This window comes from Paenibacillus sp. MDV22-iso6, assembly GCF_058408365.1.
The window spans coordinates 115344-576716 of record NZ_JBZVDZ010000003.1; the positions used below are offsets into that span (position 1 = coordinate 115344).

The 461373-nt window shown below is 48.0% G+C and carries 380 protein-coding genes, 2 pseudogenes and 2 riboswitches (1 of these 384 cut by a window edge); of the genes and pseudogenes, 277 read left to right on the forward strand and 105 right to left on the reverse strand.

Features of this window, described 5'->3' with window-relative positions:
- Window positions 1-242: 242 nt before the first annotated feature.
- A complete protein-coding gene (locus AC4PM4_RS09820; protein ID WP_269054301.1) occupies window positions 243-1814 on the forward strand; it encodes a chitinase in 1572 nt (523 codons plus the stop codon).
- Window positions 1815-3914, forward strand: coding sequence for a glycosyl hydrolase family 18 protein (locus tag AC4PM4_RS09825; RefSeq protein ID WP_083584689.1), 2100 nt, complete (start codon window positions 1815-1817; stop codon window positions 3912-3914).
- Between the two features lie 251 nt (window positions 3915-4165).
- Here the strand turns inward: AC4PM4_RS09825 and AC4PM4_RS09830 are convergent, their stop codons facing one another.
- Together AC4PM4_RS09830 and AC4PM4_RS09835 are read right to left on the reverse strand one after the other, a co-directional pair.
- Window positions 4166-5011, reverse strand: a complete 846-nt coding sequence (locus AC4PM4_RS09830; RefSeq protein ID WP_491613485.1) for an aldo/keto reductase — start codon at window positions 5009-5011, stop codon at window positions 4166-4168.
- A 208-nt stretch (window positions 5012-5219) separates the two neighbouring features.
- Entirely contained in the window at window positions 5220-6419 is a 1200-nt protein-coding gene (locus tag AC4PM4_RS09835; RefSeq protein WP_491613486.1) for an MFS transporter, read from the reverse strand.
- Window positions 6420-6582: 163 nt separating this feature from the next.
- On the opposite strand from AC4PM4_RS09835, the gene AC4PM4_RS09840 reads away from it, so the two are divergent.
- The 3 genes from AC4PM4_RS09840 (at window position 6583) to AC4PM4_RS09850 (ending at window position 8212) form a co-directional block, all read left to right on the forward strand.
- Complete coding sequence (locus tag AC4PM4_RS09840) at window positions 6583-6978, forward strand: winged helix-turn-helix transcriptional regulator (RefSeq protein WP_063567750.1); 396 nt, start codon at window positions 6583-6585, stop codon at window positions 6976-6978.
- Window positions 6975-7652, forward strand: coding sequence for a TIGR00266 family protein (locus AC4PM4_RS09845; RefSeq protein WP_063567751.1), 678 nt, complete (start codon window positions 6975-6977; stop codon window positions 7650-7652). Before AC4PM4_RS09840 ends, AC4PM4_RS09845 begins: the two co-directional genes overlap by 4 nt.
- A gap of 98 nt (window positions 7653-7750) precedes the next feature.
- Window positions 7751-8212, forward strand: coding sequence for a MarR family winged helix-turn-helix transcriptional regulator (locus AC4PM4_RS09850; RefSeq protein WP_063567752.1), 462 nt, complete (start codon window positions 7751-7753; stop codon window positions 8210-8212).
- 95 nt (window positions 8213-8307) lie between these two features.
- Here AC4PM4_RS09850 and AC4PM4_RS09855 read toward each other — a convergent pair whose 3' ends face one another.
- Window positions 8308-9282: an aldo/keto reductase gene (locus AC4PM4_RS09855; protein WP_491613487.1), complete on the reverse strand. Its 975-nt coding sequence runs from the start codon at window positions 9280-9282 to the stop codon at window positions 8308-8310.
- 110 nt (window positions 9283-9392) lie between these two features.
- Here AC4PM4_RS09855 and AC4PM4_RS09860 point away from each other — a divergent pair, with 110 nt between their 5' ends.
- Together AC4PM4_RS09860 and AC4PM4_RS09865 are read left to right on the forward strand one after the other, a co-directional pair.
- Window positions 9393-10427 carry an LCP family protein gene (locus tag AC4PM4_RS09860; RefSeq protein WP_465117986.1) on the forward strand — a complete coding sequence of 345 codons (1035 nt, stop codon included), beginning with the start codon at window positions 9393-9395 and terminating at the stop codon, window positions 10425-10427.
- 250 nt (window positions 10428-10677) lie between these two features.
- Entirely contained in the window at window positions 10678-13245 is a 2568-nt protein-coding gene (locus tag AC4PM4_RS09865) for a DUF2339 domain-containing protein (RefSeq protein WP_491613488.1), read from the forward strand.
- A gap of 414 nt (window positions 13246-13659) precedes the next feature.
- Here the strand turns inward: AC4PM4_RS09865 and AC4PM4_RS09870 are convergent, their stop codons facing one another.
- The gene (locus tag AC4PM4_RS09870; protein WP_491613489.1) at window positions 13660-13815 is read right to left on the reverse strand and encodes a hypothetical protein; all 156 of its coding nucleotides are present in this window, start codon (window positions 13813-13815) and stop codon (window positions 13660-13662) included.
- 224 nt (window positions 13816-14039) lie between these two features.
- Here AC4PM4_RS09870 and AC4PM4_RS09875 point away from each other — a divergent pair, with 224 nt between their 5' ends.
- Window positions 14040-14711, forward strand: a complete 672-nt coding sequence (locus tag AC4PM4_RS09875; protein WP_090903061.1) for an FHA domain-containing protein — start codon at window positions 14040-14042, stop codon at window positions 14709-14711.
- Between the two features lie 155 nt (window positions 14712-14866).
- Window positions 14867-15445 (forward strand): class I SAM-dependent methyltransferase, encoded by a 579-nt coding sequence (locus AC4PM4_RS09880; protein ID WP_491613490.1) that lies wholly within the window; start codon window positions 14867-14869, stop codon window positions 15443-15445.
- A gap of 226 nt (window positions 15446-15671) precedes the next feature.
- Here the strand turns inward: AC4PM4_RS09880 and AC4PM4_RS09885 are convergent, their stop codons facing one another.
- From AC4PM4_RS09885 to AC4PM4_RS09895, 3 genes are read right to left on the reverse strand one after another with little or no spacing between them, the layout of a single operon-like run.
- Window positions 15672-17999 (reverse strand): carbohydrate-binding domain-containing protein, encoded by a 2328-nt coding sequence (locus AC4PM4_RS09885; RefSeq protein WP_491613491.1) that lies wholly within the window; start codon window positions 17997-17999, stop codon window positions 15672-15674.
- A gap of 22 nt (window positions 18000-18021) precedes the next feature.
- Entirely contained in the window at window positions 18022-18705 is a 684-nt protein-coding gene (locus AC4PM4_RS09890; protein WP_063567759.1) for a DUF4956 domain-containing protein, read from the reverse strand.
- Window positions 18698-19516: a polyphosphate polymerase domain-containing protein gene (locus tag AC4PM4_RS09895; RefSeq protein WP_063567760.1), complete on the reverse strand. Its 819-nt coding sequence runs from the start codon at window positions 19514-19516 to the stop codon at window positions 18698-18700. Before AC4PM4_RS09895 ends, AC4PM4_RS09890 begins: the two co-directional genes overlap by 8 nt.
- Before the next feature lie 251 nt (window positions 19517-19767).
- Between AC4PM4_RS09895 and AC4PM4_RS09900 the strand changes: the two genes are divergently transcribed.
- Genes AC4PM4_RS09900 through AC4PM4_RS09910 form a run of 3 tightly spaced genes read left to right on the forward strand, consistent with a single transcriptional unit; the run spans window position 19768 to window position 22115 of the window.
- Window positions 19768-20445 (forward strand): response regulator transcription factor, encoded by a 678-nt coding sequence (locus tag AC4PM4_RS09900; protein ID WP_063567761.1) that lies wholly within the window; start codon window positions 19768-19770, stop codon window positions 20443-20445.
- The gene (locus tag AC4PM4_RS09905; RefSeq protein WP_064641659.1) at window positions 20445-21746 is read left to right on the forward strand and encodes a sensor histidine kinase; all 1302 of its coding nucleotides are present in this window, start codon (window positions 20445-20447) and stop codon (window positions 21744-21746) included. The genes AC4PM4_RS09900 and AC4PM4_RS09905 overlap by 1 nt, the downstream gene beginning before the upstream one ends.
- A 45-nt stretch (window positions 21747-21791) precedes the next feature.
- Complete coding sequence (locus AC4PM4_RS09910; RefSeq protein WP_231952847.1) at window positions 21792-22115, forward strand: hypothetical protein; 324 nt, start codon at window positions 21792-21794, stop codon at window positions 22113-22115.
- A gap of 127 nt (window positions 22116-22242) precedes the next feature.
- On the opposite strand, the gene AC4PM4_RS09915 is transcribed toward AC4PM4_RS09910, so the two are convergent.
- Window positions 22243-23010: an SDR family NAD(P)-dependent oxidoreductase gene (locus AC4PM4_RS09915; protein WP_063567763.1), complete on the reverse strand. Its 768-nt coding sequence runs from the start codon at window positions 23008-23010 to the stop codon at window positions 22243-22245.
- A 195-nt stretch (window positions 23011-23205) separates the two neighbouring features.
- On the opposite strand from AC4PM4_RS09915, the gene AC4PM4_RS09920 reads away from it, so the two are divergent.
- On the forward strand, window positions 23206-23844 hold the full coding sequence (locus AC4PM4_RS09920) for a TetR/AcrR family transcriptional regulator (RefSeq protein ID WP_491613492.1): 639 nt from the start codon (window positions 23206-23208) through the stop codon (window positions 23842-23844).
- Window positions 23845-23862: 18 nt separating this feature from the next.
- On the opposite strand, the gene AC4PM4_RS09925 is transcribed toward AC4PM4_RS09920, so the two are convergent.
- From AC4PM4_RS09925 to AC4PM4_RS09940, 4 genes are all read right to left on the reverse strand, one after another.
- Window positions 23863-24375, reverse strand: coding sequence for an acyl-CoA thioesterase (locus AC4PM4_RS09925; protein ID WP_379438109.1), 513 nt, complete (start codon window positions 24373-24375; stop codon window positions 23863-23865).
- 99 nt (window positions 24376-24474) lie between these two features.
- Window positions 24475-24831, reverse strand: a complete 357-nt coding sequence (locus AC4PM4_RS09930) for a helix-turn-helix domain-containing protein (protein WP_491613493.1) — start codon at window positions 24829-24831, stop codon at window positions 24475-24477.
- Window positions 24779-25246, reverse strand: coding sequence for a hypothetical protein (locus AC4PM4_RS09935; RefSeq protein ID WP_063567766.1), 468 nt, complete (start codon window positions 25244-25246; stop codon window positions 24779-24781). Before AC4PM4_RS09935 ends, AC4PM4_RS09930 begins: the two co-directional genes overlap by 53 nt.
- A gap of 184 nt (window positions 25247-25430) precedes the next feature.
- Entirely contained in the window at window positions 25431-26054 is a 624-nt protein-coding gene (locus AC4PM4_RS09940; RefSeq protein WP_063567767.1) for an acetate uptake transporter, read from the reverse strand.
- Window positions 26055-26527: 473 nt separating this feature from the next.
- Here AC4PM4_RS09940 and AC4PM4_RS09945 point away from each other — a divergent pair, with 473 nt between their 5' ends.
- Both AC4PM4_RS09945 and AC4PM4_RS09950 read left to right on the forward strand, forming a co-directional pair.
- Window positions 26528-31723, forward strand: coding sequence for a rhamnogalacturonan lyase family protein (locus AC4PM4_RS09945; protein WP_491613494.1), 5196 nt, complete (start codon window positions 26528-26530; stop codon window positions 31721-31723).
- Window positions 31724-32067: 344 nt separating this feature from the next.
- Entirely contained in the window at window positions 32068-32244 is a 177-nt protein-coding gene (locus AC4PM4_RS09950; RefSeq protein WP_053782597.1) for an aspartyl-phosphate phosphatase Spo0E family protein, read from the forward strand.
- A 119-nt stretch (window positions 32245-32363) separates the two neighbouring features.
- On the opposite strand, the gene AC4PM4_RS09955 is transcribed toward AC4PM4_RS09950, so the two are convergent.
- The gene (locus tag AC4PM4_RS09955) at window positions 32364-33293 is read right to left on the reverse strand and encodes a response regulator (protein WP_491613495.1); all 930 of its coding nucleotides are present in this window, start codon (window positions 33291-33293) and stop codon (window positions 32364-32366) included.
- Window positions 33294-33740: 447 nt separating this feature from the next.
- On the opposite strand from AC4PM4_RS09955, the gene AC4PM4_RS09960 reads away from it, so the two are divergent.
- Window positions 33741-35159: an alanine/glycine:cation symporter family protein gene (locus tag AC4PM4_RS09960; protein ID WP_063567770.1), complete on the forward strand. Its 1419-nt coding sequence runs from the start codon at window positions 33741-33743 to the stop codon at window positions 35157-35159.
- Between the two features lie 207 nt (window positions 35160-35366).
- Here AC4PM4_RS09960 and AC4PM4_RS09965 read toward each other — a convergent pair whose 3' ends face one another.
- Complete coding sequence (locus AC4PM4_RS09965; protein WP_063567771.1) at window positions 35367-36221, reverse strand: methyl-accepting chemotaxis protein; 855 nt, start codon at window positions 36219-36221, stop codon at window positions 35367-35369.
- 271 nt (window positions 36222-36492) lie between these two features.
- Here AC4PM4_RS09965 and AC4PM4_RS09970 point away from each other — a divergent pair, with 271 nt between their 5' ends.
- On the forward strand, window positions 36493-37185 hold the full coding sequence (locus AC4PM4_RS09970) for a Crp/Fnr family transcriptional regulator (protein ID WP_063567772.1): 693 nt from the start codon (window positions 36493-36495) through the stop codon (window positions 37183-37185).
- A gap of 152 nt (window positions 37186-37337) precedes the next feature.
- Here AC4PM4_RS09970 and pepT read toward each other — a convergent pair whose 3' ends face one another.
- A complete protein-coding gene (pepT, locus tag AC4PM4_RS09975; protein WP_064641664.1) occupies window positions 37338-38576 on the reverse strand; it encodes a peptidase T in 1239 nt (412 codons plus the stop codon).
- A gap of 318 nt (window positions 38577-38894) precedes the next feature.
- On the opposite strand from pepT, the gene AC4PM4_RS09980 reads away from it, so the two are divergent.
- Window positions 38895-39929, forward strand: coding sequence for an NADH:flavin oxidoreductase/NADH oxidase (locus AC4PM4_RS09980; RefSeq protein WP_063567774.1), 1035 nt, complete (start codon window positions 38895-38897; stop codon window positions 39927-39929).
- A 231-nt stretch (window positions 39930-40160) separates the two neighbouring features.
- On the opposite strand, the gene AC4PM4_RS09985 is transcribed toward AC4PM4_RS09980, so the two are convergent.
- Window positions 40161-40943, reverse strand: a complete 783-nt coding sequence (locus AC4PM4_RS09985; protein WP_491613496.1) for a class I SAM-dependent methyltransferase — start codon at window positions 40941-40943, stop codon at window positions 40161-40163.
- 328 nt (window positions 40944-41271) lie between these two features.
- Between AC4PM4_RS09985 and AC4PM4_RS09990 the strand changes: the two genes are divergently transcribed.
- From AC4PM4_RS09990 to AC4PM4_RS10025, 8 genes are all read left to right on the forward strand, one after another.
- A complete protein-coding gene (locus tag AC4PM4_RS09990) occupies window positions 41272-41694 on the forward strand; it encodes an SRPBCC family protein (protein WP_491613497.1) in 423 nt (140 codons plus the stop codon).
- 216 nt (window positions 41695-41910) lie between these two features.
- The gene (locus AC4PM4_RS09995; protein WP_491613498.1) at window positions 41911-45009 is read left to right on the forward strand and encodes a hybrid sensor histidine kinase/response regulator; all 3099 of its coding nucleotides are present in this window, start codon (window positions 41911-41913) and stop codon (window positions 45007-45009) included.
- Between the two features lie 99 nt (window positions 45010-45108).
- Window positions 45109-46269, forward strand: coding sequence for a response regulator (locus AC4PM4_RS10000; RefSeq protein WP_491613499.1), 1161 nt, complete (start codon window positions 45109-45111; stop codon window positions 46267-46269).
- Between the two features lie 27 nt (window positions 46270-46296).
- A complete protein-coding gene (locus AC4PM4_RS10005; RefSeq protein WP_491613500.1) occupies window positions 46297-47643 on the forward strand; it encodes a cryptochrome/photolyase family protein in 1347 nt (448 codons plus the stop codon).
- A gap of 250 nt (window positions 47644-47893) precedes the next feature.
- Window positions 47894-49069: an acyltransferase gene (locus AC4PM4_RS10010; RefSeq protein WP_491613501.1), complete on the forward strand. Its 1176-nt coding sequence runs from the start codon at window positions 47894-47896 to the stop codon at window positions 49067-49069.
- Between the two features lie 431 nt (window positions 49070-49500).
- Window positions 49501-51084 carry an HNH endonuclease gene (locus AC4PM4_RS10015; RefSeq protein WP_491613502.1) on the forward strand — a complete coding sequence of 528 codons (1584 nt, stop codon included), beginning with the start codon at window positions 49501-49503 and terminating at the stop codon, window positions 51082-51084.
- A gap of 285 nt (window positions 51085-51369) precedes the next feature.
- Entirely contained in the window at window positions 51370-52029 is a 660-nt protein-coding gene (locus tag AC4PM4_RS10020; RefSeq protein WP_491613503.1) for a TVP38/TMEM64 family protein, read from the forward strand.
- Between the two features lie 86 nt (window positions 52030-52115).
- Window positions 52116-53189, forward strand: coding sequence for a DUF1835 domain-containing protein (locus tag AC4PM4_RS10025; RefSeq protein ID WP_491613504.1), 1074 nt, complete (start codon window positions 52116-52118; stop codon window positions 53187-53189).
- A 58-nt stretch (window positions 53190-53247) separates the two neighbouring features.
- Here the strand turns inward: AC4PM4_RS10025 and AC4PM4_RS10030 are convergent, their stop codons facing one another.
- Window positions 53248-53766: a cupin domain-containing protein gene (locus AC4PM4_RS10030; RefSeq protein WP_491613505.1), complete on the reverse strand. Its 519-nt coding sequence runs from the start codon at window positions 53764-53766 to the stop codon at window positions 53248-53250.
- A 149-nt stretch (window positions 53767-53915) separates the two neighbouring features.
- On the opposite strand from AC4PM4_RS10030, the gene AC4PM4_RS10035 reads away from it, so the two are divergent.
- Window positions 53916-54923, forward strand: coding sequence for an NAD-dependent epimerase/dehydratase family protein (locus tag AC4PM4_RS10035; protein WP_491613506.1), 1008 nt, complete (start codon window positions 53916-53918; stop codon window positions 54921-54923).
- 160 nt (window positions 54924-55083) lie between these two features.
- Here the strand turns inward: AC4PM4_RS10035 and AC4PM4_RS10040 are convergent, their stop codons facing one another.
- Window positions 55084-55257 (reverse strand): CsbD family protein, encoded by a 174-nt coding sequence (locus tag AC4PM4_RS10040; RefSeq protein ID WP_090903111.1) that lies wholly within the window; start codon window positions 55255-55257, stop codon window positions 55084-55086.
- 388 nt (window positions 55258-55645) lie between these two features.
- Here AC4PM4_RS10040 and AC4PM4_RS10045 point away from each other — a divergent pair, with 388 nt between their 5' ends.
- From AC4PM4_RS10045 to AC4PM4_RS10105, 13 genes are all read left to right on the forward strand, one after another.
- Entirely contained in the window at window positions 55646-56380 is a 735-nt protein-coding gene (locus AC4PM4_RS10045) for a YobF C-terminal domain-containing protein (RefSeq protein WP_491613507.1), read from the forward strand.
- Between the two features lie 43 nt (window positions 56381-56423).
- Window positions 56424-58217, forward strand: a complete 1794-nt coding sequence (locus AC4PM4_RS10050) for an RNA polymerase sigma factor (protein WP_491613508.1) — start codon at window positions 56424-56426, stop codon at window positions 58215-58217.
- A gap of 686 nt (window positions 58218-58903) precedes the next feature.
- On the forward strand, window positions 58904-59350 hold the full coding sequence (locus AC4PM4_RS10055; protein WP_024629786.1) for a DUF1641 domain-containing protein: 447 nt from the start codon (window positions 58904-58906) through the stop codon (window positions 59348-59350).
- 23 nt (window positions 59351-59373) lie between these two features.
- Window positions 59374-60555, forward strand: coding sequence for an NAD(P)/FAD-dependent oxidoreductase (locus tag AC4PM4_RS10060; RefSeq protein WP_076287362.1), 1182 nt, complete (start codon window positions 59374-59376; stop codon window positions 60553-60555).
- A gap of 342 nt (window positions 60556-60897) precedes the next feature.
- Window positions 60898-61542, forward strand: coding sequence for an SDR family oxidoreductase (locus AC4PM4_RS10065; RefSeq protein WP_491613509.1), 645 nt, complete (start codon window positions 60898-60900; stop codon window positions 61540-61542).
- 54 nt (window positions 61543-61596) lie between these two features.
- Window positions 61597-62346: a response regulator transcription factor gene (locus tag AC4PM4_RS10070; protein WP_400347957.1), complete on the forward strand. Its 750-nt coding sequence runs from the start codon at window positions 61597-61599 to the stop codon at window positions 62344-62346.
- Window positions 62343-63719 carry a sensor histidine kinase gene (locus tag AC4PM4_RS10075; protein WP_274568879.1) on the forward strand — a complete coding sequence of 459 codons (1377 nt, stop codon included), beginning with the start codon at window positions 62343-62345 and terminating at the stop codon, window positions 63717-63719. Before AC4PM4_RS10070 ends, AC4PM4_RS10075 begins: the two co-directional genes overlap by 4 nt.
- A gap of 78 nt (window positions 63720-63797) precedes the next feature.
- Window positions 63798-64595 carry a PepSY domain-containing protein gene (locus AC4PM4_RS10080; protein ID WP_063568222.1) on the forward strand — a complete coding sequence of 266 codons (798 nt, stop codon included), beginning with the start codon at window positions 63798-63800 and terminating at the stop codon, window positions 64593-64595.
- Window positions 64596-64733: 138 nt separating this feature from the next.
- A complete protein-coding gene (locus tag AC4PM4_RS10085; protein WP_161490664.1) occupies window positions 64734-65354 on the forward strand; it encodes a PepSY domain-containing protein in 621 nt (206 codons plus the stop codon).
- 289 nt (window positions 65355-65643) lie between these two features.
- Complete coding sequence (locus tag AC4PM4_RS10090; RefSeq protein ID WP_491613512.1) at window positions 65644-67146, forward strand: RICIN domain-containing protein; 1503 nt, start codon at window positions 65644-65646, stop codon at window positions 67144-67146.
- A 710-nt stretch (window positions 67147-67856) separates the two neighbouring features.
- Window positions 67857-68642 carry an ABC transporter ATP-binding protein gene (locus AC4PM4_RS10095; protein ID WP_063568220.1) on the forward strand — a complete coding sequence of 262 codons (786 nt, stop codon included), beginning with the start codon at window positions 67857-67859 and terminating at the stop codon, window positions 68640-68642.
- 1 nt (window position 68643) lies between these two features.
- Window positions 68644-70305, forward strand: a complete 1662-nt coding sequence (locus AC4PM4_RS10100) for a hypothetical protein (RefSeq protein ID WP_491613514.1) — start codon at window positions 68644-68646, stop codon at window positions 70303-70305.
- Window positions 70306-70338: 33 nt separating this feature from the next.
- Window positions 70339-70509 (forward strand): hypothetical protein, encoded by a 171-nt coding sequence (locus AC4PM4_RS10105; protein WP_177031212.1) that lies wholly within the window; start codon window positions 70339-70341, stop codon window positions 70507-70509.
- A gap of 51 nt (window positions 70510-70560) precedes the next feature.
- On the opposite strand, the gene AC4PM4_RS10110 is transcribed toward AC4PM4_RS10105, so the two are convergent.
- A complete protein-coding gene (locus tag AC4PM4_RS10110; RefSeq protein WP_491613516.1) occupies window positions 70561-71778 on the reverse strand; it encodes a Leu/Phe/Val dehydrogenase in 1218 nt (405 codons plus the stop codon).
- A gap of 349 nt (window positions 71779-72127) precedes the next feature.
- Here AC4PM4_RS10110 and AC4PM4_RS10115 point away from each other — a divergent pair, with 349 nt between their 5' ends.
- The gene (locus tag AC4PM4_RS10115) at window positions 72128-72643 is read left to right on the forward strand and encodes a DUF2179 domain-containing protein (protein WP_053782622.1); all 516 of its coding nucleotides are present in this window, start codon (window positions 72128-72130) and stop codon (window positions 72641-72643) included.
- 246 nt (window positions 72644-72889) lie between these two features.
- Window positions 72890-74317 (forward strand): pectate lyase family protein, encoded by a 1428-nt coding sequence (locus AC4PM4_RS10120; RefSeq protein WP_063567573.1) that lies wholly within the window; start codon window positions 72890-72892, stop codon window positions 74315-74317.
- Between the two features lie 158 nt (window positions 74318-74475).
- Here AC4PM4_RS10120 and AC4PM4_RS10125 read toward each other — a convergent pair whose 3' ends face one another.
- From AC4PM4_RS10125 to AC4PM4_RS10135, 3 genes are all read right to left on the reverse strand, one after another.
- Complete coding sequence (locus tag AC4PM4_RS10125) at window positions 74476-75489, reverse strand: substrate-binding domain-containing protein (RefSeq protein ID WP_090809167.1); 1014 nt, start codon at window positions 75487-75489, stop codon at window positions 74476-74478.
- 204 nt (window positions 75490-75693) lie between these two features.
- Window positions 75694-76878, reverse strand: coding sequence for a glycoside hydrolase family 130 protein (locus AC4PM4_RS10130; RefSeq protein ID WP_491613517.1), 1185 nt, complete (start codon window positions 76876-76878; stop codon window positions 75694-75696).
- Window positions 76879-76880: 2 nt separating this feature from the next.
- A complete protein-coding gene (locus AC4PM4_RS10135; protein ID WP_491613518.1) occupies window positions 76881-78062 on the reverse strand; it encodes an AGE family epimerase/isomerase in 1182 nt (393 codons plus the stop codon).
- 223 nt (window positions 78063-78285) lie between these two features.
- Here AC4PM4_RS10135 and AC4PM4_RS10140 point away from each other — a divergent pair, with 223 nt between their 5' ends.
- The 5 genes from AC4PM4_RS10140 to AC4PM4_RS10160 all read left to right on the forward strand — a co-directional run bounded on the left by AC4PM4_RS10140 (window position 78286) and on the right by AC4PM4_RS10160 (window position 83689).
- Window positions 78286-79599 (forward strand): ABC transporter substrate-binding protein, encoded by a 1314-nt coding sequence (locus AC4PM4_RS10140; protein WP_491613519.1) that lies wholly within the window; start codon window positions 78286-78288, stop codon window positions 79597-79599.
- A 248-nt stretch (window positions 79600-79847) separates the two neighbouring features.
- Window positions 79848-80735 carry a carbohydrate ABC transporter permease gene (locus AC4PM4_RS10145; RefSeq protein WP_062323195.1) on the forward strand — a complete coding sequence of 296 codons (888 nt, stop codon included), beginning with the start codon at window positions 79848-79850 and terminating at the stop codon, window positions 80733-80735.
- The gene (locus tag AC4PM4_RS10150) at window positions 80732-81571 is read left to right on the forward strand and encodes a carbohydrate ABC transporter permease (protein ID WP_491613520.1); all 840 of its coding nucleotides are present in this window, start codon (window positions 80732-80734) and stop codon (window positions 81569-81571) included. The genes AC4PM4_RS10145 and AC4PM4_RS10150 overlap by 4 nt, the downstream gene beginning before the upstream one ends.
- 22 nt (window positions 81572-81593) lie before the next feature.
- Window positions 81594-82631, forward strand: coding sequence for a glycoside hydrolase family 130 protein (locus AC4PM4_RS10155; RefSeq protein ID WP_491613521.1), 1038 nt, complete (start codon window positions 81594-81596; stop codon window positions 82629-82631).
- A gap of 116 nt (window positions 82632-82747) precedes the next feature.
- Window positions 82748-83689 (forward strand): glycoside hydrolase family 113, encoded by a 942-nt coding sequence (locus tag AC4PM4_RS10160; RefSeq protein ID WP_274568862.1) that lies wholly within the window; start codon window positions 82748-82750, stop codon window positions 83687-83689.
- Window positions 83690-83901: 212 nt separating this feature from the next.
- Here the strand turns inward: AC4PM4_RS10160 and AC4PM4_RS10165 are convergent, their stop codons facing one another.
- Both AC4PM4_RS10165 and AC4PM4_RS10170 read right to left on the reverse strand, forming a co-directional pair.
- Window positions 83902-84483: an NAD(P)H-dependent oxidoreductase gene (locus tag AC4PM4_RS10165; RefSeq protein ID WP_452560689.1), complete on the reverse strand. Its 582-nt coding sequence runs from the start codon at window positions 84481-84483 to the stop codon at window positions 83902-83904.
- Between the two features lie 207 nt (window positions 84484-84690).
- On the reverse strand, window positions 84691-85302 hold the full coding sequence (locus AC4PM4_RS10170; protein WP_063567581.1) for a TetR/AcrR family transcriptional regulator: 612 nt from the start codon (window positions 85300-85302) through the stop codon (window positions 84691-84693).
- Window positions 85303-85466: 164 nt separating this feature from the next.
- On the opposite strand from AC4PM4_RS10170, the gene AC4PM4_RS10175 reads away from it, so the two are divergent.
- The 4 genes from AC4PM4_RS10175 to AC4PM4_RS10190 all read left to right on the forward strand — a co-directional run bounded on the left by AC4PM4_RS10175 (window position 85467) and on the right by AC4PM4_RS10190 (window position 88047).
- Window positions 85467-86498, forward strand: coding sequence for a phosphotransferase family protein (locus AC4PM4_RS10175; RefSeq protein ID WP_491613522.1), 1032 nt, complete (start codon window positions 85467-85469; stop codon window positions 86496-86498).
- A 27-nt stretch (window positions 86499-86525) separates the two neighbouring features.
- Window positions 86526-87524 carry a glycosyltransferase gene (locus AC4PM4_RS10180; RefSeq protein ID WP_491613523.1) on the forward strand — a complete coding sequence of 333 codons (999 nt, stop codon included), beginning with the start codon at window positions 86526-86528 and terminating at the stop codon, window positions 87522-87524.
- The gene (locus AC4PM4_RS10185; RefSeq protein WP_491613524.1) at window positions 87521-87658 is read left to right on the forward strand and encodes a hypothetical protein; all 138 of its coding nucleotides are present in this window, start codon (window positions 87521-87523) and stop codon (window positions 87656-87658) included. Before AC4PM4_RS10180 ends, AC4PM4_RS10185 begins: the two co-directional genes overlap by 4 nt.
- A gap of 185 nt (window positions 87659-87843) precedes the next feature.
- Entirely contained in the window at window positions 87844-88047 is a 204-nt protein-coding gene (locus AC4PM4_RS10190; RefSeq protein WP_491613525.1) for an HTH domain-containing protein, read from the forward strand.
- 468 nt (window positions 88048-88515) lie between these two features.
- Here the strand turns inward: AC4PM4_RS10190 and AC4PM4_RS10195 are convergent, their stop codons facing one another.
- Window positions 88516-88899 carry a nuclear transport factor 2 family protein gene (locus tag AC4PM4_RS10195; RefSeq protein ID WP_491613526.1) on the reverse strand — a complete coding sequence of 128 codons (384 nt, stop codon included), beginning with the start codon at window positions 88897-88899 and terminating at the stop codon, window positions 88516-88518.
- Window positions 88900-88977: 78 nt separating this feature from the next.
- Between AC4PM4_RS10195 and AC4PM4_RS10200 the strand changes: the two genes are divergently transcribed.
- The 3 genes from AC4PM4_RS10200 (at window position 88978) to AC4PM4_RS10210 (ending at window position 91171) form a co-directional block, all read left to right on the forward strand.
- Entirely contained in the window at window positions 88978-89484 is a 507-nt protein-coding gene (locus tag AC4PM4_RS10200; protein WP_491613527.1) for a hypothetical protein, read from the forward strand.
- Window positions 89485-89746: 262 nt separating this feature from the next.
- Window positions 89747-90223: a hypothetical protein gene (locus tag AC4PM4_RS10205; RefSeq protein WP_491613528.1), complete on the forward strand. Its 477-nt coding sequence runs from the start codon at window positions 89747-89749 to the stop codon at window positions 90221-90223.
- 90 nt (window positions 90224-90313) lie between these two features.
- On the forward strand, window positions 90314-91171 hold the full coding sequence (locus tag AC4PM4_RS10210) for a hypothetical protein (RefSeq protein ID WP_491613529.1): 858 nt from the start codon (window positions 90314-90316) through the stop codon (window positions 91169-91171).
- A gap of 486 nt (window positions 91172-91657) precedes the next feature.
- Here the strand turns inward: AC4PM4_RS10210 and AC4PM4_RS10215 are convergent, their stop codons facing one another.
- The 3 genes from AC4PM4_RS10215 to AC4PM4_RS10225 all read right to left on the reverse strand — a co-directional run bounded on the left by AC4PM4_RS10215 (window position 91658) and on the right by AC4PM4_RS10225 (window position 93989).
- Entirely contained in the window at window positions 91658-92614 is a 957-nt protein-coding gene (locus tag AC4PM4_RS10215; protein ID WP_491613530.1) for an IS30 family transposase, read from the reverse strand.
- 729 nt (window positions 92615-93343) lie between these two features.
- Window positions 93344-93583, reverse strand: coding sequence for a hypothetical protein (locus tag AC4PM4_RS10220; protein ID WP_491613531.1), 240 nt, complete (start codon window positions 93581-93583; stop codon window positions 93344-93346).
- Between the two features lie 4 nt (window positions 93584-93587).
- On the reverse strand, window positions 93588-93989 hold the full coding sequence (locus tag AC4PM4_RS10225) for a M23 family metallopeptidase (protein WP_491613682.1): 402 nt from the start codon (window positions 93987-93989) through the stop codon (window positions 93588-93590).
- 45 nt (window positions 93990-94034) lie between these two features.
- On the opposite strand from AC4PM4_RS10225, the pseudogene AC4PM4_RS10230 reads away from it, so the two are divergent.
- The 32 genes and pseudogenes from AC4PM4_RS10230 to AC4PM4_RS10385 all read left to right on the forward strand — a co-directional run.
- Window positions 94035-94514: pseudogene (locus AC4PM4_RS10230) on the forward strand (class II fructose-bisphosphate aldolase); the annotation flags it as partial.
- A 221-nt stretch (window positions 94515-94735) separates the two neighbouring features.
- The gene (locus AC4PM4_RS10235) at window positions 94736-95020 is read left to right on the forward strand and encodes a YesK family protein (RefSeq protein ID WP_491613532.1); all 285 of its coding nucleotides are present in this window, start codon (window positions 94736-94738) and stop codon (window positions 95018-95020) included.
- 108 nt (window positions 95021-95128) lie between these two features.
- Window positions 95129-95290: a hypothetical protein gene (locus tag AC4PM4_RS10240; protein WP_491613533.1), complete on the forward strand. Its 162-nt coding sequence runs from the start codon at window positions 95129-95131 to the stop codon at window positions 95288-95290.
- A gap of 97 nt (window positions 95291-95387) precedes the next feature.
- The gene (gene abc-f / locus AC4PM4_RS10245; protein ID WP_491613534.1) at window positions 95388-97322 is read left to right on the forward strand and encodes a ribosomal protection-like ABC-F family protein; all 1935 of its coding nucleotides are present in this window, start codon (window positions 95388-95390) and stop codon (window positions 97320-97322) included.
- Window positions 97323-97735: 413 nt separating this feature from the next.
- The gene (locus tag AC4PM4_RS10250; protein WP_090809431.1) at window positions 97736-98203 is read left to right on the forward strand and encodes a hypothetical protein; all 468 of its coding nucleotides are present in this window, start codon (window positions 97736-97738) and stop codon (window positions 98201-98203) included.
- A complete protein-coding gene (locus AC4PM4_RS10255; protein ID WP_063567585.1) occupies window positions 98203-98478 on the forward strand; it encodes a hypothetical protein in 276 nt (91 codons plus the stop codon). Before AC4PM4_RS10250 ends, AC4PM4_RS10255 begins: the two co-directional genes overlap by 1 nt.
- Before the next feature lie 6 nt (window positions 98479-98484).
- Complete coding sequence (locus AC4PM4_RS10260; protein WP_491613536.1) at window positions 98485-99882, forward strand: glutathionylspermidine synthase family protein; 1398 nt, start codon at window positions 98485-98487, stop codon at window positions 99880-99882.
- A complete protein-coding gene (locus tag AC4PM4_RS10265) occupies window positions 99864-100268 on the forward strand; it encodes a DUF350 domain-containing protein (protein ID WP_063567587.1) in 405 nt (134 codons plus the stop codon). The genes AC4PM4_RS10260 and AC4PM4_RS10265 overlap by 19 nt, the downstream gene beginning before the upstream one ends.
- 60 nt (window positions 100269-100328) lie before the next feature.
- Entirely contained in the window at window positions 100329-101276 is a 948-nt protein-coding gene (locus AC4PM4_RS10270) for a nucleoside hydrolase (protein ID WP_491613538.1), read from the forward strand.
- 209 nt (window positions 101277-101485) lie between these two features.
- Window positions 101486-101974, forward strand: coding sequence for a signal peptidase II (gene lspA / locus AC4PM4_RS10275; protein ID WP_063567589.1), 489 nt, complete (start codon window positions 101486-101488; stop codon window positions 101972-101974).
- Window positions 101975-102273: 299 nt separating this feature from the next.
- Window positions 102274-103479 carry an ABC transporter substrate-binding protein gene (locus AC4PM4_RS10280; RefSeq protein ID WP_139295659.1) on the forward strand — a complete coding sequence of 402 codons (1206 nt, stop codon included), beginning with the start codon at window positions 102274-102276 and terminating at the stop codon, window positions 103477-103479.
- A 25-nt stretch (window positions 103480-103504) separates the two neighbouring features.
- Window positions 103505-104371 (forward strand): carbohydrate ABC transporter permease, encoded by an 867-nt coding sequence (locus AC4PM4_RS10285; RefSeq protein ID WP_063567591.1) that lies wholly within the window; start codon window positions 103505-103507, stop codon window positions 104369-104371.
- Entirely contained in the window at window positions 104371-105198 is an 828-nt protein-coding gene (locus tag AC4PM4_RS10290; protein ID WP_053782648.1) for a carbohydrate ABC transporter permease, read from the forward strand. Before AC4PM4_RS10285 ends, AC4PM4_RS10290 begins: the two co-directional genes overlap by 1 nt.
- Window positions 105199-105200: 2 nt before the next feature.
- Window positions 105201-105314, forward strand: a pseudogene (locus tag AC4PM4_RS10295) (carbohydrate ABC transporter permease); the annotation flags it as partial.
- 306 nt (window positions 105315-105620) lie between these two features.
- Window positions 105621-107027 carry an MATE family efflux transporter gene (locus AC4PM4_RS10300; protein ID WP_274568853.1) on the forward strand — a complete coding sequence of 469 codons (1407 nt, stop codon included), beginning with the start codon at window positions 105621-105623 and terminating at the stop codon, window positions 107025-107027.
- A gap of 291 nt (window positions 107028-107318) precedes the next feature.
- Complete coding sequence (locus tag AC4PM4_RS10305; RefSeq protein ID WP_274568851.1) at window positions 107319-107486, forward strand: hypothetical protein; 168 nt, start codon at window positions 107319-107321, stop codon at window positions 107484-107486.
- Window positions 107483-107614, forward strand: a complete 132-nt coding sequence (locus AC4PM4_RS10310; protein WP_256336453.1) for a hypothetical protein — start codon at window positions 107483-107485, stop codon at window positions 107612-107614. Before AC4PM4_RS10305 ends, AC4PM4_RS10310 begins: the two co-directional genes overlap by 4 nt.
- 86 nt (window positions 107615-107700) lie before the next feature.
- Entirely contained in the window at window positions 107701-108564 is an 864-nt protein-coding gene (locus AC4PM4_RS10315) for an Rpn family recombination-promoting nuclease/putative transposase (protein ID WP_090809149.1), read from the forward strand.
- 225 nt (window positions 108565-108789) lie between these two features.
- Complete coding sequence (locus AC4PM4_RS10320) at window positions 108790-109500, forward strand: response regulator transcription factor (protein ID WP_072733766.1); 711 nt, start codon at window positions 108790-108792, stop codon at window positions 109498-109500.
- On the forward strand, window positions 109497-111002 hold the full coding sequence (locus tag AC4PM4_RS10325) for a sensor histidine kinase (protein WP_491613539.1): 1506 nt from the start codon (window positions 109497-109499) through the stop codon (window positions 111000-111002). Before AC4PM4_RS10320 ends, AC4PM4_RS10325 begins: the two co-directional genes overlap by 4 nt.
- 58 nt (window positions 111003-111060) lie before the next feature.
- Complete coding sequence (locus tag AC4PM4_RS10330) at window positions 111061-112167, forward strand: hypothetical protein (RefSeq protein WP_491613540.1); 1107 nt, start codon at window positions 111061-111063, stop codon at window positions 112165-112167.
- Window positions 112168-112296: 129 nt separating this feature from the next.
- Entirely contained in the window at window positions 112297-113205 is a 909-nt protein-coding gene (locus AC4PM4_RS10335; protein WP_491613541.1) for a LysR family transcriptional regulator, read from the forward strand.
- A gap of 395 nt (window positions 113206-113600) precedes the next feature.
- A complete protein-coding gene (locus AC4PM4_RS10340; RefSeq protein ID WP_491613542.1) occupies window positions 113601-114773 on the forward strand; it encodes a M20 family metallopeptidase in 1173 nt (390 codons plus the stop codon).
- A gap of 4 nt (window positions 114774-114777) precedes the next feature.
- Window positions 114778-116202, forward strand: a complete 1425-nt coding sequence (locus tag AC4PM4_RS10345) for a YfcC family protein (protein ID WP_400347884.1) — start codon at window positions 114778-114780, stop codon at window positions 116200-116202.
- A gap of 251 nt (window positions 116203-116453) precedes the next feature.
- Window positions 116454-117341 (forward strand): oxygen-dependent tRNA uridine(34) hydroxylase TrhO, encoded by an 888-nt coding sequence (gene trhO / locus AC4PM4_RS10350; RefSeq protein ID WP_063567600.1) that lies wholly within the window; start codon window positions 116454-116456, stop codon window positions 117339-117341.
- 22 nt (window positions 117342-117363) lie between these two features.
- The gene (locus AC4PM4_RS10355) at window positions 117364-118002 is read left to right on the forward strand and encodes a winged helix-turn-helix transcriptional regulator (RefSeq protein ID WP_063567614.1); all 639 of its coding nucleotides are present in this window, start codon (window positions 117364-117366) and stop codon (window positions 118000-118002) included.
- 83 nt (window positions 118003-118085) lie between these two features.
- Window positions 118086-118664: an Rpn family recombination-promoting nuclease/putative transposase gene (locus AC4PM4_RS10360; protein ID WP_491613543.1), complete on the forward strand. Its 579-nt coding sequence runs from the start codon at window positions 118086-118088 to the stop codon at window positions 118662-118664.
- 353 nt (window positions 118665-119017) lie between these two features.
- Complete coding sequence (locus AC4PM4_RS10365; protein WP_491613544.1) at window positions 119018-120067, forward strand: ABC transporter substrate-binding protein; 1050 nt, start codon at window positions 119018-119020, stop codon at window positions 120065-120067.
- A gap of 150 nt (window positions 120068-120217) precedes the next feature.
- Window positions 120218-121078 carry an ABC transporter permease gene (locus AC4PM4_RS10370; protein WP_064642035.1) on the forward strand — a complete coding sequence of 287 codons (861 nt, stop codon included), beginning with the start codon at window positions 120218-120220 and terminating at the stop codon, window positions 121076-121078.
- A 2-nt stretch (window positions 121079-121080) separates the two neighbouring features.
- Window positions 121081-121875, forward strand: a complete 795-nt coding sequence (locus AC4PM4_RS10375; protein ID WP_063567603.1) for an ABC transporter ATP-binding protein — start codon at window positions 121081-121083, stop codon at window positions 121873-121875.
- Between the two features lie 140 nt (window positions 121876-122015).
- On the forward strand, window positions 122016-123194 hold the full coding sequence (locus AC4PM4_RS10380; RefSeq protein ID WP_491613545.1) for a winged helix-turn-helix domain-containing protein: 1179 nt from the start codon (window positions 122016-122018) through the stop codon (window positions 123192-123194).
- A gap of 71 nt (window positions 123195-123265) precedes the next feature.
- Window positions 123266-124606, forward strand: a complete 1341-nt coding sequence (locus tag AC4PM4_RS10385; RefSeq protein ID WP_099857990.1) for an MFS transporter — start codon at window positions 123266-123268, stop codon at window positions 124604-124606.
- Between the two features lie 94 nt (window positions 124607-124700).
- Here AC4PM4_RS10385 and AC4PM4_RS10390 read toward each other — a convergent pair whose 3' ends face one another.
- A complete protein-coding gene (locus tag AC4PM4_RS10390) occupies window positions 124701-125282 on the reverse strand; it encodes a hypothetical protein (protein ID WP_491613546.1) in 582 nt (193 codons plus the stop codon).
- A 28-nt stretch (window positions 125283-125310) separates the two neighbouring features.
- Window positions 125311-125844, reverse strand: a complete 534-nt coding sequence (locus AC4PM4_RS10395; RefSeq protein WP_076287407.1) for a hypothetical protein — start codon at window positions 125842-125844, stop codon at window positions 125311-125313.
- A gap of 233 nt (window positions 125845-126077) precedes the next feature.
- On the opposite strand from AC4PM4_RS10395, the gene AC4PM4_RS10400 reads away from it, so the two are divergent.
- The 5 genes from AC4PM4_RS10400 (at window position 126078) to AC4PM4_RS10420 (ending at window position 134545) form a co-directional block, all read left to right on the forward strand.
- Window positions 126078-126575 (forward strand): DUF6385 domain-containing protein, encoded by a 498-nt coding sequence (locus AC4PM4_RS10400; RefSeq protein WP_491613547.1) that lies wholly within the window; start codon window positions 126078-126080, stop codon window positions 126573-126575.
- A gap of 48 nt (window positions 126576-126623) precedes the next feature.
- Window positions 126624-128171 (forward strand): DUF6385 domain-containing protein, encoded by a 1548-nt coding sequence (locus tag AC4PM4_RS10405; protein ID WP_244552129.1) that lies wholly within the window; start codon window positions 126624-126626, stop codon window positions 128169-128171.
- A gap of 79 nt (window positions 128172-128250) precedes the next feature.
- On the forward strand, window positions 128251-130623 hold the full coding sequence (locus AC4PM4_RS10410; RefSeq protein WP_491613548.1) for a glycosyltransferase: 2373 nt from the start codon (window positions 128251-128253) through the stop codon (window positions 130621-130623).
- Window positions 130580-132484 (forward strand): tetratricopeptide repeat-containing glycosyltransferase family 2 protein, encoded by a 1905-nt coding sequence (locus AC4PM4_RS10415; RefSeq protein WP_491613549.1) that lies wholly within the window; start codon window positions 130580-130582, stop codon window positions 132482-132484. The genes AC4PM4_RS10410 and AC4PM4_RS10415 overlap by 44 nt, the downstream gene beginning before the upstream one ends.
- A gap of 51 nt (window positions 132485-132535) precedes the next feature.
- Entirely contained in the window at window positions 132536-134545 is a 2010-nt protein-coding gene (locus tag AC4PM4_RS10420) for a tetratricopeptide repeat-containing glycosyltransferase family 2 protein (protein ID WP_491613550.1), read from the forward strand.
- 84 nt (window positions 134546-134629) lie between these two features.
- Here the strand turns inward: AC4PM4_RS10420 and AC4PM4_RS10425 are convergent, their stop codons facing one another.
- Genes AC4PM4_RS10425 through AC4PM4_RS10440 form a run of 4 tightly spaced genes read right to left on the reverse strand, consistent with a single transcriptional unit; the run spans window position 134630 to window position 138942 of the window.
- Window positions 134630-135301: a class I SAM-dependent methyltransferase gene (locus AC4PM4_RS10425; RefSeq protein WP_491613551.1), complete on the reverse strand. Its 672-nt coding sequence runs from the start codon at window positions 135299-135301 to the stop codon at window positions 134630-134632.
- On the reverse strand, window positions 135298-136731 hold the full coding sequence (locus tag AC4PM4_RS10430; protein ID WP_491613552.1) for a glycosyltransferase family 4 protein: 1434 nt from the start codon (window positions 136729-136731) through the stop codon (window positions 135298-135300). Before AC4PM4_RS10430 ends, AC4PM4_RS10425 begins: the two co-directional genes overlap by 4 nt.
- A gap of 1 nt (window position 136732) precedes the next feature.
- Window positions 136733-137644 carry a glycosyltransferase gene (locus AC4PM4_RS10435; RefSeq protein ID WP_491613553.1) on the reverse strand — a complete coding sequence of 304 codons (912 nt, stop codon included), beginning with the start codon at window positions 137642-137644 and terminating at the stop codon, window positions 136733-136735.
- A complete protein-coding gene (locus AC4PM4_RS10440; protein WP_491613554.1) occupies window positions 137644-138942 on the reverse strand; it encodes a hypothetical protein in 1299 nt (432 codons plus the stop codon). Before AC4PM4_RS10440 ends, AC4PM4_RS10435 begins: the two co-directional genes overlap by 1 nt.
- A gap of 429 nt (window positions 138943-139371) precedes the next feature.
- Here AC4PM4_RS10440 and AC4PM4_RS10445 point away from each other — a divergent pair, with 429 nt between their 5' ends.
- The 4 genes from AC4PM4_RS10445 to cydC are packed head-to-tail and all read left to right on the forward strand — an operon-like array spanning window position 139372 to window position 145614.
- Entirely contained in the window at window positions 139372-140787 is a 1416-nt protein-coding gene (locus AC4PM4_RS10445; protein WP_491613555.1) for a cytochrome ubiquinol oxidase subunit I, read from the forward strand.
- On the forward strand, window positions 140771-141787 hold the full coding sequence (cydB, locus tag AC4PM4_RS10450; RefSeq protein ID WP_491613683.1) for a cytochrome d ubiquinol oxidase subunit II: 1017 nt from the start codon (window positions 140771-140773) through the stop codon (window positions 141785-141787). The genes AC4PM4_RS10445 and cydB overlap by 17 nt, the downstream gene beginning before the upstream one ends.
- Before the next feature lies 1 nt (window position 141788).
- Window positions 141789-143663 carry a thiol reductant ABC exporter subunit CydD gene (cydD, locus tag AC4PM4_RS10455; RefSeq protein ID WP_072733745.1) on the forward strand — a complete coding sequence of 625 codons (1875 nt, stop codon included), beginning with the start codon at window positions 141789-141791 and terminating at the stop codon, window positions 143661-143663.
- A gap of 1 nt (window position 143664) precedes the next feature.
- Complete coding sequence (gene cydC / locus AC4PM4_RS10460) at window positions 143665-145614, forward strand: thiol reductant ABC exporter subunit CydC (protein WP_491613556.1); 1950 nt, start codon at window positions 143665-143667, stop codon at window positions 145612-145614.
- A 206-nt stretch (window positions 145615-145820) separates the two neighbouring features.
- On the opposite strand, the gene AC4PM4_RS10465 is transcribed toward cydC, so the two are convergent.
- The 3 genes from AC4PM4_RS10465 to AC4PM4_RS10475 all read right to left on the reverse strand — a co-directional run bounded on the left by AC4PM4_RS10465 (window position 145821) and on the right by AC4PM4_RS10475 (window position 148100).
- A complete protein-coding gene (locus AC4PM4_RS10465; RefSeq protein ID WP_491613557.1) occupies window positions 145821-146780 on the reverse strand; it encodes an MraY family glycosyltransferase in 960 nt (319 codons plus the stop codon).
- Window positions 146781-146903: 123 nt separating this feature from the next.
- On the reverse strand, window positions 146904-147719 hold the full coding sequence (locus AC4PM4_RS10470) for a hypothetical protein (protein ID WP_491613558.1): 816 nt from the start codon (window positions 147717-147719) through the stop codon (window positions 146904-146906).
- 63 nt (window positions 147720-147782) lie between these two features.
- Complete coding sequence (locus AC4PM4_RS10475; RefSeq protein WP_491613559.1) at window positions 147783-148100, reverse strand: ArsR/SmtB family transcription factor; 318 nt, start codon at window positions 148098-148100, stop codon at window positions 147783-147785.
- A gap of 161 nt (window positions 148101-148261) precedes the next feature.
- Here AC4PM4_RS10475 and AC4PM4_RS10480 point away from each other — a divergent pair, with 161 nt between their 5' ends.
- Window positions 148262-148636 carry a hypothetical protein gene (locus tag AC4PM4_RS10480; RefSeq protein WP_063567344.1) on the forward strand — a complete coding sequence of 125 codons (375 nt, stop codon included), beginning with the start codon at window positions 148262-148264 and terminating at the stop codon, window positions 148634-148636.
- A 375-nt stretch (window positions 148637-149011) separates the two neighbouring features.
- Here the strand turns inward: AC4PM4_RS10480 and gntK are convergent, their stop codons facing one another.
- From gntK to AC4PM4_RS10500, 4 genes are all read right to left on the reverse strand, one after another.
- The gene (gntK, locus tag AC4PM4_RS10485; protein ID WP_491613560.1) at window positions 149012-150562 is read right to left on the reverse strand and encodes a gluconokinase; all 1551 of its coding nucleotides are present in this window, start codon (window positions 150560-150562) and stop codon (window positions 149012-149014) included.
- A 129-nt stretch (window positions 150563-150691) separates the two neighbouring features.
- Entirely contained in the window at window positions 150692-151519 is an 828-nt protein-coding gene (locus AC4PM4_RS10490; RefSeq protein ID WP_063567342.1) for a carbohydrate ABC transporter permease, read from the reverse strand.
- A gap of 21 nt (window positions 151520-151540) precedes the next feature.
- A complete protein-coding gene (locus tag AC4PM4_RS10495; protein WP_090952660.1) occupies window positions 151541-152407 on the reverse strand; it encodes a carbohydrate ABC transporter permease in 867 nt (288 codons plus the stop codon).
- A 129-nt stretch (window positions 152408-152536) separates the two neighbouring features.
- Entirely contained in the window at window positions 152537-153811 is a 1275-nt protein-coding gene (locus AC4PM4_RS10500; protein WP_491613561.1) for an ABC transporter substrate-binding protein, read from the reverse strand.
- Between the two features lie 322 nt (window positions 153812-154133).
- Here AC4PM4_RS10500 and AC4PM4_RS10505 point away from each other — a divergent pair, with 322 nt between their 5' ends.
- From AC4PM4_RS10505 to AC4PM4_RS10525, 5 genes are all read left to right on the forward strand, one after another.
- On the forward strand, window positions 154134-154901 hold the full coding sequence (locus tag AC4PM4_RS10505) for a GTP cyclohydrolase II (protein WP_090952186.1): 768 nt from the start codon (window positions 154134-154136) through the stop codon (window positions 154899-154901).
- A 259-nt stretch (window positions 154902-155160) separates the two neighbouring features.
- On the forward strand, window positions 155161-155739 hold the full coding sequence (locus tag AC4PM4_RS10510; protein WP_491613562.1) for a glycerol-3-phosphate responsive antiterminator: 579 nt from the start codon (window positions 155161-155163) through the stop codon (window positions 155737-155739).
- A 23-nt stretch (window positions 155740-155762) separates the two neighbouring features.
- Window positions 155763-157250, forward strand: coding sequence for a glycerol kinase GlpK (gene glpK, locus AC4PM4_RS10515; RefSeq protein WP_491613563.1), 1488 nt, complete (start codon window positions 155763-155765; stop codon window positions 157248-157250).
- A gap of 392 nt (window positions 157251-157642) precedes the next feature.
- Window positions 157643-159301, forward strand: coding sequence for a glycerol-3-phosphate dehydrogenase/oxidase (locus AC4PM4_RS10520; protein ID WP_491613564.1), 1659 nt, complete (start codon window positions 157643-157645; stop codon window positions 159299-159301).
- Between the two features lie 68 nt (window positions 159302-159369).
- Window positions 159370-160374 carry a Gfo/Idh/MocA family protein gene (locus tag AC4PM4_RS10525; protein ID WP_274568817.1) on the forward strand — a complete coding sequence of 335 codons (1005 nt, stop codon included), beginning with the start codon at window positions 159370-159372 and terminating at the stop codon, window positions 160372-160374.
- A gap of 115 nt (window positions 160375-160489) precedes the next feature.
- Here the strand turns inward: AC4PM4_RS10525 and AC4PM4_RS10530 are convergent, their stop codons facing one another.
- A complete protein-coding gene (locus AC4PM4_RS10530; RefSeq protein ID WP_062321783.1) occupies window positions 160490-160777 on the reverse strand; it encodes a winged helix-turn-helix transcriptional regulator in 288 nt (95 codons plus the stop codon).
- A 424-nt stretch (window positions 160778-161201) separates the two neighbouring features.
- Between AC4PM4_RS10530 and AC4PM4_RS10535 the strand changes: the two genes are divergently transcribed.
- The gene (locus AC4PM4_RS10535) at window positions 161202-161588 is read left to right on the forward strand and encodes a DoxX family protein (protein WP_274568816.1); all 387 of its coding nucleotides are present in this window, start codon (window positions 161202-161204) and stop codon (window positions 161586-161588) included.
- 180 nt (window positions 161589-161768) lie between these two features.
- Here the strand turns inward: AC4PM4_RS10535 and AC4PM4_RS10540 are convergent, their stop codons facing one another.
- The 3 genes from AC4PM4_RS10540 to AC4PM4_RS10550 all read right to left on the reverse strand — a co-directional run bounded on the left by AC4PM4_RS10540 (window position 161769) and on the right by AC4PM4_RS10550 (window position 163441).
- A complete protein-coding gene (locus tag AC4PM4_RS10540) occupies window positions 161769-162287 on the reverse strand; it encodes an AbrB/MazE/SpoVT family DNA-binding domain-containing protein (RefSeq protein ID WP_064641751.1) in 519 nt (172 codons plus the stop codon).
- A 105-nt stretch (window positions 162288-162392) separates the two neighbouring features.
- Entirely contained in the window at window positions 162393-163073 is a 681-nt protein-coding gene (locus tag AC4PM4_RS10545; RefSeq protein ID WP_063567333.1) for a CidB/LrgB family autolysis modulator, read from the reverse strand.
- Window positions 163070-163441 (reverse strand): CidA/LrgA family protein, encoded by a 372-nt coding sequence (locus AC4PM4_RS10550; RefSeq protein ID WP_063567332.1) that lies wholly within the window; start codon window positions 163439-163441, stop codon window positions 163070-163072. Before AC4PM4_RS10550 ends, AC4PM4_RS10545 begins: the two co-directional genes overlap by 4 nt.
- 287 nt (window positions 163442-163728) lie before the next feature.
- On the opposite strand from AC4PM4_RS10550, the gene cidR reads away from it, so the two are divergent.
- On the forward strand, window positions 163729-164613 hold the full coding sequence (cidR, locus tag AC4PM4_RS10555) for a cidABC operon transcriptional activator CidR (RefSeq protein WP_491613565.1): 885 nt from the start codon (window positions 163729-163731) through the stop codon (window positions 164611-164613).
- Between the two features lie 193 nt (window positions 164614-164806).
- On the opposite strand, the gene gcvPB is transcribed toward cidR, so the two are convergent.
- From gcvPB to AC4PM4_RS10615, 12 genes are all read right to left on the reverse strand, one after another.
- Window positions 164807-166375: an aminomethyl-transferring glycine dehydrogenase subunit GcvPB gene (gcvPB, locus tag AC4PM4_RS10560; RefSeq protein ID WP_491613566.1), complete on the reverse strand. Its 1569-nt coding sequence runs from the start codon at window positions 166373-166375 to the stop codon at window positions 164807-164809.
- A 27-nt stretch (window positions 166376-166402) separates the two neighbouring features.
- Window positions 166403-167803, reverse strand: a complete 1401-nt coding sequence (gene gcvPA, locus AC4PM4_RS10565) for an aminomethyl-transferring glycine dehydrogenase subunit GcvPA (RefSeq protein WP_491613567.1) — start codon at window positions 167801-167803, stop codon at window positions 166403-166405.
- Between the two features lie 48 nt (window positions 167804-167851).
- A complete protein-coding gene (locus AC4PM4_RS10570) occupies window positions 167852-168634 on the reverse strand; it encodes an SDR family NAD(P)-dependent oxidoreductase (protein WP_491613568.1) in 783 nt (260 codons plus the stop codon).
- Window positions 168627-171758, reverse strand: a complete 3132-nt coding sequence (gene lacZ, locus AC4PM4_RS10575; protein WP_491613569.1) for a beta-galactosidase, LacZ type — start codon at window positions 171756-171758, stop codon at window positions 168627-168629. The genes AC4PM4_RS10570 and lacZ overlap by 8 nt, the downstream gene beginning before the upstream one ends.
- Before the next feature lie 31 nt (window positions 171759-171789).
- Entirely contained in the window at window positions 171790-172602 is an 813-nt protein-coding gene (locus AC4PM4_RS10580; RefSeq protein ID WP_076287438.1) for a carbohydrate ABC transporter permease, read from the reverse strand.
- Complete coding sequence (locus AC4PM4_RS10585) at window positions 172602-173588, reverse strand: carbohydrate ABC transporter permease (RefSeq protein WP_491613570.1); 987 nt, start codon at window positions 173586-173588, stop codon at window positions 172602-172604. The genes AC4PM4_RS10580 and AC4PM4_RS10585 overlap by 1 nt, the downstream gene beginning before the upstream one ends.
- A gap of 24 nt (window positions 173589-173612) precedes the next feature.
- The gene (locus AC4PM4_RS10590) at window positions 173613-174875 is read right to left on the reverse strand and encodes an ABC transporter substrate-binding protein (protein WP_491613571.1); all 1263 of its coding nucleotides are present in this window, start codon (window positions 174873-174875) and stop codon (window positions 173613-173615) included.
- Between the two features lie 129 nt (window positions 174876-175004).
- Window positions 175005-176189 (reverse strand): response regulator transcription factor, encoded by a 1185-nt coding sequence (locus AC4PM4_RS10595; protein WP_491613572.1) that lies wholly within the window; start codon window positions 176187-176189, stop codon window positions 175005-175007.
- Window positions 176167-177912 carry a sensor histidine kinase gene (locus tag AC4PM4_RS10600; RefSeq protein ID WP_400347828.1) on the reverse strand — a complete coding sequence of 582 codons (1746 nt, stop codon included), beginning with the start codon at window positions 177910-177912 and terminating at the stop codon, window positions 176167-176169. Before AC4PM4_RS10600 ends, AC4PM4_RS10595 begins: the two co-directional genes overlap by 23 nt.
- A 193-nt stretch (window positions 177913-178105) precedes the next feature.
- Window positions 178106-179812: an amylo-alpha-1,6-glucosidase gene (locus AC4PM4_RS10605; protein WP_491613573.1), complete on the reverse strand. Its 1707-nt coding sequence runs from the start codon at window positions 179810-179812 to the stop codon at window positions 178106-178108.
- Between the two features lie 292 nt (window positions 179813-180104).
- The gene (locus AC4PM4_RS10610) at window positions 180105-182093 is read right to left on the reverse strand and encodes an LTA synthase family protein (RefSeq protein WP_491613574.1); all 1989 of its coding nucleotides are present in this window, start codon (window positions 182091-182093) and stop codon (window positions 180105-180107) included.
- Between the two features lie 308 nt (window positions 182094-182401).
- Window positions 182402-182899, reverse strand: coding sequence for an antibiotic biosynthesis monooxygenase family protein (locus AC4PM4_RS10615; RefSeq protein ID WP_090994860.1), 498 nt, complete (start codon window positions 182897-182899; stop codon window positions 182402-182404).
- A gap of 328 nt (window positions 182900-183227) precedes the next feature.
- On the opposite strand from AC4PM4_RS10615, the gene AC4PM4_RS10620 reads away from it, so the two are divergent.
- The 3 genes from AC4PM4_RS10620 to AC4PM4_RS10630 all read left to right on the forward strand — a co-directional run bounded on the left by AC4PM4_RS10620 (window position 183228) and on the right by AC4PM4_RS10630 (window position 188018).
- A complete protein-coding gene (locus tag AC4PM4_RS10620; protein ID WP_491613575.1) occupies window positions 183228-185549 on the forward strand; it encodes a helicase C-terminal domain-containing protein in 2322 nt (773 codons plus the stop codon).
- A 166-nt stretch (window positions 185550-185715) separates the two neighbouring features.
- On the forward strand, window positions 185716-187194 hold the full coding sequence (locus AC4PM4_RS10625; protein WP_491613576.1) for an alpha-amylase: 1479 nt from the start codon (window positions 185716-185718) through the stop codon (window positions 187192-187194).
- A gap of 209 nt (window positions 187195-187403) precedes the next feature.
- Window positions 187404-188018 (forward strand): hypothetical protein, encoded by a 615-nt coding sequence (locus AC4PM4_RS10630; RefSeq protein ID WP_269054030.1) that lies wholly within the window; start codon window positions 187404-187406, stop codon window positions 188016-188018.
- An 87-nt stretch (window positions 188019-188105) separates the two neighbouring features.
- Here the strand turns inward: AC4PM4_RS10630 and AC4PM4_RS10635 are convergent, their stop codons facing one another.
- The gene (locus tag AC4PM4_RS10635) at window positions 188106-188852 is read right to left on the reverse strand and encodes an MBL fold metallo-hydrolase (protein WP_491613577.1); all 747 of its coding nucleotides are present in this window, start codon (window positions 188850-188852) and stop codon (window positions 188106-188108) included.
- A gap of 204 nt (window positions 188853-189056) precedes the next feature.
- On the opposite strand from AC4PM4_RS10635, the gene uxaC reads away from it, so the two are divergent.
- From uxaC to AC4PM4_RS10655, 4 genes are all read left to right on the forward strand, one after another.
- Window positions 189057-190499, forward strand: coding sequence for a glucuronate isomerase (gene uxaC / locus AC4PM4_RS10640; protein WP_491613578.1), 1443 nt, complete (start codon window positions 189057-189059; stop codon window positions 190497-190499).
- Between the two features lie 200 nt (window positions 190500-190699).
- On the forward strand, window positions 190700-191242 hold the full coding sequence (locus AC4PM4_RS10645; protein ID WP_063567315.1) for a MarR family winged helix-turn-helix transcriptional regulator: 543 nt from the start codon (window positions 190700-190702) through the stop codon (window positions 191240-191242).
- The gene (locus tag AC4PM4_RS10650; protein ID WP_072733715.1) at window positions 191239-192966 is read left to right on the forward strand and encodes an ABC transporter ATP-binding protein; all 1728 of its coding nucleotides are present in this window, start codon (window positions 191239-191241) and stop codon (window positions 192964-192966) included. Before AC4PM4_RS10645 ends, AC4PM4_RS10650 begins: the two co-directional genes overlap by 4 nt.
- A complete protein-coding gene (locus tag AC4PM4_RS10655; protein WP_063567313.1) occupies window positions 192963-194843 on the forward strand; it encodes an ABC transporter ATP-binding protein in 1881 nt (626 codons plus the stop codon). The genes AC4PM4_RS10650 and AC4PM4_RS10655 overlap by 4 nt, the downstream gene beginning before the upstream one ends.
- 100 nt (window positions 194844-194943) lie before the next feature.
- Here AC4PM4_RS10655 and AC4PM4_RS10660 read toward each other — a convergent pair whose 3' ends face one another.
- Complete coding sequence (locus tag AC4PM4_RS10660) at window positions 194944-195534, reverse strand: hypothetical protein (protein WP_063567312.1); 591 nt, start codon at window positions 195532-195534, stop codon at window positions 194944-194946.
- A 373-nt stretch (window positions 195535-195907) separates the two neighbouring features.
- Between AC4PM4_RS10660 and AC4PM4_RS10665 the strand changes: the two genes are divergently transcribed.
- Window positions 195908-197035: a serpin family protein gene (locus AC4PM4_RS10665; RefSeq protein WP_491613579.1), complete on the forward strand. Its 1128-nt coding sequence runs from the start codon at window positions 195908-195910 to the stop codon at window positions 197033-197035.
- A 13-nt stretch (window positions 197036-197048) separates the two neighbouring features.
- Here the strand turns inward: AC4PM4_RS10665 and AC4PM4_RS10670 are convergent, their stop codons facing one another.
- Entirely contained in the window at window positions 197049-197630 is a 582-nt protein-coding gene (locus tag AC4PM4_RS10670) for a GNAT family N-acetyltransferase (protein ID WP_072733712.1), read from the reverse strand.
- 84 nt (window positions 197631-197714) lie between these two features.
- Window positions 197715-198338, reverse strand: coding sequence for a TetR/AcrR family transcriptional regulator (locus AC4PM4_RS10675; protein WP_064641773.1), 624 nt, complete (start codon window positions 198336-198338; stop codon window positions 197715-197717).
- Between the two features lie 180 nt (window positions 198339-198518).
- Here AC4PM4_RS10675 and AC4PM4_RS10680 point away from each other — a divergent pair, with 180 nt between their 5' ends.
- Together AC4PM4_RS10680 and AC4PM4_RS10685 are read left to right on the forward strand one after the other, a co-directional pair.
- Window positions 198519-200750, forward strand: coding sequence for an MMPL family transporter (locus AC4PM4_RS10680; RefSeq protein WP_063567308.1), 2232 nt, complete (start codon window positions 198519-198521; stop codon window positions 200748-200750).
- 265 nt (window positions 200751-201015) lie between these two features.
- Window positions 201016-201981: a nucleoside hydrolase gene (locus AC4PM4_RS10685; RefSeq protein ID WP_433922113.1), complete on the forward strand. Its 966-nt coding sequence runs from the start codon at window positions 201016-201018 to the stop codon at window positions 201979-201981.
- A 161-nt stretch (window positions 201982-202142) separates the two neighbouring features.
- On the opposite strand, the gene AC4PM4_RS10690 is transcribed toward AC4PM4_RS10685, so the two are convergent.
- The 3 genes from AC4PM4_RS10690 to AC4PM4_RS10700 all read right to left on the reverse strand — a co-directional run bounded on the left by AC4PM4_RS10690 (window position 202143) and on the right by AC4PM4_RS10700 (window position 206048).
- Entirely contained in the window at window positions 202143-203861 is a 1719-nt protein-coding gene (locus AC4PM4_RS10690; protein WP_491613580.1) for a methyl-accepting chemotaxis protein, read from the reverse strand.
- 272 nt (window positions 203862-204133) lie between these two features.
- A complete protein-coding gene (locus AC4PM4_RS10695; RefSeq protein WP_274568788.1) occupies window positions 204134-204871 on the reverse strand; it encodes a DUF3105 domain-containing protein in 738 nt (245 codons plus the stop codon).
- A gap of 262 nt (window positions 204872-205133) precedes the next feature.
- On the reverse strand, window positions 205134-206048 hold the full coding sequence (locus AC4PM4_RS10700) for a zinc ribbon domain-containing protein (protein WP_090952140.1): 915 nt from the start codon (window positions 206046-206048) through the stop codon (window positions 205134-205136).
- A gap of 302 nt (window positions 206049-206350) precedes the next feature.
- On the opposite strand from AC4PM4_RS10700, the gene efeO reads away from it, so the two are divergent.
- The 3 genes from efeO to AC4PM4_RS10715 are packed head-to-tail and all read left to right on the forward strand — an operon-like array spanning window position 206351 to window position 210475.
- Complete coding sequence (gene efeO / locus AC4PM4_RS10705) at window positions 206351-207247, forward strand: iron uptake system protein EfeO (protein WP_090952139.1); 897 nt, start codon at window positions 206351-206353, stop codon at window positions 207245-207247.
- A gap of 4 nt (window positions 207248-207251) precedes the next feature.
- Entirely contained in the window at window positions 207252-208526 is a 1275-nt protein-coding gene (gene efeB / locus AC4PM4_RS10710; RefSeq protein WP_072733707.1) for an iron uptake transporter deferrochelatase/peroxidase subunit, read from the forward strand.
- A gap of 53 nt (window positions 208527-208579) precedes the next feature.
- Complete coding sequence (locus AC4PM4_RS10715; RefSeq protein WP_491613581.1) at window positions 208580-210475, forward strand: FTR1 family iron permease; 1896 nt, start codon at window positions 208580-208582, stop codon at window positions 210473-210475.
- A gap of 166 nt (window positions 210476-210641) precedes the next feature.
- Here AC4PM4_RS10715 and AC4PM4_RS10720 read toward each other — a convergent pair whose 3' ends face one another.
- Complete coding sequence (locus AC4PM4_RS10720) at window positions 210642-211703, reverse strand: LacI family DNA-binding transcriptional regulator (RefSeq protein ID WP_090952136.1); 1062 nt, start codon at window positions 211701-211703, stop codon at window positions 210642-210644.
- Window positions 211704-212210: 507 nt separating this feature from the next.
- Between AC4PM4_RS10720 and AC4PM4_RS10725 the strand changes: the two genes are divergently transcribed.
- From AC4PM4_RS10725 to AC4PM4_RS10795, 15 genes are all read left to right on the forward strand, one after another.
- Window positions 212211-213104, forward strand: a complete 894-nt coding sequence (locus AC4PM4_RS10725; RefSeq protein ID WP_240321538.1) for an ABC transporter permease — start codon at window positions 212211-212213, stop codon at window positions 213102-213104.
- Window positions 213105-213120: 16 nt separating this feature from the next.
- Window positions 213121-214002: a carbohydrate ABC transporter permease gene (locus AC4PM4_RS10730; RefSeq protein ID WP_063567184.1), complete on the forward strand. Its 882-nt coding sequence runs from the start codon at window positions 213121-213123 to the stop codon at window positions 214000-214002.
- Between the two features lie 56 nt (window positions 214003-214058).
- Entirely contained in the window at window positions 214059-215666 is a 1608-nt protein-coding gene (locus tag AC4PM4_RS10735) for an ABC transporter substrate-binding protein (protein ID WP_079695532.1), read from the forward strand.
- 98 nt (window positions 215667-215764) lie between these two features.
- Window positions 215765-217246 (forward strand): glycoside hydrolase family 32 protein, encoded by a 1482-nt coding sequence (locus AC4PM4_RS10740; protein ID WP_090952130.1) that lies wholly within the window; start codon window positions 215765-215767, stop codon window positions 217244-217246.
- Between the two features lie 19 nt (window positions 217247-217265).
- Window positions 217266-218159, forward strand: a complete 894-nt coding sequence (locus AC4PM4_RS10745; RefSeq protein ID WP_090952127.1) for an ROK family protein — start codon at window positions 217266-217268, stop codon at window positions 218157-218159.
- A 408-nt stretch (window positions 218160-218567) separates the two neighbouring features.
- Entirely contained in the window at window positions 218568-218912 is a 345-nt protein-coding gene (locus AC4PM4_RS10750) for a Na-translocating system protein MpsC family protein (RefSeq protein ID WP_024632855.1), read from the forward strand.
- Window positions 218913-219388: 476 nt separating this feature from the next.
- Window positions 219389-220459: an ABC transporter substrate-binding protein gene (locus AC4PM4_RS10755; protein WP_063567243.1), complete on the forward strand. Its 1071-nt coding sequence runs from the start codon at window positions 219389-219391 to the stop codon at window positions 220457-220459.
- A 104-nt stretch (window positions 220460-220563) separates the two neighbouring features.
- Entirely contained in the window at window positions 220564-221502 is a 939-nt protein-coding gene (locus AC4PM4_RS10760; RefSeq protein ID WP_491613582.1) for a nucleoside hydrolase, read from the forward strand.
- 200 nt (window positions 221503-221702) lie between these two features.
- Entirely contained in the window at window positions 221703-222521 is an 819-nt protein-coding gene (locus AC4PM4_RS10765) for an ABC transporter permease (protein ID WP_491613583.1), read from the forward strand.
- A 4-nt stretch (window positions 222522-222525) separates the two neighbouring features.
- Window positions 222526-223317: an ABC transporter permease gene (locus AC4PM4_RS10770; RefSeq protein ID WP_024632851.1), complete on the forward strand. Its 792-nt coding sequence runs from the start codon at window positions 222526-222528 to the stop codon at window positions 223315-223317.
- An 18-nt stretch (window positions 223318-223335) separates the two neighbouring features.
- A complete protein-coding gene (locus AC4PM4_RS10775) occupies window positions 223336-224394 on the forward strand; it encodes an ABC transporter ATP-binding protein (protein WP_063567191.1) in 1059 nt (352 codons plus the stop codon).
- Window positions 224395-224513: 119 nt separating this feature from the next.
- Complete coding sequence (locus tag AC4PM4_RS10780; protein ID WP_491613584.1) at window positions 224514-226271, forward strand: adenine deaminase; 1758 nt, start codon at window positions 224514-224516, stop codon at window positions 226269-226271.
- Window positions 226272-226794: 523 nt separating this feature from the next.
- The gene (locus AC4PM4_RS10785; protein WP_491613585.1) at window positions 226795-227535 is read left to right on the forward strand and encodes an HAD family hydrolase; all 741 of its coding nucleotides are present in this window, start codon (window positions 226795-226797) and stop codon (window positions 227533-227535) included.
- A gap of 339 nt (window positions 227536-227874) precedes the next feature.
- Window positions 227875-228354: a Dps family protein gene (locus AC4PM4_RS10790; RefSeq protein WP_491613586.1), complete on the forward strand. Its 480-nt coding sequence runs from the start codon at window positions 227875-227877 to the stop codon at window positions 228352-228354.
- Between the two features lie 128 nt (window positions 228355-228482).
- On the forward strand, window positions 228483-229688 hold the full coding sequence (locus tag AC4PM4_RS10795) for a nitric oxide synthase oxygenase (protein ID WP_491613587.1): 1206 nt from the start codon (window positions 228483-228485) through the stop codon (window positions 229686-229688).
- 343 nt (window positions 229689-230031) lie between these two features.
- Here the strand turns inward: AC4PM4_RS10795 and AC4PM4_RS10800 are convergent, their stop codons facing one another.
- Window positions 230032-231345, reverse strand: a complete 1314-nt coding sequence (locus AC4PM4_RS10800; protein ID WP_491613588.1) for an MFS transporter — start codon at window positions 231343-231345, stop codon at window positions 230032-230034.
- Between the two features lie 215 nt (window positions 231346-231560).
- Between AC4PM4_RS10800 and AC4PM4_RS10805 the strand changes: the two genes are divergently transcribed.
- From AC4PM4_RS10805 to AC4PM4_RS10820, 4 genes are read left to right on the forward strand one after another with little or no spacing between them, the layout of a single operon-like run.
- On the forward strand, window positions 231561-232670 hold the full coding sequence (locus AC4PM4_RS10805) for an ABC transporter ATP-binding protein (RefSeq protein ID WP_063567198.1): 1110 nt from the start codon (window positions 231561-231563) through the stop codon (window positions 232668-232670).
- The gene (locus AC4PM4_RS10810) at window positions 232660-233493 is read left to right on the forward strand and encodes an ABC transporter permease (RefSeq protein WP_024632841.1); all 834 of its coding nucleotides are present in this window, start codon (window positions 232660-232662) and stop codon (window positions 233491-233493) included. The genes AC4PM4_RS10805 and AC4PM4_RS10810 overlap by 11 nt, the downstream gene beginning before the upstream one ends.
- The gene (locus tag AC4PM4_RS10815) at window positions 233468-234274 is read left to right on the forward strand and encodes an ABC transporter permease (protein WP_491613589.1); all 807 of its coding nucleotides are present in this window, start codon (window positions 233468-233470) and stop codon (window positions 234272-234274) included. Before AC4PM4_RS10810 ends, AC4PM4_RS10815 begins: the two co-directional genes overlap by 26 nt.
- Window positions 234271-235344 (forward strand): ABC transporter substrate-binding protein, encoded by a 1074-nt coding sequence (locus tag AC4PM4_RS10820; RefSeq protein WP_063567200.1) that lies wholly within the window; start codon window positions 234271-234273, stop codon window positions 235342-235344. The genes AC4PM4_RS10815 and AC4PM4_RS10820 overlap by 4 nt, the downstream gene beginning before the upstream one ends.
- Before the next feature lie 359 nt (window positions 235345-235703).
- Here the strand turns inward: AC4PM4_RS10820 and AC4PM4_RS10825 are convergent, their stop codons facing one another.
- Both AC4PM4_RS10825 and AC4PM4_RS10830 read right to left on the reverse strand, forming a co-directional pair.
- Window positions 235704-236204, reverse strand: coding sequence for a hypothetical protein (locus AC4PM4_RS10825; protein WP_491613590.1), 501 nt, complete (start codon window positions 236202-236204; stop codon window positions 235704-235706).
- Between the two features lie 189 nt (window positions 236205-236393).
- Window positions 236394-237437: an AraC family transcriptional regulator gene (locus AC4PM4_RS10830; protein ID WP_079695544.1), complete on the reverse strand. Its 1044-nt coding sequence runs from the start codon at window positions 237435-237437 to the stop codon at window positions 236394-236396.
- 134 nt (window positions 237438-237571) lie between these two features.
- Between AC4PM4_RS10830 and AC4PM4_RS10835 the strand changes: the two genes are divergently transcribed.
- Entirely contained in the window at window positions 237572-238204 is a 633-nt protein-coding gene (locus AC4PM4_RS10835; RefSeq protein ID WP_072733691.1) for an NAD(P)H-dependent oxidoreductase, read from the forward strand.
- A 114-nt stretch (window positions 238205-238318) separates the two neighbouring features.
- On the opposite strand, the gene AC4PM4_RS10840 is transcribed toward AC4PM4_RS10835, so the two are convergent.
- The 3 genes from AC4PM4_RS10840 to AC4PM4_RS10850 all read right to left on the reverse strand — a co-directional run bounded on the left by AC4PM4_RS10840 (window position 238319) and on the right by AC4PM4_RS10850 (window position 240967).
- Window positions 238319-239320 (reverse strand): cation diffusion facilitator family transporter, encoded by a 1002-nt coding sequence (locus AC4PM4_RS10840; protein ID WP_095206212.1) that lies wholly within the window; start codon window positions 239318-239320, stop codon window positions 238319-238321.
- 199 nt (window positions 239321-239519) lie between these two features.
- Window positions 239520-240290 (reverse strand): DODA-type extradiol aromatic ring-opening family dioxygenase, encoded by a 771-nt coding sequence (locus tag AC4PM4_RS10845; protein ID WP_491613591.1) that lies wholly within the window; start codon window positions 240288-240290, stop codon window positions 239520-239522.
- Entirely contained in the window at window positions 240290-240967 is a 678-nt protein-coding gene (locus tag AC4PM4_RS10850; protein ID WP_491613592.1) for an alpha/beta hydrolase, read from the reverse strand. The genes AC4PM4_RS10845 and AC4PM4_RS10850 overlap by 1 nt, the downstream gene beginning before the upstream one ends.
- A 220-nt stretch (window positions 240968-241187) precedes the next feature.
- Between AC4PM4_RS10850 and AC4PM4_RS10855 the strand changes: the two genes are divergently transcribed.
- Genes AC4PM4_RS10855 through AC4PM4_RS10865 form a run of 3 tightly spaced genes read left to right on the forward strand, consistent with a single transcriptional unit; the run spans window position 241188 to window position 242362 of the window.
- Entirely contained in the window at window positions 241188-241556 is a 369-nt protein-coding gene (locus tag AC4PM4_RS10855) for a glyoxalase superfamily protein (protein WP_491613593.1), read from the forward strand.
- Between the two features lie 56 nt (window positions 241557-241612).
- On the forward strand, window positions 241613-242161 hold the full coding sequence (locus AC4PM4_RS10860) for a helix-turn-helix domain-containing protein (RefSeq protein ID WP_064641803.1): 549 nt from the start codon (window positions 241613-241615) through the stop codon (window positions 242159-242161).
- A gap of 15 nt (window positions 242162-242176) precedes the next feature.
- Window positions 242177-242362, forward strand: coding sequence for a hypothetical protein (locus AC4PM4_RS10865; protein WP_143806550.1), 186 nt, complete (start codon window positions 242177-242179; stop codon window positions 242360-242362).
- Window positions 242363-242381: 19 nt separating this feature from the next.
- Here the strand turns inward: AC4PM4_RS10865 and AC4PM4_RS10870 are convergent, their stop codons facing one another.
- The 5 genes from AC4PM4_RS10870 to AC4PM4_RS10890 form a co-directional block, all read right to left on the reverse strand.
- Window positions 242382-243101: a 3-ketoacyl-ACP reductase gene (locus AC4PM4_RS10870; RefSeq protein WP_064641804.1), complete on the reverse strand. Its 720-nt coding sequence runs from the start codon at window positions 243099-243101 to the stop codon at window positions 242382-242384.
- Between the two features lie 74 nt (window positions 243102-243175).
- Entirely contained in the window at window positions 243176-244078 is a 903-nt protein-coding gene (locus AC4PM4_RS10875) for a DUF4097 family beta strand repeat-containing protein (RefSeq protein WP_491613594.1), read from the reverse strand.
- 2 nt (window positions 244079-244080) lie between these two features.
- Entirely contained in the window at window positions 244081-244671 is a 591-nt protein-coding gene (locus tag AC4PM4_RS10880; RefSeq protein WP_064641806.1) for an HAAS signaling domain-containing protein, read from the reverse strand.
- The gene (locus AC4PM4_RS10885) at window positions 244664-244993 is read right to left on the reverse strand and encodes a PadR family transcriptional regulator (protein WP_063567210.1); all 330 of its coding nucleotides are present in this window, start codon (window positions 244991-244993) and stop codon (window positions 244664-244666) included. Before AC4PM4_RS10885 ends, AC4PM4_RS10880 begins: the two co-directional genes overlap by 8 nt.
- A 274-nt stretch (window positions 244994-245267) precedes the next feature.
- Window positions 245268-246812, reverse strand: coding sequence for an FAD-dependent oxidoreductase (locus AC4PM4_RS10890; RefSeq protein ID WP_063567211.1), 1545 nt, complete (start codon window positions 246810-246812; stop codon window positions 245268-245270).
- Between the two features lie 380 nt (window positions 246813-247192).
- Between AC4PM4_RS10890 and AC4PM4_RS10895 the strand changes: the two genes are divergently transcribed.
- Window positions 247193-250012: a glycoside hydrolase family 3 C-terminal domain-containing protein gene (locus AC4PM4_RS10895; RefSeq protein ID WP_491613595.1), complete on the forward strand. Its 2820-nt coding sequence runs from the start codon at window positions 247193-247195 to the stop codon at window positions 250010-250012.
- Window positions 250013-250144: 132 nt separating this feature from the next.
- On the opposite strand, the gene AC4PM4_RS10900 is transcribed toward AC4PM4_RS10895, so the two are convergent.
- The 4 genes from AC4PM4_RS10900 to AC4PM4_RS10915 all read right to left on the reverse strand — a co-directional run bounded on the left by AC4PM4_RS10900 (window position 250145) and on the right by AC4PM4_RS10915 (window position 256838).
- Window positions 250145-250984 (reverse strand): methyl-accepting chemotaxis protein, encoded by an 840-nt coding sequence (locus AC4PM4_RS10900; RefSeq protein ID WP_063567213.1) that lies wholly within the window; start codon window positions 250982-250984, stop codon window positions 250145-250147.
- A gap of 364 nt (window positions 250985-251348) precedes the next feature.
- Window positions 251349-253697 (reverse strand): 5-methyltetrahydropteroyltriglutamate--homocysteine S-methyltransferase, encoded by a 2349-nt coding sequence (gene metE, locus AC4PM4_RS10905; protein WP_491613596.1) that lies wholly within the window; start codon window positions 253695-253697, stop codon window positions 251349-251351.
- Window positions 253698-253917: 220 nt separating this feature from the next.
- A riboswitch (cobalamin riboswitch) is annotated at window positions 253918-254115 on the reverse strand.
- 255 nt (window positions 254116-254370) lie between these two features.
- Window positions 254371-254880, reverse strand: coding sequence for an anaerobic ribonucleoside-triphosphate reductase activating protein (gene nrdG, locus AC4PM4_RS10910; RefSeq protein WP_063567215.1), 510 nt, complete (start codon window positions 254878-254880; stop codon window positions 254371-254373).
- Entirely contained in the window at window positions 254877-256838 is a 1962-nt protein-coding gene (locus tag AC4PM4_RS10915; RefSeq protein ID WP_491613597.1) for an anaerobic ribonucleoside triphosphate reductase, read from the reverse strand. Before AC4PM4_RS10915 ends, nrdG begins: the two co-directional genes overlap by 4 nt.
- Before the next feature lie 374 nt (window positions 256839-257212).
- Here AC4PM4_RS10915 and AC4PM4_RS10920 point away from each other — a divergent pair, with 374 nt between their 5' ends.
- The gene (locus tag AC4PM4_RS10920) at window positions 257213-258850 is read left to right on the forward strand and encodes a hybrid sensor histidine kinase/response regulator (RefSeq protein WP_491613598.1); all 1638 of its coding nucleotides are present in this window, start codon (window positions 257213-257215) and stop codon (window positions 258848-258850) included.
- A 47-nt stretch (window positions 258851-258897) separates the two neighbouring features.
- Here AC4PM4_RS10920 and AC4PM4_RS10925 read toward each other — a convergent pair whose 3' ends face one another.
- Complete coding sequence (locus AC4PM4_RS10925; protein ID WP_491613599.1) at window positions 258898-259911, reverse strand: LacI family DNA-binding transcriptional regulator; 1014 nt, start codon at window positions 259909-259911, stop codon at window positions 258898-258900.
- A gap of 300 nt (window positions 259912-260211) precedes the next feature.
- Here AC4PM4_RS10925 and AC4PM4_RS10930 point away from each other — a divergent pair, with 300 nt between their 5' ends.
- Together AC4PM4_RS10930 and AC4PM4_RS10935 are read left to right on the forward strand one after the other, a co-directional pair.
- Window positions 260212-261858 carry a cellulase family glycosylhydrolase gene (locus AC4PM4_RS10930; RefSeq protein WP_491613600.1) on the forward strand — a complete coding sequence of 549 codons (1647 nt, stop codon included), beginning with the start codon at window positions 260212-260214 and terminating at the stop codon, window positions 261856-261858.
- A 203-nt stretch (window positions 261859-262061) separates the two neighbouring features.
- Window positions 262062-263000: an aldo/keto reductase family protein gene (locus AC4PM4_RS10935; protein ID WP_063567219.1), complete on the forward strand. Its 939-nt coding sequence runs from the start codon at window positions 262062-262064 to the stop codon at window positions 262998-263000.
- Between the two features lie 132 nt (window positions 263001-263132).
- Here AC4PM4_RS10935 and AC4PM4_RS10940 read toward each other — a convergent pair whose 3' ends face one another.
- Window positions 263133-264260, reverse strand: coding sequence for a GGDEF domain-containing protein (locus AC4PM4_RS10940; protein WP_063567220.1), 1128 nt, complete (start codon window positions 264258-264260; stop codon window positions 263133-263135).
- Between the two features lie 275 nt (window positions 264261-264535).
- Here AC4PM4_RS10940 and AC4PM4_RS10945 point away from each other — a divergent pair, with 275 nt between their 5' ends.
- The 23 genes from AC4PM4_RS10945 to AC4PM4_RS11055 all read left to right on the forward strand — a co-directional run bounded on the left by AC4PM4_RS10945 (window position 264536) and on the right by AC4PM4_RS11055 (window position 287918).
- Window positions 264536-264931, forward strand: coding sequence for a Fur family transcriptional regulator (locus AC4PM4_RS10945; protein WP_063567221.1), 396 nt, complete (start codon window positions 264536-264538; stop codon window positions 264929-264931).
- On the forward strand, window positions 264907-265713 hold the full coding sequence (locus AC4PM4_RS10950) for a winged helix-turn-helix transcriptional regulator (RefSeq protein WP_063567222.1): 807 nt from the start codon (window positions 264907-264909) through the stop codon (window positions 265711-265713). The genes AC4PM4_RS10945 and AC4PM4_RS10950 overlap by 25 nt, the downstream gene beginning before the upstream one ends.
- Before the next feature lie 315 nt (window positions 265714-266028).
- Entirely contained in the window at window positions 266029-267492 is a 1464-nt protein-coding gene (locus AC4PM4_RS10955) for a catalase (protein ID WP_063567223.1), read from the forward strand.
- Between the two features lie 247 nt (window positions 267493-267739).
- Window positions 267740-268156: a BlaI/MecI/CopY family transcriptional regulator gene (locus tag AC4PM4_RS10960; RefSeq protein ID WP_063567224.1), complete on the forward strand. Its 417-nt coding sequence runs from the start codon at window positions 267740-267742 to the stop codon at window positions 268154-268156.
- Window position 268157: 1 nt separating this feature from the next.
- Window positions 268158-269018: a M56 family metallopeptidase gene (locus AC4PM4_RS10965; protein ID WP_063567225.1), complete on the forward strand. Its 861-nt coding sequence runs from the start codon at window positions 268158-268160 to the stop codon at window positions 269016-269018.
- A 40-nt stretch (window positions 269019-269058) separates the two neighbouring features.
- Complete coding sequence (locus AC4PM4_RS10970) at window positions 269059-269469, forward strand: DoxX family protein (RefSeq protein WP_491613601.1); 411 nt, start codon at window positions 269059-269061, stop codon at window positions 269467-269469.
- 225 nt (window positions 269470-269694) lie between these two features.
- Entirely contained in the window at window positions 269695-270396 is a 702-nt protein-coding gene (locus AC4PM4_RS10975) for a pirin family protein (RefSeq protein ID WP_063567227.1), read from the forward strand.
- A gap of 48 nt (window positions 270397-270444) precedes the next feature.
- The gene (locus AC4PM4_RS10980) at window positions 270445-270780 is read left to right on the forward strand and encodes a hypothetical protein (RefSeq protein WP_491613602.1); all 336 of its coding nucleotides are present in this window, start codon (window positions 270445-270447) and stop codon (window positions 270778-270780) included.
- A 241-nt stretch (window positions 270781-271021) separates the two neighbouring features.
- Window positions 271022-271975 (forward strand): ABC transporter permease, encoded by a 954-nt coding sequence (locus AC4PM4_RS10985; RefSeq protein ID WP_063567229.1) that lies wholly within the window; start codon window positions 271022-271024, stop codon window positions 271973-271975.
- Entirely contained in the window at window positions 271972-272940 is a 969-nt protein-coding gene (locus AC4PM4_RS10990) for an iron chelate uptake ABC transporter family permease subunit (RefSeq protein WP_269453530.1), read from the forward strand. The genes AC4PM4_RS10985 and AC4PM4_RS10990 overlap by 4 nt, the downstream gene beginning before the upstream one ends.
- Entirely contained in the window at window positions 272934-273692 is a 759-nt protein-coding gene (locus AC4PM4_RS10995) for an iron ABC transporter ATP-binding protein (protein ID WP_053782775.1), read from the forward strand. The genes AC4PM4_RS10990 and AC4PM4_RS10995 overlap by 7 nt, the downstream gene beginning before the upstream one ends.
- Before the next feature lie 41 nt (window positions 273693-273733).
- Window positions 273734-274720: a siderophore ABC transporter substrate-binding protein gene (locus tag AC4PM4_RS11000; RefSeq protein ID WP_079695556.1), complete on the forward strand. Its 987-nt coding sequence runs from the start codon at window positions 273734-273736 to the stop codon at window positions 274718-274720.
- Between the two features lie 304 nt (window positions 274721-275024).
- On the forward strand, window positions 275025-276485 hold the full coding sequence (locus AC4PM4_RS11005) for a spore germination protein (RefSeq protein ID WP_240321539.1): 1461 nt from the start codon (window positions 275025-275027) through the stop codon (window positions 276483-276485).
- Window positions 276486-276489: 4 nt separating this feature from the next.
- On the forward strand, window positions 276490-277689 hold the full coding sequence (locus AC4PM4_RS11010) for a Ger(x)C family spore germination protein (RefSeq protein ID WP_176854491.1): 1200 nt from the start codon (window positions 276490-276492) through the stop codon (window positions 277687-277689).
- The gene (locus AC4PM4_RS11015; RefSeq protein ID WP_063567234.1) at window positions 277682-277903 is read left to right on the forward strand and encodes a hypothetical protein; all 222 of its coding nucleotides are present in this window, start codon (window positions 277682-277684) and stop codon (window positions 277901-277903) included. Before AC4PM4_RS11010 ends, AC4PM4_RS11015 begins: the two co-directional genes overlap by 8 nt.
- Before the next feature lie 50 nt (window positions 277904-277953).
- Window positions 277954-279159: a GerAB/ArcD/ProY family transporter gene (locus tag AC4PM4_RS11020; protein WP_176854488.1), complete on the forward strand. Its 1206-nt coding sequence runs from the start codon at window positions 277954-277956 to the stop codon at window positions 279157-279159.
- Between the two features lie 129 nt (window positions 279160-279288).
- Window positions 279289-280125 (forward strand): uroporphyrinogen-III synthase, encoded by an 837-nt coding sequence (locus AC4PM4_RS11025; protein WP_491613603.1) that lies wholly within the window; start codon window positions 279289-279291, stop codon window positions 280123-280125.
- A gap of 274 nt (window positions 280126-280399) precedes the next feature.
- Window positions 280400-281122, forward strand: coding sequence for an SDR family oxidoreductase (locus tag AC4PM4_RS11030; protein ID WP_240321537.1), 723 nt, complete (start codon window positions 280400-280402; stop codon window positions 281120-281122).
- A gap of 35 nt (window positions 281123-281157) precedes the next feature.
- Window positions 281158-281796, forward strand: a complete 639-nt coding sequence (locus AC4PM4_RS11035) for a ThuA domain-containing protein (protein WP_063567237.1) — start codon at window positions 281158-281160, stop codon at window positions 281794-281796.
- A gap of 72 nt (window positions 281797-281868) precedes the next feature.
- The gene (locus AC4PM4_RS11040) at window positions 281869-282246 is read left to right on the forward strand and encodes a phasin family protein (protein WP_053782782.1); all 378 of its coding nucleotides are present in this window, start codon (window positions 281869-281871) and stop codon (window positions 282244-282246) included.
- A complete protein-coding gene (locus AC4PM4_RS11045) occupies window positions 282247-283917 on the forward strand; it encodes an ABC1 kinase family protein (protein WP_063567238.1) in 1671 nt (556 codons plus the stop codon).
- Between the two features lie 547 nt (window positions 283918-284464).
- Window positions 284465-285931: a SulP family inorganic anion transporter gene (locus tag AC4PM4_RS11050; RefSeq protein WP_491613604.1), complete on the forward strand. Its 1467-nt coding sequence runs from the start codon at window positions 284465-284467 to the stop codon at window positions 285929-285931.
- 424 nt (window positions 285932-286355) lie between these two features.
- Window positions 286356-287918: a DEAD/DEAH box helicase gene (locus AC4PM4_RS11055; RefSeq protein WP_079695562.1), complete on the forward strand. Its 1563-nt coding sequence runs from the start codon at window positions 286356-286358 to the stop codon at window positions 287916-287918.
- 235 nt (window positions 287919-288153) lie between these two features.
- Here AC4PM4_RS11055 and AC4PM4_RS11060 read toward each other — a convergent pair whose 3' ends face one another.
- Together AC4PM4_RS11060 and AC4PM4_RS11065 are read right to left on the reverse strand one after the other, a co-directional pair.
- Window positions 288154-289086 carry a hypothetical protein gene (locus AC4PM4_RS11060; RefSeq protein WP_491613605.1) on the reverse strand — a complete coding sequence of 311 codons (933 nt, stop codon included), beginning with the start codon at window positions 289084-289086 and terminating at the stop codon, window positions 288154-288156.
- Between the two features lie 2 nt (window positions 289087-289088).
- Entirely contained in the window at window positions 289089-289232 is a 144-nt protein-coding gene (locus tag AC4PM4_RS11065; RefSeq protein ID WP_167434777.1) for a hypothetical protein, read from the reverse strand.
- Between the two features lie 289 nt (window positions 289233-289521).
- On the opposite strand from AC4PM4_RS11065, the gene AC4PM4_RS11070 reads away from it, so the two are divergent.
- The 15 genes from AC4PM4_RS11070 to AC4PM4_RS11140 all read left to right on the forward strand — a co-directional run bounded on the left by AC4PM4_RS11070 (window position 289522) and on the right by AC4PM4_RS11140 (window position 314282).
- Window positions 289522-291315 (forward strand): vWA domain-containing protein, encoded by a 1794-nt coding sequence (locus tag AC4PM4_RS11070; protein ID WP_491613606.1) that lies wholly within the window; start codon window positions 289522-289524, stop codon window positions 291313-291315.
- A 238-nt stretch (window positions 291316-291553) separates the two neighbouring features.
- Complete coding sequence (locus AC4PM4_RS11075; protein WP_491613607.1) at window positions 291554-294943, forward strand: tubulin-like doman-containing protein; 3390 nt, start codon at window positions 291554-291556, stop codon at window positions 294941-294943.
- Between the two features lies 1 nt (window position 294944).
- Window positions 294945-297476, forward strand: coding sequence for a transcription initiation factor TFIID (locus AC4PM4_RS11080; protein WP_491613608.1), 2532 nt, complete (start codon window positions 294945-294947; stop codon window positions 297474-297476).
- A gap of 148 nt (window positions 297477-297624) precedes the next feature.
- Window positions 297625-298908: a vWA domain-containing protein gene (locus AC4PM4_RS11085; RefSeq protein WP_491613609.1), complete on the forward strand. Its 1284-nt coding sequence runs from the start codon at window positions 297625-297627 to the stop codon at window positions 298906-298908.
- Window positions 298909-298928: 20 nt separating this feature from the next.
- Entirely contained in the window at window positions 298929-299576 is a 648-nt protein-coding gene (locus tag AC4PM4_RS11090) for a beta-mannanase (RefSeq protein ID WP_491613610.1), read from the forward strand.
- A 44-nt stretch (window positions 299577-299620) separates the two neighbouring features.
- Window positions 299621-300880 (forward strand): TRAFAC clade GTPase domain-containing protein, encoded by a 1260-nt coding sequence (locus tag AC4PM4_RS11095; RefSeq protein WP_063566908.1) that lies wholly within the window; start codon window positions 299621-299623, stop codon window positions 300878-300880.
- Window positions 300877-304059 carry a GAP1-N2 domain-containing protein gene (locus AC4PM4_RS11100; protein WP_491613611.1) on the forward strand — a complete coding sequence of 1061 codons (3183 nt, stop codon included), beginning with the start codon at window positions 300877-300879 and terminating at the stop codon, window positions 304057-304059. The genes AC4PM4_RS11095 and AC4PM4_RS11100 overlap by 4 nt, the downstream gene beginning before the upstream one ends.
- 436 nt (window positions 304060-304495) lie before the next feature.
- Window positions 304496-305383 (forward strand): ABC transporter ATP-binding protein, encoded by an 888-nt coding sequence (locus tag AC4PM4_RS11105; RefSeq protein WP_063566910.1) that lies wholly within the window; start codon window positions 304496-304498, stop codon window positions 305381-305383.
- 90 nt (window positions 305384-305473) lie between these two features.
- Window positions 305474-305746: a hypothetical protein gene (locus AC4PM4_RS11110; protein WP_090808988.1), complete on the forward strand. Its 273-nt coding sequence runs from the start codon at window positions 305474-305476 to the stop codon at window positions 305744-305746.
- A gap of 187 nt (window positions 305747-305933) precedes the next feature.
- On the forward strand, window positions 305934-306416 hold the full coding sequence (locus AC4PM4_RS11115; RefSeq protein WP_063566912.1) for a glutathione peroxidase: 483 nt from the start codon (window positions 305934-305936) through the stop codon (window positions 306414-306416).
- Between the two features lie 370 nt (window positions 306417-306786).
- Window positions 306787-308148 (forward strand): FAD-dependent oxidoreductase, encoded by a 1362-nt coding sequence (locus tag AC4PM4_RS11120; RefSeq protein WP_491613612.1) that lies wholly within the window; start codon window positions 306787-306789, stop codon window positions 308146-308148.
- 211 nt (window positions 308149-308359) lie between these two features.
- Complete coding sequence (locus AC4PM4_RS11125) at window positions 308360-309214, forward strand: formate/nitrite transporter family protein (protein ID WP_491613613.1); 855 nt, start codon at window positions 308360-308362, stop codon at window positions 309212-309214.
- 452 nt (window positions 309215-309666) lie between these two features.
- Complete coding sequence (locus AC4PM4_RS11130) at window positions 309667-311730, forward strand: molybdopterin-containing oxidoreductase family protein (RefSeq protein WP_491613614.1); 2064 nt, start codon at window positions 309667-309669, stop codon at window positions 311728-311730.
- 203 nt (window positions 311731-311933) lie between these two features.
- Window positions 311934-313157, forward strand: coding sequence for an MFS transporter (locus AC4PM4_RS11135; protein ID WP_491613684.1), 1224 nt, complete (start codon window positions 311934-311936; stop codon window positions 313155-313157).
- 210 nt (window positions 313158-313367) lie between these two features.
- The gene (locus tag AC4PM4_RS11140) at window positions 313368-314282 is read left to right on the forward strand and encodes a class I SAM-dependent methyltransferase (protein ID WP_491613615.1); all 915 of its coding nucleotides are present in this window, start codon (window positions 313368-313370) and stop codon (window positions 314280-314282) included.
- Window positions 314283-314470: 188 nt separating this feature from the next.
- Here the strand turns inward: AC4PM4_RS11140 and AC4PM4_RS11145 are convergent, their stop codons facing one another.
- The 3 genes from AC4PM4_RS11145 to AC4PM4_RS11155 all read right to left on the reverse strand — a co-directional run bounded on the left by AC4PM4_RS11145 (window position 314471) and on the right by AC4PM4_RS11155 (window position 319038).
- A complete protein-coding gene (locus tag AC4PM4_RS11145; RefSeq protein ID WP_491613616.1) occupies window positions 314471-316183 on the reverse strand; it encodes an ABC transporter ATP-binding protein in 1713 nt (570 codons plus the stop codon).
- A gap of 100 nt (window positions 316184-316283) precedes the next feature.
- Entirely contained in the window at window positions 316284-317291 is a 1008-nt protein-coding gene (locus tag AC4PM4_RS11150; RefSeq protein ID WP_491613617.1) for an ABC transporter substrate-binding protein, read from the reverse strand.
- A 97-nt stretch (window positions 317292-317388) separates the two neighbouring features.
- Window positions 317389-319038, reverse strand: a complete 1650-nt coding sequence (locus AC4PM4_RS11155) for an ABC transporter substrate-binding protein (protein ID WP_063566920.1) — start codon at window positions 319036-319038, stop codon at window positions 317389-317391.
- Between the two features lie 457 nt (window positions 319039-319495).
- Here AC4PM4_RS11155 and AC4PM4_RS11160 point away from each other — a divergent pair, with 457 nt between their 5' ends.
- Entirely contained in the window at window positions 319496-320512 is a 1017-nt protein-coding gene (locus AC4PM4_RS11160; protein WP_063566921.1) for a LacI family DNA-binding transcriptional regulator, read from the forward strand.
- Window positions 320513-320661: 149 nt separating this feature from the next.
- The gene (locus AC4PM4_RS11165) at window positions 320662-324063 is read left to right on the forward strand and encodes a GH36-type glycosyl hydrolase domain-containing protein (RefSeq protein WP_491613618.1); all 3402 of its coding nucleotides are present in this window, start codon (window positions 320662-320664) and stop codon (window positions 324061-324063) included.
- A gap of 128 nt (window positions 324064-324191) precedes the next feature.
- Here the strand turns inward: AC4PM4_RS11165 and AC4PM4_RS11170 are convergent, their stop codons facing one another.
- Window positions 324192-325469: a methyltransferase domain-containing protein gene (locus tag AC4PM4_RS11170; protein WP_491613619.1), complete on the reverse strand. Its 1278-nt coding sequence runs from the start codon at window positions 325467-325469 to the stop codon at window positions 324192-324194.
- Window positions 325470-325706: 237 nt separating this feature from the next.
- Between AC4PM4_RS11170 and AC4PM4_RS11175 the strand changes: the two genes are divergently transcribed.
- The gene (locus AC4PM4_RS11175) at window positions 325707-326210 is read left to right on the forward strand and encodes a GNAT family N-acetyltransferase (protein WP_090951995.1); all 504 of its coding nucleotides are present in this window, start codon (window positions 325707-325709) and stop codon (window positions 326208-326210) included.
- A 24-nt stretch (window positions 326211-326234) separates the two neighbouring features.
- Window positions 326235-327023 (forward strand): SDR family oxidoreductase, encoded by a 789-nt coding sequence (locus AC4PM4_RS11180; RefSeq protein WP_491613620.1) that lies wholly within the window; start codon window positions 326235-326237, stop codon window positions 327021-327023.
- 185 nt (window positions 327024-327208) lie between these two features.
- Here the strand turns inward: AC4PM4_RS11180 and AC4PM4_RS11185 are convergent, their stop codons facing one another.
- Together AC4PM4_RS11185 and AC4PM4_RS11190 are read right to left on the reverse strand one after the other, a co-directional pair.
- Window positions 327209-327757, reverse strand: a complete 549-nt coding sequence (locus tag AC4PM4_RS11185) for a GNAT family N-acetyltransferase (protein WP_076287542.1) — start codon at window positions 327755-327757, stop codon at window positions 327209-327211.
- Window positions 327758-327788: 31 nt separating this feature from the next.
- Window positions 327789-328046, reverse strand: a complete 258-nt coding sequence (locus tag AC4PM4_RS11190; protein WP_491613621.1) for a DUF2164 domain-containing protein — start codon at window positions 328044-328046, stop codon at window positions 327789-327791.
- A 261-nt stretch (window positions 328047-328307) separates the two neighbouring features.
- On the opposite strand from AC4PM4_RS11190, the gene AC4PM4_RS11195 reads away from it, so the two are divergent.
- The gene (locus AC4PM4_RS11195) at window positions 328308-330017 is read left to right on the forward strand and encodes a glutamine--tRNA ligase/YqeY domain fusion protein (RefSeq protein WP_162842457.1); all 1710 of its coding nucleotides are present in this window, start codon (window positions 328308-328310) and stop codon (window positions 330015-330017) included.
- Window positions 330018-330395: 378 nt separating this feature from the next.
- On the opposite strand, the gene AC4PM4_RS11200 is transcribed toward AC4PM4_RS11195, so the two are convergent.
- Window positions 330396-331622, reverse strand: coding sequence for an MFS transporter (locus AC4PM4_RS11200; protein ID WP_063566968.1), 1227 nt, complete (start codon window positions 331620-331622; stop codon window positions 330396-330398).
- Window positions 331623-331718: 96 nt separating this feature from the next.
- Here AC4PM4_RS11200 and mobA point away from each other — a divergent pair, with 96 nt between their 5' ends.
- Window positions 331719-332327, forward strand: coding sequence for a molybdenum cofactor guanylyltransferase (gene mobA, locus AC4PM4_RS11205; RefSeq protein WP_072733943.1), 609 nt, complete (start codon window positions 331719-331721; stop codon window positions 332325-332327).
- 32 nt (window positions 332328-332359) lie between these two features.
- Here mobA and AC4PM4_RS11210 read toward each other — a convergent pair whose 3' ends face one another.
- Window positions 332360-333334, reverse strand: coding sequence for an AraC family transcriptional regulator (locus AC4PM4_RS11210; RefSeq protein ID WP_072733658.1), 975 nt, complete (start codon window positions 333332-333334; stop codon window positions 332360-332362).
- Between the two features lie 246 nt (window positions 333335-333580).
- On the opposite strand from AC4PM4_RS11210, the gene AC4PM4_RS11215 reads away from it, so the two are divergent.
- The 6 genes from AC4PM4_RS11215 to AC4PM4_RS11240 all read left to right on the forward strand — a co-directional run bounded on the left by AC4PM4_RS11215 (window position 333581) and on the right by AC4PM4_RS11240 (window position 341814).
- Window positions 333581-335584: a beta-galactosidase gene (locus AC4PM4_RS11215; protein WP_491613622.1), complete on the forward strand. Its 2004-nt coding sequence runs from the start codon at window positions 333581-333583 to the stop codon at window positions 335582-335584.
- 130 nt (window positions 335585-335714) lie between these two features.
- Entirely contained in the window at window positions 335715-337505 is a 1791-nt protein-coding gene (locus tag AC4PM4_RS11220; protein WP_491613623.1) for a sensor histidine kinase, read from the forward strand.
- The gene (locus AC4PM4_RS11225) at window positions 337502-338602 is read left to right on the forward strand and encodes a response regulator (RefSeq protein WP_400347701.1); all 1101 of its coding nucleotides are present in this window, start codon (window positions 337502-337504) and stop codon (window positions 338600-338602) included. The genes AC4PM4_RS11220 and AC4PM4_RS11225 overlap by 4 nt, the downstream gene beginning before the upstream one ends.
- 144 nt (window positions 338603-338746) lie before the next feature.
- Complete coding sequence (locus AC4PM4_RS11230; RefSeq protein ID WP_063566932.1) at window positions 338747-340027, forward strand: ABC transporter substrate-binding protein; 1281 nt, start codon at window positions 338747-338749, stop codon at window positions 340025-340027.
- A 78-nt stretch (window positions 340028-340105) separates the two neighbouring features.
- Complete coding sequence (locus AC4PM4_RS11235; RefSeq protein ID WP_064641854.1) at window positions 340106-340990, forward strand: carbohydrate ABC transporter permease; 885 nt, start codon at window positions 340106-340108, stop codon at window positions 340988-340990.
- Window positions 340987-341814, forward strand: a complete 828-nt coding sequence (locus tag AC4PM4_RS11240) for a carbohydrate ABC transporter permease (RefSeq protein ID WP_024632759.1) — start codon at window positions 340987-340989, stop codon at window positions 341812-341814. Before AC4PM4_RS11235 ends, AC4PM4_RS11240 begins: the two co-directional genes overlap by 4 nt.
- A gap of 115 nt (window positions 341815-341929) precedes the next feature.
- Here the strand turns inward: AC4PM4_RS11240 and AC4PM4_RS11245 are convergent, their stop codons facing one another.
- Window positions 341930-343417, reverse strand: coding sequence for an aminotransferase-like domain-containing protein (locus tag AC4PM4_RS11245; protein WP_491613624.1), 1488 nt, complete (start codon window positions 343415-343417; stop codon window positions 341930-341932).
- A gap of 159 nt (window positions 343418-343576) precedes the next feature.
- On the opposite strand from AC4PM4_RS11245, the gene AC4PM4_RS11250 reads away from it, so the two are divergent.
- Window positions 343577-344185, forward strand: a complete 609-nt coding sequence (locus AC4PM4_RS11250) for a LysE/ArgO family amino acid transporter (protein ID WP_090808961.1) — start codon at window positions 343577-343579, stop codon at window positions 344183-344185.
- Between the two features lie 87 nt (window positions 344186-344272).
- Here AC4PM4_RS11250 and AC4PM4_RS11255 read toward each other — a convergent pair whose 3' ends face one another.
- The 3 genes from AC4PM4_RS11255 to AC4PM4_RS11265 form a co-directional block, all read right to left on the reverse strand.
- On the reverse strand, window positions 344273-345109 hold the full coding sequence (locus tag AC4PM4_RS11255) for a methyl-accepting chemotaxis protein (RefSeq protein WP_076287553.1): 837 nt from the start codon (window positions 345107-345109) through the stop codon (window positions 344273-344275).
- A gap of 323 nt (window positions 345110-345432) precedes the next feature.
- Window positions 345433-346434: a GTP 3',8-cyclase MoaA gene (gene moaA, locus AC4PM4_RS11260; RefSeq protein WP_063566937.1), complete on the reverse strand. Its 1002-nt coding sequence runs from the start codon at window positions 346432-346434 to the stop codon at window positions 345433-345435.
- 119 nt (window positions 346435-346553) lie between these two features.
- On the reverse strand, window positions 346554-348710 hold the full coding sequence (locus AC4PM4_RS11265) for a methyl-accepting chemotaxis protein (RefSeq protein ID WP_491613625.1): 2157 nt from the start codon (window positions 348708-348710) through the stop codon (window positions 346554-346556).
- A gap of 610 nt (window positions 348711-349320) precedes the next feature.
- On the opposite strand from AC4PM4_RS11265, the gene AC4PM4_RS11270 reads away from it, so the two are divergent.
- The 11 genes from AC4PM4_RS11270 to AC4PM4_RS11320 all read left to right on the forward strand — a co-directional run bounded on the left by AC4PM4_RS11270 (window position 349321) and on the right by AC4PM4_RS11320 (window position 361496).
- A complete protein-coding gene (locus AC4PM4_RS11270; RefSeq protein WP_256337981.1) occupies window positions 349321-350136 on the forward strand; it encodes an ABC transporter ATP-binding protein in 816 nt (271 codons plus the stop codon).
- Window positions 350105-350929, forward strand: a complete 825-nt coding sequence (locus tag AC4PM4_RS11275; RefSeq protein ID WP_491613626.1) for an ABC transporter permease — start codon at window positions 350105-350107, stop codon at window positions 350927-350929. Before AC4PM4_RS11270 ends, AC4PM4_RS11275 begins: the two co-directional genes overlap by 32 nt.
- Window positions 350926-351876, forward strand: coding sequence for an ABC transporter permease (locus tag AC4PM4_RS11280; protein WP_491613627.1), 951 nt, complete (start codon window positions 350926-350928; stop codon window positions 351874-351876). The genes AC4PM4_RS11275 and AC4PM4_RS11280 overlap by 4 nt, the downstream gene beginning before the upstream one ends.
- 102 nt (window positions 351877-351978) lie before the next feature.
- Window positions 351979-353055, forward strand: a complete 1077-nt coding sequence (locus AC4PM4_RS11285) for an ABC transporter substrate-binding protein (RefSeq protein ID WP_491613628.1) — start codon at window positions 351979-351981, stop codon at window positions 353053-353055.
- A gap of 88 nt (window positions 353056-353143) precedes the next feature.
- The gene (locus AC4PM4_RS11290) at window positions 353144-354517 is read left to right on the forward strand and encodes an aspartate aminotransferase family protein (protein ID WP_072733646.1); all 1374 of its coding nucleotides are present in this window, start codon (window positions 353144-353146) and stop codon (window positions 354515-354517) included.
- Window positions 354518-354595: 78 nt separating this feature from the next.
- Complete coding sequence (locus tag AC4PM4_RS11295; RefSeq protein WP_491613629.1) at window positions 354596-355861, forward strand: M20 family metallo-hydrolase; 1266 nt, start codon at window positions 354596-354598, stop codon at window positions 355859-355861.
- 128 nt (window positions 355862-355989) lie between these two features.
- On the forward strand, window positions 355990-356871 hold the full coding sequence (locus AC4PM4_RS11300; protein WP_491613630.1) for a nitrilase-related carbon-nitrogen hydrolase: 882 nt from the start codon (window positions 355990-355992) through the stop codon (window positions 356869-356871).
- Window positions 356872-356979: 108 nt separating this feature from the next.
- Window positions 356980-358347 (forward strand): NAD(P)-dependent oxidoreductase, encoded by a 1368-nt coding sequence (locus AC4PM4_RS11305; RefSeq protein WP_491613685.1) that lies wholly within the window; start codon window positions 356980-356982, stop codon window positions 358345-358347.
- Window positions 358348-358531: 184 nt separating this feature from the next.
- The gene (gene preA, locus AC4PM4_RS11310; RefSeq protein WP_063566946.1) at window positions 358532-359827 is read left to right on the forward strand and encodes an NAD-dependent dihydropyrimidine dehydrogenase subunit PreA; all 1296 of its coding nucleotides are present in this window, start codon (window positions 358532-358534) and stop codon (window positions 359825-359827) included.
- Window positions 359824-361263 carry a dihydropyrimidinase gene (hydA, locus tag AC4PM4_RS11315; protein ID WP_491613631.1) on the forward strand — a complete coding sequence of 480 codons (1440 nt, stop codon included), beginning with the start codon at window positions 359824-359826 and terminating at the stop codon, window positions 361261-361263. The genes preA and hydA overlap by 4 nt, the downstream gene beginning before the upstream one ends.
- A gap of 5 nt (window positions 361264-361268) precedes the next feature.
- Window positions 361269-361496: a hypothetical protein gene (locus tag AC4PM4_RS11320; protein WP_091002140.1), complete on the forward strand. Its 228-nt coding sequence runs from the start codon at window positions 361269-361271 to the stop codon at window positions 361494-361496.
- 4 nt (window positions 361497-361500) lie between these two features.
- On the opposite strand, the gene AC4PM4_RS11325 is transcribed toward AC4PM4_RS11320, so the two are convergent.
- The 8 genes from AC4PM4_RS11325 to AC4PM4_RS11360 form a co-directional block, all read right to left on the reverse strand.
- Window positions 361501-363189, reverse strand: coding sequence for a PucR family transcriptional regulator (locus tag AC4PM4_RS11325; RefSeq protein ID WP_090808944.1), 1689 nt, complete (start codon window positions 363187-363189; stop codon window positions 361501-361503).
- Window positions 363190-363562: 373 nt separating this feature from the next.
- Complete coding sequence (locus AC4PM4_RS11330; protein ID WP_269053958.1) at window positions 363563-366781, reverse strand: efflux RND transporter permease subunit; 3219 nt, start codon at window positions 366779-366781, stop codon at window positions 363563-363565.
- Between the two features lie 40 nt (window positions 366782-366821).
- Window positions 366822-367751: a TetR/AcrR family transcriptional regulator gene (locus AC4PM4_RS11335; protein WP_176854483.1), complete on the reverse strand. Its 930-nt coding sequence runs from the start codon at window positions 367749-367751 to the stop codon at window positions 366822-366824.
- Window positions 367752-367992: 241 nt separating this feature from the next.
- A complete protein-coding gene (locus AC4PM4_RS11340; protein ID WP_256337978.1) occupies window positions 367993-368124 on the reverse strand; it encodes a hypothetical protein in 132 nt (43 codons plus the stop codon).
- A gap of 142 nt (window positions 368125-368266) precedes the next feature.
- Window positions 368267-368581 carry a DMT family transporter gene (locus tag AC4PM4_RS11345; RefSeq protein WP_063566950.1) on the reverse strand — a complete coding sequence of 105 codons (315 nt, stop codon included), beginning with the start codon at window positions 368579-368581 and terminating at the stop codon, window positions 368267-368269.
- A complete protein-coding gene (locus tag AC4PM4_RS11350) occupies window positions 368581-368922 on the reverse strand; it encodes a DMT family transporter (protein ID WP_063566951.1) in 342 nt (113 codons plus the stop codon). Before AC4PM4_RS11350 ends, AC4PM4_RS11345 begins: the two co-directional genes overlap by 1 nt.
- Window positions 368919-369542 (reverse strand): TetR/AcrR family transcriptional regulator, encoded by a 624-nt coding sequence (locus tag AC4PM4_RS11355; protein ID WP_072733638.1) that lies wholly within the window; start codon window positions 369540-369542, stop codon window positions 368919-368921. Before AC4PM4_RS11355 ends, AC4PM4_RS11350 begins: the two co-directional genes overlap by 4 nt.
- 125 nt (window positions 369543-369667) lie before the next feature.
- Window positions 369668-371143, reverse strand: a complete 1476-nt coding sequence (locus tag AC4PM4_RS11360) for a phospholipase D family protein (RefSeq protein ID WP_063566953.1) — start codon at window positions 371141-371143, stop codon at window positions 369668-369670.
- A gap of 264 nt (window positions 371144-371407) precedes the next feature.
- Between AC4PM4_RS11360 and AC4PM4_RS11365 the strand changes: the two genes are divergently transcribed.
- The 12 genes from AC4PM4_RS11365 to AC4PM4_RS11420 all read left to right on the forward strand — a co-directional run bounded on the left by AC4PM4_RS11365 (window position 371408) and on the right by AC4PM4_RS11420 (window position 384411).
- Window positions 371408-372337, forward strand: coding sequence for a MerR family transcriptional regulator (locus AC4PM4_RS11365; protein ID WP_072733939.1), 930 nt, complete (start codon window positions 371408-371410; stop codon window positions 372335-372337).
- 288 nt (window positions 372338-372625) lie between these two features.
- Entirely contained in the window at window positions 372626-374176 is a 1551-nt protein-coding gene (locus AC4PM4_RS11370; protein ID WP_063566954.1) for a phytoene desaturase family protein, read from the forward strand.
- Window positions 374173-375636: a phytoene desaturase family protein gene (locus AC4PM4_RS11375; protein WP_079695617.1), complete on the forward strand. Its 1464-nt coding sequence runs from the start codon at window positions 374173-374175 to the stop codon at window positions 375634-375636. Before AC4PM4_RS11370 ends, AC4PM4_RS11375 begins: the two co-directional genes overlap by 4 nt.
- Window positions 375633-376505, forward strand: a complete 873-nt coding sequence (locus tag AC4PM4_RS11380; protein ID WP_063566956.1) for a phytoene/squalene synthase family protein — start codon at window positions 375633-375635, stop codon at window positions 376503-376505. The genes AC4PM4_RS11375 and AC4PM4_RS11380 overlap by 4 nt, the downstream gene beginning before the upstream one ends.
- Entirely contained in the window at window positions 376505-377272 is a 768-nt protein-coding gene (locus AC4PM4_RS11385; RefSeq protein ID WP_072733635.1) for a carotenoid biosynthesis protein, read from the forward strand. Before AC4PM4_RS11380 ends, AC4PM4_RS11385 begins: the two co-directional genes overlap by 1 nt.
- On the forward strand, window positions 377241-377999 hold the full coding sequence (locus AC4PM4_RS11390) for a lysophospholipid acyltransferase family protein (RefSeq protein WP_491613632.1): 759 nt from the start codon (window positions 377241-377243) through the stop codon (window positions 377997-377999). Before AC4PM4_RS11385 ends, AC4PM4_RS11390 begins: the two co-directional genes overlap by 32 nt.
- 2 nt (window positions 378000-378001) lie before the next feature.
- Window positions 378002-379150 carry a glycosyltransferase family 2 protein gene (locus AC4PM4_RS11395; protein WP_491613633.1) on the forward strand — a complete coding sequence of 383 codons (1149 nt, stop codon included), beginning with the start codon at window positions 378002-378004 and terminating at the stop codon, window positions 379148-379150.
- The gene (locus tag AC4PM4_RS11400; protein ID WP_491613634.1) at window positions 379147-380628 is read left to right on the forward strand and encodes a phytoene desaturase family protein; all 1482 of its coding nucleotides are present in this window, start codon (window positions 379147-379149) and stop codon (window positions 380626-380628) included. Before AC4PM4_RS11395 ends, AC4PM4_RS11400 begins: the two co-directional genes overlap by 4 nt.
- A 332-nt stretch (window positions 380629-380960) precedes the next feature.
- Window positions 380961-382028, forward strand: a complete 1068-nt coding sequence (fni, locus tag AC4PM4_RS11405) for a type 2 isopentenyl-diphosphate Delta-isomerase (RefSeq protein ID WP_491613635.1) — start codon at window positions 380961-380963, stop codon at window positions 382026-382028.
- A gap of 564 nt (window positions 382029-382592) precedes the next feature.
- Window positions 382593-383936: a transcriptional regulator gene (locus AC4PM4_RS11410; protein WP_491613636.1), complete on the forward strand. Its 1344-nt coding sequence runs from the start codon at window positions 382593-382595 to the stop codon at window positions 383934-383936.
- A 6-nt stretch (window positions 383937-383942) separates the two neighbouring features.
- Entirely contained in the window at window positions 383943-384080 is a 138-nt protein-coding gene (locus AC4PM4_RS11415; RefSeq protein WP_160319726.1) for a hypothetical protein, read from the forward strand.
- A gap of 178 nt (window positions 384081-384258) precedes the next feature.
- Complete coding sequence (locus AC4PM4_RS11420; protein WP_491613637.1) at window positions 384259-384411, forward strand: aspartyl-phosphate phosphatase Spo0E family protein; 153 nt, start codon at window positions 384259-384261, stop codon at window positions 384409-384411.
- Between the two features lie 81 nt (window positions 384412-384492).
- On the opposite strand, the gene AC4PM4_RS11425 is transcribed toward AC4PM4_RS11420, so the two are convergent.
- On the reverse strand, window positions 384493-384924 hold the full coding sequence (locus AC4PM4_RS11425; RefSeq protein WP_491613638.1) for a hypothetical protein: 432 nt from the start codon (window positions 384922-384924) through the stop codon (window positions 384493-384495).
- Between the two features lie 166 nt (window positions 384925-385090).
- Between AC4PM4_RS11425 and AC4PM4_RS11430 the strand changes: the two genes are divergently transcribed.
- The 60 genes from AC4PM4_RS11430 to AC4PM4_RS11725 all read left to right on the forward strand — a co-directional run.
- Window positions 385091-385561: a GNAT family N-acetyltransferase gene (locus AC4PM4_RS11430; protein WP_072733632.1), complete on the forward strand. Its 471-nt coding sequence runs from the start codon at window positions 385091-385093 to the stop codon at window positions 385559-385561.
- 192 nt (window positions 385562-385753) lie between these two features.
- Entirely contained in the window at window positions 385754-386854 is a 1101-nt protein-coding gene (ychF, locus tag AC4PM4_RS11435; protein WP_063566964.1) for a redox-regulated ATPase YchF, read from the forward strand.
- A gap of 629 nt (window positions 386855-387483) precedes the next feature.
- Complete coding sequence (prfA, locus tag AC4PM4_RS11440; protein ID WP_063566965.1) at window positions 387484-388551, forward strand: peptide chain release factor 1; 1068 nt, start codon at window positions 387484-387486, stop codon at window positions 388549-388551.
- Window positions 388552-388576: 25 nt separating this feature from the next.
- Window positions 388577-389461: a peptide chain release factor N(5)-glutamine methyltransferase gene (prmC, locus tag AC4PM4_RS11445; protein ID WP_491613686.1), complete on the forward strand. Its 885-nt coding sequence runs from the start codon at window positions 388577-388579 to the stop codon at window positions 389459-389461.
- Between the two features lie 85 nt (window positions 389462-389546).
- A complete protein-coding gene (locus AC4PM4_RS11450; protein WP_072733630.1) occupies window positions 389547-390767 on the forward strand; it encodes an FtsW/RodA/SpoVE family cell cycle protein in 1221 nt (406 codons plus the stop codon).
- 213 nt (window positions 390768-390980) lie between these two features.
- Entirely contained in the window at window positions 390981-392201 is a 1221-nt protein-coding gene (locus AC4PM4_RS11455; RefSeq protein WP_491613639.1) for an FtsW/RodA/SpoVE family cell cycle protein, read from the forward strand.
- Between the two features lie 754 nt (window positions 392202-392955).
- Window positions 392956-394515: a glycosyl hydrolase family 18 protein gene (locus AC4PM4_RS11460; protein ID WP_491613640.1), complete on the forward strand. Its 1560-nt coding sequence runs from the start codon at window positions 392956-392958 to the stop codon at window positions 394513-394515.
- A gap of 290 nt (window positions 394516-394805) precedes the next feature.
- Window positions 394806-395465: a stage II sporulation protein R gene (spoIIR, locus tag AC4PM4_RS11465; RefSeq protein WP_491613641.1), complete on the forward strand. Its 660-nt coding sequence runs from the start codon at window positions 394806-394808 to the stop codon at window positions 395463-395465.
- Window positions 395466-395784: 319 nt separating this feature from the next.
- The gene (locus AC4PM4_RS11470; protein WP_491613687.1) at window positions 395785-396906 is read left to right on the forward strand and encodes an L-threonylcarbamoyladenylate synthase; all 1122 of its coding nucleotides are present in this window, start codon (window positions 395785-395787) and stop codon (window positions 396904-396906) included.
- Window positions 396907-397078: 172 nt separating this feature from the next.
- Entirely contained in the window at window positions 397079-397639 is a 561-nt protein-coding gene (locus AC4PM4_RS11475; RefSeq protein WP_063568347.1) for a manganese efflux pump MntP, read from the forward strand.
- A 126-nt stretch (window positions 397640-397765) separates the two neighbouring features.
- The gene (locus AC4PM4_RS11480) at window positions 397766-398338 is read left to right on the forward strand and encodes a low molecular weight protein arginine phosphatase (RefSeq protein WP_063568348.1); all 573 of its coding nucleotides are present in this window, start codon (window positions 397766-397768) and stop codon (window positions 398336-398338) included.
- A gap of 116 nt (window positions 398339-398454) precedes the next feature.
- A riboswitch (ZMP/ZTP riboswitch) is annotated at window positions 398455-398536 on the forward strand.
- Between the two features lie 141 nt (window positions 398537-398677).
- Window positions 398678-399271, forward strand: coding sequence for a TIGR01440 family protein (locus AC4PM4_RS11485; RefSeq protein WP_063568349.1), 594 nt, complete (start codon window positions 398678-398680; stop codon window positions 399269-399271).
- A gap of 233 nt (window positions 399272-399504) precedes the next feature.
- Window positions 399505-400752 carry a serine hydroxymethyltransferase gene (glyA, locus tag AC4PM4_RS11490; RefSeq protein WP_162842473.1) on the forward strand — a complete coding sequence of 416 codons (1248 nt, stop codon included), beginning with the start codon at window positions 399505-399507 and terminating at the stop codon, window positions 400750-400752.
- 426 nt (window positions 400753-401178) lie between these two features.
- Entirely contained in the window at window positions 401179-401808 is a 630-nt protein-coding gene (gene upp / locus AC4PM4_RS11495; protein ID WP_053782842.1) for a uracil phosphoribosyltransferase, read from the forward strand.
- Window positions 401809-401864: 56 nt separating this feature from the next.
- A complete protein-coding gene (wecB, locus tag AC4PM4_RS11500) occupies window positions 401865-403022 on the forward strand; it encodes a non-hydrolyzing UDP-N-acetylglucosamine 2-epimerase (protein ID WP_076287588.1) in 1158 nt (385 codons plus the stop codon).
- A 186-nt stretch (window positions 403023-403208) separates the two neighbouring features.
- Window positions 403209-403463 carry an AtpZ/AtpI family protein gene (locus AC4PM4_RS11505; RefSeq protein WP_076287589.1) on the forward strand — a complete coding sequence of 85 codons (255 nt, stop codon included), beginning with the start codon at window positions 403209-403211 and terminating at the stop codon, window positions 403461-403463.
- Complete coding sequence (locus tag AC4PM4_RS11510) at window positions 403456-403833, forward strand: ATP synthase subunit I (RefSeq protein WP_076287590.1); 378 nt, start codon at window positions 403456-403458, stop codon at window positions 403831-403833. Before AC4PM4_RS11505 ends, AC4PM4_RS11510 begins: the two co-directional genes overlap by 8 nt.
- Window positions 403834-403878: 45 nt before the next feature.
- Window positions 403879-404697 (forward strand): F0F1 ATP synthase subunit A, encoded by an 819-nt coding sequence (gene atpB / locus AC4PM4_RS11515; protein WP_076287591.1) that lies wholly within the window; start codon window positions 403879-403881, stop codon window positions 404695-404697.
- A gap of 78 nt (window positions 404698-404775) precedes the next feature.
- Entirely contained in the window at window positions 404776-405000 is a 225-nt protein-coding gene (gene atpE, locus AC4PM4_RS11520) for a F0F1 ATP synthase subunit C (protein ID WP_017691934.1), read from the forward strand.
- 114 nt (window positions 405001-405114) lie between these two features.
- Entirely contained in the window at window positions 405115-405603 is a 489-nt protein-coding gene (atpF, locus tag AC4PM4_RS11525) for a F0F1 ATP synthase subunit B (RefSeq protein ID WP_175381406.1), read from the forward strand.
- The gene (locus tag AC4PM4_RS11530) at window positions 405600-406148 is read left to right on the forward strand and encodes a F0F1 ATP synthase subunit delta (RefSeq protein WP_076287592.1); all 549 of its coding nucleotides are present in this window, start codon (window positions 405600-405602) and stop codon (window positions 406146-406148) included. Before atpF ends, AC4PM4_RS11530 begins: the two co-directional genes overlap by 4 nt.
- 16 nt (window positions 406149-406164) lie before the next feature.
- Window positions 406165-407679: a F0F1 ATP synthase subunit alpha gene (atpA, locus tag AC4PM4_RS11535; RefSeq protein WP_076287593.1), complete on the forward strand. Its 1515-nt coding sequence runs from the start codon at window positions 406165-406167 to the stop codon at window positions 407677-407679.
- 211 nt (window positions 407680-407890) lie between these two features.
- Entirely contained in the window at window positions 407891-408763 is an 873-nt protein-coding gene (atpG, locus tag AC4PM4_RS11540; protein WP_491613642.1) for an ATP synthase F1 subunit gamma, read from the forward strand.
- Window positions 408764-408859: 96 nt separating this feature from the next.
- Window positions 408860-410263 (forward strand): F0F1 ATP synthase subunit beta, encoded by a 1404-nt coding sequence (atpD, locus tag AC4PM4_RS11545; protein WP_024632716.1) that lies wholly within the window; start codon window positions 408860-408862, stop codon window positions 410261-410263.
- A 63-nt stretch (window positions 410264-410326) separates the two neighbouring features.
- The gene (locus tag AC4PM4_RS11550; RefSeq protein WP_076287595.1) at window positions 410327-410731 is read left to right on the forward strand and encodes a F0F1 ATP synthase subunit epsilon; all 405 of its coding nucleotides are present in this window, start codon (window positions 410327-410329) and stop codon (window positions 410729-410731) included.
- A gap of 602 nt (window positions 410732-411333) precedes the next feature.
- Window positions 411334-411591 carry a DUF1146 family protein gene (locus tag AC4PM4_RS11555; protein WP_062321714.1) on the forward strand — a complete coding sequence of 86 codons (258 nt, stop codon included), beginning with the start codon at window positions 411334-411336 and terminating at the stop codon, window positions 411589-411591.
- Window positions 411592-412111: 520 nt separating this feature from the next.
- A complete protein-coding gene (murA, locus tag AC4PM4_RS11560; protein WP_083678749.1) occupies window positions 412112-413458 on the forward strand; it encodes a UDP-N-acetylglucosamine 1-carboxyvinyltransferase in 1347 nt (448 codons plus the stop codon).
- Between the two features lie 461 nt (window positions 413459-413919).
- Complete coding sequence (spoIID, locus tag AC4PM4_RS11565; protein WP_491613643.1) at window positions 413920-415266, forward strand: stage II sporulation protein D; 1347 nt, start codon at window positions 413920-413922, stop codon at window positions 415264-415266.
- Window positions 415267-416054: 788 nt separating this feature from the next.
- The gene (locus tag AC4PM4_RS11570; RefSeq protein WP_063567731.1) at window positions 416055-416792 is read left to right on the forward strand and encodes a M23 family metallopeptidase; all 738 of its coding nucleotides are present in this window, start codon (window positions 416055-416057) and stop codon (window positions 416790-416792) included.
- Between the two features lie 171 nt (window positions 416793-416963).
- A complete protein-coding gene (spoIIID, locus tag AC4PM4_RS11575; RefSeq protein WP_024632710.1) occupies window positions 416964-417251 on the forward strand; it encodes a sporulation transcriptional regulator SpoIIID in 288 nt (95 codons plus the stop codon).
- A 219-nt stretch (window positions 417252-417470) separates the two neighbouring features.
- Window positions 417471-418469: a rod shape-determining protein gene (locus tag AC4PM4_RS11580; protein WP_063567732.1), complete on the forward strand. Its 999-nt coding sequence runs from the start codon at window positions 417471-417473 to the stop codon at window positions 418467-418469.
- Window positions 418470-418572: 103 nt separating this feature from the next.
- Window positions 418573-419457, forward strand: coding sequence for a flagellar hook-basal body protein (locus tag AC4PM4_RS11585; protein WP_063567733.1), 885 nt, complete (start codon window positions 418573-418575; stop codon window positions 419455-419457).
- Between the two features lie 44 nt (window positions 419458-419501).
- Complete coding sequence (locus AC4PM4_RS11590) at window positions 419502-419768, forward strand: hypothetical protein (RefSeq protein ID WP_491613644.1); 267 nt, start codon at window positions 419502-419504, stop codon at window positions 419766-419768.
- Window positions 419769-419959: 191 nt separating this feature from the next.
- On the forward strand, window positions 419960-420799 hold the full coding sequence (locus AC4PM4_RS11595; protein ID WP_072733622.1) for a flagellar hook-basal body protein: 840 nt from the start codon (window positions 419960-419962) through the stop codon (window positions 420797-420799).
- Between the two features lie 12 nt (window positions 420800-420811).
- A complete protein-coding gene (locus AC4PM4_RS11600; protein WP_024632706.1) occupies window positions 420812-421036 on the forward strand; it encodes a DNA-directed RNA polymerase subunit beta in 225 nt (74 codons plus the stop codon).
- 489 nt (window positions 421037-421525) lie between these two features.
- Window positions 421526-421957, forward strand: a complete 432-nt coding sequence (gene fabZ, locus AC4PM4_RS11605) for a 3-hydroxyacyl-ACP dehydratase FabZ (protein WP_064641900.1) — start codon at window positions 421526-421528, stop codon at window positions 421955-421957.
- 57 nt (window positions 421958-422014) lie between these two features.
- Window positions 422015-423736: a phospho-sugar mutase gene (locus AC4PM4_RS11610; protein ID WP_090808914.1), complete on the forward strand. Its 1722-nt coding sequence runs from the start codon at window positions 422015-422017 to the stop codon at window positions 423734-423736.
- A gap of 239 nt (window positions 423737-423975) precedes the next feature.
- Window positions 423976-425997, forward strand: a complete 2022-nt coding sequence (locus AC4PM4_RS11615) for a DUF5693 family protein (protein ID WP_063567737.1) — start codon at window positions 423976-423978, stop codon at window positions 425995-425997.
- Window positions 425973-427127 (forward strand): polysaccharide pyruvyl transferase CsaB, encoded by a 1155-nt coding sequence (gene csaB / locus AC4PM4_RS11620; protein ID WP_491613645.1) that lies wholly within the window; start codon window positions 425973-425975, stop codon window positions 427125-427127. The genes AC4PM4_RS11615 and csaB overlap by 25 nt, the downstream gene beginning before the upstream one ends.
- Window positions 427128-427133: 6 nt before the next feature.
- Window positions 427134-427892 (forward strand): WecB/TagA/CpsF family glycosyltransferase, encoded by a 759-nt coding sequence (locus tag AC4PM4_RS11625; RefSeq protein WP_090808908.1) that lies wholly within the window; start codon window positions 427134-427136, stop codon window positions 427890-427892.
- Window positions 427893-428261: 369 nt separating this feature from the next.
- On the forward strand, window positions 428262-429389 hold the full coding sequence (locus AC4PM4_RS11630; protein ID WP_072733618.1) for a glycosyltransferase family 4 protein: 1128 nt from the start codon (window positions 428262-428264) through the stop codon (window positions 429387-429389).
- A gap of 162 nt (window positions 429390-429551) precedes the next feature.
- A complete protein-coding gene (locus AC4PM4_RS11635) occupies window positions 429552-433523 on the forward strand; it encodes an S-layer homology domain-containing protein (RefSeq protein ID WP_491613646.1) in 3972 nt (1323 codons plus the stop codon).
- Window positions 433524-433730: 207 nt separating this feature from the next.
- The gene (locus AC4PM4_RS11640) at window positions 433731-434072 is read left to right on the forward strand and encodes a hypothetical protein (RefSeq protein WP_053782862.1); all 342 of its coding nucleotides are present in this window, start codon (window positions 433731-433733) and stop codon (window positions 434070-434072) included.
- A 517-nt stretch (window positions 434073-434589) separates the two neighbouring features.
- Entirely contained in the window at window positions 434590-438174 is a 3585-nt protein-coding gene (locus AC4PM4_RS11645; protein ID WP_491613647.1) for an S-layer homology domain-containing protein, read from the forward strand.
- A 130-nt stretch (window positions 438175-438304) separates the two neighbouring features.
- Window positions 438305-440950 carry a hypothetical protein gene (locus AC4PM4_RS11650; protein ID WP_491613648.1) on the forward strand — a complete coding sequence of 882 codons (2646 nt, stop codon included), beginning with the start codon at window positions 438305-438307 and terminating at the stop codon, window positions 440948-440950.
- 148 nt (window positions 440951-441098) lie between these two features.
- A complete protein-coding gene (locus AC4PM4_RS11655) occupies window positions 441099-441692 on the forward strand; it encodes a hypothetical protein (protein WP_491613649.1) in 594 nt (197 codons plus the stop codon).
- Between the two features lie 148 nt (window positions 441693-441840).
- On the forward strand, window positions 441841-442113 hold the full coding sequence (locus AC4PM4_RS11660; protein ID WP_491613650.1) for an alpha/beta-type small acid-soluble spore protein: 273 nt from the start codon (window positions 441841-441843) through the stop codon (window positions 442111-442113).
- Window positions 442114-442369: 256 nt separating this feature from the next.
- Window positions 442370-443572, forward strand: coding sequence for a methionine adenosyltransferase (metK, locus tag AC4PM4_RS11665; RefSeq protein ID WP_491613651.1), 1203 nt, complete (start codon window positions 442370-442372; stop codon window positions 443570-443572).
- 204 nt (window positions 443573-443776) lie between these two features.
- On the forward strand, window positions 443777-447583 hold the full coding sequence (locus tag AC4PM4_RS11670; protein ID WP_491613652.1) for an S-layer homology domain-containing protein: 3807 nt from the start codon (window positions 443777-443779) through the stop codon (window positions 447581-447583).
- A gap of 229 nt (window positions 447584-447812) precedes the next feature.
- Window positions 447813-448214: a hypothetical protein gene (locus tag AC4PM4_RS11675; RefSeq protein WP_491613653.1), complete on the forward strand. Its 402-nt coding sequence runs from the start codon at window positions 447813-447815 to the stop codon at window positions 448212-448214.
- Window positions 448215-448538: 324 nt separating this feature from the next.
- Window positions 448539-451262: a stalk domain-containing protein gene (locus AC4PM4_RS11680; RefSeq protein WP_491613654.1), complete on the forward strand. Its 2724-nt coding sequence runs from the start codon at window positions 448539-448541 to the stop codon at window positions 451260-451262.
- Window positions 451263-451309: 47 nt separating this feature from the next.
- Entirely contained in the window at window positions 451310-452470 is a 1161-nt protein-coding gene (locus tag AC4PM4_RS11685; protein WP_024631628.1) for a sensor histidine kinase, read from the forward strand.
- A gap of 4 nt (window positions 452471-452474) precedes the next feature.
- Complete coding sequence (locus AC4PM4_RS11690) at window positions 452475-453197, forward strand: response regulator transcription factor (RefSeq protein ID WP_024631627.1); 723 nt, start codon at window positions 452475-452477, stop codon at window positions 453195-453197.
- A gap of 325 nt (window positions 453198-453522) precedes the next feature.
- Entirely contained in the window at window positions 453523-453903 is a 381-nt protein-coding gene (locus tag AC4PM4_RS11695) for a hypothetical protein (protein WP_090903539.1), read from the forward strand.
- Window positions 453904-454430: 527 nt separating this feature from the next.
- Window positions 454431-455801, forward strand: a complete 1371-nt coding sequence (locus AC4PM4_RS11700) for a helix-turn-helix domain-containing protein (RefSeq protein ID WP_491613655.1) — start codon at window positions 454431-454433, stop codon at window positions 455799-455801.
- Window positions 455798-455959 carry a hypothetical protein gene (locus tag AC4PM4_RS11705; RefSeq protein ID WP_310854004.1) on the forward strand — a complete coding sequence of 54 codons (162 nt, stop codon included), beginning with the start codon at window positions 455798-455800 and terminating at the stop codon, window positions 455957-455959. The genes AC4PM4_RS11700 and AC4PM4_RS11705 overlap by 4 nt, the downstream gene beginning before the upstream one ends.
- 117 nt (window positions 455960-456076) lie before the next feature.
- Complete coding sequence (locus tag AC4PM4_RS11710; RefSeq protein ID WP_310854003.1) at window positions 456077-456262, forward strand: Spo0E family sporulation regulatory protein-aspartic acid phosphatase; 186 nt, start codon at window positions 456077-456079, stop codon at window positions 456260-456262.
- An 875-nt stretch (window positions 456263-457137) separates the two neighbouring features.
- Window positions 457138-458388, forward strand: coding sequence for a helicase-related protein (locus tag AC4PM4_RS11715; RefSeq protein ID WP_491613656.1), 1251 nt, complete (start codon window positions 457138-457140; stop codon window positions 458386-458388).
- Between the two features lie 257 nt (window positions 458389-458645).
- Window positions 458646-459602, forward strand: coding sequence for a ComF family protein (locus AC4PM4_RS11720; protein ID WP_491613657.1), 957 nt, complete (start codon window positions 458646-458648; stop codon window positions 459600-459602).
- 315 nt (window positions 459603-459917) lie between these two features.
- Window positions 459918-461373, forward strand: partial view of a fibronectin type III domain-containing protein gene (locus AC4PM4_RS11725; RefSeq protein ID WP_491613658.1) — the 5' end (the start) only. It continues 3536 nt past the right edge of the window; 1456 of the gene's 4992 nt are visible here — the first part of the coding sequence; it begins with the start codon at window positions 459918-459920; the stop codon falls past the right edge of the window.

The following is a 461373-nucleotide window of genomic DNA, read 5'->3' on the forward strand; positions in this document are numbered from 1 at the left end:
TATCTCAATTGCATTTTACTGATTAAATACAGGGTGAGGATCTGTAAATTCCCTGTAAATTTGGATGATGTCTGCAAAAAAAGAATACGAGAGGGAAGGTCCATTTTGATAAGGGAAGGGAGTGAAGCGATACTCATCGTCAGACGGTTTTATAAGCTCTATAGATCGCGGATCACATGTAAGTGCACCAGTGAAGCTTTGTTTGCAAGGTGAAAATAATCTGAATACAGGAGGGATTTTGCTTGAATCAAGCTGTTCGATTCCGCCCGGTCATTACATTCGCTTTGGCATTTCTTCTGATTATTACGTGGTTTGCACCAAGAGCAGACGCCGCTGCCCAGTGGCAGGCAGGCACCGCATACAAACAAGGAGATCTAGTAACCTATTTAAATAAAGATTATGAATGTATTCAGCCCCATACGGCTTTGACCGGATGGGAGCCCTCAAATGTGCCTGCATTGTGGAAATACGTGGGGGAAGGTACGGGAGGAGGAACTCCAACTCCGGATACGACACCACCTTCCGTCCCTGCAGGTTTAACCTCATCCCTCGTCACGGATACATCGGTCAATCTTACCTGGAACGCTTCCACGGATAATGTGGGTGTCACCGGATATGAAGTGTACCGGAATGGTACTCTCGCGGCGAACACTTCAACGACTACGGCTGTAGTCACAGGACTGACAGCTGGCACCACATATGTTTTTACAGTCAAAGCAAAAGATGCGGCAGGCAATCTGTCCGCAGCAAGCACCTCTCTCAGCGTTACCACTTCCAACGGATCTTCGAATCCTGGGCCTAGCGGCAGCAAATGGCTGATCGGCTACTGGCACAACTTCGATAATGGCTCTACCAACATTAAACTGCGCAACGTTTCAACAGCTTATGATGTTATTAATGTCTCCTTTGCCGAGCCGATTTCACCCGGCAGCGGAACGCTCGCTTTTACTCCGTATAACGCTACGGTAGAAGAGTTCAAGTCGGACATTGCGTACCTTCAAAGCCAAGGGAAGAAGGTACTGATATCTATGGGGGGAGCCAATGGCACGATTGAGCTCACAGATGCGACCAAGAGACAACAGTTCGAGGATTCCCTAAAATCCATTATTTCAACTTACGGATTCAATGGTCTCGACATCGATCTTGAAGGAAGCTCCCTGTCTTTAAATGCGGGCGATACCGACTTCCGCAGTCCAACGACTCCGAAGATCGTTAACCTGATTAACGGCGTGAAAGCGCTTAAATCACACTTTGGTGCTAATTTCGTCCTGACCGCTGCACCGGAAACGGCCTATGTACAAGGCGGATATCTGAACTATGGTGGTCCTTGGGGGGCGTATCTTCCAGTGATTCATGCCTTGCGCAATGACCTGACCCTACTTCATGTGCAGCACTATAACACCGGTTCGATGGTGGGGCTGGATGGACGTTCTTACGCTCAAGGAACAGCCGATTTCCATGTCGCCATGGCCGAAATGCTGCTTCAAGGGTTTAACGTAGGCGGAAGCTCGGGTCCATTCTTTAGTCCTCTGCGCCCGGACCAGATCGCGATTGGCGTACCAGCTTCCCAGCAAGCGGCTGGAGGCGGCTATACGGCGCCAGCTGAGCTGCAAAAGGCATTGAATTATCTGATCAAAGGAGTATCATACGGCGGCTCCTATACCTTGCGCCAGCCTGCGGGCTATGCCGGACTCAAAGGCATTATGACCTGGTCAATCAACTGGGACGCGTATACGAATAACCAGTTCTCGAACGCACATCGTCCATTCCTGAATGGGCTTAGCACGCAAAAGACAGAGGAGGTTGTGTATTAAATGATACATTTAAATAAACACACTGCTTTTAAGAAGACTGCAAAGTTTTTCCTTGGTCTGTCCCTGCTCTTATCCGTCATCGTTCCTTCCTTCGCGCTCCAACCTGCTACGGCCGAAGCAGCAGATTCTTATAAAATTGTTGGTTACTATCCGTCCTGGGCTGCGTACGGCAGAAACTATAATGTAGCTGATATCGATCCGACCAAAGTGACGCATATCAACTATGCTTTTGCTGATATTTGCTGGAACGGCATTCATGGAAATCCGGACCCTTCGGGCCCCAATCCTGTAACCTGGACCTGTCAGAATGAAAAAAGCCAAACGATCAATGTACCGAACGGAACGATTGTGCTCGGCGATCCATGGATCGATACGGGCAAGACATTTGCAGGGGATACGTGGGATCAGCCCATTGCAGGTAATATCAATCAGCTTAACAAGCTGAAACAAACTAATCCTAACCTGAAGACTATTATCTCCGTTGGAGGATGGACGTGGTCCAACCGTTTCTCTGATGTAGCCGCGACTGCTGCAACTCGAGAGGTCTTTGCGAACTCTGCTGTTGACTTCCTGCGGAAGTACAATTTTGACGGGGTAGATCTGGACTGGGAGTACCCGGTATCAGGCGGTCTCGATGGTAACAGCAAACGTCCTGAAGATAAGCAAAACTACACATTGCTCCTGAGCAAAATCCGTGAAAAATTGGATGCAGCGGGAGCTGTGGACGGCAAGAAGTATCTGCTTACGATTGCAAGCGGTGCATCTGCGACCTATGCTTCCAATACGGAGCTTGCAAAAATTGCTGCCATCGTCGACTGGATTAACATTATGACATACGATTTTAACGGGGCTTGGCAAAAAATCAGCGCACATAATGCGCCGTTGAACTATGATCCTGCAGCTTCAGCCGCTGGCGTGCCAGATGCCAATACATTTAATGTGGCAGCCGGAGCACAAGGGCATCTGGATGCAGGCGTACCGGCCGCTAAACTCGTGCTTGGTGTTCCATTCTACGGTCGTGGCTGGGATGGATGCGCACAAGCAGGCAACGGACAGTATCAGACGTGCACGGGTGGTTCTTCCGTTGGAACATGGGAAGCAGGCTCTTTTGATTTCTACGATCTGGAAGCCAATTACATCAACAAAAACGGGTACACGCGTTACTGGAATGACACAGCCAAAGTGCCATATCTCTATAATGCGTCCAACAAGCGCTTTATCAGCTATGACGATGCGGAGTCCGTTGGATATAAAACGGCTTATATCAAGAGCAAAGGACTCGGCGGAGCGATGTTCTGGGAGCTCAGCGGTGACCGTAACAAAACACTTCAAAACAAACTGAAAGCCGATCTGCCTACTGGAGGTACAGTGCCACCAGTAGATACGACGGCACCAAGCGTACCCGGGAATGCTCGTTCGACAGGTGTGACGGCAAACTCTGTAACGTTGGCTTGGAATGCTTCAACGGATAATGTAGGGGTTACCGGTTATAACGTCTATAATGGCGCTAATCTTGCGACATCGGTTACCGGAACGACAGCAACAATCAGCGGACTTACAGCGGGTACTTCCTATACCTTCACGGTAAAAGCAAAAGATGCAGCAGGTAATCTGTCTGCAGCCAGTAATGCTGTAACTGTAAGCACAACGGCTCAGCCGGGAGGTGATACGCAAGCGCCAACTGCACCAACGAACCTTGCGTCGACGGCACAAACCACATCCAGCATAACGCTGAGTTGGTCGGCATCCACTGACAATGTGGGTGTAACGGGTTATGACGTGTACAACGGAACGACACTGGCAACAACGGTAACCGGTACGACGGCAACGATCAGCGGACTTGCTGCGGATACCTCGTATACATTTACGGTAAAAGCAAAGGATGCGGCAGGCAACGTGTCTGCAGCGAGCAACGCGGTGAGTGTGAAGACAGCCGCCGAAACGACAAATCCTGGTGTATCCGCATGGCAGGTCAACACAGCTTATACTGCGGGACAACTGGTCACATATAGCGGCAAGACGTATAAATGTTTGCAGCCCCACACCTCCTTGTCAGGATGGGAACCATCCAACGTTCCTGCCTTGTGGCAGCTTCAATAGTTAAAAATTGAAATACAACATTTTTAATTGAAATGTGCAGTGTTGGCGAGCTTAGTTAGTGGAAAGAGAATATGACACATGGATTGTTTCTCGGCGCTAAACAGAAGAAGATAAGAAAAGGGAAGACCAAAAACCACCGGCTCTTGATCCGGTGGTTTTTGGCTATGGTATGTCAAAGCAGGCTCCAACAAGGCTTTTCCCTACTTAGTTTATCTAGAAGAAATATACTCCGACATAATTAGAAACTTCAATTAGAAATCAAAGTTGTCCGGGTCGGGTCCAACGCGAACATCTTCGTTCAGAGCGCTAATACGCTCCATCTCATCATTGGACAATTCAAAGTCGAAGATGGAAGAGTTCTCGACGATACGTTTTTCCTTGGTAGACTTGGGAATGGTGATGACACCGTTTTGCAAGTCCCAGCGCAGGATGACTTGTGCTACCGATTTACCTTTTGCAGTGGCAATTTCGGTCAGAACCGGATTGTCCAGAAGTTGACCCTGCATCAGCGGCGACCAAGCTTCCAATTGAATTCCGTTTTTCTCACAGAATGCTTTAAGTGGAGCTTGAGTCAGACGAGGGTGGTACTCCACCTGATTAATTGCTGGCTTCACTTCAGCATCCTGGAGCAGATCTTCAAGGTGATGAATGTGGAAGTTGCTGACGCCAATGGCTTTAATGCGGCCTGCTTTGTACAGCTGCTCCATCGCTTTCCATGCGCCTTTGTATTTGCCTGCTTTTGGCCAGTGAATTAGATACAGGTCCAGGTATTCCAGTCCAAGTTTGTTCAGCGTTGTCTCATATGCCGCAAGCGTCTCATCATATCCGAGGTCTGCGTTCCACACTTTGGACGTAATGAACAATTCTTCACGTTTCAGATTATTCTCTCTCAATGCCTCGGCAATCGCTTGGCCTACACCGGATTCGTTGCCGTATATAGCAGCTGTATCAATACTGCGGTAACCGTGAGCAATGGCTTGTTTAACGGCCTCGATTAATTCAGCTCCTTCTTCTACCTTAAATACGCCCAGTCCGAACCAAGGCATATGAACGCCGTTATTTAAAGCTACTGTGGATTGTAAATGTTGTGCTGTCATGTGAAGTCCTCCTCATATTATGAATCAAAATGATAGTAACGATGTTAAACGATAAATTCTAGTTTCCTTCATTAAGTCATAGTAGATTAAATTCGAATTAACGTATTATACTAGATTAAAATAAAGGCGAAACCGGTTCCGAGTTGCAGCTTCAACCTAGGAAAGACGCGTGTTTAGGCTGATATCTGACTGAACCTCCTAACCTGTCTTACGACTCTGATGGGGAATAGGGATCTTTACGATCAAGCGCTCTTGCCCAACCAGTCAGAAGAACAGCAGCCAGAACCATAATTGCACCAACCCATGTGGTATGAATCAGACCGATGGAATCTGTGATTACACCGCCCAAATATGCACCAATTGCGATACCTGCGTTAAAGGCTGCGATGTTGAAGGCGGAGGCGACGTCTTTGGCTTGTGGAGCATAACGTTCTGCGAGCGTCACGACGTACGTCTGAAGCCCTGGCACATTCATGAAGGCAAGCAGACCCATGCCGAGTATCGTGAGTAACGCTGCCAGCTTAAATGGAACTGTGAAATACAGTATGCCCAGAATGACGGTCTGGATGATAAACATATAGAAGAGTGCTCGGAGCGGATTGCGGTTGGCGGCTTTCCCCCCGATAATATTGCCGATAGCAATGGCGATCCCGTACAGCAGCAGAATTCCCGCGACCGTTTTCTCGGAATACCCGCTGATATCATGCAATAGTGGGGACAGATAAGTGAATACCACAAACGTTCCCCCATATCCCACGGCGGTAATGGCAAAAGCCAGCAGCAACCGTCCGCCTGTTACCAGCTTCAGTTGTTCTCGGAAGGCAGTTCGCGTTCCGCGTTGCAACGTGGATGGCACGAGAAGCATGTTGCCGATAAAGGCCACAACACCTACGACAACGATAAGAATGAAAGCTGCGCGCCATCCCCAGTTTTGACCGATGAGTGTACCCAGGGGTACACCAGTTACTGTAGCAATGGTCAAACCAGAGAACATGATGGCAATAGCGCTCGCCCGTCGGTTTGCAGGAACCAGGTCTGCCGCAATGGTGGAACCAATGGACATGAATACTCCGTGTGCCAAGGCGGAGACAATTCGCGCAATGAGCAGCATGGTAATTCCACTCGAGAGCGCCGCCATGGTGTTACCGGCGATGAAAACAACCATAATGGCAAGCAGCAGCGTCTTGCGTGACACCGTTGACGTCAATGAGGTCAGAATCGGTGCCCCGAAGGTTACGCCTAATGCATATAAAGTAACGGTCAGTCCCGCTGTCGTTACGGAAATGCCCAGGTCATCTGCAATAAGGGGCAGCAGACCAACGCTGATAAACTCAGTGGTGCCGATGGCAAACGCACTGATTGCCAGCGCCAGCAGTGCCCAGGTACTGCGTTTTGAATCATGTAACATGTCTTGTTCAACTCCCCAGAATGTAGATTTACGTACCGGCAAATGCTATTATGAGTTATTCGACATAAAATGAATAGTACGTACTTTTTAGTACCCTACGTACTTTTTAGTGCCTATATAGCAATTGCTTTTATGAATAACAATTTCCGGGAGGACATTCAGCATGATCAGAAAGAAGTATAATATTTCAGTTGAAGCGACACTTGAAGTCATCGGTGGCAAGTGGAAATGCGTTATCCTCTGCCATCTGACACACGGGAAGAAACGCACTAGTGATCTCAAACGTATTATGCCCGCAATTACGCAGAAAATGTTAACACAGCAGCTGAGGGAGCTTGAAGATGACGGGATTGTGAACCGCATTGTGTATAATCAGGTACCTCCCAAGGTGGAGTATGAACTGAGTGAATATGGCCGAAGTTTGGAACCGATTCTAAATGCCCTTTGTAACTGGGGAGATCAGCACATTATTAAGGAATACGGAGACAAATTCTCAGTGTTAGAGGATAATGGGTTAAATGATTTTAACACGGACAATAAGGAGCTGATGAAGCCGTGAACTATGAAATTCTATATGATGGTGCATTTGCGATGCTTAAGGTGCAATTGCAACGGGGAGAACGGTTCAAGGCAGAAAGCGGGGCCATGGTATCCATGACACCAACCGTTGACTTGAAGGGATCTGCTGAAGGCGGTATGTTTGCCGGATTCGGACGAATGATCAGCGGCGAGAAATTCTTTTTTCAGGAATTAACGGCTGCAGGTGGATCTGCGGAAATTCTGTTGTCACCCTCCAGCATGGGGGATGTGGAGGCGATTGAACTGGATGGCTCCTATTCGCTCTACGTACAGAAAGATGGATTTCTGGCCGGAACGGAAGGCATCCAGGTGAATACCAAAATGCAAAACTTGAAGAAAGGTCTCTTCTCGGGAGAGGGTTTCTTTATTATAGAGATCAGTGGGCGAGGAACAGTGTTCCTATCATCCTATGGTGCAATCCATGCGATTAATCTGGCTGCGGGTGAAGAAGTGATCGTGGATAATGCCCACTTGGTCGCATGGCCCAATTATATGAATTATCGCATTGAGAAAGCTTCACAAGGTTGGTTATCTAGCGTGACCAGTGGAGAAGGATTGGTATGCCGATTCCGAGGTGAAGGTACAGTCCTGATCCAGAGCCGTAATCCGCATGGATTTGGTCAATGGGTCAAGCAATTTATTCCTTCACGCTAATGTTTTCCGCTGAAAATGTACAACGTTGAAACGCATGCGTTCCGACAATCGTTATAAGATAGGATGAAGCTCAAGGTGTAATGATGGAGGTATATGAGATGGAAAGCTCACGGTATAAAAATGCTCAGGAAAGTCCAGGGTATCTGCTATGGCAGGTTACTACGATGTGGCAAAAGGAAATACGCAGGGTGCTCGAGCCTCTGGAATTAACACAACCCCAATTTGTATTATTGCATGCCTGTGTGTGGCTTAATGAACGCGATACAGAGGGCAAGGGGGTAACTCAGGTCCAGCTTGCGCAATTTGCCAATGTGGATGTTAACGTTACTTCTCAAGTGCTCCGTGCTCTTGAAAAGAGAGAGTTAATAACTCGCAAGCGTCATCTTACCGATACCCGTGCGAATATTATTACAACAACGCCGGAAGGAACTCGCTTGGCGCTTGAAGGTATTCATCTTGTTGAAGCCGCGGACAAGGTGTTCTTTGATGTGTTAAGTGATCGTAAGGATGAATACATGGAAATCATGCAGGAATTTATCCAACATAAAACAGATGTTTAATTCATAGAAAGATTTTTTCTATGCTTTATTAGACTACAGAGTGTAGTGAAGTTGTACCTCCCAGACTTTTTAGCCGGGAGGTTTTTTGTATTGGTTCAATTAATCCGATAAGTCGCAAATGGCTTACCATGACGGAAAGAGTCGCTGAGTTGATCGAGCTGCGAGATTATATCATCGGTCAGTTTCATGTCCAGGCTAGCCAGATTATGCTCCAGCTGTTCCGTGCTCGTTGCCCCAACGATAACCGTCGAAACAGCAGGGCGTGCCAGCAGCCATGCAAGCGACAGGACACTTGGAGAGCAGCCATACGCCGATGCCTTTTCGCTGACCTGCTCACCTAATTTAATATTGTGTTCCAGCAGGAAACGATTGAAGGCCGGATCGGTATCCGCTCTGGAACCGGAAGGCACGCCCGCTTCACCGTTGTATTTGCCTGTCAGAATGCCACCAGCCAGCGGGAAATATGGAATGATACCTACGCCTTGATCAAGACACATCGGTACAAGCTCAAGCTCAGGTGTGCGATCAGCCAGAGAGTAGCTGGTTTGGGTCGAGATATAACGTACATATCCTTTTAGCTCGCTGGTACCAAGGGCTTTCATCAGCTCCCAGGCTGCATAGTTGGAAGCTCCGATATAGCGGACTTTGCCGGAAGTGACCATATCGTCCAATGTGCGCAGCGTCTCATCCAGCGGTGTGTGCGGATCAAAAGTATGGATCTGATACAGATCCACATAGTCCGTTTGCAGACGCCGCAGGCTATGTTCAAGCTCTTGCTGCAAATGATAGCGGGAGGAACCGCGCCCATGGGGACCCTCATGCCGGGGAAGTCCGGCTTTGGTAGCAAGCACAGTGTTTTCCCGTCTGCCTGCCAGGGCTTGTCCGATAATCCGCTCTGATTCCGTTCCGGCGTAGATGTTGGCGGTATCGATAAAATTGATTCCCTGATCCAGTGCCGCATGAATAATGCGGATCGAAGTCGGGTCGTCCGCCCGTTTACCAAAGGCATTGGTGCCGAGTCCAAGTGCGGAAACGCGCAGTCCGCTATTCCCCAAACGTCGATATTCCATCGTTCATCGCTCCTTCTGTGTCATTTCTTGTATAGCAGATTATAACGTAATCTATTGAAAACGTGTTATTAATATAGTTAAATGATTCTAAGACCGTTATTAAAGGAGATATGATGGAGAACAGTGCCGCACATTTAACCAGACGGAAGCCGAAGAAACCGAAGAAGAGATGGAAGAAGCCTCTAATCATCATCCTGAGCACACTCATTGTGCTGGGGGGAGTCGGATTTATCTATCAAAAACAACTCGTCCTGCTGGCATTTAACCTGTTTGCCTCGGGTACTGTAAAGGAAGCCCTTGATGAATCCTTCAAGCCGGTTGGCGATAAGGATGCACCCGTTGTAGAACATACTGATCCATTCTCGCTGTTGTTGCTAGGGATTGACCAACGGGATAACGAACCTAGTCGTTCCGATACGATCATCTATTCTGTCGTTCGTCCGGAAGAAAATAAAGTGTTGCTGCTGTCAATTCCGCGTGACTCCTACACCGATATTATCGGCCGGGATGTGAAGTCGAAGATTAATTCAGCCTATGCGCATGGTGAAGCCAAGATGGCGATGGATACCGTGGAGCATTTGTTGGAAAACAAAGTCGATTTCTATGCCGCCATTAATTTTAACGGACTCAAGGATATTGTTGATGCGGTTGGCGGTGTTGAATTGCCGATCAAGAAAAATATTGAGAACAAATTGAAAATCCATGAGAAGCTGTTTGTTGAAGCGAACAAACCGATCTACAGCGGTGAAGAAGCGCTGGGCTATGTGCGTTACCGGGAAGATTCCGATTTCAATCGGACGATGCGGCACCGTCTTTTTCTAAGTGCCTTCATGAATCGTGCGCTTGAGGTCAAAAACCTGACCAAGATCCCGGACGTTATCCAAATCGCTGGATCGAATTTTACAACCAACATGAACTCGGATTTCATCATGAAATTTGCCGAGTCTCTATATATGAAAGACAGCACGCCAACAATCAGCAATTACATGCTGAAGGGTGAAGGCGCAACACGCAGCGGCACATGGTACTATGATTTGTCAGAGAGTGATCTGCAATATGTACGGACCCTGCTCGCGAACTGGCTGGACCCGGATACCACCGAAATTATGGAGCCGGAGACGGCGGATACGAAAGATCCGGCGTAAGCAAGTTTCCGAGGCTCAGTAAGATGACCGGAATTTGTATACGTATGCAGAATGACTATATCAATGAATGAGAGTCCTGGGAGCTGATGATTCCTGGGCTTTTTTTTATGTAAGCTTTTTGAAAAAATCCCGTAACGACTTCCAATCCGCAGAAAACGGTTGAATGATTCTATTCCTTAAACCCCATTTTATGGCATACATATAGTAAAATATAGGGAATGAATTCAACATCAACCAACGGAGGAAGCTCATGAAAGAGTTCAAGGATCGGCTTCACCAGGTTCAGGAGCAGCAGAAGCAGCTGGTAAAGGAATATAATGCTCTGCTTCAGGACTATCAATCCGATGACCTGATCGTCCAAAACGAACAACTGCGTGCGCAATATGAAGCGCATCAACTCAAGCTGCAACAACTTGAAGTACGCACACGCAAAATGGAAGAAGAGAATGCCCGTCTTCGCATGGCTCTGTCCGAACAGATGCTGGATGAGAAATTGAATCTCATTCGTGTATCCCAAGAGAAGATGGAGACGTATTTCCGAGGAAAGAAGAGTGTACATAATGATCGGCTCGCAGCGCATGAACATCGCAGCAAAGTGAATTTAAATGCCTTGTTCAACAGGGCTTCAGAGGAACTTCAGGGCGACGCCATTGAGATAAAGGAGAGAATCGCTTATCTGGCTGCTGAGGTGCAGGAACGAATTGAGGCGCATAGACAGACCCTGTGGGAGAGAGAAGAGGCGCTGCGCGGGCAGATGCAACAAGGATACGAGCATATGGCGGAGGAAGGCTTAAGCGAAGAGACCATTCAGCGGCGCATTCGCCAGAACCGGATGGAGATGAAGATTGGCCTAAGCTGGATCAACAAGGTCGCCATCCTGCTGATCATTCTTGGCGTTGGTGCAGCCTTTCAGTACTCCTACAAGACCTGGTTCAGCGATGAGGTGAAAGGCGTAGCGTTCTTCCTGCTTGGTGCGTTTATGCTTGCCGGGGGAGAATGGCTGTTCCGGCGTAAAAGACAGACGTTCGCGATGGGGCTGCTGGGCGGCGGGATATCGGTTCTGTTTGGCTCCATTTTCTACAGCTATTTTCTATTGCATATCATCGGATTATATACGGGACTTGCCTTGTCGGTGCTGGTTTCGGCGTTATCCGTTCTACTTTCGTTAAGGTATCAGTCCAGGACGATCTGCTCACTTGGTTTGGTTGGAGGATATTTACCATTAATCTCCTACATGGCCTATTTCGGCCTTCAAGGTTCGGCTGTGTATGTTGCCATGATCTATCTTTTGCTCTTAAACGGAATTATTGTTTTGATTTCATTTGGCAAACGGTGGCCGATTGTGCATTATATCAGTTTTCTGTTCAACACACCGTCCATGCTCATCCTGTTATGGCTCTCACCAAGTGAGAAGATCGGCATGGTGTATTCCATTGTGACATTTGCATTATATCTCGGCATTACACTGGCGTATCCCTTCAAACATCGCGTGAAGTTAACCTGGTGGGACTTCGCACTCCTGGCCATGAATACGAGCATCAGCTGTCTGATGTTGTATGTATTGTTCGATGGCGCGGGATGGAATGACGCACAAGGCTTGCTTGCTTTGATTTTCGCTCTGGTCTATTTCGGGCTCGCCCGTTTTATCCAGCAGAGGATGCCTCAGGAAAAGCAGACCCTTCTATTGTTCTACGTGACTTCCCTGACCTTTGCCATTCTGATTATACCGTTCCAGTTTGGTGCGAAATGGCTGTCTATGGGCTGGCTGATCGAAGGAGTTCTGCTGGTTACGCTCGGACATCTGAAGCGGTTCAAGTTGGTGGAACGTGCCGGATGGGGAATCGTGCTTCTGTGCATGTTCACTTTTGTGTACTATGACGTGCTGGTGCTGTTCATCATGGGGGAGCAATCCTATTTCATGCTAAAATACTCCTGCATTACGCTGGGTGCGCTGCTTATTACGCTCTATTACGCCTTAGATCGCAACGGCTCCCTATCCGGGGAGAAGTATCAATATAGCCAGACAGAGCTTGGCTTTTTGAATGCATTCAAGTACGTCACACTCGCCAATCTGTGGTTATATGTGCTGTATGAATCGAATGAATTGTATATAAAAGCAGTCGATGACTCATTCCTGTTATACCTGTTCTACAAATGGCTGATGTTCGCTGCGCTGACCATTGCCATGGCCTATGGATTGAGTAAAGTGAGGCTTTTGCGTGATCGGATCGTGCAGGGTTACATCGTCTTCCTGCATGCGGTGGGCTGTTGTATTGCACTGGCAGTAACGTTATCCATGCCGGCACTTCAGCCGGATGTTCAGCAGCACACAGCGGCTGAAGTCGTAGGTTTACTCGTATTAATTATCTTTAATGTGGGCGTGTTTTTTGCAGGAAGGGATCTGCTGATCACGGCAATCCGCGGGCAGTTCAAGAGCGTTGAATGGTATCCGGTTATCGCAGGGGTCTATCTGCTGGGTGTCATCACCGTGTTCTTGACGGTCCAGTTCCATTGGGGAGATGTAGGGCTGATGTTCAGCCTAATCTATCTGCTGCTTGCGATCCTGTATATCGCCTACGGGTTCCGAAGAAAATATGTGATGATTCGGCGCCTCGGTCTGGGCCTGACGTTATTTTCCACCGGGAAAATGGTGTTCTATGATGTGGGATTGCTTACATCTGGCAGCAAGATCATTGCCTATTTCAGCTTTGGCGTACTGCTGCTTGGCATTTCTTATCTGTATCAGAAGGTGTCGAGCCGGATGGAGGAAATTCAGGCTAGAGAGATAGAACAGTCTAATGAATCCGATCTGCCGTAGGATAAAAAAACCAATTTTAGGATATTCGATACAGCATTCACAATCTTTGGGGGGAGGGATACAACATGGGATTTGATCTGAGTATCATGTTATGGCAATTATTATGGATTGCTGGCTCTGTAGCTCTTATTGTGTATGGGTGGAGGAAACTTGGTATCAGGAAAAAGCGGCGCTGAGGGCGGGGAATGCCGTTGCAACATCGCTTTTGACATAAGTCATTATCGGATGAACTGATTGGTATCCATATCATAAATATGCATTAAAATGAGGCTCTTGAGCGCTGGTTTTTAGCGTCCAGGGGCCTTATTCTGATGAACGGATTATGATCTGAACCTCATTCAGAATGGGATTACCCAGCATAAGATGACATTCGTGAAACGTTTTTTCTGTTGATCACGTTATAATAGAGTATACTTACCGCTGGGTATTCAGTTGCAACCATGACGTTTCGGTTATGGTTGTACCTTTCAGTGATTCTCCGCGATCATCATTGATGCGGGAGAGCACCGTTAAGGTAATGGACAGGGTGAAGGCGAGCAGCACATATATGAAAATGTTTTTTTTGTTCATGATGAGGGACCTCTCTTGTTGATTGGGCTAAGGCATGCATATGACCGTTATGAGAAAAAAGGCACAACGTCTGGTATAGTAGAGAAAAGCATATGACGATGCCTGTATACACTATATAAATTGTTATGGATGCAAACAATGGAACAAATCTGATGAATTTATCATTATTTATGAACGAAAGCGCTCATAGAGATAGAGTGATATTTTGAAGGTGGGAGAATAACATGCGGGAGACGGCAAAAATCGTCATTCGTACACCAGGGCAGGAAAGTGACGGTTCGTTCGCTTATGTCAGCCAGGGGCGTTCCATTACAGTGGGGCGTTATACGGGTGGAGATGAATTGGACTTGTCTGTCTACAATCAGTTGATATCGAAGCGGCATTGCCGCATTCATTATGATGCTCAGTATCAGCTGTGGATTGAGGATCTGGATAGTAAAAATGGAACAGAATTGAACGGGCAGCGTCTCGTTCCTTATGAGAAATACCCTTTTGCCGAAGGAGACAGCCTGACGCTGGTCAACGGCTTGATTCAGCTTCGCGTAGAAGGGGATCTCGAAGAAACGAGAGAATATCGGATATCTGACCTGCTGGGCGAGGGTGTGCGTTTGCAGGATCACCTGCAAACCGTGCAGATTGGAGAAGTGGAGATTCCACTGTCCAAGAAGGAGTACCAACTGTTCAAGCTATTGTACAGCCAGTTGGATCACTTTGTGACACGGGAGCAGATTGTCGGCCAAGTGTGGCCGGAGCGAAGCATGCTGGAGAGTGAGCCGGTGGGTATTGACGAGATTAACTCGCTCATCTACCGGACGAATCGCAAGCTGGGCGTACATTTTACAATCAAGTCGGTGTATAAAAAGGGTGTATACATGAAGTCCCATGTGCCGGACTGAATGCGTGAAATGAGCAGCGGGATGGAATGAGATTAACCCAAAATAGAATAACAAGCAGGAAGCTTCTGTCAGGTTTTTTAGACCTGGGGAAGCTTCTTTTGTTATGATGAAGGTGCAAATGCCGCCTCTTAATTAAAATCCAAAGGGTTGAGGTTATGTTCATATTTCAATTTATCACATGGCTGATTGCTGTGGTGACACTTATATCGGTAGTATCCATCGTGCTGGTCAGTTGGAAAAATGGAATCTCACCGATGCCCACATCCAGCATCGTCAGGCAGACAGTCATTCAAGAGGTCAACCGTATTCCCGGTTACGGTGACGTGATTGAAGCAGGCTCCGGCTGGGGAACGCTCGCACTGGACGTAGTGAGGCATTGTCCAGGCAAACGGCTAACGGGTATTGAGAATTCAATTGTTCCCTTATGGGCCTCCCAACTGATTGCTTTTCTAAGTGTCCGCTTACGGCGAGCAAAGGGAAAGCGCCATTCTCTGGAGGGACGGCTGCGATTCATCCGTGGCAACATCTATACTAGTTCATATGAACACGCAGATTGCGTCATCTGTTATTTGTTTCCTGGAGCAATGAATCGACTCGTCGACAAGTTCACTCGGGAGCTGCCTCCGGGAGCAAAGGTGATTAGCGTCTGTTTTGCATTGCCAGGCAAGGTACCGCTACGGACAATCACATGCCGGGACACGTTGCGTACCAAGGTGTATGTATATACGTTTTGAGTACTAACAAACCTACCGCATCTTAAACGGTGAATAATCAAGGAATGCAGCATTTAATGAACATCAGCAACGTTATTCCTTCATCCATTGGGAGCGAATAGCTTGTACGAGGTTCTTTAGAACAAAATAGCAAAAACAAGGGATGTCCTCCGTCATATTCATGACGTATGGGACATCCCTTGTTTTTAATCATTTATTTGTTGGCTTTTATGACCTGAATCTTAACTTACTTCGCGGTATCCGTAGTGCCCGTTGTACCTGTAGTATCGGTTGTTGTACCCGATTGCGGTCTGTTTCTTCCGCCGCCGAATCCACCTTGGCCACCGCCTCCACCTGGACCCATACCTGTATTGGCAGTTGTAACACCAGATTCATTCACCCAAGTTACATTGCTTGTGGATTGGAAGGCAACCACTTTGGTCCCACCACTATACGTTCCGTCTGTATAGAGTCCATCCACTGCTTTGCCCGTCGATGTTCCGCCGGAGTAAATCACGTAAGATCCATCCTTCTTCAGATCAGGGGAACTAACCACAACAGATTGATAATCTTTCGCTGGAGCAAAGGTCAGGATGTTATTGCCTTCACTGTCTTGCACATGAACGAGTGTGCCTGCTTTTTGTGTTTCAGGGTATGTCATCACGATTGTATTTTGAGTTGATGTATCGGATGTACCTTGTGCCATGCCGGAACTGCCGGCAGCGACCAAATATCCACCACTCATCTCGAATGTACCATCATAGTCGAGTGGACCGTTGCCATTATCCGTTGGACCGTTCACAATGACGGTTCCGTCTGTCATATAGATGGAGCCATTCGAATCCAGTCCATCGCCGCCTGCATTTACGGTGAGGGAACCGCCGTTGATATGAAGCTCACTGTTGCTGGCGGATTCACCCGGCATACCACCTGGCCCACCGCCTTGTGGGCGAGCATTGCTATTCGCGTCTGTACTTTGATTGGACTGATCCGTAGTTGATATTGTGCCAGTCGTCTCTGTAACAGAAGCGTTGGAAACTGCAGTTGTATCGGTATCGGCTGCTTTAGTACTGTCATCTGCAGTGGTTGCAGCATCGGCATCAGCATCAGCGTCAGTTGCAGTTATTTCACCAGAAGCATTCACGCCATCATCTGATGCAGTGACATCCACATTCCCATCGTTCAGGGTGATGATTGCACCTTCAAGACCTTCATAGCTCTTGGCAATGGTGATCGTTCCACCGTTAATGGTGAGAGCCTGATCTGCATGAATACCGTCATCACCGGATTCAATGCTGAACTTGCCGTCATTAACAGTTACATTGTTGTTGCTGTGCAGGGAATCATCCATGGAATCGATCGTATACGTACCGCCATTGACGGTAAGGTCAACTCCGGCTTTAAGTGCTTTGGCACTCGTCGTTTCTTCTTCTGCAGCCGTTGTGCTTGTGTCTGCATCTGCATTGGAATCAGCAGGTGCTGTTGCATTTGTAGAGCTGGATGGTGCTGCACCTGCTGCGTTCGTTCCATTATTGCTCGGCATATCAGCAGGTGGTTCACCATCCGGTGGTGTACCCATATCGGTTGGAGGTGTACCGCCACCCCATCCGCCGCCACCGCCGCCAAATGGTCCTTCTTCTACTTTTTCTGGTGCATTGGCACTGCCGCCTCCGGTTACGATGTTAAATGTGCCGCCATCCGTAACCAATGCGGTTTCCGCTTGAATGCCGTCGCTGCCGCTCTGAATGTTGAATGTACCTCCAGCAATGGCAACGAAGCCTTTGGTCGTATCCGTATCGTTTGTGGATTTGATGCCGTCACCTTCTGAATCAATGGTAATAGTTCCTGCCTGAATCGCCACCATATCTTTACCTTTGATGCCATCATCGGCGGATTTGACGTTAATTGTGCCACTGACGATTTTCAGATCATCCTTGCTCGTAATACCTTCATTGTAGTTGCCTGTAACCGTCAGCTTGCCTGTACCATTGAACGTCAGGTCTGCCTTGCTGAAGATAGCTGCATCCGGCTCATCCGTTGTAGCGTCTGCGTATACGTATGTCTTGCCATCGGAGACAGCATTCTCGGTTCCTTCCTCCAGCGTAATGATAGCTTTGCCCGCTTTCTGGATATAGATGGCTGCACTGTCGTTATCATTGATTGTTGCCCCGTTTAATACGAGATGTACGGTGCCCTTATCAGCAACATTAACTACAATCTGTCCATCGGTAAGCTTGCCGCTAAGTACATAGGTACCCGCTGCGGAGATAGTTACTGATCTGTTTGCTGCTTTTGCACCCGATCCTGTGATGGAAGCGATCGTCCCGTTCAGCTTAATCGTTGTGGAATCTGTTGCACTCCAGCTAACGTTGGTATCGTCTGCATCCATTGTGACCAGATCGGCATACTTCACCGAGGTTTGTTCACTGACGGATACGGTTTTGGTTGTCCCTGTCGTTGACACTGCGGCGTTTGCAGTACTGTTGGTTGCTGCCGGAGCGCTGCAAGCCGTAACCATTGCAGTAATCATCGCGACGGACCACAGTTTGCTGCCAGTTATAATTTTCTTTTTCATATTATATCGTTCCCTTCGAATTTTAATATTCAGTGGCTGTTGGACTCATCGTTAACGAGATATCCAGATTACCGTTTCGGGTACGGATCATGTCGAGGAATTCTTTTTGATTGACACTTTCATGAATGGTGACGTTGTAGACCAGCTCGTACAGACTGCCAAGTTCGGTTGTTCTGATTTTTTTGAGCTCATGTACGACATTGAATTTGTGGAATACTTCGTCCAGTGCTTCTTCGTAACTCAGATTCTCGGGAATAGTCACTTTCAACGTTTTTTGCTGGCTTTTCTTCGCTCCGAAGTTGAAGCGGCTCAGGACAAACATCAGTACACACAGGATGATGGTGAACATTACGGCATAACCGAATGCGCCTACACCGCAGGCAAGACCGGAAGCCATGGTGAACAAAACATAAGCAATATCTTTCGGGTCACCAGGCGCACTTCTGAATCGGATGATGGAGAAGGCACCGGCGAGGCTGAATGCACGGGCAATGTTGCTGCCGATCAGAAGAATGATAATGGCTACGATGACTGGCAAAACAACCATGGTTAGCGTAAAGCTCTGGGAGTAGGTGCTTTGATTGGTCTTCATGTATGTCAGGCTGATAATGGCCCCCATAATGATGGCAAGGCCGATGGTAACAATGGCATTGCTGAAGGTCAGAGTTGTATCGGTTAGTGCGGAACTAAAGATGGAATCAAGCATACAGGACACGCTCTCTTTCTGTGATTGTTTTTTCTTGTTCTATGGATGGGTTGAAATCGGTACCCGGCAGCAATTCTCGTTCAGTCTGGTAGTTCAGGTTGGTTGTTCTGGCCAGATGTCTGTACTCATTGCCGTATTTCGAGAATCCGGTGCGGTAAAGACCGTGTTCGGATAACAGTTGGGAGAGCCACATCGGAACGGTTTTCTCGGCTTTGACTTCCATCAGCCAGCGTCCGTCTTTCACCAGTGGCTCACCATAATCTCCCTGCTCCAGCTTCAGATCGTATCTACGACTGCGGATGTTGGTATCAAAGGTGATGCGGAGATCGCGGCTGTTCTTGTCGAACAGTGCCTTGCGTTCATACGCCAGATATACTTTTGGTTCCAGATCGTACAGCCGGAGGAAATACTTGATCTCTTCGACAACCTGTTTATTCATATAATCGGCGAGATCAGGCGCTTTGCCTGTCCGAACGAATTCGTAGGCTTCATCCAGCTTCAGGGCAGTTCGGCGTTTGTTCACCAAGCCAAATACTTTCTTTTTGATCTCCAGATATACCTTCGCATTCTCTTCAGGAACTCCGTATGCCCGCAGTCTCAGCTTCTCCTTGTATTTAGGTTTAGAGAGACTTGCGCGGATCAGGGAGTCCTGCGGTGTGTCGAAGTACAGATTGCTGATGGAGTAAAACTCGTGTTTCTTGTTAAAGGCATCCAGCTCCATATACTTCAGCAGATCGGTGTAGAAGTTCTCGTATTGCTCATCTGTCAGGAGATACTTGCTCTCATATCGGTTGAATACTTCAATTGCCATTGGGGTTCAGTCCTTTCATCCATGTTTTGTATGTTTTGTTGCATCGTGTATTGCTTCCATGTCTGTATCTTAGAGCGCCAACCTTGAATGAATCTTAAATGATTTTACATTCCGTTGATCTTTTTTTACCTTCCTTTAATAGTTCGCGAAAAAACTGAAATTAAGATTGATTCAAGGTTCGGTTGCTACAATCGTTGGTATAATAGATTGACATATATCGAAACCAATTCATGCAGAGGAATGAAGAACCGATGAGAATACTAATTGCGGAAGATGAGGTTCATTTGGCAGAAGCCGTATCGCAAATATTGAAAAAACACAATTACTCTGTAGACATGGTGCATGACGGGAGATCGGGTCTGGATTATGCGCTAAGCGGAATCTATGATCTGTTGCTGCTGGACATCATGATGCCGGAAATGGACGGGATTACCGTGCTGAAAAAACTGCGCAGCGAAGGCAATCATACGCCTGTCATTCTGCTCACAGCCAAAGGAGAAATTTCAGACAAAGTGACCGGGCTGGATTATGGAGCCGATGATTATATAGCAAAGCCCTTTGCCACGGAGGAATTGCTCGCACGGATTCGGGCAGCCCTTAGAAGGAAGGGAGAAGTTGTTCCAGAGGATGGACTGAAGTTCGGTGACATCGAACTGAACACGACGCAGCTGAAGCTGAGTGTGCAAGGCAAGGAGATCAAGCTGAATCTGAAGGAAAATGAACTGCTGGAACTGCTAATCACGCGCAAACAGGCCATTACTTCCAAAGAGCAGATTATTGAGAAGTTGTGGGGTTTCGATTCGGAAGTGGAGTATAACAACGTGGAGGTGTACATCTCGTTTTTACGCAAAAAATTAACCTTCCTGAACTCCTCGGTCCGCATCAATACGATTCGGGGTGTGGGGTATGTACTTGAGGTGACGTCCTGATGTTCAAGAAACTCAGAAACCGATTTCTGATCGTGAACCTGGTATCCATCTCGATTATGATGCTGGTTGCCTTTGCCACGATCTACATCATTACGTACCAGAATGTACAGCGGGAAACCAACATGGAGCTGTTCAAAGTGTCGGATTTCTATCATGGTCCGTACAACTCCAGCAAGATGCCGCGCGGTGATGACAGGGGTTCAGTGGCAGGATCTCAGCCATCCGATTCCATTGCCGATGGAGCACCGGGGAGTGATCCGAATTCACCGCCAGGACGCTCTGTATCGTTCATGGTCAAGACGGACAGTGAATGGAAAATCACCGATGCACACTCCAGGTTTGATATGGATGACACGTTCTATACTGAAGCTTTGCAAAAGGTGAATAAAGTCGAAGATCTGGATCGGAAGACCGGACAGTTTACACTGAATGGAACGGACTGGGCTTATGTGATCGACCCGAGCAGCACAGGGCATATGATTGTGTTCATCGATGTGACGGCCCAACAGGGCATCCTTACGAATCTGATTTATACTTTTGCCGTCGTAGGTTTGATCATGCTGATCGTTATCTATTTCCTGAGCCGCTATTTCGCCAATCGATCTATTACCCCGGTTAAGGAAGCCTTTGAAAAGCAAAAGCAGTTCATAGCCGATGCTTCACATGAATTGAAAACGCCGCTGGCGATCATTAATACCAACACAGATGTGCTTCTCGCGAACCGGGAGGATACGATTGAGAATCAAGCCAAATGGCTGCATTACATCAAGTCGGAGACGGAACGCATGTCGGGACTGACGAATGATCTGTTATATCTGACTCAAATTGACGATTCAAGATCCTCGATGATTCATGCCAAATTCAATATGAGCGATGCGGTGGAGACGATTATCTTAACGATGGAGGCCGTGATTTTTGAGAAAAATATATCCCTGGACTACAGCATTGAGCCGCAGCTCATGGTTCATGGCAACAGCGAACAGATCAAGCAGGTCATTCTGATTTTGCTCGATAATGCTGTGAAATACTCCAGAGCCAAAGGCTCGGTCAACGTATCGTTGAAGAAACAGAACAATGACGTTGTGCTGGCCGTTTCCAACACGGGAGAAGGCATTGCGCACGAACATCTGGACCGGATCTTCGATCGCTTCTATCGCACGGATGCCTCCAGAGCACGGAAACATGGTGGACATGGATTGGGTCTTGCAATTGCAAGGTCGATCGTGGAGCAGCACAAAGGTGAGATTTACGCCCGCAGTGTAGTAGGGGAAGGTGCAACATTTTACGTTCGTTTATCCTAGGGATAAGGAATAAGGCATGTCTGTTGTGGGTTAACCTATGCTACAATGGCAACAGAACGTATGAATCAAGGAGCTGACTTTAACGTGACTGAAGCAAATTCAATGAATGAACAGGAAATGAAGGCATATATTGCAGAGAAGACGAAGGCAAGCGAAGCGAATATCGCTCTTGTCCTGAAGCACGAGCAGGCGTACATTAACAAGGCGCATGAAAATGCCAAAGGCGACGTGGATATCGACGGTGACGATCTGGCCGACTACATTTTGAGCCGCAAAGATGTAAAGCTGGATGAACTAACCGTTGAAGGCATACTGGATGCTGAAATGGACTACTTGATGGAAAAAGGTCTCGCAGGCTACGTGGATTAAATTTAAATCAATCTATTAAAAAAATGACCTCAGCCTCCACGTTATTGTGGGAATTGAGGTCATTTTGGATTGTACACTCGGAAATACCTTTTAAAGCGTCAGCCAAGTTAGGCTAGCCCCATTATTCTTATTGACCCATCATACCGCCATCGACAGTATAGAGCGAAGCGGTGACATACGAAGCTTCTTCGGACAACAGGAAGTTCATGATGGCTGCGACTTCTTCCGGTTCACCATAGCGGCCCATCGGAATTGCGGATACGGTAGCGGATTGATAATCTTCCACATTACCGGAGTTTGCTTCGATTTGACGCATCATGCGGGTATTAATGGTGCCTGGCAATACCGCGTTAACCCGAATACCATGAGGCGCGAGTTCATTCGCTGCTGTGCGGGTGAGGCCAATCACGGCATGTTTGGACATAATATATGGAGATACGGCTGGAGCACCCATCAGACCTGCGAGGGAAGAGGTATTCAGAATCGCACCAGATTTTTGTTTTTTCATGACAGGGATGACGTTCTGCAAACCAAGGAATACGCCGCGCACATTGACGTTATATACGAGGTCGAGCGCTTCAACGCTCAGATCCTCGATCAGTCCGGTTGGACCTTCAATGCCGGCATTGTTGGCAAAATAATCGATACGACCAAACGTATCAAGTGCTTGCTGCACATAGTTTTTCACGTCGGCTTCTTGAGATACGTTTGCTTTCACTGCAATGGCGTGCTCTTTGTCGAGTTTCAGATCCGTGATGGTTTGCTGGATGGCTTCTTCGTTCAGGTCGACCAGCACCAGATTAATTTTGCGTTCAGCAAGGCGGCGTGCCAATTCTTTACCGATGCCTCCGGCTGCTCCTGTAATAACGGCTGTTTGGGTATATGATGTACTCATCATGTATTCGCTCCTTATAAAATGTAATCAGGTGAACTGTGAGTGAACATTCAACCTGTGGTCTATCGTTCCTATCTCAATGTTAAGATATACATAGAAATGTGACAATCATCATTGACAGCGCATATGTCAGCTATCGGACAGAGATGTAAGCGGTGTTCATTTAGGTTACAATAATGGACAGAGGAGGTGGAAATGTTGATTATTGAACACCCTCAGGATCGGAGAGCACGAAGAACGCAGGATGCCATCATTGCTGCGGCGGTTTCTTTGATATTGGAAAAGGGAGCTGAAGCCGTCACGATTCGTGACATTACGGAGCGGGCAGATTATAACCGGGGAACGTTCTATTTACATTTTCCTGGAAAACCCGAGCTATTGCAATTCATTCTGGATGATTTCATGCAGGGCGTGGGACAAGCTTATGCATCACCTTACGCGGAGTTAAAAGAAGTGGATATGACGGCATTGCTGCCATCAACGATGCCTGTATTTGAATATATCGAAGCGCATCAGGATATCTTTCGAGCCTTGATGACGATGCATGGGGATATGGGAACGAGACTCTGCAATATGTTCAGAACATATTTAACCGAGGATTTTGTATTGGTGACCGAAGACAGCGACTACACCATTAATTACGATATCATGCTAAGTTACCTGGTATCTGCGACCGTTGGTGTGATTATGCACTGGGCAGAGATTGGGTTCAAGTATTCTGCCCACTACATGGGGGAGCAGCTGACTGCGCTAATTAACATCAAACCGACCCGTCTCCTGATTGAACCAGGGCAGAGGGGTCGGACCATTCATGAACGCATGCTTCAGGACTAAATAGCGTGCCCGGTTCTCTTATTCCCAGGGATAACTAACGGTGAGGAAGTCGGCGAATTTTTTACTTTCTTCCCGCCGTTGTTTCCGCATGGCTGCCCGAGCTGGAGCAGTCTCGTATAATTTCTTCTCTTCCTCCGTCTCCGGAATGATGCGAGGAACAATGAGTTTACGGTTATTTTCATCCAAAGCGACAAAGGTAAGGAATGCGGTCGCCGCAATCTTTTTCTCCCCCGTCTTCAGATCCTCGCGGATTACCTTAACAAAAATCTCCATTGAACTTCGTCCTGTCCACGATGCGAAGGATTCCAATGTTACCGAATCCGTCGGATTAATCGGATACAGGAAATCCACCGAATCGGTCGAAGCCGTGACGGTATTGACCCGGCACAACTTGGATGCGGCGATGGATGCAATGTCATCGATGTAGGACATGAGTTTGCCGCCAAACAAGGTATTATGGTTGTTTACATCGGTTGGAAATACTCTTGCCGTCTTGAAACAACGTGTTTCGCGCACATACTTTCTCTCCACTTGATCTGATTCCGTAGGTTTAGGTATCTCTCTCATTCTTTGTAGTCCTCCTGACAGTATGGCTAATGGACGCTGCAAGATATGCCGCGTCCATCCTCTCTATATGTTATTTCTAGTATAGGTGTCGGTCACTTCTTCCTCGCCATCAGGAACCAGTTCAAAGCGCAAGCCAAGCGCAAAAGCCACCTTCTGGAGCGTATCGAAGCGCGGAATCTGCGCGGAGCTCTCCAGACGGGCAATAGCCGACTGCTTGAGTCCTGCTCGTTCACCGATATTATCGGAAGCTAAGGCGCTTCTAGCGTCGACGACATGCCGTCTGATGTACCAATATAATAGACTGTCATACACTGTTACATTTCGAATCCTTTTTTGTGAATAATCAGTCGTAACGGATTTTAATGTTTTATGCGTTAGCTTCAGTGACGCTATTGGAAGCGAATGCAGACCACTTTGCATTTACACCACTGGAACAATGGAATGAGATGGTATAATCACCACCGCGCATACCTTGCGGATAATCCGCCGTGCTTCTCCAAGTATATGCTGCTCCCGGCTTAACAGTAGCTGCAATATACTCTAATCCTGATGAGTGTGTCATCGTAACAGTTAGATTGCTTGTTCCATTGTTTAGGAAGTAGAATTTACCATGTCCGTAACCAGCTGGAACCGAGAAATAAGCGGGGACGATGGAAGTAGCAGCGCTCACAGTTGTGAGCGGCTGTTGGTTACCAACAGAGAACGGAGTAACAATTGGTGGCGTTGTCTCATCTGCCGGATTTGCTTGGACGCTATCAGCGCTAACTACTGCTGGAATCGCCAAAGTTGCGGCTAGTGCTAAGGATAAAACTGCCGATCTTGCTTTGTTTCTCATTTGTTATAAACTCCCTCACCTAGTAGAATGTCGTATATGACATGTTAATATTATACTTTTTTTCAGAAAAAGAAATAAAAAAATGGTAAAAAGTAAAAAAGAAGCTGTATCCCTATTCAAGTGAAGCATGATTCAAAAAAACCGCCAGGCGCGGACCGGCGCGCTGGCGGTTTGATGCTGTATATTAAGCCTTGGGTCTGAAAATGCCAGCCGGCTTGCCGATGGGCAAGAACGTATAGCCGAAGTGAGCGTTCAGTACGGAAGCACCTGTGCCGTACAACGACACGATTCCGATTCCCATTTCAGCATAAGCTGCGATGGTATGGAAGATATGAGGAGCTACGCCGAAAGCGTCAAAGGTCAGGCCAAGGAACAGGAAGTCAATGAGAATGAAAATGATGAGCAATACTTTGTTGGCTTCCACGGCACCCAGCGTCATGAACAGGGTGAACACGAGGTATCCGGCAAAAGCAAATCCGAGCTGCTTGCCATCTGCCTGTTCCGCAAGAGTGGAGCCAAACACGCCCATTTTGATCAGCCAGTTGGCACCCATCGCGAACCAGAAGAATGCGTATGCGCCGAAGGCAGTTGTACCGAAGGTATTGTTGCGTTTGGAATCTTGAATGCAAGCGAACAGCTGCGCAAAGGCACCGAGGAAAATCGCCCAAGGAATAGCGTAGCTAAGGCCGTCTGTAATGCCAAGCTTTTGGGAGGAAGCGACAAGAGTGACGATGGCCAACCCAAATAATCCCATCGCGCTGGGATCGGCGTTTATGATTTTGACTTTAGTCTGTGAATCGGTTTGCATGGTGTTGATGAGCCTCCAAATAATCAAATCAGGATGATCCGTTCGAACTGAACCGTCCTCTATACTTCGTATTTCGTATCCGCCTGGTCCGGACACACACATCGCCCTATTGTACCTGAATGTATTTCGTATGAAAAGGGATTTTATTACCTTTTGGGGCATTATCCCTTCCCTTGTAAGGCTTGTGTTAGAGATCAAGAACGAAGAGATCGGTTTTTTGGTGGAAAAAGACGGAAAATTACATGTTCATTCCCTGGAAGAAGGGATAGTATCGAGGGGAAATGAAAACCTTTGCCTCAAAGTTTACTGATGTGAAGCATTAAAGAATTTGAAAATTAAAAATTAAAGAGGTGATCCGTTAATCAAAAAGTAGTTCTTTTTTTAAACGACAAAATGCAAGCGCTTACTTATGGGTTGTACCATCGTTCTGGCTTTAATCATTCTATGATGAGGAAACGAAAGGATGGGTGTTCATGATCGCGAAGACGCGGCAGGTTGGTTTGGTTTTGCTCCTATGGGTATTTACAATTTCCAGTCTGGGGTGGGGAACAATGTTTGGCACACCAACAGCAAGTGCAGCCGTATCGGCTGATGAAGCTGCCGGTGGAGGCACTTATAAATTCGATTTTGGTTCAGGAGCTGTTGCGAATGGATATACAGGTGTGGACGCAACGTCTGCTTATTCGGCGGAACGTGGCTATGGATTCACCGATGTATCCAAGGTAACGGTACAGGATCGGGGTACAAGTGATCCGATAAAATCCGATTTTGCCAAAATCGCCGATGGGAGCGGATTTAAGGTGGATTTGCCGAACGGTGATTATACCGTCTCCCTTGTCGCTGGCGACAGTGCAGGCAACACAGATATTGCGATCAAAGTGGAGAGCATGAACAAGGTTCAGCAGAATACCAAGCCAGCGGGTGAATATCTGGAGATGAGCTTCGATATTGCCCTGGTGGATGGGCAGATGAACTTTGAATTCTCCGGAACGGCCGCTAATATCAATGCGCTCGTGATCACCAAACAACAGGAACGCGAGGCAGGGAATAAACCTGCTGTGTACCTTGCGGGTGACTCCACGATGCAGACGTATAATCCATATTGGGAGCCCCAAGCGGGTTGGGGACAAATGTTCCCGTCCTTTTTCAGTGGTGCCGTGGAGATTAAGAACCATTCCATTGGTGGACGCAGTTCCAAATCCTTTATTTTCGAAGGCCGATTGGATGAGATTCTGCGCCTCATTCGTCCGGGAGATTATCTATTCGTGCAGTTCGGACACAATGATGCAACGATCAGTGTTCCTGACCGTTATGCTTCACCCGCCGATTACAAAAACTATCTGAAAACCTACATAGACGGCGTGCAGCAGCGGGGAGCTACCCCAATTCTCGTAACCCCAATGGGTCGCAGGGACTTTAACGCAGACACAGGCAAGTTCAATGTATCTTTCCCTGAATATGTGCAGGCGATGAAAGAGGTCGCTTCGGAGAAAAATGTGAAGCTGATTGATCTGAGCGCACTCAGCATTGCGTACTATGATTCCATTGGACCGGAAGCGACATTGTCTGTTTTCCTCCATGTATCACCAGGCATCTATCAGGCGTTCCCGAACGGGGCAACGGATAATACACACTTCCAGGAATATGGAGCGATTCAGATTGCCCGTCTGGTTGCAGGTGCGGTTCGTGAGCTGGATCTGCCGTTATCGGAAGCGGTTCAGGATGCTGAAGTTCCAGCTGAATTGCCTGCCAAACCTGCTGGATTGAAGGCAGGCAGCATTAGCAACGCCGGAGCGGTATTAAAATGGACGGCGGATGACACCGCAGACATCTACAAAGTATACCGTAAGCTCTCAACAGAGCCGGAAACTGCCTACAAACTGGCAGGAACGGCAACCGTACCTACTTTAACGCTAAGCGGTTTGGTTGAAGGTAAGTCGTACACGGTTCGAGTAACGGCTGTGAATGGCCGCGGCGAATCCGATCCTTCGGATGAAGTCAGCTTCACCACCAAATCGGCAACGTATCGATATGACTTTGGCCCGGTAGGTTCTCCGGTTGCTGAAGGGTATACGGAAGTCAATCGGAATACGCTGTATACGCCAGAACGCGGTTATGGATTAACGTCTTCCGCCAATATGGCGGATCGGGATCGTGGCAGTGCGACGGATAACCTGCGTCGTGACTTCGTGATCTATTTTAACGGATCATATGAATTCAAAGTGGATCTTCCGAATGGTACCTATTCGGTCAAGACGTACACTGGGGACTGGATTGGGTCAGCAAAAACCAACATCAACATCGAAGGCAAAGATTATGGAACCGTATCCTCCGGTGCTCAGAATATTGCCGAAAAAGTGATCAATCAGATTACCGTGCAGGACGGGCAGATGAATCTGGTCTTCAGTGGGGCTACGGCGCATCTCAACGGACTTGAGATTACACCTGTATTGGTGGCCCCTTCCAATCTGAAACTGAATGGCCTGGATCTGGAGAGTGATCCGATCACGGCTGCATTGTCGTGGAATGCTATTGCCGATGACGTACAGTATAAGGTATACCGTCAGTCAACTGGAGCGGCCAAGGCCGAGCTGCTGGCAACCACGGATGCAACAACCTATACCGATAATAAGATTGACCTGGGCATGAATTATGTATATACGGTAACGGCTGCGGATCGTACAGGTACGGAATCGGTAGCATCCAATGCATTGCCTGTATCGACGATTGATTCATCTGTAGACAAGGCAGAGGTCCCTTCAGGTCTGTCGTTACAAAGCATCAACAAAAATGACGTCTCCATCACTTGGACGGAATCAACAGGAGCGCGTGCATACCAAATCTATCGTGCTGTGAAGCAGGATGGACCGTATGATCTAATCGCTCGCACCAAGGAGACGGCATACACAGACTCCACCATTCTCAGCACCATTCCTTATTTCTATAAAGTGGCGTCTGTGAATGCGGGAGGGGTATCGGAACTTTCGGCTGCACTCGAAACACCAGTAGCAACGACGCTGAATCGTGAAATGGAGTATCTGGACCGTGCTCCGGTCGCTGTAAAAACAGAGAACGGCAACTATATCGGCTGGCGCATGCTAGGCTTGGATGCCGAGACCATTGCTTTCAATCTGTATCGGGATGGTGTGAAGCTTAACGATGAACCGATAACGGGAAGCACCAACTTTACGGATGCCGAAGGCACCGATGCGTCCAAATACCGGGTCATGACGGTAGAAAACGGCATTGAAAAAGCGGCAACGAAGGAATTCGGCGTTTGGCAGGAGCAATACCTGTCTGTACCTCTGCAAAAGCCTGCTGATGCCTATACGAAAGACGGGCAGCCGTATTCGTATTATGCGGGTGATGCCAGCGTGGGCGATGTCGATGGTGATGGCGAATATGAGATTGTTCTGATGTGGTCGCCAAACAACGGCAAGGATAACTCCCAATCCGGATATACCGGTATTGTCTATATGGATGCCTATAAGCTGGATGGAACAAGATTGTGGCGAATCAATATGGGGCCGAATATTCGTGCGGGTGCGCACTACTCTCCATTCCTGGTTTATGACTTCGATGGTGATGGCAGAGCCGAACTGATGATGCGTACCGCAGATGGTACCGTCGATGGACAAGGAAAAGTCATTGGAGACGCCAATGCAGACCACCGGAACAGTTCCGGTTACGTTCTGCTTGGTGATGAATTCCTGACGGTGTTCGATGGTGAAACCGGAGCAGCACTGGATACGGTGGAATATGATCCGCCGCGTGGAGATGTTGCTTCCTGGGGCGATGGCTATGGAAACCGGGTGGACCGTTTCCTGGCAGCGGTAGCGTATCTGGATGGCGAACATCCAAGTGCCATGTTCAGCCGTGGATATTATACGCGTACTGTGTTGGCATCCTACAATTTCCGTGATGGAAAGATAAGCAAAGTATGGCGTTTTGACTCAAGCGACGATGGCTACGGCGAGTATGCAGGCCAAGGGAATCACAATCTCTCGGTTGCAGATGTGGATGGCGACGGTAAGGATGAGATTACATTTGGTGCGATGGCCATCGACGATAATGGCAAACCGCTCTACAATACGAAACTCGGTCATGGCGATGCCATGCATCTGAGTGATCTGGACCCGACACGTCCAGGACTGGAAGTGTTCGACGTACACGAACATAAAGATTCTAAGTATGGTATGGAAATGCGCGATGCGGCTACAGGTGAAATCCTCTGGGGTGTGTTCACAGGCATCGATACCGGACGTGGCATGGCTGCCGATATTGATCCGAACTATCCGGGAGCTGAGGTATGGGCTGCAACCATTACCAATGCTGAGCATATTCCAATCACCGGGCTTTACAGTGCTCAGGGGGAACTGATCACGACGAAGATTCCATCGTCCACCAACTTCGGCATCTGGTGGGACGGTGACCTGCTGCGTGAGCTTCAGGATGATATTCGTATCGACAAATGGGATTATGAGAACCAAACGACAGTTAATCTGCTGACGGCAACAGGTGCAGCTTCGAACAATAGCACCAAAGCGAACCCGAGTTTGCAGGCAGATCTGTTTGGAGACTGGCGTGAAGAAGTGATGTGGCGCAGTCAGGACAGCTCGGAATTACGCATTTATACGACGACAGATGAGACGGATGTGCGTATTCGCACGTTGATGCATGATCCAGTCTACCGCCTTGGGGTAGCTTGGCAAAATGTAGCCTATAACCAGCCGCCACATACCGGCTTCCATCTTGGAGTAGGCATGGAGCAGCCAGCGGCACCGAATATTCGTTATGTAGGTGGTCCGCAAGAAGTAGAAGATACGACACCTCCGGTCATTACAGGCATGCCTGCGGAACAGATGAGTGAAGAGGATGTACTCCAAGTTGATGTGAAGGCAGAAGATCCGGAGTCCGGGATTACTCTTCTGGAGTTGACTTGGGACGGTGAGGCCGTAGAACAGGGTGATGAGATTGCACTGACGGGTCTGGTGGGAAAACACACCTTTACAGCCAAAGCAGTTAACGGCGCGGGACTCATCACCGAGCTTTCCGTGGAAGTGACAGTCATCGCCGCAGACCAAGCCACAGGTGCACCGGGTGTACCTTCCTTGTCCGACGATAACCAACATGGCGACGGTTTGGCGGATGGAACATACACCATCACCATGAATATGTGGTGGGGGAATAACGGTACACAGTATAAATTGTATGAGAACGGTGAACTGATCGATACGCAGAAGCTCACGGCTTCAAGCCCTTCTGCCCAAAAGGCATCCACGGATATTTCGGGTCGGGTAAACGGTACGTATGTATATACTTGCGAACTAATCAATTCAAAAGGGACGACCGAATGCGCTCCGCATACCGTAATCGTTCGTGATGCAGCACCAGGGAAGCCGGTGCTCTCTCATGACAACTGGGATGGGGATGGAAACTACACGATTACGATGAATATGTGGTGGGGCACAAATGCCACCTCCTATCGTTTGTCTGAGAACGGTCAAGAGGTCGACAGCCAACCGTTGGCTGCAGCATCTCCGAATGCACAGACAGCAACAGCAGTGATCAAAGATCGTGCACCTGGCGAGTATGAGTACGTTGTGGAATGGATTAACGAAAGTGGATCGGTTTCTAGCGAAGTCATCACAGTGAAGGTCACACATTGATTAAAGTGATTTAACGATAAAGCACCTCTCTATCGATATAGGGTAACCCCTTGGGTAAGCCTTAGATAGAGAGGTGTTTTTTGGTTTTTTCAACATACACAATAATGACACAACTGTTTGATTATGAAGTTAGTGGGGAAAATTTGCTCGTGAAATTGTATTCCAACCTTCAATTAGGCGTTGCAGAGCCATTTTCGGATCGTCTTCTAGGGATAGCTATAGAGACTTTCAAAAATTGGAGAAGGATACAAAACATCCATGTGAACTATGCCATATGTTAATCCAACTATAGATTGACAGGAAAACCTAAAATGTAACACAGAAATAGGGAGGGATTAGACGCGATGGTTATGAGTTTGGAATTGAAAAATCAAATAGAGAAAGCCAGACATAACCTTCATATGTTGGTAGAGCATAACGAGGGTAGATTTGGACATCCCGATGTGCTTCAGCAGTCCATGGTACTGGATGAATTGATCAATGAGTATAATCGAATGCACTTAAGCAAGCCGAGGGCTTGATGGATATAGATGAGCTTTTTTTGCATGCGCACATGATAATAGCTGGAATAGACAGCAGGAAGAACGAATGCTGTATCATTCCAGTTCAATCATGAGCGCATGTTTTTTTTTGTTACTCCTCAATGCAACAGCCGCTTGGCTTCCAGATAAAGTACCTGAACGAACTTTTTGGTATTAATGCGGGTCTGAGACAAGGAGGGCTCCACATTGTTTTGTAGTTCCAGCATTTTCTTGCGAATCTCCGTAAAGTCAAAGAACTTCGACGCGTAATTCTCAAACTTCGGATGTGTGTAATCCGTGAGTCCGAGCGATACGACATGGCTTAATGTTTGGAAAATTGCACGGCGAACGCGCTGCTCAGATGCTTTAATCTCCTTCGTTACTTCCGCTGGTGAGGCATCGGAACCCAGTTTGCGTATGGCTACATTCTGGAAGATATCCTTAAGTGATGGGAACGTGTATGGAGAGAGCTTATGCTCCTCCGTTTCAATCTGCTCCAGGTATTCCAGCATGTCCAGCAAATCTCTGCTGCCCGCTTCTCCGATCATGCCCATCTCGGATAGCAGGAAATGTCCTGCGGTCGTAATTGTTTTGTCGGGGGCTGGTGTTGAAGCACGTTCGGAAGATTGCAGTCTAGACAGTCCTTGCAACGTACGCTGAATATCTGCGATGGATTGCTGCATACGCAGACGCTCGTCCACCAGACGCAGAACAGACAGGATCTCCAGCCGATTAATCGGCTTCGTAATATAATATTCGATGCCAAGCGAATAGGCTTCCCCGATCATATTTTTCGACTCAATCTGGGAGATCATCACGATCTTGCCATCGAACCTTCCTTCAAGTGCACGTATCGTCTGAATCCCGTCTCGCTGCGGCATGAGCAAATCAATCAGCAGTACATCCACCTTATGCAGCTCCAGCAGTTCAGCATGAATATGAGCCCCATCTTCGGCTTCTCCCACAATCTCACCGAGCCCCTCATCTTCAATAATATCCATCAGCATGGATCGAATCCCAGGATCATCATCCACAATAAAATAACGCATTTCCGTGTCCTCCTTTCTGATTAAGTTAACTCCTATATATTCCGTTCTCTGCATCTATAAATGATCTTTCCCTGCTATTAATGTCCCCTATTATCATACTTGGTTGTATATCCTGATGTGAAGACCCGTGCATGCTAACAAATATGTCAGATAAAGTGACAGTGAATGGATAAACGTTGCTTATTTATAAAAAATTTAAATGTTTCTGTGTAGGTATTTGTCGGTTTCCGTAGATGCCCCTGTAGTATAGGTAACATCCGAAAATGTGGATTCCGAGATATGCAGAATGGTACAAACGATCTCTTAACCTATCGTACTTCAGCACAAAACGGTCCGTCTGAGGCGATAGAACTGCATGCCTTTATGAAGTAGTATGAGAATTTTTCGCTCAGTCATACAGCTGGGGAACGCTTTTTAACGAACCATCAACGAAAAGGGGCATTGCCAATGGAGCAAACAATACAAGATATTATTGCAGTTTTCAATGATTTTCTATGGTCCAAGCTGTTAATCATCTTGTTGGTCGTATGTGGTTTGTATTTTACGACCAAGACCCGGTTCATGCAATTCCGCATGATTGGAGATATGGTGAAAGTGCTCAAGGAGCCAAAGAGCAAGGAGCCCGGCAAAATTTCGCCGTTTCAGGCATTCTGTATCAGTATGGCAGCGCGCGTGGGAACCGGGAATATTACAGGTATTGCACTGGCAATCGCACTGGGGGGACCAGGGGCTGTATTCTGGATGTGGGTTATCGCGATTTTTGGTTCAGCTTCGAGTTTTGTGGAGAGTACACTTGCTCAAATTTATAAAATCAAAGATAAGGGCGGATTCCGCGGGGGTCCTGCTTATTATATGGAGCGTGGCCTCGGGAAACGATGGATGGGGATATTGTTCGCAATTCTCATCACGTTGTCGTTCGGTTTGGTCTTTAATGCTGTGCAGTCCAACACGATTACAGTCGCATTCAAAAATTCATTCGGTATCGATCGGTTGACGGTAGGTATTATTATGGCCGTTGTGTTTGCGGCAATCATCATGGGTGGTGTTAAACGGATTGCCAAGGCGTCCGAATACATCGTCGTTGTTCTTGCTGTGCTGTATATTGGCGTGGCTGCATTTGTTGTTCTGTCGAACATCACACAGCTTCCGGCCATGATTGCGCTGATTGTGAAAAATGCCTTCGGCATTGAACAGGTCGCTGGTGGTACACTTGGAGCCGCGCTGATGAATGGTGTCAAACGTGGTTTGTTCTCCAATGAGGCGGGTATGGGTAGTGCGCCGAATGCTGCCGCTACGGCGGATACAACACATCCGGTCAAACAAGGGCTTATTCAGGCGTTTGGCGTGTTGACGGATACCTTGGTCATTTGTACAAGCACGGCCATGATTATTTTGCTATCAGGTGTATACAAAGGTTCCAATCTGGGTGGAATTGAATTAACTCAAGCGGCATTAAGTGTGCATATGGGTTCATGGGCGTCCGGATTTTTGGCAGTCATGGTGTTCCTGTTTGCCTTTAGTACGCTCATCGGGAATTATTACTACGGGGAGACCAATATTGAGTTTATCAAATCCAATAAAGGTTGGCTGTGGGTATATCGTGTGTGTGTTATCGCGATGGTGCTGTTCGGTGCCGTTGCCAAGGTCCAGCTGGTATGGGATTTGGCCGACCTATTCATGGGGCTGATGGTTGTGGTGAATCTGATTGCCATCCTGATGCTGTCCAAGGTGACATTCGATGCGCTGAAAGATTACAAGAAACAAAAGGCCGAAGGACGTGACCCGATCTTTACTCGGGACCGTATTCACATTCCGGGCGAAGTGGAATGCTGGGAGTCGGAGGCCGAGGTAGTAGGAACAAAATGAAGTGAAGTTGCTAAATAACGAAGAAATAACGGATACAAATACAACAAGAGATCCACATACACTACGATAAAAAGACAAATGAAACAGGACTTAGAATTTCCGTCACGGGGACGGGGATTCCAAGTCCTGTTTATTACATATAAAGTAGTTAATGTTCAGTATATCTGGTGGAATGGGTAACCATCCTATCGGGAGATGTACCTGCCCTTAATCGTTCACAGAGTAACTGATGAGTTGTTCAGACAGAGCTTTCATGCGTTCTCCGGCTTCATTCAGCTTCTCGATGACATCCGTAAAGGAGGATACGAGCGTGGCTTGCTCCTGAGAAGAAGCTGCAATCTGGGATACTTCGACTTCCATCTGTTTAATAACCTGTTGTACATCTTTCAAGCTGATATCAATATCGCTGGTAGCCTGTTTGGCATCGACAGAAAGTTTGCGCACTTCCGTTGCGACCACACCAAAGCCTGCTCCGGCTTCACCTACACGCGCAGCTTCGATAGCGGCATTGAGCCCAAGCAAGTTGGTCTGTTCAGAAATTTCACGAATGAACCCGGCAACCTTGTTGATCTGAGACGAATTCTTTACCGCCAGGCGTGTATTCTCCAGAATCTGTTCGCTGGTGGCCTGCAATTCCTCCGCATGAGCGGCAACGTGCTGGACCATTTCAACCAGGTTTCCATTAATCGTTTGGTTTTCTTGTATAATAGCTTCAAGCTGATTCTGGTTCGATTGATCATACGATACGCAGAAAATAGCAACGACCTGATGATTGTCATCAAAGATCGGTATATTAAGGACATCCAGCTCAATACCGTAGTATTCTGCCGGCAGGTGGGTCAGAGAGGCTTCGTTTCCGTTCTTGAGAGCGGTGAAGTTCTTATATCCATCCAAAAGAGGATCGCCTTCGTTGAATCCGAGATTGAACTTTTCAGTGGAGACAGAATACAATACCTTCTCGTGATCATACACCGTTAGACTGGCTGGTTCTCTAAGAATCAGACGGATATAAGGCATTACTTTCAAAAGGGCATCTACAACGTTCATAGTAGGTCGAACCATCCTTTCTTTATTTGGATTCTAAATTAGCAGTTGTAACTATGCTTATTGCTTTATCTTTCATCGGATAAGAGTGCGCTATCATGTACTCCTTTTTTCATAAAATATTGTCATTTTGAAGGCTGAATTTTAGAATATTTCCCATTTAAATGAATGTATTGGATATAAAATCTAGTTGTAACTATTTTTATATCAAGATATTTGTACGAACCTATATCGTTTATGGGACATGTGTCCATTGTATATGTAGATTCACACAGGGGGTTTATCCGAGATGAGAGAAATTATGGACTTTGGATTGCTGCGCCAGCTTGCGCGGGAGCATGGCCTGGATCAGGTGCTCGACGAACCTGCGCTTGCTGAATTAAGGTTGCTCGAAGCCTCCAAAGGTGAGATTATATGTGCCAAAGGTGAACGGCCCGAACGATTATATTTTCTCGTCCAGGGTAAGCTCAAGATTTATACAACACTGCCGAATGGCAAGTCTTTGTTGCTTCGTTTCAGTATGCCTCCTGCGCTGGTAGGTGATCTGGAGCTGGTCAATGGCAAGGAAGCCAAAAACACGGTGGAATCCGTCAATAAGAGCCTGCTGCTCGGTGTAAGCTATCGCTATCTCAAGAATACATATGCTGAAAACCCGAAGTTTCTCCATTTTATGCTCAGTCATGTGACCCACAAATTATATACCTTCTCGAATCTGTCGAGTCTTAATCTGCTTTATCCTGTCGAGAGCCGTTTTGCAAGCTATTTGTTGTCCACGATGGAGCAGGGGGAGCAGATCACAGAAGAAATCCAGACCTCCAAGCTAACAGAGCTGGCGGATATGCTGGGCACGAGCTATAGACACTTGAACCGGGTCATCCATGACCTCCGAGACCGTGAAATCATCCGCAAAGAACAGCGCAACATTGTCATCTGCAATCTGGAGCAGCTGCGCGAAATTGCGGGAGGTAATATGTACGAATAAATAAGGATAGTTCTGCTATTTTACAGCATTCTTAAACCATTAGTACGACAAAAACACCCTCTGCATGTCCTATGCCAGAGGGTGTTTTGCATCCACCTGTCGGTGGATGATCCATTTGAATTGCTGTGCTGTAGCTTTATGTTTGAATTGAATTAAATATCTCCACGCTGTTCGAATAGTTGAGCAATTTCCACGATGACCTGTGTGGCCTTCACCATATTATCCACTGATACATATTCGAATTTGCCGTGATAGTTCTCTCCACCCGTGAAGATGTTGGGTGTAGGCATACCCATGTACGAGAGCTGGGAACCGTCTGTGCCTCCCCGAATTGGGCGGATGACAGGTTCGATATCCAGGCGAGTCATCGCTTCATGTGCAATATCGACGATCTGGCGCACAGGTTCGATTTTCTCACGCATGTTATAGTATTGATCATTCAATTCAATGGAAATGCTTTTCTCGCCATATTTGCTTTTCAATTCGCCCACGACATCCAACAAATACGCTTTACGTTTCTCAAACTTCTCCCGGTCGAAGTCCCGGATGATGTAGCTCATCTTGGTCAGTTCGACGTCTCCCTCGATAGATAACAAATGATAGAATCCTTCATAACCTTCTGTGAATTCGGGAGCTTCCTCCGCAGGCAATCGGCGGTTCAACTCCATCGCAATTTTAGCGGAATTGACCATCTTGTTTTTGGCTGTGCCCGGGTGCACGTTGGTGCCCCGTACTGTGATTTTGGCAGCCGCCGCGTTGAAACTTTCGTATTCCAGCTCACCGAGAGGTCCGCCGTCCACCGTGTAGGCATATTTGGCGCCAAAAGCAGGGACATCGAACTTATGCGGCCCACGGCCAATCTCTTCATCCGGGGTAAAAGCAACACGAATCTTTCCGTGTTTTAATTCCGGGTGTTCAATCAGGTAGGCCATTGCCGTCATGATCTCGGTAATACCGGCTTTATTGTCCGCACCAAGCAGTGTTGTGCCATCTGTTGTAATCAGGGTGTGGCCTTTATATTCACGCAGTTCAGGGAAATCAGTGGTGGATAACACTACATCCAATTCCTGATTCAGCACAATATCCTGTCCATCATAGTTGTCGATGACCTGTGGTTTGACATCTTTGCCTGTGAAGTCGGTTGCTGTATCCAGATGTGCGAGGAAACCGATCACTGGAACATCCTTGTCGGTGTTGGATGGCAATGTCGCCATTACGTAGCCGTTATCATCCATGGTCACTTCCTGCAATCCAATGGATTTACATTCTTCAACCAGGTATTTACCCAAGACCAGCTGGCCTGGTGTGGAAGGGCAGGTTTCACTATTTTCATCGGATTGCGTATCCATTTGAGCATAGGTTGTCAGTCTTTGAATTAAAATATCTTTCACCAGTAATCGCTCCTTCGGCTCGGTTTATTATAGTTGGGTATATTATAACCTGTATGTCTGTATGGCTATCATATCATGTTTTAGATTCATTTAGAGTTGTGGTGAATGCATCAGAGGAAAGGGTCGACTAGGTATAAAAAAGGGTACTATCTCACAAAAAAGTACGTACTTGTATTTCTATAGGTTAGGTTCATAATAGTGATTGAGGATTTGAAGCAGGACAACTGCGGCAAGCATGGGCAGCTGTTTTCCGATCTGGAAAACAAGGAATTGCCTCAACATATATCATCATCATATTGAATAGGAGATGTAATTGAAATGACAGAGAAATTATTTTCCCCGTATCAATTCAAGGGACTTCAACTAAATAACCGTGTCGTCATGGCACCGATGTGCCAATATTCCGTTACTGCCAAAGACGGTATTCCGAACGATTGGCATCAGGTACACTATGTAAGCCGTGCGGTTGGGGGTACAGGATTGATCGTGATTGAGATGACGGATGTTGATCCGGACGGACGTATTACCGACAATGATTTGGGCATCTGGTCAGATGAACACATTCCTGCCTTTACCAAGCTGGTGGATGGCATTCACGCTTATGGCTCCAAGGTGGCGATTCAGATCGCGCATGCTGGACGTAAAGCAGAGGATGCGGCTCGACCTGTAGCTCCATCGGTGGTTACCTTCCCTGGAGAGAGCTTCAATACGCCACATGCTTTAACTACAGAGGAAACACAAGCTATGGTACAGAAGTTTGCGGACGGTGTACGCCGCGCAGTAGCTGCTGGGGTCGATGCTATTGAGCTGCATGGTGCACATGGTTACCTCATCCACCAGTTCCATTCTCCGCTGATGAACCATCGCGAGGATGCGTATGGACAGGATCTTTCCCGTTTTGGTGTCGAGATTATTCATGCAGTGAAAAAAGAAATGCCTGAAGATATGCCTCTGATTATGCGGATTTCGGCAGTGGAGTACGCTGATGGCGGATATGATATTGATCATACCATTGAAATTTCCCGTGCCTATCAGGCAGCAGGCGTGGATATATTCCACATTAGCTCCGGTGGTGAAGGGGCTTCCGGACAACGTAAACCGGGTAACTATCCTGGTTACCAAGTGCCTTTTGCTCGTCGTTTCCGTGAAGAACTGAACGTTCCTGTCATTGCGGTAGGTATGCTTGAGGATTCAGCACTGGCTCAAGCAGTTATCGGCAACGGTGATGCAGATCTGGTCGCGGTTGGCAGAGGTATGCTGCGCGATCCTTACTGGGCGACTCATGCAGCTCTGGAACTGGGTGTTAGCAAAGATAAAGCGCCTGTTGCACAGCCATATTCCCGCGGATACTGATCTTAATTAGAACATTTATATAAATGCAATTAAAAAGGGATGTCCCATAAGTCATGAACATGACGGAGGACATCCCTTTTCTGTATCATTACGATCTAACGAACCGAGCAGCTGTTATTAGCTGCAATTTCCACAGGTTTACGGATTAACGAATCGTAGGCACGTTTCTTCCTCGATCTTGGATCCTTCCCGGTGAGATCGATTCGTTAGCGCTTTGGCCTGAAAGTGAAATCACTTCGAGGGCACTCCACGTGTAGCTTCAAACACAAATTTCTGATCAGAACGCGAAGGTGCCTGTTTGGGATCGAAGTCAGCATATACAACAACGTCGATGAAACCGATCTGTTCCAGAATCATGCGCAGCTCCTCCACACCGTACCAACGTAATGCAAGCTGTTGCAGTTCTGTGGCTATGAGGGTGCCATGGCGCCACTTTTCATAGCGAATTAAACTTACTTTGTACTGCTGAAGCATATTGACTTCGATGTCTTTGCTCTCCATTGTAATCGTATCGCCATCCGGTAATTGAACAGTCGAGGTACCTGAGTAGTGTGAGGTCGTATTCGTTACATCGGGTAGAAAGAGGTCCAGCACAAGTCGACCTCCCGGTTCCAGATGTTGATACAGATTACGCAGGGCCTTTATGGAAGCCTGCCTGTCTTGAATAAGTAGCAGGGAGCCTGCGGCGATTATAATGACTTCATACCGGTAAGGAAGATCAAGTGTCTCCAGATCAGCAGCGAACAATTCAGGCATGGGCAATCCCCACATGGAGCAAAGAGCACGGCATGAATCGAGCATATCCGTTGAATAATCAAGACCGTCTACGTTCAAACCAGCCTCAAGTAATGGAATCAGCATTCGACCTGAGCCAGACATCGCTTCCAGGATGCGTCCATTGCAGTTCGTCAGATAATTACGGTAAAATTCAATATCGCCTCCAAGGGAGTGGCCAACAGGCTTGGTGGCATTATAAACCTCAGTACATAACGGACCATAATAACTAAAAGACATGTAACGTTTCCTCCACAACATAATTAAAATGAGAATGTGGAAGGGACTAGCTACGAAATGTTTATCCCTTCCGGCAACGGTTGGAATTGAATTTTTCAGAGCAGACTATCATAGGGAATCACGCACCTTTTGTGTAATATATTCCAATTATAGGGTGGGGTTGAGAGTGGGTCAACAGAGTACCTGCCATAATACCTGTTGTTAGCAGAATTTATTTGACACTCATCACTTCATTTCGAACAATAAGTTAAAAGGGGATTTTGCATCAATTCCATGAGCGATAAATGGAATGATGCAAAATACTGATATATATCTAGGAGGAGATATCATGGAATCTTCAAGTGCATTGCCAGATATTCGGGAGCAGCTGTTGCTTCACGCGCCTGTGGAGAAAGTATGGGGGATTGTATCGACGTCAAAAGGCTTGGGATCATGGTTTATGCCAAGCAATCTAGAGCCAGTGGAAGGGCATGAATTTATACTGGAAGCTGGACCCTTCGGAAAATCACCGTGTAAAGTTACGGAAGTTCAGCCGCCACGCAAGCTGTCATTCCAATGGGGTAAGGACTGGACGCTTACGTTTGAACTGACGGAGCAAGGACAAGACACCGACTTTACCTTGATTCACAGTGGCTGGGACGCGGACAAACTGACTGAATTTGGACAGGCTCATGCCATCATTCGTGAACGGATGGAGCAGGGATGGACTGGAATTGTGCAGAAACTGGCCCAGGTCGTTGGACAAGCGTAAGGAAACGAGAAAAGTAAAACAGATAGCCAACAAGTTCAAAAAAGTCACAGGTCCTACTCCGGTCTGCATTCCGGTAGCTGAGCCTGTGGCTTTTTTGACGTTAAAATATCATGTAAGAACTATTTCCGTCAGCAACAGAAACGTGTAACATGGAGTTATAGGTATAAAACGACAAAATTAGACGTCTCTCGCCATGGAGGCGGAAGGATTACATAGATGAGAAAACACTGGATTATGCTCACCATTAGCTTTATATGTATTGTTGTTTTTCCTCTGGGTTCCATTGTACAAACGTTATTTACCGAGCGCGGCAACCCTCATGCGAATGATGGGGTTATGGACCTGACCGGCTGGAATTTCGATAGACAGGGGGCTGCTTCCCTGGATGGTACGTGGGATTTCTATCCGGGCCAATTGTTGGCACCCGTTGACTTTGAGGCGGATGTCTCCGGACGCAAGCCACTTTCCAAGCCTCTCCCCATCCATGTCCCATCCCGATGGAATGGAACTCTTGGAGAGGCGCACGGGTATGGGACCTATCATTTGCGTGTTCGCATTCCCCCGAGATTAGAGAAGAACGATTATGGGATACGTACTCAAAATATCCGCATGGCCCATCGTTTATTCATAGATGGCAAAGAGATTGGCGGCAAAGGGCTGCCAGGTACAACGGAAAATACCGATATTCAGCTCAATTTGCCTTTTACGGGATTTACCTCCATAGAAGGTGATATCGCAGATATTATCATTCAGGTATCGAATTACAGCTACTCGTCTGGCGGCATTGTTGCATCCATTTTGTTCGGAGACGAGCACAGCATTCTGAAAGGCCAACAGCAGGACTGGCTCAAGGATCTGATGACACTGTTCGGATTTATTCTGCCAGCGGCCTTCTTCCTGATGCTCTTCCGGCTGCGGCGCAGTGAGAAAGAGCTTCGGTATCTAGGGTTATTCAGCCTGTCCGGTGCAATGTACGCATTAACTCATGGAGAGAAGTTGCTGGGAACCCTGTTACCATTCTTACCGAATAATGATATTCTGCGGCTGCAATTACTCAGCGCGGCTCTTGCGTATTATTACTTGCTACGTTACATGGATGCACTTGTTCCTGGAGCGGTACATCAATGGTTTGTTCGCTTGGGTGTGGTTCTGGTAATAGTCCAATGCGTGGTAGGCCTTACATTGTCTCCTGTTCTATTCTCATTGTTGGAGCTGCCTATGCTGCTGATTTCACTGGTGGTGATTGGTTACACGCTGCGAGCTATGCTCCACTGGCTGAAAAAGCAACCGAACGACGGTCATTTTGTCCTAATGAGCATGATGAGTATATTTATGGTGGTTGTGCTGCACACCGTTGGTGCTTTCACCACCGTGGATACGACATTTCTTGCGCTGTACGAGCTTCTGTTATTCGTCTTTGCACAGATGATTCTAACAGCGACCCGATTCGCACAATCATTCCGTGAAGTTGAAGCATTGTCTGAACGTTTGCTTGCCATTGACATTCTCAAGGATGAGTTTATGGCCAATACGTCCCATGAACTGAGAACTCCCCTGCATGGCATCATTAATATAGCTCAATCGATGCTAGAAGGGGCGGCCGGGGCGGTCACACCCAAGCAGGCCAAAAATCTGTCCATGATCACCTCCACTGGAAAGCGGCTTTCGCTGCTGGTAAACGATATTCTGGACTTTTCCAAGCTCAAGAATGGTGAAATTGAATTAAAACGGAGTGCTGTGGACCTCGAATCAGTTGCCCGAACGGTCGTTGAAGTCTCCGGTTTTACCTTTGAAGATAAACCGGTTGTACTGATCCAACAATGGCCTCCAGCGTTGCCGTTGGTTGAAGCGGACGAGGATCGCCTAAGGCAGATTCTGTACAACCTGCTGGGCAATGCGTATAAGTACACGAAGCAGGGTGAGATTCGTATCTATGCTCGTGTGGATGGAGCTATGGTGACGGTATCTGTCGCCGATACAGGTGTCGGTATCACCCGAGATAAACTGGAAGACATATTTCAGTCTTACGAACAGGGCAATGGAACAAGTGAGAGGGTTAACGGGGGAACTGGTCTTGGACTGAGTATCACTCGCAAACTGGTCGAGCTTGGGGGAGGGACCATCTGGGTAGAATCGGAGCTAGGTGAAGGTTCGACTTTTCATTTTACCCTGCCTGTTGTGCAGTTTCCTTTGCTGCAAGCGAGTTCGAGGCCTGTTGCAGCCCAATATGTATCTACCCAAGAAAGAAGAGCGCAGGATACGGCAGCAGCTGTGGATTGGGATGAGACGGATGATAATCTGGAAGCAGAGCATACCATTCTGATTGTGGACGATGATCCTGTGAATCGACAGGTATTGTTCAATCTTCTATCAACGGAACGTTACCGTGTCATTGCAGCAGATAGCGGGGCAGCAGCACTGAAGCTTCGTGAAGAACACCCCTTCATTGATCTTGTCATTACAGACTGGATGATGCCGCAAATGTCCGGGCTTGAGCTGTGTCGCAAGCTGCGTGAGAACAGTTCCTTGTCCGAGTTGCCCATTCTAATGCTGACAGCTCGTGGGCTGCCAGAGGATATCAAAATGGGATTCCAGGCAGGAGCAAATGATTTTCTGAGCAAACCTGTGGATGCAGGTGAATTGCGTGCAAGAGTACGGACGTTAATTGAGATGCGTACCTCGGTACAGGAGGTTGTTCGTACGGAAATGGCTTTTTTGCAGGCCCAGATCAAACCGCACTTTCTATATAACGCGCTCAACGTCATCATAGCGACATGCGCCGTCAATCCGGATAAAGCGACCGATTTGCTTATTGAACTGAGTCATTACTTGCGAGGAAGTTTCGACTTCCAGAACCGCGACCAACTAGTTCCACTAGCGAAGGAACTGGAGTTAGTGGAGTCCTATGTACATCTGGAACAAGCACGTTTCGAGGAACGTTTGGTGGTCCATTATGATATCGACCCAGATGTTCGTCTTTACCTGCCACCGCTTAGTATTCAACCGCTTGTGGAGAATGCGATTCGTCACGGGGTGATGGAGCGTGCTGCAGGCGGTACGGTTAACCTTGGCATTACCAGGGAAGATGAGCACATCGTCATTGTGGTAAAGGATGATGGAGTAGGTATACCTCCTGAGCGTTTGGCTCAGGTAAGTTCAGGGCGAATCGAAGGTCCTGGAGGTGTAGGGCTACAGAATATTAATCGGCGCCTGTTGTCTTTATATGGTCAAGGGCTGGAGATTCAGAGTCATTCGGGGAAAGGAACGCTAATACGTTTTCGCATACCTGTGGAGAAGAAAAGTGGTTCCAAATAATGGGCCGAGTTAGGCGAATTTGGTTAACAGATTATTAAACGAATGCCAAGATAATCGGTATTCCCATTGAATAATTCACGGCAGGAGGCTGGAAGAGCGATGAAAGCCATTGTAATCGATGACGAGAAACCGGCGCAGCTTCATCTGGAGCGCCTGTTACGATCGGATGGGCGAATTACCCCCGTGCAGTGTTTTTCAACAGCCCGTGCCGGTCTGGATTTTCTGGCAAAAGAGCGTGTGGACGTTGTATTTCTGGACATTGGCATGCCGGAAATGAATGGACTGGAAGCGGCTGAATATATACAGCAATTGGACAGCAGTACTCGCATTATATTTATAACGGCTTACGCCGATCATGCGGTTGAAGCCTTTGAACTTCAGGCGCTGGATTATGTGCTGAAGCCGGTAAGTTCAGCGAGGCTTGCCAAAACGATCGATCGCATTGCCGCAGGCATGATATCCTCATCCTCTCAGGTTGCTGCAACTGCTGAGGTTCTGGAATCTGAGGCTGTGGAGTTGGATACCCGTGTGCCTGGATTGCTTACTTTTAAACATCTGGATATCTACAGAAGCCTGGATCAGGAAGCAGAGAAGCACAAGTGGCGCACAGCCAAATCGCAAGAACTGTTTGCTTTTTTGTTTCACCATAGAGGGGATTGGGTAAGCAAAGAGATTCTGCTCGATAAGTTGTGGGCGGATGTCTCGCAAGAGAAAGGGCTAACGCATCTGCATACTTCCGTTTATCAGATCCGTAAACTGCTGAAAGAATGGAACATGACGGGCAAGTTGGAATACAACATGAACCGCTATCGTTTGTTATCGGGTAATCTGGTGAGTGATGTAGAGCAGTTCGAGCAAGGTATGACATACGCTGACGTTACATCAGACAATGTCGATCAACTGCGGGATATCGTCCCCCTCTACCGTGGTGACTATCTGGAGGAGCATGATTATCGCTGGGCTCAAGCCAAAGCGAGAGATCTGAGAAGTAAGTATATAGGACTGGTTATGGATATCGCGGAATGGGACATGAAGCATGGACGGGGCAAGGAAGCGATGGAGCAGTTGAGTGAACTACAGGAACGGGAGCCATATGCCGAAGAAATCTGCCGATTAATGATGAGGGTAAGTGCATCCATGGATGATCAACAAGCCATACTCAGAATATATCATTCATTTACGCTGACCCTGCTTGAGGAACTGGGACATCAACCGGAGCTGGAGACAAGCAGGCTGTATGAAGATTTAACGGCAAAGTAGGCAGAAGTTCAGGCAGGAGGATGAAGCATGAAGTTATTCATACATCGCAAAGATTTGCGCACAGATGACCTGGTCGCATTCGATTATTTACTGCACCAGGATGCAGAGAGTCTGCATGTGCTCATCTATGATCCGTTTCTGCTGCGGCAAGGTCGTGAACAGGAACATAGTGGAGTGAATTTTCTACAGCATGCTGTAGAGCTTGGTAAGCGGTACCGCGAGTCAGGCCGTACGCTGCACATGGCTTATGGCAAACCAGCTGAGGTGATTGATTATATTCTCGAACAGATGCAAGGTCGTATAGATGAAGTTGTAGTTCATCGGGATATGACCCCATATGCAATTGAACGGGACCGTGGAATACGCAAGGTAACCGAGGAACGAGAAGTCACATTTACGCAGCTGACGGATCATCTGCTGATGGATTTGAAGGGATTCGCTGATTTTACGGGCAAGTCCGAGCCATATAAAGTATTTGCTGCCTTCCACCGACGCTGGGTGGAATTCATGAATGAGCATCCTAATCCAGCTTCAACCACTACGGTTGCAGAGGTGAAGGTCAGTGATCAGCAGATAGAATGGCCAGAGACCTTCCAGGTACCACAACAATTGCTGGCATATGATGTATCTGATTTGAATGATCCTCATCTAATGTTGGATGGATTTTTATCTGATAGAATTGCCGATTACGGCGACCATCGGGATGAATATGAAGCTTATGAACCGAGCCGGCTCAGTTCTTATGTAGCTGTGGGGGCTGTATCCATCCGCAAGATGTACGATGCTGCGAAACGCACGGAGCATTCGGACGAGTGGATCAGACAATTGTGCTTCCGCGACTTCTATCTGTATCGGGCGGTGTATGAGAGTCATTATTTTACATATGAAAAGGTATACGATCTGTCGCTGCTCAGCGAGGTTCACTTCGAACGATGGTGCAAGGCCGAGACAGGCATTCCGATTATCGACGCAGCGATGACGGAACTGAATGAGACTGGACATATGCCGAATCGGCTTCGTATTTTGACCGCAATGTTTCTTACCAAAAATCTGCAATGCCCGTTTACGCTAGGTGAAGCGTATTTCAGACGCAAGCTTCGTGACTATGACAATATTCAAAACCGGGGCAACTGGCTGTGGTGTGCATCACTTGGCGAGAATGCAGCTCCATACTTTCGGGTGAACAATCCGGCGACACAGTCAGAGAAGTATGATCCCCAAGGGGATTATATCCGCAAATGGCTGCCTGACCTGAAGGATTTGCATAGCAAAGAGATTCATCAGCCTCGCAAGGATGCCATTGTGGATCTGAAAACCTCAAGACAATCGGCTATTGAGATCTATAAACAAATTCTAGCTAGTCGTCAGCATTGAAGTTTACCATTTTCATCCCAGTGAACCAGCAATATTTTGGACAGATACGAAACAAGCTCGCAGGCCGCGTCATAGCGGTCTTTTTTACATATATAGACATGAAAAGACTGTGAAACATGTTGAATATTTAGGAACTTTTAAGAATTTGGACTACCCATCTTAAGCTTTATGCTTTTTAATAGATAGTGTGCTTATCGTATTAAGTCATCTTAGACATATCAACGAAACATATTAAGGAGAAACGCTAATTATGAGTGAAACAATCAAAAGAGAGCGAATCCCAGAGCTGAATCTCGTACGGGCAATGGCGATCATCGGCGTGCTGTGTGTGCATTCCACTTCATATGCGACGGTAGACATGACGGGTTCAGGGTATTACTGGCTGTACAATTTTATTAATATTTTTATGAAATATGGTACACCAACGTTTATTTTCATGAGCAGTTTTGTACTGTTCTATAACTATTATTCTCGCCCGCTAGATAAGAAGCTGGTCAGCAATTTTTACAAAAAAAGATTTGTTTACATTTTACTACCGTATTTTCTATTTTCATTATTGTATTTTGTTATCCTGCACTTCACGCATTATCAGGGCCGTCCGTTCGGAGAATCAGCAGTAAGCTTCATAACAAAACTGTTCACCGGCAAGGCGTATACGCATCTGTACTTTGTATTTATTAACATGCAATTTTATCTGTTATTCCCGTTGGTATTGTGGCTGCTCAAGAAATATCCCTCAGTCGTCAAATGGTCGGTACCGATTGGGTTACTCATTCAGTGGGCATTTATCGTAAGTAATAAATATGGCTTCCAGGTGCCGAACAAGGGAAGTTGGGCATTCTCGTACTTCTCTTATTTCATGCTGGGTGCATTTATCGGGGTATACTTTCCGAAGATTAAACAATGGTTTGTCATTAGTCGGGAAAATGCAACCAAAGCTCGTGTAGTTTCATGGATTTTGCTGTGGGCGGTATGGATTTTTGCCGGACTCGGCCATGTATACATTTATTATCTGTTGCGCCTGAAGATTGCGACATATAACACGCTGTGGTACGAGTTTTTCTGGAATCTGCATACGTTCGCCTGTGCGTTGGTGCTCATTCAGATTGCGTACCTTCTCTATCGTAAAGGACCATCGCTGATCGTTAAGCCGCTCAATCGGCTTGGGGCACTGTCCTTCGGTATTTATCTGATACATCCATTCTTCCTGTTGATCTATCGGAATTATCCACCACAAACCGGGGTATCCTGGCTGATTCACCTGTGGTACGCCGGAGGTTTTGGTGTGGCGTTAATCGCATCGTGGATTGTGGTTGGACTCACGGCAAGATTTGTTCCGTTTGCATGGGTAATATTCGGCAATTTGCCAAAACCGAAGCCACGTCTGGTACCACAACAAAACTCGGGACAACTCGACGTTCGTTAAAATATTTATGCTAATACAGGAATAATAAACCGTTTCTTGGTCGACCATTAGGGTTGAGCGGGGAACGGTTTTTTTGATTGCCGATTAGATTCATACATGGGGAACGGATGTTTCTTTTTCATAAGCGAAGGGTAATGAGAAGGCGGAACACAATTTATCATTTGATAAGCAGATAACTTTAAGAACAGGATTAAGGTGAGAACAATGACAACATGTGAACAATGCGGGAAACCGATGCAAGATATATTGGAATACGTGGAACACATCCTTCACGAATGCGTGGGGCAGACCCAGGAGTACAAGACAAAAGACTATGGGACATCTGGCTATGAGTGTGTTGGCGAGCAGATGTGATACAATAGAAAGAAACCGGATTCATACGGAACCGAGGTGACAACATGGAGATGGGCTCGGCCCCTTTCCGGCAGGAAATGACGGAACATGAAGCGCAACTGACCAAGACATGTATGTATTGCGGGCAAAAGCGACCTTTGTCCGAATTTCGACGAAGAACCGGAAAGCGGGCTGGCCCGGGAGCCAGACGTGGCGCTTGTCGCGACTGTCGTCAGCTCGGTGGACAAGCCGATAACGATAATACCTCACTCCGGCCTACGGATGAGGCGATAAAGAGTCATAAAGGTGCTGCGGCTGCACGGCCTTCTGCATCTGCAAGTCATACAGCAGAACGGATCGTGGATACAGCAAATAGTACGCCTTCTGTTGCTTCTACTTCAGAAAGACATGGGGAGTCTAAGCCGTCCGTATGTTCATCTTCTTCGATGGAAGGTGAAACGGCTGACTTCGTTGCTTCTTCAACTGTTTCTTCGCCTTCGAGCAACCGCAAGAAGAGGAGAAGGAGGAGAAAGGCGAAGCGCCCAGAGCTGCATTCGGGTAATGAGCAGACGGAATCGCTCTCCCGAACTGAGGTGGAGAGCGAGAAGGTAGATCAGCCGCAAACGGGGGCTGATCTGCAAGAGAGGGATTCGCAGGTGATTACAGCGAATGCTGATCCATCTGCGAAGCGTGCCAGCGCGCGTATAGCCGCTGGCACGGATCGGGCCGCCGAGCAGGAGATTGCGGCGGCGAAGGCTCTGCTGCTAGCCAAGCCGCAAGGCCCGGCAGCAGAGCCAGGGGCTGCGGATCAGCAGACCGCAGCCAAACGCAAACGCAAGCGGCGCCGCAAACGTGCTGCCGCGCTGCCGTCCGGCGCAGGACAGGCCCGCAGCATAGCTGAGGCCAGTGCGCCGAACCTGAGCGACCGTGGCGATGCCGCGGTCGCCGGACCCCCAGCAGCAGCCGCGCAGCCTGCCGCTGCTGCAAAGCCCGCCCCCGGCCAAGCGCCGGGCACGGCCATGGAGGCTGCGCCTCCTGCACCCGTGCGCCAGCCAGGCTCGCCCGGGTCAAAGCCACGCCCGGCACGCAAGGAGCGTGCGCCTAAGGCAGGCGGCGAAGACGCAGCCCGTGCCGGATCATCCGGGCAGCGGGCGCCAGTGCATTCCAGCCGCAGCCATGGGGCTGGAACGGAAAGCCGTCCCCGCCGTCATACTCCGGCGGTGCCTGTAGCGATTGATCCGGAAGATCCGTCATCGCTTCGGACGAATCGGCAGGGCATGGTGCGCATGCGTGGCAAGACGGACAAAGGGCGGCGCTGGCATCAGGAAGTGGATATGGAGCTGGCGGTCACGTTGGTCAAGGAAAAAGCCGCTGTTGTGGTTAATCGGTACACGATCCGCCGATTGTTTAGCAACAAGGATTTCAAACGGTTTATTTTGACCCGTGATAACTATACCTGCTACTTCTGTGGATCGTATGGAGACACGATTGACCATCTTCTGCCACGAGCTAAAGGTGGGCATACCACCCCACTTAACTGTGTCTGCGCCTGCAATCTGTGCAACCAGTCCAAAGCAGCGATGGATGCCGAAGAATTCATGCGTTCCGGTATTCCCGAGTGGAATGCTGCGCATCAGGAAGAGCTGAATGAATTGGCAATGCAGGAAGCTCAGCTAGAATAAACGGTTTATGCGAAATACAAATACTTCCCCAAGCTTGTTCACTATGGGTTTCAAGCGGGATATCCGATATAGAGAGCACACCAAGACTGAATAGGTCAGGGTGTGCTTTTTTGTTTTTTAGCTTCGCTGGTGAAATTTCTTCAAATTGACAACGGTACAGCGCTCATATGTACGTTATACTGGGGAGAACTGAGCCGTGAAACTTCACATCCGTTTACCAGATGTATTTTATAATGGGCACCACATCTTTAGTAAATTTGAACTGTATAGATTGGAGGGAAGCAGATGAACCCGGCATCTTTGGACATCATGTCCTATATTACGGAAGAGAATATTCGTTTTTGGCTGGAGAAGTTTCGCTCCCTGGGCCCTTTACCGGCAATTTTGCTTACCTTTATGAAATCGTTCGTGCCCCCGCTGCCTACACTGCTCATTGTTGGGGTTAACGGAGCCGTGTACGGGCTATGGGCAGGAATTTTATATTCATGGATCGGGATGGTACTCGGCTGTACCGTTACGTTCCTGATTGTACGGGAGATTGGAAAGTCGGCTTTTGTGGAACGTTGGGCTAATAAACCCCGTGTGCAGCGCAGCATGGTATGGATTCGGCGGAATGCGTTCAGTTATGTGTTTTTGTTGAGTATTTTTCCGGTTGGTCCGTTCGTCATTATTAATGTAGCGGCAGGTATTGCGCGGATGAGATTAATGTCCTTCCTGCTTGCGGTGAGTTTTGGCAAAGCCATTATGATCTTCTGTGTGACGTATATCGGTTCCAATGTAGCTCAGTTTATGGAGCACCCTGTGCGATGGGGCGGCGTGTTGTTGTTTATCGCGGTATCCCTTTGGGCAAGTCGGAAGTTGGAGCGGCACTTCACCCGTTCATCATCGAATCGTGAGGAAATGAATGATCTGAGTCACTCCTCTGGAAAGTCTATTTCGTCGTAAACTTACGATGAAACAATTACGTACTCGATTTTGAATGGTTAAATTTGGATATGACCAGTTGTTTAGACTGTTTGGAGGGGATAAGCATGATTGACAATATCTTTGATTTTGATCAGGAGCTGTACCGTATGGATGAGGACGAGCTGCGTTCGTTATTGCGTACGCTCTATCTCAGCGCAGATATGGCAGTCAGTCATCAGTCAGCGGAAGGACATTCTGTTCATTTTGCAACGAAAATACAGTCGATATTTAAGACATTGGACGAGAATCGGAACCGGGAGAAAGCTGAGAAACAGGAATTGATGGCACAGAAACCACGTGAAATTCATATAGCGATTGGAGAATCGCCGCTAGGTAGCATTAAAGTTGCGATGGGCAAGGTTCCAGGTCGCTCGGAGCGGCGGTTTTTCTCTATGAATGACTACTATGCCATCGGTCCATTGGGCGATCTGACGAACAAGGCGGATTTACACCGCAGGCACCTCTGGCTACTTGAGAAACTTTATTTGGGTGAGCATGGAAGATATGCCGTCCGAGGCATGGATGAGCTGATTCAATTAAACAACATGTTGAGTTCAATTGATGAAGATACACGCATCACCATCTGGTATGCGAATAATGCTCATGAGAGAACAGGGCTTTTATATGCCATGCATTTGCTGCGTGATAGGCTGGGTCCTATCTATTTGATCGAGACCAGTGCATTATATCAGGAATTATTTAATAATTCTGAAGTTCAGCATGATGTTCTTAGAACAGGTGAAATTTTTTCTGAGAAGTTGTTAGCGATGTGGCAGCACTGTGTGAATGCCGAACCGTTGTCATTGGAGGAACGCAGACACATGGAGCAAGAGTGGGTGGATTTGGCTGTACAGCCTGGACTTCTGCGTTTAATGAAGGATGGCCAGATTCAGAGTGTGCCCGAAGACGCGATTGATGAGTACATTATGCAGAAAGCCAGAGAAGTTATGTTAACAAGACAGCCGGGCGAGTATATAAAATCAGCCCGCCTCGTAGGTGAGGTGTTGGGCCATCTCGAACAAGCTGTCGGAGACGCATTCATTGAATACCGTGTTCGACAGTTGATCATACAAGGACGGCTTGAGATGGAAGGGAAGCCACATGCCATGCGATTCTACAGTGTGAGGCTCCCCCAGTAACCCAAATATGGACTGTTCCCGGTAGTTTTTTTTATCCAGGAGCAGTCCATTTATTCTTTCATGTCTTATTCTGATTCCATAACTCCAATAGTGGCCCCTCTTGTCCATAGACTGGATCTGTATCCGGGATGGGAACCTCGTGAATTTCACGCAGAACTTTGGGACGCTCTCCCGGTTCACCCGTTCGGGTATTATAGCTCATGCCACCTGGGTAGGCCCCTGCAATGCGGAAATCACGGCTCGCACTCAGCCGCTTATGTCCGGTTCCCGCAGGTAATACGACCACATCTCCTGCATGAAGACACACAACCTTTCCATGTTCCCCACCAAGAATGAGCTCAACCCAGCCACTCACCACTGCAAGTACTTCATGAGCATTGCTGTGAAAATGATGATAATCAAACACACCGTTAATCCAGCTGTTTCCCCATCCGTTTTGGTTCAGCAACGACTCTGCACGAGCTGAATTTGTTGCCCAAATTCCTTTATACAGAAGTACAGGCAGACTCGGATGATTGGGGATCACACCATCGTCCTGAAATAACATCGTTTGTACATTGTTGATGGCCTCTTTCATCGTAAATATCACCTCTCTATGGCATTACCCGTTTATTTCTGGAGAAGAACAAAAAACAATTATAAAATGATACAAAATGTATCGCTTTAAGGTTATAATCAGAACATAGACTCTCTTCAGTGAACTTGTTGTATTAATCCCAAGGGGGAATGTGCTTGAATATTGTCATTACAGGGGCTTCTGGATTTGTAGGATTTAACCTTTCACAGTATTTGGCGCAAAAGGGCCATCGAATCACCCTGGTGGACCAGGATGATTATTGTCAGAGGCTTGTTCACAGCTCTCCACTTCATGAGATGGCCTTTATCTGTTGTGATCTCGCGAAGGACAGATTCAGCTTGCCGAATGAAACAGACTATATTATTCATCTGGCAGCCATGCCACACGTTGATTATTCGTATCATCACCCCGGAGAAGTGTTTCGTAACAACACCCTCAGTACACAGGCCATTCTGCAATACGCCTCCGATCACCATATTCCCTTAGTGCTGGCTTCATCCGTTGAGGTATACGGAGGGGAGATGGGGAGAGTGTATCACGAATCCGATGAATATGCGCCAGTATCCCCGTACTCCGCTTCCAAAGTAGCCTGTGAGATGCTCGCACGATCCTACGCTCAATGTTACCAGCTTCCTGTAAAAATATTTCGTTTGACCAATCTCTATGGACCTTGGCAGTTGCCGGACCGGATTATCCCGCGTAATTTTGGCCGAATGATGGACGGCCTTCCTCTGGATATTCAGGGATCAGCTGTACGTGATTTTCTGTATGTGGATGATGCGCTGCGAGCGATTGAACAGATTATGCTGAATGGACAAGATCAGCAGATTTATAACATTTCGACAGGGCAAGGAACAACCATGCATGAGATCGGAGATCATTTGCACCAATTGCATACTTCTAATGGAACGGCGGAGATTCGGGAGCAGGAGCCCACCCAGTCCAGAGGTTCGAGTCTGGTCGTTCACTCGGGAAAATTACGATCAGAGACCGGATGGTTTCCCCAGACGACGCTGGAGCAGGGACTGGAGCAGACCTTTCGATGGTATCAGGAACATCCCGAATGGGTAAGACAATTCAGCCGTGAATACCACACGACAAGAGAAGCACGCAGCTTTATTATCGATATGGCGAGATATGCAGTTCCGGCTATCTAACCAGGGCAAAAAAAGCCAGGGAAGGGTTTAGTGAATAACACCTTCCTTGGCTTTTTTGCGCCCCCGTCGAATCCCGGCTTTCAACCAGTATGGACGGTCGGGCAATGATCCTATATTTACTGCACGAATTGTCGTGCGTGTTCACGTTTAACGAATGGATCTAGTGATGTTTTTTTACATCAGCAATTTTGTCCTGCACAGCACCTTTGGCTTTGTCTTTCTTGCCCTCAGCCTGAAGGGATCTGTTGTTAGTCGCATTACCGATCTGATCTTTCACTTCGCCTTTCGCCTTGTTGATGCCTGCTTTGATTTTATCGCTAGTTGAATTACTCATATCGAACATCTCCTTCGTTTCTGGTGTAGTCCTTATTAACCGGGATGTCCGTATTCTAAACGTTGCTATTGTGATACGAGCAGAAATTTCTTCTGGATATTCTGTCAGAAATGATCTGTACGAAGAGTCAGTATAAGTATAGGCATTGCCTAATGGCGTGCTTCATTAAAGGAATGAGAGGATGTTATGACATGAGCAATTATATTGGAAATGGTGCGTATTGCTACGCCAATTCAGCTTCAATGCTGCTGTCGTCCATTGGAGAAAAGGTAGACCCCGGTCTGCTTGAAACGTCGGTGGCTTTTCAATAGGGGCCTTTCGAACGCAGGAAGACCTTCTCTTTTTTGATAACTGTACCTCTAGTCCTGATCTGGCCATCAGCAAGGCGATGAGCATTCTGGGATTTAGTGTGCGCGAAAGTGTGCAATCACGGGGTACAGAGATGCCTGTAGATGAGCTAAGAGAGGCTTTGAAGCAGGGTCCTGTAATGATGGGTCCGCTGGATATGGGCAAACTCGTCTACAATCCCAACTCTCCCAACCTGGGTGGTTGCGATCATTATGTAGTGGCGCTGAATATGGAGGGCGATGAAATATGCCTGCATGACCCGGCTGGATTCCCGAATGTCTTCCTGACATTGGATATACTTGAGGAAGCATGGAAGTCTGAATTCCCGTGGAGCAGCGGTGTGTATCGACGATGGTTGAGTCCTGAACGCATTGAACAGCCTAATCTGGAGGAGATTAACCGCCGCGCTTTTACTTGGTTCAAATCAACCCTTACAGAACAGATCCATGATATTGCTGCACAGGAAGGACGAACCGGAGCTTCAGCAATTCTACATAAGGCGGAACAGGTTCGTGCTGGAGCAATCGATGGTAATGAGTGGGCTCATTATGTGTATTTTGCTCTGCCAGTAGGCGCGCGTCGTGCCCATGATTATGGGTTATTTTTTAAAACAATCCATCCTGACCTTTCTGCTTTGAAATACGCACAATCCCGCCAATTCGGGGAATGCCAATCCCGTCTTGTCTCCCGGAACTGGGAGGCTGCTGCGACAATCATGGTGGCACTCGCGGAGACGGAAGCCATGATCGAAGCTGCTATTTTGAAGATGGAATAATGTAATTGTAAGTGAAGCAAGGCTATGAGAAGGGGAGATACACATGGATGAATTAGCTGACAATCGCCATATCAGGCCAGGGGAAGATGAGACATTCGAGAATCGGCAAAAGGAGCCGGATGTCGCGCTTATCCAACGAGCCCAAACTGGGGATACAGAGGCTTTTGGTGAATTGATTCACCGTTACCGTGGGCAATTGTTCCGTTATGTGCGAGCACTTACACATGATTCTTATCTCGCAGAAGACATTTTACAGGATGGGCTTATTCGGGCGTTCATTCATATGGGGCAGCTTCAGAATGCCGAGCGTTTTATGGCCTGGATGCAGCGCATTGTGCGTAATCAGGCGTACTCACATATGCAACGCCGAGAGCAGCAGCGTGAACAACATTTTTCTTCTTTCCTTGCATTTGGAGCCGATGATCCCTCATGGAGCGATCAAGACTCGCTCGACAAGACGCTGAACCATCTTTTGAATGACACCGAACGGATATCGCAGGAGACTGGCTATGATCCGTATCAAGCTGTTGCTCAGCAGGAAATGAGGAATAATCTCTACAAGCTGCTGGGATGTCTGAATTTAAGAGAGCAGCAGGTCTTCACATCGTATTGGATGGAGCAGCTGTCACCGCAAGAAATTGCCTGTAAATTCAATCTGACAAGTGCCAATGCGTATCAAATTCTGTCCCGTTCACGTAAAAAAGTGTCGCAGCTTCATATTCATTTATCCGTAGAAGAAATGCTGGCAGAGTGGAATTCACTCGGGCAAAATCGAGTGATTCTGGAGGAACCCCTTTCGTTTCGGGCTCCCCAAACCTGGAACTCGGCAGCAGCATCCATTCACGAGATGTTAGGTTATATCGGTTCATCTCCATCTCTCCCCATGGTTATGGGGATGAGTGGACTTTCTTTTCGTCTGACCATCCTGTCTCAGGACATACATATCGCTGGACCCACCGCCTATAACTTCAAAGAGGTACTTATCAGAGGATTGCACCATATGGGTTATCGTTCCCATGCGGTTGAGGCTTTGGCGAGCGAAGCTGGACTCAATGCCAATCTGATCGATCCTTCGATGCTAGAGGAGAAAGCGAAGGGGAAAAGGTTGCTAAATCCAAGGCTTGTTCGGGCTCTCTCCTTGATTCGTTACTCCATTCATCGGGGAATTCCGGCCGTAGTATGGGACCTGAATATTCCCGAATTCGGACTGATTTATGGCTATGATGATGCAGCCCGGACCCTGTACGGTACAGATTTCATTAAATCAGTGACAATTCCCTATGATCATGTGGGCCGGGGGGTGAATCAGGAAGTATTTGTACTGGCAGCGGAATCAGATGGCATGATACGAGAAATGAACTTGCGCGCGGCACTGACGGATGCTTTGGCTCATTATCGTGGGGAGGACCCGTATACCTTGCCGAATACAGTCAGTGGTCTGGCTGCTTATGCGGTCTGGAGAGAAGCCCTAGAATATAGACGGGTAGAACCGAACGGTCACGCCTATAACATTGCGGTTTTGTGGGATGCAAGACGTTATGCAAATGAGTTTTTCAAAGAAATTTCTCTAAAGTGGGCTTCTATTCCCCGCTATTCAAGCTTGATTCCATTCTGTCTTCGGGCGGAAGAGTTATATCGCAACATGTCCCAAAGGTTAAACGTGCTCAAACAGTGTTTTCCTTTTCCTGAAGGCGGAAAGCCAAACGAGAAGCTTCAGGTCGATCAAGCTATCTCGATACTTCTGGAGGTGGAGGAATTAGAGCGAGCTGCTGTCGTTGCAATAAAAGCGTTGCTTGAAGAAATGGATCAGCTTTCCCCAGAAATCGTTATGGTGTGACCTGAATGTGATGATCAGATCGGGCAAACAGTGAAACAAATATTAGGAAGGCAGGGCGAGCCGTCAGGCCTTCTTTCTGTCTTTTTTGCTTTCGTGCCAGGATAGGTTCATACTTGAACAAGAAATGATGTCATTTCAGGAATAAGGCTGCACCCCTAGCTGCATAATAACGACAGTGACCAATTTCGTTGCATGAAATTCATGGCTTTGGAAAACAATTCCTGAAAAAATTCAGTTGAAAAAATCCTTCCTTGTGTACATATCGCACATATGGTCATATGTGATCTTGTCATCCTACCACATGTGGTAGGATGACGGATCTGGGACAGGAGAATAATCGATTTTAATCCGACCACAATGCTTGACAAAAAAATCGATTTTGTTACAATGTTCACAATATCTTCACAAGTGTAAAAAATTTCTTTTTCATGTTCATGTGTAAGAGGTGTAATATAGGGGTATAGAGTTCGGTTTCGGCCTGCTTGTCGTTTTGCGTCAACACATGTTGTCCGCAATAGACCCAAGATACAATACACGATGTGGGAACGGCCCTTGGGCTATGCTCATTCTATTGTGTGAAATTTGGTACATTTAGTTGTATTGGATGTATTTGTGGTTCGGCTCTGCTTGACAGGCATCATGAAAGTCGCGGACTTCTATCCCAAAGTAAAGGAGGACTTTCTCTTATGTCACAATCGCCTACTCAACAAGAGGTGCCGGTTACAGAAGGTGCCGACGTTTCCCAACGCCAGTCCTTGGACGTACTGGATCAATTGATGAAGCCTGAGGTACAGGAGTCTCTGACCGTTCTGGTGGAGAACTTGCCTAAACTGGCTGAAATGGTCACTGCTATGACCAAAGCTTATGACTTTGCACAAAGCGTAGCTACAGACAAAGTTCTGATCAGCGACACAATGAGCGCAATGGGCGAGTTTGCTAAACCTGTTGTAGACAAAGCTAAAGGTGTAGCTTCTGCTGCCATCGAAGCAAGTGATCGTGCGCAAGCTGAGCAAACTTCGGTTGGTTTGTTCGCTATGCTCAAAATGCTTAAAGATCCAAACGTACAACAAACGCTGCGTTTTGCTCAATCATTCTTGAGCATCCTGAACGAGCGTCAACAACAGCAACGTTAAGATTAGAAGAACGGAGGATGGATATGTCGAAGCAAATTTTGATCTTGGGCGGAGGTTACGGTGGTCTGTTGACTGCGCTGACTGCGCGTCAATACCTGACACCGGAAGAAGCGACTATTACAGTCGTGAACCGTTACCCTACGCACCAAATTATTACGGAACTGCACCGTCTTGCAGCAGGAAGCATTGCTGAAAAAGCAGTTGCCCTTCCACTCGAAAAATTGCTGAGTGGTAAAAATGTGAACTTGAAAATCGATACGGTGGATACAATCAAGCCGGACGAGAAAAAAGTTCTCATGACCAGCGGTTCTACTTACTCTTACGATGCACTCGTTGTTGCCTTGGGCAGTGAAACGGCATTCTTCGGAATTCCGGGATTGCAGGAGTACAGCTTCACGCTGAAATCCGTTAGCGATGCTAACCGCATTCGTGCACACGTGGAAGCTCGTTTGGATGCTTACAAACAATCCGGCAACAAAGCAGACGCTACGTTTGTTATCGGTGGCGGTGGTTTGACAGGTATCGAGCTTGTTGGTGAATTCGCTGACCTTCTTCCGGCTGTATGCCAAGAAAAAGGTATCGACTTCAAAGAAGTTTCCCTGTACACGGTTGAAGCAGGTCCTTCCATCCTGGCAGGATTCCCGCCAGAACTGGTTGAGCGTGCAAAATCGAGTCTGGAAAAACGTGGCGTTAACTTCATCGTTGGCGTAGCGATTACCGAAATGAAAGAAAATGAAGTTCTGCTGAAAGACGGAAGCTCGATCCCTACGAACACACTCGTATGGACAGGCGGCGTTCAAGGTAATGCAGTTGTTGCCAACAGCGGAATTGAAGTGGATCGTGGCCGTGCGAAAGTTACGGAAGTACTGCAATCCACATCCCATAAAGACGTGTTTGTTGCTGGTGACAGCGCAGTGGTCTTCCCTAGCGAAGGCGCTCGTCCATACCCTCCAACAGCACAATTGGCTTGGCAAATGGGTGAAACTATTGGTCACAACTTGGGCGTAATGTTCAAAGGTGGCGCAATGGAATCCTTCACACCAGTATTCTCCGGTACACTCGGAAGTCTGGGTCGTAAGGATGCTGTCGGCATGATCGGTGGCAACCAGACTCGTCTGAAAGGTCTGCCAGCAACCATGATGAAAGAAGCAAGTAACATCCGTTACCTTGCTCATATTCACGGTTTGTTTGCACTGGCTTACTAATACCTGTACGCCATGCAGCAGAAAGGCACCCCACGTGGGGTGCCTTTCTTTATTTTTAACCAGCATCGGTAGAGCATAGGGGCTAAGTTCCTTGAAGCGAGATATTGAAATATATTCGTTGTTATCAGATATGTATTGAAGAAAAAAGTGCTCGGTATAAACCGTATAGGGTGTATGGTATATTAAAGGGAAGACGTGTTATCCGCATCACACCAGATGCGCTGAACGGTAGTAATACATAGCAGCCGGCGCTTAGAAGCGTCGGCTTTCGTTTAAATTAAAGACAAGTCTGTTTTATAAAAAGCTAGCTTATAAAAAGGAAAACCGAGAGGAGAATGACATATGAACGTATTAGTCATTGGAGCGAACGGACAAATCGGCAAATTTTTGGTGCAGCAACTGGCACAGGAAGGGAAACATCAGGTCACCGCGATGATTCGCAAACCGGAGCAGGCAGATGCATTGAAGCAGCTGGGTGCCAATGTCGTGATTGGCGATTTGGAAGGCAGCGTGGATGATCTGGCCGAGGCGATGAAAGATCACAATGCCATTGTATTTACAGCGGGTTCCGGTGGATCTACGGGCGAAGACAAAACATTGCTCATTGATCTCGATGGTGCGGTGAAAACAATGGAGGCGGCACAGCAGCAGGGAATTACCAGATATATTTTGGTCAGTGCGTTTGGGGCAGATCAGCGGGAGAAGTGGTCCGACGCCATTAAGCCGTATTACGTGGCGAAGCATTATGCCGATCGGGCGTTGTTCGCAAGTGATCTGAATTACACCATTATCCGTCCAGGTGGTTTGAAAAATGAGCCGGGTACCGGCAAAATCTCTGTAGGAACAGATCTGAAACCGGGAAGTATTCCACGTGAAGATGTGGCTCGTGTCATCGCTGCTTCCCTCCAGGAGGAGAAGACGTATCGAATGGCTTTTGATCTGATCACCGGGGATGAATTGGTAGAGGATGCCTTAGGTAAATTGTAATTCGTATTGTAATATAACGGGAGAATGGAATGACGGAATGAGGGGGAGCTCTGCATGAATGAAGCCGTGCTGGTGATCGAGGATGAGCCCAAAATTGCACGCCTGCTTGAACTGGAATTACAGTATGAGGGATATCAGGTAGGCAAGGCAGGCAGCGGAACGGAAGGGCTGGAGATGTATGGGGAGGGGCAATGGGATCTGATTCTGCTGGATATTATGCTGCCGGGTCTGAGTGGGATTGAAGTGTTGCGACGGATACGTGCCAAAGATGCGACCGTGCCCATTCTGATGCTTACAGCCAAAGACTCTGTGGAAGACAAAGTATCCGGACTCGATCTCGGAGCCAACGATTACATTACAAAGCCGTTCCGTATTGAAGAGTTGCTCGCGAGAGTACGCGCTGCACTGCGCCTGAGTGCTGCATCGGCTGCTACCCACTCTGCCACTTCGGTCCCACGGGATACGGCGCAATCACCCGAGCACACGGCGGAAAATGAGACAGGCTGGCTCACCGCAGGTGGATTGAAGCTGAATGAAGGAACCCGTGAGATATCCCGGGATGGTCAATCGATTGAGCTTACACCGCGTGAGTTCGATCTATTGGTGTATCTGTTGCAAAACCAGCGCCAGGTGCTGAGCCGGGACCAGATTGTTCAGGCCGTCTGGGGATACGATTATTATGGAGATACCAATGTGGTGGATGTGTATATCCGTTATGTGCGCAAAAAAGTCGATAACGGATTCACACCACCCTTAATACATACCGTTCGGGGTGTTGGTTACGTCCTGAAGGAGCAAGTATGAGTCTGCGCAGCAGAATCTACGGATATTCGTCCGTATTGTTCGCCGTGCTGCTGATTGCCGTCAACCTGTCGGTGTATATCGTGTTCGAACGGATGTCGATCGATAACGAGATCAAGCGGGTAGAGGCTGAGGCCGAGTCTATTGTAAAAGGAGTGCGCCAGTCTGCCGGTTCCATTCCGCCGGACGACTTGCTCCGGGCCTACGCGCCGCTGGACGGCATGCTGCGGATCGTCAATGAAGACGGCACCAGCTCCCCGCCGGTGACGACCTCGGCAGAGGAGCAGCTGAGCAAGCTGTCCTACAAATACGAAAGCGAAAAAAAATCGGAGTATACCCAAGTTGAACAAATCGGTTATGTCTGGGTCTCTGTTCCAGTGATCTGGCCGGATGGAGAAGTAGTGAATCTACAAGTCACCGAGAGCATTGAAGATACCGAGAATCGCCTGTCTGTGCTTCGTACAGTTCTAGTTGCCGTTACCATCATCGCGCTGATTCCGGCCATCATCTCCAGCCGTATTCTGGCGAACCGGATGACAAGGCCGATCCAGCAGATGACACGTACGATGAGTGATATCCAGTCGAGCGGCCAGTTCAAGCGACTTCCGCTCGACGAAAAATCGAAGGATGAGCTGAAAACGATGGGGCAGACGTTCAACCGTATGATGGATCTGCTGGAATCCAACTTCGAGCGGCAGGAGCGCTTTGTTTCTGATGCTTCTCATGAACTGAAAACACCACTTACCATCATTGAAAGTTATGCCAGCTTGCTGCAACGAAGGGGCAAGGAACGTCCCGAAGTATTCGACGAGGCGGTAGAAGCCATTCTGTCCGAATCCGTGCGCATGCGAGAGATGACCGAGCAGCTGCTATTGCTGGCAAAGCAGCCAGAGCAGTGGAATGTACAGCTGGAGCGGGTGGATATCACCCAACTTGCGCTGGATTCCACACGTGCATTTCGCGAAGCCTATCATCGGGAAGTTCACTGTGAGGATCCGGGCAGGATATGGGCGATTAGCGATGTGAGCAAGCTGAAGCAGCTGCTTTTTATTTTGCTGGACAATGCTCGTAAATATAGTGAGGATGCCATTGAAGTCCGGCTGGAGGCAAAGGGGCAGGAATGTCGGATATGTATTGTGGATAAGGGAATCGGTATGCGGGAAGAGGAACTGTCCAAGGTGTTTGACCGTTTCTATCGAGTTGATCAGGCCAGAACACGCAGCGGCGAAGCAAGCGGTTCGGGCTTGGGACTTTCCCTGGCCAAAGATATCGCAGAAGCCGTGGGCGCACGTATTGAATTAAACAGCACCGAGGGCAGGGGAACCGAGGCTTCGATAATTTTGCCCACATCCGTACAGAACGGATCACTCTCATGAAAATCTCATTCTTCTCTTATATACTGGTAAACACAGTAGGATTACGGATCATAAGAGAGTGCGTAAGGGGGAACCATGATGGAAGAGCATGAGGGGCGTCCGGAAATGAAACGGGAAGAACAACGACGCAAAGGATGGGCGAAGCCAAGACGTTCATTTTGGTGGGGTGCGGGGCTCCTGGCTCTCCTTGTCGTTATAGCGGTCATGTGGTGGAGGCCGTGGCAATCAGACCGAGTGATGTTAACAGCAGATGCAGCGGCCCAAGCGGTCTTGGATCAATATCCGGGAGAGATCCTGAATTCCACGTTGAAGGACGGAACCTACATCATGCAGCTCCGCTCAGAAACCGGACTGTATGACGTACAAGTTGATGCGGTTACGGCGACCGTGAATTCCATTAAACGGCTGGAGTCCAACCCACAAGCCGAGGAGAAGACGTTATGGAGCCGAGAACAGATCAAGACGGAATTGCTGAAACAAACGGATGCCGAACTGGTGTCGCTCGAACTTGTCGAGCAGCAGGGGAGCCCGGTGTATCTGGCGGTATTCAAGATGAAGGACAATGGTCGGGAGCAATGGACCATTGATCCGTATAACGGGGAGAAACAGTCTTCAAAGCCGCTGGAAGCATCTTCGCCCGACCCGACAACAGGGGAAGGCACCAAGACTTCATTTCTGAGCGAGAAAGAAGCAGAGCAGAAGGCACTGGCTAAGGTTCCTGGTGAAGTGGATGATATCGAACTCCGTGGAACGAATAGTGGCAATCCGTATTATCTGGTTGAAATTGACCTGGATGACGGTCGTGAGGCTATTGTGCAGGTGAATGCCATTTCAGGCGCGATTCGTTCGGTCACTTGGGATGATGACGAAGATTAAAGGTATAGAAGCCATTCTGTGAGATTCTCACTCATTTTCTCATCAAATTCTAATCTGACTCTCGCTGAACTCTCATTCGTACAGGTTAATCTATAACTGTAGACGAGAACGAGAATAACAACGAGGAGATGAATGATGATGATGAATAAACATAAACTATGGATTGGCAGCTTGTCGGCAGCGGTGTTGCTCGGAGGATCAGCCGCTCTGGCTAGTGGGAGTGTAAACGGACAATCGGTACAGCCTACGCAAACGTCCAATACACAATCAGTAACACAGACCCAGAACAACACAGGTACATTGCTGACGGTCGCACAGGCCAAAGAAGCAGCCTTGAAAGCAACGGATGGTAAAGTGGATGATGTGGATCTGGAGCGCAGAAACGGCCAAACGTTCTATGAAGTTGAAATCGACAAAAAAGGTAGTAATGAAGTTGTCGTTCGTTTGGATGCTTACACAGGTAAAATCCTTGCAGTAGTCGATGATGAGGATTACGATGATTATAATGGAACTGTGGCAGGTACGTCTTCCAATCAAGCTGCTTCAAAACAGGTTAAACTGACAGAGGCACAAGCTTCGAACATTGCCCTGAGACAGGTGACAGGCGGAAAAGTAACCGAAATCGAACTGGATCATGATAACGGCCGTTATGTTTATGAAGTGGAACTAAGAACAGCAAACGGTGAAGCCGATGTAGACGTCGATGCCAATACAGGCAAAGTGCTTTCGTTTGACCAGGATTTTGACGACGAAGATTAATAAATAACGTATATTATAGGGATTTAGATTGTGTATAACAGAGGACGCTTCGGATGAAGCGTCTTTTTGCTGTTCACTCCATAAGTTCAGTGTTTATTCGTACATGTTCCGCCGTATTGTTCACTATTCGAGCAGGGGGATGGCGGATACAATCGTAATCAGGAGGTGAGTGCCGAGCCAGTCTGAGAAACAGGTAATCCTATGAAATGCATCATCGATCGGAGGAAGAAGAGACGTATCGATTTTATTGTAAGCGCTTTATAAATTAATTACGGAGGTGCATTGTTCTATGAATGAGGGTTGGTTGAAAAAGAAAACAAAAACACATCGTTTCACTCGTCGCCTTTGTTATCTGCTTGCTCTAATCCTGGCGCTACAATCGCTAGGTATGCTGGTCGCTCCAGGACAACAGGCTTCCGCTGCTCCACTCAGTGTAACCAACGGGGTACAGTTCAAGGATACAAACGGCAATGTCATTCATGCCCATGGGGGCGGGATGATTAAGGCTAATGGGTACTATTACTGGTTTGGGGAGAATCGCAACCCTAATGGAACGTTCAAGGCGGTTTCTGTATATCGTTCAGCAGATTTGAAAAACTGGGAGTATCGCAATGATGTGCTCACCAGCAGCTCGGCTGCCGAGCTGAACATTTCCAACATCAAACGCCCGAAGGTCATCTATAACAGTGCAACAGGCAAGTATGTTCTTTGGATGCATAAGGAAAACGGGGTCGACTACGGTGAAGCCAGAGTGGCGGTAGCGACCTCAAGTACAGTGGATGGAAATTATACGTATGTAGGCAGCTATCGGCCTCTTGGCTATGATTCGAGAGACATGACAGTTTACAACGACAACGGAACAGCTTATCTCATCTCAGCGACCAAAGTGAATGCCGACCTGAATATCTACAAGCTGACTCCAGATTTTCTCGGTGTGGAATCGCTCGTAACGACGCTGTGGCCGGGTCAATATCGTGAGGCACCTGCCATGTTCAAAAAGGGTGGCGTCTACTTCCTGATCACATCCGGGGCTACGGGATGGAATCCGAATCAGGCCAAATATGCGACTGCTACCAGCATAACTGGCACATGGAGCGGCCTGAGCAACTTTGGAGATAGTACAACCTATGGTTCCCAATCCGCATACGTGCTTCCGGTGGAAGGCTCACAGACAACATCCTATCTCTATATGGGTGATCGCTGGGCTGGCGCCTGGAGCGGACCAGTGCAGGATTCTAAGTATGTGTGGCTGCCGTTGTCTTTCCCAAGTGGAACCAGTCTGGCGATGAACTGGGCAAGCAGTATTACCATTGATGCAGCCACGGGTTCCGTAACCGGAGTGGATACGCCCGATGTATGGGACCCGAATGCTTCGTATCAGTTGATTAGTCGCAAAAGTAATAAATTGCTTAATGTCATCGGTGGTTCTGCGGATAACGGTGCGGATCTGGAGCAGCGGGCAGACGGCGGAACGACCAGCCAGCAGTGGCAGATCACGGATGCAGGTGGCGGTTATGTCAAAATCATCAATCGTTCCAGCGGCAAGCTAATCGGTGTAGAGAATGGTTCCACAGCAGATGGAGCTGTTATTGAACAGTGGAACGATGGCGGCTGGGCCAGTCAGCAATGGCAGTTGGTTAGTGTGGGCGGTGGTTATTATAAATTGAAAAACCGCAGCACAGGCAAGGTGCTTGATATTTCGGGACAATCCCTGGCAGACGGGGCAGCTGCAATCCAGTGGACAGATAATGGTGGTACGAATCAGCACTTCCAGATTGTTAAGGTTCAATAAGGATTGATTGTTTTGTTGGTTAATCATCATAAAGATTCACAATTAAACCCTTGTCCCTCATTATGAGTGGGACAGGGGTTTAATTGTGAAAAATATGAAGCTCTATAAGCTAGAGATTAAACATTCCAATTGAACCTTTTATTCTAATTTTAGATTATCAATAGCAGAAATAAGGTATTAGTATAAATAACGGAAAAGCTTAATCCTCAGGACGATTACATTGCTAAGATATATTACTGGTAGGATCCTGCCACAAAATAAAAATGGTAAAACACGAGTGCGAGTTAGGAGGTTAGCAAATGTACATTATTCTTCCTTTTTTGTTGTCGACATTAATCTCTGGATTGCTAGGTTATCTAACCTATAGAATATTATTGAAAAATAGAGCTGGGATTATTGTGACGTTGATATCATCCGCGTTTATAGCTTATATTTTTATAGATTTATATGCTTTTTTTGGAGTGGTAGGAGGTGTGTTGTTTTACATTTTACTAATTAGAATTTCAACTAAATAAAAAAAAAATAATTACCAGACTTAATTGATAAATTAACAAAAATCAAATTCTATTCTATAAATTCAGGATCTTTGTTATGCACTTCTTTGTGCAGAGCAAAGATCTTTTAATTTTTCTTCATCCCTCTCTGTTAATCCAATCTGTGGTAAACTAGTAGAATTGTAGAAATAGTAGAGACAGGGGCTGGATAACGAAGTGAGTGAAAAACAAGTACTGTCAATTGAAGGCTTGCGTATGCGGTATAACGGGCGTTATGTGCTAAATGGGATTGATTTAGAAGTGAATCGGGGCGAGATGATCGGATATATTGGTCCGAACGGTGCGGGTAAAAGCACGACGGTCAAGATTTTGCTCGGACTAGTTGAGGGATATGTGGGTACGGTCCGCATCTTTGGCAAGGATATCGCAGATGGTGACGCGGAATATAAGCGAAGAATCGGTTATGTACCGGAAGTCGCGGAGCTATACGAGCAATTAACCCCGGCAGAGTATCTGACCTTTATAGGAGAATTGTACGGGTTGTCCTATGAAGATGCCGATTATAAGGCGAAGCAGTTGATGGATTGTTTTGGACTGGAAAAATCATATCATTCCCGCATTGCTTCCTTCTCCAAAGGCATGCGTCAGAAAGTGCTGCTGATCTCCGCGCTGCTGCATGACCCGGATCTGTTGTTCCTGGATGAACCGCTAAGCGGTCTGGACGCCAACAGTGTAATGGTGGTAAAGGAGATTTTGACACAGCTGTCGGCCAAGGGTACAACGATATTCTATTCGTCACACATCATGGATGTGGTGGAGAAGATCAGCAGCCGAATCGTTCTGATTGCCGAAGGACGCGTGATGGCGGATGGTACGTTCAGGCAGCTCCAGCAGCAATCCATGGAAGGCTCACTGGAGGAAGTATTCAATCAACTGACGGGCTTCAATGAGCATCGGGCAATTGCAGAACGTTTTGTGTCCATCGTGCAGGAGGTGTACTGATATGGCGGAATCCTCCGACTTCCGCACGCTGAAGATTCTGGATCGTTTTCGGCCTATCATCGCCAGAACAGGAGCGGATTATGACGTACTGCGTTTGATTCTACGGGTGAAGTTCCAGGTGGATCAGCGGAGGGTACCGACGGTATTGTCAGCACGCAATGGCAATAAGGAGCAGAAAGAAGGCAATCTGTATCTGCGTTCCCTCTGGTTGTATGCACTGATGGGGCTGATTATGGTTCCGTTTGTCGTCTGGGATACGGGACATTATATGCTTCAGATGGGTCTAGTGACCGCCATGCTGATGTTTATGATCATGACCTCCATGATCTCCGACTTTTCTTCGGTACTGCTCGATATTCGGGATCGTAATATCATCATGACCAAGCCGGTAAATGGACGCACTGTTGGCTTGGCTCGTGCCATTCACGCAGGGGTTTATTTGTTGCTCCTGACAGGCTCTCTGACGGCTGCGCCGCTGGTAGCCGGATTGATTGCCCACGGGATCGGCTTTTTCCTGCTTTTTCTGGTGGAACTGGTGCTGATTAATATGTTAATTCTGGTGACCACGTCCCTGATCTATCTATTCATGATGAAGTTTCTGGATGGCGAGAAGCTTAAGGACATGATCAATATGATGCAAATCCTTCTTTCCATCGGCATTGCCGTAGGCTATCAGCTGGTCATACGTTCGTTCAGCATCATCGACTTTAATATGGTGTTCACACCTGCCTGGTGGCAGTTACTGCTGCCTCCGGTATGGTATGCAGCGGTTTTTGAGCTGCTGTTCGGCGGCGGGGGAGATGCCTGGCTGTATACTTTCTCAGCGCTTGCTGTGATCGTTCCAATGGTCAGTCTGTTGGTGTACGTGAAGCTGATGCCTTCCTTCGAATTGTATTTGGAGAAAATGTCACACGCAGGTCAGGCCTCTGGACGAAGACGTGGGAATTGGGATCGCATCATGGCGAAGGTATTCTCCCGTTCCAGAGAAGAGCAGGCGTGCTTTCGTTTGTCTGCCAGTATGATGCGAAGTGAAAGGGAGTTCAAGTTGAAGGTATACCCGTCGATGGGTTTATCTTTTGTATTGCCCTATGTATTCTGGTTCACCCAATTGCAGAGTTCTTCGTGGGCAGAATTTAGGGAAAGCTCCTTCTTTTACACGCTATATATTGTGCTCTTGCTGATTGTGTCTGTTGTGACCATGCTGAAGTATTCCGGACAATACAAGGCGTTTTGGACTTTCCGGGCAGCCCCTCTGGCCAACGAGAATGTGCTATATAGTGGAGCGCTAAAAGCTTTCTTATGCAACATGTTCTTACCCGTATTTATATTGAACGCCATTGTATTTGTGTGGACCTTTGGGTTAAGAATTCTTCCTGATCTGATCGTAATATTTTTGGTGGCAACTGCACTTATTCCGCTGTCTGGAAAGTTGTTGATGCGAAAACCGCCGTTTTCCCAATCCTTTAGTGTGGCCGGACAGAGTGACGGCTGGCTCGTCTTTGCCTTCTTTCCGCTCATGGCACTGTTATGGGGACTACATGTATTCATCCGCACCATACCAGCAGGCATCTGGATCTATGTAGCACTCCTAGTATTTATTAACATGCTATTCTGGACGATGCTGCATCGGGTGAAGCGGGCTTCTGTAATGGTTGAAGTTTAAGGCGGGCGGTAGTAGGTTGGTTGAGGTTGCCTGATGAAGTTTAGCAGATGGAATCCTGAAGAAAAGCTGATTAAAGCCAATCCGGTGTTGATGAATCGGATTGGCTTTTTTACGTTTTTTCTAATTCTTTACGTGATGCGATGTACTTTAAAGATGGAGAAAATAAATGATATGCGAGCTGTAACAGTGATCTGGATTCTGTAGCACTTAAACGATTGGGAGATTGAATTAGTGTGTTAAATCGGTATCGGTATGCTAAGCATGGGGGTTTCCGCTTTGCAGGACAGCTTCTGCCAGCTGATCGGCTGCATCCGCCGTGGAGAGGGCAGATTGCTCTGCTATCGCATAGACCTTGGACAGCGTGCCCGCAATCCCCGCCACCTTTTGGCGGATCAGGTCTGGCCCTGCGCCTTCCAGCTCGTAGGCGGTGCTGATGATTCCGCCTGCGTTGAGCACATAGTCAGGCGCGTACAGGATGCCGCGCGCCTGCATGCCGCGAACAACCAGCTCCCGATGGCTGAGCTGGTTGTTCGCCGCCCCGGCAACGATGGAGCAGCGCAGCTCCTCCACCGTTGCCGGGGTCAGTACGCCCCCTAGGGCACAGGGGGCGTACACCTTGCAGTCAGCGGCGTGAATATGGGCCGGATCGGCCGACATGGCGCCGCTGAACTGCACAAGGGCACGTTGTACACGTTCGGGTACAACGTCTGCCACAATGAGCCGTGCCCCGGCTGCATGCAGGTAACGACACAGGGCATACCCGACCTTGCCCAGTCCCTGGACGGCAACGGAAATGCCCTGCAAGGCGTCAATGCCTTGGTGACGCAGCGATGTCACAATGCCAGTGTATACACCGTAGGCGGTCATCTCAGCTGTGAAATCATCCTGTGCACCAAGCGATCCGGTCGTGTCAGTCACATGTACCGTCTCCAGCCGGATCTGGTCCATATCTGCCGCCGTAGTGCCCAGATCCAGCCCCGTCACATAACGTCCGTTCAGTCGTTCCAGATAGCGGCCCAGAGAACGGAACGTTTCGGCACGCCGGCAGGCTTGTAGGTTGTTTTTGGATGTCTTATCTAAATCCTTATCTAATCCGTTCGATGTATCCTTGCCTTTAATGATGTTCGTATGGGATCCGACATTCTTTTTGCCTTTTTTGGGATTCAGATTGTTGTCTGGGCTGGCATCGCCCGATTTGATGATCAATTCGGCGGGCACATCCCATACCACAGCTTTGCCGCCGCCATATGGCAGACCGGAGACCGCCGATTTGTAGGTCATGCCCTTCGCGAGTTTGATGGCATCCCGAACCGCTTCTTCCTCCGATGCATACGTCCAGCAGCGGCATCCCCCGAGTGCGGGACCCAGCACCGTACTATGGATGGCGATGACGGCTTTAAGCCCGCTCAGTGGATCATGGCAAAATATGAGTTCTTCCATACCTTCCCGCTGCATCTCTTGCCACAACTGCATGACAGTTCCCCCTTTTGGTAGCCGTCGTTTCCCGAACCTGTTTGCCTGTACGCCTCAATCGAATTGCTGTTGGTTCAGCATATTCAGACACGCCGATTTTCGCCCCTGGGTCTCAGGCCGGTTGATAATGAGTGAAAAGGGCTCTATAATGTCAGTTCCGGCTTGCCAGTGCGCAGAAAATAGAAAATGCAGTCCAATTTACGTTCAACCGTTTAAAATGACCGCATAACGTCCAATGATGGAGATAGAGTAAACATGCAGAAGAATAAATGATATGTAGAGGAAGCGGAAAGAAGGCACGCAACAAACGGCCCATTTCGTTGTGAAAGTCAGGAAAGAGGGATTGCGATTGTTTAAAATATTGGTATTTATCTTTTTGATCCAGATTGTGTATGTATCTGCTTATACACTTCGGATGATTCTGACGCTCAAAGGACAGAAATATATTGCTGCGCTCATCAGTATGGGCGAAATTGTGATCTACGTACTCGGTCTGAATCTGGTACTCAAATATCTGACCCAGCCATCTGCGTTAATTGTATATGCCGTTGGTTATGGGCTGGGGGTATTGCTGGGTGCCTGGATCGAAGAGAAGATTGCGCTTGGTTACGTTACCGTTAAGGTTATTTGTAACCAGATGGGCGGGGATGTAGCGAATGCCTTGCGGGATAAAGGATACGGTGTCACCGCCTGGGTTGGTAGTGGACGAGATGGAGATCGGCTGGTTATGGAGATTTTGGCGAAACGCAAAAACCAGAAACTTCTATATCAGACGATTCTGGAGCTTGATCCCAAAGCATTTGTCATCACCGTTGAGCCCAAACAGTTCCATGGCGGGTTCTGGACACGTTCCATCAAAAGATAAATTAGGAATATTCGAGATAATAGTGAGCCCCTTTGGGGGCTTTTTTTCATGTCTATAAGTTGAAATGGGAATGCTCCGGGTTAAATCGGGTGTTATTTGAGGACTGATATCAGGATCCCAAAACGATCTGAGATAAGGATTATTGTTGTAATCGCTTCCAACATTTACATTGAGGACATGTCCTTCGTGACTCGCGATGGCAGAGATGGACAGACGCAATCATTATAATTAGGGAGGAATGGTTTTATGAAAAGCAAAATTCGAACATGGTGCAGTGCCGCGCTGGCTCTGACGTTGGGCTTCACCCTATTGTCTGGACCGACAAGTGTACAGGCAGCGGGCAATGCAGATTACAATCTCACAGGTTTCTCCCAAGGCAATACGGGTGGAGGTACCATCAGCGAGTCGGACACGTCCAAGTATAAGAAGGTATACAATGCAACGGATCTCGCTGCGGCGCTGAAAAAGAACTCTGGTGTCAAAGTCGTCGAGATTATGAACGACCTGAATCTGGGATGGAACGAAATTCCGAGCGCTGCACAGACATCGCCTTTTGCCAAGCATAATGATGCGCTGACTCATCCTGTATTGAAGCAAACGGGTGTCAGCAAGCTGACGATCGACAGCTTTAATGGCCTGACCATCTTCTCAGCCAACGGGGCCAAGATCAAGCACGGAGCCATCAGCGTCAAACGCAGTTCCAACGTTATTATCCGCAACCTCGAATTCGATGAGTTATGGGAATGGGATGAAGCGACCAAAGGTGACTACGACAAAAACGACTGGGATTACATCACCCTTGAAGAGAACAGCAACGTATGGATTGATCACTGCACATTCAATAAAGCCTACGACGGGCTTGTCGATTCGAAAAAAGGAACGAGTGGTGTGACCATCTCCTGGTCCCTCTTCAAAGGGGATGACGGCAGCTCAAACAGCTGGGTTACCCAGCAGATTAACGAGTTGGAAGCGAACAAGGCTTCCTATCCGATGTACAACTACCTGCGCAGCAGCGCGGTTGGGCTCAGCAAAGCCGATATCATTGCCATTTCATCTCCTCAGAAAAAAGGTCATTTGGTTGGTTCGACCAGCTTCGAATCGGCCAATGCTAATCTGTCCATAACTCTGCACCATAACTTGTACAAAGATATCCAGGATCGCATGCCGCGTCTGCGCGGAGGCAATGCGCATGCCTACAATATTGTGATGGATGCGACAGGGGCACGTGCGGCCAAATCCAGAATCACTTCTGCAATGGCAACGGCGATTTCGTCCAAAGGGTATCATTTTGATATCATCGGCAACGGAGCTATTTCCACTGAAGATGGTGCAGTACTGGTCGAAAAGTCGGTGATCAAAGACGTACTGTTCCCGGTCCGCAATAACCAGACGGACCCGGCCGACGCAACATATACCGGTAAAATTCAGGTGACTGACACGATGTATTCTCTGGATGGAAGCTCATTCCGTGGAAACAGTGATACATCCGGCAGTCCGCTCAGCCCGGTTCCGGCCGCAGTGAAAGCTTTCTCCTGGAACGGATTCTCTTCACTTCCTTACAGCTACGCTACCGATGATCCAGCGACGCTGAATGCACGCCTCACCGGTTCAAGCGGAGCAGGTGCAGGCAAATTATCCTGGTCCAAAGACAACTGGCTGAAGACGAGTTACTAGGCTGTAACAGGAGTTAGGTTTTTGGAATCGAGTGGAGAGTGGCCGTGATCTGTAGTGGTTCCTGACTACTTTCTCTTTTTTTCATAAGCAAAGAGTGCTCCTGCAGCCGTAATGGCCGGGAGCACCCTTTTTGTGGAATGGGAAGTCTTCGTACCTTTTTAGTCAGATACGTTATCCGAAAGGGCAGGTGCTGCACTCACCGAATCACGATAAATGATATTGCCCTTCACGTGTACGCGGCCGAAGCTGCGACTCGGGTTATCGATCTTTTTGAGCATGGAATGAACCGCAGTGCGCGCCATCTGTTCCACATCGACTTCAACCGTAGTTAATTTGGGCTCGGAGAGTGTGGCATAGATATCATTATCGAACCCAACCACAGAGCATTGTGCAGGCACCTGAATACCCAGGGAAGTCAGTTTCTGAACGAGCAGATGAGCCACCTGATCACAATTGCATACAAAAGCCGTAGGCAGCTGCTCTGGCAGATCAATTTCAATAAACGTACCTCGCTCATCGCGGTCATTAAGCACAAGATCCGGATTCATCGGCAACCGATGCTCCAGCAATGATTTGTAATAACCGAGGAACCGGTCCTGAATGCTGCTAGTAGAATAGAGATTCCCCACATAAGCGATGCGGCGGTGTCCCTGCTGTACCAGAACGTTTGTCAGCTCATAAGCAGCGTAAAAGTTATCGGTAACGACAGAATCAATATCAGAATGCTCATCGTAGAAATCGAGAAACATTTTGGGTACCTCCATCGACTGGACCAGCTCGATATATTCCTTGCTGACTTGTCCAAGCACAATGAAACCATCCACTTTGTTGTCACTATAGAGCTTCGGCAGGATTAATTCCTCTTCGTCCTCCACATTCAGAATGTGCAGAATACCGTAGTATCCCTGATCCTCCAGATGTTTGGTGATGCGCTGGAATACACGTACATAGAACGATTGTGTAGGTCCGGTAAACCGCTCCGGGATAATAACACCAATATTATGAGTCAGGCCTTCCTTCATCGAACGGGCTGCGGCGTTATACCGATAGCCCATCTGAACGGCAAGCACTTTAATTTTTTCCTTCAATTCGCCACTGACGCCATCTTTATCATTTAATGCTTTCGAGACCGTCACACTGCTAACTCCGAGCTTGTCGGCGATATCCCGCATGGTGATATTGTTCTTCAGCTTTGGTCGCCTCCTTCAAGCCGGTTTACGTACAATGTGCTGTCATTATGGTTAGCGCTTCCTTAAAACATAACAACAATCCATATTAGTATACATCGTTACCCACATGGAATAAAGAAATTCTGGTTAGCGCTACGCTAATTTTTCAGCATGCTGCATTTTCCGCCTGAAGGCTGATCTTCGGTTTTAAACCAATTGCTTTTGGAGAAGCTTCTCATTCCGCTCAATCAGGTCACCGCGCTGGCTGGCACAATCCAGGGAACGGTATGGATCAGATGGGGTATTGAAGGTGTAATCGACCAGTTTATCCAGCGTCGTTGTGGCCACATGACAGCGGGTATCGCTGGATGCATAATAAATGAAGACCTCACCCTGTTCGTTGACCACTGCACCGTTGCAGAAAATAACATTGGACACATCGCCTACGCGCTCGTCGTCATAAGGAGCAATGAAATGTCCGCCCGGCTTGGCGATGATGCGTGCCGGATCATTCAGATCCGTGGCGAACGTGTACAGCACATAACGAAGACCCGCTGCCGTGTTGCGAACCCCGTGGGCAATGTGAATCCAGCCGCGATCCGTTTTGAGCGGAGCAGGGCCCTGGCCGTTTTTCACTTCGTATACCGTATGATATTTCCGTTCATCGATGATGGTCTCTTCCTCAATTACTGGATTCAGAATATCATCGCACAGACCAAAGGCAATCCCGCCGCCGCTGCCTGTGGAGATGAATCCGTCCTGTGGCCGTGTATAGAACGCATAGTTACCCTTTACAAATTCGGGGTGCAATACAACATTTCGCTGTTGAGGGGAGTTGGTCCTGATGTTGGGCAGACGCTCCCAGCTGAGCAGATCGCGTGTCCGGACAAGTCCTGCCTGGGCTACGGCACTGGATGTATCAAATGCTGGTGCTTCAGGGTCTTTGCGCTCCGAGCAGTAAATACCATAGATCCAGCCATCTTCATGCTGAACCAATCGCATATCATATTGGTTGGTTTCGTCGGCATCGATATCTTCCCACACTAAGGGTTTGCCTGTGAAGCGAAATCCGTCGATGCCGTTATCACTCTCAGCTAGAGCGAAGATGGATTTACGGTCCAATCCTTCGGTTCGGATGACCATCACGTATTTGCCATTGAAATAGATGGCCCCCGGATTAAGCGTAGCGTTAATGCCCAGACGCTCCATGAAGTGGGGGTTCGTCGTTTCGTCCAGATCAAATCTCCAGTGCAGCGGTACATGATGGCGTGTGATTACCGGATAACGGTACCTATCATATACGCCATTGTAGAAGGAAGAGTCAATTTCATTTTGGCGCGTAAGCAGCTGCTCCTGTTGCTCCAATAATTCATTGTATTTGGGGTGTATCATCGTTATCCCATCCTCTCAATTAGTTCAATGCAGAATCGGCTATTGTGATACGGGCATTTCCACGGTCCGGCGATTTCACTTTGATCCGGCGTGCCGTCCCCGTCTACCGACCAGTACCATTCCCCGCCAGCACGGTGATCGATAATATGTTCCTTCGTATATGTCCACAAGCGTTCCACTCTCTCCAAAAACAAAGGATCACCTGTACGCTCATAGGCGTTGTAGAAGCCGACCATCGCCTCAGCCTGAACCCACCATATCCGTTTCTCATCCACACGGTCACCCTCTTGTTCATTCATCAGGGAGCCATCGGCCTGTACAGCCACATTGGAAATGCTATAGGCAATATCCGTAACCATCGCAGAATACTCCGGGTGTTGATCCAGACCCAGCACTTTCAACGTTTCGTCGATCAGCCAGCTGGCTTCAATGTCATGCCCGAATGAGCGTAGATCGATGATGGAGTCCCAATCCTTGTTGAAAAATACCCCGAGAAACTTCGTGTCTTTGTCATACACCCGTTCATATAAGATGCCGAGCAAGCGTTCCAGCGCCGTCTTCACCTGCTGATCTGGCCACACTCGGTAGAGCGTGGTATAGGCCTCCAACACGTGAATATGCGTATTCATCGTGTAATCCGCGATCACACCATTCTCGCTCAGCATTTCATTGGGCTGTTCATTCCAGAAGCGATCAAATTGTTCCTTGTATGCAGGTAATTCGGCATTCAGCCCTTGATCCTCTATCAGGGCAAAAAGCGTTTTCGCAAGTTCCAAAGCAGATGCATCCCCGGTGGCACGATAGTACTCACTCAGTGAGTAAACGCCGAAGGATTGCGTATATACATGCTTGCTCGTGTCCATTAGTTCTCCATTGGCATGGACCATCCAGTACATGCCGCCATACTCCGTATCCATCACATGGTCCACAAGAAAACGGTAAGCGTGTTCAGCGTGATCACGCCAGATTTCATTTCCGGTTACCCGGTAGGCTGCTGCAAAAGACCATAATTGTCGTGCCGTGGCGATTCCGCCCTTGGGAGCGAGTGGATCGACCTGAAGGTCATTACCGACCCAGCCGTAGAATCCGCCGTTGTTATGATCTTTGAGGGCAGACCAAAATGGCAGAATATGACCTTCCCAGTGTTCTTTTATTTCAGTTTTGGTGTCATTGGTGTGAGTCATAAGTGAGCGCTCCTTCAAAGTACAGGATTCAATTGATATTTAAGTTAACGTTAACTTTATTTATTAATATTAGTGTCGGGAAAATACGTTGTCAACGAATCTTGTGATAAAAACTTTTGCTAAGTAATAAATAATTTAATTGACAGGTAAACACTGCCATAATAAAATTCATTTTGTAACCTTAACGATAACTTAAATTAACTTAGAAAAGGGGTAGAACCAAATGAGAAAAAACAAAGGCTGGATGCTTCTGCTTACCATGCTGCTCATCACTTCTCTGCTCGTAGCTTGCTCTTCCGGGGGTGGATCTCCACAGGCAGGAGAGGAAATCAGTACAGATCCTGCGGATATTAAGGGTGAAATCACCGTTCTCACGCAGCGTACAGATATTGTTGATAGCGTATTCAAAGATTACGCCGCGGAGTTCAATAAGGAATACCCGGATGTCAAAGTAAACTTCCAGGCACTGGCCGATTATGAGGGACAAGTGAAGATTCGTATGAGTACCAAAGATTATGGCGACGTGCTGATGATCCCCACCAGCGTACCGATTGCCGACATTCCGGACTTTTTTGAACCACTAGGCACGTACGATGAGCTGAAAGAGAAGTACACAGGCATCGAAGAACGTATGGTGGACGGTCAGATATATGGAATTCCAACCGTTATCACGTTCTCTGGCATCATCTATAACAAGCAGGTGTTCAAGGACGCTGGCATTGCGGAAGTTCCCAAAACGCCTGAGCAATTCCAGGCTGCACTCCAACTGGTGAAAGACAATACGGACGCGATTCCACTGTACACCAACTATGCCTCCGGCTGGGCTTTGACACAATGGGAAGCAGATCTGCCGACGGTTGCAGGCAGTGTGGACTATGTAAACATTGACCAACCGAACACGGATGAAAACTTTGTGGCTGGCAAGCCGCACTATGAATTGTACAAAGTGCTTTACGACGCAGCCAAGAATGGCCTGATTGAGAAAGATCCGACCACAACCGACTGGGAAAGCTCCAAGGCTGATCTGGCGAATGGGAAAATTGCAACGATGGCGCTTGGATCTTGGGCGATTACCCAAATTCAAGGCTTGACGGATACACCGGATAATATCGGATTCTTGCCATTTCCTACGAATGCAAGTGATGTTGTCGTTCCACTCGCAGCAGACTATAACATCGGCATGAACGTGAATAGCGAGAACAAACCTGCTGCGAAAGCCTGGATTGACTGGTTCCTGGCGAAATCAAACTATGCGGTTGAGCAAGGCGGAGGCATGAGCGCAGACAAAAATGCGGAATTGCCACCGATTTTGGATCAATACAAAGACGTTACATTCTCCACACTGACTCCTGCCAAAGAAGGACAGGAAGGTCTGGTTGACAAAATCGACAACGAAGGCGAGATTGGCCTCTGGCAGCCTGACTTCAAGAAACGCATTATCGAAGCTGCCATCGGTAATCGCAGCGAATCGTACGATGACATCATGAAGGATCTGAATGATAAATGGGTTAAAGCGCGGACAGAACTGGCGAAATAAGCAGATTGCGGGGATTCATCGATCTGTAAAGGCGCTACCTGTTGGCCGACCACCGCTGAAATACAGCGAGGCACCACGCCTTGGCTGAGGGGAGAGGGTCTCCCCTTTTCCTACGGCATTTTGCATCTGGAAGCAGCATATCGGATGTGAAATGCCACCTTCGGTGGTTGATTATCCAGCCGGATTTGTTCATTGGACGGGAGTCTTTCGATATAAAAGCGGCAGAACCGCTTGGAGGTGTGGAGAGCATGAAATACTTGAAGATTTCGAATTGGGGCTATTCAGCGCAACGCATATTTATCATCTGTGCCTTCTCGATCATTCCGCTGGCACTGCTGTTCACGTTTGCTTATTTGCCTGTCATTAATATGTTCAAATACAGCTTCACTGATTGGAACGGATACAGCAAAAGGTTCGACTATGTGGGGTTTGAGAACTACACGCGGATATTCAGTGACCCTGAGTATTTTAAAGTGTTTATTGTCAGTTTGTATTATTTTGTGGCTACCTTCGTACAAATGGGTCTGGCCCTCTACTTTGCAACGATTCTAAGCTTCAAAATCCGCGGCAAAAACTTTTTCAAAGGCATATTGTTCTTCCCCTATCTGCTGAATGGCGTAGCCATCGGATTTATCTTCCTCTTTTTCTTCAAACCGGACGGGACCCTCGATACACTTATGCAGGCAGTCGGTCTTGGGCAGTACACCCAGCTCTGGCTTGGGAATCCGAACATTATTAACGTGTCGCTCGCAGGCGCATCGGTATGGAGATACATGGGCTTTAACTTCATTATCTTCCTGGGTGCGATCTCTTCCATTCAAAAAGATGTCTATGAAGCGTCGGATATTGACGGAGCCAATCGCTGGCAGCAGTTCCGCCATATCATCCTGCCGAGTATCACACGCATCCTGCAGCTCAACCTGATTTTGGCGATTAGCGGCGCAATCAGTGCGTTCGATATTCCATACATTATGACCGATGGTTCCAACGGCAGTGAGACGTTTGTGATTCAGACCGTTCACTTGGCATTTAAGTACGGCAAGCTGGGCTTGGCATCGGCAATGGCTGTTGTGCTGCTGTTTATTGTCATTCTTGTTACGCTGGTTCAGCGTGTCACCATGAAAGGGGAGGAATGAACGTGCAACCATTCAAATATACCCTTGCGAACATATTTAAATATGCTTCACTCATTCTCGCAGCGTTCATTGCGCTTGTACCCATCGTTGTGGTGCTGTTTGCATCGCTCAAAACCAATGCAGAGTATGCGACCAGCAGTCCGCTGGCCCCGCCAGCCAACTGGCTTAACTTTGCGAACTATACCAAGGCTTTTGTAGACGGCAACATGCTGGTCGGTTTCAAAAATACGATTATCATCCTGATCATCTCCATCGTGGGTGCCACGTTAACGGGTTCCATGATCGCGTATGTGCTGGATCGTTTCAAATTCAAAGGCAAGAAAATTATGGTCGCCGCGTTTCTGCTCGCTACCCTCATTCCGAGTGTGACGACGCAGGTCGCCACATTCCAGATCATCAACGCGCTCGACCTGTTCAATACCAGATGGGCAGCCATTGTGATGTACCTTGGTACAGATATCATCGCGGTGTATATCTTCCTGCAATTCCTGGGTTCCATCTCGAATGCGCTGGATGAATCCGCCATGCTGGACGGCGCTTCCTACTTCACGATCTATTGGAGAATCATTCTGCCACTACTGAAACCGGCGATTGTAACGGTCATTATCGTGAAGGGTGTCAACATCTACAATGATTTTTACACACCGTTCCTGTACATGCCCAAGACAGACTTGCAGGTCATATCCACGGCTCTTTTCAAATTCAAGGGACCGTTCGGATCACAGTGGGAGGTCATCAGCGCAGGGATCATGATCGCCATCATTCCAACGATGATCATCTTCCTACTGCTACAGAAGTACATCTACAACGGCTTCGCACAAGGCTCCGTTAAATAAAAACGAAGGGAGAAATGAAACGATGACAGTTGTTGATACGAAAAACGTACACATTGTTGGGGATGCATTGCCGAATATGCCTTGGGAGGATAAACCGGAGGGAACAGAAGGCCCGGTATGGAGACACTCCGCCAACCCGATTGTGCCGCGTAACCCGGTCAAGGGAGTTGCCCGTATTTTCAACAGTGCGGTGATTCCTTATGAGGGGAAATTCATCGGAGTATTCCGCGCAGAAACCATTAATGGACGTCCACACCTGCACATGGGATCCAGTGAGGATGGCCTGAAGTGGAATATTGAAGAACAACGAATTAATTTTGTGGACGAGAACGGCGATTCCTTTATGCCGAACTATGCATACGACCCACGTCTGGTGAAAGTGGAAGATACGTATTACATCATCTGGTGTACCGATTTCTACGGTGCAGCGCTGGGCTTGGCGAAGACGGAAGATTTCAAAACGTTTGTACGTCTCGAAAATCCGATGCTTCCGTTCAACCGCAATGGCGTGTTGTTTCCACGCAAAATCATTGATAACTATGTGATGTTGTCCAGACCAAGCGACAGCGGACATACGCCGTTCGGGGACATTTTTCTGAGCGAAAGTCCGGATCTCGTGTACTGGGGCAAGCACCGTCATGTCATGAGCAAAGGTGGTCAGGGCTGGTGGCAATCGGTCAAAATTGGCGGCGGTCCGGCACCGATTGAAACGTCCGAAGGCTGGCTGATGTTCTACCACGGCGTAACCGGAACGTGCAATGGTTTTGTTTATAGTATGGGTGCGGTCATTCTGGATCTGGATGAGCCATCCAAAGTGAAATATCGTTCCTCCAACTTCGTACTGACCCCGGAAAAATGGTATGAGGAGCAAGGCTTTGTGGACAATGTCGTCTTCCCATGCGCCACATTGCATGATGCAGAGACAGGACGGATTGCCATCTATTATGGTGCAGCCGACACATACGTTGGAGTGGCTTATACCACTGTCGAAGAGATTGTGAACTACGTTATCGAGACCGACGAAGTCATTGCCGGAGACCGTGAGGAAGGCAAATTATAATTGAAGTGAAACAATTTTAAAAAAAGCTGATGGTACTGCAATCGTAGTGGGACGTGTTATACATTCGGTCATTCATTTTACATTAATTGAAAAAGGGGCATTGCGGAATAATGCATATGGAATACATCAAGGGATTTACATTTGGCTGGATGAGTGGTAGGGGAGACTTCCGCAAGCCGGAAGCGAAAGAATCCTTGCGTCTGATGGCTGAACGCACTGGTAGTTCGCATGTTATTTTTGCACTGGCGGCACATCAGGATCGTCCGCAGGCTGTAGAGGTCAAATATGAGGGTGAACATATGGTGGAAGACGATGAATTGGTGGATATGATACGTTATGCCCGCACACTGGGACTGCGGGTCATTCTGAAACCAACCGTCAATTGCACCGATGGCACATGGCGTGCACACATTAACTTCTTTGATATCGATGTGCCGTGTGAGCCAAAATGGCAGGACTGGTTCCACAGTTATACCGTGTATCAGAAGCATTATGCGGCCATTGCAGAGCGTGAGAAATGCGAGATGTTTATTGTGGGTTGTGAGATGGTGCAGTCTGAGCGTCGGAGCGAGGAATGGCGCGAGGTCATCGCGGGAGTGCGTGAAGTGTATTCGGGGCTAGTATCCTACAACACCGACAAGTATCAGGAAGGGCATGTGAATTGGTGGGATGCCGTGGACGTCATCTCGTCCAGTGGGTACTATCCCATCGGAGATTGGGAAGCGCAATTGGATCGGATTGAACAGGCCATTGCACCTTATGGTAAACCCTTTTTCTTCGCAGAAGCGGGCTGCCCTAGCCGCAGTGGATCGGCACAGGTGCCGAACGACTGGGGATTGAAAGGTGAAGTGAATGCGGAAGAGCAGGAGCAGTTCTATGAAGCCATGTTCCGTCATGCAAGTAAGCGGGAGTGGGTACGCGGCTTTGGTCTGTGGGACTGGAGCGCCCATCTGCATCAGGAGCAAGATGCCTTGAGTGATGATGGATACGGAGTTTATGGTAAACCAGCCGAGAAGGTCATTCGTCGGTTCTATGAAGGCATTGCATTGGAAGCTTAGTCTGTCTTGGAGTTGAGTTATCCCATCTACTTGAATAGCGTTTATATATGGACAAAGATACTGCTGTGCTTATGCACGCAGTATCTTTTTTGGTTAAGTTTAATTTCTTTCTATTAAATGTAAATAGTCTCGAATATAAATTGTTAGAAGAATATATCGTTTAATTTAGTGATAACATTATATGAAAATCCCTTCAAGAACGAGTTGTTTGTTTACCCCAATTTCCGTCCAAGCTGCTCAATTTTCTCCAGCCATTTCTTTCTCTGTTCCTCGGACTGTTTGCCCACCAGATCTACAGGTGTTATGCGCACAGGTTTGATGCCTGTCAGAGCAAAGGTGGAGATTTTCATCATTTTGTGTGCAGGTTCACCCTGGAACCATTTGTAGTACCAGTTCGGACCATCCATGGTGGTGATCATGCGTGCGGTGCGACCTTTGAGCAGTTGATCCGGGAAAAGTTTACCTTTGTGATACTTGAAGGCATAGCCTGGCATGAAGATGCGGTCGATGAATCCTTTGAACAAAGCTGGTGGTCCTCCCCACCAAATCGGAAATACCCATACGAGATGCTCTGCCCATTTAATCGCCTCTTGGGCTTCCAGTAAGTCGGGTTCGAGTGGAAGTTTATTTCGGTATCCACCTGCTAAATTCATGTTAAATTCCAACTCGTTTAGGGTGATCATGCGAACCTCGGCACCTGCCTGCACAGCGCCTTTACGATAAGCTTCGGCGATTGCGCCATTGTAACTTGGGGAGACGGGGTTGCCTTGAATAATTAATATTTTCTTCATAATGATGACACGTCCTGACTATTTTAGTTAATGAACACTAACCTCATGTGCAAAAAGAAAAGGTCACGAATGACCTGGTAAATATTCAGGAACCTCCTGAAAGTCAGTTGAAGCCGGCGCTTCTAATTTAAAAGAATGTTTTTACACAGGAGCACTGTGCGATCAGATGCATCTCTTGATCGCCGACAGACCGGAACGATCTTCGCAAAGCTATTCCGCCCGCTTCTGCCCCATATCATTTGCCCCCTGGCCCAACATCGACACAAGGCGGTGAACGGTTTCTCCGGTGTATGGAACAAGCAGCTCTGGCAGTTCACCTTGCATACTGGATACGGCCAGGCGCGTAATAGCACCAATGACCAGAACGGCCGTGAGCCGTGAATCCTGAGCGGGCAGCTCACCTCGCATAATTCCCTGATTGATTAGATCAATCAACGCATCCAGCGGTTGGCGGTAATCCTCACTGCTTCCAGCTTCAATGAAAATCTCATGATTTTGTGAAATCAGCAGCAGTCCGTAGGGATCTTCATCATGCAGGTGGAGAACTTCGGTAATCAGTTGTCGGAAGCGTTCCAGCACCGGGCCCTCCTGGCGAACATACCCGTCAATCAGGGCGGTATAGTCCGCACAATATTGGGTGAAAGCCTCAAGGGCAACGGCATCTTTGTTTTTAAAATGTTTGTAGATCGCCGCATCCGTTACTCCGGCGGCGTCACCGATCTCTTTGACGGAAATGCCGTCAACGCCTTTGGTTGCAAACAAGCGCATTGCCGCTTGTAGGATGTCTTTCTTTTTGCTGTCGACATGAGGTTTGTTCTTCATGATTGTATAGTAAGTGATTACTAACTAAATTGCAACTACCATTTCAGAATCTCTTATTTAACGCTAGGAAAAGTGCTTTCGCTCAAAGCTTGCAGGCTTATGAACGGCAACGTATGATGGATAGAAATAATAACGGATAGACGGGCAAAGGAGCTTGGACAGAAGTGGGGCTGCAAAGCAAACATCAGCGGCACCAGCTCCAAGCCTGGGGAATGAAATGGAAGGTGAATGGCGTGAATGAAGACGTGCAGGCGCATCGCTGGGTGACTCCCGAAGGGACGTTGAATGAACAATATATAACAAGCCGGAAACGGCTCTACAAAGGCATGAATGGCAAGTATGTGGAGCGTTTCACTGTTCATACCGGGGAAAGTTATATTTTCAAACCGCTTACCAATCCTGCGCAATATGGGCGCGAACAGTGGATGTCCAGGCATGTGCTGTCTGTATTGCCGCCTATATATCCAGCGCTAATTGCTGCATCAGACCGTGAAATTAACGCGGAACAGAGCTGGATTATTTATGAGGATCTGGGCGAACTGGTGCATGATTCGCGGGAAGAGACGTTGCTGGCTGCTGCTGCACATATGGCGGAATGGCACACGTTATCTGTTGCAGATTGGGCTGAGCTGCCCCGGGTGGGTCAGAAACCGCCAATCCGGGACATGCTGGATGATCTGCTTGGGCAAAAGGAATCCACCGCTGATTTGTTGTCCAAACTGGAGATCACGCTGTCACCATCGGATTGGCACAACATCGCCGTGCTAATCCATACGGCAGAGGAGGAGTTACCTCGTGTTTTGTGTCACGGAGATCTGCATCCCGGCAACATGGCGGATGTGAATGGCAGGCTGGTGATTATCGATTGGGAGCATGCGCATCTGAATACGGCTCTCTGGGACGTGTATCATCTGGTGGATCTATCGCATCCGCTGTTCCCGAGAACCGTTACGCCTGAGCTGCGGGAGCGGATTATCGATGTTTATCTGGACGGGCTGGAGCGCCATAGCGTTCAGGTTGAACGGGTTTCTTTTAAAAAGTGGTACCGCGCATATGCCATTGTATTCTCGCTCTGGATGCTGCGTCTGATTGATGGGGATCTAAGAAGTGCAGACTGTGTATGGCCGGAGGAACAGCTGCGGAACCAGTGGCACGAGACGGCAATGACGCTGAAACAGTGCATGAAGCAGTGTTGAAGGGAATAGAAATGAGGGGTGCAGAACATGCGTAAAGTAGGACTCGTAATGCGTAAAATTCAATTCTCGGAGGCACAGGGCCCGCGCGTATTTGCGGATCGGTTGAAGCAGATCGGGCTGGAGCTGGGCGTGGAAATTGTGTTCATCTCGCCGGAGCGCCATGTCAGCGGGTATGACTGGTTACCGGGTTATGAGCATGAGAAAGGCGACCTGGTGAACTATGATATCGTATTAGACCAGATATATAGCCAAAATATAGAGCATGTCATCTACACCGTATCCGGGTTTACGTTTTTGAAGATGTTTTTACCGAAGAGTGTGTTGTTCCCGCACAGCTTTCCCGACCCGGCGCTGACGGGGTATGAGATGATGAAGCCATTTTATACGATGGTGGATAAAGCGATTGTGCAGACGGAGTTTCTGAAAACAGAACTGGGCCGCAATTTCGGTGTACATGATGTGAACGTCATCCCGATCGGCTTCAACGAAGAGCTGGCGCATCGCCACTACGACCCGAGTCAGGTTGTGCATAATCGCGTGCTCTGGATCGGTCGGGATGAAGCGAATCGTCGCCCGGATCTGGTGCTGGAATACGCCCGGCAGAACCCGGACAAGGAAGTATACATGGTATTCGGCGGTCGCCGCTATGAGGAAAGCATGAAGAAATACAACATTCCGGACAACGTGAAATTGCAATTTGCACTGACACAGGATGAAGTATTTACGCTGATGAACTCGTCCAAGGTGTATTGGAGCTGTTCGGCCTTTGATACGTTTGCGATGCCGCTGACCGAAGCGATGGCGATGGGCAAAATGGTTGTGAAGCCGGAGCATGCCTGCTATGGACACATCCGTTCCACGCATGCATTTGCAGGCAACGAGGATAACTGGTTTGAATTGGTGAACATGGCTGGGGCTGCGCCGCGCAGTGTGTCGGAAGACAACCGGGAGTATGCGTTTGGTGCTTTCTCGCGCACGATTATGAAAGAGGGATACCGGGACTTTTTTGCCAACTGGTTGAAGTGAAACTTGCAGATGCAAGCTCTAACGACGTCGGGTTCTATTGGAACAACAATAGCAACGAGGCAACAGGGCCAGAAGGACAAGTGCAGGATGAGCAGCCAGTGGTGAATAGAAAACGGAGACAAAAAGGCATCTAAAAAGGCTTCTAATTGGGCAGGGAACCCGATCAGGAGCCTTTTCGTTGTGCCTAAATCAACAGGAGTTCCGATAGCACTGAACAGGAGCTGTATTAATTTGACCCGAATGAAATGGACATATTTTAGTATTTATCAAAAAAAGGCCGGGTGTTATGCTATGGGCGTAAGGAAGGAGTGATTCCCTAATGAAAGTGCTATCTTGGAGAGAATATCAGATTCTGCATTTTCTGTTGGAGCGTCGGGATTTCGTTCCGGTCAAAGAAATGGCCAGTCAGATGAACTGGTCTGAAAAAACGATTTACAGGGAACTGAATGCGTTGGAGCACAGCTTGAATCGTCGCGGGATTCACCTTGAACGAAAGCCGGGAACGGGGATTGCACTTGCATAACGCAGGAGCAGACGATGGAGCTGATAAAAAGCACGCAGCTGATGCCTTGAAAAAAGATGGTGCCCAGCCTTTCGGTCGAGGCCAGGAGAATCAAAATGTTGACGAATCTGCTATAAGATTCACCTGAGGAAACCTCAATCAACAAGCTTTCTGAGCAATCTCCTCTGGAATACTCTGTTCCCGTAATACGGTTAATTTACGGTCCTCATTCTGATCTTTGGTGGATACCTGGCATAATCGTATATTCTCGTAAATGTTTGCATAATCAACTCTCGTTAGTTTATAAACGTTGTTAATATAATTAACAACGTTTATAAAAACAATTCAATACCTTTAGGGATTGTAAATATTCTATTTTTGTATCATCCGTAAAGGTATACCTTTACGGACGATATTAGGAGAATCGCACACGACAGTCCGTCGAATGAAAAAAGGTCGAGCACTGAAGGCTCAACCCTTGAAGAAAGCTTACTTATTTTGGTTTAGTATAATTTTCCATTCATCATCAAGTTTTTCTAAATTAAAGGTAATCTCATTTTTGGTTTTCCTTTCCCCCACTGTTAATTCAGTTTTAACTTTAGCTTTCACATCATCATCCTCACTACCAAGAACTTTAAATTCTATGATATGGTCTTGGTCCATAGATTTCTTAATTAAATCTTTTTGAGGGCGATAATCTGGATGAACTTTTTCCAAAGCTTTATCAACATCATCTGACTTTATTGATTCTAAATAATCTGTAACTGTCTTCTCAGGGGAACTTGAAGTCTCAGTAGCATCAGAACAACCGCCAATTACCATTCCAAAAATACACAATATCAACATTAAAAATATTTTCTTTCTTTTTTTCATTTTTTTCCCACCTAAATTGTATTATGTAGTAATATTAACACGTAAGACTATATTATACCATAATTTGGAGGTATCGCAATGAAATTTAGGCCTTTTAAGCATCTAAAAAAAGTAATCGCTGTTACATCAATTTTAAGCTTGGTTTTAGCCGGCAGCGCAATGGCTCAAAAGAGTCTCACAGAAGAACTTACTGAAAAATATGGCCCTTCTGATGGATATGCTGAAATCTTTGAGGCTCCTAGTCAAGAAGTTAATGCTCTCAAATTACCTGACATATCTATTCAATCACTCTTATGGTCAGCTAACTTCAGTGTGCAAAGCTTTTATGAAATTCCCAAAGATTTCACAGGTGTAAACCAAATTCAAGTTTCTATAACTGGTAAGAAAAATACCGGCACTAACAGTACATATCAATTGTACACTGCATATTATAATTGGTTCGCAGATGGATATTTTGAGGATCAAAGCAAAACACTTAATATTGGAACGTATTATTCTGAGAACTTCTTTGGTTTAGATACTGATAAAAAATATCGTTTTATAATTAAAGGTAACGTAAGAGGAGACATCTCCGTATATAACTAATTCCTTCCTTTAGTAGGCTGAAAAAAAGGATCGTTGCAGATATGCTGACGATCCTTTTTTGTATATATACCTTTACGGAAATTTATAAAGAAACGGAATATGTAACTAATGTACTAAAAAATGAGTAAGAAATTGGTATCCTATGTTGTATGGGGAGAAAAATATAATGAAAATCAGACAACCTTTCAATAACTTGTTACGTTATATATACTAGGCCTAAAGAAAATTTAGGAAATTCAACCTTGAAAAGGAGCTTTCATTTATGAAGGGAAAAAAATTAGTTTCGCTTTTATTGGCTGGAGTTGTTGCAGGTTCAATTTTAGTGGCATCCACTTCAATGGCAGAAAGGGGCGTTGCCCAAACCCCAATGGATGCAGCCACTAGCTACTTTGATGCTTACATCGCTAAGGATGCAGAGGGAATGATGTTTTATTCAAAAGATACAAACTATCTGGATGAGAAAAGTCGTGAAGAAGGATATGTAAATGATCTCAAAACAAATCCTACTACTGGATATGAAATTGTGAAAAGCCAGCAGATCAGCAGTAGTGAAGTTCAGCTTTATGTAGTTCAAGAGTATGCAGGACAAAGCTATGAACAATCACCACCACTCCCATTTAAAGTCTTTAAAAGCGAAAATGGATGGAAGGTTCTAGTAGAGCCATTAGAAATCAACACAGCGACTGGTGAAGTCACTAAAGGTACTCCGATTCACGCTATGCAGTTTATGGACGAATAATTAAAAAATGGATTTGATTTCCTTTTCAAAAATAGAGATACCATTTATACTGTACTTTGTTACACAAATTATAGTAATGGAGGAATTATTTTGAAAATTGCAAAAAAAATCAAAATCTTAACTATGTCTTTGCTCTTAACAGTTGCTGTTGTTCCCTCCGCTAGTGCCTCTCCTTCTCAGTCATCTTCTCAAGTATTAGAAGAAGCAACACAGGTAGCTACAGACTACTTTAAATCCTATATTTCTAAAGATATCGAAGGCCGGATAAAAAATTCTGTAGAACCTATTTATGCAAATGACACAGAACGCAGGGCTGCTTATGAACTACAAGCAAAGACAGATACTCCAGTTGCTGATTTTAAAATTGTTGAATCAACAGAAGTTAGCAATTCTGAAGTTGATTTGTCTGTTCAATTCACAACAGTAGATACAGTTCTTCCACCATTACCTTACGAAGTGAAAAAAATCGACAATGATTGGAAAGTAGTCTTGATTCCTTATGAGGTTAATGCTGATCCGGGTTCACCTGAATACGGGGAAGTTAAACCGCTTGATGTTGAAAAGACAGAGTATATTGATAACTCTGGATTGGCAACTGCTCGTAATACAACGTTAGATTACTACAGCTTCAATAACTGGGATGGAAGCACTCTTACTGGGCTTGATACCTTCAACACATCCAATAATTGGGTTTCTATTATGGGATATCAAAGTGTTACAAATTTTACTCTTCCAACAAGCTATTGGTACGTCAAATATGAAATCATAACTCAAATTGGTGGTTCTGTTCAATGGTATGGTCAAAAAACAGTATATGATACTCACAGCCAAAATTCACAATACTATGAAATCATAAATTTATCCGTTAATAAAATTTCTAACGCCAAAATTAGAATTAGTTCTAATGGTGGCTATGGTACTGGTGCTGGTAATGTTTACGAAAACTAATAGAGTATAAAAAGTAGCAGCTCATTTATGAGCTGCTACTTTTACTAACTCCCTTGATCATCTCATAGACTTGATCAATTCGTTCAAGATTAGAATTCTATTCTGATGCAGTAAGTATCATGGCAGCGGATATCTTTTATTCATTCTCAGGTCTTGGTGCTGGTAGAAGTATTGAGTCTATACCGAGATCCCGCAAATAAAACTCTTATTTACGCCAATTAAAGTCCAATTTCAACTTGAAGATACCAATAACATTCAAATCCAACTTCAGCATACATATCCCTCCTTCCTTATGCCCCTACAAACCATAAAGTATCTAAAGGGCATAAAATTATCCTTTTTTGGCACGGATAGTTTTTTCTAATGATTTACTACAATATCGATTCACTTGAAGATTACGTCTATCAGATCGAGCGTAACGAACGCACTTTTTTTCTGATAATGCATCATAGACGGCGGCAGGTCATTTATTCATCTGACAGATTGTCAAACCAAGTGCGACAGTTCCTCTGTGAAAGATTCGTGAGCGGTTCTCCAGCCCAAGAATTTTCGTGGTCTGTGATTGATTAAATCGAGTGACCGGGCAAGATTTTCATCCTGTACTTGAGCGAAATCCGTGCCCTTGGGATGAAACTCCCGCAGTAATCCATTCCCATTTTCATTGGAACCGCGTTGCCAGGAAGAAATACGGGTCAGCAAAATAGACTTGCAGGCGATGTGTCGTTCCAAGTTTGCATAGCAAGCAAACTCCTTGCCCCTGTCAGCCGTAGCGGTTAGAAAGCTGCCTTTAGGATACTGTGAAATGGCTACACCGAGTGCAATTTCCATCGACAATGCAGTCCGATCCGGCATGAGAATGGCGGTATACAGGCGGGTTTTGCGTTCAATGAGCGTGGCTACACATCCTTTACTTTTCCCCCGACCCGATACGACGGTATCCAGTTCCCAGTGCCCAAACGTTTCACGGGAACGAACCTCTTTGGGGCGATCCGAAATCGATCTGCCGATCGCGAACTTACCGCGAGTTTCTGTGGGTTTCTGACGCTTCCCTTTGTGCCGAAGGACCTGTAGCGTGCCTCGAACCAGACGCCCGGCGTAAAGCCAGCGATAAATGGTTTTAAAGGAGACCGACGGCAGGCCTTGGATGCGAAAACGTTCCGTGGTTTGCTCTGGAGACCACGTTGCCAGCAGTTTTTCCTCCAAGGAAAGGGCTATGGCTTCGGACCATTTACTAGGTGAGATAGAAGCTTTACGACGCTCCTCATGAGCGCTCTGAGCCTGCTCTGCACAATAGGGTTGTGATGAAGTAGCACGATCCAATTCACGACAAATCGTCGAAGGATGCCTTCCTAATTCTTTTGCGATGGCTCTCGAACTGTGGCCTTGCTTGTAGAGGATTTCTAGCTTGCTGCGTTCGATTATGCTAGGATGTGTGTAGCTCATGGTGGATTCTCCTTGTGTGAATGGTTGTTATGGTGACTTCATTCTACACGAATCCGGCCATGGGCCCTTTTTTATTTATTTCCAGTAGGTGTCGCACTTCATATTACAATTCGTCATCTGTAAAACAAACTTCTTTTACTGTTATCATAAATTCAATATCGCGGTGTTGTTTAGATTGTGACTTGTTTACATCATTCAGTTCCTACTACCTTATAAAGTACTTAGCTGCTTGCAATTTATAATAGAATGCACAAACGGTAATTTGAGGTTTTTGTTTTTAAGCTGAGTTTCATGTTTTAAGCCATTTTTAGATGGTTTAATTCTATGTATGTATTCCATCGACTTTAGAGAATAAAAAAAGCAGCTCATTGACTGAGCTGCTTCATGTATTCCCATCGTTATTAGCATTGGTTCCAGAGTTCCAAAATATAGAATCATCAGTTTTGATATATATGAACTCTGTTTCTACTGAGCTGTATCCAGCCCTAACCTCAAAAATCTTACTAACCCCCTTGATCATCTCATAAACCTGATCGATTTTCCTAACATTCGCAGATTCATTTTCTTCAAGTTCCCCTGGCTGTATGCTATAGGAACCGATTGAAGAGCATCAGATCATTGCAATGGCTCTCGATGCCTTGCTTCTCCATAACAGACCAATAGTTTTCTACATCTGCCCCATCCTCTTGGCAATAGGCTTCTATAATGGGCATAAATCGCTCAGAAAGCTCATTGAAGTATATTTGGTACTTTTCTTCCTGTTCGATCCACTGACTTTGTAGAGCGCTTGAACGGCTCTACAAAGTCACTTCTGCCCAGCTTATAGTATGTCAGGTATTTAGCATCACTCAAATGACCTATCGGATTCCGGGAAATAAAAACATCACCTTGACGGGCAACACCTATGGTCTTGCCCTCGTATCCAGATAATTGATCCCTTACCCGTACAATGATCTTTTCATTTAGCATGCTCTTATTCCCCTACAAACGGCAACGGATTTACTTTTCTGCCGTTGATAATGATCTCAAAATGCAATTCCGGTGCTAGTCCCGGTTGATCCACACGTACATATTGGCCGTAACCTTTACTTGGATTACTCGCATCTTGCCAACCGGCCATAATAACCTTTCCGGCTTTAGATGCTGGTATTGGCTGTCCCTGGGAACAGGCAAAGTCTACGCCTTCATGTGGTTTTCCTACTTCGCCAGTAACCGGCTGTGTATGTGGGCCAAATTCGGACGTAACCTGTCCGCTGACCGGACGACTGAACCCTGCTTTACCCGGTTGCGGTATTGTAATCGCATCGTACCCTTCCGTTACGTAAGCGTAGCGTATTTCATGACTTCGGAAATGTATTCCTGACTGTGGTTGTATTGGTACAACGAAGCTTCAACGTTACCTGAAGCTGCGCCGTTCTTGATTGAAGGCGGCGTATCGGTGGTTACTTACACAGACCCGGCGCAGGCGCAAGATTTTGTAGCCCGTACGGGGATCGATGCACTCGCGGTGGCTATCAGTACAGCCCATGGCATATATCCAAAGCATATCAAACCGGAGCTGTAAATGCATATTCTGAAAGAAATCAGCCAATTGGTCGATACTCTCGTCCTTCACGGCGGTTCTGCCAACCCGGATCAGGAGGTATCGTACTCCGTTCAGCTGGGCATTTGCAAAATCAATATATCCAGCGATATGAAGCACGCATATTTCAAAAAAGCTCGCGAAATTTTAAGCACAACCGAGTTATGGGACCCTAACGCGATTTACCCGGAATGCATTGCTGAGGCACGAAAAGTCATTCGTTATAAAATGGAGCTGTTCCATTCGGTCGGCAAAGCCGATTTATACAAAGGATTGCGTTATGAACAGCGCCAGGCTGCAAGTGTCAGCCTTTACTGAGACTTACTGGTGACCAGACGCAAGGACTCTGAGAAATTGGCCAATCTCATCATCGCATAAAAAACAGGAAGCCCTCGTTCACGAACTCAAATGTTTGTGGAATGCAGGGCTTTAAGATGTGATACAATCCTGTCATATTCATCATATCTCAAGTCAACGGATACCAGCTTCAGTTGATATTCGTGAGAAACGAGCTGAGCTTAGGAGAAGGGGGCGTTTCAATGACAGGATTAGTACTATGGATACTCCTTGTTTGCGTTGTACTGCTGTTAATCGGATGGGTGATCTATCGATTGCAAGGTCAGCGTATGACATGGGCCCAATATATTCTGCCTTGTGTGGTGGTGTTGGGCGGAGCCGTTATAGTCATGATTAGTGTGGATATAGGTGGCTGGAACGGAATTGGATATGCCTTAATGGGAGTATCCCTCATGACTTCCGGCCTGCTCACGCTAATTACGACCATTATTGTGGATGTGGTCATGCGACGACGTAGAAGGGACTAATGTGACGAGTGCGTCTCAGTAACATTGATTTGGGCGGACGGGATGGTTGCAGGAATGCATTCGTCTGTGATATATTGACATTAATTATGACAAGGGAGGTGAAGACAGGTGAATCACGAGATGCTTAACAACCGTATTAGCCAGCTACCGATTGCTATGGCTGGCATTGTTCATACTTTTCCAACCAACGGGAGAAGTCTGTCCAATTTTGAATATACGAAAGTTAACATTTGCGAGAAGATGCCTGCCTTGACCTCATTCGGACGATAAGCAATTTTGCTTGAATTCTGAAGGGCCGCGGAGCTAACCTCCTGCGGCTCTTTTTGTGTTGTGGTCAGGATCTTCCAATCCATAGGAGGAACCTATTATGATGATTATAAGCGCACAACAACTGACTCAATACCACGGAGCACATCTGGTGCTGGACGGCATTACGTTTGAAATTATGGAAGGCGACAAGGTCGCACTGATCGGCCGCAACGGAAGCGGTAAAACGACATTGATGCGCCTGATGGCACGATTGAACCAGCCAGATGAAGGACAATTGATGATCAAGAAGGATACACGAATCGGTTACGTGGCTCAGGTGCCGGAGGGAATGGGTGATTACACGGTGCTAGATGTGCTGAGTCTTGGATTCAGGGAGCTTATGGCGTGCCGGAGTCAAATGAAGGATATGGAGCAGCAGATGTCCGATCCAGACTGTGCAGCCGATCCGAACCAATTGGAGCGACTGTTGAAGCGGTACGCGACATTGCAGGAACAGTTTGAGCGTGAGGGTGGATATGAGATGGATGCCCGGATCGATCAGGTGGCAGACGGTCTGGATATTGCGAAGGAGCATTACGGATGGCGTTTTGGTTCGTTGTCTGGTGGTGAACAGACCCGGGTTGTGCTGGCTTCACAGCTAATTGTAAGGCCTGATCTGTTATTGCTGGATGAGCCGACCAACCATCTTGATCTGGAGCGGGTGGAATGGCTGGAAGGATTTTTGTGCGAGTACACAGGTACGATTATCCTGATCTCACATGATCGCTACTTTTTGGACCGTGTAGCATCCCGGACGTTAGAGCTGGAGGATGGAGAAGCAGAAACGTCCGCTGGCGGTTATACGGAATATATGAAAGTGAAGGAACAACGACTGTTGCAGCAATTCGAGGAGTTCAAGGAGCAGCAGAAGGTGATCAAAAAAATGAAAGAAACGATACGAAAACTAGAAGAATGGGGTCGAATAGGGGACAATGAAAAGTTCTTCAAACGAGCAGCCTCTATGCGTAGAGCAATCGAACGGATGGAACAGGTGAAACGCCCGGTACTGGAGCGGCGTAACGCCGACTTTGATGTACGCCCTACAGACCGTACGGGAAAAAGGGTGGCTGTGATAGAACAAGTCGAAAAGGCTTATGGAGAACGCACGATTCTGCGCGGTGTATCGGGATTACTCGAATATGGCGAGAAAATTGCCCTCATTGGACGCAATGGTTCAGGCAAAACGACCTTGTTCAAGCTGTTACTGGGAGAGGAACAACCGAGTGCAGGCAACCTGAAGTGGGGTGCACGTGTAGATGTGGGCTATCTGGCCCAGCAGGAGGAGCCTTCCAATCCAAAGCTGAATGTGCTGGAGTACTTTCGTCTGGAAGCGGGTGTGGAAGAAGGAGAAGCACGCGGCATTTTGGCCCGATATCTATTCTATGGAGCAGATGTATTTCGCTCGGTAGGACAGTTATCCGGTGGGGAATGGACACGGCTAAGGCTGGCTCTGCTGGTTCAGCGCAAGCCGAATGTGCTTCTGCTGGATGAACCGACCAACCATCTGGATATCGCTTCAAGGGAAGCGCTCGAAGAGTCGCTCGTTGATTTCGAAGGCACGGTGCTTGCCATCTCACATGACCGCTACTTCGTCAATCGACTCGCTTCCCGCGTGTGGGAACTGGAGAATGGGCGGATGACCGCTTATCTGGGAGACTATGAAGCCTATCGCGAGAAGAAGCTTGATCTGCAAGCTCGCGCAGCCGCGGCAAATCAGCATATAGCAGTTGTTTCCACTCCATCACGTGGGAGTTCAAAACCGAAACAGGAGACGAAGTCCGATAGTACGCTTAATACAACGGCCACTTCCAAAAAGCTGTCCGCTGAACAATTGGAGCAGAGATTGGCCCGTCTTGAAGGGCAAATCCAGGAGATGGATCGTCAGCTTGAATCCGTGCAGGATAATCCAAACGAGCTGGAGCAAATGTGGAACGAACGTGAGCAATTGTCTGGTGAATACAATGATATGTTGGCCCAGTGGGCAGAGCTGTGAGACAGGTCAGATTATGGGACTTCTCTTGAAATAGATCTTGAAATAGATAAAGAAGGAAAGAAGGCCGGAGGGAGATCTCTGGCCTTTTTGATTTTCAAAGTTAGCTTTATAACGGGATGATATCCGAGATAATTAGCTGGTAAAATTGTGTATCGCTACAATGTTATCTTTACTAGCATTTTGCATAATTCGATTCTTATTGTTCGCGGGCAAAAGATCTAGACGAATAGATTCATTTCGATCTATATCTTGCTGATTGAAAACCACTCTTGGGATTTATGCAAAATGCTTTTTTACATGTCATCGGGAATAGTGTAACTTTTTTCCTTCTCATGCGTTTAATACGTTTGTGTGTATTGAAACGGCTCCTCTTAGAGCTCACAGAAAGGCAGGTTATCGTTATTTATTATTCATTGACTTATCGGAACTGGTCGGATGACCGGCAGGTGGAGACGGGCGTACTGGAGCAGGTATCGGGTACTCGCGATGAGCTTTTCATGCGCAAGCTGGTCGATGCTACCCTGATGAAAAATAAGCTCTGGGCGCATCTGTCCAATGAATGCGAGGATCGTCGGGAGCATGCAGTTTACGTGACCGAGTATGACAATCAAAAACCTGCGGAATACGGTACAGCGATTGCGGACGCTGCACTGGCAATGTGTAAAATGTCCTCCATGTACAGTGCGGAATACATGCTGTGGAATGGGTGTGCATTTCAGGAATTGGACTTGGCAGAATCCTCCTCGTACACGATGGAGCTTGCCGAGCAACTGCTGGACCATTACATGGTCCGGGGCGGTACGACCTATGAATTTGTGTATTCCGTGTTGGATGCGGATCGCAAGAAAGTGTTGTTTTTTATGAAGGAGGTAGATTTGTAATGGACGAAAATCCCAAACCCAAACCTGGATCACGCGCCAAGCTGGTTGCCTTCTCGCTAATGCTTGCGGTTCCAGCCGTATTATCCGGTTGTAGCAGCAATAGCGACGAGTGTGACCCAGAATACGATACCGGATGTGAGTATGACTCCAGCAGTGGGCACTATTATTACGGTGGCGGATCGTCCTATCGGAGCAACAAGGACAGCAGCTCCTACAGCAAATCCAGTTCAAAATCGAGCGGCTTTGGCAGCTTCTTCCGCAGTTCGGGAGGTTAGAACCTGATGAGGCATATAAACCAACTGCCGTTCAGTCATGAAGAAGTATTCAGGGGCGAAGCAGGGCAGCAGGTTCCCTACCATCGCATGTATGGCAAGCAATATTGTGTGCCTGCATTGACGGTTTATTCCCCTGCGGAGATGCAGGAATTGCGTGCAGCAGTTGAGGCTGTAGACGGGATATATTGCAAGGTGATGCGTTTTATTCAGCAATACATGCCCGACTCTTTCCTGGAGCAGCAGCTGGGCATTCATTCCGGCCTTATTCCGGCGGCTCGTATGGAGATGGTGACAGGCGGGATTACTCGGCAGGACTGGATTATTGGGGAAGCCGGACCTAAATGTATCGAAAATAACACGGATACCCCAACCGGCATACCTGAAGCAGCTGCATTGGAAGGTATTTTGGTGGGGATGGTTGAAAAAACATCGCTCCATGCTCCGTCCAAAGGAATGGATGAATGTATCCGGGAATGCTTTCACCGCTGGCTGGATGCTTACGCACAGCAGGGTTTGCTGGGCCCGGTGACCTTTACTTCATTTGGGGAGCATGTAGAGGATCGGACCAATACGGAGTATCTGATGAAGCTGTGCCAGGAGGAGGGGTATGAAACGTTCTACGCTCCACTGGAGGAGTTGGAGATTATTCCAGGGGAGGCGCTCTACCATCATGGACGCGAGATCAACCTGTTGTACCGGCTCTATCCCCTGGAATATCTAATCGATGATCGAGATGAAACGACCGGCGTGGACATCGGCGCAGCACTGCTTGAATTGGTTCAGGATGGCCGCCTGGGCCTGATGAATCCTGCACAGCATGTGCTGATGCAGAGCAAGGGTTTCATGGCGGCGATCTGGTCACTCTATGAACGCAATGAACAAACCATGGAATATTGCGGGTTTCGGCTGTTTGATGATGCAGAGTTAGCGGCGATTTCGCGTTATCTGCTACCGACTTATTTCGAAGCTGGACCTTTCGAATGGAGCGCAATGCCCTATGTGGCTAAAAGCTATTGGGGCCGCGAAGGTCGAGGCACATCGCTGCTGGGTGAGGGATCGGATCATCATGGGGGCCAAACTGCTGCTTCACATAAGTTGCACGCCCCGATGAACTCCAACACAACAGACGAACTGCAAGAAGATGAGGAGATCGCAGCCTATTATAATAATCAGCCTAAAATATATCAGCAGCTGGTACCGATGGAACAGGCCGTGATTCAGACAGAGGATGGCGAATACAGCGGTTATTTGCTTACAGGAGTGTTTGTCATCGGTGGACGTTTTGCCGGTGTGCTGCCCCGGATCGGGGAGAAGGTAACCGGAGATATGGCCTATTATTGTGCGGCTTTGGTCAATGAACGGATGGATGACGAGGAGGAGAAGGAATGGACAATTTGGGATTGAACCTGCTGAATGTAGCGGTAGGTGTAGGCATTCTGCTGGTAGTATTGGTATGTGGGTATTTCGCTTTTAGCCAATTGACCCGGTATAACGATAGCGAGGAAATCGCGAAAGGTAACGAGGCGGCAGGCATGTATATGGGCAGCAAATTGCTGGGCCTGTGTATCATTGTGGGCATGGTGTCCTTCTCCACGCATTCGTGGCTGGATATGCTGCTCTGGTCGGCGCTTGGAATCATTATTTTGTGTCTGGTCTATATTATATTTGACTTCCTGATTCCCAAGATGCGGGTCTGTGACGAAATCGCACGAGGGAATATGGCGGTAGCACAGCTGCTGCGTTCCATTATCATCGGCGTTTCCATCGTCATCGGTACGTTTTTGATGTAAAATAAACCCTAGTGTTTATTTGGAATGAATATCAATTCAACGAAGAAGGAGCGGGGCATCATGAGAAAAGTCATCATCGATACAGATACAGCAGGAGACGATACGATTGCGATCCTGACGGCACTGCACCATTTCCAGGTGGAGGGCATTACGATTACAGGTGGGAACGTACAGTTTGACCAGGAGGTTGAAAATGCCCTGTACACTGTACAGGTTGCGGGACATGGCGGCAAGGTGCCTGTGTACAAAGGGTGCGAACGCCCATTGATGGCCTATGGCAAGGCCCAGCACCGCACGGTGGAAGACGTACATGGTGATGACGGCATGGGCGGAGCCCATTTCCCGAAGGCGGACCAGCGTCCAGAGGCAGGGCATGCGGTTGATTTTATCATTGAAAAGGTACACGCACATCCGGGCGAAATCTCGCTTCTGGCCATTGCACCTCTGACCAACATTGCGATGGCAATCCAGAAGGACCCAACCATTATTCCGGAGATTGCTCACCTCTACATCATGGGTGGAACGAATAATGCACTGGGTAATATCACACCAGCCGCGGAGTATAACTTCTATGTAGATCCGGAAGCAGCCAAAATTGTATTGCACGCAGGCATTCCGACGACCATGGTTGGCTGGGAAATGTGTACTCAGTATTCTGTTATGGATGATGATGATCACGCTGAAATTGCAGCACTGGGTACATCTGGTGCCGATTTCTTCACAGCCATCAACAAAGTGGTGATGCAGTTCAACAAATCGGTACATAAACTGAATGGCACCACTCATCCAGATACGTTGCTGATGGCTGTTGCCGCAGATGAGTCGCTCATGACCAAATCCGGTCAGTATTATGTGGATGTAGAAGCAGCAGGAGAGTTAACGCGCGGATATAGCGTTGTGGATATCAACGGACGTTTCGGTAAAGAGCCGAATGTACGTGTCTGCGAGGCCATTGACCGTACGAAATTCAAATCCATGCTGCTGGATGTGCTCTCTGCTATTCAATAAAATTGTGGTTTTAACTCCAATAAAAGTATTCATCATCCGTGCCTATTTCAGGTACGGATTTTTTTTGCCCATTCCATTCCTATGAGTGTGTGCAATGCGCGTTCTCTGTCCAGTTGGTGACAACGCTTCGGGTGTGTTAAAGTGAAGGAAATGTTACAGCGGAGACCCTTTAGTTTAACTTTTGAGCGTCCGGCAGGAGGAGTGGCACAATGTTATTTTATTTTGTAGCACTGCTGGTTACCTTGGTTGATCAGGGAACCAAGATGGCGGTGAGGATGTATATGGAAGTTGGGGACACGATGAGGCTTGGCGACTCGGGAATGCAATTGCAGCATTATGAGAATAGTGGAATGGCAGGCAGCCTGTTTCAAGGGAATGCGCGTCTGTTCGGTGTGGTCGCCATTCTATTCGTGGCGGGCATGATGTATTATCGGAGAAAAGGTGAGATTCGCGGTTTCTGGATGCAGGCAGGTGCCGGTTTCATGGTCGGTGGTGCTTTGGGTAATGCAATCGATCGTTTTATCTACGCACGCGTAACGGATTTTCTCGTATTTCCGTCGGGACGTGGTATTCTCAATTTGGCGGATGTAGCGATAAATGTTGGCGTGGTTATGCTGGTCATCGGCATGTTAATCCGTGCATTTCAGAGTTACCGAGCCAAGCGTTTACGTAATGCTTTGCCGAAAATAGAGCGTTGATAAAGAGTTAACAACAGCTGTGATGTAAGCAGCGTAACTGAATACATGATGGACATTGGATATATTCCAATGTCCTTTTTTTGTTATGTCGACGAGCGGACTCGCGCTCAGTGGGCCTGATTCAATTTTACCGAAACCGTTTTAGGAATAATAGGACACATTATAGTCAACGCTCTAAGTATAAAACGGTGGAAGGATTAACCACGTGGTTACTTCACTAATTTAATGGGTAAATCTTTACGTATATAAGCTGAGGGAGGTACAACATGAGAACATCGCTTACCAAGGCACTCGGGTTAATGCTGCTTTGTGGAATAACGGCTGTACTTCTGTCTTCCTGCACAAGCGGGAATAATGCCAATGGCAAAGTGCAGGTTGAATTTTTTCAGAACAAACCCGAAGCCAAAGGAACCTTTGACGAATTAATCAAAACATTCAACGCCGAACACCCGGATATTCAGGTCACTCAGGTGAATCCACCTGACGCGGAGACGGTGCTAAAGACACGTGTGGTGAAGAACGATGTACCAGACATTATGGCAATGGGGGCAACCGATACCTATTCCATTCTTGCACAGAGTGATATTTTCGCCGATCTGACAGACAGTCCACTGTTAAAAACGATCGATCCCAACTACATAAAGATGCTGAAGGATGTCACGGGCATGGATGAAGTGACAGGTGTTCCATACGCAACAAATGCAAACGGCATCATGTACAACAAAACCTTGTTTAAAGAAATGGGTCTGAACGTACCCAAGACCTGGGACGAGCTGATTGCTACAGCCAAAAAAATTAAGGATGCGGGTAAAATTCCGTTTTACTTCACATACAAGGATGATTGGCAGACGAATCTGCCGTTCAATGCACTCGGACCTAACTTGGTTGGTATTGATTTCTACCTGGAGCGTCGCGAGAACAAAGTGACCTTCAAGGAGAAATACCGTGAGGTTGCGGAGAAGCAGTTGGAGCTGATGAATTACGGTCACGGCGACAACTTCGGTAAAGCGTATTCGGATGGTAACCGTGCCTTTGCCAATGGTGAAGCTTATATGTACATCCAGGGTACCTGGGCGATCTCCGAGATTCGTAAAGCGAACCCGAATGTGGACATTGGTTTCTTCCCATTCCCGACAGGCAACGATCCGAGCCAGATCAAGTTGGTGAACGGAATCGACTCTCTGTTTACCATTTCAGCGAATACACCAAACAAGGAGCAGGCCGAGCAGTTCATCGCGTTTCTGCTGGAGCCTGAAAATATAGGCAAGTACATTAAGGAACAGACGCTGTTCTCTGCGGTGGAAGGTGTAAAACAAGATGATCCTGCTGTACAGGAACTGACACCTTACATTGAGCAGGGCAAGGTTATCGACTTCGCCGATCACTATATTCCGGCTGCGGTGCAGCTGAATTCCATCGTACAGTCCTTTTTGCAAAACAAGAACATCGACAACTATCTGGATACACTCGACAAAGAATGGGACAAGGTAGCGAATCGGCGATAACGCCTTGTCCGAAGGAGGATGGAGTATGAACAAGCGCATCGCGCCTTATTACTGGATGACGGTTCCGGCGGTAATACTGTTCTTTGTATTTATGACGCTGCCGGCCCTCCAGGGGATCTATTATTCATTTACGAACTACAACGGATTCGGTAAAGGTTATGATTTTGTTGGATTCAAAAACTATTTCAATTTGTTTCAAGATGACAATGTAGGCAACGCCTACTGGTTTACCTTCAAGTTTGCGATCGTTGTAACGATCCTTACGAATATTCTAAGCCTGCTCATTGCACTCGGGCTGAATGCCAAGATCAAGTTCCGTAACTTTTTCCGTGGCATCTACTTCTTGCCGAATATCCTGAGTGTATTGATTGTAGGTTACATATTTAACTACCTGTTCTCCAACGTATTCCCGATCTGGGGACAAAACCTGGGCATCAACGCCCTATCCACCAACATTCTGGGCAGCGAAAGTCTGGCATGGATTGGGATCGTAATTGTAGCGGTGTGGCAATCAGTCGCGTTGAATACGATTCTGTATTTGGCGGGATTGCAAACCATCCCTACGACATTGTATGAAGCATCAAATCTGGACGGCGCTGGAAAATGGCGTGAATTCTGGAGCATTACGTTTCCGCTTATTGCCCCGTTCTTCACAATTAATATGGTGCTGGCGATGAAAAACTCACTGATGGTCTTTGACCAGATCGTGGCCTTGACGAATGGTGGACCGGGACGGGCAACACAGTCCATCTCCCATCTGATCTACACGGGTGGATTTGAAGGCGGCGAATATGCATATCAATCTGCGAACTCGGTTATCTATTTCATCGTTATTGCGGTGATTTCGATTCTGCAAATCCGGTTCCTGCAAAGAAGGGAGACGGATCTGTAATGAGAAGCCGTTTACGTACCAACTGGCCCGTTATGTTGTTAATTATTCTGGGTACCTTGTTCATTCTGTTCCCTTTATATATGACGGTTACAATCGCATTGAAAAATCCGGAGCAAATGGCCCAATCGGTCTTTGCTATTCCGACAACGCTTCACTGGGAGAACTTTGCAAGTGCAATAGACATGACAAACTTCTTCCAATCGTTCCGTAACAGTGCCATTGTTACTGCGTCAACAGTCATTCTGACCTTGCTCAGTAACTCTATGGTTGCTTACGCGATTGCCCGGAATATGGAGAAGCGGAAATTTTTCAAAGGGCTGTATTATTACTTCGTCAGCGCGATGTTTATTCCGTTTCCAATCATCATGCTGCCGATTGTTAAGCTGACTGCGTCACTGGAAATGACCAATCTTCTGGGTCTTATCCTGCTGCATACGGTGTATGGTCTCGCCTTTAACGTATTTGTGTATGTAGGTTACATTCGGTCCATTCCGGTAGCGCTGGAGGAAGCAGCCTTCGTAGATGGAGCAACAACCTGGGGCACATTCTGGAAAATCATTTTCCCATTGATGGCGCCGATCAGTGCCACGGTTGGTATTCTAACTTGTCTGTCTACCTATAATGACTTTCTGCTGCCACTCATTATTATTAGTGATCCGGCACAATACACGCTTCCACTGGTACAATATGTGTTCCAGGGTCAATTCAATACTGACTTCAACCTGGCGTTTGCATCGTACCTTCTGGCGTTGCTGCCGATGATCATCATTTACCTGTTTGCACAAAAATGGATTATCAACGGTGTAACGCAAGGATCAGTGAAATAAATTGGGGAGTGATTGGTGCGACACTGATGATTAGCATCCTGCCGATCCTGATCGCTTTCCTCGTCTTGAGCAATCGAATTGTGGAAGGTATTGCTGCCGGATCGGTAAAAGGATAGATCTGAGCACCACACATGAGTTATTGGCTAATTTAAACCTTGGACCCTTACATATCCCGATCCAATAGGGATGTGTGAGGGTTTTTGCTCATCGTCTCGGACTTCGTATATCTCCTGAGAACATGTATTTAGAACGACTATATGAATGTATTTCTTCTCTATAATGCAAACTAAATGAAAGGACTGAAAATACCTATTATTGGAATTTCAAAAAACTTTCAAGTTTTTTCGCAAAACTACTGCATTTTCAAACCACCTGTGCTAACATACCCTAAGAATTAAAGCCCACACGGGAAAGGTGAGAAAATGACAGCAATATCCTCAACCAAAGAGTCCCTGCGTTCGGATGCCAAGGATCTGAATCTGATTCGGCTAACATGGCCTATTTTCCTGGAACTCTTCTTGTTTATGTTGATGGGGAGCGTGGATACGTTCATGCTCAGTTCAGTGTCCGATAATGCAGTATCCGGAGTCGGAGCAGCCAACCAGATTATTTCCATTGCGATTCTTGTACTGGAAGTCATTGGACATGGCGCTGCTATTGTTGTGGCACAATATATTGGTTCGAAGAAGTTGAGTGAGGCGGCACAGGTAACAGGTAATGCGATTACACTAAATCTGATTGTTGGACTGATCCTGAGCGGAAGCTTCCTTCTGTTAGGAGGACATCTGCTTACACTGCTTCATATCCAAGGTGAAATATACGATTTTGCCCGTTCTTATATAAGTATTGTCGGAGGCGGGATCTTCCTTCAGGCGCTGATTAACGCGCTGGCCGCGACGATTCGTACGCATGGTTACACCAAAGAGACGATGTATGTTTCCGTTCTGATGAACGTGATTCACGTCGTTGGTAACTACGCCCTTATTTTTGGCCATTTCGGCATGCCGAAGCTTGGTGTAGAAGGGGCAGCGATCTCAACGGTCGGAAGCCGTCTGATCTGTTTGATTATTTTCTTCTGGTTGCTCTATCGGGTTATGGATGTAAGGGTAGAGTTTAGCTATTACATCAACCTTTCGAAGAAATTTATCAGCAAAATCTTGCGAATTGGTATCCCCTCTGCACTGGAATCCGTTGTATATCAGTCCTGCCAGCTCGTCTTCACACTGTACGTAACCTATCTGGGTGCTGAAGCGATGGCAACCCGGCAATATGCGGGTAACATTTCAAGCTACATCTATCTATTCAGCATGGCGATCGGAATGGGAACTTCCATTATTGTTGGCCGACTGGTCGGTGCACGGCGCAAGAACGATGCATACAAACGCGTATTCGACAGTGTAAAATGGGCGCTGCTCGCAACGGTTGTGATCGATGTAATTATTATTCTCTTCCGTGTTCCGCTGATGAGTGTGTTCACGGATAATCCGGAAATCATCAAGCTAGGGGCACAGGTCATCCTGCTAAGTCTTCTGCTGGAAACCGGGCGAACCTGCAACATTGTGATTATTGGTTCCCTTCGTGCCGCAGGTGATGCGAAGTTCCCGGTATACATGGGACTGATCTCTATGGTCTGCATGAGCCTGCCGCTAGGCTACCTGCTTGTGTTCAAGCTTCACATGGGGCTCGCCGGTGTATGGCTTGCGATTGCCGCAGACGAGTGGACACGCGCTGTCATTATGTATTTCCGCTGGAAGAGCCGGGCTTGGGAGAAACATGATCTGTTGGATCATGAGGAGGAAGTTGGAGTTCAGCCGGTGCCGGCAGTATGATGTTGATTTTGGAAAATAATTTCGATTTGAGTGGAGTATAGAAATAAAAGGACGCCTCACTTGGAGTCGTTAGTCTTATTAAAGAAGAGCCAATCATGGGATGGAGCATTCCTCCTGATGAGGGGCTCTTTTTTCGTTATTTGTGCAGTATTACCTCGTTATCTTAGAGAGGTTCAGATCATAGGTGGGGGCTGTAGCGAAGTTTGTCACCAGAACAGGTTAGCAAAAATGATCAAAACGAGATGTGCAGCCTCACGTATAGTAAGGATATGGAAAGGGGCTGGACTTTATTTGAATTCATACAGTGAATTGATTCGGCAAAGTCTCTACTTTATTGAAACGAATCTGTACGAGGAGATCGGGCTTGAAGAAGTGGCGTCTGAAGCGCTTCTGTCACCCTATCATTATCATCAGGTGTTCCGCAGGGCAGTGCGGTCATCTCATTCGGGGTTATTTTGAACGGCAAAGGAAAAGTTTGGGTGGATAGTTTCCGTTTCGAAGAGGTTGATCCGAATACACCATTGACTCATATGGAGACAGAGTATGAGATGTCGGACGAGCCAATGAATTTGTCTTTTGAAGAGTGATCAGATGTGAATGCAGGTCCAACGTTAAGCTGAAGAAAGTATGTGAATTATGATATAATCCTGGGTAAGAATGGAGCTGATGCAGGATGACGGATTTGCTCGATCCTCGAGTTGATTTTGTATTCAAACGTATTTTTGGAAGTGAGCAAAGTAAAGATGTTTTGTTAGCTTTCCTTAACAGCACGTTTATTGAAACCGGTGAGTCGCCTCTTACGGAGATTACACTTATTAACACGTTTACGGACAAAGATAGTCCGGAAGATAAACAATCCATTTTAGATATCAAAGCGCGTACGGTGGAGGGTAAGTTAATCAACATTGAGATGCAGCTGTTTAATCCGTATAATATGGAAAAAAGGACGCTGTTCTACTGGAGTGAAATGTACTCTCACCAGATCAAGAAGGGCGAAAACTATAATCTTTTGAAAAAATGTGTGACGATCAATATTTTAAATTACTCATGTCTGGACAATGAACGATATCACAATGTTTTTCATTTACGCGAAGATCATACAGGTATTGGTTTGACAGATGATATAGAAATTCATGTGATGGAATTGACCAAACTGGATCAACACCCTGTCCCTATGGATAAGGGTGGACTAGTGAACTGGCTTTTATTCTTAAAAGGGATTGATCCATCAAACTGGGAGGTGCTGGCGATGAATGAACCGATGCTAAAAAAGGCGATGGACACGCTGGAATTTCTGAGTCAGGATGCAGCTACGAGAATGGCTTATGATGCACGGATGAAAGCACTAAGCGATGAAAAGTCGATGATTGAAGGTGCACGTGCTGAGGGTGAAGCCAAAGGGAAAGTAGAAGGTAGAGTAGAAGGTAAAGTGGAAATGGCTCGCGAGCTTCTTGCACTTGGCGTAGATATGTCAGCTGTGGTGAAAGCCTCCGGACTCTCTGCAGAGGAAATCAAAAAACTGCTGCCTAAGCAGTGATATGAAACTGAAATTACACTTTACAGGGCTAATCCAATTACGGGTTGGCTCTTTTTGTTGTGTTTGGGGTATAAAAAAAGTGGAGCGAAGTCGAAGCTGAGAGGATACAGACGTTTCTGGAGTTTCTCACAAATCGAAAAGTCCTCCATAGCTAATCAGGCCATACCTTGTTAACATAGATCCAAAGAATACGATAACTCATGACACATATAGAGGATGATTTCGATGAATAAAAAAGTATTGGTCGTGGATGACGAGTCAAGCATTGTCAGTGCCATTGCTTACGCGCTGCGGCGCGAAGGATATGAAGTAGAGACAGCAAATGACGGCGAAGAAGCGCTGGTCAAGGTGGCGTCATTCCATCCGCAGGTCATGATTCTGGATGTGATGATGCCCAAGCTGGACGGATACGGCGTATGCCGCAGGCTGGAGGATCGAGAGGATATCGGCATTATTTTGCTGACTGTCAAAAATGATATCGTGGATAAGATCGTAGGCCTGGAAATGGGCGCGGATGATTATATGACTAAACCGTTTGAGATCCGCGAGTTGCTCGCCCGGGTAAAGGCATTGATGCGCCGTGTGGAGAAAAGCAGCCCGTCCCCTGACGACCAGAAGAATCAGGTTATCGTCAATGGAACACTGCGCATCCATATCGCTCACCGCACCGTGACGGTGAATGAGGAGAAGCTGGATTTGACGCCAAAAGAGTTCGACTTGCTGACCATTCTGATGTCCAACCCCGAGCGTGTATACACGCGGGATGATCTGCTGGACCGAGTGTGGGGCATGGAATATGCCGGGGGCACACGCACGGTGGATATTCATATTCAGCGGCTGCGCAAAAAGATCGGCGATACCGACCAGCAAAAATTGCAGACGGTATACGGCATTGGCTATAAGGCATCAGCCCCTGAACCGGGCGGCTCGGTATGAGAATCAGCATCAAGCTGAAGTTCAGCGTTTTTCTAGCTGCATTGCTAATCCTGACCGTCGTTGTGCTCAGCTCGCTGGTATTGCGAGGTATTGAGCGCAACCAGCAGACGCAGATCGAGACCATTCTGTCCCAGCAGACCCGTCTGGTGAATCTGAATGTGCGGCAGTCTTACTATACCGAGTCCGTTCGTCTGGAGCAGGAGGTTTTTTTACAGCAAAATGGCCGCAAGTTGGCTCAAGAGCTTGCAAGCTCCACAGGTCTGCCCATCGCGCTTTATGATATGAAGGGACAGCAGGTTGGTTCATCAATCATGTCTGAGGAAAGTGCAGATATCACAGCGACGCTGAACTATGCGCTGCAAAATAAAATTGCTTATCACGAACAGGGGGATACCCTGCTATATGTAGCACCGCTGGACGGACCGGATGGACAGATGGGTGCTGTGCGCATGCAGTATCCGGTTCAGAGCTATCATGAATTCTATGCCCGTATCCTTCAGTTGTTTATGTGGGCGGGGATTGCGGTTGTTGGGTTAAGCTTCATTCTGGGATATCTCTTCTACAATCGTTTTGCTGTTGCTATAACCCGATTGAAGAAGTCTGCCGATTCCATTCGTGAAGGGCATTATATTACCGAATCACCAGTGAGTCGCAAGGATGAATTGGGCGAACTGGGACAGGGCATTTATTATATGAGCACATCGATTCAACAAAATATTGAAACCATGCATGCGGAACAGCAGAAGCTTCAGCTCGCTATCGAGAAGCTTCAGGCTCTGGAGCAGCAGCAGAAACAATATATCGGTAACATTAGCCATGAGTTCAAGACACCACTTACGTCGATTAAGGCATATGTGGAGCTGCTGGACATGTATAAGGATGATCCGCAATTGCTGGATGATGCCACGAGCAATATTGGCAAGGAAACGGAGCGGTTGTACGAGATGGTTGAGAAGGTATTACATTTATCAGCCCTGGAGAAATATGATTTTGAGAATCAGGCGGAAGACGTGGAGGTTCGTGCTCTACTGGAGGATGCCTGTGGCCGGATGCGGGGCAAAGCCGAGAAGTTTGCGCTGAACATGGAGGTGACGTTACTGCCTGCGGTGATCCGCAGCGATCGGGAGAGCCTGATGCATATTTTCATCAATCTGTTGGATAATGCGATCAAATATAATGTGCCGGGAGGTGTCATCCGGGTAAGCAATGAACTGCGAATGCAGGAGCGACAAGCGGTGATTCGCATCTTCAACTCAGGTACGCCCATTCCGGATGAGGCGAGCGAGAAAATCTTTGAACCCTTTTACACCGTCAACAAAGACAGGGCCAGAAAAACCGGGGGAACCGGGCTGGGACTATCACTCGTCAAGCAATTTGTAGAGAAGCAGGGCGGCACAATCACATTGTTGCCGAGCGATCCGAAGCATGGGGAAGGAACGACGTTCCAGCTGGTTTTCCCGTTGGCGCATTCAAGTTTACAAGTTGGAAACAAGTCTGAATAACTTTGGAAGTATGCGATGTGTATGCTTGGTCTATAGAAAGCACTCAGGAGGGACCATGATGAATTGGAAACAGGCGGCTATGGGCACGCTCGGGGCGATTGTCCTATTATCGGCAACAGCATGCGGGGGAACAACGAAACCAGGGGATCATACACAGAACGGGAAATCCGGCACGGATATTACAGTCAAGGACAATACAAATACATCGGTATACCAGAGCTTTAAGCTGGAGAAAATCGATAAACTGTCGAATATGCGCGGGGTAGCATGGCTAAGCAATGACTGGATTTTGTCGGATAAAGTAAACGAGTCCATGAAGCCTGTCACCGTTGAGGGTGAGAAACGTTACCCGCATAACTTATACATGTACGATCTTACAAAGGGCACAGATACACCCGTGAAGGAAAGTGAAGTGAATCTGGGCTCACCACTCGTGTCCCCGGATAGTCAGTATATTTTCTACAGAGAACCAGAGGAATCGACGGGCAAAGGCTTCATTCTGAACCTGCACAACGGGGAAGTGGTTCCTGCAGGCAATGACGATGGATTTGTCTTTGAAGGAGCATGGCTGGATAAGGAGCATGTCGTTTTTCCAAACATGAATGGGGATATCATATCAGCGAGTGTGGATGGAACGACCAAAGCGCTGGTCAAGACGGGAAACTTCAATGTAAGTAGTGTCAGCGTTTCGGGTAATGTAATTTACTACATCACAGGCACGGACGGACAGTTGAATAGCTACGATACGAAGACCGGTGAAGTGAAGCAGGTACTGAAAAGTGTAGAGAGGGTAATTCCATCCAACGATGGCTCAAGACTGGCGATTGTGAAAAAAACAGCCGATACCAAACGGGCGCTGGTGCTGACCGATCTGGAAGGGAATGAAAAAGCCACCCTTGCCAGAGGCACACAAATCTTCGGCACGAGCTGGTCGGGTGACGATTCCAAAATCGCCTACACGATCAATTCGGAAAGTGATGATGAAAAAGGGCTGTTCGTCTCTAATACGGAATCGGCGGAGCAGTTCCAGATCTCGGCCGAAATGGATAACGCATCTGATCCACTGAGCTGGAGTCCGGAAGGCAACCGAATTTTGCTGTCACAGGCAGTGCAGGAAAATGAATCATACCACTTTGTCACCTCGGTCATTACGATCTCGCAGTAAATCATCATCGAAGAAGAAGTAAATTAGCAGAGCGGGCCTGACTCATATCGAGTTGGGCTTTTTCTGTACCTTTAACGCTGGTTTTCTGGGTTATACTGAAGAGACGAGAAGTAAAGGGGGAACATGATCATGGATGAAAAGGACTGCCGTCTGCTGCTGAGCGTTTCCGAAGAAAGTAGTCTGACCAAGGCTGCGGAGCGCATGTTTATGACCCAGCCAGCTTTGACATACCGTTTGCAGCAATTGGAGAAGGAATTTGGCGTGCCACTTATCGATAAAACGTTAAAAGGTGCCAGATTTACTCCCGAAGGAGAGCATCTCGCGATTTATGCCCGTAAAATGCTCAATGAGCTTAACCAGGTCAAGGAACTGCTGTCGAACATTCGGAATGAGGTTAAGGGAACGCTGCGTCTCGGGATTGCCAATCATTATTCGTTGTACAAGCTTCCTCCCTTGTTAAAGCAGTTCAAGGAACTGTACCCTGAGGTTCAGTTTGCTGTGACCTGTGCTCTGAGTGTGGAGGTTATGGAACTGTTAATGCGGGATGAAATTCAGGTAGGGGTCATCCGGGGGGAGCATCCATGGTATGAGGGGAAACATCTGCTGCACGATGAACCGGTCTGTATTGTATCCCGTGAACCCATTAATCTGGATGAACTTCCCGAGCTTCCGCAAATTGCATTTCAGGAGCCCTTGACGAAAACGGGTGGAACTCCTGTGAGCCCCTTCCGAGAGGGAGTAGCGGCCTGGTGGTATGAGCGCTATGAATGTTCACCAACCGTAGCGATGCGTGTGGACAGCTATGAGACATGTAAGGAAATGGTGCGTTATGGGCTTGGTTATGCCATTATTCCGGGTATTTTCGTGTCTGATTCGGATGGCCTTCACCAGCAGGAATTGATTCGACAGAATGGACAGGGATTGCGGCGTAATACGTGGTTAGTGTATAAGGAAAGTGTGCTGCAGCAGGCAACGGTGGGTCGCTTTATTGACTTGATGAAAACGGCTGGAACACAGCATGTTGTGGACGGAAGCTAGATACAGACATAGCGGAATAGATGCATTTCTTTATGCATAATTATCCGATATTTTATTATCAAATAAGGAATTTTATTGCTATTTGGCAGTGTCATTTTTATAGGGAGTACCCATTCGAAGGATGTACATAAGATTAAAATGTATACCGATGCCGTCTTGGCTAATATGAAAAATAACCAGTAATATAATGACATCTAATGATATCCATATGTTATTGTCTAGCGAGTCCATAAAATTTTTTATGGGCTATTCCTTAATTTTTTTGAATTTACTTCTGGCTTGGTCACACATACAATATATCCAATCTGATTGTATATTTATTCGATTGAATTGAATATAGAAATGCTGTATTTGAAGAAAGGCGGCAAAACAATATGTATCCTGACCCAGCTCATATGAAGCAAAAAATCAAAGAAACCGTAGATCGGTTGGACCCCGACTTGCGGGAATTATCCCTGCGCATTCACGCTAACCCTGAACTTAGCTTTCAGGAAGTCCAAGCACAACAATGGTTAACCGAACCGCTGGAAGCGGCCGGATTTCAGGTGGAAAAAGGCATTTCAGGCCTCGACACCTCGTTCCGTGCTGTATGGGAAGGCCAGCCAGGTGGACCCGCGATTGCACTGCTCGCTGAATATGATGCGCTGCCCCGCATCGGACATGCCTGCGGACACAATCTGATCGGAACCTCTGCTGTAGGTGCAGCACTGGCGCTCAAGGAAGCATGCCCTGATCTTCCGGGACGGATCGTCATTCTTGGCACACCGGCTGAAGAAGAGGGCGGCGGAAAAATCATTATGGTGAACGATGGCGTATTCAATGAGATTGATGCCGTCATGATGTGTCACCCGCAGCAAAAAACGATGGTACTGAGAGGTGCGCTGGCCTGTGTGGACGCAACCTTTACGTTCCACGGCAAACAGGCACATGCTGCCTCATCTCCTGAGAAAGGTATTAGTGCACTGGATGCCTTGGTCAACGCGTACGCGGGTATAAACTCACTGCGTCCTTATTTGAATGATGACGTTAGGGTGAACGGGATTATCACCAAGGGGGGAGATGCGCCCAACGTGGTGCCTGAGCTAGCTGAAGCCGTATATATCATTCGGGCGAAGACCGTCGAAGAGCTGAAAATCGTCATGGACAAAGTATATCGCGTCGTGCGCCATGCTGCGGAAGGCGTTGGGGCTACGGTAGATATTACGGAAGGCCTGATCTATGCCGAGCGGAATAACAACAAGACTCTGGCGGGTCTGTTCCAGCAGAACCTGGAGGATATGGGTATTGAAGTGCATGATCCACCGCAAACAGGTGGTGTTGGTTCATCGGATATCGGTAACGTAAGCCAAATTACAGCCGCAATCCATCCGTATATTCGGTTAGGAGATGCGACAACACACACACCTGAATTTGCCCGGCTTGCCGGAGCAGAGGAAGGCATGATTGAGCTAAACCGTGCGGCGAAGGCACTTGCACTGACGGCGTTCGATTTGTACGCAGACAAGGAAGCATTGCAGCAGGTACGTGATGAATTTGAAGCATGGAAACAACAGAAGGACGAGGGATGATGAATTGGAAAACATAACAAAACAACCACAACAACGGCGCAAATGGTTTAAGATGCCTCACACCTTCGTCATCTTGTTTATTCTGGTGCTGGTAGCTACTGTGCTGACCTACATTATTCCTGCAGGGGAATTTGATCGGGTTAAGGATGAGGCGACAGGCAAATCCTTGCTCGTTCCGGGTTCATACCATCATGTAGAGTCCAATCCAACGGGATTATGGGATATTCCCAAGTCCATCGTTCGCGGACTGGTTGACTCCGCGGATGTTGTATTCTTTATTTTCATCATCGGCGGAGCATTTCAGATCATTACGAGTACGGGAACGATTGAAGCCCTTACAGGTAGGGTAGCCCGTTCGTTCGCCAACAAGGGATTATGGGTCATTCCGGTATTCATCACCTTGTTCTCAGTTGGTGGATTCACGATGGGCATGTCCACAGAGGTTATGGTCTTTGTACCGATCGGGATTGCCATTGCGCGTGCGCTGGGGTATGACGCTCTAACCGGTACGGCGATGATCTCGCTGGGGGCCTCGTGTGGTTTCACTGCCGGACTGCTCAATCCGTTCAACGTAGGACTGGCTCAGGCCATTGCAGAAGTTCCAATTTTCTCAGGGATGTGGCTTCGTGCAATTATCCTGGTGTGTCTCATCTCCGTGACAAGTATCTATATTATGCGGTACGCGTCCAGAGTGAAGTCTGATCCAACACGTGGTTTGGTGCATGAGCTGGAGCAGGAGCAGGCAGCAGATACACCTGCGGTGGACCTGAACAAACTGCCAACGATTCGCATCACACATATTCTGACTATCATTACAATTGTAGCTGGCTTTGCCCTGTTAATCTGGGGTGTTTCCAAAGAAGGCTGGTGGATGGAAGAACTGGCGGCTCTCTTCCTGAGCATGGGCGTGATCGCGGGACTTGTCTCTGGGTTCGGTCCTAGTCGAATTGCAAGTGAATTCGTCAAAGGTGCAAGTGGCATCGCTTATGGTGCCTTTATCATCGGTCTGGCAAGAGGAATCATGGTTGTCCTCGATCAGGGTAACGTGATTGACTCCGTAGTATACGGAATGTCTACAGCGGTTGGCGAATTGCCGTCCTCCGTGCAGGTATTGGGTATGTATTTCTTCCAAAATATCATGAACGTGTTCATCACGTCGGGTACAGGTATGGCCGTGACTACGATGCCGATTATGGTTCCATTATCGGATCTGCTCGGGGTTACCCGTCAGACTGCCGTACTGGCTTTCCAGTTCGGAGACGGATTCACCAACATGATTTTGCCAACGTCTTCAGCCTTAATGGGTAGTCTCGCGGTATCCGGCATTCCGTATCAGAAATGGGTTAGATTCTTCTGGCCGCTGATGGTCATGTGGATCGCTATGGGTATTGTATTTATGCTGATCGCCAATGCCATTCAGTATTCTTAATCGTTCGATTGAGACAAGCGGCGAAAAATGTATTCCATAACTTACATTCCTTTCTATACATTTATATTGACTAAGCTATTCCGCTTCCGATAAACTAGAATGCAGGAATAAAAGTCGAATGTTCAAAGCAGCAGTTCGAGACATTGTTTCGGACGGCTGTTTCTTTTCTTTTTCATAAGCAAGGTTGCAACGTTGTAGTCTTGTCGGATGATCCGGCCAATAACAACATGGAATAGGAACAGGTGATACACATGTGTAACAGCGCGTACCGCGTGCTTTTATATTATAAGTTCGTGAAGATTGAAGACCCTGAAACGTTTACGCAAGAGCATCTGCAATACTGTAAGGACCTGGGTGTAAAAGGACGTATTCTGATTGCCTCAGAAGGCATTAACGGTACCGTATCCGGTACACCAGAGCAAACCGAGCAGTACATGAAGGATATGCATGCCAACCCGCTGTTCAGCGATATGGTATTCAAGATTGATGATGTCGAAGAGCATGCGTTCAAAAAAATATTTGTTCGTCACAAAGCTGAGCTGGTTACATTCCGTGTGGACGAAGACTTGGACCCGAACGAAGTTAGTGGTAAACGGTTGTCCCCGAAAGAATTTTACGAGCATCTTCAACAGGAGGATGTCATTGTAATTGATGGCCGCAATGACTACGAGTACGAGATTGGTCATTTTCGAGGTGCGATTCGTCCGGACGTGGAGTCGTTCCGCGAGTTTCCGGAATGGATTCGGGATAACCTGGGCGACATGAAGGACAAAAAGATCATTACTTACTGTACTGGCGGTATTCGTTGTGAAAAGCTGACCGGGTTCATGATTAAGGAAGGTTTCCAGGACGTGGCACAACTTGATGGCGGAATCGTGACCTATGGCAAGGATGATGAGGTACAAGGTCGTTTGTTTGATGGGAAATGTTATGTTTTTGACGAGCGTATTTCCGTGCCGATTAACCGGACGGATGAAGATATCGTGATTGCCAGCTGTTATCACTGTGGAACGACGCATGACCGTTATATTAACTGTCCAACCTGCAACCTCCAGCATGTAAGCTGTGAGGATTGCGAAGAGACGCATAACCGCTTTTGCTCGGATGCCTGCCGGGAGGCAGCACCGGTAACCGCATAAGCAGGGAGAGCAGGTGCTGATCGTGAAGCGCGAAGAGGAACGAACGACGCGTGAACGGATTTTGTTCATGCTGAAGCAGCAAGGCACAATGACCGCAAGGGAAATGACAGCTGAGCTTGGTCTGACCGGCATGGCGATTCGCCGTCACCTCACGGCACTGGAGCAGGAGGGTTGGATTGAGGTTCGGGAAGCCAGAGCTACAGCTGGACGTCCCTCCGCGGTGTACCATCTGACGGTGCGCGGGGATAGCTTTTTCCCAAAATCATATTCATCACTGACCCTGGAACTGCTGGAGGAACTGTCGGATTCAGCGGGCAGCGGTGTCGTGGATGCATTGTTCGAGAGCCGCCGGGACAAGCTGCTTCGCAGCGGACAGCCACAGATGCAAGGTCAGGATCTGGCCGGACGTGTCGAGGAACTCGCGCGCATTCAGAATGCAAACGGATATATGGCCGATGCCTCCAAGGAAGAGGATGGCACCTATGTGCTTACCGAGCTGAACTGCCCTATTGTGCAGGTAGCGAGTGTCTATAAACAGGCTTGCCGCTGTGAACTGGAACTGTTCCGTTCATTGCTGCAGGCTGATGTGGAGCGCACCGAATGTTATGCGGATGGCGGCAAAAAATGCACGTACCAGATTCGCGAAGCGGCTGGGAATTAGCATGTATAGAGATTGTTTCGATCACTCGGAACAGTCTCTTTTTTGTTTGGAAAATGACGTAAAAACGTTATATTAAGTATTAGATGCGTGTTATTATTAAATTTACATCCAGCTCAAAAAAATGCGTAGCGATTAACATTGTTAATTTCAATATGCTCGCTAATGATCATTATCACAACGTATTTCATTTAAGAGAAGATCATACAGATATATCCCTGACAGATGAAATTTCGAAGTTAAAAGACAACAACATTATGATGAATGATGGATTAGTGCGATGGCTATTATTTTTAAAGGGGATAACCAAGTCTAGCTGGGAGGAGTTATTGATGCACGAACCGGAACCGGCGTTGAAAAAAGCCATGAGTGTATTGGAGTTTCTGAGCCAGGATGAGCAAGCACGTCAACAATATATCGACCGTCAGAAATTTCTATGGGATGAAGTTTCCATGATTGAGGGCGCACGAGAAGAAGGTCTCAAGAAAGGCTTGGAGGAAGGCATCCAAAAAGGAATCGAAGAAGGCATCAAAGAAGGAGAAGCAGAGAGTAAACGTAAAATCGCAATCAATATGCTCGCTTTGGGGCTTGATCAAGATACCATTATCAAAGCTACCGGGCTAACATTATCTGAACTAGAAGAATTGAAAAAAGAAAAAGAATGATGTGTATTTTCTCTTCACCCAGTTGTATATCCTTTCTTAGCAGAGGCCTTATTTCAAAATTGCAGAGGCCTTTTTTTGTTTTATGTAATGTTTTCTCTCACGTATCTGCAATGAATGCAAATTGGAAGCGGTTCAACCATTGACGGGAAACAGGTCGCACCTTAATATTAGGGAAACAATAAAATACCAACACGAGTCATGGACTTCAGTCGCATGAGAAAAGTCTATATTTGTCTGCTTTTGTCGATCAAAGCAACAATGCGTTGAAGCGTTCGTTTTGTCCCGCCCTATCGTGTCACTTGGATAACGATGAGGGCATCAACATTTTAGAAGATGGAGAGGGGTTCTCACACATGAAAAAGAAATGGTTAATGTCTCTGATGATGGTTGCATCTATGGTTGTAGCGGCTGGTTGCGGAAATAACAGCGGCGGTAGCATAACGACCGAGGGATCGGGCAGCACAACAGGTGAAGGTACGGCAGAAAAATCGTATCGCATCGCGATCTCGCAAATTGTCGAACATCCATCGTTGGATGCCACACGTGAAGGATTTATTGCAGCGCTGAAGGATGCTGGTCTTGAAGAAGACAAGAATCTGACGATTGACTACAATAACGCGCAAGGCGATTCAACGAACAACCTGTCCATTGCCCAGAAAATTGCCGGGGATTCCAAAAATGATTTGGTCCTAGGGATTGCAACACCATCCGCACTGGCACTGGCTCAACAAGTAAAGGACAAGCCACTGCTGTTCGCAGCGGTGACAGACCCGCTGGGTGCCAAACTGGTGAGTGACATGGACAAGCCAGGTGGTAACGTAACAGGTGCATCGGATACGAACCCGGAGGCGATTGTACAATTGGCTGATTTTATCGCCAAATATTTGCCGGATGTAAAGACGGTTGGTCTGGTTATTAACGAGGGCGAACCGAATGCGGTTGTGATGGCGAACAATGCGGAAAAAGCGCTCGCAACACATAATATCAAGCTGGTCAAAGCACCAGTTACGAACACTTCCGAAGTAAAACAGGCGACCGATTCTCTGGTTGGCAAAGTGGATGCCTTCTATATCACGCTGGATAACTCGGTAGTTAGCGCAGTGGATACAATCATCCAGACCGCGAATAAAAATAAAATTCCGTTCTTCTCCAGTGACCGGGATACCGTGGAAAAAGGGGCTTTCGCAACCGTTGGCTTCAAATACTATGATCACGGATACCAAGTGGGTGAAATGGCTGCGGACATTCTGAAAAGTGGATCGAAACCAGGCGACTTGAAAGTCACTGTGCCGGACAAGCTGGATCTGATTCTGAACCTGAAAGCGGCTGAAGCTCAAGGTATCACTGTTTCCGATGAGATGAAGGCAGAAGTGAAGGACCAGGATAACAACATTATTCAATAATCTGACCGGAGATCCTCCGGCAGTACGGATGCGAGGCGGACGTGCAGGCGGGTTCGCCTCATTCTTTTCGATAGACAGGGAGGAAGCAATGTGAATTTGACTTGGGGTTCAATTGAAGGGGCAATCGAGCTTGGATTGTTGTATGCACTGATGGCATTGGGTGTATATATTACATTCCGCATACTGGACTTCCCCGATCTCACCGTAGACGGAAGTTTTACAACTGGAGGCGCAATCGCGGCGGTCATGATATCCAACGACTTCTCTCCTTGGCTCGCTTGCTTGGCAGCAATGGCTGGAGGAATGGTGGCTGGCGCTTGTACAGGTCTGCTGCATACCAAAGGCAAAATTAACGGGCTGTTATCCGGTATTCTGATGATGATTGCCTTGTATTCGATTAATATGCGTATTCTCGGCGCACCAAACAAATCCATTATGGGCATGGACAACCCTTTTTCGGGTGAGCATGTCATGATCATCATAATCGTGGTGGTGCTGGTATTCAAAATCATGCTGGATCTGTTTATGAAAACAGATATCGGACTGGCACTGCGCGCCACAGGTGACAACAAACGCATGATTCGCAGCTTCGGTGCGAATACGGATGTGACCACCATTGTTGGTGTCAGTCTGTCCAACGGACTTGTTGCGCTGTCTGGAGCATTTATTGCACAGCAATCCGGTTTTGCAGATATTACGATGGGAATTGGGATGATCGTTATCGGACTGGCCTCCGTTATTATCGGGGAAGCCATTCTGGGTGCAAGAACCGTATTCTGGGCCACACTTGCGGCCGTTGTCGGTTCAATTATTTACCGGATTGTGGTCGCGATCGCACTCCAGGTCGAATGGTTTGATACATCGGATCTGAAGCTGATCACCGCTGTGATCGTTATTATCGCACTTGTTTTCCCAACCATGCAGCGCTCCATGAAGCAGAAAAGCCTGGCTCGCAAACGAACCGAAGAGCTTATGGGCTCGTCGAGCCAACAGGCGAAGGGAGGCATGTGATTATGCTTGAGATTACACAAGTGACCAAACTGTTTAATCCGGGAACGACCGACGAGAAGACTGCGCTGGTTGGCGTAAACCTGACGATGAACCCGGGAGACTTCGTGACCGTGATTGGCAGTAATGGCGCGGGAAAATCAACGTTGATGAACATTATCTCAGGCGTCATGAAGCCCGATATGGGCGATGTGCTGATCAATGATCGTTCCATCAAAAGCCTGCCCGAGCATAAACGCAGCAGTTGGATTGGCCGTGTGTTTCAGGACCCGATGGCGGGTACAGCACCGCATATGTCCATTGAGGAGAATATGGCGATGGCGTACAAACGTGGCAAGGGCCGTGGACTGGGCTTTGGAGTGACCCGTGCAAGACGGGAGATTTTCAACGCCCAGTTGGAGAAACTCGGCATTGGACTCGACAAACGCCCCAATGCCAAAGTGGGCCTTCTGTCTGGCGGTGAACGCCAGGCGCTCAGCCTGCTCATGGCAACATTCACCCAGCCACAAATTTTGCTGCTGGACGAGCATACGGCTGCGCTTGATCCTTCTCGTGCGGAGCTGATCACAGAGCTGACAGAGACGCTTGTACGTGAGATGAGACTTACAACGTTGATGGTCACACACAATATGGAGCAGGCCATACGTTTGGGCAATCGTCTAATTATGATGGACAAAGGCCGAATTATTTTGGACGTTAGTGAAGAGCGTAAGCGCACGCTGACCGTACCTGAGTTATTGGGCGAGTTTGAACGTATCAGCGGTAAAAAAATGGCCGACGATCGCGTGGTGCTGGGTTAAATCCAGGGAGCACCTTGCGATTACCGAAGAGAGCCAGTACATCTCATTACAAAAACCTTTTGCGTTCTCGCAAAGGGTTTTTGTGGTATGTTGAACAGAATAAGGATCACAAGTAGTAAGCATACATAGGAGGGCCGAGCATGTCGTTACAATTCGATGAAGGAACATACAGCGTAACCCGGCGTACCGATTCCATTCGCCTGCTGGCGAAGGAATATGCGCTGCTGCATTTTTTGTATGAGAACAAGGAAAAAGCTTTTACTCGCAGCCAACTGCTGGACCGGGTATGGCCCCTGGAATATCCGGTTGAACGCACCGTGGACGACCATGTGTATCGACTGCGCAAGAAACTGAAACTTTGGGAAGAAATTGCACTGGAGACCGTGCGTGGTTATGGTTACCGGCTTATCATCCGATCGAATATGGCGATATTGCCCTCTAACCCTTCCGCCCAAGATCAGGAGATGCGAGAAGTGATTCATGGATTGTTCCGCAAATATCATCTGTATGGGCAGGGCAAGTCGATGCTCACGCTGCTGGATCAGCAAGAAGCGCTGGGCATTGAGATTGATCCATTTTATCAGTTGTATATCCACTTTATTCAGGGAGATCTGGAATGGCTGATTACAACAACGGAAATTCCCTTCGAGGAACGTTTGTATTGGCTGCTCATTTTTACACATACCCTGATTGAACCATCGGAGAGTTTGCTATTGTACGAAAAGGCTCTGAATTCATCCGCTTTGTCTGCCGATCAGCTTCGTGAACTGCGTATTCTGAACATTGTTGAAGTCTACGCAGAGGTGGGCCAGTATGAGCAAGCCAAAGCTCGACTCATTGAAACGTATCATGTGATGGAGCAAGATGAACTGGTCCATTTCAAACTTCCGGTAAAGCTCTCAGCGTTGTATGTGGAACTGTGGGGTGGCAGCGGCGAAGCGGTAGAGGGTCGGATGGCTGCTCTACGTTCTGGGTTAAAAGATGCGCCATACTTGCGGGAAATCGGACGTTTTCAAGTAATGGAGGGCCTATGGCTGCTTAGACAAGGGAGAATCCGAGAGGCAGAGCCGAGAATGGACGATGGTCTGGACGTATTGAAAATGACATTGAATGCACCGCTATATCTCAATTCGGCATACCAGATATTGTTGTTCATGGCACATCACCGGATAGAGGGGCGTCTTCGCACTAAATACCTTCAAATTCATGCGGATATCTCCAAAAGTTACGGCGTACCTGTTTATGGACAGCAAATTGTGGATGAAATCCGCACATTTTTATCCCCGTTTGCTCCATCCTCTGATCTTCCTCTGATATAACTCCCTTATGATTACAGCCAGGAACATACAAGCCAGCAACAAGGCTGTAATCAGGGGAGGAAGTATAACGTATGACCGTCGTTTCAAATGAACCCAATCCATCATCCATTTCGTCCAATAGCGGTTCCAAAAGCCTATGGACCAACTTCCGCTTCATGCGAATGTTTATTGCGTATTCGCTTGCAACCTTTGGAGATTGGTTTGACGCGCTCGCCATCCAGATCATGGTCGCTTATCGTTGGGGTGCTGATCCGCTGATCATTGCCCTTATTCCGGTATGTATGGCTGTTCCGGGTATCGTACTTGGCTCAGTGGCAGGTGCACTCGCTGATCGTTTGCACAAGGTGAAAATCATGATGATATGTGATGTGATCACCGTTGTATTAACGGTTGCAATTCTGTTCGCACCAAGTGCGGCTTGGCTGCTACCGCTTCTTGCTTTACGAGCGCTAATGGGAGTATTCCATGTTCCTGCGCAGCAGGCACTCACCCGCCAAGTAGTAGCAGAGGAGCATTTGTTCCAGGCATCGTCATTGAACGGTTTTGTGAACCAATGCTCCAAAGTAGCGGGACCGCTGCTGGGTGCAGTCATTGTGGCCGTATTTTCACCGCAAGTCTGTATTTTAATCAATGCTTGTACACGTCTGTTGTCCGGAGCCGTATTATGGCCTTTACGGCGTCTAACAGAGAATCCAGAATCGTCTTCATCGGACGGGAGTCCTTTGGAAACGGGGGAGACCACGGAATCTTTATTCAGCCAATGGCAGAAAGGTTGGCGTTTTATTCAGAGCAGCCGCATCCTTCTGAGTACGATGCTGTTTGGTTGCTTTGGATTAATGGCGATCCTCATGATCGATTACCAGTTTACGACGCTGTTTCGGGAGATCAAGCCTGGCAACGAAGCCCTGATTGGCTGGCTGGGATCATCCGCTGGGGCAGGTGCGGTTGTGATCATTCTCCTGTTGAATCGCCTTCCGCGAATTGGTTATGGCTGGGGGCTGGGTGGAGGATATTTGCTGATTGGTGCGGGAATTGCTGCGCTTGGTTGGGTTAGTTCTCAAACGTCCGAGTTCTGGATCATCATCTGGGGCTTATGCATCGGAGTGGGCAATGGTCTGTTCATGGTGACGTTGAATTACTTGCTACAAAAAGAAACTCCGCCTGCCTATGTAGGCCGTGTATTCGGTATTCAAAACTCACTTTCCAGTGTCGTGCTGGTCGTTGCTCCACTTGCTGGCGGCGCCTTGATTCGGAGTGTAGGACCCAGTCCCACATTTCAATATATCGGCATGGCGACACTGGCCATTGGTTTGGCAGGCATGCTGCTGCAACGAATCTTATGGGTGGGGAAACAAGCGCATCCGGTAGAGTCGACTGGAGAACTTGGACAGAAGTCAGTCAGACAGCCATAATTGCCATTGTTACGGTAAAAAGAAGATCGAACGATGAACAGCCGCTACGGTTACTTATCCGTAAGCGGCTATTTCTATTTAATAGGGCAGTACATCATGCTTCCCACCAAGAGAAATAGGAAGTGGAGGCCATCAGCCCACCAACAGACAGGGATCCGCTCACCGACAGGTTAATGGACTGACCGGGAGGAACCACGTAACGTCCTAACTCGTTGGATAGAAAGGGCCCTACCTGCAAGGGCATAGCCAATAAGGTTGTGGTACCCGTGGGAGCGGCAGCGGAGAATCGTACCGTTGCAATGCTCGTATTACTGCTTGATAAATTATTGTTTACCGGTATGAGTGTGCTCGGTGATGTCAATGTTCCATTTGCAGACAGAGTCATGGTACCACTGAAGGAAGAAAGCAAGTTGAGCGCGACCGTGATTCCACCGGAAAGCCGTGATATATACACATTTTTACCGCTCCCGACTGGGTTGGTCAGTTGGACAGTAGCAATAACACTGCCCCCCAGCAATCCTAGTGTTGTGGAGTTGGTTGAGCCTGCATTGTACAGATTGCCAGTACTACCTGCATTATTCTCAGGTGGAGCCACAATGCCGGGAGAAGTAAACGTATTCGTAATGGACGTATAAACGGGACGGTTTAGCGGGTTGAACACGTGATCATTCGGCATTGTGCACACTCCTTTTCTAAATGATATGTCAGAATTCCCACCAGGAAAGATTAATGGAGGCGGTTTGGGAACCCGTTCCCGCACTGATGGATAGTGTCTGCCCTGGAGGGACGATGATAGAACCGTTCAGGTTTAACATATACATGCCCGCTGTAAGAGGAATGCTTAACAAGCTTGTTAATGTTCCCGTTAATGAGCCGGTATTTTGCCTTGTTGTCATCACACTCGTATTGGTATTGCCCAACAATGTATTGACTGGCGCAGGTGTGGTACCACCTGTAATGGTTCCGCCGGAATAGACAATGAGTGTAGCAGCTGCGGTTGTACCTCCGCTGATCCTAGAGACGTACAAGGTACGCCCACTGCCCGCTGCATTAACGACCTGCAGCAACAGATTTAGTCCAGCACCTACACTGACATTATTGGTAGTCAGTGCAAATGAACTGCCTGCGGCTGCCGCACCGCCCTCTGGAGTGGACTCAATGCCGGGGGCAGAGAATGTATTAGTTAGTTGAGTATATAAGGGGCCGTTGGATTGATTAAATACATTGGAATTGGTCATATAATCCACCTCCAATCTGCTTGAATAAGTAATCAAAGCGATTTTTTTGGAATGAGCTGTTTCTATGAAAGTTTGAAAGAGAGCCGTGAAGAGGTTGTACTTGCAGTGTATGTGGGAAACAAGGGAAGGGTTTGGGATATGCATAGTAAATCCTCAAATAACGGCGCATGCCGTGCCCGTATTTTACATGCAGGCATACGATGCGGAAGCACATTTTTTAAGGGGAAATCGATATGAGTCGAACAGCGAAGCGTAGCAAGAAGAAAACGAACCAAACAACTAAATATGTCAGCCGCCGCCAATCCCGTCGTTCCTGCCGCGCTAAATTGCTGAAACCTCCTTGTTCCCGGATTACTCGTCCCCGGTTCAAGCAGGGTACTTCCTCACGTACGACACTCCCTGGTGCTACTCACTGTTTTACAGAGCATACGTATGTCGGAGCCGAGACAAACGGTAGTATGAATTCTCTTCCGGCTCAAGACACCTCATCGCTCAGCATGTACACATATGGCATTGTAAATCGGGGCGAACATCCGGCTCTTGTGCAGATTCAGATCAGCCCTAATGCCAGGGACTATGCTGTGGACAGCCAGGAAGTGATTGCCGGAGGGCAGACCAAAGCGCTTGTGCCGCTGCGATTCCTGCGTTATACCCGGCTGGTTATCCAATCGGTTGAACCGGATCAGCCGACCCGGCTCGATGTTTATTTTCAGGCACAGCGTATGCCGTAAGAACGTGGAATTCTACAACCGATTTGACCAGGGAGGAGGACGAGGCATATGCCTAACTTTACAACGTTTAACACGAATCCGGATAATCTGAGAACTCTGATTTTTGGTCATGATAGTACAGGCGCAGCCCAGCCGGTTCACACCGATACAAGCGGGAACGTACTCGGAATTATTTTGGATGGTACGATCAGTAATATCTCAGGTCTGACTACCGTTACGATTAATGCCGGAACTATCACAAATATTCTTAACGGAACGATTACCAGCGTCCTCGGAGCAACGATCACGGCGGGTACAATTAACAGCGTGCTTGGCGCAACCATCACAGCCGGAACATTAACAAACCTGCTGAATGGTACAATCACCAGTGTTTTGGGAGCCACCATTACTGCCGGAACGATCACAAGTGTGCTCGGGGCAACCGTGACGGCGGGGACATTAACAAACCTGCTCAATGGTACCATCACCAGCGTGCTTGGAGCTACAATCACCGCAGGAACACTGACGAACTTGCTGAACGGTACAATTACCAGTGTACTGGGAGCGACGATCACAGCCGGAACGATCACCAGCGTGCTTGGAGCCACAGTGACCGCGGGAACACTGACGAACTTGCTGAACGGTACAATTACCAGTGTACTCGGGGCGACGATCACAGCCGGAACGATTACCAGTGTACTGGGAGCCACCATTACGGCGGGTACAATCAATAGCGTGCTTGGAGCCACAGTGACCGCAGGGACGCTGACGAATTTGCTTAACGGTACAATCACGAGTGTACTCGGAGCGACGATCACGGCCGGAACGATTACCAGTGTGCTTGGAGCCACGGTGACGGCGGGGACGCTGACGAACTTGCTGAATGGTACAATCACAAGTGTACTCGGAGCGACAATCACAGCCGGAACGATCACCAGTGTACTGGGAGCAACAATCACGGCAGGTACAATCACCAGCGTGCTTGGAGCGACGATTACCGCAGGGACGCTGACCAATCTGTTGAACGGTACAATCACAAGTGTACTTGGAGCAACGATTACAGCCGGAACACTGACGAACTTGTTAAATGGTACCATCACTAGTGTACTTGGAGCTACCGTGACAGCGGGAACGTTAACGAATTTGCTGAACGGAACGATTACCAGTGTACTTGGTGCCACCATTACAGCCGGAACGTTGACCAATTTGTTGAATGGTACCATTACCAGCGTATTGGGAGCCACGATTACGGCAGGTACACTCAGCAGCGTGACGTCCATCTCGCAAAAAAGCTTTCAGGAATCACAGCTTCTCAGCACGCCAACGGCAAACACGTTTACACCGCTTCCGGCGGTCACGACGAGTGTATTCGGCACTTATTCTTTCTTTGTATATAACAGGGGGCCGGGGCTTAACCGGGTCGATGCCCGCGTGGAAATCAGTGCTAACGGTACCAACTGGTACGATGATGTGGACACGGTGACCGGGATTTTGCCAGGCTCGGTCGATGTTCTGGTGCCGCAGCGTTTTCTCAAATATACACGTCTTTCCTACCGCTCCAGTCTGCTGGGAGCATCCAGCACGATTGATGTGTTCTTCAATGGACAAGGCACATAACCCGGTTTGTTGTCATATAGGTACATGGAGTCCCTTTGGTGGGCTTCATGTACTTTTTTTGCATTGGAGGTGGCTGCATATGCAGAACAGGTTACTCGGAATTCATATGATTGTGCAAAATGAAGAACATCATCTGGCCCGCTGTCTCGACAGCTTCAAGCCGATGGGCAGCGAATGTTTCATTATAGATACCGGCTCAACAGACCATACACCGGAGATCGCCAGACATTATGGAGCAACGGTGCTTCACACCCGTTGGAAAGATGATTTTGCACATGCCAGAAATATAAGTTTGCCTCTCGCGAGCACGGAATGGATTCTGTGTCTGGACGCGGATGAGTATGTCATACAGGGATTGGAAGAGCTTTTGGATTATCTACCGAAGGTCCATAAGAGCGTTTCGAGACTGCGGATTACGATAGAGAACCGAATTGGCGAGGGAACGGGAGAGAGTGTCATCTTCCAACCTGTGCGTCTTTTTCGCGCTCATCAAGGATATCGGTATGCGGGGCGTATTCATGAGCAATTGGTTCGTGGCGGTACAAGGAATTGTGGAGAACAAGAAGCCGATGATCAGGACATAAACGACTCCTTTACCCGTGAGGAAGACGGGATTGCCGAGTATGAACCCTTGGCTCCACTGTGTTTGGTTCATGATGGTTATTTGCCGTCCACGATTGCTCTAGGACATAAACCCTTGCGTAATCTAAAGCTTTTGCAGCTGGAATTAGCTGATCGTCCGGGGCAACCTTTTCACCTCTATAATGTGGGGGTAACATACTGCCAGCTAGGGAATATCGAACAGGCAGCAGAAGCCTTTACTGAATCCTTTCTTCATACACCCCTGCAAGCTCCGTATCGCTCCACCCTGGTTCGGGACTATGCCAAGGTTCTTCTGGCAATGGGGCGCTATGACGAGGCTCATGGGTTATTGGCGGTAGAAAGACAGCGTTATGCAGGGTATGCCGACCTGCATCTGATATATGGAGAGATTTTGGAGCAACAGGGTCTGGAGGAGAGGGCCTACAAGTCTTATGCAAGAGCAACAGATTGCCGGGAGGGCTTCAATGGAGCTGATCTCAAGGACAATAACAAGGCAGAGATTCGAGGCGTACATCAGCAGGCAATTGAGCAAACAGATAAACCAGGAAGCGATGAATTATGTGAGGGCAAGTCCTCTGAAGATGTTCACAGAGAGCCAGCTCGAATGGAAAGATATTACGTAACGGATATAGGTTGCGATAGCTACAAGGCCTATACAGCCATGGGAAGGCTTGCACAGAAAAGAGGCTTTCTGCAGGAGTCTGCTCATCTGTACAGCCTGGCTCTGGGGAGCGAGATCACGTATGCTCCTGCATGGACAGGGTTAGCCGATGTATTGCAGCAATCGGGAGAGACGGATGAAAGCATAACTGAGACATTACTCGCACGCTGGAAAGAGTATTCAAAGAAAGAGCGCTCAAAGGAAGAGGATTCAGATCCGAGCGTAATAACATACGAGGATGATCTGGCGCATGTGGTTTATGCACTTGCTTCCAGTGGAGCATATGGGCAGGCATTGAACTTGCTAGATGGAGATGACCGAAATACGCCTATAAAACATGAAGATTATCTGTATTGGATGTTATGTGCCAACAGGGTATCAGAAGCCTTGCAGTACGTGCAGAATCAGTGGAGTGAGGAGGATATTGCGGGCATTAACTTCCAGCCTGAGCAACGATTGGACTTGGCATTGACCTATTGGACAAATGAATTATCTGTATCCGAATCATTTATGGTAGCAGCAGAACCTCAGGAGAGGGAAGGCTGGAAACTGCTGAATGACCTGCTGGATACGGGAAAACGCGTGCATGCCGAGGATGACAGAGATGGGAAAATAGTTCACCAGACGCTTCAGGCCGCAACGGAGCTGAGTAAGAACATATTGACACGGGCAGTGCAGATGGGGCAACTGGCGTTTGTTAGGAAGCTGTACGAGAAGATGGCTTCGACTAACCCTGAACACGACGAAAATGATGTTCATAGCCAATGGCTGGCCGCTGTTCTTTACCGCCAGGGATACACCATGGCTGCCGCAGATCTGCTCATTCAATGTATGTCACAAGGCGATTTGGATGCGGAAAGCCTCTTTTACCTTGGGGAAGCCGTGTATGCTAAAGGGCATTACAATCAGGCATTGATTCTTTTCCAGCAGGCATTGGAGAAGGATTCAGAACAGCGACAGGCGAGAGCTGGAGCTGCTGTCTGTTATATGAGGTTGGCGCTAGAGGTTATCAGACAGGAACGAACTCGCTCTCCCGCTGACAAAGTACTTATGGCACAACAGACTGTGCTGGATCAGCAGCTGCGCACCGTCGAAGGCATTCCGTGGCGTACGGTGTTCCATGCGAAGGAGAGGAGGAACCAGCTTGCCGACCAAGCACATTTCATTATGCATGATCGTGAAGGATGAAGAAGAACTGTTGCCTCATTGTCTTGAAAGTGTCCGCGGGGCGGTGGACGAGATCATTGTTGTGGATACCGGTTCGTCGGACCGAAGTGCTGCCATTGCCAGGGAATATGGGGCAGTAGTTGTGCCGTTTGTGTGGAGCGACGATTTTGCCGCGGCACGAAATGCTGGGCTGGAGCGGGCTTCGGGCGAATGGATTCTTTTTCTCGATGCGGACGAGGCGTTGGATGAGAATGCACGGGAGCAGATCAGAAGCTGGACGGCAGCCAGCGGATGTGACGGATTGTTTTTAAATATCCATAACTATACGGGTTCAGGTCAGCAGGGGGTGACGGTAAATCCGGTATTGCGCCTCTTCAGGAACGAGCCGGAGCATCGGTTTGAGGGTCGGATTCATGAGCAGATTGCGTTGGCAATCTGTCGGAAGAATCCACAGGCTGCTTTTCACGTGACAGACATGATCATTCACCATTACGGGTATCAGACAGCCATTGTGGAGCGCAAGGATAAGGTGAACCGGAATTTGCGTTTGCTTCAACAGGCGGTGGAGGAAGAGCCGAAGCAGCCGTTCCATCACTATAACCTGGGTGTCGAGTATCTGCGGATGGGAGAAACGGAACAGGCGCTGAAGACGTTTGGCGTAGCAAAAGCGGGAATTGATCCAACCCTGACAAGTTATGCACATCTGTTGTTCAAATATGAGATTCGCTGTTTCCAGCATTTGAGTCGCTGGCAGGAAGCATTGGATCATATCCATGCTGCTCTTGAACTCTTCCCAGAATACACGGACCTGCTGCATCATCGCGGAGTATGTGAGGAGGCGCTGGGGGAGACCGAAAAGGCAGAACTATCGCTGCGTGAAGCAGTTCGTATGGGACCGCCGCCACCCATATTTCATACAGAAGAAGGAATTGGAACCTATCAGACCTGGTATACCTTGGGTAGGCTGCTGGAGGGGCGGGCGGATCTTGAAGGTGCTGTGGATGCTTATGTGGAAGCAGTCCGTGCGAAATCGAGCCTGCTGCCGCCGTTGTACCGGATTTTTCGGATCATGCGGGTTTCGGGTCAAGAGCAACACTTGGTGGAGCTGATTAAGGAGCGATTTGCAATTACTTCAGAAGAGGCGATCCAGAAAGTATTGGGCATTCTGGAGCAGTGTCGTTGCTATGATACAGCTGTGAAGTTGTTGCCAGACATATCTTCAGACCTTTCCGGGGAGATGCGGGAGAGGTTATCCATGGCTGAGGCTTTGCTTCAGATTCAACAGGGAAAATGGAACAAGGCACGCCTTAAGCTGGACACGATACGGCGAAAAAAAGGAGAGCTTTCTGTACCGGCTACCCATTGGATAGAGCGACTAAACTGGATTGAAGGTAGACCAATAGAGGGGAAAGATCAACTGACTGCGTGGCTGTATCGTCATTCGCAACCGGGTACGGAGTCGGAGCGATATCAACAGACAGAACGAATCGGGAGTTCACAAGCCGTTGCCCAAAATGACGACTCAAACGTGGCTGCTGGGACAGCATATAATGGCTGGCAGGCAATTGGATTAATGATGGAAGGGTGTGTGCAATCCGGGAAATGGGATATGCTGCATGCGCTGGTTCAGCTTGGTCAGGGGCAGTTGGCAGAAGGAGTGTATCCATTGGTGGAAGGAGCCCGGCAGGAAGCGGGAGAACCCTTTTCCGGAGCCTCCGATTCACGTGTGGGAACCAGCTGGTTGGTGAAAGGGTTTGTCAGTGCTGCCGATCATCACTTGGAGGCATATGCTCAAGGGACAGAAGGACAGCGAGACCGTTGTTGGCCTGTGGTTCAACAGATTAGGCTGGATTTACCGGGGCCGGATGGTTTTGAGTTTTGAAGATTGAATGAAAGAGAGCAGAACCCCGTATAGGAAGGAGGGAGGATGAACATGCAGACAGGAATCAGCCTGTGCATGATTGTGAAGGATGAGGCCCGGTCGCTTCAGCGATGCTTGGATGCTATTCAGGATGTTGTGGATGAGATCATCATTGTGGATACGGGATCAACGGATGAGACGATCGATATTGCCCGTCGTTATGGGGCGGTTGTCATCAGTGCGGCATGGACCGGAGATTTTAGTGCTGCCCGCAACCTGTCTCTTGCTGCGGCCACTCATCCTTGGATTCTGGTACTGGATGCGGATGAAGTCTGGATGCAGACCGAGCACAATCTGACGAAGATGAAGCGGCTGCTGACCTCAAGTCAGGACGACGTATGGGGCTACTGGATACAGGTCACAAGTTTGCTCGGAATGTCAGGAGAAGAGCGTGTGACGGATGCGGTGTGTCGTTTATTTCGGAATGATCCCCGGATTGCTTTTCAAGGGATGATTCATGAAGAAGTGGCATCTTCGATTCTATCCTTCGCTCCGTGGGGTGTGGTCGATTCCGAGCTTGAGATTATTCATTATGGCTACCTGGAGCACGTTATTGTTGGCAAAAATAAACCCGAGCGCAATATGCGGCTGATTCGCTCCGCCCTCCATAAGTCGCCGGATCAACCGGAACTGTTATATGCCATGGCTGCCGAGTGGTTTCAGCAAGCGAGATACGATGAAGCGCTCAAGTTGTTACAACCTTTGCTGGCAAAGCTTACGCCGGAATGTGGCTATCATTCGGATCTGGTACTCAAAACGGCTTATGCCTGGCGGGAACGTAGCCGCCCAGAGAGAGCACTCGCTATCGTTGAGGAATGGAGGCCGCTGTATGCTGACTTCCCTGACTTGCTGGAGCTTGGTGCTGTGTTGGAGCTCGATCAAGGACGGGATGCTGCGGCGCTCGACTGGCTCAAGCAGGCCAAAGCAGCAGCTTCCACAGCCAGTCGATATACGTCCGTGTCCGGTGCCGGAACGTATCGCAGCCTGACTCTGGAAGGCATGGCCCATGAACGGCTGGGCTGCTGGCAGGAGGCAGCTAAGGCTTATACATCTGCGCTCGCCGTACAGCCCGGCAGCTTGCCAGCATGGCAGCGGCTGTTACTGCTGGCCGCAGCTAGCGGGCGGCCGAACGCCATCGCAAGCGCAGCCCAGCGGATCAGCCTGCCGCCTGCGGCCTGGCAGTCGCTGATCCCGGCCGCGTTGGATGCGCATCGGCCCGAATGGCTGCTGCGCCACGCGGCATCGCTGTCCGCCGCGCTGCGGGCGCAGCCCCTCGCCGCCGGGCTGGCGCTGGCCCAGCTCGGCGAGGACGCCGCTGCCCGTGCGGCTTTGCAGCCCTGGGCGACGCATGCGCAGCACGGGCCGGAGGCGGCGCTGGTGCTGTGGGCGCTCGGCCACAAGCAGCCCGGCGAGCCCTTCGCCAGTGCTGCTGCGGGCTCAGCGCGAGGCGCAGCCGCGTCGCCGCCAGCGCGGCGTAAGGCCCGCGAGCAGGCAGCCACGCCCGATGCAGCCCGCGCAGCCGATGCGCTGCTGCGGGGCGCTCCGGCCAGCTGCGCCGCGCCAGCGCCGCAGGCCGTGCACGCCGCGGCGCTGGCGCTCGCACGCGTAGGCGCCTGGGCCGCATGGCTGCGCCTGCTGCGGGCCCTGCCGCCCGGCCAGGCGCCGGCGCTGCTCGCGGCGCTTCCGCCTGCGGCCCGCTGCGGGCTGCTGCGCGCGCCCGCAAGCGTGCGTGAAGGGCTGCTTGCGCTGTTCGGCACGCCGCATGGCGCGCAGCAGCCCTTCACGCACGAAGTGCCCGCCATGGTACTGGCGGGCACGCTCGCTTTGCTCGCCGGGCGGCAGCGCACTGCGCGTGATTGGGCCAAATGGGCCCAAGTCACTGCACGGCAACCTGCCGCTTCCGGCAGCCCGACGACGACAATCCCGCCGGGCCTGCACACCCTGCTGCGCCTGACATCACCCGGCGCAGCATCCACCGAAGCATACGCTAACCAGTGCAGCATGCTGCTGGTTCATCTCTAACGCTTAGGCAATCCAAGGGTTTTAAGGATGTAGAGTTAATCTTAATCTATGCCCCTGATCCGTGATCCCGTTTATCCATCCCAATTACTCTTTACGAATAACAGCACGAAAACAACGGATTGCCGGGCCGTACATGTCAGACCAGATGGCATCCTCTGGTTCTTTCACGCTCAGCTTGCCTTCGATCGTCAGTCCGGTAACAGCCATAATCGTCTCCAGCAGGTCCGGACGCATCTCGGGCACATCAAACGTGGCTATCAACCGTCCGTCCGGCTTCAGCACCCTGGCGAATTCGCGAAAGGCGCGCAGCATCGTGCCTGTATCCAGATGCTCCAACACAGAGATGCAGAATAAGCTGTCAAACATCTCCGATTCATACGGAAGCTGAGCCAGATTGGCCTGCGCAAGATTTAGTCGGTCCAGGCTCGATTCCGGCAGGTCACGTGCGGCCTGTTCACCAAAATCAGAAGCGATATCCAGCCGGATCGCTTCTCTGGACAAAATGCGCTCATCCCAATCACAGGCATGAACTTCCCGGCAGTGCTCTGCCAGCCAGAATTTGAACGGATGGGATATACCACAGGCAGCGTCGAGTACGACGTCTTCCTGCCGCGCAAACAAGCGTGCCCATTCGTACTCGTACGGACGGCTCCACCACGCAGGATGCAGTGGAAAAACCAATGTATCCGTTTTGGGGTCACCCTCCCGAATGTATCTTGATTCCGTGAAATCCGTTGCATTTGGCGTATCCATCATCCCCGAATTCCCTCCTTTAATCCTGCTTCTGCCAAAAAAGATTCCAATACCGTACTCCACCTGCGCCGCCAGTGGGATATGTCGTAGGACAGCGCCGTCTCTCGGGCATAGATACCCAGCCGCTCCCGCTCGGCCCGATCCTGAACGAGGCGTACCAGCGCAGCGGTCAGCGCTTCTTCACCTGGAGGTACCAGCAGTCCGTTGAAGCCATCCTGAATCAGATCATTCAGACCGCCAACATTGGAAGCAACAACCGGAAGCCCACAGCTCATCGCCTCCAGACAAGCGTAGGATGTTCCTTCCGAGAAGACGGTCGGAATCACGGCGATATCTGCCTGATGGTAGGCCTCGCGAATATCCCGAAAATCATACGTGCGCTGTATAATTCGATCCGCATGAGGGTGCGTGCGATGCCAATACCGGAAGGATCGGCCCACCGTGCTGCCTTCAACCAGCTCTCCGGCAAATTCGACCTCTAGATCAGGAAAGGCACCGAGCAGTCGGTCAGCTGCCAGCATCATCGGAATAATGCCCCGTTCCATGCTGATGCGGCGTGGATATAAAATGCGTAGTGGACGGGAAGGGCTCACATGGATTGCAGTCGTTGTTTCATCCTCCTGCTCCTTCAAATGATTACCCGTTAGCACATTTGGCTGGTGACCAGCCATGCCCTGTCTGATATTTGGCGAGTCCAGTTCTTCAGCGATTACTGTCACCTCGGATCTGTCCGCCCGCACCATGCCGTTTCCATCGTTTCTTTCCCCCACGGATGACGGAGCATTCAACCCCGAGATGACAGCTTCACTATGATCTTCATGACTTGCAAGATCCTTCTTCCATGCTGCCAGCCATTCTTCTTCCTGTTCATGCTCGAATGTACGCCTTGGCGGAGCAGGCGTGAAGTAGGAGGTATCCACTGCATTGGGAATGAGCACAACCTGACCGGCATCGGCAAACGTACAAGCAGCACGGCAAAAGGTCTGAAAATGCGAATCGACCGACACGATGCGTACAAGTCCATCCAGTGCCAGCTGAATATGCTCCGCGACTTGCTGCTTGGTTTCGAGCGGCAGCGCGGGACGATCCCAGTTAATACCGTGGCAGATGCCGAGACTGCCCGGCTTGTAGGCAATGGGCTGCCACAGGCAGCTTGCATAGATCACAGGTCCTCGTGCTGCGGCAGCCATTCGGGCAAAAGCTTCGGGCACATCATTCATATCGTAGGCATATCCGTACACATCAATCTGTTCCGTACGGGTCTGAAAAGCTTCAAAATAGGACAGTTGATGAACCTCGGGGATGTGTCCCAATCCGCGGATTACACTGCATAAATCCAGGACGTAACGCTCCAGACCGCCCCCGAACACCCGGCTGAATTCCCGGTTATATCCATCGGTGAAGCTGTGTGTCAATATGCTGACCACGCCCATTTCACTGCTCCTCCTTCCACGGAATCAGTCGGGGCTCCGGATCAAGAATCGATTCATAGTGCTCCAGGCTGCCCCACTCGCCGTGTGGATCAATTCGTTTATAACGCAAATATTTCCGAACCCGATCCTCCAGACTTCCGGCCCAGCCCAGATGCTGGACTTTCAATTCTGTGCTGATTCCAGGCAATACAGTGCAGGGCAAGGGAAGACGAGGCACATGATGATTTTGCTGCGGATAAAAGTAAGGATAACCTGGCATATAACGGACCAGGGAAGCGGTATGACGTCGGTGAAGCCCCCAAAGGTCATCTTCCCGATAGTGGGTTCGTCCGCCCCACATATCGTAGAAGCGGAAAGCGATCCAGTCCGCGTGATCCTGGTTAATCAGAGCGCGTATTGCTTTCTTCGCTTCCGTGCTGTATAGCTCATCGGCATCAACCGAGAGCAGCCAATCCGGGGAGGTACCTGCCGCTGCTTGCCATAGAGCGTTGCGTAATCGCCATTCCTCCGCAAATAATGGCTTTTCCAGCACTTCCAGACGAACGACCTTTGGATAGGCTCTGCATATATCGGGTGTTCCATCTGTGCTGGCATCGTCCACAATGACGATCTCATCTACGAATTCACTCAGATCGTCCAGCACTTCCTCCAGATATCGCCCGCGCTCGTTACGTACCTGAAGCATGGCGGTCAGTTTATTGCCCTGACTTTTACGAACCCGACGAACGGAAAACGGCTCTCTGAATAGGCCTGTATCCTGGTGTTTTGCAGCATGCTGCTGATCGCCTTGCCCCTCTGGGTCAGCATGCAGCGATTCCGGCGTTTCCGTTGGAGTATGAGTTGTTTCGGATCGTATATCCTTGTGCACCATCGGTCCATTCACATGTTGTCTGCGCTTCTTCGGGTCCAGCATCATGGCACCTCCCCCAGCAATTGCTGGACGGCTTGATCCAACAGCTCCATCTCGACGATTCGCGCAAGAGCATCTTCATCCTCCAGTGCCGTCTCCAGAAATTGTCTCACCGCCCCGTGACGTTCTCCGCGCAGAGCCAGAGCTAGACCCGATAGCTGCCGATAATCCTGTCGGCTGGGGCTATCCTGAATATCCACTGCATGCACCAAATCTAATGCATCTTCCACACGTCCAGTCTCCTGATAGATACGAAATTTCCAATGCCGTGCCGTTTCGCCTCCGAGTTCATCCAAAATGTGCAATGCGTTTCCATAATCATCATTCAGACGCAGCAGTTCTGCCCGGACAAGCTGTTCCTCCCCGGCCTCCAGCCAGCGACAAAGTTGTTCATAATGGTGCCGTTCCTGATCGTTACCTGCGCTGATTCCATACACCTGCAACGCGTTCTCGATTTCCCCGGCCCTTGCATGAATCGCGGAGAGGAATCGATAGTGGGAGCTTACACAATCATTGCGCCCGTTTAATACCGCGTGAGAGAAGGCTTCCTTGAGTGAAGTGGCCGCTCTGGAATCCTCTAGCACATATTCATAGGCTGCCAGCAAAAAGGAAATCGTCTCATGCGCTCCTGCTTTGGAACGAAGCTGACGATAGAAGTCGGCCCGCACACTGCATTGCAGCTGGGTGACCGTATCCTGAACACCCGAGAGCGTCTGTCGCAGCGCATGCAGGAATAGCAGTTCATAGTCCCGGAGAGGGACCTCGAGGTCATCCTTTTGCATGACACCAGCAGGAGAGGTATCCTCTCCATTCAGCCAGATGGCGCGTACCCCCTGGAATACCAGCTTCATATAGCGTGTTTCTGAAGTCGTGCCCACCAGATCGGCGATACCGACCAGTCTTGAAATGCAGCTCTCCCATAAGGGGGACTCCGCTTCTTCACCAACTGGCTCGGGAAGAAGTACAATACAGAGCTCCGGATGGAGCGAGGCTGTGGCGGTCAGCCAGTAGGGATGCGCAACCACAGCAACCGTACGGGGCTCCTGCAGCAATTGTTCTGCTTCGGGAAGCGTGATGACGGTGATATTCGCAGGCATTTCCTCGGAGCGCTCCAGGCTACTGACATAGTAGACAAGCCCTTCCGCAACCATCAGAGCAGCGATGTCTGGATAGGGAAAAGCAGACCATCCTCCCTTCCGGGGGAAAAGGACATAACGAAAGGCAGGCAGGGCCGTACTTGACTCTTCTACATCTACCCCTTGATAAGGCTCCGGGTCCGGGATCGGAGACAGCTCTTCCATTGATGAATCACCTCACTTGATTTGCATTTTTGTCCGTTCATGGATTGAAGCAGTACCATCTGATAAACATCGGATTGGCGCTGCTTTGAATGATATCAATGAATCCAATAATTCAATATGTAATGCCTTTTTTGCCCAGCGTATTTTATGCCTGAGACTAACATATGGGCGTTCCGTCCTAAACATGAGCATCTTCCGTGAATAGACGAAGCTGGCAAGCTCTAACATTAGGCTTGTTTTTTTCTATTGTGTGACCATCGTCACTTTTTTTTGCTGTCATGGCAGGGTTTGTGATAATTGTCACATGTATAAAATAGTCTATCTGGCACAATACGTTCATCAATACGTGTTTGGCTGACAGAAACTGAAGAAGGGGCTTCAATGCCAAATACGAAAACTGCGATATGAACAGAAAGAAGGGGTAACGGTATGGATCCGATCATGTTATCGCGTATCCAATATGCGCTCACAACGATTTTCCATTTCTTTTTTGTACCGCTGTCCATTGGTCTTGTACTGCTGGTAGCGATTATGGAGACGTTGTACGTAGTAAAGGGTAAGGAAGTTTACAAAACGATGGCCAAATTTTGGGGCAAACTGTTCCTGATTAACTTTGCCGTCGGTGTGGTCACAGGTATCTTTCAGGAATTCCAGTTCGGCATGAACTGGTCCGAGTATTCCCGGTTTGTCGGGGATGTGTTCGGTGCGCCACTGGCAATTGAAGCCTTGCTGGCGTTTTTTATGGAGTCTACCTTTATTGGGCTTTGGATTTTCGGATGGGAACGCTTGTCCAAGAAGGTGCATCTGGCCTGCATTTGGCTGGTATTCATCGGCACATTCCTGTCTGCGCTCTGGATTCTGGCAGCCAATTCATTCATGCAGCATCCGGTTGGCTTCGAGATTAATAATGGCCGCGCTGAGATGAATGATTTCTTTGCACTGATTACGAATGGTCAACTGCTGGTAGAGTTCCCACACACGATCTTTGGTGCCCTAATGACAGGCGCATTCGTCGTAACCGGGATTAGTGCTTACAAGTTGATGAAGAAGCAGGATGTGGAGATCTTCCGCAAATCGTTCAACACTGCCATCATAATTGGTCTGGTTTCCTCGCTGGGAGTTGCCTTCTCGGGTCACTTCCAGGCGCAATATCTGGTGGAGACGCAGCCTATGAAAATGGCGGCCAGTGAAGGAACATGGACGACGACGGAAGATCCGGCACCATGGACGGTGGTAGCCTTTGTTGATCCGGACAAACAGGAAAATTCCGGCGAGATCAAAATCCCTGGATTGCTCAGTTATCTGTCCTATAGCAAGTTCTCTGGCAGTGTCAAAGGCATGAAGGAGCTGCAAGCGGAGTATGAGCAAACGTATGGACCAGGGGACTATATTCCACCGGTACGGACGACGTTCTGGAGCTTCCGCATCATGATTGCTGCGGGCGGATTGATGATTTTGCTAGCGATCTACGGTACATTCCTGGCGATGCGCCGCAAATTAGAGGGAGCAGGCAAATGGTTTATGCGCTTGATGGTGTTTGCCATCTCTCTGCCGTTTATCGCCAATACATCGGGATGGATTATGACTGAGGTAGGAAGGCAGCCGTGGACGGTATTCGGTTATATGACGACGGAAGCCGGGGTATCCCCGAACGTAAGCGCAGGTCAGATTTTGTTTTCCACCATCGCATTTACAGTCACTTATGCAATCCTGGGAGCGGTGATGGTCTATCTGTTCGTTCGTGAAATCAAGGCAGGGCCATATGCAGTCGAAAAGCCGGAGGAGCATGATGAATCGGCCGATCCGTTCGGCGTGGATGGGGGTTATTCTGTTGTCACTAAGTGAGTTGTGGTTTTTGCTGATTGCCGTCTTGTTTGTTGGTTTTTTCTTTCTGGAAGGTTTTGATTTTGGTGTGGGCATGTCCACTGCAATGATTGGCAAAACGGATCGTGAACGTCGTACTCTAATCAACTCGATCGGTCCGTTTTGGGATGGCAATGAGGTCTGGCTGATTACGGCAGGGGGTGCAATGTTTGCAGCCTTCCCGCATTGGTACGCCACGCTGTTTAGCGGGTTTTATCTGCCACTGGTCGTGGTGCTGCTGGCTTTGATCGGCCGCGGAGTTGCCTTTGAATTCCGCAGCAAGATGAGACATGAACGCTGGCGCAAAACATGGGACATCATTATCGTAGTCTCCAGTGCGCTACTGCCATTCCTGTTCGGGGTTGTTTTCGCTACCTTGATGAAAGGTCTGCCTATTGATGCGCAGATGCAGCTCCGTCCCGGCTTCCTGGACATCGTCAATCCGTATACGGTGGTAGGTGGGTTGAGCGTTACGTTGTTGTGTCTGGTGCACGGTTTGCTGTTTGCTTCATTGCGGACCGTCGGAGATCTTAGAGAACGTGCCCTGAATATGGCCAAAATACTGATGTTGCCGCTGGCCGCGATCCTCGTGATCTACGCTGTGATGACATACTTCATGACCGATGTGTTTGCCGTACGCGGCTGGGCTCTCTGGATTATGGTTGTCCTTGGCGCTGCTTCATTGGGTTTGGCCGCTTACTTCGTGCGACAGAAACGTGAAGCCTGGGCTTTCGGCATGACTGGAGCCGTGATTGCAATCGCGTTTGCCTCCGTATTTATCGGTCTGTTCCCAAGGGTCATGGTGAGTTCAATGGGTTCGGCGTTTGACCTGACGGTCTACAATGCTTCATCCGGTGCATATTCGCTAAAAGTGATGACGATTGTGGCTTGTACGCTGCTTCCGTTTGTACTCGGTTATCAGATCTGGAGTTATTATATTTTCCGCAAACGTCTGAACGACCAGCATCACCTGGAGTACTGATATGGGACGGGGGCTGTTGAAGCTGCCGGGCATTCGACCGGTACTGGCGCTGGCTTCAGCGCTGGTACTGTTGCAGGCAATGACGATTATCATGCAGGCGAAATGGCTGGCACAGGCGATTACGGCATTGTTTCAAGGTTCACCTGTAACGGAGCAGTACCCAGTGCTGCTGTTGTTCCTGGCCGCTTTTGCCGCCCGCTATGCCCTATCGTTCTGGTTGCAGCTCATCGCTTCGCGGTACGCGGAGAAGACAGGGAACGATCTGCGTAGACAGATGGTGGAGCAGTGGTTCCGGCTGGGGCCGCGTTTTGCCAAAACGGAAGGAACAGGGCACCTGGTAACCTTGGCACGCGAAGGAACAGCCCAGTATAAGACGTATCTTGAACTGTTTATTCCCCGAATGCTGGGGATGGGGTTCACGCCAATCGTTATTCTGTTCTATGTCTTCAAGCTGGATATGATGTCCGGGGTTATTTTGACGCTGACGCTGCCGATCCTGATTGTGTTTATGATTTTGGTGGGGTTGGCTGCACAACGCAAGATCGATGGACAGTTCAAGTCGTACAAAGCGCTGGCCAACCATTTCGTAGATACGCTCCGTGGACTGGAAACACTCAAAACACTGGGACAAAGCGTTAAGCATGGAGAAACAATCGTTCGGGTCAGTCAGCGATATCGCAAGGCTACGATGTCTACGCTGCGTATGGCTTTTCTATCCTCCTTCGCACTCGATTTCTTCACCATGCTGTCGGTGGCTTCGGTGGCGGTTGGATTGGGGCTGCGCCTGACGGAAGGACATATGCTGCTTGGACCAGCGCTGACCGTACTCATTCTCGCGCCGGAATACTTCCTGCCTGTACGAATGGTAGGCGCAGATTACCACGCTACACTGGACGGTAAAGAGGCCGGGGAATCGATCAGCCAGATGATTGAACGAGGGAAAATGGCCGAACGTAAGCAAAAGGAAGCATACACGAGTGCTGTTCTGCATGGGGTGTCAGAAAAGAACGGAGAATCCTCTTCTTCTGAGCTTTCTTCTGGCCTAAGCGGTGTGGCTCCATCCACCATACGGGTGGTCATGCGTGAGGTGGATGCTCGAAGTGGTGTGGCTGCTTTCTCATCGAAACCCTCTTGGGAGGCAGCGAGCAGACTGGCGCTCACTAACGTACAGGTACGGCATCAGGAAGACGGGCCATGTTCGCTGAATGATGTGACGTTTCAGGTTTCTGGTCTTGGTAAAGTAGGGATTATCGGAGCGAGCGGAGCAGGGAAATCGACCCTGATTGATGTACTGGCGGGTTTCCAGCAGCTTACTTCAGGTCAGATTTTATATAACGGCCAGCCCTTATCTCCAGAGATGATGGAAGATTGGAGAAAACAAACGGCGGCGATTCCGCAGCATCCAACTATTTTCAGTGGCAGCTTAGCGGATAATGTTCGGTTCTATATGCCTGAAGCTTCGGACGCGGAGGTGGCTGACGCCATTCACGCAGCAGGTCTGCATAAGCTTACCTCCTCCTTGCCGAATGGGTTGCAGGAGCCGATCGGGGCTGGGGGAAGGCAGCTCAGTGGGGGACAGGAGCAACGGGTAGCTTTGGCGAGAGCTCTGCTTAGTGCGCGCCCGATCCTACTGCTGGATGAGCCGACTGCGCATCTGGATGTGGAGACCGAGTATGAACTGAAACAGACGATGTTAACGCTGTTTGAGGGTAAGATGGTGTTTTTGGCAACACATCGACTGCATTGGATGCCCCATATGGATCGCATTATCGTGATGGAGGGCGGCACGGTTGCAGAGACGGGAACACATGAGGAATTGTTGGCCCGACAAGGCGTATATTACCAGATGATTCAGGCCCAGATGGAGGCGGTGTAAGATGAAAGCCGGATATGAGCAGACAGAAACAGCCCGGAGCGGGAGCAAAAAGAATAGCTGGATCACTCCGTACGTGGCACAGTACCGCTGGAGACTCGTGGCAGTCATTGCGCTGGGGATATGCGCTACATTATGTGCTGTGCTGCTGCTCTTCACCTCCGGGTTTCTGATCTCCAAGTCGGCGCTCCGTCCTGAAAATATTTTGATGGTATATGTACCTATCGTGGGTGTTCGTGCATTTGGGATTTTCCGTGCCGTATTCCGGTATGTCGAACGTCTGGCGGGTCATGATGCGGTTTTGCGTATACTCGCGGATCAGCGCGTGAAGCTGTATCGGATTTTGGAGCCGCAGGCACTGTTCCTGCGCTCTCGTATGCAGACGGGAGACGTACTTGCTGCTCTTGCAGAGGATGTAGAACGACTGCAGGATATTTACCTGCGTACAGTATTTCCGGCGGTTACGGCGCTCATGATGTACGGTGGAGCTGTTGTGGCCTTTGGCAGCGTTGATCTGGGTTTTGCAATGTGGATGGGGTTGTATATGCTGTTTCTGGTTGCCGTGCTGCCAGCCATTTCCCTCCGAGTGACTTGGAAGTTGCGAGTGCGGCTGAAGCGGGAAAACGCCAAGTTGTACACTCGTCTGACCGATGGTGTGCTTGGCCTCGGGGATTGGATAGCGAGTGGACGAGCTGAAGAATTTGTGCGTCAGCAGGAAGAGGCTGAAGGACAGGCAGATATGATTCGACTCCGCTTGCGGCAATGGACGCGCTGGCGTGATCTGGTTGCGCAGTGCGTGATTGGACTGATGGTGGTATCCGTGACCTTATGGGCGGGAAGTGCGGCTTCTGCCGGACAGCTGCCTGCGGTTATGATTGCTGCATTTGTGCTGGTGTTGTTTCCACTCACGGAAGCACTGCTGCCCGTAGGAGATGCGGTGGAGCATATCCCGCAGTATCGTGAATCGCTGGAACGATTGCAGCACTTGGAAGGTGAAGAGCATCTGCCAGAACAGTCTGGAACTGAAGAAGCGAAAGCAGCAGCCGGAGCCAAAGATGATATGACGACAGGTATATCAGGCAGCAATCCTGTAGAAGGACAACAGCTGGGTTCTCTGGAGCGTAAGGAAAAAGCGTCGGACCGACGTATCCGCCTACGTATTCCTCCCAGATTGCGAGCCGATATTCAGATCGATCAGGTGAGTTATCGTTATACGTCAGGTGCTCCATTGGCTGTGCAGGAGGTGTCTCTTCATCTTCCGCAGGGCAAACACTTGGCTATACTCGGTCGCAGCGGCGGTGGGAAATCAACCCTTCTGAAGCTCATTCAGGGAGCGTTGCTCCCATCTGCCGGGAACATATTCATCAATGATCTTCCAGTACAAACGATGGGCGAAAATATAACGGATGTCATTGCGGTGCTGAACCAAAGTCCACATCTATTTGATACAACAGTAGCTAACAATCTGCGGATCGGCCGTCCGCATGCAACAGACGAGGAAATCCAGCGAGTGGCTGCGCAAGTAGGTTTATCCGATCTCATTGAATCTTTACCGCAGGGTTATCATACCCCGATGCTGGAGACAGGACTTCGTTTCTCTGGTGGAGAAAGACAGCGGATTGCACTGGCTCGGGTACTTCTTCGCGAAACGCCTGTCGTTATTTTCGATGAACCGACTGTAGGACTTGATCCTGTAACGGAGCGAGCGCTCATGCGGACGATTCTGGACAGCATGCAGGGCAAGACGATGATCTGGGTCACCCATCACCTGATGGGAGTGGAACGGATGGATGAACTTATTTTTATGGAAAATGGACAGATCACCATGCAGGGTTCTCACGAACAATTGCTAGCCCGGGAAGAGCGTTATCGCCGTCTCGTTGAACTTGATCGACCGGGTTGGGCAGATGGGCAGCAACCTGCGGTCACGCTACCACCTGTAGCCTCAAGATAAGAGCGAATATAAGGTGCAGGTGCAGATGCAGGCAGGGCAGGGATCGGATAGAGTATGGCGCGTTGACAGAAGTTTGTGCACGAATCGGTAGTTACTCTATTAAAAGGATAATTCACTTCGTCAGTGAAATAGCAAAGAGACGAGCCATAGGATCAGTGGGCTCGTCTCTTTTTTTACATCTTTTGTTGAAACGTTTGTTACTAATATTACATCTCTACCAGCATCAAAATAATGGAAGAGAGGCATAGACAGGTACTGATGAGATACAGGACGCCAACCACCTGTTTGTGATTCAGGCCAGCGCGCAGCAAGCGATAATGGGCTTGACTTGCATCTGCCTGATAGATGGCTTTGCCTTGAATGAAACGTTTGATGACCACAAAAATGTTGTCGAAGATCGGCACACCGAGTGCCAAAATCGGAATGAAGATAGACAGCATGGTCGCTTGTTTGAAAGCACCATCCAGGGCGATTACCGCCAGGATGAAGCCGAGAAACGTAGCTCCTGCATCGCCCATGAACACTTTGGCGGGGGCTTTGTTATATTTCAGATAACCCAGGGTTACACCGACCAGTGTAATGGCCATAAGGGCAGAATCGGTTTGGCCTTTGGTCATTGCCACGATAAATAGTGTAATGGCTGAGATGGCGGACAAACCGCCTGCCAATCCGTCCATGCCGTCCGTGAAGTTAATGACTGTTGTCACACCGAAGATCCACAGGATCGTCAGAATAAATTGCAGCCAGATCGGAAGCATAATGTATTCGGAATTGAAGGGATTCACGAACCCGGTGAACGCAATGCCGGAAGCAAATACGAGCACTGCGGCAGAGACCTGTACGAGCATCTTGGGCAGGGCAGGGAAGTCTTTGCCTTTGGTTTTGTACCAGTCATCAACTGTACCAATCGTTAACAGAAGCATTCCGCCGGCGACCAGGGCCGCCGTTTCCCATGAAATTTCTTTCGTAAGAACAATGTATGTCAGGAAGAATCCAGTAAATATCGCGTAACTCGCCGTCAGTGGAATGGGCTGCCTGTGCAGCTTACGCTCCACATCTTCTCGGGGCTTGTCCACAAAATCGAGCCGATGTGCCAGTCGACCAAGCGGCGGAATAAGCAGAACCACGACAGCAAAAGACAGCATAAAAGCCAGTATGTATACCATAAATTCGCTTGATTCACTCCTATCTACCAATTTCCCCCTATTATACGAGCTAAACAGGAAATCTGTCGATGTCATTATTGTAACCTAAGCTTAATTCAAACTTGTACGAGAGCCAAATTTAGCTTAGAGTTTCTGGGGCAGATAGGAACCAAAGATGGAAATCGCCGCATCTGCACTATAACCGTCATCGCCCTGCCAGGTTGCTGCAAAGTGGAAGTCGCTGTATCCGCCTCTGCTTTTTCGTGGCGTATCCTGCGGAACAAGCAGACCGGATGCACCCCAGATTTCGAGGATCGCGTCGCGTTCCTGTTTGCTCGAAGGAAACAAGCCTTTCCAGCGTTTCTCCAACCCGCGTGCACTCTCATGGGGTTCGCAGGTTTGCGCTGCTTCAAGCATGCTCACAAGTATAGCGATGTCTGCGTCAGTCACTTCATAAATGGCTTCCTTGCTAGCCAGCAGTAGATCCAGATCCATCAGGCAGTATAACAGGTTATTATGGCGAACCCCGCCCCACTTTACCCGTTCAAAGTTCAGTACATTCAGATCGACGTCCGTGTACGTCTTGTCCGATTGCAGGCGCAGGAAGTTGCAATCCCCACAGGAGCTGGTGTTGGCATGCAGCGTGCGGCGTTCCTCGTAGGTATGCAAAGGCAGTTGCGATGTTAAAGCCCAGCTGGAAAGGGCGCTGCGCAGATAAACTTTTTTGGTAGATAAACTGTGTAAAAATGCCGATACTACCCGTCGCTTGATGGAGTTGTCCTGATGAATCTCATGCAAACGTGCGACGATCTCATCATGGGTAATGGTCAGTGGATCGAACATAACACCTCTGCTTTTGGCATATTCAAAGTCATCCCCCGAGAAGGGAGCAGATATTGTTTTCCAGCCGCCGCTTCCCCAGAAGGTGCCCAGCAGAATTTTTGCCGCCTTTTTATCCAAGAAATCAACCTCCTTTATACAATCCATAAGATGATGTATCGCAAGATTCAAGCTTCGTTTTCCTTAATGTACATATTCCTCGGTTGTATTCAGAATCAGTTCTACAAGACCGGGAAAACGAGTGTTCAAATCGTCCTTCCGCAGAGAATAAAAGTGCTGTTTGCCTTCAATGCGAGGCCGGATAAGGCCTGCTTCACGCAAGATTTTGATGTGATGAGACAACGTTGATTTGGAAATATGGTCTACTTCGAAGGCGGAACAGTTTTTCTCGCCAGAGCTGGCCAGACAGTGTGCAATTTTCATCCGTACCGGATCACCAAGTGCGTTGCAGACCGTGGTCAGATTCAATTCCGAAGCCATAGGTATCGTTGGAGTTTTCATATCTATGACGGTAGCATATTCGACAATCTCTTTCAATGTTTGATTTTTTTCGAACTAAGGGTTGTTCTGGAGATATAAAGTGTGGTACATTTCATCTCAGTTAGTTTGAAATTTTTCGAACTGAAATCCAAATCAGCTTATCAACCTCAGGAGGAATACCCATGACTACCTTGTTAAACAACTATTTCCGTTTATTTGACGCTTCCCGTACAGACGAACGCGCGATGCAAGATTTGTTGTCCCTGTTTACACCGGATGCCGAGATTGTGTTGAACGGCACCAGCAGAACGGGATTTGATGGTTTTATGAAGGCTTTCTATGAATACAATAGCGATGTGAAACACATGTGGGACGAATGGAAGCTTCAGCCGGACGGTAGCTATCAAACGAACTGGGCGGTATGCGGACAAGCTGCGGACGGAACGGTATATGCCAAAACAGGCATCGATATCGCTCGTGTGAATGAGGCGGGACAGATTGTGTATTTGGAAAATGTGCAGGCAGATAAGGATGCATTCAGCAAATATAATGGATGATTGCAATAATTAGGATATAGATGCATATCCAGATTGAAATAGAAAGGGAGCAACCGATCGATTACTTTTCGATTAATTGTTCTCTTTTTTTGTCGTACTCCGGATCAGTTAGGCGTTAATTTATTTCCTACAGATAGTTCAAAGTTAGGTGTTTTATTTGGATGCATAAATGTTCTTTTGTGGTTCTTCTTATTGAGATACTTCGTTATCTATCTTGCATATCATGTCACCATTGCTGATGGTGTGGTGGGCAATGCAACTATGGTACTTGGGGTATTTGTACAAAAAAAGTACATGAAGAAGGGCCACCCCATATGTCATAGACATAGTGGGATGCCCCTCTTTAACGTGCAGCGATTCGTTGGCGTAGCTAACTCACTTCTGCATCGTTTTATTCTGAAAAGCAGCGATATCGGCATACTCTTCTTTAAACTTGCGGGAGATGCGGATGAAGATCGGCAGCAGTTCGCGATAGACGCGAACGCTATCCGGGTCTGGCTGATGCCGATGCGTCGATCCAATCATGCCGGAGACGGCGCTGAGGGAATCGATGCGGCCAAGAGCATATAGCCCCAGTACGGCTGCCCCCAGGCAGGAGCTCTCGATACTTTCGGGAATGATGACATCCTGGTCGAAAATATCAGCCATCATCTGGCGCCACAGCTCAGAGCGGGCGAATCCGCCCGTGGCCTGAATCTTTTTGGGACGTCCGATCTTCTCTTCAATCGCCAGCATGACGGTGTACAGGTTAAACAAGACACCTTCGAGAGCAGCGCGAATCATATGCTCCTTCTTATGATGCAGCGTCAGGCCGAAGAACGAACCGCGTGCATTCGGATTCCAGAGTGGGGCCCGCTCACCCGTCATGTACGGATGGAACAGCAGGCCTTCCGAGCCTGGTGGTACATTTTCGGCGACACGGGTCAATACTTCATACGGATCAATGCCGAGTCGTTTTGCTGTCTCTACCTCGGATGCCGCAAACTCATCCCGAATCCAACGGAATATCACCCCGCCATTGTTGACTGGACCGCCAATCACCCACGCATCCTCAGTGAGCGCATAACAGAAGAAACGTCCTTTTGGATCGGTGACCGGCTTGTCCACGACGGTACGAATCGCCCCGCTGGTCCCGATGGTAACCGCCACGACGCCTGGATCAATGGCGTTTACGCCCAGATTGGAGAGCACGCCGTCACTTGCCCCGATGACAAATGGCGTCGAATCCGCAATACCCATCTCCTTGGCATACTCAGGATTCAAGCCTTTCTTGAGTACATGTGTCGTCGGCACAAGGCGGGACAGATGATCCGGAGTGATGCCTGCGACATGGAGAGCTTCCTCGTCCCAGTCTAGCTTTTCGAGATTCATCATTCCGGTGGCAGAGGCCATGGAATGGTCAATCACATACTCGGAGAACAATTTATAAAATACGTATTCTTTCATTGAAATAAATTTGTGCGTCTGTTTGAACAGCTCAGGTTGATCTCTGGTTAGCCACAAAATTTTGGTCAGAGGTGACATCGGATGAATCGGCGTACCTGTTCTCAAATAGATTTCGTGACCGTTCATTTCGGTTTTGAGTGCTTCCGTCCACTCGGCACTGCGATTGTCTGCCCAAGTCATCGCCCGCATCAGTGGTTTGCCGTGTTCATCAACAGGCAGAATGCTGTGCATGGCTGAACTGAACGATACAAACAGGATTTCATCCGGTTTGATGCCGGCCTTGGAGGTCGCTTGTTTAACCGATTCTACTACCGCTTTGAAAATATCTTCTGCATCCTGCTCTGCAATCGCAGGAGTAGGGGTATACAGCGGGTAATCGGCACCGCCTTGAGCCACAATGGTTCCGTTCTCTTCAAACAGGACGGCCTTGGTGGAGGTGGTGCCGATATCTACGCCGATCATATAGGGTGAAGAAGCCATTTTGTCATCCCTCTTTCTTGAATATATAAGTGAAATGAATGCTGTCTATTCATCCAACTTATATGGCATCTGGTATTTATCTATAGATAAGAATATCAGACTTGAGGGATGGATCAAAATGCGCGATCCCTAATCCTTTACAGCTCCTGCGGCAATATCGGAGATAAACTGGCGGCTGATGAACAGGAACATCACGATTAGCGGAATAACAGCCAGCAATGTACCCGCGATAACCATCGCGTAATCCGTATTGTACAATCCGTTTAATTGAGACAACGCAATCTGCAGCGTATACTTTCGTGCATCCGTTAAGACGATCAGGGGCCAGAGATAATCATTCCATACACCAATAAACGTGAACGCACCGAGGAAAGCAAAGGCAGGCCGCAGAATGGGCAACGCTACATTCCAATAGAGCCGGAAAAAATTACAGCCGTCGATTCGACCGGCATCCAGCAGGTCATTCGGTATGGACTCCGTGGCATATTGGCGAATCCAGAAGATGCCGAAGGCGTTCACCATGCCCGGAATAATGAGGGCTTTGAAGGAACCAACCCATCCGAACGTCGCCATGAGCACGAAGGAAGGGACCAGCGACAGCTGGGAAGGCACCATCATGGTGGCGAGCAGCAGGACGAAGAGCCATTTTTTACCCGGGAATTCAAACTTCGCAAACGCAAATCCTGCCAATGAGTCAAAAAACAGCACCAGTACCGTCACCAAGCCCGATACAAACAACGTATTCATGAATGCGCCCCAGAAGTCAATCTGCTGAAGCACCCGACTGACATTATTCCATAGCTCGCTCCCAAACCAGAGCTGAGGTGGGAACTTATAAATGTCGGACGTCGTCCGGGTAGACATTACAATCAGCCAATAGAACGGGAACATGGAAATGAGCATGCCCCCGATAAGACCGGTATACAACACCAGCGATTTGAGAGATTTGGACGTCATGAGCGCTCCCCCCTTGTCACATCAGGATGACTTGCCTTGAACGAGCTTCCAGTTCACAATCGAGAACAGGGCGATAATGAGGAACATGCCCCAACCAACCGCAGCACCGTAGCCAAAGTAGTTATTAATGAAAGATTCGCGGTAAAGGTACAACACAATGGTCATTCCGGCTGCGCCTGCGCCGCCATCGTTACCCACGAGAATTTGTGGCTCGGTGAATAGCTGCATGCCGCCGATCGTCGATGTGATCACAGTGAACAGAATGACGGGACGCAGCATCGGAATCGTAATTCGGAAGAAAGACTGTATCCCGGATGCGCCGTCAATCTTGGCTGCCTCGTACAATGTCTGCGGGATGCTCTGAAGTCCGGCCAGATAGATGACTGCGTTGTATCCTGTCCAGCGCCAGACCACCATGGAGGAGATTGCCACTTTGATGCCCCATGGCGCGTTCAGCCACTCCACCACTGGAAGTCCGACGGACTGTAACAGATAGTTGAGAAACCCGTAGTTGTTGGCAAATAGGGCACCGAAGATAATGGCGACGGCCACGATGGACGTCACGTTCGGCAGGAAATATCCCACGCGAAACAGCGTACGGAACTTCACAAACGGTGCATGCAGCAGAAACGCAATGATCAGGGCAAAGAACAACATCGGGATGGTCGCGTATATCCAGATCATGAACGTATTGCCCACCGCTTGCCAGAATTCTGCATCGGTCAGCATATATTTAAAGTTGTTTAGTCCGTTATAGGTCATCACACCAATGCCATCCCATTTGTGGAAGGCCAGATATAAGGAAAAACCGATTGGAAACAGTCCAAACACGGCAAACAGAATATAAAACGGGGAGATCGCCACATAGAGTGCACGATGTTCCCACATCCGGGACAAGAGTGATTTCTGCCGATCCAAATCCGGACTTACCTTCCCCGGATCCGGAGTGAGGCGAGGTTCGGTTACAGCCATATGAATTCCTCCTTTGCGGATTGCCATCTCATAAGAGTGTTTGAATTAACGCTGTAACTCCCGCTCAACACGGTGAACCGTATCAGGCCAGACCTGCTCCGGGTCGGCATTTTGCTTCGCAATATCATTCAGCCGCCGAGTAATGATGTTGTGCACCGAAGGGTATCGTTCGCCAAAGAAAGCCTCTGGCACATGCTGTGCCGATTCGGCAAATACAGGCCCTGTTGCCTGTCCGCCGAAGAAGGGTTCTTCTTCTTTCACCGCCGGTGTATCGAACACACCAGGTGCCGAAGGAAACAGGTTCAACGTTTTGTACTGTTCAAGCTGGTTATCTGGGCTTTGCAGCCACTGGATGACTTCGAACGCTTCTTTTGGATGTTTGCTTGACTTCAAAATGGACAGGAATGATCCACCGTTATTGCCGTCTCCACCAGGAGCGCGAGTGACTCGCCACTTGCCAGAGGTATCCGGCGCGGCTTCCTGCAGTACCTGCTTCATCCAGACGGCTCCCACAAAGGAAGCGATCTCACCATTATTCATCGCTGCGTTCCAGCCAGGGGTCCAGCCGTCTGCATTAGCGAGCAGCCCTTTTTGCTTGAAGGATACGGCGGTATCCCAGCTCTGCTTGACGAGTGGAGAATCCATGCCGATAAACGAGCCGTCAGGACGGAAATACCGTTCGGTTCCTTGCGATAACACTTGATTGTAAACGGTTCCAATATTGTCGGTTAGAAATACCTTGCCTCCGAACTTTTCCTTGATCTTTTCTCCTGCAGCAGAATAGGCATCCCAGTTGTTGATCTGGCGAGCCACTTCTTCAGGCTCGGAAGGCAATCCGGCCTCTTTAAATAGATCTGCACGGTAGAAGAGGGCTGTCGGTCCCGTATCCATAGGGAAACCGATCATTTGTCCACCCGGTGTAACGCCTTGCTTCCATTTCCAATCCAGATATTGGTCTTCGACGTCACCTGCGCCGAGATCATACAGATTATAGAAACGGTCCTCGCTGGGAAAGAGCTCCATGATCCAATCGTTCAATGCGACAATGTCGGGCTCACCTGAGCGCGCAGCGAGTGTCGTTTTGAGTTTTGCTTTGAAATCACCACCGATTTTCTGGGCGGTCAGTTCAATATTGGGGAACTTTTCCTTGGCCTTGGCAATCAGCTTATCATCGATGGAACGGTTCCAGTACCATAATGTAAGCGCTACCTTTTTATTGCTCGATGAATCGTTCTGTCCCGGCCATATGGAGCATCCGCTCACCAGCATGACACAGACTAGCAGAATGGCTGTCCAGCATGTTCTTTTCCGGCGGATCATGTGATAACCCCCTCATCGTTAAGTTCGAGGCATGAAGTGCGATGGACTACAACATAAGTGTATGAGCAGTTTATAAACTCATACCCAATATTCCTGAAATGAAACACAAATTTGTGTCGGTTGCGTATCATAAATTTATTAGTTACTTTAGAAACAAAAGTTACTTGACACAACATAATTTTTATTTTAAACTTGCTTACATAAAGTAACTAATGATGATGACAATAATATAGATACGTATGATATGCAATCCAGTGATCCATTTTCCGTCTGGATGCGAATCAATTCATAACCAAGATGGCTTAACAGGAGGAACTTACTAATGATTAATTCACATATTATTCAACTGCTTGCCCCCAAAATCCAGACTTTTCCGAGTGGAAAAGAATTCATTTACCTCGTTGGGCCGATTAAGCTTCCGGTGAACCTTGATGGAGAGACACACACCTTCCAGTGGTACAGCTGGATGAAATCGGAGAAAGCTATGGAAAGCGGCGAGCTGATTGAATCTCTCGCTACTGCCGAACTGGCTGAACGTCAGCAATCCAGCGTATTAGTGTACGGTGATTTTGCCGAAGCACAGGAAGCACTGATTCGGATGCACAGCATCTGTCATACGGGCGACATCTTTGGCAGCAAACGTTGTGACTGCGGCTTCCAACTGGAGCAATCGATGAAGATGATTGCTGCCCATGGAGCAGGAGCACTCTTTTATCTGGCGAATCATGAGGGCCGTGGCATCGGTCTGTTCAGCAAAGCGATGGCATACCTGTTGCAAGAGGAAGGTCTGGATACCGTTGACGCTAACCTGCAACTTGGGTTCACAGACGATGCGCGTAATTATGATGATGCCATTGCCGTATTGCGTGCGCTTCGTTCAGCTCCTGTTACATTGATCACGAACAATCCACGCAAGCTTGCTGCTTTGCAGGAAGCGGGACTGAATGTAGGTGGACGTGTGCCACTGTGGGGAGATCGCTCGTCCTTTAACGAAAAATATTTGCAGACCAAAGTGAGCCGTTCTGGTCACTTGGCAGAAAATGATGCATGGGCTGGCGAAGAGACCTTGCTTCCACACGCCCAAGCCTAAAAGGTTGATCCCGATCCCGATCGATCGTTCAATATGATTTTGACATAAAGCCTGTTTGCCATTCTGTCCAATAGACAGGACAATTTAAGCTGTTTGTGTATGCTCCTTCTGGGGTATACATGAACAGCTTTTTTAAGTTTAGAGAATGGAACGGTCCCGTCTCACGCGAAGAATTAATCTGACGGTCCTGACTTTGCTTGCCGTTCATACCATACGAACTATACAATATAGGCATCTGATTTATGCGGGAGGAACGAAGGTGCCATTTGAGGGACAGTATGTGTTACCGGCTGCCAAGAGCATGAAGCAGTTTGAAGCAATGATTGAAGGCCCTTACACTTATGGGGTTATGCTGGATACGCATATTGCGCAGCTTCATAGTCTGCTGGAAGAAGCACGGCGACGTGGTAAAAAAATAGTACTGCATGCCGATCTGGTGCAGGGGCTGAAGAACGACGAATATGCCGCAGAGTACTTATGCCAGCATATTCGTCCGGCAGGACTGATTTCGACGCGAGCCAGTGTAATTCAGAAGGCGAAACAGAAAGGGATTACAGCCATTCAGCGCGTTTTTCTGCTGGATACAAATGCGCTGGAGAAAAGTTATCTTTTGCTGTCCAAGACCCAACCGGATTATATTGAAGTACTGCCCGGTGTTATCCCGCATATTATTGCAGAAGTATCCATACGGACAGGTATACCCATTATTGCAGGTGGGTTGATCCGCTCAACGGAAGAGGTTGAACTGGCGCTGGAAGCCGGAGCTACTGCAGTAACCACTTCCAACGCGGACCTGATTCGGCACTACAAGAAATCGCATACAGAATATAAGCAGTAATCCCACAACAGGAGGTTGTCTGTATGGAAAAATATATACTGGCCCTAGATCAGGGGACGACGAGTTCCCGGGCTATTCTGTTTAACCGGAGCGGTGAGATTGTGCATATTGCACAGCAGGAATTTCCACAGTACTTTCCCAAGCCGGGCTGGGTGGAGCAGAACGCCAATGAAATTTGGAGCTCCATTCTGGCAGTGATGGCTTCGTGTCTGGCCGAAAGTGGAATCAAGCCGATCCAGATTGCCGGCATCGGCATTACAAACCAGCGGGAAACGGTTGTGGTATGGGACAAAGAAACGGGCCGGCCCATCTATAATGCAGTAGTCTGGCAGTCCAGACAAACGGCTGGAATTTGTGATGAGTTGAAGGCGAAGGGTCTGGGTGACCTATTTCATCGCAAAACGGGTCTACTCATTGACCCTTACTTCTCGGGAACCAAGGTAAAGTGGATTCTGGATCATGTGCCTGGTGCCCGGGAGCGTGCAGAGAAGGGTGAGCTTCTGTTTGGTACGATCGACAGTTGGCTGATCTGGAAGCTGAGCGGTGGTACTCATGTCACCGATGTATCTAATGCTTCTCGCACCTTAATGTACAACATCTATGATCTGCAATGGGATGATGAATTGCTGCAAATTTTGGACATTCCCAAAGCGATGCTGCCGGAAGTGCGCGGTTCATCCGAGGTGTACGCACACACGGTTGACTACCATTTCTTTGGTCATCGGATTCCGATTGCCGGAGCAGCAGGAGATCAGCAGTCGGCATTATTCGGTCAGGGCTGTTATACAAAGGGAAGCATGAAAAATACGTACGGCACCGGCTGTTTCATGCTTATGAATACTGGAGAACAACCCGTACAGTCCAACCACGGGCTGATTACAACTATTGCATGGGGCATTAATGGTAAAATCGAGTATGCGCTGGAAGGCAGTATTTTTGTTGCCGGTTCGGCGGTACAGTGGCTGCGTGACGGCTTACGGATGCTTCGTTCCTCAAAAGACAGTGAGGATTATGCGGCACGTGTACCCTCTACAGACGGCGTTTATATGGTGCCTGCATTTGTGGGTCTGGGCAGCCCTTACTGGGACAGTGAAGTTAAGGGAGCTGTGTTTGGTTTGACGCGAGGAACGACCAAAGAACATTTTATCCGTGCAACCCTGGAAGCACTGGCGTATCAGACCAAGGATGTACTGACGGCAATGGAATCCGATTCAGGTATTCCGGTGAATGCCTTGCGTGTGGATGGGGGAGCGGCTGCCAATGATTTTCTGATGCAATTCCAGAGTGATATTCTGAATATTCCTGTGGAGCGTCCCAATGTGAACGAAACGACAGCATTAGGTGCGGCTTATCTGGCAGGACTTGCAGTAGGCTATTGGAATAGCGCGGATGAATTGGCGAATCACGAGAATACGGAGCGTGTCTTCCATCCGGTTATGGCTGAAGATGAGCGTACAGGACTGTATGCAGGGTGGCAACGTGCAGTGAAGGCAGCGATGGTTTTCAAATGAGTGGATTATATTTCGAATGGGCATTTGTACTTTTTCGTTAAAGTTCTACAATAAATGATATTTATTGGTGGAAAATGATGCATAACTTACAGGGGTTATTTTCCTGGAGAAGAGAAAACATATACCCACTATAAGGAAAAATAAATGATTAGTGGATCAGCTTGAAATTCCATCCGCAGGCAGAACAACTTTTTGAAATTTTTTTGAATAATGTGTCATTTCAGGCCTTCACGCCGCCTTAATTGTGTGATAGGATTAAGTCACAAGTTAAAAAAATGATGTCTGGAGATCGGGAGAGACCACGTACCGCTCAGCAATTGCTGAAGCGAATGACGTGGTCTTTTTTTGTGCTTTTGTGGGTAAAACAGAGGTAATCAATGGGAGGAATCAGGATGACAACATCGTTCTCGGCGGAAAAGCGTACGGAATATCTGGATCGGATGGCGAATGCACATTTTGACATATTGATTATTGGTGGGGGAATCACGGGAGCCGGGATTGCGCTGGATGCAGCTTCCCGCGGATTAAAGACAGCACTGGTGGAAATGCAGGATTTTGCGGCAGGCACATCCAGTCGTTCGACCAAACTGGTGCATGGCGGTCTAAGGTATCTGAAGCAGTTTGAAGTGAAGATGGTAGCTGAGGTGGGACGGGAGCGAGCGGTGGTATACGAGAATGGGCCGCATGTGACGACACCCGAACCGATGCTGCTCCCCGTCTATACGGCGGGTACCTTTGGCCGATTCAGCACGTCCATTGGCCTGATGGTGTATGACCGGCTTGCCGGAGTGAAGCGTAGTGAACGACGCCAAATGTTAAATGCCGGCGCCGTCTCAGACAGTGAGCCTTTGCTGCGCAAGGAAGGACTGCTGGGTGGTGGACGTTATGTGGAATACCGAACGGACGATGCCCGGCTTACCATTGAAGTGATGAAGGAAGCGGTAGAGCGCGGTGCACTGGCCGTGAACTATGTGAAGGCAGCGAAATTCCTGAAGGAGAATGGGGTTATTACAGGTATTCAGGCTGTGGACCAGATCAGCGGTCAATCTTATGATTTGCGGGCAACCAAGGTGATTAATGCTTCCGGTCCATGGGTGGATGAGCTGCGCAAGATCGATGGGTCTCGCCAGGGCAAAACGTTGCAGATGACCAAAGGTATTCATCTGGTATTCGACGGTACGCGTTTCCCGTTAAGGCAGGCTGTATATTTTGATACACCGGATGGACGAATGGTCTTTGCTGTCCCGCGGGATGGGAAAACCTATGTGGGAACCACAGATACCGTATTCGAAGATGATCCCGCACACCCGTTAATCTCTGAGGCAGACCGGAATTATGTCATCGATGCCGTCAACGGCATGTTCCCGGACGTTCGGATTCGAGCCGAGGATGTGGAGTCCGGTTGGGCAGGTGTGCGTCCGTTGATTCATGAGGAAGGCAAAGGACCTTCCGAAATTTCGCGCAAAGATGAAGTGTGGGTAGCCCCTTCGGGGTTGATCACCATTGCCGGGGGTAAATTAACTGGGTACCGCAAAATGGCCGAGATGGTTGTTGATCTCACTGCTCGCCAATTGGAGCAGGAGACGGGGAAATCCGTTGGACCATGTATAACGAAAGAGATGCCAATCTCTGGAGGTCATGTTGGCGGTTCCGCCGGATTTGGCGCGTATGCAGAACGCAAGATTAAGGATGGAGTAGCACTTGGGCTCGACAGATCTACTGCGGAACGATTAGCCCGAGTGTATGGTTCCAATGTAGGCGCACTGTACGAGCGGATGCCTGACCCGCGGGCAAAGGCAGAGCTGCATGGTATGTCGCAGGAGCTGCTGCTGATGCTGCGTTATGCCATTGACGAGGAGATGGCTGTGACACCTGCAGACTTTTTTGTGAGACGCACCGGAGACCTGTTTTTCCGCATTGACGAAGTCCGTCAGTATAAGGCAGTAGTGATTCAGTTTATGGCTGAACGCCTGGATTGGCGTGAGGAGCAAGCGATACGATTTGCGAATGAACTGGATCAGTTACTCTTGGAAGCATCGGGCAAAATTTAATGCAGGATTTCGCATGTGGGGGTCGAATGGAACATGTAAGCGTGTAACAAGGAGAGGGGTTTACATCTATGACTTTACAGATCGGAATCATTGGAACAGGTTGGTTCAGCAAGGTACATGCAGATATTCTGGCACGAATGGAAGGCGTTCGTGTAGCAGCTGTCTGTGGAACAACGCTGGAAAAGGCGGAGGCTATGGCTTCCGTCTATGATGCTGTTGGCTACGGTGAACTTGAACATATGCTGGATGGTGAAAAGCTGGATGCAGTCTATATCTGTGTTCCTCCGATGTCTCATGGATCGATTGAAGCTGAATTGGTTCGTCGGGGTATCCCGTTCCTGGTGGAAAAACCGCTGAGTACAGGCATGGATATTCCTCGTCAGGTGTTGGATCAGGTACAGAAGTCTGGATTGTTGACATCGGTAGGTTATCATTTCCGTTATCAGGAGGCTGCACAGGTACTGAAAGAAGCGATGAAAGAGCAGACCGTCGGCATGGCGCTTGGGCGCTGGATGGGCGGAATGCCAGGAGTCGCCTGGTGGCGTCGCCAGGAAGGATCCGGGGGGCAGTTTGTGGAACAGACGACCCATATCGTGGATTTGCTGCGGTACTGTGCTGGTGAAGTGACAGAGGTATACGCTGCAGCGGCCCAGCGCTGCATGCATGAGAAGCACGAACATGTCACGGTAGCCGATGTGGCGAATGTAACGCTTAAGCTAGAAAGTGGGGCGATCGCGAGCATTGCCAACACTTGCCTGCTGCCAGATGGTGAAGGCGGCGCAGGGCTCCAGTTTTACACGGACGCCGGAGTCTGGGATTGGACGCCTGAACGTCTTCTTCTGCCAAGTGCTGCCCCTCATGCGATGGCAGGTCTGGAGATTCCAGCAGGGCATAACCCGTATGAGCGGGAAAATGAAGCGTTCATTCACGCCCTTCGTACCGGAGATCGTTCACGGATTTTGTCCGATTATGCGGATGCCTGCCGTACACAGGAAATTACAACGGCGGCATTGGTTTCGGCAGATTCGGGATTGCCGATACAGCTTCAGCGCTCCAAACATCTCTCTCATTAATCCTTTTATGACGTAACCAGAAATATAACCACATGAAAAAGACGCCTGAATCTGGACTGATCCGAAGATCAGTTCAATTCAGGCGTCTTTGTGTTGTACATGAATCAGAATCTGGCTACTTAGTAGACTGCTGCTGTTTCAACCAGTCTGAGGACCAGTTGTAAATCTGATTGATGACGGGTTCGATGGCTCTTCCTTTGGGCGTCAATTCATACTCTACGCGGGGCGGAATTTCAGGATACATATGCCGGGTTACGATACCTTCCATTTCCATCTCCTTTAGACGTTCGGATAATAACCGACCGCTAATCGCCATTTCTGCTTCCAGCTCTGTGAATCGTTTCGGTCCGGATAACAGTTGGTACATGATGAGCAGTACCCATTTCTTACCGATGATATCCATGGCCTGAGTAATGAGACAGGGACTTGGTGATTTTACTTTTCTCAGCTTCAACGTGTTCACCTCGATTCAAGTATTGATGGATTTCTTCGTATATTCGTATATATAAAAGTGCGTGGCTTTCTGCCGCTCTGACCAAAGTAAGGGACAATGAAGTCAACATGTTACTACAAAATGTACTGTAACATACCTTTTGTATGTATTATACACTATTCGTCAAAAAATTACTTGAATAAATAATGTTATTATTATATACTCACTTCATAAAAGTAAGTTAATAATTATTAATATGTATAATTTCAGCACGTACCTTTTTTTGCAGTGCAAACTGCCCATTTTAAAAATAGAGTTACGCAGTAACTTTTACATAGATTGCTTTTTATACAACAGATGGATATGGACATTCATTTTCAGGAGGATTATACATATGAACAAAGGCTTAAGAATTTTGGGATATATTGCGTTGGTTGTGCTTGCAGGTGTGTTTGTAATGGCGGGGGTTAACAAGGTTAGTGGAGCAGAGATGATGGTGAAGACTTTCGAAGGTTTCTCTTATCCTACATGGACGATGTATCTCATTGGTGCAGTAGAGCTGCTCAGTGCGGTGGGTCTGTTGATTCCACGAACTCGTATTCTGGCTTCAGGAGTATTGACGTTTATTCTGATTGGGGCTGTGGGAAGTCATCTGATTTACGGACAATATACGGCTGTTCCTTTCCCGGCAGTGCTACTGGTTGCCAACATTGTCGTTCTTATTATGGGCATGCGTAAACTGGAAGCAGAAGAAATGGATATGGATCTCGTGCAGGTCTAAAGAGTTAGACGCTGGAGTAACGAATATTGAAAAAGATGACCACTGTGATTAAGCGGTAGTCGTCTTTTTTACGTTTATCTCAAAAAAAAGAAGAACCCACGGATTTCAAAGGGTTCTCTTGCAACGGGACTTCTTGAAACGGAAGGTCTCCTGATTAATAAATAATCGAATAAATTCCTATTATAGTAGTTTTTTAAGTTGGGAGACGCGTCCTTGGCTAATGCCAAGCTTTTCCGCAATTTGCTGTTGAGCCAAACCAGGATTCTGTTCAACAATTTCCTTCATCTGTTGCAGCATGCGTGCCGTCTTCGGCCGCAGGTCCGGGTACTCATGGTTGGCAGCTGTAGTCCCTTCTTCCCATGCGGGAGATGAGACTGTGGCGGATTCGGTAGCAGGACGCTCCACGGGTGCAGGAGCCTGTTTGTTTGGAGGAACGAACCAATCGGGAGTGTCATCCGGGTGTTTTAATTGAATTGCACAAGTCCGGCAGATGAATTGCTCTTTGAAATACATTTCAGTATCCACATCACCGCAAAAAATACACAATGTTGATTTGTACTTTCTCAAAATCAACTCTTTCCCTTCAATGAAAAACTCGAGCGGATCGCCGATATGGATTTCCATCGTATCCCGCATTTCTTTGGGAAGGACAATTCGTCCAAGGCGGTCCAGAGATCTCTTCATTCCGGTTCTTTTCATCGCATCTCCCCCGCAATATTCACAATTAAAACCTGTCCTTATTGTAAGGAAGAAAGGGCTTTAATACAACAATAATATTTCAAGAAATAGGGTTAATTCCATCTATTATGGGAAAATAAGTTTGGATAGCACGGGTGCAACCGCTAATGTGAACAATGCGGCCAGTACCATGGAGATGCTGGAGATGGTTCCTGTCAGTGAACTGAGCTCAAAAGCCTTGGATGTGCCTGTACCATGGGCACCGGTTCCAAGCAGCGTACCACGTGCAATCTCACCATCAATACGCAGCATTTTCACAATGGATGGCCCCATAATCGCCCCCAGCAGACCGGTCATGATGACAAAAACCGCCGTAACCGCCGGAATGCCTCCAATGGTAGCCGATACATTCATGGCAATAGGGGTCGTGATCGATCTTGGAATCAGACTATGAATGAGTCCGGAGTCCAGGCGCAGCCATTTGGCGAGCAGGGCAGAAGAGAGGACCGCTACGACGGAGCCCGTCATAACGCTGAAGACGATCTCGGAAATATGTTTTTTGAGTACATGGAAAAACGTATAGAGTGGTATGGCGAAGGCTACCGTTGCCGGTTGAAGCAGCAAACTTAGCCATTTACCACCACTGCTGTAGGCTGCGTAATCCGTGCCTGTTGCGAGCAGCACACCGACGACAAGAAGCGGCGTAATCAGCAGCGGAGACAGATACACTTTGGGCAGGTTGCGATACATGCGTTTGGCGACCAAGTAAATACCGACGGTTAACAAGAGACAGAGGAATCCAATCATCCGGTGTGACGCTCCTTTCGTTTGGCGATTCGGGTGGCAACAAGGCCTGTGCAGGCCATGACCAGAAATGTGCTAAGCAGAACAATAAACAAAATTTGCAGTCCGTCTTGCTCCAGCATGGGCATATAGTTCATAATGCCAACGGCTGACGGGATGAAAAACAGCAGCAGTTCACCAAGCAGCCAGGCAGCTCCAATTTCGATCCAGCGCAGCTTCACGACCCGGGTCTGAAGCAGAATGAATAGCACGATCATACCGAGTATGGAACCTGGTACAGGTAGATGGAGAGCACGGGCCAACTGGTCCATGAGCAGTGAAAAGGCCATCAAGAGCGCAACTTGCAAAATGCCAAGGCCCCATTTCTTCACTTCAATCCCTCCTTGTATAATGAACGTGATGATTTTGAGTTGTTTATGAAAATGAATGGAAGCGTTGTTTGAATCAATTTCATAACTCACTAAAAGTGAATTTAAGTAACTAGATATAGACAAATTGAATCGTTTTGATCTATATCTAGCCCTGATTAAAGCAGCCAAATGTATTATGAAAATGATTCACTTGATATCACAAATTTTACATCGCATTCTTTCATGAGTAAAATGCATATTAAGAATGTTTACCATTCCATTTATCTATGAGAGATGGGGATCAGACGATGGATATCCGCCATTTGCAATATTTTCTGGAAGTTGCGCGGCAGCAAAGCTTCACGAAAGCAGCCGAAGTGCTGTTCATTACACAACCGACGATTAGCAAAACCGTCAAAAGCTTGGAAGACGAATTGGGCGTAACTTTGTTGGATCGTTATGGCAAGAAGGTAGCGTTAACGGATGCAGGGCATGTCTTTTTTCGGCAGGCGCTGGAGATTGAAAAGTCATTTCGCAGCTTATCGTCCGAATTGGATGACTTGATGAATCTGAAGAAAGGACACCTGCGGATCGGCTTGCCGCCGATGATAGGTTCAAGCTTTTTTCCGATGATTATCGGTGAATTTCATAAAGCTTACCCACAGGTAACCATTCAGCTCTTCGAAGACGGTGCCAAAAAAGTAGAGGCCGATGTGATTAGTGGTGTACTGGATATTGGTGTCTCCGTTCTGCCTACCGTGGATGAACTCGTGGACCACTTTGTTTTTGTGGAAGAGAAACTGAATCTGATCGTACACCCTTCACACCCGCTTGCGGGCAAAGAGTCCATCGCGCTGCGCGAGCTGGAGCATGATGCATTTGTGCTGTTTCGGGAAGATTTTGCGCTGCATGACCGGATTATCGCCGCCTGTCAGCATGCGGGATTCCAGCCTCGGGTGGTGTACGAGAGTTCCCAATGGGACCTGCTCAGTGCAATGGTAGCTGCCAATCTGGGTGTGGCTTTGCTGCCAGAAACGATCTGCCGTGAGGTGGATCATATGCGTGTGCGCATTATACCTGTGATGGAACCTGTGATTCCGTGGCAGCTCGGCATGATTTGGCGGAAGGACCGATATTTATCCTTTGCAACCCGGGAGTGGATCAGTTTCACACAGTCCATGCTGAGTGAATAAGAAAATCGGTGTAAACGGGAAAGAGGAACCGGAGAGATCGTTATCTTAACTCCACTGAAAGCTATAGAATCATATTAAAGAGCCCCTCAACACGGTTGAGGGGCTCTGCTTTTCTGTCTATTTATAAAACGAGTAATATTAATGTTCCTCTATATGCACAATAAGAGTAGCTACAGCGTACATGCTAATGCAGTTAGTGAAGCTCTGGCTGTGTTTTTTTCAAATATGCACGCCAAGTAATACACCATTGTTTCGGGTCGTCCAAAGATGATTCGTCATTGCGATGCACCGTACTGTTATGCGGAGCTGATTTGACGATATCTGGCTGAGTATAGGCTTCATTTGAGATATGCTCCAGCGCATGGATATATTCGTCGAGATCCTCCTTGGAATAGGATTCCGTTGGCTCCAGTGTGAACGGCTGTAGAACAATATACGGGTGATGAGAGGTCCAGTAATGCAAGCCAAAATCGCACATTCTTCGCGTAATATCCTCCGTCGTCACTCCAGTCTCATCCGTGAGTTGTTTCCAGCTGTAGCGTACCTGTTCTAAACGGCGTCCTTGGACATACGGGGCACTCGCTCCGCGTATTTGAACAATTTTATGATATAGATAGTTGTTGTTCAGCACCGCCACCTGGGCGACATCTTTCAGACCGTCCGGTCCGAGGCTCATAATCCAGGCGTAGGAGCGGAGTACAGTTTGGGCTACACCGTGAAAACTCCGTACCTTACCAATGCTGACTTCCGTTTGTTCTCTCAAAATATAACGTCCGTCATCTTCCTTATCCACCAAAGGGCCGGGCATGAAATTCTTCAATTCTTCCGTCACTCCGAGAGCGCCCGTAGCAGGACCACCGCACATATGGGGCGCAGCAAAGGTTTTGTGAAGATTGAAAAAGCACATATCAAAACCCGCTTCCTTCGCTCGTGTAATTCCGAGCAGGCCATTGGCGTTAGCCTGATCATAGTAGCAGACACCACCAGCTTCGTGCACGACATCCGTAAATTCGCGGATACGATGATTGTAGATGCCTGTGTCCTCTGGATTAGCCACAACAAATCCGGCAGTCCGCTCGGAGACAACGTTCTTCAGCTTCTCAAGGTCCGGGAATCCATTCTCGTCTGGATGCAACGTAATAATCTTATATCCCTTAACCGCAGCTGTAGCGGCTTGCGAAGGATGAGAGAAGATCGTTGTAATAATCTCATCACGTTGCTCACCTTCACCGCGCGAATCATGATAGGCGCGAACGATGGAGGCCATAGCCAGAAGTGCCTGGGTTCCGCTACTCGGTTGAAAGGAGAACGCATCCATACCCGAAATCTCTCGCATTGCCAGATCGAGATTGTGGAATATCTCCAGCATCCCCTGAACAGAATCCACATCTTGTAGCGGATGAAGCTCGGTCATACGTGGATTGCGGATAAGCATTTCGTTAATCCGGGGAATATATTTCATCGTGCAGGTTCCCTGACCAATCTCCACGTTCATATCCGATCCCAGCGTTTCCTGGGATAATCTCAGATAATGCCGCAGTACCTTTGCCTGCCCGATTTCTGGCAAAGCGGGAATAGTGCGCCGCCACATGGATGCCGGTATGTTGTCTTCTGCGGAGCCTACTTCAGCTGCTACAGTCGCTTCCGTTCCCGGCGGCACGACGCCTCGCTCCCCGGGTCGGTGAAGTTCAAAGATAACGGGCTCATCCCATTTAGCTTGGTGAAACTTCCGAACCTTATGATCTCTGCGAATTCGTTTCATGGCGTTCAGTCCTCCTCTATATGATCGTTATGATGTGCTGACAATGGAACGAAGAGTATCGACGAGTCGGTCCAAATCCGCCTGGGTATGCGTTTCCGTAACGCAGTACAGTGCACATTGACCCCATGATGGGTAGGATAAAGACAGATCCTTACCTCCGAAAATTCCTGTCTCCATTAATCTTTGGTTGATCTCATCAACGGTTAGACCTGTATCATTAAAATCAACAACAAACTCTTTGAAAAAGGTGCCATTTTCGAAGTGAAGAGATACACCTGGAATTCGTGATATCTGTTTTGCAGCGTAATGCGATTTCTGGATAATGGTGCTGCCAACCTCTTGCATTCCAGCAGGACCGAGAAGAGCCAGATATACTCCTGCCGTAATGCCCCATAATGCGGTCTGAGTTCCTACCGATTCCTTGCCTTTCTCCCGAAGAGCGAATGATGTACGTTCATAGGCCACATCTCCGAAGCCATATTCGCCTTCCACTTCGGTTGGCACGATGCCAAATAGCCGGGAAGGGTATTCCATGACGTATTTTTCCTCATCACGTGTTGCAATGAAGCCAGCCTGCCCACCGCCAAAGTTCATATGCATACCCAGCGGCTGTAAATCTCCGCAAATGATATCGGCCCCGTAATGGCCCGGAGGCTCCAGAACTCCAAGTGATATGGGATCAACACCTACAATAGAAACGGCATTAATCTTATGAGCTAGTTCAGATATCTCGGCACCCTGATCCTCAATGATTCCAAGATAACCGGGATTTTCAAAGTATACTGCCGCCGTATCGTCATTTAATTTGCTGCGCAGATCATTCAGATCCATTCGTCCTGTTACCTGATCGATGTCAACATACTGAATGTCCATGACCGGAGTACAGTAATTACGAATAATCGCCGCCTTATCCGGATCTACGGAACGCGGGAGCAACACGGTTTTGCGCCTTGTAATACGCCCGGCCATCCGAATCGCGGTGGAAGCCGCCTGAGCCCAGTCAAAGGTTGGAACATTTACGACATCCATGTCCACGAGCTCGGCAAGCAGGCTTTGATATTCGAATAGGGCTTGGAATCGACCATGGTCTTCATAAGGTTCTCCGGCATAGGCCGTCACGAACTCAGAACGCTGATTGATCTCGTCGCATACAGCCGGGATGAAATGCTGCCAGCATCCTGCACCCAGAAAATTAAGATAATCTCCACTGTGCTTGTTCTTTGCTAACAGTCCATCAATATGTCGGCGCAGTTCATACTCGTTCATGGCTGGCGGAAGGTCCATCTCCCGCTTCAGCTTCAGGCTGTCAGGGATCGCGTCGTGGAGTTGCTCCATAGACGTTAAACCAATTTCTTTCAGCATCGCGTCCCGGACCTCCGGAACGGTATTTGGGATATAGGGATGGGCATATGTTTTGTTATCAGCCACAATTAACGCCTCCGTTCATATGTTGGGAAAATGGTAATTTTTATCGTCCTAAGCGATTCCGCCTCCGTCAACAACGAGAACACTGCCTGTTACCCATGAGGATAAGTCACTCGCTAGGAACAATACGGCATTCGCGATATCACGCGGTGTACCTAGACGCTCCAGCGGTCTGCCTCCTGCAGAGGCAACCAGAAATGCTGACTCATCCTGCTGCAGCTGCTTCGCTTCGTCACGCAGGAGAGGTGTATCCGTATCCCCTGGTGATACACAGTTGACTCGAATGTTCGCTGCTCCATGGTCGATAGCCATGGCACGCGTCAGATTGACAACGCCTGCCTTTGCTGCGCAATAAGCTGCTGCGCGGTCTCCACCTTTCAGTCCCCAACCTGAGCCTGTGTTAATGATGCTGCCTCCGCCGCTAGACTCCATAATGGGAATTACATATTTAGAAAGGAGAAAGACACCTTTGAGTGAGACATCTAGTACAAGATCCCAGTCTCTTTCATCCAACTCGGTAACCGTTTTGCGGCGGATAACCCCTGCGTTATTAAACAGGATATGAATTCCTCCAAAAGCTGATTTGATCTCTGAAGCTGTGCGTTCACAATCTGCGGCAGAGGTCACGTTGCAGCAGTAAAAGCTGGCCTGGCCTCCCTGTTCACGGATACTGGCGACTGCCTCGTTACCCGCAGCCTCATTAATATCAATCAAGACAGCATGTGCCCCGAAGCTCGCTAGAAGCTCAGCGGTGGCCAGCCCAATGCCTGATGCCCCACCAGTAACGACGGCTACCTTGCCAGATAAATTCAAAACGTCCTGTGTATTAAGCATGTTGATCTTCCTCCATTTCATATTGCATCGCTTCTGTACTCATTCGGCGGCTCAGCCTTGTAGGCGCGCTATCCTCCGCCATATACGCCTGAAGCAAGATGCGGAACCGGAACGCTTCCGGTTTAACTTTATTCTCAGGCGACTGTGCTGGGCCGCAGCTGTTACTTCCCAGTCCGTTCTGTCGGTAATCCAGATTCAGAGTAATGAAATCACGAGGTGCCAAATCGCTCATATGCTGCGCCTTCTCCAGATCACCATCCGTGTAACGTCTAGCGCTGAAATCAAGCGTTGGCGCTCCTGCCGCCAGCAGACCGATTCCTGCTCCATCGGCAATCGAAACCCATCTTACATCTGTCCGATTTCCGTTCTCTTGGGGATAAATATATGACGTGAACAATCCATCTACACTGCTCTGATATACGCCGAAGCGTCCGGCCTCCCGGCTATCCGAATAGCTCTCTCCCGGCCCGCGGCCATACCATTTCACATGGTCCATATCTCCGTGTACTTCCATTTGAAGACCGATTTTCGGCAGCATGGCGGGTGGTGTTCCCTCCGGTATTCCCTTCACATCTATAATGATTAGTCCACTTGCAGTAACCGTATAGGACGTTTCACAGCGGAAGCCCCAATCGTAGACAGGAGGTGCTATGCGTGAAGTCCAAGTCATACGCACAGATGTTTCATTCAATCGATCCCAGCGGAAGTCGTCTATCCGCTCGGTCAGTCGATCGAGGTGTGCCTTGCGCCAATCCGGGAGCACATACATATCGTTATCAATCGGAGCACGCCAGAAATTCAGTCGTGGTCCATGATGAACGAGTTCCTTTCCGTTCAGGTGAAGTGAGGTGACCCCTGCACGTAGATGATTAAAAGAAATACGGAAACTGTCATTCGCAAGGATTAGCTCTCGCCCTTCTTCCGTGACTGACAACTTTTGCTCTACAGACAACTGAGACAGGGAAGATACGGCTGGGGTTGAATGTTTCGGCAGTGCAAACTGCGCCCAAGCGACCTCATGCCCCTGTGCTACCCAAGCGCAGTCTGCTGCCAGCGTGAATCCGACATTCAGCCACATCTCTGTACCCGGTTCGAGATGAATCGACTGTTGATCGGTCAAAATAAAATTTGGAATCAATACGTTTGCGCTATCACCCGGACTAATCTGAGGAAGTACGAGTGCACCACTGTTTATGGTTCTTCCATCAGCCGTGATACTGTAATGAACCTGTAGATGATCTAAAGTCACGAAATCATACCGATTCGTTACGCGAATCTTTCCTGCGTCTATTAATTCGACCCTCACTGGTTCGATGATTTTCTTATATTCAATGAGTCCCGGAGAGGGGGTGCGGTCTGGGCGAACCAGCCCGTCAATAACAAAATTACTGTTATTCGGTACATCTCCGTAATCTCCGCCGTAAGCATAGTCAGCCTTGCCATCGATTAATTTTCTGCTAAGCCCATGATCGATCCATTCCCAGACAAAGCCGCCTTGAAGACGCCGATAAGCATCAAAGGTGTCAAAATACGTCCGTAACCCTCCGGGCCCATTGCCCATCGCATGGGCAAATTCGCATAGAATATGCGGTTTCGGATGATCGGTTAGCTGGCCGAATCCTTCCATTTTCTCCACCGAAGAATACATCGTGCTCACCACATCACATACTTCTGCTTCACGGTCTTCTTCATAATGGATAAGACGTGTGGAATCATTGGCTTTGCACCATGCAGACATCGCACGGAAATTGCAGCCGAATCCCGATTCATTGCCAAGCGACCAGAAAATCACGGAAGGGTGATTCTTGTCGCGCTCCACCATACGGCGGATGCGGTCAACATAAGCATCCTTCCAAGCGGGGTCGTCACTAAGTCGTGAAATATTACCCAGCGGCTCAAAGCCGTGCGTCTCCAGGTCCGTCTCTTCCATAACGTATAACCCATACTCATCACACAGATCATAGAACCGCGGGTCGTTCGGATAATGTGCTGTCCGCACCGCATTGATATTGTGCTGCTTCATCATTTGAATATCTTCGAGCATGGTGGATACCGTGACGGTTCGTCCCGTATCTGGATGATGGTCATGCCGGTTTACTCCTTTGAGAAGGATCGGTACTCCATTCACCAAGAACTGTCCATCCTTGACTTCCACACGGCGGAACCCAACTCGCTGGGCAATCGTTTCTATAACCTGATTCTTCGAATCAACCACTGAAATGATTAGATGATATAAATAAGGAGATTCAGCATTCCATAAAAAAGGATTTGCCACAGGCAGATTGAACTCGACACTTGCAGGATGGTTTAGATTCTTCTCAGCAGACAGGATCTGCTCGCCAACGTTATTCAGCAGTTGCAACTGTACCGTGCCCTGAACTTCTTCTCCATCCAGATCTAAGCGGACCGACAGTACCGCATTGGTAAACTCTGTATCTAGCTCCGTTACAATTCGATAATCTGTAATACGGGATGCTGAAGGCTCGGAAACCAGATAGACATCCCGGAAAATGCCACTCATCCACCACATATCCTGGTCCTCCAAATAACTACCGTCAGACCACTGGTATACCCGGACCGCCAATCGGTTAATTCCCGCCTGAAGGAAAGGGGTCAGATCGAACTCTGATGTCAGGCGGCTGCCTTGGCTGTAGCCGACAAATGAACCATTCAGCCATACATGAAAGGCGCTATCTACACCGTCGAACTTAAGTGAAACAACTCTTCCGTCCCAATGGTCTGGCAGCGTAAATTCCCTTACGTAGCTACCCGTTGGATTATCATTAGGTACATGAGGAGGATCAACAGGGAATGGGTAGTCGAGATCCGTGTAATGCGGACTTCCGTATCCTTGCAACTGCCAGTGTCCAGGGACACGAATATTATCCCAACTAGAGGTGTCATATTTATTTTGATAAAAATCCGGGGTGGCCAGATCCGGCCCCTCAGCAAATTGGAATTTCCAAATGCCGTTCAGCGATTTGAACCAAGGAGAGCTTCCTCTGTCATAGCTCAGAGCACTTTCTTTATTGGAATGAGGAATAAAATAGGAGCGACTCTTCGCACGGTTTCTCTCCAGCACGCTGAGGTTATCCCAGTCGCGCTCAATGTTCATAACAGTCATGATCGTCAATCCTTTCCTCTATCTGTGTGTCCTATCCTTTAATACCTGTCGTGGCGATTCCGCCGACAATGTAACGCTGGGCGAAGAAGAAAATCGCAAGTGGCGGAATCGAAATTAAGCAGGTGATGGCCATGATGGATTGCATATCAACACCGTACATGCCCTTAAATTGAGATAGGCCTAACGTTAACGTATATTTCGTCTGATCATTTAGGAAAATGAGAGGCCCCAGATAGTCATTCCAACAACTCATGAACTGGAATACGGAGACCAGGATCAGCGAAGGTCCCATTAGCGGCACGATGATTCGCAGCAGAATCGTCATTTTACTAGCGCCGTCAATCGTCGCTGCTTCATCCAGCTCCCGGGGGAGGGTCATAATGAACTGCCGCAATAAAAAGATATAATAGGCAGAGCCGAACCACGATGGAATAATCAGCGGTTTGAGTGTGTTAATCCAACCCAAATAGTTAAACTCCATATACTGCGGAATCATCGTTACTTCCCAAGGGATCATCATGGTTGCCAGAACGACAAGAAACAGGAAATCACGCCCCTTGAACTGGAATCTGGCGAAGCCGTAAGCGACGAGCGTACAGGATATCAGCTGTCCAAGGGTGGATAAGACCGTAACGATCAGTGTGTTTTTCAAAAATAAATTAAAGGGCTGAATGTTCCATGCCTCTGCGAAGTTACTGAATTTCCAGACGGACGGAATCCATTTGGGAGGAAACAGATAGAGCTCCTGCGGTGATTTCAGTGCCGTGGTTACCGCCCAGAACAGTGGGGCGATGAACAGCAGTGAGAACCCAATCAGCAACGTGTATGCAACTATTTTTTTCATCAGGACCGCCCCCTTGTACTGGCCTTAAGTTTCTTCTGCGGCTGCTTTTTCATTTCACCTTCATAGAACACCCAGGCTTCCGAAGATTTGAATACCAGAAATGTCAAGGTAAGCACGATCAGAAACATAAACCAGGCGTTGGCGGCAGAGTAACCCATCTTAAAGTATTTGAAAGCGTTCTCATACATGTACATCGCATAGAAATAGGTTGATTTCATTGGCCCGCCTCCCGTAAGTAGCAGGGCGAGAGTTAACTGCTGGAATGCTGCAATAATCGATGTGATGAGATTGAATAGAATGGTTGGCGTAATCATCGGAATGGTTACACTCAAGAACTTTCGGATTTTACCTGCTCCGTCGATTGAAGCCGATTCGTACAGGTCCTTAGGAATGCCTTTAAGTCCAGCTAGGAAAATAAGCATCATCGATCCTTGTCCCCAGAGGCTGGCAACGACCATTGCAACAAGCGACCAGTTTGTATCATTCAGCCAATCGGGCCCTTGAATACCCAGGACAGACAAGAAGTAGTTCAGAATTCCATAGTCTCCGCTGTATACCCAGGACCAGATCATAGCAAGCGCAACACCTGAAATTACAGAGGGGAGATAAAATGCCGTACGGAAAATGGCGCTTCCTTTAACCCTTTGATTGAGCTGCATGGCAAGTCCGAGTGCGACTATAATATTGAGCGGAACGAAGAGGGCTGCAAATTTCAAAGTTACAAATAAAGATTTCCAAAAAAGCGGATCATTCGAAAACATCTCTACGTAGTTGTCTAGCCCGATAAAAGTTACCTTACCGACGATTGGCCAATCAAAAAATGAAATGACCAATGAGAACAGCAGGGGGCCTAAAGTGAAGAAAACAAATCCAAATATCCAAGGGAAGATAAAGAGGTAGGGTGCAAGCCCACCCCATCTACGTTTTTTCAAGGCCTTAAGGGTAGCTGTCGGTTCTGATGTATTCTGCAGGTAGGTCTGAGCCATCTCCTAACCTTCTTTCTACAAGTGTTATTTCAAATATCGTTCGCTGTCCTTAACCGCCTGATTCAGCGCTTCTTGGGCATTGCTGCCGTGCATAACTGCTTCCACTGCAGCCGACAGCTGTCGGTTCACTTCATTCCACTTCGGATTGAGTAGAAATGCAGGTGTATTGTCCGAACGCTCAAGCATGGTGTAATAAGGTTTGTAGAGCGGATCTTGATCCTTCTTGAGTTCGTTTACAACACTTTGTCGTACTGGCAGGTCAGCAACACGCATTTTGATCGATTCATTGGAGACATAGAATTTAACGAATTCCCATGCCAGATCTTTGTGCTTAGAGTCTTTAGCAATAGACAAGGCAGATTCTGCAAGTACACCTTTAACCGGTTTGCCTGGAAAAGCCGGAATTTCGACCGTACCTACATCAACTCCCGCTTGTTTGAATGATTCGAGCGGCCAGATTCCGCTTTCCCACATGGCGATCTTACCGCCTTTAAAAATATCATCACCGCTTTGCTGGCCTTTACCACCTGTAAGCACGGCGGTGCCGTCCTTCACCATATCACCAAACATTTGGATAGCTTCAGCGGTTTCTTTACTGTTCATGTAGCCTTCGATGGTTTTACCATCCGGGGAAATAAAGGAGCCACCGTTGCTCCAGACAAAGCCCTGCAAGTCATACGTATCATTCTCGGCACGTGCACCGAAACCGTACTGCTTCTTAGATGGATCCGTCAGCTTTTTAGCGATATCCTGGAAATCGCTCCATTCCCATCCGTCTTTAGGATAAGGGACACCCGCAGCATCAAAGAGCTTTTTGTTATAATAGACGACACGAGTCGTGAAGCCGGCCGGAATGCCGTATAACTTATCGTCAATTTTTCCATAGTTGAACAATCCTTTGTAAAAATCATCTATCTTCAGGTCTTTATCTTTTTCTGCGAAGCTATCCAGTGGTTCAAGAGATTGATGGTAAGTAGGGAAGTCCCACATGTACATGACGTCTGGCGGGTTGCCCGCTCCAAAGCCTGCGGCAAGCTTCTGGTCAAATCCGTCCGCATAGGCCTCAACCTGCACCTTTGTACCGGGATGTTCTGCTTCAAACTTCTTCGCGATATCCTGCTCAATTTTGAGCGCGTCTCCCGTATCCCAGGTTGCAAAACGAAGCGTCTTCGTCTGATCCGAACCGCCGTTCTCCGGATTGGCTGTTCCAGCGTTACCGCTGCATGCAGACAGTATAGATACCATCAGCGTCGTTGCAAGGACAATGAGTGAAATTCTTTTTTTCATATTGTCAGCTCCCAGTCAGTGAGGTTTATAATAATTGAACCGCTTTCATCGTAACGCGAATGAAAGCGGTTCAAAACGTGTATCTATTCGAATGTTGTTGTGATTTTGTTCGAATTATTGAAGCAGGTGTCAATCTGTTCGAGAGCTGTCGTCTTTTTGTTGGGCACGGTAATGACTCGGTGTCTGACCCGTACAGCGTTTGAACCATTTGCTAAAATATTTGCTGTCTCCTAGTCCTGTTCGCTCCGCAATTTCCTGCATGGTTAGATGTGTATCCCGCAGTAGGCCATATGCAAGGCGCAGTTTCCGTTTATATTGGAAGGCAATGAAGCTATCGCCGACAGCCTTCTTAAAGAGAATGGAGAAATGACTGCGGCTGAGCCCAACCTCTTCCGCCAGTTCGCTGGCTGACCAGTCAGCTGCGGGATTAGCATACAGTAGATTCACGGCTTTCCAGATCGGATCTGGCCAATGATTTACGGATATCCCATACAGCTTCTCTAGCTCAGCTTCTTTATGAAGGTTTTGGAACGCCTGCTTCAGATCATCGCTGTGGAGCAAGGATTCTTTACGAGTCCACTTCAACTGACTGCATTGGCTCTTACTCTCTACCAGCAGGCTTTCTGCAGACCCTCGCAGCGTATCAGGAACGATCCAATAGTAGTATTCTTCTCCATAAGGAATGATCGTACCCTTGCGCATGCTGCGGTCATTCTTCTCAGCTTCTTGTAGTAGCTCGGTCCAAGATGCTCCGCATTCTGCCGCTCGAATCAGATATATCAACAGCGGCTGACCGTTAACATGCGATTGACCGCCATGCAGCTTCTCCAGCTCCTCTGGAAATTTACAGCTATGTCCGTTCAGCCATGCAAAGAGCAGTGTTTCCATACGCACTTCATCTTTTGGGGAGGGGGGAGCGGAGACAGACAGTTCCTGCTGGAACTTCTTTAACATGTCTTCAAGTTCTTCGTCCTCAAAAGCGGTTTTCAAAAGATATCCGGAGGCCCCAAGTTGAATTCCCTGCTGTGCGTATTCAAAGTCGCGGTGACAACTGAGCAGAATTATTTTGGTCTTCGCCGCCATCTCCTTTATCTTGCGAGACAGCTCGATGCCATCCATCTCTGGCATTACAATATCTGTTATTACAATTTCAGGCTGATGCTCCAGGAAGGCTTCCCAGGCTTTTTGTCCATTGGGCGCGTCAGCTATAACTTCCATTCCATATTTCTCCCAAGCTACGGTCGAACGTAGGCCTTTCCGTACAATACTCTCATCATCTGCAATCAGCACCTTAATTCTCTTTGCTGTATCCATCCGGACGCTCCTCCTCTTTGGGCCAATGAATGACAATCGCTGTACCTTCACCCTTAGTCGAAAATACCGTAAGCCCGTACTGCGGGCCGAAATGCAGTTTGAATTTCTGGTCTGCGTTCTGGACGCCTAATCCTCCGCGTCCACGACGTTTTGGATCTGGAACAAGCAAACGCTCCCGTTTTTCTTCCGTCATACCCGCTCCATTATCCCGGAGGGTCAGCAGAAGCTCATTCTTTTCTACGGTGACATCCAGCTTAATTACACCTATTCCATCCGTGAAGCCGTGGAAAAATATATTTTCAAACAGCGGCTGCAGAGTCATACGCGGGATCAGATACTGCTTCAGTGAGTCCTCGCAATTCAGCTCATAGCTGAACACATTTCCGTACCTGATCTCCTGAATTTTCAAGAAATGCTCAATCATGCGTAGTTCTCTGCCCACCGTGATCAGTTCCTGCGATATATCCAGATTTCCTTCCAGCACCATCGTTAAGTGATATAACATCTGACGGATATCATCAGCCCCTTCCAGACGGGCCTTCCACTGAATGGAGTTCAACGTATTGAACAGCAGGTGAGGGTTAATCTGATAATGAAAAGCCTTCAGTTCCGCTTCCTTCTTGAGTCTTTCGCTCTGTTCCACTTCTTGTACAAGCGATTGGACACCACTTACCATCCGGTTAAAACTCATATCAAGGCTACCTAGCTCATCTCTACCTTCGATCGGCATCCGTGTATCCAGCTTACCGAAGCTGACCTTCTGCATCGAATCCTTTAGCGTACGAATACGTGCTGTAAACCTCGATGAGAACAGATAGGCGAATCCAAAGGCAAGCAGACATGAAATAATGGCTACGACAATGGTATTCGACCGAATAATGCCCGAGGACAAGTAGAAGGCTTTGGCAGGTAATCTCGCTTCGATGGTCCACTGGTTCACGGCAAGCGTCCGAATCCATGTAATATCACTATCCTTCTTCGTAAAATTGGGTGCGCTTTCATATATAATTCTTCCGTCCGAAGCTTTAATGGTCAGATGCGACTTCGTATCTGTCTCAAACAGCTTGAACATATGGATCAGTTCCTGCGCATTCTCCTCTATGAGTATGGTGCTGCCGTTTTGCGTTCCGTTGGAATTATGAATCGGAACAGCGAGTCCAAGGACGGGAAGATTCGAATCGTCTGAGCTGCTCATTGCGTGATTTTGCATATAAAAGCCGAGCCAGTATAGTCCTTTATAAGAAGTGGGTTTTGTCTTCCATTCTGGCATATTTCTCAGCTTGGCAACATCCAAATTGTTCTCTCCATAATAATAGCCAGAGGGTGTAATGATATAGATTCCTGCGGTTTGGTCCGTCCGCAGCGATTTCAGTAGGGCTTCAAAGTCATTCTTCTCAATGATTTCGCTATAGCTTATAGGTGCTTGATTCCTTAGATCTGTATGGGCGGGATCAAGCAAATACGAGTAGATCGTTTCACTCATTTGTTTCATTCGGCCTAAAGATGAGCTCGTTTGTTGTTCCAACTGCGCTACAGCATTTTCACCATATTTGCCAAACTGGGAATTGATGATTTTGGCGGATTGGTAATAGGACAACGCACCAAGCGAGAGCAGTGGAATCAGAGTCACGATGAGAAAACAGAAGAGCAGCTTGGTCCGTATACTGCGGTAGGAACCAGAGAAAATGCGTTTATTAAGCTGCCTGATCCATTGGATGTTCATAAACGTTTTCCCCTCTCGCTATAACTATATCTACCTGCATTCTAGCATGGACAGGTAGCCTATAGAAGAATCCAATCATTTCATGGTAACGCTTTCAATTTGTTGTTTGCAAATAAAATTTTTCGAGGAAACGGGAAAAGCACCTCCCCGGAAAGCTGTTTAAAACAGCAGCCAGAGACGTGCAATATTGGTTTTAGATTGTGTACTCGTGCCCCAGAACCAGGAACACACTTGATGTCCATGTAAATGCCCTGTCACGTAGGCCTTCACCAGTCAGCGCATCGAAGTTCTCAGCCATACCACTCCGGCTAAGCATATTGCAGAAGCGGCGGGATACTTCCCGAGCCAGCTCCAGGTCACCGGCAGCAGCTACGCCCTCCACGAGCAGCATGGTTGATGGAGCCCAGATCGGTCCACGCCAGTACCCGTCTGGTATATAGTAAGGGCTGCTTATGCTCTCGGTCGCCCAACCATTTTCCGTTAGGAAGCGATTCTCCTCCCGTAACCCTTTTAGAAGAAGATCTCTGATGGGTTCAGGCAGGCGTTTACCCAGTAGGATCGGAACGAATAACAGCAGACTGTCTCCAGCTGAAGGCTCATGTGTACCTGAACGTAAGGAGATAAATCTATCCTCTTTCCAGAAGTGGCTGATCATCTTCTCCAGCGTATCATCCGCCAGTTTTCTCCATTCCGAAGATTCCTTCGTAAGCCCAAGCAACCCAGCAATTTCAGCCAGAAGCTCTGTCTGGATAATCAGAAAGGCAGCTAAATCCGGACTTTCTACGGGAATTCCATTATTAAACGCGGTGCTGTTATCCCAACCGGAATCATTACCGTGGTTATATTGGGGAATCCCATCACCATCATCATCACGATACCTGAACCACCATTTCGTCCACTTGGACAATGGGCCGTACACTTCACGAAGCTGCGCCTCGCGAATATAATCCGTACGTTGCATCATCCAAGCCAGTGTCCATCCGTGAATAGGAGGTTTGTTGCAGTTCCACAGTTCATATTTATCGTTCACAAAGTCAGGAATTAATCCACTCTCATCTTGCCGATCAAAAAAGATCATGAACTGGTCCCACGCCAGCTTTGGATCATGGCGAACAAGCGCCATCGCATTGAAACAGTGGTCCCAGCTCCATATATTCGTCATCCAGTTCTTCGACATATACATAGCTGGACGCGTCAGACAACCCTCCGCCGGAACGAGGCAGGACCAAGTAATGTAAGCCGCGAGCTCCCGCGCATCCTGCCAGCGATCAGGGATCGCAAGACTGCTGTCCAGCCACTGGCTGAATTCAGTCCGAACCGCTTTTACGTCATCATCAAAGGAATCCCATTGTGGGCGAGGCTCCCATACTGTGCGGAACTCCTCAACGGCAAACTCAGCTGTATTCGTGTCTGTATCCGGATTGAACTCTGCGATTACGCGTGAGCTCTTGATTTTATCCCACGGCACTTCCAGCTTCATGTCACCTACAATTCCAGTCAGCATGAAGCGGCATTCATGGGTGAAGCTATTTACTTCCCAGCTGTTCTTATTGACCTCATATGCATAATCATAAGTTGAGGGGATAAAGGTCAATCTGATCCCGCACCCTTTCGAGCGGAAGCGGACCGTGCAGCTATCCGAAATACAGATTTCAGCAAAGATTGCCGACACTGGTGAATTCAGCCGGACAGTTTCTGGAGAAGCTTCTGCCGTGAATGGAATCGTCTGATTCTGCTGATCCAACAGTTCAATACGGAACGCCTCGCCAAATTTATCATCCCCACCCCGCACAGTTCGTAGGTAGAGGCCCTGCTGTCTATTCTTGCCTTCAGGCAGAAGAGAGACGGCAAGGAACGACTCTCTGCGACTGAAGGGTACAAAGTTCAGATCGAATTTCATAATTCTCCTCCTTCAACAAGGAATAATACGCTTTCATTTTAACCCGCTCCTCAAGGAACAGGAACGTCCAGGTGTCTTCACTAAAGAGGGGAATTTGTTGGCAATGGATGATTCGGGTGGTTATAGGTGTCTTTTTGTTAGAAAGTTGGGGAGAAAGTGTTAGATATAGAGGTTAGAAGGAATGGAAAGAGCCCATGAATCAGGTCGTTTTAGACCTTTCATGGGCTCTTGTCTTTTTTCATGATGGATTAAAATAGTTAAAGTTAAAAATAAGTTCATTTCGCATGTTGGATCATTTTACGGCATTTCGATTCGGTAACTGACTCAGATAACTGTTGGATAAGTGTAGAAGATCCAAAGCCCGATCGTACTGTTCCTTCGTAATATATTCGGGAGAGGTCGATCCCTCTTCGGTTGGTATGGCAGATGCGGGCACGGCCGGTTCATCCTCCAGACTGTCTGGAATCGTCCCCTTCTCCTGATCAAGCTCTGCCGAGACGACATCCTGTCTCCCGGCATCCGCAAGGGAGTAATGAGTACCGTCACCGTACCCCGTCTCAGGAACGAACAGTGAAGCATCGTTCAGTACGGAACCGGAGGGCAAATAATATCGCTCTGGCAGCAGATTATTTCCATCACGCAGCAAATCCTGCCCGAAATACAGTTGGTTCTGGAGAGAGGCACCGGTCAACCCGGCGATCGTTGGCAGAATATCCACCTGTCCTCCGATCTGTTCCAGCTGAGCAGCCGGCGTGATGCCAGGAGCCGTGACGATAAGTGGAATATTAATCATGTCCGCAGATGTGTACTCCCGACCGTAGATTTCCTGCATGAGCTTCTCGTCAGTCCGATCCAGAGAGTAGATAGGCAGACCCAGATGGTCACCGTAAACGACCAGCACGCTATTTTCCCATAGTCGACGTTCCTTAAGTCCCTCAATAAATTGTCCCACCGCCTGATCGGCATAATGCTGGGATACAAGATAATCCCCTGGCAACGTATTAACGTACCGTTCCGGCAACGTCAGACTTTTTTTATCTTCTGGTAGATGGTAAGGATGGTGTGCAGACATGGATATGATTTGTGCATAGAAAGGTGATCCCGTGTCCTGCATGGCCTCGAGTTTATCAAGTGTTTTGCTGTACAATACTTCATCTGATGCCGAGAAGGCGATGGAATCCTCTGTTCCGAAATAATTGATGTCATAATACTGATCAAATCCAAGCGCCTTGTATAACTGATCGCGATTCCAGAAGTGCACATCATTTGTATGGAATGTGGCTGTTTGGTAACCGTTCGCGGACATCAGTCTGGGCAGACTTGGCAATTCCTTATTAGCATAGACGGTAGCTGCGGCTCCGTTGGGCGGTGTATAAAACGATGTATTCACGACAAACTCGGCATCCGACGTGTTTCCCTGTCCCACTTGCTGATAAAAGTTGGGGAAATACAGGCTTTGCCCTGCCAACTTATTCAGATTGGGTGTAACTTCCTGTCCGTCCACCTGCAATCCGATCAGGAAGTTCTGGAATGATTCGAGCTGGAGGACAATGACGTTTCGTCCCTTGGCTGCACCCTCCTCCACAACAGCGGGTAGTGCTGTCGTTTGTTTAATCTCGTCGATATGATTCTGATCGATTTGATCAAAGGGCACGGGTTTGTCAGGCCGATCAGCCAGGATGGTGTACGCTTCGTAACCGAGAATCCCCATCTGCTCCGCCTGTGTAATCTCGCTCATACTCGCCCGATTGGGGTATATGTTGAGCATGCACAGCATCATCGACAGAATCAGAATGACTGAGGCAATCCGTCTTCTAGCCCTTCGTTCAAGCGGCACTCTACCTGGACGTTCAGTCCCGCCGAGCTTGATCCGCCGACGAATCAGAATCCCCGTGATAACCAGAATATCTGCAAAAATAAACAAATAATACGGATCGAGCAAAGAGAACATGCTGCTCTTGACCGAGGTTACCTGATTAACCTGTGCGAGCGCGTGATAATTAACAATAACACCATAATATTTGTAATACATGATAGCTGCGAAGAAGATGCCCGATAGCACCAAATTTAGTCCGAGATAGAGCCACATCCGGCGTTTGGCTGCGAACCATTCAATTAGACAGAAGCAGATCCAGATCAGCGGCAACTCTGTCAGCAGCGGTTTCCAGACGGGGATGTCATCGAAGATCACAATCCAGGCCAGAGAGCTTTTGATCATCATAATAACGGTAAACACTATAAACGGTCCGCTTAGAAACCGGGTGAGTGAATTGCGTGACAAGTTACCGCCTTCCTTCCTTTCCGAAGTTTCATTTAACAAGTATTATGCTATCTCATGGTATGTCGTGTCAAAAGCACCGAACTTCTTGGTTGCTCATTTCTTTCAATTATTGGAAAAAGGAGAGAGGAGCTTGGGATCATTCTTGACCTCACGTATACAAAAAACCCCTTCCATTGAAGAAGAGGCGGAAGGGGTTATCATTTTAAAGTACAAATAATTAAATGATGCTTGTCCAAAGTGTGATCACAGTATATCTGTAAACTTGCATACAGATTCTGGAGCACAAAAACAAGTTTGCTCCCGTTCGTTTACTCTATGGTGAATGTCGTGACGAATGAAGGTCTTGGAAACATGGTGGGCTTCTGTGCGGTCAGCCCTTCACTCGTGCTGCGGTTGCGGTGAGCATGGTTATAGGCTTGAGACTGCTGCCAGTTTTTGAAATGATCCTCGGACTGCCAAAGTGTAAGTACGACATACGTATCGTCCTTTAAAGGACGAAGCACACGAATGCCGACAAAGCCGGGTTCATCCTCCACTTTGCGCGCACGGTTCTTGAAACGTTCCTCAAAGTCGTTCCGTCCATCTTCGGTTACCGGTATATTGTTGAGAACGGCATAACCGCCGCCTGTCCAGGAGCCTGCGGCATCGAAGGCTTCGTACGCCGCTACGTTGTCATCGGACTCGATGTTCATCAGACGTTCTGTCGATTCAATGGCCAAACGAACCTGTTCCTCGCTGCGCAAAGTCAGATGCGGATATGCAGCAAGTGCATCCGGAATTGGTGAAGGAACCAAATAGATATACATAGAAGATGCCTCCTTATTTACGTACATTCTATATAAGTTTAACTACACTTTTACACGAGAACGTAGAGGACAGAAATAAGCTGGAGAAGCGAAGCGTTCGCCTTTATCCCCGGATGTTTAACTTTGTGAAAATGAATCAAAAAATCTGGGGATAACAGCGATCGGAAGATTGTTCTGTCATCGGAGTGGCAAGTGTAACTTTATCTAGTTCAACTTATACACCCCAACATAGCATATGGGAAAGGACGAGTCCAATCCGCTGATTGGCTGGTTTGAGCACCGCTTTTCGTGATAAAGTATAGTCACTACAAACAGAACGGGTGATCGCATGACAACCGCAATTCGAATATCAGTCAGGCCTTTGGTGGAATATGTGTACCGCAGTGGCAGCATACGTCCAGGGTTCCGCTCGAATGCATCGATGCAGGAGGGAACCCGGATACACCAGCGAGTGCAGAAGGATTACACAGAAGAGGATTTGAAAGAAGTGGTTCTCGAAGTGGAACTGCAGCATGGAGACTTGACCTACGTGGTGGAGGGACGATGTGACGGGCTGATTCGTCTGGATGGTCAGCTGACGGTGGATGAGATCAAATCAACTGCGGGCAATCTGGACGATCTGGGCGATGGGGCCCCCGTACACTGGGCGCAGGCCATGATGTATGCCTATATGTACGCTGTTCAGCATGATGAACCCCGTATGCAGGTACAGCTTACATACGTGCACACCGTGAATAATGAGGAAAGACGGTTTCGGCGGATGCTGGAACGGCAGGAGCTGGAACAGTTTGCAGCAGAGTTGGTCGCTGGTTACGCGCCATACGCAGAGATGATTGTGGCGTATGAAGAGAAGCGCGATATAAGCGTGCGAGAGCTGCCTTTCCCTTTTCGCAAATACAGAGAGGGACAGCGCAAGCTGGCAGGAGCCGTATACAAGACCATCCGCGAGGGGCAGGGACTGATGGCGAAAGCGCCAACGGGTATTGGCAAAACGATGTCAGTCCTGTTTCCCACGGTCAAGGCCATTGGTGAAGGAGAAGCCAAACGATTGTTCTATCTGACCGCAAGAACGACGACGCGAGTGGCGGCAGAAGAGGCTTTTGCCCGGATGCAGGCGGAAGGATTGAAGATGCATGTGATCAGTCTGACCGCAAAGGACAAGATCTGTTTCAAGGAAGAGGAAGCCTGTGATACGGGACAGTGTGGCATGTGCGAAGGATATTATGACCGTATTAATGGAGCCGTGCTGGATATGCTGGAACATGAGACGTTAATGACACGCCCGGTTATAGAACAGTACGCACGTAAGCATCGGGTATGTCCGTTTGAATTTTCACTGGATGCTGCGTATGCAGCCGATGCGGTGATCTGCGACTATAACTATATTTTCGATCCGCGTATCTCGCTCAAACGAATGCTGGAGGAGCAGAAGCGCAAGACGGTATTACTGGTCGATGAGGCACATAATCTGGTCGATCGGGGCCGAATGATGTTTTCGGCAGAGCTGGAGAAGGCCGTCTTTCTGGATGTCAAAAGGGAATTCCAAACGCTGGGCAGCAGTGTGACCGCGGCTAAAGCCATCGCGGATCGGACGGGAGCCATCGACAAATACCTGATTACGCTTCGCAAAAACGGTGGGGATGAGGGCAAATTGCTGCAACAGGAGGCGCCAGAGGAACTGATTGAACTGCTGGAGCCTTTTGTCATGGTTGCGGAGCAATGCCTTGTTGAAGGCGGTTCGGGAAATGCCGAGACGGATGAATTGCTGCTGGCAGCCTACTTCACCGCACAGAATTTCCTGCGTATTGCCAAGTTGTACGATGAACGCTTCATTACCTATGCGGAATGTGTACGAAGTGAAGTACGAGTGAAGCTGTTCTGCCTGGATCCATCTGTGCTGCTGCGCCAGACTGCCAAAGGGTTCCGCTCTACCATTCATTTCTCTGCGACATTGTCACCTCTTGGTTATTACCGGGATATGCTAGGTGCGGAGGAAGAGGATTATACCTTACGTATTGCTTCGCCTTTCCAGCGGGAGCAGCTGGATGTGAGATTGCTGCCATTATCGATTCGCTATCGGGATCGTGAACGTTCCAGACAGCCAATTGCCAATATGCTGCGCCAATTGGTTGCAGAGTGGCCACATAGCAACCTGCTCGTCTTTTTCCCATCCTATCCTTATATGCGCGAAGTACATGCGACGTATATGGAACAGCCGGGCGAGGCAGAAGTCGTGATGCAGGAGCAGGGCATGAGTGAAGAGGAACGGGAGGCGTTCCTGAACGCGTTCCAGCCACATCCTGAACGAACACGGTTGGTATTTGCCGTTATGGGTGGTGTGTTTTCCGAAGGTGTGGATCTGCCGGGTGATCGTCTGAATGGGGTTGTGGTGGTCGGTGCCGGACTTCCCCAGATCGGTCTGGAGAACAACGTACTCCGCGATTATTATAGTCGGACAGGGCGCAATGGATTCAATTATGCCTATGTTTTCCCCGGCATGAACAAGGTATTGCAGGCAGGTGGAAGGCTGATACGTACGGAAGAGGACAAGGGCGTACTGGTACTGGTCGACGATCGATTCACCGAGGAACCATATCGTTCATTGCTGCCCGAGGAATGGCAGGACTACACACGGATTTCACCCCAATAACGATATATAGCTAAAGATCGATCGCAGACTTTTTCAGCTTTCTTTGCTGTGCATGATTGAAGGATAGGCCGAAAAGGGTATTACTTGGATAGCATACGAACGAACAAGGACGATACAGATACGTGCCGTGGTCCGCTTCGAAAGCAATCAAGGAGGTCGGTTGGGAATGAAGAGAAATCATACGATGATGCAGTTTTTTGAATGGCACCTGGCCGCAGACGGAAACCACTGGAAACGATTGGCCGAAATGGCGCCAGAACTGAAAGCAAAAGGCATTGACTCCGTGTGGGTGCCTCCGGTGACCAAAGCCGTATCTCCCGAGGATACCGGTTACGGCGTATATGACCTGTACGATCTGGGCGAATTTGACCAGAAAGGCAGCGTGCGCACCAAATACGGTACCAAGCAGGAACTGGTGGATGCGATTGCCGAGTGCCAGAAGAATGGTGTTGCCGTCTATGTGGATCTGGTGATGAACCATAAGGCGGGGGCCGATGAGACGGAAGTTTTCAAGGTGATTGAGGTTGATCCCAATGATCGATTGAAGGAAATCTCCAAACCGTTCGAGATTGAGGGCTGGACCAAATTCACATTTCCGGGCCGCGGGGATCAGTACTCCTCTTTCAAATGGAACGCCGAACACTTCAACGGTACCGACTTTGATGCCAAGGAAGAACGGAGCGGTGTGTTCCGCATTGCGGGGGATAACAAGAACTGGAATCAAAATGTCGACGATGAGTTCGGCAATTATGATTACCTGATGTTCGCCAATATCGATTACAATCACCCGGATGTCCGGCAGGAAATGCTCCAATGGGGAAAATGGCTCATCGATACGCTGCAATGCAGCGGTTTTCGACTGGATGCGATCAAACATATCAACCACGAATTCATCAAGGAATTCGCTGCTGAGATGATCCGCAAACGCGGGCAGGACTTCTACATTGTAGGTGAGTTCTGGAACTCCAATCTCGATGCATGCCGTGAATTCCTGGATACGGTGGACTATCAGATTGATCTGTTCGATGTGTCCCTGCATTACAAACTTCATGAAGCCTCTCTGGCTGGGCGGGATTTCGATCTTTCCAAGATTTTTGATGATACCCTGGTGCAGACACATCCAACGCATGCTGTAACGTTTGTCGATAACCATGATTCCCAACCGCATGAAGCGCTGGAATCCTGGGTAGGCGATTGGTTCAAGCCGAGCGCATATGCGCTGACGCTGCTGCGTCGTGACGGTTATCCGGTTGTCTTTTACGGTGATTATTACGGCATTGGTGGTCCCGAACCTGTCGAGGGCAAGAAGGACATTCTCGACATTCTGATGTCAGCCCGTTACGACAAAGCTTATGGAGAGCAGGAAGATTACTTCGATCACGCGAACACGATTGGGTGGGTACGCCGCGGGGTGGACGAAATCGAAGGTTCTGGTTGTGCAGTAGTTATCTCGAATGGTGATGATGGTGAGAAAAGAATGTTTGTTGGCGAACACCGTGCTGGCGAAGTCTGGACCGATCTGACGCACAGCTGTGAGGATAGCATTACTATTGAGAAAGACGGATGGGCCACTTTCCATGTATGTGGTGGGGGCGTCTCCGTGTGGGTTCTTCCGGATCAGGGTGAGGAATCTGATGCTCAATAATACGGTGAGGATCATTGATCAGTGAATCTTCATATATAGACAGTTAAACCATCTGAACTGGTGATCATCTGCCAGGCAGGTGGTTTTTTATGTTAGGTGGAGTGAGTTTATTCGTGTTATCCTTATATGGAATAATAAACCAATATAATGATTACTATTAAAATCGGTTCGTGTTCATCTTAGATAGATCATACCGAGGGGGAAATCGGGTGAGGAAATTAGTACACTTGGGGTTGTGGCTGCTTGTAATGGCGGTCTGTCTGGGGGCTTGCAGTTGGGGAACAAACAAAGGGCCAAGGGGAGAACCAAAGCGAACGGATGATTATACGCTGAATACCGAACGAAGAGATTTGACCCAGCGTTTGCTGAAAAATCCAGATTCCTTTCAGGAGCGTTTGCCAGATGATTATAGCTTGACTGCTACTGTTAGAGTTCATCAAGAATCTGATCTGGACCGCATTATATATGAGATTTCTGTTCAAGAGGCCCGGGTACCGATGGTCAATGTAATACAGTCTTTTACACTTGATCCATCCTTGATGAATAGTATTAACGCCACAGAGCTCCTTAACTCCAATACGGGAAATACGCACGAGACGACTCTGGGCCCTGGAAAAGAACCGTTGGGATTAAGTTTACTCAGAGATTATATTTTGAAGCCCAAAGCGGAGATCCATAGCAATAGCATTAAAACGTATCAGGATATATATATCAAAATTTCCTACGGACCAAATGATCAGCGAACGGAAGATTACATTCATGTGAAAGCCAAACCATCTCCTGAAACTATTGAATATATGAAATCATGGAATGCAGATCAATAGAAAGGCAGCACCCGAAATGCTCCTTCAAAGGAACCTGAATGGATGCCGCCTCTTTATTTTGGTGATACATATAGTTCGAGTTGCGTACTACACTTCCAGTTCAAACGACTCCAGCGTGCCCACCATTCTTAGATCATGTTCTTGGTTGAACTGTGCCCGTTTGTCCGCATCAGCGTATTCATCATGATAATGCATGAGCACAGTTTTCTGTCTCACTTCGGCAGGAAGTTGTTGCAGATCCTTCAGTGAGGTGTGTGATTTGATCACCAGATCATGCATATGACATTCGTGGAAAATGAGCTGTACGTCTGTGGCGGCCTGCTCTACCCGTTCCTGATCGAGCGTGCTGTCTGCGCTATAGTAGAAGTAGGGCTTTGCAAGAAGGCCGTTGCTGACCATACCCGGCACGTGTTGTGTTCGAAAAGTCTCAAACGTTACGCCCCCCAGTTCAAATGTGCCTCCATCCGGTAAAGGTACGATATCATAATAGTCGCTCATCGTACGCTCCCCATCGGTTGTATAACGCATGCCTGGGGATAAAATATTCCATAACGGATCAACCAGTTCTTCGTGGATAAACAGACGTGGCTTGCGGTCGCCCACAATCTGTGAATAATATCCGAGCATCTGTACTCCGTTAATATGATCTTCATGCAGATGGGTGATATACACATTATGAATATCCGTCATGGGATAGCCGTATTCCTTTAATGCTTTTACGTTGGATTCCGGAAAATCAATCACCAGATGTGTATCCCCGAATTCGGCCAGCATACTGTTGTGGTGTTGCTCCACGCTGAACATGTCTCCTGTACCGAGAAATGTTATTTTCATCCATTTCATCTCCTTCTATCATCTTCAGATCAGCATCATTTAGATTAAAACCAGTATACCTCGTTCCAGGAAATATGCCTAAATCAACCTTTTGTGATAACGCTATCATTTTATATTGAACTTTGTGGGCAAACAGTGTAGCGTAAAGATTGGGAAGTAAACCCATATGAACGTAAACTCACCTAAAGGGAGCGTGCGAGGCGAATGAAGTCTTTTCTGGATGAACAATTTTTGCTGCACAATGAAACAGCGATCAAGTTATATGAGGACTATGCGAAGGACATGCCGATTATTGACTATCACTGCCACTTGAGTCCACAGGAGATCTACGAGAATAAAACCTTTGGCAATATTACAGAGGCTTGGTTATACGGTGATCACTACAAATGGCGGCTGATGCGCGCAAACGGGATTGAGGAGCAGTACATTACGGGAGGAGAGGGCGTAACCGATTATGATCGTTTTCTGGCGTACGCCAAAACTGTACCGATGATGATTGGTAACCCGCTGTACGCGTGGTCTCATTTGGAATTACAGCGTTATTTCGGTGTCTATGAAGTGTTGAATGAGACGAGCGCCCCGGCTATCTGGGAAAAAGTAAATGCGAAGCTGAACAGTGACGGATTCGGTGCACGTGATCTCATTACCAAATCCAATGTTACCGTGGTATGCACGACGGATGATCCATGTGATTCCTTGGAATATCACCTGAAGATTCAGGAGATCGAAGGTTTCGATACCGCTGTACTGCCTTCATTCCGTCCGGATAAAGGATTGGAATTGAACCGTGACACCTTCTCGGAATGGGTAGGCAAGCTGTCGCAGGCAGCCGGAACGGCGATTTTCGATTATGACTCATTCCTCTCGGCCCTAGAGTCCCGGGTAGAGTTCTTCCACTCCGTAGGAGGCCGGGTGTCTGACCATGCACTCGATTATGTACCTTACGGCACGGCCACACGTGAGGAAGCAGCAGCGATTTTTGCCAAGGCTATTGCAGGGGAGAAGGTTAGTCGTGAGGAAGAGGACAAGTACAAGACGGTAACACTGACTTTCCTCGGCAAGCTGTACGCAGATCGGGGCTGGGTAATGCAGTTCCATATTAATGCGGCCCGCAACAATAACAGCCGTATGTTCGCCCAGCTTGGCCCGGATACCGGTTATGATTCCGTTAATGATACGCCGCTTTCCTCAGCCATGATCGGATTACTCGATGCGCTGGAGCAGCAGCAGGCACTGCCGAAAACGATCTTGTATTCCTTGAATCCTCGGGACAATGAAGTGCTCGCAGCGATTATCGGCAGCTTCCAGGGCGGCGGCATTCCAGGCAAAATCCAGCTTGGTGCAGCCTGGTGGTTCAACGATACGAAGGACGGCATGCTCGCTCAAATGAAGGCGCTGGCGAATGTAGGTCTAATCAGCCGTTTCGTCGGTATGCTAACCGATTCCCGCAGTTTCCTCTCCTACACACGACATGAGTATTTCCGCCGCCTGGTCTGCAACCTCATCGGTGAATGGGCCGAACAGGGCGAGGTACCACATGATATGGAACTGCTTGGACAGATCGTACAGGGCATCGCCTACAACAATGCGAAGGAGTATTTCCCTTTTGCTTCCGCGCTCAAAACTGTTTCTGCTTCACAGTCCTGATTCTTATATTTTGGTTCAAAACCGTGACTTTAAAGTCACGGTTTTTTGGTGTGCATTTGCTATTTGACATTCAACTTTTGCAGGAATATACTTAGTACACCTAATTAATTGATTGGCTATTTAATTGGAATGCTATTTAATAGATGTCCTATGATGTTGGACGTCTATGGAATGATAATGAAATTAAAGGGGGGACAATAATGACTGGCATAGATCCGGTTGCCCAGAAGCTTTTGTATTCCATTATGCAGTTTAATAAAGGCAAATGGAGGCAACATAAACCACATGGGCGTAATCACAATGAAATTATGGTACTGGGTTGTTTGCTCCACGGCATGCATCCGGGAGAACGATTGAATTGGCAGGATAATCCTCCTAATTTCAATGACACACTACATTCAAATCATCCAGGACTAAAAGTATCGGAAATTAGTGCTTTGTTGCGTGTGAAATCGCCGACGATTACTCCTGTCATTCGAGGGCTTGAAGACGAAGGGCTGGTTGAACGAACCATGGACCCGGAGGATCGTCGCGCAGTCCGCATCACCATTACCGAAGCAGGTCGTGAAATTATTCGGGCGGCACATCAGGAGCGCATGGAGATATTTAATAAGCTCGTTGAGCATCTGGGTGAGGAAGACAGTCTTCAATTAGCGGCATTGTTGACCAAGGTGTACACCTTTTTTGATACAAAGGTTTCCCAACAGATGGATGCGTCCACACAAGGAGATGATAAGCCATGATGAAATTGTTTCGCATGCTTAAGCCTTACCGAGTCCCCATTTTCTTCATACTGGGTCTGGTGCTGTTACAGTCGTTAGCTGAACTGTATTTGCCAACCCTGATGGCGGACATCGTTAATGGCGGCATAATAAAAGGAGATGTTCCATACATCTGGCAGATTGGTGGCTGGATGCTGGTGATTGCGATAGCAGGCACGGCTTGTTCCATCACAGCCAGTTACCTTTCATCCCGCACAGCGGGTGGATTTGCCAAACAGCTGCGCAGCAGAGTATTCCGCCATGTGGAGAACTATTCGCTGCAGGAATTTGATAAATTGGGTACAGCTTCACTAATTACCCGTACCACCAATGATATTACGCAGGTACAGAACGTATTAACGATGATGCTGCGCATGATGGTTATGGCTCCGATGATGTGTATCGGTGGTATCTTCATGGCGGTATCCCAGGATGCCAAATTATCGACCATCTTCCTGGTTGTCTTGCCTGTACTGGCTGGAGCCATTGCACTGATTGGTGCGAAAGGTCTACCTTTGTTCAAACAAATTCAGAAAAAACTCGACCGACTCAATCTGGTCCTGCGTGAGCAACTAACTGGGATTCGCGTGGTTCGTTCCTTTAATCGTGGGGAACATGAACGTGCTCGCTTTAATGGAGCCAATACAGATCTGAGAGACGTTTCCATTAAAGTGAATGTGCTCATGGCAACATTAATGCCTGTTATGATGCTGGTTATGAACTTTTCAATGATTGCCATCCTGTATTTCGGTGGACAGCGTATCGACAGCGGGAATATGAATATTGGTTCATTAATTGCCTTTATTCAGTATGCGATGCAAATCATGTTCTCCCTCATTATGGTTTCCATTATCTTTGTCATGATTCCAAGAGCTTCGGCTTCGGCAGAGCGGATCAACGAAGTATTGGATATGCATCCGGATCTCAGCAACCCAGAGCAGCCTCGTGAGATGAAATCGTTGCAAGGCACGATTGAATTCGATAACGTGACATTCCGTTATCCGGGTGCGGAAAATGCTGCGTTGTCAGGCATTTCATTTACGGCACGCCCGGGTGAGACCACAGCGATTATTGGGGGTACGGGCTCAGGTAAATCCACATTGCTCAGTCTCATTCCACGTTTCTATGATGTAACGGAGGGCAGTGTACGGGTAAATGGAACAGATGTCCGTGAGCTACGGCAGGAAGATCTGCGGGCCAAAATCGGATTTGTACCACAAAAAGCGATTCTTTTCACCGGAACAATTGCGGAGAATATCCGCCACGGGAAGGATGACGCTACGATGGAGGAGATTGTTCGAGCCGCTCAAACGGCCCAGGCAGAGAACTTCATTACGGAGATGAAAGACGGTTACGATAGCGTCATTGCGCAGGGAGGTAACAACGTATCCGGTGGACAGAAGCAGCGTTTGTCCATTGCACGCGCACTGGTTCGCCGTCCGGAAGTATATATTTTTGACGACAGCTTCTCGGCTCTCGATTTCAAAACCGATGCCAAACTTCGTGCTGCCCTGAAGTCCGAAACGACTGAAGCAGCAGTGCTTATTGTGGCTCAGCGCGTAAGTACGGTTATGGATGCAGATCGCATTCTGGTTATGGATGAGGGACGGATTGTCGGTTCGGGAACACATAAAGAGCTGATGGAGCACAATGAAGTATATCGCGAGATTGTATCCTCCCAGCTGACAGAGGAGGAGATCGCATGAGTGAACGTACAGAACGCAAGTCATCTCGTCCCCCTGGCGGGCCGGGTCATCCCGGAGGCGGAATGGGCATGCGGCCTCCCGTGGAGAAAGCGAAGGATTTCAAAGGTACACTGCGACGCTTGATGCGTTATCTTCAGCCCCACAGCTATCGTTTGCTGGGTGTGCTGGTTGCTGCAATTCTAAGTACCGTGTTCAGCATTATCAGCCCAAAGGTTATGGCAGAAGGTACGGATATTCTCAGTAAAGGCGCTATTGCCATCCTTCAGGGTGTACAGGGGGCCGGCATTGATTTTCCTGCCTTGATGAAAGTATTGTATCTGCTTGGGGGACTCTATCTGTTTAGTGCAGCTTTCATGTACATTCAGCAATATCTGATGGCTGGTGTTGCTCAGCGAGTTGTGTATGACATGCGTGAGCAGATCAGTGCCAAGGTTGGACGTCTGCCGCTGAAATATTTTGACTCCCGTACCCACGGGGAAACATTAAGCCGGGCGACGAACGATGTGGACAACATCAGTAATACGCTCCAGCAAAGTTTGGCGCAGTTCATTACGTCTGTAGTCACCATTGTCGGGGTTATCATCATGATGTTGACCATTAGTCCATGGATGACCCTGATAACCATTTTGACACTGCCATTAAGTGTAGTTGTTGTTATTCTGGTGGCATCCCGTTCGCAAAAACACTTTGCAGGCCAGCAGAAATCACTTGGTGAATTGAATGGCCATGTCGAGGAAATGTACACCGGACATAAGGTGGTCAAAGCCTTTGGACGGGAAGAACATTCGGTAGAGCAGTTCGAAAAAGTGAACGAAGAGCTGTATGAATCCGGTTGGAAAGCCCAGTTTATCTCAGGGATTATTATGCCACTGATGACGTTTGTAGGTAACCTTGGTTATGTGCTGATTTGTGTGGTCGGTGGGATCTTTGTTACACGTGGTGCCATCTCCATCGGGGATATCCTTGCATTCACACAGTACTCCCGTCAGTTCACTCAGCCAATTAACCAGATTGCCAACATCTCGAATATCATTCAGTCCACCATCGCTTCGGCGGAGCGGGTATTTGAATTGCTGGATGAAGAGGAAGAGGTTCCAGAATCTTCAAAACCAGTACAATTGCAGTATCCACAGGGTGCCGTTGCATTCCATGGTGTGAATTTTGGATATAAAGCGGATGAGTTACTCATTCAAAATATGAATATTGATGTAAAACCGGGACAGACGGTAGCCATCGTCGGACCGACTGGAGCGGGGAAAACAACGCTGATCAACCTCCTGATGCGTTTCTACGAAATTCAGGACGGCCAAATTACAATTGACGGTGTTAATATCGTGGACATGGAGCGCGGCAAGCTGCGCAGCCTGTTTGGGATGGTGCTTCAGGACACATGGCTGTTCAACGGAACGATTCGTGACAACATCGCCTATGGCCGAGAAGGCGCAACGGAAGAAGAAGTCATCAAGGCAGCCGATGCGGCCCATGCTGATCACTTCATTCGTACTTTGCCTGATGGATATGATACGGTGCTGAATGAAGAAGCATCGAACATTTCACAGGGGCAGAAACAATTGTTGACTATTGCGAGAGCAATTCTGGCGAATCCGGCCATTCTGATTCTCGATGAAGCGACGAGCAGTGTCGATACACGGACCGAAGTGTTCATCCAGAAAGCGATGAATGATCTGATGAAGGATCGCACCAGCTTTGTTATTGCCCACAGATTGTCCACCATTCGCGGAGCCGACCTGATTCTTGTCATGGATCATGGTAACGTGATTGAGCAGGGTAATCATGAGGAACTGATGGAGAAACAAGGCTTCTATGCTGATCTGTACAACAGTCAGTTTACGGAGCAACAGCCACAGGCGATCTGATCCTAGATGGCATTAAAATAATAGCCGGGTTCACCCTTTAGGTGAACCCGGCTATTTGTTTGCTACCGCGGAAAGTCCCACGATATAATTTCTTCTTTCTTTAGTCCTTTTTCGAATCTTCTGGAGCTTTACCTTCGTTGTCGCCGGATGACGTCTTTACCTCCAGCTTTGGATCTTCGTCTGCTTCCTCAAGCGCAGAAGGTGCCGGCTCGCCCGGTAGTAATTCACGCTGCTCGATCATACGTTTCACGACCTCATAACAGTCCTCAACATGTTTGTTGCCGACATACCGCATGGCTGTAAAGCTGAGCGCGGCAGCCAGTCCTTGACCTGCAAAAGGTACAAATTTGGCGACTGATTTGGTGGCTACGCGTACTCCGACCCTTTTTAGCACGACTACTACCAGTTCTTTGGTTACCATACGTCCAATGACTTTACTTCCGATGGACATGACGAATCCGTAGATCATGGATTTGGTCTCAGGGTCCAACCCGTCGAGCTGTTTTTGCGATAATCCGAATTTATTGTTAATGGCAGGCAGTAGCTGCATGAGCATTCCCACATCAGCCAGGACGTCTGTACCTGGAAGAGGAACGAGTGTTGTACCAGCGGAAGCGGTGGCTCTCTTTTTGACCATGGTGCGGCATTCCTTGCGAACTTGCTCTAATTGTTCCAACGTTGCTGGAATCATAGGGAATCCCTCCATTCGTATATGGTATAGATATAACCGTTTTGACTCGTTTTGAATGGTGTTTTCTACATTAGAAATTGGTGACCTTAGCATATGAGTGTAAAGTAACCTTTTTTCTCAACCGTACGTCTAGTAAAAAAAGGGAATCAGTAAATTGCTATGACGGGTATCTGAGTATTACGGATGAGGGGGGATTACGATGCATGCACGGTTAGGAGTACTACTGTTATTATGCTGTATAAGTGGGCTGATCATGACGAGCTGTTCAGCAAAGGGGGACCCGAACAAGATGCAATTCAATTTGAATCAGGAGCTGTCCTAGTCAGAACGAAAAGCTGCTCTGAAAGAGATCGAACCTGAAACAATCCAATCCATGAACACCATGGGACTGCACATCCTTCAACAGATGGGCGCAAAAGAGAAGACTGATGGGAATAATCTGCTCATCTCTCCTTATAGCATTGCGGCAGCGATTGGCATGGCATATAACGGTAGCGTAGGTGAGACTAGGCGAGAGATGGCAAAGGTCATGGGCTGGTCGGAGCTAGAAATGGAGCAAGTGAATGCTTCTCAAGCGGCTTTGCAGCAGTTGTTGACCCATCCGGGAAAAGGCATACAGATCGGTATTGCGAACTCCATGTGGGTGAAGGACGGAATTCCGGTAGAGGAAACGTACCAAACAGCCGTACAGCAAACGTATGAAGCCGAAATCAGGACACTCAATGGACAACCAGCACAAGCAAAGGAAGAGATCAATCAATGGGTGAAGCAGCACACCGAAGGTATGAGTCCAAACTTGATGCAGGAGCCACCTGCAAAGGAAACCCTGATGATTCTGGTGAATGCCATTGCATTTGATGGAAACTGGATGGCTGAGTTTGACCCGGAGTACACGACGGATGATGAGTTTAAGCTGGCAAATGGAAAGGCATTATCTGTGCGGATGATGCATCAGACAAAGCAGTTCCAATACTCGGAGAATGAGGATTGGCAGGCGGTGAGGCTGCCTTACGGAGATGGCCAGATGCATCTGCTTGTCGTTTTACCACGAGAGGGGCGTACGCTGGATGAGGTTCAGCAGCAGTTGCTGGATGACCCAAAACGGCTTGATCGTGGCTCCGAATATAGCCTAGTTGAGCTGTCCTTGCCACGTTTTCGTGCGGAGTATGGCATAAACCTGAAAGAGACGTTGCAGCAGATGGGGATGGAAATGGCCTTTGATCCGTATGCTGCCAATTTCACGGAAATGATGTCTCCCGGGCCGAACTTGCAAGCATACATTGGTCAGGTACTGCATCGTGCCGTGATGGAAGTGAGCGAGCAAGGGACTGTAGCGGCAGCTTCAACGCTGGTAGAGATGCAGGCTGGAAGTGCTCCACCAACTGATCCAATCAAGATGGAGGTTAATCGTCCATTTATGGTTGCTGTAGTGCATAAATCCACTGGAGCATGGTTATTTGCCGGGAACGTAAACCAACCAGATGAGATTCCTTCCCGGTAGCACGTAGTCTTCGTTATCCAAGTATGCTGACATGCCGCTCTCGGAATTCATTCTCCAGCATGCTCATCTGAATGGAATCGTGATATTGATGATTGTAATACAAGGCATCTCGCCGTAAACCTTCACGTTGAAATCCTAGTTTCTCATATGTACGAATCGCACGTTGATTGAAGGCATACACTTCAAGCTCGATTCGGTGCAGATTGCAGATACCGAAGCCGTAGTCCAGCATAAGCAGCAATGCCTCGCTGCCATATCCTTTTCCTTGATGCTCTGTATGATCAATGGCGATTCGGATGTGCGCACTGCGATTTTTGGTATGCATATCCATCAGGGCAATCTCTCCGATGACCTGGTCATTCTCCTGCAAGGCAATCAGCAGCATCAGGCGTGAGTCATCCTGGGCCGCGTTTTCGATGTAACGTTCTACTTGGGTACGGGTGAAGCTGTTTTGTGTTCCAGTAAGTCTGCGCATCTCGGCGTCAAACAATCCGGGGAAATAGGTATCAACGTCAGTCGATTCAAATGGACGCAGATAGATGCGCTTCGTTTCTAACAGACGTGGGATGCGTGCGGATGGTGTTGGTTGGGACATGGTTTATTCCTCCTATGGGTTCAAATCGTCATGCAGGACTGATTGAGCTGGTATCGCCGCATTGGCAAAAGCATGGAGAGATCTTTACGCCTTGTGAGCGGCTCCGTCCAAAAATAAAGCTACCAGCTCATGTGCCAGATCGGCAATCGTAGCATGCATGTCGCGCACGCCTTCGCGGTTTGCCAGCATCAGCAAGGACGTAAACGCATGGGCAAGCAGCATCGGATTGGCAGATCGCAAATAACCGTTGTCCATCTCCCGCTTAAAGTGGGTGGCGAGGACTTCATAGATGCGGACTTCGGCTTCACGGATCTGGGCCAGCTGATCTGCATCCAGATAGGTATTGGCTTCACGCATCATGGTCTCGGTATCGACGTGGGATTGTTGCATCCGTCCTTCCGCAACTTTCTCCAACCGCTCTTGTAATGTACCTGGTGCATCCATACGGAGAGCTGTCTGCTGCATGCCCATAGCCATCATACTGGTGATGGCGACGGTGAATAGCTGCGGTTTGCTGGAAAAATGATAATAGATCGATGCTTTGGTTACGCCGCATAGCGAGGCGATTTGCTGTAGAGAGACGGGCTCATACCCGTATTCCATAAATAGCCGCGAGGCGGTCATTAGTATTTTCGACTGGGCTGATGCCTGATCGGCACCGGCTTTGGGCCTGCCCGGCGAGCGGGGAGGGTTCGTTTTTTTGCTCATGGTTGCATACCTCTTTACTTATTCATGTTGGCTGTACAAAAGTGTTCACAAAATTAGTATTTGCAATATTAACCTTCCGGTATATATAATTAAGTCAATTATACTATGACCCGTGGTTCATTTCTATATTTATCACATAAAAACGGCTTCATAGAACCAAAATAGGGAGATGAAGAGACAATGCAAGAAGGTTCGGGCTACGGCCGCTGGGTTGCCGGCAAACGAAGCAAATGGATTACACTGTTGGTATGGATCATCATCGCGGTTGTTCTTGGTGTGGTGTGGCCTGCTGTTGGTGACCGTGAAACCAATAACGCGCAGGATCTGAGTGATTCCAAGCCCTCGGTGCAGGCGGCAGCAGTTGCCCAGAAAGAATTTCCCGGCGGCGAAGGTGTTCCCGCTCTTATCGTATGGCGTCAAGCCGGCGGGCTGACGGATGAACAGATTAAGAACATTCAGGCGTTAACGGAGCGACTGGATCAAGATCCGGTGGAGCAGCAGCAATCTGTGGTGCCACTATATCAGTTGCCGCCAGAGGCTCTGAAAGGTCAGCTTTCGGAAGACGGAAGCACCTTGGTTATGCCGCTCTTTTTCAATCAGGAAGCTGATTCGTCACAGTTGAAAGAGGGCATTGAAGCGCTGGAGCAGAAAACGAAAGATATTTTTGGCTCCGATCCATTTGATGTTGCCATCGATGATGCCAGCGCACTAAGTGCACGGGTTACAGGTCCGGTGGGGATATCGATTGATGCAAGTGGATTATTCTCATCTGCGGATGTATCTCTGCTGATTGCAACAGTTGTGCTGGTACTCGTGCTGTTGCTGTTGATCTACCGTTCGCCCGTACTGGCGATTATCCCGATTATTGCAGTTGGGTTCGCTTATATGGTTACCAGTCCGATTCTCGGATTTATGGCGGATCAGGGCTGGATTACAGTGGACGCGCAGTCCATCTCTATTATGACGGTGCTGTTGTTCGGCGCAGGAACGGACTATTGTCTGTTCATGATCTCCAGATTCCGTCAAGTTCTCTATCATGAGCCGGATAAAAAGAAAGCACTCTTCCAGGCGATTACCGGATCGTCCGGTGCGATTGCCATGAGTGGATTTACAGTTGTTGCAGCATTGCTTGTACTGCTGTTCGCAGAATATGGTGCCTATCACCGTTTTGCCGTACCATTCAGTTTATCCATCTTCATCATGTTTATTGCGAGCCTGACACTGGTTCCGGCTTTGCTCGCGATCTTCGGTCGAGGTTCATTCTACCCGTTTGTACCGCGTACGCATGATATGGAAGTAGAACGTGCGAAGAAAAAAGGCAAACCAGCGCCTGCTCCGCGTAAAATCAAGGAAAGCTGGATTGGCCGTACAGTAGTAACCAAACCGTGGACAGTACTGGCGATTACACTGGTGTTGTTGGGTGGACTGGCTGCTTTCTCTAGCCAAATTAAATTCACGTATGACTTGCTATCATCCTTCCCGGAGAATGTTGCTTCTCGTGAAGGTTTCAAAGTCATTGGAGAACAGTTCTCGGAAGGTGAACTCGCTCCGGCGAAAGTGATTATCGATACAGAAGGCAGCCAGACAGATCTGAAACAACGCCTGGAATCGCTGGATTACGTAAGCAAGGTAGGTGAAGCGCAGCAGGGTGCTGAGAATGCAAACATCACCGCTTACGATGTGGAATTCAATCTGAATCCATACTCTATGGAGGCGATGCAGCATATCCCGGATCTGCGGGCAACGGCTGAACAGGCATTGAAAGATGCTGGAATAACAAGCGTGGACAGCCATGTCTGGATCGACGGTCAGACGGCTGAGCAGTATGATATCGAAGTCACTGGAGAGCGGGATGCCAGCATCATTATTCCAGTGGTGATCGGAATGATCACATTGCTGCTGCTGTTATACCTGCGTTCCGTCGTAGCGACGGCGTATCTGATCGCGACAGTAGTACTATCCTACTTCTCTGCATTGGGCCTGGGTTGGCTCATTATTCACTATGGATTGGGAGCAGACGCCATTCAGGGAGCGATTCCGCTGTATTCCTTCGTATTCCTTGTGGCGCTGGGTGAGGACTACAACATCTTCATGATCTCAAGCATCTGGCAAAAACGCAAAACGATGCCACTTCGCCAAGCGATCAAGGAAGGTGTGGGTGAAACCGGATCTGTTATTACTTCCGCAGGTCTGATTCTCGCAGGTACGTTTGCCGTGCTGGCAACACTGCCTATACAGGTGCTGGTGCAGTTCGGTATTATCACGGCTGCGGGTGTCTTGCTCGATACGTTCCTTGTTCGACCGTTCATGGTGCCAGCCATTACAACGTTGCTGGGCAAATGGGCTTTCTGGCCAGGCAAGTATGTGCCTGTTGCAGAGAAGGCCAAAGAGAAGCAAAAACAATCCATGTAATAGACGGATAGATTCAGACAAGGACAGTGGGGACCTCAAGCCTACTGTCCTTTTTTTACCATTTTTATATTGGAGTGCAGGTTGATCCGGGTATATGCTGAGATGGAATGGAGGAACTGTAAAATATCCGCAGAAACAAACCTGGTCGCTATTTTCTTTGTACGAGGAAGGTTTACGTGGCCAAGGGTTTTGGGACATAATAGAGGTAACGTCAGCCACAGGCAGACGGACGGGATGAACATCAATGGGACAACCAGGGGGAAGGATGAAAACAAGCATGACGAACCAACTTAATGTGTACTTTAACCATGACGGCGGCGTGGATGACCTCGTATCGCTGTTCATGCTTCTGCAAATGGACAATGTAAATGTAACCGGTGTATCGGTTATTCCGGCAGATGGATATCTAGAGCCAGCTACAGATGCCAGCCGTAAAATTATCGATCGCTTCGGCACATATTCCGTAGAGGTAGCGAAATCCAACTCCAGAGGGAAAAATCCATTTCCTGCGGCGTGGAGATTGCACTCCTTCTATGTAGATGCACTTCCAGTACTGAACGAGTCCGGCAAAATGGAAGCTCCTTTGTCTGCCGTTCCGGCTCACCAGCATCTGATTGAGAAAGTGCGCAACACCGAAGGCAAAACGCTGCTCCTGTTCACAGGACCGCTGACTGACCTCGCGCGTGCACTGGACGAAGCACCAGACATTGAAGAGAAAATTGACAAGCTTGTATGGATGGGTGGAACGTTCGAAAGAGGGAACGTTGAAGAGCCTGAGCATGATGGTACAGCAGAATGGAACGTATTCTGGGACCCGGAAGCGGCTTACCGTGTATGGCAGAGCGGTATCCAGATTGATCTGGTAGCCCTGGAAAGCACAAACAAAGTACCTCTGACACCTGCTGTACGTAACCGTTGGGCTGCAGAGCGCCGCTTTGAAGGCGTTGACTTCCTGGGTAACTGTTACGCAGGATGTCCGCCGCTGGTATACAGTGAAACGAATTCCACGTACTATCTGTGGGATGTGTTGACTACGGCTTCCGTTGGACGTGAGGACATCGTGAAGAAGAAAACGGTGAACTGTATTGTTATTCCGGATGGTCCAAGCCAAGGCCGTACGGTGGAACAAGCAGACGGACGTCCAGTACAACTCGTGTATGATACCGATCCAGAAGCGTTCTTCACATACATGACGGATTTGGGCAAAAAAGCTGCTCCGCAGCGTTATTAATTCAGGCAGCCGCGAGGCCAGCCTCCATTAAAGGTAGAACAATAAAAAGCCGCAGGCAGAGTGAACAGGAATGGGGTAGACCCCATGTTTCCGTTCCCTGCCTTGCGGCTTTTTTGTATTCATCTGGTGGGCTCCCATGGATTGCCCACCTGCAATCCGATTTATATTTTGAATCGGCTTATCAACCCGTTCAATTCACTAGACAACACACGAAGGGATTCCGCGGACGTACTCATCTCATCCATCGATTGAAGCTGCCCGTCAGTTGCAGCCGAAACCTCCTGAATGCTGGAAGAGGACTTGCGCGAGATATGTTCCATATCCTCAACGGAAGCAGATACTTCTTCGGCACTCGCGGAGAGCTGTTCGGAAGCGGCGGACACTTCGTGCAGACGTTCATTCATCGTCTCAATGCCGGAATGAATAGACGTGAATGAACGTCCTGCTTCCTGAACAACAGCAAGACCGGCTTGAACTTCTGAGGTACTGGCCGACATATGCGAAGATAAAACGGCAGTCTGTCTCGTCATTTCTGCGATCAGTTCAGTCACATGCTGGGACGATTGCTCTGATTCTCCCGCAAGCTTCCGAACCTCGGAAGCAACAACGGCGAATCCGCTGCCATGTTCCCCGGCCCGAGCAGCTTCAATGCTTGCATTTAATGCCAGCAGACTGGTCTGAGAAGCGATGCCCTTCATCATGTGGGCTACCGATTCAATTTTGCTGGAGTATTGCGCAAGCTGGGAGGTAGATGCTTCCATCTGGGCGTTGGCCTGATGAATCTTGTCCATGCGGTCGATCGCGGTGTTGATGTTGGTCTGGCCCTGTATCGCGTTATGGGTCGTCTCCTCGGATACATCAGCCACCATGGAAGATGAATTCGCAATATGCTGCATGCTGCGTGTAATTTCCTCCATCGCTACAGTAACTTCCCCCGCGCGTGCAACCTGCTCCGCAGCCCCTTTGGCTGTGTGGTCTGTGTGCTCGGCAATGCGCTGGCTGGCTTCCGCTGTCGCCTGCGAGTGTCTGGATACCCCTTCGGCTGCTTGCAGCAGGGAATCGGAGCTTTTGCGGATGCCTGTCATGACATCTCTTGTATCCGTGACCAGATGTTTGAACTCCGAAGCCAGTTGTCCGACCTCATCCTTCCGTCCAAGCTCGACATCGACGGTCAGATCACCCTTGCCTACCTCAGCAATGATCTTCTTCAGTTTCACCAGAGGACGGGTCAAATAATGAGCAAATCCATAGACCAGCAGCACGCTGAGTAATACGATGGCAAGGGCAGTCCAGATCATGGTCATCCGATTGCGTGTCATTAACTCGTAGACGGCGGTGGAGTCGAGGTCTGCGCCAACCAGACCAAGCAGTTCCCCATTAGCCCCGTGAATTGGTACATAGGCTGTAATCGTTGCGCCGTATTCATCCTGGGTCAGATCGCCCCGGAAAGGTTCGTTTTGTGCAAAGGCTTGCAGCATTCCCGCATAGTGGTTCTCTTCTGGGGACCCGTAGGGAGAGAAATCATCCTCTTCCACATCCGGAGCAGCGCCATCCACCACGTAATAATACGATGCGGCTCCGTTATCTTCACGCTTACCAAGCGTGTATAGATACTTCAATCCATTGGCCTGACGAAGCTGGCTGAGTTGTTCGCGCAATGTATCGTAATACTCGGTTTGATCCTGTCCTGTACTAAGCGGCGCATACAGGGAGGTGTCTATGGATTGTGCTGCTCGTTCGGCAACAGCCTGTGCCTGCATGCCCATCGATTGTTCAACCAGCTGTGCAGATGAGCGATACATGGTAATGCCGAGAACGGCTCCTGCCGCCAGCATCAGACAGGAAAAAAATAAAAAGATACGCATAAACAAACTGTTCATTAGTAGAAATGTTCCCCCTTGATATGTAGGACTATGAATTCTTATATTGAAGTTGGATGATCGTCTTAATGGAACAAGCTTCCTTCTTTGCTAACGTACGTATATGTATTTCATTTCTATTTAAAATATCGGCATGTGCATGATAAAGAATTAGCCCCCGGATCAAGTAGATCCAGGAGCTTATCTTGTTTGAAACGTATAAATGGATATCTCATCTCTTGGACTCCCCATGATTGCAGGAACCATTTGCTGCTGTTACTACAAAGAGGGCATTACATCGTCCCGCCACCCTGGCGGATGGAGGCAGGGATCTTCTCAGGTCCCTGATTAATATATTTATTAATAAAAGTGCCTACTTTGGCATCATCGAATTGGTCCAGCTTCATCGTTTTGGTCCATGCCGTCACGATGACCTCACTGCCCTCGGGGATGTCTTTGTTCGGTACAGCGAGAATACCTGATCCAGCTTTGCGGAACTTGGCAAGGTATTTCAGATGCTCCTTCAGCTCATCACTTGCATTCTCACGGTAATAAATGATGATATCCCCATGCTCTAGATTATGTACTAGATATGGATAGCCGGGGAAATCGGTGTAGAATCCAAATTTGATATCATGCGGGTTATGAGGCCCCGATGTCGGGATGGTCATCTCATATTGAATCGGCTCTTCCGTATGATCGGCTCCGTAGTATTTATCGTCAGTCACTTCGATCGCAGCACCGGCATTCAGATCCGCAACGTCATACTTGGTAAATGCGCCCTGCATGAAGAAAAGAACAAACGCAATGATCGATACCCCCAGTAGTGCATGAGCAGCCAGGCGGATAGATCGGGTTTTCTTTTTAATCACAGCTCGTTCATTCTTCTTCATATGTGCCAGTACAGACTTCTGGGTGCGTGAAGACCAGATATAAGCTGCGATGGAGAGCAATAGAACGACTGCCCCAATGATAAGCCAAAGATAGGATGTCCCTGCCTCGTGCTCCATTTGCATATGATTCATATTCATATCCATTTCCTCTACCCTTCTTAATAAAATAAATGATCACAACAATACACTACATAATGTAGTGTTAATGACAATGGTGCAGATCCGATATAAGCATGGAGTGTTTCTCACCTCATATCCTTACGTAAAAAAGGACATACCTTTTACACTACACATTATAGTGTATGGAACGCAACGAGTGCAATCTGCTGACGTTGAAAACAAAAGAAGACCCTCCTCGCATAAGCAGGGAGAGCCTTCGTAAGAGCTTTTGAACTAGATACTACATACGACCGTATGGAGAAAACATGAAACTAATCAATCCAATGATTGTAGTGCCCAGAAAGCGAGATAGAATAAAAAACAATACAACATTGGCAATCAACACGCTGTACATGCTATCGATGGCTGCCTTCGTACGATTCAGCGGATACTGGAACAGCACCGTGTTAAGAGATACAAAGATAATCAAATACGAGACAACGAGGAAGAAGATAGCGATGGAATACGAGATAACAATAAACAGATTCGCCAGAACGAGCGACGCTACAGCGGGAACTAGTAATGATCCAAACTGGGCAACCAGCGTTTTGGGGCGAAACGTTATTTTCTCAATCTTCAGTATGGCATACATCAATGCGATCGCAACGATCAAGGAAATGGCGGTGAACAATAGCGGTCTGATAAACCCGCCAATGAACAATCCGTCCATATCCATCCGGCCGAATGTAATCAAAAAGTATGTAGAGGATAGGACCGCAATCAGAGCCATCGTGATCCAGCCGTTAAGAGAGTGCTGTTCACCAACGGTTTTCATGGTTTGATAAGGACGAGTGAGCACACTAAGGAAATAGGATAGATACTGTTTGCTTACTTCTTTGGCTTGCTGAAATTTCTCATTTTGTACGATGTTATTCCACTGATTGGTGTTTTTGTCTCCTGAAGATGAAGCGCCCTCTGTGCTGGAAGAGTCGGATACATGTTGTACAGGTCTGGGAGCAGAAGGTGTGTTGGGAGAAATGGGAGCGTGAGAAGGTGTCGTCTGTGTGCTCGACCAACGGGTATATTCAGGTTCGGCAGCAGCGGATTGTTGCTCCTGAGCGGAATTTGCAGTAGGGGAGGAAGGGGCTAGATTAGCGCCGCACCTCTCGCAAAAACTGGCATTTCCATTTTCATGATTACATACTGGGCATTTCATGGCATGAGCCTCCAATTTGATAAATTAAAGTAATCTAGACATTTTGTCTCATTTTAACGGCTGATGACGAAGTTTGTCTATGTTTTCAAGGGAATTAATACCCGGTATTTTCCACCTGAGTATATGATTAAACCGGTCCCCTTATTTTCATATTGACATAAGTATGCGCCGGAATTATGATGTCATTACCGAAATTGATAATCATTATCATTAAATGAACGTTAATCCAAGGGTTTGTACTCATCGACATATTAATCGCACGAGTATAGACAAATCAGTCTAACCATAGGGAGTGTATCGTGTTGAAAAAAATATTGACATTGCCGGCTGTTGTGCTGGCAACTTCGGTTTTACTCGCCGCTTGCGGCAATAATGAAGCGGCTTCGGACAAGCAGGCAGAAACGCCTGTTGCTCAAAGCGAAAACCAAACTTCCACAGAAACCACGGATGCAGCAGATCAGGAAGCGACCGGGAGCGATTATACAACCGCAGTGGATGGCTATCGCGCGTTTGCAATTGAGCAGATCGATGAATTCGTGAAGCAAACGGAGAAGTTCACGGATGCCGTGAAAGCTGGTGATCTGGAGACTGCCAAATCATTATATGCACCAGCTCGTATGTATTATGAACGCATTGAACCGGTAGCCGAAGCACTTGGCGATCTTGACCCGAATATCGATGCACGTGACGGAGATGTGGAGGCTGCCGACTGGCGCGGATTCCACCGGATTGAGAAATCACTTTGGGAAGACAAGACGACCGAAGGCATGACTGACTTTGCGGATACATTGTTAAGTGATGCGAAGCTCCTGCGTGCTAAAGTCGAGACGATGGATATCGATGCGAGTCTGATGGTAACGGGTGCGGTAGAACTTCTGAATGAGGTTTCCTCCAGCAAGGTAACCGGTGAAGAAGAACGTTATTCCCATACGGATTTGTATGATTTTGCAGCGAATGTAGAGGGAGCACACGAGATTTATAACCTGCTCAAGGATGATCTGGCTGCCAAAGACAAGGATCTGAATCAGCAAATTGCGGACCGATTCGATGCGCTGGAGAAAGAGCTTGCTCCATTCAAGGATGGAGACGGGTACGTTTCCTATGAGAAGCTGAAGGATGAAGACGTGAAGAAGCTGAGTCAGAACCTGGATGCATTGGCTGAGCCACTGTCGAACATGGGACAAGTACTGGGAGTGTAGAACAATGACTGAGCAGAAAAAGGATTCGCTGAAAAAGCCGTTGTCACGGCGTGAAATGCTGAAGCTGACCGGCGTGGCCGGATTGGGTCTGCTCTTGGGCGGAGGCGGTGCCAGCGGACTGATGGCGCTGGGCCGCAAAAGCAGTTCGGCGGTAGTGAAAGAGGCCGCGCCAGACAAGGGCCTGCCCTTCTATGGCAAGCATCAGGCGGGCATCACCACCCCGGCTCAGGATTTCATCTGCTTCGCTGCCTTTGATGTGACGGCGGGAAGTGCGGATGATCTCCGCCGTCTGTTCAAGAACTGGACGGCTGCCGCCGCTGCCATGGCCGCCGGAGAAATGATTGGCGAACATAATACAACGCTGAATACGCCCCCTACCGATACGGGCGAAGCGGCAGGCCTGACACCGTCACGAACCACGTTGACGTTTGGTGTGGGGCCCTCTTTGTTTGACGGGCGCTTCGGGCTGCAGGGCCGGAAGCCCAAGGGCCTGCGCGATCTGCCGGCATTCGCCGGAGATGCGCTGGACCCGCAGTGGTGTGGTGGCGACCTGTGCGTGCAAGTCTGCGCAGACGATATGCAGGTCGCCTTCCATGCCATCCGCAATCTCGCGCGCATCGCACGCGGGCATGCGGTATTGCGCTGGACGCAGGAAGGATTCCAGCGCACGGGCCGAGCTGACCCTGCGGGTGGAACACCGCGCAACTTGCTCGGCTTCAAGGATGGCACCGGCAATCCGGATACAACGGATGCCGTGCTGATGGACCAGACCGTCTGGGCGCAGCCTGCTGACGGTCCGGGATGGATGGCTGGCGGCAGCTATATGGCCGTCCGCCGGGTTCGTATGCGTGTGGAGGTGTGGGACCGCTCCACACTGAAAGACCAGGAGGCGACATTTGGCCGCCACCGGGATAGCGGAGCGCCGCTCGGCAGCCGCGGCGAGTTCGATCCGGTAGATCTGAAGGCCAAGTCTGCCGATGGACAGCCTGTCATTCCGGCAACGTCACATCTGCGTCTCGCGAAGGGTGATGGCAGTCAGCAAATTTTACGCCGCTCCTACTCGTATTCGAGTGGGCTCGATGCCAAGACCGGACAGCTGGATGCAGGTTTGCTGTTCATTAGTTATCAACGGGACCTGGAGAAGCAGTTTATTCCGATTCAGAAACGACTGGCAAAGAACGACAAGCTGAACGAATATACCGTGCACACAGGCAGTGCTGTATTTGCCTGTTTCCCGGGGATTACGAATGGCGGATATATTGGGGACACCTTGATTTAGTAGAAGGTTAGATGGCACTGATCGGTTTCAGAGGAATGGGGAGGATGACAAAGATGAGCAGGATCGCAGATCGGAAGGCGCAGAAGCGGCTGCTGCACAAAGGAAGGTTGATGCGCTCCTTGCTGATGCTGCTGGTGTTTCTGATGGTGGGGTCCAGTGTAATTCGTTTACCGGGCATGCCACACGCTTCTGCTGAGGGGCTCCAAAACAATGAGCAGTCCGTGCAAAAACAACTGGATAGTCTATTGCCGCCTGTGGGCAGCGCCTTGGTTGAAGCGGGACAGGGCAAGCTGGCAGAAGCCACGGAGGACGTCGCCGAATTCCGGCAACTGTGGGATGCTGCCAGCACGTTGGTGCCGGAGCAGAACGCAGATCAGGTTGCGACGACCGCCAGCGTTGTAGTTGAAGCTTTGTCTAAAGCGGAACAGGCACTGTCGGGCAATGATTCTGATGCTGCCAAGAAAGCATTGGCGGATCTTGCCCGTGCGACCAATCAGTACATTGAGGCGTTTCAGGGTGCGGAAGAGAGCAGCGACGCAGGCCGTAAAGCGGCCGAAAGGCTGCTGCCAGACGCACGTAAAAGTCTGAGTGCAATGGAACAGGGCGATTGGACCCAGGCAGAGCATGCCTATAAACGGATTGTTACGGCCTGGAAAGGCACCGAAGCTCCGATCCGTCAGGATCATTTTGGCGTATACAGCCAGTTAGAAAAAGACATCAGCCTGGTTCGTATTTCAATGCAGGCCGAGCCCCGCAAGGAAGAACAGGCAACAGAGCGTATGCAGGAACTAGTCACGTTGCTCACGGACTACAGTGCAGGGACACTCAAGGAAGGGGAAGTTGAGGATACGTCAGCATCCTCTGGTGTTTCTTCATTGTCCGACCTGCTGAAATTACTGGAGCAAATAGAGCAGCAGATTCAAGCCGGGGATACCACTTCTGCTGCAACGGGATTGGAGCAGTTTATCGTGGCCTGGCCTTTGGTTGAAGGTCAGGTACAAATATCATCTCCCGCTTCATATACGGCCATTGAGAATGAAATGGCGGAAGCATCCGGATATGTCGTCTCCAATCCGCCCAATACGGCGAAGGCAACCGAGGTTGTAACCCGCATGATCAATCGGCTGGAGCCGTTAACGGCTACTACCTCATACACGGCATGGGATGCAGCATTGATCCTGCTTCGCGAAGGATTGGAAGCCATTCTGGTACTGGCTGCATTGCTCGCTTATGCCAAGAAAAGTGGCGAGACTGCGGCCCGGCGCTGGATCTGGGCTGGTGCCGGTAGTGGTCTGCTGCTTAGTGCGGCGCTGGCCGTTGTACTGTCGCTGACCCTTGCTGTGGCATCATCGGGTAGCACACGGGAGATGATTGAGGGGTATACGGGGCTTGCAGCCGTTTTACTGATGTTGACGGTTGGGCATTGGATGCATAGCAAATCGAATACCCGCTCCTGGAATAGTTATGTACAGCGACAGGTAGGTGGTGCACTGGCAAGGGGGAGTCTGTGGTCACTCTTTGCTGTGGCGGGACTCGCCATCTTGCGAGAAGGTGCGGAGACTGCGATCTTTTATATTGGCATGGCGCCTGCAATTGATACCTCGCAGATGTTGATCGGTATGGGGGCAGCATTGCTCATCCTGATTGTATTGGCTGTGGCCATTATTCAGTTCAGTGTACGTCTGCCTGTACGATGGTTTTTCCTGACCGCTACGCTGCTGATTTATTATCTGGTATTTCGTTTCCTTGGAGAGAGTATTCACTCCCTTCAAGTCTCAGCAGCGCTGGGGGCTCATGTTGTGCCGAGTCTGCCAACGATTGGCTGGCTTGGCATGTATCCGACATGGGAGACCTTTATTCCACAACTCGTTGTTCTGGTCTTTATGATCTTTAATTTGATTCGCACAGAGGTACGTTCGGCCAAAGGAGCATCCAAGGCATCCGTGTAGCACGGAGCTACGAATGTTGGTTAAAGGCTGCGTCCTGTTCGCATCATATTGTGAATGCATCATACAAAGGGCATATAGAAGTCCCTTTAAAAAAAGCCGTATCCTTCACGATCTACTCTGCGTGAAAGATACGGCTATTTATTTTTTTAGAGATTCATGAGATAAGTTAAACGGTTTGTGGATTGGCATTCATAAGTGTGGGAGTGGACTCCCGTATGATCGGTTTGGTCACGATATGCGAGACCTGATAAGGCTGTGACGGATGATCAATCCGGGATAACAGCATCTCCGCAGCCTTGATGCCCATTTCGTTGCTGTAGATATGAACCGTCGTTAATGCAGGCTCAATAATCCGTGATTCAGGTGCGTTATCAAAGCCGCATATGACGATATCCTGCGGCACTGTAACACTCCTCGCTCTCAAAGCTCTGATGAGATCGACTGCGATAAAGTCGTTGGCACACACATACGCATCAGGCAGTGACTTCATCTCCGCTACTCGCTCGTTCAACCAGCCGGGCTTCGAGAAGAACAGGCGGTCATCATCCACAATGCATTCGGATGGATCGACCTGCAGGCCCGCTTCCAGCATGGCCCGCTGATACCCTACCCAACGTTCATTAAAGCTTTTGCAATGATTGTAATCCCCGGCAAATCCAATATGGTTATAACCGCTCTCAATTAACTTTCTGGTTAACTGGTACGTGCTGTGCTCATTCTCCATCAGCAGCAAATCTGCATGAAATTCCGGAAAACATATGTCAGAAGCGCAATCGATGAAGATTGTGGGAATTCCCAGATCGGTAATAAGCTGCGTATATTTCAGATCGAACAATTCAATGCAGATGATGCCATCTACGTTGGAAATATCAAAATTGTTAGGAAGTGTAAGTGAATCCTGATCAACCTCACGCACAATATGAATGGAGAGATTGTACCCCTCTGCGCTGATTCTTTTCTCCAGACCGCTGATTAACATTGAACCAAAGTGAGATGTATTGGGCAGATTTTCCGTTAACAGGGCGATATTGCTTGGAGCTTTGGTTAGAACATGCTCATTTTCCATATAGGCAAACTGTTTATATTTAAGTTCAATTGCTTTTTTAATTACACGATTACGTGTCTCATCCGGGATGTTTCCGCTATCATTCAAGGCTTTGGAAGCTGTATTCCGGGAGATGCCCAAAGCATCCGCGATGTCCTGTATCGTAACCTTTTCTTTTGCCATCTAGTGCTTCACCTCTAATGATCATATGGTCGTCCATAGTATTATCTTAGTCAAATGTATAATAGATCGAAACAAATAGCAATCTCAATTTTACATATGCACAATTTAGTTTACATTTTTAATTCAGATAATGCGCTATTATTTATATTCAGAAGTTTCGTTACAAATGATAATTAGTACAAAATATCCTACCTCTGATAAGGAAAATGACAGGTTGAAGGCTAAAGAGTAAACGTTATATATACCATTTAATGCACATTCATAACTCAAAAAACACACAAAATGTTATCAAATGCACAATTATTTTTTTACAAAATGTATTGACTAATGCCTAGATTACCTGCTAAATTGTAAATTATTAAATGAGCAATTGTAAATATTGAAAGCCCTTACTACAAACAATTGTCAACTTCAGGAATGAACGGAGGTCATGTGTTGGATAACACGGTGGATACCAAAAAGGGTACAGGAAGGGCGTTGAAAGAGAGGACATCAACCGGTCACAGGATGCAGCAGTTCAAAAAGAATTATTTTTTGTATTTGTTACTCGCACCAGCTCTGATCCTGACCCTTATCTTCAAATACATCCCGATGTACGGAGCCATTATCGCATTTAAGGATTTTAGTCCAATCAAAGGCATCATGGGCAGTGAGTGGGTAGGACTGAAGCATTTCGAGAAATTTATAGCTTCACCCAATTTCGATATCATTTTAATGAATACGCTTAAACTGAGCTTTTTGGGGTTGATATTCAGTTTTCCGGTGCCCATTCTACTTGCTCTTATGCTCAATCAGGTACGTAAAGCTGGAGTGAAAAAAAATATTCAATTGTTTCTGTATGCACCCAACTTCATATCGGTTGTTGTCGTTGTGGGTATGCTGTTCATCTTCCTATCCCCGACAGGACCGGTTAACCAATTCGCGACATGGATTACCGGTCATCCAATCATGTTCATGTCCGAGCCGGAATATTTCCGCTGGATCTACATTTTGTCGGATATTTGGACCGGAGCAGGCTGGGCTTCCATCATTTATGTCGCTGCTTTGGCCAATGTCGATCCGGAACTTCACAATGCAGCCAATCTGGATGGAGCCAATCTACTTCAGCGTATTCGCCACATCGACCTTCCGACGATTCGTCCGATTATGGCTATCGTATTTATTCTTGCCGCTGGCGGAATCATGTCGATTGGATTTGAGAAGGCCTACCTGATGCAGACGTCCATGAACCTGCCTTCCTCCGAGATCATTGCCACGTATGTCTACAAGGTGGGCTTGCAGTCCGGAGATTACGCTTATTCTGCGGCAGTGGGATTGTTCAACTCGGTCATCAATGTCATTTTGCTGGTGACTGTGAATCTGATTGTGAAGAAATTGAATGAAGGCGAAGGCCTCTATTAGGAAAGGAGTATTATCCATGGTAGTCAAACACACGGGAATGGATCGTCTGATCCTCGCACTGAACGCCATCTTTCTCACCTGTGCTGTACTGGTTGTGGTCGTTCCTTTGATTTACATCGTTATCGCCTCATTTATGGACCCTACTGTGCTGCTGAATCGGGGATTGTCCTTCAATGTATCCGACTGGAGTCTGGACGGGTATCAGATGATTCTATCCAATCCGGCCATGATTCGAGGATTTGCCAATGCGGTGCTGTACTCGGTTTCCTTTGCACTCGTGACGGTGACCGTCTCCATATTTGCAGGGTATGCCTTATCTGATGATAGGCTGGCTGGGCGAGGGTTTTTCATGATTATATTTATCATCACGATGTTCTTCGGTGGCGGTTTGATCCCTACCTATCTGCTTGTTCGTAATCTCGGCATGCTGGACACGGTATGGGCCATTATCATCCCAGGCGCAGTCAACGTATGGAACATCATTCTCTCCAGAACCTTCTTCAAAGGGGTACCGCGAGAACTGAGAGAAGCCGCCAATGTGGATGGCGCCTCCGAGATGAAGATTTTCTTCCAGATCGTCATTCCGTTATCAAAACCTATCATTTTTGTCCTCGCGTTGTACGCGTTTGTAGGGCAGTGGAATTCCTATTTTGACGCCATGATCTATCTGGACAACCCGAACCTTCATCCGTTACAGCTCGTTCTGCGCTCCATTCTGATTCAGAATCAGGCTGCACCGGGCATGATCAGTGATCAGCTTGCGATGGCAGAACTGAAACGGCTCTCGGAAATGATCAAATATTCAGCCATTGTCATTTCGAGTCTGCCACTCATCATCATGTATCCGTTCTTTCAGAAATATTTCGAAAAAGGTGTCATGGTAGGTTCGCTCAAATAGTGAACAGCCTGAAATATATCGCGCTCGATCCAACATAATCCACGGAGGTCATTATCATGAAAAAAGTGAACAAGTCCAGAAAAGCCGCTACAACGGCATCCATTTCCATGTTGTCAGCTATGCTCCTGCTCTCGGCTTGTGGCGGGGGAGGAGGCGGTGCAGCGAGTGAAGCTCAGTCACCTGATGGCAAAGTGACATTGAATTTTATAACACAGAGCTCTCCCCTGGCTCCGTCTGATCCGAACGAGAAGCTGATTAACAAGAGACTCGAAGAGAAAACCAATGTGCATATCAACTGGAAGAACTATACGAGTGATGTGTTCGCGGAAAAAAGAAACCTGGCGGTAGCCAGCGGTGATTTGCCGGATGCTATTTTTGACGCAGGTTATGGGGATTATGATCTCCTGAAACTGGCGAAGGACGGGGCCATCATTCCACTGGAAGACCTGATTGAGCAATACATGCCGAATCTGCAAAAGGTGCTGGAGGAAGCTCCCGAATACAAAAGCATGATTACAGCTCCAGACGGACATATTTATTCCTTTCCCTGGATTGAGGAGCTCGGAAGTGGCAAGCAGCGCATACAGGCGGTTGATGACTTGCCCTGGATCAATGTGGAGTGGCTGAACAAGCTTGGATTGAAGATGCCAACGACGACCGAAGAGCTGAAACAAGTGCTGATTGCGTTCAAAACCCAGGATCCCAACGGTAATGGTAAGGCGGACGAAATCCCGTTGTCTTTCATTAACAAGCCTGGCGGAGAAGATCTGACATTTCTCTTTGCCGCATTTGGACTTGGAGAGAACTCGGATCACACGGTTGTAACCAACGATGGAAAAGTGGTATTCACGGCAGCTGATGAAGGCTACAAGGAAGCGGTCAAATATATTCACGAATTGGTTCAGGAAGGTCTCGTGGACATCGAAGCGTATCAGCAGGATTGGAATACGTATCTGGCCAAGGGCAAAGACAACAAGTATGGCATGTACTTCACTTGGGATAAGGCCAACATTACAGGCATGAATGATACCTATGATGTTCTGCCTCCGGTTGCCGGGCCCAATGGAGAGGTTAATGTTGCACGTACGAATGGTATTGGTCTCGACCGCGGACGTATGGTTATTACGAGTAGCAATAAAAATCTGGAATCCACGGCGAAGTGGGTGGACCAATTGTACGATCCGCTCCAATCCGTGCAGAACAACTGGGGAACCTACGGCGATGAGACACAGCAGAATATATTTGAATTCGATGAAGCCAAAGGCATGCTGAAGCATCTTCCGCTGGAAGGCTCTGCACCTGTTGAGCTCAGACAGAAAACGAGTATATCAGGACCACTGGCCATTCTCGACAGTTACTATGATAAATACACGACCAAACCGGATGATGCCGCATGGCGTATGGAATTGCTTGACAAAGTTATGGTTCCACATATGAAAGCAGAAAACGTCTATCCAAAAGTGTTCTTCTCGATTGATGAACTCGACCGCCTCTCCACGATTGAGACCGATCTGTTCGCCTATGTGCTGCGTATGCGCACGGAATGGTATCAGAACGGAAAGATCGATCAGGAGTGGGATGCTTATCTGAAAGAGCTGGATCGTCTTGGCTTGCAAGAGTGGCTTCAAATTAAACAAGCGGGATATGACCGCAATACCCAATAAAACAAACTCGATGAGGAGACTCTGCCGTACATAGCATTAAGGTGCGTGAGTGAAGCAAGTCTCCTCTTCAACGGTTTGAATCAAAGGAGTAAACCAACATGTCTACCATTTCAACAACGGATTACCGGGGCGCCTATCACTTCTCGCCCAAGAAAAATTGGATGAATGACCCCAACGGTATGGTATTTTTCAAAGGCGAGTATCACTTGTTCTATCAGCATCATCCATTTGGCACAACATGGGGACCGATGCATTGGGGACACGCGGTGACCAAGGACCTGGTTACCTGGGAAGAGCTGCCTGTGGCTTTGGCGCCGGATGAGCATGGCATGATATTCTCCGGCAGCGCCGTGGTGGACTGGAACAATACGTCCGGATTCTTTGACGATGAGCCAGGACTGGTGGCTATTTTCACCCATCATCAGGAGGTGCCTAACAATCCTCCCGTTCAGTCTCAGAGCCTCGCATATAGCAAGGATAGCGGCAGAACATGGATGAAATACGAGGGCAATCCGGTACTGGAGCATGAGTCGTTCGTGGATTTCCGTGATCCCAAAGTGTTCTGGCATGAACAGACCAAGGAATGGATTATGATTATCGCTTGTGGTCAAACGGTATGTCTGTACCATTCCCCCAATCTGAAGGATTGGACACTGGGCAGTGAATTCGGCGCAGGGATCGGTTCGCATGATGGCGTATGGGAGTGCCCTGATCTGTTCCCGCTGGCCGTGGATGGAGATGCGAGCCAGGAGAAATGGGTGATGCTCGTCAGCATTGGTGCAGATCCGGCCTTCAAAGAAGGCTCCAGAACGCAATACTTCACCGGAGATTTTGATGGCATTACATTTGTTCCTGATGAAGCTTCCCATACCGTTCGCTGGCTTGATCATGGTCGGGATAACTACGCAGGGGTCAGTTGGTCCGACATTCCGGCCGAAGACGGCAGACGTCTGTTTATGGGCTGGATGAGCAACTGGATGTATGCCAATCAGACACCAACCGAAGCATACCGCGGCGCGATGACCATTGCGAGAGAGCTGACATTGGAGAAAAGGGACGGAGAAGTCCTGCTGGTTCAGCGTCCTGTACGCGAGCTGGAGCACGCACGCACGCCAGTACTGTCCTTACAGAATACTTCTATTAGACAAGTGAGTGAGCAGTTGAACACCTTGGGCCTTGTAAACTATGAGATTCATGCGGAATGGCCTTCTGATCAATCTGTTCAATTTGCATTACGAAGTGGTGCGGACAATGAAACTCTCATCGGCGTGGACGTTCGTCAGAATGAGGTATATGTTGATCGCAGTCGATCGGGTATTATCGATTTTCATGAACATTTCCTGGGTCGCCATGCAGCTGGATTAAAAGCAGTGGACGGCAACCAACATCTGCGTATCTTTGTGGATTACTCATCCGTAGAGGTATTTGCCAATGACGGTCAAGCGGTGATTACCGATCTGATCTATCCGGATGCGGGTTCTGAGGGAATCTCTGTTCAGTCCGAAAATAAGGATGTAGTATTTGCTTCGCTTCATATCTACGAGCTATCCCCTATCCGAGCTGAAGTCCAATTGAAATGAGCACTAGGGGGACAGCAAGATGCGTATAGGAGCAATAGAAGCCGGTGGAACAAAGTTTGTATGTGGTGTAGGTAATGAGCGAGGGGGAATTGAAGATTGGTGCAGCTTTCCAACGGAACATCCAGAGACCACACTGGCGAAGGTTATTGACTATTTCAGGGATAAAGGAGTAGCCGCAATCGGAATCGGCTCCTTTGGTCCGATTGATCTGCAACCGGATAGCCCCACCTGTGGTTACATTACAACAACGCCCAAGCCAGGGTGGGGAAACTGTAATGTTATTGGAACCTTGAAGCGCGAATTCCCGATTCCCTTCGGATGGGATACGGATGTGAATGCAGCGGCCCTTGGAGAAGTCACTTGGGGAGCAGCAAAGGGATTGGAAAACTGTGTGTATTATACAATCGGCACAGGTGTTGGGATTGGACTTGTAGCGGGAGGTAAACGTGTGCATGGATTGCTGCACCCAGAGGGTGGGCACATCCGGACGAGACGGCACCCGGAGGATCATTTTGCCGGATTATGTCCGTATCATGGCGATTGCTTGGAGGGCATGGCTGCGGGGCCAGCCATTCAAGCCCGTTGGCAGAGCCCTGGCAGCGAACTGCCGGCAGACCACCCTGCCTGGGAGATCGAATCCTTTTACATTGCGGAGTCCATCACGACAGCCATTCTGCTTCATTCCCCGCAAAAGGTCATCTTGGGCGGAGGGGTGATGCAGCAAAGTCATCTGTTCCCCATGATCCGGGAGCGGGTTGTACGAAATCTGAATGGTTATGTGAATGCAGCCTCAATAACGCAACATATCGATCAATATATTGTCCAGCCGGGATTGGGCCAGCACGCAGGACTATGCGGTGCGCTTGCATTGGGTTTAGAGGCATTGCAGCAACATCCAACGTCGGCTTTATAATTTCTTATATTAATAATGTCCCAGAAGGGACGGATGCAGGTTCACTTGGCTATGTGACCTCACCGTCCTTTGTGGGATTTTTGTCTCATTTACTACAAGAAAAAGTACGCCACGGTTCAAGGCGGATCAGGAAAAGGTGATGCTCAGTCGTTTTGAGTTTCATCCAGAGAACGAGTATCAAAATTGGGTTTTTAAGCAAGAATAATAGAGAAAAGAGATACAGGTAACGCTAAGCACGCTCACGGTGAATATTTACGAATTGTTTTCGCTAGTTTATACCTATCGTTCGCTTTTATGTGTTATTTGCATGTTAACTATATCTTTTGGGTTGCCTAAAATCGTAGATATATGTATAATCAATCGTGTTAACACGTCGAACGTACGGTAGTAAATGATGTGGGTGAGTTCATGGAACTGCTGGACAGCAATGAGAGCAAGAAGAAGATGTGCCAGTATTATAACGAAATTTCGAAGGAACTGTTCGGCTTTGGGACCACTCTCCTGAGAGTGACCATTGATCAGAACATTGTAACCTTCTACGCGAAGCACCGACGTTCACCGCGCTCTGACGCCCTGGAAGGGGAGGCCCCCGGCTTGAAGCTGGAAGTGGACTTCCGCATGTCTGTCTTGTATAAGAAGAAATTCAGGGAGAAGTTGGAGCAGCACATGGGTTTGCCAATCGAAGCTGTATTACGGGATTACGATGCGTCCACGCAGTGGGCCATCACGAATGTGATATTGGAACAAGCATAGGATGGATCGACAGGTTCGATGCATGCGGTGCGAACGATTCTAATTCATCATTCGGATTCCAAACAATTTCATATGATGGCGTCTGACTTCGGATTGATTCTGAAGCAGAAACCGATGATGTACCGGCAGCGGGTGTCGCTTTCCTTTGTTTACGAAGAAAAGTGTTCTTGTTTATACAAGAATGCTTTTCTTTTTGTTTTTTTAAGTTGAACTAGCCCTAAATAACGCATGTACCCTTCGAAAATCAGAAGACCTTCCGATCGCTGTTATCCCCAGATTTCTTTTATTCCCTTTAATAAAGGTAGAAATCTTGTGATAGCTTATGCTTTCGAAGAAGCTTTCTTTCAGAAAGCTTTTAGGCGAACACTTCGTTTCTCCAGGTTCTTTCTGTTTTCTAGGTGAAATGCGTTATCAAGCTAGTTCAACTTAATGGTTTGGGTTGTTAAATCACACATATCAGGGGGAATCAGATCATGATGAAAAAGTGGATTAGCGGTTTGGCGGCAGTGGCAATGACATCGGTATTACTTGCAGGTTGCGGCAGCAGCACAGAGAACGCAACAGGCGGATCAGGCAGCGGAGGCACGGCGCCAACTAAGCTGGTCATCTCCACTTGGGGGTTCTCGGAAGATTTCTTCAATGAAGAAGTATTTGGTCCATTTGAAAAAGAACATAATGTAGACATCGTGCTTGAAGTGGGTAACAACGCTGAGCGTTTGAACAAAATCCGCCAAGGTACATCCAATGTGGATGTGATCTATTTGTCCGATTACTATGCACAGCAAGGTATTGATGAAGGTTTGTTTGAGAAAATCGACCGCTCCAAAATTCCGAATGTGAATGATATTTATGATATTGCCAAAGCACCGCTTGGCGAAGATTACGGCCCGGCCTATACGGTTGGACAGCTCGGAATCGCTTATAATCCAGACCTCGTTAACAAAGAAGTCACTTCATGGGCAGATCTGTGGGACCCGGCGTTTGCGGGTAACCTGACCATTCCGAATATTACGGCAACAGCAGGCCCAATGGTATTGGATGCAGCTTCCCGTGTAGCCGGAAACGAAACGTTTAATGAAGATGCAGCATTTGCGGAACTGAAAAAATTAAGCAGCAACGTTGTTAAATTCTACACGCAAACTTCCGAATTCGTGAACATGTTCTCCCAAGAAGAGATTGCGGGCGGACCGATTATGGAAATGTACTTCAAAGACCTGAAAGCTGCAGTTCCAAATGCGAAGTTTGTTACACCTAGCGAAGGTGCATATGCAGTCATGAATACGATCAATGTCGTGAAAGGCAGTAAGAACAAAGAACTCGCCGAAGAATTCATCAACTGGCAGTTGAGCCAGGATGTACAAACCAAATCCGCCAAAGCTAAAGTGGATTCCCCGGTAAATACGAAGGTTGAATTGAATGCCGAAGAAGCTGAAGGCGTAACATATGGTGCGGACGTAGTTGGCAAGCTGAACAAGCTGGATATGGAATTTGTGAATCAACAGGCTAAAGCATGGACAGATCGTTGGAACCGTGAGATTGCACAGTAAGCATATTTAGCATTAGAACGATATGATTTAGAAGTGGTATAGATTGTGCTCCACAAACAAATTTGCAGCAAGCAATCATTGAACGACAGAGGAGTTGGGAATGTATGAGTGAAACAGGAAATCGCATCATTCTGGATGTGGATACCGGTATTGATGACGCGCTGGCGATCTTGCTGGCCGTCAAGAGTCGGAAGCTGGACATTCTCGGAATTACCACGGTCTGTGGGAACGTATCGCTTCAGCAGGCAACGGATAATACATGCAAAATTCTCGAGCTGGCGGGAGCACCCTCCATTCCGGTCATTGCCGGAGCGGCTGGGCCACTCACACGCAAGTCTCACTATGAGCACCGGGTACATGGACAAGATGGATTGGGTGGTGCGCTGCCCGATCCGGCCGTGTCCAAGCAGGCGGATGAAGGTTTTGCCCCGGAATTTATCGTTGAACAAGCGAAGTTGTACCCAGGCGAACTAACACTAATCATGACCGCGCCATTAACGAATCTGGCGCTTGCGTTAATGAAGTGTCCTGAACTACCTACATTATTGAAGGAAGTCATCTTCATGGGTGGCGTCGTTCGTGGACATGGCAATGTTACACCTACTGCGGAGTACAACACGTACGCCGATCCCGAAGCCGCACGCATTGTATTGCATGCAGGTTTCGAGAAGCTTACGCAGGTGGGCTTGGATGTTACCCGCCAAACGCTGCTGAATGAAAAAGCCATCGGACGATTAACTGATCCGGTGTTGCGCGATTACGTGACACAGAGCACGGAGATTTACATCAAGCGGTATGAAGAAATGAACGGCATACGCGCCTGTGCCCTGCATGATCCACTGGCCGTTGGTGTCGCTCTTGCCCCGGAACTGGTTGGACGCAAATCGTATTACGTTGATGTAGAGACGGCCAGCCGTTTGTGCGATGGTCAGATGGTATGTGACTTCCAAAACCGTTTGGGTGAACAACCCAACACACTGGTATGCGAAACGGTAGATGCCGAAGCATTCCTAGAACTGTTTATTAACGCATTAAATTCTTAAATTGCTAGACCCAATAAGATATTTATACGATTGCGGAGAGTGCAGAACCGATCTGGAGAAGCGAAGCGTTCCCCTTTATCCCCCGATTTTCTCCATTGATAAGGAATCAGAAAAATCGGGGGATAACAGGGATCGAAGGACGGTACTGCAATCGGAGTATCCGAGTATAAATCTCTAATTCTTATGTCAGGAGTACCGCGATGAAGAAATCAGTATACTGGCTATTGCTGCCGGGATTTGTGTTTTTGGCGGCATTTATGATCATTCCGATTGTCCTGACGATCGGATCGACGTTTTTTCAAGAAAACTCCTTCACGTTTGAAGGATACATGCATTTTTTCAGAGACCCTTACTTTTTGAAAATATTGCTTACGACGCTGCAGGTCAGCGTGGTCACCACCATCGTCTGCGTGGTGCTCGGATTCCCGACAGCTTATTATATTTCACAGAAAGCGCCGCGTCGCAAAGGAATTCTGCTCGCGCTGGCAATCTTCCCGCTGCTTACGAGCCCGGTTGTGCGCTCGTTTAGCTGGATGATTATTCTGGGACGCAAAGGGCTGATTAACAACGCCCTTGTTGGGCTTGGTATCGTGGACAAGCCGCTGGATATTCTTTATACGCCGGCAGCCATGATGATTGGTTTGGCCCATCTGTTCCTGCCACTTATGATCATTTCCCTGGTCGGTGTGCTTGAGAACATCGATGGTGATCTGCTCAAGGCAGCACAGAGTTTGGGTGCATCCCGCTTCACGGCATTTCGCCGGGTGGTGTTCCCGCTGGCTGTGCCAGGGCTTGTTATCGGAGCCGTACTTGTTTTTGTCGGAAGCCTGACGGCTTATACAACGCCTGCACTATTGGGAGGCAAACAGCGTGTAATTGCGACGTTCCTCTATCAGAACGCCATGACCCTGAACGACTGGTATCTGGCCTCGGTCGTTGCTGCGATTATGATTGTCATTACGTTTGTCGTGGTCGGTGTCATGAACAAAATGGCCAAAACTTTAAATCCGAAGGGGTAGACATATGCGGGAGAAACATATCGGGCTGGGCCTGTTCAGTCTGCTGGTCTTTATCTTTCTGCTGGGCCCGCTTCTGATCATCTCGGTGACTTCGTTTGAACCGGGGACGGTACTCAAATTTCCGCCGGAGGGCTTTTCCCTCCGCTGGTACGAGAATATTTTCAACACAGGCGGTTTCCTCCGCACGTTCCAGACGTCCATCATCATTTCCCTGCTGGGGAATTTGCTGGCGCTGTTGCTCGGGGTTCCAGCTGCGTACGCACTTAGTCGTTATGATTTCAAGGGCAAGTCCGTGCTGAATGCATTGTTCTTGTCTCCGGTACTCATTCCGGGAATCGTGCTTGGTTTTACATTGATGAAATACCTCATCGTGATCTATCATCTGCCGATGTATTTGGGTTTGCTGATCGGTCACACGATTATTATGCTTCCATTTATCATTCGCGTTATCGCATCGAGTCTGTCGAGCTTTGACTTTGCGGTAGAAGAAGCAGCCCTGAGTCTCGGCGCGGGACGGGTAAGAACGTTCTTCCAGATCGTGCTGCCTAACATTCGCTCAGGAATTCTCGCGGCGGTGCTGATTGCCTTTTTGGAATCGTTCAACAACGTGGACATTTCCGTGTTTATGACCGGACCAGGGGTAAGCACATTGCCTATTCAGATGCTGACCTATGTAGAAAATTATTTTGACCCAACCATTGCAGCCATTTCCGTGCTTTTGATGGTATTAACTGGACTTTTAATGTTCGTGATCGAACGGATCATGGGCGGATTCTCATACTTTACTAAACGTTAATTGGAGGCGCAGAACGCTATGGCATTGCTGACATTGGATCGCGTATCGGTGGCTTACGATAACCAGACGATCCTGAAGGATTTTCAATTGGAGCTGGAAAAAGGTAAGCTGCTCTCCCTGCTCGGACCGAGCGGTTGCGGCAAAACAACTACGCTGCGCCTCATCGCCGGATTCCTGGAAGCAACACAGGGCAAGTTTATGTTCGGCGGCAAGGATTATACGAAGGTTCCGGTAAACAAGCGGAATTTCGGATTTGTATTTCAGAGTTATGCGCTGTTCCCGCATCTGTCTGTCTATGACAACGTGGCCTTCGGCCTGCGGATGCGCAAGGTAAAAGACAAGGATATTTCTTCACGCGTAATGCGCATCCTTGAAGTGGTGAACCTGAACGGCTTCGAGAAACGCTTCCCGCAGGAACTGTCCGGTGGACAGCGTCAGCGTGTGGCGATTGCCCGCGCACTCGTCATTGAACCGGATTTGCTGTTGTTTGATGAACCGCTCAGTAACCTGGATGCCAACCTGCGGCTGAATATGCGGGTGGAGATCCGCCGGATTCAGCAGGAACTGGGCATTACGACGCTTTATGTCTCTCATGATCAGGAGGAGTGCTTCTCCATCTCGGATCAGGTAGCGATTATGAACAAAGGCGTTGTCGAGCAGCTCGACCGCCCGGAGACGATTTTTAAATACCCGGCCACAGAATTTGTAGCCCAATTTATCGGCTTCCACAATTTTATTGAATTCGCAGAGCGCAGTGATGCAGGAGAGGTGATCACGCTGAAAGCGGGTGGTCGTTTGTTCACGGCAACAGCGCATCCCGGAACAGCACGTCCCGGTGCACGCAAAGGTGCGATTCGTCCGGATGATCTGATGGTTAGCGGAGATACCTCTGGGGACATGGCAAATGCTTTGCCAGGGATTATCAAAGTAAGCACGTATCTTGGACGCAGTTATCAGTACGTCATTGAGACAGAACTTGGCGACTTCACAGCCAATCAGGAGATGGAGACACCTTATCTCAGCGGACAGCGGGTTAATCTGATTTTCCCGCAGGATAAACTTGTCCTTGTGGAATAGCCGCAGGAAGCAGAAGCAGCAAAAGAGGCATTTATCAGCTGAATCCAGAGCAATATAGCTAGTTGTAACTGCTGCTCTGGATCGCTGTAAGATGCTCATGAAGAAGGAGATTATGCCCCATGCGTGCAGATCAACTAATTAAGAATGTACATGTGTATAACAGTTATTATAAACGATTCGAAATGAACAACGTGGCTGTACTGGACGGTAGATTTATGTATGTTGGTCCAGGTGGACCGGAGATGATTGAAGCCGATGAAGTGATTGATGCACGCGGACGTTACATGATTCCGGGCCTTATTGATATTCATCTGCACATTGAGAGTACGATGGTGACACCGGCAACCTTTTCCCATGGCCTGATCCGCTGCGGGGTAACGTCCATTGTGGCGGAACCGCATGAGATGGCGAATGTGTTTGGGCTGGAAGGTGTGCAGGAGATGATGTCGGCCAGTCGTGAGACAACGGTGGACATGTTTTACGCCATCCCAAGCTCCGTTCCGGCGACTCCCATGGAAACAACAGGTGGTTCAATTGAAATCGAAGACATGGATGTGCTGCTCGCTACTGGAGAGATCATCTGTCTGGGTGAGATCATGAACTATGTGGACGTCATCCGTGATCCGGAATGCAAGACCAATCAGATTCTTCAGCATATTCGCAAAAACTATCCAGATCTTGTGATCGAAGGTCATACACCGAAATTGCTTGGGCTGGATCTGCACCGACTGATCTATGCGGGCATCGATTCCGATCATACGCATCAGAGCATTGAGGGCTTGCAGGCGCGAATTGCGGCAGGTATGTTCATTGAAATTCAGGAAAAATCGATGACGCCAGAAGTCATGGAATACCTGATTCAGCATGATGTCGCTCAGCATTTCTGCTTCGTAACAGACGATGTTATGCCAGATTCGCTAGTGGAACGAGGACATCTGGATCATATCGTGCGTAAAGCCATTCGGATGGGGATGCGCCCCGAAGATGCGATTTACGCTGCAACCTCAACCCCTGCATCCCGGATGAAAATGACCGATCGCGGTAGCATTGCCCCAGGCAAAGTGGCGGACTATGTGCTGCTGTCCAACTTAGATACACTTGCAGTAGAGCAGGTATACAAAAATGGCCGTAAAGCTTATGACGACTACGAACCGTACAAGCAGGACCGAATTAGTGGACAGTTCCCGCCTCACTTTTACCAAAGCGTGCAATTGGATCTGCTGGGAGCCGAGGATTTTGCAATCCGTTTGTCTGATCCGAAGGTGAACGGGCAAAGTCAAGCATCTGACTCAGACACGCAGTTATCTGAAAATGGTTTAAACAACTGCCGGGTTATGATGGTGAAGGATGGTTCAACCTTTGTGGAAGAACATATCGCACAGGTTCAGGCTGCTAATGGTGAACTTCTCTGGGAAGAGAGTGGATATGGACAGATTGCGACCTTTGAACGTTATGGTGTGAACGGTAACCGAGCACATGGTTTGATTGGTGGAGACACGATCAAGCGTGGTGCCATTGCAACAACATATTCACATGATAACCACAACCTATTGGTCGTAGGGCGCAATCGTGAAGATATGATCTTAGCAGCTAACACGGTAATTTCGAGCCAGGGTGGGTTCTGTGTGGTGGAAGACGGCAAAGTGTTGTCCCATCTCGAACTTCCTGTGGGTGGTATATTGACGGAGGAACCGCTGGCAGTAGTATCACACCAAGTGAAAGAGCTGCGTGCAGCGATGTTGTCTCTTGGTTATGTGCACTATAACCCAATCATGTCCATCAGTACCCATTCCCTTGCGGTAAGTCCGGCTCTGAAAATTACGGATCACGGCCTGATTGATGTGAATGCAGGCAAGGTTGTACCGTTGATACTTTAATTGGAATACACATAATTCGTGAAGTATCTCTCAATTAGATGATTGATCGCGGAATACTGTAAATAAGTTAAAGTGAAGAATTAGAAAAAGGTAGGTATACTGTAGAGAAAGAATACAGTGCACCTACCTTTTTTTTGAAGCTCATTTATGGCAACGATAACATTTATATTGTCGATGGGGATTATCAATGCGTCTTCATTTTCTTGAGAGTTGCTGCATAGTACACTGATCTTATGGCACAACTGATCATAGGACCCATGAGTATTAAGTTGCTGTATGTTGGAACAGTAGTGTAACTATAATGGATATAAATTAGCACTGATGTCGAAACAACAAAAAGGAAGAGATTTAACACTAAGTTGTATACTTTTCGCTTGTGTTCTTTGGGATATAAGGAGAATGCCATTTAATCTACCTCCTTGCAATATTCGTTATAGAAATATGCTAGCATTTATCAGGATTTATTTCCACATTATTGTAATTATTAATTAAATTTTATGAGATCGAATAAGGGAGATCCATCATGTTATCTAACGACAACGCCCCAAAAGCTATATTTTTCGACGTAGACGATACCTTGTATGACCACTTGCAGCCGCTTTGTGGCGCTTTACAGCAAGTTCTTGGTTTATCAGATGAGTTCCCATATGGGGAGGCATACCATCGCTTCCGTTATTATAGCGACTGGCTGTCTGCCCAAGAAGACTTGTCTGCTGTACCGGAACCGGAAGCGGTGGAACGGATGCGTCATCGCAGATTTGAGCTAACCATGGCGGAATTTGGACATCCTCTACAGCCGGGGCAGGCTGAAGAACTGCAAGCAGAGTATTTGAGTAGACAGTTTCAGATCCAGCCCTTTGAGGGAGTATATGAGCTTATTCGAAGACTTCTTGCAGAAGGGCATATGGTAGGGTTAATTACCAACGGAGAAGGAAAGCATCAGCAGCGGAAGCTCGAAGCACTGGATGTATTCAGCCTTATTCCCGAGGAACGGATCTTCATATCGGGTACCCTTGGTTACGCCAAGCCGGATCGCAGATTGTTTGAGCATGTAAGCAGGCAGACGGGATCGGATTCCGACGCCAGTTATTATATCGGCGATTCCTGGCGCAATGATGTTGTCGGTGCAGTGGATGCCGGATGGAAAGTGATCTGGTTCAACCATCGTGATGCTTTGCCAGAATCAGAGCATCAGCCTCATCACGTTGCGGGTAGTTATGAAGAGGTAAGCCGTATCCTTACATCCGAGTTGATTCAACAATAAAGCGTGCGCTATGTGCGTTGGTGCAGTCCTGATCCTCAATGAGGATTAGGGCTATTTTTTTATATGTGACGTGAGGATTGTCATTGTACACCGGCGAAAATCGAGGTATAGATACTAAGTGTAAGAGGTGTTAAAAGCGGTCTTCTCACACTGTCCAAACATGAAGCGTAGCTTCATGGAATCTTCATTCGAAAGAGTAGGCTAAAGCCTTCACAAAGGATAAGGGCAGTGCTATAATTAAAACAAGATTTAGATTAAGTCTAAATTAAATAAACGAAAGAAAGTTAAGTTACGTTATCAAAATCAAAACTATATCGTATTCGAGAGGGGATAAATTCCATGAGCACAATCCAAACTAGAAATAATACTTTTGCAAACCATGCCACTGAACTTCAAGAGGTCCTGAACCGCCAGATCGCAGGTTGGTCTGTACTGTACACCAAATTGCACCACTTCCACTGGTATGTGAAAGGTCCTCATTTCTTCACTCTGCATGCTAAATTCGAAGAGTTGTATAACTTGGCTACGGCGAATATGGACGAAGCCGCAGAACGTCTATTGGCGATTGGTGGACGTCCGGTCGCAACGATGGCTGAACAAGTGCGGTTGTCACCTGTTGAGGAAGCACAGGGACAGTTGTCGGCTGAAAAAATGGTAGAAACCGTAGTTACTGATCTGCAAGCGATGGTGGGTGTAATTAACGAGGGTATTCAAGCAGCTGGCGAAGCTGAGGATAATGCAACTGAAGATATGTTGATTGGATTCACTGCTGCATTGGATAAAGAGGTCTGGATGTTAAACGCATTTCTGGGCAAATAAGCTAAGTTACCCTGCATCCTGAACAACGATATGTAGAGTCCGTGAACAAAGTGCCCGTTCGCTTACAAATCCGGTGTGCTTGCCGTATAATGATGGCATTCAAGATGTATAGATTGGTGGAGTGAATAATGCGGACAGACCTGGAAGAACTGCGGGATGAAGCTGAACGGTTTATATATAGATGTTATGAAGAGCTGGGCCATTCGCGTGAAGACGCGCAGGCCCGGCTTGTTGCAGTTTTGAACGAGATTGAGCACACAGGCACATATGTGCATACTGCGGATGAACTGGAGCATGGCTGTAAAATGGCATGGCGGAACAGCAATCGCTGCATCGGGCGGCTATTCTGGGATAAACTGCGCATCGTTGATGCACGTCATGCAGATACGGTTGGAACGGCAGCGGATGCTGTGATGACGCACATCAGAGCGGCTTCCAACAAAGGGAAGATTATTCCCATGATTACGATTCTTCCACCTGATGGACCGAAGGGAGCCCCTGTGCGAATTTGGAATCACCAGTTAATCCGTTATGCCGGATATGAGACGACGGAAGGCATTGTAGGTGATCCTGCCTCCGTTGAGCTAACGAAGACAGCAATGTCGCTTGGCTGGCTGGGGGAAGGCACGCCTTATGATGTGCTTCCATTGATTATCCAGGCTAAGGGGCAAGCTCCAGAGTGGTATCCTGTGCCCAAGGAAGACATCGTGGAAGTGAGGATCGAACACCCGGAGCGTCCTGAGATTGCTGAACTGGACATGCGCTGGTACGGTGTACCGATGATTGCCGATATGCGGCTGGAGATTGGCGGCATATCCTACCCGGCAGCACCATTCAACGGCTGGTATATGGGCACTGAGATTGGCGCACGCAATCTGGCAGATACGTTTCGGTATAATAAACTACCAGCGGTAGCGGCAGCACTTGGCTTGAATACTTCGAGTGAAACGACGTTGTGGAAGGATCGGGCTCTGGTAGAGCTGAATGTAGCGGTGCTGCATTCGTTCAAGAAAGCAGGCGTTAGCATTGTGGATCACCACACAGCGGCAGCGCAATTTGCCTTGTTTGAGCAGCGGGAAGAGAAGGCCGGGCGCGAACTGACAGGCGATTGGGTCTGGCTGATTCCGCCGGTGTCGCCGGCAACGACGCATATTTTCCACAGTTCCTATCGCAATGAGATTGTGAAACCTAACTTTTTCTATGGAGATCATTCTTACACATTGGATTCAGAGAAATCGGAAGCTGAACGAATGGACAGGGAAAAACAACAACCCGAGGGGGATCAGCAGCCTCATGCTGAGAACCCACCAATGAAATGCCCGTTTGCACACTGATGTGTGAACGGGTTGTTTTTTTTCTGTTTTTTCATCAAAGCACGAGCTCTAAAATAGGAAATAAATCTGAATATTATTTCTCTATATGGGAATTAATTGAACTCCTATAATAAGGATCATGACTTAATATAGGAGGGTTACCCATGCACGGAGTTTGAAGGTGAGTTGAAGCCCGATGGGGTGGAAGTTCTTGAAGCAAAGTTTTACAAGCCGACGGAATTGCCTGAGAACACAGACCCTTATTTGAAAAATAAAATCAAAGAAAATGCACTACATATCGCAACTTTATTAGGAATAAATAAATGAATGGAGGCTGCCCACAGATGTGGGCAGTCTTGTGCGTCTACACTCGTTTCGATCTGTAACGGCTGCGCATCACTGCCTGAACGGCAATTGCAGCAGCAATGAGAAGCAGATTGAACACAAACACGGTATACAGCGATCCACGCTCCACAAGCAGCGCAGCCACCAGAGGCGATACGATGGAACCGATCTCTGCCACAGAGACAATTTTGCCGATGACGGAGCTCCTACCCTCGTCCGGGATATGATCCCCGATATGAGCAAAGAACGAATCCATGTAACATGCACCGCCTACGCCACCGATCAGCATGCCCACGTAAACCAGCACATACGAAGATGTGCTCAGAAAAACGACCACTTCGATACCAATCATCAGCATGCCGAACATGCAGAGCAGCAGACGATCACCCATCCGATCAGACAGGTAACCGGCTATCGGAGCAGCCGCGAGTGTAGAAATACCAACGACGGTAAAGGCAAGACTGATCGCAAACGGGTCCCACTGCATGATATGAGCTGCATACAATGCAAAATAAGTCAGAAACACGGCATAAGCACTCATCTCTAGGAAATGAACCGTACCGTAGCCAATCAGTTGCTGCCGCCGGGTAAGTCCGGTGGACGGTTCAGGAGTGATTGGGCTAGGAGTAGCGTTTACTGGAGAAACTGTATAATCGGCAGGCGTTTGCGTTGGTTTGGCATGCGTTGGAGACTCGCTTAAGTCGTGGCCGTCCGCCACATTTTCAGATACAGGATTGGGCTTTGCTGCTGTCTTCATCCCCATTGCTGCAACCACAGCCATCAGGCAGCACACGGTAACGAGTAAAAAAGGCACCGATAAAGGCCAATGCAACGAGAGCCAGCCGCTGATGACCGGACCCAGCACCATGCCCCCGCCTTCACTGCTGCTGATGTAACCGTTGTACAGCCCCCGGTTGTCGACATTCCCCTCATCCCCGATGATGGAACGCACGACGACTGTAAGTCCGGTAGAAGCGAGCCCTTGCAGCAGCCGCAGCAGACCGAATACGAGCGCCGCAGAAGATACAGCGAAACCGCCCATACAAACAGCGAGCAGCAGCAGCATGGCAATAAGTGCCCGCTTGCCCCCAATTTTTCGATAGAGTGCCGCAGCGGGCACCCCGCCAATCACTTTACCGACATAAAAGAGTGCAAAAATAACCCCCATCATCCAGCCGGACAGGCCGAATTCCTCAATAAACAAAGGGAACAGGGGCAGGATCATGAAACCGCCCATCTGACTCAGAAAACAAATGATCATCAGCAAAGGCAGGTTACGACGAATATCCACGAACAGGACTCCTTTCACATGACTTGATTCCGAAATCCTCATGAAATCGCTCTACATGGATGCGTAGATATCGACATATACCCGTAATGTATGCTGTATTTGTGAGAATAAGAAGAAATAACACATGGCGTTTACATCAAAACCATTGCGGATATAGCTGAATCATATATAATAGATGGGATTTGTAATGAAGCATGCATGAAAAGAAGTGTACAGGCTCAAGGTATACCTCAAGTTTAAAGGGGGCGAAATGAAGCATGTCAGAACAACAACCGATTATCCGGTTCGACCGGGTGACCCAGCAATACGATCAGGATGAAGCCGTATTGAAGGAGGTCAGCTTCGAGATTGAGCGGGGTAAATTTTATACGCTACTCGGCCCGTCAGGCTGCGGGAAAACAACGATATTGCGCCTGATCGCCGGCTTTGCGGAGCCGACACAGGGCAGTATTTATTTTAACGGAGCACTGATTAACCAAGTGCCGGCTCACCAGCGGCAGGTGAATACCGTATTTCAGGATTATGCGTTATTTCCACATTTAAACGTATTTGAGAACGTAGCTTTTGGTTTGCGGATCAAAAAAATGAAAACCGCTGAAATTCAAGGCAAAGTGCTGGAAGCACTCAAGTTCGTCAATCTCTCTGGCTATGAAAACCGTGAAATTGGCGAGATGTCTGGCGGACAACGGCAGCGTGTCGCCATTGCGCGGGCGATTGTGAATGAACCCGAGATTTTGCTGCTGGACGAGCCGCTCTCGGCGCTCGATCTGAAACTGCGGACAGAAATGCAGTATGAACTGCGTGAGCTGCAACAGCGATTGGGCATTACGTTTATTTTTGTCACGCATGATCAGGAAGAAGCCTTAGCGATGTCAGATGAGATCTTTGTCCTGAACGGCGGCGTCATTCAACAGAGCGGAACACCGAATGATATCTATGATGAGCCGATTAACCGTTTTGTGGCGGACTTTATTGGTGAATCGAACATTGTATCCGGCAAAATGAAGCAAGATTTTGTGGTGGAATTCGCTGGCGCAGAGTACGAGTGTGTCGATCAGGGTTTGCAGCGGGACGAGCCTGTAGAGATTGTGATCCGTCCAGAGGATATGGAGATTACAACCGAGGAACAGGGCAAGATGCAGGTCAACGTGGACTCCCAGCTGTTCCGTGGGGTGCACTACGAGATATCCACATACGATGATGCGGGTAATGAGTGGCTGGTGCATTCCACGAAGAAAGCCGTCGTAGGCGCTCGTATTGGACTGTATTTTGACCCGGAAGCCATCCACGTCATGCGCTTTAATGAGACGGAAGAAGAGTTCGATAAACGTCTGGAAGCCTATCAAGAGGCCGTTCATGCAGACTAAGGCGAGTACACGCAATGCGTATCTGATTCCATATGTATTATGGATGGTGTTGTTTGTAGTTGCTCCGGTTCTGCTGGTGGTGTATTACTCGTTCTTCGATGTGGAAGGTAATTTCACGCTGGGTAACTACGCTCGGTTCTTTACACCTGTGTACATGCAGATGACCCTGAGCTCGTTCTGGTATGCATTTCTGATCACGGTGTTCTCGCTGTTGGTCTCGTATCCGACGGCGTATCTACTGACTCGTACGAAGCACAAGCAGCTGTGGCTGCTGCTTATAATTTTGCCAAGCTGGATCAATCTGTTGTTAAAAGCGTACGCCTTTATCGGCCTGTTCGGCACGTATGGCTTGACCAATTCCTTACTGGAAGTGGTGGGTATTGGCACGCAACAGATTTTGTTCACCGATTTCAGTTTTATCTTTGTCTCGGTGTACATCTTCATTCCATTCATGATCTTGCCGATCTTCAACGCGTTGGAAGAGATGAATCCTTCGCTGATCTATGCGGCCCGGGATCTTGGGGCATCGTCATGGCTGACGTTCCGCCGGGTTATCTTCCCGTTGACGCTCAGCGGAGTGAAATCCGGCTGTCAGGCCGTATTTATTCCGGCGCTATCTTTGTTCATGATTACCCGCCTTATTGCGGGGAACCGGGTAATTACGCTGGGAACAGCGATTGAGCAGCATTTTCTCGTCACCCAGGACTGGGGGATGGGTTCGACGATTGCCGTCTTTTTGATTATTGCGATGGCGATCATTATGTTCCTGACTGGATCAGGCAAGAAGGAGGTGCGTAATGGGAAGAAACGGAAAGCTGTCTAACGTCTATCTGGCCGTTGTATTCGCCATACTGTACGCACCGATTGCGTATCTGATCTTCTATTCCTTCAACAGTGGCGGGCATATGCGCGGTTTCGAAGGATTTACATTGAAATGGTACAGGGAAGTATTTGCCGATACCCGGCTGCTGATCATTGTACTCAATACGTTCATTATTGCGCTCCTGTCCTCTGCGATCTCGACGATGCTCGGTGTGGCAGGGGCACTGGCGATCTACCATGTGCGGCGCAAACGGACCAAGAATACGTTGCTGTCACTCAATAACGTGCTGATCGTTAGTCCGGATGTCATCATTGGTGCATCCTTTCTGATTCTATTCACCATGATTGGCATCAAGCTTGGATTCACTTCGGTATTGTTGTCTCATATCGCATTCAGCGTGCCGATTGTAGTAATTATGGTACTGCCAAAGCTTCAGGAGATGAGCCCGACATTGATGGATGCGGCGCGCGATCTGGGTGCTGGATCATGGCAGATCCTAACTCGTGTCGTGCTTCCATACGTTAAACCGGGTATTTTTGCCGGATTCTTCATGGCATTGACTTACTCGCTTGATGACTTTGCGGTAACATTCTTTGTCACGGGTAACGGATACTCCACACTCTCTGTGGAGATTTATTCAAGAGCAAGGCAGGGTGTGTCATTGTCCATCAATGCGCTGTCCACGCTGCTGTTCCTGCTGACGGTGCTGCTGGTGGTTGGGTATTACTTCATTAACCGCCGTGCAACGCGAACGCCTGAGGGAAGGGGGCTGCGTCCATGAAGCAACTGGTTCGGACATTTGCGATTGTATTTGTGGCTGCCTTTGCCTTGATGATTCTCGCTTCGTATCTGAACAAGAGTCAGGGGTATTCCGGCGGCAACACGCTGACGATTTACAACTGGGGCGATTATATCGACCCTGATTTGCTGAAGGAATTTGAACAAGAGACCGGCATCAAGGTGATCTATCAGACGTTTGATTCGAACGAAGCGATGTTAACCAAGATTGAGCAGGGCGGAACGACGTTTGATGTGGCGATTCCTTCTGAGTATGCGATTAGCAAAATGAAAGAGGAAAACCTGCTCATTCCGCTGGATCACAGCAAGCTGCCCAATCTGAGCAACATCGACTCCCGGTTCATGGACCTATCCTTTGATGAGGGCAACAAGTACTCCATCCCTTACTTCTGGGGAACGGTGGGTATTGTGTACAATCCTGAACTGGTCGATGGGTTAACGTTTGAGAGCTGGAATGATCTGTGGGACCCACGTTTGAAAAATCAAATCCTGCTGCTCGACGGTGCCCGTGAAGTCATGGGCATGGGGCTGAACAGCCTCGGGTATTCGTTGAACGATACGAACGAAGATCATCTGCAGGAAGCTTTGAAGAAACTGTCCACCCTCACGCCTAACGTCAGAGCGATTGTCGGAGACGAGATCAAAATGCTGCTGGCAAACGAGGAAGCGGCGGTAGGACTCGTATGGTCCGGTGATGCGTCAGAAATTATGGATGAGAACGACAAGCTGGATTACGTGGTTCCGGAGGAAGGCTCGAACCTTTGGTTCGATAACATGGTCATTCCGAAGACCGCGAGTAATATTGAAGGTGCTCATCAGTTTATCAACTTCATGCTGGACCCTGATCATGCGGCTCGTAATACTGAATATGTAGGGTACTCTACACCGAACGCCGAGGCATTGAAGCTGCTGCCAGAGGATATTTCGGAGGATGAACGATTCTATCCAGATGAGACACTGACGGGTAAGCTGGAAGTGTACAATAATCTGGGCAAAAAAATGCTCTCGCATTATAACGATTTGTTCCTCGAATTTAAAATGCATAGCAAATAAAAGGTATTCGAGTGAGATGCACAGCGTCTCTCTAATTCATTAAAACTCCAATGGGAGTTAATAACCACCAATAGCGCGTGTACAGTTCGTTAGAATAAATAGGGGTGCAGCTCGTCATTTCAATTAAATGACGAGCTGCACCCCTACATTTTTACTCTGCCTCAGAGCAAATAGCTCAAGTGTTTTGTTCTATTTAGTTTACACGTTAACGGAGAGGACAGAACAAACTGAAGAAGCGAAGCGCTCGCCTTTATCTCCGGATTTTTCCCTTTATTAAAGGGGAATCAAGAAAATCTGGAGGTAACAGCGATCAAAAGTTGTTCTGTCATCGGAGTGGTCAAGTGGAAACAATCAGAAGTTTACATGCGCTTTTTGCGACCCACAATGATCCACGCCCCACCCATAATCAGCACAATCGCCAAGAATGGCTGGATAAAGGACAGACTGTTCAGCATCGTGCCAATCGACATGACGGCGAAGAATAACAGTGAGATAACCGTCAGAATGTTGATCGGAATCAGCAACCATTTGTTACGGCCACCGAACCAATACAATTCGAACAGACCTACCGCTACCGCAAGAATGAAGCCAGGCCACATCGTGCTCCAGTTACCAAAAAGCATGGCGATCTGGGAGACAACACCTACCGTAAGCAAGATGCCCCCGGGAACAAGTAATCCGATCCCTCGTCCAATCATGGAGAAGTACAGCCAGTGGAAGAATAAACCCAATGGAATTACAAATAGGGTGGGCCAGAACGTGGCAAAGATTGTACCTGGACCGAGTGAACCTCCCTGGTTCAAAATCAGGTACACGCCGAGCAAAATAAGCACAGGCGCAAGGATGGTGCGTTTAGCCATGATATCTCTCCTTTTCAATACAAGATCAATTCCCGAACGGTCATGGAGTATGTTTTCTCGTTATTCACAGCATACCATGAACCGCAAAAGGGTATCCTCGGTCTTTGGAGTTAAACTTCACCTAGACTAAAGTCTAGGTTCAAAACATGTAATCACTAATCCCCTTAGGAGGATTGGATTCGGGATTATTCAACTACGGGGCTGCATGGGCTGTTTGAGACTGGAACGGTATTGCCCGGGAGTCTGTCCCGTCCACTTTTTGAAGGCATTCTGAAACGCGCTTTGCTCCGAAAAATGTAAGGCATACGCAATATCCCCCACGGAATAGGTTCCCTTCTGCAAATATCGCAATGCCATTTCCTTGCGTACCTGAACGGATATCTCATGATACGTTGTATCTTCTTCACGCAATCGGCTCTGAAGTGTGCGAATGCTCACGCCCAGATACTCTGCGGTGTGTTGTAATGTGGGAAAGAAGGTTGGTAGGCTCTCCATCATCCATCGACTTACTTTGCCAGAGAAGGATTGAGATGAATGAAGCTCATCTTTGCTTTCCTGAGCCATGGTTTCAAAGACCTTCAGCATTCTTGCATCCGAATATAATACGGGCTGATCCAGAATGTCTTTGTGCATTCGCAGGAGTGTACGGGTAGCCCCGAATCGAGGCTCTATTCCGAACATGCCAACATAAGGAGATAGATCGCCTGAAGCATCGGGGGCTTGATGACTAAACTGAACCTCTTTTAACTCCACCCGGCGATTCGCCAGTTTGCTGATCAAATACATCATCGAGACAGCCATATCTTCCACACAATGACGGGACATCTGCTTCTCCGAATTTTGCAAAGACAATTGAAGGATCAAATCCGTTCCGGCTACTTTCCAATCCAGATTAAATCCACTATATAGAATGATGTTATATCGTTGATAAGCAGCGAGTGCATCTCCAATCGTCTTGGAATGCATCATGACGTAACCAGGAAGGCCAAGGTCCGCAAAGTCCAGCAGTTGTCCCTGGTTCAATCCAAAATACAGATCATCCGAGTATCTCGCAGCATACTGCATAATCCGTTCCAACTCTTCAACTGGAATACGTGCTTCCGGATTCTGCATAATAGCAGGATCTAAGCTGACGTACTCGAAAAACGCTTCGGATTCGTACCCTTTGTTCACCAGCGTCTTCATAATCGGATACAACATGGAAATGGACACACCGTGATTATGGTTGTTCATGCTACCCCCTTTTGCGCGAATCAGCAATGTTTTGGCGCCGTTGATCATTTGTTTATGTATGCGTTCATTCTATGCTTGTGATATGCCTGCTTCTTCGGCCTTCATGAACTTTATTATACAGGAGGAACAGATGTATGAAGTCAAATATTTTGGTAATTAATGGTCATCCCGATCCGCAAAGTTACTGCAAAGCACTGTCAGAAGCCTATATAAAAGGAGCTCGACAATCGGGCAGTTCTGTGGAACTGATCGACCTGAGCCATATTCAGTTTAATCTCAATCTTCAGTACGGGTACCGTCAGCGGACGGAATTGGAGCCTGATTTGGTGAGAGCTCAGGAATTGATCCGATGGGCGGACCATCTGGTGTTTGTATATCCGACGTGGTGGGGAGTGATGCCTGCTATTTTGAAAGGGTTTATTGATCGGGTGTTTTTGCCTGGATTCGCGATGAAAGATCGGGAGGACTCACCCCTATGGGACAAATTGCTGAAAGGAAGGTCTGCCCACATCATTGTGACCATGGATACACCACGCTGGTACAATCGATTGATTTACAGACATGCAGGGCACCGGGTCATGAAATCCAATATTCTCAAATTCTGCGGGGTCTCCCCGGTACGTGTAACCGAGATTAGTCCAATCAAAGGCTCCACTGAGGCGTTCCGTCTGAAATGGCTGGATAAATTGATGAAGATGGGCATGAAGCAAGGTGGCAGAAGTAAACCCCATGCTGGTCACTCAGCGAATTCTAACCAACAAGTTTAGCCCAACTTTAGCAGCCATGGAGTTATATTAGCTATGTCACGTTGTTTGCTATGTAAAGAAGCCCACTCCGCGAAGAGTAGGCTTCTTTTATCTTTTATAAAAGGGAGCAGGCCCTTATTTCACCACATCAGAATGCTTCTTGCCCCAGCTGTTCACACCATCATCTTCGATAATAGAGATGGCCGCATCGGCGATGTCTGGATCTGTCATTAACTTCTCTTGGATACGGAACTTGATATCATCTGCATCGGCAAGGCTCAATCCTTTGGTCAGTTCGATCAGACCCTCAACGTGGTAATAACGACCTTCCTGAATAATGCGCATCATCTGGATATCTGCAACATGAGAGTCTGCCAGAATGGTCTGGGATACTTTATCCTCAACATCCTGTGGAGCCGCTACACCAATCAGTCCGATCATATTGTCATAACCTACACGGAAAGCGACAGCGATCATCAGGCATCCAATAATGGTTGTCACGACTCCATCGAGCAATGCAAAATTGGTCAGTGCAATGACAACGACAGAGATCAGTGCGAGTGTCGCACCGAGTACCGCTACAATATCTTCGTAAAATACAAGGCGTGTTGGCGGCGCGGCACGTCCTACATTTTTGATCGCAGCAGGGAACAGGGCGAGGCCTGACGCTTTGGGCGCACGTGCTTCGTGTAGAATTTCTTTCATTGCTTTAATCAAAATGGCTCCATCGATCACAATGTTAAGCACCAGCACGCCGATGTTAATCCAGATACCACCGGAATGAGCAGCTGGATGCAGTAACAGATGAATGCCTTCATGGATCGTTTCATACGCCATAATGGTAACAACGATAACGGCAATCATACAGAAAATGTTGATGACTCGCCCGAATCCGGTCGGAAAGCGGCGTGTAGGTTTTTTCTCGGACAACACACTCCCGACAAAGACAAACCCTTGGTTGATGGCATCGGCTAGAGAGTGCATCGCCGAGGCGAACATGGCGCCACTGCCACTGAATAGAAAGGCTCCTCCTTTGCACAGTGCAAGTACAGCATTTCCTGCCATAGCTACAGCCGAGGATGTGTTCCCCTTTTTGACGAGAGACATTAAGCTCTCAGACTTTGGTTGTTCAGCCACTTCGAATGTTCCTCCCAGAAAGATGTGATAGGTGTAGAAAGAGTATTCCTTAATTACAGCTTGGTCATTTCCACTAAATGTTATTATAGCTTGCTTTACAACTCCCAGCATTATGCAAAAAAGGTCATATCACTAAAAACACCCGTGCGAGTTCGCACGAGTGTCTGGTTATTTTTATATAAGGTGTTATATCAATCGATCAATCAAATCTCCAGCAGGACAGGCTCAGGTTGCCATACTGATAGGCTTTGAACAGGAGTGATGCCTGCTTGTTCTGATCTCCCGCACCCATGGAGAGCAGCAATGGTACAAAATGCTCTGGCGTAGGCACGGCTGCTTGGGCTGATGGCGCCAGCTTGTCATAGGCGAATAGGGACGCTGTATCCCAACTCACAAGTTTGTCTTGCAGCCAGTTGTCAAACGCCAAGGCCCAAGTGTCAACGCCTGCGCTTTCCCAGTTTAACTGACGCAGGTTGTGTACCGTCCCACCACTGCCAATGACGAGAACGTCCTGCTCACGCAATGTGGCGAGTGCCTGCCCAACCTGATACTGCTGTTCATTGGACAGATAACGGTTCACGGATAAAGCAACGACCGGAATGTTCGCATTCGGATAGAGCAGGCGAAGCACAACCCAAGCACCGTGATCCAGACCACGAACAGAGTCGCTTTCCACCGGAATACCAGCATCCCCGAACAGGCGCTGAATCTCCGCTGTTGTCTCTTCATGTCCTTGTGCAGGGTATTTGATCTGATACAGCTCGGGCTGGAAGCCGCCAAAATCATAGATGGTCTCGTAGTTGGCTACTGAAGAAACCAATTGAGTTGTAGATTCCCAGTGAGCAGAGAACAATACGATCGCTTTGGGTTTCGGCAGTTCCTGTCCAAGTTTTTGCAGAAACTCAGTGTATGCATTTTCCTCCAGTGCGAGTGATGGTGCACCGTGAGCAATAAACAGGGATGGCATCATTATGAATTCAGTCCTTTCGGGTCTTCAGCAGTCAGCTTGGCGGCATCCGTCCGAAGCCATTGTTGAAATTGTTGATATAAATCGGGGGTGACTTGGTGTCCACCGTGATATGGAACGAACGTAACGTTATTGGTCTGTTCACGGAAGAAGCTGGCGTTATCTTCGCCAAGTTGCAGCGGGAAGAGATGATCCTGATCGCCATGCGATATAAATACAGATAACTCCGAGTTGGGCTGTATCTTGTATTCGTCTTTCACAAATTGCGGAATGTAACCACTCATGGCTACAATTCCCTTGATTGCATCTCCCATGATCAGCGAGAGCGTCATCGCCATAATGGCTCCCTGACTGAATCCGGCGATATAACGCCGTACCGGGTCAATGGCATATTTGGCAGACAAGTCAACCATTAGCTGTTGCAGTCCCTGAACAGAGGCGTCGAACAACTCACGGACGGGATTGCCAATGCTTTTAATTTGAAAATAGGCGTAGCCGCTACCCTGAACAATAGGCCCACGTACGGCGACGATAATAAAATCGGACTGAAGAGGCTCCATTAAGCGAAGCATATCCTGTTCATCCGAACCCATGCCATGCAGGGCAAAGATAACGGGATATTGTTGTTCTGTATTGTAATCGGAAGGAAGCCGAACCTCGTAAGTCAATGAATAATTCAATGCAACCACCACCTGATAAGAAATGAGTAATCAAATAAAGTTCACTAATATGAAATTAATATTCTTATTGATGAACAAAATTTATCATGATTCCATTGTAGGGTCAATATTTTTTTTGTATTATGAAAATATGTTCCGTATAAGAAATCTATAATGCTCTATAACGATGTAGCAGGCGGATCGCCAAAGTAATCCACATATTACTCCCAAGGACGTGATAATGATGCTCAACGAAATCGTACCTATTCTGAGGATATTTGATGAAGACAAGGCGAAGGAGTTTTACCTGGAATATCTGGGTTTTCGATTGGATTGGGAACATCGGTTTGAGCCAGATTTGCCGCTATATATGCAGGTATCTTTGGACTCCATTCAATTGCATCTATCCGGACATCATGGCGATTGTACGCCTGGAGCGGCTTTACGCATAGAAACGGATGCGCTCGATGTATTATGTGAGGCGCTCAATCGGAAAAAGTACAAGCATTCCAGACCTGGCATTACCGACACACCGTGGAACCTAAGGGAAATGACAGTGATTGATCCGTTTGGTAACCGGATTGTTTTTTATGAACCTAAAGCGGAATAAGATTGAGTGTTGAGTATACAGATCGGATATACAGATCAAAGGGGGAGGATTGCAACATGGATATTGGTCTAGCCATTCGTACGATCCGCAAACAAAAACAGATCACCATCATGCAAATGTGCGAGGGTACGGGGCTATCCAAGGGGTTTATCAGCAACGTGGAAAATAATAAAACATCACCGTCCATCGCGACGCTTGAAAGTATCGCGGATTATCTGGAAGTGCCACTGCCATACTTGCTGCTGTCACCGGAGCAGCGGATGAACGTGGTGCGCAAGGATGAGCGCAAAGAGACGACTGCCGGAAGTGGGCAGATCAAAGTACAGCATCTAACGGCAAAGGGTGCCATGCGCATGTCCATTGTAGAGCTGCCAGCAGGTGCATCGACTGGGGTTAATAAGCACGCCGGAGAAGAGAGTCATCTGGTTCTGCAAGGCCGAATTCGCGCAGAGCAGTGTGAGGACGTAGAGATTCTGGAAGCGGGGGATTCATTCAGCTGGAATGCCATCGTTCCCCACGAAGTAACCAATATTGGGGAGGAACCCGCGGTAGTACTGATCGCCGTGTCCAAGGAATTGGATTTGGACCATTTGTGGAACGCATAAGCAGAGAATCGCGGAATGGAGAATGAGAGAAGTAACGCTGCATTAATCATAAGGGTAGAGATTCAGCGTGATGAATCGTATTCGGACACGATGGCGGCTGCTGAATATGTAAAAGGCCGCCCAGAGGTTTCTCGGGCGGCCGGATGGCGACGGAGTGCATCATTAGAAATGGTTGCTTCCGTCATTCATTGTTCTTTATAAATGGTCTGACTACTCCTGCTTACTGTGGATTAGTTGTCCAGATGCCTGCGGCTTTAACAAATACACGGTCCGACAGTTTGAGCGTCGCCAAAGCCAGTTCAGCTACGTCTTCCGCTTGCATCATGCGGTCTTCGTCTCCAATTTTGAGTCCGGCATTGGTTGCCAGCTCCGTGTTCACTGTACTTGGTGTTAACGCAGTAACCCGGATATTGGATTTGCGCACTTCCTGCATCAGGGATTCGGTCATGCCGAGCAGTGCGAATTTGGAAGCACAGTAAGCTGAGCCTGTAGCGAATCCACGCTCGCCTGCGGTGGAGGCGATGTTGATAATGCTACCGCTGCTTTCCTTAATCATGCTTGGCAGTACGGCACGAGTTACATAGTATGTACCCATGACATTAACATGCAGGATACGTTCCCACTCTTCCGGGTCCATATCCAGCAGTGTGCCGAAGCTTGCAATGCCTGCATTGTTGATCAGAATATCGACTGCGCCAAGCTCCATCTCAATCGCAGCTACGGCTGCTTCAGCCTGAGTGCGATCGGAAATATCCGCAATAGCACTGGTTACTTTTACACCATATTCCTGGCTCAGCGATTGCTGGAGAGCCTCAAGATCGGAGGCCGTCCGAGCGATCAGGCCGAGATGTACACCTTCCTTGGCAAGTGCTTCAGCAATGGCACGGCCAATACCTTTACCGGCGCCAGTGATGACAGCCGTTTTATTTTTAAGTTCCATGTGGGTAACTCCTCCTTAGAATTGGACTAGCATTTAATTATACTATATTACCCACAGTTCGAATATTTGCTTCATCATGATTGTTTGATTTTGATACTGCCTGAGGTAGTGCGAGCTTTGATGACCTCACGGCTTACCATGGGGGAATCAGGTATATTTACATCACCGGAAGTGGCCTGTGCATCGTAAATGCCGTCAAAATCGGGCGCTGCCTGTATGGAAATATCTCCTGACTGTCCCGATACATCAATCGAACCGGAAACTTCTTGCTCGATCTTCACACTGCCAGAAGTGAACTTAACATTTGCTGCACCGTTCAATTGCGTAATTTTGGTATCTCCTGACTGTACACTTCGGGTCACATCGCCATCAATGCCATTCAGCGTGAAACTTCCGGACGTTTGTTTGACTTGCATATCCCCCGCAATTGCCGCAGCTTTAATGTCTCCTGAAGTTAGATCGAGTTGAATGGTTGGTACGGTAATGTCCTGAAGGTGAATGCTTCCAGACGTAGTGTTAAGGTCCAAGGTATTGGCATGCAGGCCCTTCAGATCCAGATCACTGGAAGAAGAGACGATGTTAACTTCATCCAGCTGATGTCCTTCAGGTAGCGCAACCGTGATCGTTTGCTGCTGATTATTCCAATAAAGGGTGAAAAATTGCAAACGCAAACGCTCTTCCTGGTTTAACGTAAAGGTTCCATCCGTGATCGAAGCCTGTTTAAAACCTTCAATGGTGGCCGGGTCCCACTTTCCGTCGACTTCAATGTAGCCATTGGAATCGGGACTGACAACGAATTCAATATCTGCGCTTAAGTTGGCATTCATCATGATATTGTGCAGCTCATCATTTTTGAATTCCCAACGTTTGGAGTAGGGTTCTCTCTCGTCTCCGAACTGAACTCCGTATATGGAGGTTCCGAGCAAACCGATGCCGATACATAGTATCGCTAAAGCGATCCATTTTTTGGTGCTCATGATTAGACATCTCCCTTCATCGTCTTTTGATTCCATCTTATATACTGAAGAGTGATCAACTTAAAGGCTGTAAACACCCTTTTTGTCGCAATGGCGAATAGAATGCCTATACCGAATACTCCAATCGAAACAAATAATTCAGAATACTCGAAATGGCCGAGATATAAGAAATCTACAGCAGCAGCAACCGGGGCTACGACCAGCAGCGACAAACTGGCAATCGTGAGCCATACCGACCACAGAGTCAGTCCTAGTGGAATCGCCAGTATAATGTTCAGGAAAAAAAGTCCGATTGCCGTGAAGAAGTTGCGTGCAGCTCGATTTCCCTTCTTTTGCTGTGAACGCATTTCTTCGAATGTCCGTGCGTAGAACGGATCAGATCCTGGCGTTTGTGCATCATACCGGTCACCGAGCGCTTCTTTGGCAATCTCGATCGGATGCCCCAGTTCCCGTGCAATCTCTTCTTCCGGTCTTCCTTCTCTTAATCCCATCTCAAAATGCTGTTCATAATCAGCGAGCAATTCTGCCCGTTCCAGCGGGTCCATCGGTCTTAAATGAATCTCCATTGCCTGCATGAATTGTTGTCTATTCATTGGGGGTACCTTCCTCTATAAGATTTGCGACATTGCGCACAAAACCATTCCATTCATTCGTCAGAGTCTTCATATAGTCACGGCCGGTATCAGACAGTTTGTAATACTTACGTGGTGGTCCTTCACTGGATTCCTGCAGGTAAGTCGTACAATAGCCGTCATTGACCAATCTTCGCAAAAGGGGATACAGCGCACCTTCCGCCACTTCAATATGCTGGGATACAGCCTGAGCCAGTTCGTAGCCGTAACGATCCTGGCGGTTGATTAACACGAGGACGCATAGTTCCAGCACCCCTTTTTTGAATTGAATATTAACATTCACTTGGGTTCCTCCTTGTTGCTCTATCCAATCACTAGTGTGTATTGTTCAGTAGTTGTAAATTCATCATAGCATCCGGTACTGTTTAATGCAAGGTAGTGATTTTAAAATAGTTCCGTATCACGATGTCCCGCTAAGTTGGATTAACTTCGTTTTCTCGCTATTTTATCTATAGATCAGCATACGCAAAACCCGAATCGGTTACTTCCGTCTGAAGGCGGATTCCGATCCGGGTCTATGGGATGAAGATATACGCTGATGGGGGTATCAGCTTGGTTTATTCTTGTGCTTCCAGCATCTTAAGGTCTTTAACGGCAGGTCCTTCAATGACTTTGCCCGCGTAATCGTAACGTGATCCGTGGCATGGGCAATCCCATGAACGTTCCCCGGCATTCCATTCCACTTCACAACCCAAATGGGTGCAGGTGGTATCCACAAGAAAGAGTTTGCCAGTCGGGTCCTTGTAGGCGCCAGCGCGTTTGCCGTCATGGCGAACAACAGCCCCTTCATCGTTGCCGAGTTCTCCCGTGTTCTTGTGAATAATGCCGACTTTGCCAGAGATCAGTTCCGCGGCTACATTGACATTCTCTACAAGGAAGTTTTTCACACCAGGGTCTACCTTGAATCTTGCAGGATCGAATACTGCTGCGTAAGAGTTATCTCGTCCAGTAATCCGGTCTGTAAGGATATGTCCAGCCATCGTTCCTGTGGTCATGCCCCATTTGGCAAAGCCGGTAGCCACATAGACACGTTCATGTCGTCCGGTAATTGGCCCAATGTAAGGGACCTTATCGATGGAGATCAGATCCTGAGCTGACCAGCGGAAAGGGATGTTGCGAATGCCAAATGTATCGGCTGCATAACGCTCCAAATTTTCATAATGACCGACAGTGCATATGCCCTGTCCGGTTTTGTGATTTTCTCCTCCAAAGAGGATGTGTTCCTTCCCTTTATGAATGACAGTACGCAGGGATCGATAGGGTTTATCGTCAGAGATATACATGCCACCTGTGAAAGGTTTCTGAGGTTCAACAACAACAGCATAGGAACGCTCGGCGTGCAGCCGTGAAAAATAAAATCCGGGGTCATAGACCGGGAAATGGGAGGCAACAACGACATGTTCGGCCGTTACGGATGGACCATTCTCATATGTCCGCACATGTAGCGAGGCATCTTCCTCCACATCGGTTACCGTTGTATGTTCGTAGATGCGGACACCTTGCTTGACTGCGGATTCCAGCAGATAATGTAAATAACTAAGCGGGTCAAAGCGAGCTTGTCCCGGCATCTTAATACCTGCTCTGGCCGGAACAGGGATGGGAAGGGGATCAACCCATTGACCAGGAATATTCAGCTTGCCATAGGCAGTCAGCTCAATCTCCAGCTTCTTGAGATTCTCCTCGGATTGAATGTAGACATAGGCTTCTTCCTCTGCCCACTGGCAATCAATCTGTTTCTCTTTTACCAGATCGCGCATCCACTTGGCGGCTGTTGCATTGCCTTCATAATACATGCGGGCCTGTTCTTCTCCAAAATGATGAAGCAATTCATCAAATATCACGCCATGCTGTGCCGATACCTTGGCCGTTGTATGGCCTGTTGTGCCATCCAGTACTTTTCCAGCTTCAAGCACGACCACGCTCATTCCCGTCTGGGCCAGCAAATAAGCTGTTGTGATACCTGCAATTCCTGCACCAATAATGGCTACATCGGCTGTTGTATCTTCTGTCAGTTTCGGATATTCATTGAATGTGTTTGTCGCTCTCCACAGGGATTCCGGTATGGAAGGCAAACCTGTCGGGGGCTGTTGATGCTCACTCACTTGATTTTCCTCCTTCAATATTCTTCTTCATTAAGGACTATGCTTAGCTCAATAAGTACGTCATATCTATACTCCTATCCATGATTACCATACTGTGCCAGAATAAAACGATTGTCCGCATACTTTCCTGAGGAAAGTTCACATTTTCCTGTGAAGCCCCCCTGTTTTTTTTGCTAAACATGCTATATGATAGATTTACCGAAACCGTTTTAGTAAATGAAATGAAGAGTTAACGACGGCTCGTAAAGTGCTTGTTCTAAAAGGTTAAATCTTCGAATCGTGAGCTCGGATATGTCAAGAATACATCGTATTAATTTATCAATTATGTATCCGCTATCATTCTAAATAAATCAATGAATTCCCAAAGGAGATTCCATATTATGACCAACCAAACGAAATATCCGTTTCAGGATACAACGATCGAACTGGATACACGTGTAAAGGACCTCGTGTCCCGTCTGTCGGAAGATGAGAAAATCGAATCGATGCTGCAATACCAACCCGCAGTTGAACGACTGGGTATCGCAGCATATAAACACGGTACAGAAGCAGCCCATGGTCTGGCCTGGCTTGGCGAAGCGACTTCCTTCCCGCAGCCAGTAGGGCTGGCGTGTACCTGGGATGCGGACCTGATGAAAGAGATCGGCTCCGTGATCGGAGACGAGGCACGTGTATTTTATAAACGCAATCCAGCAGTAAACGGTCTGACTCTGTGGGCACCTACGGTTGATATGGAGCGTGATCCACGTTGGGGGCGGAACGAAGAAGCTTATGGTGAAGACCCGGAACTGACTGCTGAACTGACAACGGCGCTGGTTAAGGGAATCCAGGGCGACCATCCGAAGTATTACAAGGCGGTTGCTACGTTGAAGCATTTCCTTGCAAACAATAATGAAGTGGATCGTGGCAGTGGTTCATCAAGTATTGATCCGCGCAACATGCGTGAATATTATCTGAAAGCGTTCGAGAAACCGTTCAAAGAGGGCGGCGCACAATCAATGATGACCGCGTACAACTCTATTAATGGTACACCGGCATTGCTGCATCCGTTTGTAAACGAGATTGTGAAGGGCGAATGGGGCATGGATGGCTTCATCGTGAGTGATGCAGGGGATGTCATGGGGATCAAGAACGATCATAAATACTATGATTCTCACACACCAGGAACAGTGGAGTCCGTCAAAGCCGGAATTGACAGTATTACCGATGATGCGGATCTGTCGAAGCAGGCGCTGCGTGAAGGGCTGGAGCAAGGTACACTCACAATGGAAGACATCGATCTGGCGTTGTTCAATACGTTCCGTGTGCGTTTCCGTCTAGGTGAATTTGATCCGGCTGAGGGCAATCCATATGCTTCGATTGGTGAAGAAGCGATGATGACGGAGAAGGCGAAGGCCCTTTCACTGAGAGCAGCGAGAGAACAAGTTGTATTGCTTAAAAATGATCAAGGCACGCTTCCACTGGATAAAACAAAATCCGGCAAAGTGGCCGTGATTGGCCAACTGGGCGGAACAGTCTATCGTGACTGGTATGCAGGCACCATGCCATATAGCGTATCCCCGCTTGAAGCGATCAGTGGCAAAGTAGGCGGCGACAAGGTTGCATTCAAGGATGGCAATGACCGCATTACATTGACTTCAGTGGCAAGCGGTAAGGCTGTCGGATTGGCTGAGGATGAGAAATCATCCATCATTGCTTCAGGGAATGCTGAGACATTTAAAGTGAGTGACTGGGGCTTTGGCAGTTACACGTTGAAGGCAGACAGTAATGGGAAATACCTGACGACGGATGAAGAAACGGTTACGGCATCGGCGGATGAAGTATATGGCTGGTTTGTGAAGGAAGTATTCCATCTGTTGCCACAACAGGACGGAAGCGTGGGGCTGACGACTTGGAACGGTAAAACAGTAACGGCACCCAATAATGGAAACGATGCGTTTGCGGTATCCGAAGAGTTGAAATCTTTCGGTGCTACGGAAACGTTCAAAAAGGATATTGTGGTGAATGGGTTGGAGGAAGCGGTAGCGGCCGCGAAGGAAGCGGAGACAGCGATTGTATTTGTCGGCAACAATCCACTTGTGAATGGTAAAGAAGAGATCGACCGCCCAAGTCTGGACCTGGCTGAATCCCAGCAGCGTCTGGTTGAAGCCGTTTATGCAGCGAATCCAAATACCGTTGTAGTTATCGTGGGAAGTTACCCGTTCACGTCCAACTGGGTGCAGGAGAACATTCCGGCTGTATTGTATACATCCCATGCAGGACAAGAGTTGGGGAACGCTGTGGCTGACGTATTGTATGGCGATTATGCACCAGCAGGCCGCCTGAATATGACGTGGGTGCAATCGGCAGATCAGCTGACCGATATCAGAGACTACGATATCATTCAATCCGGACGTACGTATCAGTATTTTGAAGGTGATGTACTATATCCATTCGGACATGGATTAACGTATGCATCGTTTAAATACAGTAATTTGGAGCTGAACCCGGCCCAAGCTGGAGTCGAAGAGACCATTACTGTGCATGTGGATGTGACGAATACAGGAACGATCGCCAGTGATGAGGTTGTGCAGTTGTATGTGCGTGCCGGGCAGTCCCGTGTTAAACGTCCACTCAAAACGTTAAAAGGTTTCCGTCGTCTTCATATTGAAGCTGGGGCTACAGTGAAAGTCAGCTTCACACTGCCAGTTCAGGAACTGGCGATCTGGGATGTAACCCGTGATCGCTATGTGGTCGAAAGCGGTACCTACTCCATTATGGTGGGCAAATCTTCTGCTGATGTTCAGCTTGTTGCTGACCTGACGGTACAAGGGGAGACTATTCCTTCACGTAATTTGGGTGTGGCTACTCGCGCCGAAAATTACGATGCATACTTCGGTGTGGATCTGGATGAGAGCAAAGAAGGCGGAGCCTCTGTCCGTGTGATTGGTGAACAAGGCTGGATTGCCTTCAAGGATGCAGATCTGGGAAGCAATGCAGCAGCGCTTGAAGCTCGTGTATCATCAGAGCAGGCAGATGCGGTATTGGAAATTCGACTGGGCGCACCTGACGGTACACTGGCAGGACGCGTGGAGCTGGCACAGGGTAAGGCACAGCAGTGGTCCACGGTTAAGGCAGACCTGAAAGGTGTATCAGGTCAACAGGATGTATACCTCATGTTGTCCTCAGGAGTACGTGTCAGCCATTTCGAGATTCATTAAGTCGGATAGAATAACATTAGCAAGATGACCATGACCAAAATGGAATGATAGTAAATGAAAAATCCTCCGAAGAGATTCGGAGGATTTTGTTTGTGCATTTGGTTGAGTGGGTTAGGAGTTTCTTTTTCCTTTTTACTTTCCGTCAAATGTAATCAGTTTGTGCACAAATTGTTTCAATTGTTGGTTCGTTGCATTCAACTGCTCAATCGTGCTCATAAAATTGTTAACCAGTTCCGCTTGCTCCTGAGAACTCGCGGTAATCTCCCCAAGTTCATTCTCCATCCCCTGAATGGATTGGCGGACGGAGAGGAGGGACTCTTCAATACGCGTGGTCGCTTCCTTTGTATCTACGGACAGCTTGCGGATTTCCTTGGCGACGACGCCAAATCCTGCACCTGCTTCACCGACACGAGCAGCTTCGATGGCGGCATTCAGGCCGAGCAGATTCGTTTGTTCCGAGATTTCACGGATGAAGCTGGCGACCTGAGTCACGTTGCCTGATTTCTGTACAGCTTGTTTGGAGTTGTTGCGAATTTCTTCGGTGGTGGCGCTCAGCTCCTCCGAATGTGCAGCTACGTGCTGAACGCTGTCAATCAACTGGTTGGTCAGGTTTTCGGTAGCATTCATGAGCTGCTGCAGCTGATCCTGATCATCCATACTATAGAGCAGGTTGAATATAGCGATGACCTCGCCCTGTTCATTTTTGATCGGAAGGTAGGCGACATCAAACGGCACTCCAAATAACTCCTTCGGGTAATGATCAAATTGTTTGTCCGTACCACCTTTCAGATCGGCAAAATCACGATTAGGCTCGAGCAGTGGATCACCTGCTTTGAACTCTAGTTGTTTTAACGACTCTCCTGCGGAAAAATACAGGAATTTCTCCCGGTCAATAATGGAAAGGGTTACATCTTGGCGAATCGTATCCCGAAAAAAGGGCATACATGCGATTAGTGATTGAATCATATCCATTGGAAAGGTCCATCTCCTCAATTTTCTGATCTGATAAACGATTGTTTTAAATTGTTATTTAATAACTGCCTATATCATATATCGTCATGCAATAAGGAATAAAATAGAGAGAAATGATAATATATGATCCTTTAGAAGAGTTAGCTGCAGTTTCAAATACTTTTAGCTTCTGCATGGTTGTTCCGGGTGTACCGGACGGTAACTGGCAGGACACGTTGAAATGACGCAGGAGTACGTGTCAGCCATTTCGAGATTCGTTAAGTCGGATAAAAAAGACATTGCCAGATAAACAAATAGAATGATAGTAAATGAAAAAAGCCTCCGAAGGAATTCGGAGGCTTTTATTTGCATTCTCAAGCTTTGTTTAGATTGAAGAATCAGCGGTTACCCGTTCTCTTGCTGTACGAGCAGCATCCACCATGATGCTCAATGCATCTACAACTTCCGCTTTACCACGTGTTTTCAGTCCGCAGTCAGGGTTTACCCAGAACAGATCTGCTGGCAGCACTTGAAGTGCACGCTCAATCATATTCAACATCTCGTCCTTGCCTGGAACACGCGGACTGTGGATATCGTATACACCGAGTCCGATGCCTTTGTCATACGTATTCTGCTCGAAGCTGCCTACCAGTTCCCCATGGCTACGGGATGTTTCGATCGAGATCACATCTGCATCCAGGTCGCTGATGGCTTCAATAATATCATCGAACTCGCAGTAGCACATATGGGTATGCACCTGCGTTGTTGGTTTTACGGTAGCAGTAGCTAAACGGAAGGATTCCACGGCCCATTGCAGGTACTCATCCCACTTGCTCCGTTTGAGCGGAAGTCCTTCACGCAGAGCTGGCTCATCGACCTGAATCATCTCAATGCCTGCTTGCTCGAGCGCTTCAACCTCGTCGCGAATGGCGCGAGCAATTTGGTAGGATACTTCACTGCGTGGAATATCCGAGCGGACAAAGGACCAGTTCAGGATCGTTACCGGACCTGTGAGCATGCCTTTCACCGGTTTGCTGGTCAGTGTCTGGGCATAGGCCGTTTCTTTCACCGTCATCGGTTCATTGAACAGTACATCTCCGTAGATTACAGGTGGCTTCACGCAGCGTGAGCCGTAAGATTGTACCCAGCCATTTTTGGTGAAGGCGAATCCGGTCAGCTTCTCACCGAAAAACTCGACCATATCGGTACGTTCGAACTCACCGTGTACCAGCACATCCAGACCAATTTCCTCCTGGATAGTAATCCATTCTTGGATCTGTTCACGTACATAGGCATCATATTGCTCCGCATTCCATTCCCCTTTACGGAAGAGTGCACGTGCTTTGCGCACGTCTGCCGTTTGCGGGAAGCTGCCAATGGTTGTTGTTGGCAGCAGCGGGAGCGACCATTTTTGCTGCTGCAATTCGCGTCGCTCATGGAATGACGCGTTGCGAAGCAGCTGCTCATCAGCATGCACCCCTGCAGGCGCACCACTCAGGCGTGTCCGTGATTCGGACTCGCTCAGCAGGCGCACCGCTTCGGTGCTTGCCTGGGCGCGGCGGCTGGCTTCAGCCAAAGCCGCTGCTTGGTCCGCCTGCTTCGCACCGCCGGACAACAACGTGCCGAGCGTCGCTATTTCCTCCAGCTTCTCGTCGGCAAAGGCCAGGGCATTGCGCAGTACCGGATCAAGCGCGCTCTCCTGAGCGGCAGTAACCGGTACATGCAACAGGCTGCAGGAAGGCTGAATGATCAGCTTGCCTTCGGCTGCGAATTCAGCCACCTGCTCCAGCAGCTTCGCCGTCTCTGCGAGATCGGCACGCCAGATGTTGCGCCCGTCGATGACACCGGCGCCCAACCATTTATCCTGCGGGAAGCCATGCTCCCGCAGGCTGGCGAGGTTGCCTTCATAGCCGTGGACCAGGTCCAGGCCGATTCCGGCAACAGGCAGTGCTGTCACGACCGGATAAGCTTCCACTGATTCGAAGTACGTTTGAAGCAGCAGCTTCAATTCTGGTGCAGCTTGTGCCAAGGAAGTATACACCTGTTGCAGCAAGGCTTCATCTTCGGAAGAGGCAGCCAGCGTCAGAGCAGGCTCGTCGATCTGTACCCACTGTACGCCTTCTGCTTGAAGCTCAGACAGAAGCTGGGCGTATACGGGAACGAGGCGTGTGACGATCTCTGCGAAGCGTTCCGCGTCATAGCCTTTGGCGAAACGTACATACGAGTACGGACCGACTACGACCGGTTTACCTTCCAGCCCAAGCTCTTGCTTCGCTTCGCGATAGGCGGCAAGGGGTTTATTTTCAAGCAATGCAAATGCAGTATCATTATTAATCTCAGGAACGATGTAGTGATAGTTGGTGTTCAGCCACTTGGTCATCTCACAGGCTGTTGCCTGATCATTACCCCGGGCCATGGCGTAATAAGTAGAAACGGATACCGGTCCGCCTGCATGGTTAAAGCGCTCAGGAACGACGCCAAACATCGCAGATACGTCAAGAATATGATCATAGTAGGAGAAGTCGCCCACAGGAATCAGATCGAGCTGCTGTGCCTGCTGTTTCTTCAGATCCTGCAACCGAAGTGTGGTCAGCTCCTGATGAAGCGTAGATTCATCGATTCGGCCAGCCCAGAAGGACTCCAGTGCTTTTTTCCATTCGCGTCCCGCACCGATACGGGGGTAACCAAGGTTGCCTGTCAGTACTTGTGGCTGTTGTTGCTGTGATTGCGACATGTAAAATTCCTCCTCATTTATAATAGGTAAACTCATCAAGTTGAAGCTATTGTGGTGTGTTTCTTTTGAAAGCATCAAAAAAAGGCATTCCTTCCGATTCCATACCCCGAGAAACAGGCATCATGAATGACGACTGTGCACAAAGATAGAATGGGAAAGAACACCTGCTATAAGTAGTTGTAGCGGTTGCTCTAACACCTTCCTATCTTCCGTAGGTCATGCGATGCTGTCGAAACAGGCAGGTCTCCTGGCTTGCGGATCATGGTCATATGCATTCCTTCCCGGTGGTTACACCAGTGGATTATATGCACAGACTCCCCGTATACAGTGGCGGGACCGCGACGGATTTACACCGTGCTTCCCTTTTAAGCCTGACCACGCATGTAGCGCGGTAGGCACCTGTTTCCGTGTGCAGAAATGTGCGTACACATCTCTGGCTATGAAATTGGCGACCAAGCATAGATGATAGATTGTATCATGATGCAATCGTCGTATACTTGCTCTTATGCTACCAATCATAGACGATAACCTAAGGGCTTGCAACATATATCATTAATCCGATCGGAAATAAAATTTGCTCTATGAATCCTAGATATATTGGCAGATTTGACTCCTTAAAATGAACCATATCATCGCCCACGCTGTGCTTGATCCCCCTCAAATAAAAAAATCGTTACCATGCATCTAACTGCATGGTAACGATTGTCCGGCCTGCCATTGTTGCACCCACATTAACGATGCGCTGATTACGACTGCCACGAAAAGGAAGAGACACATCACGTTCAGCTGCGATATAAGGCCCATCGATAATGACGTCGCATAGCTGGGATAACTCCGCCCGTGACGGGTCTGTAATCAATTCCTCATACACAAACCCCGTGTATGCCCATACAGTCAGATCAGGTCGTGCAGCCCGAAGCTGCCGAACCCAGGATGCGCATTCTGCCGCAGAGAAAAAAGGATCACCTCCGCATAACGTTACCCCTTCCAGCAAGGGATGCGAGGTTACCTCATGCAAAATCTGCTGCTGCCGCTCCTCCGTAAAAGGTTCGCCTGCACGGAAGTTCCATGAGCCGGGGCTAAAGCAGCCCGGACAGGCATGACGGCATCCGCTGATGAACAACACGGCACGCAGGCCAGGCCCCTCATTCACCGATTCCGGAATGTATCCATACAGATTCACCGATGTTTCACCCGGTCTCTCACTTCGGCCTGCTTCGCTCCATTGAAGCGCACTTTATAGTCACCGGTCAGATATCCCGTCACCCGGCGCAGCCGCTGGAAATGCACGTGGGTTTCATGAGCCTCACATCCGGGACATACATCTCCAATAACGCCCTCATAACCACAGGACGGACAACGGTCAATCGGATGATTAATGGAGAAATACCCGATGTCCTGGGCCAGCGCGTATTGCACGATTCGTTGGAAAGCGGCGGTATTGGCCCTTACGTTCCCGTCGAGTTCGACATAAGAGATCGCTCCGGCATTACATAGTGAGTGGAAGGGAGCTTCCAATTCAATCTTGCGATAGGCAGGAAGGGAATGATAGACCGGAATGTGAAATGAATTGGTGTAGTATTCCCGGTCGTTGACCCCCGCGATGCTGCCGTATCGCTCACGATCAATCTTGGTGAATTTGCCGGACAGTCCCTCGGCGGGCGTAGCGAACAAGGTGATGTTCAGGTTATGCTGCTCACTCATCCGGTCGCAGAACTCTCTCATCGTACGAATGATATTCAAGGCTTCATGATGTACATGGAGATCTTGTCCATGGTGACGGCCATATAGAGCGGTCATACATTCAGCAAGTCCGATAAAACCAAGGGATAACGTACCATGTTTCAACAGGTCAGCCACTGGTTCATTTGGAGCCAATTGTTCACCGCCTTCCCATACTCCTTCCCGCATCATGAAGTCCGATGCTTTGGCAGGCTGATTCGTCTGAATTCGATACCGGTGCAGCAGTCCATCCGTAGCATTGTGCATGACGGATTCCAGCGCCGTATAGAAGCCAGCCCGGTCAGCGATGGCTCTTGCTCCCTGGCAGATCCCATATCGAATGCCGAGCTTGACCAGATTGATGGTGTTAAAGGACAGATTGCCTTTGCCGCTCTGACGATTGCGTCCGAAGCGATCAGCCAGTGTGCGTGTCCGGCATCCCATCGTCGCAATGATCGTATCGGGATCTTCCGGTTGATAATAGGGAAGGTTGAAGGAAGCATCCACATTGACAAAATTCGGATACATGCGCCGTGAGGAGCAGGTCACAGCAAGCCGGAACAAGTCGTAATTCGGATCTCCCTCAGATTGATTAATTCCTTGCTTGCACTGGAAAATATGTTGTGGGAACACGGGCGTTTCTCCGTTACCCAGTCCCCGAATGGTTGCTTCCAGCAACGACCGGGACACGAGCCGACCTTCGGCTGAAGTGCACAGCCCGTAGTTCAGCGAAGTGAACGGAATCTGTCCCCCAGCACGACTGCTCATGGTGTTCAGATTATGGATCAGAGATTCGGCAGCCTGTTCGGTCTCCAGTTCCGTTTCTTCACAGGCAAAGGCGAAGGCTCGAGGACACTTCTCCTTTGCTTCATCGCTATCCAGATGCAGTTGCTCATCCTCAATTGGGGAAATCTCCCCAAACAGCCGTTGCCCCTTCCGATAATGCTTACGGAACGAACGCTTCACATAAGGTGCGAGATCCCAGTCGATTTTATTGGCGGATACACCGCCGTACTGGCTGTTTTGCTGGGATTGAAAAATAATGGCCACCAGTGCCATGGCAGACATGATTGTCTGTGGTGTACGAACCGAACCGTTGCCGGTATTGAATCCGGAGGCCAGCAGTCGGTCAAACGGAATAAAGATACAGTTGGTCGTCCCAAGGGCATACTGATCCAGATCGTGTACATACAGATCGCCGTTCTCCACAGCTAGAGCGAGCTCCTTAGGCAACACATGACGCAGAGCATGCCACTTGGCGGTCTCCGAACCGAGCCTGCTCATCTTGCCGCTGAACGAGTCTCCGTTCAGATTGGCATTCTCCCTCAGCGTATCGGCATCTTCAGCACCAATAATTCGTCTTCCCAGGTCAGATAGAAGATCAGATGCCGGTGGAGAGGCATACTCAAGCATGTTCATATCAGTTCCTCCTAAATAATGAAATTGAAATTGTATAGGGATAATGTCCATTCATTGAACACTACATGTAGAGTTTCTTTATCCATTTATAAACTATATATTGTTATTTAGGTGTGATAATGATCACATGGGAGAGGCTGATCGACTGTCATGATTTATAGCCCTGAATGATAAATGTTTTCAAAGCTGGAGGGTAAGCGTATAATTTCTATTTACCGTGCAAGTTCAGTTGACGATGCTTGAAAAAAGGATAGAAAACTTCATATATGAATAGTTTGTGACAGCTGTTTTGGAACATTTGATCCCTCGTTAATCGATTGAATCATACTGTGGGATACGGATTTGAAGTGCAGCTAAAACAAGAGGGGTGAATCATGGGAACGTTAGGCATTACAAGGGGCTTCTATGAAAATATACAGGAAGCCGCATCCCATATTGTAGATGTATTAAGCGGTATATTAAAGGTGAACACCATTTTCGTTGCCACGAATGATGGCGTGACGAATGTTATTATGGAAGCTTTTAACCGCGAGGAAGAGTTGATCGCCAAAGGTAGTGAACTTCCATTTGAAGCGTCATATTGCAGCTTGGTCTTAAGAGATAAGGGCAGCAGTCTGATCATCACGGATACATGTGAACATCCCCTTACGAAATCAATGGACGTAACAAGCGGACTGGGCAATCGTTTCTTTGTGGGGATTCCCATTATGCGGAGATCCGGGGAAACGTTCGGCACGATCTGTCTGATGGATGACCCTGATTATGTGATCAGTGAAACGGATATGAAAACACTGCAAGCCATGGCCGTTTTTCTCGGATATGTTGTGGATCTGGAAGATACGCTGCAAGTTCAGGAACAGAAGCTGAGTGATTCGGAGCAACTACAAGAGCAGTTGCAGGCAGAGAAGGAACGTGCGGAGTCTGAGGCAATGACCAAGACGCAGATGCTGTCGCTGATGAGCCACGAAATACGTAATCCGCTGAACGGCATTCTGGGATTAACGGATCTGATGCGTACACCAGATATGTCGGACGAGCAGGCAGAATATGTGAATATGATTGAAACCAGCGGTAACATACTGCTCTCCCTGCTGAATAATATGATGAGTTTTAACGTCAATGACGCAGGCAAAACGGTTGTACACGATGATCCATTTGATCTGGTAGCCACGATTGAGAATACCGTTTATCTCTATGCGGGACTGGCGCTGAGCAAGAACATTGAGCTGGGATTGAACCTTGATCTGAATGTGTCCCAGGTTTTTGTCGGGGATGAGATCAAGATCGGGCAACTATTGGCCCATGTCATTCAGTATGCTCTAGATTCAACACGGACAGGTTCGGTATTGGTTACGGCAACCGTAGCTGGTGGAGATGCAGAGGAGGCAGGTACGCTTCAACTCCATGTGAAGTACACCGGACGTATGTTGTCTTCGGACAATAAGCTTAGATCATTTAACAATTTGGATGGAAATATAAGTACACAGAAGCTGGTAGGAACCAATCTCGGTTTGGCGGTCAGCCAGAATCTTGCCATCCTAATGAACGGCCGTATTCAGGTGCATGGCATGGGAGACAAGGAGACAGAATTCGAGATCTGCCTGCCGCTCCGCAGACATTGGGAACTGCCTCAGCTTGCCAATATTCAGCATCGACTGAAGGGCAAAAAGGTGCTGCTTGCCAAGGACCCTGACATTCTGCAAGGGGCCTCTTCCCTGATGCGCAGATGGGAGATGGATGTGCATATGACCTCAGTTACCACCGAAGCGTACGACTGGATTCAGAAGGGCTTTAAGCCTGATGTGGCCGTTGTGGATATGGGACTGTTGGAGGGTGGTGCTGTGGATTTTGTACACAAGCTGAAGCGCTTGGTTACAGATTCACCGGTCATTGTTCTGATCCCGTATGGCATGCATATCGATCCACATGAAGCGGAAGTCTTCGATGCGGTCCTGACCAAGCCGGTGAAGCAGGCTGATTTGTTGAATGCGTTAAGCATCATTGTGCATTAAGAATATGTGAACATATATTAAACTGGCGCACCTGTTACGGGTGCGCTTTATGTTGTTATTTTGAAGGAAGAGGAAGCTCGAACAAGCAGCTCCGAGTCGACTTTAAATACACGTTTGTCCTGATAGTCATTTGTATTCATCATATCAATCATCTTCTCCATAAGAATGGCCCCCATCGTATACTTGGGCTGGTTCACCGAACTTAGCGTAGGATGAATGTATTTGCTGATTCGATTGTTGTCCACACCTACGATAGCCAATTGCTCAGGGATGCGTATCCCGTATTCCATACATGCTTTGTATACACCTAGCGCCATTTCATCATTAGCCGCATATACAGCGGAGAAGGACAGGCCTTTGTTAAACAGTCTTTTGATGGCCTCGTACCCACCTTCCTCATTGAAGTTCCCATTCTCGATCAGTTCGAGACGGAACGGAATCTGATGATTGCGCAGGGCCTTCAAGTAACCTTCTAGCCGTTCATAGCTGTCAATTGCTTCAGGATAACCGTTTAAGAAAACGATATTTCGATGTCCGGCCTCAACAAGATGCTGAACAACTTCCTGGGAGAATTTCACGTTGTCCGTATATATACACGGGATCTGATCATGTTCGATATATTTGCCAACGATGCCAATGCGATACCCCTTATCCGCAAGCTGGAATAATTCCTCATCCGCCAGCATGGGCGTGATAATGATGACACCGTCAATGGTTCGATCCAGCAGCAAATTAAGATAATCGACTTCTCTCTCTTTCAGGTTATGAGCATCACATATAATGACCTTGTAATGGCGGGCATAGGCGATGTTCTCAATGCCTTTAATAATTTCGGCATAATAGGAGTTGTTAATATCGGGAACGATTACGCCAATTGTCATGGTTCTCTGTGAACGAAGATTCTTGGCTGCTGCGTTGGGGTGATATCCCAATTGCTCGATGGCGCGCATCACCTTATCTTTGGTCTTGGTGCTTACTTTGCTGTGCTGATTAATGACCCGCGATACGGTTGCCGGGGACACACCTGCAATGGCAGCTACATCAATGATTTTGACATCCATATTCTTCACAACTCCAAATAAGTGATTGACAATTAATTCAAATTCATTATAATTCCAATTGAAAACGATTACAAGTTATAACCGATTGAAACAATAATTGGGATAGTGGAGGAATAAAGGGTTTAATATTCAATAAAATGTAATCGATTTCACTAACTCCAGTTGTGATAAATAGCGGACATCCATGGATTGTCCCCCTCGTACACCCGCTGTTTATATAGCATTACCGTTACCTGTCGTGAGTGCTGCATCCTGGTTCAGTCATACCTCAAGATATGACCATTTAAGGGAGGCGTCAACATGTTGAAGAAGAGCACTATTATGCTATTGTGCAGCTGTCTGCTGCTGGGACTGCTGGCTTCGGCCGTAGGTTCACCGAAGGCCAGTGCGGCTTTTGGATCAGGGGATTTCCTGAAGGCTAACGGAACGGTTGTCCGCAATAGTTCGGGTACAGGCAACGTGGTAAATCTGCGTGGAACAAATTTGGGTGGTTGGCTGCTGCAGGAAGAATGGATGACGCCCTCCGGGGCGGTAGATGAATACACGCTGCGTCGCACGTTGACGAATCGTTTTGGGGAATCGGGTGCACAGAGCCTGATCAATGGATATCAGGACAACTGGATTCAGGTTGGTGATCTGGATAACATCAAGAACTGGGGCATGAACGTTGTGCGTGTGCCGATCTATTGGGAGGATTTTATGAACACCAGCGGTGTCATGAAGCCTGATTCGGTTACGTTCCGCAAACTGGATTGGCTGATTGATGAAGCGGGCAAACGGAACCTGTATGTCATTCTCGATCTGCACGGTGCACCGGGAGCCGCCTGTCCATGGCATTCCTGCGGTCAGGAGAATTCCAACCAACTGTGGACTAATTCTACATACCAGAACTGGACTATTCAGATCTGGGAACGGATGGCGACACGTTACAAAGGTAATCCAACTGTTGCCGCGTACGACCTGCTCAATGAACCTCTGGTAACCATGGGAACGGGTGAAAATGCAGCTCAAATCAAGCAAAAGATGGATTTCTATGACCGGATGTACAAAGCCGTCCGTGCCAAGGATGCCGATCACATGATCATCATCGCAGCATTCTTCGACTGGTGGGCAGCTTCACCACCAACGACTTATGGCTGGACGAATGTGATGTATCAGACGCACCATTATCAATTCACGGATTATAACAACTGGGATCTGACCAATTCGGAGATGGATCGCTGGCTGAAGGATATGGCGTCCTATCAGAAGAATTGGAACGTTCCGGTGTTAGCGGGCGAGTTCTCGTTTGGTCAGGATGATCTGACCGAGAAGTGGCTGTCTGGTCTGAATGCACTGAATGCTTCATGGACGAACTGGAGTTATAAGGTCAAAGGCGGCGGAACTTGGGGTTATTACAATAACAACAACAACCCGGCACCGAACCTGAATACGGACAGCGCGGCAACAATTGCTTCCAAATGGAGCAAGTTCACAACGGCGAACTTTGCCTCTAATACTTCGTTCCAGAATGTGGTCAAAAAACATACGGGAACGGCTCCTTTTACAGAGACATGGTCCAGCCTGAAAGCCAATGCCAACGGCACATTTGTTAGCGCAGAGAATGGCGGTGCAGATGCACTGGTAGCCAATCGGGATACTGCCGGACATTGGGAGCGGTTCAAAATCATCCAGAATTCGGATGGTACGGTATCCTTCCTGTCGATGAGCAACATCAAATATGTGCAAGCAGATCTGAATAATGGCGGGCGTTTGATCGCCTCGGCCACGTACCCATCCACATGGGAGAAGTTTACCCGTGAAGATCTGGCTGGGGGATTGGTTGCCTTCAAATCCGTGGCGAACGGTAAATATGTCAGTGCGGATCTGAATAACGGAGGCGTGCTGTCTGCCAATCGTAACGCTGTGGGCGGAGCATGGGAACAATTTATCTTAACAGCTAACTAAGATTAACTAGTACCCATTCATTAAATGTGGTGACTGGGTAATATTTGACGCGTGTCGTGGCTCCGCTCTTTTAGCGGAGCTTTTCATATTCATCCCTATCTATATCCCAAATTCTTCTCCAAAGCCCTTTTAATCCGAGCCGAATACGATACAATAGAAAGGGAACTTCATCATTAATCAATTTAGAGGAGGATGTGCATTCAATGGAATACCGTAGATTAGGTGGAAGCGGACTGAAAGTAAGCGAGATTAGCCTGGGTAGCTGGCTGACATACGGAGGATATGTGGAACGTGAAAACGCGGTGAAATCAATTGAAGCCGCATTCGATGAAGGCATCAACTTTTTCGATACAGCCAATGTGTACGAGCGGGGTGCAGCAGAAGAACTGCTGGGGCAGACGTTGAAAGCGTATTCCCGCGATTCCTATGTCCTTGCAACCAAGGTTTTTGGCAAAATGGGTGACGGTCCAAATGACCAAGGGTTATCACGTAAACATATTAAGGAACAATGCGAAGCCAGCTTGCAACGGCTAGGTGTTGATTATGTAGACATATATTATTGCCATCGCTATCATACCGAAACACCGATTGAAGAGACACTGCGAGCACTTGACGATCTGGTGCGTCAGGGCAAGGTGCTCTACGTAGGTGTTAGTCAATGGACCGCGGCACAGATGGAAGCTGCGCTGGGTACCGCTGACCGCCTGTTGCTGGATCATATCGTGGTGAACCAGCCGGTATACAACATGTTTGACCGTTACATCGAAAGTGAAATCATCCCTTTGGGTGAGCGCAAAGGTATTGGACAAGTCGTCTACTCCCCGCTTGCACAAGGATTGTTGACCGGGAAATACACTTCGGTGTCCGATATTCCCGAGAACAGCCGGGCAGCGAAGCTGGGATGGGATGAAGGGAAAATTAATGCTGACCGGATTGGCAAGGTTCGCCAGTTGATTGAAGTGGCGGACAAGCTGGACTTGAAGGTTGGTCAATTGGCTCTGGCGTGGATTCTGCGTCAAAATAACGTGTCCAGTGCGCTTGTAGGGGCAAGTCGCCCTGAGCAGGTGAAAGAGAACGCTGCCGCTTCCGGTGTGAAGCTGGATGCTGCCATCGTTGAAGAAATCGAACAAATCTTAGCTTAAGGCGAACTCAACCTCACAGGTTGCTTTTTACCCGTACGCGAGTTGATTCGAATGCTGCAAAGTGGTGAGATAAGAAAGGGATGTCCTGCTAGCCTGATAGGCTATGAGGACATCCCTTTTTTTGGTTTGAGATTAGAATGGGCTTTGGCCGACGGAGAGCGACCTGGAACGCAGCGGAATGGCACATACGCGGTTCCTGCCCGTATTCTTGGCTTCATATAATGCACGGTCTGCCTGTTCAAAGAAATCGTTATCATCCCGGTCGTCGCAGTGATCCGGAAAAACTGCGACCCCTATGGAGATGGTCAGTCGGATCGTATTGCCATCAGGCAGCGCAAAATGGTACTTCTCGACCGATTGTCTGATGGACTCGGCAATGGCCATGGCTTGGTGATGACCACAATCGAGCAATAGTATAGCGAATTCCTCGCCTCCGTTTCGAGAGACGATATCCGCTGAGCGGGCATGCTCAATGAGCAATTGTCCGAGTTGTTTCAGGACCGCATCACCTGAAGTATGACCGAAAGTGTCATTTACTTTTTTGAAACGATCGATGTCGATGACCAGCAGGGATAGTTTTTGCTTGTACTCACGAGCCCGTTCCAGTTCCAACTCAAGTGATTTCTCAAATTGTCTGCGATTACTGAGATTGGTAAGATGGTCGGTGGTTGCTTTTCGTTCGAGCAGGAACAACATCTCATTCGATTTATTAATGAATTCTGCGATGAAATAAATAAAGATTCCACCGACAAAAGAAATGGTCATCTGTAAAGGATATACTTTCATTAATGAGTTCATGCTGGTTGTATTCAGCATCAGGATCACAAAGATCAGCGTCATACCCAGCAGGTTCATGGTAATAATTTTGGTTAATCTCGACCAGGGAGCATAGGCAAAATATACACCGGACAGTCCGATGATCGTCATGACGAATGCTGCATCGATGGCAGCGGATGACATTCCAAACATGACAATACGCAGGATGGAAATGACAAGTCCCGAGATGACCGAAGCCAGTCCTCCTAAATATACGGCTGCTGTGACGATAGCCAAATGACGCAAATCCACAATGGTAGTTTCATTTAAAGGAAAGGAATAATTCATCAGTACCGTTCCATAGATCCCGAACAGCAGACCACCGATCATCTGAACACGCATCGAGGGAAAGGGCACGCGGATACGATAGAATTTGGCTATGATTCCGGACACATACATGAACGTGATCATGACACAGAGATTGACGAAAAACGTGCTTAGCAACAAGCATCCCCCCTTTAGCGCACATTACTATATTTTAGCTGAAAAGCAGTATAGTAGCGAACCATATTATCCCAAATGAGAGCAACGGATGCTTAGAAGAGGCTTGGCTATAAGTATTCATGAATAAAATAGTCGGATATTGACTTCATTGTGCAATGAGATTTATACTTAATCTAAATCAAAATTGATTTTGATGTTTCAGGGAATCATAGCAATCAGTAGATTGCTGTGTCATCTTATATACTATTGAATGGGTTAATAAAGGAGAATTGCTGGTGAGAACTCTAAATCTGACGATACAGCGTCAAGCTGTTTACGATGTAGTCCGTCATTCCGAAGACCATCCAACGGCAGCAGAAGTGATGAACCGTCTGGTGGAGCAAGGTTATAATTTGGCTTATGGTACGGTATATAATTCGCTCCGATATTTAACGGATAAAGAGTTGATTCGAGAACTCAAGTTAGGCGAGACGGCCAGTCGTTATGATGCCCGCATGGACGATCATCAACATATTATGTGTGAAGTATGTGGCAAGGTGGATGAAGTCATGACGGAGGTTCCTCCGCAATGGATGAAGCAAGTCGCGGAGGAAACCGGGTATGCGATTGATCACGCTCATGTGGTCTTTGGAGGTGTCTGCGCGGAATGCAGAAACAAACGGGTCAAGTAAAAATCAACCTGTCCGGTCGTCGTTTGCCGCTCCGGGTCAAGCCTGCCCTTGCGGATCCAACTCCCCTTGTGGATAATTGCCCGGTTACGAGACGGGTCATTCTGATTAGTCCTATGCCAGGGCAAGTACATGAGCTGGTTAAGGCACTTACGGATAGCTGCTTCGATGTGCTGGTGTTCCACCGCTGGGAGCCTGATTTGCATGAACGGCTTGTATTTGATCTGTTGATCTATGACCTGTCTGTTGCTGGAACCATTGATGCTTTTGCCGGTATCAGCAGCCGATTGAATCGTGAAGCGGAACATGCAACACCCTGTCTGTATCTGGTGGGGGAGAAGATGATTGGCAGTGCCAGTGGCCCGATGCTTCAGGAGGAATTACTGGTCTGGCCGGCCCGTCCGCAGGAAGCGTTGTATCGTGTGCAACGCATGATCGGCAATAGTCCTGCAGCACCGAAACGCGGATTTCTACCTCAGGAAGGCCAACGCATTGGTTTCAAGGATCTATGGCTGGATCGTGAGCGGATGAGTGTGCACCGGAACAATGACCGCATTCACCTGACCAAGACAGAGTATGATCTGCTGCTGAAGCTGATTGATGCCAAAGGTGCAGTGATTTCCCGTGAGGAGATGCTCAGCGATATTTGGGAGACTGATTTTACGGGTGGAAGCAATGTGGTGGATGTTCATATCAAAAGCTTGCGCAAAAAACTTGGCGATAACGCGGCTTCGCCTCAATATATAGTAACGGTAAGAGGAGTGGGCTACCGCCTGGCGGATTAGTCCGCTTTTTTTTGTGTGGACACATTGCGCTGTTCATGTCACTCGTATGCGGGTATATCCACTAGAGAGAGTAGATCAAGCAATCGGAATGGATCAATGCTCATCTTACTCCAAGTTGATGTTCATATTTCATTCATGAAACGAACAAGAAACTCATCTTAATCTCATACGAACCTCATGCAAGGGGCGAGTGGGACATGTTAGAATCAATTTAACAGTTAGATCAAGTCTAAATGTATATTTAAAGCGATGGCGAATATGATTTTAATAGAGTATATACAGCAGGCATGAGACCAACATGAGGAGGATAACGATATGACAGAACGCATGACAACCAATCAGGGCGCACCCGTAGGTGACAACCAAAACTCCCGTACCGCAGGAAGAAGAGGTCCCACATTACTTGAGGATTATCATCTTCTTGAGAAGATCGCACACTTTGACCGTGAACGTATTCCGGAACGGGTCGTTCATGCAAGAGGTGCTGGCGCACATGGCGTGTTTACGCTGGAGAAGAGCATGAAGGCTTATACGACAGCCGATTTCTTACAAGACCCGGGCACAGAGACGGATGTACTGGTGCGGTTCTCCACGGTAATTCACGGTACGGGTTCACCGGAGACAGCGCGTGATCCACGTGGTTTTGCCGTGAAGTTCTACACGCGTGAAGGGAACTATGATATTGTGGGTAACCATTTGCCCGTCTTTTTCATCCGTGATGCCATGAAGTTCCCGGATATGGTTCATTCCCTGAAGCCTGCGCCGGATACGAATATCCAGGACCCTGCACGCTACTGGGACTTCATGACACTGTCACCGGAGTCGACTCATATGATGACTTGGTTGTTTTCCGATCTGGGTACGCCAGCAAGTTACCGTGAAATGGATGGATTCGGCGTACACGCCTTCAAATGGATTAATGCTCAAGGGCAAGTCCATTATGTCAAATACAAGTGGGAATCGGCTCAAGGCGTGCGAGGCTTCTCACGTCAAGAGGCAGCTGAGGTACAAGGACAGGATTTCAACCATGCCACCCGGGATTTACACGATCATATCAAAAACGGTCAATACCCGCAGTGGAAGCTGCAGGTACAGTTGTTGAAGCCGGAGCAGATGGATGATTTCGCCTTCGATCCGCTTGACCCAACCAAGACTTGGCCGGAAGATGTACTACCGTTCCAGACGATCGGAACCATGACATTGAACCGTAATCCACAAAACTTCTTCGCAGAAGTGGAGCAAGCAGCCTTTTCACCAAGCGCTTTGGTGCCTGGAATTGAGCCTTCCGAAGATAAATTGCTGCAAGGTCGTCTGTTCTCTTATCCGGATACACAGCGCCACCGGCTCGGACCGAACTATTTGCAGATTCCGGTGAACTGCCCTTATGCTCCAGTTCGCAATCATCAGCGTGATGGATTGATGAATGTGAGTCAGGACCCGTCCCCGGTAAATTATGAACCGAACAGCTCGGGCAACAGCCCGGAAGAAGCACCGGAATACCGTGACAGCCAGGTTCCGTTAGAGGGTCATGTTACGCGCGAGAAAATTGAGAAGACCGATAACTATACGCAGTCAGGGGAGTTGTTCCGTTCATTCACGGCGGTGGAGCAGCAACATTTGCTCGATAACCTGATCAATGACCTGAAGGCAGTACCGGAACAGACCCAGCTTCGTGCTTTATGCCATTTCTTCCAGGCAGATGGACAGCTCGGTGGTCGTTTGGCTCATGGACTTGGTGTGGATATCTCCGCATTTATGCCCTCACAGGATCGCAATTAAATAAAGCACTGATTTCATCATTATTTCAGAAATGAATAATCGATTTATGAATTAGACCGGGCAGGACTGCAGAATAGCAGACCTGCCCGGTCTTTAGGCTTTTTTCAGCTATAAACCGAACTTGTGCATCAAAATGATGTTCTGAAATGGAAAACATATTTACAAATCATTTACAATAAATAGCTGACATAGAGGTTGACTTCTCGTTTGTTGGCACTACAATGAGTAGTGTGAGGGGTGTCTGAACATGAGAATACACAATTTTAAAGTGGGTGAGCGTGGGCTGAACCGGTTTTTCGGTCCGCTGGAGGCGAAGATTATGGACATTTTATGGGCGCGTCCAGGCAGCAGCATTCGCGAAGTACAAACCGCACTAGAAAAAGATAAAGACGTTAATTTCAATACAGTCATGACGGTGATGAATCGCCTCGTGGACAAGGAGCTGCTCCACAAGTCGCAGAAGGGCCGAACGTCACTGTACCATCCGGTACAGAGCAGGGAGGAGTTTATGAACGACCAATCCAAGGAATTGTCACATGAGTTGGTGGATGAATTCGGGGCACTTGCTGTGAATCACATGCTGGATGCGCTGGATGAAGCAGATGCAGGGTTGATTGAGCGGCTGGAGCAGAAGATTAAGCAATGGAAAAAGGATAGCGATTGACATGTGGAAGGCCCGCTCGAAGCTGTTGTTTACTGTCGGGTTTGGCATTCCGTTATTCGTGTTCATGCAGATGTTCATGTACGCGATGTACAAAATATTTGGCTGGGACATTCCGTTTAATCTGCTCTGGCTATGTAATCACTGGATGAGCAGGCTGGGTTGGTTGTCCATGGGGCATGTTCTTATGGCACTGGTGCTCCTGACGTTTGCCGGTACAGGCTGGCTGCTGTTCGATCGCATGATCAAGACAAGTGCAGCGGTACGGAAGCTTCGGTCGTTGGAAGACGGGGCCATGTCTCGTAAACTTGAGGCGCGGTACCGTCAACTGAAACAACCTCGATTCATTGTGGTGGACAAGCCGTCACCGGTTGCATTTACGATTGGTCTGTGGAAACCCTGTATTGTGCTTTCCACAGGGCTGCTCACGATGCTGGATGCTGAAGAAGAAAGAGCAGTTGTGTATCATGAGGTGCATCATCTGTGGCATCGTGATCCACTCAAGACGACATTGCTTTCGGTATTTGCCGTCATGATGCCTTATATTCCGGTGTTGAAGCATACTTCAAAACATTACAATATCATTCGAGAAATTCTGGCTGACAATGAAGCGATTGAACGTACGGGGAACGCCGCGGGCATTGGCAGTGCATTGCTCAAACTGATCCGGGCTTGCCCTGAACCTTGGAGGATTAGAGAGACAGCTATTCAATCGTCTTTTGCCGATACTTCGGTGAATGTACGTATTTCCCGTCTATTAGACCCGGAACAGGATGTTACGCTGACGCTTCCCCGCTATGCGGTATTCATTTCTGCCACAGTGATCCTGCTGCTGTCTGTCTTGTTTGTTTGGTCAATTGGTTGAAATTTAACGTTGAACTTAAACTCCAAGGAGGAAGATGAATATGAATAGAAGTGTGGAGATTGGGTTATTTTTCTCAAGGATCATGATTGGTCTCATCTTTGTATTACATGGTTGGAGCAAATTCGAAGGTGGAATTAGCGGTACAGTCGGTTTCTTTGAAAGTATCGGCATTCCTGGTTTTCTGGCATCGGTTGTGGCGATCATTGAATTGGTGGGTGGTGCAGCCATGATTCTGGGGTTAGGAACACGTGTATTTGCTGCATTGTTCATCATAGTTATGGGTGGGGTTCTGCTTACTGCCAAAGTGGGACAGCCGTTCATGAGTGGTACCGAGTTTGATTACCTGTTGTTGGCGGGTTCGTTGACACTACTCTTCACAGGCAGCCGTTTCCTGGCGGTGGATCATTTCTTCTCTAGACAAGGGAACGCTCGGCAGAATGTGAGTGCATAACGGGTTTATCACCATCCAGTAGGGATGGACTAACAAGTTTATTCAAGCAGGTATATCCTGTATAGAAGCCTTTTCTCGCTAGTTCGGAATACGCGTAATTATACGTGTAAACCATTCGAACCGGGAAAAGGCTTTTTGTTTTGGACGACAAGCCCATCGATTTGGTAAAATGAGAATAAGTATGCTACTAAGAAAAAATAAGAGAACATTTAGGAGGATGTCTTTATGATTAACGTCATTCCATCCGATTCCCGTTCCAGCTTCGACCGGGGCTGGCTGCGCGGCAATCACAGCTTTTCCTTTGGTGAATACCAGGACCCGGAGAATACTGCGTTTGGACCCATGCGGGTAGCTAACGATGATGTAATTGCCCCGGGTCGTGGTTTCGGGGCACACCCGCATAGTGATATGGAGATTGTGTCCATCGTTCTGAACGGGAAGTTGCGTCATGAAGATAACCTGGGCAATGTGGCTGTTACATCATTTGGTGGAATTCAGCGCATGTCAGCAGGCAGTGGTATGATCCATACCGAACACAATGCCTCCGATTCTGAAGAAGTGCGTATATTACAGCTTTGGTTCATGCCACATACGAAAGGGCTTGAGCCGTCTTATGAGACAACTTCTTTTGATCCAGACGCACTCGCGGGAGCACTCGTACCCGTGGTATCCCCTGAAGGTGGGGCGCGTATCGCATCCATTCAACAGGATATGACCATCTATCTTGGCCGATTGGCTGCAGGTCAGACTTTAACATATGAACAGGCTGCAGATCGCCGCATGTACATTTTTGCCATTGAAGGAAAGCTTGGCTTGAACGGAGAGTATCAGCTAAATGAAGGGGATACGGCTCGTGTGGAACAGACGACATCCATGAACCTGGATGCAAGCGAGGACGCTTTCTATATGTTGATCGATCTGCCCTAGATTACCGAAATAGATTGAAACTCCAAGATCAAAGGAGGAATTACGTTTATGACGCAGCAGGAATGGTTCATGGTTAAGCATGCAGTGACAGGGCGAGAGTTAGTGAACAGCAAAACAGATTCGATGTCCTATCGCTATCAAAGAGAAGGCACTGGGTTTGTTTTTACCGTGACGGGTCTGGAACAACAGGTGGTAGATAGCATTATGGAGCTTAGACAGGAGCTCAATGTGTTTCGATTTGTACAGCGTAAAGATCAGCCCTTGGTGAAGCACTGGTATTACGTTCAGGGAGACCGGGTGCAGTATGATGGAGAAAGCCATACATTGACGATATATGCGGAATCTGAGATCCGCTATGTTCCTGAAGATTATTTTGCCGACTAACTGAATCATTAAAAAGGCCTTCCAATTGGAAGGCCTTTTTCCTTATATACAATTAAACTTGAATTATATGTGTTTCAGGTTGTTTCATGAAATTTAGAAAAAGAGAAGCAGAGGAAGGTTGACATGAAGAAATTAATATCGATATAATTACTCTAATTGATAATGAGTATCAATATCAAGTTGAACTAAGTAGAGCAGCTACAAGTGTTTTACGGCTATTGGTGAGGGGATTAGTAGAGAGATGAAGTTAGGCTATATGTTGATCGTGCTGGCTTTTTTGTCTATCGTGTACCTGTTTATTGGCAATTCAGCAATTTCGCCCATGGATATATTTCATTTGACCCCAGTCCAGCTTCAGGTGTTACAAGTCAGTCGTTTTCCCCGTCTAGTCAGCATCCTTGTCGCAGGTATCAGTATGAGTGTCATTGGACTGATCATGCAGCAGCTGACACGCAACCGATTTGTTTCTCCGACAACGGCCGGAACAATGGACTCAGCCCGATTGGGTATCCTAGTTACTTTGATGTGGTTTCCCGGTGCTTCTCCACTGCAAAAAATGTTGGTCGCTTTTGCCTTCGCACTGGCTGGAACGCTAATTTTTATGCGGATACTGGAGAAAGTCAAATTCAAGGATACGATATACATTGCTCTCCTTGGTTTGATGTTTGGCAATATTGTAAGTTCAGTCACGACCTTTTTTGCTTACAAAAACGATTTGATCCAGAACATGTCGTCCTGGCTGCAAGGTGACTTCTCCACGATTATGAAGGGACGCTATGAATTGATCTATATCAGTATTCCGTTGCTTATTATCGTATATCTGTTCGCTAATCGTTTTACACTTGCGGGCATGGGTGAAGATTTCTCAACCAACCTTGGCCTGGCTTATCGAAAAGTGGTTAATCTCGGATTGATTCTGGTTGCCATGGTTTCAGCTGTCGTCATTATTACCGTAGGTACAATCCCGTTTCTGGGTCTTGTAGTACCAAATATTGTGACGTTGTATAAGGGTGACAACTTGCGGGATACATTGCCTCATACGGCAGTGCTCGGTGCGATTTTTGTTCTGGTCTGCGATATTTTGGGTCAATTGATTATTTATCCTTATCAGCTCTCCATCAGTTTGACTGTGGGAGTTGTAGGTAGCGTGCTGTTTCTGTATTTATTGCTTCGAAGAAAGGCTTATGAATCATGAGAATGAAGTATACGGCGAATACCTGGAAGTTTGGCATTTTGATTGCAGCGGCAGTGCTGTTGATTGGTGTATTTCTGGTCATTCAATCCGGGGGTAACTGGGATTATATTCTGCCTCGCAGAGGGAAAAAGATTCTTGCCATTGTGCTCACAGGTGCCTGCATCGCGTATTCCACTGCCATTTTCCAAACGATAACCAACAACCGAATTCTTACGCCTGGCATTATGGGGCTCGACTCCCTGTATATGTTGTTTCAGACCTTTGCCGTGTTTGTGTTTGGGAGCACGCATATCAGCTTTGTGAACAAAAATCTTAACTTTGCGGTATCTGTTCTGTTAATGAGTCTGTTTGCTCTACTCCTGCATCAGTTCATGTTCCGTAGAGAACGGGGGCGCAATATCTATTTGCTGCTGCTCGTTGGCCTTATTCTGGGTACGCTGTTTCAAAGCATGTCCTCCTTTATGGAGGTGCTGATTGATCCCAATGAGTTCCTTGTGCTGCAGGGTAAGATGTTTGCGAGTTTTAACAATGTGAATACGGATTTGCTGATCATCTCAATGGTGGCCATTATTTTGATCCTGCTGTATGCACAGAGGTTTACCAAATATCTCGACGTACTATCCCTCGGCAAAGATCACGCGGTTAATCTTGGCGTGGACTATCAATACATCGTGAAAAGGTTGCTGCTGGTTGTGATGGTTCTGGTGTCGATCTCCACAGCGCTGGTCGGCCCAATCATGTTCCTGGGACTGCTGGTCGTGAATCTGGCGCATCAGATATTCCGATCACATCGTCATAAAGTGCTGATCTGGGGTTCAGTCATTATAGCCGTGGTTTCATTGGTCGGTGGACAGCTCATTGTAGAGCGAGTATTTACTTTTGCCACTACAGTAAGTGTCATTATCAATTTTGTAGGCGGTGTGTACTTCATCTATTTACTGCTAAAGGAGAATAAGTCGTGGTAGAAGTCAGAAATGTAACCAAACAATACGGCGGCGTCCGGGTAGTGGATGACGTATCACTGAATATTGCCAAAGGGAAAATCACTTCATTTATTGGTCCCAATGGTGCAGGCAAAAGCACACTGTTATCCATGATCACCAGGCTAATCAGCAAGGATACAGGACAAGTCCTGATCGAAGGGCAAGAGATTGAAGGCTGGAAGAACAAGGATCTGTCCAAAAAAATATCAGTTCTCAAACAATCCAATCACATAAATATCAGGTTGACTGTGGAGGATTTGGTTGCTTTTGGCCGTTTTCCTTATTCACAAGGAAGACTTACAGCAGAGGATCGGCAGTGGATTCAGGAAGCCATCGATTATATGGAGCTGGCTCCATTCCGCAAAAAGTATTTGGATGAGCTAAGCGGTGGACAGCGACAGCGGGCTTACATTGCCATGGTTATCGCGCAGAATACCGAGTATATTCTCCTCGATGAACCCTTGAATAATTTGGACATGAAACATTCGGTGCAGATTATGAAGGTGCTTCGCAAAATGGTGGATGAATTGGGCAAGACGATCGTTATTGTCATTCATGACATCAATTTTGCCTCCTGTTATTCAGACTATATCGTTGCACTCAAAGATGGGCGTGTCGTGCAGGAAGGTAAGACGGAGGACATCATTGATACGGATGTATTGCAGAAAGTCTATGACATGCACATCCCTGTGCAATGGATTGATGGGCGTAAGATTTGTGTGTATTTTGCTTGAAAAAGTTAAACCAATATAGAGAGAGCGAGAGGTGTCTATTTATGAAAAAGGGTTGGTTGTTTACGTTGCTTGTGGTGTTGTCGGTTGTTCTGGCAGCTTGCGGTGGAAGCAAAACAGCAGAAAATACAGGTGCCAGCAGTGGCACAGGATCAGAAGCGAATGCAGCAGCAGATCAGTCCAATGATGAAATCGTCATTAAACATAAACTTGGCGAAACAACAGTGAAGAAGAATCCGGAGAAAGTGGTTGTATTCGACTATGGTGTGCTGGATACATTGGATCAGCTTGGGGTAGAGGTTGCCGGTGTACCTCAGGAGGGAGTTCCCTCTTATCTGGAAAAGTATAACGATGCAAAGTACGCCAATGTTGGCGGTTTGAAAGAGGCTGATTTTGAGAAAGTAAATGCTTTGAAGCCTGACCTGATTATCATCTCAGGACGACTGCAAGACTCCTATGAAGAGCTTAGCAAGATTGCACCGACCATTTATATGGCGGTAGACACAGAAGATTATATGAACTCCCTGACTTCGAATGTGAAGACGCTTGGAGAGATCTTTGGTAAAGAAAAAGAAGCAGAAGAGGCACTGGCATCCATTGATACCTCTGTTAAAGCTTTAAATGATAAAGTAACGGCTGCTGGAAAGAATGCACTGGTTGTTCTGACGAACGAAGGCAAATTGAGTGCTTATGGTGCAGGTTCCCGATTTGGTATCATTCATGATGTGTTCGGTTTTACTCCGGCAGATGCAAATATTGAAGTGTCGACCCATGGACAAAGCGTTTCATTCGAATATGTTATGGAGAAAAATCCGGATTATCTGTTCGTGGTAGATCGGAGTGCAGTGGTTGCGGGCAGTGGTGAGGCAACGCCTGCCAAACAGGTGGTCGAGAATGATTTGGTCAAAAATACGAATGCTTATAAAGACGGACACATTGTTTATCTTGACCCAGATTACTGGTACTTGTCCGGCGGTGGTTTGGAATCCATTCAGGAAATGATTAAAGAAGTGGACAAGAGTATCAATTAAGTGAATGAAGATTTGATGCAAACTTTTGATGAAACCCCAAAGGTCTCTGTAATTCATACAGAGGCCTTTTTTGTTGTCTGAAATGAAGATGCCATTGGATATTTTATAAAAAGACCACATAATTCTGCGCGCTCTGGCACAAGCTACCTTGTATAAAAAAACAGGAACGGAGGGGCGGCATATGGCGGACAAAACATCAGGGAAAGATGGTTCCAAGGATTCAGAAAAGAAGAAACACATCCCCTTAGGGCTGCCGTCTCCCCCTATTCTGAAACAACCGATAGGCCTTTCACATGAAAGCCATATGTTGGCACTGGAAGACATTTTCTCGGATTGCTCGGATGTGATCTTCCGCAATGTCAAGATTTCACCTGAAGTGGAAGGACTACTGGTGTACATCGAAGGCATCGTGAATTCGACGGATATTCAGGATCATATGCTTCGGCCTCTGATTCGTGGTCTGATCGAACAACGAACCGATGAACCTGCAGCTCCTCTGGATGATACACGTATCGCCCTGACGCAGGTGAAGAAAGTGGATACCTGGGCAGACGCAGCGGATGGTGTGCTTGAATCCTCTGCACTTCTGTTGATCAACGGAAGCAAGGAGGCTTGGCTATTCAACGTCAAGGGCGGCATGCGGCGCGGTGTCGAGGAACCCCAGACCGAGTCGGTTATCCGCGGGCCACGCGAAGGCTTCACCGAAACATTGCGCGTAAACACAGCTCTGCTTCGTTTCAAGCTGAAAACACCTGGGCTTAAGATGTTAAGCATGACGATTGGAACCGAGACCAAAACCAATATAGTCCTGTCCTACATCGATGATATTGCCGATCCCAAGCTGATTAAGGATGTCAAAAAACGCCTCAACAAGATTAAGATCGATGGGATTCTTGAGTCCGGGTATATTGAGGAATTGATAGAGGATCATCCGTATTCCCCTTTTCCGCAGATGCATTATACCGAACGTCCAGATACAGTTGCAGGTAACTTGCTGGAAGGGCGATTTGCCATCTTTGTGGATGGTAGCCCGTTTGTCCTTATAGCCCCAGTAACCATGTGGCAGATGCTTCAGGCGAGTGAGGATTATTACGAACGGTTCTTTATCAGCAATCTGGTGCGGTGGATTCGGTTTTTGTTTGTAGCTATCGCGCTATTTCTGCCTGCACTCTATATCGCCATTACAACCTTCCATCAGGATATGCTGCCGACCACGTTGATTCTGAGTATTGCCGGGGCAAGGGAGGCCATTCCGTTCCCTGCACTGGTTGAAGCCCTCATTATGGAGCTATCATTCGAGGCTTTGCGAGAAGCGGGAGTCAGGTTACCCAAAACGGTAGGTCAGGCCGTCAGCATTCTGGGGGCACTCGTGATTGGACAGGCAGCGGTTCAAGCGGGAATCGTCTCTGCACCCATGGTTATTATCGTATCCATGACAGGGATTGCGTCGTTCACGATCCCTCGTTTTAACTTTGCCATTACGGTTCGTTTACTGCGTTTTCCCATTATGCTGCTTGCCGGAGCGCTTGGTTTATACGGCATTGTGTTCGGACTGGTGCTGATCTCGGTTCATCTGACGCAAATGACTTCTTTCGGTGTACCGTATTTGTCGGGCCTCAGTCCCTACAGCAAAAAGGATACCAAGGATATTGTTATTCGTGCACCATGGTGGAAAATGATCAATCGTCCTTCAACGGTTCATCGTGACCAGCAGCGGATGAATGAGAAAATCAACGGTTCACCTGAAGCTGAGGAGGGGTGGTAAGCACATGTTTTTTGTCCATAAACGGCATGTTGTCGCCATCATGCTCCTATGTACCATTTTCATATCAGGGTGCTGGGATCGGAAGGAAATTAATGATATAGCTTTTGTGATTGGTCTCGCCATCGACAAGGAAGAGGATAATTACAGAACCAGTCTGCAAATTGCCCTTCCCGGCCAATCCGGTTCCACTGGAAGTGAGGGTGGTGGTGGGGGCACAAGTGGCGATAAATCGTGGTTCATGTTATCCAATACAGCCAAAACGTTGCGCGGAACATCTATTGAAGGCCAAAAGGCACTTTCCCGTGAGCTTTATTATGCACATCGGCGTACCATGCTGATCGGAGAGGAGCTTGCACGTGAAGGCGTTGCTCCCATGCTGGACCTACTTACGCGTTACCCGCTTAACCGACTCTCTGCTCTACCGATTGTTACCAAAGGTTCTGCATACAAGGTGCTGAATACCGATGCGCCGATTGAAAAATTTCCTTCGGAAATGGTACGTGAACTGTGCTTTCTGAATATGCGCAGACCACGTTCACTCAAGACATTCACGGATGCGATTCTTTCCGAGGGGGTAGATCCATTCCTGCCTGTCGCCTCGACCGTTGACAATGTGCCGAGCAACTGGAAGGACGTCAAGACGAACATCAAGTTGGATGGACTCGCCATCTTTAAGAAGGACAAACTGATAGGCATGATTGAAAAAGCGCCTGCTGGTGCACTTATACTGGCTATGGGTGAAGCCAACGAGCCAGAAATTATGGTTAAGGCTCCTCGTGGGAAAGGTGATATTTTCATCAAGCTGAACGAAAACAACTCTACATTACATCCTCATATTGAAAATGGAAAAATATCGGTGACGATTGAACTTTATGCCAAGGGAGTCTTGGTGGACAACGAGTCGAACTACGGTGACCTGAGAGAGCAAGAGATTAAGAACCTGAATCAAGCACTTCATCAGAAAATCCAGGATGACATCAAGGAAGGGATAAGGCTGATTCAGAAAGAATATCCTGCCGATATTTTGGGTTTGGGTCGCTCGATTCACCAACATCTGCCCAAAGAATGGGACAAGGTTAAGGATCGTTGGGATGATATTTATCCAAGTGTAAAAGTTGTGGTTGAACCACATATCGTTATTGAAAATGTAGGAGTTATCAACAAACCGTTTGGATTACCTGAGGAGGATATTGTCCATGATTAAGCCGCTGCTGTTCACTTATTTGGGTATAGTCGTTGCCGTAATCATCATGGACTTCAAACATTTGAAGCAGGCAGCGGCTATTAATCGCTGGTTATCCTACGGACTGATCGCCATCAGCGCCGGGATTTGGTTCTATGTAACGAATTTGAGCAAAACAGTCTTCGTCACGACATGGCTTACCCAATTCATTCAGCGGTGGCTACCGTTACCATAAGGCTTTTTCAACGAATAAGCATGAAAGATAAGACAGAAAGGAGGTATTCCATGAATCAAAAAGTGACCAGTCGTCAGTTGGTGCTGCTCATCATGCTGCTCAGTATTACAGGTACGTTGATTCAGCCCCATGCACAAGCCATCTTTTATGCTGAACAGCACGCCTACTTATCCTATATCCCCGTGTTTCTTGTCATGGTGGCATCCCTATGGATGTTAAGCCGTGTTCAGCGACGGTTCCCCGATCAGGATCTGTTTGAATCTCTGGTGGAGCGTTTCCCCTTTTTGGGACGTGTGACAGGACTGTTGTATATCCTGTTTTTTCTCTTTATATTTGCCCGTGATATCCGCCTAATCGGTGACTATGTAAGCATTACCTTGCTGGAGACGACCCCGATTTCCATAATTTTATTGACCCTGTTGGTCATGGCTGTTTTTATCGTGAGGGGAGGGCTAGGGTCCTTAATTGGGATGTCAGAGCTGTATGTTACTTTGTTTATGCTGAATTCGTTAATTTTGCCGTTTATGCTCATTCAGCAAATAAACATGGATAATCTCATGCCGTATTTTGACATTGATGTTGCGGGTGTTGGCAAAGGAAGCTGGTACATATTTTCCTTTTTTGGAGAGATGATTGCAATTCCCTTTGTAATTAAGGGCAGTGATTTCCGATTCAAGTCGGTCATGTGGGGGATTACGATCGCAGCCCTGTTAATGATTCTGATTATCGTCGAAACTATCCTGGCAGTGGGGGTACCCATCGCATCCAGGTTGGTATATCCCTCCTATGAGCTTGCAAGACAGCTGCAAATCAGTGATTTCCTTGATCGGTTTGATCTTGCACTAGCAGCGGCAACTCTACCTACAATGATTACCAAAATTGCATTTGACCTGTACTTTGTCTGTTGGGGAATGAAACGAATGATTCCAAAAGTTTCAGGTAAAGTGATGACAGGACCCGTGGCTTTGGTTGGTTACGTGTGTAGTTTCTGGTTTTTCAAAAACGCGGTTCAGCTCTTTCGCTTTACACGAGAATGGACATGGATTGGGATTGTGTTCGAGATACTATTTCCCATCATACTCTTTGTGTTCCTTCGTCCTCGCAAAAAAGATGCGAAAAATCGCCGAGCAACGGATGACCAGAAGCAAAAGCAGCAACCAAAAGAGGATAAACAAGGGAAAGCATCACAGGAACGAGATGAGCCTGACAAAAGTAAACGTGATGGACATCAGGGTGGAGAACTACAGCCTTCCTGATATATCCCATCAAAAATCGTTATAGATGAACCGCCGAAAATAGGGGAAACTCGGTTTCCCTCCATAGAAGTACCCTGTATACTGTAGTCAGACTGATGACTTTCGGCTGAATTAACGGGGGGAACATGGATGGCTCAACATTTGGCAGGTATACGCGTAGCATTGACCGGACCACGAAAATCCAAAGAGATGTCTTTGCTGGTTGAGAAAATGGGCGGGATTCCACTAGTCCGACCTGCACAGGGAACTGTTTTTCTGGACGATCGTAATATTCGAGATGGTCTGGTATCCTGGATATCCGACCCGCCAGACTGGACGGTATTAACCACGGGTATGGGATTGGACGCTATTTTTGATATGGCTGAGGATATGGAGATTGCTGATCAATTGCTGGACGTATTATCGGAATCCTTGATTGCTGCAAGAGGGTACAAAACAGTCAATGCACTCCGGAAACGTAAACTGACCCCGCTGGTACGGGATGATGATGGCAGCACAGACGGGCTGATTCGTGAATTTGCGCCTCATGAACTTAAGGGACAGAAGGTCATGTTGCAACTGCATGGGGAAACCGCGCCCAAGTTGGTCGGTTGGCTGGAGGAACAAGGGGCGCAAGTACGTCAGGTGCTTCCTTATCGTCACGTCCCGCCCGAAGAGGGCGAACTGGAACAGTTGTTGAATGAAATTTTGCTGCATGAGGTGCATGCTGTCGCGTTTACTAGTGGGCCGCAAGTGCGGTTTTTGGTTGAATACGCGGCGTCAAAGGGCATGCTCGAATCCATGCAGGAAGCCTTCCGGCAAGGCGTAGTGCCTGCTTCGGTGGGTAGGGTTACGGCAAACGCAATGCGTGAAGAAGGTATTGAGGCGCTCGTAGTCCCAGAGGATGAGAAGATGGGGGCACTAATCGTTGAACTGGGGCGTTATTACGCTGCCCGATCTGCGGACAAGGCTCAACTGCTGCAATAATATGTGATCCCGCCTGGAGTCATATTAAGCGTTGAATGAAACGCATTTAAGATGCCAAGTTGTTCCCGGTTCTGATCCGATATATGGATCAGAACTTTTTTTGTTGCTTGTCTCTGTGATCGGTTCATTCCCTATAAGCTGAATGAATCTGATTCAAGGGAATTCACCTGAGACTTTGGTCATGAAGTTAGTTGTACCCATTCATAATTAAAGGTTTTTGGATAATAATGTGGAATGAATTAAAGACAGATTAAGCTTGTGAGGGAGGGACAGCATGATGAAAACCGTATGTGTAACCGGGGCGGCCCGGGGACTGGGGTTAGCTCTGACGGCACAAATGCTGAAGAGAGGTTATATCGTTTATGCAGCAGGGTTGGACATGGAAGAGTCAGAAGGAATTCGTCTTCTGACGGATGCCTTTCCAAAACATTTACGCGCCATCGAACTGGACATTGCGGATGATCTGTCCGTAGCTTTGTTCACGGAGACACTTAAGCTGGATACAGAGCATTTGGATATGCTTATCAATAATGCGGCTATACTAGGAAGTATTACGGATCATATCCGCGGACCGTTAAATATGGCGGAGATGGCAGAAGTATTCAACGTAAATACCTTGGGGACATTGCGTGTGACTCATGCCCTGTTGCCCCTCCTTCTTCAAGGGACAAACAAGCTGATCGTCGATATATCTTCGGAGGCAGGCAGTATTGAGCAGTGCAGCCGGGATGGATGGTTTGCCTATTGTATGTCCAAATCTGCGTTAAACATGCAGGCCCGCCTTGTGCATAATGGTCTGAAGAATGAGGGTGGGCAAGTGATGCTGATACATCCCGGCTGGGTACAGAGTTATATGAGCGGGGAATTAAATACCGATGCAGACCTTACGCCAGATCAATCGGCTCAGCATATCACAGCACTCATCGATCGCCATAAGGAGTTCATGGGCGATCAGCCCGCGTATGTAGATTACAAGGGCGATACCCTTCCTTGGTAATTCTGTTAGAGGTAATTTGAAAGGAGTTTTTATTGATGGATCATCGTAAAAAAGCGTTGTTACTTGGTGATTATACTCATCCGGACTGGCATCCGCTGCAAGGGGTGGATGCGGAAATTAGTCGGATTTTTCACGATACTATGACTGTGCAGTGCAGTGAGAATCGCAACATGCTGCTGCAAGAAAATATAACCGGATTTGATGTGTGTATCTGTTACATGGATGATTGGAAGGGGAAAGTCTCTCCACAGCAGACGGCAGGCTTATTGTCCTATGTTAGTAATGGAGGTGGACTGGTCATTATACATAACGGAATTTCGCTCCAAAATCGTTATGAGCTGAAGCAGATGATCGGTGCCAAATTCCTGCATCATCCACCTTATGCCCCACTAGAGTTCACAGTAACGGCAGAGAGCCATCCAGTGACGGAAGGCATTTCCGGATTTACGATGGAGGAAGAGCCTTATCAGTTCGAGTTCGGTTCATTTGCCGAAACGAAAATTCTGCTGGAGTATCAATCCGAAGAAGGGCCGAAGCCCGCAGCTTGGGCGCATAGATATGGTCTTGGACGCATTGTTTACTTGATGCCAGGACATCATGTACCATCTTTTGCCCATGAAACCTATCGTCAGTTAATTCTGCAGGCAGGAAAATGGGCTGCGCGCTACGTATAGCCGTACCGTTTCTTTTGTGAGCAGCTGATTAGGGGTATACTATAGAGATCAACGAAGAGGAGGATGACAAGAATGAGCGATTTGTTCAAAAAGGCAATCTCGTTAGGGCTCGGTCTTACTGTTGTAAGTAAGGAGAAAATTGAGAAAACCGTGGATGATCTGGTTAAGCGAGGGGAACTGGCGCCTGGTGAATCCAAAGCGTTGGTTGAACGCCTGATGGAACGGGGCGATGAAGAGCAGGGCCAGTTCAAAAGAATGATTCACGAACAGGTCAAGCGCGTCCTTCAGGAAGTGGGCGTTCCATCCGAAAGTGATGTAACCAGTTTGGAACAGCGTGTTGCCGTCCTTGAGAAAAAGCTTGCGGAACTGGGTCACACACCACAGCTTCAACCTGATGTATCCCCAGCTCCACTTGAAGTTCCTCCTCTCAAAGGAAACGAGATCGAGTAGATGGCTGTGCGAATCAAACATGTCGGCAGATACCGGGAAATTGCCATGGCGCTGGTGCGTCATGGCTTCGGTTATATGGTCGAGGAGCTGGGTTTGTTCCAGCTGCTGGCCATACCCCGGCGGTGGATGTCGCGTGAAGCCCACACCACCAAGACGCTGAGTGAACGCATACGACTCGTGCTGCAGGAGCTGGGGCCGGCTTTCGTTAAGCTGGGGCAACTGGCAAGCACAAGGGCAGACTTGTTGCCCGAGTCTGTGATCCGGGAATTGGTGAAGCTGCAGGATCAGGTCCCACCGTTTTCCTCGGAGACGGCACGGGGTATTTTGGAACAGGAATTGGATACACCGCTGGAGGAGATCTTTTCCCGGTTCGAGGATACCCCTGTGGCTGCGGCTAGTATTGGACAGGTGCATCTGGGTAAACTCCGAAGCGGTGAGGCCGTAGCTATTAAGATTCAGCGGCCCGGCATATCGCGTATCGTTCAGCGCGATCTAGATATTTTACGAGAATTGACAGCGATGGCGGAGAAACGCTGGGATTGGGTGAAGCAATATCAGATTCCGCAAATGGTAGAAGAGTACGCTCAGGCATTGATGGCCGAGCTGGATTATACCGTCGAGGGACGTAATACGGAAAAGATTGCACAGCAATATCAGCAGGACAGCAAAGTGAAGATACCACTGATCTATTGGGATCAAACTTCTTCTCGTGTGCTCACCATGGAGTACATCGAAGGCATCAAGCTCAATGACCGTGACGAGTTGATTAAACGTGGGCATGATCTGAATAACATTGCGCAGCGGCTGGTAGATTCGTTGTTGAATCAGATTTTCATTCATGGATTCTTTCATGCCGATCCACATCCGGGCAATCTGATGGTTCTGAAGGATGGCAGGCTTGCCTTTATTGACTTCGGCATGGTAGGAAGTCTGAGCGATGAGATGAAGCAGCACCTGGCTTCGCTCATTATCGGATTGATGCGCAAAGATACGGACAGCATGATTCGGGCGATTGAGAAGCTGGGCATGATGCCGGATGATATGGATCTGCGAGGGCTTCATAACGATCTGGACAAGCTGCGCAGCAAATACTACGATATTCCCTTCTCCAAAATCAGCGTGGGTCAAGCATTGAATGATCTGTTCGGCGTGGCGCAGCGACATCGGGTTGTGATGCCTGCCGACATTCTGCTGCTAGGGAAATCGCTACTCACGATGGAAGGTGTCATCGAACATCTCGATCCTTCCTTGAGTATCGTAGATATGGCAGAACCATTTGGTCGAAAGCTGATCAAGGAACGCTTCAATCCTGGGAGGATCAAGAACCGTCTGTTCCGCAGTGCTGCGGATATGGCCGAAAGTGTCATGGGTCTGCCAGGGCAGTTAAGGCAATTGTCTTCCATTATTAGCAAAGGTAAGCTAAGGTTGGAGATCAGTGTCCCCGAACTGGATGCGCTCATGCGCAGAATGGACCAGATCAGTAATCGGCTGTCTTTTAGTATTGTACTGCTCGCATTTTGTATCATTATGGTTGGATTGATCATCGGTTCTTCGATCAGTCACCAGTCAACCATGCTGTGGGATATTCCGGTCATTGAGATCGGTTTTCTGGTAGCCATTCTGATGGTGGCCTTCCTGCTCTATTCGATATTTAAATCGGGGAGATTTTAAGTATAGACGTAATCAAGAGAGTCGTTAAGTTTCCTGTCAGGGGAGCATTAGCGGCTTTTTTTGTTTGGGCATCGAGGGGAATATTTAAACAAGATAAACAGAGCATAACTGAGATATTTTACATATATAAGAGATAATACAAGATAATATACCAATTACGGATACATACTCTGTTCGTGTAGAAGAGACTCTGGGACTATAATAATAGGTCAGTACATTAACGGACCCGGTTTTTCTGAGAGGGGAAAACCTAGAGAACTTGTGATTGGCTCACGATGCCTCGAAAGCAAGACACCTGAATGTTGTAGTGGAAATAAGAGGTGCACACTGGAACGGATGAGACATGTTCAGACATGATATCGGATAATTTATTCGGATCATGGTCAATCCAACATGTTTTCAACTTATATAGACACATTTTTGCGGGAGGGTATTCCGCTGTTTTGTGTTGTTTGTTGTAGTTGCTCAGTGACGAACCATTCCATTGCCGTTCAGGAGATAAGTCAAATTTGAGTTTAAATACGTAGGAGGACCGGCAAAGGACGATATGAATACTTTAAAACAACAATGGTTTGGTAACATTCGCGGGGACGTGCTGGCAGGTATTACGGTAGCGCTGGCGCTTATTCCGGAAGCCATTGCCTTCTCGATCATTGCGGGTGTCGATCCGATGGTGGGATTGTATGCTTCGATTACGATTGCCATCGTGATCTCGATTGCGGGCGGAAGACCGGGCATGATCTCGGCCGCAACGGGCGCTATGGCGGTACTGATGGTGGGACTCGTCAAGGATTATGGCGTGGAATATCTGTTCGCCGCTACAATTCTGACAGGTATAATCCAGTTTATTTTGGGGATTTTCAAGGTTGGTCGGTTTATCACATTTGTGCCTCATTCGGTACTGACCGGGTTTGTGAACGCGCTGGCGATTCTGATCTTTATGGCTCAGCTGACCCATTTCACAGGTGCGAACTGGATCATGTATGCGATGGTAGCGGGTACGCTGGCGATCATTTATATTTTGCCACGGTTTTTCAAAAGTGTTCCGGCTCCACTGATTGCTATAGTGATCATGACGATCATTACGGCGCTATTAAATCTGGACGTCAAAACCGTAGGTGATATGGGGAATCTTACGAGTACCCTGCCTATGTTCCATCTGCCGAATATCGACTGGTCCCTCAATACGCTAATGATTCTGCTGCCGTATTCGTTCACGATGGCTCTGGTAGGTTTGCTGGAATCTTTGCTGACTGCAACGATTGTGGATGAAATGACCGAGACCAAGAGCAGCAAAAACCGTGAAGTACGTGGTCAGGGGATTGCCAACTTTGTTAATGGCCTTTTCGGTGGCATGGGTGGTTGCGCGATGATTGGACAGTCGGTTATTAATGTGAAGTCTGGTGGTCGAGGTCGATTATCGACATTTACGGCTGGCGCTTTTCTGGCCATATTGTTGTTATTGCTTAGTGGTGTGGTGAAAGAGGTGCCGATGGGTGCACTCGTAGGTGTGATGTTTATGGTGTGCATCGGTACGTTTGACTGGAGCTCCATCAAGAACATTGCGCGTGTGCCACGTGCGGAAGCCTTCGTTATGGTAGTCACAGTTGCCATTGTGGTGTATACCCACGATCTGTCTATCGGTGTGATGGTCGGCGTTGTGCTTAGTGTGCTTCATTTTGGTTGGAAACAGACCAAGATTCGTGTGCAGGCATATGAGGAGCAGGGGCAGAAGGTCTATCGGGTCCACGGACCGTTCTTCTTCGGTTCATCTTCCCGCTTCGTCGATGAGTTCAATGCTGAGGCTGATCCGCAGGAAATCACGATTGATTTTGGTGGCTCACATATTTGGGATAATACGGCGGTTGTTGCCATTGGTAAAGTGAAGTTCAAATATGCGAAGCTGGGCAAAACGGTGCATCTGTGCGGACTGAACGAGGAAAGCTCTCGTTTGCTTGAGAAGAGCGGATTTGCTACGGTGCAAGGGCACAGTGCTATAGTTGAATCCAAATGAGTATCATTGATAGATGATAGGTGCTGTCCTGCAAGTCATGATGGATCATGACAGGGACGGCCCTTTTTTGTTTATGTCAGCAAAATGCTTAGTTAGTTGAGGTCTATAGCGTGGCTGAAGTTCGTCACAATTTCACAGGTTTCCATGACTGCGGTATAAGGTCTGTATGATTCGTTAAGGCTTTAAACACAACGATCCGGGACATTTGTGGACAAATGCAGGAAAGTAACGCCTGATCCCCTTTTGTTTTGCTTGACTAACGTGTAAACTACAGGGTATGGAGAAGAAGAGCAACGGACCGATTGCTTTTTAAAAAATTCATTTCATAATCATGATTGATATACGGAAAACTAGTCTTGATTGAAGCCAAGTGAAAGCAATTATGAAATGGACTTATCTAAATGAATATACAGAGGTGTAACGATTGGCAAACTTTGAACAACTGGGCATTCGCCCGGAATGGTGCGAGATCCTGAAACATCAGGGCATCGCCGTGCCGACTCCGGTACAGGAGCGTTCGATTCCGGTACTGCTGGGTGGGCGTGATATTATTGCTGAGGCACAGACGGGTACAGGGAAAACACTGGCTTTTTTGCTGCCGATTATTCAGAAAATTAATGTATCCGACCGCTCGCCGCAAGCACTGATTATTGCCCCTACCCGGGAGCTGGCGCTGCAAATTACGGAAGAAGCGAAGAAGCTGACTGCAAACGACGATAAGCTGCATGTTCTCGCGGTATACGGCGGACAAGATGTGGACAAACAGCTGCGCAAGCTGCAAAACGGCACACAGATCGTGATTGGTACGCCGGGACGTCTCCTGGACCATCTGCGTCGTGGCACGTTGAAGCTGGATAATGTTAAGAAACTTGTGCTGGATGAAGCCGACCAAATGCTGCACATGGGCTTCCTGGATGATGTTGAGACCATCCTTAGTGAACTGCCACACAAACGTCAGACAATGCTGTTCTCGGCAACGATGCCGAAAGGCATTCGCAACCTGGCGAAGAACTACATGAAAGACCCGGAGGATGTGAAGGTATCCTCCAAGTCCGTGATTCCGATCAATCAGATTCGCCAGCAGGTGCTGGAGTGCACGGATCGTGGCAAACTTGAGGCACTTCGCGGCATGATTGATACGTATCGCCCGTACCTGGCAATTGTTTTCTGCCGGACCAAGCGCCGTGCATCCAAGCTGAATGAAGATCTGCGTGAAGCAGGTTATGCGAGCGATGAACTTCATGGTGATTTGTCTCAATCCAAGCGTGAGAACGTAATGAAAGCATTCCGCGACGCGAAATTGCAAATCCTCGTTGCTACGGATGTTGCGGCACGCGGACTGGATGTTGAAGGCGTAACGCATGTATTCAACTACGATATGCCGCATGATGCGGAAAGCTATATCCACCGGATCGGCCGTACGGGTCGTGCTGGCGGCACGGGTCTTGCCGTGACATTTGCAACACAGCACGACAGACCGGAGCTTGCTCGTATTGAGGAAGGCACCAATCAGAAGCTGTCCCGTATCCAGTGGACAAGTGAAGGTCCGGTAGCATCAACTGGAGCAAATAGACGTTCTATCAACAGTCAGGGTGATGAAGAACGTTCTGGCGGACGCTCCGCTGGGACAGGCAGTGCCCGTCGCGGCGCAGGTCGTACCGGCCGCAGCGAAGGCGGACGTGGCGGTCGTGGTGGTTCCCGTGGCGGCGAAGGTGGACGCAGCGGTGGTCGTAGTGGCGGCCGCAGTGGCGACGAGCGCAGCGCAGGCCGTGGTTCCGCGCGCAGCAGCAGCGACAGCAGTCGCGGTGCAGCGGGTCAAGGCGGGCGTGGTGCAGGTCGCAGCGGCGATGAGCGCAGCAGCGGCTGGGGCGGCCGTAGCGCCGACAAGCGCAGCTCCGGGCGCAGCAGTGAAGGTTCACGCCGACCGGACTCCGCAGGACGCGGGCCGGCCAAGAGCGACCGCCGCGATTCTCGTCGCGGGCGGTAATAACGATAAAACCTATGGCAAGTAGTCTGGAAGAACGCCATACATTTTCCAAACATCAAAACACCTCATCCTAGACCTAAGGATGGGGTGTTTTTTCGTAGAAGCTTATATGATAAAAACTATACAATGTCACGTGTGAATCCAGTATGCATGCAGGGGTAAACGAATTTTGGTTCGTCTATATACAGGGATTGAGTTTGCACTAATTTACATTTCGAGTCCATATACATCAGCTCTATACGCGAATATCTGCGTACGAATCCCGATATTTCTCGTTATATACCCGACCAACCGACTCCGCCAGACCACCGCGTGCCTTACCAGGATACAGCTCCAGAGTTCGATAGAGCCGCATAAACCGATCTTTGGGCATAAAGCGCGCGTAGCGGGTAATAAGACTTGGGAACAACTCAATATATTTACTCTTGCGTACAGCAGCGGCGGCTACAGCCGTCAGAATCTGAATCCCGTTGTGCAGTTGCAAAATATTCACTTCGTACGTGGCGATATACCGGATCGCATCTTCACGGACCAATTCGGGCTTCAGCCGTGCGATTTCACCGATATATTCAGCAAGCAGCCGCTCGAAGCTGTGCAGCAGCAGCGGTTTGAGCTGCAGGTCCATATCACTTCGCAGCACGAAGGATTGCAGCAGCGCAACCTGCTGCAGACGAATCCGGTCGTTATAGACGAGTGAACCGATCTCCCTGAGCATTTCATAGGCTAGCGCTTCATCCTGCTTGCGTGCTTCTGCGACAAGAGCCCAATTCCGGTTAATGCCTTGGCGAATCGCTTCCTCATCCTGACGCAGCATGCGTTTAAGTTCACGCTGCTGTTCCACTTGGAAGGATCGCTTTTGCATGAAGATCAATCCAGCCAGAAGCAGCAGGGAGGCACTGGCCGCCGCCATCGTTTGGTCTATAGTTTCACCAAAATAGGTAGCAACTGCACCAAGGATTACCGTAATGAACAAGTCGCGTGCAATCCGACGTTTGACGCGGGAAGAGGAGCGTTCTTCCACTGTGGCAGGGGTGCCGCGTCCACAGGCAGCACAGTGATCTTCCCACAGGCAGGTATACTGGCCACACCGCTTGCAGACACGCAACTTTTGAAATGCATGCGTTGTTCTTATAAAAGGTTTGATGGATACAACTTGTTTATTACTCATGCTCAATCACGCTCGCCATTCAGAATAGTGTAGAGGGTTCGATCGGCATCTTCCCGGGAAACGGGTTTGCGCCGATGAAGCAGGAAAGCAATCACCTTTATAATGACAAAAAGAAACAATATGGCGAGGCATCCGTATGTAACCATAATCCGTTCCTTTCTAGGCATAGTTAAAATATGCGTAGTTATAATGTTTACTGATCGAGCGTCGTTATATTGCAGTTTGCTGGCAATAACTATATCATATTTCCATAGTTGGAACTTTTGTGCCAGCTACTGACATGAATTCGTCGATTTTTGTCAGTCATTACAAAACTGTAACTGAAGATAGGGGTGCTTTTCAGAATTTATTAGTAGACTGTTAAGATTTCCTTAAGGCTTGACGCCTATAATAAACTATTCCCATTTTAATCTCAAACGTGAAGGAGTACACCCAATGCTGCGGACAAGCAAAATACGCTGGCTCAGCGGAACTCTGGTTCTGCTGGCATTTCTAACGCTGCTGCTACCTCAGGCGTTGCTGCCACATGCTGCAGCGGCTCAGGCACAGACAAGCGGAATCGATGCGGTACTTGTAGCCGATGTAAGTAATTCAATGAATACAAGTGACCGTGACAAGATCAGCAATGAAGCCATGAAAATGTTTATTGATATGCTGCCGGTCCAGGGGGACAAGGTAGGGATTGTCGCTTACACCGATCAGGTGGAGCGGGAAAAGGCATTGCTGGAGATTCAGTCCGATGCGGACAAGAGCAGCCTGAAAGATTTTATTGATCAGCTCGGCCGAGGGCCATATACCGATATCTCTGTCGGAGTGGCTGAAGCAGTGAATGTGCTGAACCATGGGGCAGACGCATCTCACTCACCAATGATCGTGCTGCTGGCTGACGGCAACAACGATTTTAACAAAACCAAAGGTCGCACCCAGTCTCAATCCGATGCGGATCTGGCAAAAGCCGTCAAAGAAGCACAGGATCAGGGGATTCCCGTCTATACGATTGGACTGAACGCAGACGGAAAACTGAACAAGGACGCACTTGCAGATCTGGCTCAGCAGACCGGAGGCAAGTCTTTTATCACAGATACACCGGATGATCTGCCCCAGATTCTGAGTGAGATTTTCGCTGATCATGCCAAACTGAATGTCGTGAAGCTGCCCTCCATTACAGGAAACGGCAGTTATCAGGAAGTTACCGTGAACGTACCGAACGACAGTGTACTTGAAGCCAACATCTCGATCATGTCTTCAAAACAAGTCCAGATTGAATTAACCGATCCTTCGGGCAAGGCCGTAGATCTCAACTCTGACGCAGCCAAGCTCTCGACTTCGAAGAGTTATTCCTTGGTGAAGCTGCTCAAGCCTCAGGAAGGCGACTGGAAACTTCGGGTAAAAGGGGCTCCGAAAGACAGCATCGATATCAACCTGTTGTTCAACTATGATCTCCAGCTCGTTGTGGACCCAATTAAGACCAAGTCCTATACGAAGGGCGACAAAGTCGATCTGACCGCCAAGCTGGAGAATGGAGGGCAGCCGCTGCAGGATAATGATCTGTATGCCGATATGAAGGCGACGTTGGTCGTAAACGATCAGGATACAGGCAAAAGCACAGAACAGCCGCTCAAAAACACGGGCTCCGGGTTCGCCGGAACGTTTGAAGTGCCGGACAAACATAACTACGAGCTTGTTATCCGTGCAGAAGAAGACAGCTTCTACCGGGAAAGTGCTCCAATTACGATCAATGCGGGCGGAGCAGCCGGTAGCGGAACTCAGCCAACGACACCTGCGGGCGAGCAGGACAAGCCGTTTCCATGGATGCCTGTTATTTTGGGCGTGATCGCCTTGATCGTTGTAGCTGTGGGTGTCTGGTTCCTGCTAGGCTGGCTGAAACGCAAAAACCGTGGATTTGTCGGACAGATGGTTGTCGAAATTCGCGATGAGAATACCGGGGACAAGTCGTACCCGCAATATAAAAAGCTGGCATCCTTCCGGGGCAGATTCCATCTGCACCAGCTGTTACAGCTGGACCCTGAATTGAAGGAAACCGAGAAATATGTATTTACGCCCAGCAATGGGGATCGAATTATAATCCGTAACACCGCTGGCGGAACGTTGGAGAAATCCGGCCGTACCGTTGATGCAAGCTCAGGCGTTGAACTGAAGAACGGTGACCGACTGAGCATTCCGCTGCAACAGGCGGACAAAACGATTTTAATTGAGTATCTGGTGTAATTTGATTATTTGGTTTAAAAGGAATGCATTTTAATTTGGATATAATTGTTTACACGAGAACGGAGAGGACAGAGAAAACCTGAAGAAGCGAAGCGTTCGCCTTTATCCCCGGATTTTCACTTTGTAAAAGTGAATTGAAAAAATCTGGGGATAACAGCGATCGGAAGGTTACTCTGTCATCGGAGTGGCAAGTGTAATGAGTTTTAGCCCAACTGGTTTAAATAAGGGAGGACTTGGAATGAAACCGATTGTTAGAGAACATATTCAGCAACTGGATGTATCGCTTGGCGGAGGGATTGTCAGTGAGAAAATCAGAGTCGATACGATTGATAACCCGATTCTGATTATCGGTCTTGGAGGAACAGGTATTGATGCGCTGTTGCGTCTTAAATACCAGATTAACCGACGTTTCAAGTTGCCACAGGACCCGGTATCCAAGAAAAAAATGGACAAACCGTCCAACGTGGAGTTTCTTGCTTTTGAAACGAACGAACAGGATCGCGCCAAAAAGTATAAAGGCATCGGACTCGATCCAATTAATGAATTTGTACTGTTGTCCAATGCCGAGATTGGTGGATTGCTTCAGAACCGCAGCGTATTGGAGCCGTATATTACGGACTGGCTGTCTCCGGAGCTGAGCATCACCGATGGCATGAACGGCGCCGCAGGTGTGCGTCAGGCTGGACGCCTGCTTCTTTTCACGAAGATTAACCAGGTCGTGCAGGCGATCGATAAAAAGATCAAAACATTATCTGTAGGCACGAACAAAAAACTGATGGTGTTCCTGCTGACTGGTCTTTCCGGCGGTACGGGAAGTGGATGCTTCCTTGATATCTCCTATATCGTGCGCGGGATTATCGAACGTGATCACGGCTCTGCCGGGATTGACCGCGTGAACACGCTTGGATATTTGTTCACCCCAGACGTGAACCTATCCAACAAAAGCTTGAGTGAACACACTCGTGAGTACATCCGCAAGAATGGATACGCTGCGCTCAAGGAATTGGATTATTGGATGAACGTGGACAGCCGGGGTGAGCGTTTCTCCCAAAAATACGGCAACATTCTGACGGTGAATTCACCGCTGCCACCGTTCAACCTGTGTCATCTGATTTCTGCTACCAATACGGAAGGCAAATTACTGGAGAATGCTTATGATTACTGCATGAACGTCACCGCCGAGAACATCACCAACTTTATGGCGAGTGAGGAAAAGCAATCCGGCGAGGAGTTTGCCATCCACGATTATATCAGCAACATTCGCACGAACATTGCTCAGATGAACAAAGCCTATCCGGCCAACTATGATTACAACATTATCGGTGCATCCTCAGCGGTACTGCCGATTGAAGAAATGACGACTTATCTGGCTTACCGCATGTTCGACAAAATGAACACCATGTTCTCCAAAGCACCGAACCAGGAGGATACCGAGAAGTTTGCCCGCAAGCTGGGCATTGATCTCGAAAGTGTGGTCAAGTCCTTTGAAGCCCGTGTGCCGGAGCCGCTGCCAGGTTACCAGAACAGTGAGCGTCTATCCTATGGCAATGTAGTGAAATCACAGGTCGTGAACATGGACACCGAACTGGAGCAGAACTTCCTGGCTCGTGCCCGTGAAGAATATATCAAGGCGAAGAAGCAGCTGCCGGGAGAGATTGCGGGTCAGTTCACCGAACAGATCCGGCGTATGTTTTTGCATCCTGAACAGGGTCCGTTCTATGTCTCCCGTCTGATCTACACTGAAAAAGGCTTCTGTGTACTGAAGATGATTCAGTCGTACATTGAAACCCTGCGTGAGAATGCCTTCCGCATTCCGCGTGATATTGAGGCTGCTCAGGAGCAGTCGGAAGAGAAGCTGGGCGATGCGAAGAGTGCTTTCGTCTCCAAAGAGAAGAAGAAGAATGCTTATATTGAAGCAAAAATTCATGAGTACTGGCTGCATGCCGATGTGGAACGCAATGATCAGATGATTGAGTTCTACGAAGACCTGTACGAATTGCTGAACCAGGAGAACAGCCGCATTTATAACGTATTTACTGAAACGCTGAACGCACTCAGCTCGATCTTCTCCAAAAACGGGGATATCCTGACACGCGGCGAAGAACAGTCTGATCACAAAGGCAACAAAACGTATTACTGGAACGTTGTAAGTGTGCCGGATATCGTCAGTGTGGTGGATGGACTGCTGGACAAGCGTGATACGGATGATCTGATCCGTGACTTCTCGCGTGAATTGCTGGAGAACTCCAGCCAGTGGGTGAAAGAAAACGAGATCGATATCGTCAGCTCCATCTCTGATTTCCTGACTGAGAAGTTCGGCGATCTGATTACCCGCTCGATGGAGGACTTCCTGGTTATCAAATATGGACAGGACGAGTCTGTCGAGAAATTCGTGGAACGTTTCATTGCAGGCAAACTGGATGATGAGGCGGTTCCGGTGTTCAATCTGAGCAACAGCACAGGCAGTCTGCATTTCCCATCCTGGGGATTCGTATCGGTGCCAGCACAGGCGCCGGGCATTCTGAGAGGGATTCGCAACTATCAGAACAATGCGGTGGGCAAATCTCATTTTACCGTTAAGGAAAGTGAAGTGCGCAACCGGATCTTCTGGCTGAACACTCGCAACGGGGTACCACTGTTTGTGTACACACCACTCAAAGTATATGAGGAAAGTTATGAACGTACCATTTTGGACAAAGAAGGTATCGGACGCCATCTGGTGCAAACCGAAAAGAATAACTGGACCTATCTGCCGTCGCCAATTCCAGAAAAGTCATGGGGAGATGTGTACGAGAACGCCCGGGTCAAGCAGTACAATGCCCGTGTACGTACCGAATTCGAGCAGGCGCTCGGATACAACATTGTGACAGCCAAATCCATTGATGAGAATACAAGCAACCGCTATGCAATTGTGACAACGGAACCGTTCGACCTGTCCGCGAAGCTCGCTGCCTACGACATGCGCCTGACGTCCACCACGCCGAACCTGGGTGAAGTGAAGCGGGCAGTTATTGAATTGAAACGCCTGCAATCCGAAGGATTGCCACGGGTGTCGGTGAAGGACATTTTCGGAAGTATTAATGAAGATATGGCCAAAGAAAACCTGGTGCGTTCCCCGCAGCTGATCGCGCGGGTACGTGAAGAACTGGCGAAGATGAACGCCATCTCGGTCAAAGTCGCCGAGCTGGAAGGCATTCTCGCTCAGCATCAGGACGAGGAGCAGTGGTATGACCGCTTCATCGAAGCACTCTACACCGATACCATTGTGAAGAAAGGCGCGCTGTACGTCTATGACCGTGATCCGGAAGAAGACGCATGGGAGCCGTTTGCGAACCTGATGAAGAGCCGTAACTTTGCCGAATATGAAGTGTTTGGCAACTTCCGTGGATTGGCAGAGAAGGATCGCAGCACATTGCTGCGCAAAGCGTCCCGCCGCGATAACGACCTCACCGCTACCGAAGATATCACGCCACTGCTTACGAAATTGGATGATCTGGCTGCATTGTTCATGGAGTCCCGTGATCGTCTGGAATACGAGCGAGTAGAACTGGCGAACGGGGAAGACATCTACCAGTTCTACAGAACGATGTCATCGAAACTGAATGACATTCGCAGAAGGCTGAAGTAAGATGGCGGCCGGGATGGAGTTCAGCTCGAACAATGCTCTAAAACGCAATCTGGAGAAGTATGCAGCACAGTATGCAACTGAGCAGGAGCGTCAAGGTAGCCTGGGTGATGGTCGCAGCAGCATCCATTACCCCGCGTTGTTCCTGTTTGTGGGTGACCAGGTCGCTCCGGCAGTGTCTGCTGTCCAGGAAATCAACCGGCTGAAGTGGGATAACGGAGAAGGTGTAGTCTATGTACAGATTGGAACGGAAAATCAGGAGCATGCCCAACATCGTGACCATGACCCCGCACAAACGAAGCATGACCATTACAGTGCGGGTGCTCATTCAGGATATGCGCGTGTTAACGGCTTAAGTGATGCAAGGAATGGCAGCACTTCGGATGATGGTCAGGTGACACGTCACGTGCTTCCCTTGTCCACCATACAGACAGATCGACCTTCCAAAACGCTTCGCAAGGATGTGCATCGCAGTTTCCACGATTCAGATCAGGCACTCTTTGGTCTGAATCGTACCTTGCGGCGGGTGAGTAATCGTATTGCCGAATACGGACGCCTATATTCATCGTTCGATCGAATCTACGTGACCGTTGTGACCAGGGCAGATGATCCATTGAATGTATTGTTGCCGGAGCTTACCAAGCTGACCGAGACGATACTGGCTCAATCCTTCAAGTCGGTACAGACCGATTTGCATGTGCTAGTCAGCGAGATGGAGCAGGTCGATTCCTTTGGATATGCAAGTGCGGCGGGACTCGCTTTTCTGCGGGAACTGGATTACATGCAGGGGCTGGACTATACGTTCAGTGGCAATCTGCTGGTTACGGAGGACGGTATCTCCATTCCGGTTGTACATCCCGCTTCTCCGTTATTCGATCTCGTATATATTTTGTCAGACAAAAACGAGCGGGGAACCGGCGTACCCGGCGGGTGGATCGAAAATGCCGAGATCATCTGCCGAATCTGTCTGCTCAAGAATCGGAAGCAGGATGCAGATAGCTCTGGTTCCGTATCAAGCACGGGGGCCAACACGTATAACAATACGTCGTTCAAAAATAACATTCGTACGACCTCGGATCAGCATGGTTATGCCAGTGCAGGTTTTGCCGAGATTAGACGGCCGAACAAACCCATTGCACTCGCGGTGTTGTATCATCTGTATCGTTATTTGCTTGAACGGATGCGGCAGGAACCCGAGTGGAGCATCAAGGACAAGCTCGCCTTTTTCGGACTGGATGGGGCTTCGGTAGAGCGCAAAGTGGAAGGGATTCTTCCCGATGAGGATCTGGTGAGCGGCATGAGCGGCATTATGACGCATAACGTCAGCTTCTCCGATCTGAAGCCGCTCTCGCTGCGTGAAGCGGAGAGAGCACTGTTTGGGCAAGGCGCAGAGGCGTACTTCCGTGATAACGTGGTCCGTCTTGCCGAGGAACGAGTACGTCAGCGCAGCACAGAAGACTCCCTTCGTCGTAAGGCTGAGCAATCACGCACGGAGCATCCTGAGGTTGGCTATTTTCAGTGGGCCGCATGGAGTGACAATGGGTTCGGCAGCGTGCGTGAGGCTTTGCTTGGACTGATTCGTGATAAATCAGTGCAGCTTGAATCTGCACGTGCCTTGCTGGAGCAGCGTCAGCAGGAGCGGGTAGAGGATCAGTCATTCAAACGGGCGTTGTTCCGTGACAAACAGAACGTGCGCAACCTGATCGATTGTTTACTGGAGCGTGTGTATGTGCCCAAAGTTGAATTGCTGCGTTTGGAGAATGAATTGCAGCTGCTTCGTGTCTACGACACAGAGATGGAACAACTGCATACGTTCAGCCGGAGTGTAACGGAGACACTTGCAACGCTGGAACGTGTTTTGCGTGAGACAGCTGTAGAGAGCATAGCGGCTGCAGATGAATATATCGGTCAGAACGTAATGGAGTATTACGGCAAAGTGACGGAAGCGCTGATTGCAGATTTGGAGGCAAAGCGTGGACGGGATGTCTGGTTTGAGGACCGCCATATGGGGGATATGAACGGGCTTGCCACAGAAGGAAACGAGCGACTCCTGCAACGTCTGATGGAGGTGTGTCATGTGATGCTGCTTACAGCAGAACCGCTCCGGGTACCTTTCGAAGAAGAATTGCTTTTGCGGGCGAATGTTACAATTACCTATGGGGACAAAAATGTACTGACCCGTGATGATCTGTTCCGCCGATTGTATCGCACACTGGAGGAGCAGGCGGTCGTTCGGGTAAGAGTATTCGACTATACGCAGGAACATCGTTATGAAGAAAAATATTTCTTTGGTGATCACCATAGTGCCTTCATGGACTACGCGGCGTATGCCGAAGAAACGTCACGGATCTATAAGCTGGGTGTGGTATATGAAGAACGAAGCAGTGGTGTGGAGAAGCTGAATCTGATGGGGGGCTTCCATCTGGAAGACCTGATGGTGTATCGCAATGGTCGGGTGTATTACGATTCGTATACAGAGAATGGTTATGAGCTCCATCCCTCCGATCTGGCCGAGAAGCTGTCACCCATGCGTTAAAACATAAGGCTGTATCTTATATGGACGGAAGGGAGGTACAGATCGATCCATCTGTTTCCGTCCAGTACATTATACGTTCATTTTTCATCAACCCATCTTGTATTAATTCAGCCGTTCATCGGCTGTTTTGGAAAGGATGCATGCAAACATGCAGCGAAAAATCAATCTTCTCCTGGTCCTGTTCAGCCTGATTGGCGGAGCTGTGGGCTTTGCGGCTGGAGAAATCATGCTGCGTCAGTGGCTCGGGGAAATGCCCCGTCTATTGCTGATGGGATTATACTTTGGCGTGTTGGCGCTTAGCGTGGGATTATTCTGTTTACTCGCAGAGATGATCTCGCCAAAGCTGAACGGAGCTTCCTGGAAGCTGCGATATCTGGGACTATCCTGGAAACTGCTTGTTCCGGCAACGCTGGCGCTATTGTTTGTCGTCGGATTTGCCCTGCAATTGCTGTATCAGATTAACCCAGGCGGTGTGAAGCAAGTCAAGGATATCGTGCTGATGATCGATAACTCGGGCAGTATGAGTGAGACAGACCCAGATAACGGTCGCTTTGAAGCGGCCAAAACACTGATTAGCCAAATGGAAAGCGATAAACAGGTGGCGGTGATTACCTTTGATGATCAACCCGAGCTGCTTCAGCCGTTCACCCCGTTGGACAGCGAAGCTGCCAAAAATGAGGTGTACAGCAAAATTGATGGCATCGTGACGACCTCGGGCGGAACTAATTTCGATGCAGTGCTGCGGGAAGCGATGGAGCAGATTAAGGGCAAACAGGACCCGAAACGCGGAACGGTAGCGATTCTGCTATCCGATGGATTCAGTGATGCAGACACATCCGGCATTTTGTCTGAGTATGCAAATGAACAGATCGCCGTCAATACGGTGGGGCTGAGTCTGGTGGACCCTTCCGGAACCGACTTGCTGCGTCATATCGCACAGCAGACGGGCGGTATGTACTATGATGTACCAGATTCCGGTGGACTTAATCTGGCATTCCAGCAAATTTACGATACGATTGATGAACGAACGCTGGTGACCGAACGTACAGGCATGATGGAGCACAGTACGTATCTGGCTATTTTCCGAGTGGCTGCCTTACTGTTGATTGGTGTCGCACTGGGCGTGTCGCTAGGACTTGTATTTGATAACCGTCATCTCGCACTCAGTTTCGGAATTGGTGGTGCCGTGTCTGGTTTATTGGCCGGACTTCTGCTCGAATGGGGACTGGACGGATCAACGGTGGGTGATACATTTGTAAGATTCGGAGCGATGCTCATCTTATCTGGTGTGTTAACCCTGTTCAGCTGGATTATTCCGATCAAGGAGAATACACCGCGGAAGACGCGTGGGCGTCGCGATGCTGGTGGAGGAACCAATTCGGTGGAAGGATTCGGTCAGCGGGCAAGAGATTCGCGCAGCAAAGGATTTTGACGTCTGGAGGTAGGCGATAGATGCGTTTTACGGATGCAGACCCTTCAGCGCCCCTGATTCGCAGACTGACACTTGCAGTGGACGAGAGCCAGTGTACACTTCGCTGGCTCTGGCCAGAGAGCGTGGAAGCTGTATATGTTGAACGGCTGGAGCTCGATATGATGGGTGATGATCGTACCGAGGAACAGGCTGCACAGGGCAAGCTGAAGTTATACACAAAAGAAGAATATAAGGCGAGCAATGGATATATGGATCGAATCACGGGTTTTGGTGCCATCCGTTATACAGTGTATGTGTGTCAGATGCAGGAGGACGGGCCAGTTCTGGTGCGTCAGCGTGATGGAGACAACACGGTAGTTGCCAGTGCAGGCAAGGTGGATATTCGCTTTTCGATCCGATACAAGAGCGGTTTTTTTCAGAAACGAAAAAGTGTACTGATGACCGTTACAACGGAAGCACCTGTTCCGAAGGAGGCACTCTGTTATGTCCGCAAACAAGGCGGGGTTCCGTTGAATAAGGAAGATGGCACGGTGTACCCTTTTGTGAGTGATTTTGCTCCCGGGAGAAATGAGATGCCACCCGTTGAGGTAGCCAAGGACGATTACGTGAGGTTATTCTTCACGGACGGACCAAAGTATGGAGCCGCCTATAGGCTTATATCAGACTAGATAGTTAGGCTTTTTGTCTAACTGATCAGGGGAGGGGAGCGGCTATGAGCTTTTTTAGTCGGTTTTTGAAGAGACAGCAGCCGGAAGAGCGGCCGTTGTTTTACGATATCGTATGTCCGTATTGTTTCAGCAAGTTTTCACCGGAGGAGGTTGTGTTCCGTGCTGCACATCATCGCGACGACGATGAGGACTACGCACTTGGGGAAGATGCGAAGCTGAATCGATATCGCGAACGGTTTGGACTGGATACGGTGTTTGATATGGAGGCCGTGCTGGCTCCGCATGATGTACCTGAGGAACATCGCATCTATTCGGATAACATTGTGATGGGACTGAACGATCGTTACGGTGTGGTTACACGGCGCCGGCTGTGTCCACAGTGCCATAACGAGCTGCCTGTCACGGCAGGCAAAGCACCAAGCAATATCATTTCCATTATTGGGGCATCCCAGGTGGGTAAATCCGTCTACATGACTTCATTGATTCATACATTGCAGCATTACACAGCCGATCATTTTGATGCGGCCTGCATGCCGCTGAACGCGGAGATTAGCCGCCGGTTCCGTGCAGATTATGAAGAACCGCTATTCGAGCGGGGCGATCTGTTGGATTCAACGCAGAAGGAGAAGCTGCAGGAGCCGTTTATTTTCCAATTTGTATTCAAGGATGAAGATAAAGCTCCGCTGACACTGGTGTTTTTTGACGTCGCTGGTGAAGGTATGGTGGAGCAGGACTATCTGGGACTTCACGGGCAGCATATCAAGAACTCGGCAGGCATTCTGTTCATGGTGGACCCGCTTCAGATTCGTTCCATCCGGGACAAAATCCGCATCAACCTCGGCAACGAGCCAGGCGAGTGGACGCCAAGATACGATGAGCCACGTGATGTGGTGTTAACGATGTTCGGTGACTTTATCGCGTACCAAGACAAAGCCAAGACGAATATTCCGACAGCTGTTGTACTCACCAAAAGCGACATGCTGCATTCCCTCAAGGATGATGAGGGCGATTATATCAAATCCAACAGTAATGTATTCCGCAACATGGTGCACCGCGACTGGTTTGACCTGACCGAATTCGAGAATATCGACGGGGAGATCCGGCGTTTTATCGAGAAGGTGGACCGTCCGTTCAAAGGCACGATGGATGTGTACTTTAAGGATACGGCTTACTTTGCGGTGTCTGCGCTGGGAAGCAATCCGGTGGATATGAAGCTGCAAGGTGTGGTCAGTCCAATCCGTGTCGATGAGCCATTCCTCTGGCTGCTGTACAAGCTGAAGTACATTGAGGGGAGAGTGGGATGATGCGTTCTTCCATGACCCCGCCAATTGAACAACAGCTGTACACTCGAGAGCGGCGCGGGGTGTTTCGCACAACGGAGGGGTTCGATACGGTTGCCGCATCGCCGGGACTGGACCCTTCTTTTATCAAAAAAGTGCTTCATCCCTACTGCGTCTATGACGCTCCAGCGGAGCTGACGGGCCGGAGTGAGAAGGATGAGACGAAGTTTCCCCCGTCCATTCATCTGCTGCATCTGGAGAGCGGGGAGACGATACTTGGGCAAAATGTGTACCAGTCCGTTGATTTCACCGGGCTGCGCAGCGCTTTTTTCGCCCATAACTATGTCTTGTCTCCTGAACGCTCGGAAGAGCAGATGAAGCAAGGTGGCTGGCTGGATGCTGTGTTCGCCACGTCCTATGACATCGAACAAGGTACAGTGCTGCCTGCGCTTACTGAATTGCCACGAGCAGCTGGTGTTGGACAAAGCTCTCCAAGTCAGATCTTTGCCGCTCTGAAAATGGACGAGGTGGTATTCAAACGCCTGCTCTACGCCGTCATGCAAGCTGTAGCTACACGTCGGAAGGTATACATTGCGCTAGATGTGCCCGCTGAGGAAGTTACAGCTGGAGCCAAGGGACTGCTACGTTTGTTATATACGGCGCTGCCTTACGCGTTCCGGCGGCAGCTCGGCTTTATGACGTTTGCAAAGGAGCCGCAGGCAAAGAAAGGCATCCACCTTCAGTTTGTGGAGCGGGGTACGCTACGTCCAAAAGATCGGAATACGGAGAAGGATTTTACCTTTGATCTGGTATCGGGCAGAGTTACCCATGCAGATGCATCTGTGGCGAAGCTTCCTTATGCGGAATTCGCCTGGACCCTACTGCACGAACCTGCGGCTGCCGATTCATTTTATGCTTTTGCGGATGAGATGCTGTCCGGAATGGAACCTGGACGGGAGCTCTCCATTGAAGCATACGGGGAACTTTCTATGTTCTATCGTCTGGAGCAGGGGATGGAAGAGTTGTATCTGGATAACAAAAGCGATGTCCTGAGTGGGTTGCTCACCTACTTGAAACCGGAAGGCGGAGCACAGCAACGCTCTCGTTTGAACGAGTTGTTCCTGACGTTGCTCAGTCGTGAGCTGGACAGCGTCAAACGGGAGAATGTACCTGAAGAATCGGTTGCAGCACGCATCGGGGAGTATTTCCGGGTCGCTGCGCCAGTCGTACAGTCCCGAATCGTGGATTATTTCATCTATGGTGTTAATAACGCCCGTTCGCAGAAACGTATGCGTGCCGTGCAGGAGCTGTATGGCTTGCTGGATCGGGACAGCCTGTTAAGCCGTGCTTTCTTCGACAAAGTGCTGGCGAACGAATCACTGACCAAGCTGCTGTTCGAGCCCTATCTGGATAATCAGCTGAAACGCACGGAATCAGCCGCCGATGTTGTGGAAGTGATCCAGAGATGGATTACATCTCACCCGTCTGCCATCCACAATAGTTTCTTGCTGGAACGGACAGCAACCGAGCTGCGTGAACGTTTGTGTTCTGCGCCCAACCCTGTTCAGTCTGCCAATGAGGCACTTAAGCGGGTTAGTGTATTGGATCGTGTACCAGTTGCAGGCTCCCTAGACACGGGTATTACCGCCCGGATTGGACAGTCTGGAGATTCAGTTCCCGCTAACCGGAAAGGTGGACCTGGGTCCGCTGTCCAACCACCAGCGTATCAGGAGGATTTAACCCGGCTCGCAGATAAGCTGGCTTACGTCATTAACTTGTTTATGATTCAGGATCTCGATCTGGAGCGGGTTAACCGTGAACAGCTGTTAAGCATTGATATTTTGTTGCACGGAAACGAGGTTCGGGACTGGGCTGCTCGCCAGGGCTCAGATGTATCTGCGCGTACAAACATGATGCTGGCAGCGAGAGCATGGCTTAGCGGTGAGGGGAGTGACGAAGAGGAGCTGGAATCCCTCTCTTTGGCCGAACGTAATGAGCTCCAGCGCTGGACGCGTCGCTGGCTTGCCGGAGAGCTTCGTGATCGCCCAGATACGGCTGCATTTGAAGCACTGCCGCTGGCTTTCTATCGCGGTGGCAGCGGCAGCAACAGACTCGATTATCCAGGCCTGATTGAATTTATCTATAGTAGTTCAGGACGTACAGAAGTGTTGTATCAATTTATGGAGTGGTCGGGGACTCAACGCTTGTTTATTCGCGGCTCTAACGCACATAAGGGATACTCGGATGCAATCGTGGCCTATTTCAAGGCCCATGATCGCGAAGCTTTTAAGTCAAAGTCAGCTTTCAAACCCTATTATGCCAGAGCAAGCAAGACGATGAAGCCGGCCTACGATCGCGCCAAAACAGAGTTGTCTTCCCCGCTGGTACGCATGCTGACAGGTAAAAGGAAGAACCTTTTTCTAGGATCGGTTATTGTCATCCTGATTATTGGTATTGCTGGAGGCACGTATGCTTTGATGAGCGATAAGGCGGAGACACCTGAGGCATCACCTCCCCCGACACAGGAGCCCGTTGTTCCTGCTGAACCGGAGGTGGAGCTCGCTGAACAGATCGCCTACCTCGTTCCTGCATCCGAAGCGGACGACGGCACACAGACGCCTGCCCAGTTGGTGATTCGTTACAGAGACGAAACGGACAGCAACGCTTTGCAAACGGGCGCTCTCCAATGGAAATTGAAAGATGATACTACACAGGAGCTCCATGCTGAGGGTGAATGGGAGAGTTTCAACCGAAATGAGGAGCCGGATGGGGAAGGTGCGGCTGGAAACAGCTCGGAGGGCACGCCAGAAGGAAGCTCTGCAGGTTCTTCTACCGATAAGGCGGACGATACTCAGCCGAGCGGAGAAGCCGAGCAAGGGGCAGATTCAGCCTCAACGGAGGGCAACACTTCAGATCCCGCAGCAGGGGGCACATCGACAGATGCAGGGACTGGCACAGCCTCTGACACTACGGATGAAGGCGCAGGACAGGGAAATGCAGATGGCACACCATCAGATTCAGATTCATCTCAGTCTACGGGAGCAGATTCATCTTCAGTGGAAAACTTGACTGTTGCCGAAGCAGATCGTCTGTATCCCTATGGGCACCAAGTGGAGCTTCCGGCCGATTTTGATCTGAAGGACATCGTGAGTATCCAGAGTGGAACGCTCGTGATCAACCTAGTCCCGGAACCGAAGCTCTAAGCGGCATTAATTGAATATATTATTAATGGAATACAGCCACCTCGAAGAATTTCGTAGGGGCTGTATTTTTGTTTTTGCTCAATTGATGGGGAATGACATATACAAAATGAATCAATATAGGTCTAATTTTCACAATTCGGACACATTATTAAGATGTTGGGCAAGGATGAACATACGCAAAGCGATGAAATGCACGTACACGATGAGAAAAGCTCTCACATAAAGTGCGAAAAATTTGAACGATTTCTAGTAAAACACTTCAAAAATAGCTTTCAACTATCAAGGAGTTTGGTATTTACTGTTGACAAATGATAATGATTATCAGTATCTTTAGAGTATAAGATCTTGTTGCGCCGGAAATACGCTGAACTACAATTTCGTTTTCGTTGTCATAGCCGGAATACATAACCGGGATAAATGAGAGAGGGATGATCGCATGTTTCGTCTGGAGACGTCCAAGTTGGATATCGCTTATGAGGAAAGACTGATTGTTGAAGATCTGAATATTCAAATTCCCCAAGGAAAAATTACAGCACTTGTTGGAGCCAATGGTTCAGGAAAGTCTACCATCCTGAAAACAATGGCACGGATCATGAATCCAAAAGCAGGTAGTGTATTGCTCGACGGGAAGTCCATCCATAAGCAGTCCACGCGTGAAGTAGCCAAGCAGCTTGCGATTTTGCCACAAAATCCAACAGCTCCTGAAGGACTTACAGTAACCGAACTTGTGTCCTACGGACGGTTCCCATATCAAAAAGGTTTTGGTTCGATGCGTGCTGAAGACAAACGCATGATTGAATGGGCTATCGAAGTGACAGGCATGACGGAGTTCCATGATCGTCCAATCGATCAACTGTCCGGTGGACAGCGTCAACGTGCCTGGATTGCCATGGCTCTTGCACAAGAGACAGACATTCTGTTCCTGGACGAGCCAACAACGTTCCTGGATATGGCTCACCAACTTGAAGTACTGCAATTGCTGGAGCAACTGAATGCCACAGCAAACCGTACAATCGTTATGGTTGTGCATGACTTGAACCATGCTTCCCGTTATGCGCATCACATGATTGGTATTAAAAAAGGTAAAGCCATCGCTACAGGTTCACCTGTAGAGGTTATGAACTCCGATGTGCTTCGCGAAGTATTTAACATTGAAGCTGATATCGTGATTGATCCTCGTTCCGGTGTACCGCTCTGCTTGCCTTACGCCCTTGCGGGTGAACGTCAGCAATCAGCACCTCCAGAACAAGTGCTCATGAACAGTGCAATGGTTCATGCTGGAGGACGGACAGAGCAACGCGTTCGTCACGCGACAGGAAGTTAATGAAACGGGCCATATGTGGTCCTAAACTATAGAATGAAGCCGCTGTGCATTACGCACGCGGCTCATTCGCATTCTAGGAGGTCTACAGGAATGGGAGAAATCAACTACACCTGGTTACAGCAATATGGACGAATAACAACCGGGATGATCGATGAATCGGTCTTTGGCATGCCTTTGACGGCATTGAAACATCCGAAGCAGGCCAAGCTTATGCTGGAAGCTTATAATGAGCATCTTCGGGCCGACTCTCTTCGCTCAGCGGCTGTTTATTTCATGCAATCGGTTCGTGGCCTGATGATTGGGGTGACGAAGGCAGAGCGGCAAGAGCGGTATGATGCTATTTTGGTTGCGAAGTCAGGCTAAAAAGGTATATGTCCATGTCGATGGACAAAATTTGATTCTACCAATGAACTCGGTCAGAGTTTAATCACAGATTTGGTAATTGATCGCCTCAGGTCTATAATATAGAGACAGGCTGTGTGCCGCATGGTTATTCGGTACAGTACATACAGCAGCCCAACCTACATCTTACTCATGGGAGGAATCAGTCATGTCCGTATATTCGTATCAGGCGGTAACGACCGCAAATCAGGAAGTTTCACTCGATTTGTATCAAGGCAAAGTGTTGGTGATTGCCAATACAGCCAGCAAGTGTGGGCTGACTCCACAATACGGTGAATTGCAGAAGCTCTATGATCGCTATCGTGATCAAGGCTTGGTTGTATTGGGATTCCCTTGTAACCAGTTCGGAGGCCAGGAGCCGGGTACCAGTGAGGAAGCAGAATCATTCTGCCAAATCAACTATGGCGTTAATTTCCCGGTGTTTGCCAAGGTCGATGTAAATGGTGAAGATGCGCATCCATTGTTCAAGTATCTGCGTGAGCAGCAACCTGGTGTTGGCGAAGACAATAACATCCAATGGAATTTCACCAAATTCCTCGTGAATCGTGAGGGTGAAGTTGTAGGGCGTGTTGAACCAAAAGAATCCCCTGAAGCCATGACTGCAGAGATTGAAAAGCTGCTTGGCGTATAAAATAAACGAAGAAGCCTGCCTCCAGATTGGAGGATAGGCTTTTTTTGATACAATTTTTTAGTGCAAATATCCTCTTCATATAAGTGTCTCCTCAGTAGTTATTACGCTTATTTTGAGCATAAACCAGCCATAAGCAGGGAAAACTGAAGTCAATGGAGATTGAGTCGATGACTCGCTTGATCGTAAATAAACCACATCCGAAAAATTTATTTTGATTAACCCCTTGCAATGTGAAAAATATCACATTATAATAAGTGTACAAAGTGAAATAAATCACATAAGCAGTATTCATTTAGAAGTGAAATATTTCACAACCACAATGACGTTAAATTCAATTTTTTATTTATATACTCCAAGGGGGAACCTTATCATGAAAATCGCAGTTATCGGATGTACACATGCAGGAACCGCAGCCATCGTTAACACCGCCAAATTGTACCCGGATGCTACCATTACAGTGTATGAGCGCAATGACAACATCTCCTTCTTATCATGTGGCATTGCGCTTTATGTAGGTGGCGTGGTGAAAGATCCAGACGGATTGTTCTATTCTTCGCCAAACCAACTGGCCGAGCTCGGTGTCGTTACCAAAATGCTTCATGAAGTGACGTCAGTAGATGCTGCGGGTCACAAACTTCAGGCTAAAAACTTGAAAACAGGGGAAGAATTCGAAGATACCTTCGACAAGCTGATCGTGACCACGGGTTCATGGCCTGTCGTACCGAAGCTGGAAGGCATCGAGATGGACAACATTTTACTTTGCAAAAACTACAACCATTCCAACACGATTATTGAGAAAGCCAAGCATGCCAAACGTATTACTGTGGTAGGAGCCGGATATATCGGCATTGAGCTGGTGGAGGCTTTCCAAATGAACGGCAAGGAAGTTACACTGATCGATAGTGTGGACCGGATCTTGAACAAATATCTCGACCCCGAGTTCACGGATGCCATTGAAGAAACGTTGACTGGACACGGCATCAAGCTGGCGCTGGGCCAAACGGTTCAGAAGTTTACCGGAGAGAATGGCAAAGTGAACAAGGTCATTACATCCAAAGGAGAGTTCGATACAGACCTCGTTATTCTGTGCATTGGTTTCCGTCCAAATACCGAGCTGCTCAAAGGCCAAGTGGATATGCTGCCGAACGGTGCAATCATCGTGGATAAATATATGCAAACCAGCCAAAAAGACGTCTTCGCTGCTGGAGACAGCTGTGCAATTCATTACAACCCAACTGGCAAGGCAGCGTACATTCCACTGGCAACCAACGCAGTGCGGATGGGTACACTCGTAGCAAGGAATCTTGTTCGTCCTACGACACGTTATATGGGTACACAAGGCACATCAGGTATTAAAATTTATGAGCAAAATATTGCAGGTACAGGCTTGACGGAAGCATCTGCTGCGGATGAGGGTCTGGTCGTTGAAGCTGTAACACTTGAAGATGTTTACCGTCCAGAGTTCATGCCAACGGCAGAGAAGCTGCTGCTCAAAGTAATCTATGAACAGGCTACACGCCGCATTGTTGGTGCGCAGGTCATGTCACAAGCTGATCTGACACAGTCGATCAATACGATCTCTGTCTGCATCCAGAACAACATGACGGTAGATGAGCTGGCCTTCATCGACTTCTTCTTCCAGCCACATTACAACAAACCATGGAACTTCCTGAACTCGGCGGGTCTTCAGGCGTTGCCACCAGTAGAAGTAAAAACACCAGCGATGGTATAACCATAAATATCTGAGAACTGCCGCAGTCATTCTGCGGTAGTTCTTTTTGTTTTTTCTGCATATCAAGCAAGACACAACGGAAATATTAAAATGTAGTTTTCAGACTTTGTGATAAAAGTAACAAACCTCTTGAAACCTTCGCGATACAATGAACATATCAACAAAACAGGTTGAATTATGATGTTCATGAACTGTGAAGGAGAGGATCGTTATGGCAGCAAAAACACCTCTTGAGGTTGCACAATATACGGCGCATACGGGGATGAAGAAAGCCCAAAATCCGGTGTCCTCCGTATTGATACTCAGTTTTCTGGCAGGCGCTTTTATTGCGCTTGGATTTCTGCTGGATATTCGGGTCATTGCCTCTGCTCCGGCCGAGTGGGGCAGCTTGGTTAATCTGATTGGCGCAGCAGTGTTCCCGGTAGGTTTGATATTGGTGCTGATTGGCGGTGGGGAACTGCTAACAGGCAATATGATGGCTGTTCCACTCGCGACGATTGCACGTAAACTGTCCGCAGGCAACATGTTGAAGAATCTCACCTTAGTAACGATAGGTAATTTCCTTGGGGCGATCTTTGTGGCCTATGCGTTTGGGCATGTGCTTGGTCTGACGGCAGAGGGGGCTTATTTGGCCAAAGTGGTGGATATGGCTGGACACAAGCTGGACGACAGCTTCCTTCAGGCTTTTATATCCGGGATCGGGTGTAACTGGCTGGTCGCTCTCGCGGTTTGGTTGTCTTATGCATCGGATACGATGAGTGGAAAAGTATTGGGCATATGGTTCCCAACGATGGCCTTTGTAGCTATTGGATTCCAGCACGTTGTCGCCAACATGTTCCTGATTCCTGCTGCGATCTTTGAAGGGCATTATTCGTGGGGACAATACGTCATGAATTTCATTCCGGTATGGCTTGGCAACCTGACGGGAGGGGCGCTGTTTGTCGCGGCTGCCTACTGGATGGTGTACCTGCGCAAGCATGAGCCGGAAGTGAAGCCTGAGGTGGCCATGGCGGCGGCCCAGCCTGTGGAAACGGAAGCCAGACCGATGTGGAGCAAGCAGGCGTAGCGGCATTTTTCCGAGTAATCGAGTAGCGTTGTAAACGTGGTACAAGTGCGAAAACGAGTGAAAAGACGAGTGCAAAGTAAAGAGGAGAGGCGATTCTGATCTCGTTCAAGTCATGGCTGTCTGCTGTGATGGGCGGAGAGGAATCGCTTTTTTTAATGTGAAAATATCCACGCAAAATAAATTCGCCATGACAAGGTTCGGGGGAACGAAACCTGTTCATGGCGAATTTCGGGAGTGGTCCATGATATGGCATGAGGAGGAAGTGGGGAAACACTAGCCTAATGCCTTATTTTTAATTTACCCCTGAATTTCGAGATTGAATCAAAGGGAAAAAAGATTTTTTGAAAAAAATTTGGATCGGTTGTGGCGGTAAAAAAAGACTGTTCTCTTTACGCGATTACCAGGAAGAAGATATGATATGAGGATAGCTTTGAAGGGGGAGGGACTTGTATATGATCGATCAGGAGAATGGCGTATTCCCGGCGGTTTGCCCGCTCGATTGTCCGGATACTTGCGGCCTGCTGCTTCATAAGGAGAACGGTAAGATCGTGAAGGTAGCGGGCAATCCGGACCATCCGATAACAAAAGGCGCCATCTGTAACAAAGTCCGAAATATGACGGAGCGGGTGTATCACCCCGAGCGGCTGCAATATCCGATGCGACGCATCGGAGCCAAGGGCGAAGGCCAGTTCGAGCGAATCAGTTGGGACGAAGCCATCGGCGAGATTACGGCGAAATTCAGTTCGCTGGCAGCTACCTACGGACCGGAGAGCATCCTGCCCTACAGTTTCTATGGAAACATGGGCATTCTTGGTGTGGACGGCATGGATCGTCGATTTTTCAATGCGCTAGGTGCGAGCAAGCTGGAACAGACCATCTGTAATGCAGCGGGAAATACCGGCTGGAAATATACGATGGGTGCGAACCGTGGAACATTGCCCGAAGATACAGAGCGTGCGGATGTCATTCTGGTGTGGGGAGGAAACATCGTCAGCACCAATATGCATCAGGTTGTTCTGGCCGAGAAAGCCCGCAAAAAGGGCGCCCAAATCGTTGTTATTGATGTCCATCGCAATCGGACCGCCCAATGGGGAGACTGGTTCATTCCACTCTACCCCGGTACAGACAGTGCATTGGCACTCGGATTAATGCATGTACTGTTCGAGCAGGGCCTGACGGATGAGGCTTTTATGCAAAAATATACCGTCGGCCATGAGGCACTGCGTGATCATGTCCGCAGCTACACCCCGGGGCGTGTCGCACGTATTACAGGTGTGCCGGAAGCGGACATCGTGAAGCTGGCTGAGCTGTATGGCAATGCACAGGCAGCTCATATTCATATCGGCAATGGCCTACAGCATCACGACAACGGTGGCATGAACGTACGCAGCGTAGCCTGTCTGCCTGCCATTACAGGCCAGTGGCTAAAGCGCGGCGGTGGTGCCATTCGTACCAACAGCTACGCGAGCACGAATAGCGATGCGCTGGAGCGTCCGGAGCTGCGACAGAACCCGGAGCCGCGCGTGGTGAACATGAACCGGATTGGCGAAGCGCTGCTGGAGGCGGAGCAGCCGATCCGGGCGTTGATGGTCTACTGCAGCAATCCACTGGTGGTGGCGCCGGATACCGAGCGGGTGGAGCGAGGTTTTGCACGGGAGGATCTGTTCACGGTAGTCCATGACCTGTTCATGACGGATACGGCAAGATACGCGGATATTGTGCTGCCTGCGACATCTTCATTTGAAACGACGGATCTGTATACGTCCTACTGGCATCAGTATGTTCATTTGCAAGAGCCAGTCATTGCGCCTTTGGGTGAGAGCAAGAGTAATGTTGAATTGTTCTCTTTGCTTGGACAGGCGATGGGGTATGATCCGGAGATTTTCGGTGAGACACCGGAACAGATGATCGAGGAAGCACTTCAGGGTACGGGCAATCCCTACATGAACGGAGTAACCTTGGAAGGGCTGAAGCAGCATCATTTCGTCACGCTGGACATGTCTGCACATGAGTCCTATTTGGATCAGCTGCCTACGCCTTCGGGAAAAATCGAGCTGTATTCGGAAACGATGGCACAGAAGGGATTGCCACCATTGCCTACGTACAGTGCTCTCGTTGAGGGGTATGACGGGGAAAACCCGGCTGGGCCTGCGGATGTTTATCCGCTGATGTTTCTGTCGCCGCCAAACCATAATTTCCTAAATTCCACCTTTGCCAACTCGGCCAAACATCAACGTTTGGAGAAGATGCCATTATTGCAAATGCACCCGGAGGACGCCGCCCGCAGACAGGTGGAAGACGGGGATGTGGTGGTCGTATGGAACGACCGTGGCCGGATCGAACTAACCGCCAAGGTGAATGAATCCATGCTGCCAGGAACGGTAATCAGTCAAGGCTTATGGTGGGATGGCAATGGCAAAAAACAGCGGGCGAACTCGCTCACGTCTAATCGTCTGTCCGACATGGGGAATGGGGCAACATTCTTCTCGGCCACTGTCGAAGTGAAGCGTCAATGAATGTGCTTGCAGATCGGATCTTTTCAGGTAAGATGAACAATGGATAGTTCGTAAGCAGAATGATAAAGAGCAAGATTCGGAATTCAAATTTCTAAATTCTAAATTCAAGTGGCCTTCGCTCTGGCTAATTATGCCGTCAGGGCAAGGGTCTATTTTTTATGGCAATATGCTTTTTGAAGGCAATAAGGAGAATAAACAAGATGATGAGATGGCTGGATACGTATCCAAAAGAAGTGAAAATATTTTTGCTGGCAAGTTTGGTCAATGCGACAGGCAGTGCCTTGATGTGGCCGCTGACCACGATGTATGTATTTGACGAGCTTGGACGCACGATGGCGAACGCGGGGTTTGTTATTCTGATCCAGTCGCTGGGCGGCATCTTCGGGCAACTGCTCGGCGGTGCATTGTACCACCGGGTGGGCGTCAAGAAGCTGATCATCGGATCGCTGGCGTTAAATGCGGTAGGGCTGTTTGCTCTGCCGTGGATTAGTGCGTATTGGGTTGTGTTTATATGTGCCATGGGCTGGATCGGTCTGTTCAGTTCATTGTCGCTGCCAGCGATTCAAGCCTTTATTGGCTTCCGGTTTGCGGAACGACGCGGGGAATTGTTCAATGTGATCTATGTCGCCAACAATATCGGTGTGGCAATTGGTACAGCGCTCAGTGGTTTTCTGGCTGACTTTTCCTATCACCTCAGCTTTATACTGAACGGGGTGACCTCCACCGGGTTTGCGATTTTCTTCTGGTATTATCTGTCGCGGGCAGAACCGGATCAGGGCGAAGTACATCTGACCAAGCGCAAAACGGTTCCCGATGGGCCGGGCGTCTGGGCGCTGCTGGGCAACACCAGATTATATCTGTTCATGAGCCTGGGCGTGCTGTTCCTGCTGTTCGGTAATTCCATCTGGAATACGGGTGTGTCTCCGTATATTATTTCCGAGGGTATGGAGAAAAGAATGTACGGTCTGCTCTGGACCCTAAATGGGGTGCTGATCTTTGTGGGACAACCCTTCACCAATTGGGTCAAGCGTACGATGGCCCGTACATCGACTGCTCAGATGACTGCAAGTGCGGTGTTCTATGGCATGGCCTACATCGTCATGATCACCATGTATAGCTATCCGGGTATGGTGCTTGCAATGGTACTGGCTACCTTTGGGGAAATGCTGATCTCACCTGCTACGCCGGCATTCATCTCAGAGCATGCCGGAAGAGCGGCACCTTTCTACATCGGGATCTCCGGTGGTATCGGTGCGGTTGGACGGGTTATCGGGCCGTATGCAATGGGGGTCATGTACGATAAACAGGGACTGATTCCTGTAGCGTGGCTTGCGACTGGCACGGCGGTTATTGCGGTGCTTGGCTTTGTACTGCATGCGGTACTGAACCGCAATCGTGAAGTGAAGGAGTACGGATTGGACGCTTAGCTTTTTCTGATTGAGTGCTATGAGGGAGGAAGAGGACAGATTGGAGTGGAGGGGCAAAGAAAGCCGTTTTAATCTGTCGGATCATCCCGTAGATGTAGATTGACAAAAAAATCTTTTTATGCTATAATTTACATATAAAAACATTCCGTATATACTAAGGTTCTCCTGGCCAGGGGGAATCTTATTTTTGTTTGTACGGGAGGATGAAATATGAAGCATAATGAGTCCAGCATCACATCCTTGATTTCGGCATTTGGCCGAGCCTACCACTGCCAGTACGATACACCTCTTATTTTCGATGATTATATAGCTAAAGAGCTTATTACTCCGCAAGAGTTTGCGGGTATTCGCGAGAATATGATTCAAGGTATCCATTTTTTTAACCCGGACATGGCTCATCTGATCAAGGACGAGCCGGATACGATTTTAAAATGGATTACCCAGGTGCAGTTATCACCAATAACACTGGCTCGGGCCGCCTATTGTGAGCATGTACTGCTTCATGAAGTTGTGTTGGGATTGAAGCAGGTTGTCATTCTTGGCGCAGGGATGGATACGTTTGCTTTGAGGCATCCGGAATTGAAGGACATTTTGGAACTATTTGAAGTGGATTATCCAGCTACACAGCAATTCAAGCGGGAGCGGCTGCATCAGGTCAATCTGATCATGCCGGACAATCTTCATTTGGTGCCAATGGATTTTACCTATGAGCCTTCGTATGAACGTTTGACTAAGGAAGGCTTGAAGAAGCGAAAGACGATGGTTACTCTATTAGGCGTTTCGTATTATTTGACCAAAGAAGATCTGTCTAACTTGCTGCGACATGTATTTTGGAATCTTCCAACGGGTAGCTCCATTGTGTTGGATTATGCAGATGAGCATCTCTTTGAGGAAAAAGGAAGGTTTAACCGGGTTGAAAATATGGTTAAGATGGCTGCAATGGGGGGCGAGCCGATGCAATCCTGCTTCACTTACGAGGAGATGGAGCTGTTATTGGCAGATGTAGGACTTCTCATATATGAGCACCTATCGCCAGAAGACATACAGGATCGATATTTCAGCAATCGTACAGATGACTTATCTGCCTTCGAAACAAACCATTTCATCCATGCGGTCAAAAAATAAAATCCTATTCCTGATATGATTATCACAGATTAGGATCTGAATAAGAAAGGGATGTCCCATAAGTCATTGAACATGACGGGGACATCCCTTTTTAGCGTTAGTACTGTTTAACGAACTGAGCGCGTGTTATTGGCGCCAATTTCCACAGGTCTGTGGTTTAACGAAACCAAGAGACGTTACTTCCGCACCTACCCAAACTGAGCTTGATGCAAACGGCTATACGAGCCCTGACGCGCCAGAAGTTCATCATGGCTGCCTTGTTCGGCTACGCCACCGTTCTCCACAACCACAATGCGATCCGCGTGTCTAATCGTTGCCAGTCGATGGGCGATGATTAGCGTTGTACGTCCTTGTGCCAGCTCGGATAAAGCCAACTGAATGGCGGCTTCCGTTTCGGTATCAAGTGCGGAGGTCGCTTCATCCAGAATGAGGATCGGCGGATTTTTCAAAATCATGCGAGCAATGGATAGACGTTGCTTCTGTCCTCCAGACAATTTGACGCCCCGCTCACCAATTAGAGTATCGAGTCCTTCCGGTTGAGATTGTACCAGCTCTTCCAGTTGGGCCCTGCGGATGGCTTGCCAGATTTCTTCATCAGGTGCATCCAGTTTGCCGTAGGCAATATTCTCACGGATTGACCCATCAAACAGGAAAATATCCTGCTGCACAATCCCGATATGGGAGCGAAGTGACTCCAGTGTCATATCTTTTACCGGAATCCCATCAATAGAGATGTGCCCCGCATCCACATCGTAAAAGCGTGGAATGAGACTGCATAGTGTAGATTTGCCTGCACCCGAAGGCCCAACCAGCGCAACCGTTTGTCCTGCCTGAATCTCCAGATTCACCTGATCCAAGGTTGGTCTGTGTCCCCCATAAGCAAATGAAACGTCATGGAAGGCGATGTCGCCTTTCACATGTGGGATGGATTTGGCTTGTGGTGTATCATCCACATCGGGCTCGGCTTCCAGCAGCTCCAGATATCTTTTGAATCCGGCAATGCCTTTGGGATAGGTTTCGATGACGGAATTGATCTGTTGAATTGGTCCAAGAAACACATTGGATAACATAACAAAGGCAATAAATTCTCCGTAGGTCATGCTGCCCTGAATGACAAACCACGTACCGCACACCAGTACAAACAGCGAGACAAATTTCATCAGAATGAAACTGAGCGAGGAATTCCACGCCATAATCCGGTAGGTGATCAGTTTGGTAAGACGGAAGCGTTCATTATTTTCGACAAAACGTTTCACTTCATGCTTTTCATTGGCAAAAGCCTGTACTACACGAATTCCGCTCACATTGTTCTCTACGCGTGCGTTATAATCTGCAATATCCGCAAACATATGCTTGAACGCTTTGGACATTTTGCGGCTGAAATAGAGGGAAAGGAAGATCATCAGTGGTACGATGATGAAGGTCATTACAGCCAGTTGCCAGTTGATACCCAGCATAATGCCGAAGGCTCCAGCCAACGTCATCAGGGCAATGAACAGATCCTCGGGTCCATGATGCGCAATCTCACCTATATCCATCAGGTCATTGGTCATGCGAGAGACGAGGTGCCCCGTCTTGTTGTTATCGAAAAAGCGGAAGGATTGTTTCTGCACACGTTGGAACAGTTCCCGCCGCATATCGGATTCGATGTTAATACCCAGCTTATGTCCCCAGTAGGTGACTGCATAATGGAAAAAGGAACTGAGCAGATAGATGCCCAGTAATCCGGCACAGGCTGATAAGATCATGGACCAGTTGCCTGCGGGAAGCAGCTGATCGACAACTTTGTTTACAGCCAAGGGAAACGCAAGTTCCAGCAGTGCAGCCAGAATCGCACAGGAGAAGTCCAATATAAAGAGTCCCCGATAAGGACGATAATAAGCCATAAAACGGCGAAGCATATGTAGTCACTCCTCTCTCTAACGCAAAAGCCCAGGCAGGCTGATCGGCCTGTCCGGACATTACGTTTCTTCCTATGAAATGATTATTGAATCCATCCTCTTATTTACGATTTTGCTGTGTACGTTCTACGATCATATCAGCGAATTCTTCAGCCTGACTCTGAATTGCAATCGGATCGAAGTACCAGTAGCGATCTTCCTGTAATTCGTACACCTGATTGTTCTTCACAGCCGGGAGCGATTGCCAGATGGAATCACCTTGGTAATTTTTATTGTTTTCCCCTACGGTCAGGAAGATATGGTCTCCTGCATAATCACCAACGACTTCACGCGATATCTCTTTCCACTGGGTATCACCCATCAGTTCTTTCTTGGTGATTTCGAGTGGTGTAAGTTCCAAAGCGCGATAAACGGCTTGTCCACCGCGACCAAAGTTGTCTCCATAGCCATAATAGCTCTTGTCTGATACTTCGAGGATGGAGAAGGTTTCCTCCGGTTTAATGACTGCTTTTACTTTGGCGCGAGCGGCTTCAATACGTTCGTCGTACGTTTTCAGCCAGGCTTCCGCTTCTTCGGATTTGTTCATGAGTTCTCCGAAGCCTCGAATTTCATCCTCTACATTGGTAAACGTGCCGTAGGGAATGACCACGGTAGGTGCGATTTTTTGATAACTCTCAATTTCTTCAGCTTTATCAGAGTAGGTAATGATCAGATCCGGGTCCAACGCGACGACCTTCTCCAAGGATACGGCACCCCGGTCGCCAATATTCTCTATGCCCTCCACTTGATCGGCGTAGAATGGATTTTCCAGATAATATTTAATAGAGCCAACGGGCTTTACACCAAGTGCGAGCAGATCACTTACGTACATATCCGTAACAATTCGTTTCGGTTCAGCCGGAATTTCCACATCTCCACTTAATGACTTGTAGATCCGCGTAGCACCCGAAGAATCGGTATTTGTTTCGGTCGAACTTGTAGTCGATTCTGAACCCGCCGCTGTTGGTTCCGTTGTGCCGGAACCCGTACCGCTGTTACAGGCAGCCAGAATCATGATGATGGCGAGCATGAGCAGCAAGCCGGAAAAGCGTTTTTTTGCAGCAAACATATAATTGTTCCCCCTGTGTATATAATCAATAATGATTATTATTCTCATTACTAACATAGAGGATGACGTAACATTTGTACATGGACATCTATGATGACTAATGCATGGACAGATGTGATGTCAGTTTGTGCATGATGTGCTGAAATTGCTCCATAACCGAGATGGGGTCGAATCCATAAAACATATCCGCATCAATCTCGTACAGGCGCCCTTCCCGGACCGCACTCAAGGTGTTCCAAGACTCCTGAGCAAACAGTTTGTCCACAGCATCCTGCTCTGAAGATTCCCTGGCATAATCAATAAAAATATGATCTGCAGCGTACAAATGAATTTCATTTAGCGGAACATGGATGTAACCTGTGAGTAGTTGTCCATCCTTCTTCATCCGTGCAGGAGGGGTGAAGCCCAGCGATTGATACAAAATATGAGAAGCTCTGCCCCATCCATGACCATAGATGTACGCTCCACTCTCACCAATCATGAAAATGCATACTGCTGAACCCCGTTCACCCATGATCTGATCGAGTGTACGATTGGCCTCTTGCTGAAGCGTATCATAATGGTCTAACAGCGCACGTGCTTTGGCTTCCAGACCCGTGATACGTCCCAAATGGATGAATTGCTCCTGCCAGTCAAGTTCCTCAAAAGGCATCAAAATCGTTGGTGCAATCTGCCGTAATTCATCCATGTCGGAATGAGGTGCATAACCAAGGATGACATCGGGATGAGCGTCTGCGATTAGATCCGGATGATTAATGAGATCATGCTCATAACACTGATCAAATTGGTTTTGTCCATTTTCAATAAGTCTACTTTTCATCCATCCTGCAACGGCACCCAGATGCGGGATGTGGCCCAGTGCGAGCAAGGAAGCGGTATAGTTGTATGTAAGACTTGCGATTTTTTTTGGCGTTCTCCGATAGAGAGTCGGTGCACAACCTACCGTTTGTTTAAATTTTCGACTTAAATAAAAGGTATCTCTGTATCCCGTCAACTGCGCAAGCTCATGCAATGTGGGATTGGCAAACAGCAGGTGTTCCTGGGCAATTCGAATTCTTAACCGGGTAACATACTCCACGAATGTAAATCCGGTATATTTCTTGAATTCTCTTGAAAAATGCTCTGGACTCACATTAACCTCTTTCGCTAATTGCTCACGTGTAAAAGAATGAGTAATTCTTTCATGGATGTGCGCGATGACGATGTCCAGCCAGGAATGATCTTCATGAGCCAAACGCACAGCATGATCTCGCAACGTATCCAGCAGCTGATAAAACAGCATATGAGGTTTGAATGGTCCGGACTCATCGCGTTTCGAGCTGGACTGAACCAACTCGGAGATCAGCTCGGCAATAAGACGGCTCGTAACGGAAACAGGATGTCCGAATGGCCAGAGCCTTTGTTCGTTATCTGCAAAATCAAAGGCCATTGCAATACCCTGAACGGGTGAAAGGGAACCACGCTTGCTTTCATGCTGAAGCAGGGTTCCAGCTTGGCGTACGATAGCAGAGCCGGTATTTACCATCAATTGACCATTCGAACTGATCAGTCTTGCCTGACCAGAGGTGATGACATAAAGAACGTGCTTGCTGCTCCACAGCTCATCGATACGGGAGAAGGCTTCCCGATCATGGAGCTGCACCAGATGACACAGCTTGAACATTGCCGGAGGCACGTTTGTGATTTGCTGCAAGCGGCCGGGGGTGTTCAGGGATGATTTATGAAAGCTTAGATCCAGATTGCTCATAACTTAATGGACTCCTTATAGAGGATTGGACTAATAAGCAGTATAATACCACAAAGGTGTAATGGGGACCCCGCGAATCATTCCCTTCACATATTTCTGTGAAAAATGGATAAAGAGGTTGAAATCGCTATCAACACCGACTATAATGAAAATGTCGAAACGTTTCAATCTATGGTTTACAGGCGTGTTCATTGTGATTTATAATGAATTCTTCCTCTTGTCCAATATTGAAATGTTGTCAATCGACCAAGCTATATGTACAATTAAAGGGTATATGATTCAGCAGTGATGCTTAAAAGACGTGAAGATAAATTTTTTTTGAAAACACTTCGAAACGTTTCGATAAATGAGAATTGATGCCATTTCTAATGGATAATGCATAGGAATGAGTGGTTGTTGCATCCATTTACAGTATAAAATGATAGGTAACAAGAAAGTTAGAAGGAGCGAACGTGGAATGGCAACGATTAAGGATGTGGCAAAGCTGGCAGGCGTGGCGCTCTCGACCGCTTCCTATGCACTGAATGGGGACAGCAAGGTAAGTGCCAAGACCAAGGCAAAAGTGCTGGCGGCAGCACGGGAACTGAATTATCGCAAAAACGGCTTTGCCATGGACCTGAAACGGAGCCGGACGAACACGATTGCGTTGATTCTTACAGATCTGTCGGGTCCGTATTACTCCGAATTGATTCGCAGCGTACAGGACGTAGCGCTGGCTAACGGATATGATCTGATTGCTTGCAGCTCTATGGGAGGACGCGACTCCACAGCGGTTCGTTTCTTGCGAGAGAAAAGAGTGGATGGTGCTATTATCCTGGCTCATAACATCCATGATGATATCCTGGTGGAATCTGCAGGTGAACGTTTCCCTATCATTGTAATGGATCGGCAGCTGTCAAGTAGCCATCTGGTCAACGTGCTGGTGGACGGGGAGCAAGGTGGTTACCTGGCTACACGTCACCTCATTCAGAAGGGGCATAAGACCATCGCCTATATCAGCGGGCCATCCAATTCTTATGATAATGCTCTGCGTTATCAAGGATATTTGCGAGCAATGCAGGAGGCGGGCCTTGAAGAGAAGTCCAAATGGCGTCTAAGCGGTAATTTTGTACGTGAGGGCGGATATAGTGCAACCAAGATGATGGTTATGCAGGGCGAGCTTCCATCTGCTGTATTTTACGGGAATGACGAAATGGCGATTGGTGGACTGAAAGCATTTGAAGAGAGCGGCATTTCGGTACCGAATGACATTTCGATAATCGGGTTTGATGATATTCAACTGTCCGAATATGTTCATCCTCCGCTTACGACGGTGCGGCAGCCCAAGCATGAAGCAGGTTCATTGGCAGGACATTTGCTCTTCCAGATGCTGAACGGCGAAGCTGTGAATACATCGTATACGTTAACCATTGATCTGGTGGAGCGCGAGTCTGTACGATCGGTACAGGTAGAGTCAGGAAACCAGCCGGCCTAGGAAGTAACTCGCCCTCTTTGAATTAAGAGTTGAATGATGGGGATCACCGTCCGAATTGGCCAGACAAAGGTCATTTCGCAGAGGACCCCTATTCTTTTTCAGATTTATCGAAACGTTTCGATTTTATACTAATTGAAGGAGTGAATAGTATGACAACGATGATTAATGAACCAATCCGGCTGACTGCCGGGGATTTATCCTTTACCTTTTTGAACAGTGGGGACCTGTACCAAGCTAAATCTGGTACGACCATGTTGAATCAATTGCTTAGCAACCAGATTGATGGATCTTTGAATAACCTGTATCTGCGTGTACACGAGGGAGAGAAAATCAGCTCGTTCCCACTGCTGGGTGTGCGTTCGAACAGCAAAGTGATCACAAGCAAAGCGCAATCCGGGAATCAACTGATCTGGGAAGGTACCGTACAGCTTGAAGGCAAAGAACAAGGTATTAGCTATCAGGTTGTGTTTACAGCCACAACGCAAGGCGTCTGGTTCTGGGATGTGAAGCTCACAGGACAACAACATAACGTTGACGTGGTATATGGACAAGATGTAGGTCTTGCTGATCCAGGTGCAGTACGCAGCAATGAAGCCTATCTGTCACAATATATTGACCATACGGTATTCGAAGATGAAGCGAAGGGATATGTGGTGTGTTCCCGTCAAAACCAGCCTCAGGGCGGTGCTTTCCCTTACATGCAACAAGGTTCTCTGACTAAGGCAATTGGTTACTCTACAGACGGATTCCAATTCTTCGGTCTGTCCTACAAGGAAACGAACCAGCCTGAGAGCCTGAGCCATAATACACTGGCAAATGAGACATACCAGTATGAATTTGCCTACACAGCATTGCAATCGGAGCGCGTAAGCTTGGACGGGGAAGCCCAAGTGGTCTTCTACGGACTGGCCAAAGCAGATCATCCTGCCGGAATCTCCGCACTGGAATTCGGGGATGAAGTGACTGCAGCATGGAACGAAGTACAAGCATTGACTGTGGAGCAAGGCGAGACGTTGGAACAGGTGAAACTGTCATCCTTCTTGGGTGAACCGCTTGCTGCGCTTGATTTGACACAAGATGAGATTAATGATCTGTTCCCTGACCGTCATCAGGAAGAGCGTAGCGGTGATTCACTGTTATCCTTCTTCACGGGCAGTTATGAACATATCGTCCTGAAAGCGAAAGAATTGCTCGTAGAGCGTCCGCACGGCCATATCCTGATGAGTGGTGGCAATGTACAGCTGGGTGCGCAGGTTATTACGACGACATCGTATATGTACGGTATTTTCAACTCACAACTCGTTATTGGTAACACCAATTTTAATAAAATGATCAGTAATGCCCGTAACGCATTGAACGTGCCGAAGACGGCTGGACAACGCATTTATGTGGAAATGGATGGACAATATCGTCTGCTGACGATGCCTTCCCTGTTCGAGATTGGCTTCAACTATGTACGTTGGATCTACAAAACCGAATCGGATACCATTATCGTGACCAACTACACTGGAGCACACACGACTGAAGTGAGCATGAATGTGCGCTCGACTAGTGGCAAAGCATATCGCTACCTGGTAACCAACCAAGTTACGATGAATGTCAATGAATACGAGTATCCGTTGCATATGACGCAAGATGGCAACACGCTGATCTTCAAGGCTGATCCGCAAGCGATTAGTGCCGGAACGTATCCTGACCTGCAATACCGCATGTCGGTGGATGGCGCAGCTGTAAATGTTGGAGATGAAACGTTGCTGGCGAGTGGTATTCGCAGTGGATCTGCATCGCTGGTTACACTTAGTCTGGAAGAGAGTGCAGAATGGACGCTCAAGGTACAAGGCGTATTGGAAGGTCAAGTAAACGAAGCAGACGGTTCTGTCGTAGCAGGATCCAGTCTTACTTTTGAAGAGGAAGTGCGGGCGTACCGTGAATTCTTCGCAGGTGTAATGAACGGTTTCCGTTTGTCTCGTGGTGAGGGCCAAAGTGCAGAGGATCTGTTCAAAGTGAACGCACTGGCTTGGTGGTACACACACAATATGCTGGTTCACTACTCCGTGCCTCACGGTTTGGAGCAGTACGGCGGCGCAGCATGGGGTACTCGGGATGTATGCCAAGGTCCGGTTGAATACTTCATGGCAACGCAAAAATATGAGCAGGTTCGCGATATCATCAAAATGGTATACACCCACCAATATGAAGATGATGGCAACTGGCCGCAATGGTTTATGTTCGACAAGTATTTTGCAATTCAGCAGGAAGAGAGCCACGGTGACATCATCGTATGGCCGCTGAAAGTGCTGGCGGACTACCTGACAGCGACTCGCGACTATGCGATTCTGGATGAGAAAGTGCCTTATACCGTTAAGCACAGCTTCGGATTCACGGAAGAAACAGCGACTGTATTGGATCACGCGAAAAAAGAGATCGAATATATCCGCTCACACTTCCTGCACGACACATTCCTGTCTTCTTACGGTGATGGGGACTGGGATGATACGCTCCAGCCAGCCAATGCACAGCTCAAACAATATATGGTGAGCAGCTGGACCGTTGCTTTGACTTATCAGTCTGTAAATGTGCTCGCACAAGCGCTGCAACATAAAGACGCTGGATTTGCACAGGAGCTGGACGTTCTGGCTCAAGGCATCCGTGAAGACTTTAATCGTTACATGCTGGGTACAGATGTGATCCCAGGTTTCGTATACATGGAAGAAGCAGATCAAGCGAAGCTGATGCTTCACCCAACAGATACGGAGACAGGCATTCAATATCGCCTTCTGCCGATGACGCGCAGCATGATCGGTGAATTGCTGAATGCAGAACAGGCAGAATCGCATTATGCGCTGATTCGTGAACAGTTCCTGTGCCCGGATGGGGTACGTCTGATGAATCGTCCAGCTCAATATGCAGGCGGTGTGAGCACTCACTTCAAACGGGCAGAGCAAGCGTCCAACTTCGGTCGCGAGATCGGTTTGCAGTATGTACACGCTCATATCCGTTACGTTGAAGCGATGGCGAAGCTTGGTAAGACGGATCAGGTATGGAATGGTCTTGCCATGATTAACCCGGTTGGCATCGGCGAAGTTGTACCTAATGCGGAGATTCGTCAGGCGAACGCGTACTTCAGCAGTTCCGACGGCAAGTTCAACACGCGCTACGAGGCGCAGGAGCATTTTGACCAACTACGCAAAGGAACAGTACAGGTGAAAGGTGGATGGAGAATCTACTCCAGCGGCCCTGGAATCTACATGAACCAATTGATCTCGAACGCACTTGGCATTCGTCAGGAAGGCGGAGATCTGGTTATTGACCCGGTATTGCCGGCTGAGCTGAATGGCATGCAATTCGAATTTGAATATGCAGGAGAGCCGGTAACATTTATCTACCATCTGAACGAAGGTTCGGTTAACCGTGTAACGGTAAATGGCAAGGACATCCGCACCGAGCAAACGGCGAACCGTTACCGTCAAGGTGGGGCTCGTATCTCGCTGGATGAATTCAAACAAGCGCGTAATGCTTCGGAGCGCACGATTGTTGAAATTTATATGTAAATTAAATACAAACTCGATGTTTTACTAGAGTGGAAGGTCATCCTCCTTAACAGGCAGGGTGACCTTTTTTTTATTTGAGAAGGATTCAATAGCGGGTCAGGGGAACTCGTTACGGTGGGATGATCATTCTAACGCAAAGGAACGGCCAGCAACGTGTGCAGAAGCACATTATGGCGTATATGCTTCGTCACATAGCCTGCGTCCTCCAGCGAGCCGCACAGGCCGTCCAGCAGCGGGAAATGACGTTCCCTTATCGTTTGCAATTGGTCCTCATGACCTGCTGCTTCAGCCTGTTGAATATACGTCTGACGGTGAGCTGCATCAGCGAACATCAGATCTGTCAGGCAGATCCGTCCACGTGCAGTTAACACTCGCTGCATTTCATGTAACGCCAACTGTTGCTGGTCTGGGCTCAGATGATGGAAGGCGAAGCTGGATACGACAAAATCGAAGGAATGGTCGGCGAAAGGCAACGCCAGAAAGTTGCCAAGCTTCACATGCATCTCGGGATATTTGGTGCGGCATGTACGCAGCATCTCCCGGGATTGATCGATGGCAGTCATCGCTGCGCCGCGCTCTAACAGTCTGCCAGCCAAATTCCCCGTGCCTGTACCGATATCGAGTCCTTTTTCGCCGGGCACAGGAGATATCCAGCTTGCCGTCTGCTCCAGCGCCTCATCATAGTTGTCATATATATTGAACGGTCCTGCGCCTACTCTTACTCCTAATTCTCCCGATCCTGATCCTGCATCTTCCGGATACGTTGTATCGCTGTTTGGACTGTGTGCTGTCTGGCTATTGTTCTGGCTATGGATTTCATCGCCGTTATGATCTGGTCCGCCTTTTCGATCCGACTCAACCGCTGCTTGCATGGCTCCAGGTCTCGAATCAATGCTGACGTTTGAGGCAATTTGTCCTGGCAGACGACCATTCGCCGCCTGTACCCGCTGATCGTGGATGGCTGCTTGCATATCGTAATTCCAGCGGTCATGCCAGTTCTGCCGGGCTTCCCTGAGACGGCGCGCACTGTCTGCAAGATCATGCAGATGACTGACATCCAGTGGCCCGTCTTGGCGATTGAGATCAATCATGCGCTGGGTTGTATCCAGCATGCGCTTGAGCTCAACCCATTGGGCATACATGACCGCCTGCTGCAGCTCCAGATATTCTTCCAGCCGCTGCTGATTGCCCTGGTCAATCTCTCCGAGCGCTTGGGTGATATCCTGAAGCGACATCCCGATTTCACGCAGAGCTGCAATGGTTTGCAGCCGCCAGATGTCATTCTCGGTATATGTACGATATCCGTTACTTGTCTGTTTGACGGGCGAGATCAGTCCTTTTTCCTCGTAAAAGCGAATAGCTCTCGCCGATATGCCGAGTCTGTCCGCGGCTTCTTTGATGTTCATCACGTGCACCTCCTTATCAATTCAGTATAAACGATAACGTTACGGCAAGGTTAAGTGTTCATTTCTTTCCACTGAGTGAAATTTTAGTCAAGTCTGAGGCTATGCTACAATATAAAGCAAAGGAGCATTTTGCATCGTATTCAATTGCAAAATGTCGAAATGAGTAAGGAACAAGCCATTTTTTCTAACGCTGCTTTGCGCAGTATTATCGACTATTGCACGAAAGGTTGAACTTTTATGCTTATCAGCCATACGTATACCATTCGGCCATCCGAGATCAAGGATGCCGCCCAACTGATGGAACTGGATGCACTGGTATGGGATAAGCATACCTCTCCGGCCCCGTTTCAGTGGCGATCCAGACAACAATATTTGCAGCATTGTCCTCCAGGCAGTCAGCTGATTGCCGTTCAGGGAGAGCGGGTATGTGGTTATGTGGGCTTTTATCTGCCAACAGGAATGCCTGTTAACCGCCATGTATACGAGATTAATATCGCTGTTCATCCCCATGATCGGCGCTGTGGTATTGCTACAGCCCTGATGGATGCGATGAAACAGCATGCCTTTGAACAAGGGATCATCAAACTTAGGTTGCGGGTGTTATCCAGCAATCCAGGGGCGATTGCTTTTTATACACAGTGCGGATTTGTGACGGAAGGCAGACTGGTGTCCGAATTTTATATTGCAGGCAATTATGTGGACGATATTCTTATGAGCTATTTCATCCGGGCCAACGGATAGAACAGAGTAGAAGGAGGAACAACAATGGACATGGGACTTCGGAGTAAAAAGGCGCTGGTGCTTGCATCCAGTCGAGGACTGGGCAAAGCGGTAGCCGCTCAATTGGCGGCAGAAGGCGCTGATGTCATGCTCGCCAGCCGGAACGAAGAGAAGCTTGCAGCGGTGAAGCAGGAGCTGCTGGCGCTGGGTGGCGGTGGACGTATCGAATATTGTGCAACCGATGTGACAAGCAAGGAAGATATTGATGCCCTGATTCGCAAGACAGGCGAACAGTTTGGGCAGATTGATATTTTGGTGAACAATTCAGGCGGCCCGCCTTCAGGAACATTCGAGTCATTGACGGATGAAGATTGGGAACGTGCATTTGAATTAAATGTACTTAGCTATGTCAGACTGATTCGCGGTGCGCTTCCTTACATGAAGGAGAATGGCGGACATATCGTGAACATTGCCTCCACCTCTGTGAAGCAGCCGATCCCCGGTCTGATTCTGTCCAATACGTTCCGTACGGGTGTGTTCGGATTAGCCAAGACCTTGTCACAGGAACTTGCGCCATATGGCATTCTGATCAATACGGTTGCACCAGGTAGAATTGGTACGGATCGGATACATGAACTGGACGCTGCGCGTGCAGAGCAGAACGGAATAAGTGAGGAAGAGGTTGCCGAACAATTCCGTAAGGAAATTCCACTGGGACGTTATGGTCAACCCGAGGAGTTTGCCAAAGCAGTTGTGTTCCTCTTATCAGGAGCAAATACGTACATTACAGGTACATCCCTTGTGGTGGACGGTGGCATGGTACGTGCGCTCTAAGAAGAAGTCGGATCGAGAGATTCGAAGTTATATGGATGCATAAATGCGCAAATTAGATAAGCCCCTCCTTATTCTCCACATGTTGTGGAGTAGGAGGGGCTTTAAGAGTTGATGTATGCCATTGTGAGGAACATATTTCGTAGTAGTAAATAGTCCTCCAACCATTCAAATTATGTAAGTCTAATTTAGCGTAAAAGTTCCCATTCATGCTGCAGCATGCCATACACCGCATGGTTAACATAGCCCTTAGGCAGTTTCTCAGCCTGACGAATAACGCCTTCAAGGACGAATCCAAGCCGTTCAGGGATGGCCCGGCTCCGCTTGTTGTTGGTTGCTGAACGAATCTCGACACGGTTCAGATCCAGGGTGACGAGAGCGTAGTCGACCAGAACACGGCATGCGCTGGTCATCAAGCCTTGACCTTCAAAACCTTTGCCAAGCCAGTATCCGATGCTTACCGAGCGGTTGGTCCAGTTGATTTCGTGGAAGCCGATGATGCCTGCAAGATCGCCTTTTAGCCAGACACCTGCGGTGAAACCGCCGTTGTCAGCACCCTGTTTCAATGCATTGCTGATAAAATTTGAAGTGTGCTCAATCTCGGTCACGTTGTCCACCCACGGTAACCAATGCCTCAACTGGTCCCGCGAGCGGTCCGTGAGTTCGAACAACGGTTTGGTGTGTTCCATGGCAAGTGGGCGGAGTTCGGTATATTCATCCAATGAATAGGTAAACATGAGTGCAACCTTCTTTCTTTAAAATAATGAATTATCGGGAATTCTTCGGTAGCTTGCGCTCCAATGCAAACAGGTCTTCTTCCATCGAGGCCATGCGTTGATTCACCGTAGTACGGGCGTCACCCAGTGCCTCATTATATATGAAGGGAGCCAACTGGGTCATGAAAAGATCCAGCACACCCCAAGCTGCCAGATCGCCCAGTTCTTCGCCGCGTTCCTCTTCGAAATACGACTGGATGGTACGTATGGCTTCATCCTGTTGTTCTTTGGACAGTTTTAGCGCGTTCAATGGGAAACCCTCCCTTAAATTCTGTTTTTCTATCATGCTACATGATTCGTGCGAACCCGTCAAAATGGTTTTGGGCCTATCTTGTGTGTAACTGATCCTGATTTTGGGGCGTTATTTATTGAACTCCTCCCTCGTTAAAGGTATATTTAAATGAAACGCGTACGAAACTTTCCAAGAAAATAGATTTTTTCAGGAAATGACTTCGTTATAAAGGGATTTTAGCCGGAATTGCTGCAAATTCCTGAAAGCTCCAATCAATTCATGAAAGGTTTGATACCTGTGGACAATCGTACAACCCCACCTAACTTTATCAAAAATATTATTACCGAAGATCTCCGGTCAGGGAAAGTCCAGGAAGTCATTACCCGTTTTCCTCCGGAACCGAACGGTTATCTGCATATCGGCCATGCCAAAGCGATCTGGATTAACTTTGCACTGGGTGGCGAATTTGGCGGCAAAACAAATCTGCGCTTCGATGACACGAATCCGGTCAAGGAAGATGTAGAGTATGTTCAATCGATTCAGGAAGACGTGAAATGGCTCGGATATGAGTGGAGCGAGAAACGTTTTGCTTCCGATTATTTTGATGAAATGTACAGCCGCGCGGTCTTGCTGATCCAAAAAGGCAAAGCTTATATCGACGACCAAAGCGCTGACGAAATCCGTGCTATGCGTGGAACGCTCACTGAGCCGGGCAAGAACAGCCCGTACCGTGATCGCACTGTAGAAGAGAATCTGGACCTGTTCACACGGATGCGTGCAGGCGAATTCCAGAACGGTGAGAAAGTGCTGCGCGCCAAGATTGATATGGCTTCACCGAACATCAACCTGCGTGATCCGGTCATTTACCGTATTGCTCATGCACATCATCATAATACGGGTGACAAATGGTGCATCTATCCGATGTACGCATTCGCACATCCACTTGAAGATGCAATTGAAGGCGTAACCCACTCCCTCTGCTCCCTGGAGTTTGAGGACCAACGTCCATTCTATGATTGGGTTATTGCCGAATGTGAGATGGAGAACCAACCACATCAATATGAGTTTGGCCGCCTGAACCTGTCGCAAATGGTGACAAGTAAACGGAAGCTGAAACTGCTCGTGGATGAAGGACATGTGGATGGATGGGATGATCCGCGCATGCCAACGATTTCGGGTCTGCGCCGCCGGGGATATACACCGGAAGCGATTCGTGATTTCGTATTCGAAACAGGCATTTCCAAAAGCCAAGGCGTTATCGACCTGCAAACGCTGGAGCACTTTGTACGTGAAGATCTGAAATTGAAAGCTCCGCGCACGATGGCTGTCCTGCACCCACTCAAAGTAGTCATTACCAACTACCCTGAAGGGCAAGTGGAATGGCTCGAAGCTGAGAACAATGTGGAGAACCCGGAGATGGGCAATCGCCAAATTCCGTTCTCTCGCGAGATTTACATTGAACAAGACGATTTCATGGAAAATCCACCGAACAAATATTTCCGTTTGTTCCCTGGCAACGAAGTTCGTCTGAAACATGCGTATTTCATCAAATGTAACGATGTAATCAAGGATGCAGAAGGCAATGTGACTGAAATCCATTGTACCTATGATGTGGAAACGAAGAGCGGCAGTGGATTCACAGGCCGTAAAGTTAAAGGTACCATCCACTGGGTGGAAGCAAGCCAAGCGGTACCTGCTGAATTCCGTCTGTATGAACCTCTGATCGCCGCAGAAGCACCGGATGCTGAAGAGGAAACAGAGCTTGAAGAGCAACCGGAGAAAACGTTCCTGGATCAATTGAATCCAAACTCTCTTGAAGTCGTTCAAGGGTTTGTGGAGCAAGAGATGAAGGAAGCGAAAGCACAGGATAAATTCCAGTTCTTCCGTCATGGTTACTTCAGCGTTGATCCGAAACATTCCGAGCCAGGCCGTCCGGTATTTAACCGGGTAGTATCCCTGAAAAGCTCGTTCCAACTGCCAAAAGCATAAGGTTAAGTACAAAGGTAGAACAATAGGTGAAGTTAGAGGTTTAGGGTGAGAAAACAAGTTAGGGTTATACGCCTAAGCTGTAAACCTAAATCCATAAACGTAAAAGGCGTCTCCAGGGCAACATGCCAATGGAGACGCCTTTCTTTTTTACTACTACAATTCTTAATCTTTTGTTTCGGTTTTTTAAACGATGATGTTACACGATAACGGAGAGGACAGAAATAACCTGAAGAAGCGGAGCGTTCGCCTTTATCCCCGGATTTTCCCCTTTAAATAAGGGATTCAAAAAAATCTGGGGATAACAGCGATCGGAAGGTTGTTCTGTCATCGGAGTGCTCCAGTGTGACTTTGAACGTGCGAATAGCCTACAACAAAAAATTACCTTTCACCCATTTCCGTCAACACAGTTGGCTGATAGCCGTTGCGGCGGTTCGAGAGCCACATGATTGCAAAACCAACAGCACCGATCAGGGAGAAGAATACCCCGATGTTATACATTACTTCAGCACCAAAGCTCTGGAACAGCCAGCCGCCAAACAGGCCGGCAATGACACCAGAGAGGCCGCCCCAGGCCATTGTATACACGGCCTGACCAGAGGAACGGTACGGCCTTGGAATGAACAGCATCGTCAGCTGGGTTCCTACATAGAAATACCCGCCGAACGTAATGGAGTGCATGAGCTGAATGAACACAATCTCTAACGGATTGTTCGCTAAGGCCATGAGCTGCCAGCGGATGGCGAACAACAGACTGATCAGGATGAGCGATGATAGAAGCATGCTCATTTTGCGTTTGAGAAAACGGTCCAGGAGTAAGAAAACACCCACTTCAAGGATGGATGATGTGAAGATGGCCCAGCCAACCATCTGTTTATCGCCACCCATTTCCACGATGTATAATGACATAAATGTACTGTTCATGGCGTTGGGTACGGAAACGAGCACCCCAAGCCCGATAAAGATCATAAAGTACGGATTGAACATCACCCTGCCGAAACGTCGAAAGCTCACTACAGGTGTATCTGAAGCGATCGGCTGTCTGGGTAGAAACAAGGCAAAGACAAAGGCAATGACAATCATGAAGGCAAAGACAATCGATACACTGCCCGCTCCCAGGCGGTCAATCAGCGGTCCGGCAGCCACAGCGGTTAGAGCCCAACCCAGCGATCCCCAAAGCCGAAACGTACCGAATTTCTGAGTTGTGCCATCGATATAACCGAGAATCAGGCTGTTGGTTTGGGCAAACAGTGGACTTTGAAAAAAATAAAAAAAGATCATGGCTGCATAAATCCAGGCATACGTAGGCGCATAGAATACGGCCTGAGCAAGCACAAAGGTGCCACCCATCATCATCATCAGAATAATGCGAATATTGCGTGATTTATCGCTCCAGAAGCCCCAGAACGGATTAGCGAACAAGGATACAAACGGACCAATCGCCATCAGACTGCCAATCTCCAATTTGGTCATCCCGATTTCCTGCAAATACAACTGAAGAAAACCGGCGAAGATTGAAATGGCTCCATAAATGAAAAAGTTATATAGTTTCAGCGAAACCAAAGAGGGATTGCCTCTTCCGGGTGCATATCTGTCCAATAGAGCCATTCCTTTCAGAATCATATTCTTCAATGTATCATTTGTTGAAAGGGTATTCAATGTATAGAATAAGTTTATTGAACGAGGAGGATTACCGTGAGCACGATGGAATGGACAGGTATTGTATTGGCAGGAGGTTTATCCCGCCGTATGGGTTCCAATAAGGCATTGTTGGAATGGAATGGTTCCAGCGTGCTGGAGCAGGTCATCCAAGCGATGGCACCAGCTGTGAATAGTATTATCGTTTCCGCAGGAGCCAACACGGCTGCATACAAGGCATTGCCCTATGACTGCGTTCAGGATTATTACCCTGGGAAGGGACCGCTGGCAGGGTTGCATGCCGCGCTGAAAGCCTCGCAGACAGACTGGAACCTTGTCTGCGCCTGTGATATGCCGCTTATAGAGCCATCCTTTTTCAAAGGTATGAAGTGGCTCACCGAATCAGGTCAAGAGCATCAAGCGATCGTTCCACGACTGGCAGGGCGTGTTCATCCGCTTGCAGGTGCATATCATAGACATGTTCTCCCCGAACTTGAACAGCGCTTAATAGATAATAGACTGAAAGTAACCCAATGGCTTGAAGAGATCAGCTGCCGATATGTCGACGTCGATGAGCTGGAAAGCGCTGGTGTCCATGATGTGGCCATTCAGCTTAGTAATATGAATACCCCGGAAGAGTATGAGCATATTCGCAACAGATCATACGGCCCTTAACCCATCTATTCATTCATCTTCTGATTCCTTTCTTAGTCCGATTCGGTCTCCCAACTCTGATCCACTGGACCCGATTCGTTGGATAGATCCTGAACGGCGTTGCGATATTGAAGTGGACTCTGGCCCGTCCATCGTTTGAATTGCCGACTGAAGTGCGACAGATGGGTGTAGCCCAGCTTCCATGCAATTTCCCCCAAAGAGAGCTTCGGCTGTTCGATCAGTACTTTGGCTTCCTGCAGCTTCAGGCTGGACAGGTAGGCCCGTGGAGATTGTCCGTATACCTTGCGAAAGATCTGCAACCCATATCCCGGACTGATGCCAAATGAGGATATGATCTGTTCCACTTTGACGGTGGATACATTGCCCTCTTTGATTCGGAGCTGGGTATGGAACGCCTGTTTGATGGCTTCTGCGATGGCTCCTGCATAATGCATGGCTGCGGGAGCTGGAGCATTAGGCGAAGCATCAGATCGGGTGGATAGTGGTTCACGGTCAGCTGCCTGGGACAGCAGGGCAAACAATTCAAACATGCGTGCCTGCATGATAAATTTGTCTGTGGAAGTGTATGCCTCCGATGTTCTGATCATGTTCATCCAGTTCTCCAGGACAGGGCGCATTTGCATATTATCTGTGGTGCCTGCCTCATAGATTCGGCTGTGATGTGACATCAGCTTCAGGGTAAATACGGGATCATCTACATTAAAATGAGCACTGAAGTACGTCATGCCCTCTGATGATACACATTGGTTTGTATGTTTGAATCCGGGTGGAATTAGCAGAATCGAACCTTCCTCAACCGTATAGGTATATCCGTGAATTACACTCTCCTGAGTCCCCTTTATAATCAGCATAATTTCAAAGCCCGGATGGCATTCCTCCGGCATCGCCCAACCGTATGGAACTTGTTGGCTGTGCGCTCCATAGAATTTAATGTTACAGTCGATAATAGGCAGCCAGTGAGCCAGTGTATGATGTGGCATTTCTCGCAGCTGCGATCGGATATCCATGACATTCACCTCGGAAAAGGGTAAAAATAACTCGCCTTGTACAATCGGCACCCATAGTATACTTCATTATAATCAGTTTAACGCCAACATTGAAAATCGCAGAACAGGAGAGCGTTCGGCAGATTGCTAAGTCTCTGATGTACTTCAATAGATAATAATGTAAACGTTATCATTTTTCAATTGGATCATTTCATTTTGTATAAATGCCAAGAGCTTCATACTTCCGGATGAAAAGGGGATTTTAACATGGACAAGTTATTGTACGGGGTAGCCTACTATGACGAATATATGCCTTATGAGCGATTGGACAAGGATATTCAGATGATGAAAGATGCAGGCATCAACGTGGTGCGGATTGCGGAATCAACATGGAGTACGCATGAACCACAGAATGGTGTATTCGACTTCTCCTCAGTAGATCGTGTTCTGGATGCCATGCATGCGGCGGGTATTCAGGTTATTGTGGGTACACCTACGTATGCTGTTCCGACGTGGATGGTCAAGGAGCACCCGGATGTTCTGGCAACAACGGTACAGGGACCGGGGAAATATGGGGCGCGGCAGATCATGGATATCACACATCCGACGTATCTGTTCTATGCGGAACGCATCATTCGCAAGCTGATTTCCCGTGTCAGTAAACACCCTGCCGTGATTGGTTATCAGACGGATAACGAAACGAAGCATTACAACACTGCCGGAGATAATGTACAATTGCAATTCGTCAAATATATGCGTAACAAGTTCAGCTCATTGGATGATCTGAACAAGGAATTTGGGCTGGATTACTGGAGTAACCGCATTAATAGCTGGGAGGACTTCCCGTCTGTTGTTGGTACAATCAACGGCAGTCTGGGAGCTGAATTTGCCAAATTCCAGCGCCAACTGGTAACTAACTTTCTAGCGTGGCAGGTCGGAATTGTAAATGAGTACAAACAGGAGGGGCAGTTTGTAACCCAGAATTTTGACTTCGACTGGCGTGGATATTCGTACGGCATTCAGGGAGATGTGGACCATTTTGCCGCATCCAAACCTTTTGACATCACCAGTGTGGACATCTACCATCCGTCGCAGGATGATCTGACCGGCATTGAGATTTCATTCGGTGGTGACGTGGCACGTTCCACCAAACAATCGAACTATCTCGTACTGGAGACGGAAGCGCAGGCTTTCTGGCATTGGGTTCCCTACCCCGGACAGCTTCGCCTTCAGGCGTTTAGCCACCTGGCATCGGGAGCAAACATGGTCGCCTATTGGCACTGGCATTCCTTGCATAATTCATTTGAGACGTATTGGAAAGGATTGCTGAGCCATGATTTTGAACCCAATCCGGTGTACAACGAGGCCAAAACGATCGGCCGGGATTTTGCCAGACTTAGCCCGCAACTTGTGAATTTGAAGAAAACGAATCGGGTAGCCGTGCTGTTCAGCAATGAGGCGTTGACGTCGATCAAGTGGTTCGGATTTAATTTTACGAGTGACAAAAAATACAACGACGTTATCCGCTGGATGTATGACGAATTATACAAAATGAATATTGGCTGTGATCTGATTGATCCGTCTGTGGAGAGTTATGAAGGCTATGATGTGATCGTTGTGCCTGCTTTGTACGCAGCTTCCGATGTCTTGCTTGAGAGGCTGAACCAATTCGTACAAGATGGTGGGCATGTCGTTTACTCCTTCAAGAGCGGATTCGCTAATGAGCATATTAAGGTCCGCTCTACCCACCAGCCTGGACTGATCAGTGAGGCTTGTGGCATCAGTTACAACCTTTTTGTAGAGCCGAAAAATGTGTCGCTTCGAGATGATCCGTTCGAGGTTGGAGAGGAACAGAATCAGATTCACACCTGGATGGAACTCATCACACCAACAACTGCAGAAGTGCTGGCCTGGTATGATCATCCTCACTGGGGAGAATATGCAGCAATTACTCAGAATACCTATGGCAAGGGCAAAGCAACGTACGTTGGATGTTATACCAGCTCCGCGGTGATCCGCAACGTGTTGGAGCGTGTCATGAAGGAAGCTGGACTGTGGGGAACCGATCAGGAATTGGCTTTTCCAATCATCGTGAAGAGCGGAGTGAATGATCAGGGGAATACGATTCGGTACTACTTTAACTACTCTGATCAGGCGACTTCGTTCGTGTATGCCTACGGGGACGGAACGGAACTTCTGGCAGGAATAGCGGTGTCCGGAGGGCAGAATATGAAGCTGGAACCATGGGGGTTCTGCATTATTGAGCAATAATGGGAAAACATAAATGAATTGACAAGTCTGTTTTCAATGATTATAAAAAGAATACCAAGACCAAAGCGCCCTCGGCTTCATGCTGGGGCGTTTATCTTATTTTAGCTCATAGCTCAGGAGTGGATGCCTCGTGTTTACCGAATTATATCGGAAGCTTACTGATCCGTTCAAACGCAGCATTCGCAACAAATTAATCCTCACCATGACGTTTCTGGCCATTCTGCCCGTCATTGCCATGACGGTTGTAGCAGCCGAAAATACCCGTTCTTCCATGGAAGAAGAGATCATGGAGACCAACCGTGCGAATATGAATTGGGCCTCCATCTATTTGGGTGAACAATTCGCGCGGATGAACAATCTCATCTATTCCATTCAGATCAGTGATGAGCTGCATCAGTATTTGGCATTGAACCAGGATGCTCCAGCTGCCAGCCGCTTCGATGAACAGAAGGCTGTGTTCAACATGCTGAACAGTGTATATTATTCGGCTGGCAACTATGTATTTGGCGTGGAATTGTACCTGAAGGAACTGGACACATTGTTTACCTTCAACTCGATGGAAAGCCGAATCCGATCGGTTCCGGACATTCCTTCGGCATACGATGAACTTTTTGAACAGCATAAGGACTTTACGATTATTAATGATCCGAACGATCCGGAGAAGTTCCATATGACCCGCAGCATGAACCGATTCGAGGATCAGGCGCAGATCGGCGCGATCAGTCTGGAAGTCAAGTGGGCCGAATTCAATCAGACATTGGAATTGCTGGACAGCCGGGGAGATTATGCGGTGTACATCGCGGATAGTACGGGAAGTCCGGTCTATCAGCCCAATAAGGAGATACAGCCTTCAGCAGAGGCACTGGAAAGGCTTGCAGCTACAAAGGATAGTTCCGGTTTCATTCGAACAGCCAAGGAATATGTATTCTATCATGCCATTGATCCGTCAGGAATGCGTCTGATCAAAATTGTACCTTCCCATGTCATCAATGAGAGTGCAATGGAAACGATGAAATATGGTCTTGTTGTGGGTGGGCTGGCTACCGTGGTTTCGGTGTTGTTGGCAGCATTAGTGGCTTGGCGAACATCCAAACCGATTGTCAGACTGGCGAATTCAATGAAGGGAATCCAGTTGATCAAGGACAAGGAAGTGGTGCGCAGTGGTCGGGTGGATGAGATTGGCCTGCTGGAGAAAAATCTGCATGGTATGGCAAGCCGCATTCGGGAGCATATCCGGGATAACTATCTCATGAATCTGGAGAAACAGACGGCCGAGCTCAAGGCGCTTCAGTCCCAGATTCACCCGCATTTTCTGCAAAATACGTTGCAGATGATCGGAGGTATGGTGTACTCACAGAAGCCGGCAGACAGTTATAAAGTTATTCGTGCACTAAGTGAGATGTTCCGTTATATTGTCAGAGCGCCGGATGGTCTCGTGCCATTACAGTCCGAATTGGACCAACTGGAGCATTATATGCTCATCCAGAAGCAGCGTTTTGGCAGCAGACTTGAATATAAACTGGAGATTGAAGGCGGGCTGAATGACTGTTACATTCCCAAGTTGTCCCTGCAACCGATTGTGGAGAATGCATTTGTTCATGGTCTGGAGAAAAAGCAGGGAGAGTGGAAATTGAACATTCAAGTTGTCCGAATAGATCATGAGGTAACCATCCGAATTTCCGATAATGGGATGGGCATGGATCAAGAGAGGCTGGCCGAGATGCAATCGAGACTGTCCAAGCTGTCCCAGCAAGGAGACAGAGTATGGAGCTCGGGGACTAGCATTGGTCTGGTCAATGCCGCATCACGCATTTTGATGCACTTTGGGCCTGCATACGGTATGAACATGGAGAGTGGGGAAGGACAGGGAACCCGTGTCACTGTTCGAATTCCTTGCCATACAGGAGGCGAGATCTCGTGAACAAGGATTATTATAGAGTGCTGTTAGTGGACGACGAGCCATGGAATAGAGATATTTTGCGCAATTTGGGCACGTGGGATGAGCTTGGCATGGTGGTAGCAGGTGAGGCAGAGGATGGCGGAGAGGCGATCCGGTTGGTCGAGCAGCATCAGCCCCATATTATCATTACAGACATGCGTATGCCGGGTAAAGACGGCGTGGAACTGCTCCAGACGCTGAGCGCACAATATCCGCATATCAAAGTGATTGTGGTTAGCGGTTATGATGATTTTAATTATGCGAAACATGCCATTCGTCACCGTGCCGCTGATTATCTGCTTAAGCCAGTAAATCCCGATGAATTGAATAACGTTCTGGCCAAGTGTAAACGTGAATTGGAAAAGACCGAGTCCGGGCCGGAGTCCTGGGAACCTTATCCTTCGGCTTTTTCTGGCGAATTCTCGTTGTTCCAGCAGCAGGCACGCTTGCGTTTTAACGACTTGAACGTTCAGGGATTGCATGAGCTGTTCGGGCAGCTGGAGCACCGACTTGATACCAGTGATATCCAAAGACCGCAACAGCTGGGGCGGATTGCATATGAATTGCAGACGCTGCTGGGCGAGCTGTGTGTTTCCAACGGCTTATGTGAGCAACCTGTAGCAGCTGTGCTCCCGCCGCCGACGGCTCTGGCGTCCATCGCATCGGCGGTGGACTGGATATCAGCGCCTTACTATACTTCGTTGGAGCAGCTGATTGCGCAGCGCAAATTCAAGAACAAGCTGAACCTGGATGAGGTGAAGCAATATATCGATCAGCATTGCATGGAGATGATTACGCTGGAGCAGCTTGCCCAGATCTTTTTTGTCAGCAAAGAATATCTCAGCAAGGTGTTCAAAAAAGAACACAGCGTGAATGTGACCGACTATATTGTCCAGTTACGGATGGCAAGAGCCAAGGAGTGGGTGCTCGATGATCAGATTCCATTCAAACATATTGCTGAGATGACGGGTTATGAGGATGTATCGTACTTTTACCGGGTGTTCAAGAAACACTTCGGAGTTTCGCCTGGAGAGATGCGAAAGGGACAACCTCGAATATCAGGTAACAGCCCTAAATAATTCGTTCACAGAGAGCTTACTGTTGGATTAAGGTTTAAAATAATCCAATAAATGAGTCTAATAATGTCCAATGAAGCGCTTTCATTTCGTGATATATAATGATCCTATGAAAGACAAACCAGTTACACCGGGAGGTCATAAGAGATGAAAGTATGGAAAAGCGTAGCAAGTGCGGTACTTGTGAGTGTTCTGCTCGCAGGCTGCGGTTCCAATGCGGGTACGGATGGTAAGACGGAGGGAACTGCATCGGGCAGTACGGTGTCCCTCAAAGTATTCATTGCACAGCCGCGGCTGAAAGAACATTACGATAAATATATAGAACAGTTCAAAGCCAAGGAGAAAGCCGAAAAGAATATTGAGGTCAACGTACAACTGGAGATGCCGCCAGCAGATAATGCGCCTCAGATTCTGAAAACACGACTTGCCTCCAATGATGCACCGGACGTGTTCGCACTTCATGCGGTCAATGAAATTCCACCGTTCAGCAAAGCAGGTTATCTGGAAGACCTGTCGGGTCAACCTTTTGTCGATAAATTACTGGATTCCGTTAAGCCTTCCGTAACGGATGCATCGGGTAAAGTCGTGGCCGTTCCTTTGGAAACGTTATCTTGGGGATACCTGTACAATAAGGATATTTTCAAAGAGCAGGGGATAGAGGTACCTACAACTTTGACGGAAATGAAAGCGGTCGTGGAAAAGCTGAAAGCAGCCAACATCACCCCGTTTGAACTTTCATACAAAGAAGCCTGGATTCCACAACTGTTCCTGCCACTTACTGTAGGTGCACTGACTCAGTCAGAACATAAAGACTTCTTGGATAAGATGAATCAGGATCAAGGTTCCTTCTCGGATATGAAATCCTTGTTCGACATCTTCGATCTCGTCAATGCCAATGGAACGGAGAAAGCACTCGAAGTGGGCGGCGATGATGGTTCAGCAGCCTTTGCAACAGGCAAAGCAGCAATGTGGATTCAAGGACCTTGGTTCGCGGAAACCATCCTGAAGTCCAATCCGGATATCAACTTCGGCGTAGCTCCACTGCCGATCAATGACAACCCGGATGATACCAAAATCAACCTGAGCACATCGACTTCACTGGCCGTATCTTCCTCCAGCAAAAACAAGGAAGTGGCACTCGACTTCGTGAACTATGTTCTCGATGACAAGGACTCAAGTGCATTCTACGAAGCACTGAAATTCAATCCGGTTGCCAAAATTCATGACTTCAAAAGTTTCCCTTGGGTAGACGATGCCCTGAAATATGTTAATGAAGGCAAAGCGTATCAGGATCCATCCATTCCTCAAGCGGTTAAGGATGAATCAGGCAAAGCGCTGCAAGGTTACTACTCCGGACAACTGGATCAGCAGCAGGTGATTGATGCGCTCGACAAGGCGTGGAAATCCTACAACAAAGTCAACAAGTAAGCAGATGAAACGGCTGGCAGAACGGTCTTCGTTCCCCCGTTTCCGCGAGTATGCTTATAGTGAAAAGGGGGAGAACCAATGGCTACGAATGTATTCAAGAAGTATCTGTCGCTGCTAGCGTTCACTGCGCCTGCCTTTGTCATCTATGCCATTTTCCTGCTGTATCCCACATTTAGCGGCTTGTTCTACAGCTTGACGGACTGGAATGGTCTGAACCGGGATTACAGTTTTATCGGTCTGGGGAACTTCGTGGAACTGTTCAAGGAAGATCCCGACTTTCTGAATTCCCTGTGGTTCACGTTGAAATATGTGGTGTTTATGCTGATTCTGCAAAATGGAATTGCCTTGCTGCTCGCCGTGTTCATTGAGACACGGACGCGCAGCAAGGGGTTATTCCGGACCCTGTTTTTCATGCCGAACATGATCAGTACAATCATCAGCGCCTTTATGTGGACATTCATCTTCTCCCAGGTGCTGCCGCAGCTGGCCGAGAAGTTGGCGGTCTCCTTTTTGGACCAACAGTGGCTGGGTGATCCGAAATTTTCATTCTACTCCATCCTGATCGTATCGCTCTGGAATGGTGTGGGGTATATGATGATCATCTATCTGGCTGCACTCCAGGGTGTGCCGAAGAGTCTGAAGGAAGCGGCTGTTATTGATGGAGCCAACGCGTTCCAGGTACTGCGTAATGTCGTATTACCGATGATCACTCATGCCGTGACGATCTGTTTCTTCCTGACACTGAACGGAGCCTTCAAAGTATTTGAAGTTGTGTACGGTCTGACAGGTGGCGGTCCAGGCAGAGCAACTCAGGTCATTACGATGAATATTTATGAAGAGGCATTCTCCAACAATTTTAGATACGGATATGCCAGTGCCAAGTCGGTTGTGTTATTCGTCATCGTGCTCATCTTCACGCTCATTCAGATTACGGTGATGAAGAAGAAAGAGGTGGAAGCATGAGGATGCAACGAATTAACAGCTACCTTATTCGACTGCTGCTGGTGCTGGGCTCCCTCGTCGCAATGCTGCCAATCTACATGGCGATTGTGAACTCATTCAAAACACAAGGCGAAATGTTTCAGTCTTTTATAGCTCTCCCAACGACATTTCATTGGGAAAACTACTCGGATGCATTTAACAAAATCAACCTGCTGGGCAGCTCCTTGAACTCGGCGATTGTATCCTTCCTGGGGATTGGTGGTATTGTATTCTGCGCTTCATTGGCCGGATACAAGCTGTCGCGTACTTCAGGCAGATTGAGCAACCTGATCTTCTTCCTGTTCGTGGCATCCATGCTCGTTCCTTTTCACTCGATCATGATTCCGCTGACACGGGTTGCCAAAGGACTTCACGTTCAAGGTAGCACATACGGATTGGCCCTGATCTATATCGGACTTGGTGTGAACATGGCGATCTTCCTGTATCACGGGTTTGTTAAGTCCATCCCGCGTGAATTGGAAGAATCGGCACAGATGGATGGATGTAATGAGTTCCAGACGTTCTTCCAGATCATCTTCCCATTGTTGCTGCCAATTACGGTCACCATCGCCATCTTGGACTTCCTGTGGATATGGAATGACTTCCTGTTGCCACTACTCATGCTGACGGATGTAAATCGTTATACGCTGATTCTGTCCACGAACATGCTGTTTGGCGAGTACAATAAGGAATGGCCGTTGATTCTATCCTCCCTGGTACTGACCGCGATTCCGGTGGTTCTCATCTATGCGTTCTTCCAAAAGTTCATCATGGAGGGGATTGCAGAGGGTGCGGTAAAAGGGTAAAGAAAACCTGCCTGCGATCTAGACGAGACGTGTCTGTCTTATGAATACAAAAATTCAAAAGAACCGCCTTGATCGGAGGGATGTCACTCCTTCCGATCAAGGCGGTTCTTTCATTTCATGATGTCATCAGCTTTTTGACTGTCTGTGCCAGAAGGTGAAGGCCCCGCTCCATCTCATCCGGTGAAGCATAGGCATAGGACAGACGAATGTGCTCTGCATCTAGGCGGTCATAAAGATAACCCGGATGAATCAGCACATGATTCTCCAGACAGGCATGGAACAGTTCGCGAATGGAAAGAGGACTGACGGTAAATCTGAGCCAGATATAAAAGCCTCCGGCAGGTATGCTCCACTCGACGAGTTCAGCGAAATCGCGTTGCAGAAGCTGGATCATGAAGTCTCTGCGTCTGCGCAGTTCTGGCCGCAGGCGATCCATATGCTGCTCGTGGTATCCATCGGCAAACCAGAGTGCAGCAGCCTCCTGAGCGAGGGAGCTGGTGCCATAATCCGTCTGCATCTTGATGTCTGCGAGGCGACGGATGACCGGCTCCGGCCCAACCAGCCAGCCGAGGCGCAGACCGGGGCTCACCGCCTTGGACAAGGTGCCCATGTGCAGCACCCGTCCTTCTTTATCACGCGCCTTCAGCGCTGGCGGCGGGAGCTCGTCCAGCCACAGGTCGCTATAAGCGGCATCTTCCAATATGGAGATGCCGGTGTTCCGCGCTGTGGCGAGAATTTCTTCCCGGCGGCTGTCACTCATGACGGAGCCAGTAGGATTGTGGAAGCTCGGAATCGTATAGAGCAGTGAGATGCTGTCCCTGTTTGCATTGTTCTGTACGGCATCTTCCAGACGCGGAGTGTGTAAGCCTTCGGCATCCATCGGAATGCCACTCATTTTCAATCCGGCGGATTGGAAGGCATGAATGGAGTACAGATAAGATGGTTTCTCCAGCAGAACTGCCGATCCGCGGGGCAGAAGCCCAACTGAAATAAGGTGCAGTGCCTGAAGAGAGCCGGATACGATCAGAATGGAGTCAGCGGAGGCTTGGATGCCGCTTGCTTGCAAGTAAACGGACAAAGCCTGTCGGAGCTCCAGACTACCCTGTGGTTCGAGGTAGTTTAGTGTACGAGAACGACTGGATAGAGCAAGGAGGATGTCATTAAAAGCCTCCTGGGGCATCAGCTCAGGTGCAAGCTCACCTGTACCAAGTCTGATGATGTCTGGCTGGAACTCAGCCCGGTTAATCTGCTGTACCTCTGGCAGATTGGGATAATACCAGCCTTCTTCGATGGCTTCCTCCCAGTTGGGCAGAGCTCCGTGAGCCAGCGCATGCCAGCCAGAGCCACAGACATAGGTTCCGCCGCCATGTCTGCCTTCAATCATGCCTGCGGCAGCCAGATTTTCCAGTGCAGTAACCAGCGTGCTGCGGTTCACACCCATGGTTTGAGCCAATGTCCGTTGTGATGGAAGCCGATATCCTGCTGTCCATTCGCCGGCAGTAATTTTCTCGCTGATATAGACTTCAATCTGTCGGTACAGAGGTAAGGAATGGGAGGGGTCCGGCTTCCAGCTGCCCCCCTGTCGAGAATCAGAACGATTCATGGGCAGGTTTGCCTCCTTTATAGAATGAGTGATGGGATTTACGTTTTCTCTTATTTTGAACACTATATCATTTGGTTGGGTCCGATGCCATCCAAGTGGTTGGTTACGCCTGATGTTATCTCTACTACTATGGAGACATGGCTATAAGGGGGATGAACGATGGGGGTAATTATTCACGCGGTGGTGCTGGCGTTTGGACTGATTTTGCCACTTGGTGTACAAAATGTGTTTATTTTTAATCAGGGCATGAGTCAGCGAAGTTATGCGCGGGCGCTGCCAGCGATAGTAACCGCAGGACTCAGTGATACGTTGTTGATTGGTGCAGCGGTCGGAGGGGTGTCCCTCATTTTGCTGCAATGGCCGCTGCTGGCGAGTTTATTGTATGCAGGAGGGAGTGTATTTTTACTCTATATGGCATGGAGCATTTGGAGGTCATCCGGCCCTGCCAATAGTTCAGCAGCAGTGCTATCTGCGGGAAGACAGATCGCTTTTGCAGCTTCCGTTTCCTTGCTTAACCCGCATGCCCTGCTGGACACGGTAGCCGTAATCGGAACCAGTTCACTTCAATACGAAGGGGTCACACGTTTTTATTTTGCAATAACGGCGGCAGTAGTATCATGGGTATGGTTTCTGGGACTGGCGGGTGCAGGCAGGCTAGTAGGTAGAACAGACCGTACAGGCTGGGTCAGTGTTTTCTTCAATCGGTTATCCGCTGTAGTCATGGTCGGAATGGCGGGCATGATGCTGTGGAAGCTGATTCTATCGTAAAAATAGAAAAGAATCCCCTCACGTTAAACGTGTGGGGATTGTTTATATGCTGGCCTTATAGTTAATGCGCCAAATGAGTATTCTATATTATTCTGCCTTCAATAGCATGGATTCAATAAAAGCTTTGAGATCCTGAGATGCGTTGTTCAGTTGATCAATGACCTCGCTGAACTCGGTGACGAGTTCGGCCTGCTGGTTGCTGGATTGGGCGATGGATGTAATCTCCTGTTCCATCTGACGAATGGAATGTTGTACTTCCTTCAAGGAGCGTTCAATGTTCACTGTGGCTTCTTTGGTTCCGGTGGATAATTTGCGTACTTCGGTAGCAACAACGCCAAAGCCAGCGCCTGCTTCTCCTGCTCGAGCTGCTTCAATGGCAGCATTCAGGCCTAGCAGGTTCGTCTGCTCCGAAATTTCACGAATGAATGAAGCTACCTTGGTGACTTCACTGGAATTTTGTACCGCCATCCGTGTGTTGTCCAAAATCTGTGAAGATGAAGCAGTCAGTTGCTGGGACTGAGCGGCTACGGTCTGAACCATATCGGTTAACTTACCGCTGATTTCTCCGATCAATTCGGTGAAGTGCCCCAGTTTCTCCTCGTTTTTGAGCGAAAATCCAATGGCCAATGCGCCTACGATCTGGCCTGCTTCATCGCGAAGTGGGGTAGCCGCAGAGTTAATGGGAGTCCCGTAATGATGCGCTTCAATACGATTGGCTGAAGTTTCACCATGGATAAGTGCCCGGCGTAGTGTAGGATCTTCAAGTGAGATCGGATCTCCGGCCTTGATACCCAAATCAAGATCTTCGCTCCGTACGTAATACCGGAACTGCTCCATATCGGTAACAGCAATCATCAAATCATTTTCCTTGAGCATGATTTTAAAATACGGGCTTGCTGCAACAAGTGCTTCAACAATATTCAATTGGATCAACTCCTATATATGTGTGCGTATTATCGTGATGTATTGTATATTCATCGTCAGAATTGCGGGATTCTTGAAGGCCTAAAGAGGACATATGGCAGATTTATTTTATTTTAATCTTGAAATCAGGAAAATTGATCAACAAGGTTAGAAAAAAGAAAAATACATGACAAAAAAGCTGATGAGGATCATCTGACCTCAGCAGCTTTTAGTACATCAATAATGGCTGTATTTTGAGAAGTATATCGTGTGCTTACGTTTATTATTTCTTCCTGCTCTGATGCATTTAAACGATGAGCAGGTACCCGCCAGATCACGCTTGCCTATCCACCAATCTGGGACATGCGTCGTACCGTCGGTGTATGACTTTGCATTTTCTGCTCCAGGGCAAGCGCCATTTCATGATTCTTCGGTTTGGTGCCAAGAGCCTTGAGGAAGAGAGCTGCCATAGCATCGGGAGCATCTACGAAGCGGCGAACGTTGTATTCATCCGACCAGTACAGACAAGCTTTGATATGCCCATCTGCTGTCAGGCGGAGTCGGTTGCAGTTATCACAGAAGTGATCACTGACCGGATGGATCAATCCGAATGTCCCTTGTGAACCGGCAATCTTCATGTTTCGTGATGGACCATTACCTGCCGGACCTGCCGTATTTTCCACCGCCCAGCCAGCCTCCGCGCATACATCCGTGACTGCTTCCAGCGGCAAATACGATTTGCGCCATGAATCTGAAGCCTGCCCAATCGGCATATATTCAATGAAGCGTACATGCAGTGGCTGATCTATGGTCATGGCAATGAAATCCTTAATCTCATCATCATTGATGCCCTTCATTAACACGACATTCAGCTTGATCGGAGCAAGTCCAACTGCCGTGGCGGCTTCAATGCCTTTCAGTACCTTATTTACATCCCCACCGCGAGTAATCATGGAGAAACGGCTCGCCTGCAGGGAATCCAGACTGATGTTAATCCGGTTCAGTCCAGCGTCTTTCAGGGCCTGAGCCTGTTTGTCCAGCAGCAATGCATTGGTAGTTAACGCAATATCTTCAATCCCGTCAATGGCCGAGATCATACTTACGAGTTGATGCAGATCTTTCCGTACCAGAGGCTCGCCTCCGGTCAGACGGACTTTGCGCATTCCCATTGGAGCCAACACTTTGAGCACCTGGGCAATTTCCTCGTAGCTCATAATTTGGTCATGCGGGGCAAATTCCATGCCTTCTTCAGGCATACAGTACACACAACGCAAATTACAGCGGTCCGTAACAGAAATACGGATGTAGTCATGTATTCTGCCAAAAGAATCCTGGAGCATTTCCATGCAGACCACCCTTTCATTGATTCAGATTGGAAAGCTTCTATATGAAATGAACCGACAATGTCTAAACGAACAGTTGCATCAAATTTTAGCTATTTCTCCAATCCGCGTCAATGATGACGTCAGGTAATTACGTTTTTATCGGGATGGGTCAGTTGGAATTGTCCCACAAGCTGTTGCAAGAAGACCGTGATGGCTTCGACATTGTGCGATGAATGCTGAACGTGCAGCATGTCGTTAATAAGCTCGACCATCTCGGCTTCAACCTCCGAAGACGTGGAACGATTTTTGTGGCTGATGGCAGCGATATTCTCCATCAATACCACGACCTGATCTACAACCTGTGTTCTTTGGGGTTCTTCAGCCGTTGCACTTTGGAGTAACTGCGAAGCAGCCTGAACAAGCGTGGTGCCTTCAGCCAGCACCTGATCGCCTTCCTTGATGGATTGCGAGGCTGCTCCTGCCGCTACTGAGATATTATCCAGAATCTGATGAATATCTTCCGTGGAGGAACGGGATAATTCTGCAAGTTTGCGGATCTCACCAGCAACGACGGCAAATCCACGTCCGTGTTCGCCAACATGGGCTGCTTCAATGGAAGCATTTAGTGCGAGCAGATTGGTCTGTGCCGAAATTTCATCAATGACAGCAAGTGCGCGGTAGATATCCTGCATGGTCGCCATAAAGGATAGAATCGTATGGTTGGTGTCGGACACGGCTCCCGAGATCTGAGTCATTTTTTCTCCAATACGCTCCACTTCCTGGCGGGCAACGTCAATCTGCTCTGTGGACGACACTTCAAGCTGTTGTAAGGTGAGGCGCATTTCGTCGGCGGCTACTTTGGCCTGATCCAGGTCCTCAAGCTGCTTGCGTATCCCCTGAATCATAGAGCCAAGTTTGAGATTTACACGTTCGGTTGTTCCCTGTGTAGTTTCCGTTGACGCCCGCATCTGGTGCTGGTTGTTCATCACATCCACGGTGGCAAGCTGTACCTTGAGCATAATTCCTTCCAGAGAGTCGATCATATTGTTGATCCATTTCGCCAGTTCACCTGATTCATCCTGGGCAAAAGCCGACGTGTCCAGACGCTGAGTCAGATCCCCTTTGCCTTCGGCGTTAATCCGAATAAAGCGGCTAATGCGGCGCAAATCCTCATGGCCCCGTTGAACATGTTTTCGTTGCAGCTGGCTTGCAGTCAGGAATCCATAGATGAAATTAAAGGCAGCGATGGCTGCTGCGCTCCATGCACTTCCAGTCAGCGCATATACAAGTGCAGCTCCCGCAATGCCTGACAACAGGATGTACAAGCTATGCTGCTTGAATTGGCGCCAGCCAATGCTGCGTATCCGATACACTTCCTCCAAATCGCCTTCACACATCATGCCCCACAGATCCGGACAGTGGGGAAGCTGGAACGTGATGCCTTTTCCAATAACTGATATATGACGATAGTCTGAATAACCCGGAAAAGCCACAAACAGATTGGAGCCATTGTGAATGGTATTCGCTACACCGGGATGAAGTTCGTTGGTAGAAGGATCGGTAAACATCAATTCCAATTCGGTATGTTCTTTAACAGATACAACGCCCCATTCAGTGGTTACGCCGTCTTTCAGATTCTCCCCATGGGTGAATGTATGATCCTCGAAGCGGCTGCGGGACAGGGCAGTCCCGGGTTGAAGCGTAGGCCGCAGTTTTGATTCAGCCATAAAAAGATAATTATCCCCCGAATCAGGGTAGATGTGGCCTGATTCACGCTGGATCAGATCGCCCAATACATCATTAGGCACACGACTGCACAGGGAACCGATGTAACGGCCGTTTTCCATGATCGGTACGATAAACGTCAAGGTTACATCATCGTGAAACGTGGAAGAACGTGGTCCAATTTCTAGTGTGAGCGGATCAGAATAAGGTCCAAACAGGCACTTTTGTCCGTTGATATCCGCTTGGGTATACCTAAGTCCTGGCCCGATCAAAGCATTTCCATCTTCGTAGACTTGTCCAATATGTTTCTTATATGTAGAAAATACAACCTGGTTTTGCTCGTTCAGCATAAAAAGCTCAGTACTATCGGTAGCGCGTACATAACTTGCTGCGAACCATACCTCCAATCCGTGTACATCTTCTGTGCCTTGTAACATACCCTGCGGATGAACGGCTCGTACCTGTTGAAGCAATCGATCGAGATGATTCCACTGCTCCTCAGCCCAATCCATCAAGAGCTGCCGCCGGGTCTCGGCGATGCCCTCAAAGATTTCCTCTACGTCTTGCTTCATATTTGCATTCAACCGATACGACCGCCACAGCGGCCATCCTTTTCTCCATCCCAGCCAATCAAACATACGGACCACCCCGATTTCTGATTTTGAAAATCCTTTGCGAGACTGTTCGGAAACGCGATTATCCAGCCACTATGGGTGGTGGACGGGAATCAATGACACCGCCTTCATGATCCCGGAACCAGACACCGTATCGGGGCGAGAGTTCACGTCCTTCTATATGAGCATTTTGCAAAATGCTGTTATCAATGTTTATACAAGAAAATCAACAAGAATACGAGGGTATATGTCATATTTTCCGAATATTTATTCAATAAATACAAATGATTATGCGCCTTTACTTGGATATTACAAGAGTTCTGTATGAGTGAAGCAGATGTTAGATAACATACACGGACATTGACATGTTTAGGACTGAGAATCGGTATCATTTTACACTGTGTAACATGAACAGGCCCATACTCAAAACAGTCTGTATAATGTAATCCCCGCCCAAAGATATATAGTATTACCTAACAAGCAAAACCTGTTACGTTCGTGTATATAAACCTTCCATTCAGCCTTGGTGTGAAAAGATTGCGAGCTTCCCGCGAAAAGGAGAATGCCCATGTCCTCTATCATCGTCCCCGACACCTGCCATATCGAGCTGGATCACATTTCCGTTGTATTTGGCAGTGGAGCACAACAAGTTACCGCCCTGTCCGACGTTTCATTTCAAATCCATTCCAATGAATTTGTCTCTCTGCTTGGCCCCTCGGGTTGTGGCAAGTCCACACTGCTGCGACTCGTAGCCGATTTGCTCCAGCCAACGACAGGCAGCATCCGGGTTGCCGGGGAAGAACCGGAGCGGGCGCGGTTGCAGCGCCAGTTCGGTATTGTCTTCCAGACTCCAGCGTTATTCGATTGGCGCACGGTACGCCACAATGTGGAGCTTCCCCTGGAGCTGCTCGGCACAAGCCGGAAGGAGTGCCGCCGCATGAGTGGTGAACTGCTTGAAATGGTTGGGCTGACTCGCTTTGCTGACCATTATCCATGGCAGCTCAGTGGGGGCATGCAGCAGCGTGTTTCCATTGCACGTGCACTCGCGCTTGATCCGCCATTGCTGCTTATGGATGAACCTTTCTCCGCACTGGATGAATTCACGAAGGAGAAGCTGCAATTGGAGCTGCTTGATATTAAGCGATCTACAGGCAAGACATTCCTGTTCGTTACACACAGTATCCCCGAGGCCGTATTTCTATCTGACCGCATCATCGTCCTCTCCGCACACCCTGGTCAGGTGCACTCCATTCATTCCGTCAACCTGCCAGCCAAGCGGGATCGAGAGCTGAGGGAAACCGAAGCCTTTTACCGTATGATGACCACCATCCGCAATTGTTTCTATGAGGAGCGTGATCCAATCCATGTTCCTGCACACCAATAAGCTGGGTTTTCGCTCCTGGGTAGTGATCTGGATATTGTTCGTATTGCTGCTGTGGGAAGGTATCGCCTGGATTCTCCATTTGTTCATGTCACCCCAGCAGGCGGCATCCCGTCTTCCTTATCTCCATGAGGTTCTCGCAGCCCTTTTTCGTTACTCAGGCACATTGGCTGAACAGGGCGCCGTAACGTTTGGGAATGCAGCAATTGGTTTTGCCGGTGGAACCGTGTTGGGTCTGCTGCTGGCCCTGCTCATGAGTGTGGCGGTTTGGGTAGAGCGTACCTTATCTCCGTATGTCATCTCTTCCCAGATGGTGCCCGTAATCGGTCTTGCGCCCATTGTCTATGGCATTATCCATAACGCCGAGTGGGCCCGAATTATAATGGCGGCTTACGTTACGTTCTTCCCGATTATCATCCACACACTCAAAGGATTAAAAAGTACAGCGCCGGAGCATCTGGAGCTAATGCGTTCCTGTGGAGCTTCCCTGCCTGCGCGTTATGTCAAATGTTTGCTGCCGTCTGCGCTGCCCGGTCTGTTTTCCGGTATGAAAATAGCTGCTCCACTTGCAGTCACCTCTTCCATTGTGGTGGAGCTGATGGGAGCCCCGGATGGACTTGGTGTACTAATGGTCAGTTCCTTGTATTACGGCAGTGCCCAAATCGGCATGTTCTGGGCAACCATCATGCTCAGCATTGGCATTGGACTCATCTCGTATCTTGCCATCAGCCTCGCTGAGCGCTGGCTAACCCCATGGCAGCCCGAATTCAGGGCCAAGGGAGGGCGTGCTGCATGATGAATGAAAGTGTGGTGGTAAGCCGCAAAGGTGAGGAGGGTGCAACGGTCGCTGTCTCTGGCACGGGCTCCATTGGGGAATCTATTGTGGATACGATTAAGGTGCCAACTGCTTCAGGCTCGGATATCCATGGGCAACAGGGACAAGCCGGACAGAGACTGCGGAGTAGTAGTGTTCGCAAAAGATCAATTGGATTGCGCCTATTGCCGTGGCTTGCCGGAGCCTTATTTCTTACCTTATGGCAACTTCGATTGTTCCATCAGTTATTCTCGCTTGAAAGTTACCAACTGCCTGTGCCATCAGCAATTGCAACGTCCATCAGCGAAAATGCAGAAATGCTCTTCCGATACGCGATGTACAGCGGAACTGAGATGCTGGGTGGCTTTCTGCTCGGCTCCTTGCTGGGAGCCTTGGCGGCTGCGGGTGCATCCTTCTTCCCGACGAGTGGCAGGGCGGCAGTTGCTGTAATGTCAGCACTGAACGCCGTTCCGATTGTTGCGCTGGCCCCGATTATGAACAACTGGTTTGGGGACGGGATATGGTCACGTATTGCCGTCGTGGCTGTAATTACGATGGCTGCCATGGCTGTGAGTCTATTCAAGGGGTTGACCTCAATTCAGCCGCAATACAGTGATCTGATGGGTGGTCTTGCCGCCAGCAGGATGCAGGTTTTCGTAAAGCTGCGCTGGCCTCATGCACTGCCTTCCCTCTTCGCAGGTCTGAAAATTAATATGTCGACCAGCATTATTGGCGCCATTGTGGGTGAATTTTTCATCGCCTCCCAGGGGCTTGGATACTTGCTCTCGGATCAGATCCGACTGGCGAACATGCCACTTGCCTGGTCCTGTATTGTTATCGCCGCCGTGCTCGGTATTGTGTTGTATGAAGCCGTCGTTCTGGCCGAGAAACGGCTGACCCCGTGGAATCGTGCACATACAGATCCTTAAAGCTCATTAAGATGCCAACCTTCCACAGATCGATTGACTCGTGAAGCAGGCTTCACAGTACCTGATTGAAAATCCTTATATAAACAGGGGGTTGTTCTGTATATGTACAAAACGTTAAAACCGGGTTTTCTGGTGTTGGTACTGTTGGTCGTTGCGATGCTGGGAGCGTGCTCCGCAAAATCAGAGTCTTCCGTCACCCCTGCTGCTGCCAGCTCGGAGGGAGCGGAAGGGTCAGATCAGCCCTTAACCAAAGTGAAGATTCAGCTCAAATGGGTGCCTCAGGCTCAGTTCGCGGGGATATACGCCGCTAAGGAGAAAGGTTTCTTTGCAGATGAAGGTATTGATGCCGAGATCATTCCGGGTGGCCCGGATATCGTGATCGAACAGCAGGTGGTTAACGGCGCAGCCGATGTGGGTATCACTGGGGTAGACAGTTTGCTGGTCAGCCGGGATAACGGTCTTCCGCTGGTCTCCCTCGCCCAGATTTCGCAGAAGAGCAGTTATCGATTGATTGCGAAGAAGTCCGCGGGTATTACCGATCCCGCCCAGATGAAAGGCAAGAAAGTGAGCACATGGTTTGGCAGCCAGCAGTTTCAGGTTCTCGCTTTTATGGAGAAGAACGGTCTTGATCCAAAGAAGGATATTGAACTGGTGAAGCAGGGTTTCACGATGGATCAGTTCTTCAACGATCAGGTGGATGTCGCCACGGCAACGATTTATAACGAATATCACGTGGTACTGGAAAGCGGAACGAAGGAGTCCGACCTGGATGTATTCAACATTGAGGATGCCGGGGTAGGTATGCTGGAGGATACGCTGATCGCGAAGAAGGATTGGGTGGACAGTAATAAAGAGCTCGCGGTGAAAGTGACCCGTGCCGTTCTGAAAGGCTGGAACTACGCCATCGACAATCAGAATGAAACGGTGGATATCGTGATGAAAAACGTAACAGACGGCAGCACGACCCGCGAACATCAGGTGACCATGCTGGAAGAGATTGCGAAGCTGATTCGACCGGAAGGATTTACAGAGAAACAGGTAGGTAGTTTCGTGGATAAATCGTTTACGCGGACTGCGGATATTGCCCTGAAGTATGGCCTGATCAAGAAAGCTGCCAATCTGGACGAAGCACTGGAGAAAAGCATCTATGAAGAAGCCGTGAAGGATGTGACGAACTAAATAAGCGTGGAGTGTTCGGAAGAGGGTACTGCAATCGGAGTGGTCAAGTGTAAAGTCCATAGGTTCAGGTTAGAGAGGAGGATGACGAATGAGCTCAGTGGATCAGCAACCTCAGCCGCGTGGTGGTACAAAGGAAGAGTGGCTGGAAAAAGATCGCAAATATGTATGGCATCACATCTCGCCTCATAACGATCATCCGATGATTGCCGTAAGCGGGGAGGGCAGCTGGATCACGGATCAGGATGGCACACGGTATCTGGATGCGATGTCGGGACTGTGGTGTGTGAACGTCGGGCATGGACGCGAGGAGATTGCCCAAAGTGCCTATGAGCAGATGAAAGCTCTCGCGTACGTGCCCATGACCCAGAGTCATGAGCCGGCGATTCTGCTGGCAGAGAAGCTGAATGACTGGCTGGAGGGGGAGTATCGCATATTCTTCTCCAACTCGGGTTCAGATGCCAATGAAGTGGCGTTCAAAATAGCCCGTCAGTTTCATCATCAGAATGGTGAACCAACTCGTCACAAATTCATCTCCCGTCACCGCGCCTATCACGGCAACTCCATGGGCGCACTGGGCGCTACCGGGCAAGCGGCCCGCAAAATCAAATACGAGCCGCTGGGCGTAGGCTTTTCTCATGTACCACCTCCCTATTGCTACCGCTGTCCATTTGGACGAAACAAGGATGGATGCGGACTGGAATGCGCCACTATCTATGAAGAGGTTATTCGTTGGGAAGGGCCGGAGACGGTAGCTGCGGTCATTATGGAACCAGTCATTACAGGGGGCGGCATGATTGTCCCGCCTCCGGAGTATATGCGTACCGTGCAGGAGATTTGTGAGCGTTATGGGGTGCTGTTCATTGTGGATGAGGTCATCTGCGGATTTGGCCGCTCCGGGCAAAAATTCGGTCATCAGAATTACAGAGTGCAGCCCGATATCGTCACGATGGCAAAGGGTATGACGAGTGCGTACGCTCCACTATCGGCGACAGCCGTTCGAGCGGATCTGTATGACACGTTCAGAGAACCTGGAACCGATTCACACTTTCGTCATGTTAATACGTTCGGGGGCAATCCTGTATCCTGCCGCGTGGCACTGGCGAATCTCGAAATTCTGGAACGAGAGAATCTGGTCAGCCGTGCTGATGAACTTGGATACCTGCTTCGGGATAAGCTGGAGCCGCTGCTGGAGTTATCGGTGGTTGGAGATATCCGCACATTTGGCTTTGCCTGCGGGGTGGAGCTGATTGAAGCCGATGGTTCGCCTGCTCATGCGGATAAGGTCATGAAAGTACTGGCAAGCTGCAAAAAGGACGGCGTACTGATTGGCAAGAACGGCGATACCGTGCCGGGATTTGCGAATATTTTGACCATCTCTCCGCCGTTCGTCACCACTGAGGAAGAATTGGACCTGATCGCTGGTAGTTTGCTGGCTGCACTACGCAGTTTGGATGCAGGGTAGTGATGGAGAGGAAGTGGAATATAGGTGGGATCTCTATTTATATCGTGCTTGTAAATGTGCGAAAGGAGGCGATGGAGGATGCAGACCACTACCGGGAAAATCATCAATCAGCTGCGTCTGGATGATCGAATTGAACAGTTGTCTTGTATTGGCCGAATTGTAGAGACGGGTGTCTGCCGACTCGCGTTGACTCCGGAAGATATGGAGGGCATTATCCAGGTTCGCCTCTGGATGGAAGAGGCCGGGCTTGTGACTCGCCTTGATCCGTTTGGCAATCTGATTGGTCGCCTTGAAGGTACAGATTCGTCCCTGCCGATCCTTATGATCGGTTCACATATTGATTCCCAGCCATATGGTGGTCGGTATGATGGGGCCATCGGCGTCCTTGGTGCGCTGGAAGCTGTTCAGTGTCTGATGGAACAAGGCATTCGCCCTCCAATGCCCATTGAGGTCATTGCCTTTTGTGATGAAGAGGGCTCGCGTTTTAACAAAGGATTATTTGGCTCACGTGGCATAACCGGACAGCTGGAAGAGGGAGAATTGGAGCGACAGGACAAAAATGGGGTGACCCGCCGAGAGGCATTGCAGTCCTTTGGCTGTGCACCAGAGCAATTTGCCGTATCGGTCTATCCGGCTGGCTCTATTGGCAGTTATCTGGAGCTGCATATTGAGCAAGGACCTGTTCTCGAATCGCTGGCCGCTCCGGTAGGTCTGGTGACTGGTATCTCGGGCCCGCTGTGGCTCACGGTGACGATGAAAGGCATGGCAGGGCATGCCGGGTCCGTACCGATGGGGATGCGGCATGATGCGCTGGTGGGCAGCGCCAAGGTCATTGCGGCTTTTGACGATATGGTCAGAGAAGATCCGGAAGCTCCGACAGTAGGGACCGTGGGGAGCCTCCGTGTCTTCCCGGACTCACGCAACATCATTCCTGAACAAGTCAGCTTTACGGTTGATTTGCGAGATATGGAGATGGAGCGCAGAAATCGGCTTGAAGAAAGGTTAATGAGCCTCTTGGATGACGTTAGCTCGGAATACGGCCTGACCTACTCTTTGACCGAAGATACCAACAGCGAGCCGCGATATTGTGCAGAACGAATCAAGAATGCCATTCGCTCTTCTGCCGAAGAAATCGGCCTGCCTTTACCGGAGTTGATGAGTGGTCCGTTTCATGATGCACTTGCTCTTTCTTACGTGTGTGACTATGGCATGATCTTTGTTCGCAGCAAGGATGGAATTAGCCACCATCCAAGTGAGTATTCTTCGCCCGAGGACATTGCTCTCGGTACAGAAGTGCTGTACCGCACGATCAGGCAGATGTGCAGCCCGGAAACCGGTGAGTAACGAGGGGAACATACAGGAGGGAGGACGATGGAAGTTCATTTCGATGGGGTTTTACAGTCATATAAGATGATGGTGATTTTCATATAAACGGACAGCGGACAGTTTCTTAGAGGAGGCGATGTGGCGTTATGGGTAAAATCAGCATCGGGATGATTCAAGCTTCACATGAGGTGGAGGGCTCGGCCCCAGTTGAAGTGCATAAGGAGGCCGCCATTCAGAAACACATTGCGCTGGTGCGTGAAGCGGCTGCTCGGGGAGCGCAGATTATCGGCTTGCAGGAAGTGTTCTACGGGCCTTACTTCTGCACGGAGCAGAGCCCCAAGTGGTATGCATCTGCCGAGCAGGTGCCGGAAGGACCGACAACCAGGCGTTTTCAGGGGCTCGCGAAGGAGCTCGGCGTGGTGATCATTCTGCCTGTATACGAGGTGGAAGGGATCGCTTCGTATTACAATACGGCTGCTGTTATAGATGCGGACGGCTCCTACCTGGGGAAATACCGCAAACATCATATTCCGCATGTGGAAGCGGGCGAAGGCACGAATGGGTTCTGGGAAAAATACTATTTTAGGCCAGGTAACCTGGGGTACCCGGTATTTGATACAGCCTATGCCAGAGTGGGTGTGTACATCTGTTATGATCGTCATTTTCCGGAAGGGGCACGGCTACTTGGGCTGGCGGGTGCAGAGATTGTATTCAACCCTTCCGCAACGGTAGCCGGAACATCGGAATATTTGTGGAAGCTGGAGCAGCCTGCCCATGCGGTAGCTAATGGCTATTATGTGGCTGCCATTAACCGAGTGGGAGTGGAATCGCCATGGAATATGGGTGAATTTTATGGTCAGTCGTATCTGGTGGACCCGCGAGGCAGGATGGTGGCCATGGGCAGCAGGGATCAGGATGAGGTTATCATTGGCGAGATGGATCCGGAGTTGATTCGGGAAGTACGCAATGTATGGCAATTTTACCGCGATCGACGGCCTGAGACCTACGAACATCTCGTTAACTTGTAGCTGAGCGAAGATAGTTTTGGCATCGCAGTCCCTGTGTGAGTCAGTCATTAACTTTATCCGGCGGCGAAAGGAAAAACAGAGATCAACCTTATGGAGGTGTAAGACATGATGAACAGCGCAGGAGCAACGTTGTCCGATTACGGATGGGAGAGTCGTTTTACCGAAATGAGGCCTGCAATGACGGGCAAGGAAGCGATGGAGGAATCGAACCGCTGTCTGTACTGTTATGATGCACCCTGTATCAAGGCATGTCCAACCGACATTAATATTCCTTCGTTTATCAAAAAAATCTCGACGGGTCACCTCAAAGGCTCGGCTCGGACCATTATGGAAGCCAACCCGGTAGGTGCTAGCTGTGCACGGGTCTGCCCGACAGAGGAACTGTGTGAAGGCGCTTGTGTACTGAACGAGTCATCCAAGCCGATTAGGATCGGTGATTTGCAGCGATATGCAACAGACTGGGCACGGACGAAGATTGAACCGTTATTCAAGGCAGCGCCTGCCAACGGAAGAAGTGTTGCAGTTGTAGGCGCAGGGCCAGCGGGATTGTCTGCGGCCAGAGAGTTGGGGCGTGCAGGGTATGAGGTGACGATCTATGAAGCCAAAGGGAAAGGCGGAGGGCTGAACACGTATGGTATCGTGTCCTTTCGCCTACCGGAATCCGTAGCTTTATGGGAAGTCGAACAGGTGCAAGCACTGGGTGTGCAGATTCGGTATGGTATGCGTATTGGGGTGGATGTGTCCGCTGAAGAGTTATTGGAGCAGCACGAAGCCGTTATTTTAGCCTGCGGGATGGGCGCTGTTCCGATGCTTGGCATTGAAGGAGAGACGCTGGAAGGTGTTTATGATGCCATTGAGCTGGTGGAATCCACGAAGCAGGGTGTGCCTCCGGCGCTGAACGGTCTGAAGGTTGCCATTATTGGTGCAGGCAATACGGCGGTGGATGCAGCGACCTGTTCGGTACGTCTGGGGGCCGAGCGTGTGCAGATGCTTTATCGACGCGGGGAGAGCCAGATGACAGCTTATGCCTTTGAATATACATTTGCGAAGCAGGAAGGTGTGGAATTTCGCTGGTTCACCATGCCGAAGCGCATTATTGGAGACGAGAATGGGAGAGTCCAGGCGATAGAATGTGTGAAAATGAAGTTGGTTACTCCACCTGGAGGTGGTCGGGCACTGCCTGTGCCGATAGAGGGATCGGAGTTCATGCTTGAATGTGACACTGTTGTTCGAGCCATTGGACAGAACCGTTTGCTGCCATTAATTGAGGCATTTGGCCTGCGTCATCACTGGGGCGTTGTTGAAGTGGAACCACAGACGTACCGTACGTCCCATCCACAGATCTATGCGGCAGGAGATGTAATCTTCGGACAGGGGCAGGGCGAAGCGATGGTGGTCTACGCAGCTCAACAAGGCAAGCTGGCGGCTGCATCGGTGATGAAGGCGTTGCCCGGACAGGTGGAAGAGACGGCTTGAAATACGAGGTGTACGGTTCGTTAGAATGTACACAAACAGTATATAACAGCAGGTTGGCAACACCAATCACTCATACTAACCCTGATCAAGCAGGATTCCTGGGTCATACGTGAGATTCCAGTCTATCTTGTGAAGTTCAAACAAACACCATTGTGAGTTCAAACTACACCAAGGAGGGATCGTTATGGCTGACTTATCCATTAATCTGGCAGGTATTCGATCGCCCAATCCATTCTGGCTGGCCTCTGCGCCGCCGACCAATACCGGATATCAGGTTCAGCGCGCCTTTGAAGCAGGCTGGGGTGGTGCCGTATGGAAGACGTTGGGCGAGCCGATCATTAATACCTCTTCGCGTTTTGCAGCCGTTCATTTTGGTGGACAGCGCGTCGCGGGTTTTAACAATATTGAGTTAATATCTGATCGTCCGCTCGAGGTGAATCTGCGTGAAATTGCTGAGACCAAGAGGCGTTTCCCAGATCGGGCAGTGGTTGCTTCACTCATGGTGGAACCGAAACGCGAGAAGTGGCATGAGATTGTGAAGAAAGTCGAAGCTGTCGGCGTAGACGGGCTGGAGCTGAACTTTGGTTGTCCGCACGGCATGGCCGAGCGTGGTATGGGAGCTGCGTCTGGTCAGCAACCGGATCTGGTTGAATTACAGACGATGTGGGTGAAGGAAGTGGCGACCACACCTGTCATTGTGAAGCTAACGCCTAATATCACCGATATTACGGCGACTGCCCGGGCAGCCGTGCGTGGCGGTGCGGATGCGATTTCCCTGATTAATACGATCAACTCCCTGGCGGGTGTGGATCTCGATTCATGGAATACCGTGCCGCATGTAGGTGGCAAAGGGGCGCATGGCGGCTACTGCGGTCCGGCTGTGAAGCCAATCGCGCTGAACATGGTTGCCGAGTGTGCGCGCAATCCGGCAGTTGGTGTGCCGATTTCCGGCATCGGAGGCATATCCGATTGGCGGGATACCGCAGAATTTTTACTTATGGGCGCGACGGGGGTCCAGGTATGTACCGCAGCCATGCATCATGGCTTCCGTATCGTGGAGGACATGATCGATGGCTTGAACGATTATTTGGATGAGAAAGGTCTGCGAAGTGTATCTGAATTGATTGGTCAGACGGTTCCGCGTTATTCGGATTGGGGCAATCTCGATTTGAATTACAAAGTGGTAGCCCGCATCAACCGCGATGTCTGCATCAATTGCAACAAATGCCATATCGCCTGCGAAGACACCTCGCATCAATGTATTGATATGTTGTCTGACCCCTCTGGCTCGTATCTTGAGGTCGTTGAGGAAGATTGCGTCGGATGTAATCTGTGCTCGATTGTTTGTCCGGTGGACGGCGCAATTGAGATGGTAGAGATCGCACATGAACAGGAACCGTTAACCTGGAATGACCGTCAGTCTGCGATTGCCCTGCTGCAATCGGCCAGAGATCAATCCACCAAGGAGGCGATATCATGAGTACCCGCAAATTGATTCGTAATGGAATGTTGGTCACGGCGTCGGATACGTTTGAAGCGGATATCTACATTGAAAACGGAAAGATCGTGCAGATTGGCATGGGACTTGTGCCGGATGAACGAACGGAGGTTGTGGATGCGTCTGGCTGTTATGTCATCCCTGGCGGGATTGATCCGCATACTCATCTGGATATGCCGTTCGGCGGAACGGTGACGGCGGATGATTTTGCAACGGGTACCGCAGCTGCCGCCTTCGGCGGCACAACAACGGTCATTGATTTCTGTTTGACGCAAAAAGGCCGACCTTTGCTGGAATCACTTCAGGAATGGCATGCCAAAGCCGAGGGCAAAGCCGCCATTGATTACGGGTTTCATTTGATGATTGGCGAGATGAATGATCAGGTGCTGGAGGAACTGCCACAGATTATTGAAGAAGAGGGTGTGTCTTCCTTCAAGGTGTTCATGGCTTATAAAAATCAGTTCCAGGCCGATGACGGCATTCTCTTTCAGACGCTGCAAAAGGCCAAAGAGTTCGGTGCACTCGTCATGGTGCACGCCGAGAATGGTGATGTTATCGATCTGCTGGTCCAGCAGGCGCTGGCGGATGGAAGAACTGATCCGATCCACCATGCACTTACCCGACCTTCCATGCTGGAGGGAGAGGCTACAGGGCGTGCGGCCCGACTGGCAGCACTTGCCGATTCACAGCTTTATGTGGTGCACGTCACCTGTGCTGAAGCTGTGGAGCAGATTGCGCGTATGCGAGACATGGGCTATCGAATCTGGGGCGAGACCTGTCCGCAGTACTTAACTCTGGATCAATCGAAGATGGATCAACCGGATTTTGAAGGCGCGAAGTATGTATGGTCCCCACCGCTGCGTGAAGCCCATCATCAGGAAGTGCTGTGGAATGCACTCAAGAGCGGTCAGTTGCAGACGATTGGCTCGGACCATTGTTCGTTTAACTTCAAGGGACAGAAGGAACTGGGCAAGGATGATTTCAGCAAAATTCCAAATGGCGGGCCTGTCATTGAAGATCGGCTCAGCATTTTATATTCCGAAGGGGTAGTGAAGGGGCGAATTTCGCTTAATCAGTGGGTGGATTTATGCTCTACACGGGCAAGCAAGCTATTTGGTTTATTTCCGCAGAAAGGAACCCTTGCTGTGGGGACAGATGCGGATATCGTTATTTTTGACCCATCTATCTCAAGGGTGATTTCGGCAGCTACCCACCATATGAATGTGGATTATAGCGCCTTTGAGGGCATGCAGGTTCAGGGATGTCCGGTGACAGTGCTATGCCGCGGGGAATATGTGATTCGGGATCGACAGTTTGCCGGAGTGGCAGGAGCGGGTCAGTATGTGAAGCGTGACAAATATGATGCCGGTGCACCATTACCTGTGAGACAGCCTGTGACGGCAGTGAATGGAGGGTGAAGCTGATGTCGGACCATGATGTATTTGAGGCGGAAAAGATAGCAATCGAACGAATGGTGGCGCAGGGTTACCGGATCTATGCCGTTCGGGAACATCTGGAGGGTGCTCATGTCGTGTGGGGGCACCCCGATCTTCCCGGAGAAAAACAGGAGCAATATGTGGGTACAGCGTCTGGACGGAAGTGGTTCAGTCATATCCTGATCAGGCAGCTTCAGGAGCAAAAAGGAGCGTAGAAGGTCACACGAGTGGCCCATGAACGTATTCATATGCATAGATGGCAAGTTCGATGGCGACGCGTTTCTCGGGGAGAGTATAGTCGTCACCCAGAAGTATCTCAATTTTGTGTAATCTGTGATATAACGTCTGTCGGACGATAAATAAAGCCGTGGCCGTCTCCTGTTTGGAGCAGCATAGAATAAAATATTGTTTAAGCGTACGCAACAACTGACCGCCTTTTTCGGTATCATAACGAATGACTGGCCCGAGATATTCTTCAATGAAATCATCCAGACTGCCGCTCTGCTTCATGCTGGCAATAATGCGGTAGCAGTGAAGATTGCTGTAAAAGGGCTGCTGCATCACACCGATGTCCTTCTGAATGCGCAGGGTATCCTTGGCTGCCTCAAGGCTGTCTTTCAGACGTGATAGATCAGCGCAGCTGTGACCGATGCCGAACAGACCCGAGAAGAGGCGATGGGTCTGTTCCTGTTCATGCTGCTGCAACTGTTCAATGCAGCGCCATAGACTGCTTTTTCGCTGAGATCCAGGCAGAGGGTCAACAATAATCAGAATGATCTGGTGGTTTAGCACGGTGCTGTACAGGGCGAATCCTTCCCGCGCGAACACGGAACGGGCAATGATGTTGCGTTGAATTAGCAGTTTCTGTAGCTTGAGACTGTCTGTGTAGCTGGGATTGCTATCGAACAAAATGACGGTACCTTTTCCAGAAGCAAGCTGGGCATTGGCAGCAGATACATATTCATGAATTTCTTTCGCAGAATGATGTCCGTTAAGCCAGTCAATGACCCACATATCTTCCTTGTAGCGTCGCTTTTCCTCCATGTATTTGGTGCGCATCCAGTCCTGAGCAATGGCGGCTGCGCAACGTTCCAGTGCCTGGATGATGAACTCATCAGAGGGTCTATTATGCAGATCCTGATCGTGATCCGACAGCTTGTCGAGCATCAGCACCAGATCGGCAAATGCATAATCAAGCGCCTGTACAGGCAGAGTGAGTGCATCCGGTGAATGCACCGAATGATTCCTCTGTAAAGAATGATCTCCCAAATGCTCTCCCTCGTCCGAATGACCACGACGTGACAACCACTCCTGCCGACGAATCTCCAATTGGGCTGGAGGGCAGTAGGGAACGGCACTTGCTTCCCCATCCAGTGGATATAGCGCTACAGGGTAACCCGTTGTTCGAGACAACAGTCGGAGCAGTGGTTGTACACCGTCTCCATTCAAAAGAAGTTGGTTGAACGAGGTAGTGAGGCTGTCGAGATCAGCGAGCATACGCTGGTGGCTGCGAATCAGGGCGAAATGCAGGTCCTGTGTAATATCGATATAACGTACTTGTTCGTGGAACCAGATCAGTGGAAAATCCTCTTCTGCTGCAAGTTCCTTCATAGGTCCGAGCTGGGACTTGGTGTGAGCCCCCAGTTCGATACAGAGTCCCGCAGCTCCACGAGCAATTAACTGGCGCATGAAAGACAGTCCCTGCTTTTCATCATCCTGCCAGCCAATGCCAGTCGTTAGCACCAGTTCCCCGCCATTCAGCAAGTTGCCTACTTCGGTAACCTCCATAATGTGCACCCAACGCACATATCGCTCCAATGCCCGTTCACTGGCGAGTACCTCAGCCTTGCGGAACACTGGACGTTTCAGCATGTCTCTCATCTGAATATGCAGCGTCGTTTCCCCCACAAAACCACCGTCCTTCCCTCAAATACATGCAGTTTACATACCCGCTTTGTAAGTCGAGCTTCTGAAGAGCGTTTGTCTTGATTATAAGTCTGTTAACAACAGATGAGCTGAAATCTCACGTTCATTTGTTTTATTTCACAAAATGATCTCTTCCTTTTATGAAATAAAACAAAATGGATTATTTCTATGTAGTTCTATCTAACATCTAGATGTTTCTATGACCGATGCTAAGAAACTATAGTTAAATGTAAAACACCCCTTAGCCGCAGATCAGAATGTACAAACCATTCTAATGTGGACTAAGGGGTGTTCTATGTTAGAAGCTCATCATAATTCTGAGTGATGATTTAATTCAATCAACAGAAGGTGTCGATTAATCTTCAATTCTTTTCTTTTTGAACTTCATCAGGAACTCATACACGATTGGCACGATAACCAGAGTCAGCAGCGTAGAGCTGATCAGACCACCGATTACGGTAATTCCGAGACCTTTCGAGATGATCCCTGCGCTTTCTTCAAGTCCTGTCACCAGTGGCAGCAAGGCACCAATGGTAGCCAGAGCTGTCATTAGAATTGGACGCAGACGCGTTGCTCCGGCTTCCAGCAAGGCTTCACGAGTAGGCATTCCCTCTTTTTCCTTGTGAATAACACGGTCGATCAAGACGATGGCGTTGGTGACCACGATCCCGATCAGCATCAGTCCACCCATCATGGCAGATACGTCAAGCGTACCACCAGCTACGAACAGGCCGACCATAATACCAATGACGGTAAATGGCAGGGAGAACAGGATGGCAAATGGCGCCAGTCCACCGCCGAACGTAACAACAAGCACAAAGTATACAATCGCAATGGCTGCCAGCATGGCCAGACCAAGTTGGGTAAACGTATCATTAATCTGTTCGGTTGTACCGCCAAACTTCACTTCAACACCATCTGGCAGATCCAGTTTGTCGATGTTCGCCTGCAAGTTTGATGATGCTTTTTGTACATCGGAAGCTAAGATGTTGGCTGATACCTGCACAACGACTTTGCCATCAATACGCATGATGGAGTTCGGTGAAGTGCCTTCTTCCACTTTCGCGACATCTTTGATTGGTACTTCAATGCCGAGTGGTGAAGTAACTTTTTCGTTTTCAATATCAGCAATGCTGGTGAATGTCTTTTTGTCAGTCTCTACATAGACCTTATACGTTTTGTTTTCGATATCCACTTCTGTGAGTACAGGGCGTTCACGTGCAGGGCTGAGGGTCATAGCCAGTTGGCCAGCAGTCAGACCGAGCGAGCTCAGTTTTTCCTGATCCGCGACGAGGGTGTATTGCCCGTAGGTATCAGAGAGCGTAGTGTCGGCTTTTTCAAAAGATTCGGTATCTGCTTCAACCAGTTTCAGAATTTCGTCCGAGACAGGTTTGATCTGATCTACATTATCACCATAGATGGAAAGGCTCAAGCTGCTGCCTCCCAGTCCCCCGGACATATCAAGTTCATTCCAGGTTCCTACAGTAACTTCTTTCTTCAGACCTTCCACAAGCTGTTCTTTCACTTTTGTAAAGTCTTTCGTATCTTCGTTATATTCGATATAGAAGAGAGCAGAGTTGGAGCTGCCTCCACCCATGCTGCTCAGTGGATTGCTGCCGCCGATGGAATACTGCATTTTCTCCAGACCTGGCTGCGTCAGCAACCATTTCTCAGCTACGAGTGCTTCTTTTTCAACATCTTCACGCAAAGCTCCAGTTTCCGGGCTGTACGTAATGGTCACATATTTATCCTGTTGTTCCGGCAAGAAACTTGCACCGATGAACGGATACAGGAACAAACTGCCGACGAGCAGCAATACAGCAACGCCGACGGTGATGAGTTTGTGAGACAATGTCCAGTTCAAGAGACGTTTGTAACCCTCCGCCATCTTGCCTGGTTTTTCCTCATGATTCTGCTTGTTCTTCAGACCTTTGCGGAACAGCGTATGTGCCAGCATCGGTACAATCGTAACAGCCACAATCAGGGATGCCAGCAAAGCAAAGACCATGGTCAAGGCAAATGGCATGAACAGCTCACCGACCATACCACTCACCAGTGCCAGCGGCAGGAATACCGCAATGGTTACGATCGTGGAAGAAAGGATCGGAATGAACATTTCACGGGTAGCTTCCCGGATCAAATCACGGCCTTTAAGTTTCTCTCCCTTGAGTGTCAGTCTGCGATAGATATTCTCGATAACAACGATGGAGTCATCGACAACCCGTCCAATCGCGACCGTCATGGCACCCAGGGTCATCATGTTCAGCGTAATGTCCATCATATTCAGTGCTGTCAATGCAATGAGCAAGGAGAGAGGGATAGAGACAATGGAAATAATGGTGGAGCGAATATCACGCAGGAACAACAGAATGATCAAAATGGCGAACAAAGCACCAAACATCGCTTTGAACAGCATCGTGTTTACGGAGTCCTGGATAGGTTTACCTTGGTCAAGCAAAACAGTCAAATCGGCGTTTTTGAACTGCGTCTGCAACTCTTCCGCTTTGTCTTTAACCGCCTTAACGACATCAACGGTGTTGGCATCATTGGACTTAACGATGGAGATCCCGATGGATTCCTTACCGTCTGTCCGGGAAATGGATTCCGCCTGGCCAATGACTTCAATCTTGGCGATCTCGCTTAATTTAACGGTTGGGATTCCAGGTGCGTTAGCGGCACCTGAAGTACTGCCCACACTGGCATTTCCGCCAGCGGCTTGTCCTGCAGCCTGGTCAGCACCTTGTGCAGAGCCTTGAGCTGCCCCGCCAGCTTGTGCGCCGGCGCCTTGTGGTGCTGTGGCTGAACCACTGCCCGCTCCTGCACCGCTTGGTACAACCGGAATAGCGAGATTTTTCAGATCATCCAGATCGATGATATTACCGTCAACAACAACAGCTTTCTGTGCTTTGTCCAGTTCGAACAGTCCGAGTGGTACACGGACAGAAGAACCTTGAACGATGCCGTTGACTGTATCTTCAGTCAAACCGAGTTCATTCATTTTTTTCTGATCAAACTTCAGTTGAACTTCCTTAACATATTGGCCCGAAACTTGGACTTGAGCTACACCGTCAATATCTTCGAGTGCAGGCTGGATATCCGTTTCAACCAGTCGAGTCAATTGTTCCAGATCGCCGCCGTCCTTGTCAGACAAGCTGAGCGAGACAACCGGGAAGGAGTTGATGCTGAACTTCGAGATGGTTGGTTTCTGTACACCATCCGGCAACTGCACCTCATTCAGTGCTTCGCGTACCGCTGCGGTAGCGTTGTCCAGATCGGTACCATAATCAAATTCGAGGGTGATGGAAGAAGCATTCTCCATGGAAGTAGAGGTGAGTGTCTTAATTCCCTCTACATTTCTTAAGGTCTGTTCGAGTGGTTTGGTGACATCCTCGACAATACCTTCTGGAGCTGCCCCTGGATCAATGGCCGTAACACTCAAGAATGGCACATTGATGTTTGGTATGGTCTCCTGTTTCATCGTCAGTCCGCTGTACAAACCGGCGAAGGAAACGATGATGGTCAGAATCCAGATCGCAAACTTGTTGTTCAGTGAAAAATTAATAATCCCTTTCATACGATGGTTTCTTCTCCTCTCTGTTTCTCCCTGTATTTCTTTATTGTTGTGACGAGTCAGCCTGGATGAACCGGCTATACATGGCATCCATAATGTGCTGAAGCTCGGAGTGCAATGGCTGGATGACAGGAATGTGATCCAAATTACGCATCATGCCCAGAATAATGGCACGTCGCGGTGTGAATTCCATGATTTCCTGTCTCAGGATGGCGATGGTCTCCAACGCGTCATTGCGCAATTGCCCTGGAGGCATATCAGAAGAGATGATATCCTTCATCTGTTTGATGATATGAATAGGATGACGCATCATTGTGGAATCTGTATCTGAATCGCTGCTCCATGCTGGCCAATGTTCCAAAGGAACCAAAGGGGCAGGGCGTTGATCGAGCAATCCGCGAGCTGCATAATCGATCGTTTGCAGCATGTTGCTTGCCATCTTGGATACGGTAAGGGAAGGCATTTCCGTAAACCAGATTTTGATGTAGGAGAGGAACAGACCATGCGTGAGCAAAATAAGGTCTAAGGTATAGGGTCCAATCTCCGGTCCGTACAGATCCTCCAGTTTGTCCTTGAACCAGTGCAGGGTACGGATCTCCAGATCCTTGTTTTTCGGTTTGCACTTTTCCTTGCGATGCTGCTCTTCATCCATCATCATGCTGCGCATTTGCACGCGTAAAAATTCTTTCAGCTCGGATACATGGACAAGCAGTGTTTCAATCTGCTTGTGCAGACGTTCTCTCGAAGTGAGCCCAGCTTCATGTTCAATCTGGGAGATTTCGTCCATGAGCGTGAATATGCAGTACTCCATCGTACTGGCCTCTAATTCCTCTTTGGATTTGAACATGAGGTAGAGGCTGCCTTTCGACATCCCGCATATTTCTGCAATCTCCTGCATGGAGGTTGCAGCACTGCCTTTGGCTGAGAACAGCTTGAGTGCTGTGGTAATAATGAGCTTTTTCTTCTCATTCATTTCATGGATAGGGTTCATTAACGATACATCCACCTCACCTGCGGAACTTATGAGTTCTTGAATTGACTTTAGGGTCAAACCAAGTATAAACGATAAAGACAATGGAATTCAAATGGGAGAAAAATGGAAAAAGAAGAGGGTGTACTATATGGGGACTGGAGCATTTTTCCTACGTAATGCAGACGCAGTAAAGGCTGTATATATGAGCAACGAATGTTCATTGCAATATGTATGATCTATTTCATGATCCGCCTTTAAAGACGTAAATGGCTAGAAGAATAATAGCTACAAGAGCAATCAAATAAAAGGTTCCCACAGCGACCAGAAAGATATATCCGGTAAATGAACCCATACGCGCGAACCATTTCTTCATCATCACGACTTCCTTTCTTACGTAACAGAGTGTGGTGAGGTTTCTTACTTACATCATATCCCAAAAAGACGACTTTCTGATCGAAAGTCGTCTTTTTGGGATAATTAAATATTATGGAAGATATATAATGGAGGTATTTACGTTACGTAATCAGTTTCAATCCGATCGCCGCCACCAAAATCATGGCAATAAATAGCAGCCGCTTGGCTTCCTTCCGCTCACCGAACAGGAACATACCTGTTAACGTACTGCCCACCGTACCGATTCCAGTCCACACCGCATACGCGGTACCCATGGGAATAGAAGTCATCGCGTAGGATAACAGGGAGAAGCTGAATGCGAACGATACGAGCATGAGCACGATATAAGGCCAGCCTTTTCGGGTAGAAGCACCATTAATGCCGATGACGCCAAAAATTTCACATATGCCTGCGCCCACAATTGCCATCCAAGCCATTATGCTTCACCTCCTTTTGCCGATTGTTGATCCGTGACCAGTTTCAGTCCGATCACACCACATAGCAACAGACCGATTAACAAAACCTTGGCAAGTGAGAATGCTTCACCAAATAGGAGCATTTCAGCCAGTACCGTACCTGCAGTACCAATCCCCGTAAATACGGCATACACCGTACCCACAGGCAATCTTTTGGAAGCAGCAATGATTAATCCAAAGCTCAGGATGATGGCTAGGGCCGTCAAAGCCCACTCCCAAACATTAGAGGCGTGTTTCAGCCCACTTACCCATACAATCTCAATTAGTCCTCCGATAAATACATATAACCAGTTGCGGTTCATGATGATGAATCTCCTTTCAAAACAACGGGCAGTGCCTCTTGTTTCAGATGATGAATGCCATGCCAGTAGACTGGCCAGGAAGCTTCAATCCGTCTTCTGTATCGACGTGAACTTCCATAAATAATCTCAACCGTGATGCCATCGAGAAAAGTCATATAAGTAATCGCAGCTTGTTCTGCTGGAACAGCCTGTAGTTCCCCCTTGCGCGTCGCCCTTTGCAGCAGTCGTGTCAGTGACCGCTCCATACCGTCCAGAAACGGATAAACTAAATCCATCACTTCGCTATATAGCGAAAGCGGCGGGAAGTAACACATACGCAGCATAAAGCGGGCAGAGGCATTACAGTTATACTCTTGCTCAAACCATATCAGCAAACCCTTCAACCTTTGTTCCAATGGCAGATCGGCGTGATCACGGAAGTATTCGAGCGTTCGACGCTGAACATCCTTAAACGCATGCGCAAGGGTTTGCAAAAACAGGTCATCCTTGCCGCTAAAATGTGCATATATAGACGGTTTTTTAATCCCGACTTCGTCAGCGATTGCTCTTAAGGAGGCTCCTTCATATCCATCTCTTGCAAAATGGAACAGGGCTGCATCCCGAATCGAATGTGCAGTCATTAATATCACCTTCCTAACGGTCGTTAGGTAACCTATATTTTCACATTTTACATTCCCTGTCAAGGCACAAAAAACGCCTGCACGATAGTGTACAGGCGGCTTTATGCTTGGAATTTCATTTTCCATTAGAAGGTCGTTAAACCCAAAATCAGTTGCAGCTTATATACGATTTCTTTCAAAAATGTAGTCTTTTCCTGAAATTCATCCAGGTTCAGGGTGAACTCGGCATCTTCATTATTCCATATCCGGTCAAAATAATTCGCCACATCATGAGTAAATGAGTTGTCTGGTGGTGCAGCAACCCAGAGGTCATTTTCCAGATTGTAATCATTCATGTTTCTGGGGGTGAAGTTGGTCGATCCTCCAAGGACGATATGATCCCCGGTGGCTTTGGCAATGTACATCATCTTGGTGTGATATTGCTCCTTGGTTGTGTTATACCAGCGAATTTGGATTTTGCCATCCGATTTATCATGTAACTCAGCAGCTACAGGACGATTGGGAATGCCAGTCTTCTCCTGACCAAAGGCATTTTCGTTCGGGTCGAGTACAAGCCGTATCTCGGTTCCCCGTTTCGAGGCTTCGAGCAGTGCATCCAGTACTTTGGGTGAAGCGATGTAAAACATGCCCATCCACAAGATGTCACCTTTTGCCGATTGATTAATCTCATGGAGCACTGCGTCATTCACTTTGCCCTCGGTCAGATAGCGAATTCGCAAATCTCCTTTATTCGGGTCTGTGGTAGGAGCTGTATAGGAAGGAATTTTACCTCCACCCGAGATGTTTAGTACGGCCTGCTCGGACTGAAGAATATCTCCGATGATTGGTCCGGTTATTTCAAAAGCAATGTTCGAATGATAGGCACTGGCATCATGAACATTGCCTGAGGAGACAATAGCTGTCTTCTCGCTGACCACCACTTTGCGATGATTGGCCTTCACATTGAGCAACTTAAGGTAGGAACGCACGGTGACATCCGGTCCATCGGTTGCCATCAGGTTCGGAATCCAGCCATTGCCGGATTGTCCAAACCACTGGAAGAAGGTGCGCCAGACCGCAGAGTAGACAGGAGTGGAGTCACGTAAAGGGTCCACATCTGTGATGACCACGTGAATTCCGGCCTGCTTCATCTGCTCCAGTAACGGGTTCGGTGCAGAGTTATAGTTGGTGTTCACTTCATCCGTAATGAACCACATATCCATATCCGGTTTCTGAAGTTTTTTGGCAACCAGTGTTTCCGTAAACTCTGTGCTGATGGGTGGAAATTGCTGACCTTTGTGCTGGTAATTATTGAATAAAAACATATCAACGACGACGAACTGTTCCGCGTCCTCGATAACCTGAAGCATGCGCTGGAAGATCTGCTGTTCGTGCTCCATCTGTCCATCAGCGGATGGATAGGTCAGATCATGCAAAAACTGTACCTGATCCACCCGGTATTCAGGACTTTCATAGGCAATGCCGGATGGTAACGGTTTATAGGTCTGATAGAGCATGACGGCGATGAGCCATAGTGCCAATAGGACGAGTCCTGTTCGTATGTATGGAAATTTGCCGCGTGAAGACTTGCGGTCTGATGTCTGGCGGCGATAAGAAAACAACAATAACTCCCCTTTCTGAACGTGCTGACTTCTATTACCACCCGGATGACAACATTGACGCAGAGAGCCTGACAGATTATTTAAGTCGTCAGGAAAGGCAAAACCATTTCGATTGATTCAATCGACATGCATATGACCGTTGTGTATAATGAGTGTATTATTTTTGTGGAATGTTCGGATTTTCATATACCTGACAAAGACGGGATAAGGATTCGTTTAACCTGCGAAAGTCTGGCTATTTCAGGAAAGAAAGTGGGTAATAAGGTGTATTCCATCAAACAAGTCGCTGCCATGCTGGGTATTCCGACGGTAACGCTCCGGGCTTGGGAGAATCGGTACAGTGCGGTCACCCCTGAGCGGACGGAATCGGGTTATCGCTTGTACACGGAAGAGAATGTTGCAGATCTGCGCTGGTTAAAAGAGCAGGTGGAGCAGCACCAGACGAATATTTCGGAAGCAGTACGTATGCTCAAGGTGAACAAAACCAGTTCACATGAAGCTGCAGTGCCTACATCGTTAACGCCTCCAGTACCCACGATGGAAGAGGCTTATGTACGTATAGCCGATCAGATCTATGACTCGCTATACAACTTTCAGGGTGAACGAGCCAATGGTCTGATTGATTTTGGCTTCACCATGTACGGATATGATTCCATGTTTTATCATGTGCTGGTGCCCATTCTGGTTCGGGTTGGGGATGCATGGGAGCAAGGCAGGGCTTCGGTCGCTCAAGAGCATTTTATGACACAACTGATCTCACAGCGCTTTTATCAGTTTTTCCATCTGTTCCCGATCTATCCGCATCTGCCCAAAGTTCTGGCCTTGTGCCCGGAAGGGGAGCATCATCAGGTGGGATTATTGTTGTTCTCCCTGTTTATGCGTAAAAATGGTGCAGAAGTGCTCTATCTCGGAGCCAACACACCGGAAGAGGGGCTATTCCCAATTATCCGGGAGCAGAACATCCGATTGGTCTGTCTATCGGTTACTAGTTCCGAACTTCTTGAGCGGTGTGATCAACTCATAGGGCGAATTGTGGACGAGTTCCCGCATATGCGTTTTGTACTTGGAGGCAAGGGTTATGAGCGTACAGAGAAAGCACGATATCCGCAGTGGATTATGCCTGAAGATTCATCGGATTGGCAAGCGTGGATGGAACGTGAGTATTTTGTTGAACCATCGCCTGGGCGGAGATAACTGATTCGTTTCTTTTTGAAAATGTATTTTAAAATAGAATGTATAGGTTTGGGTATACAGGACATCCTTTGACGCAAGAGCGCAGAGGGTGTTTTTTTGTATTCCAAAATATCTTATTAGAGAATTTGACCAGTCGGTCATTTTTTGATTTAATAAGTTGTATAATATTTGTACTACATTTGTATAATGTTTTTGCGTTTACCCGCTTGAACAGTTCATGGGCGGTTTAATAATAGGTTAAAGACTATAGTCCTAGAGATAGTTCTTAACATAGGAAAGGTGAGTGGCATGATACCGAATCAGCAACGTAAACGTGCAGCTGTCATTGGTGCAGGTCCGGGTGGACTTGCAGCAGCGATGTTATTGTCCGGCCAGGGGTACGAAGTAGATGTATATGAGAAACAGCCAGTCATCGGGGGACGTTCTGCCAGACTGGAGCTGGGTGAATATCGATTCGACCGTGGTGCCACATTTTTGATGATGCCGCAGTTGATTGAAGAGATGTTCGACGTTGTAGGACGCAAGCTATCAGACTATGTGGAGATGAAAGAGCTGACTCCGCTGTATGCCCTAAATTTCGGTGATAAGGTGTTTACGCCTTCTCGTAATCGTGAAGATACAGCCGCACAGATCAAGGAGCTTTTCCCCGGCAACGAGGACAATTACCTTCGGTTCATGCAGGAAGAGGAAGTGAAGTTTGGCAAAGTCATGCCTTTGCTGCGCAGGCCTTTCGGCAAGCTGGCAGATTATTTGCGAAAAGATGCCATGACAGCTCTGCCGAAACTCGATATTAACAATACAGTTTACGGCATTCTGTCCCGCTATTTCACAGATGAGCGCTTGCGCTGGGCATTCACGTTCCAATCCAAATACCTCGGCATGTCCGCTTGGGATTGCCCGGGTACGTTTACGATTCTGTCATTCATTGAGCACCATTATGGATTATTTCACCCCATTGGCGGCGTCAATCGCGTATTTCAAGCCATGGCTGATGTAGTTGAAGAATATGGAGGACGAATACATACATCCTGTCCGGTTAGACAGGTCATTGTTCGCAATGGCCGTGCAGAAGGCGTTTTGCTTGAAAATGGAGAACGCATTGAAGCGGATCATGTCGTTGTTAATGCAGACTTTGCACATGCCGTGAACCATCTGTTTGAACCAGGCGTACTCAAGAAATATACACCGGAGAAAATGAAGCGTAAAAAGTACTCTTGCTCCACAGCCATGTTGTATCTGGGCGTGGACGGTGAAGTGGATTTACCGCATCATTCGATCTATTTTCCCGAGGACTATCGACTCAACGTCGACGAGATTACGAAGCACAAAGTGTTGTCTGCGGATCCATCTCTCTATATTCATAACCCTTCCAGACTCGATTCGACGCTCGCACCGGAAGGAAAATCTGCTTTATATGTTCTCATGCCTACGCCGAACCTTACCGGAGACATCGATTGGGAGGTAGAACGGGAGAATGTGCGGGAGGCGATGATGAAGCGGATGGAATCGATTCCTGAGTTGTCAGACATCCGCAGTCGTATTGAAGAATCCATGATGTTTACACCGCTGGATTGGCAAAATGAACTCGACGTGTACCGTGGAGCAACATTTAACATGGCTCATAATCTTGGGCAGATGATGTATCTGCGGCCGCATAACCAGTTTGAAGAGTTAAAAAGGGTATGGCTGGTGGGCGGCGGAACGCATCCGGGCAGTGGGCTGCCGACCATCTTTGAATCGGCTCGAATCAGCGTGAAGCTGATCCAGGAAGAGGACGCTCGCAAGCGCTCCAAACCATCCTCGTATGTGAAAACGGCGGAAGCGGGAGGCCATTCATGAAACGGGCAGCCATCGTAGGTGCAGGCATTGGCGGTCTTACTTCAGCATTGCTGCTGAATAAACAGGGTTGGGACGTAACGGTATACGAACGGGGTTCCAGAGTTGGAGGTCGTATCGGCTACGAGCAGGAAGGGGACTATCGGATCGATCAAGGCCCGACCATCGTACTTCTGCCTGAGATGCTGCTTGGCATTTTGGAGGAAGCGGGTGTGGATCGTTCGAAGATTGAGCTGCTGCGTTGTGATCCATTGTACAGGGTGCATTACAGCAGCGGACGTGTGATGACCAAGATGACGGCACGTGAACAGCAGGCCGAAGAGATTGAACGTCTCTTCCCTGGAGAAAGCCAGGGATTCTCGAAATTTATGAAAGATATGGACACACTGTTTCCGGCGGGACGGGCTGCGTTTCTGGAACGGGCTTTTCCGCGAAAACGGGATTTCTTCACTCCCTCTCTGATGTCCCTGATGGGCCGATTACGTGCTCACAAAAGTGTACGGAAGGCTGTAGGCGATTATTTTCAGCATGAGGAACTGCTGGATGCATATTCGCTGCAAAGTCTCTATATTGGAGGATCTCCCTTCGGCACGCCGGGTATTTATTCCCTGCTTCCTTATGCAGAGCATGAATATGGCATCTGGATGGTGAAAGGTGGCTATGCTGCATTACCTGCCATACTGGAACAGGAACTGATATCACGTGGTGGTCGGGTGGTGCTGAACACGGAAGTGACGGGACTGAATATTAAAAATGGTGTATGCGAAGGTATAGAAACTGCCGCAGGCGCAGAAAATGTGGATGCAGTTATCTACAATGGCGATTTCCCCCACCTGTCGGGTCTGCTGGGTCAGACGACTGAATTTTCACGCAAACGAAAGCCATTTCGCCCCTCATCGGGATGTGTGTTGATCTATGCGGGCGTAGACAAGACCTGGGATGATGCAACGACGCATCAGTTTTTCCTGCCTCCAAGTCTGGACGGCAGTCTGCGGGAAGTGTTCGACCAGCGCCGCATTCCGGCGAAGTCCTCTTTTTATGTATTCAATCCGGCTGCATTGGACGAGACGGCAGCTCCGCCAGGTCAGAGTGTGTTGTACTTCCTCATTCCGGTGCCGGATGCCGATGGTGTCGACTGGTCTCGGGAGAGCGAAGCGCTGGCAGAACGAGTGTTGGAAGAAGCGGAACAACGCGGATTTCCGGGACTCCGTGAAGCGATCAAGTGGAAAAAAATACGTACTCCCGCTGACGCTGAGCGTGATGGGCTGTATGGCGGCGGCAGCTTTGGCATCGCACCCGTACTGTTTCAATCCGGTGTATACCGTCCGCAACCGAAGCCGTTCCCGGCAATTAAGGGACTATATGCGGCAGGAGCGTCTGTACATCCAGGAGGCGGGGTTCCTATTGTGATGCAAAGTGCACGGATGGCAGTGAACTTACTGACGAAGGAGATGGAAACATGAATGAAGCGATTTTGAACAAGTGTGAGGAATTAATGCAAAAGGGCTCGTCATCTTTTTATCAAGCCTTCAGAGGTCTGCCCAGCCCACGCCGCGAGGCCGTGTACGTGATCTATGCCTTTTGCCGCATGATCGATGACAGTGTAGATGAGCCGGAGCAGTCGCCCTATACGATTCATGAAATCCGCAATCTGTTCAATCAACTGGAAGAAGCGGAAGGACATTTTATTTGGCCGGCATTACGATGGCTGTTTACGAGTTTCCCTCATTTGGACAAGGGGCCTTTCTTCCGTCAAATGGACGGACAATTAACCGATCTTAAAGTCACACATTATACAACGATGGAGGAACTGGAACAGTATTGTTATCTGGTTGCCGGAACCGTCGGCGAGATGTTGCTGCCTGTATTGCGAGATGACAACGGTACAGACGTGGCTATGAACGGGATTGCGCTGGGCAAAGGTATGCAGATCGTCAATATTATCCGTGATGTGGGCGAAGACCGGGCAAGAGCCCGCCGCTATGTTCCGCTGGAGTTGATGGAGAAGCATGGATATTCCGAACAGGATTGGGCTAACGGTGTTGTTGACGAAAGGTTTAAAGCCATCATTCATGAATTAAAAGCAGCTGCGCTGGGCTGGTTCCGTATCGGTATGGACCGTCTGGATACGTATCCAACCGAAAGTGCATTTGCCATTGAGCTGGCTGCAGCCTTTTATTCGACCATTCTGCATGCGGTTGAGCGCAACGACTATGACGTGTATACGAAGCGTGCATTTGTTAGTGATGAACTGAAACTGGAGATGCTGGGTGCCATTGTGAAACGTTATCCAATGCTGGCTTACCAAGCCTCCCGCACGGCGGTATCCTGATGGTTCAGGGCCTGTACTGGGCGTGGTACTTCATCGGAGCGGTACTGATGCTGACGATCGGTGTTCCGGATGTACTGTCCTTCTCCAACGGTTTGTTTCTAATCTTCTACGCACTGTATGTGCTGGATCTGATATATCAAGGGCGGAAACGGACAGGGTTGTCCGACCAGTCAGTCATTTGGATGAAACCTGGACTCTGGCTGGTTTCCTTTATTATATGGCTGGGTGGCATGGGGGTAGAATGGGTCGGCGTGCATACACACTGGCCCTTTGGCGAGTATTCGTATTCAGACTTCTTCGGAATCCACCTGTTTAGTGTACCCGTTACATTAGGCTTCGCCTGGATTGCCGTGGTGGGTAACTCGGCTCTGCTCAGTGGCGGTGGCTCGACCTGGACCGGCAAGCTGATCCGGGCGGTTAAGACTGGATTTTGGGCCATCGTGCTCGATCTGGTGCTGGACCCGGTTGCGCATGCCAGAGGATTCTGGCAATGGCAAGCCCCAGGTGGATTCTACGGTGTGCCCTGGACCAATTACATAAGCTGGTTTGTAATGGGAGCGTTCCTCTCTTTGTTTCTTCCGGCAATGCCTTCAGATCGAAGCTCATTGCTGCGTGCAAAATGGTTATATCAGCTGTTTATTCTACTGTTTGGGTTGTTAGCTCTCAAAGAAGGAATTACAGGCAGCTTCATCATTGCTATTGTAGGTGTGCTTCTTGCTGAGGGGAGCTGGCTATATGATTCGCGCCGTAAAATCAAAACCGTTTAACCGGATTTTTTTCTTATACAATCATTATTATTTGCTGCGGAGACGTTTTCGCTCGTTTACGTTATCAGGTTCATTGGACCCGCTTTTACCGAATACTGGTTCACCCATAGATCCGGATCAACCGGTCATCTATTTCATGAACCACAGCTCCTGGTGGGATGGTCTGCTGCTCTATCATGCATCGCAGCAGACTTCCCGAGGCGATCATTATGTCATGATGGAAGAAGAGCAGCTGCGACAATATGCCTTTTTCCGCAAACTTGGCGCGTATTCAATCAACAAGGAGAATGCATCCAGCATTCGAACCTCCTTGCAATATACCACCGAGCTGCTTCACTCCGGCAAAAGGGTCTGGATCTTTCCCCAAGGGGAAATTCTGCATCAGGATGCCAGGCCAATAGAGTTTCGTCCAGGCATTGGTTTGCTGTTACGCCGCTCTCCACGCGCCGTAGCTGTACCTGTGACTTTATGTCATGGCATGGTTCAGCATGATTTTCCGGAGGTATCGATGCAGGTGGGTACGCCTGTGATAGAAGATTGGAAGACATGGAAGAGTGAAGAGACTGCGACCAGATTGAGCATGGTGCTGGAGCAGCAGTTGAATGACCATAAATCAGAGCTGGTACGCATCGGGCAGGGGAGTTTACCGGGCGCTTTTCCACTGATTCGTCATGTACGTTCTACGAGTGAAAAATACGATGCGGCACGAAAGCGGGTGAACCGTTAGCGATGAGTGCATCTGAAATAGGATGGATTATACTGACTTGTGTACTGGGCGTTCAGGTGGTGTTTGCAATATGGAACGTCACCTGTCTGCCCAAAGTGCGTTCAATCAACGCAGACGGATTGAAAAATAAGGATATCCTGGTCTCTGTACTGATTCCTGCCCGCAACGAGAAACTGCACATTCAAGGATGTCTAGAAAGTGTGCTTGCCAGCGATACATCCGGATTTCGAATGGAAGTACTGGTGCTGGATGATCGCTCTGAAGATGAGACCGCAGCTATAGTTCAGTCGATTGCCGATCATGATCCACGTGTGCGCCTGCTGCATGGCGTGGAACTTCCCGTAGGCTGGATGGGGAAATCTCATGCCTGTCACCGACTGGTGCAGGAGGCCAAGGGTGAATGGTTTATGTTCGTGGATGCCGATGTGCGCTTAGAACCGGCAGCCATCCGGCAGACTATTGCTGCGGGGTGTGAGCAAGGCGGCGGCCTCGTAACGGGATTCCCCTATCAGGTGACGAAGACCTGGATGGAAAAGCTCGTTGTGCCTATGATGGTGTTCACCATCATCAGTCATCTTCCCATTTTCATGATACGCAGATCATCCAATCCGATGTTTGTAGCCGCTACTGGGGCGTTTTTGCTCATTCATCGTTCCAGTTATAAGGCCTCCGGTGGACATGCTGCAATCCAGGCTGATCTGGTCGATGACATGAGTCTGGCGAAGGCGGTTAAGCGTGCGGGACATCCAGTCATGCTGGCCGATGTTCATGATGTAACGAATACACGAATGTACCAGAATGGTGCTGAAGTGTGGAACGGGTATAAGAAAAACATGTACGAAGGCATGGGGCGCAAAGATGTGCTGCTGTTAGGCACGATGCTGATGTATACACTGATGTATATTGTGCCTCCGCTCGGTCTGATGATCGGTTTGTTGACCGGCAATTCTACTTCCATCATTTATGGTCTTGTGGGGACCGTACTCGGGATGGCAGGCAAAAGGGTATCGGATCACGCTGGAGGACAACCCTGGTGGCTTGCTTTCCTGCAACCGATTAGCATGGCATGTGTCATTGCGATCGGCATCGCTTCCTGGCAGGCAGGTCGTTCCGGCAAGGGGTATGTATGGAAAGGTAGGCGGTACAGTTGAAGGGTAACGTCATTATTATCGGAGCAGGATTTGGAGGTCTATCGTGTGCTATTCGTCTAGCTTCGCAGGGCGTACGGGTCACCATTCTGGAGCGGCAGGAGCGGGTTGGTGGAAAGCTGCAACAGATCGAGCAGGATGGATATCATTTTGACCGAGGACCAAGTACGATCACGATGCCCGCAAGCTTCCGTTCCGTCTTCGATCACGCAGGTGTGGAGATGGAGGATTACGTTCAGTTATATGAGCTGGAACCACGTACACGTAATAGTTTTGCAGATGGGACCGTGGTCGATTTGTCGGGCAATCGAGAGAGGATGAAGGAGCAGATTGCTGCCTACAGCGCAGAAGATGCGGCTCGTTATGATGCATTTATGGATGAGTCTGCTGCGCTGTATGCGGAAGCTAATCGTCATTTTCTTGGAAAGCTACTGTTGTCGCCAAAGGATAAATATAATCTTCGAATGCTGCGCAGTCTGCTGCGCGTACGACCTACAGTGAAGCTGGATAAGCTGCTGCGTTCTTATTTCCAACACCCTCATACCCTTGCTATGTTCGGTCGGTATGCTACCTATGTTGGGTCATCACCATATCAGGCGCCTTCAATCTTTGCCATGATGGGTCATGTGGAAGCAGAAGAGGGCATCTATGGGGTCAAGGGTGGAACCTATCAACTAATAGAAGCAATGACACGGCTTGCACAGGAAAAAGGGGTGCAGATCGTTACTGGCATCGAAGTCCGGCAAATTGTTGTCAGGAATGGCAAAGTGGCAGGTGTGGATACGGATCAGGGCTTCCGGGAAGCTGATCAGGTTGTTGCCAATGGAGATGTGCTCAGCGTCAATCGGCTGCTGCTTGCGCCAGAATATCGCAAACAGATGAGCGATGAGCGAATTCGCAAGTATGAGCCGTCGATTTCGGGGTTCGTGACACTGGCTGGTGTGCGGAGACAGTATGAATCCCTGCTGCACCATACCGTCTTTTTCCCGGAACGGTATGAAGCGGAGTTTGACCATATTTTCCGTGACCGAAAAATGCCTGCCGATCCGACGATCTACATTTGTTATTCCGGTTATTCGGAAGCGGGTATGGCTCCAGCGGGAGCCAGCAATCTGTTCATTCTGGTGAACGCTCCGTATTTGTCGGACTCCTGGCACTGGGATGAGCAGATGGACCGATACGGTGAGTTGGTGTTGGAGAAGCTGGCCGAGCGGGGAATTATGGGATTGAAGCAGTCGGATGTACTGATCCGGTACACGCCACAGCATATAGAACGGGATACCCTCGCCCATCAAGGGTCGATTTACGGCATCTCGTCCAACTCCGTGAAGCAGACCTTCATGCGCCCCGGCAACAAAAGCAAGGATGTACAAGGATTGTGGTACGTGGGTGGAACGACGCATCCGGGCGGCGGAACACCAATTGTGACATTGTCCGGGCAACTTGTTGGAGCGCAGCTTGCATCGGAAATCGTAACGTAAGTTATAGAAGAGATTCATTTAACAGAATGACTTACCCAACCTCCAAATATCTGAGTAGCAAATATGAATTGGACCTCGAAATTCAAGTTATTGTTGGGTTTCGGGGCACCCTTTCCATTGCCGGGCCGGAACGTTATACTGGTAGAGTTGACGCGTTGAGTGGGAATATCATTTATAATATAGATCCAAATCATACCGTTTGTACGTTACATAATAAGAATTAATATTTCTGAGAATCTCTCTGCTGTATCGGGCAAATCCTGAACGGAACCTAGCCCACGCTGGCAATGATCCTGTCCATCAGCACTATTCTCACATAAGGAGGTCTCATCATGAATGAACAAGAGCGAGCCGGCAAACGGCTGCTTCCCGAGGTGGCTACGGGGGAACGGAAGCTGGAGCATGTGCGCCTCTGTCTTGAAGAGAATGTGGCAGGAGAAGGGGTAACCAGCGGAATGGAGCGGTATGCTTTTCGTCATAACCCGTTACCTGAATTGAATTTTGAAGAGGTAAGTCTGGAGACTTCGTTTATTGGTAAAAGGGTTCGTACACCCTTGCTCATCAGTTCGATGACGGGTGGCAGCAAAACAACGGGTGCCATTAATGAGCGGCTTGCCCGTGTGGCAAACGCCCGAGGCTGGGCACTCGGCGTAGGTTCGATTCGGGCTGCCGTGGAACAGCCCGAACTGGCAACCACCTTTGATGTGCGGCGCTGGGCACCGGATATTCCGGTCATCGCGAACCTTGGCGCGGTGCAGCTGAACTACGGCTTTAACACTGTTGATTTCCAGCGGGCCGTTGAGATTGCTGGCGCAGATATGCTGGTGCTGCATTTGAACAGCTTGCAGGAGATCTTCCAGCCTGAAGGCAATACCGATTTTAGCGGATTACTTCATCGGATCGAGGAGCTGTGCCGTCAATTGGACGTGCCTGTTGGCGTGAAAGAAGTGGGCTTTGGCATCGATGGAGTAACGGCACAACGATTGTACGAAGCAGGTGTGGCTTTTATCGATGTGGCTGGAGCAGGTGGCACCAGCTGGGTGCAGGTCGAGAAGTTCCGGAATTCGAATCCGGTACGTCGTGCGGCAGCAGAAGCTTTTGCCGACTGGGGCATTCCGACAGCGGAGTGTATTCAGGAAGTGAGAGCGGTAAACCCGGAAGGTGTTCTGATTGGCAGCGGTGGATTGTACACTGGCGTGGATGCGGCCAAAGCCCTTGCGTTAGGTGCGGATCTGGCCGGATTCGGCCGATCTCTACTCGAATCCGCGGTCGCTTCCGATGATGCGCTGAATGAGCGGTTGGAGCAGGTTGAATTCGAGCTGCGTACCGTCATGTTTGGCATTGGTGCAGGGCGGATCGAGGATTTGAAGCAGACGTCGCGTCTGGTAGAACGGCGTTAGTACGGGGAAAGAAATGCAGGTGCGAACCCCAAGCTCGTATAATTTTCCTGAGGGATTTCGCATCTCTATCACATGCTGTTTCAACATAATCAGAAGTCAGTGAAAAAACCAAAAAAACCGTCCAAAGTAAAAATGGACGGTTTTTTTGGTGTCTCTTTATAGTGTGACATTTCGCTCTATTGAGAATGCTTAGCCCAGTTTGTTTTTTTACTCCTTATCGTTATCCGGTATGTACTCTAACACATCTGTAAGAGTGTAGTCATTTCCTGTCATTGTCCGCAGAGTGTTTACAATATTATTTAAGGTATCTAAATCAAGCCTTTTCGTTTTTTCTTCGCACAAATCATATATAAGATTGGGTCTGACTTTTGCTTCCCTAGTCAGTGCATTTTTCGTGACGCTGGCGCCCCTTTGGAACCATTTCTAAAAAAAGTTGGGCAATGCAGATAAGTATTTTTATATTAAAAGTAAATTATTTACAAGTAAAATATTGATATAAAATTCAAAAATATAGTATAATTTTATTGACCATTGCTTAATTTTGCTTGGAAAGGTGGTGTACCTTTGAACTCAGTAGCCACAATACGTGATCATTTAGCAGATTATTTAAAAACTAACCATATGACACTCAATCAATTCTCTGAGATATCGGGAATTAACTCAGGAACGTTGAGTGGTACGCTGAACGGGCTGCGTCCCATAGGCATGCAGCAGTTGGATCGACTTACTATCGGGATGGGTTTAACTGAGGGTTACTTCTATGAATTATACATAAATGAGTGTTTTGTACATACAAGTCCGGATTGGAGAAGACTTGGGCCTTTTCTATACCGTTGTGCCGAACTCGGTAAGGTCGATTTTATGGAAGAAGCTGTTAATATAATTATGGATAATCTTTCCTACGCACCCCTTTTATTCGAGTTGGCCGAGCAGTTATATCGTGAAGGGAAGCTGGAAGCGGCCAAGCCCTTATATCGTTGTGTAGCTGAAAGCGAGAAAATGCAACACTCCGAACGATTGGCTCTAAGTCAGTATCGTTTGTTCACGATCGGGCTTTCCAAGGATCAGATGAGCAATCTTACACTTGCTACGCAGTTTGAGTTTTTTGTAGATCGGCTTGACGAGCCTTATCAGCTGGATGGATTGAACGATCTGATTAATGTGTATGCTTCGTTGCGCCGATGGGATAAGGTGAAGAATCTTGCTGACAAGTTAAAGTTAAAGGCAATGATCCATTATGAGTTGTATAAAACAGTGAGAGAAGAGGAGGATAAACCTAAAAAGCAGTTTGTTTTTTACGTTTTGTACTCATATTTGGCTCTTGGAGAAGCATGTTTCTATTATGAAGAATATGAAAAAGCACTTCAGTATGTCTCTTTGTACACCGATTATAGCTGGGTAAATGATCCGAGCGACGAGGAAATCGTTGTTATTCGTCAGTTCGAGGAATGGGCAGAAGGCAACCGATATCTATATGAATTAATGTCAGGTAAAACAGAGGTTATCCAAAGTTATATGGACTACATTTCTGAGAGAGAGAACGAGATTTTCCCTGCTTTATGTGCAATTGTGAATGCTGCGAATCGGTTTGATATTAACATTAATCCAGTTTTAGAAACATATGACTCTTATTTCATGTACCAAGAACAGAGTAGTCGTATTGGAAAAATCAGCGAGCAATATACGAATGATCAATATGGTACTTTGCTTGTGGGCCTAGGTACATACTATTTAAAACACCAAGATTATAACAGAGGATTTGAGTTAACTCTTAGCGGTTTGGATTTTGCAATTAAAATTAAGAATAAAGATAGTATTCTAGAGTGTATAAAATTATTTGAAGAATTTCGATATTGTGCAGTTGAAGAAGCTAAATTGCGATACAAAAAATTGATTCGGGAGGTCTGAATAAAAATGAAGATGAAATTGGCACTATTGATATTTACATGTAGTATTGCGGTAGGAGTAATTATTCCTACTACTCAACCCATCCCTGCTGAAATAGACCATCCAGCAATCATGACAACTAATGGTCATGGCATGGGAAGTTAATCAACATTTCTGAAAATACGCTTTTTTAATATGAGCTGCTCCCTCAAGTAGAATGGTGAATTGCCTACTTTGAAGGGAGCTTTTTCGTGTTGGAGTTCGCCTGATTCCCCACTAATTAGCAGAACGGACTAAAATGTTACAACAGGGAGGGGTGAATATGGATTGTGGTAAGCTCAAGTTGCAGATCGAAGCAGCGAGACAAAAGCTTTATCAACTAAAGACGGACTATAATGGAGATTTGCTCCATCCTCATGTTATACAGCAATCTATGGTCCTGGATGATCTAATTAATCAATATAATCAAGTTAAAATAAAAAAGCCGATGGAATAATCCAATCGACTTTGGGCGAGAACTTTGGCGGGTCGCTCGCCCCTATATTTTAACATAAGTTCATGGTGCGAAGTATCGTTATTACATACATTCCTCTTTCACAGTTATCGTTTCATTGGTTACAGTCACATAGGAGTTGCCAGATAAGTATTCGGTATAGCCGCATACCGTTTTGTTATAGGTTTCCCCACGGCTGTTCGTAAACTCCAGATAGACGGATCCTTCACCGGAAAGTTGCAGCTGTGGAGCGAACTTCACTTCTTCCCCGCTGGGGACTGCTTTATTTAAGTTGTATATAGTACCCTCATTGTTTGTATTGAACGAGTCAACGCCGCTGCTCACGCGTGCTGTAATATTTGAGAGATCATAGTCGGACTGATTATGAATCGTGATCCTTAAATGTCTGAAGGGGTCCAGCGCCTGGTAAACTATAGAAATAACTAATCCAATGAAGAGAATCACTGTAGATAGGATGATTATTTTCCTTTTTGAAAAGGGACGACGCGTATTCATAAGTAATCTGCTCCTTTCTTTCATATAGATATAAACAGAGTGAGGTAACTAAAAGTTGTATAGGATTTGGCTTGAATTGCATCATGCAGACCATGGTATAACAAGATACAATACTATAGAGTGCAAAAAGATCATACATAGAACACTCAAACTAGGAGGGAAACCAATGGAACTGATCCCCATGAATCAAGAAGAATATGAAAATTTCCGTGTTCGCTCAATTAAAGATTTTGCAGAAGAGAAAGTGGAGGCGGGTACTTGGGCTGCAGAAGAGGCGCAGGGACTTGCGGAGGCATCCTACGACAAATATTTACCTGAAGGGCTGAATACACCTGGTGCGTACCTCTATAATTTGGTGCATGCCGTGGACGGGAATGTGGGTTATATCTGGTTTAACGTTACGGATAACCGCCGTGGCAAAGACGCTTTTTTGCTGGATATTGTGGTCGAAGAAGCCTATCGGGGTAAGGGTTACGGTACAGAGACGATGGAGGCGCTTGAAAAGGAAGCCTTGAGCCTTGGTGTGGATCGCATTGGTCTACATGTCTTTGGACATAATGTGCGGGCAAGCAGCCTGTATCGCAAGATGGGGTATGAGGTAACGGATCTGACGATGTACAAGGAAATCAAAGGGTAAAACTAAAATCGGATAATCTAAGTCAAACGTATGATCTACGCAAAACGAATCATCCGCAGTAACCAGGGATTTGGGGAAGCGGATGGCGCTCTGGTCGAATTGGCGAAGTTCCTTGATGCCTTGGGGTTTGTCATATATAATGTATAGGATTATCCATACCGAACAAGTAATCAATGAGGAGTTGTCATATACATGGCTTTGAAAGCTGGAATCGTGGGCTTGCCTAACGTTGGTAAATCCACACTGTTTAACGCAATTACACAAGCTGGTGCCGAATCGGCAAACTATCCGTTCTGTACGATTGACCCTAACGTGGGGATCGTTGAAGTACCGGACGAGCGTTTGGACAAATTGACAGAACTCGTTGTACCGAAAAAAACGGTACCAACGGCGTTTGAATTTGTAGATATCGCAGGTCTTGTTCGCGGTGCGAGCAAAGGCGAAGGTCTTGGTAACAAGTTCCTTGCACACATTCGTGAAGTAGACGCAATTGTACACGTGGTACGCTGCTTTGTAGACGAGAATATCACACATGTTGATGGCAAAATTGATCCGGTAAGCGACATCCAAACGATCAATCTGGAGCTGATCCTGGCCGATATCGAGAGTGTTGAGAAAAAAATCGATCGCTCCAAGAAAAACATGAAGGGCGGCAACAAGTCAGCTGCTCAGGAAGTGGAAGTACTGGAGAAAGTGAAGGCTGTTCTGTACGAAGACAAGCCAGCACGCAGCATGGAGCTTACGGACGAAGAGCGACTGATCGTGCGCGATCTGCATTTGCTTACCCTGAAGCCTGTTCTGTACGCAGCCAATGTAGCTGAGGACGAAATCGGTGATGTGGCGAACAATGCTTATGTGCAAAAAGTAAGAGAATTCGCAGCTGCTGAAAATGCAGAAGTGGTGCCGATTAGTGCGAAAGTGGAAGAAGAGATCTCGGAGCTGGAAGGCGAAGATAAACAAATGTTCCTGGAAGAACTCGGTATCGAGGATTCCGGTCTGAACCTGTTGATCAAAGCTGCTTACAAATTGCTGGGTCTGTACACGTACTTCACAGCAGGCGTACAGGAAGTTCGTGCTTGGACGATCCGTAAGGGTACAAAAGCACCTGGCGCAGCGGGTGTCATTCACACCGACTTCGAGCGCGGATTCATCCGTGCAGAGGTTGTTTCCTACGACGATCTGGTTGCTGCCGGTTCCATGAACGGTGCGAAAGAACGCGGACAACTTCGTCTCGAAGGTAAAGAGTATGTTGTAAGCGACGGCGATGTTATGCATTTCCGCTTCAACGTCTAATCTGGATAATCTAGATAAGAAAACATACTTGAATATACGAGTATAGCAGCTCTGTCGTCTTCTAATGAAGATGGCAGGGCTTTTTACATATTGCAGAATAATTTTCAATAAGCTTAAGACAATCGACAATAAATTTGTCTGTATCTCCTGTACATATACTGGATTGTTTACTCGCTCTGGATATAATAAAAGGAAGAAGGCTCATGGGAGATGAGCTCTTATACTCTTATAGCGGTTGCAAATCAATCTGGTTGCTTAAAATAAAGTAATTCAAAATTTGGATGCAGCTGCTGCAAACAGTTGCTATTCAGGAGCATAAGAATATGCTATAATTAAGAGTCGTATACCTATGTTAAATTTCTCGCTCAGCTTAATGAGTTGAAGCGGGTTTGACACCGGGTACGCGATTTCTTTTATATAACTTAAAAGTAAAGGATTTGATGACGTTGTAGCGATGTTATACGTCGATCATAAAATGAATGTTACGGTCAGGGATTTCTGAGAACTCCGTGCCTTGTGAAATATAAATGGTCTGATAACGCATGAATGAATTGAATGCCTATCGGAATCGAATGAATCGAATGAATGTTGAAATGCTGGAACGAAAATAATGCGTGAGGTGACTATACATGTTTGATAAATTACAGGCGTTAGCCGACCGTTACGAGAAACTCAGCGAGCTGCTGTGTGACCCCGATGTAGCAAGTGACAACAAGAAGCTGCGGGAATATTCCAAAGAACAATCGGATCTGCAGCCTACCTATGAAGCGTACAATGAGTACAAACAAGTGAGCCAGGATCTTGAAGCTGCGAAAGAAATGCAGGGCGAGAAGCTGGACGACGAAATGCGTGAAATGGTCAAAATGGAAATTGATGAACTGAGTACTCGCCAGAAAGAACTGGACGATCTGATTCGTGTTCTCATGCTGCCCAAAGACCCGAATGATGATAAAAACGTCATCGTAGAAATTCGTGGTGCAGCTGGTGGGGATGAAGCGGCGCTGTTTGCAGCGGATCTCTATCGGATGTACACACGTTATGCCGATACGCAAGGCTGGCGCGTGGAACTGATGGACGTTAACACAAATGATTTGGGCGGATTCAAAGAGGTCGTATTCCTCATTAATGGACGCGGCGCGTACAGCAAAATGAAATACGAAAGTGGCGCACACCGTGTGCAACGTATTCCTACAACGGAATCCGGCGGTCGGATTCATACGTCTACTTCGACAGTAGCCGTTATGCCTGAAGCCGAAGATTTCGATATTGAAATCCATGATAAAGATATCCGTGTAGATACGTTCTGTTCCAGTGGTGCCGGTGGACAATCGGTTAATACCACGAAATCGGCTGTACGGGTAACTCACGTTCCAACGGGAATTGTGGCTACGTGTCAGGATGGTAAATCCCAGAACTCGAATAAGGAAAAAGCATTGCAGGTTCTGCGTACGCGTATCTTCGATATGATGCGTCAGGAAGAAGAAGCGAAAATTTCGAGTGAACGGAAGAGCAAAGTGGGTACAGGTGACCGCAGTGAGCGGATTCGTACCTATAATTTCCCACAAAGCCGTGTTACGGATCACCGTATCGGATTGACGATGCACAAGCTGGATCAAATCATGAATGGTGAGATTGCTGATATCGTGTCTGCACTGACGATTGCCGAGCAGACGGATATGATGGATAGAGGAGAATAATGCTGTGACCCGCGCGCAGTTTGTCATGACGCCGGAACAGAGTTGTCGGGAAGCCTTCGTGGAGGCTTCCTCTTTTTTGGAGAAGTGCGGCGTGTACGAGCCGCACAACAATGCCCGGCTACTGCTGGAACATGTACTCGGCCGCGAAGGGGCCGCGTACTATATGATGCAGCCGGAGCCCTTTCCCAGCGAGCTTCGCAGTCGCTGGGAAGACGCCGTCACGCGCAAGGCTGCGGGTGAGCCGGCGCAGTACATTATCGGCAGCCAGGAATTCTACGGGCTGCCGTTCGAGGTCACTCCGGCTGTGCTGATCCCGCGGCCGGAGACCGAGCTGCTGGTCGAGGCTGTGCTGCGCGAAGCCGACCGTGTGTTTCCCGGCGGCGCTCCGCTCGCCGTCGACATTGGCACGGGCAGCGGAGCCATCGCGGTGACGATGGCTTCGCAGCGCCCGCACTGGCAGGTAGGCGCCGGAGATATCTCGGCGGCTGCCCTGCAAGTGGCCGCGCGGAACGCGGCCGCGAACGGGGTACAGATCGACTTCCGTGAAGGCGATCTGCTGGCCCCGTTCGCCGGGGCACGGGTGGACATCCTGGTGTCCAACCCGCCTTACATCCCGGCGGCAGATATCGCCGGGTTGCAGCCCGAGGTGCGCGATCATGAGCCGCGCACGGCACTGGACGGCGGCCCCGATGGGCTGGGGCCGTACCGCATCATGCTGGAGCAGCTTACGCTGCTGCCTGCACCGCCGCAGATCATCGGTTTTGAGCTGGGTCAGGGACAGGCAGGGGACATCGCAACTCTGCTTGAATCGGCCGGATATTGGCCGGAAATTATCGTCGTGCCAGACCTTGCAGGCATTGAACGGCATGTACTGGGTGTTCGTACTTCGGAACAGGTGACGAAAATGTAAGGTTCCACGGGTTTTCTTTTTGCCGTGAAATCCTCTACAATGAGATATACCGAAGATTGCTGAATGCTTGGAGGAACATAACTACATGCTGCATAAATTCAAAAAAATAGACTATTCGATTGTTTTTATATTGCTCATACTGATGGCTATTAGTATTTTGTCGATTTATAGTACCACCTTCGGCAGACCAAAGCTGGAGGGACTCACGAAAAGTGCAGTGATGTATTATATTTTGGGCTTCGTGGTCTTTTTTGGGATGTCGATGATCAACTACAAATTCATTATCAAAAATTATTTGTATATCTATGGCGTGGGTATGCTGCTGCTCATTTTCGTTATGTTCTTTGGTAAAGAATATTATGGCGCCAAAGGTTGGCTATCCATATTCGGAGTCAGTTTGCAGCCTGCTGAATTGTTCAAGTTATGCCTGATTGTTTTTTTATCGGCCTTTTTAGCCAGAAAAAAGAATCGTCCGCTTTATTTTGGACGTGATGTCATTCCGATCTCACTCTGTGTACTGCCGCCATTACTACTCGTATTACTTCAAAATGACTTGGGGAATGCGTTAAGTTATGTGGTCATTCTTGTGGGGCTATTATGGATTGGTAATATTAAATTTACTCATGCCCTTATTGGTTTTATTATCGCTGTGGCTGCTTTTATCGGTGGTATACAGGCTTATATTCATTATCACGATGAGATTGTCAAATTTCTGAAGGATGTTGGACGTTCGCACTGGGCAGATCGTTTCGATCCATGGCTTGTGCCGGATTTGACCTCAAGAGATGTTCTCTGGCAGACGTATAACGCGAAGCTTGCAATTGGTTCTGGCGGCATTACGGGAAAAGGGTATTTGGAAGGAACAACGATTCAGTCGAATCGGGTGCCACTGGCATATGCCGATTCGATCTTTGTACAGATTGGGGAGGAATTCGGTTTTATAGGTGCATCCGTGTTGCTGCTACTGTACTTTATTCTTATTCACAGGCTTGTGCTGATTGCGTTGGAATGTAAGGACAGGGCAGGGCCATATCTGATTGTCGGTATTATAGCGATGCTGCTCTACCAGATTTTTGTTAATATCGGTCCGTTCATTGGTCTGATGCCGCTGACTGGGATTACCTTGCCGTTTATTAGTTCGGGTGGTACCTCAATTATGATCAACATGATCAGTATGGGGATTGTGATGAGTATCAAGGTTCACACGGAAGAGAACGAGGATATCCTTGGTTCCGCAGAACAACCAGGCATTACAGAACTGGTCATGAAGCTAGTTAGACGCAAATCAACACAGCAGGAGCAATAGTCTTTATCCTAGGACAGACTCTTTGCAAATGAATACGATACAAGCTAACCCTGAAATCAACAGATCGGAGCAAGACAGATCTGTGGGTTTCAGGGTTTTTCGTTGTTTTGTTTGACGGATTTCCATTTTCTCTTCCAATTCTATACAATGGTAATATTAAAGACTAATGGAAATAATTAATGGGTATTGAGCCTCAGGGGGATACGTGGGAACATGCTGAGAATGCTGAAGAAGATGGACGGGGTTATTCTGTTTGTGTTGCTGCTGCTTATGGTCATGAGTGTATTTACGGTGTACAGTGCGATTCAGTCCGATCCGAAATTGGGCAATCATCATATCAAAACCTTGCAGTTTTACGGAATTGGATTCGTAGCCCTCATTGGTATTGGATTGGTCAATTATAAACTGTATATCCAATATGCGTTTTATATTTACGGGTTTGGGATTGTCCTGTTGATTCTTGTTAATTTCATAGGGGGCACGATCAATAATGCGAATGGCTGGATAAAGATTAATGATTATCTTTCTTTTCAACCGGCAGAGTTGTTTAAAATGATCTTGATTCTGTTTCTGGCTCATGTATTGGTCAAAAGAAAAAATTCTACGCTTCGTTTCTGGAAAGACATCGTTCCTATTGGTTTATGGACGTTCGTTCCCTTTGCACTCGTAATGATTCAGAATGATCTGGGCAACGCCCTTGGATACATCGTGATTCTGGCCGCTGTGTTATGGATAGGGAATATCAAGTTGTCGCATGCACTAATTGCTCTTGCCATTGTGGGGATAACCTTTTTTGGATTCGTCAAAGCATATACGTCATATCACGATGAGATTTTTACCTTTCTGGAAAAGGCGAACCGGGAGCACTGGGCCGAGCGAATTGATCCTTGGCTTGTACCGGATAAAGCAACGTCGAAAGCTTCCTGGCATACGAAAAATGCGGGTCTCGCCATAGGCTCGGGAGGCATAACAGGCAAAGGCTACATGCAAGGCACATCTGTTCAATCGGGGCGTGTACCGTATACATATTCGGATTCCATTTTTGTGGTCATTGCCGAGGAGTTTGGTTTTGTAGGTGGATCTGTTCTGCTCTTAATGTATTTTATCCTCATTCATCGTATGGTGTTAATCGCTTTACACTGTAGAGACCGGGCGGGACCTGTCGTGATTGTGGGGATTATCGGCATGTTGTTATATCAGGTGTTTGAAAATATTGGTGCTTTCCTTGGGCTGATGCCGCTTACGGGCATTACGCTGCCATTTATCAGCTATGGAGGCACCTCGTTGCTCATTAATATGGCATGTATCGGGCTGGTGATGAGCATTAAATTGTATGGCCCGGAAGAAGAGGACGAGCTTCTTATAGGTGAACAACGACCTACCTTACTGGAACGTTTATGGAGTATGGTCAAAAAGGAAAAGACAACAGCGTAATCTTGAAGTTTGGTATGATTCATCTCTGCTATGGACATCCAGCTTCTCATTAAGAGGGGGAGTATGTTATAGAGCAGTAAGTGATTTGTTTGTTATTCTGATCTTTGCCTGCGCAGCCAGGTGAAGATCTTTTTTTTTTGTTAAAAAGGCAAGGCGATCTTTGGAACTTTGAATGAATGCCAAATTTAAATTTTATTGACAAATATTTCAATTCTGTATTATCCTAATTTTAACTAGATTATATACGTATTTTACCCGCCTACTTACACTCTACACGTCAGACAGTAATCAATACTTTGAAAGTCGGTTATAAACCTACTCCTCATCCATGCAACTAGTCATGCCAATGATGAATGTAATTGTAATTTCGTTGGTGTACTTCTTCCCTAGATTATCAAAATTGTTCAGCCACAAATTTCCTTTGATATCCCATTGCTCTTCAGCTCAACGTACTATGATCCTTTTGAGTTAGCCTATTTTTTCTGCGAATCTATGTATTCCATCCATGAATGTTCAGCAGACCAGATTTCTTTTTCTTTAAATGAAATCGATTACATTTAATTGTAAACGCTTCCTTTATTTCGAGTCTGATTGGAACAGAAAGGGTGGAAAAGCGATGTGGATCAACAAACATAGCCTTTCAGCGGCATTAACGAGAGAAGCAGCAGGGAGTACAGGGCGTGATCCTCCTGCTAACCAAAACGTGAGGCTACTGCTGAATTCCTAAAATTAAAACCCAAAGGAGAGTTAAGTGATGAACCTAAATCGAGTCGGTACGATCCCTTCATTTGTAAAAATGTTCATGCTCTTGTTTTTATCTTTTGCACTAACCGTTTCAACATTTGCTATCGGACCGGCGAAACAAGCTGAGGCAGCTCCTCTTCCAAAGAAAATTATTGCTTATGTGGCTGGTTGGGCCAATTGGACCGCGAATGATATCAAGGCAGAACAGCTCTCTCATATCAATTACTCCTTCGCTCTAATCTCTAACGGCAAAGCAACCATTACAAACTCGGATCGTACCAAACTGCAACTTATGGTTGGACTGAAATCCAGAAACCCTGATCTGAAGGTGTTATTGTCTGTTGGGGGCTGGGGAGCTAACGGTTTTTCAGACGCAGCGCTAACAGACGCCTCACGTACAACCTTTGCCGATAGCATTGTGCAGTTGGTAACCTCCAATAATCTGGATGGTGTCGATCTGGATTGGGAATATCCGACCAACCCTGCTGCCGGTACAACTGCACGGCCACAGGATAAACAAAATTTCACACAACTGCTCTCGAAGGTGCGTGAGAAGCTGAATGCTCAAGGACAAATGAATGGCAAACAATATCTGCTGACCATTGCCGCCGGAGCGAGCAGCAGTTATCTGAACGGTGTAGAAATCAATAATATCACGCCTCTGCTCGATTGGATCAATCTGATGACTTACGATTTTCATGGAACCTGGGACGCAACCACAGGTCATCATACGAATCTGTCCGGAAGAGATATTAGTGTAACGTCTGCGGTCAATCTGTTCAGAAATAGCGGTGTTCCCGCGAATAAACTGGTTATTGGCGGAGCCTTTTACGGCCGGGCTTGGACTGGTGTCCAGAATTCGAACAATGGTCTGGACAGGCCAGCTTCGGGTGGTTTTGAACCCGACTACAACACTATTGTCAGCCAGTATTTGAATAAAAACGGGTATACACGGTACTGGGACAGCAGTGCCCAAGCTCCTTATCTGTTTAATGGGAATACCTTTATCTCCTATGACGACCCGCAATCGCTCAGCCTGAAGGTGCAATATGTGAAAAACAGCAATCTGGGTGGCATCATGTTCTGGGAGTACAGCAATGACCGCTCAGGTGCGCTACTTCAAGCCGTATATTCGGAGGTTACGGGTGGGGGCACGGTGCAGCCTCCGAATCCAAGTGGATACAACTATCTGGTTGCTCAAGCCAATCAGCAAATCATCTCTGCCGAGAATCAAGGCAATGACCAGCTTGTCGCCAATCGGACGACGGCAGGAGACTGGGAGCTTTTTGAATGGATCACGAACTCCGATGGAACGGTGTCCCTCAAGTCCAAAATCAATAATAAATATGTCACAGCGGATGTTAATATGGGTGGGGCCCTGATCGCCAAAGCCACAACCATTCAGCAATGGGAGAAGTTCAATCGTATAGATTTGGGTGATGGAACAATCGCGTTGCAGGCACTCGCCAATAACCTGTATGTGACCTGTGATTTGAATAATGGCGGTAAGCTTGTAGCGAGCCGCAATTCGGTTGGCGGGGCTTGGGAAGCTTTCCGGGTGAATAAGTAACCGATACACTGATATCCATGCATCATGCCATATTGGAACACCAAGGGTAGGTTAGAGATTTAGATTTATCAAAGAAGTGCCAGCCGACAAGCGTTCCATAGGCAGGCGCTTCTTTGATTTTCGTCATACATAAAGCAAACTAACAGTCCTTTCGTTTTAAGTATTACCCGCCTATTAAAATTTTAGTAGATTTGTAATCTAGCAGGTTTACTTCCGTCTCTTCCGGGCATACTGATAGACATGAGAGAGTTACAGGGATCATGATCACGGGAGCCGAGGGGGAGAACGGAATGAGCAGAAGAATCGTGAAACAAATTGGACTTATAATTGTATGTCTTATGATGATTATTATGATGTGGGAAGGTCAGAAAACGGATGCAGCTGTGGCGGCCACAGCGATTCCGGAACAATCCATTCGCTTGCGCATTCTGGCAAACTCGGATGCAGCGGGAGATCAGTTGGTCAAACGCGAGATTCGGGACGCCGTCGTTGCCCAAATGAATGGGTGGGTAACCGAACTGGAGAATCCGCAAAGTCTGGAAGAAGCGCGTGGGGTCATCCGTCAGCATTTATCTGAAATCGAGGATCGTGTAGGAGAAGAGCTTGCCAATCGTGGCTTAACCTATTCATATCAGGTGGAACTTGGGGTTGTTCCGTTTCCAACCAAATTATATGGGGGTACCGTATATCCGGCTGGAGATTACGAAGCAGTGCGGATAACACTGGGAAAAGGCGAGGGACAAAACTGGTGGTGTGTGTTGTTTCCACCATTATGCTTCATAGATGCAGGAACAGGTGATGCGCTGGCGAAGCCTGCAACACCATCTGCAGCTGCCGTAGAGCCTGGGGACGCACAAGCATCTGTGCAGGCAGCTACACCAGAAGCGCGTTTCTTCCTGTGGGATATGGCGGTCAAATTGTGGGATTGGGTGACGGGATTGTTTGCATAACTGTATAACATGCTGCTGGATATAAGCTTTATCAGGGGACTTCGATTCATGGAAGTGCCCTTTTGTTGTATCATAGGCTCGAGTCAAAGATCGCATGATGTTAATCGCTGGGAAGATTCAGACCGCATCCTTGGGCAGAGCAGATATGTTATAATTATAGGAATCAGAAAACATAAGCGAAGAAGGCATCTCGGAAGCGGAATGTCTTGCATTAACTACCCTACTGAAGTTTAGGAATGATGGATATATGACGAGAGAGAACGAGCAATTGCATCAGTCTTCCATGAAAGGCATGGAGAACGATGAAAGTACAGAGAAAATGGTTACAAGTATGTGGGATGTCAATGTACTGGTAACCAATGAGAACAAGAATGACGTGGCAAAAGGGAGTGCGTATAAACAGGCTCTTGCTGACTTACAGGATGCCGCAGCCTGTCTTCGTCAAGGACAGACCGTGGCATTCCCAACCGAGACGGTATACGGTCTTGGCGCAGACGCTCGCAGTACAGCTGCGGTTGAAGCTGTATTTGCAGCCAAAGGGAGGCCTTCAGATAATCCGCTGATTGTGCATATTGCACAGCGTGACCAGTTGGATTCACTGGTCACGGAAGTGAATGGCACAGCGGAGGCGCTGATGACGGCCTTCTGGCCGGGGCCGCTAACGCTTGTGCTGCCGGTTAGGCCAGGGGCGGTATCCCCGCGAGTTACCGCCGGTTTGGACACGGTGGCCGTGCGGATGCCGGACCATCCGGTGGCCTTGCAGTTGATCGCGGCGGCGGAATGCCCGGTCGCCGCGCCGAGCGCTAACCGCTCCGGGCGGCCAAGCCCGACCCTCGCAGCACATGTGCGCGAGGATCTGGCAGGCCGCATCGGCGGCATCGTGGACGGCGGCCCCACCGGGGTGGGCGTCGAGTCCACGGTGGTGCAGGTCGGTGACGACGGTACCGTCACCATCCTGCGCCCTGGCGGCATTACGGCGGAACAGCTGTCCGCCGTTGCCGCCCGTGTCGCCACGGACCCGGCGCTGCTCGCCGAGGGGCCCGGTGGCGATGACAGCCCGGCGCCGCGCTCGCCGGGCATGAAGTACACGCACTACGCGCCCACAGGTGCGCTGTGCGTGGTGGAGGGGCCGCCCGCAGCGGTGGCGGCCTGGATCAGCGCCGCCCTCGCAGAGGCGGCGCAGCGCGGGGAGCGCACCGCAGTGCTGGCGTTCGCCGAGCACGCGGAGCAGTACCGCGCCGATGCCGTGTTCTCGCTGGGCGAAGCCAGCGAGCTGGAGGAAGCAGCGCGCCGGCTGTACGCCGCGCTGCGCAGCTGCGATGAGCAGGGGGCCACATATATTGTGGCTGAAGCCTGCTCACGCGAAGGGCTGGGAGCAGCCGTCATGAACCGGCTGCTCAAGGCGGCAGGTCACCGACTCATTCAGGTCGGTGACCGATAGCTCCCTTTTTCCATAATATCGCTAGAATATTTCCCTCTGGCACTCGTCCTCTAGTTACGACTAGCAATTCCATTTTTTTGAGCTGGGATTGCAAAATGTCTTCTCAGGTCATGTTTATGTCCTTGTCCGCATAAGGTGTACAAGAACCTTTACGTGACTTGGGGGTATGGGGATGTGGGATGTGTCTGCCCATGTAGGGCAGTTGGTAACCATTTTGATTATGGCCGTCGCTCTCGGACTCGACGCGTTCTCACTCGGCATCGGGATTGGTATGAAGGGCATTCGTATGAGAGACGTATTGCGAATCAGTACCGTAACGGCCCTGTTTCACATCATCATGCCGCTCATCGGCATGTATACGGGCAAATATGTCAGTTCCTTGCTTGGTGACATTACGACGTATGCAGCTGGCGGTCTGCTGGTCCTGCTCGGCGCCCATATGATCTTGAACGCTTTCCGGGAGGGAGATACCAAACTGGTGGATCATCGATCTTTGCTCGGTGTGATACTGTTCTCACTGAGTGTCAGTGTGGATTCGTTTTCCGTTGGAGTCTCGCTCGGCATGTTCAGCAGTGACTTGGTGTTAACGGTACTGGCTTTTGGCGTCTGTGGTGGAGCAATGTCCGTCATGGGTCTGATGTTGGGACGGCGTGTGAGCCAGAATATGGGCGATTACGGAGAAGCGGTCGGCGGAGCGATCTTGCTCGCTTTTGGACTTTTGTTTATATTTTAAAAAAAACGACGTTAACCATAATTACAGCCTAGTGCAGTCTTCAATATATAGTTAAGAGTTTCATTGGTTCAGATGGAGTTTCAAACATGATTCGACAACATTTGCAAAATGGGGAGGCTAACCACAATGAAACATATTTTGTTTGTATGTACAGGGAATACATGTCGCAGCCCCATGGCGGAGGGACTTTTACGTAAACTGGCGTCTGAGCGGGGCATTCAGGTGGACGTTCGTTCCGCAGGTGTAGCCGCAACAACGGGCATGCCGATTTCCCGTCATGCGGAGGCTGTATTAAGGGATCACAACGTTGAGGGACCCCCACATTCGACGCTTCTTAGCTCCAACCTAGTCGGCTGGGCCGACCTGATTCTCACGTTAACACGCAGTCATAAACAGCATGTCATGCAGGTTTTTCCTGACTCGGTACACAAGACGTATACCTTGAAAGAGTATGCGGAAAATGACGAACAAGTCTTGAATGATCTTCAGGAATTGGACAGCCTGTTTGCAACATTCGAAATGAAACGTGCGCTAGGTCAGGAGATTTTGGCATCTGAACGTGAGCGGGCAATCGAGATCAGACAACGCATTCCGAGCTTTGATATTTCGGACCCGTTTGGCGGCAGTCGCGACGATTACAACATCGCTGCGGCAGAGATTCGGACTGCGCTCGATAGACTTTTGGACAAGTTGGAGTAATTGGATTCGTTTAATCATTCCCAGGTACCGATAGATTTCCATATAAAAAACGTACATGGGATGTAAATTACCCGTTGATTTTAAACGCAGGTTGTTTTATGATGAATGGGAAAACAGGGATCCGGTGTAACTGGCGACGAAGTGGGCATAACCACGATGGAGCACCGGAACAAACGGCCGGTCGCCTGGGCAAAAGAGCAATTCTGCGTTACCCGCAGACTGCTCTTTTTTTCGTCTTTCATCTGATTATTCGCTATAATAGTACCTGAAATGCCATACAAGAGAATACCAAGGGCAGCCAAGAGGAAGCCGGGCATGATTTTATCGGGAGGCGATAGGATGACTATTGAGTTAGATTCGGAACAACCCGGATTGCATGAACAGACCGCATCCATTCTGCGTGAACTGGCGCTTGCCGGACAGCTTGGACCTGGACAGATCGTTGTGATCGGTACAAGTACAAGTGAAGTTGCAGGCAAACGGATTGGTACAAGCGGTGCTGTTGAAGTAGCGCAGCAGCTTCTTGCGGGTATACGCGAGGTGCAGCAGGAGTTCGGTTTTGATGTTGTATTCCAATGCTGTGAGCACCTGAACCGTGCGCTGGTTATGGAGCGTTCACTGCTTACACGTCTTGGATTGACTGAAGTGGGTGCAGTACCTGTGCCCAAAGCAGGTGGCTCCATGGCATCCGCAGCGTATCGCTCGCTGACCGATCCATGCCTGGCTGAACATGTGCAGGCCCATGCGGGACTGGATATTGGGGAGACGATGATTGGCATGCATTTGCGGCATGTGGCAGTACCTTTCAGAACAGCACTCCGCTACATCGGTGATGCCCGTGTAACTACAGCACTGACCCGTCCGAAGTTGATTGGCGGCGAGCGTGCAGTGTATCGTATGGAAGAGCAACCAGATTCGACATTTTGTGACTGATATCTTCAACCTATTTAAAGCCAAATTAGACTTTACACGAAAACGGAGAGTGCAACACCAATCTGAAGAAGCAAAGCGTTCGCCTTTATCCCCGGATTTCCCCCTTATTATAAGGGAGTTCAGAAAAATCTGGGGATAACAGCGATCGGAAGATGGTGATGCAATCGAAGTCAGGAGTGTAACCACTGTAGTTTCGCTTTATAACTTCACTTATAACTGGGAGGAATTTAATCATGGAACAATTGCGCAAGAATGACCCGGCAGTACTGGAAGCGATGAATCTTGAACTGAAACGTCAACAAAACAACATTGAGCTGATCGCGTCCGAGAACATCGTAAGCGAAGCGGTTATTGAGGCAATGGGATCTGTACTTACTAACAAGTACGCTGAAGGATATCCAGGCAAACGTTACTACGGTGGTTGTGAGCATGTGGATATCGTAGAAGATATCGCGCGTGATCGTGCCAAAGAATTGTTTGGGGCAGAACATGTGAATGTTCAACCTCACTCTGGTGCACAAGCGAACATGGCAGTATACCTTGCGGCTCTGAAACCGGGTGATACTGTGCTTGGTATGAACCTTGCGCATGGCGGACACCTCACACATGGTAGCCCGGTTAATGCTTCCGGATTGTTGTACAATTTCGTGGCTTACGGTGTACAAGAAGATACATTCCTGATTGATTATGATGAAGTGCGCAAAGCGGCATTTAAACATCGCCCTCGTATGATCGTTGCAGGTGCAAGTGCATATCCGCGTATCATTGATTTTGAAAAGCTTGCTTCCATCGCTAATGATGTAGGTGCTTTGTTCATGGTGGATATGGCTCACATTGCAGGACTGGTAGCTGCAGGCTTGCATCCAAGCCCGGTTCCACATGCGCATTTCGTAACGACAACAACTCACAAAACGCTGCGTGGACCCCGTGGTGGTATGATTTTGTGCCGCAAAGCTTGGGCAGCAGCGATTGATAAAGCGGTATTCCCTGGTTCCCAAGGTGGACCTCTGATGCACGTGATTGCTTCCAAAGCGGTAGCATTCGGTGAAGCACTGCAACCTTCGTTCAAAACGTATGCACAAAACGTGGTAAAAAATGCACAAGTATTGGCTGAAACGCTGATTGCTGAAGGATTGAACATCGTATCCGGCGGTACAGACAACCACTTGATGCTGATCGACACACGCAGCGTGAATATCACAGGTAAAGAAGCCGAGCATGTACTTGATTCCATCGGTATTACCGTGAACAAAAATGCAATTCCGTTTGACCCAACTAGCCCGTTTGTAACGAGCGGTATCCGTATCGGTACACCTGCAGCTACTTCCCGTGGTATGAACGAAGAAGCGATGGTAGCTATTGGTAAGATCATTGCCAAAACATTGAAAAACCCTAAAGATACAGCTAAATTGGACGAAGCCCGTGCTGAAGTAACGGCACTTACGGACCAATTCCCACTGTACACAGATCTTAAATACTAAAAAACTTGCTCATGGTGTTTGTGTTTGAGATGTTCTTCATGTAAACATGCAGACGGAGCAAACCGAAAGAACCTGAAGAAGCGTAGCGCTCGCCTTTATCACCGGAATTCCACCATTTATTAATGGATCAAAAGAATTCTGGGGATAACAGCGATCAGAAGGTCATTCGGTTTGCGGAGCTTCATAAGTATTAACACATTTTTTAACATTCAACTGACATAACAGCGAGAGCAAAAAGGACCGGAAGACTCATTTTTCCGGTCCTATTTTTATAGGATTCGGTTTTCTGTAATGATTAAGTGCCCTTTGATGGTGTAATTCGGTGTAGGTGATGATATAATATACAGGATTTATCGGGCCTATGAATGATGATTAGGCATATTTGGTAATGCTGAACATGAAGAACATACCGGAGGGACAAATTAGATGGGAAAATTAGTAATATGTGATCACCCTTTGATTCAACACAAACTGACGTTTATACGCGACATGCGTACGAATACGAAAGATTTTCGTGAATTGGTGGATGAAGTGGCTACACTGATGGCTTATGAGATTACAAGAGATGTTGAGCTGGAAACTATTGATGTACAGACACCAGTAGCTGAAACACAAGGAAAAGTCATTTCCGGACGTATGCTTGGGCTGGTGCCGATTTTGCGTGCTGGCCTTGGGATGCTGGATGGTGTTGTCAAATTGCTGCCGGCGGCAAAAGTTGGACATGTAGGTTTGTTCCGTGACCCGGAAACACTGCAACCTGTTGAGTACTACACCAAGCTGCCTACGGACGTTACGGAGCGTCAGTTGATTGTCATCGACCCGATGCTGGCAACTGGCGGTTCTGCTATTGCTGCTATTGACGTGCTCAAAAAACGCGGCTGCACGCAAATCAAAATGATGAACCTTGTTGCAGCCCCTGAAGGAGTAAAAGCTGTTCAGGATGCGCATCCGGATGTAGACATCTACGTTGCTGCACTGGACGATCGTCTGGATGATCACGGCTATATCGTTCCCGGACTGGGAGATGCAGGAGACCGTCTATACGGCACTAAATAAGCATATCGCATGCTTTGTAAGAGGTTCCGAACTTATAGAAAAGGGGCTTTGCTTCAATGTCCAAGAAAATTAAAGTCATGACGATATTCGGGGTGCGCCCGGAAGCCATCAAGATGGCTCCGCTTATTTTGGAACTGCAGAAACATCCCGAATCTATTGAATCGATCGTTTGCGTTACTGCACAGCATCGTCAGATGCTGGATCAGGTTCTTGAAGTATTCAATATTCATCCAGACTACGATCTGGATGTGATGAAAGATCGCCAGACGCTGAATGAAATTACGATTCGTGTGCTGGGAGGCCTGGAGCCGGTTTTGCGTGAAGCAAAGCCGGATATCGTGTTGGTTCACGGTGATACGCTGACAACGTTTGTAGCCAGCTATGCTGCGTTCCTGCAGCAGATTCAGGTGGGGCATGTGGAAGCAGGTCTTCGCACGTGGAACAAGCTCTCTCCATACCCGGAAGAAATGAACCGTCAGTTAACCGGTGTGCTTGCTGACTTGCATTTTGCACCAACGGACTGGTCTTCTTCCAACCTTGCCAAAGAAAATAAATCGGAGTCTAGTACGTATGTCACAGGCAACACGGTAACAGATGTGTTTCAATATACAGTACGGCAGGATTACACACATCCGGTACTAGATTGGGCACAGGGCAAGCGTCTTGTGCTGATGACAGCTCACCGCCGTGAATCCCAAGGCGAGCCTCACCGTAACATTTTCCAGGCCGTCAAACGGATTGCCGACGAGTTTGAGGATATTGCCATCGTGTATCCGGTACATCTAAGTCCTGCTGTGAAGGAGCCGGCTCACGCGATTTTGGGGAATCACCCCCGTATTCAACTTATTGATCCACTAGACGTGGTGGATTTGCATAACTTTTACCCGCATACTCACTTGATTTTGACAGATTCAGGAGGTTTGCAGGAAGAAGCGCCTTCGTTTGGTGTGCCTGTTCTCGTCCTTCGGGATACAACGGAGCGTCCGGAAGGAATTGAGGCTGGAACACTGGAGCTGGTGGGTACCGAAGAGGAACGTGTATATGAGCGCACCAAAGCTCTGCTTACAGACGAAACACTGTATGCAAGCATGAGTCAGGCTGCCAATCCGTATGGTGATGGACATGCTTCGGAAAGAATTGTCAATGCGATTTTGCATCATTTTGGTGTGAATAGTGAACGTCCGGAATCATTTCACAGAAAATTCAAAAAATAATTCATTTTTTCTGATGGATTAATAAAGGGTACAGCATACAGTTAAACTGTACGGTTTACGCGGGTTTATGGGCTCTGATGGCCTGTAATCCCGTCGTTTTCCCCTTTAAAACGCTAAAATCATTCAATTGACAAAGGCTCTCATCATTCAGTAAAATTAACTGGGATTGCAAGGGTGGCGTGGAAAATGGCCGATTCGAACAAACCAAATTCATCCCGTAACCATGATGATAATGTGTGGAAAGCAATGGGGCTCGTGACAGCTTTTGGAATCGAGATTGCCATTCTCGCTGTTGCCGGATATTACGTTGGCTCCTGGTTGGACAAGACCATCGGGGGTAGCGGAATATGGATCGCCGTAAGCGTTCTCTTTTTTTTGGCAGCAGGCGGCGTAAGCATCTACTTTATCGCGAAAAAATTCATGGGGGAAAGTGATGAGTGAACTAACCAGATACCGCAGAATGATGACTGTTTTCATCATGTACTTTCTTATGATTTGTTTTCTCGCAGCGGCCTTTATGCCACGTGTGGAGACAATTGCTTTGGGACTGGCCCTGGGTACAGGAATTAGCTGGATCAATGCATTTTACCTGGGCTTCAAAGTAAGGAAAATGTCTGATGATGCGGCAGAAGGTAACTTGAAGCGTGTGAACCTGGGATTTTTGACAAGAGCGGCACTCGCAGTGCTCGGTATCTTCATATCGATGCGCTTTCCGCAGTACTTCAATACATATGCGGTTGCAGGCGGTCTGGTCATTGCACAATTTTCCTTACTGATTATAGGGATCGTCTATTCCCGCAGAGCAGAATGATGTTAGGTGCTGCAGCTTTCAAGTCGAGAAAGGGGTGAGAAAAATATGCATGAAGCTCCAATTATTATGCTTGGCGGATTTCGACTGGATCTATCGGTTCTGTTGATGCTGGTGGTTACAGGTGCACTTGTTTTCATTTTTGCTGTACTGGCAACACGTAGATTATCCGTTGAAAATCCCGGCAAGCTGCAAAATTTTATGGAGTGGGCAGTAGAATTCGTCCGCAATCTGATTTCCAGCACGATGGATATGAAGAAAGGGAAACATTTTATCTCTCTCGCTCTTTCCATGATTATGTTCATTTTTGTAGGTAATATGCTAGGTCTTCCGTTTCAGGCGGTTACTGAAGTTACGGAGGTTAGTCAGGCGCAGGTATTCAATCAACCGATTGTCACTGCTGTTGATGCGTTTAACGAAGCGCATGCCAAGGACCCTGAAGCACATCCACACGTTGAACTGGCTTGGTGGAAATCACCGACAGCCGACTTGTCTGTAACGATGGGACTGGCACTCGTAGCATTCCTGGTATCTCATGGACTCGGATTGTTCCGTAACACAAGAGGATATCTCCAGCATTATCTTAAACCGTTCGCCTTGTTCTTGCCGATCAACCTGATAGAGACGGCATCCAAGCTGCTGACACACGGAATGCGTTTGTTCGCGAATATTTTCGCGGGCGAGGTACTGATTACAACGATCCTGAAGCTGACCACGTTCAAAGTGTTTGGCGCCATTGCAGCGATTCCGTTGCTTATGGTGTGGCAGGGCTTTAGTATCTTTATCGGCGCAATCCAGGCATTTGTTTTTGTAATCTTGATGATGGTGTACATTTCACAAAGCATCGAGACGCATGACGAACATTAAGTTTCAAGCCCTACGAAGATTTCTTCACCAGGCTGAACAATAAAAAATTCGATTTAACATTTTAAGGAGGATATACAAATGGGAGCAATGGCATTAATCGCAGCAGCAATTGTTGCAGGACTGGGCGCGTTTGGCGCAGGTATTGGTAACGGTATGGTAATCAGCAAAACGGTGGAAGGTATCGCTCGTCAACCGGAAGCGAAATCCACTCTTCAAACAACAATGTTTATCGGTGTAGGTCTGATCGAGGTATTGCCGATCATCGGTGTGGTACTGGCGTTCATGTTCTACGGTATGGCTTAATTAAATCGATACAGGTTTGGCGGGGAAGGCCATAGCCATCCGCGCCTTCTTTTTAGGTAATGTCCGTTCTAACGGATGACGTTTCAAGGATACCTCCAGGAAGGAGTGAACAGATTGAGTTTCTTATGGGAAAATACGCTTCTTGCGATTATTGCATTTGCAATTTTATATTGGCTGCTTAGCCGTTATGCTTTTGGGCCTTTGTTCTCCATTATGGAAAAACGTCGTGAACTCGTGATGACGCAGATGAATGAGGCTGCTCAGACTCGGGAACAGGCCATTGCCTATGTGGAGGAACAAAAACAAGCTCTGGAGCAAGCGCGCAAAGATGCTTACGACATCATTGAACAGTCCAAACAAACGGGCGGTAAACAAGCCGAATCGATTTTGGCTGATGCGAAAGCAGAAGCTAATCGTCTCAAAGACGATGCTGTACGTGAGATTGAGAGTGAGAAGAACAAAGCGGTCGCAGCGCTTCGCAGCGAACTGGGTACAGCTTCCGTTCAAATCGCTTCCAAGTTGATCAAAAAAGAAGTTGAGAACGGTCCTGCACAAGAGGAACTTGTGAACCAATACCTCAATGAGGTAGGAGGCCGACAATGAGCCGCGATACGATAGTTGCCAAGCGTTATGCGAAAGCATTGTTCGAAGTTGCTCTCCAGCAGCAGCAGGTACTTGAAGTTGAACAGGAACTGCGTGTGGTTGTCAGTGCATTGACCGGGGATGCTGATATCGAAAAATTCATCGTATCTCCCAACATCTCGGACGAAGCAAAGCAGAATGTCCTTCATTCAAGCCTTGATGGAAAGGTGTCCGAGCCTGTCCTTCGCACGGTTCTGCTGTTGATTGAGCGCGGACGCGTTGAATTGCTGGAAGCTTTGCTGAATGATTATCTGAAGATCCAAGGCGAGTCGCTCGGCATAGCTGATGCGCGCGTCTACTCGACTTATGCATTGAATGATGAAGAAAAAGAAGCGGTTGCCCGTGAATTCGGAGGCCGTGTGAATAAAAAGATTCGTATCGAGAATTTTGTTGATCCGACTCTGCTGGGCGGATTGAAAGTCGCCATTGGCGATACGATCTATGACGGCAGCTTGGCTGGCAAGCTCGAACGTCTTGAGCAGTCTTTTAACAGACGAGTACAGTAGATTGGGGTGAGGACACTTGAGTATCAAACCAGAAGAAATCAGTACATTAATTAAGAGCCAGATCGAACAATACAAAACCGATATCGATGTAGTCGAAGTCGGGACAGTTATTGAGGTCGGTGATGGTATTGCTCGTGTATACGGACTTGAGAACGTAATGTCCAACGAGTTGGTTGAATTCCCAAGCGGTGTTATGGGACTCGCCATGAACGTGGAAGAGAGCAACGTTGGTGTCGTTATCCTGGGACCTTACTATGATATTCGTGAAGGCGACCAAGTAAAACGTACCGGTCAAATCATGCAAGTGCCTGTTGGCGAAGCATTGATTGGACGCGTTGTTAACCCGCTCGGTATTCCAGTGGATGGCAAAGGGCCAATCGCTACAACGGAATTCCGTCCGGTTGAAGGTAAAGCACCAGGCGTAATGGATCGTAAATCAGTTCATGAGCCGATGCAAACAGGGATCAAAGCGATTGACGCAATGGTTCCAATCGGTCGCGGACAACGTGAGTTGATCATCGGTGACCGTCAAACAGGTAAAACATCAATCGCAATTGATGCGATCCTGAACCAAAAAGGCAGCGGCATGAAATGTATCTACGTTGCTATCGGTCAAAAACAATCTACAGTTGCACAAGTCGTAGAAACTCTTCGTCGTAAAGGCGCAATGGAGTACACGATTGTTGTAACTGCAGCAGCATCTGATCCATCACCATTGTTGTACATCGCACCGTATTCCGGTTGTTCGATGGGTGAGTACTTTATGTACAAAGGTGAGCACGTGTTGGTTATCTACGATGATTTGACCAAACAAGCTTCCGCATATCGTGAACTCTCCTTGCTTCTTCGCCGTCCACCGGGTCGTGAGGCTTATCCGGGTGATGTCTTCTACTTGCACTCCCGTTTGCTGGAGCGTGCAGCGAAGCTGAATGATGAGCTTGGTGGTGGTTCTTTAACCGCACTGCCGTTCATTGAAACACAAGCTTCCGACGTATCTGCTTACATTCCGACGAACGTAATCTCTATTACGGACGGACAAATCTTCTTGGAAGCTGACTTGTTCAATGCTGGACAACGCCCGGCGATCAACGTAGGTATCTCCGTATCCCGTGTTGGTGGTTCTGCTCAGATCAAAGCGATGAAAAAGGTTGCAGGTTCCCTGCGTCTCGACCTCGCTCAATATCGTGAGCTTCAAGCGTTCTCCCAGTTCGGTTCCGATCTGGATAAAGCGACTCAGGCCCGCCTGAATCGTGGTGCTCGCATGATGGAAATCCTGAAACAGGGTGTGAACCAGCCTTTGCCTGTAGAACAACAGGTTGTCAGCTTGTACACAGCGGTTAAAGGATTCCTAGATGAAATTCCTACAGGTGATGTGACTCGTTTTGAACAAGAATTCCTCGCGTTCATGGAGAGCAGCCATCCTGAGATTCTTCAATCCATCCGTGATACTAAAGAATTGACTGCAGACAATGAGAATGCTCTGAAGGGCGCTATCGAGAAGTTCAGAAAGAGCTTTTCTGTCTCCGTCTAAATAGATGATATGCAGTTGCGGAGTTGTTTAACCGATTCCGCATGTCTGCATGTATAACTTTGGCTCCGCCAAAGGTAAGATTATGCTTACGAAGTAGTTTTGACTTGGTCAAAACTAGTGAATGCTTACGAAGTAACTTTGGCTCGCCAAAGTTTAAGTTTGGGCTTACGAAGTAGTTTTGACTACGTCAAAACTTGAAGGTGGTGAAATCATGGCAAAAGGCATGCGCGAAATAAAGCGGCAAATTAAAAGCGTACAAAGCACCAAGCAGATCACCAAAGCAATGGAAATGGTAGCTGCCGCAAAACTGCGTAAAGCGCAGGAAAAAGCGGAAGCAGCTCGTCCTTATTCGGAGAAGCTGAAAGAAGTTGTGGCAAGTATTGCAAAAAGCACGCAAGGGGTTCAGCATCCGATGCTGGAAAGTCGTCCGGTCAAAAAGACAGCTTATCTAATCATTACATCGGACCGTGGTCTTGCGGGTGGTTACAATGCAAATATTTTGCGTCAGGTCAATCTGACACTCAAAGAAAAACACAACTCTCAGGATGACTACGAATTGTTCGTCATTGGGCGTAAAGGACGCGATTATTTCAGACGGCGCGAAATTGCGATCGCGTCCACTACAACGGATCTATCCGATTCACCAGCATTTGCAGATATCAAATCTATTGCACACGAAGCTGTTCAAGGATTTGAGCTGGCTAAATTTGATGAATTGTACATTTGTTATAACCGCTTTGTGAATGCGTTGACCCAGATTCCTACGGTAGAAAAACTTCTTCCAATGGAAACACCTGAGGTAACTGCTGCGGAAGGACCGACGGCAAGCTACGAATACGAGCCTTCAGCTGAAGCTGTACTGGAAGTTTTGCTACCGCGTTATGCGGAAACGCTTATCTACGGTGCACTTCTGAATGGTAAGGCGAGTGAGTTGGGTGCCAAAATGACTGCGATGGGTAATGCAACCAAAAATGCATCGAAACTCATCAACGACTTGTCATTGACCTATAACCGTGCTCGTCAAGCGGCGATTACGCAGGAGATTACGGAAATTGTGGCAGGTGCCAACGCAGCACAAGGCTAACCGTTTTTTATTAATGAAGGCTTGCAGTGCAGAGATAACAGAGAACGGAACTTTATTTCTGCAAAACTAGCAGGCTTGTAGGAGGGGAACGTTAAGATGAACAAAGGACGCGTTGTGAGCATCATGGGTCCGGTTGTTGACGTCGAGTTTGATCGCGGCGGTCTGCCGGAAATCCTCAATGCCATTACGATCACTACAGTAAGCGAAAGCGGCGTAAGTGTGAATCTGACACTCGAAGCTTCGAAACATCTGGGTGACAACCGGGTACGTTGTATCGCGATGTCCTCCACGGACGGACTCGTTCGTGGTATGGAAGCCGTAGATACAGGAGCTCCAATCTCTGTACCTGTTGGGGAAGCGACACTGGGTCGTGTATTTAACGTACTCGGCGAAGCTATTGATACTGGCGGCACTGTAGCTGCTGCACATAAAAATCCGATTCACCGCTCGGCTCCTGCATTTGATGAACTGACTACCCAGGCTGAAATGCTGGAGACAGGAATCAAAGTTATCGACTTGTTGGCTCCTTACGCCAAAGGTGGTAAAATCGGTCTCTTCGGTGGTGCCGGTGTAGGTAAAACTGTAACGATTCAGGAATTGATCAACAACATCGCACAAGAACACGGCGGTATCTCCGTATTCGCAGGTGTTGGTGAGCGTACACGTGAAGGTAATGACTTGTATCACGAGATGAGTGATTCAGGCGTTATCAACAAAACAGCAATGGTCTTCGGACAAATGAACGAGCCTCCAGGCGCACGTCTTCGTGTAGCCCTCACAGGTCTGACCATGGCGGAATACTTCCGTGATGAAGAAGGCCGTGACGTGTTGCTCTTTATCGATAACATCTTCCGTTTCACCCAAGCAGGTTCAGAAGTATCTGCCTTGCTCGGACGTATGCCTTCCGCGGTAGGTTACCAACCAACGCTGGCAACGGAAATGGGTCAACTGCAAGAACGTATCACTTCGACCAAAAAAGGTTCAGTAACATCCATCCAGGCCATCTACGTGCCTGCGGATGACTATACTGACCCGGCTCCAGCAACGACGTTTGCCCACTTGGATGCAACGACGAACCTGGAACGTAAAATTTCAGAGATGGGTATCTACCCTGCGGTAGATCCGTTGGCATCCAGCTCCCGGATCTTGTCCCCTGAAGTTGTAGGCGAAGAGCATTACAACGTAGCTCAAGGCGTTAAACGCATCTTGGCGCGTTACAATGAATTGCAGGATATTATTGCGATTCTGGGTATGGATGAGTTGAGTGAGGAAGACAGAGCACTCGTTTACCGTGCTCGTAAGATTCAACGTTTCTTGTCCCAGCCTTTCCACGTTGCTGAAGCATTTAACGGTATTCCGGGTAAATACGTTCCGGTTAAAGAAACGGTGCGCAGCTTTAAAGAAATTCTCGAAGGCAAGCACGACGATCTTCCGGAAGCAGCTTTCCTCTTCGTGGGTACAATTGAAGAGGCAGTGGAGAAAGCCAAAACACTGGTATAATCTGAATCCAGGATTGTCCTTATGAAGCGAGCTATCCTTCGGATAGTTTCAGGAGGGATGGAATTGAGCACCTTTTTGTTGGAAATCGTAACACCTGAGCGTCTGGTATATTCAGAACAAGTGGATAGTATCACGGCTCGTGGTATTGAAGGGGAGCTGGGCATTCTGCCAGGTCATATCCCTATGGTTACACCTTTACAGATCGCACCGATCTATATCAAAAACGGAAAAGAAAGCAAACGTGTCGCTATTGGTGGCGGGTTTATCGAAGTCCGTAAAGATAAGGTTGTTGTGCTCGCAGAAAGTGCCGAATTCCCGGAAAATATCGATGTGGACCGTGCGCGTGCGGCGAAAGAGCGGGCAGAACGCCGTCTCAGCAGCCAAAGCAATCAGGACCATTTTGATCACCGCCGGGCAGAGATTGCTCTGCAAAAAGCGGTTAACCGGATCAACGTATACGGCAAATAAACTACTCATCGGAGCCTGGCGGCTTAGTCTGCCAGGCTTTTTTGAGTTTTTGGAACGTTATATTTTCCAGTTACAGTAAAATATATGGACATTATCTTCGGTTAAAGTGCTTGATTTAGCGGCAAATAAAGTTAATTGTATTCACCGTTTATGGGCAGTTGAATAGAATGTAGGACTAAAGTCGTGGCGATAATGATCACTGTTGGAACCATTTTTAACGACGGAAATCTGAATTATTTCCGAGGAAATGACAGGATCGATATCGAAATAACGCTCTTTTATGTCGTTTTAGTCACAAAATCCCGACATTTTGAATTTAAAATAATATCAAAGTGGAAATCAATGTAATTGACAATGTATGATGAAAGAGCCTATATTCCATAGAGTCAGCAGATGCAGGAAGCTGCGTTGATGAATTCCATAGTCATTCACAGCCAGATTGTTGCTGCTCCGGATTGGGCATCCAGATTTCCTGCATGGCAGGAGTAAGTCTGACAGTAGGCTCGGTATGTTGTGTTCAAGTCATTCCATTGTTCTAACAAGTTATGGATGCCAGGCATAATTATGCTGATCGCTGCAACAAATGTGGAGGTAATGAATATATGGATACTGACCTGACGAATCAGTTGAACCAGACATTAAGTACGAATGGCTTAGTCTCAATTATCGTCTCTCTTTTATGTATAGCGTTATCGTGGTGGGCTTTGCAGAATCTCAAGCTGGATTTAATCATCAGGCAGCCACGAGGAGCACAGGGAAGACTGTTACATTTACTGTTGGCCATTATACTTGGGCATGCTGTTTCAGGCTTTGTCATTGACTATTTGTCATGGACACAAATGTTGCGCCATTTGTTTTAATGTTGAGATGGTTGGTTAATCATCTGTTAGGTTCTTCAAGCAGTTCAATGTCGAATAACATCGATTAATTGTGTTAACAATTAGAGTATGAGTTGTCGGCAAATGAATTAAGAAAAAAGTGTGACGTGGAATTGGATGAATTTGAGATGTTTTATGTAAAAATGCTTGTATCGTACAATTCAACAATGTTATGATGGAAGTTAGGGAATTCACAATTGTTCACTTATTTTGTGGTTATAAACGGGATACCCGGTTGAATCCGGCTACTAATCATCCCATTCTGTCTGTTCAGATGCTTGCTGGCCTGTAAGGCATTACATTTACAAGTCGGAGGGCATCATGCAACGCACGTGGTATCATCGATATGGATTATAAACCAATTCTTTTCTGAATAGACATCAAGGGCATTATTTGCCAGGCTATGTCGAAATTCCACACACAGCAACAGTCTTTTCTATTACAGAAGGGCTCACGTATTCCGGAATGAAGAAAAGGGAATAAAAGCGCGGAGGGAACCATGATGAGCAAATTTATCGTCCGCGGTGGCAAAAGGTTGACCGGAAGTGTCAAAGTTAGCGGCGCTAAAAATTCTGTTCTTCCGATCATCGCTGCCTCTCTCTTAGGGGAAGAAGGACAAAGCGTTATTATTGACGCTCCTCCTCTAGACGATGTGATGACGATTAACAAGGTGTTGGAATCGCTGGGAGCGGGTGTTACATACCGGGACGAAGTGATTACCGTAAATGCGGAGAAACTTACTTCCTGTGAGGCACCATATGAATGGGTAAGTAAAATGCGGGCGTCATTTCTGGTCATGGGGCCATTGTTGACGCGTATGGGTCATACAAGAATTTCGCTTCCTGGTGGATGTGCCATCGGTACACGGCCTATTGATCAGCATTTGAAAGGTTTTGAAGCCATGGGCGCTGAGATTAGCTTGGGCCAAGGCTATATAGAAGCTCGTAGCCAAGGACGGTTGCGTGGCGCGAAAATTTATCTAGATGTGGCTTCTGTAGGTGCCACTCAAAATATTATGATGGCTGCAACATTGGCTGAAGGTGTAACTGTTCTTGAGAATGCGGCAAAAGAACCAGAAATCGTGGATCTTGCCAACTTCCTGAATGGAATGGGTGCCAAAGTACGAGGTGCTGGAACAGGAGTCATCCGCATCGAAGGTGTGGAGAAACTGTCTGGCGTGAAGCATACCGTCATTCCTGACCGGGTTGAAGCGGGTACCTATATGGCTGCTGCTGCAATCTCCGGTGGTGATGTGTATATCGAAGGTGCGATTTCAGACCACTTAGGTTCTGTTATTGCGAAGCTGGAAGAGATGGGTGTAACCATTCATCCTGACGAGAATGGCGTTCGTGTCATTGCGGATCGTCCGCTCAAGGCTGTGGATGTGAAAACATTACCATACCCAGGTTTCCCTACCGATATGCAATCCCAAATGATGGCGCTTTTGCTTGCCTCTGAGGGAACCAGTGTTGTAACAGAGACTGTTTTTGAAAATCGCTTCATGCATGTGGATGAATTCCAATTGATGAATGCGGAGATCAAAGTTGAAGGACGTTCGTCCATCATCACGGGCAATGCCAAGCTGAAGGGTGCCAAAGTAACTGCTACCGATTTGCGTGCGGGTGCCGCACTTATTATCGCGGGTCTTGTTGCTGAAGGTACAACGGAAGTGGGCGGTGTTCATCACATCGACCGTGGCTACGTACATCTCGCTGAGAAGCTTAACGGACTTGGAGCCGATATTTATCGTATTTCGGTTGAAGAGCCTAAGCTGGATGCAGTTAAAGCATCGAATGAAAAAGTCGGGGAAGAAGTACCGCTGTTCAAAGTACAACCGACCTGGGCATAACATCGAATTGGACAATAGGCATTGCTCTCTAATATGAATCACACATCATTGTATATTGCGGATACGAGAGCATGCGTGCTGTCATTTAAATTCAGATCAAAAGCTAAGCCATCTGGCTTGGCTTTTTTTTGTGTTCAACGATCCATTGAATCAGTACCTGATTCTATTAATAGCTGGTCCTAACTTATATAGCATAACATCATATTCTGTACCAATTATGAACAAATGAAAGAGCATGCTTTTGGAGGAACGGGTGGTACCTTATGGAAAAGGATTCCGCGACAGATCAATGTTTTTTAATAATACATAGCAGAATTAAGTTAGAAATCGCCACATATGGAATGCCTTCGTTTCTCTTAAATCAGGTTCTATCAGATCCAGCCAGCTCATACCCTAAACTATGGATTTGAACAAAAGGACCGGCGCTTGACCGGCCATGGACAACGGAGGGTTATATCAAAATGAAAGAAGCCCGTGTGCAGGTTAAGGTACCTCTTGTCCCTCGTCCACTAGTGAAGGAGCCAGAAGAGATTGCTGGTTTCGGTGTGGAAAAAGACAAGCTTGCTTCAACGAACATCAGAACTGTTCCAGATGAGCCCGTAACAACATCTCATAGACGGCCTAGCTCCCAACAGGAGTCAGCTCAACACACTGCGGCACGTATACACATACCTGTCATTGAATTAGACCAGTTTCGTCGTGTGAAGCGCCGCCGAATGCGTACGTTCGGCCGAGGCCGCAGATGGGGCAAGAACAATACTCGGTGGCAGCCAGCGGCCGCTGTATCGGCAGTGCTTGCACTTGCGCTGTTGATCCCCGCCATTCTGGTCTGGCCGCGGACGGATGATCCGGTTAAACCGATCCCTGTCCCACCAGGCACAGGCAGTGTAACGACTCCAGCACCTTCTCCAGCTGTACCTGTTACCTACCCTGAACCCCAAGTAAGGGTGTACCTGTCTGCAACCGGTACGACGATGAATCTTCCGCTTGAAGATTATGTTACCGGGGTTGTCGCTGCCGAGATGCCAGCTGAGTTCAGATTGGAAGCTCTGAAGGCACAGGCCATCGCTGCAAGGACATTTATCGTGAGAAGGCTGGCAGCCAACGATACAAGCGGTGTACCTTCAGGAGAAGCTGATGTAACGGATACCGTGAGTCATCAGGTGTTCATACCACCAGAACAAGTGAAAGCGGACTGGACGCGTCTGGGGAAAGCGAAGGAATGGGAGAAGCTGCAGCAGGCTGTCCGCGAAAGCAAGGATGCTGTCATGACATATCAAGGCAAGGCGATTACTGCATCCTTTTTCTCCACAAGTAATGGGTATACGGAGAATGCAGAGGATGTATGGGGCAACCCCGTACCTTATTTACAGAGTGTAGCGAGTCCGTGGGATAAAAACCTGGCTCCGGGCTTTGAGAAAACCATCACGATGAAGCGCAGCGAGATTCTCCAGAAGTTGAATCTGGGTGCAAATGCTATCCCTGTGAGTGCGCAGCAAAGCGGTGGCTGGATGGAAGTATTGTCTACAACGCAAGGCCATCGGATCAAGGAGATACAGATTGCAGGTAAAACGTTTAGCGGACCGGAAGCTCGAAAGCTGCTTGGGCTTAGATCCAGCCAGTTCAGTTGGAAGACCGATGGAGACGAGGTTCAGATTACAACGTATGGATACGGTCATGGAGTCGGCATGAGCCAGTGGGGAGCCAACGGCATGGCACAGGAGGGTCACACCGCAACCCAGATTCTCAAACACTACTACACAGGCATCTCCTTCGGACAGGCATCCAAGATGCTTGCTTCAAAGTAGGAAACATGAATACTGTTGGATAAGGATAGAGCAATAGATTATTAACAGATGTAAAACGACGAACAGATTAACAACAGTTTAACAGTGAAGTGGAACTGTGCAGTTTTCCTACTCTCGGTGTACGTTTGAGAAGCTAACGAATCTCAGAAGCGCTATATCATGACATATCACGAAATGGAGCCGATAAAGCGCCAAAAAGAGTAATTAGCGTGCCTAAGGTTCGCTAGAATCTCCAGGTTGCGACTTTTCCATCAATAAGGCCACCTGAGTTCGTTAGAAAATTTCATTAACTAAGCATGATGTTAGATGGAACAGTCATTAGTGCCGCGGCCTCGCTAATCTCTCATCTCACTTTAACGAACCTATGGCTCCTTAAATCGGTATTAACGAATCACAGCCTATATCATGTTGCTTTCAGCTAATGAACTCACTTCTTAGAAGGATTGGCTATTACAGCAATCCAGGCTTCTCTACCAGCAACCCCTTCCTGAGCTTTCAAAACTTGGCTATATCAGTTGCAATTAATAGTTACACCGGAACGGAGAGAGCAGAAAAAAGCTGTAGGAGCGGAGCGTCCGCCTTTACTCCCGGATTTCACCTTTGAAGAAGGTGATAGAAAGAAATCTGGGAGTAACAGCGGCCGAAAGGTTGTTCTGCGCGCGGAGTGGTCCAGTGTAGCCCCCTTTTTCGCCTTATATAGCACTCTTTGAAAGTTCTGTGAAAATAATTAGAGTCGCGCGTGTATAAAAGAGTTGCACCCGGTAACACTTGTTACTGAGGTGATTAAGATGAATGAACAAAACAAAAAAACAGGCCAAGAAGAAACTCCTAAAACAACTCAAGGAGTACCGGCTAGCCAGCCCTCTTCATGGAAAAGAGCAATGTCCAAACGTTGGGTCTTCCCGGCAGCCTACATCGCAGCAGCAGGCATTATACTAACCTTAGTGTGGGTCTATCAGGGCACAGGCGACAAAACGCTGAACTCGGACCCTACAAGTGGGGTAGTAGAAACGGGCGCATCGGGTACAGAAGGAACAGCGGTTAACGGAGAACAGGAAAGTGTGGAAGTTGTTGCAAAGTCGGAGAATTTTGTATGGCCGGTAGCGGTTCCGTCCGAAATTTCGGTAGTAAAACCTTTCTATGACAACGAAGCTTCAACTGAGGAACATGAAGCAGCGATGGTGCAGTACAATGACACATTTATTCCGAACACGGGTGTAGATCTGGCACGTGGTGATAACAAAACGTTCGAAGTCAAAGCAGCACTCGGCGGAAAAGTTACCCGGGTTGAACAAAACCCGCTGACAGGTCAAGTTGTGGAAATCACACACAGTGATAACCTCAAAACCGTATACCAAAGCCTGGCTGACGTCAAAGTGAAACAGGATGATGAAGTGAAGCAAGGAGATGCAATTGCATCGGCTGGCGTTAATGAACTGGAAAAAACGCTGGGCAACCACCTTCACTTTGAAGTTTATGAAGACGGACAACCGGTTAACCCGCAAGGATATCTTCCGGAAAAATAAATGATTTTTACCGCAGCAACATGACGGGCAGAGGGAATTCTCCTCTGCTCTTTTTGTGCTTTTCAGAAAATAATGGGACCTTCGAAGCTTGTCACACCTTTAAACCGCGAATATATAGGCATGCTCCTCATATAATGTACCAAACTATCCACACAGTAGGGAGGCGGGAGCGTGCACGATTACATCAAGGAACGGACCATAAAAATTGGTCGCTGCATTGTTGAGACGAGGAATACGGTCCGTACCATAGCCAAGGAATTCGGCGTGTCAAAGAGTACTGTGCATAAGGATCTGACGGAGCGTCTGCCGGAAATTAACCCTGATCTTGCTGACCAGGTGAAACACATTCTGGAGTATCACAAGTCCATCCGTCATTTGCGGGGCGGTGAAGCGACCAAAATTAAATACAAAAAAACAAGCGGTAAAAAACGCGAGGTGCTGGCTTCCGCTAAATCGTAGAGACCTGCGGAAAGACGTAGGCCAAAAAGCTCACACATGCATTGAATCCCTCCCCTGAAGTATGATATGTTAAAAGCTGGTACAGGATCGAATTATGACATCTTATCAGCCCGATTTTTACATATATATGTTGCACTTTGTCGAACGAGCGGTGACGTGATAAGGGACTCTTTTTCACAGGATACGCTGACCAAATAATATCACTTTGGGGGCTCTTTTATGTTTAGCAAGGATATCGGTATTGATCTTGGCACGGCAAACGTGCTTATTCACGTGAAAGGAAGTGGGGTTGTCCTCGATGAACCTTCCGTCGTGACCATTGAAAGCGATACGAAGCGGGTCCTTGCTGTTGGGGAAGAAGCGCGTCGTATGGTGGGGCGTACTCCAGGTAACATTGTTGCCATTAGACCGCTGCGTGACGGTGTTATTGCGGACTTCGAGATTACGGAAGCTATGCTTAGACATTTCATTAATCGTGTGGGGGCAAGAAGCTGGTACAGCCACCCGCGTATTCTGATCTGTGCACCAACCAATATTACTTCCGTGGAGCAGAAGGCTATCCGTGAAGCTGCTGAGCGCAGCGGTGCCAAAGAAGTATTTCTGGAAGAAGAGCCGAAAGCGGCAGCGATCGGTGCGGGGATGGATATTTTTCAGCCGAGCGGCAATATGGTCGTGGATATCGGCGGCGGAACGACTGACGTTGCAGTCCTGTCTATGGGCGACGTAGTCACCGCCTCTTCTATTAAAGTCGCAGGGGACAAGTTCGACGAAGCGATTACCAAGTTTATCAAAGCCAAATACAAACTCATGATCGGTGAACGTACAGCCGAAGATCTCAAGATTGCAATTGGTTCCGTGCATCCGGGTGGTCGTCAAACAGAGATGGACATTCGTGGTCGGGATATGGTATCCGGTTTGCCTGTTACCGTAACGGTGTCGGGAAATGAAGTGCAAGAGGCGCTATGGGATTCCGTGCAATCTATTATCGTGGCAGCCAAGTCGGTATTGGAGCGGACGCCACCAGAATTAGCGGCAGACATTATTGACCGAGGTGTCGTGTTGACAGGTGGAGGAGCTTTGCTGAACGGACTGGACGAACTGTTGTCCAATGAATTGCATGTACCGGTATGGGTTGCAGAGGATCCGATGCATTGTGTCGTGAAGGGAACAGGCATTATGTTGAATAATTTGGATCAGGTGGTTAAGAAAAAGTTCTAATCTGCCGATATAAAAAGCAAAGGTTCGCCCAAGCTCGGGAAGCAGAACGGACAAGCAGCCATCCTGTAGTGCAGGATAAGCGCTTGAGGAGAGGGGTTAATACATGTTAAGAGGTCTGTACACCGCTACCGCGGGAATGATTACGCAACAACGCCGCCATGACACCGCAACGCAGAACATCGTAAATATGAACACAACGGGATATAAACAAGTGAACAGCGTAAGCCGTTCTTTTCCGGAAATGCTCATTACTTTGGTAGGCGGAGATGCCAATCTTCCGACAAAGCGGCTGGGCAAGCTGAACACAGGTGTGTTCGCGGAAGAAAGTTTGTCCATGAATTTGCAGGGAGCCATTATGGAAAGTGGGCAAAAGAGTGATTTTGCCATTTCGTCCAATCTGGCCGTGAATGATCCACAGACAGGACAACCTGTCCCGTTTGACGGTTCAGGCAAATTTGTACGAGCTGATGGCACGGTAACTTACCAACCTCAGGCGTATTTTACAGTACAGGATGCAGAAGGCAACAGAAGATATACACGTGATGGTCACTTCGAGGTTACAGGAACTGGACAGCTGCTCAGCTCAACAGGTTCACAGGTTCTGGATAATAATGGACAACCTGTTGTATTGACAGGCTCGGTAGACCAATTTAAAGTGGATGAGCAAGGTCGTCTCGTCAATGCAGAGACGGGTGCACCCACAGGAGTCACATTGGGAATCAGCGTCATCGATCAACCCAACCAACTGGTACGTCAAGGCGATGGTAATTTCAGCCTGAATGATCAGAATGGAGCAACCGCTCGGATGATGGCTGCCGGTGATAATGTGCAGATCCGTCAGGGCTACCTGGAAGGTTCGAATGTGGATGCATCACAGGCAACTGTAGATATGAACGCAGCATTCCGTGCATATGAAGCGAACCAGAAGGTCGTACAATTCTACGACCGCAGTCTGGATAAAGCCGTCAATGAAGTTGGGCGTGTATAACGCCAACGTATAATATAGCCGCGTAGCGAAGAGGCAAACGCCCTTTGCGAAGCGCAGAGCCTAACCGCAACCGAGCTTATGCGAGGATTGCGCAGTATTATCCTAAGCGCAGCGATGGTCTCGACAGTCCTTTGCGAAGCAAAGCAGGGAGAGACCACGCGGAGCGCAAAAGCCTAACCGCAGCCGAGCTTATGCGAGGATTGCGCAGCATTAAGCTGAGCGCAGCGACGGTCTCGACAGCCCTTTGCGAAGCAAAGCAAGGAGAGACCACGCGGAGCTACACGCCGCATAAAGAGCGTGCCGGGCTATGATTCAGCCATGTGAAACTATGGCGGGAATCATAGCCCGGCAGTCGCGGCGCACACACACCACCGTCACTTAGCAAGATCGTACCCCACGCACCCACTCCGCCTGTTTTCGGGAGTCCAGAGGGCAGCGCCATCTGGGGCCCTCCCTACCAGGGAGGGTTTGGGAGGGTAGAACCAGGGAGGGTAACCACCGAATGAATAATTCCATGATTAGTGCAATGGTCTCCATGACCGGAATACAGCAGCGTCTGGATGTCATTTCCGATAATATTGCCAACGTGAATACGGCAGGCTATAAGAGTAAGCAAGCAGCCTTCGAAGATGTACTGACACGTGTGCAGCAGCAACCGGACAAGTACAAGCTGGATGGACGCTCGACCCCGATGGGATACAACCTCGGGTTTGGTGTACGTTTGGCTGATGTGACAAAGGATATGAGTCAGGGTACGCTCAATGAGACAGGTAGTCCTACCGATCTGGCGATTGAAGGCAATGCGATGTTTGCCGTTGAAGCGAATGGTGAGAAAATGTGGACGCGTCAGGGTGCATTCCATTTTGTCCCTGATACAAGACCCAAAACGAATCCCAATGCGCCAGACATGATGGTATTGGTCAATGGCGAAGGCCACTTTGCATTGGATCGTCAAGGTAATCGCATTACGGCACCGAATAACAGCAAGGTTGCATTTGATGAAAAAGGCAACTTGTTGATCCGTCGTGGCAATGAAGCCAATGCAACGATTGGAGCCCAATTGCAACTCGTAGATATCGAGCGCCCGGAAGGGCTTGTGCAGTATGCGGATAATCTGTTTGGTCTGGATGCGGGTTTGACCGAGGATGATGTATTTGGAGCTAATGCAGCTACACGTGAAGCAACAGCTATGATTCGTGCAGGCTACATTGAACAATCCAACGTGGATTTGACACAGGAGATGGCATTGCTGATGCAAGGACAGCGGACCTATCAACTGGCGGCACGTGCGCTGACATCCAGTGATTCCATGGCGGGTCTTGCCAACAATATGAGAGCATAAAAGGTGAATGTGATGACAGATACACAGCAGCAGAACAGTAAGCCGGATAAGACGAAAGTCAAGAAGAAGAAGAGTGGATGGCGCATCGCAAGATGGTTTCTGGTTCCGGTCCTGCTTGTTCTTGCCCTCGCTGGCGGATTGGTGGCTGGCTACGTGGTACTGGGCAAACAGGATATCGGTTCCGTATTGCAGTGGAGTACATGGGAACATGTATATGATTTGGTCTTCGCTCCGTAGATGAACGATATATGCAAAACTCCTGCGCAGGCAGGAGTTTTCTTTTTGGCGTTGAAAACAGTATAATGATGGATGACGTTTGACGTTTGACGTCAAAAGAGGCCTCCCCTGCGAAAGACATTCGTCATCGCGAAGAGAGACCCCTTATCTCAACCTTCACTACTGCAGTCATGAAGGATATAACTAGTGTTAACCGAAAATATGCTTTTCATACAACATTAAAATTAAAAACCTTTTATATGAGGCCCGACTTGATCATAATCAGATTTCCCATGTCCGGACTAAAGTCAGTGGAGGGAACGGAATCGTTTGAAAGAAGCGAAGCGTTCGCCTTTGTTTCCGAATGTTATCCATCTGAAAATAGTTCAGAAACATTCGGAAACAACAGCGATCGAAAGAACGATCCGTAACCGTAACGGCCACCTGTGCGCACATGAGAACTTTATGATGGAGGATTCTCATATAAACATCCCGAGAGGAGATTATACTGTGCTCGATATCAAACAGATTCAAGAGATTATCCCACACCGTCCCCCATTTCTACTGGTGGACAAGATTTTAGAGATAGAGGATGGCAAACGTGCCGTTGGTTTGAAAAATGTAACCATTAATGAACCTTTCTTCATTGGTCATTTTCCAGAGTATCCGGTAATGCCGGGTGTGTTGATTACAGAAGCTCTGGCACAGGTCGGTGCAGTAGCCATTCTTAATTTGGAAGGCAACAAAGGCAAAATCGGCTTTTTGGCGGGACTGGACAATTTCCGATTCCGTGGACAAGTTGTGCCTGGAGATACGTTGATGCTGGAAGTGGAAATTACGCGTCTCAAAGGTTCAATTGGTAAAGGCAAGGCTACAGCCAAAGTAGGCGACAAAGTGGTAGCTGAAGGCGAGATCATGTTCGCACTGTCTGACCCAAGCTAATGATTGTATCGTTCAGCAGTTCATTGAATTTTATATAGAAGGAAGGGGTTTGCAGGAATGGAACAGTTAAGCACAACAGCAGCACAAACATTGCAGCAGTGGTTGGAGGATGCTTCGATTGATGAAGCGACGAAACAGGAGCTTCGTGATTTGCAGGATCAGCCGAAAGAGCTGGAGGATCGTTTTTACAGAAATCTAGAGTTTGGTACAGGTGGATTGCGTGGTGTGATCGGAGCGGGAAGCAACCGGATGAACCGTTATACCGTGGGTCGTGCAACGCAAGGGTTTGCCCGTTATTTGCTGGAGCAGCATGGTGACAAAGAAGGTAAACCTTCTGTTGTGATCGCGCATGATTCCCGTCATTTCTCACCTGAGTTCACACTGGATGCTGCCTTGGTTCTGGCTGGAAATGGCATTGTGGCTAAGTTGTTTACATCCCTGCGTCCTACGCCTCAGCTTTCCTTCAGTGTACGTCATCTGCAAGCAACCGGCGGTATTGTGGTGACGGCGAGTCATAATCCTCCTGAATACAATGGCTACAAAGTGTACAACCATGAGGGTGGCCAACTGGTACCACACGAAGCAGAGAAAGTCATTCAATACATTCAGGAAGTTCCTTCCCTCGCGGATGTGAAAAAGCTGACGCAGGAAGAAGCCGAAGCTCAAGGGTTGCTCGTATGGCTTGGGGAAGAGGAGGATCAGGCATTTGTTGATACCGTTGCCAGCCTAAGTCTCAGTCGTGACCTGATTCAATCCGGCGTCGGCCGTGATTTCAAAATCGTCTTCACTCCACTGCACGGAACAGGTAATGTGCCTGTACGTCGTGTGTTGGAACAGATCGGTTTTGAGCAGGTTCACATTGTCGCAGAACAAGAACAGCCTGATGCTGAATTTTCCACAGTGAAATCCCCTAACCCTGAAGAGCGCGAAGCATTTACGCTTGCAATGAAGCTGGGTGAATCTGTGGGTGCGGACATTCTGATCGGTACAGATCCGGATGCAGACCGCATGGGTGCAGTAGTGAAAGATAAGGATGGCAAGTATTTCGTACTGTCGGGTAACCAATCCGGAGCGATCATGGTGCATTATGTGTTGAGTCGTTTGCAAGAGACAGGTAAGCTGCCGAAGAACAGTGCAGTTGTCAAAACGATTGTAACAAGCGAGATGGGAGCGGTCATTGCTGAGCATTACGGTGCAGAAGTGATGAACACCCTGACAGGCTTTAAATATATCGGTGAAAAAATGAACCAGTTCGAAGCAACCGGCAGTCATACGTTCTTGTTCGGTTATGAGGAGAGCTACGGTTACCTGGCAGGCAGCTACGCACGTGACAAGGATGCAGTCCTGGCTGCAATGCTAATTGCTGAAGCAGCTGCTTATTATAAAAACCAAGGCAAAACGCTCTATGATGTCCTGCAAGAGCTGTACAGCCAATTCGGATATTTCCTGGAGAAGCTGGAGTCCCGTACGCTGAAAGGCAAGGATGGCGTAGCTCAAATTCAGGCGAAAATGACCGACTGGCGTTCTAATCCGCCACAAGAAGTAGCCGGCATCGCTGTACAAGATGTGCTGGATTACTCCCTTGGCTTGGATGGCTTGCCTAAAGAGAACGTTCTAAAATTTATTTTGGCAGACGGATCATGGTTCTGCCTGCGTCCTTCGGGAACAGAACCGAAGATCAAAGTATACTTCGCCGTGCGCGGAGAGGACCTGGAAGACGCCGAAAGCCGTATTGAGCGTTTGGCTACTACGGTGATGACGCGTGTAGACGCACAATAAATACGAATGCAGTACTGAGCAAGAACATGAGAAAGCCTCTCCGCACCGTAAGGTTGGTTGGCGGAGGGGCTTTTCTTTTAGGTAAAAAGGGTAAATGTCTACGTCTATTTTGGATGAATTGCGGATAGATGCACGTTTGTTGACACAAGCTGTTTGTATCCGGTATTTATTCACTATTATGCAATGAAAATCATGAGCTGAACGTGCATTTGGTTCCAACACTTGAGGAGGTACATGTAGTGCGTCAAAAATGGCTTTATTGGAATACCGCTTCACGGAAGTGGCTGTGGATTGTTGTCATTATCGGTTTGATTGCTTCCATCCCTGTCATCAGTGATCGGGTGCAGACGGAATCTTCCGCCAAAAAGGTGGAGCTTGTCTTCAATTACCGGGGTCTATTGGATATCTCGGCTTATCAGGCCCATCCGCAAGACTTCATGAACGAACAACTGACTCGGTTGAAAGACGCCGGAGTGACAACCATGGCGGTGTTCGAAAGTACACTGGATGAGTTGAAGAAGTCCCGCCGTCTGATGGTATATAACGGGCAGGACCTTGCTAACATGACCAAAAATGTCATTCCTGCTAACGATAATTACACGTATGTGTTATTCACAAATGAGGAAAATGCACAAACGTATACCCCTATCATTGAACAAACGTTCGCCGATCGGGAGATTCCTGTGCTTCCATGGGAATATGAAGGTCGTAGCGGCTTAATATTGCAGACTCCACCGGAGAACGCCAACATGCAGCCTTTGCAGCCAGATCCGGTTGCCGTGAAGATGCTGCGTGATAAAGGATTTTACATTTTGCCACGGATCTCAGACAGTGTGCCTTATAATCAGGAATCCATGGAACGCCTGCTTACCTTCTTCGAAGAGAATGGGGTAAAGCGCATCTTGTTTGATGGTGATGCTGTGAAAGGGTACAATGATAATGCAGAGATGAAGAGTATCGATATGTTTGCCCAGTTGCTGAACAAGCACCATATTGGACTGGCGGCTATTGAGAATTTGAAGAAACCACAATCCGGTTTTGAGACTCTCTCCTATAAAATTGACTACAATGTAACTCGTCTGTACTCCTTAAGTGACGGGGATGCCAATCTGGATGTAGACACCATTGCTGACCGTTTTGTTTTGGCTACCAAAGACCGCAACATTCGTATGATCTATATGAATGCTTCGCCAAGTCGGAATACGGCCAAAGCCATGATCACCAATCCGATTGATAACCTGATCAACAGTTTGGGTGAGCCTGGTCATGCAATTGAACGTATGGGCAAACATGGCTTCGAATTGGGACAAGCTGAAGCATTCACGGTGAAAGATTCTTCTATTCAGCGTTATGCCAAGCTGGTTGCCCTGATTGGTGCAATCGCAATGATTACGCTTATGGTTTCATATTTTGTGCCACTGCTGACATTGCTGGTATTTGCGCTGGCTCTGGTGGGCAGTGCCGGGTTATTCTTGCTCAAACCGACGTTGCTGGAACAAGGAATTGCCTTGCTGGTCGCAATTAGCGCGCCGACCATCGCGATGGTGCTGGCGGTTCGTACAGTGAACTATCAGCAGCAGCGTCAGCCAGACGCGCCTGCGGGTCGTCGACTGGCACAAACGATATTCTTATATGTAAGAACGTCAATTCTGTCGTTCCTGGCGGTGCCTTTTGTCATCGCATTGCTGAACAGTATTACGTACAGTCTGGTGATCAACCAGTTCCGAGGCGTGAGTTTGTTACACTTTGCACCTATGGCGCTGGTAGCGATTTATATTGTGTTTTACCGTGGTTCGGGTACGTTCTCCATTAAACAAATTAAGGATATTCTTCGTACACCGATTAACGTATTGATGGTTGTATTGGCACTGGTTGCTGCTGTGGTTGGATACTATTATTTGAGCCGTACAGGCAACTCGGGTTCGGTTACACCGTTCGAGATGTTCCTGCGTACTACGCTGGAAGATACATTCGGCGTGCGGCCAAGATTCAAAGAATTTATGCTGGGACACCCGCTGTTTATCGTTGGCGTGTTCGCCGCTTTAAAATATCGTAAAGTCATCTTTGTGCTCATTATTGCAGCAATTGGACAATTGTCCATGGTGGATACGTTCGCGCATATCCATACGCCAGCTGTATTGTCACTCATTCGTGGAGTGATGGGATTGGGACTTGGCTTAATCTTCGGTATCGTTGCTGTGGGTGTGTGGCAAGTAGCGGAAGGATGTTGGAAAAAATGGTCACCACTTCTCAAAAGTTAGTCATCTCAGGATATTACGGATTCCACAACAGTGGAGACGAAGCGGTACTAAAGTCAATTTTGACTGCGCTGGAAGAGGAGAGTCACAGATCGAATGTCACGATTGAGCCGATTGTGCTCTCCGGTGACCCGGAGTCGACCACTTCAATGTACGGTGTACGTTCAGTACATCGGATGAAGTTGAAGGAGGTTCGCGAAGCGATCAAGGAAAGTGATGGTTTAATTAGTGGGGGAGGAAGTCTGCTGCAGGATGCAACTGGACTGAAATCCATCCCTTACTACCTGGGTGTCATCAAACTGGCCCAATGGTTGAAAAAACCAACATTTATCTATGCGCAGGGCATTGGACCTGTGAAACGCAAAATATTCAATCCGATGATTCGTTCGGTCTTCAAAGCCTGTAATTATGTATCTGTGCGTGATGAACAATCTGCTGAATATTTGCGCGGGCTCGGATTGCAGTGGAATCAGATTCATGTGGTTCCTGACCCGGTGATGGGTCTGCCGTTGCCTGAAGCCAAAGCGGAAGAAGTAAGTTCAATCGCGGTTAATGCTCAAGGAGCAAGCGTTCATACCAAACTCCCGGTGATCGGCGTATCCGTACGTTTCTGGGAGTCGGATCGTAAAGAGCTTACAGCCATTGCTGCTGGACTTAAGAAGCTTTGCTCCAAAAAGGCCGTTCACTTGCGCTTTATGCCGTTTCACTTACCGATTGATGAACAGGCTTCAAGGTTTGTCATGGAAATGCTCGGTGATTTGGGGAACAAAGGTAGCGAGGTCAGCATTACCAAGGATCTCACTGATCCCCAACTGATGCTTCAGGAAGTCAGCAATTGTGATGTCGTTATCGGCATGCGTCTGCACAGTCTGATCTATGCAGCTTCACAGTATGTTCCTCCTGTTGGTATCTCGTATGATCCGAAGATTGATCAGTTCATGCTGCGTCTGGATAGTGAAACCGTGGGCAGTACGGATGCGCTGGATGGGGATAAACTGGCGAAGACAGTGGCTAACCTGTTGGATCAGCGTTCACAGTGGCTGAAGGAACATGAAGAAGGCATTACCGAATTGAAGCAGGAAGCCAAAGTGCCTGCTCAGCAAATTATTAAATATTTAGGCCGCAAAGGGTGAAATAAGATGAATCAGACCGGACCAATACCTACCGTTTCAATCTATGGTATTCCTTTTTCCAAACTAACGATGAAAGAAACGGTGGACGTTCTTCGCGAAGCTGTGCTCACGAAGCAGCCGCACCAAGTCATCACAGCCAATCCCATCATGGTCATGGCCGCGCTGGAGAATCCAGCGATGATGAAGGTTATGCAATCTGCAGAAATGATTGTTCCCGATGGAACAGGTGTTGTATGGGCTGCCAATTATTGTGGGGAGCCTGTGGCAGAGCGGGTGCCTGGATTTGATCTTTTACATGAATTGCTGCGTGTTGGAGAAAACTATCGGTGGGGCGTGTATCTGCTCGGTTCCACACCTGAGGTGATTCAAGAAACGGCAGTTCGGTTACAAGAGCAATATCCGGCGATTCGAATTGTAGGTTATCGCGACGGTTATTTTGGTCCGGCTGAGGACGAGCAGGTTGTCGCTTCCATCCGTGAAGCCGCACCTGATCTGCTGTTTGTTGCACGTGGGGCAGACACGCAGGAACCGTGGATTCACAAGTACAAAGATGCGCTTCAAGTTCCCGTTACCATGGGGGTTGGAGGCAGCTTTGATGTGATTTCGGGCAAATCCAAACGTGCACCTAAAGTGTTCCAAAAGTTAAGACTGGAATGGTTTTATCGTCTGCTTCGCGAACCTAGTCGGGCTGGCCGAATGCTTGCGCTTCCGAAATTCGCTGTCAAAGTGATGCGGGACAAAGAAAACGTGACTAAAGTCCGTTAAAATTAGGCTATTACGAGTAAAATGAACGTTTTTGCTAAAAATTGAGGTTGGCATTTCGCCTGTGATCAGCGTATAATTCATTCCGGATTACATGTGTCGTGCTGCTTGAATTAAAACGTTACACTGAGCAACTACGATAGCAAGGCAACCTTCCGATCGCTGTTATCCCCAGATTTCTTTTATTACCCTTTATAAGGGTGAAATCCGGTGATAAAGGCGAACGCTTCGCTTCTTCAGGTTTTCCTTGCTCTCTTCGTTATCGTGTAACAAGTATTCAAAAATGACTAACAAATGATTTTTTATATATAAAAAGAGATCAGGGGATTTATAATTTCTTACAGGTATTATAATTGGGGGTCGAATGTTCAAATGGTAGCGATCTTTATCATTGGATTTATCGTGTCAATGGGACTGGCTCTTGCCCTGACACCACTTGTCAAAAAGTTCGCAGTCAGAATCGGAGCAATGGATACACCGAATGCACGTAAAGTGCACACTCGGATTATGCCACGTCTTGGTGGTCTAGGGATTTTCCTGGCCTTTATCATTACGGTTGCTGCCTTGCTTCCTTTTGTGTCAGCATGGTTTACGACAAGAGATATGAGCTTTGTCAGTGCTTTTCTGATTGGTGGATCGATCATCGTACTGATTGGTGCATTGGATGACCGTTTTGAACTGTCAGCCAAAGTGAAACTGCTCGGACAAATTGTTGCTGCTGCTGTAGTCGTATTCGGATTCAACATCCGTGTAGACTTCGTCAATATTCCTTTTCAAGATGCGTACTCCTCACTGGAAGCTTGGGTGTCCATTCCGCTGACGATTCTCTGGATCGTTGGTGTAACAAATGCGATTAACCTGATTGATGGTCTGGATGGTCTGGCTGCCGGTGTGTCCGGTATTGCCATTGGAACCATTGCTGTGATGTCCTTCCTGATGGGTAATATGATGATTGCCTTGATGTGTCTTGTACTGCTGGGTAGTATTGTTGGTTTCTTGTTCTTCAACTTCCACCCAGCCAAGATCTTCATGGGGGATACGGGATCTCTATTCCTTGGTTTCTCTCTGGCGATGCTGTCCATGCTTGGTTTCAAACAAATTGCTGTCGTGTCCTTCATTACACCGCTGATCATTATCGGTGTGCCGCTCTCGGATACCTTCTTCGCGATCATTCGTCGTGCGGTACAACGGAAACCGATTTTCTCACCGGATAAAGGTCACTTGCATCACTGCTTGCGTGAACTTGGATTCAGTCACCGTCAGACAGTGCTGATCATCTACGGTATTGCCGCATTCTTCGGTGTACTGGCGATTATCCAATCTTCCGCTGCGATGTTCGAAGCCAACTGGGTAACGTTCGTCGTGATCTGTATTATGATGTTCTTCCTCCAGGTTGGAGCAGAAGTCATCGGACTTGTAAGTAAAACCAGAAGGCCGGTCATTAACTTCCTGATGCGCATGCGCGTCAAGTTGAACCCGGAGACCCGTTCAAAATCCTAAATAGAAACGCTCGTTTACTGATCTTATTGAATATTCTTTCAGACCCAAACCTTGCCCCTCGTGGACAAGGTTTTTTGTTTATTTTGCTGTTTTTACTAAATAATTGGAACCTTTCCGCCGATATATAACGGTAACTGACTTAAAAAGAGGAGAGATGATTGCATGCAGCGTACGAAGAAGCCGATGATTTGGCTGATGATGGTGGCACTGGTTGTATCTCTAATACCAGCAGGCCTTGCACCAGTCGCGTCGGCGGCAGGACAGACGAGTTATTTTACTCCGGATAATGCCAAACTTAAGAGCACGGTAGGATTGTTGTTGGAAGGGGAAGATACGAATACCAACAAACTGACTCGTGAGAATGCATACAGAGTGACGAACAGTGAGGAACCCATTTCTGGTACATTTGTGAATGTATCGGGTTCAACCCTTGCAGTTAACGTACAACAACTTAATTTGGATGGCGGGAAATGGGTTGAGAGTACAACTCGTGTAGCTCCCGGCTTTATCACGGCCGATCCGGAAAGTCCAGATAATCGTTTCAATGCTACATTGACTCTATTTCCTGGTATGAATAAAGTTACGTTCACTGGATCTCAGGGACCCAGCGAGCGTTCGGAAACATTTTATATCTTATTCGACCAAGTACCCTATTTGCAGGATGTGCAAATCATGGGTGGTTCATCTAATTTGAACTTGAATGACGGATCGAAAGTCGTAGTGAATGCAAAAGCGGTTACAATTCAAGGTCAAGCGATGAACGCTTCCAAAGTGACGGTATCCATCAACAACGGTGATGCTTTGCCTACATCCCTTCTGGAAGATAAGTCATTCTTTACGCCACAGATGCAACTGAATCCAGGTGAAAATAAGATTAAATTGGTTGCTCAGAATGGACAAGATACACTTACTTTCAACTACTCACTTCTATATTATGATTCGGAAAACCCGGTTGTGGAACTGGATTTGATCGGTGCGGATTCTACGCAAACTTTGTTGGGAACACGTCCTTCTTACACAGGGGATAAGGATAAAGCAAAGGTCAAAGTGAAAGTACTAATCCCTGAAGAGGACGGCAAGTCTTTTCTTCAATCTGCTAAAGTAACGGTCAGACCTATTCTCGCTGAGGGAACGCCACCACCAGCGGTGACAGTTCCAATGCCTACTCAACCTGAGAATGAAACTTATATTCCAAGTACAGCTACCAATACACCTTCCTATTACTTGGCTGAGTTTGAGATTGATCCATTGAAACTAGCAGAGGTCTCAGGCGAAACTATAGAGGCGCAAGAGCACACACTTACAATTCAATACGGCACCAAAACGATCAATAAAACGTTCAGATTCTTGTATCAGCCTGGACAAGTTGCAATCACTGGCTTGCAATATCTTAAGGGGTACAGTGAAGGTGGTACAATTCCGGCAGGACAGGCGCTTAACGGTGCAACGATAGATCAAGATGAGTTTTACATTGCAGTGGAGACAAGTACTGCAGTAACTAATCAAGCAGCAAACGGTGCAAACAAAATTATTGCCCGGTATCTTCCATTAGGTACCAGTTCTATTGATATCAAGTATGTAATGGACGTACCTGTGCCAACGGGTTCCAAACAAAATCCAAAGTATGTTTACAAAATCTCCGGCTTTAAAAATGGTACTCAAACGGTCAGATTTAATTACAGCATTGCTGGTGTAGAGTCAAAATCATATAGGGATGCGACCATTTCATTTGCATCGAAAAATTATATCTATATTGAAAATGTAAATGATGGAGAGACATATGACGTTAATTCAAAGGAACCAAAACCCTTTGAAGTATCAGGACAACTAGTTGGTTTTGGAGATATGTTGAAGAGTGACTTTTTCGTGTTTGATGTATTCGCTAACGGAACTAAATACTACTATTATGCCGACTCAAAATCATCTGATACTGGTTTCAAGTTTGATAACGTGACTGGTAAATTCAGCTTCAGTCTGAACGTCAATGGAGAAAAAGGCCCATTGTTCTTCGGGGAGAATCGGCTTGTCTTTACTGCTACAGGAAAAGATGGAGAGAACCAAACTAGCGAGATCAAAAAGGAAGTTCGCTTCTACATTAATGATAATAACGTATCGACAGTGAAGAACTTCCAACCTGCGCTGGTTAGAGGTAGACAAGATCTCCCGACAACCTACAATTCAGATGATGCAATTATCAAAAATTTGTTTAATCTGGCAGCGGAATTTACACTCAAAGACAATGTGTATACAACAAGTCAAAAAACCTTTGATATCGCTATTCGCGGAGCCGGAGCAGAACGCATCAATTTGAATATGGGGACCAAAACCATCTTCACGTTGAAGGTTCCACAAAATCAGGATAATCAAGCTGCAGTGACTTGGGATACACCCGAATTCTCAACGGAATTCACGAAGAATCCGCCATATGTAGTAGATCGAATTGGCTCTCAGGATGAGTTCGTCGTACGTCTTCGGGATCTCCCGTTGGATACACCTGGAACGTACATCTACACACTAGAGTTAATTAACAAAACAGGTGCCAAAACTTCTCAAAAATTGGAGATTGTAAGAGAGTCAACAGGCTATCGCCTTTTGTCTCCACAACCGACTTCAGGCAATAAAATTGTAGTTAATAAAAACTTCGTTCACATTGATATCGAGGCAGAAGGCGCAACCCGGGTCCTCATAGGGAAAGAACCAGCTGTCCGTCGTACAGACGTGGGTGAAGATCGCTTTATGTTCGATTTCGTAGGACTGAAACAAGATAAGTCCACAGCAATCAAAATCACTGTAGAACGGCCAGGATCAAATCTCACGGATACCATCAATGTGTTCTACACGGGGACCGTAGGAGTTGACGCACAGTACATGGCTCCGAAAGTGGCCACAAAGTATACAGTTTTCAATAAGCAACTGCAATTGAATTTTCCAAAAGGCACAGTGATGCAAAGCACCGATACGAAAGGTATCGCAAGGTATTATCCAGATACCAAACTGCTATTTGGTATTGCTGATCCTGTTCGGGGTGTAGTTGAACGCCGAAATGATTATGGTAATGTGATTGGATTCATCAATACGGGGGAAGAGAGTGGACTTCCAACGTGGCAGATTCAGGATGAATACTACACACGATTTGGTTCCACAGCAGCTTCAACAAACTTCAGCCCGATCTCTGAAGTCTATTGGATCAGCGGAGGTATGGGAGAAACTGGCGACAGAGGAACACAAGATTACAAAATGCCAACCAATGGACTACCACCTTATAGCAGTGAAGCATTATTCGGTGATCCTAACATTCCGTCAGAACGTAAAATTACACCTTCACAACGGGGCACATTAACACTTTCGTATGATTCAAGCGTAGTAGATGATGCGGGTTCAACCATCACTGTATTCCGTTATAACTCCAAGCGGGAGTGGAAGAATATTGGCGGTGAAGTAGATACGAAGGCTCACACGATTACTGTGCCGTTTGATGAATTTGGTTATTACAAAGTTATGAAGCTGAAACGTAGCTATAATGACATCATCAATCATAACTGGGCAAGAAACATTCTGAATGGACTGTATTCAAAAGGATTCATGAATAATCTTCGATTCGAACAGTTCGGTACAGATGATCGCACTACGCGTGGAGAATTCGCCACATTGTTGGTCAAGGGTCTTAATCTACCAATCAATTCAGACAGTAACAATACGTTTACGGATCTGAGACCTGGAACAAGCTCCACGACATGGGATTATGACAGCATAGAAACTGCAGCAAGAGCAGGTATCCTGACAGGTCTTACGAATGGTGTTGTAGGGGCGGATCGACCACTGACACGTGAGCAAGCTGCTGTAATGATTGCTCGTGCACTGCAACTGAAGCTCGCAACAAATGATGCCAAACTTGAGGCGGCGGTAGCCAAAGCGTTTGTCGATTCAGGAAGTGCAGAGAAATATGCTCTACCAGCAATTCAGGCTGTCTCCAAAGCTAAGATCATGGAAGGATCTGATGTTACGGTTGCGGGACAGGCAAAACCTCAGAAGGCATTTAACCCGAAAGGAAACCTGACTCGTGCAGAAGCAGGTAAGATCGCGGTTGAATTGCTCAAGAAGAGTACCAAAGTATTCCCTAAAAACTTGAGTTAATTTATGTGATAGCATGGATGCATTTTAGGAAGGACCTGTCCCTTGCGCTAAAGGGGCAGGTCCTTTTTATGAGTGTTATGTAACTGATAAAGAACACTTTTATAATAGAAGAAATAAGTTTTTTACCAATAACTATTTTTGTAATTTGCTAGAGTTTAAGATACAATAACGGTAAATACACAATGATCTAGAGGGTGAAGTTAGCTAATGAAACCGATTTATTCGAAGGCCCAACTGGGCTACATGAAGGCAAAGACACAGTTCGAGAAGCAGGCAGTCATTCTGGAGAAAAAGTTGGAAGATACACGTAAGACGGAGGAGATCTCTCAGGAAGTGATGGAAGGGCTTGTACAGACTACTGGCTTCCATGATGCGTATAACAATTTGGTTCTGGCTGAGAATGAACTGATTGAATGGTCTCACACGACGATGAAGCATGAGAAAACGTACCGTGAGAACAGACAACCAATCGATGATATGTATCTAAGATTGAACAGTGATCCGCAGATGCGTGCTCAAATTATCGATCTTGCGATGAAAATTCGCTAACCTATATAACCAGAATAGTACGAAAAGCATCCCATTCAGGGATGCTTTTTATTTTGTTCTTTGTGGATTTTGTCGCTTCATAGTATGAAACTCTGGGTATAAATAAACGTTGGCAACATAGAAGAAGCACCTTTTATATTGGAAAGAACAGAGTCGCATCAATGCTTTATATGGGTTTTGAATGGCTATCTTACCCGCACTATACCTATACATAAATAAATTCAAAACTTTTTTTGTGGAATCCGCAACTTTTTGAAATCTGCTGCGTTTAAGATGTAGAGTCAAAAACATTGGGCCTGTTACCAAGAATGACCTCGTGAAGAATCTTGTCTATTTTTTAGAAAAAATTGCTTTACGACTCGGAAGACCCATTGTATAATACGTAGGTAGGATTAGGAAACTACTCTATTTTCGTATGAATCTGCTTTACAACCTAGTTTACAAGTTTCTGTGATATGCTCACAGACATCATTTATATTAACTTGCTCACAACTCTGGAAAGGGGGTGCAACAATATATGAGGAATACGAGCGACCCTATTAAAGAAAATTCAAATGTTATGAACACCCAAGGAGGAGAAAAAAAGGTTATGAAGAAAATTTTATCCGTAGCATTGTCTACAGCAATGGCATTCTCGATGTTTGCATCTGTAGCATTCGGTGACACAGCAGTTTCACCACAACAACAGTTTGATGCATTGAAAGCAAAAGGTATCTTCACTGGTTACCCAGATGGTACTGCAGGTTTGGATAAAGACATGACTCGCGCTGAGTTCGCTAAAGTCATCACTAAATTGCTCGGTCTGAAAGAGATCACTGGAACTCTTTCTTACACTGACAAAAACTACACAGCTAAAAACTGGGCTGTACCTTACATCGAAGCAGTAACTGCTGCGGGTATCATGGAAGGTAAAAACGTTGAGAAGAAAATCTTCGACTTCAACGGTAAAGTAACTGTTTCCGAGATGGCTACCATCTTGACTCGTGCACTTGACCTGGAAATTCCAGCTGAAACTAACAACAGTGCAGCTGATTGGGCTAAAGGTTACGTTCAAGCAGCAATCAACGCTGGTTTGATCGATTCTAAAGCTAACTTCGGTGCTAACGCTTCCCGTGAATTGCTTGTAGGCGCTGCTTACGCAATTGACCAAGCGCAAAGCTTGAAAGTTACTAAATACGAAGTAAGTGAAGGCGGTAAAGTCGTTACTTTCACAATCAGTGACGGCGAAACTGTAAAAGTTACTTTGGAAAAAGCTCTTGAAGCTAACAAAGAAACTGAAGTGAAATTTACTTACAAAGAAAAATCTTTCACTGAAAAAGTTACTTATGTTGTAGAAGCTGCAACTAAAGTACAATCCGCTTCTTCTGTTAACTTGAAAGAAGTTGACGTTGCTTTTGACGGTAAAGTAGACAAAGCTACTGCAACTGACAAAGCTAACTACACTGTAGATTCCAACGCAAAAGGAATCAAATCCATCACTTTGTTGGCTGACGGTAAAACAGCTCGCCTGTTGTTGAACGAATCCAGCAAATTCACGCAAGGAACTACTTACAAAGTAGCTGTTAAAAACGTGAAATCTTCTACAGGTACTGTATTGCCACAAGGAGAAGTTTCCTTTACATCTGCTGACAATGTACTGCCTACAGTAACAGAAGTTAAAGCTCTGGGAACTAAAGTTATCAAAGTAACTTTCTCCGAGCCAGTTGTAGCTCCATCAAGCAGCAACTTCCAATTGGATGACAAAGCTTTTGTTGGATCTGTAACTCCAGGTGCTAACCAACGTGAAGTAATCCTGCGTGATTACACAGGAACAATCTCCGAAGGTGCTCATAAACTGACAACTTCCATGATTGAAGACTTCGCTGGTCTGAAATCTTTGGCAGCAACTACTGATTTCACTGTAGCAGCTGACACTGAAGGTCCTAAAGTGACTGAAATTTCCGCTACTTTGGAAAAAGTAACTGTTACTTTTGATGAAGAAATCGATCCAGCTTCTGTAACTAACGACAGCTTCTACTGGAAGAATGGCGATAGCAAAAAGACTGGTACAGTAACTCAAATTGCTTCCAATGTATATGAAGTTCAATTTACTCAAGCTAACCGTCTGCCAGGATATGAGTCCACTTTGTTCGTAGAAGTGAAAGACTATTCCGGTAACGCTAACGCTGTGAAAGAACACAAAATCAACGCTACAGTTGACTTGGTTCGTCCACAAGTAGTTGAAACAACATTTGGGAACCGTACTAATGAATTGACAGTACGTTTTGACAAAGCTGTAGATGCTGCAGATAAAAAATACTTCACTGTTAAAAAAGGTAACGATGTTATCCCAGTAAGCAGTGTATCAGCATTGGATAATTCCAATAAAGTATTCCAAGTTAAGTTCTTCGGCACACTTGCAACTGGAACTTACAATTTGAAAGTTGCAGATGTTCAAGACATGACAGCTTTGAGAAACACTTTGGTAGAGTACAATGGTACATTTGTAGCTAATGATACTGCTAACCCAGAAATCACTTCTACAGACTACAATGAAGCAGCTCGCAAAGTAACATTGAACTTTGGAAGAGAAATGGATCTTTCCACTCTTAACCTGAAATCTAATTACTATATTAGCTTTGCTAAAGCTGGAAACAACGTTCAAAACATTGCTGTACCAAATGAAACAGCTGTCAATGTAGTGAACGGTGGTAAATCCGTAGTTCTCACGTTGCCTGAGACTATTGATGGAACAAGAGTTACTTTCGGACCAACTGGTTCTGTATCCAGTGTATGGGCTACTGGTTTGAAATCTAAAACAGGTCAAGCGGTTGCTATTTCAGCAAAAGGATTGAACAATGCAACTGATAACCAATTGAAATGGACTAACTCTGTACAAAAAGACGCTAGAACATTTGAATTGACGTTCAATAATGTTGTTGCTAATGCAAGTGCAGGTGACTTCCAAATCAATGGTGTATATCCTACATCTGTTTCAATCGACGAGAAGACAGTAACATTGAAAACTGATAGAGATTTCACTGGAGCTAACATTGTTATCTTCGCTAACAACTCTATCGAAACTTATTCCAACGGTAAACTGAACTTGTCTGGTAATATCTCTATGCCTGTGAACACTGCTGTTGCTCCTAGAGTAGTTAGTGTAACTGGTTCTGCAACTGGAAGTGGTGCTGTACGTCAAGCGGACCAAGAAATTAAAGTAACATTTACTTCTGATGTTACAACTGCACTTACAGGTACTGATGTTAACCAACTTGGTAATGACTTTATTGTAAGAGATCTTTCTTTGACTAATCCTTCTACTAAATCTCTTGCAAACATTACTGATTATAAAGTGACTTTGGACCCTACTAATCCTAGAGTTGCAACTATTACAATTCTTAATGCTAATGCTAAGGAAAATCCAGTGTCTGTAGAAGTTAGCAGCAATGCTAAATACTTGACTGCTGTAGGTGGAACTAACCCTCCTGTAGTTGCTAAGTCTGATGAATACACAGTGGCTCCTCCTTCTAGCAGCGTTAACAACCCAGTAGTTGCTTCTACTGCAGTTAAAGCTCCTAAAGATGCTGTTGCTGCTACTGCTGATAAAGCTGGAATTAAATTGACTGCTATTAATAAAGGGGTTGCTGGTAACTCAATTCCAGCTGTAACTTTGCAAGCTGCTGCTCCTACTGTTACTGATAATACAGTAACAATCACGCCTCCAAATGGAACAGTCGCTAATTATGTAATTGAATATGGTGCAGCAGCTGATGCTGATGCTGTCATTGCCCAAATCAACAAAGAAGCTCTTCCATTTAACGCTTCAAAAGGGACAACAGCTACATTTTCTCCTGCTACTTTCACCATCGCTAATGGTACAGATAAAGTACCTGGCGAATTGAAAATTACATTGGATAAAGTAGTAACACTTGTTGGTAACCAAGTTAAGATCGGAAACGATAATTTAACTGCAGCTACTAGCACTGTCAATGGTGTTACTGTAATTACTGTTGAGATTGGTGATAAAGCTGTTGCCGGTCAACAATTGTCTCTGACTGCTTCTTATGGCGGTAAAGATGTTGTAATTTCCGGTGTTACTATCAGCAACAACACTTACTAATTTTATATTAGAAAAGACTCAGAGAACTTAGTTCTCTGGGTCTTTTACTTTTTACAACAACATCGTAACTTTCTCTCCCTCTCAAACGTTTATACTATAAAGCAACAAGCAACTTATGGGAGGTTTGGAAGTGGATCATAAAAAGGTCATGATGACTTTAATGGCAAGTATGTTGTTGATCAGTTCAAGTGGAGGTATCGCAGCTGCTGCGAATACGTCGACGAGTTCAAATAAAATATCGAAAAACAATGCAACTACCAATACAACGAAGAAAGAACAAACATCCACAGTTACAAAAGTAGTACATACATTGGCCAACGTTCCAGCAGTTAAAGTCACTGCGCGGAGTACCGTGAAATTAACGGATGTGAATCTCTTGTCTCAAGAAGACGGGAATACAGTGACGTATACGCTGACGTATAAAAACAACGACAGCACACCAATGATGATGCTCGATTATTGGAGCAAAGTGAAGACCAAAGGAGGGACAAGCTTTTCTCCGAAACTGATTGCCAAGGATCAGGAGAAAAAGACAGTATCACCTGGTTCTACGGTTGATCTTACTTATGTCATGAAGGTCGGACGTGAAGTGAAGCTAAGCGACCTGAACTTCCTCATCGTAAAATGGGATTTCAGTAAACCTAACTATGAAAGCACATTGGGGAAATTCAACGTTCCTGCTTCCTATAGCATTACAACGCCCGTAGGCAAGACAAAAACGGTTCGTTTGAGTGATTCAGCGGTCAAAGTTAAGGTGTCCGGAATCAAAGTATATCCGGGGGAAGATAAGAAGCAATACGTCAAAGTTGGTGTGAACCTCAATAACATTAGTTATAAGTTGTTGGATAATCCCAATATTAAGTGGATTTTGCGTACACCGAATGGCTCGAACTATCCATTAACCCCGGACAAAGACAGTTCAGGCATCAGCATTCAGGCACAGGCCAATAAAACATTGAGCTTAATGGCCTCTTTACCCACAGCGTTGAAAGTCGAAAAATCCGAATTGCTGCTTGTGGAAGAACAAGGTGAAGAGAAGACAGCCCTGCCTGTGGCGGCATTACAACTGCCAGAAGCTAGTCAATCTAATGTAGATACAGCAGCCAATCAACCCAATATCATTTCGATTGATGGACAACCTGTATCCACTCTTCTGGAATCTGCACGTGTTCGTGGAGAAAATGAAGAATACGATCTAACGATGCAAATGGTCATTAAGAACCAAGGTAAGAAAGAAGTTAAAGTTCCTAAATACGGATTAGAGATCCGGACAGAGGATGGTACTTCCTACCCGATTGAGACTAAGGCACTGGATGATCTGAAGTTGAAACCAGGTGCAACTAAGACGATTAAGCTGATCACTACCATTCAAGGTGATGGGGATACCAGCAAAATTAAACTGTATGCCATGACTCCGATAACGAAAGAAGAAAGTAAGGAAGGAAACACGAATGCTAGCAGCTTTGAGTTCTCCTATCCTGTAGGTATCTATGCTATTCCGGATTCTGTAACTAGTGGAGATGGACTTACTACTGAAACGGTGATCAAGAACAGCAAAGGCACATTCGGAGTGTCTGTCGGCTCTCTCCAACGCCTGCCATGGACAGACAGTGATATTATTGCCGCTAAGGTGACCATTCGTAACGCATCGGCCAAAACGGTTCAATTACCTGAACTGGAAGCTATGTTCACTATTGATTCAGCACGTATCGATGGAGATACGAAGCTGATTCGGGCGCAAGGTGGTAAGTTGCTCGGCCCAGGTATGACAACAGAAGCTTATCTCTTGACCAAAATTCCATCGGAATTGAATATGAGCCGTCTGGAAGTGACTTTACTAGAGAAGGTAAGCGAAGAAGAAACGAATGATTGGATTACCCTCAGTACGTCAGGCTTAATTCAACCACTTTCTTATGTAGGTGCAGGGAAGACCTTTACTCAAGGTACTACCGAAAAAGAAACCGAGCTGGGTGTACGCAGAACCTATGTATATCCGGGATCTTCTTCCGATATTGTCTATACTGAATTCGAAATGACGAACAAATCATTGCGTCAGAGCGGTCTTGCAAAATTAGTAGGATATTATAAAACAGCCGATGGCCAGTATTACAAGGCAACGGCTAAACAGGCTGATCGTGTACCAGGACCGGGTCAGAAGAGTGTCGTGACCTTCTGGGCCAAAGTACCGAAGAGTGTAACGTCAACATCCGATATGCGACTGATCGTGGGTGAAGGTGTGGCTGACAACAAATTTGTATCTGGTGAAGGAGAGGCTACGGCTTATGTCAATGCGATGGCATTTGAAGTACAGCCAAAATCACTACAAGTGCTGCCTTCCCTAAACGATATAGATTTGTATCCATACAAATTCTCTGGCAGCAATATCAGAGCGTATCTCACAGGTGGTACATCGGTACAGATTGAGATGATCTATTCGTTAACCCAGGAAGAAGCAGTAGATAGCGGGGAATACGGACATAAATTGATTCTTTCTCTCACAGATGGATCTGGTAAAGTGTTTGATAAAGAACTCACGCCGGGCACTGATCTGAAAACAGGTATTAATCAGACACTCAACTGGAGCATAGATGACTCTGTCTTCAATAAAATACGCGGGGGTTCATATCGCGTAGTTTTGTATGATGTGTTTGAGGGCCAACGGATTCGTCTTGCAGAACAAGGGTACAGTTACGATGTGTCCAAACTGCCAAAAGAAGAACCGGAGTTACCAGAGTTTCCGGAAGAGGGTTCCGGGAACAACAACAATACAAAATAATAAGTAGATAGATTATCTATACTACTATACTCAGAATGCAGACTTAACCTCGTTTCCGAGAAATCGGGAGCGAGGTTTTGCTTGTCCCCACAGCATTTTTTCTCTATAGTTAAATTTAATAGATTTCCAGAGGAGGAAAATAAATCACATGAAACCTTATATGAAAGTATCCCTGGCTGCGCTGGCGATTGGTGTTGGTGTATGGGTTGGGTCTGTATACAGCAATACGGCAATAGGTGCAGGCACAAGCCAACCGGGAACAGCAGATGATCCGGTTGTAACGAAGAGTTATGTCGACCAGCAAATCCAGCAAGCGTTGGGTGGTAAAATTCCCGCAGGCAATGGTAACACGAATAGTGGAGGCAACAATGCAGGAACTGGCAATACATCGGGTGCGAACAATGGCTCTGCAGGAACAAGTACCACAGATGGAGATACAACACTTCCTCCACTAGTATCCGGTGCTTCGGATGCACTTGAGATCGTTATGGTGAAACCGGGCCAACAGTTGATAGGTGCAACTGGTGCGGAGTTCATCGTACGTAGCGGTAAGGCTGTGATTGTCAGTGAAGGTACGAATGGTGTAGCCGATCTGACGGACGGTGTTGATTTGACGAATGGTCAGGAAGCACCGAATAATCACCTGCTCTCTTTTCCAAAGGATGGTCGAGGCATTACAGTTCTCGATGGCAACAAATACAGTCTGACCGTTATGGTTCGCGGTGGATATTCTTTGAAGTAGTTTGAGCATTGTAACCTGAAATTATTCAAAATTAAGTAATAAGGATTGCTGAGATTACCCAGTTCTAACAAACATTAATACGGCTAGCCAGCCCTGTTCCTGCTCACTCTATAACTGTACACAACCAATAACCGGAGGTGCAGGAATCATGGCTAGAAACAACCGCAAAGTGGTACCCGAAAGTCGTCAGATGCTGGATCAGATGAAGTATGAAATCGCCGCTGAGTTTGGTCTGAATGTGGGATATGGGGGGAGAAGTTTTGCTGGTGCAGATACCGAATTTGGTTCTGAACTGGGTGAGGTAAGTGATCACTCTTATGGTCAGTATAAAGGCTGGGGCCATCTGACTTCCCGTGAGAATGGATCGGTCGGTGGAGAGATTACAAAAAGGCTGATTCGCCAGGCACAGCAGCACTTATAGGGTTTTTTCCTTATCCCAATCCGTTTGACACGTCTTGACAAATACGTTAAGATGGCATTTGAGGTACGCAGCCTTTTCCGCTAGGGAAAGGTTGATTTTTTTTGAGGCCATTACCTGAAAAATCCTTATCTTCGTAACTGCGGACCCTGCGTCCTTATTCCGCCCGGAAAGCTTTCGAGGGTACAGTGAACGAATCAACGTAAATGTTTTGTTCGGGCAATCGCCATACTACTCGTTATGGGAGGTTGAAACTTCAATGTCTATTAAAGGCCGACATCTATTCACATCGGAGTCTGTAACTGAAGGACATCCGGATAAAATTTGCGATCAGATCTCGGATGCCGTATTGGATGCGTTCCTGGCGAATGATCCAAATGCTCGTGTAGCGTGCGAAGTTTCCGTAGCTACAGGCCTTGTGCTTGTCATCGGTGAGATCAGCTCAGCGTCTGAATATGTTGACATTCCGTCCATCGTTCGTAATACGATCAAGGAAATTGGGTACACAAATGCCCAGTTCGGTTTTGATTACAACACTTGTGCAGTGCTCACTTCTCTTAATGAGCAGTCCGCCGATATTGCCCAAGGCGTTAACGCGGCTCTTGAGAACCGTGACCCTGAACAAGTTGCTCGTGAAACAGAGAACATTGGTGCGGGTGACCAAGGTCTGATGTTTGGTTTTGCAACCAATGAAACACCTGAACTCATGCCTTTGCCAATCGCATTATCCCACCGTATCGCTCGCCGTTTGGCTGAAGTGCGTAAAAACGGTACATTGGAATATCTCCGTCCGGATGGTAAAACTCAAGTAACGATTGAATACGACGGTGACAAACCGGTACGTGTTGATACGATCGTCGTGTCTACTCAGCATGCTGAAGAGACCACATTGGAGCAGATACAAAAGGACATCAAAGAACATGTAATTTTGCCTGTCGTTCCAGCTGAATTGCTGGATGAGCAGACTAAATATTTCATCAACCCAACAGGACGTTTCGTTATTGGCGGACCTCAAGGAGATGCAGGCCTGACTGGACGTAAAATCATCGTAGATACCTACGGCGGTTATGCACGTCACGGCGGTGGCGCGTTCTCTGGTAAAGATCCGACAAAAGTAGACCGTTCCGCGGCTTATGCAGCTCGTTATGTTGCTAAAAACCTTATTGCTGCAGGTCTTGCCGATAAAGTGGAAATCCAGCTCGCTTACGCGATTGGTGTAGCCAACCCGGTATCAATTAACGTAGATACATACGGAACAGGCAAAGTCAGCGAAGAGAAATTGGTTGAGCTTGTGCGTAATAACTTCGATCTTCGTCCGGCTGGTATCATCCGTATGCTGGATCTGCGTCGCCCCATTTACAAACAAACGGCTGCTTATGGTCACTTTGGCCGTACAGACTTGGATGTACCTTGGGAGCAAGTGGACAAAGCAGACATTTTGAAAGAGCAAGCAGGTCTGTAAGTTAACGATAGAGTCATTATTAGAAGTCCTTGGTTCGATATGGAATCAGGGGCTTCTTTTTGCATACATACATTTAGTGCGATAGATAAATATTTAAATCCCTTTTATTTCCTTTTATCTAAAAAAAAGAGGTCAGTTAACCGACATACATAATGAGGTCTGTACATCAGACAGGAGCAGAAATACAGATAAGGGGGAAGATCAGTGAATTTGAAGAGAACTGCGAAAAAAGGCATACTCGGACTCTTGATTGTCATGCTGACGGCGCAAGGTTGGCTGACCGGTTGGAGTGGAGTAGAGCAAGGCGCTTACGCGGCTAATGAATTGATTGCTAACGGAATTATAAATACAATTCCTGCTGTGAAGGGGGAGCATATTAATTCGTCAGCGCCATTAGTTATTGAATTTGCTAAACCCGTTCAAAAGGCAGCAGACACCCAGAGTGTTATATCCATTAAACGGGTTAACGATGATTCGTTGGTTTCTTCAGTAGCTGTATCCAGTCCAAATGTAACTGTTGGAACTACGGGGCCGATTGCAGATCCTGCGATTCCACCTACGGAAGATGGAACAACTACTCCTATTGCAGGTGCATATGTAACGATTCAACCAGAAACTCCTCTTCCAGGAGGGACATTTTACGTTCAGATCGATGCGAAAGCATTTGTTTATGCAGATGACAATACTGTATTTTTTGCTGGATTAAACAAAGAGTGGACCTTTAGAACCCCGGGTATAGGTTCTACTTATATTGTGAGTAAGGTTCCTCAAAACGCAGCTAATCAGGTAACGCCATCATCCAGTCTGACAATGACATTTAATCAGCCTGTAGATATTGGCGCAGGTAAACTTCAGATTTTTCAAGGGAACATTTCGGGCTCAGCATTTGAGGAAATCCCTATTACGTCTGGGGCATCACGAATTACAGGGCTGAAAACAAGAAACATCACGATTGACCCTGTTAAAAACTTCAATAGCAATAGTACATATTACATCGTGATGCCTGAAGGATTTTTGCGGGATATGAACGGGAATGATATTAGTGCAATTAGCGGTATGGATTGGGGATTTAATGTGCTGTCTGATCCTACGTCCCTCACGGTGTCCAATCTGTCTCCCGCAAACGGCACTACTAATGTGTCCTTGACAGGAACTTTAACGGTCACGTTCAACAAGGAACTAGACTTGAACTTCACGGGCAAAGCAGTTCTTAAAAAAGCGAATGGGGCGATTGTTGAGTCAACGACGAACATCAACAGCTCCAACAACAGACAGTTGCTTATTACACCAGTAAGCGCATTGGATAGCAATATGAATTATGTTGTGGATATTCCAGCGAATACTTTTCGTGATAAAGCAGGGAATACATTCGCCGGTTTGAGTGGTTCTACTTCATGGGCATTCAAAACATTAAGCAAAGATACAACAGCACCTGTGCTAAAGAACGCGAAAATGCACAGCAATAACACAATTCGCCTAACGTACGATGAATGGTTGTACAGCACTAATTCACTCAGTAGCAGTTATACAGTCACCGTAAATGGAGAGAATCGGAACGTTAGTTCCACCTATATTTCAGGTGACAGTGTATATGTAGTATTGGATACTGGGGTAGCGGTAGGACAGGTCGTGCGGATTGCTTATGCGCCTGGTACAGGCAATCGCCTTACAGATCAGTCTCTGAATGCTGCAGCTGCTTTTGGTGCACGGGATGTGGAAAACAGTTTGGACTCCGTCATGTCCAAGCCGCGAGAAGGTAGTGTATATTACAGTACAATTACGTTGTATTACCCTGAGACGGTATACATTACCTCAATTGATGCAGCGAGACAATTCAGCGTAACTGCCGATCAGTCAGCTGTAGGAATTAATAGCATATCGGTCAATAATAGCTCCGTTGTGACATTGAATCTCAGTCGATCTATTACAGATGGTGAAGTCGTTCGTGTTGCGTACACGCCAGGTTCATGGCCTGTAAAAGATACTCGTGGACAGGCTCTTGCTGGATTCAGTGGCTTCTATGTCCGAAATACGATTGATACCAAACCGCCTGAGTTCAAGAGCGCCGAGGTCAGTGGGAATAAGTTGTGGATGCGTTATAATGAACCGTTGAATACGTCCAACAAACCGCTCAATAGTCAGTATTCTATTTTGGTCGATGGCAAGCCGGTTTTCGTTACGAATTCCGAGATCGATGATGATCTGGTGACGTTGACACTGGCTTCAGCGGTGAAGGATACGCAAAATATATCATTATCGTATGTACCTGGGGCACTGCGGTTAACGGATCTGAATAATAACCCAGCAGGTTATCTCAATCTGACTCCAGTAACGTACACGTATGGTAATGGAAAGATTCTGTCAGCTACGCTACAAGGAGACACGGTTCAGATTAACTTCCGTGATACCATCCAGTCCCAGCCCGCACTAACGGTAACTCAGTTCAGTGTCGTGCTTAGTAATTCATCTACAACGGTAACGTCAGCTTCGGCTTCTGGCTCTGTGGTGACATTGAAGTTAAATACGTCTACTTCATCAGGAGCAACGACAGCTGCTCAGACGGGAACGGTGAGTTATGTACCCGGCGCAGTACCATTACGGGATTCATCGAATGCCACAATAGCTGCATTCGGTCCCCTTACGTTACAACCAACAACTACTAATTCGGGTGGTACTCAGTCGGGAGGACTTCCTTCCTGGTTGACGGCTGTAGATGCATCCAATTTTGGTCAGTCTTTGCTTGTGATGAACAATAATACAGCATCTAGTGTATCTGCTGTATCACATTATAATCGCCAAACTCGTCAGTTCAATGTGGACGCAACTAAACTAACTCAGTCCTTTGAATATGCTTCGACGGCTGGCAAGCTGAATCAGCCGATTGTGTTCGAGATTCCAGATAGTGAATCTTCTGCATATGTTGGATTTCCGTTAAATACACTGACTCAGATTGCCGCAAATTATCGCACGGGTACTCTTGGTGTGAAGTATGGCGATCGCCTCTGGACTGTACCGCTGTCCAATCTGAATCTGGCGGCTATCAGCCGAAGTGTAGGAAATATTGCGGTAACGCCAATCAATACGAGTACGTCGCCAGAAGCTGCTGCTCCGTCCTTATACGTTCAGTTGGAGACGGTACCTGTATCTTCATCTGGAACATTGGAAGGACTCATCGCGGGTGCGGGTGCTCAGAAGCTTGCAAATTATACGGATGTGTACGTGTTTGCCAGTAATGGAACCAGCGATCAGCGGGTAGAGCAAAAAATCATAAGTCAGTTATCCATGCTGTTGCCTGCAGGGACCTCTAAGGTAACATCTGTTTTTACTTTCATTGATCCGGTGACGTTTATGTTATCCAATGTGCCTAGTTCGTTTAAAAATACGCCAGGAGGTGTGGTTGTACAAGGACTACTGAACGGTAATCAATCGGTCATTCCGGTTAATCACATTGTTAGTTATCCGGACACGGCATCACACTGGGCAAGTACAGTAATTAATGAGCTTTCTGCAAAATGGATTATTAATACGCCTAACGGTTCATACTATCGACCGAATGATAATATTTCACGTGCAGAATTCGCTGAGTTGGTTGCCAGAGGTCTGGGGTTAAGCGGAGAACCAACGGCTTCAAGCCGTTTCCGGGATGTTCGTAGTGGCAGTATGACAAGTGCCTATATCGGTGCTGCAGCTGAAGCGGGAATCATTACAGGCAATACCGATGGTACCTTCAAGCCGGATCGTCCAATCACGCGAGAGCAAATGGCGATCATGATGGTTCGTGCGTTGAATTATGGTGGTCAACCAACTGCCTTGAATGCTTCAGCTGCATCAACATTAGCTAAGTTTAAGGATAATAAAAAGATCCAATCCAAGGATTCTGTCGCCAAAGCGGTGCAGGAAGGCATTATCCAGGGAATGACGTCAAAGACATTTGAACCTCAGGGGAATGCATCTCGTGCACAAGCAGCGGTAATGTTGAAACGTGTCTTGGATAAGTTAGGATATCTGTAAAAACGAGATATTAATAGCACTCATTTTATTCAGGAATGGTAAAGGTAACGATATGTAACAAGGTTGGAACATTTCAAGAAAGTTCATTTCTTGAGGTGTTCCTTTTTAATTTAGAAAGAGGAAAATGTTTACATTATTGTAGTTAGAGTGGTACGATAGTAGTGAGAAAATATATATGTGAAATTACACAGTGTTGGCATACAGAACGGATAGGGAGGCAAAAGATACGATGAAAATAAAGAAATCACTGATAGCTATATTAACTATAATGGCCGTAGTAGTAAGTATTTCGGGGGCTGTTTATATCGACGCTGCTAATTCTGCACAGAATGAAGATGGAGAGGAGAGAATTCAGACCTCCTATCCAGTAAATCAGGCAGGACAGACGTATGGAAAATTCGGGGATTTTGGCAATGAGTTTGTAGGTCCGGACTTAGTACTGGCTGAAGCAACTAATGGGGCTATTGGTTATGTTTTGGAGTCTGATTTACAGGGTCCAGATCACAAAACCCCTGAAGAAGCGTTGCAATGGCAGAGCCAGCAGAAGATGAATCGAAGCATACCCGTGTACGAGAAAGATGGAACAACAATTATTGGTGAATTTATCATGTCGAGATCATCAGGGGAATAATAGCATCATATCAAATGGAGTTACATGTAAGAGTCGATTGAGTTCCGGCAATAGTTTCAAGAGTCAAATCTAATCCAAGCAGACTTCTGATGTGCTGAACTAGGCATAGCTGAGGTCTATTTACTCTATACGTTATTCGTATAACATAATCAGAAGATGTCGCATAACCCAATAAATACCTGAATTCAGGCTTGGGGCGTAACTTTTTCCACAAAAAGTAGTCTATTAATAGAAGAGTATACTAGAAATCTCGCTATCTGCTGCCAAGTGGTAGAGATCGTGATATCTAAGATTGATATACAAGATGGGAGAGACGTTTCAAACATGCTGGGGAAACAAGGGAAACGGCTGAACGACGTTAAGGGTAGCAAGGCGAAAAAATGGGCGATTGTGACGCTGGCAGGCGTGATCTGGATTGCACCGGTTCTGGGAGCGGGACAACAGGTGTGGTCGGGAAGTTCATGGCAGTCGGTGGCTGCAGCAGCCTCTACAACAACAAGCAAATTGAGCGAAGAAATTCTGACTTCGGGTGCGAAGTTGATGAAATACAATTATACAACGACACGTTCCGGCTCAAAGGTGAACGTACTGGCAGATGTCATTCAAGTGGATTTGCAAAATCCCTATGTGAAGCTGGATGTCATGACAGGCAAGGGTGGCAATCTGAATAGTAAACAAAGCACGGGTGGCATGGCTAAGGAAAATGGTGCAGTAGCCGCCGTGAACGGCGATTATTTTAATGTATCCGGGGAACTTGCCCCAATTGGTGGACAGGTCTCGGATGGGGTGCTCGTATCTACTCCATCAGAGCTGTCAGGGATGTATGCCCTCACCGTAACCAAAGACGGCAAGCCGATGATTGATGAATATTCATTCGATGGTACCGTGAAGGCAGATGATGGTTCAACGTTTGCTTTGCGTGGGATAAATAAAGAGGACTACACGGTCGAATCGAGCTCGGTGAAGTACAGTCACGCCAATTCGATGTATATTTATACACCGGCTTGGACATCAACGAAGCGGCCGAATGATCCTTCCACAACACCAACTGAGGTACTTGTGCAGAACGGTGTGATCACCCAAATTTCGGATAAAAAGGCGTTAAACATGACGGTGCCGGCGGATGGGTACATTTTGCGTGCGCACGGAACGGCAGCGACATGGATTATGACTCACTTGGCGGTAGGACAGTCGCTGAATGCGGATTACAAGTTAAAAGCCAAAACGACGGGGGAGACCGTTGATCCAAGCAACCTGCAGATGATGATCGGTGGACATACCATTCTGGTGAATGGTGGCAAGGCGGCTACTTTTTCCCGTGATATTGCTGCTTCCGGCATCGGTGGCATTCGTGCGAGAACAGCAGTCGGCTACTCTCAAGATGGTCGTTATGTCTACATTATTGCAGCGGAGAAAAACAGTAACAGCAGCGGTTTGTCGCTGACTGAACTGCAATCCTTCATGACCAGCATTGGTGTATGGAAAGGCATGAATCTGGACGGAGGCGGCTCCACAACAATGGTAACTCGTCCGCTTGGCGAGGAGACAGCAGGGCTTACGTTCAACACGGAGTACGGTACAGAGCAGCGTCAGGTCGTAAACACGCTGGGCGTGTTCTCTACGGCTCCAGAAGGTAAGCTGAAAGGCTTTGCCGTGAGTGGCAGTCAAACGTTGCTGGTAGGGCAAGAGGGCAAGTATACAGCCAAAGGATATGACACTTACTATAACCCGATTGCGACAGGCGATATCAAGATGACATGGAAATCGAGCAACAACGGCATCGTGAGTGTAAGCAATGGAACGATCAAAGGTGTGAAACCAGGTACAGCGACGCTGACTGCAATAAGTAACGGTGCTTCATCTTCCATTAAAGTTACCGTGCTGGGCGGCAGTGAACTGGCTTCACTGACAGCAGGATCTGGCTTGGGATCGCTCCAAGCGGGTACAACGATTTCCATTCCAGTAACGGCGAAGACCAAAGACGGACAAAGTGTGACAGTTCCGGCGGATTCGCTGACATGGGAGTTTATTGGATTCAAAGGTAAAGTGTCTGCAGACCAATTAACAGTATCCTCCGTAAACGCTGGCGCTCAAGTTGGCTATGCGATCGGTCGTTATGACGGCTACAGCACGGTGGTTGTGCTCTCCGCTGCGGCAAGTGAAACGATATGGGAGAACTTCGAGAATGTTAGCTACCCGATCAACTTCACGACCAATGCATCAGGTGTAACTGGATCGGCTTCCGTGACAACGGGAACAGGTGAAAAAGCTGGCTCCAAGGTGTTGCAACTCAGCTATGACATGACGGCAGGAATAGGTAAAATGTATGCTTATGCCCAATTGAATGGTTCCACTGGCAAAGAGGTATCTGCAACTGCGACATCCATGTCAATGGATGTTATGGGAGATAAGAGCCTCAACTGGTTGCGCGCCGAATTTACGGATGCCAGTGGCAAAACGGTATATGCCGATCTCGCAAAGGCAATTGATTGGGATGGGTGGAAAAAGCTCAATGTGGATCTGAATGGGCTGAACATTGCTTATCCGGCGAAGCTGAAACGGGTTTATGTGGTGAATGTGGAAGAAGGTCAGGATGAGCGTGCGAAGACGGGCACGGTTGCTTTTGACAATATTGCTTTCACCATGCCATCCAAATCCAGTGAAGTGGGCTTGCCTACAGGAACTGCTTCATTAGTGCTTGGACAGAAATCCATGACCGTAAACGGAACGAAAAAGGCAATTGATGCTGCGCCAGTACTGAAAAATGGTACAACATATGTCCCAATCAAGCATGTATTGGATGCTTTTGGTGGGCAGGCGAGCTGGGATAGCAAAAATCAACGGATTACCGTTGTACGTGGTGGCAAGCTAATTGATCTGGTTGTAGGCCAGAAAGAATTCATTATCAATGGCAAAAGACAAAGTGCAACAGTAGCACCTTACGTATCTGGTGGTAGGACTTTAGTCCCTCTTAGACTCGTTTCGGAGCAGCTTGGACTGACTGTAAAATGGGAACAGAACACGAAGACCGTTACCATCTCATCGTGATATGGTATGATATATACCGGAAACGATAGAAATGGAGTCGAACAAACGTGGATTTACAAGCCGATGCCATAGACCGCGTCATAAAAAACGCCATACAAGTCATGGAAAACAGTAAATATCAAATGTTTGAGATTATGGACTCGACTCGGAATGAGCTAAAAACGCTGAACGAGGAATTGAAGTCGGTTTTGAAAGAGACGGCGGAAACGATCGAGAAAGTAGATCAATTGGAGCTTAACTATCGCCGCTCTCGGATCCGGCTAACTGAGGTTAGCCGCGACTTCGTCCGTTATTCCGAGCATGATATCAAGCAGGCGTATGAGAAAGCGACGCAGTTACAGCTGGATCTGATGATTTACCGTGAGAAGGAAATGTATCTGAAAGCCCGTCGGGATGATCTGCAGAAGCGTGCCAAAAATGTGGAAGCTTCCGTGGAGCGCGCCGAGACGATCGGTTCCCAGATGGGGGTTGTACTGGAGTATCTGTCGGGTGAGCTGGGTCAAGTGACCCGCATCATTGAATCCGCCAAAAATCGACAAATGATTGGTTTGAAAATAATTTTGGCCCAGGAAGAAGAGCGGAAACGTATTGCCCGTGAGATCCATGACGGACCTGCGCAGATGCTCGCAAATCTAGTACTTAGGACGGAAATTGTAGAAAGAATGCTCATAAAGCAGGATTTTAAGATGGTCCAGGCCGAAATAGTAGATTTGAAAGGCCAGGTTCGTTCGAGTCTTGGAGAAATGAGAAAAGTTATTTTCAATTTGCGTCCTATGGCACTGGATGACCTGGGATTGATTCCAACGCTTCGGAAGTACGTGCAGGATTTTGAAGAAAAAACAAAAATCCGCTCGCTTTTTGAAACGAGAGGCAAGGAACACCGTTTGTCTTCGGCAATGGAGGCTGCGATCTACCGCCTCGTGCAGGAAGGTCTGTCCAATGCTGCAAAGCATGCTTATCCCACTTATGTTGTAGTGGAAATTACATACCAGGCTCAGCTCGTTAAGATTGTCGTGCAGGACAATGGGCTTGGGTTCAAACCGGAGCTTCTTGCGAAGAAGAGCAAGGATCATACCCACTTCGGTCTGATTGGGATGAGAGAGCGGGTTGAACTGTTAGAAGGAAGAATAGAGATCGAATCCGCGGAAAATCAAGGAACCAAAATAGTGATTCATATCCCGACAAACGTGGATAAGGGAAAGGAGTAGCAGGATGGAAAACCGTGATACTGGTAAGGCATCAATTAAAGTTCTTTTGGCTGATGATCATCAGCTGTTCCGTGAAGGTTTGAAACGCATTTTAAATATGGAGGACGACATTGAGGTCATCGGCGAATGCGGCGATGGGATTCAGGTGCTCGAATTCTGTAATCAGGATAAACCGGACATCGTATTAATGGACATCAACATGCCGGTGGAAAACGGGGTTGAAGCGACGGAGAAATTGCGTGAGCTGTTCCCAGATGTCAAAGTGATTATCTTGTCCATTCATGATGATGAGAGTTATGTGTTCGAAACGCTCCGTAAAGGTGCTAACGGATACCTGCTGAAAGACATGGAGGCCGAGTCCCTGATCAATGCGATTCGTTCCGTTCATGAAGGGCATGCATTCATCCACCCTAAAGTAACTGGCAAACTGATCATGCAGTTGCGTCGGATGACGTACCTGAATGAGACAGGGGCAATGAGCGAGGGAGCTTCGAAGGAAGCAGGCGTTAAATTTGTCGCTGGCGACAATAATCCGCTTACTCGTCGTGAGGCTGAAGTTTTGCGTCTGATGGCTGAAGGTAAGAGCAATAAAATGATTGGTGAGTTCCTGTTCATCAGTGAGAAAACAGTAAAAAACCATGTCAGCAGTATTCTGCAAAAGATGGAAGTGGACGATCGTACTCAAGCGGTTATCAACTCGATCAAATATGGTTGGGTTACCCTCTAATATACGATTGTATTTAGATGCAATTTGATGTAGCAAGTATAGGATTCTGTTTACTCGCGCCCATTCCAGAATATTGGACTGGTTAGCGGGTTAATGGACTTTATTACTGCAAATGAGCAAAGTGTGAAGTTAGGAGAACTTATGTGCAAGCTTCGGCATGAATGAGTGAACGACCTGGCCTGTCTTCTTCGTCCTGTGTCGATCAGAATGGGATATGCGCGTACAGGATTTGCAAGTGTAACCCTTCGGGGAATGCAGCATATACTGCTGTATACAGGGATGTTCGCCATGGGTGAGCATGACCTTCCGAGGAGGTGCAGTTGCCATGGTTGCTCATCTGACTATGATTCTGCTCATATACTTCCTGGCGGCAATGGCCGTTCATGCCATGCACCAGCGCCATCTTTCCCGTCCGGACCCCGAAGGCTACGAGCAGATTATGCTCATTCCTTCCAATCAGGAGCAGCGGATTGAAGGTATTGTAAGAGCGCTTTGCCGGGAATTATTTTACCGTGGAAAGAGCTTCACATTGACGGTTGTCGCTGATCGTACGGAAGCCGAAACGGTTCGTATTATTGAGAAGCTTATGCTTAGGCAAGGAATGGAGTTATCCTACTTGTCTGCTGTCCCTACTGATATGGAACAGGGGAATCAGACCGGGAATCGTTCTATTCGCCTTATCGATTTGCGTGAGCCAAAGCAGTAGATGCTTTTTTTTGCAACAGTTGGGCTCATTCATCGTGCAAGCTGCTGAGACAGACTGGCTAAAGCGTGTCATCAGTCAGCATGCACTTTCAATGAAGTATGCCGGCTTGCCAAAATAAGCGTGAATTTCATCATGTTTGAGGTTAAAGATTACAGCTTATGCTGTAGTCTTTTTTTGTCATTGTAGCCAAGCTTGCTGTTAAATTAAATATGGGTTTTTATGCAATCTATGGTTATTGTCCCTGTTGGAGCCTTGTTGGGATCGCAGCACGAACCTTTTTGAAATTAGAACTCTTAAGTTAAAAGTATAGACGAGGCAGATTGGAAAAAGTTTCGCATGATCAAAGAAAGATTATCGCTACTCATTGAATTAGTAAATCGGGCTATCAAGTAGAGACGAGAGCTTTAAAAAGTGTGATGAGGAATGATCGTATACCTGTATTGACCATGGGTTTAATAAATCCTATAATGCACTAAATACTGTATATATGAATTGGAAATGGATTTTTCGGAGGGGGGTATCTTTACATGGAGCTACTGCATAAGACAATCCGTTCGGAGTTTATACGTTATATCAATGAAAACCAGATTCTGATCTATCATTTTGCAGAGAAATCAGGTATTAATTCTGGAACTTTGAGTAGAGTCATTCACGGTTCCCAACCCTTTTCCGTTAAAATTCTGGATATTATCACTGAACATATGGGGCTAGATGAAGGCTTTTTCTACGATCAGTATGTGGATGAGCTTTTCAATGATTCTTCGATGAATTGGAGACGACTTCGTCCGTTTATGATGCGTTGCTCTGAACTTGGGAAAAATGACTGCGTAGAACGGACTGTAGATATGATGATGGAGAATGCTGCCTACATTAAACCACTATTTGAGTTTGCAGAATTATTGAACGATGAAGGTAGAGTGACAACTGCATTAATGATATATCGCAAGGTTTGTGAGGCGGAACGATATCAGCATGCGGAAAGATTGGCCATTTGTCAGTATCGGATTTTTAAATTATCCATTAATGATGATCAACAGAACAACCTGGAATGTGCTGTACAATTTGAACCCTTTGTCGCAAGACTTAATGAGGTCGAACAACTGGATGCGTTGAAGGACCTGACTAATTTATTTCTTTCACTAAGAAGGTGGGACAAGGCGAGCAAAGTTGCAAATGAAATGGGCAGACTCGCACGCATTCAATATGAGATGAAACATAAACGAATTCGAACGGGTAAGAGTTATGATGAGCCAGCTAAACCGTTATTCGGTTACATTCTGTATGCCAACCTTATTCTCGGCTCCATTGCTGAAGAGAAAGATGATTACCAACAAGCGCTGTACCATGTATCCTGTTATGAAAACCATGATTGGATCAAAGAGAATAATACAGCAGCGGAGAAAACGAAAAGCCAATTTCGTGAATGGGCAAAAGCGAATAAATATCTGTATCAGCTTGTGTCGGGAGAAGTTCATATCCTGGATGAATATGTTGAATATCTGGCTACCAAAGAGAACGAGTTATTGCGTGGATTATTCAAAATTATGAAATCAGCACTAACATATAATTTGAACGTTGATCATGTATTGGAGCGATTTGAAGACACGATAATATTCTATACACAAGAACGAGTAACGGTAGGCTCCTATACGGATCAGATTATGGGGGATCGTTTTGTTCATTTTCTGGCTGATGTAGGAGACTATTATTTAAATACAGATCGTACTCATGCTGGGATTCAATATGTTTTAAATAGTTTGGCAATCTCAGCTAATATAAAAAATGAAAGATGCATGCTTCGATGCATATGTGCGTTCGATACCATTCGGCATTTGGCAACGGAAGACGAGCTTCATCAATATACGACATTGCTCAGGGAGGTTCGGAATACAAAATGAAGAAAAAAACAGTGATTCTGACTGTAATCCTTGCGATAGCACTGTTGCTTGGTGTACCCGTGAGTACAACATCAACATCATTTGCAGAAGAGGTAGAACCTACAGCACCAACTCCAATCGTCACAACGACAGATTCACATGGCGAAGGCGGATGGTAAACATTTCAGGGCACAATTTTGTTGTTCAAATACAAACAGAGTTGTGTTTTTTGTATTTTTTGCAGAAACCTATGTTTTTACATAAAAGGTTAAACTATTCATAGAGGTGAGATTTCTATGAGATATTCTGCGAATGATAACGAAGATGACTTGGAACGTGAAAGGAAGAGTTTATATGAACTTGTAGCCGTTTACGGATTACAACATCCTTTAGTGGTTAAGCAATCTGAGATATTGGATGAAATCATAAACCGATATAATAGAATGTTTCTTAGCCGACTTAAACAAAGCGGCACAAACTAGATTCAGAATAAAAAGCATAAGATGTGATTTACATAACCGATGCAAGTTTAGTTTGAAAGTTTAGAGTAATAAAAAGAGATGTTGTTGTTAGTAGAACTTGTGGGAAGGTTCCACAATTGATATAGTGATATTACAAGTAGATATTGAACTGAATGAGATATGGACATGAAGCACATGCTCCGACGAATAGTCGGTCTGCATGTGCTTTTTTGCGTTTTGGGACATGGAGGATGAGGGAGGAGAGCGAAATGAAGGTTGGGTTATATGTGTGCCGATTGAGAGAAGAGTGGAAGATGGTGCTGTCACTGGATATTCGAGTGGATGCAGCGTGGTGGCTTGAGGGGGTGAGCGGTCTTCGGGTGTTGCGATGGTTGCTGTTAGGCAGGGAGTTGCCTTTAAGTCAGGCCTCTTGGATGGTAGAGAATTTTGAGATGGAGCGGGGGATGGATCAGTGGGGAGAGGAGCATTGGCAGGCGTATATGCAGCGCAAACTGGAAAAGTACGAGCGGGCTTCCGGGGACCTGGAGGCGGGCAAAGCGGGGATTACTGCTGAAAGAGGTGCGGAAGTGGGCGGGATGCCAGAGCCGTATCCCGCCGGGGAGTGGGCTCAGCTGGAGCGGGGCGCTGCCCTGCTGGCTGAGCGGCTTCACGGCCGCCAATTGCTGGCGACCGAGGCAGAGGCGCTGCTGGCGGACACGTCGCCGCAGCTTGCCTCGGTTTGGCGCGCGGCTGCGCAGCTCGCGCACCTGCGTGGGCGGCTGAGCATAGCAGCCGCCCTGGAAGGGCCTGCCACGCGGCGGCAACGCCTCGCGTGGCTTGGTCGCGCGCAAAGCGCGCCCCGCTGCCGCCGATGCGGCAGCTTTGCCGGGCAGCGCGTGCCCTGCGCTGCCTGCGGCCTGGCGGCGTGCGCCTACTGCGAGGCTTGCCTCGCGCTGGGGCGCAGCCGTGCCTGTGCGCTGCTGCTGCGTAGCGCAGCGCCAGGGGCCATGCCACACGGTGCATCGCAGCGTGGCACGGCCGTCTCCCCCACCGAGGGCGGACTTGCCCGGTGGGGGCTCAGCCCTGCGCAGAGCGCGGCGGCTGCAGCGGCGCTGGAGTTTTTGGCCCAGCCATCCGCAGGGGATGGGCCGGGGCGGTTTTTGCTGTGGGCCGTGACCGGGGCCGGCAAGACGGAAATGATATTTCCTTTGCTCCAATACATATTGGAGCGCGGTGGACGTGCGCTTGTTGCTACGCCGCGCCGGGATGTCGTGCTAGAGCTTGCCCCTCGTTTGGCGAAGGCGTTCCCCGACATCTCACTCGCTACGCTATACGGAGGCAGCACCGAGCGCTGGAAAGACGCGCAGCTCACACTCGCGACCACGCACCAACTGATGCGTTTTTACCAGGCATTTGATCTGGTCATTATCGATGAGCTCGACGCGTTTCCCTACCATAATGATCCCATGCTCGCTCATGCGGCTGCGTCCTCATGCATGCCTGATGGTCATTTTGTGTACCTGTCCGCTACCCCGCCAGCTAGGCTACAGCGGGAAGCAGCGCAAGGAAAACTCACTCACGCCAAAGTTCCCGTCCGCTTCCACCGCCACCCTTTACCTGTACCGCGTTTACTGAAAATGGCTACCGTCGCTGAATGTATTCGAAAGGGAGAGCTACCCGCCACACTAAAAAAGAGTATTCAAACCTCTTTGCTGCGCGAAGCTCAAGTATTTGTATTTGTGACACGGATCGCTCAGATTGAGGCATTTGTAAATCTCATGCGTCGCATGTTTCCACAAATCCATATCGAAGGAACATCATCTCAAGATCCGGATCGTGCGAGCAAGGTTATTGCTTTTCGTGAACGGACTATACGTCTGCTTGTGACCACCACTATCTTGGAGCGGGGCGTCACCATTCCGCGCAGCGATGTATTTATTTTGGATGCGGACAATGGCCTCTTTGACGAAGCTTCTCTGGTACAGATGGCGGGTAGAGCGGGTCGATCTATGGATGATCCGGCAGGAAGGGTCGTCTTTGCATCATCCCGTCGTACGCGTTCCCAGATGAAAGCGGTGGCCCAGATCCAAAAGATGAACACCATCGCAAAACGCAAAGGCTACCTTCACCCGCCAACACATCAATAGATACTGAGGGAGGTTACAATCGGATGTCGAACTGGCTAAGCAGCATCACTGACTACGTGCACCAACTCACCGATCGCCTGCATGGATTACTCGCGCCACCCGGAGCGACTTGTCTAACTTGTGGTACCCGAGCAATATTGTCTCCGACCTACCCCGGTATATGTCTGCGTTGTGTGCAGCAAATTCCATGGATTCGTTCCATCCGCTGTCTGCGTTGTGGTCGAGGGATTGGCTGCCCGGACTGCGTCCGCCCACACATGCAAAACCGTTCTTTCATATGCAACCGCAGCGCCGTCCAGTATAACGCTCTAATGAAGGAATGGATTGGGATGTACAAATTCAGAGGCCACGAGCGCTACGCGCCACTGTTAACTGCTCTTATGATTCAAGCATTTCAAGCAATGAAAGAAGAACTCAACCCTGTTTTGGCAAAAGAAACCCTGGCCCCCTTGGCTTATCCCGCCACACCTGCTCAATACCAGGTGGCTGCCAATTCACATCCACCTGGCTCGAGCGCGTCAACAAACGAACTCGTTCACCGACCTAACGGGCGCGTAACAACGCCCGCGCCCGTTCACTTACCTACCGCGTTAGCGCCTGTGCATATACAAGCGCAACACAACAACCACAGCTCAGACGAGTACTACACGTACGCTCATCCCGGAGCAGCGACGCGCAACCGCCAGTCGCTGCTCCAAAACAATAAGCCGCGATGGCGGCCAGACGCGGTGACCTATGTCCCCGTCAGCAACGAACGCCTTGCTGAGCGCGGCTTCAACCAGGCCGAGCGGCTCGCAGCAGGACTTGCCGCAGCCGTCCGCCTACCTGTAGTTGATCTGCTGCAGCGTCGGATCAACACCACCAAACAAAGCTTCAAAACACGCGGCGAGCGTATTCAGACCATGCAAGATGCATTTGCAATGCAGCCGGATGGACTGGAGTTGATATATGACCTCTATCAAGCCAACTCTCAATTCGCGCAAAAGGAGATGCATTCACAGCCAGCTAATTCATCTACGATTGGACAAGGAGCCTCTTCGAATTTCAGACCAACAAAACAAGGTTGGGAAATTGGTCCCTTACGCTTGCTGATGCTTGATGATATTTACACAACCGGTAGCACCTTGGATGCTTGCGGACAGGTGATCCTGAACGCTGGATATTCTATTAACCTTCCAATCGAAATTTACACGCTGACTTTGGCCAGATCCTGACCGGAATATGAATATTACTTAATAAATGGCTATCATACTCAAATTATATGATGATAATAATTAATATCTTTTATATAGAAAAGAGAAAGTGCGTTCTTGTATGTACAGCGTCATCACTATTATGGATTTTCATATACATGTATATGATTTGTATATTGGTTGTTTAACGAAATTATGAATATATATTAAATAAGAATATTTTTACATGTAAAAAAGAGGGATTTATTCTACCTTGTAGAATAGATAGTTCTGCCGTTCACCATGGGTGACAGCACAGGGAGTGGCACAACATATCTTTTGAAGGAGAGAACAACGGTGGGTGCAGGAAAAAGAAAAAATAGGTTTTACTTATGGACCGTCCGTTTACTGGTGCTGATGCTGGTATTCGGGCAGTTTGACGTGTACGGGGGAAATCGGGCAAATGCCGCAACGAATAACGGAGTCGTCTCATCGAGTAATGACTTTCAGTATGTGATGACGAACAACAACGGTAAATTACAGGTGAATCAGAAGGATGTTGATCTTAGTTGGGTTAGATCCTACAATATTTCAACAACAGGTTACTCTTTTACAAGAAGGCAGTCCATCTTGGGATTTACCAGTGATATTACGAATATAAGTTTCGGCTCGTATACATCCAAGTATACTGGACAGATCGACAATGCATTTCTTATTGATCTAAGTAAGGTTCGTGATTACTTCACTGAGATGACGTATAGACAATCCGGCATGGAAGTGGGGCAATGGACAATCTCAAACTATAATGTTCTGGGTCAGCTTACACCGGTTGATGTATACAATTATGATGTTAGGCAGTTAAGTTTGATCGTTAATGCGGATACGGGAGAGGTAGTGGACTTTTATTCTGAACTGAACCCATATTATACACGCAAAGCAGAGCCGGCCTCTTTTACCAAACAGCTGGTAGACCCGGTGACGATTAGCAACATCCCTTCTATTCCGGCTGGGATCACAGGAAAACAAAGTGAAAATACGGTTAACTTGAGCTGGCAGCATGCACAGCAGGCCGTACAATATGAAATTGAGGAGAATGGGGTCGTTAAAGGGCCTTACTATGGGACAACCTTTGGCAGCAATTCATTATTGCCTGATACGTTGTATTCCTATAGAGTACGTGCTCTAAATTCAATAGGTACAAGTGATTGGAGCCCTATGTATGAGATCAAAACTTTGCTCCAACAACCGGTGGTTTCGGCAAGCTCCCAGGAAGGTAAAAATATTATCCAATGGAATGCGGTTGATGAGGCTGATCGTTATCAATTAAAGATTGATGATGAAACGCCTATCGAGCTTGGCAATGTGACATCTTATGAGCATGAGGGTCTCGCAGCAAATTCAAGTCATACGTACACGCTAAAAGCTCTGTCCTCCAACAATGAGAGCGACTGGAGTAAAACAATAACGCAACTGGTCGTTCCGGACTCCGTCAGTGGTTTGAAAGTAACAGAAGCAACATTTAATAAAGTTGCACTATCCTGGACCGCTGTAAAAGGTGCAACGGGTTACGATTTGGAGATTGACGGTAATATCGTGGCTGTGACTGGTACCACATATAGCAAAACAGGACTCATTCCTAATACAGAACATACTTTCCGCTTAAGACCAAAAAATACAGGCGGGGCAGGCAGTTGGTCTGATCTTTTAACCGTGTCAACTCAATTGAGCACACCTGTATTAAAATCAAGTCCTTCACAGGAAGAAATTATTCTCGTTTGGCCTTCTATTGAGGGTGCTACTTCATATGAAGTTG

What these genes read in the sequence shown, in the direction of transcription:
- AC4PM4_RS10150 (WP_491613520.1), top strand. Translation starts at nt 80,732, where the DNA reads ATGAACGTGCAACCATTCAAATATACCCTTGCGAACATATTTAAATAT.
- AC4PM4_RS11705 (WP_310854004.1), top strand. Translation starts at nt 455,798, where the DNA reads ATGAAGAAAAAAACAGTGATTCTGACTGTAATCCTTGCGATAGCACTG.
- AC4PM4_RS11140 (WP_491613615.1), top strand. Translation starts at nt 313,368, where the DNA reads ATGAAGCATAATGAGTCCAGCATCACATCCTTGATTTCGGCATTTGGC.
- AC4PM4_RS11595 (WP_072733622.1), top strand. Translation starts at nt 419,960, where the DNA reads ATGAATAATTCCATGATTAGTGCAATGGTCTCCATGACCGGAATACAG.
- AC4PM4_RS11645 (WP_491613647.1), top strand. Translation starts at nt 434,590, where the DNA reads ATGAGGAATACGAGCGACCCTATTAAAGAAAATTCAAATGTTATGAAC.
- AC4PM4_RS10600 (WP_400347828.1), bottom strand. Translation starts at nt 177,912, where the DNA reads ATGAACATCCAATGGATCAGGCAGCTTAATAAACGCATTTTCTCTGGT.
- AC4PM4_RS11005 (WP_240321539.1), top strand. Translation starts at nt 275,025, where the DNA reads ATGTTGGCACTGGAAGACATTTTCTCGGATTGCTCGGATGTGATCTTC.
- AC4PM4_RS10140 (WP_491613519.1), top strand. Translation starts at nt 78,286, where the DNA reads ATGAGAAAAAACAAAGGCTGGATGCTTCTGCTTACCATGCTGCTCATC.
- AC4PM4_RS10205 (WP_491613528.1), top strand. Translation starts at nt 89,747, where the DNA reads ATGAAGGGAAAAAAATTAGTTTCGCTTTTATTGGCTGGAGTTGTTGCA.
- AC4PM4_RS10735 (WP_079695532.1), top strand. Translation starts at nt 214,059, where the DNA reads ATGAAAAAAGTGAACAAGTCCAGAAAAGCCGCTACAACGGCATCCATT.
- AC4PM4_RS09865 (WP_491613488.1), top strand. Translation starts at nt 10,678, where the DNA reads ATGAAAGAGTTCAAGGATCGGCTTCACCAGGTTCAGGAGCAGCAGAAG.
- AC4PM4_RS10795 (WP_491613587.1), top strand. Translation starts at nt 228,483, where the DNA reads ATGCGGACAGACCTGGAAGAACTGCGGGATGAAGCTGAACGGTTTATA.
- AC4PM4_RS10835 (WP_072733691.1), top strand. Translation starts at nt 237,572, where the DNA reads ATGAAGTCAAATATTTTGGTAATTAATGGTCATCCCGATCCGCAAAGT.
- AC4PM4_RS11370 (WP_063566954.1), top strand. Translation starts at nt 372,626, where the DNA reads ATGATACCGAATCAGCAACGTAAACGTGCAGCTGTCATTGGTGCAGGT.
- AC4PM4_RS11530 (WP_076287592.1), top strand. Translation starts at nt 405,600, where the DNA reads ATGAGCCGCGATACGATAGTTGCCAAGCGTTATGCGAAAGCATTGTTC.
- AC4PM4_RS11580 (WP_063567732.1), top strand. Translation starts at nt 417,471, where the DNA reads ATGTTTAGCAAGGATATCGGTATTGATCTTGGCACGGCAAACGTGCTT.
- AC4PM4_RS10265 (WP_063567587.1), top strand. Translation starts at nt 99,864, where the DNA reads ATGGACAATTTGGGATTGAACCTGCTGAATGTAGCGGTAGGTGTAGGC.
- AC4PM4_RS09830 (WP_491613485.1), bottom strand. Translation starts at nt 5,011, where the DNA reads ATGACAGCACAACATTTACAATCCACAGTAGCTTTAAATAACGGCGTT.
- AC4PM4_RS11080 (WP_491613608.1), top strand. Translation starts at nt 294,945, where the DNA reads ATGGCGGCCGGGATGGAGTTCAGCTCGAACAATGCTCTAAAACGCAAT.
- AC4PM4_RS10180 (WP_491613523.1), top strand. Translation starts at nt 86,526, where the DNA reads ATGCGTAAAGTAGGACTCGTAATGCGTAAAATTCAATTCTCGGAGGCA.
- AC4PM4_RS10010 (WP_491613501.1), top strand. Translation starts at nt 47,894, where the DNA reads ATGAGTGAAACAATCAAAAGAGAGCGAATCCCAGAGCTGAATCTCGTA.
- AC4PM4_RS10830 (WP_079695544.1), bottom strand. Translation starts at nt 237,437, where the DNA reads ATGAACAACCATAATCACGGTGTGTCCATTTCCATGTTGTATCCGATT.
- AC4PM4_RS10800 (WP_491613588.1), bottom strand. Translation starts at nt 231,345, where the DNA reads ATGAGGATTTCGGAATCAAGTCATGTGAAAGGAGTCCTGTTCGTGGAT.
- AC4PM4_RS10145 (WP_062323195.1), top strand. Translation starts at nt 79,848, where the DNA reads ATGAAATACTTGAAGATTTCGAATTGGGGCTATTCAGCGCAACGCATA.
- AC4PM4_RS11145 (WP_491613616.1), bottom strand. Translation starts at nt 316,183, where the DNA reads ATGCTTCGCCGTTTTATGGCTTATTATCGTCCTTATCGGGGACTCTTT.
- AC4PM4_RS10495 (WP_090952660.1), bottom strand. Translation starts at nt 152,407, where the DNA reads ATGTGGGAACATCGTGCACTCTATGTGGCGATCTCCCCGTTTTATATT.
- AC4PM4_RS11015 (WP_063567234.1), top strand. Translation starts at nt 277,682, where the DNA reads ATGATTAAGCCGCTGCTGTTCACTTATTTGGGTATAGTCGTTGCCGTA.
- AC4PM4_RS10625 (WP_491613576.1), top strand. Translation starts at nt 185,716, where the DNA reads ATGAAGAGAAATCATACGATGATGCAGTTTTTTGAATGGCACCTGGCC.
- AC4PM4_RS09985 (WP_491613496.1), bottom strand. Translation starts at nt 40,943, where the DNA reads ATGTCTTTTAGTTATTATGGTCCGTTATGTACTGAGGTTTATAATGCC.
- AC4PM4_RS11210 (WP_072733658.1), bottom strand. Translation starts at nt 333,334, where the DNA reads ATGGATATCCGATCGCAGCTGCGAGAAATGCCACATCATACACTGGCT.
- AC4PM4_RS11195 (WP_162842457.1), top strand. Translation starts at nt 328,308, where the DNA reads ATGAAAGGTTTGATACCTGTGGACAATCGTACAACCCCACCTAACTTT.
- AC4PM4_RS09955 (WP_491613495.1), bottom strand. Translation starts at nt 33,293, where the DNA reads ATGCGTTATTTTATTGTGGATGATGATCCTGGGATTCGATCCATGCTG.
- AC4PM4_RS11290 (WP_072733646.1), top strand. Translation starts at nt 353,144, where the DNA reads ATGAGCTCAGTGGATCAGCAACCTCAGCCGCGTGGTGGTACAAAGGAA.
- AC4PM4_RS10105 (WP_177031212.1), top strand. Translation starts at nt 70,339, where the DNA reads ATGAAGTTTAGCAGATGGAATCCTGAAGAAAAGCTGATTAAAGCCAAT.
- AC4PM4_RS10005 (WP_491613500.1), top strand. Translation starts at nt 46,297, where the DNA reads ATGAAGTTATTCATACATCGCAAAGATTTGCGCACAGATGACCTGGTC.
- atpB (WP_076287591.1), top strand. Translation starts at nt 403,879, where the DNA reads ATGCATGAAGCTCCAATTATTATGCTTGGCGGATTTCGACTGGATCTA.
- AC4PM4_RS10365 (WP_491613544.1), top strand. Translation starts at nt 119,018, where the DNA reads ATGAAAAAGAAATGGTTAATGTCTCTGATGATGGTTGCATCTATGGTT.
- cidR (WP_491613565.1), top strand. Translation starts at nt 163,729, where the DNA reads ATGGATATCCGCCATTTGCAATATTTTCTGGAAGTTGCGCGGCAGCAA.
- AC4PM4_RS11305 (WP_491613685.1), top strand. Translation starts at nt 356,980, where the DNA reads ATGAACAGCGCAGGAGCAACGTTGTCCGATTACGGATGGGAGAGTCGT.
- AC4PM4_RS11640 (WP_053782862.1), top strand. Translation starts at nt 433,731, where the DNA reads ATGAAACCGATTTATTCGAAGGCCCAACTGGGCTACATGAAGGCAAAG.
- AC4PM4_RS10400 (WP_491613547.1), top strand. Translation starts at nt 126,078, where the DNA reads ATGAGTCGAACAGCGAAGCGTAGCAAGAAGAAAACGAACCAAACAACT.
- AC4PM4_RS11390 (WP_491613632.1), top strand. Translation starts at nt 377,241, where the DNA reads ATGATTCGCGCCGTAAAATCAAAACCGTTTAACCGGATTTTTTTCTTA.
- trhO (WP_063567600.1), top strand. Translation starts at nt 116,454, where the DNA reads ATGTGTAACAGCGCGTACCGCGTGCTTTTATATTATAAGTTCGTGAAG.
- AC4PM4_RS09960 (WP_063567770.1), top strand. Translation starts at nt 33,741, where the DNA reads ATGGAGCAAACAATACAAGATATTATTGCAGTTTTCAATGATTTTCTA.
- AC4PM4_RS10545 (WP_063567333.1), bottom strand. Translation starts at nt 163,073, where the DNA reads ATGATTGGATTCCTCTGTCTCTTGTTAACCGTCGGTATTTACTTGGTC.
- AC4PM4_RS10430 (WP_491613552.1), bottom strand. Translation starts at nt 136,731, where the DNA reads ATGGGCGTGGTCAGCATATTGACACACAGCTTCACCGATGGATATAAC.
- AC4PM4_RS10445 (WP_491613555.1), top strand. Translation starts at nt 139,372, where the DNA reads ATGGATCCGATCATGTTATCGCGTATCCAATATGCGCTCACAACGATT.
- AC4PM4_RS11165 (WP_491613618.1), top strand. Translation starts at nt 320,662, where the DNA reads ATGACAACGATGATTAATGAACCAATCCGGCTGACTGCCGGGGATTTA.
- AC4PM4_RS11480 (WP_063568348.1), top strand. Translation starts at nt 397,766, where the DNA reads ATGAAACATATTTTGTTTGTATGTACAGGGAATACATGTCGCAGCCCC.
- AC4PM4_RS10775 (WP_063567191.1), top strand. Translation starts at nt 223,336, where the DNA reads ATGGCATTGCTGACATTGGATCGCGTATCGGTGGCTTACGATAACCAG.
- AC4PM4_RS10030 (WP_491613505.1), bottom strand. Translation starts at nt 53,766, where the DNA reads ATGAAAGAGGCCATCAACAATGTACAAACGATGTTATTTCAGGACGAT.
- AC4PM4_RS11555 (WP_062321714.1), top strand. Translation starts at nt 411,334, where the DNA reads ATGGATACTGACCTGACGAATCAGTTGAACCAGACATTAAGTACGAAT.
- AC4PM4_RS10960 (WP_063567224.1), top strand. Translation starts at nt 267,740, where the DNA reads ATGAGAATACACAATTTTAAAGTGGGTGAGCGTGGGCTGAACCGGTTT.
- AC4PM4_RS10580 (WP_076287438.1), bottom strand. Translation starts at nt 172,602, where the DNA reads ATGAAAAAAATAGTTGCATACACGTTGCTGATTGGGTTCTCACTGCTG.
- AC4PM4_RS11635 (WP_491613646.1), top strand. Translation starts at nt 429,552, where the DNA reads ATGCAGCGTACGAAGAAGCCGATGATTTGGCTGATGATGGTGGCACTG.
- AC4PM4_RS11265 (WP_491613625.1), bottom strand. Translation starts at nt 348,710, where the DNA reads ATGAAGCAAGACGTAGAGGAAATCTTTGAGGGCATCGCCGAGACCCGG.
- AC4PM4_RS11175 (WP_090951995.1), top strand. Translation starts at nt 325,707, where the DNA reads ATGCTTATCAGCCATACGTATACCATTCGGCCATCCGAGATCAAGGAT.
- AC4PM4_RS09995 (WP_491613498.1), top strand. Translation starts at nt 41,911, where the DNA reads ATGAGAAAACACTGGATTATGCTCACCATTAGCTTTATATGTATTGTT.
- AC4PM4_RS10855 (WP_491613593.1), top strand. Translation starts at nt 241,188, where the DNA reads ATGATGCTCAACGAAATCGTACCTATTCTGAGGATATTTGATGAAGAC.
- AC4PM4_RS11460 (WP_491613640.1), top strand. Translation starts at nt 392,956, where the DNA reads ATGAACCTAAATCGAGTCGGTACGATCCCTTCATTTGTAAAAATGTTC.
- AC4PM4_RS11240 (WP_024632759.1), top strand. Translation starts at nt 340,987, where the DNA reads ATGAGGATGCAACGAATTAACAGCTACCTTATTCGACTGCTGCTGGTG.
- AC4PM4_RS10200 (WP_491613527.1), top strand. Translation starts at nt 88,978, where the DNA reads ATGAAATTTAGGCCTTTTAAGCATCTAAAAAAAGTAATCGCTGTTACA.
- AC4PM4_RS10070 (WP_400347957.1), top strand. Translation starts at nt 61,597, where the DNA reads ATGAATGAAGCCGTGCTGGTGATCGAGGATGAGCCCAAAATTGCACGC.
- AC4PM4_RS11050 (WP_491613604.1), top strand. Translation starts at nt 284,465, where the DNA reads ATGAATACTTTAAAACAACAATGGTTTGGTAACATTCGCGGGGACGTG.
- AC4PM4_RS11125 (WP_491613613.1), top strand. Translation starts at nt 308,360, where the DNA reads ATGGCAGCAAAAACACCTCTTGAGGTTGCACAATATACGGCGCATACG.
- AC4PM4_RS10915 (WP_491613597.1), bottom strand. Translation starts at nt 256,838, where the DNA reads ATGAACATGCTTGAGTATGCCTCTCCACCGGCATCTGATCTTCTATCT.
- AC4PM4_RS10645 (WP_063567315.1), top strand. Translation starts at nt 190,700, where the DNA reads ATGACTGGCATAGATCCGGTTGCCCAGAAGCTTTTGTATTCCATTATG.
- AC4PM4_RS10730 (WP_063567184.1), top strand. Translation starts at nt 213,121, where the DNA reads ATGGTAGTCAAACACACGGGAATGGATCGTCTGATCCTCGCACTGAAC.
- AC4PM4_RS10110 (WP_491613516.1), bottom strand. Translation starts at nt 71,778, where the DNA reads ATGCAGTTGTGGCAAGAGATGCAGCGGGAAGGTATGGAAGAACTCATA.
- AC4PM4_RS10950 (WP_063567222.1), top strand. Translation starts at nt 264,907, where the DNA reads ATGCAGAAACAAACGGGTCAAGTAAAAATCAACCTGTCCGGTCGTCGT.
- AC4PM4_RS09965 (WP_063567771.1), bottom strand. Translation starts at nt 36,221, where the DNA reads ATGGTTCGACCTACTATGAACGTTGTAGATGCCCTTTTGAAAGTAATG.
- AC4PM4_RS11035 (WP_063567237.1), top strand. Translation starts at nt 281,158, where the DNA reads ATGGATCATCGTAAAAAAGCGTTGTTACTTGGTGATTATACTCATCCG.
- AC4PM4_RS11485 (WP_063568349.1), top strand. Translation starts at nt 398,678, where the DNA reads ATGACTATTGAGTTAGATTCGGAACAACCCGGATTGCATGAACAGACC.
- spoIIR (WP_491613641.1), top strand. Translation starts at nt 394,806, where the DNA reads ATGAGCAGAAGAATCGTGAAACAAATTGGACTTATAATTGTATGTCTT.
- AC4PM4_RS10325 (WP_491613539.1), top strand. Translation starts at nt 109,497, where the DNA reads ATGAGAATCAGCATCAAGCTGAAGTTCAGCGTTTTTCTAGCTGCATTG.
- AC4PM4_RS11280 (WP_491613627.1), top strand. Translation starts at nt 350,926, where the DNA reads ATGATGAATGAAAGTGTGGTGGTAAGCCGCAAAGGTGAGGAGGGTGCA.
- AC4PM4_RS10635 (WP_491613577.1), bottom strand. Translation starts at nt 188,852, where the DNA reads ATGAAAATAACATTTCTCGGTACAGGAGACATGTTCAGCGTGGAGCAA.
- AC4PM4_RS11510 (WP_076287590.1), top strand. Translation starts at nt 403,456, where the DNA reads ATGAGTGAACTAACCAGATACCGCAGAATGATGACTGTTTTCATCATG.
- AC4PM4_RS10725 (WP_240321538.1), top strand. Translation starts at nt 212,211, where the DNA reads ATGCAGCAGTTCAAAAAGAATTATTTTTTGTATTTGTTACTCGCACCA.
- AC4PM4_RS10330 (WP_491613540.1), top strand. Translation starts at nt 111,061, where the DNA reads ATGAATTGGAAACAGGCGGCTATGGGCACGCTCGGGGCGATTGTCCTA.
- metK (WP_491613651.1), top strand. Translation starts at nt 442,370, where the DNA reads ATGTCTATTAAAGGCCGACATCTATTCACATCGGAGTCTGTAACTGAA.
- AC4PM4_RS10680 (WP_063567308.1), top strand. Translation starts at nt 198,519, where the DNA reads ATGCAAGAAGGTTCGGGCTACGGCCGCTGGGTTGCCGGCAAACGAAGC.
- AC4PM4_RS11600 (WP_024632706.1), top strand. Translation starts at nt 420,812, where the DNA reads ATGACAGATACACAGCAGCAGAACAGTAAGCCGGATAAGACGAAAGTC.
- AC4PM4_RS09900 (WP_063567761.1), top strand. Translation starts at nt 19,768, where the DNA reads ATGAGAATACTAATTGCGGAAGATGAGGTTCATTTGGCAGAAGCCGTA.
- AC4PM4_RS10805 (WP_063567198.1), top strand. Translation starts at nt 231,561, where the DNA reads ATGTCAGAACAACAACCGATTATCCGGTTCGACCGGGTGACCCAGCAA.
- AC4PM4_RS11230 (WP_063566932.1), top strand. Translation starts at nt 338,747, where the DNA reads ATGAAAGTATGGAAAAGCGTAGCAAGTGCGGTACTTGTGAGTGTTCTG.
- AC4PM4_RS11180 (WP_491613620.1), top strand. Translation starts at nt 326,235, where the DNA reads ATGGACATGGGACTTCGGAGTAAAAAGGCGCTGGTGCTTGCATCCAGT.
- AC4PM4_RS10540 (WP_064641751.1), bottom strand. Translation starts at nt 162,287, where the DNA reads ATGAAAAGAACCGGAATGAAGAGATCTCTGGACCGCCTTGGACGAATT.
- AC4PM4_RS11300 (WP_491613630.1), top strand. Translation starts at nt 355,990, where the DNA reads ATGGGTAAAATCAGCATCGGGATGATTCAAGCTTCACATGAGGTGGAG.
- AC4PM4_RS09825 (WP_083584689.1), top strand. Translation starts at nt 1,815, where the DNA reads ATGATACATTTAAATAAACACACTGCTTTTAAGAAGACTGCAAAGTTT.
- AC4PM4_RS10060 (WP_076287362.1), top strand. Translation starts at nt 59,374, where the DNA reads ATGTCGAAGCAAATTTTGATCTTGGGCGGAGGTTACGGTGGTCTGTTG.
- AC4PM4_RS09950 (WP_053782597.1), top strand. Translation starts at nt 32,068, where the DNA reads ATGGTTATGAGTTTGGAATTGAAAAATCAAATAGAGAAAGCCAGACAT.
- AC4PM4_RS10770 (WP_024632851.1), top strand. Translation starts at nt 222,526, where the DNA reads ATGCGGGAGAAACATATCGGGCTGGGCCTGTTCAGTCTGCTGGTCTTT.
- AC4PM4_RS10015 (WP_491613502.1), top strand. Translation starts at nt 49,501, where the DNA reads ATGACGGAACATGAAGCGCAACTGACCAAGACATGTATGTATTGCGGG.
- AC4PM4_RS10530 (WP_062321783.1), bottom strand. Translation starts at nt 160,777, where the DNA reads ATGGATATCATCGGTAAGAAATGGGTACTGCTCATCATGTACCAACTG.
- prmC (WP_491613686.1), top strand. Translation starts at nt 388,577, where the DNA reads ATGACGCCGGAACAGAGTTGTCGGGAAGCCTTCGTGGAGGCTTCCTCT.
- lspA (WP_063567589.1), top strand. Translation starts at nt 101,486, where the DNA reads ATGTTATTTTATTTTGTAGCACTGCTGGTTACCTTGGTTGATCAGGGA.
- wecB (WP_076287588.1), top strand. Translation starts at nt 401,865, where the DNA reads ATGTCCAAGAAAATTAAAGTCATGACGATATTCGGGGTGCGCCCGGAA.
- AC4PM4_RS10685 (WP_433922113.1), top strand. Translation starts at nt 201,016, where the DNA reads ATGAAAACAAGCATGACGAACCAACTTAATGTGTACTTTAACCATGAC.
- csaB (WP_491613645.1), top strand. Translation starts at nt 425,973, where the DNA reads ATGGTCACCACTTCTCAAAAGTTAGTCATCTCAGGATATTACGGATTC.
- AC4PM4_RS10615 (WP_090994860.1), bottom strand. Translation starts at nt 182,899, where the DNA reads ATGTATATCTATTTGGTTCCTTCACCAATTCCGGATGCACTTGCTGCA.
- AC4PM4_RS11610 (WP_090808914.1), top strand. Translation starts at nt 422,015, where the DNA reads ATGGAACAGTTAAGCACAACAGCAGCACAAACATTGCAGCAGTGGTTG.
- AC4PM4_RS09990 (WP_491613497.1), top strand. Translation starts at nt 41,272, where the DNA reads ATGGAATCTTCAAGTGCATTGCCAGATATTCGGGAGCAGCTGTTGCTT.
- AC4PM4_RS11020 (WP_176854488.1), top strand. Translation starts at nt 277,954, where the DNA reads ATGAATCAAAAAGTGACCAGTCGTCAGTTGGTGCTGCTCATCATGCTG.
- AC4PM4_RS11710 (WP_310854003.1), top strand. Translation starts at nt 456,077, where the DNA reads ATGAGATATTCTGCGAATGATAACGAAGATGACTTGGAACGTGAAAGG.
- AC4PM4_RS10340 (WP_491613542.1), top strand. Translation starts at nt 113,601, where the DNA reads ATGAAGCAAAAAATCAAAGAAACCGTAGATCGGTTGGACCCCGACTTG.
- lacZ (WP_491613569.1), bottom strand. Translation starts at nt 171,758, where the DNA reads ATGACTGTTATGAACATTGAGCGCGACTGGGATAACCTCAGCGTGCTG.
- AC4PM4_RS10435 (WP_491613553.1), bottom strand. Translation starts at nt 137,644, where the DNA reads ATGCTGGACCCGAAGAAGCGCAGACAACATGTGAATGGACCGATGGTG.
- AC4PM4_RS10525 (WP_274568817.1), top strand. Translation starts at nt 159,370, where the DNA reads ATGACTTTACAGATCGGAATCATTGGAACAGGTTGGTTCAGCAAGGTA.
- AC4PM4_RS10965 (WP_063567225.1), top strand. Translation starts at nt 268,158, where the DNA reads ATGTGGAAGGCCCGCTCGAAGCTGTTGTTTACTGTCGGGTTTGGCATT.
- AC4PM4_RS10405 (WP_244552129.1), top strand. Translation starts at nt 126,624, where the DNA reads ATGCCTAACTTTACAACGTTTAACACGAATCCGGATAATCTGAGAACT.
- AC4PM4_RS11570 (WP_063567731.1), top strand. Translation starts at nt 416,055, where the DNA reads ATGAATGAACAAAACAAAAAAACAGGCCAAGAAGAAACTCCTAAAACA.
- AC4PM4_RS10270 (WP_491613538.1), top strand. Translation starts at nt 100,329, where the DNA reads ATGAGAAAAGTCATCATCGATACAGATACAGCAGGAGACGATACGATT.
- gntK (WP_491613560.1), bottom strand. Translation starts at nt 150,562, where the DNA reads ATGGCTTCTTCACCCTATATGATCGGCGTAGATATCGGCACCACCTCC.
- AC4PM4_RS10675 (WP_064641773.1), bottom strand. Translation starts at nt 198,338, where the DNA reads ATGAGCAAAAAAACGAACCCTCCCCGCTCGCCGGGCAGGCCCAAAGCC.
- AC4PM4_RS09945 (WP_491613494.1), top strand. Translation starts at nt 26,528, where the DNA reads ATGATCGCGAAGACGCGGCAGGTTGGTTTGGTTTTGCTCCTATGGGTA.
- gcvPB (WP_491613566.1), bottom strand. Translation starts at nt 166,375, where the DNA reads ATGAAACGAATTCGCAGAGATCATAAGGTTCGGAAGTTTCACCAAGCT.
- AC4PM4_RS10670 (WP_072733712.1), bottom strand. Translation starts at nt 197,630, where the DNA reads ATGTCCCAACCAACACCATCCGCACGCATCCCACGTCTGTTAGAAACG.
- AC4PM4_RS10420 (WP_491613550.1), top strand. Translation starts at nt 132,536, where the DNA reads ATGCAGACAGGAATCAGCCTGTGCATGATTGTGAAGGATGAGGCCCGG.
- AC4PM4_RS10820 (WP_063567200.1), top strand. Translation starts at nt 234,271, where the DNA reads ATGAAGCAACTGGTTCGGACATTTGCGATTGTATTTGTGGCTGCCTTT.
- ychF (WP_063566964.1), top strand. Translation starts at nt 385,754, where the DNA reads ATGGCTTTGAAAGCTGGAATCGTGGGCTTGCCTAACGTTGGTAAATCC.
- AC4PM4_RS11625 (WP_090808908.1), top strand. Translation starts at nt 427,134, where the DNA reads ATGAATCAGACCGGACCAATACCTACCGTTTCAATCTATGGTATTCCT.
- uxaC (WP_491613578.1), top strand. Translation starts at nt 189,057, where the DNA reads ATGAAGTCTTTTCTGGATGAACAATTTTTGCTGCACAATGAAACAGCG.
- AC4PM4_RS10025 (WP_491613504.1), top strand. Translation starts at nt 52,116, where the DNA reads ATGATTGACAATATCTTTGATTTTGATCAGGAGCTGTACCGTATGGAT.
- AC4PM4_RS11430 (WP_072733632.1), top strand. Translation starts at nt 385,091, where the DNA reads ATGGAACTGATCCCCATGAATCAAGAAGAATATGAAAATTTCCGTGTT.
- AC4PM4_RS10395 (WP_076287407.1), bottom strand. Translation starts at nt 125,844, where the DNA reads ATGACCAATTCCAATGTATTTAATCAATCCAACGGCCCCTTATATACT.
- AC4PM4_RS10020 (WP_491613503.1), top strand. Translation starts at nt 51,370, where the DNA reads ATGAACCCGGCATCTTTGGACATCATGTCCTATATTACGGAAGAGAAT.
- AC4PM4_RS11070 (WP_491613606.1), top strand. Translation starts at nt 289,522, where the DNA reads ATGCTGCGGACAAGCAAAATACGCTGGCTCAGCGGAACTCTGGTTCTG.
- AC4PM4_RS11200 (WP_063566968.1), bottom strand. Translation starts at nt 331,622, where the DNA reads ATGGCTCTATTGGACAGATATGCACCCGGAAGAGGCAATCCCTCTTTG.
- atpG (WP_491613642.1), top strand. Translation starts at nt 407,891, where the DNA reads ATGGCAAAAGGCATGCGCGAAATAAAGCGGCAAATTAAAAGCGTACAA.
- AC4PM4_RS11675 (WP_491613653.1), top strand. Translation starts at nt 447,813, where the DNA reads ATGAAAATAAAGAAATCACTGATAGCTATATTAACTATAATGGCCGTA.
- prfA (WP_063566965.1), top strand. Translation starts at nt 387,484, where the DNA reads ATGTTTGATAAATTACAGGCGTTAGCCGACCGTTACGAGAAACTCAGC.
- AC4PM4_RS10975 (WP_063567227.1), top strand. Translation starts at nt 269,695, where the DNA reads ATGATTAACGTCATTCCATCCGATTCCCGTTCCAGCTTCGACCGGGGC.
- AC4PM4_RS10425 (WP_491613551.1), bottom strand. Translation starts at nt 135,301, where the DNA reads ATGATGGATACGCCAAATGCAACGGATTTCACGGAATCAAGATACATT.
- AC4PM4_RS11105 (WP_063566910.1), top strand. Translation starts at nt 304,496, where the DNA reads ATGTTTCGTCTGGAGACGTCCAAGTTGGATATCGCTTATGAGGAAAGA.
- AC4PM4_RS10980 (WP_491613602.1), top strand. Translation starts at nt 270,445, where the DNA reads ATGACGCAGCAGGAATGGTTCATGGTTAAGCATGCAGTGACAGGGCGA.
- AC4PM4_RS10085 (WP_161490664.1), top strand. Translation starts at nt 64,734, where the DNA reads ATGATGAATAAACATAAACTATGGATTGGCAGCTTGTCGGCAGCGGTG.
- AC4PM4_RS11585 (WP_063567733.1), top strand. Translation starts at nt 418,573, where the DNA reads ATGTTAAGAGGTCTGTACACCGCTACCGCGGGAATGATTACGCAACAA.
- AC4PM4_RS10125 (WP_090809167.1), bottom strand. Translation starts at nt 75,489, where the DNA reads ATGCGGGATATCGCCGACAAGCTCGGAGTTAGCAGTGTGACGGTCTCG.
- AC4PM4_RS10100 (WP_491613514.1), top strand. Translation starts at nt 68,644, where the DNA reads ATGGCGGAATCCTCCGACTTCCGCACGCTGAAGATTCTGGATCGTTTT.
- AC4PM4_RS10655 (WP_063567313.1), top strand. Translation starts at nt 192,963, where the DNA reads ATGAGTGAACGTACAGAACGCAAGTCATCTCGTCCCCCTGGCGGGCCG.
- AC4PM4_RS10880 (WP_064641806.1), bottom strand. Translation starts at nt 244,671, where the DNA reads ATGAATAGACAACAATTCATGCAGGCAATGGAGATTCATTTAAGACCG.
- preA (WP_063566946.1), top strand. Translation starts at nt 358,532, where the DNA reads ATGGCTGACTTATCCATTAATCTGGCAGGTATTCGATCGCCCAATCCA.
- abc-f (WP_491613534.1), top strand. Translation starts at nt 95,388, where the DNA reads ATGATGATTATAAGCGCACAACAACTGACTCAATACCACGGAGCACAT.
- AC4PM4_RS10505 (WP_090952186.1), top strand. Translation starts at nt 154,134, where the DNA reads ATGATTAATTCACATATTATTCAACTGCTTGCCCCCAAAATCCAGACT.
- AC4PM4_RS11245 (WP_491613624.1), bottom strand. Translation starts at nt 343,417, where the DNA reads ATGAATCGTTCTGATTCTCGACAGGGGGGCAGCTGGAAGCCGGACCCC.
- AC4PM4_RS11415 (WP_160319726.1), top strand. Translation starts at nt 383,943, where the DNA reads ATGAAGATGAAATTGGCACTATTGATATTTACATGTAGTATTGCGGTA.
- AC4PM4_RS11090 (WP_491613610.1), top strand. Translation starts at nt 298,929, where the DNA reads ATGCGTTTTACGGATGCAGACCCTTCAGCGCCCCTGATTCGCAGACTG.
- AC4PM4_RS11185 (WP_076287542.1), bottom strand. Translation starts at nt 327,757, where the DNA reads ATGTTTACCTATTCATTGGATGAATATACCGAACTCCGCCCACTTGCC.
- AC4PM4_RS09850 (WP_063567752.1), top strand. Translation starts at nt 7,751, where the DNA reads ATGGAAAGCTCACGGTATAAAAATGCTCAGGAAAGTCCAGGGTATCTG.
- murA (WP_083678749.1), top strand. Translation starts at nt 412,112, where the DNA reads ATGAGCAAATTTATCGTCCGCGGTGGCAAAAGGTTGACCGGAAGTGTC.
- AC4PM4_RS10570 (WP_491613568.1), bottom strand. Translation starts at nt 168,634, where the DNA reads ATGCTTAATACACAGGACGTTTTGAATTTATCTGGCAAGGTAGCCGTC.
- AC4PM4_RS10170 (WP_063567581.1), bottom strand. Translation starts at nt 85,302, where the DNA reads ATGAAGAACAAACCTCATGTCGACAGCAAAAAGAAAGACATCCTACAA.
- AC4PM4_RS10990 (WP_269453530.1), top strand. Translation starts at nt 271,972, where the DNA reads ATGAGAATGAAGTATACGGCGAATACCTGGAAGTTTGGCATTTTGATT.
- upp (WP_053782842.1), top strand. Translation starts at nt 401,179, where the DNA reads ATGGGAAAATTAGTAATATGTGATCACCCTTTGATTCAACACAAACTG.
- AC4PM4_RS11075 (WP_491613607.1), top strand. Translation starts at nt 291,554, where the DNA reads ATGAAACCGATTGTTAGAGAACATATTCAGCAACTGGATGTATCGCTT.
- AC4PM4_RS10930 (WP_491613600.1), top strand. Translation starts at nt 260,212, where the DNA reads ATGTTGAAGAAGAGCACTATTATGCTATTGTGCAGCTGTCTGCTGCTG.
- AC4PM4_RS10955 (WP_063567223.1), top strand. Translation starts at nt 266,029, where the DNA reads ATGACAGAACGCATGACAACCAATCAGGGCGCACCCGTAGGTGACAAC.
- AC4PM4_RS10465 (WP_491613557.1), bottom strand. Translation starts at nt 146,780, where the DNA reads ATGGTATACATACTGGCTTTTATGCTGTCTTTTGCTGTCGTGGTTCTG.
- fni (WP_491613635.1), top strand. Translation starts at nt 380,961, where the DNA reads ATGAATGAACAAGAGCGAGCCGGCAAACGGCTGCTTCCCGAGGTGGCT.
- AC4PM4_RS09980 (WP_063567774.1), top strand. Translation starts at nt 38,895, where the DNA reads ATGACAGAGAAATTATTTTCCCCGTATCAATTCAAGGGACTTCAACTA.
- AC4PM4_RS11320 (WP_091002140.1), top strand. Translation starts at nt 361,269, where the DNA reads ATGTCGGACCATGATGTATTTGAGGCGGAAAAGATAGCAATCGAACGA.
- AC4PM4_RS09940 (WP_063567767.1), bottom strand. Translation starts at nt 26,054, where the DNA reads ATGCAAACCGATTCACAGACTAAAGTCAAAATCATAAACGCCGATCCC.
- AC4PM4_RS10815 (WP_491613589.1), top strand. Translation starts at nt 233,468, where the DNA reads ATGGGAAGAAACGGAAAGCTGTCTAACGTCTATCTGGCCGTTGTATTC.
- AC4PM4_RS10090 (WP_491613512.1), top strand. Translation starts at nt 65,644, where the DNA reads ATGAATGAGGGTTGGTTGAAAAAGAAAACAAAAACACATCGTTTCACT.
- cydC (WP_491613556.1), top strand. Translation starts at nt 143,665, where the DNA reads ATGAAAGCCGGATATGAGCAGACAGAAACAGCCCGGAGCGGGAGCAAA.
- AC4PM4_RS11060 (WP_491613605.1), bottom strand. Translation starts at nt 289,086, where the DNA reads ATGAGTAATAAACAAGTTGTATCCATCAAACCTTTTATAAGAACAACG.
- AC4PM4_RS10620 (WP_491613575.1), top strand. Translation starts at nt 183,228, where the DNA reads ATGACAACCGCAATTCGAATATCAGTCAGGCCTTTGGTGGAATATGTG.
- AC4PM4_RS09935 (WP_063567766.1), bottom strand. Translation starts at nt 25,246, where the DNA reads ATGAGAAACAAAGCAAGATCGGCAGTTTTATCCTTAGCACTAGCCGCA.
- AC4PM4_RS10135 (WP_491613518.1), bottom strand. Translation starts at nt 78,062, where the DNA reads ATGACTCACACCAATGACACCAAAACTGAAATAAAAGAACACTGGGAA.
- AC4PM4_RS09930 (WP_491613493.1), bottom strand. Translation starts at nt 24,831, where the DNA reads ATGCAAAGTGGTCTGCATTCGCTTCCAATAGCGTCACTGAAGCTAACG.
- AC4PM4_RS10660 (WP_063567312.1), bottom strand. Translation starts at nt 195,534, where the DNA reads ATGATTCCAGCAACGTTGGAACAATTAGAGCAAGTTCGCAAGGAATGC.
- AC4PM4_RS10755 (WP_063567243.1), top strand. Translation starts at nt 219,389, where the DNA reads ATGAAAAAGTGGATTAGCGGTTTGGCGGCAGTGGCAATGACATCGGTA.
- AC4PM4_RS11000 (WP_079695556.1), top strand. Translation starts at nt 273,734, where the DNA reads ATGAAAAAGGGTTGGTTGTTTACGTTGCTTGTGGTGTTGTCGGTTGTT.
- AC4PM4_RS10075 (WP_274568879.1), top strand. Translation starts at nt 62,343, where the DNA reads ATGAGTCTGCGCAGCAGAATCTACGGATATTCGTCCGTATTGTTCGCC.
- AC4PM4_RS11065 (WP_167434777.1), bottom strand. Translation starts at nt 289,232, where the DNA reads ATGGTTACATACGGATGCCTCGCCATATTGTTTCTTTTTGTCATTATA.
- AC4PM4_RS10605 (WP_491613573.1), bottom strand. Translation starts at nt 179,812, where the DNA reads ATGAAATTCGATCTGAACTTTGTACCCTTCAGTCGCAGAGAGTCGTTC.
- AC4PM4_RS11505 (WP_076287589.1), top strand. Translation starts at nt 403,209, where the DNA reads ATGGCCGATTCGAACAAACCAAATTCATCCCGTAACCATGATGATAAT.
- AC4PM4_RS09970 (WP_063567772.1), top strand. Translation starts at nt 36,493, where the DNA reads ATGAGAGAAATTATGGACTTTGGATTGCTGCGCCAGCTTGCGCGGGAG.
- AC4PM4_RS10065 (WP_491613509.1), top strand. Translation starts at nt 60,898, where the DNA reads ATGAACGTATTAGTCATTGGAGCGAACGGACAAATCGGCAAATTTTTG.
- AC4PM4_RS11235 (WP_064641854.1), top strand. Translation starts at nt 340,106, where the DNA reads ATGGCTACGAATGTATTCAAGAAGTATCTGTCGCTGCTAGCGTTCACT.
- AC4PM4_RS11250 (WP_090808961.1), top strand. Translation starts at nt 343,577, where the DNA reads ATGGGGGTAATTATTCACGCGGTGGTGCTGGCGTTTGGACTGATTTTG.
- AC4PM4_RS10375 (WP_063567603.1), top strand. Translation starts at nt 121,081, where the DNA reads ATGCTTGAGATTACACAAGTGACCAAACTGTTTAATCCGGGAACGACC.
- AC4PM4_RS11345 (WP_063566950.1), bottom strand. Translation starts at nt 368,581, where the DNA reads ATGGCTTGGATGGCAATTGTGGGCGCAGGCATATGTGAAATTTTTGGC.
- AC4PM4_RS11285 (WP_491613628.1), top strand. Translation starts at nt 351,979, where the DNA reads ATGTACAAAACGTTAAAACCGGGTTTTCTGGTGTTGGTACTGTTGGTC.
- AC4PM4_RS10765 (WP_491613583.1), top strand. Translation starts at nt 221,703, where the DNA reads ATGAAGAAATCAGTATACTGGCTATTGCTGCCGGGATTTGTGTTTTTG.
- glyA (WP_162842473.1), top strand. Translation starts at nt 399,505, where the DNA reads ATGGAACAATTGCGCAAGAATGACCCGGCAGTACTGGAAGCGATGAAT.
- AC4PM4_RS09885 (WP_491613491.1), bottom strand. Translation starts at nt 17,999, where the DNA reads ATGAAAAAGAAAATTATAACTGGCAGCAAACTGTGGTCCGTCGCGATG.
- AC4PM4_RS09835 (WP_491613486.1), bottom strand. Translation starts at nt 6,419, where the DNA reads ATGTTACATGATTCAAAACGCAGTACCTGGGCACTGCTGGCGCTGGCA.
- AC4PM4_RS10865 (WP_143806550.1), top strand. Translation starts at nt 242,177, where the DNA reads ATGGAGAATGAGAGAAGTAACGCTGCATTAATCATAAGGGTAGAGATT.
- AC4PM4_RS10720 (WP_090952136.1), bottom strand. Translation starts at nt 211,703, where the DNA reads ATGGCAAAAGAAAAGGTTACGATACAGGACATCGCGGATGCTTTGGGC.
- AC4PM4_RS10410 (WP_491613548.1), top strand. Translation starts at nt 128,251, where the DNA reads ATGCAGAACAGGTTACTCGGAATTCATATGATTGTGCAAAATGAAGAA.
- AC4PM4_RS10920 (WP_491613598.1), top strand. Translation starts at nt 257,213, where the DNA reads ATGGGAACGTTAGGCATTACAAGGGGCTTCTATGAAAATATACAGGAA.
- AC4PM4_RS09895 (WP_063567760.1), bottom strand. Translation starts at nt 19,516, where the DNA reads ATGGCAATTGAAGTATTCAACCGATATGAGAGCAAGTATCTCCTGACA.
- AC4PM4_RS10440 (WP_491613554.1), bottom strand. Translation starts at nt 138,942, where the DNA reads ATGGAAGAGCTGTCTCCGATCCCGGACCCGGAGCCTTATCAAGGGGTA.
- AC4PM4_RS10825 (WP_491613590.1), bottom strand. Translation starts at nt 236,204, where the DNA reads ATGGCTAAACGCACCATCCTTGCGCCTGTGCTTATTTTGCTCGGCGTG.
- AC4PM4_RS10335 (WP_491613541.1), top strand. Translation starts at nt 112,297, where the DNA reads ATGGATGAAAAGGACTGCCGTCTGCTGCTGAGCGTTTCCGAAGAAAGT.
- AC4PM4_RS11630 (WP_072733618.1), top strand. Translation starts at nt 428,262, where the DNA reads ATGGTAGCGATCTTTATCATTGGATTTATCGTGTCAATGGGACTGGCT.
- atpE (WP_017691934.1), top strand. Translation starts at nt 404,776, where the DNA reads ATGGGAGCAATGGCATTAATCGCAGCAGCAATTGTTGCAGGACTGGGC.
- AC4PM4_RS10220 (WP_491613531.1), bottom strand. Translation starts at nt 93,583, where the DNA reads ATGCTAAATGAAAAGATCATTGTACGGGTAAGGGATCAATTATCTGGA.
- AC4PM4_RS10845 (WP_491613591.1), bottom strand. Translation starts at nt 240,290, where the DNA reads ATGATGCCATCCCTGTTTATTGCTCACGGTGCACCATCACTCGCACTG.
- AC4PM4_RS10315 (WP_090809149.1), top strand. Translation starts at nt 107,701, where the DNA reads ATGACGGATTTGCTCGATCCTCGAGTTGATTTTGTATTCAAACGTATT.
- AC4PM4_RS11135 (WP_491613684.1), top strand. Translation starts at nt 311,934, where the DNA reads ATGAGATGGCTGGATACGTATCCAAAAGAAGTGAAAATATTTTTGCTG.
- AC4PM4_RS11150 (WP_491613617.1), bottom strand. Translation starts at nt 317,291, where the DNA reads ATGTTTGCTGCAAAAAAACGCTTTTCCGGCTTGCTGCTCATGCTCGCC.
- AC4PM4_RS10925 (WP_491613599.1), bottom strand. Translation starts at nt 259,911, where the DNA reads ATGGATGTCAAAATCATTGATGTAGCTGCCATTGCAGGTGTGTCCCCG.
- AC4PM4_RS10745 (WP_090952127.1), top strand. Translation starts at nt 217,266, where the DNA reads ATGCGTATAGGAGCAATAGAAGCCGGTGGAACAAAGTTTGTATGTGGT.
- AC4PM4_RS11470 (WP_491613687.1), top strand. Translation starts at nt 395,785, where the DNA reads ATGGTTACAAGTATGTGGGATGTCAATGTACTGGTAACCAATGAGAAC.
- cydD (WP_072733745.1), top strand. Translation starts at nt 141,789, where the DNA reads ATGGGACGGGGGCTGTTGAAGCTGCCGGGCATTCGACCGGTACTGGCG.
- AC4PM4_RS11695 (WP_090903539.1), top strand. Translation starts at nt 453,523, where the DNA reads ATGGTTGCTCATCTGACTATGATTCTGCTCATATACTTCCTGGCGGCA.
- AC4PM4_RS10285 (WP_063567591.1), top strand. Translation starts at nt 103,505, where the DNA reads ATGAACAAGCGCATCGCGCCTTATTACTGGATGACGGTTCCGGCGGTA.
- AC4PM4_RS10130 (WP_491613517.1), bottom strand. Translation starts at nt 76,878, where the DNA reads ATGATACACCCCAAATACAATGAATTATTGGAGCAACAGGAGCAGCTG.
- AC4PM4_RS09920 (WP_491613492.1), top strand. Translation starts at nt 23,206, where the DNA reads ATGTTGATTATTGAACACCCTCAGGATCGGAGAGCACGAAGAACGCAG.
- spoIID (WP_491613643.1), top strand. Translation starts at nt 413,920, where the DNA reads ATGAAAGAAGCCCGTGTGCAGGTTAAGGTACCTCTTGTCCCTCGTCCA.
- AC4PM4_RS09880 (WP_491613490.1), top strand. Translation starts at nt 14,867, where the DNA reads ATGTTCATATTTCAATTTATCACATGGCTGATTGCTGTGGTGACACTT.
- AC4PM4_RS11295 (WP_491613629.1), top strand. Translation starts at nt 354,596, where the DNA reads ATGCAGACCACTACCGGGAAAATCATCAATCAGCTGCGTCTGGATGAT.
- AC4PM4_RS10190 (WP_491613525.1), top strand. Translation starts at nt 87,844, where the DNA reads ATGAAAGTGCTATCTTGGAGAGAATATCAGATTCTGCATTTTCTGTTG.
- AC4PM4_RS11350 (WP_063566951.1), bottom strand. Translation starts at nt 368,922, where the DNA reads ATGAACCGCAACTGGTTATATGTATTTATCGGAGGACTAATTGAGATT.
- AC4PM4_RS10370 (WP_064642035.1), top strand. Translation starts at nt 120,218, where the DNA reads ATGGCATTGGGTGTATATATTACATTCCGCATACTGGACTTCCCCGAT.
- AC4PM4_RS10985 (WP_063567229.1), top strand. Translation starts at nt 271,022, where the DNA reads ATGAAGTTAGGCTATATGTTGATCGTGCTGGCTTTTTTGTCTATCGTG.
- AC4PM4_RS10300 (WP_274568853.1), top strand. Translation starts at nt 105,621, where the DNA reads ATGACAGCAATATCCTCAACCAAAGAGTCCCTGCGTTCGGATGCCAAG.
- AC4PM4_RS11010 (WP_176854491.1), top strand. Translation starts at nt 276,490, where the DNA reads ATGTTTTTTGTCCATAAACGGCATGTTGTCGCCATCATGCTCCTATGT.
- AC4PM4_RS09905 (WP_064641659.1), top strand. Translation starts at nt 20,445, where the DNA reads ATGTTCAAGAAACTCAGAAACCGATTTCTGATCGTGAACCTGGTATCC.
- AC4PM4_RS10935 (WP_063567219.1), top strand. Translation starts at nt 262,062, where the DNA reads ATGGAATACCGTAGATTAGGTGGAAGCGGACTGAAAGTAAGCGAGATT.
- AC4PM4_RS10360 (WP_491613543.1), top strand. Translation starts at nt 118,086, where the DNA reads ATGCGTGTTATTATTAAATTTACATCCAGCTCAAAAAAATGCGTAGCG.
- AC4PM4_RS10760 (WP_491613582.1), top strand. Translation starts at nt 220,564, where the DNA reads ATGAGTGAAACAGGAAATCGCATCATTCTGGATGTGGATACCGGTATT.
- AC4PM4_RS09910 (WP_231952847.1), top strand. Translation starts at nt 21,792, where the DNA reads ATGGCAACAGAACGTATGAATCAAGGAGCTGACTTTAACGTGACTGAA.
- AC4PM4_RS10785 (WP_491613585.1), top strand. Translation starts at nt 226,795, where the DNA reads ATGTTATCTAACGACAACGCCCCAAAAGCTATATTTTTCGACGTAGAC.
- AC4PM4_RS11335 (WP_176854483.1), bottom strand. Translation starts at nt 367,751, where the DNA reads ATGAATGAGAAGAAAAAGCTCATTATTACCACAGCACTCAAGCTGTTC.
- AC4PM4_RS09855 (WP_491613487.1), bottom strand. Translation starts at nt 9,282, where the DNA reads ATGGAATATCGACGTTTGGGGAATAGCGGACTGCGCGTTTCCGCACTT.
- AC4PM4_RS10120 (WP_063567573.1), top strand. Translation starts at nt 72,890, where the DNA reads ATGAAAAGCAAAATTCGAACATGGTGCAGTGCCGCGCTGGCTCTGACG.
- AC4PM4_RS11455 (WP_491613639.1), top strand. Translation starts at nt 390,981, where the DNA reads ATGCTGAGAATGCTGAAGAAGATGGACGGGGTTATTCTGTTTGTGTTG.
- AC4PM4_RS10695 (WP_274568788.1), bottom strand. Translation starts at nt 204,871, where the DNA reads ATGAATATGAATCATATGCAAATGGAGCACGAGGCAGGGACATCCTAT.
- AC4PM4_RS10045 (WP_491613507.1), top strand. Translation starts at nt 55,646, where the DNA reads ATGAGCATTCTGGGATTTAGTGTGCGCGAAAGTGTGCAATCACGGGGT.
- AC4PM4_RS11100 (WP_491613611.1), top strand. Translation starts at nt 300,877, where the DNA reads ATGATGCGTTCTTCCATGACCCCGCCAATTGAACAACAGCTGTACACT.
- AC4PM4_RS10040 (WP_090903111.1), bottom strand. Translation starts at nt 55,257, where the DNA reads ATGAGTAATTCAACTAGCGATAAAATCAAAGCAGGCATCAACAAGGCG.
- AC4PM4_RS11160 (WP_063566921.1), top strand. Translation starts at nt 319,496, where the DNA reads ATGGCAACGATTAAGGATGTGGCAAAGCTGGCAGGCGTGGCGCTCTCG.
- AC4PM4_RS10590 (WP_491613571.1), bottom strand. Translation starts at nt 174,875, where the DNA reads ATGAAAAAAAGAATTTCACTCATTGTCCTTGCAACGACGCTGATGGTA.
- AC4PM4_RS10475 (WP_491613559.1), bottom strand. Translation starts at nt 148,100, where the DNA reads ATGAAAACTCCAACGATACCTATGGCTTCGGAATTGAATCTGACCACG.
- AC4PM4_RS09840 (WP_063567750.1), top strand. Translation starts at nt 6,583, where the DNA reads ATGATCAGAAAGAAGTATAATATTTCAGTTGAAGCGACACTTGAAGTC.
- AC4PM4_RS10690 (WP_491613580.1), bottom strand. Translation starts at nt 203,861, where the DNA reads ATGAACAGTTTGTTTATGCGTATCTTTTTATTTTTTTCCTGTCTGATG.
- AC4PM4_RS10790 (WP_491613586.1), top strand. Translation starts at nt 227,875, where the DNA reads ATGAGCACAATCCAAACTAGAAATAATACTTTTGCAAACCATGCCACT.
- AC4PM4_RS11450 (WP_072733630.1), top strand. Translation starts at nt 389,547, where the DNA reads ATGCTGCATAAATTCAAAAAAATAGACTATTCGATTGTTTTTATATTG.
- AC4PM4_RS10900 (WP_063567213.1), bottom strand. Translation starts at nt 250,984, where the DNA reads ATGGATATGATTCAATCACTAATCGCATGTATGCCCTTTTTTCGGGAT.
- AC4PM4_RS11110 (WP_090808988.1), top strand. Translation starts at nt 305,474, where the DNA reads ATGGGAGAAATCAACTACACCTGGTTACAGCAATATGGACGAATAACA.
- AC4PM4_RS10500 (WP_491613561.1), bottom strand. Translation starts at nt 153,811, where the DNA reads ATGATCCGCCGGAAAAGAACATGCTGGACAGCCATTCTGCTAGTCTGT.
- AC4PM4_RS10155 (WP_491613521.1), top strand. Translation starts at nt 81,594, where the DNA reads ATGACAGTTGTTGATACGAAAAACGTACACATTGTTGGGGATGCATTG.
- AC4PM4_RS10320 (WP_072733766.1), top strand. Translation starts at nt 108,790, where the DNA reads ATGAATAAAAAAGTATTGGTCGTGGATGACGAGTCAAGCATTGTCAGT.
- metE (WP_491613596.1), bottom strand. Translation starts at nt 253,697, where the DNA reads ATGTCGCAATCACAGCAACAACAGCCACAAGTACTGACAGGCAACCTT.
- AC4PM4_RS10780 (WP_491613584.1), top strand. Translation starts at nt 224,514, where the DNA reads ATGCGTGCAGATCAACTAATTAAGAATGTACATGTGTATAACAGTTAT.
- AC4PM4_RS09915 (WP_063567763.1), bottom strand. Translation starts at nt 23,010, where the DNA reads ATGAGTACATCATATACCCAAACAGCCGTTATTACAGGAGCAGCCGGA.
- AC4PM4_RS11040 (WP_053782782.1), top strand. Translation starts at nt 281,869, where the DNA reads ATGAGCGATTTGTTCAAAAAGGCAATCTCGTTAGGGCTCGGTCTTACT.
- AC4PM4_RS10160 (WP_274568862.1), top strand. Translation starts at nt 82,748, where the DNA reads ATGGAATACATCAAGGGATTTACATTTGGCTGGATGAGTGGTAGGGGA.
- AC4PM4_RS11215 (WP_491613622.1), top strand. Translation starts at nt 333,581, where the DNA reads ATGGACAAGTTATTGTACGGGGTAGCCTACTATGACGAATATATGCCT.
- AC4PM4_RS11395 (WP_491613633.1), top strand. Translation starts at nt 378,002, where the DNA reads ATGAGTGCATCTGAAATAGGATGGATTATACTGACTTGTGTACTGGGC.
- AC4PM4_RS11045 (WP_063567238.1), top strand. Translation starts at nt 282,247, where the DNA reads ATGGCTGTGCGAATCAAACATGTCGGCAGATACCGGGAAATTGCCATG.
- AC4PM4_RS10535 (WP_274568816.1), top strand. Translation starts at nt 161,202, where the DNA reads ATGAACAAAGGCTTAAGAATTTTGGGATATATTGCGTTGGTTGTGCTT.
- AC4PM4_RS11375 (WP_079695617.1), top strand. Translation starts at nt 374,173, where the DNA reads ATGAAACGGGCAGCCATCGTAGGTGCAGGCATTGGCGGTCTTACTTCA.
- AC4PM4_RS11120 (WP_491613612.1), top strand. Translation starts at nt 306,787, where the DNA reads ATGAAAATCGCAGTTATCGGATGTACACATGCAGGAACCGCAGCCATC.
- glpK (WP_491613563.1), top strand. Translation starts at nt 155,763, where the DNA reads ATGGAAAAATATATACTGGCCCTAGATCAGGGGACGACGAGTTCCCGG.
- AC4PM4_RS10280 (WP_139295659.1), top strand. Translation starts at nt 102,274, where the DNA reads ATGCTGCTTTGTGGAATAACGGCTGTACTTCTGTCTTCCTGCACAAGC.
- AC4PM4_RS10875 (WP_491613594.1), bottom strand. Translation starts at nt 244,078, where the DNA reads ATGAGCACCAAAAAATGGATCGCTTTAGCGATACTATGTATCGGCATC.
- AC4PM4_RS10380 (WP_491613545.1), top strand. Translation starts at nt 122,016, where the DNA reads ATGTCGTTACAATTCGATGAAGGAACATACAGCGTAACCCGGCGTACC.
- AC4PM4_RS09870 (WP_491613489.1), bottom strand. Translation starts at nt 13,815, where the DNA reads ATGAACAAAAAAAACATTTTCATATATGTGCTGCTCGCCTTCACCCTG.
- AC4PM4_RS10585 (WP_491613570.1), bottom strand. Translation starts at nt 173,588, where the DNA reads ATGGCTCAGACCTACCTGCAGAATACATCAGAACCGACAGCTACCCTT.
- atpD (WP_024632716.1), top strand. Translation starts at nt 408,860, where the DNA reads ATGAACAAAGGACGCGTTGTGAGCATCATGGGTCCGGTTGTTGACGTC.
- mobA (WP_072733943.1), top strand. Translation starts at nt 331,719, where the DNA reads ATGGAATGGACAGGTATTGTATTGGCAGGAGGTTTATCCCGCCGTATG.
- AC4PM4_RS11660 (WP_491613650.1), top strand. Translation starts at nt 441,841, where the DNA reads ATGGCTAGAAACAACCGCAAAGTGGTACCCGAAAGTCGTCAGATGCTG.
- AC4PM4_RS09890 (WP_063567759.1), bottom strand. Translation starts at nt 18,705, where the DNA reads ATGCTTGATTCCATCTTTAGTTCCGCACTAACCGATACAACTCTGACC.
- AC4PM4_RS10480 (WP_063567344.1), top strand. Translation starts at nt 148,262, where the DNA reads ATGACTACCTTGTTAAACAACTATTTCCGTTTATTTGACGCTTCCCGT.
- moaA (WP_063566937.1), bottom strand. Translation starts at nt 346,434, where the DNA reads ATGGAAATGCTCCAGGATTCTTTTGGCAGAATACATGACTACATCCGT.
- AC4PM4_RS11270 (WP_256337981.1), top strand. Translation starts at nt 349,321, where the DNA reads ATGTCCTCTATCATCGTCCCCGACACCTGCCATATCGAGCTGGATCAC.
- AC4PM4_RS10665 (WP_491613579.1), top strand. Translation starts at nt 195,908, where the DNA reads ATGAACACCATGGGACTGCACATCCTTCAACAGATGGGCGCAAAAGAG.
- AC4PM4_RS11155 (WP_063566920.1), bottom strand. Translation starts at nt 319,038, where the DNA reads ATGAGCAATCTGGATCTAAGCTTTCATAAATCATCCCTGAACACCCCC.
- AC4PM4_RS11030 (WP_240321537.1), top strand. Translation starts at nt 280,400, where the DNA reads ATGATGAAAACCGTATGTGTAACCGGGGCGGCCCGGGGACTGGGGTTA.
- AC4PM4_RS11475 (WP_063568347.1), top strand. Translation starts at nt 397,079, where the DNA reads ATGTGGGATGTGTCTGCCCATGTAGGGCAGTTGGTAACCATTTTGATT.
- AC4PM4_RS10290 (WP_053782648.1), top strand. Translation starts at nt 104,371, where the DNA reads ATGAGAAGCCGTTTACGTACCAACTGGCCCGTTATGTTGTTAATTATT.
- AC4PM4_RS09875 (WP_090903061.1), top strand. Translation starts at nt 14,040, where the DNA reads ATGCGGGAGACGGCAAAAATCGTCATTCGTACACCAGGGCAGGAAAGT.
- AC4PM4_RS11385 (WP_072733635.1), top strand. Translation starts at nt 376,505, where the DNA reads ATGGTTCAGGGCCTGTACTGGGCGTGGTACTTCATCGGAGCGGTACTG.
- AC4PM4_RS10970 (WP_491613601.1), top strand. Translation starts at nt 269,059, where the DNA reads ATGAATAGAAGTGTGGAGATTGGGTTATTTTTCTCAAGGATCATGATT.
- AC4PM4_RS11680 (WP_491613654.1), top strand. Translation starts at nt 448,539, where the DNA reads ATGCTGGGGAAACAAGGGAAACGGCTGAACGACGTTAAGGGTAGCAAG.
- AC4PM4_RS09860 (WP_465117986.1), top strand. Translation starts at nt 9,393, where the DNA reads ATGATGGAGAACAGTGCCGCACATTTAACCAGACGGAAGCCGAAGAAA.
- AC4PM4_RS10235 (WP_491613532.1), top strand. Translation starts at nt 94,736, where the DNA reads ATGACAGGATTAGTACTATGGATACTCCTTGTTTGCGTTGTACTGCTG.
- efeB (WP_072733707.1), top strand. Translation starts at nt 207,252, where the DNA reads ATGACTGAGCAGAAAAAGGATTCGCTGAAAAAGCCGTTGTCACGGCGT.
- AC4PM4_RS10810 (WP_024632841.1), top strand. Translation starts at nt 232,660, where the DNA reads ATGCAGACTAAGGCGAGTACACGCAATGCGTATCTGATTCCATATGTA.
- AC4PM4_RS10390 (WP_491613546.1), bottom strand. Translation starts at nt 125,282, where the DNA reads ATGCCGAATGATCACGTGTTCAACCCGCTAAACCGTCCCGTTTATACG.
- AC4PM4_RS10260 (WP_491613536.1), top strand. Translation starts at nt 98,485, where the DNA reads ATGAGGCATATAAACCAACTGCCGTTCAGTCATGAAGAAGTATTCAGG.
- AC4PM4_RS10000 (WP_491613499.1), top strand. Translation starts at nt 45,109, where the DNA reads ATGAAAGCCATTGTAATCGATGACGAGAAACCGGCGCAGCTTCATCTG.
- AC4PM4_RS10700 (WP_090952140.1), bottom strand. Translation starts at nt 206,048, where the DNA reads ATGAAATGCCCAGTATGTAATCATGAAAATGGAAATGCCAGTTTTTGC.
- AC4PM4_RS10715 (WP_491613581.1), top strand. Translation starts at nt 208,580, where the DNA reads ATGAGCAGGATCGCAGATCGGAAGGCGCAGAAGCGGCTGCTGCACAAA.
- AC4PM4_RS10740 (WP_090952130.1), top strand. Translation starts at nt 215,765, where the DNA reads ATGTCTACCATTTCAACAACGGATTACCGGGGCGCCTATCACTTCTCG.
- AC4PM4_RS10520 (WP_491613564.1), top strand. Translation starts at nt 157,643, where the DNA reads ATGACAACATCGTTCTCGGCGGAAAAGCGTACGGAATATCTGGATCGG.
- AC4PM4_RS11115 (WP_063566912.1), top strand. Translation starts at nt 305,934, where the DNA reads ATGTCCGTATATTCGTATCAGGCGGTAACGACCGCAAATCAGGAAGTT.
- AC4PM4_RS10595 (WP_491613572.1), bottom strand. Translation starts at nt 176,189, where the DNA reads ATGGATACAGCAAAGAGAATTAAGGTGCTGATTGCAGATGATGAGAGT.
- AC4PM4_RS11690 (WP_024631627.1), top strand. Translation starts at nt 452,475, where the DNA reads ATGGAAAACCGTGATACTGGTAAGGCATCAATTAAAGTTCTTTTGGCT.
- AC4PM4_RS10895 (WP_491613595.1), top strand. Translation starts at nt 247,193, where the DNA reads ATGACCAACCAAACGAAATATCCGTTTCAGGATACAACGATCGAACTG.
- AC4PM4_RS10750 (WP_024632855.1), top strand. Translation starts at nt 218,568, where the DNA reads ATGGAACTGCTGGACAGCAATGAGAGCAAGAAGAAGATGTGCCAGTAT.
- AC4PM4_RS11170 (WP_491613619.1), bottom strand. Translation starts at nt 325,469, where the DNA reads ATGAACATCAAAGAAGCCGCGGACAGACTCGGCATATCGGCGAGAGCT.
- AC4PM4_RS11700 (WP_491613655.1), top strand. Translation starts at nt 454,431, where the DNA reads ATGGAGCTACTGCATAAGACAATCCGTTCGGAGTTTATACGTTATATC.
- AC4PM4_RS11380 (WP_063566956.1), top strand. Translation starts at nt 375,633, where the DNA reads ATGAATGAAGCGATTTTGAACAAGTGTGAGGAATTAATGCAAAAGGGC.
- AC4PM4_RS10080 (WP_063568222.1), top strand. Translation starts at nt 63,798, where the DNA reads ATGGAAGAGCATGAGGGGCGTCCGGAAATGAAACGGGAAGAACAACGA.
- AC4PM4_RS10650 (WP_072733715.1), top strand. Translation starts at nt 191,239, where the DNA reads ATGATGAAATTGTTTCGCATGCTTAAGCCTTACCGAGTCCCCATTTTC.
- AC4PM4_RS10195 (WP_491613526.1), bottom strand. Translation starts at nt 88,899, where the DNA reads ATGAAAAAAAGAAAGAAAATATTTTTAATGTTGATATTGTGTATTTTT.
- AC4PM4_RS10215 (WP_491613530.1), bottom strand. Translation starts at nt 92,614, where the DNA reads ATGAGCTACACACATCCTAGCATAATCGAACGCAGCAAGCTAGAAATC.
- AC4PM4_RS10055 (WP_024629786.1), top strand. Translation starts at nt 58,904, where the DNA reads ATGTCACAATCGCCTACTCAACAAGAGGTGCCGGTTACAGAAGGTGCC.
- AC4PM4_RS10255 (WP_063567585.1), top strand. Translation starts at nt 98,203, where the DNA reads ATGGACGAAAATCCCAAACCCAAACCTGGATCACGCGCCAAGCTGGTT.
- AC4PM4_RS11425 (WP_491613638.1), bottom strand. Translation starts at nt 384,924, where the DNA reads ATGAATACGCGTCGTCCCTTTTCAAAAAGGAAAATAATCATCCTATCT.
- hydA (WP_491613631.1), top strand. Translation starts at nt 359,824, where the DNA reads ATGAGTACCCGCAAATTGATTCGTAATGGAATGTTGGTCACGGCGTCG.
- AC4PM4_RS11025 (WP_491613603.1), top strand. Translation starts at nt 279,289, where the DNA reads ATGGCTCAACATTTGGCAGGTATACGCGTAGCATTGACCGGACCACGA.
- AC4PM4_RS11130 (WP_491613614.1), top strand. Translation starts at nt 309,667, where the DNA reads ATGATCGATCAGGAGAATGGCGTATTCCCGGCGGTTTGCCCGCTCGAT.
- AC4PM4_RS11330 (WP_269053958.1), bottom strand. Translation starts at nt 366,781, where the DNA reads ATGAAAGGGATTATTAATTTTTCACTGAACAACAAGTTTGCGATCTGG.
- AC4PM4_RS11355 (WP_072733638.1), bottom strand. Translation starts at nt 369,542, where the DNA reads ATGACTGCACATTCGATTCGGGATGCAGCCCTGTTCCATTTTGCAAGA.
- AC4PM4_RS10035 (WP_491613506.1), top strand. Translation starts at nt 53,916, where the DNA reads ATGTGCTTGAATATTGTCATTACAGGGGCTTCTGGATTTGTAGGATTT.
- AC4PM4_RS11720 (WP_491613657.1), top strand. Translation starts at nt 458,646, where the DNA reads ATGCAAAACCGTTCTTTCATATGCAACCGCAGCGCCGTCCAGTATAAC.
- AC4PM4_RS10860 (WP_064641803.1), top strand. Translation starts at nt 241,613, where the DNA reads ATGGATATTGGTCTAGCCATTCGTACGATCCGCAAACAAAAACAGATC.
- AC4PM4_RS11655 (WP_491613649.1), top strand. Translation starts at nt 441,099, where the DNA reads ATGAAACCTTATATGAAAGTATCCCTGGCTGCGCTGGCGATTGGTGTT.
- AC4PM4_RS10385 (WP_099857990.1), top strand. Translation starts at nt 123,266, where the DNA reads ATGACCGTCGTTTCAAATGAACCCAATCCATCATCCATTTCGTCCAAT.
- AC4PM4_RS10050 (WP_491613508.1), top strand. Translation starts at nt 56,424, where the DNA reads ATGGATGAATTAGCTGACAATCGCCATATCAGGCCAGGGGAAGATGAG.
- AC4PM4_RS11085 (WP_491613609.1), top strand. Translation starts at nt 297,625, where the DNA reads ATGCAGCGAAAAATCAATCTTCTCCTGGTCCTGTTCAGCCTGATTGGC.
- AC4PM4_RS11340 (WP_256337978.1), bottom strand. Translation starts at nt 368,124, where the DNA reads ATGAAGAAATGGTTCGCGCGTATGGGTTCATTTACCGGATATATCTTT.
- AC4PM4_RS10870 (WP_064641804.1), bottom strand. Translation starts at nt 243,101, where the DNA reads ATGGAACTTAAAAATAAAACGGCTGTCATCACTGGCGCCGGTAAAGGT.
- AC4PM4_RS11095 (WP_063566908.1), top strand. Translation starts at nt 299,621, where the DNA reads ATGAGCTTTTTTAGTCGGTTTTTGAAGAGACAGCAGCCGGAAGAGCGG.
- AC4PM4_RS10490 (WP_063567342.1), bottom strand. Translation starts at nt 151,519, where the DNA reads ATGACGTCCAAATCTCTCAAATCGCTGGTGTTGTATACCGGTCTTATC.